The sequence below is a fragment of the Chelatococcus daeguensis genome (assembly GCF_001887265.1).
Classification (GTDB): domain Bacteria; phylum Pseudomonadota; class Alphaproteobacteria; order Rhizobiales; family Beijerinckiaceae; genus Chelatococcus_A; species Chelatococcus_A sambhunathii.
Genome location: NZ_CP018095.1, coordinates 2,520,057 through 2,969,044, shown reverse-complemented (window position 1 = coordinate 2,969,044; position 448,988 = coordinate 2,520,057). Strand labels below are relative to the sequence as shown.

Genomic DNA, 448,988 nt, shown 5'->3' with positions numbered 1-448,988 from the left:
TGCCAACGGCGACGATGCACGCGGCAGTGCTTGCCCGCATGAGTGCCCCCTTTCCCGCTGTTCCGGCCGGACCGAGTGTCTTGTAAACGATTCGCATGCTGACGGGTTCGGCACCGTGTGCTGCCATACCTGCTGTCGTCATTCGATGGATCCGTCCGCGTCCCCCTCGGGGGCCTCAGCGAGGCCCAGTTCCTTGAGCTTGCGGTAGAGCGTCGAGCGGCCGATGCCGAGCTTGCGCGACACCTCGGACATGTGGCTGCGATAATGGTTGAGGGCGAAGCGAATGGCGTCGGCCTCGATGTCGGCGAGCGGGCGCACCTCGCCGATATCGTCGAGAAGGCGCAGGCTGCCCGGATCGCGCACCTCGACATGGACGATCTCGCGCGCCGGGGCAGGGGCGGGCGCAGGGCCCGCGGGGGCGGGCGGGATGTCGATCGCGTAGCCCTCGACCTGGCTCGCGATCTGCGGGAATTCCGCTACCGTCAGCTCGGGCCCGTCGGCGAGCACGACGGCGCGGAAGATCGCATTCTCGAGCTGGCGCACGTTGCCCGGCCAGTCGTAGCGAGTGATGAGTGCCATGGCCTCGGGCGCGATGGCGCGCACGCGCTTGCCTTCCTCGGCGGCGAACCGGGCGAGGAAGCCGAGAGCGAGTTCCGGAATGTCCTCACGGCGCGCGCGCAGCGGCGGCAGGGTCATCGGGAAGACATTGAGGCGGTAGTAGAGATCCTCGCGGAAACGGCCCTGTTTGACGAGGTCGAGCAGGCTGCGGTTCGTCGCCGAGATCAGGCGGATGTCCACCTTGACCGGCCGGCGCCCGCCGACCGGATCGACCTCGCCCTCCTGGATGGCGCGCAGGAGCTTGACCTGTGCATCGAGTGGCAATTCGCCGATCTCGTCGAGGAAGAGCGTGCCCCCGTTCGCCTCGACGAACTTGCCGGCATGTTTCTCGGTGGCGCCGGTGAAGGCACCTTTCTCGTGGCCGAACAGGGTCGATTCCACGAGGTTCTCGGGAATGGCGCCGCAGTTGACGGTGACGAAGGGCTTGCCCTTGCGCTCGCCCGAGCCCTGGATGGCGCGGGCCAGCACCTCCTTGCCGACGCCCGATTCGCCCTCGATGAGCACCGGGATGCCGGAGCGGGCCGCGCGCTCGGCGAGGTGCAGCGCCCGGCGCATGGCCTCGCTGCGCGTGGCGATGTCGCGGATCGACAGGGCGCCCTCGACGCGCCGCTTCATGCGGCGGATCTCGTCCTCCAGCGCATCGGTGCGCAGGGCATTGGCGATGGAAACCTGCAGGCGCTCCGCCCCCACCGGCTTGACGACGAAGTCCGCCGCTCCCGCCCGCATGGCCGAGACGACGGTTTCGATGGAGCCGTGCGCGGTCTGCACGATGACGGGTAGCGCGATACCCTTCTCGCGCATCGCCGAGAGCACGCCCATGCCATCGAGATCGGGCATGACGAGATCGAGCAGCACGAGATCGACGGGCGGCTGGCCGCCGGCCATCAGCGTGAGCGCCTCCTCGCCCGAACTCGCGATGAGCGGCTCATAGCCGAAGCGCCGCACCATGCCCTCGACGAGGCGGCGTTGCACCGGGTCGTCGTCCACGATCAGGATCGTCGTCATCTCGCTCAATCGCCCGGCTGTGTTCCGTTTCGGGGCGATGCTGGGCGAGAACGGTAAAGCTCTTGTTAACGCAGCCGTGTGCCGAAGACGGATCCTGTCTGCCGCCGCGGCGTTGATCATCGCGATTCAAAGCCCGATGATCGGCCAGAAACGGAATCGGTCCGTGGGTCGGTAGGAACCTGCGGGACCTATGGACAACGACAGGAAGACGATGACGATCAGCAGCACGGGCGCGCAGGCGCGGGACGGCAACACGCTCGGCGGCCTGCCGGAATGGGACCTGTCGCATCTTTATCCGGGCATGGAGTCCAAGGCCTTCGCCGACGATCTCGCGCGGGCCGAGGAGGAATGCAAGGCTTTCGCCGCCGCCTACCGGGGCAAACTTGCGGCGATGGCGGCGGCACCGGATGCGAGCGAGCAACTGGCGGCTGTGGTCGCCCGCTACGAAAAGCTGGAGGATCTTCTCGGCCGCCTCATGTCCTACGCCGGGCTCGTCTACTCGGGCGACACGACAGACCCCAAGCGCGGCAAGTTTTATGGCGACACGCAGGAGCGCCTGACGGCAGCAAGCTCCGATCTCCTGTTCTTCACGCTCGAACTCAACCGCATCGACGACAAGGTCCTTGCGGAGGCGGCCTCCAAGGCGCCGCTCGCCCACTGGCGCCCGTGGCTCGAGGACATCGCCAAGGACAAGCCCTTCCAACTCGACGACAGGATCGAGCAGCTCTTCCATGAGAAGTCGGTCACCGGCCGGGCGGCCTGGAACCGCTTGTTCGACGAGACCATCGCCTCGCTGCGCTTCACCGTCGACGGTGAGGAACTGACGCTCGAGCCGACCCTCAACAAGCTGCAGGAGCCGCAGGAGGAGGTGCGCCGGGCCGGCGCTGAGGCGCTGGCCCAAGTTTTCCGCGCCAACCTGCGCATCTTCACGCTTGTCACCAACACGCTTGCCAAGGACAAGGAGATCTCGGACCGCTGGCGCGGCTTCGAGGACGTGGCCGATTCACGCCATCTCGCCAACCGCGTCGAGCGCGAGGTTGTGGAAGCGCTGGTCGAGGCCGTGCAACAGGCCTATCCGCGCCTGTCGCACCGCTACTACGCGCTCAAGGCGCGCTGGTTCGGCAAGGACAAGCTGGCGCACTGGGACCGCAACGCGCCGCTGCCCAAGGTGGAGATGCGCACCATCGGCTGGGAGGAGGCGCGCGACACCGTGCTCGGCGCCTATGGCGAGTTCTCACCGCAGATGGCCGACATCGCGCGCCGCTTCTTTGACGAGCGCTGGATCGATGCACCGGTGCGGCCCGGCAAGGCCCCGGGCGCCTTCGCGCATCCGACCGTGCCCTCGGCGCACCCCTATGTGCTGCTCAACTACCTCGGCAAGCCGCGCGACGTGATGACGCTCGCCCACGAACTCGGCCATGGGGTGCATCAGGTGCTCGCGGCCCCCAACGGCGCACTCATGGCGCCGACGCCGCTGACGCTGGCCGAGACGGCTTCCGTCTTCGGCGAGATGCTCACTTTTCGCCGCCTCGTCGATGCCACGAGCGACAAGCGCCAGCGCAAGGCCATGCTCGCCGCCAAGGTGGAGGACATGATCAACACCGTGGTGCGGCAGATCGCCTTTTATACCTTCGAGCGGCACGTCCATACCGAGCGGCGGGCCGGCGAGCTGACCTCGGAGCGATTGTGCGACTTGTGGCTGAAGGTGCAGACCGAGAGCCTGGGTCCGAGCGTCGACCTGCGCCCGGGCTACGAGGTGTTCTGGGCCTACATCCCCCACTTCATTCACTCGCCGTTCTACGTCTATGCCTATGCCTTCGGCGACTGCCTGGTGAATTCGCTCTACGGCGTCTACGAGGGGGCGCGCGAGGGCTTCGCCGAGCGCTATCTCGCCATGCTCGCGGCTGGCGGCACCAAGCATCATTCCGAACTGCTCGCCCCCTTCGGCCTCGATGCGCGCGACCCGGCCTTCTGGCAGATCGGCCTCGGTATGGTCGACCGGCTGATCACCGAACTGGAAGGGCTGGAGGATTGAGAAGCATTCCGTGGCCGTCGCAATCCGCTCTCGTCGACCCCAGATAGGGGCAGTTGGAGAAAACGCCCCATGAGCGATCCCGAAGGCAATCGGTTCTCGGCGCGTGCGGCCCGCTATGCGCGGGTCGGCGCCAATGTGGGCGGCATCGCCGCGCGGATCGTCGGCACGCGGGTGCTCGGGCGGGAGGCGGACCCTTCGCGCTATGCGGCGGAGCTCACGGGGGTGCTTGGCGGCCTCAAGGGGCCGCTCATGAAGGTCGCGCAGCTGCTCGCCACCATCCCCGACGCCCTGCCGCCGGAATATGCGACGGAACTGCAGAAGCTGCAGTCGCAGGCCCCGCCCATGGGGGCTGCCTTCGTGCGCCGGCGCATGATGGCTGAACTCGGGCTCGACTGGGCCGGGCGCTTCGGCGCGTTCGACCTGCAGCCGGCGGCGGCCGCGTCCCTCGGTCAGGTGCATCGGGCGCGCTCGCACGACGGGGTGCCGCTCGCCTGCAAGCTGCAATATCCGGACATGCAGTCGGCCGTCGAGGCAGACCTCAGCCAGCTCGGCATGCTGCTCGCCGTGCAGCGGCGGCTGAGCCCGGAGATCGACACGGCCGAAATCCAGGAGGAGATCGGCGCGCGGCTGCGCGAGGAGCTCGACTATCGGCGCGAGGCGCGCCATGCCGCGCTCTACGCCCACATGCTGGCCGACGTGCCGGAGGTGCGGGTGCCGGGCGTGTGGGCGGAACTCTCGACGCTGAGGCTGCTCACGCTCGACTGGCTGGAGGGGCGGCCGATCCTCGACTACAAGCAGGCGCCGCTAGAGACCCGCAATCGCCTCGCCACGGCCATGTTCAAGGCCTGGTGGCATCCGTTCTCGCATTTCGGCGTCATCCACGGCGATCCGCATCTCGGCAACTACACGGTCTTCGACGATGCGGCAGGCCACGCCGCCGGCATCAACCTGCTCGATTACGGCTGCATCCGCATCTTCCCGGCCCGCTTCGTCGGCGGGGTGGTGGACCTCTACCAGGGCCTGCGCGACGACGAGCCGGACCGGGTCGTCGCGGCCTACGAGATCTGGGGCTTCCGCGGCCTGCGCAAGGACCTCATCGAGGTGCTCAACCTGTGGGCGCGCTTCATCTACGGCCCCCTTCTGGACGACCGGGTGCGCACGATCGCCGACGGCGTGGCGCCCGGCGAGTACGGCCGGCGTGAGGCCTGGCGCGTCAAGCAGGCGTTGCGGGAGAAGGGGCCGGTACGGGTGCCGCGCGAGTTCGTCTTCATGGATCGCGCAGCCATCGGTCTCGGGGCGGTCTTCCTGCATCTCGGGGCCGAGCTGAACTTTCATCGCCTGTTCGAGGCGGAGATCGACCGTTTCGGACTCGATACGGTCGCGGCGGCGCAGGGCCGGGCCCTGTCCGCGGCCGGCCTTTCCGCGCCGGCGTGAAGAAACGCTCTTGCGCGTCGATTAAAACGGTTTAATAGCAAAGCCTGCCGAATGAACGGGGCCATGCTTCGCGGCCCGCGTTGCATGCGGCGGCACCTTGCGGTAAAGCCGGACGACGCCGGATCATACCGAGGATTACCATGGCAGAACACAAGCACGCCGTTCCCGCCGGGGGGCACCCGGACATGGATTATCCCGCCCACGAGCGCACCTACGCAGCGTTCATCACCTTCTCGAAATGGGCCACCATCGCGGTCGTGCTCGTCTTCGTCTTCCTGGCGATCTTCCTGCTCTGACGGCGGGCCCGGCCGGGCCCCGCGGTTTTCATCACGATCGGCCCCTGCCCTGGCGGGATGGCCTTGTTCCCGGGGGGAAACAATGCGCATCGCGATTGCGAAGGAGACGGCTCATCTCGAAAGCCGCGTGGCCGCGTCGCCGGAGACGGTCAAGAAGTTCACGGCGCTCGGGGCGGTCGTCGCCGTCGAGACCGGAGCGGGACTGGCCTCCGGCGTCACGGACGCAGATTACGAAGCCGCCGGGGCGACCATCGCCAAGACGGCGGCGGAAGCCGTGAAGGGTGCCGACATCGTACTCGCCGTCAGGCGGCCGGAGCCGCAGGCGCTGAAGGGCGTCAACAAGGGTGCGCTCGTCATTGCCATCATGGATCCCTATGGCAACGAGGCTGCAGTGAAGGGCCTCGCCGAGGCCGGCGTAGCCGCCTTCGCCATGGAGCTGATGCCCCGCATCACCCGAGCTCAGGTGATGGACGTCCTTTCATCACAGGCCAATCTCGCCGGCTATCGCGCCGTGGTCGACGCCGCGGCGGAATACGGCCGTGCCTTCCCGATGATGATGACGGCGGCGGGCACGGTCCCGGCCGCGCGCGTCTTCGTCATGGGCGCGGGCGTCGCTGGCCTGCAGGCCATCGCCACCGCCCGGCGCCTCGGCGCCGTCGTGACCGCGACCGACGTGCGCCCGGCGGCGAAGGAACAAGTGGAATCGCTCGGCGCCAAGTTCATTGCCGTCGAGGACGAGGAGTTCAAGCAGGCGGAGACAGCCGGCGGCTACGCCAAGGAGATGTCGGACGCCTACAAGCAGAAGCAGGCGGAACTCGTTGCCGCGCATATCGCCAAGCAGGACGTCGTCATCACCACCGCCCTCATTCCGGGTCGGCCGGCGCCGAAGCTGGTGAGTAGGGCGATGGTCGAATCGATGAAGCCGGGATCGGTCGTCGTCGATCTCGCGGTGGAGCGCGGCGGCAACTGCGAACTGGCCAAGCCCGGCGAGGTCGCGGTGCACAACGGCGTCAAGATCGTGGGCCATCTCAACGTGCCTGGACGGCTGGCAGCCACCGCCTCCAGCCTCTATGCCAAGAACCTCTACGCCTTCGTCGAGACGCTGGTCAGCAAGGAGACGAAGGCCGTTGCCGTGAACTGGGACGACGAACTCGTCAAGGCCACCTGCCTGACGCGCGACGGCGCCGTCGTCCATCCGGCCTTCCAGCCGCAGGGTTAAGTCAGTCCGACAGGCCCCGTCCGGGGCGAGGATCAGCAGGGGGAAGCGAGCCATGGCCAACCTGACGCCGGAACAGGCGCTCGAACAGGCCCGTGCGGCGGCCGACGTCGCCAGACAAGCGGCCGAAGCCGCACAGAGCTATGCCGATCAGGCGGCCGCGGCGCTGGGGGCTGCCGCGCATGCCGCGACGGGCGGCGCCGTCGACCCGACGGTGTTCCGCCTCGCCATCTTCGTGCTCGCGGTCTTCGTCGGCTACTACGTGGTCTGGTCGGTGACGCCGGCGCTGCACACGCCGCTGATGTCGGTGACCAACGCCATCTCCTCCGTCATCGTCGTCGGCGCGCTGCTTGCCGTCGGCGTCGAGACGGCGCCGGCCCTCGGCGACGGCCCGGTGTGGGCGCGGATCTTCGGCTTCATCGCCCTCGTCTTCGCTTCCGTCAACATCTTCGGCGGCTTCCTCGTCACGCAGCGCATGCTGTCCATGTACAAGAAGAAGGGCTGAGCGAATGTCGGCCAATCTCTCGACCCTTCTCTATCTCGCAGCGGGCGTCCTCTTCATTCTCGCGCTGCGCGGCCTCTCGCATCCGGTGACGTCGCGGCAGGGCAACCTCTACGGCATGATCGGCATGGGCCTTGCCATCGTGACGACGCTGGTGGGCCATCCGCCGGCGGGCGGGTTCGCGTGGCTGCTCGTCGTCGTTGGCATCGCCATCGGCGGTGGCGCCGGCGCCGTCATCGCCAAGCGCGTGCCGATGACGGCGATGCCGCAGCTCGTCGCGGCCTTCCACTCACTGGTCGGCATGGCGGCGGTGCTGGTGGCGGCTGCCGCGCTCTATGCGCCGCAGGCCTTCGACATCGGCCAGGTTGGCGCCATCCACGGCGGCAGTCTTGTCGAGATGGCGCTCGGTGTCGCTATCGGCGCCATCACCTTCACCGGCTCCGTTATCGCCTTCCTCAAGCTCGACGGGCGCATGAGCGGCAAGCCGATCATGCTGCCGAGCCGGCACGCCATCAACATTGCGCTCGCGGCGGCGCTCGTGGTTCTGATCATCCTCTTCGTGCTGACGGAGAGCCGGCTGGTCTTCTGGCTGATCACGCTCGTCAGCTTCGCCCTCGGCGTCCTGCTCATCATCCCGATCGGCGGCGCCGACATGCCCGTCGTCGTGTCGATGCTCAACTCCTACTCGGGCTGGGCGGCGGCCGGCATCGGCTTCACCCTGGGCAATCTCGCGCTCATCATCACGGGTGCACTGGTCGGGTCCTCGGGTGCGATCCTCTCCTACATCATGTGCAAGGGGATGAACCGCTCGTTCATCTCGGTCATCCTCGGCGGCTTCGGCGGCGAAAGCGCGATGGCGGCCGGCGGTGAGGCCGAGGCGCGGCCCATCAAGCAGGGCTCGGCCGACGATGCCGCCTTCCTCATGAAGAATGCGAGCAAGGTCATCATCGTGCCGGGCTACGGCATGGCGGTGGCACAGGCGCAGCACGCGCTGCGCGAGATGGCCGACAAGCTCAAGCACGAGGGCGTCGAGGTCAAATACGCCATTCACCCTGTGGCGGGCCGCATGCCGGGCCACATGAACGTGCTGCTCGCAGAGGCCAATGTGCCTTATGACGAGGTGTTCGAGCTCGAGGACATCAACTCCGAGTTCGCGCAGGCGGACGTGGCCTTCGTCATCGGCGCCAATGACGTGACGAACCCGGCGGCCAAGACCGACCCGGCCTCGCCGATCTTCGGCATGCCGATCCTCGACGTGGAGAAGGCCAAGACCGTGCTCTTCGTCAAGCGCGGCATGGGTTCGGGCTATGCCGGCGTCGAGAACGAGCTGTTCTTCAAGGATAACACCATGATGCTCTTCGCCGACGCCAAGAAGATGGTGGAGGAGATCGTCAAGGCGCTGGACTGAGCGGCGCTTGGCCAACAGGCATCGGAAGGGCCGCCGCGAGGCGGCCTTTTTCCTGGCTGCCTCTCACGAGGCCGTGGCTGGCGGCAGCCGCCCCGCTCATGATATGGCGCCGACATGATCAAGATCGCGCTCAATGCCGCAGCGCTGTTCGCTATCGTCTACGGGCTGATCGTGGCGGGGCTTGTCGTATTCCAGCGCGACCTGCTGTTTCCAGCCGACGCCGCACCGATCGACGGCAGCGTCGCAGCCATCCCCGGGCTCGAGCAGGTGCAGATCGAGACGAGCGATGGCGAAAGGCTGAACGCCTGGGTGGTGCCGCCGGCGCCGGGCAGGGCGGTGCTCGTCTTCTTCCACGGCAATGCGGGCAATCTCGCGCTCGCCTTCCGTGTCAGCCGCTTCAGGCAGCTGGTCGCGGACGGTACCGGCCTCGTTGCTGTCAGCTACAGGGGCTATGGCGGATCGACCGGCAGCCCGAGCGAGGCGGGCCTGCACCGCGATGGCGCAGCGGCCTATGCCTATGCCGCCCATCGATTTGGCACCGAGCGGCTCTTCGCCTATGGCGAATCGCTCGGCACGGGCGTTGCCGTACGCCTTGCGGCCGAGCAGCGGCTGGTTGGCGTCATCCTCGAGGCGCCCTACCTGTCGACGGCCAAGGTGGCCGCCGGCATCTATCCCTTCGTGCCGGTGTCGCTGCTCATGAGCGACCAGTTCCGCAGCGAGGAAATCGTGGACCGTATCGGCGTGCCGATGCTCGTCCTGCACGGCATGCGCGACGGCGTCATCCCCTTCGCCCATGGCGAAGCGCTATTCGGCCTTGCCATAACGGCACGCCGTTTCGTGCGCTTCGTGGACGGCGGCCACGTCGATCTCTTCGACCATGGCGCGGTACCGCACATCCGGCGCTTTATCGCCGATGCCCTCACAGGGAGGGTTATCGGCGCGGATGTTCTGACCGTTTCGGCGCCGCAGGCGGCCGGCCGGCAGTAAAGGGCGGATCAGCGGAAGAGGGCGAGGCCGCCGCCGACGCGGGACATGCCTTCGCGCGCCACCTGGTTGCCGCTGTCGATGGCGAGAGCCCGCTGATAGGACTCAGTCGCCTGCGTACGGTCGCCCTGGCGCTCGAAGGCGACGCCGCGCCAAGCCCAGGCCACCGCATTGCGGTTGTCTGCGTTGAGGGCGGCGTTGAAGTCCTCGATCGCCTCCTGATACTTGCCGACGGCGACGAGACTCTGGCCGCGCGCGGCATAGGGCGCGCCGGCGAAGGGATTGCGGTCGATGGCCGAGCGGAAGTCGGCGATGGCAAGCTCGTTCTGCCCCTGGCGCTGGTGCACGAGGCCACGAGCATGATAGGCCTCCGCCGATTCGGGGTTGAGCTGGATGACCCGGGAGAGATCGGCCAGCGCCTGGTTGAAGTCGCCCTTGACGCGCAGCAGATTGGCCCGGCCGAGATAGGCGGGCCCGTAGTTGGGATCGGCCTGGATGGCACGGTTGAAATCGGCCAGCGCCTGGTCGTCCCGGCCGGTCTGGCGCAGCGACAGCGCCCGGTTGGTGTAGGCGGCGGCAAAGTTTGGATCGAGCTTGATGGCCTGGTTGAAGTCGCTCATTGCGTCGCTGTAGCGGCCGGAGCGCGCATAGGCTGCCCCGCGAGCGTTGTAGGCCTGGGGATCGTTCGGGTTGGCGCGGATCACATCCGACAGAGAGGCGATATTGGTCTTGCTCGCGTCCGGATTCTCCTGGACGAGCTCGGCCACACCGCGCGAGCCACCGACGCCGCTCACCGTCTCGCAACCGGCCAATGCAAGCGCCACGGCAAGCGGCAGCAGGCTGCGGCCGAGCGTTGTCGCCGACAGGATGGCACCAGAGGCCGACTTCCTCCGTTCGATCACGTCAATCCTCCACCCCGAACAACTTGAATCGTTTGTTGCGTGCCGGTTCTCGGACACAAGTGAGGCAGGAGCGTGAAGACCCTGGCGCGGCCGTGGCCTCGCAGGCACTCCCCCGAGAGGCGGGGCCGGCACATGCAAACAAAGCGCCCATCCGCGAGGAGGGCGCTTGCGCTGCCGGGGCCCGGACCCCGTGATGATAAGCCAATGCCGCGATGCCGGAGCGGGAGGCAATTCCTGCTGCGGCGGCCCCTCAGCGGGTCGGCTTCGGCTTGCTCGGCAGCAGGCCTTCGCGCTGCAGGCGCTTGCGCATCAGCTTGCGGGCGCGGCGGACGGCCTCGGCCTTCTCGCGGGCACGCTTCTCCGACGGCTTCTCGTAATGGCCGCGGAGCTTCATTTCCCGGAAGATGCCTTCGCGCTGCATCTTCTTTTTCAGCGCACGGAGCGCCTGATCAACGTTGTTGTCGCGAACGAGAACCTGCACGCGTCGTCTTCCCGCTTTTGAATTCGTGATGGGTGGCGAAACGCCATAATGGCGCGAACGGCGCGCCACAACCGTGGCAGGGTGGATAACAGATCGGATGGCGCCTGTCCACAGGTCCGGCGCCTGAAACCGGCCCCAGCCTCAGGTTTTGACGCGGGTGACATGGCCCATCTTGCGACCGGGCCGGGCTGTCGCCTTGCCGTAGAGGTGCAGATGCGCGCCTTCCTCCGCGAGGAGTTCCGGCCAGGCCGCCATGTCCTCACCGATGAGGTTGGTCATCTCCACCGATCCGACGAGCGCGACCGAGCCGAGCGGCCAGCCGCAGATGGCACGGATGTGCTGTTCGAATTGCGAGGTCTTCGCGCCCTCGATCGTCCAGTGGCCGGAATTGTGCACGCGGGGTGCGATCTCGTTTGCGAGAAGGCGCGGCGGCTCGCCGTCCGTCTCGACGACGAACATCTCGACGCACAGCGTGCCGACGTAATCGAGTGCCGTCGCGATGCGCCCGGCGATGGCGCGTGCCTCGTCGCACAGGTTCGCGGGCAGGGTGCCCGGCACCCGCGTGATGTGCAGGATGTGGTCGCGGTGCTCGTTCTCGCACAGATCATAGGCGGCGACGGAGCCATCGTGGCCGCGGGTGGCAACCACGGACACCTCGCGGGAGAAAGGCACGAAGCCTTCGAGAATCGCCGGCACGTGGCCAATGGCGCCGAGCGCCGTCGCCGGGTCGTCGCCCGTCCGGATGATGACCTGGCCCTTGCCGTCATAGCCGAAGCGGCGCGTCTTGAGCACCGCCGGCCGGCCGACAGCGGCGAGGGCGGCGCGCAGGTCCGTCTCGTTGGAGACGGCGCGGAAGGGCGCAGTGGCGATGCCGAGGTTGCTGACGAAGGTCTTTTCCTCGAGCCGGTCCTGGGCCACGGCGAGCGCCCGTGCGCCGGGGCGCAGCGGCACGTGCGATTCGAGGATATGGGCCGTGTCGGCGGGCACATTCTCAAATTCGTAGGTGACGACGTCGACGCTCGCCGCAAAGCCGACGAGCGCTCCCTCGTCGGTGTAGGAAGCAACCGTATGGCGGGCCGCCACCTCGAACGCCGGGCTGTCAGGCTCCGGCGCATAGACATGGGCCTTAAGGCCATAGCGTGCGGCGGCGAGCGCCAGCATGCGGCCGAGCTGGCCGCCGCCGAGGATGCCGATGGTGGAGCCTGGGGCGAGCATCGCGTCAGTCATCTTGCGGCCGCTCGGCCACGGCCGCGCTCTGGGCGGCGCGCCAGTCGTCGAGGCGCGCCGCGAGCCCCGTGTCGGAGAGGGCGAGCACCGCGGCGGCGAGAAGAGCGGCGTTGACGGCTCCGGCCCGCCCGATGGCGAGCGTGCCGACGGGAATGCCGGCCGGCATCTGCACGATCGACAGGAGGCTGTCCTGGCCCGACAGGGCCTTCGACTGCACGGGCACGCCGAAGACCGGCAGCGGGGTGAGCGAGGCGACCATGCCCGGCAGGTGGGCCGCGCCGCCAGCTCCGGCGATGATCACCTTGAAGCCCTCGTCCCGCGCCCCCCTCGCAAAGGCGAACAGCCGCTCCGGCGTGCGATGGGCAGAAACGATGCGCGCGTCGTGGGCGATGTCGAGCGCGGCCAGTGTCTCCGCCGCGTGGCGCATGGTCTGCCAGTCCGACTGGCTGCCCATGACGATGGCGACCGGCGTTTGCGTCGTCATTGATGATCCTGCGAAAAGTCTTCCGCGCGGGGCATACAGTAACAGGCGGCCAGTCGGCAATCAGCAATCGGCTCCGCTCGCGCGACGCGCCGACGCTGCGGGCGTTCGGGACACGAAATTGCGTCCGGTTGCTGCGAGGGGGGTGTCCGCCCGACTGCCGCTAGGCAATGATGTCCGGCGTCAGCCTGTCCTCGAGAAAGGTGATGCGATCCTTGAGGATGAGTTTGCGCTTCTTCAGCCGCTGGATCTGTAATTGGTCGGCGGGGCCGACGGATTCGATCGCCGCGATCGCCGCATCGAGGTCGCGGTGTTCCTCGCGCAGGCGATTGAGTTCGCCCATCAGTTGCTGGCGCTCGTCTTCGTCGTCGATATCGATGGTCATCATGGCGCTGCCCGGGGGCATCGATCCGGAGAATGACGGAAGTCGGAAGTATGCGGCGTGGCCGCACGCTCGGCAAGCCGAGCCCCTGCAAAAAGGGTGGCTTGCCCACGGCTCGCCGCCGGTGCACCGCCGATGGCGGAATCTGCTTCGACTCCGCCACAATGCTGTGTCACAGTTCTGTCGTCGGAGTGATCCGAAGGAGGAAAGCGATGTCTTTGAACGCCCATCTGGCCGAACTCGCAAAGCGGCACGAAGCGCTTGAGCGCGAGATCCAAACGGTGCAGGCCAGCCCCTCGGCTGACGAGCTCAAGATCGCGGAACTCAAGCGCAAGAAGCTGCAGTTGAAGGACGAGATGGAGCGCTTGCGTCATACGACGATATCGCAATCGATACATTGACGGATCTGCCGGCCGCACGACCGGCACGACGGCCACCCCTCAGGGTGGCCGTTTTCATATGGGCGAGCCGACGCGTCACGCCTCGCGGGCCATCTCGCGCAGGCGGAATTTCTGGATCTTGCCCGTCGAGGTCTTGGGCAGTTCGGTGAAGACCACGTGGCGCGGGCATTTGAAGGCCGCGAGTCGGCTGCGGCAGAAGGCGATCAGTTCCTCCGCCGTCGCCTCCGCCCCGGGCCTGAGCTCGACGAAGGCGCACGGCGTCTCGCCCCATTTCTCGTCCGGCTTGGCGACGACCGCGGCGGCCTGCACCGCCGGATGCTTGTAGAGCGCATCCTCGACCTCGATGGAGGAGATGTTCTCGCCGCCGGAGATGATGATGTCCTTCGAGCGATCCTTGAGCTGGATGTAGCCGTCAGGGTGCTTGACGCCGAGGTCGCCGGAGTGGAACCAGCCGCCGGCGAAGGCCTTGTCGGTGGCAGCCTTGTTCTTCAGATAGCCCTTCATCACAACGTTGCCGCGGAACATGACCTCACCTAGCGTCTCGCCGTCGGCCGGCACGGATGCGAGCGTCTCGGGGTCGCGCACGTCGAGGCCTTCGAGCACGAGGTAGCGCACGCCCTGGCGCGCCTTCTTCGCCGCATAGTCACCCGTCGGCAGGTCGTCCCAGGCGCTGTTCCAGTCGTTGACGACAGCGGGACCGTAGGTCTCGGTGAGGCCGTAGAGATGGGTCACGTCGAAGCCGGCGTCCTTCATGGCGGCCAGCACCGCCTCGGGCGGCGGCGCGGCCGCGGTGAAGAAGGCGACCTTCTGCGTGAAATCGCGCTTGTCCGTGGCAGGCGCATTGAGCAGCGTCGCCATGACGATGGGCGCGCCGCAAAGATGCGTGACGCCATGTTCGGCGAGCGCTGCATACATGGCGCCGGCGCGCACCTGGCGCAGGCACACATGCGTGCCGGCGACCACCGAGATGGACCAGGGAAAGCACCAGCCGTTGCAGTGGAACATCGGCAGCGTCCACAGATAGACGGGATGCTTTCCCATGCCGCAGGTGACGACATTGCCCATGGCAAGCAGGTAGGCACCGCGGTGGTGATAGACGACGCCCTTGGGGTCGCCGGTCGTGCCCGAGGTGTAGTTGAGCGAGATCGCGTCCCACTCGTCGTCCGGCATCTGCCATGCATGGTCGGGGTCGCCGCCGGCGAGGAAGGTCTCATAATCCGTCTTGCCGAGGACCTCGCCGGGGCCGTAGTATTCGGGGTCGTCGTAGTCGATGACGAGCGGCTTCGCCTTGGCGAGGGCGAGTGCCTCGCGGATGGTTTTCGAGAACTCGCGGTCGGTGATGAGCACCCTGGTCTCGGCATGGTCGAGCGTGAAGGCGATGATGGCCGCGTCGAGCCGGGTGTTGAGCGTGTTGAGCACCGCTCCGGTCATGGGCACGCCGTAGTGGCATTCGAGCATCGCCGGCGTGTTCGACAGCATCACCGAGACGGTGTCACCGCGGCCGATGCCATGAGCTGCGAGCGCCGAGGCAAGGCGCCGGGCGCGAGCATAGAAGTCGCGATAGTTGCGGCGCAAACTGCCGTGGATGATGGCCGTACGCTCGGGAAAGACGCTTGCGGCCCGTTCGAGGAAGGTCAGCGGCGTCAGCGGCTGGAAATTGGCCGGGTTGCGGTCGAGGTGGAGGTCGTAGGCTGAGGCCGTCATCTTTCCAGTCCGCTTCGGAACTTGCGATGTGGCAGCCTAGCCGGCGAGGTTGCGGGCGATCAATCAGCCAAAGGGAGAGGCGCCTCGTCGGCCTAGGGTGCGACCGGCGCGGGCAGGGGCAGGCCCTTGGCGACCATGACGGTGCGGGCCCGGTCGGGATAGTCGGTGATGAGCCCGTCGACGCCCCAGTCGATCAGGCGCGCCATGTCGTCGGTCTCGTTCACCGTCCAGGGCACCACCGCCAGCTCCATCTCCTGGGCTTCCTCGACGAGCGGCTGCGTGAGGTTGCGGAAATTGGGCGACCAGGTGGTGCAGCCGGCTTCCGCGACGAGCGCCGGCACTGAATCGAAATCGTCAACATCGAGGCCACCGAGCCAGGGCGAGCCCCCGTCCTTGCCGCGCTGGAGCGTATCGAAATTGCCCTCGCTCGTCAGGCACACGCGCGGAAGGTCGGGCGAGACCTCCTTGAGGGCCATGAGGGTGCGCCAGTCAAAGGACTGGACCGTGACGCGCTCCCCGAGCCCGGCCTTGTCGATGGCCTTCGCCAGCGCCGTGGCGAAGGCGCGCGGCTCGGGCGTGCCGGCATCCGGCGCCGGGCTCGACTTGGTCTCGATGTTGAAGCGCACGTCCTTCGCGCCGAGGCGTTCGGCGAGGGCGAAGACATCCTCGAGCGTCGGTATGCGCGTGCCGTCGACCGGCGTCTGCTCCGGGAAGGACTTGGCGGTGCGGCTGTCCGGCCTGGTGCGGCCGACGTCGAAGCTCCGCAGTTCCTCGAGCGTCATGGCGGTCAGCGCCTTGCCCGGCCCGGTCAGGAAGGTGCCGTCGGGCCCGCGCGTGATGTCGGGATTGAGCCTCGGGTCGTGCGAGACGACGAGCACGCCGTCGCTCGTCATGCCGATGTCGAGCTCGAGGGTCGCGACCCCGGTGCGCAGGGCTTTCTCGAAGGCGGGAAGAGTATTTTCGGGCGAGAGCCCGCGCGCGCCGCGGTGGCCCTGCAGGTCGAAGGCGGCCGCGCTAGCGCCTGCCAGGAGGATGGCAAGGCAGGCCACGCCGGTGCGAAGGATAATGGAAGGTGCGAACGGCGGCATGGCTTTTCCTGTCGTGCTCTCATCCCGGGCGGGACGGGAAGAATCAGATGAGTGCAATAAGCCCATCATATGTCAGTTTGAGGCCGACGAGCACGAGCAGGGCGTAGATGAGGCGATAGAAGGCGGTCGGGTCGACGCGCCGCACCAGCCAAACGCCCGCCATGGTCGAACCGACGGCGACGGGCATGAGCACGAGCGAGGTTGTGAGGTTCTCGTGCGTGAACTGGCCGAGCCAGACATAAGGCGCCACCTTCATCAGATTGACGGTGGCGAAGAACCACGTGGTGGTGCCCACGAGAACGTCGCGTGAGAGCCTCAGAGGCAGCACGTAGACCTGGAACGGCGGCCCGCCGGCATGGCTGATGAAGCTGGTGAAGCCGGATACGCTGCCCCACAACAGTCCCCAGGCGATGCCGCCCGGCCGCTCGCCCGCCGCCTGCTTGGCGAGATTGAGCCACCAGTTGAGGGCGAAGACGAGGGCAATGAGGCCGACGGCGAGCCGCACCGCCGCCTCCGAGACGGCAGCGGCCGTGAAGGTCGCAAGGACGATGCCGGCCAGCGCGCCCGTGAGGGTGATGGCGAGCAGGCGTTTGTTCACATGCCGACGGAAGGCATAGATACCGACCGCGTCCTGCACGATAAGGATGGGCAACATGATCGCCGCGGCCTGCACCGGCGGCACGAACAGCGCCATCAGCGGAATGCCCAGGATCGCGAGCCCGACGAAGCCACCCTTGGCAAGGCCGATGATGACAACCGCCGGGATGGCGGCGAAATAGAAAAGGGGATCGTTGATCATTCGGGCTGGGCTCGGCAGGCATCTCTTGGTAGTCAGACCCGCCGAAAGTCTCAAGGCGGCCGGCCGCCGGGCTGCTATGCTCACAGGGCCGGACATGCTGTCGGGCATGTTGCAAGGCGCCGCCACCGGTCGCACCATCTGTCCGCCGGGGCACGCTCCGGCCAAGGGGGAGGACAGCCAGCATGATCGCCGTGCCCAAGGCATCCGCAGCACGCAGCCGATACGGGGAGGTCTACGAGGCCTGGCGCAGGGATCCGCTCGCTTTCTGGGGGCAGGCGGCCAAGGCCATCGACTGGATGCGCCCGCCGGTGCAGGTCTTCGACGCCTCCCTCGGCGTCTACGGGCGCTGGTTCCCGGGGGCGACCTGCAACACCTGCTTCAACGCGGTCGACCGGCATGTCGACGCCGGGCGCGGCTCCCAGCCGGCCATCATCTACGACAGCCCGGTCACGGGGGCGAAGCGCATCATCTCCTACAACGGCCTTCTGTCGGAGGTGCGCGTGCTCGCGGCCGTGCTGCGCGACCTAGGGGTCGGCAAGGGCGACCGCGTCGTCATCTACATGCCCATGGTGCCGGAGGCGGTGGTCGGCATGCTCGCCTGCGCCCGCATCGGCGCCATCCATTCCGTCGTCTTCGGCGGCTTCGCCGCACGGGAACTGGCACAGCGCATCGCCGATGCCGAGCCGAAGGTCATCCTGTCCGCCTCCTGCGGGGTCGAGCCGACCCGGGTCGTGCCCTACAAGCCGCTGCTCGACGAGGCGATCGAGCTCTCCCCGGCGAAGCCCGAGGCCTGCCTCATCCTGCAGCGCGCCCAGGAAGAGGCGAGCCTCGTCAAGGGCCGCGACCTCGACTGGACGGAGACGGTGAGCAAGGCCCGCGCGGCCGGCAAGGACGTGGACTGCACGCCGGTGGAGGCCACCGACCCGCTCTACATCCTCTATACCTCGGGCACGACCGGAAAGCCCAAGGGCGTGGTGCGCGACAACGGCGGGCACATGGTGGCGCTCGTATGGTCCATGCAGAACCTCTACGGCGTGGCGCCGGGCGAAGTGTTCTGGGCGGCCTCCGACATCGGCTGGGTGGTCGGCCACAGCTACATCGTCTACGGACCGCTGCTCACGGGCTGCACCACCATCCTTTACGAGGGCAAGCCCGTCGGCACGCCCGACGCCGGCGCCTACTGGCGCGTCATCGCCGAGCACGGCGTCACCACGCTGTTCACCGCACCGACCGCCTTCCGCGCCATCCGCAAGGAGGATCCGCAGGGTGCGCTGATCGACAATGTCGACATGACGGCCTTCCGCGCCCTCTTCCTCGCCGGCGAGCGCGCCGACCCCGACACCGTGCAATGGGCGGAACGGGTGCTGAACGTGCCGGTCATCGACCACTGGTGGCAGACGGAGACCGGCTGGGCTATCGCGGGCAATCCGCTCGGCCTCGGCGCGCTGCCGGTCAAGCACGGCTCGCCGACGGTGCCGATGCCCGGCTACGACGTGCACATCCTCGACGAGGCGGGCAAGGACCAGCCGAGAGGCGCCATGGGCGAGATCGCGGTGAAGCTGCCGCTGCCGCCCGGCTGCCTGCCTACCCTGTGGCAGGCCGACGAGCGCTTCCGCGAGAGCTATCTCGAGGCGTTCCCCGGCTTCTACAAGACCTCGGATGCAGGCTACATCGACGAGGACGGCTATCTCTTCGTCATGGGGCGGACGGACGACATCATCAATGTCGCCGGCCATCGCCTGTCCACCGGTGGCATGGAAGAGGTGATCGCCGCCCATCCCGACGTTGCCGAATGCGCCGTCGTCGGCGCGAGCGACCCTGTGAAGGGGGAGGTGCCCGTCGGCTTCGTCGTGCTGAAGAGCGGTGTCGATCGCGCGCCCGCAGAGATCGAGGCCGAGATCGTCGCCCGCGTGCGCGCGGAGATCGGCCCCGTCGCCGCCTTCAAGCTCGCCCTCGTCGTCGCCCGCCTGCCCAAGACGCGCTCGGGCAAGATCCTGCGCGGCACCATGAAGAAGATCGCCGACGGCGACGCATGGTCCGTGCCCGCGACGATCGACGATCCGGCGGCGCTCGACGAGATCGCCGCCGTGCTCGCCCGCCGTCCGGGCGGATCGGCTGCCCCATAAGAAAAACCCCGCGGATGGTGCCGCGGGGTCCAATCGGTCGGAAGTGCCGTTCCCGGCGGCTTCTCAGAGTTCTTCGTCCTCCTCGTCGTCCGGGCGCTTGAGCTGCTTGAGCTTGGCGAAGACGGAATCGACGTCGAGCTTTTCCTCTTCCTCCCGGCGCGGGCGCGAGGTGTCGCCGAAGGGCTGCACCTCCTCCTCGGGGGCGGTGGTGACTTCGGCCGGCAGCAGCGTCTGGTCGCTCTCGGGCGCCACCTGCGGACGGTCCTTGGCGGCGCGGGCCACCTCGAAGTCGAGATCGATCTGCGAGCAAAGACCGAGCGTGACCGGGTCCATCGGCGTCAGATGCGCCGCATTCCAGTGCGTGCGGTCGCGGATCTGCTGGATGGTCGTCTTGGTCGTGCCGACGAGGCGCATGATCTGCGCGTCCTTCAGCTCGGGGTGGTTACGCAGCAGCCAGAGGATGGCGTTCGGCCGGTCCTGGCGGCGCGAGACGGGCGTGTAACGCGGGCCCTTCTTGCGTTTGACCTCCGGTAGCTTGACCTTGGGCGGGGCGAGCCTGAGCCGGTAGGCGGGATTGGCCTCCGCCCGGGCGATCTCCTCGCGGGTGAGCTGGCCGTTGACCGTCGGATCGAGCCCCTTGATGCCGGCCGCGACCTCCCCGTCGGCGATGCCCTTCACCTCGAGCGGATGCAGCTTGCAGAAGTCGGCGATCTGGTCGAACGTCAGCGCCGTATTTTCGACGAGCCAGACGGCGGTCGCCTTGGGCATCAGCGGTCCGGTGGACATGGTCGGCTCCTTAAGACATTTCGGCGGGCGCCTGGCGCCCCGGCCTGGCAGACACGGTTTCCCTGCGCTCCGACCCGGCGGGGCCGAAGCAATCATCGATCGTCGATGACGGGGACTGGCCGCTATATAAGCGCGTCGCGTCGATCTGGCAAATGATCGCAGAGGATCGCGGCGACGTCTTGTCGGCGCCCGCCTCTTCCCGCATTCAGCCGCCGCAGGCGGCCGCCCGCTTGAGGAGGAAAGCCCTCTCGCGCTCGTTGCAGGTGAGGGCGGCCGCCTCCTCGAACGCCTGCCTCGCCTCGGCGAGGCGGCCGGAGCGGAAGAGGAAATCGCCCCGGGCCGCCGGCAGCGGCGCGTAGTTGCGCAGGGCGTCGGCGTCGACCGCCGCGAGGAGCGCAAGGCCGGCCTCGGGACCGAAGGCCATGGAATGCGCGATGGCGCGGTTGAGGTCGACCACCGGCGAGGGCATGACCTCGCGCAGCACGCCGTAGAGCGCGGCGATCCGCGCCCAGTCCGTCTCCTCGGCCCGCCGCGCCCGCGCGTGGCAGGCGGCGAGGGCCCCTTGCAGGGCATAGGGCCCGCGAGCCCCGCTCAGGGCCTCGGCGCGCGCGAGGGCGGCAAGGCCGCGGCGGATGAGGAGCTGGTCCCAGCGGGCGCGGTTCTGCTCTGTCAAGGGCAGGAGCATGCCGTCCGGCCCCAGGCGCGCGGCGAGGCGGGAGGCCTGCAGCTCCATCAGCGCCAGGAGGCCGAAGACCTCCGGCTCCTCGGGCATCAGGCCGGCCAGGATGCGGCCGAGGCGCTGGGCCTCCATGCACAGCGCAGGGCGAGTCAGGTCCGCGCCGGCCGTGGCGGCATAGCCCTCGTTGAAGATGAGATAGATCACCTTCAGCACCGAGGCGAGGCGCTCCGCCCGCTCCCTGCCGCGCGGCACCTCGTAGCTCAGCCCGGCCTCGCGCAAGGTCTTCTTGGCCCGGACGATGCGCTGGGCGATGGTCGGCTCGCCCGCGAGGAAGGCGCGCGCGATCTCGTCCGTCGTCAGGCCGCCGATGAGGCGCAGCGTCAGGGCTGCGCGCGCGTCGGGCGAGAGGACGGGGTGGCAGGCCGTGAAGATGAGGCTCAGCACCTCGTCGCCGACATCGTCGTCGAGCGCCGCCTCGAGCGCCGCCACAGGATCCGCGCCGTCCTCGGCGAGATCGCGGCCGATCTCGGCGTGCTTGCGCGTGAGCATCGCGGTACGACGCAGCCGGTCGATGGCCCGCCGCTTGGCCGTGGCCATCAGCCACGCGCCGGGATTCTGCGGCACGCCCGCCCGCGGCCATTCGGAGAGGGCGGCAAGGAGCGCGTCTTGCGCCAGCTCCTCGGCGAGGTCGACGTCCCGTACGATGCGGGCGAGGCCGCCGACCAGCCGCGCGCGTTCGATCCGGAAGACCGTCTCGATCGCGCGGTGGGTGTCGCTTGCCGCCATGCCTCCCGCTTAGGCGAGAAACAGGCGGCAAGGCAAGCATGGCGACGAGGGGATGCCTCAGCGTTCCGGCAGCCTCTCGCGCAGACGGTTGAGCCGCTCCCCGAATTCGGGGGCGAGCTCCTCGCCGAAATCGGTGGCATCGACCACGGGGCGGATCTCGATCTCGCTCGGCCCGGGCATCGGATTGGGGCAGCGCTTCACCCAGGCGACCGCCTCGTCCATGTCCTTGACCTCCCAGAGCCAGAAGCCGGCGACCAGTTCGCGCGTCTCGGCGAAAGGGCCGTCGATGATGGAGCGGTTGGGGCCGTCGAAGGCCACGCGCTTGCCGGCGGACGAAGGCTTCAGCCCGTCGCCGGTCAGCAGCACACCGGCGCTGATCAGCTCCTCGTTGTACTTGCCCATGGCCTCGAGCAGCTCGGCCGAGGGGATGGCGCCGGCTTCGCTGTCCTTGGTCGCCTTGACCATGACCATCACACGCATCGTCTCGTCTCCTTGTCTTCCGGAGAGGCCCCGATGGCCTTCCTGCCCCTACGACGAGCGAGCATCGCCGGGATCGACATGGCACGCGAAATTTTTTCGACCGAGGCACGGTGGAGGGCCGACAGCGGGTCACCGTCGCCCGGGCGGGTGACAATCCCGGCCGCCTCGCCGTAAACTGAGGGGTCCGCAACTGGCGACGGGAGGGAGGACATGCAGGACATCTTCGGCGACGAGCCGCGCAAGGGTCCCCTCGGCAAGAGTCCCCTCGCTCACGAGATCGGGCAGGATCTGTCGGCGCTGTCGCTCGACGAGCTCGAGGACAGGATCACGCTGCTCAAGGCGGAGATTGCCCGGCTCGAGGGGATGAGAGAGGCGAAGCAGGCTTCACGGCAGGCGGCGAACGCCTTCTTCCGCTGATCCATTCTGGATGATGGATCAGCCTGTGCCGTAGCGGGACGCGAGCGCCCTCGCTGGCACGCCGCAGCTTAACGGAGCGTTAAGGTTTCCGATTTATAACGGCAGCTATCCAGTCTTCTGGATGCCGAGTGGCTCCTGTCCACTCTGTTTGACGCCTCCCTGTTATCACTTCGGGCCGCCCCTCGGGCGGCTCTTTTTTGATACCCGCGCGGCGGGGCCGGGCGCCGGAAGCGCCAGGGAAATCTGATCAACACAAGAGGCTTGATCACCATTTCCGCTGCCGTGGATCGGTGAGGCCGACGTCGGGGCCGCTCCGCATGCATGCTCTTAAATTCTGCCGCTTTCTCTCCATCGGCAGTTTCGTTAACCTATTGCTGAGGTGATTGGCGGCAAACTTGCAACGTGTCTCCCGCAACGAGTGCAACGTTCCATTTCGGAGCAGCATGGTGGCGGAACCGAGGGAGGCGCGAGGAACCATGAGCGAACAGAGCAAGCTCCGCAGCGAGCACAACGACGATACGGCCCCCATTCCCTTCGGGCGCAGCTTCGTGGCTTCCGAGGCTTTTCGGTTGCTGTTCCGCGAGGGTATGGACCTGATCGAGGAATCGGCTGCCTATCTCGACGGGCCAGGCCGCGAGGAGAGCCGCCAACTGCAGAGGCAGGCAGCGCTCGCCTATGCCGCCGAGAGCATGCGGCTGACGACACGCCTCATGCAGGTCGCGTCCTGGCTGCTGCTGCAGCGCGCGGTGGCGGAAGGGGAACTGACGCCCGAGCAGGCGATGCAGGAAAAGCACAAGGTCAAGCTGACCTGGCAGAATTCACCGACGTCGGACGATCTGGTCTCGCTCCTGCCCGAGCGCATGCGCGAGCTCATCGACCATTCGCTGCGCCTGCAGGAGCGCGTGCTGCATCTCGACGCGCTCCTGAGCGGGGAAAGTCTGCTTACCTCGTCGACGAGCCCGGTCGCCCTGCAGCTCGGGCGTCTGCAGTCGGCCTTTTCCCGGCACTGATCACGACAGCCTCCCCGCGACAAGCAAAAGCCCCGGCGGCAGCGCCGGGGCTTTGCATTTGGGGAGAGAGGCGGAAGGCTCCGCCCCGCCCTTACTTCTTGCCGAAGCTGAGGCCGGCGAAACGGTTGTTGAAGCGCGAGACACGGCCGCCGCGGTCGAGCAGCTGCTGCGAGCCGCCGGTCCAGGCCGGATGGGTGCGCGGATCGATGTCGAGGTTCAGCACGTCGCCTTCCTTGCCGTAGGTCGAGCGCGTGACATATTCCGTGCCGTCGGTCATCACGACCTTGATGAAGTGGTAATCGGGATGCGTATCGCTTTTCATGGCGGTGTCCTTGTCCAACACTGCGCCGCACGCCTCGCGCCGGCAGCAGCGCATCGTGACGACGACGGATATTCCTGAAAGGTCGCGACCCTATAGCGCAGCGCCAAGTCGGACACAAGCAGGGCAGAAAGGCCAAAATCGCCGCGGGCGATCCGGCGAGGAGGAAAGGACGGGACGATGGCAGCGGGCAGGGGCCGCATGCGGATGGAGGGCGAAGCCGCGGACGGCGGGGCGGCGGGCGAGGGAAGGGGCGAGCGCGCGCCGATGGCGGCGCTGAAGCCGCTGGTGCCCTTCGCGCTCGCCTACCGTGGCCGCATCGCGGCGGCTCTCGTGGCGCTCGTCGTTGCTGCGGGCGCGACGCTTGCGCTGCCGCTGGCGGTGCGGCGAGTGATCGACGGCGGCTTCTCCGACCCCGACAGCGGCATGATCAATGCCTATTTCGGCATGCTCGTCATCGTCGTCGCCGTGCTCGCCGTCGCGAGCGCGGCCCGCTACTACATCGTCACGACGCTCGGCGAGCGCGTGGTGGCGGACCTGCGCACGGCTGTCTTCCGCCATCTCCTGTGGCTCGATCCCGGCTTCTACGACAGTGCGCGCAGCGGCGATCTCGCCTCGCGCCTCGCCGCCGACACGACGCAGATCAAGGCCGCATTCGGGGCGAGTGCCTCGATCGCGCTGCGCAACCTCTTTCTCTTCATCGGCGCGGCGACCATGATGGTGGTGACGAGCCCGCGTCTGTCGGCCCTCGTCCTCGCCGCCATCCCGGTCATCGTCCTGCCGCTGGTCGCCTCGGGGCGCAGCGTGCGCCGGCGCTCGCGCGCCGCGCAGGACAGGTTGGCCGACGCCTCCGCCTTCGCCACAGAGGCGGTCGGCGCCATCCGCACCATGCAGGCCTTCGGCGTCGAGGCAGCGACCGCCCGGCGCTACAAGGCGGCCGCCGAGGACGCCTTCGAGGCCGCGCGCGCCTCCATCCGCGCCCGTGCCTATCTCACCGCCGTCGCGCTCTTCCTCATCGCGGCGAGCGTCGTCGCCGTGCTGTGGTACGGCGCGCAGGACGTGCTCGGCGGCCGCATGAGCGCTGGGCGGCTGTCCCAGTTCGTGCTTTACGCGGTTTTCGCCGCCGGCGCGCTCGGCGAGCTCAGCCAGGTCTGGGGCGAGGTATCCCAGGCGGCAGGTGCGGCGGGCCGCCTGTCGGAGTTGCTCGCCACGCGTGCGAGCGTCGCCTCGCCCGCCTCGCCGGTTGCCCTGCCGCAGCCGCCGCGTGGCACGGTGGCCTTCGAGAACGTGTCCTTCGCCTATCCGAGCCGGCCCGAACGCTCGTCGCTGCATGCACTCGACTTCTCGGTTGCGGCGGGCGAGCGCGTTGCCATCGTCGGGCCGTCGGGTGCCGGCAAGACCACGGTGTTCCAGCTCATCCTGCGGTTCTACGATTGCCAGGGCGGCAGGGTGCTGGTCGATGGCGTCGACGTGCGCCGCGCGGACCTTGCGGCGCTGCGCAGCCGTATCGCCTATGTGCAGCAAGAGGCGGTCATCTTCGGCGCGAGTGTCGCCGACAACATCCGCTACGGCCGCCCTGATGCCTCCATGGAAGAGGTGCGCCGTGCAGCGGAGTTCGCGGCCGCCGACGCCTTCATCACGGCCCTGCCGCAGGGCTACGACACCATGCTCGGCGAGCGCGGCGTCACGCTCTCGGGCGGCCAGCGCCAGCGCCTCGCCATCGCCCGCGCCGTCCTGAAAGACGCGCCGATCCTCCTGCTCGACGAGGCCACGTCGGCGCTCGATGCCGAGAGCGAGCGCCTCGTGCAGGCAGCGCTCGACCGGCTGATGCAGGGCCGCACCACGATCGTCGTCGCCCACCGCCTCGCGACTGTCCAGTCCGCCGACCGCATCCTCGTCATGGACGAGGGGCGCATCGTGGAGGAGGGCACGCACGCGACGCTTGCGGTGCGGGGCGGTCTTTATGCCAAGCTCGCCCGCCTGCAGTTCGGCGACGTGCCGGCCGAGGTGCTCGCTGCGAAGTAGATTTTTGGAGCGGAGAAGGGCGGCCTCTTCTCCCTCCCCCCACGAAGTGGCGGGGAGGGTCGGGGTGGGGGGTGGTTCAGCAGGCAGGCGGCAGCGAATTCGGGGACGAGGGTAACGGATGCGCCGCTCAGGCGGCGCCGCCCCCCCACCCCTGACCCCTCCCCGCCGCAAGCGGGAGGAGGGGGACGGGTTGCTCCAGGCCCTCCGGTTCCTCCTATGCCGACCGTCACCGCTCGGTGAGCTTCAGCTCGATGCGGCGGTTGCGACGGAAGGCGTCTTCGGTGTCGCCGAGCTCGATGGGCTGGAATTCGCCGAAGCCGGCGGCGAGCAGGTGCTGGGGCGGCACGCCCTTCTCGACGAGATATTGCACCACGGAGATGGCGCGCGCCGCCGACAGGGCCCAGTTGGACTTGTACTGGCCGGTGCCTGACAGGGGGCGCTTGTCGGTGTGCCCGTCCACGCGCAGCACCCACGGGATGTCGGGCGGGATCTCGCGGGCGAGCTCGAGCACCGCGCTTGCAATCTTGTCGAGCTCGGCCGTTCCCGCGGGCAGAAGCGTCGCCTGACCGGTATCGAACAGCACCTCGGATTCGAACACGAAGCGATCACCGACGACTCGAATGTCCGAGCGGTTGCCGAGAATCTGCCGCAGGCGCCCGAAGAAGTCGGAGCGGAAGCGGGCAAGTTCCTGTACCCGCTGGGCAAGCGCGGTGTTGAGGCGCGAGCCGAGGTCGGCGATGCGAGCCTGGGACTGCTTGTCGCGGGCCTCCGACGCCTCCAGCGCCTCCTCCAGTGCTGCCAGTTGCCGGCGCATGGCGGCAAGCTGCTGGTTGAGCAGTTCGACCTGGGCAAGGGCGCGCGCGGAAATGTCCCGTTCTGCTGACAGCGCGCCTTCCAGTTCGCCGATGCGCCGGTTCGCCGCGTCGCCCTCGGCCGTACCGCTCGTGAGCAGGCCGGAGAGGCGGTTGCGCTCGGCTTCGCTCGCCGACAGCGTCGACTGGAGGACGGAGAGATTGTCCTGCAGCTCCTTCTTCGAGCCGCGCTCCAGGGCGAGAAGTTCGGTCAGCTCGGCGATCTGCTGGTTGAGCCGTTGCAGTGCGGTGTCCTTGCCCGAGATCTCCTGAGACAGGAAGAACTGCAGCAGCATGAAGACCGACAAGAGGAAGATGATGGCGAGAACCAGCGTCGACAGCGCGTCGACAAAGCCGGGCCAGTAATCGATCCGGCGGTCTGACCGGCGGGCGCGGGACAGGGCCATGCTAGTCGATCCGCGCGCGCTCGGCATTCAGGCGCTCGAGCAGCAGCTTGATCTCGCGCTGGTGGCTCGCCTGAGCCTCCACCCAGTCGCGGATCATCTGCTGCTCGGTGCGCATGTGCTGGACGAGGCCCTGAATGCCCTCCGCGAGATTGGCCATGGCATGGGTGGCGGCCCGCCCGCTCTGGCCCTCGCTGACGGCGGTGGTGAGCCGCTCCAGCGCCGCTGCGACATCCTGCCCGGCGGCAAGGGCCGGCGTGCCGGGCATGGCATCAAGCGTGACGTCGGCGACGGAGGCCGCGAGCCAGTCCTCCAACTCGGTGTAGAAGCGGTTCTGCGCCTGGCCCGCCTGAAGGTCGAGAAAGCCGAGAACGAGTGAGCCGGCGAGGCCGAAGAGCGAGGACGAGAAAGAAATGCCCATGCCGCCGAGTGGCGCGGCGAGGCCTGCCTTGAGCTCGTCGAAGAGGGCGCTCGCCTCCCCGCCGGTGCGCATGGACTGGATGACCTTGCCCACCGAGCTCACGGTCTCGAGCAGGCCCCAGAAGGTGCCGAGCAGGCCGAGGAAGACGAGCAGCCCGGCGAGATAGCGCGTGATGTCGCGGCTCTCGTCGAGGCGCGCGGCGATGGAATCGAGGATGGCCCGCAGGGTCGCCGTGGGCACGCCGCCGCGGCCGAAGCGGTCGCCGATCAGCGTCGCCATGGGTGCGAGCAGCACCGGCATGTCGGTGAGGGCGACGCCCTCGCCGCTGCGGCGCAGGTTGTTGACCCAGCGCACCTCCCGGAAGAGCCGGGCTACCTGCCGCAGGGCGAGCACGATGCCGATGAGCAGCACCCCAAGGATGATGCCATTCAGCGCCGGGTTGGTGAGGAAGGCCGACCAGATCTGGCGGTAGAGCACGAAGGCGAGGAAGCCCACCAGAATGAGGAAGACGCCCATGCGGACCAGGTAGATCCGGGGGGAGGAAAGCTTGAGGGAATCGCCGGCCGCCATCTCAAACCATCGGGTTGTGTCCGAAGGGACTATACACCCATGTTCGCCGGGGAATACCCGGCGATCAAGCCGGCACGCGTTGCGCGGCGTGCCGACAATGGCCCTTCGTCGCACGTCTTGTCGGCATCTTCGTGACTGTGCCGCAAGCTCACCGCGACCTGTCAGCGATCGCTCAGGCGCGTGCGCTCTTCAGCACGTCGAGCAGCTCGCGGTGGAGTGTCTCGTTGCCGCAGGCAATGGAGCCACTGGCGATGGGGTTGACGCCGCCGTCGGCGTCGCTGGCGAAGCCGCCCGCCTCGCGCAGGATGGCGAGACCGGCCGCCATGTCCCACGAGTTGAGGCCGCGCTCCCAGAAGATGTCGAGCCGCCCGCAGGCGACATAGGCGATGTCGAGCGCGGCCGAGCCCGAGCGGCGCACGCCGGCGGCGCGCACGGAGACGGCGGCAAGCTCGCGGATGAGCTGGCCATGGCCGCCCTTGCCCAGGTGCGGGATGCCGCAGCCGACAAGGGCCTGGGGCATCTCGCGCCGGGCCGAGACGCGGACGCGCCTGTTGTTGAGGAAGGCACCCTTGCCCTTCTCGGCGACAAACATCTCGTCCTTGATCGGGTCGTAGATGACTCCGGCCACCAGTTGCTCGTCGCGCTCGAGGCCGACCGAGATGGCGAAGTGCGGGAAGCCGTGCAGGAAATTCGTCGTGCCGTCGAGCGGATCGATGTGCCAGCGGTGGCTCTTGTCGCTTCCCTCGACGATGCCGCTTTCCTCCATCACGAAGCCATAGCCGGGGCGGGCCTTCTCCAGCGCCTCGCGCAGCGTCTTCTCCGCCTTGCGGTCGGCGGCGGAAACAAAGTCGCCCGGCCCCTTCAGCGTGACCTGCAGCGCCTCGACCTCGCCGAAGTCGCGCTTGAGCGAGCGAGCCGCCTTCATGACGGCGTCGGTCATCACGGTGATGAGGGGAGAGCGGATCATGCCTTGGGGTCTTTCGTCACTGGAATGGCGGCCGGGCGGCGGGTTTGCCCTCGCTGCGCGGCGGGGTCAAGGGCCGATGCCGAATTCGAGGCGTTCGGCCCGTTCACGGGCGGTGTCGGCGGCAGCCTTGCGCTGCGCATCGGTGAGGGTCTTGAGGGTATCGTCGAGCCAGCTGTCCGCGAGGCCCGCCTGCGCGGCCAGCATGTGCCAAGCGGCGGCCTCGACCAGGTCCGTCGGGCGGCCGCGACCGGCAGCGAGGATGCGCGCCAGGCGGTTCTGGGCGATGGGATTGCCGCGCCAAGCCGCTCGCTCGAACCAGCGCGCCGCCTCTTCCTCGCTGCGCGCGGTGCCATCGCCGTTGAAAAGCGCGATGGCATATTCCACCTGGGCCGGCAGGTTGCCGTTGTCGGCCGCGCGCGCCAGCCAGTTGGCCATCCTGATGCGGTCGACGGGCACGCCTCTGCCTTCGCGATAGAGTACCGCGAGCGCATATTGGGCATCGGCGATCTCGGCCTGCGCCGCCCGCTCGAGCAGGGCGACGGCCCGTTCGTCGCCGCCTTCGGTGCGACGCGGCAGCAGCAGCAGGGCGAGGTTGTAGGATGCGACCGGGTGGCCCTTGGCGGCAGCCTGTTCGAGCAGCGTCTCGGCCTGCGCCCGGTTCTTCGGGAGCCCCAGTCCATCCATGGCCAGCATGGCGAGGGCGAAAGTGGCGTTGGCATCGCCTTTTTCGTGGGCAAGCCGGTACCAGGAGGCGGCCTCCGCGAAGTCCTGCGGCACGGCAAGGCCTTGCGCATAGAGCTCGCCGAGCAGTGTCATGGCGGCCGTGTCGTTGCGATTGGCTTCCACACGCGCCGTCGCATATTTCAGGGCCGAGACATAAAGCCCGCGCTGGTAGGCGCCATAGGCGAGATCCGTGCGGTCGCTCGGCAGCGTCGGAATGAGGGGGGTGCTCTGCGGTGTCGGCAGCTGGGGAGCGCGTCCGGCCTCGGCCGGCGCTGCGCCTTCCGCAGGAGCGGGCAACGTTGGCGATGCGGCCGGCTGCGCGATGGCAGCGGTGGGGAGGAGGAGCGCGGCAAGAGCGACCGCCAGGCGCAACCTCATCGCTGCGGCACCTCGGCGGAGGCGAGCGCCCCGAGCGCGCAAGCCACGGCCTTGGCCGGCCCCTCGGGCGCGGACCAGACCGCATCGCCCACCGCGACGAACTCGACCCCTGTCTCCGCGAGCGGCGTTACGTCCTCGAGCGCCGGCGCGAAGGCGACGCAAGGCACGGCAAAGATCTCCGCCCACCAGGCCGCACGCTCCATCACCTGCGCGAAGGGGGGCAGGGTGGCATTGGGCAGCGGCTCGCCGAACATGACGTAATCGATGTCCATCTCGCCGGCGACCATGGCATCATGCTTGCTGCGCAACCCACCGATACCGACGATACGATCCGGTTTCATGGCCTCGAGCACCTCGCGGGCCGCCTCGACCTCGGCGGGCGAGCCGGTGCCCGCGATGTGAACGCCGTCCGCCCCGCCGCGCATGGCGATGACAGGGGCGCCCGAGACGACGACGGCGGCGCCCTCGTTCTGGGCGATGGGCGCGAGCGCCTTTACCTGCTTGATGGCCGTCCGCTCGTCGTTCGTGGCGAGCCGCAGCAGCACGGCCGCGATGTCGCCGACCCTGCAGGCCGCTTCGAGCTGTGGCGCGAAGGCCTCGACATCGGTCACGAAGGGCGAGACGAGATAGAGACGGGGCGTGAAGTCGGACATGGCCGTTGAGGTACCCGAGTAACGAGAGCCATGCCGGTCCGATTGCAGGGCAATCGACCGGCATCGGCTCCAAGGCGGCGTCGTCCGCGCCGGCTGCCGGCAGCGCGAGGTCGCAGGGAAGGACTCTAGAGCGCCGTGCCTGAAAGTGGAAACCTGTTTTTGAAACACCGAGGGCCGCCGTGCGGCGACCCTCGCGTCCTGCTCCGGTCCGGGAACCGGCCGGGCATGGATCAGGCGATCTTCGGGGCGAGCTCGCCGGAGCGGTAGCGCTTGGCCATCTCGGACAGGGAGACGGGCTTGATCCTGCCGGCCTGGCCCGCCGTGCCGAACTGCTCGAGGCGCTCCTTGCAGAGCTTGGTCATCGCCTCCATCGCCGGCTTCAGATATTTGCGCGGGTCGAACTCGCCCGGGTTCTCGGTGAGGATGCGGCGGATCTGGCCGGTCATCGCCATGCGGTTGTCGGTGTCGATGTTGATCTTGCGCACGCCGTGCTTGATGCCGCGCTGGATCTCTTCCACCGGCACGCCCCAGGTCTGGGGCATCTTGCCGCCGTACTTGTTGATGATGTCCTGCAGTTCCTGCGGCACGGAGGAGGAGCCGTGCATGACGAGGTGCGTCTCGGGCAGGCGGCGGTGGATCTCCTCGATCACGTGCATGGCGAGGATAGCCCCATCCGGCTTGCGCGTGAACTTGTAGGCGCCGTGCGAGGTGCCCATGGCGATGGCGAGCGCATCGACCTGAGTCTCCTTGACGAACTTCACCGCCTCGTCCGGGTTCGTCAGCAGCTGGTCGTGGCTGAGCTTGCCCTCGGCGCCGTGGCCGTCCTCCTTGTCGCCCATGCCCGTTTCGAGCGAGCCGAGCACGCCGAGCTCGCCCTCCACCGAGACGCCGCCGTAATGGGCCATCTCGGTCACCCGGCGGGTGATGCCGACGTTGTAGTCCCAGTCGGCCGGCGTCTTGCCGTCCTCCTTCAGCGAGCCGTCCATCATCACGGAGGTGAAGCCGTGCTGCATGGCGGTGACGCAGGTTGCTTCGTTGTTGCCGTGGTCGAGATGCATGCACACGGGGATGTGCGGGTAGAGCTCGACGAGCGCGTCGATGAGGCGGGCGAGCACCACGTCGTTGGCATACTGGCGGGCGCCGCGACTCGCCTGGATGATGACGGGCGCATCGACGGCATCGGCCGCCGCCATGATGGCGAGGCCCTGCTCCATGTTGTTGATGTTGAAGGCCGGCACGCCGTAGCCGTATTCGGCAGCGTGGTCGAGCAACTGACGCAGGGTGATGCGAGCCACTGTACTTCTCCGCTAGACTGGCCGGGCGGGCGTTGGTTGCCCGCCTCGTTATGGTTGCCGGGCCTTAGCCGGCGCGCAAGGCCTCGACACCGGGCAGGGCCTTGCCTTCCATCCACTCGAGGAAGGCGCCCCCCGCCGTCGAGACATAGGAAAAGGCTTCCGCGACGCCCGCGTGATTCAGCGCTGCGACCGTATCGCCGCCGCCGGCCACCGACACGAGCTTGCCGCCCGCTGTGCGCTCCGCAGCATAGCGAGCGGCTGCGACCGTGCCGGCGTCGAAAGGTGTCAGCTCGAAGGCGCCGAGCGGGCCGTTCCACACAAGGGTCGCAGCATCGTCGATGGCGGCGCGTACGCGCTCGATCGACTGCGGGCCGATGTCGAGGATCATGCCATCCTCTGGGATGGCGTCGAGGCCATAGGCTTGCGAAGGGGCGTTGGCCTCGAAATGCCAGGCCACCACCGCATCGACCGGCAGGATGATGGCGCAGTTGTGCGCCGACGCCTTCTCCATGATCTTCAAGGCCGTCGTCGCCAGATCCTTCTCGGCCAGCGACTTGCCCACGGCGAGACCCTGGGCGTGCAGGAAGGTATTGGCCATGCCGCCGCCGATGACGAGAGCATCGACCTTGGTGACGAGATTCTCCAGGAGGTCGATCTTCGACGATACCTTGGCGCCGCCGACGATGGCGACGACGGGTCGCTTCGGTGCTTCCAGCGCCTTGGCCAGGGCCTCGAGTTCGGCCTGCATCGTGCGTCCGGCATAGGCCGGCAGCACATGGGCGAGCCCTTCGGTGGAGGCGTGCGCCCGGTGGGCAGCGGAGAAGGCGTCGTTGACGTAAAGATCGCCGTTGGCGGCGAGCGCCTTCACGAAATCAGTGTCGTTCTTCTCCTCGCCCGCGTGGAAGCGGGTGTTCTCGAGAAGGACGATGTCGCCGTCCTTCAGGGCGTCGACGGCCTCGGTCGCCGCCTCGCCGATGCAGTCCTCGGCGAAGGCCACCGGCCGGCCGATGTGCTCGGCGACCGCGGCCGCGACCGGGCGAAGGCTGTCCTTGGGCTCGGGCTTGCCCTTCGGGCGGCCGAAATGGGCGAGCAGCACCACGCGGCCGCCGTTGTCGGCGATCTCGCGAATGGTTGGCACGACCCGCTCGATGCGGGTGGCGTCGCTCACGCGGCCATTCTCCATCGGCACGTTGAGGTCGACGCGCAACAGGACGCGCCTGCCCTTCACCTGCGCTTCATCGAGCGTGCGAAAGCTCCGGGTTCCAGGGCTCGATGTCCCATGGCTCATAATCCAATGCCTCCGGGCAGGAATTTGATGAGGGCGACGGTGAAGCTCGCGGCGAGTACCGCCGCGATGACCGCCGCGACGATGAGGGCGGAATAGCCCGGCAGCCGGGCGACGCGATCGTGCAGCGCGGCAAGGTCGCTCTGGCGGGCGAGTTCGCCAGAGAGGTTCGAGGTCGCCTGCACCTTGTCGTCGAGCCGCAGCATCAGCGCCTCACTGCGGGCGTGCTTCTCCTCGAGCCGTGCCGCCTTTTCCTCGATGCGGGCGAGCTGCTCCGCCAGGGAGCGGGCGCTCGGGGTGGCGGGGGGCGCCGGCGGGTCCTCGACGGGTGCGGGGGGAGCAGCCGGGGGCGGGGCTGGCGCAGGGGCTGGCTCGGCAGGGGGCGCGGCCGGCTCGGCATCAGGGGCTGATTGAGGCAGAAAGGGTTCGATGCGTTGGCCACCTGTGTCGCTCATTGCGGTCTCCAGCTCGCCCCCCGCCGAACCCCTCAAGTAACGCGGGACGCGGAGCTTGGGTCCGCGTCCCGATGCATTTCAGGCCAGCTTGCCCATTGCAACGGCCGTGTCGGCCATGCGGTTGGAGAAGCCCCACTCGTTGTCGTACCAGGACATGACGCGCACGAGCGTGCCTTCCATCACCTTCGTCTGGTCGAGGGCGAAGGTGGAGGAGTGGCTGTCGTGGTTGAAGTCGACCGAGACGTTGGGGCTCGCCGTGAAGTTGAGGATGCCTTTCAGCTCCTGCGCGGCGGCGCGCTTGATGGCCTCGTTGACCTCGTCCTTGGTCGTCGCCTTGCGGGCGATGAACTTGAAGTCGATGACCGAGACGTTCGGCGTCGGCACGCGGATGGAGACACCGTCGAGCTTGCCGTTGAGCTCGGGCAGCACGAGGCCGACGGCCTTGGCGGCACCGGTCGAGGTCGGGATCATGCTGAGGGCCGCAGCGCGGGCGCGGTAGAGGTCCTTGTGCATGGTGTCGAGCGTCGGCTGGTCGCCCGTGTAGGCGTGCACCGTGGTCATGAAGCCTTTCTCGATGCCGACGGCATCGTTGAGCACTTTCGCCACCGGCGCGAGGCAGTTCGTGGTGCAGGACGCGTTGGAGACGACGAGATGGTCCTTCGCCAGCTTGTCATGGTTAACGCCGTAGACGACCGTGAGGTCCGCGCCGTCGGCCGGGGCCGAGACGAGCACGCGCCGGGCGCCGGCGTCGAGATGGGCCCTTGCCTTGTCCTTCGAGGTGAAGATGCCCGTGCACTCGAGGGCGATGTCGACGCCGAGGTCCTTGTGCGGCAGCTCGGCCGGATTGCGGATGGCGGTGACCTTGATGGGGCCGCGGCCCACGTCGATCGTGTCGCCATCGACCTTAACCTCGGCCGGAAAGCGGCCGTGAACCGAATCGAAGCGCAGCAGGTGGGCGTTGGTCTCCACTGGCCCGAGGTCGTTGATGGCGACGACCTCGATATCCTTGCGCCCGCTCTCGATGATGGCACGCAGGATGTTGCGGCCGATGCGTCCGAAACCGTTGATGGCTACCCGAACCGTCATGGTATCACTCCCTCGATCTGTTGCCGTGAGACACGGCGCGTTCGGCGAAACTGAGGCGAAGCGTGCCTGCTCAGGCGGTGTGCCTGGCAAGGACGTGCTCGACGACGGCCTCGGCCGTGATGCCGAAATGCTTGTACAGCTCCTTGTACGGGGCGCTGGCGCCGAAGCCCGACATGCCGACGAAGATGCCGTCGGGGCCGATCACCGCATCCCACCCGAAGCGGACGGCGGCCTCGACGGCGACCTTGATCCGCGCATTGCCGATGACGTCGCGGCGCACATCCTCGGGCTGGGCGAGGAAGAGATCGAGCGACGGCACGGAGACGACGCGGGCGGCGATGCCGCGCTCGGCGAGCAGCGACTGGGCGGCGACGGCGATCTCGACTTCGGAGCCCGAGGCGAAGAGGCTGACGACGGCCTCGCCCTCGGCGGCGGCGAGTTCGTAAGCGCCGGTGGCGCACATGTTCCAGTCCGTGAAGGCCGTGCGCTGGGCCGGGAGGTTCTGGCGCGTCAGCGCGAGGACCGTCGGGCCGTCGCGCCGCTCGAGCGCCAGCTGCCAGCACTCCAGCGTCTCGACGGCATCGGCCGGGCGGAAGACGCGCATGTTGGGCATGGCGCGCAGGCTCGCGAGGTGCTCGACCGGCTGGTGCGTCGGCCCATCCTCGCCGAGGCCGATCGAATCGTGCGTCATGACGTAGATGGCCTGCGTGCCCATGAGGGCGGCGAGGCGCATCGCCGGGCGCGCATAATCGGCGAAAACGAGGAAGGTACCGCCGGCCGGGATGAAGCCGCCGTGCAGCGAAAGCCCGTTCATGGCCGCGGCCATGCCGTGTTCGCGGATGCCGTAGTGGATGTAGCGGCCGCCGTAATTGCCGGCACTGACCGCGGCGAGGTTCTTGGTGCGCGTGTTGTTGGAGGGGGTCAGGTCGGCGGAGCCAAGGACCAGTTCGGGCACCGCTTCCGTCAGAACCGCAAGAGCTGTCTCACTCGCCTTGCGGGTGGCGAGCGTCGGGGCCGTCTCCACGAGTTCCCGCTTCAGCCGTGCGACGGCCTCGTCGAGGCCGGCGAGCGGCGTGCCGGTGATGCGGCGGGAGAATTCCTCACGCAGTTCGGTGTCCATGGCGGCGAGGCGGGCCTGCCAGGCTTCGCGTGTCGCGCGGCCGCGCTCGCCGATGGCGAGCCAGGCGGAGCGGATGTCCTCGGGGATCTCGAAGGCGCCGTATTGCCAACCGAGGCGCTGCTTGGCCCCGCCGAGTTCCTCGGCGCCGAGCGGTTCGCCGTGTGCCTTGGAGGTGCCGGCCTTGTTCGGAGCGCCATAGCCGATGGTGGTGCGGCAGGCGATGAGCGTAGGGTATTCGCTGTTGCGGGCGGCAGAGATCGCATCGGCGATGGCCTGCGGGTCATGCCCGTCAACGCGGATCGTTGCCCAGCCGGCCGCCTCGAAGCGCTTCAGCTGGTCGACGGAATCGGCGAGCGACAGCGGCCCGTCGATCGAGATGCCGTTGTCGTCGAAGAGGACGATGAGGCGGTTGAGCCTGAGGTGGCCGGCGAGCGCGATGGCCTCCTGGCTGACGCCCTCCATGAGGTCGCCGTCGGAGGCGAGCACATAGGTATAGTGATCGACAAGGTCGTCGCCGAACTGGGCGTTGAGCATGCGCTCGCCGAGTGCCATGCCGACTGCTGTGGCAATCCCCTGGCCGAGGGGGCCGGTGGTCGTCTCGACACCGGAGGTGATGAAGTTCTCGGGATGGCCCGGCGTCTTGGAGCCGAGCTGGCGGAAGCGCTTGATCTCGTCGAGCGTCACATCCGTGTTGCCGGTGAGGTGCAGCAGCGAGTAGATGAGCATCGAACCGTGACCGGCCGACAGGACGAAGCGGTCGCGGTCGGGCCAGCGCGGATCGGCCGCGTCGAACTTCAGGAAGCGCGAGAAGAGGACGGTGGCGATGTCTGCCGCCCCCATGGGCAGGCCGGGATGGCCGGATTTGGCCTGTTCCACGGCGTCCATGCTGAGGGCGCGGATGGCATTGGCAAGGCGGGCGTGCTCGACAGGAGAAGTCACTGGATCGTTTCCGGTACGCTCGAAACCAGGGTCTGACTGCGCGTTCGACGCCGCTTCCGACGTGGGCCGGCACAGCCGCGGGGGGGCGCGGGCTTGATAGCAGGTCATCTTTGCGAGTCAATGGAACGACGGCCGGCATGCGATTCCCCGCGCCGCCGACAGTCATCGGGTGAGATCATGGCGCGATCGCAGGCAATGCTCAATGCAGCTCTCGAGCGGCTGGAGGCGGCCGTCTCGGGGCTCGAGCGCGCGGCAGCACGGCGGCTCGAGCTGGAACAGCGGCGCGGCGACCTCGAGACCGAGCTGTCGCTGATGCAGGACGACAGGGCGCGGCTCGCCGTTGAACTCGACGGGGCGCTCGCCCGGCTGGAGCGCCTGGAGGCGGCGGCGGATGACGTGTCGCGGCGGGTCGAGCGTGCCATGGGGGCGGTCAGAACGGTCATGGGGGCCGAAAGCCAGCCTTGAAGCCAAGAGGTAAGGGTAATGCCGCAGGTTTCCGTCACCATCGCCGGGCGTCTCTACCGCATGGCCTGCGGGGAGGGCGAGGAGGCGCATATCGAGGGGCTTGCCGCCACGCTCGACGGGCGCATCGAGGAAATGCGCACGGCCTTCGGCGAGATCGGCGACATGCGCCTGCATGTCATGGCCGCGCTCACCATCGCTGACGAGCTGAGCGAGGCGAAGCGGGCCCTGGCGCGGCTGGAGAATGAGGTCGCCACGCTGAAGGACGCCGTGGGCGCGGGCGACGAGCGGATAGGTGCGATCGAGGAGCGGCTTGCGGAGGCCGTCTCGACGCTCGCCGAGCGCGTCGAGCGCGTGACGAAGTCGCTGACGCCCCCGGCGCAGCCGAGCCAGCCGGGTTGAACGAGGCGGCTTTCGGCAGAGCACGCGGGCCTCTAGCAATCTTTCCGACGCCGGCCTATGTTTGCCGCGCGGTGCTGCGGGGTGCGTCAGGAGAACATATCCCCGGGGCCTTATCGATCCTAACGGGAGCTGTTCCTTGCCTTGTCCGTGGACTCGGCGACACGGCGCCCACCTACGTTGTAGGTTTCCCGGGATCGATCCTCCAACGGCCATCGTGGCTCCGCACTGTCTTCATCCGCCGGCGAGGCCAGTCGACGCGTGCACGCCCTTTCCGGTTCCCCCTCCAAGGAAGAGCTGCGCCGGGCCGCCCTTGCCCGGCGGGATGAGGCGGCGCTCGACGTCGACACGATGCTGGAGGCGGCCGAGGCCCTGCGCGACAACGCGCTGACCCTGCCGGAACTCACCTGCCCCTTGACGGGCCCTGTGGCAGGCTACTGGCCGCTGCGCAGCGAGATCGATCCTCGCCCCATCCTGGAGATCCTGGCCGACCGGGGGGGCACGCTTGCCCTGCCGGTATGCTCGCCGCAAGGGCTGCTCTTCCGGGCATGGCAACCATGGCAGCCGCTGGTACCCGCCGGTTTCGGCACCCTGGGCCCGCCGGAGACGGCTGCGGAGGTGACGCCGCGCGTCCTCCTCGTGCCGCTCGCGGCCTTCGACAGGGCTGGTCATCGCATCGGCTACGGCAAGGGCCACTACGACGGGGCGATAGCCCGGCTCTCGGCAGCCGGGGCGTTGACGACGATCGGTCTGGCGCTCGCCTGCCAGGAGGTCGCGAGCGTGCCGGCAGAAAATCACGACCAGCGGCTTGACGTCGTCGTCACGCAAAGCGAAGTCATTCGCCCGCAGGCGGCCTGAGTGCCGCATGGAATCCGCATCCCGCGCGCAATCGGGGAGTTCACATGCGCCTTCTCTTCCTCGGAGATATCGTCGGCCGTCCGGGGCGCACGGCCGTCGTGGAGCGGCTGCCGCGCCTGCGCGAGCGCTGGAGCCTCGACCTCGTCGTCATCAACGGTGAGAACGCGGCCGGCGGTTTCGGCATCACCGAGGCGATCTGCGATGAGGTGCTCGCGGCCGGTGCCGACGTCATCACCCTCGGCAACCATTCCTTCGATCAGCGCGAGGCGCTCGTCTTCATCGAGCGCCAGCCGCGTCTCCTGCGCCCCGCCAACTATCCGCGCGGCACGCCCGGCCGCGGCGCCACCGTCGTCGAGGCCCGCAATGGCGCGCGCGTCCTCGTGATGAACGTGATGGGTCGGCTTTTCATGGATCCGCTCGACGATCCCTTCACCGTCGTGGCGCAGGAACTGGAAGCCTGCCCCCTGGGTGCGGCGTGCGACGCGGTCGTCATCGACATGCATGCCGAAGCGACGAGCGAGAAGCAGGGGCTCGCGGCCTTCGTCGACGGGCGCGCCAGCCTTGTCGTCGGCACGCATACCCACGTGCCGACCGCCGACGGGCGCGTCCTGCCCGGGGGCACGGGCTATCTCTCGGACGCCGGCATGTGCGGCGACTACGATTCCATCCTTGGCATGCAGAAGGACGAGCCGATCCGCCGCTTCCTCGAGAAGACGCCGGGCAGCCGGCTGGAGGCCGCGAGTGGCGAGGGCACGCTTGCCGGTATCGCCGTCGAGACTGACGATGCGACCGGCCTTGCCCACCGCGTGGCACATGTGCGCATCGGGCCACATCTTGCGCCGAGCGGGCCGGATTTCTGGGAATAGCCACGGCTGCGCCGCTTCCTTTATTTTCGGCGACAGGCGGCTTATAAGGCGCCCACTCATTCCAGACGGGGACGACCTCAGGGCGGCCGGGAGCGGCCCGTGGTGCCCCGCATCCGCCGGAGGACCGATGGCCGGACATTCGCAGTTCAAGAATATCATGCACCGCAAGGGCAAGCAGGACGCCATGCGGTCGAAGCTCTTTTCCAAGCTGGCGCGCGAGATCACCGTCGCCGCCAAGCTCGGCCTGCCCGATCCAGCCATGAACCCGCGCCTGCGCGCGGCCATCTTGGCGGCGCGCGCGGAGAACATGCCGAAGGACAACATCGAGCGCGCCATCAAGAAGGCGAGCGGTGGCGACAGCGAGAACTACGAGGAAATCCGCTACGAGGGCTACGGGCCGGGCGGCGTCGCCGTCATCGTCGAGGCGATGACCGACAACCGCAACCGCACCGCCTCGGACGTGCGCTCCTACTTCACCAAGAGTGGCGGCAACCTCGCCGAGACGGGCGCCGTCTCCTTTATGTTCGATCGCGTCGGCTATGTCGCCTTCGCCGCCTCGGTGGCTTCCGCCGACGACATGCTGGAAGCGGCCATCGACGCCGGCGCCGACGACGTGGTCTCGGGCGAGGAGAGCCACGAGGTCTATTGCGAGCAGGGTGCGCTCAACGAGGTCTCCAAGGCGCTCGAGGAGAAGTTCGGCGAGCCGACGGCCTCCAAGCTCGTGTGGAAGCCGCAGAACACCATCGCCGTCGACGACGAGACGGGCGAGAAGCTGATGCGCCTCATCGGCACGCTCGAGGAACACGACGACGTGCAGAACGTCTTCGCCAATTTCGAGATCTCCGACAGCCTCCTGGCGAAGCTGAGCGCCTGATCGGGCGCGGCCGTGCGCCCGGCGCACGGCTGCTGCCCGCCGCGCGACGATGTGCGCCGCCCGACCAGCGGCTATGGATGCGCCACTTGTTACAGCGGCGTTCCGGAGGCGTGGATGGCGGTGCATACCGAGGGCGCGGTCGATGCTAACGCGGCGGCGCGCACCCCCGTGCGTGACGGGCGGCTCCTCGGCATCCTCGCCGCGCTCACCGCGATCTCCATCTGGGCCGGCTGGCAGATCGCCACGCGCCACAGCGCCTCGACCAGCCTGACGCCGTTCGATCTCGCCTTCCTGCGCTACGGCGTGGCGTCTCTACTGCTGGCGCCGGTTTTGCTGCGCAACGGCCTCCTGCCCCGCAAGGCCAATCCCTGGACGATCGCCGCCATGGTGGCTGGCGCCGGCCTGCCGTTCGGGCTCGTTGCGATGGCCGGCGCGCGCCTGGCCCCGGTCGCCCACATGGGCGCCATCATGCCGACCACCGTGCCGATGTTCGTCATGCTCCTCGGCGCGCTGTGGTTCGGCGAGCGGGCGACCCGCGTCCATCTCGTCGGCTTTGCCCTCATCCTCGCCGGTGTCGCAGCCATCATCGGACCGAGCCTCGGCGACGCCGCCGGCAGCTGGCGTGGCGACCTGCTTTTCGTCTGCGGTGGCGCGCTGTGGGCGGTCTACACCTTCGGCATCCGGCAGAGTGGGCTGACCGGCTGGCAGGCGGCCGCCGTGCTCAACGCCTGGTCCTTCCTGCTGCTCCTGCCGATCTGGTATCTGTCCGGCGACAGCGGCTTCCTCACCGCTCCCTGGCAGGAACTCGCAATGCAGGTGCTGTGGCAGGGCGTCCTGTCCGGCGTCGTCGGCATCGCGGCCTATTCGCTCGCCGTGCGCCGCCTCGGCGTCACGGTGGCCGCGGCCTTCTCGGCACTCGTGCCGGCCATGTCCTCCTTCGGCGGCATGCTGCTCCTCGGCGAGCGTCTCACCCCGCTCGCCATCGGCGCCCTCGTGCTCGTCACCGCTGGCTTCCTCTTCGCGAGCGGCGCCGTCGGGGCACTGGCGGGCGTCGGCAGGCGACGCGGGTAAAGAGGCTGGCCGTTCGCCCTTTGTTCGGCTAAAGCCGAAGGCATGGGCGTTGACGCGATTCGCATCCTCGGTATCGACCCCGGCCTGCGCAAGATGGGCTGGGGCGTCGTCGACATTGCCGGCACGCGCCTGTCCTTCGTCGCCTGCGGCTGCGTGACCTCCAACGGCGAATTGCCGCTCGCCGAGCGGCTGCGCGAATTGCACGACGGGCTCACGGCCATCGTGCGCGATCACGGGCCGGACGAGGTGGCGGTGGAAGAGACCTTCGTCAACAAGGATGCGCAGGCGACGCTGAAGCTCGGCCATGCGCGCGCCGTGGCGCTGCTGGTGCCGGCGCTCGCCGGCCTCGACGTCGCCGAATATGCGGCCAATCTCGTCAAGAAGACCGTCACGGGCGTCGGCCATGCCGAGAAGCGCCAGATCGCGGCAATGATCAAGGTGCTGCTGCCGAAGGCAGTGGCGACGACGGCGGATGCGGCCGATGCGCTCGCGGTCGCCATCACCCACGCCCAGCACCGGCAGGCACGGGCGCTGCGCAAGGCTCTTGCCCTATGATGACGGCACGATTCGACAGGCGGGTGCGGGCATGATCGGCAAGCTCAAGGGTGTCGTCGACAGTTACGGCGAGGACCACGTCATCCTCGACGTGCACGGCGTCGGCTATCTGGTGCACTGTTCCTCGCGCACGCTGCAGAACCTACCGCCGGCCGGCGAGGCGGCGACCCTCGCCATCGAGACCATCGTGCGCGAGGACATGATCCGCCTCTACGGCTTCCGCAGCGACGCGGAGCGGGAATGGTTCCGCCTCTTGCAGACGGTTCAGGGTGTAGGGTCGCGCGTCGCGCTCGGCATCCTCTCGGTGCTCGACCCTGGCGCCCTTGCCTCGGCGGTGGGCATGGGCGACAAGGCCGCGATCGCACGCGCGCCTGGCGTCGGGCCGAAGCTCGCCGCCCGCCTCGTTGCCGAGTTGAAGGACAAGGCGCCGGTGTTCGGGGCGGTCGATCCGGCGGTCATCCGCCTTTCCGGGGCAGTGACGGACGGCGATGCGCCGGCGCCCGTGGCCGATGCCGTCTCGGCTCTGGTCAATCTGGGCTACGGGCAGCCGCAGGCGGCGGCGGCCGTTGCCGCGGCCCTCAAAGCGGCGGGAGAGGAGGCGCAGACCGCCACCCTCATCCGCCTCGGCCTGAAGGAGCTGGCGCGATGACGGGCGGCTTGGGCGCGACGGGTCTCAGCGGCTTTTCCTCTCCGGTGGCCGGCGCATGGCGGCCGGCAGGTCCTCACGAGAGGGAAGCGAGCCCGCCTTCTTGCCGGGCGCGTAGAGCAGGTCGGGCGGCGGCGGGGGCGCGGGTTGCCATTCAGGTGAAAAGTCGGTGAAGGGCTGTGCGAGCGGCTTGCACGCGCCGCTGCGGAACGGAGCGCATTGTTCGGACGTCGTGGGGGGGCGGCCTTCGGCAGCCACCGGGATCGCAGCGGTGATCAGGAATGCCGCAAGCGGGACATATCGACTCGAGATGCGATGAGAGGGCATGACCATCCCCTTAGGGAACAGTTGCGTGACGAGGGGCGGCAGCGGACGATCCGACCCGTTTGGCCGGCGTCACGGCCGGGGTATAGGCTCGTCTGGGAGCGGGGCCGACGCAGGGAACGACGAATGACTTGCAGGAGCAGCATCGGGGCGGCTCGGAGGGCGAGGGACCGGCGCGGCATCGACCGTGCGGTCGCGGCCGCTCCGATGCGCTGGGGAGGCATACAATGACGTCTCAGCGCCTGGTCTCCGCCGAACGGCGGGGCGACGACCCCGATCAGTCGCTGAGACCACTCGCGCTCGGCGAGTTCATCGGCCAGGCGCAGGCGCGGGCCAATCTCTCGGTCTTCATCGAGGCGGCGAAGACGCGGGGCGATGCGCTCGACCACGTGCTCTTCGTCGGCCCGCCCGGCCTCGGCAAGACGACGCTCGCGCAGATCGTGGCCCGCGAGCTCGGCGTCAACTTCCGCTCCACGTCCGGGCCGGTCATCGCCAAGGCGGGGGACCTTGCCGCCCAGCTCACCAATCTCGACGAGCGCGACGTGCTCTTCATCGACGAGATCCACCGCCTCAACCCGGCCGTGGAAGAAATTCTCTATCCGGCGATGGAGGACTACCAGCTCGACCTCATCATCGGCGAGGGGCCGGCGGCGCGCTCGGTCAAGATCGACCTGCCGAAGTTCACGCTCGTCGGCGCGACCACGCGCCAGGGCCTGCTCACCACCCCGCTGCGCGACCGTTTTGGCATCCCCATCCGTCTGCAGTTCTATACGGTGGAGGAGCTCGAGCTCATCGTGAAGCGGGGCGCGCGGGTCATCGGCATCGGCATGAGCGACGACGGCGCCAACGAGATCGCTCGCCGGGCCCGCGGCACGCCGCGCATCGCCGGGCGCCTCCTGCGCCGGGTGCGCGATTTCGCGGTGGTCGACGGGGCCGACACGGTCACCCGCGCCATCGCCGACAAGGCGCTGCAACTGCTCGAGGTCGACGGCGCCGGGCTCGACCTGATGGACCGGCGCTATCTCTCGACCATCGCGCTCTCCTTCGGCGGCGGGCCGGTGGGCATCGAGACGATCGCCGCAGCCTTGTCGGAGCCGCGCGACGCCATCGAGGAGATCATCGAGCCCTTCCTCATCCAGAAGGGCTTCGTGCAGCGCACGCCGCGCGGGCGCATCCTGACCCCGCACGCCTTCCGCCACCTCGGCCTCGAGGAGCCGCAGCGCGAGACGGTGCAGTTCGGCCTGTTCGGCGGCGACGACGAGGCCTGAGGCTCAGGGCTTGTAGGCGACGAGAACGACGCCGGCCGTGATGAGGACGACGCCAAGCCAGTTGATCGAGGCCAGCCGCTCGTTGAGGAAGAGGGCGGCGAAGACGGCGACGAGGACGACGCTGAGCTTGTCGATGGGTGCGACGCGCGAGGCGTCGCCCAGCTTCAGGGCACGGAAGTAGCACAGCCAGGAGGCTGCCGTCGCAAGGCCGGAGAGGACGAGGAAGAGATAGCTCCTGCCAGGCACCGACACGGGCGACTGCCACTGCCCGGTCGCTGCGACGATGGCCGCCGCGGCGGCGAGGATGACGAGCGTGCGCACCAGCGTCGCGTAATCGGAATTGATCTCTTCCACGCCCACCTTGGCGAGGACCGCCGTCAGGGCCGCGAAGGTGGCGGACAGAAAAGCCCAGAGTTGCCAGCTGTTGATGAGGGACTTCATCGAGGGACCGGTCATGTGGCGGCCGACGGCCGGATCGCTGCGACGATAGCACAGGCTTCCGCCGGTGGCAGGGGATGGAAATCGACGACCGGTATGTGTAGGTCAGTGCGGCGGGAGAAGCGGCCGATGGAAAGGACGAGATGGACGGGCAAAGGGACGATGTGATGACGATTGACACAGCGGGCCGGCACTGGCCGCACCTTGCCGGCGTGCTCGAGGGGCGCACCCATATCCTGCCGGTGCGTGTCTATTACGAGGACACCGATTTCTCCGGCATCGTCTATCACGCGAACTACCTGCGCTTCCTGGAGCGCGGGCGCACGGACTTCCTGCGCCTCGCCGGCGTTGCCCAGTCGGATCTGCATGCCGATGGCGAAGGCCTCATCTTCGCGGTGCGACGCATGACGATTGACTATATCCTGCCGGCGCGCATGGACGACGTCCTGACGGTCGAGACGCGCACCGACGAGGTGCGTGGCGCCTCGCTCGTCATCGCCCAGCGCATCCTCCGTGGTGACGAAGTCATCGTTACGGCCGACGTGCGCGTGGCGGCCATCGCCGGCGGCCGGCCGGCGCGCATTCCGGGCCATCTGCGCAGGATTCTCGGCGGCGAGGCATAGGCGCCGAGCCATTGCATCGACAGCGCCCTTAAAGGCATGTAAGACCTTTTCACATGAGCTGGAAACGCGGCGGATCGGATGGCTCCCGGGGCTATCATCACGGGAATTTGAAGGAAACGCTCGTCCGTGCCGCTCTCGAGCTCATCGCCGAGAAGGGACCGGCCGGCTTCACCTTTGCCGAGGCGGCGCGCTGGGCCGGCGTGAGTCCCGCTGCGCCCTATCGCCATTTCCGGGATCGGGAAGAACTGCTCGCCGATGTGGCGCTGCGCGGCTTCAGCCAGTTCGAGGGCGAACTCGCGGCCGCTTGGGCGAGCGGGGCGCCCGATCCGGGCACGGCCTTCGAGCGTCTCGGCAAGGCCTATCTCGCCTTTGCCCGCAACGAGCCGGCCTATTATTCCGCCATGTTCGAGGCCGGCGTCTCGCTCGATACCAGCCCGGAGCTGAGGCTCGCCGCCGAGCGGGCCTTCCTGGTGCTGCGCAATGCGGCGGACGCGCTCGTCGCCACCGTGCCTGCCGGCAAGCGGCCGCCGGCCCTGATGATGGCCCTGCATATCTGGGCAATGTCGCACGGTATCGCGTCCCTGTTCGCTCGCGGTGACGCCGGACGGCGCGCGCTGCCCATGACGCCCGAGGAACTACTGGAGGCGGGGATGCTCGTTTACCTTCAGGGGCTCGGCATCGGCGCCCCGGTGGAGACCGATCGATAGCAGGCGAGGGGAAAGTGGCTGCCGGTCCCGGATGCTCATGAGGTTCTTGCGTCGGCACCCGGGCTGCTCCGCCTGCGCCCGGCCAATGGTTGCGCGTGGCACTGGCGGTTCGCCATTCGTCCGACCAAAACCTCAGGTCGCGAAGCGGAAGTGCAGAACATCGCCGTCGGCGACCTGATAGTCCTTGCCTTCAAGGCGCAGCTTGCCGGCATCGCGCGCCCCGGCCTCGCCCTTCAGCGCCACATAGTCGGCATAGGCGATGGTTTCGGCGCGGATGAAGCCCTTCTCGAAGTCGGTATGGATGACGCCGGCGGCCTGCGGTGCCCGCGTGCCGCGGGTGATGGTCCAGGCGCGCGCCTCCTTGGGCCCTACCGTGAAATAGGTGATGAGGCCGAGCAATTCGTAGCCGGCGCGGATCACGCGGTTGAGGCCGGGCTCCTCGAGGTCGATGGCGGCGAGATAGTCCGCCTGCTCCTCGGCCGGTAGCACGGCGATCTCGCTCTCGATCTTGGCCGAGACGACGACGGCCTTGGCCCCTTCCTCCGCGGCGCGCGCGAAGACGCGGGCGGAGAATGCGTTGCCGTCGCGGGCCGAGCCCTCATCGACATTGCATACATAGAGGACGGGCTTCGACGTCAGCAGGCCGAGCATGCCGAAGGCGCGCTCCTCCTCCGGTTTGCGCTCGACGAGCCGGGCCGGCTTGCCGGCGCGCAGCAGGGTGAGGGCGCGCGAGATGAGGTCGAGGGATTCCTTCGCCTCCTTGTCGCCGCCGCGGGCCTTCTTCTCGAGGGCGGTGACGCGCTTTTCGAGGCTGTCGAGATCGGCGAGCATAAGCTCGGTCTCGATGGTTTCGATGTCGGCGATGGGGTCGATCTTGCCCTCGACGTGTGTGACGTCGCCGTCCTCGAAGCAGCGTACCACATGGGCGATGGCGTCAACCTCCCGGATGTTGGCGAGGAACTGGTTGCCGAGGCCCTCGCCCTTCGAGGCGCCGCGCACCAGGCCGGCGATGTCGACGAAGGTGAGCCGCGTCGGGATGATCTGAGCCGAGCCTGCGATCCCGGCGAGTGTCGTGAGGCGCGGGTCCGGGACCGCGACCTCGCCAACATTCGGCTCGATGGTGCAGAAGGGATAGTTGGCCGCCTGGGCCGCCGCCGTCTGCGTGAGCGCGTTGAAGAGCGTCGACTTGCCTACGTTCGGCAGGCCGACGATGCCGCACTTGAAACCCATCACCTATCCTCCGGCGCGTTCGCCCGGGCGCTTCACGTCGCCCCAACCTCGCGCATCCATGGCCAGATGCACCTTGTTCTGGAAACTGGCGTCCTCGCCCCTGGCAAGGAGCGCCGCAAACTCTGCCACCGCGCCCGTGAGATCCTCGACCCAGGGCTCCTCCGCCTTGGCGAAATCGCTGAGCACATAGGTGTGCACGAGCGCCTTGTCGCCGGGGTGACCGATGCCCAGGCGCACCCGGCGATAGTCGTTGCCGACGTGGGCGGAAATCGACCGCAGGCCGTTGTGCCCGGCGATGCCGCCGCCCGTCTTGATGCGCAGCCTGGCCGGTGCAAGGTCGAGCTCGTCGTGGAAGACGACGATATCCGCGAGGGCGACCTTGAAGAAGCGCTGCGCCTCGCCAACCGCACGGCCCGATTCGTTCATGTAGGTCTGGGGCTTCATGAGCAGAAGGCGTTCGCCGCCGACGACGGCCTCCGCCACCTCGCTCTGGAAGCGACGGCGCCACGGGCCGGCATTGTGCCGGCGGGCGATCTCGTCGACGGCCATGAAGCCGATGTTGTGCCGATTGTGCGCATAGCGCGCGCCCGGATTGCCGAGCCCGACGAACAGCAGCATGGCGAAGCCCCGTGAACGGAAGGAAGCACATGGTGCTCCCGAAACCCGGCGCGGCCGGCCAGCGCGGCCAGCATGCACCGGGCTCGATCCTCGGGCGGTGCCCAGGGAGAGGCAGACAGGGCGGACGAAGAGGCCCGCCCCGCTCTTGGGGAAAATTACTTCTCTTCGGTCTCGCCGGCAGCAGCTTCCTCGGCCGTCTCGGCGACGAGCTTGGACGGCGCGACCACGGTCGCGATGGTGAAGTCGCGGTCCTGGATCACGGGGGTGACGCCGGCCGGCAGCTTGACGGCCGAGATGTGAATGGAATCGCCGATCTCCCGGCCCGTGAGGTCGATGTCGATCGCATCGGGGATGGCATCGACCGGCACGATGAGCTCGACCGTGTGGCGTACGACGTTGAGCGTGCCGCCACGCTTGAGGCCGGGCGAAGCTTCCTGGTTCAGGAAGTGCACAGGCACTTCGACGTTGACGGTGGCATCGCGCGTCACGCGCAGGAAGTCGACGTGGAGGGGCGTGTCCTTCACCGGATCGAGCTGAAAGTCGCGCGGAATGGCGCGGGTCTTGCTGCCGTCGACGTCGATCTCGAAAACGGTGGTGAGGAAACCGCCGGAGAAGATCAGGCGCTTCGTCTCGTTGAAGTCGAGCGCGATCGGCTGCGGCGCTTCGCCGAGACCGTAGATGACTGCGGGAACACGGCCCTGACGGCGAACGGCACGGGCGGCCCCCTTGCCGACCCGCTCGCGAGCCGAGGCCTTGAGCTGCTTGACAGCGGACATGGCTTCGATCCTTTGTGGTCACGGAACAGAAACGGCCGTGCTCGCGCACGGCCATTCACGTTCAACAGAACATGTGTGGCGCACCCGTGCCTCCAGGGGTGTCTGGCGGGCGCGCGTTGCCTTTAGCAGCAAGTCCTCGATTTTGCAACGCTGCGTGGCCGGGCGTCAGCCCTGCGCCTGCGCCCGCTCCTCGGCCAGATGGCGCGACAGGTCGGCTGCCGCGGCGGCGGAGGTGTCGCTCCGGCCGTCGCCGCCCTGCACGACGACCGCATTGGAGGCGAAGCGGATGCCGGCGTCGGTGAAGCCCTTGAACAGGCGCTTGACGGCCTCGCGCTGGATGAGGGCCTGCCGGCCCGGCTTGACGGTGAACTTGAAGCGGCAGACGAGGGCGTTCTCCTGCACGTCGGCGACGCCCTGCATCTTCACGGGGCCGATGAAATCCTTGCCATATTCCTCGTGGGTCAGGAGGTCCTGGCCGATCTTCTTGGCAATCTTTCGCGCCTGTTCCACGTCGGCATCGCGGGCGAGGCGCAGGTTGAACTTCACCGTCGCCCAGTCGCGGCTGAAGTTGGTCACGGCGCCGAGCTGGCCGTAGGGAATGGTGTGGAACTGCCCGTTCTGGTGGCGGATGCGCAGCGAGCGCACCGAGATGCGCTCGACCATGCCCTTGTGGCTGCCGGCCTGGATGTATTCGCCGACGCGGAAGGCGTCGTCTGCAAGATAGAAGATGCCGGAGACGATATCGCGCACCAGCGCCTGCGAGCCGAAGCTGAAAGCGAGGCCGAAGATGCCGGCGCCGGCGAGGATCGGGCCGATGTTGACGCCGAGATGCGACAGGGCGACGAGGATGGCGGTGGCGACGATGAGCGCGCCGACGAAGCCTTCGAGCAGCGGCAGGACCGAGGCGAGCCGCCCCGCCGGCCGCGGCAGGCCGGCGGCGTCGTGATCGTCCGCCGATCCGTGCGTCCGCGGGGCGAACTTGAGGCGGGCCCAGCCGCGCAGCAGCTCGAACAAGATGTAGCCGACGACGAGAATGCCGACCGCCGTCAGGAGCGCCTCGCGCCAGGCGTACCAGAGTTCCTGGCTGACGAGCGCGAGGATCTCGACCACCCAGAGCCGGACGAAGAAGGTCGCGAGGGCAGTTATGGCAACAGCGATCACGATGCGGCGCGCCGTGATCAGGATCTGCAGGAGATATGGCGACCCGGGGTCAGGCACGGCTGCATCCGCTGCCTCCGCATCCGCCACGAGGGCGAGCTCGGCCGAGGGCTCCTCGGCTTCGGTCGTCTCCGGAGCCTCCTGTGGGTGGCAGCAGGCGATGGCATAGGCGAGGAAGCGGTCGAGCGTCGCCACGACAAGGGCGAGCAGCGCCGAGAAGGCAGCGGCGTGATAGAGGTCGAAGTCGAGCGCGACGATGCCGTAGATCCACGCCACCCAGACGAGGACGACGATTGCACCGGCGGCAATGACGACGGCACGCGGCGCCTCGGCGGCGTGCGCGAAGAAACGAGCGAGCGTCATGCCTGCGGCTGTGGCGGCGAGCGTGCCGACGATCACGCCAAGGGCCTGTGCCGGCGGGCGCGCGATGCCGGCGCGGACGAAGACCGGCATGAGCGTGTAGAAGACAAGAAGGATGGCGAGCGTCGCGCCGGCGCCGACGAGTACGGCGCGCACCCGGTCCTCTCCGACCGCCACGAGGCGCAACTGCGGCTCCTGAGGGCGCAGGAGGGTGAGCGGCAGCAGCATGGCCAGCCGCCAGCGCACGGCCGCCCCGACGATCGCAACGGCAAGCCCATGCACCGGCGTGTCGCCGCGCAGGAACAGCCGCGCCAGCAATGCCGTGATAGCAACCATGACGATGAGGCCGGCCGCATCGACGACGAGCCGACGCACGGCCTTCTTGAGCCGTGCTCGCCCGTCGTCATCCGCATGAATCTCTGCACCCCCGGCAAGGCGGCGCACCAGCGTGGGAACGAAGAGCACCGCGACGCCGATGACGACGGCGTGGGCGAGGAGCGTGCCGGCCTCGGGGACGTCGGCCGTCATGACATCCCACACGTCGGCAAAGGCGGAGGGGATCTGTGGCGTCGCAACGAGCACGTCCCATAGGGCGCGCCCCGCCTGGCCGATGTGCATGGCCAGCGCGTCGATGAAGCCTTCATGGCCGCCGGTCAGGGGGCCTGCGTGCGCATCGGCGGCGTTGCCGGCGATCAACCCCGATCCGAGCCCTGCCGCTGCACGCATTCCCGTCCCCGACGCATCAGTTGCTTCAGGATGATGTCTGTAGCGCGCAGAAGACAAGGAATTCTTACTGCGGAAAGCGCCGTGCGGCCTCGACGGGGCGGGTCCGAAGCTGGCATTGATGAGTGGATTGCATCCGCCGGTCCACCCATGAGGAACCCGCATGGCCCTGCATTTCTCGCCAGCCGAATTCGCCCGCCGCAAGGAAAGCCTGCTTGCCGCGATGGAACGGGAGAAGCTCGACGGGCTCCTCCTGTTCCAGCAGGAATCGATGTACTGGCTGACCGGCTACGACACCTTCGGCTTCTGCTTCTTCCAGAGCCTTCTCGTTACGGCCGGCGGCGACATCGTGCTTCTCACCCGCTCCGCCGATCTGCGGCAGGCGGAGCTGACGTCGAATATCGAGGACATCCGCATCTGGAGGGACGGCCGGGACGCCGACCCGGCGGGCGAGCTCGGCGCCATCGCGGCCGAGAAGGGCCTCGCCGGCAAACGCATCGGCGTCGAATACGAATCCTACGGCCTCGTCGCCGCCAACGGCCGCAGGCTCGACGCCGCCTTCGATGGCCTTGCGCAGCTCACGGATGCCTCGCTCGTCGTCACGCGCCTGAGGGCGGTGAAGTCGCAGGAGGAACTCGCCTATGTGCGTCGGGCGGCGGTGCTCGCGGATGAGGCCGACCGGGCGGCCATCGCCCTGACGCGGGCCGGGGCCGACGAGGGCGAGATCCTCGCCGCCCAGCACGCGGCGATCTTCCGCGGCGGTGGCGACTATCCCGCCAACGAGTTCATCATCGGCTCCGGACGCGAGGCCCTGCTGTGCCGCTACAAGAGCGGCCGGCGCGTGCTCGATCCGCGCGACCAGCTGACGCTCGAATTCGCCGGCGTCTACCGGCACTACCACGTCGCGGCCATGCGCACGCTCGTCATCGGCGACCCGCGGCCCGAGCATCTCACCTATCACCGAGCGGCGCAGGAGGCGTTGCTCGCCTGCGAGGCGGCTATGCGGCCGGGCAAGACGGCGGGGGACGTCTTCACAGCCCATGCCAAGGCACTGGACGCGGCGGGGCTCGCCGGCCACCGCCTCAACGCCTGCGGCTATTCGCTGGGCGCCAAGTTCACCCCGTCGTGGATGGACTGGCCGATGTTCTACGAGGATAACGACTGGCCGCTGGTGCCGGGCATGGTGATGTTCGCGCACATGATCCTGATGGATTCGCAAAGCGGGACCGCCATGTGCCTCGGCCGCACCTATCTCGTGACGGAGGGTGCGCCCGACGCGCTGAACCTGCCCTCACTCGATCTCGTGCTGTGTTGAGCAAGGCCTGGAACCCTCTTGCCACTAGCGGGGAGGGGCATGCCGGCCATCCAGATGCCGCGCTGCAGCACAAGTGCTATTGTTCACCCGCGCCATCGCTGATAAGAGCCGCGCAGACCAATATGTCCGGGTTGTGACAGCGCGACCCGTGGCAGACGGCCAGGCTCTAGTTCCACAGCTCCGCTCAACATACGGGAACGCGCTGGATGAAACCCTCGATCAAGCTCGTCGCGGGCAATTCGAACCGTCCGCTCGCCGAGGCCATCTCGAACTATCTCGAGGTGCCGCTCGCGACCTGCCAGGTCAAGCGCTTCGCCGACATGGAGGTGTTCGTCGAGATTCAGGAGAACGTACGCGGCGAGGATGTCTTCGTCATCCAGTCGACCTCGTTCCCGGCCAACGACCACCTGATGGAGCTGCTCATCATCATCGATGCGCTGCGCCGCTCCTCCGCCCGCCGCATCACGGCCGTGCTGCCCTATTTCGGCTATGCCCGGCAGGACCGCAAGCCCGGCCCGCGCACGCCGATCTCGGCCAAGCTCGTCGCCAACCTCATCACTCGCGCCGGCGCCGACCGTGTGCTGACGCTCGACCTGCACGCCGGGCAGATCCAGGGCTTCTTCGACATCCCGACCGACAACCTCTATGGCGCGCCGGTGATGGTGCGCGACATCCGCGAACACATGGACCTCGCCAATGTCATGGTGGTCTCGCCGGACGTCGGCGGCGTGGTGCGCGCCCGCGCGCTCGCCAAGCGGATCGACGCACCGCTTGCCATCGTCGACAAGCGCCGCGAGCGGCCGGGCGAGTCGGAGGTGATGAACATCATCGGCAATGTCGAGGGTCGTTCCTGCATTCTCGTCGACGATATCATCGATTCCGGCGGCACGCTGTGCAACGCCGCCGACGCGCTGCTCGCCAAGGGCGCGCGCGAGGTCTACGCCTATTGCACGCATGGCGTGCTCTCCGGCGGGGCCGTGGCGCGCATCTCGTCCTCGCGCCTCAAGCAACTCGTCATCACCGATTCCATCCAGCCGACCGAGGCCGTGAAGGTGGCGCCGAACATCCGCGTCATCACCATCGCCCCGCTCATCGGCGAGGCCATCGGCCGCACGGCGACGGAATCGAGCGTCTCCAGCCTGTTCGACTGATCGGTGCGATGCCCGAGCTCGCCGACGACAAGGCCCTCGTCCTCTTTTCCGGCGGGCAGGATTCCACCGTCTGCCTCGGCTGGGCGCTTGAGCGCTTCGCCCATGTGGAAACGATCGGCTTCGACTACGGCCAGCGCCATGCGGTGGAGCTGACCTGCCGCGGGGTGATCCGCGAGCGCCTTGCCCGGCCGGGCGCGATGGGGGAGAGGCGGCTCGGCCGCGACCATGTCGTGCCGCTTGCCGCGCTCGGCGCCATCTCCGACACGGCGATGACGCGCGAGGTCGCGATCGCGACGGGCGAGAACGGCCTGCCGACGACCTTCGTCCCCGGCCGCAACCTCATCTTCCTCACTTTCGCGGCGGCGCTCGCCTATCGGCGCGGGACGCGCCACATCGTGCTCGGCGTGTGCGAGACGGATTACTCCGGCTATCCTGACTGCCGCGACGACACAATCAAGGCGATGCAGGTCGCCATCAATCTCGGCACCGACAGCCGCTTCGTGCTGCACACGCCGCTGATGTGGCGCGACAAGGCGGAGACCTTCGCGCTCGCCGAGCGGCTGGGCGGCGCGGATTTCCTCGCCCTCGTCGTCGAGGAGACGCACACGTGCTACCTTGGCGAGCGCTCGCGCCGCCACGACTGGGGCTATGGCTGCGGCACCTGCCCGGCCTGCGAGTTGCGCGCCGCCGGCTGGGCGAAATGGCGCACCGGGCGCAACACGGAAGACAACGACGGACCATGAACCCGACGACCGACAAGATCCGGCAGAAACAGTTCGAGGGCATCCTCGCCCTCCTCGTCTTCGGCCTCACCATCCCCGCCGCCAACTGGCTCATCGGCAATGCCGGCACGGTCTGCGTGCCGGAGGGGCCGTGCCTCATCCCGGTTGCACCCGGCATCATGGCGCCGAGTGGCGTGCTGATGATCGGCCTTGCGCTCGTCGCGCGCGACATCGTGCAGCGGCGCCTGGGCGCCAAGGCCGCGCTCGGAGCGATCGTCGTCGGCACGGCGCTCTCGGCCCTGCTTGCGCCGCAGGCCATAGTCATAGCGTCTGCCGCGGCCTTCCTCCTGTCGGAACTGGCCGATTTCGCCGTCTATACGCCGCTGCAGCGCAAGCGCTTCGTGACGGCGGTCGTGCTGTCGAGCGTCGTCGGCCTCGTGGTCGACAGCGCCGTCTTCCTGCAACTCGCCTTCGGCAGCCTTGACTTCTTCGCCGGCCAGGTCATCGGCAAGGCATGGATGGTGCTTCTCGCCGTGCCCTTCATCCACTGGCTGCGCCAGCGCGACGCCCGGATCGGCCTCGCGCCGGCGTGATGCTGCATCCCGCGCCGGCCTCTTGACCTTCCGTCCGCACGGCGTCACCTCATCGCCATGATGGCGGACGACTCGAAGAGCGGAAGAGCCCCCGCGCGGCAGGGCGAGGACGTCCCGGCGGAGACGGGCGAGAATGGCGGCGAACTGCGCGAGATCGAGCATCTCGTCGCCGATGCGCCGGCTTCCGTGCGCGCTGGCGCGGAGGTCATCCGCGACTTTTGGAAGACATTGCCCAACAGCCCCGGCGTCTATCGCATGATCGACGCCTCGGGCGACGTGCTCTATGTCGGCAAGGCGCGCAGCCTCAAGAAGCGCGTCGCCAACTACATGCGCGGCATCGGCCACGGCGGGCATCGCACCATGCGGATGATCGCCGAGACGGCGGCCATGGAATTCGTCACCACGCAGACGGAGACCGAGGCGTTACTGCTCGAGGCCAATCTCATCAAGCAGTTGCGGCCGCGCTACAATGTGCTGTTACGCGACGACAAGTCCTTCCCCTACATTCTCATCACCGGCGACCATGAGGCGCCGCAACTCGTCAAGCACCGTGGCGCCCGCACGCGCAAGGGCAATTACTACGGCCCCTTCGCCAATGCGGGCGCCGTGACGCGCACCGTCAACGCCCTGCAGCGCGCCTTCCTTCTGCGCACCTGCACCGACAGCTATTACGAGAACCGCACGCGCCCGTGCCTGCTGTTCCAGATCAAGCGCTGCGCCGCGCCCTGCACCGGGGAAATCTCGCTCGCGGATTACGGCCATCTCGTCGAGGAGGCGCGCGGATTCCTCTCCGGCCGCTCCAGCGCGGTGAAGCAGATGCTGGCAGGCGAGATGCAGGCGGCTTCCGAGGCGCTCGAATTCGAGAGAGCGGCGCGCTACCGCGACCGTCTCGCGGCGCTGTCGGCCGTGCAGACGAGCCAGGACATCAACCCGCAGGGCGTGGAAGAGGCGGACGTCTTCGCGCTCGATGAACAGGCCGGGCAGTTCTGCGTGCAGGTCTTCTTCTTCCGCAATCACCAGAACTGGGGCAACCGCGCCTATTTTCCGAAGGCCGACAAGAGCTTGCCGCCGGAGGAGGTGCTGACCTCCTTCATTGCCCAGTTCTACGACGACAAGCCGTGCCCGCGGCTCGTACTCGTCTCGCACGAGCCGGCCGAGCGCGATCTGCTCGTGGAAGCCCTGTCGGCCCGCGCCGGCCAGCGCGTCGAGATCGCGGCGCCGAAACGCGGCGAGAAGCGCGACCTTGTGGCGCACGCGGCGCAGAACGCGCGCGAGGCCCTCGGCCGGCGCCTGGCCGACACGAGCTCGCAGCGCAAGCTGCTCGCCGCGGTGGGCGAGGCGCTCGGCCTTGCCGAGGCGCCGCGGCGCATCGAGGTCTACGACAACTCGCACATCTCCGGCACAAACGCCGTCGGCGCCATGATCGTCGCGGGCGCGGACGGGTTCATGAAGAGCCACTACCGCACCTTCAACATCCGCTCGCAGGACCTCACGCCCGGCGACGACTACGGCATGATGCGCGAGGTGATGCAGCGGCGGTTCGCGCGGTTGCTGAAGGAGGCGCCGCGGGTGAGGCCGGAGGAGGCGCGCGACATGTCGCAGGCGGATATCGCGTCCGATCCCTCCCGCTCGGCGGAGAAACGAGGTGCCGATGGCCTTCCGGACCTCCCGCCGGAAACGGACGGGGACGGGGACGGAGCCTTTCCCGCCTGGCCGGATCTCGTGCTCATCGACGGCGGCAAGGGCCAGATCGAGGCCGCGCGCCAGGTGCTCGCCGAACTCGGCATCACGGACGTGCCGCTCGTCGGTGTCGCCAAGGGAGCGGATCGCGATGCCGGTCGCGAGACCTTCGTCATCCCCGGACGCGAGCCCTTCCGTCTGCCGCCGCGCGATCCGGCCCTCTATTTCATCCAGCGTCTGCGCGATGAGGCGCACCGCTTCGCCATTGGCACGCACCGGGCCAGGCGCAGGCGCGACATCGGCCGCAATCCGCTCGACGAGATCGCCGGCGTCGGCCCGGCGCGCAAGCGGGCGCTGCTGCACCACTTCGGCACGGCGAAGGCGGTCTCGCGCGCCTCGCTCGACGACCTGCAGCGCGTGCCCGGGATCAATGCCGCCACAGCGCGACTCGTCTATGATTTCTTCCACGAGACGGATGGGCGATAGACTGCCCGAGGTTGACGCACCGCAACAGAAAAGGTTTGCTCGCGCCCGATGAGTGAGACTGCCACCACGCGCCGGAATGGCGCGCTGAGCCTGCCGAATCTCCTGACCTATGGTCGCATCGCGGCCGTGCCGGCGGTGGTCGTCTGCCTCTTCTGGCCGGAGGACCTGTGGACGCGCTGGATCGCGCTTGGCCTCTATATCGCAGCGGCTGTGACGGATTATCTCGACGGGTGGCTGGCGCGCGCCTGGTCGCAGCAATCGGCGCTTGGGCGCATGCTCGACCCCATCGCCGACAAGCTCCTCGTGGCGGCGTGCCTCCTCATGCTCGCCTCGGACGGGACCATCCGCGGTTGGAGCATGTGGGCGGCCATCATCATCCTGTGCCGCGAGATCCTCGTTTCGGGTCTGCGCGAATTCCTGGCGGAACTGCGCGTCAGCGTTCCGGTGACGCGTGTCGCCAAGTGGAAGACGACGTTCCAGCTCCTTTCCATCGGCTTTCTCGTGGCCGGTCCGGCCGGGGAGCGTGTATTGCCCGGCACGATCGTGATCGGCATCGTGCTCCTGTGGCTCGCCGCGGTGCTGACGCTCTACACCGGGTGGGACTATATGAAGGCCGGGATCAAGCATCTCCTCGAGGAGGACGCGCGGCGGTCATGAAAATCGTCTATTTCGCGTGGGTGCGCGAGCGGATCGGCAAGACCGAGGAAACCGTGACGCCACCGGACGAGGTGCGCACGGTCGCCGAACTCGCCGGCTGGCTCAGGGGCAGGGGCGAGGAATATGCCCATGCCTTCGCCGAGCCGGATATCGTGCGCGCGGCCATCGACCGGCGCCACGTCAGGCCCGATGCGCCCATCGCGGGAGCGGGCGAGATCGCCTTCTTCCCGCCCATGACAGGCGGCTGACACCATGGCCGATATCCGCGTCCAGTCGGCCGATTTCGATGTCGCGGCGGAAGTGGCGGCGCTGCAGGCCGGCGGGGATGCGGGTGCCCGGGAGACCGGCCCTCATGACATTGGCGCCATCGTCACCTTCACCGGCGTGTGCCGGAACGACGGCGGGCGCCTCGCGGCGCTCGAGCTCGAGCATTATCCCGGCATGGCGGAGGAGGAGATCGCGCGCGTGGCCGCGGAGGCGGAGCGGCGCTGGCCGCTGAAGGGCCTTTGCGTCATCCACCGCTACGGCCTCATCCGCCCCGGCGAGAACATCGTGCTCGTCGTCACCGCCTCGGCTCACCGGCAGGCGGCCTTCGAGGCGGCGTCGTTCCTGATGGACTACCTGAAGACCCGCGCGCCCTTCTGGAAGAAGGAGCATCTCGCCGACGGCACCAGCGGCGGCTGGGTGGCGCCGCGGCAGGAGGACGACGAGGCGACGACGCGCTGGGAGTGAGGGAACAGCGTATCCCGGCGCGTCACGCCCGCGCCTGCTGCGGGCATCCACGCCTTCAACAGGCAAGCGCCGCGTTCAGAAGTAGATGGCGGGACAAGCCCGGCCATGGCGCTGGATATCGTTCATCGCAAAAGGCGGGCGGGCGCCGGGAGGCACCCGCCGCCATACCTCACGCCGCCCGGGCCTTCGGCTGCACCTCGGCCATGTAGTCATCGAGCAGGGCCTTGGTGATGGCGCCGGGCACGAAGGTGTAGGGGCCAATCTCGGCGACCGGCGTCACCTCGGCGGCGGTGCCGGTGATGAAACACTCCGAGAAGCCCTCGAGCTCGCCCGGCAGGATGGCGCGCTCGACGACCTCGAAGCCGCGGCGCTTGGCGAGGTCGATGACCGTGCGGCGGGTGATGCCGTCGAGGAAGCAGTCCGGTGTCGGCGTGTGCAGCGCACCGTCCTTCACGAAGAAGACGTTGGCGCCCGTGCACTCGGCGACCTGGCCGCGCCAGTCGAGCATCAGGGCGTCGGCATAGCCCTTGCGCTCGGCCTTGTGCTTGGAGATCGTGCAGATCATGTAGAGGCCGGCAGCCTTGGACTTGCACGGGATCGTCGCCGGATCCGGGCGGCGGAACTCGGCCATGTCGAGCCGGATGCCCTTGAGGCGCTGGGCCGGGTCGAAATAGCTCGGCCATTCCCAGGTGGCGATGGCGAGGTGGATCTTATTGTGCTGGGCCGAGACGCCCATCATCTCCGAGCCGCGCCAGGCGACCGGGCGCACATAAGCGTCGACCTGACCGTTCTTCTCCAGCACCAGGCGCTTGGCGGCGTCGATCTCCTCGACCGAGAACGGGATCTCGAAATCGAGGTATTCCGCCGACTTCTTCAGGCGCTGCGAGTGCTCGGTAGACTTGAAAATAGCGCCGCCATAGGCGCGCTCGCCCTCGAACACGCAGGAGGCATAGTGCAGGCCGTGGGAGAGTACGTGCAGCGTCGCGTCCTGCCAAGGGACGAGCTTGCCATCGAACCAGATGACACCTTCACGCTGATCGAACGGAATGACTGACATTGGGAGATTCTCCTCACGACCTCGTCCGCCTTCGGTGCCGGAGGGTCAGAATGCTACCCAAAACAGCCCGGCAAAGTTCATTCGTTTCGCGGATCGCGCTTGACGAGTAACAATCGGCTTGAGATATGTCAATAAGGCTGACGTAACGGAGTGACACGTTGTCTGGAGCCCTTGCCGAGGCGCCGCCCGCGGCTGCGATCGACTCCGTCGAGACGCAATCTTGTTTCGACGTGATCGAGCTTCTCTTCTTCGCCTATCGCGACTTCGTCAGCGATCCCGACCGCATCCTGACGGACTACGGCTTCGGCCGGGCCCATCACCGGGTACTGCATTTCGTCAACCGCCAGCCGGGTCTCACCATCGCCGAGCTGCTCGACATCCTGCGCATCACCAAGCAGAGCCTCAACCGCGTGCTCAAGGAGCTGGTCGAAAAGGGCTTCGTCGAGCAGCGCACCGGCGTGCAGGACCGGCGCCAGCGCCTCCTGTTCCCCACCGTCAAGGGCCGCGACCTGGCGCTCGCGCTCTCCCGGTTGCAGGGCGAGCGCATTCGCCGGGCGATCGAGCGCTGTGGCGAGGACGACAGGCAGGCGGCGCTACGCTTTCTTTTCGCCATGATCGACGAAAACGATCGCGACCACGTGGCGCGCCTCGTGTACGGTGCGGGCCAACGGAAGGGGCAGTGACGGGCGGGTGCCGCCTGTCGGGGATTGACGGATGCGAAGGGCGATCTCGCTGGCGGACGATGCACCGCACATTCTCGTGGTTGATGACGACAGGCGCCTGCGCGATCTCCTCACACGGTTCCTCAGCGAGAACGGCTACCGAGTGACGCCGGCCGCCAATGCGGCCGAGGCCGAGTCACGGCTCGGCCACATGGTCTTCGACCTGATGGTGCTCGACATCATGATGCCCGGCGAGAACGGCTTCGACTTCGCCAGACGCCTGCGGCTGCTGTCGGGCATGCCGATCCTGATGCTGACGGCGCGGGCGGATGCCGGCGACCGGGTGAGGGGGCTCGAGATCGGTGCGGACGACTATCTGTCGAAGCCCTTCGAACCGCGTGAACTCCTGCTGCGCGTCGGCAACATCCTCAAGCGGGCGGGCAACGGCGAGGGCGCCCAGGCGCCGGCCGATGCCATCCGCTTCGGCGAGTTCACCTTCCGCCTCGACCGGGGCGAACTGCGCCGCGGCGACGAGATCATCCGCATCACGGACCGGGAGCGGGAGATCCTGAGCATCCTTGGCTCGCGCCCGGGCCAGCAGGTGCCGCGCGAGGCGCTCGCCGGGCTCGGGGCCGGTGCCAGCGAGCGCACGGTGGATGTGCAGATCAACCGGCTGCGCCGCAAGATCGAGCGTGACCCGGCCAACCCGGTGCATCTGCAGACCGTCCGCGGCATAGGCTACCGGTTGCTCGTGGACGAATGACGTGACCTCATGAGCCTGATCAGTGCGATGGGTCGACCGTCGGCCTTCTTCCACCGGGCCTTGCGCTGGGTTGGCTCGATGATGCCCAAGGGCCTCTATGCCCGCTCGCTTATCATCATCATCGCACCGGTCGTTATCCTGCAGTCCGTCGTTGCCTATGTCTTCATGGAGCGGCACTGGCAACTCGTCACCCGGCGGCTGTCGTCCGCCGTATCAGGCGACGTCGCGGCGCTCATCCACGTCTACGAGAGCTATCCGCAGGATGCCGAGGCGACGATCCTTACGCGCATCGCGGCGCAGGATCTCGGGCTCGACGTAGACATCCTGCCGGGCGAGGAACTGCCGCCGCCGGGGCCGAAGCCCTTCTTCTCCATCCTCGACAGCGTGCTCTCCGACGAGATCCGCAAGCAGGTGGCGCGCCCGTTCTGGATCGACACCGTGGGGCGCTCCAACCTCATCGAGATCCGCATCAAGCTCGACAAGGCGGTGATGCGCATCATCGCGCGGCGCAGCCTCGCCTATGCGTCGAACTCCCACATCTTCCTCGTGTGGATGGTGACGGCATCGCTGGTGCTGCTCGCCGTCGCCATCCTCTTTCTGCGCAACCAGATCAAGCCGATCCTGCGCCTTGCCGACGCTTCCGAAGCCTTCGGCAAGGGGCGCGAGGTCGAGTTCCACCCGCGCGGCGCGCGCGAGGTGCGCCGGGCCGGCCAGGCCTTCCTCGAGATGAAGCAGCGCGTCGAGCGGGCCATCGACCAGCGCACGACCATGCTGAACGGTGTCAGCCACGACCTGCGCACAATCCTGACGCGGTTCAAGCTGTCGCTCGCCATGCTGGAGGACACACCGGACGTCGAGGCCCTGCGCAAGGACGTCGACGAGATGACACGCATGCTCGAGGCCTATCTCGCCTTCGCGCGCGGCGATGCCGGCGAGCAGCCGGCACCGACCGACATGCGGGACCTGCTCGAGGACCTGCAGGCTGATCTCGAGCGGCAGGGCCATGCGACGAGCGTGACCGTGGCCGATGACCTCGTCGTCACCGTGCGGCCGGACGCTTTCCGGCGCCTCCTCGTCAACCTGGTGGCCAATGCGGCGCGACATGGCAAGACGATCGCCATCAATGCCCTGCGCGACCTGCGCTGGCTCATCATCACGGTGGACGACGACGGCCCCGGCGTGCCGAAGGAGCTGCGCGAGGAGGTGTTCAAGCCCTTCGTGCGTCTCGACGAGGCGCGCAACGTCGACGACGGCGGCACCGGCCTCGGCCTTGCCATCGCCCGCGACATCGCCCGCTCCCATGGCGGCGACGTGACGCTGATGGACAGCCCGCTCGGCGGCCTCCGGGCGATGGTGCGCATACCCGTCTAGCAGGCCTCAGTACAGCCGCCCGCCATTCGGCACGGGGCGGTCGGGGCCGATGAGCATGACGTTGCCGGCCGCGTCGGGCACGCCGAGCGTCAGTACCTCGGACATGAAGGGGCCGATCTGGCGCGGGGCGAAGTTGACGACCGCCAGCACCTGCCGGCCGACGAGATCCTCGGGCGCGTGGTTCTGGGTGATCTGGGCCGACGACTTCCTGCGGCCGATGTCACCGCCGAAATCGATCACGAGCTTGAATGCCGGCTTGCGGGCCTCCGGGAAGGGGGCGACCTCGACGATGGTGCCGACGCGGATGTCGATCTTGAGGAAATCGTCGAAGGTGATGCGTTCGCTTGCGAGGTCCGTCGTCGACATGGGCAGGAATTCTCCATCGGTTGCGGGCGTCGCCGCATGTGCCGCCGGCGACGCTCCAATGCAAGAGCATCGCGCAACGCATCCCAACGTCGGCGTGGAGAAACGACCGATGATGACAGAAGATGCCGCATCCGGGCCCGCCGCAGCAGATTCTGCGGCGGGCCCGAATGATGGGGGTCAGATGGCCGGGGCGAAGGATTCGTTGTCGTCGCCGTCGATGTCGCGGCGGCTGCGCGCCCGCTCGCGCCAATAGCGGCGATTGCGGGCGCGGCCCTCGCAGAAGACGCGTGCGGCGGCCCGGAACGGGGCGGCAAGACGGTAGGCATCCTCGGCGCAGCGCAGCATGCGCTCCCCGCGCGTCAACTCCCGGTCGAGCCGGGCCATGGTCGCGGCGAGCGCCGGATCGTCGTCGTCGTACCAGGTGTCGAGCACGCGGGCGTAGACGAGGACGGCGCCCTGCAGGCGCAACCGCCCCATGGCGCCTTCCGTGTCGATGCCAGCGGCCTCCAGCATGAAGCGCTGGGAATTGAGTGCCAGCCGCGCCAGCTCCGGCAGGGCCGTCAGTTCGCGCCGGAGACTGCGGGACAGGCGCTTGAGGGCGGCCCGGTAGGGCGTCAGCGCATCGAGCCGGCGCATCATGACGTCGAAGACGCGCTCGCGGGCCGGCTGGTCTGCCATGCTGTCGGGCGCCTCGGGCGCCGGCATGGCTTCGAGCACCGCCTTGTCGATGCGGCGGCTGAACTCGGCGAGTACAGCGCCCTTGGAGCCGAAGGCGCCGCGGAACTCGGCCAGCGTCACGCCCGCCTCGGCGGCAATGTCGGAGAGGCGTATCGCGTCCCAGTCCCTCTCGGCGGCGAGGCGCATGAGGGCCTCGACGATGTCACCGCGGATGTCGCGCGCCTTTTCGGTGCCCTTGGCTGCCATGTCGTCCTCCTCGATGCACGGTCTGTCTTCAAGATAGGCATTGCCGCCGGCATCGGAAGGGGAATCGTGCCGGCAGGGCGCGATTGCGCGCCCCGACAGCCCGTCGACGCTGCCGGCGAATGGCGGCCGGCAGCTCTTTCAGCCCGACAGTTCGCCGGCGCGTTTCCTGGCTGCCGCGACGGCCTTCGTCAGCAGCGGCTGCAGCCCGTCCTTCGCCATCAGCACGTCGAGGGCGGCGGCCGTGGTGCCGCCGGGGGAGGTGACGTTCTGGCGCAGCTTGGCGGGGGTGAGCTCCGTCTGGCGCAGCATCTCGCCGGCGCCGACCACCGTGGCGCGGGCGAGCCGGGCGGCGAGGTCCGGCGGCAAGCCGGCGGCGGCGCCCGCTTCGGCAAGGCATTCGGTAAGGTGGAAGACATAGGCTGGGCCCGAGCCGGATACCGCCGTGACCGCATCGATCAGGCTCTCGTCGTCGAGCCATTCAACGGCGCCGACGCCCTTCAGCAGGCTGTCGGCAATGAGGCGCCGCTCGCGGCTGGTCTCGCGGCCGGTGACGGCTGCGGTGACGCCGCGGCGTACGGCCGCCGGCAGGTTCGGCATGGCGCGCACGATGGCGCCGGCGGCGGGCAGGCGTGCGCGCAGGTTGGCGATGGTCTTGCCGGCGAGAATCGAGACGACGAGCGTCCCGGCGCCGGCGAGTCGTGCAATCGTGTCGGCGCTCGCATCGAGCGACTGTGGCTTGATGGCGAGTACGAGGGCGGCCGGCGGCGCGATTTCGGCGAGTGGCGGGTTGAGCCGGAGGCCCTTCTCGCGCGCCAGCGCCGTCAGTTCCTGCGCGGGGTGTGGGTCGAGAATGGTCACGGCCTCCGGCGCCAGGCCATTGGCGAGCCAGCCGTCGAGCATGGCGCCGCCCATCTTGCCGGCGCCGACGAGAACGAGGGTTTCGGGAAATACGAGAGACATCGGGCCCTATCCGAAGAAGATCGACCTGCGCCAAAGGCACAGCCCATGCCCGCCGTTGTAGGCCGCGCGGGCACAACTTGCCACCGCGACCTGTCGGGCTGCGGCGTCAGGCCTCGCCTTCGGTCTCGAACAGGACGCTCTCCAGCGCCTCGCGGGCGCTCTTGCCGGCCCAGAGCACGAACTGGAAGGCCTGGTAGTGCCGCTCGCATGCTTCGAGGGCGGTCCGCAGCATGCTCTCGCACTGGCTGCGCGTCGGTTCAGCGCCGCCACTCAGGAGCAGGGCATGACGGAACATGACGACGTCCTGCGCGCTCCACAGGTCGAAATGCCCGACCCAGAGCTGCTCGTTGATGAGCGCGACGAGTTGCAGCAACTCCGCCTTCCGCCGCTCGGGCACCTTGAGGTCGAAAGCGCAGGCGACATGCACCGCCTCGACGTCCTCGATCCAGGTGAAGGCGATGTGGTATTCCGCCCACACGCCCGCTACCGAAATCGACATCTCGTCGTCTTCGGCCCGGTCGAAAGTCCAGTCGTTGATATTGGCAAGCCGCTCGACGACATCGAGCGGGTGTTCACTGCGTTCGTAATCAAACTCGACGTGGGTCATTGCCGATACCTCGGCTCGCTCGGACGGTTCGGGCAACCGGCCATGACCCCGGCTGCCGTGAAGCAACGCAGTACACGGGCGACGCGACCACGCCGTTGCCGCTATATTTCGAAGAGATATCGCGCCAACGACGTATTCGTTACAGGCATTGATCCAAATAGACCGGAGGCCTGCGACGAATCACCTTTCTCTTCGACTATAGCGCGCCGGAGTCCCGACGCACAGAACACCTTTGAACGCTCGGAGATTCGGGCACGGGCTACAACCGGGGCAACCGGCCTGTCCACAAGCGATGAAGCCTCCCGATGGCGGCCGCAAGCGGGCTTCGTCGGATCGCGCGCCATGGCCGCCGGGTGCACACTGGCACCCCGGTATGCTGGTCCCGGATATTCGCTCCGATCCCTCGTGCGGGAGTCCTGCTGCCGTCGGCGTGCGCGATACGCCAAGAACACAAGGCAGCGCCCGGCGGCAGCGGGCGCCCGATCCGACCAACGACCGCTTTCGCTTGACAAGGCCACGCCCCTTGCCTACCTATGTAAATGTGATTTACATTCACAGCCGATCGACACTCACCGATGGAGCCCAGTCATGCCGATCGCGGCGAAGCTCGACGAGATGGGACGGGGGGCATGGATTGCGCTCACGATCCTCGGCTTTCTCGTCTGGTGGCCTCTCGGCCTGTTTGTCCTGATTTATGCAATGTGGAGCGGACGCATGATGTGCGGAAGAGGCAGTGACCGCTGGGAGCATAAGATGTCGCGCCTGCAGGAGAAGATGGATCGTCTGCGCGCCCGTATGGAAGGCCATGGCGGCTGGACGGGCGGCACCAGCGGTAACCGCGCCTTCGACGAATACCGCGAGGAAACGCTGCGCCGGCTCGAGGAGGAGCAGCGCGAGTTCAAGACCTTCCTCGACAAGCTGCGCTTTGCCAAGGACAAGGCCGAGTTCGACCAGTTCATGGCCGAGCGTCGCCAGCGCCCGCAGCCCGAGGCGCCCGCGGCGTAACGCCGCCTACCTTGCCGAAAGGCCAGCTGCCTTGCGGACGCCCGCCTCATCAGGCGGGCGTTTTCATTTGCCGTTGCCGACCAGCCTTGCCCTCAATGCCGCGCGCCTCGGAAACCCGGCGTTAACCGTGTCGGGGGACTAACTGTGACAACGGCAAGTTGCCCGTTGCGCGGGAAGCGGGGGCCAGGGGCGCCCTCATTTCGACAGATTCGGAAGCGAGTGAGCATCTGCGTGACGCTTCCGGAATTTCGACAGCCTGCCGTTTGCCGTTGACGACGGCGAATGCCGCGGCGCATGCGGCGCGCGAGAGTGCAAAGGACAAGCGAATGGACCCCGCCGAAGTGACGCAAGGTGCCCTGCAGGCTGTGAACGAGGTATCCCTCTGGGGGCTGTTCTGGCAGGCGCATTTCGTCGTCAAGCTCGTGATGCTGGGCCTTCTCGGTGCCTCCATCTGGTCCTGGGCGATCATCGTCGACAAGACGCTGCTGTTCATGCGCACCAAGCGGCAGATGGACCGTTTCGAAGAGGTCTTCTGGTCCGGCCAGTCGCTCGAGGATCTCTATCGCTCGCTCGCGAACCGTCCGGTCTCGGGGATGGGTGCCCTGTTCGTCGCCGCCATGCGCGAGTGGAAGCGCTCCTTCGAGGGCAGCGGCCGGGCGGTCGCGAGCCTTGCCCAGCGCATCGACAAGGTGCTCGATGTGTCGATCCAGCGCGAAGTGGAACGGCTCGAATCGAAGCTGCTCGTGCTCGCCACTATCGGCTCGGCCTCGCCCTTCATCGGCCTGTTCGGTACGGTCTGGGGCATCATGACCTCCTTCCGCTCCATTGCCGCCTCGAAGAATACGAGCCTCGCGGTCGTCGCGCCGGGCATCGCCGAGGCGCTCTTCGCCACGGCCATCGGCCTCTTCGCTGCCATTCCCGCCGTCATCGCCTACAACCGGCTTCAGGCCGAGGCGGCGAAGGCGCAGGGGCGCCTGGAGGGCTTCGCCGACGAGTTCTCCGCCATCCTGTCGCGCCAGATCGACGAGCGCGCGGCTGCCTGACGGGCGAGGAACGAGAGGGAACTGCCATGGCCATGTCCATCGGAGCAGGAGCGGGCGGAGGTGGCCGCGGCCGGCGTCGGCGCCGACGCCACGGCGCCATGTCCGAGATCAACATGACGCCGTTCATCGACGTCATGCTCGTGCTGCTCATCATCTTCATGGTCGCGGCGCCGCTCCTCACGGTTGGCGTGCCGCTCGACCTGCCCGAGACGGCCGCCAAGCCGATCAACGTCGAGCAGAAGCCGCTGATGCTGTCGATCGACGACAAGGGACGCGTCTTTCTGATGGAGACGCCGCTCGAGGACGGCGAGATCGTCCCCAAGCTGATGGCGGTGGCCAAGGCCGGGGCCGAGGAACGCATCTATATCCGCGGCGCCCGCCAGGTCGACTACGGCCGCGTCGCCCAGGTCATGGCGCTCGTCACCGCTGCCGGCTTCAAGCGCGTTGCGCTGGTGACGGAGCCGGAGCAGCACAGCTGAGGGCGGGACCGTGGCGCTGCGCTTCTTTCGCCAGCAACCGGGTTTGATCGTTTCGGGCGTCGGCCATGCCGCCGTGCTCGTGGCGGGGCTCGTCGCCTTTTCGACGGCGACGCCCTTCGCCGACCAGCAGGAGGCGATTGCCGTAGACGTGATCAGCGAGAGCGATCTGCGCGAACTGACGCGCGGCACGCCGACCGAAAAGAAGGTCGCCGAGAACCCGCGGCCGGTGGTCGACAAGCAGTCGGAGAAGGTCGAGGAGCAGCCGAAGCCAGGCGAGGCGCCGCGTGACGTGCCGGCGCCGCCGTCGCGACCGCAGACAGCCGAGACCGAGCAGCCCGAGACGCCGAAGCCGCCGCCTCCGCCGCCGCCCCCTCCACCCCAGCAGGTCACGCCGCCGAAGCCACAGCCGGCGCCCACTACCGAGACCGCCGAGAAGCAGGCCGAGGAAAAGCCCGAACCCGCCCGGACGGAGCCCGCGCCGCAGCCGCCGAAGCGGCCCGAGATCGCGGACAAGCCGCCCGAGCGCCAGCCGGAACCCAGGAAGCCCGAGCCCAAGCCCGAGCCGAAGCGCGAGGACCTCGCCAAGCTCATCGAGAACACGAAGCCGCAGGAGAGGCCGGCGCCCGCGCGGTCACAGGAGCCGGACCGCAAGTTCAGCCCGAACGACATCCGCAAGCTGCTCGAGAGCAAGGACAAGCCGCAGAACGCCGCAGCGACCGGGCAGGAGGTGAACCGCACCGCCTCGCTCGGCACACGCACCGGGAATGCCGCCAGGCTGTCGCCCGCCGACGCCGATATTCTCGGCGGGATCGTGCGCGAGCAGTTGGCCCAGTGCTGGTCGCCGCCACCGGGTGCCAATCCCGCGGTGAAGCCGATCGTGCGCATGAGCCTCAATCCGGACGGCTCGCTGAGGGCAACGCCGACGCTGGCGAACGCATCCGGCGAGGCCGCATTCCGCTCGGTAGCGGACAGCGCGCTCAGGGCCGTGCGGCGCTGTGCGCCCTTCCGCATTCCCGAGCGCTTCCAGCCCTTCTATGCCGACTGGCAGGAGTGGAATGTCATCCTCGACCCGAGTGAATTCCTGGGCTGACATGGTTTCGCCGTCAGCCTCATCCATAACCAACGCCCCACGAACGTCATGTCTCTCCCGGCAAGAGCCAAGAAAAGCCCGATGATGAAGACCCTGATGGCGCGCCTCGCGCTGCCGCTGATCGCGGCGATGACCCTGGTGCCGGCGGTGCTGACGCCAGCGCGCGCGGAAATCACCATCACGCTCGACCGTGCGAACTTTCAGCCGCTGCCGATCGCCGTCACCAATTTCGGCGGTGACGTCGAATTCGGCGCGCGCATCGCCGAGGTCATCACCGCCAACCTGCGCCGCTGCGGCTATTTCGTGCCGATCGATGCGCAGGCCTTCGTCGAGCCGTCGCCGGCCTTCGACGCCGCGCCCCAGTTCAGTGCCTGGCAGGCGATCAACGCCCAGGCACTGGTGACGGGGAGGGTGACGCGCGAGGGGGGCGGGCGGCTCAAGGCCGAGTTCCGCCTGTGGGATGTCTTCGCCGGCCAGCAGCTCACCGGCCAGCAGTATTTCACCGATCCAAACAACTGGCGGCGCATCGCGCATATCATCTCGGACGCCATCTTCACGCGGATCACCGGCCTCAAGGGCTTCTTCGACACGCGCGTCGTCTTCGTCGACGAATCCGGGCCGAAGGAGGCGCGGCGCAAGCGCCTCGCCATCATGGACCAGGACGGCGCCAACCTGCGCTATCTCACGCGTGGCGAGGACCTCGTCGTCACGCCGCGCTTCTCGCCGGTGGCGCAGGAGATCACCTTCATGTCGCAGCGCACGGGCGAGCAGCCGCACGTGCAGTTGCTCAATCTCGACACCGGCCAGCGCGAGATCGTCGGTAACTTTCCCGACATGACGTCGAGCCCGCGCTTCTCGCCGGACGGCCAGCGCATCGTCATGAGTCTGCAGCAGGGCGGCAATGCCAACATCTACATCATGGACCTGCGCTCGCGCACGACGACCCGCATAACCTCGACCAACGCCATCGACACCTCGCCGTCCTTCTCGCCCGACGGCGCGCGCATCGCCTTCGAATCCGACCGTGGCGGGCGGCAGCAGATCTACGTGATGAACGTCGACGGATCCGACGTGCAGCGCGTTTCCTTCGGCGAGGGCTCCTACGCCCAACCAGTCTGGTCGCCGCGTGGCGACTACATCGCCTTCACGCGACAGAAGGGCGGCACCTTTTCCATCGGCATCATGCGGCCGGATGGTACGGGCGAGCGCATCCTGACCGAAGGCTTCCACAACGAGGGGCCGAGCTGGGCGCCGAACGGCCAGTATCTCATGTTCTGGCGCGATCCTGGCGGGCAGGGCGGCGGCAAGCTCTACATGGTGGACGTGACCGGCCGCGTGGAGGTGCCGGTGCCGACACCGTCCTTCGGCTCCGATCCCGCTTGGTCGCCGCTTCTGACGGACGTGCGCTGACGGCGACGTTTACCGGCGGTTAACCCCAAAGCGAGCTTTACGGCACCTGTCGCTTTCGGGTCCCTGTCGTCAACCTCTCGTCAAGGTTGACGGCTCATTGATCAGGCTTCGTTCCGCGTCTGTCCGGTGGTCGCCGACAGCCGGAGGTGCGTCAAGGAGTTGTCAGATGATGTCCTCGCTCTTCTCGTCGGGCGGCCTCAAGGTGGCGGCCGCCCTGGCTGCGGCCCTGACGCTGGCCGCCTGCTCGTCCGATCCCAACAAGGACGGCCTCGCCGGTGGTGCGGGTGCCGGCGGCTATGCGGCCCCCGGCACTGCCCAGGACTTTGTGGTGAATGTCGGCGATCGCGTCTTCTTCGAAACCGACTCCTCCGATCTGACGCCGACCGCGATCGCGACCTTGAACAAGCAGGCGCAGTGGCTGGCGCAATATCCGCGCTACACCTTCCTCATCGAGGGCCATGCCGACGAGCGCGGCACGCGCGAGTACAACTTCTCGCTCGGCGCCCGTCGCGCGCAGACGGTGCGCGACTATCTCGCCTCGCGCGGCGTGCCCGCCTCACGCATGCGCACCATCTCCTATGGCAAGGAGCGCCCGGTGGCGGTGTGCAACGACATTTCCTGCTGGTCGCAGAACCGCCGCGCCGTCACGGTGCTCGATGCCGGGGCCGGCGCCTGACAGGTGCTGCCCTCGCCCGACGTCGCGTCTGCGTGGGGAAGGGCCGGTCTGCAGCCATATTGTGGCCGCAACCGGCCTGTTCTGCTAGGCCGACGCGACAAACGCGGCTAACCGAATGCATCGCATGATCCAGACCTTCCGAAGCATCGCCGTCGCGCTCCTCGCGACGGCCGCTGTCATGATCGTCCTGCCCGAAGGCGCACGCGCGCAGGATGCCGCTGACATGTTCGTGCGCCTCAACCGCCTCGAAGGGCAGGTGCGGGAACTCTCGGGCCAGGTCGAGCAGCTGCAGCACCAGAACCGGCAGCTCATGCAAACGCTGCAGCGGTTCCAGGAGGACGTGGAATTCCGCTTCCAGGAAGGGGGCGGGGCTGGTCGCTCCGGCGCCACGACACCGCGCACCCAGCCGGCGCCTGCCCCTGCACCGCAGCGGCGCGGCGATGCCTTCGACCCCACGGCCGCGCCTGCGGCGCCGGGGGCTCCGCGCAATCTCGGCGAGGCGCCGGTGAACACGGCCAACAGCGCCACGGGCGGGGTCGCCATCATCGGCGACGATCCTGCACCCGGTGCCGGCACGCCACTGGACATCAATTCGCTGGCGCGGGAGGCGATGGCGGCTTCTGCGCCGACGGCGCGCAGTGGACCGAGCATCGCTGCGACGGGATCGGCGAACCCGGCGCAGGATTATGAAACGGCCGTGGCACTGCTGCGGCAGCGCCAGTATGATGCGGCGGAGATGGGCCTGCGCCAATTTCTCCAATCACATCCACGCGACCGGCTCGTGCCCGACGCAACCTTTTTTCTCGGCGAAACCTATTACCAGCGCAAACGCTACAACGAGGCGGCCGAGCAGTATCTGAAGCTCGCCACAGACTATCCCAGTGCCGGCCGTGCCCCCGAGGGGCTGCTCAAGCTCGGACAGGCGCTCAACGCGATCGGCGCCCGCGAGCAGGCCTGCGCCACCTTCGCCGAAGTCACCCGCAAATATCCGCAGGCTCCCGGAGCCGTGCGTCAGGCGACCGAGCGCGAGCGGGCGCGCTGCTGACCCGTGAACGGGTCCTCGCACGCCAAAGATGAGCCTCTCGCTCCGGACGAGGTCGATGCGGCCTTCTTGAAACTCGTCGACAGCCGCCATCTTCTTCTCGCCGTTTCCGGCGGCCCCGATTCCCTTGCCCTTCTGATCACCATTGCCGGCTGGCTGGACCGTGCCGGACGCAAGCCGCGCGTCAGCGTCGCCACCGTCGACCATGGCCTCAGGGCTGAAAGCGCGGCGGAGGCCGAGGCCGTGGCGCGGATTTCGGCTGGCTTCGGCTTGGCGCACGCGACCCTACGCTGGCATGGCGAGAAACCGGCGCACGGCATCCAGGAAGCGGCCCGTGCGGCGCGCTACCGCCTGCTCGCTGACCATGCCGCCGCGATCGGCGCCGATTGCATCGCCACAGCCCATCACGGCGACGATCAGGCCGAGACCGTGCTGATGCGTCTTGCCGCAGGCAGCGGCATCGCCGGCCTGGCTGCCATGCGACCGCGGGTCGCGGTCGCGCCAAGCCTGTGCCTCGCGCGGCCGTTCATTGCCATTCCCAAGGCGCGTCTCGCGGCGACGGTGACGGCAGCCGGTCTGGTGCCAACGGACGATCCCTCGAACCGCGATCCGACCTACGCGCGGGCGCGGCTGCGCGGCCCCGCGGCGCGAGCTGCTGCCGCTACGCTCGGTTTGACGCGGGAGAGGCTCGTGCGCCTCGCGGCGCGGGCTGCAAGGGCGGATGAGGCCCTCGCGTCGGTCGCCCAGGCCGATGCGGCCCGGCTCATCCACCCCTTTGCGGAAGGAAATGGGGGTGTCGAAATATTGGCTGAGATCTTTCGCCTGCCGGAGGAGTTGATGCTGCGCGTGCTCGAGCGTGCCATTGCGGAAGCCGCGGGTGGAGCGACCTCGCCGACAGTGCCCTTGCGTCTCGAGCGGCTGGAGGCCCTGGCCTCGTCGCTGCGGCGGGCGCAAGCAGCCGGCGGCACCATGCGCGCGACGCTGGCGGGGATGCTCGTTGCGCTCGATGCCGGCGGTCGCGTGCGCATCACGCCCGAGCCCCCACGCCGGCGCGGCCGGCGCGCCCCAGAAAAGCCGCCGACATCTGGCTGATACGGCGCTGATACGAACATTCCCTTAAGGGGCCTCTCGGGTTGGGTTTCCCTTGGCAAGGGTTTAGCGCGATCTTAAATTAGCTTGGACATGAGTGCGGCCCGGGTTCCGGTGCCGAAGAACAAAGCGACAGGGAAACGATGAATCCCAATTTTCGTAATTTCGCCCTCTGGGTAGTCATCTTTCTCCTGGTGCTGGCACTGGTCACGCTCTTCCAGAACCCCGGGCAGCGGCAGGCCGCGAACGAAATTCCCTATTCGCAGCTCATCGCCGACGCCGAGAACGGCCGCATCGGCTCCGTGGTGATCTCGGGCCAGAACATCACGGGCACCTATATCGGCGGGGGCGGCACCTTCACCACCTATGCGCCCTACGACCCCAACCTGATCAGCAAGCTGTCGCAGAAGGGCGTGCAGATCACGGCCAAGCCGCCGCAGGATTCCACGCCCTGGTTCATCGCCCTGCTCGTCAACTGGCTGCCGCTGCTTGTCTTCATCGGCGCCTGGATCTTCCTGTCGCGGCAGATGCAGAACGGCGCCGGTCGCGCCATGGGCTTCGGCAAGTCCAAGGCCAAGCTCCTGACCGAGGCGCACGGGCGCGTGACTTTCGAGGACGTCGCCGGCATCGAGGAGGCCAAGGAGGACCTGCAGGAGATCGTGGAGTTCCTCCGCGATCCGCAGAAGTTCCAGCGGCTCGGCGGGCGCATCCCGCGCGGCTGCCTGCTCGTCGGCCCGCCGGGCACCGGCAAGACGCTAACCGCCCGCGCCGTCGCGGGTGAAGCGAACGTGCCTTTCTTCACGATTTCGGGATCGGACTTCGTCGAGATGTTCGTGGGCGTCGGCGCGAGCCGCGTGCGCGACATGTTCGAACAGGCGAAGAAGAACGCGCCCTGCATCATCTTCATCGACGAGATCGACGCGGTTGGCCGCCACCGCGGCGCCGGCCTCGGCGGCGGCAATGACGAGCGCGAGCAGACCCTGAACCAGTTGCTCGTCGAGATGGACGGCTTCGAGGCCAACGAGGGCGTCATCATCATCGCCGCCACCAACCGCCCGGACGTGCTTGATCCGGCTCTTCTGCGCCCCGGTCGCTTCGACCGTCAGATCGTGGTGCCGAACCCGGATGTCGCCGGCCGCGAGAAGATCCTGCGCGTGCACGTGCGTAAGGTGCCGCTCGCTCCGGATGTCGACCTCAAGGTCATCGCCCGCGGCACGCCGGGCTTCTCCGGCGCCGACCTGATGAATCTCGTCAATGAGGCGGCCCTGCTTGCTGCCCGCCGCTCCAAGCGCATCGTCACCATGCGCGAGTTCGAGGACGCCAAGGACAAGGTGATGATGGGCGCCGAGCGCCGCACCCTCGTCATGAGCGAGGAGGAGAAGCGTCTCACCGCCTATCACGAGGCCGGCCACGCCGTGGTTGCCCTCAACGTTCCGGCGACAGACCCGGTGCACAAGGCGACCATCATCCCGCGCGGCCGCGCGCTGGGCATGGTCATGCAGCTGCCGGAGCGCGACAAGCTCTCCATGAGCTACGAGCAGATGACCTCGCGCCTCGCCATCATGATGGGCGGCCGCGTGGCAGAGGAACTCGTCTTCGGCAAGGACAAGGTGACCTCCGGCGCTGCCTCCGATATCCAGCAGGCGACCAAGCTCGCCCGCATGATGGTGACGCAGTGGGGCTTCTCCGACGAGCTCGGCACCGTCATGTACGGGGAGAATCAGGACGAGGTCTTCCTCGGCATGTCGGTGGCACGCCAGCAGAACGTCTCGGAGGCGACCGCCCAGAAGATCGATGCCGAGATCCGCCGCTTCGTTGAGGCGGGCTACGCCGAGGCGACCCGCATCCTCAAGGAGAAGGCCGATCAGCTGGAGCTTCTGGCGAAGGGGCTGCTCGAATACGAGACGCTGACAGGCGAGGAAATCCGCGATCTGCTCGACGGCAAGCCACCCGTGCGCGATGCCGGCGAGCCAGCGGCGCCCACGCGCCACTCGCCCGTGCCGTCGGCTGGCTTCAACCGCCCGCGCGGCGAGCCGGACGCCGGCCTCGAGCCGCAGCCGCAGGCCTGATACGCTCACCCCCAACGCAGGCCGAACGGCGCCGTCGGGCGCCGTTCGTCTTTCTGATCGAGCGGCTGTAATCTGCGCTCATACTTTGTGAACAAAGCGCGCGCATCATTGGCCGATGCCGGATGATATATTCGCGCGGGTTCAGATAAGAATGGCCTCTTCTTGCACGCACCGAGCTCTACGCACATGACACGCAGCTTCTTCGGAACCGACGGCATCCGTGGCCGGGCCAACGGCACCATCACGCCCGAGCTCGCCCTGCGCGTCGGCCAGGCGGCCGGCCTCGTCTTCCATCGCGGCGACTATCGCCACCGTGTCGTCATCGGCAAGGACACGCGCCTGTCCGGCTATATGATCGAATCCGCCCTGCAGGCCGGATTCACCTCGGTCGGCATGGACGTGCTGCTGCTCGGGCCAGTGCCGACACCGGCGGTCGCCATGCTGACGCGCTCCATGCGCTGCGACCTCGGCGTGATGATCTCCGCCTCGCACAATCCGTACGAAGACAACGGCATCAAACTCTTCGGCCCGGACGGCTACAAGCTGTCCGACGAGGTGGAGCGCGAGATCGAGGCTCTGATGACGAGCGATCTGACGAGCCGGCTGGCGCCGCCCGCGGGGCTCGGCCGGGCCAAGCGCATCGAGAGCGTGCACGCGCGCTACATCGAATTTGCCAAGCGCACCCTGCCGCGCCAGCTCGACCTCGAGGGCCTGCGCATCGTCGTCGACTGCGCCAATGGCGCCGCCTACAAGGTTGCGCCCGAGGCGCTGTGGGAACTGGGGGCCGAGGTCATCACCATCGGCGACGAGCCGGACGGCTTCAACATCAATCACGAGGTCGGCTCGACGGCACCGGAGGCGCTGGTGCGCAAGGTACGCGAGACCCGTGCCGACATCGGCATCGCGCTCGACGGCGATGCCGACCGCGTGCTCATCGTCGACGAGAAGGGCCATCTTGTGGACGGCGACCAGCTGATGGCCGTCATCGCCTCGAGCTGGCAGGCTGACGGGCGCCTGTCGAAGCCCGGTATCGTCGCCACCATCATGTCGAACCTCGGCCTCGAGCGCTATCTCGCGGGCCGCGGACTGGAACTCGCCCGCACGGCGGTGGGCGACCGCTACGTGTTGGAGCACATGCGGGCGCACGGCTACAATCTCGGCGGCGAGCAGTCCGGCCACATCATCCTGTCCGACCATACGACGACCGGCGACGGCCTCATTGCGGCCTTGCAACTGCTGGCCGTCCTCAAGGCGCAGGACCGGCCGGTGAGCGAGGTGTGCCACTGCTTTGAGCCGTTGCCTCAGGTGTTGAAGAACGTGCGCTACCGGGACGGCCAGCCGCTGAAGAACGATTCCGTCGCCAATGCCGTCGATGCGGCGCGCGAGCGGCTCGGCAGCAACGGACGCCTGGTGATCCGGCCCTCCGGTACCGAGCCGGTGATCCGCGTGATGGCCGAGGGCGACGACCGCGACCTCGTGGAGCAGGTGGTGGGCGAGGTCTGCGACGCGCTGACGAGGGCCGCCGCCTGACGCCGGCATCGTGCAGGGTCTGCGCACCCGGCAACAGGAGCGAGCGGTCGGCGATGCGGCGGCACGTCCCACCCGTCGAGGGCAAGGAAGGTCGCCGGCCGTCCTCCAGCGCCGTTCCGGCGGCCGCTGCTGTCGATTCATCTTAACGGATCGGTAGGGTTAAGCGTTAGGCTTAAGCGATATTTAACGAGTAGTGCCTAGATTGCCTTCGTCTGCGGTTTTGCGGGCAAGCACGATTTGCCCGGTACGAAGGAAATACTCATGGGCAGCCTGAAATTCATTGCGTGCGCCGGCCTCATGGCCGCCGGGCTCGTCTCCGGCGCCCGGGCGGCCGATCTTCTGCCTGCGCCGGCGCCCCTGCCGGTGCCCGAACCCGTCGCTTTCGGCGGCTGGTATCTCAGAGGCGACATCGGCTTCAGCAACCAGGAAGTCGACAAGCTCGACAACGTGCTCTACGACGCCACCGTCGTGAACATCGACAAGGCCTTCGATGCGGCACCGTTCTTCGGCGTCGGCCTCGGTTACCAGTTCAACAGCTGGTTACGTTTCGACGTCACGGGCGAATATCGCGCCCGGGCGAATTTCCACGGCTACGACGTCTATCCGGCCGGCCCCGGCTATGCCGCGGGCTCCAACAACTATTCGGGCTCGAAGTCCGAATGGCTGTTCCTTGCCAATGCCTATCTCGACCTCGGCACTTGGCACGGCGTGACGCCCTTCGTCGGCGCCGGCGTTGGCGGCTCCTACAACACCATCCACAGCTTCCGCGACGAGAACGTGCCGAACCTCGGTTCGGCCTATGCGCGCGATGCCTCGAAGTGGAACTTCGCCTGGGCGCTCTATGCGGGCCTTGCCTATGCCGTGACGCCGAACTTTACAGTCGAGCTCGGCTATCGCTACGTCAATCTGGGCGATGCGCAGAGCGGCGACATCATCACGTACACGGGCACGAACAACGTGTACAACCCGATGAAGTTCAAGGACCTGTCCTCGCACGACGTGAAGCTCGGCATGCGCTGGATGTTCGGCGGCCCCGTGGTTGCCGAGAGCTACGAGCCGATCGTCGCCAAATACTGATCGGCTGCAGAGCGGGCCATCATCGCAGTTCTAGGCCGTAGACTCATAACCGCGTAGCCAGATGCGGATGGACGCGAGCTTCACGGCGGCGAGGAAGTTTTCCGCCGTCTTGTCGAAGCGGGTGGCGATACGGCGGAAGTGTTTGATCTTGTTGAAGAAGCGCTCGACGAGGTTGCGCGCCTTGTAGAGGTGCCTGGAGAAGCAGATCGGGTCCTTGCGGTTGCGCTTGGGCGGGATGTTCGCCCATGCGTTCCGCTCGGCGACGGCAGCGCGCAGGTCGTTGGCGTCGTATCCCTTGTCGGCCAGCAGCATTGAGCCCGGCGCGAGATGCCCGATCAGGTCTTTGGCACTCGCGAGGTCGCTGGCTTGGCCTGCCGTGAGCTTGAGGAGGATCGGCCTGCCTCGGCTGTCGACGAGCGCGTGGAGCTTGGTCGTGAGCCCGCCTCGGGAGCGACCCAGACATCGATCGACACCCCCCTTTTTGCCGTCGCCCCGTGCTGGTGGACGCGGACGACAGAGGTGTCGATCATCTGCACGTCACCATCGTAAGCCCTTGTGATCGCGTCCATGAGCCGATCCCAGACGCCCGCCTTCCGCCATCGGTTGAAGCGGTTGTAGATCGTGGTCGGCGGCCCGTAGCGCGCCGGCATGTCCGCCCACGGCGCGCCCGAGCGCAGGCACCAGAAGATGCCATTGAGAACCCGCCGGTCATCCACGCGAGGCACGCCCCGCGACTTGTTGGGAAGGTGAGGCCGGATCGCCTCCCATTCGAAATCCGTCAGATCGTAGCGGCCCATCGCAAAGCTCCCGAAAAGGAGCTTGAATCACAATTGCCACCGTCAGGGAACCCAGAGCCGTTTATGGGTTTACGGCCTAGGAGCGCGGCGTCCTACGCCGCGCTTTCTTTTTGCCGGCCGTCGGCGAAAGGAGCCGAGATCTTCGGTCAACATTCGTTAAGGTTAATGGTCACTTAACTTCTTGGCGGCAAGCTCCCGGCAAATGGTGGTGCCTCCCTTGCCCACGCCCATTGCGTCCGTCCCGGGAGTATTTCTCGATGCGTCATGCCTTTCTCGTCGCAGCCCTGTCCCTCGTCGTGGCGGCCCCCGTCGCTGCGGCCGAGCTTCCGCCGGCGCCGGTGCTCGATCCCGAGCCGGGGGTGCTGGCGAGCGGGGAGGGTTTCTACCTGCGCGGCGACGTCGGCTACGCCATGCCGATCGACCCCGCGCTGTCCATCAACGGCCTCGGCTACATCGGGGAGCGGCTGGACAAGAACGCCACCTTCGGGCTCGGGCTCGGCTACGACTTCGGTTGGCTGCGGGCGGACGTGACGGGGGATGTCTTCGCCGAGCGCAGCCTCTCGGCCTCCGCCCCGGGCCTTGCCGCCACGGCCAAGCTCAATTCCGTCGCGGTGCTCGCCAATCTCTATGCCGACCTCGGCACGTGGTCCGGCATCACACCCTATGTCGGCGCGGGTGCCGGTCTTGCGGTCAACCGGCTCGGCTCCGTCCGGGAGACCGCGACGGCGACCGGTACGGACATCGCCTATGACGGCGGCACGCGCACCGGATTCGCCTGGGCGCTGATGGCGGGCGCGGCCATCGATATCACCACCTCGCTCAAGTTCGATCTCGGCTATCGCTTCGCCGATCTCGGCAAGGCGCGGGCGGCGGGCGGGGCGGTGCGCGTCGGCGACCTGCGCAGCCACGAGGTGCGCTTCGGCCTGCGCTACACCTTCGATTGAGCGGCATTCGCAACGGAATATTAAGGTTAACGGGCAATGATCGAGGCTGTACTGGAGGTTGGGGAGTTCTGATCGATGCGCGCGCTTCTTCCGGGCCTGGTCATTGGTCTCGGCTGGGCTTTCGCGGCTCCGGCCGCTCATGCTGCCGATCTCGGCGACAGCTGGCTGCGCGGCTCGATGCCCGCCTATGGCGACAGCGAGCCGACCGGCGCCTGGGGCGGCTTCTACATCGGCGTGCAGGGCGGCTATTCCAACGCCAATATCGATTTCGGCACGGCGAACAGCAGCCAGATCGCCTATATCCTGCGCAATCTCGCCGTCGAGCAGGAGCGCCGCATCTCGGGCGCAACGGTGCTGCCGGAGCGTGACGTGCGCGGCGGCAACTACGGCTTTCTCGTCGGCTACAACAGCCAGTGGGAGGATGTGGTCCTCGGCGTCGAGCTCGGCTACACGCGACTCAATCTCGATGCGACGGCTTCGGACAGCAACAGGTTCTGGACGGCCACCAGCAACGGCTACACGTATAATGTCGGGCTGGAATCCAGCGCCCAGGTGAAGCTGACCGACTATCTGACGTTCCGCGGACGCGCCGGCTACGATCTTGGCAATTTCCTGCCCTATGCGACGCTCGGTCTTGCGGTTGGTCGCGCCGATGTGACCCGCAGCGCGAACGTCTATCTGTGCGAGGACACGACGGGCAGCACACCGCCGGCCTGCGCGGCGGGGCTCTACGGCTCGGCCAGCGAGCGCAAGAAGGATACCTATGCGGTCGGCATTGCCGCAGGCCTGGGTCTCGACATTCTCCTGACCGAGAACCTCTTCCTTCGCGGCGAATACGAATATGTCCGGTTCGGCTCGTTCGAGAACGTGAACGCGGATCTCCACACCGTGCGGGGCGCGGTGGCGGCGAAGTTCTGAGCGGGCCTGCAAGGCCCGGAACAGGTCCACCTCTGGTCCCCAACGCAACTTCATGCCCCGGACACACCGCAGCATGTGAATGATGCGGTGCTGAGCCGGGGCCCATTTCCATGGTGCCTTCGGCAGATTCATGCGCTGGTTCCCGGGCCGCATTCCACTTCGCTGCATGCGCCCGGGAAACGAGGTTGCTCGTGAGCGAGCGCTGAGTGATCGCCCGACTGCCGACTGCCGACTGCCGACTGCCGACTGCCGACTGCCGACTGCCCCTCTGGCCCTGCGGCATCGTTGTCCAATTCCGTCGTTGACGCGGGGGCGGGGCTCGCGTATCCCCATCCGCGGGACACTTCCCCCCAACGGGAAGCGCCCATCTGAGAGGATGGATACATGACGACGAATGCTCCCGCCGCGCGGCCCGCGCGCGCGCAGTTTTCTTCCGGCCCCTGCGCCAAGCGCCCCGGCTGGACCCTTGAAGCCCTCAACGACGCGCCGCTCGGCCGCTCCCACCGCGCCAAGGTGGGCAAGGCGAAGCTGAAGCTCGCCATCGACCTCACCCGCGAAGTGCTGAACGTGCCGGCGGACTACCGCATCGGCATCGTGCCGGCCTCCGACACCGGCGCCGTCGAGATGGCGCTTTGGTCGATGCTCGGCGCCCGCGGCGTCGACATGCTCGCCTGGGAGTCGTTCGGTGAGGGTTGGGTCACCGACGTCGTCAAGCAGCTCAAGCTCACCGACGCGCGCGTCATCAAGGCGCCCTACGGCACGCTGCCGAACCTCGCCGAGGTCGACACCCGGACGCGCGACGTGGTCTTCACCTGGAACGGCACGACCTCGGGCGTGCGCGTGCCGAATGCCGACTGGATCGCCGACGACCGCGAAGGCCTCGTCATCTGCGACGCGACCTCCGCCGCCTTCGCGCAGGACCTCGACTGGCAGAAGCTCGATGTCGTCACCTTCTCCTGGCAGAAGGTGCTCGGCGGCGAGGCGGCGCACGGCATGCTGATCCTCTCGCCGCGCGCCGTCGAACGGCTTGAGAGTTACACGCCCGCCTGGCCGCTGCCCAAGATCTTCCGCATGACCAAGGGCGGCAAGCTCATCGAGGGCATCTTCCAGGGCGAGACGATCAACACGCCCTCCATGCTCTGCGTCGAGGATTATATCGACGCGCTCCAATGGGCGAAGTCGCTCGGCGGCCTCAAGGCGCTCGTCGCCAAGGCCGACGCGAACGCGAAGGCGCTGCTCGACTGGGTCGAGGCGAGCCCGTGGATCGCCAATCTCGCCGAGGATCTGGCGACGGCTTCCAACACCTCCGTCTGCCTCAAGATCGTCGATCCCGAGGTGGTGACGAAAGGGCCCGAAACGGTCGCCGCGGTCGCCAAGGGCATCGCCGCCGCCCTCGAGAAGGAGGGCGTCGCCTATGACATCGGCGCCTACCGCGACGCACCTCCCGGTCTGCGCATCTGGTGCGGCGCCACTGTCGAGACAGACGACGTCAAGGCCCTGACGGCCTGGCTCGACTGGGCCTTCGCCGCCGAGAAGGCGAAGCTCGCCGCTGCCGCCTGACGGCGGGGGCAGTCGGGACAGTCGGCAATCGTCGATCTGCCTTCTCCGACTGCCTATCTGCCGATTGCCGACTGCCCAATTCCATCGAGGCGAAAACCCATGACCGCCCCCAAGGTTCTCATTTCTGATGCCCTGTCGCCCGCTGCCGTGCAGATCTTCAAGGATCGCGGCATTGAGGTCGATTTCCAGCCGAACCTCGGCAAGGACAAGGACAAGCTTGCCGAGATCATCGGCAACTACGACGGCCTCGCCATCCGCTCGGCCACCAAGGTCACGCCGAAGATTCTGGAGCAGGCCTCGCGCCTCAAGGTCATCGGCCGGGCCGGCATTGGCGTCGACAATGTCGACATCCCGGCCGCAACGGCCAAGGGCATCATCGTGATGAACACGCCCTTTGGCAATTCCATCACCACCGCCGAACATGCCATTGCCATGATGTTCGCGCTCGCGCGTGAAATTCCCGCTGCCGACGCCTCGACCCAGGCCGGTAAATGGGAGAAGAACCGCTTCATGGGTGTCGAGATCACGGGCAAGACGCTCGGCATCATCGGCTGCGGCAACATCGGTTCAATCGTCGCCGAGCGGGCGCTCGGCCTGAGGATGAAGGTGATCGCCTACGACCCGTTCCTGTCACCCGAGCGCGCGCTCGACATTGGCGTCGAGAAGGTGGAACTGGACGACCTTCTGGCGCGGGCCGATATCATCACCCTGCACACGCCGCTCACCGAGAAGACGAAGAACGTCCTCTCGGCCGAAAACATCGCCAAGACGAAGAAGGGCGTGCGCATCGTCAACTGCGCCCGTGGCGGCCTCGTCGACGAGGTGGCGCTGCGCAAGGCGCTTGACGAAGGGCATGTGGCGGGTGCCGCCTTCGACGTCTTCACCGTTGAGCCTGCGACGGAGAACCCACTGTTCGGCCACCCTAACGTCGTGTGCACGCCGCATCTCGGCGCCGCGACGACGGAGGCGCAGGAGAACGTCGCCTTGCAGGTGGCCGAGCAGATGTCGGACTACCTGCTGCGCGGCGCCATCTCGAACGCCGTGAACTTCCCATCGATCACGGCCGAAGAGGCGCCCAAGCTCAAGCCCTTCATCGCGCTTGCGGAAAAGCTCGGCTCCTTCGCCGGGCAGCTTACCGAGACCGGCATGAAGAGCGTGCACATCACCTACGAGGGGACCGTGGCGCATCTCAACACGCGCGCACTCTCGTCGGCCGCCATCGCCGGCCTGCTGCGGCCGATCCTGCAGGATGTCAACGTCGTGTCGGCGCCGGTCGTCGCCAAGGAGCGCGGCATCGTCGTCGAGGAGACCGTGCGCGAGGCCGAGCACGACTACGACGCGCTCATCACCCTGACGGTCGTCACCGAACGGCAGACCCGCTCGGTCGCCGGCACGGTCTTCGCCAACGGCAAGCCGCGCATCGTCAACATCAAGGGCATCACGGTCGACGCCGAGTTCGCCCCGTCGATGATCTATGTGACGAACGAGGACAAGCCCGGCTTCATCGGTCGCTTCGCCGGTATCCTGGGCAATGCGGGTGTCAACATTGCCACCTTCGCCCTCGGCCGCGACACCCCCGGCGGCTCCGCCATCGCGCTTGTCGAGGTGGACGGCGAGGTGCCCGCCAAGGTGCTGGAGGACATCCAGACCATCCCGGGTGTGAAGCAGGCCAAGGCGCTGACGTTCTGAGCCTCGCTCTCTCGCATGTATCTTGTGATGCCCGGCCTCGTGCCGGGCATTTACGTTTGGGTGATTGGCACGCGTCCGGTGTCGATGCCGGCAGGGCCCACGGGAGGCTGCTATCCCCTGCAATCAAACGCCAGGCACGGGTGCAGTGGCTTCCGCTGTCCTGGCCGGGCTTGTCCCGGCCATCCATGCCTTCGGCCATGGTCCCGTGGCTGCGTGGATGCCCGCGACAAGCGCGGGCATGACACGACGGGAGCCGTTGTTCTGCGACCGACGCTTCCGTCTCTAGCCGATCTTCCGCCCCAGGCGCTCGGCGATGAAGATGCCGCCGAGCACCATGGCCATGGCGACCGCGTGGTGCCAGCCGAAGGGCTCGCCGACGATGAGGACGGCGAGCAGGGCGCCGAAGACGGGCACGAGATTGACGAAGACGCCGGCGCGACTCGGCCCGATGAGTTCGACCCCGCGCATGAAGGTGATCTGCGAGAGCAGGGACGGAAACAGCGCGACGAAGATGAGGACGAGATAGCCCTGCCAGGTCGGCCAGTAGGCGTTGCCGGCGCTGATCTCCCAGGCCAGCAGCGGCAGGGAGGTGAGGCAGGCGACGATGGCGAGCGCCAGGAAGAAGACGAGCCCCGGCACGTCCGGGCGGCCGCGCAGGGCAAGGGTGTAACCCGTGTAGAATACGCAGGCGATCAACATCCACACGTCGCCGATGTTGAAGGCGAACTGCGTGATGGTGGCGATATCGCCGTGGGTTGCCGTCATGGCGACGCCGCCGAGCGTCACGATGACGCCGACGATCTGCAGCCAGGTGGCCCGAACGCCGAAGAAGATGAGCGCGCCGACGAGTACGAGGATCGGCATCGATCCCTGCATGATGGCGATGTTGACGGCGCTCGTGTGGTGGCCGGCGAGATAGAAGAGCGCGTTGAAGCCGGTGAAGCCGAAGGCGCCCATCAGGATCACGCGGAGCCGGTGAGAGGCGATCTTGCCCCAGTTGTCGCGCAGGGCCCGGCCGTAGAGCGGCAGCAGGATGAGGCAGACGACGATCCAGCGCGCCGACGTCAGCACCATCGGCGTGATGTGGCCGACCGCGAGCTTGCTGGCGACGGCATTGCCACCCCACATGAGCGTGGTGAGCGTCAGGAGCAGGTAGGCGTGGTCGAGGCGATGGCGGGCGGTCAACGGCTGCAGGGTCAAGGGCGGCTTCCGTGAAGATGGCGTTGCAGACTAGGGTGCTTGCCGCCGGCCCGTAAGGGGCCTAGACGCAGGGGAGCATTGCGGCAGAAGGTGTCACAGGATGCGGTTGCTGATCGTCGATGGTTATCCGGCAGATGCTCGCGAACGCCACCATGCAGGCTTCGGTCTGACGCCGGGCGAGGCTTATGCTGCCGTCGTGAAGGGCATCGCGCCGGCCGCCGCCTGCGATATCGCGCTGCCTGCCGATGCCGATGCGCAGCTGCCGTCCGGCGCCGGGCTCTCCTCCTACGATGCGGTGATCCTCACGGGCTCGCCGCTGCACGTCTACCATGACGAGGCGCCGGTGCGGCGGCAGATCGAGCTGATGCGGGCGGTCTACGACAGCGGCGTGCCGTCCTTCGGCTCCTGCTGGGGGCTGCAGGTGGCGGCAGTCGCCGCCGGCGGGACGGTGACGCCCAACCCGCTCGGACGCGAGGTGGGTTTTGCGCGACGAATCACGCCGAGCGAGGCGGGCAGGGGGCATCCGCTGCTCGCGGGACGCCCCGGTGCCTTCGATGCGCCCTGCGTGCATCTCGATGTGGTCGCCAGCCTGCCGGCGAACGCCATCGTGCTTGCGTCCAACGGCATGGCCGGCGTGCAGGCGGCGGAGATCCGCCACGGGCGCGGCACCTTCTGGGGCGTGCAGTACCACCCGGAATTTTCGCTGACCGAACTCGCCGCGATCATGAGCCGCATGGCGGAGCCGCTGGCCGAAGAAGGTTTCTTCGGGGATCCGGCCGAGGTCGCCGGCTATGCCGGGGAGCTCAGGATGCTGGACGAAGACCGCAGCCGCCGGGATATCGCCTGGCGGCACGGTCTCGACGAGCAGGTGCTCGACGAGGCGCTGCGCACGATCGAGATCCGCAATTTCCTCGCCCGCTGCCTCGACGGCGGCACGATGCGGCACTGACCTGGGAGCCATTCCAAATCGCAGTGTGCGCATGCGTCGGGCTTGATTTTCGCCTTCCGATCGCCCAAGAGAGGGTGCAAGGAAACCCCGGCCAAGGTGAGCTTGCGCCGGGGTTTATCATGTTGATGGCCGGAACAGCCGGAGGCTGGACGTAAATGGCGAATGTCGTGGTGGTCGGCGCCCAGTGGGGCGACGAGGGCAAGGGCAAGATCGTCGACTGGCTCTGCGAGCAGGCCGACATCGTCGCGCGCTTCCAGGGCGGCCATAATGCAGGCCACACGCTCGTCATCGGTGATGCCGTCTACAAGCTCTCGCTTTTGCCGTCCGGCGTCGTCCGCCCCGGCAAGCTCGCCGTCATCGGCAATGGTGTCGTGCTCGATCCGCAGGCGCTCGTCGACGAGATCGATCGCCTCGCCACCCAAGGGGTGAGCATCACGCGCGACAACCTGCGCATCGCCGACAATGCCACGCTCATCTTGCCGCTGCACCGCGAGCTCGATGCGCTGCGCGAGAATTCCAACGCCGGCACGCGCATCGGCACCACGCGCCGCGGCATCGGCCCGGCCTATGAGGACAAGGTCGGCCGTCGCGCCATACGCCTGATGGACCTTGCAGACCTCGAGACGCTGCCCGCCAAGATCGAGCGCCTCCTGTCGCATCACAACGCCCTGCGCCGCGGCTTCGGTCTCGCCGAGTTCGGCGCCGAGGAGATCTTCGACGAGCTTTCCGCCGTGGCGCCGAAGGTGCTGCCCTACATGGACACGGTGTGGCGCCTGCTCGACGAGGAACGCCGCCACGGCAGCCGCATCCTCTTCGAGGGCGCGCAGGGGGCCCTGCTCGATATCGACCACGGCACCTATCCCTTCGTCACCTCCTCGCACACGGTGGCGGGCCAGGCGGCGACGGGCACGGGTCTGGGGCCGAAGGCGGTGGGCTATGTGCTCGGCATCGCCAAGGCCTATACGACGCGGGTGGGCGAGGGGCCCTTCCCGACGGAGCTCGACGACGAGATCGGGCAGCGCATCGGCGAGCGTGGCCGCGAGTTCGGCACGGTAACGGGGCGCAAGCGTCGCTGCGGCTGGTTCGACGCCGTTCTGGTGCGCCAGACGGTACGCACCTCGGGTATTGACGGCATCGCGCTGACGAAGCTCGACATTCTCGACGGCTTCGACGAGATCAAGGTCTGTGTCGGTTATCGCCTCGACGGCGAGGTGCTCGATCATCTGCCGGCAAGCCAGGGCGCTCAGGCGCGCGTCGAGCCGGTCTACGAGACCATCGAGGGCTGGCCCGGCACGACAGCGGGCGCGCGTTCCTGGGCGGACCTGCCGGCCCAGGCCATCAAATATGTCCGGCGCATCGAGGAGTTGATCGGCGCCCCCGTCGCGCTTCTGTCGACGAGCCCGGAGCGCGACGATACGATCCTCGTGCATAATCCCTTCGAAGGTTGACGGGCCCCACGTTTTCGGGACATTCGGGAGCCGATGGCGGACTATTATCCTTTGCTCTCGCGGGCCGTAGCCGGCCTGCCGGACAACACCCCCGAGACGCGGCGCGCGATCTACGACCGGGCGCGCGTCGTGCTGTTGCAGCAGTTGCGGGCGGTGGACCCGCCGTTGTCGGAGGCCGATATCGAGCGCGAGCAGATCGCGCTCGATGATGTCATCGCGCGGATCGAGAACGAATATGCGCCGCCTCTCTATGACGATCCGCTGGAGCCGCGTTTCGATGAGGCGGTAGGGGCGACGGCAGGCTACGACGATGACCGGGATCCCTACCGGAGCGGCGGGGGCTATGGCGAGATTGACCGCTACGGGCCGGGCGACGACCAGTCGGCCGAGCCGCCCGGTATGCCGGGCGGATACGGAGCGTTGCCCCGGGGCGAGGACGAGCGCCCGGCGCGGCCGCGCCTGTCGCCGTCGCGCGGCGCTCGCGACGGTGGCGAGCGCCGTCGCACGCTGATCGTTGCCGGCGTCCTCGCCCTTGCCATCGCGGCAATAGCCGGCACGGCCCTGTGGCTGCGGCAGGAGGCGCCCGCACCGGTGCCGGACCAGGCACAGACGGAGCCCGGCGAGACGCCGACGGAGGGTGAGGCAAAGTTCAACGATCGCATCGGCGGTCCGCCGTCCGACCAGGCCCCGCCGGCGCAGCCGCAGCCGCAGCCGCCGCAGCAGGCGACGCCGCCCGGCGGCGCGGTGGCGGTCTCGCAGCGGGCCATCCTCTATGAGGAGACCGGCGATGCCAACCAGGCGCCGCGGGCCACTGGCGGGCGTGCGGTCTGGCGGCTCGACACCGTCAACCCCGGCGAAGGGCAGCCGCTCGAAACGGTGGTACGTGCCGAAGTTGCCGTGCCCGAGGCAGGCTTCACGCTGAATCTGACCTTCCGCCGCAACACCGACGCGACGCTGCCGGCATCCCATACCGTCGAGATGACGTTCGAGGAAACGGATCCCCAACGGGCGGTCCGGGAAGTCGGCGTGCCGCAGCTCAAGACGGACGAAGGGGCGCGCGGCACGCCGCTCGCCGGGCTGCCGGTGCCGGTGACGTCGAACTTCTTCCTGGTCGGGCTCTCCAACCTCGCCAGCGATGTGGAGCGCAACACCGAGCTGCTGCGGTCGCGGTCGTGGATGGACATTCCGCTGCGCTATGCATCCGGCCGGCGCGCCGTGCTCGCCTTCGAGAAGGGATTGTCGGGCGAGCAGGCGCTCGAGGCCGCCCTGCGCGTCTGGGCAGGCCAGCAATAGCAAGCCTTGTGGGGCGCCGGTGAGGCAGCCCCCGCGACACCCATCGGACGGGCAGACCCGCACAACAAAACGGCGGCCCCCGGCCGCCGTTGCTCTTCAGAGGCCACTCGGCCGCAACGTCAGGCGGGGCTCAGCGCCTGACCGTCGCCCTTCGGCGCCTCAATGCGGGCGAGACCCTGCTTGACGGCCTCCTGTACCTTCTCGAAGGCGCGGACCTCGATCTGGCGCACGCGCTCGCGGGAGACGCCGAATTCACTGGAGAGATCCTCGAGCGTGATCGGATCGTCGCGCAGGCGACGCGCCTCGAAGATGCGCCGCTCGCGCTCGTTGAGCACGCCGAGCGCCTGGCGCAGGGCAGCGAGCCGGTTGCGCCCCTCCTCTTCGGCCACGAGGTTGGCTTCCTGGTCGTCGCTCTCGTCCACCAGCCAGTCCTGCCACTCCCCGTCACCGTCCTGGCGCAGGGGAGCGTTGAGCGAGGTGTCGCCGCCGAGGCGGCGATTCATCTCGACCACGTCCTGCTCGGGCACGCCCAGGCGCTTGGCAATGGCCCTGACCTGTTCCGGTCGCAGGTCGCCCTCCTCATAGGCGGATATGCGGCCCTTGGCCTTGCGCAGGTTGAAGAACAGCTTCTTCTGGCTCGCGGTCGTGCCCATCTTCACGAGCGACCAAGAGCGCAGGATGTATTCCTGGATCGCAGCCTTGATCCACCACATCGCGTAGGTCGCGAGGCGGAAGCCCTTGTCGGGCTCGAAGCGCTTGACGGCCTGCATCAGGCCGACGTTGCCTTCCGAGACCACCTCGGCGATGGGCAGACCATAGCCGCGGTAGCCCATCGCAATCTTCGCGACGAGCCGCAGATGCGACGTCACGAGCTTGTGCGCCGCGTCGCGGTCTCCGTGTTCCCGCCACTGCTTCGCGAGCATGAATTCCTCATCGGGCTTCAGCATCGGGAAACGGCGGATCTCTTCGAGATAGCGCGAAAGCCCGCCCTCGCTGGCGAGCGTGGGAAGTGCGCCGGTAGCCATTTTCACCTCCTTTCGGCCCCCTGTCGGCAGGCCGTGTGACGGCCGCCCCCTGGCCAGCCGTCCTGAACACCCTACATCCGGGAACACATTGTCCGAAAGAGGGCATCCGACTGTCTCAGAACCGCAGTTTCGGCCGTTGGTTTCGTCCGGCATGTGCGCTAGCGCACACATCGGACTCCGCACCCGCGCTTTCAGGTGTTCGCGCGCAGCGCGTTCACGAGCCTCAGTAGCTCTGGCGGCAGCGGGCTTGCAAAGCGCATTTCCTCGCCCGTCACTGGATGGGCGAAGCCCAACTCGGCCGCATGAAGCGCCTGGCGAGACAGCACGCTCAACGCCTGGCGCGCCGCCTCTCCGAGAAGGGCCGACTTCGTCCGGAAGCCGCTGCCGTAGGTTGCGTCGCCGAGGAGCGGATGGCCGCGGTGGGCGAGATGCACCCTGATCTGGTGCGTGCGCCCCGTTTCAAGGCGGCAGCGCACAAGGCTCGCCACATCCGCCGTGTGTCCGGCGGCGAAACGCTCCTCCACCATATAGTGCGTGACCGCTTCGCGTCCATGGCCGGCGCGGGCGACCGCCATCTTCTCCCGGTTGTGCGGGGCGCGGTCGATCGGCGCACTGATCGTGCCGGCCAGCGGCTGCGGCACGCCCCAGACCACCGCCACATAGGCCCGGTGCAGCGGCCCGGTGCGGCCGTGGTCGGCGAACTGGGCGCTCAGCCCCTTGTGCGCCTCGTCGGTCTTCGCCACTACCATGACGCCGGACGTGTCCTTGTCGAGGCGATGCACGATGCCCGGCCGCCGGACGCCGCCGATGCCCGAGAGGCTCGCGCCGCAATGGGCGATGAGGGCGTTGACGAGCGTGCCCGTCTCGTTGCCGGGGGCCGGGTGCACGACAAGACCCGCCGGCTTGTCGATCACGATGAGCGCGTTGTCCTCATAGAGCACACTGAGGGGGATATCCTCGCCGGACGGTTCCGCCGCCGCCGCCGGAGGCACGGTGACGGCGAGAGGGAGGCCGGCGGCGAGCTTGCGCGATGCATTCGTTTCGGGCTTTCCGCCGACGCTGACGTGACCATCCTTAATGAGTTCTTGGATGCGGCTGCGCGACAGGTCCGGAAGCCTGAGCGCGAGCGCGCGGTCGAGCCGCACGCCGGCATCATCTGCCCCGGCGGTCAGATGGATGGTTCGGCCGGCATCCGCCATCTTGTCGCTCATGAGCGCTCGTCGCCCGTCGCGGCAGTCCAGTCAAGCCTCTCCCGGCAACAGAACCGTCTTGAGACTGTGGAGACGGACGGTTTTTGACACAAAGTGCCGCGACAGGACTTGAACAGGGGGCGAAGCGCTTATATAGAAGCGGCCTCACGCGAGACGCTCCCATCGTCTAGCGGTCTAGGACGTCGCCCTCTCACGGCGAAAACAGGGGTTCGAGTCCCCTTGGGAGCGCCACCCGCCTCATAAGCGCCTGAAAAACATCAAAAAAATCTAAGGTGGGACACTCGGTGGGACAGCATATGTTCACCTTTAGAGCTGTAGCGCGCAAAATCGCGTGCGACTCTGCGCAACATCACATGCGAGCGCGCGCCGTGCCCTCACGTCGGCTGTCGGGGGAGTTGTTTGCCAATTTTTACGGAATTTTATCTAAAATTCTTCCGTTGCGCCTGTTTTCGAGGCACATTGTGCCTATATTAATTGATTGATTACCCACAGTGAGTAAGGTGTCGCTACTCTTACACTGGGGGTACTGATGCGTGCACTTCGCACTTCGATTTCAATCCTGGCGCTCGCCGTCGCCGGCCCGGTTCTCGCTGCCGATCTGCCATCCCGGCAGATGGCTCCGGTCGTGCCCGTCGGGCCGATCTTCACCTGGACCGGCTTCTACGCCGGTGTGAATGTCGGCGGCGCCTGGGAGCATGGCTCTCTGCACGTCCGCGACGAGGATACGTTCCAGTCCATCAACGTCGGCGCGGCCCTCGGCCTGCGCGAGTCGGACAGTGGCGGCTTCACCGGCGGTGCGCAGATCGGCTACAATTACCAGATTGGCCAATTCGTCCTCGGCGCCGAAGCCGACTTCAACTATCTCAATGTCAACCGTCGCATCAGCGGCGTGGTGGCCGACTTCGAAGGTGACGGCGGCTCCGTCTTCGCTAAGGCGACGGTGGACTGGTACGGCACCGTGCGCGCGCGCGTCGGCTTCACCCCGACCGAGCGTCTCCTCGTCTATGCCACCGGCGGTCTCGCCTATGGCCAGGTCAAGCATCGTATGACGGTGGCGGACGATATCGGCGAGGATTCCTGGTCCGGCCGCGGCAACCACACGCAGTGGGGCTGGACGCTCGGTGCGGGCCTCGAATATGCCATCACGAACAACCTGACCCTGCGCGGCGAATATCTCTACGTCGATCTCGGCGACAAGAACACGCGGCTCGGCTACACGGGAACGGACCCGGCGCTCGCCGGCGACACCCTCACGGTCAAGAGCGACACGCAGTTCAGCGTCGTCCGCGCCGGTCTCAATTACAAGTTCTGATCGATCGGGTCTTCTCCGAGGCAGCATCACGGCCGTCTGCGCACTGCGCAGGCGGCCGTTTTCATTAGCCGCCGGCCGGAAAATGTCCGTTCTTATGCGGGAATTATGGATATTATCCTGTCTGCTGTGGAATTGGGGGCTTGCGACTGTCGCGAAATAATCAATAAGTTACGTTTTTGAGACGCTTCGGGCTGTCGCCCGTGGTGGGATCGGAGGGGGCAGTGGAGCATATGAAGTCGGCCTGGCCGCCGTCGCTGTGGGCGGACGTAACGCCTCCGGTAGACGATTACCCGTCGCTTGCGGGTGTGGCCACCGGCGATGTCGTCGTCATCGGTGGCGGCTTCACCGGCTTGTCGACGGCGCTCCATCTCGCCAAGGATGGCAAGCGCGTCGTGCTCCTCGAGGCTGCCGCTCCGGGCTGGGGCGCCTCGGGCCGCAACAACGGCCAGGTCATTCCCACCCTGACGCGCCCGAACCCCGACGACATCGTCGCAAGGCACGGCGCTGACGGCGAGCGCTTCGTCGCCTTATTGCGCGACAGCGCGTCCGTGCTGTTCGACCTGGTGCGTCGCCTCGATATCCCGGCGGAGGCGGAACAGACCGGCTGGATCCAGCCGGTGCATACGCCGGGGCGCATGAAGATTGCCGAGGCGCGCGTCGCGCAGTGGAGTCGCTACGGGGCGCCGGTCGAGTTGCTCGACCGGGAGCGCGTGCGTCAGATGACCGGCTCCGAGGCCTGGCACGGCGGCTTCTGGAACCGCAGCGGCGGGCACATCAATCCCCTGGCGCTCGCGCGCGGCCTCGCACGCGCCGTGGCGGCGAAGGGCGTGAGCATCTTCGCCGGCACGCCGGCCCTTTCCTTCGCCCGCGAGGGCGGCGGCTGGCGCGTCGCGACGCCGCACGGTGAGGTGCGGGCCAAGGCGCTGGTGCTCGCCACCAATGCCTATACCGGGGAATTCGCCACAGAACTCGCGCCTGCCATCGCGCAGGAGGTGGTGCCGGTGCTGTCGTGGCAGATGGCCACCGAGCCCCTCGGCGACAATCTGCGGGCCTCGATCATTCCCGGCCGGCAGGCCGTGTCGGACACCCACGGCGACCTCTGGTTCATGCGCTACGACGCACGCCACCGGCTCGTGACCGGAGGGGCGCTCATCGCTCCGGTCAACGGCGCGGAGCGGCTCAGGCGGCGTATCGGCGAGCGGCTCAAGCGCATCTTCCCACAGATCGGCGAGGTGCGTTTCAGCCATGTGTGGAACGGCTACATCGGCATGACGACCGACTATTTCCCGCGCTTCCATCGCCTCGGGCCGGACGCCTATGCCTGGGCTGGCTGCAACGGCCGGGCGGTGGCGCTGTCGCTCAGCATCGGCCGCGAACTGGCGCGCGCCGTCGATGGCGCGGAAGTTGCTTTGCCGTTCAGCGAGCCGCGGCCCCTGCCGGCGCACGGGTTGCTGCGGCGCCTCGCGCCGCTCAACCTCGTTCTTTATCGCTGGCGCGATGCCCGCGAAATCGCTTGAATCGGTTTGAGGCTGCAGTGGAAGAGGACGACATGGCGGACAAAGCCGATGACAACACCATCAACCTCCTGCGCCGGGCCTTCGCCATGCGCGCGGCGGCCTATGCCTACATGTTCGACACGCTGCGCGAGGAGCTGGGCGAGGAGAAGGCGCTCGAGCTCGGCATGAAGGCGACCCGCCGCATGGGCGAGGACATGGGGCGCAATTTCAAGGACTACGGCCCGGGCGACCTCAACGGGCTGAAGGACGCTTTCCTCGGCGGGATCATCGAGGGCGAGCGCATGTTCTCGCCCGAGGTACGCCGCTGCGACGGCGAGGAGCTGGAGATCTACTTCCACCGCTGCCCACTGAAGGAAGCCTGGCAGGAGATGGGCCGCTCCGATGAGGACGTGCGCAAGCTGTGCCGCATGGCGGGCGCCATCGACACGGGCCTGTTCACCGCGGCCGGCTTCACCTTCGCCGGCGAGACATGGAAGCCGGGCGAGAGCGGCTGCTGCCGTCTCAGGGTCCTGCCGGGCACGGCGGCCTGAGGCGCCGAAGACAATCGGGGAGAGTGACTGAGATGAACAGACGTAATCTTTTGATCGGCGCGGGGCTTGCCGCGCTCGCCGTCTCGGGCGGGGCGGCACTCGCGCAGCAGCCGGTCGTCAAGATCGGCTACCAGCTGCCGCTCACGGGCAATACGGCGCAATACGGCCAGGACTTCAAGAACGCGGCCGAGATTGCGCTCGCCAAGTTCAATGCCTCCGGCAGGCCCTTCAAGGTGGAGATCGTCTTCGAGGACTCGCGGTCGGACGCCAAGGAAGGCATCGCCATCGCGCGCAAGTTCGTCGACGACAAGGAGATCGTCGGCGTGCTGGGCGACTTCACCTCCGGCGTGTCCATGGCCTCGGCCCAGGTCTACAAGAGTGCCGGCATGCCGCAGCTGTCGCAGACGGCCTCGCATCCGGATTATGCCAAGATCTCGGAATGGCAGTTCCGCAACATCACCACCCAGGCGCAGGAAGGGCCCTATAATGCCGACTGGATGGTCGATCAGGGCTTCAAGAAGATTGCCGTCATCGCCGAGCAGACCGACTGGGGCCAGACCGTCGTCTCCAACTTCGCCGACGAGGTGAAGAAGAAGGGTGGCGAGGTGGTATTCAGCGAGTTCTTCAACCGCGGGCTGGCCGACTTCCGCCCGATCATCACCAAGATCGCGCGCGAGAAGCCGGACGCGATCTACACCGGCTTCTTCTACGAGGATGGGGCGCAGTTCCTCAAGCAGATGAAGCAGCTCGGCCTCACCATCCCGGTCTATTCCACCTCGGCCGCCTACAACCAGAAGCTCATCGAGCTCGCCGGTGCCGACGCGGAGGGTATGCATCTGACGGCGACCTTCCTGCCGTCGAACCCGGCGCCGCAGGTGCAGGAATTCGTCGCGGCCTGGAAGGAGAAGACAGGCCAGGCGGAGCCTGGCCAGTTCCCGGCCCAGGCCTATGATGCCGTCAACATCATGCTCGCCGCGCTCGAGAAGGCCTGGCCGGAGCCGACGCGCGAGAAGGTGCGCGATGCGCTCGCCGCAACCAAGGACTTCCCCGGCGTGACCGGCGACACCACCTTCGATGCCCACCGCGAGCCGGCCAAGAAGCTGACCAAGGCCGTCGTCAAGGGTGGCCAGTTCGTCGCAGTCGCCGACTGAACGCAGCTGCGGGCCGCCGGTGAGGCGGTCCGGTCCACAGCCGTCATGCCCGCGCCCGTCGCTGGCATCCACGCCTCAGACGATCGCAGCGTCAAAGGCGCGGATGGCCGGGGCGAGCCCGGCCATGACGCTGGAGAGCGTCGATCTCGACGACGATTGGCGTGAGTTCAGCGGCTTTTTCGGCCCCAACCTCCCGGTCGCGATGGATTATTACCTGCAGCAACTCGCCATCGGCCTCTCCCTCGGCATGGTCTATGCCCTGATGGCCATCGGCTTCACGCTGATCTTCGGCGTGCTCAACGTCGTCAACTTCGCCCACGGCGAGGTTTACACGATCGGCGCCTTTACCGGGCTCGTGGTCATCTCCGCCTTCGCGCCGCCGCTCATCGTCGTGCTGCTCCTCGTGGTGGCGGTGGGGGCGCTCGCGGGCGTCGGGCTGGAGCGCATAGCGTTCAAGCCGTTCCGGCGCTTCAGCGACGAGGCCTCGCTCAAGTCGCGCGCCATGCGCGAGGCGACGCTGATGTCGTCGCTCGCGGTGTCCATCGTCGTGCGCGAGGCGGTCGAGATCGGCTTCGGCTCGCAATTCCAGACCGTGCCGCTCGACCGGCTGCTCAACAGCCCGATCAGCCTCGGGCCGATCACCATCGTCTCGGGCGACGTCATCATCTTCGTGGTGGCGGCGCTGATGCTGGGCGGGCTGCAATATGTCCTCAAGCGCACCAATGTCGGGCTCTCGATCCGCGCCGTGTCGAGCAATCCGCTCGGTGCCAAATATGTTGGCATCAACACCGACCGCACCATCATCTGGACCTTTGCCGTAGGCTCCATGATGGGGGCGGCGGCCGGCATCCTCGTCGGGCTCTACTACGGGGCCATCTTCCCGAGCATGGGCTTCATCCCCGGCATCAAGGCCTTCGTCGCCATGGTCATGGGCGGGCTCTCGTCCATCCCCGGCGCTGTCATCTGCGCGCTCATCCTCGGCTTCAGCGAGAGCATCGCGACCATCTTCGTGCCCTCCGTCTGGGCCGACATGGTGGCCTACGGCTTCCTCATCGTGACGCTCATCTTCTTCCCGCGCGGCATCTTTGGCGGAGCTCGCGACCGTGTCTGACCGTCTGCGCCCCCTTCTCGTCGTCGCGGCCGTGCTCGTCCTCGTCCTCGGGGTCGTGCCGGCGGTGCTCGGCGCCTTCGACCGCAGCTATCTCTACCAGGTGGCCAATCTCGCGCTGATCTTCGTGCTGCTCGCGGCCTCCATGCACCTCGTCACCGGCGTTGCGGGGCTCCTGCAACTCGGCCATGCCGCCTTCTACGGCGTGGGCGCCTATACGGCGGCGCTGCTTACCACGGAGGCCGGGCTCTCCTTCGGCTGGACCCTGCCACTCGCCGGGCTCGGCGCCGCCTTCGTCGCCGTCCTCGTGGCGCTGCCGACCATGCGGCTGGTGTCGATCTATTTCGCCGTGGCGACGCTCGGCATCGGGCAGATGCTCTATCTCGTCATGCTCAACTGGGTGCCGGTGACGAAGGGGCCGAACGGCATCCTCGTCACCAGCGGCCTCACGCTCTTCGGCTACGACCTGTCGCGGCCGGCTTCGGCCTATTTCGTCGTGGCCGTCGTTACGCTCGCCTCGCTGTGGGTGATCCATCGCCTGTCGCACTCCTACTACGGCAACGCGCTGCGCTCGCTGCGCGAGGACGACCAGTGCGCGGATGCGATGGGCCTCGACACCGTGCGGCTGAAGATCGAGAGCTTTGCCGTTTCCGGCTTCTTCGCCGGCATTGCCGGGGCGCTGTGGGCGCACACGGCCGGCTATATCTCGCCGGCCGATTTCTCCTTCCCGCAATCGATCCTCATCCTGGCGATGGTGGTGGTGGGCGGGCTCGGCAGCCTGCCGGGGGCGGTCATCGGGGCGCTCGTCCTCATCCTCCTGCCGGAGGTGCTCAGGCCGGTCGGCGACTTCCGCAACATCATCGTCGGCGGCGTGCTGTTCTTCTCCATCCTGCTGATGCCCAAGGGCATTATCGGCGAGGTCTCGGCGCTCGACCTCGTGCGCCGTCAGCTCGGCGGCGCCTGGCGCGGCGAAGGCACGAAGGCGGGCTCGGAGGTGGGCTGGCGATGACGACGCTTCTCACCATCAACGGCGCGACGCGCCGCTTCGGCGGCCTCACCGCGGTCGACGGCGTCTCGACCACGGTCGCCAAGGGCGAACTCGTCGGCGTCATCGGCCCGAACGGTGCCGGCAAGACGACGCTGTTCAACCTCATCTCGGGTTTCACGCCGCTGTCGGCGGGCGAGGTGCATTTCAAGGGCCGGCGCATCGACGGCCAGAAGCCCTTCCGTATCGCCCGGCTCGGCATCGGCCGCACCTTCCAGAACCTCCGCATCTTCCCGAACATGAGCGTCTTCGACAACGTCTCTGTCGGGGCGGCAGGGATGCACGGCGTCAATGCGGCGGGGGCAGTGTTCGGCGGCAAGGCGCGGAGCGAGGCCATCTCGCGGCGCGCCTGGGCAGCGCTCGAGCAGGTGGGCCTGCAAGGCCTCGCCGGAGAGCTCGCGGCCAACATCTCCTATGGCCGGCGCAAATATCTCGAGATCGCCCGCGCGCTCGCCATGGAGCCGGAGCTCATCATCCTCGACGAGCCGGCGGCCGGTCTCAACGACACCGAGACGCGCGAACTCGCGGCCTTCATCAAGCGCCTGCACGGCGACGGCATGACCGTGCTCCTCGTGGAGCACGACATGGGCCTCGTCATGGGCATCTGCGAGCGGGTGGTGGTGCTCGCCAGCGGCCGCAAGATCGCCGATGCCGCGCCGGAGGTGGTGCGCAAGGACGCGGCCGTGCTCGAGGCCTATCTCGGCGTGGAGGAATAGGGCCATGGCGCTTCTCGAAGTCCGCGACCTCCACGTCTCCATGGGCGTGCAGGAGATCCTGCACGGCATCGACATCGACCTCGGCGAAGGCGAGATCGTCGCCATGCTGGGCGCCAACGGCGTCGGCAAGACGACGCTGATGCGCGCGCTCTCGGGCATCTACCGCGTCAGGGGCGGCACTATCACGCTCGCCGGCGAGGACATTACAAACGCGCCCTCGCACACCATCGTGGCGCGCGGCCTCTGCCAGGCGCCCGAGGGGCGGCAGATCTTCGCCACCATGAGCGTGCGCGAGAACCTCGTCCTCGGCGGCGGCCCGCAGGGCCTTGCCCGCATCGACGAGGTGCTGCCGCTCTTCCCCATCCTCGGCGAGCGCATGGGGCAGGCGGCGGGGTCGCTCTCGGGCGGCGAGCAGCAGATGCTGTGCATCGCCCGCGCCCTCATGCGCAGCCCCAGGGTGCTGCTTCTGGACGAGCCGTCGCTCGGCCTTGCGCCCAAGCTCGTCAAGCTTATCTTCGATCTCGTCGCGCGGATCCGCGAGCAGGGCGTGTCGATCCTGATCGTCGAGCAAAATGCGCGCGGGGCGCTCAGGGTCGCCGACAGGGCCGCGGTGATGGAAGGGGGGCGCGTCGTCCTTGCCGGGCCTGCGGCCGAACTCGCTAACGATCCGCGCATCGTCGAGGCCTATCTCGGCGGCCACGTCGCCGGATAGAGGAGAGGATGATGGCTTCTGCCAAGGATACGACAGCCAAGGAGACGGCGGCCGCCCCGCCGATGCCGATGATCGAGCGCCGGCGCATCGAGGCGGAGATCCTCAAGCATGTCTACGAGACGCTGAAGGAGAGCCACGGCGTCGCGGTGGCGCAGAAGGCGGTGGCCGATGCTGTGCGCCGCTCCTCCATCGAGCAGGGCGCGCGATTCGCCGCCATGCAGAACGGCGAGACCTCCATCGAGGGTTTTGCCGCGCTGCAGCCGCTGTGGACCATGGAGAACGCGCTCGAGATCGACGTGATCGAGAAGACCGAGACGACCTTCGCCTTCAACGTCACCCGCTGCCGCTATGCGGAGATGTACCGGCAGATGGGCCTCGGTGAGATCGGCCACCTGCTGTCGTGCCAGCGGGACGGCACCTTCTGCGAGGGCTATGACGACAGGCTCAAGCTCGCCCGTTCGCAGACCATCATGCAGGGCGCGAGCCACTGCGATTTCCGCTATACATACGAAAAGGCCGAAGGCTGAGAGATGTCGACCTCCCGCCGCGTCGCCTGACAGAATAATGACAGTCGTTCGCTTTGCCGGCTGAGTTAAGCGCTGTGGAAATGAAATAAAACTGTCAGACACAGGGCGTAACAACCTCTCGGCATGAGGGCCGGCCGCCTGGCCCGCCAGCATCAGGGAGTTGCGGAATGTCCTTCGTCAGCAAGCTGCAGATGGCTGCGGCCGCGGGTGCGCTCGTCGCCGCATTCGCCGTTTCACCGGCCGCCGCCGAGCGCGCCCGGTTCGAGTTCTGGTATGGCCTCACGGGCGACCTCGGCGAGCGCGTGCAGGAAACCTGCAAGCGTTTCAACGATTCGCAGCAGGAATTCGAGGCCGTCTGCGTCGGCCAGGGCGGCTATCCCAACGCCGTGCAGAACGCCATCGCCGCCTACCGCGCCGGCAAGCAGCCAACCGTCGTGCAGGTCTATGACGGCGGCACGCTCGACCTTATGCTCTCCGGCGCCTATGTGCCGGCGCGCAAGCTGATGGCGGACAACGGCTACGAGGTGAAGTGGGACGACTACTTCTCCGGCATCGCCAATTACTACGCGACGGCGAAGGGCGAGCTTCTGTCTTTCCCCTACAATTCTTCGACGGCGATGCTCTACTGGAACAGGGACGCCTTCGCCAGGATCGGCCGCGACAAGGCTCCCTCCACTTGGGAGGAGGTGGAAGAGGTGGCGCGCGAACTGAAGAAGGCCGGCTACGAGTGCCCGCTCGGCTTCAACTTCGACACTTGGCAGATCCTGGAGCAGTTCTCGGCCATCCACGGCGAGCCGATCGCCACCAAGAACAACGGCTATGACGGGCTCGACGCCGAAGTCGTGTTCAACAAGACGAAGTTCGTCGACCATGTGAAGTTCTTCAAGCGCATGGCGGACGAAGGGGTCTTCGTGGTGCGCACGAAGGAGGCGGGCATGGACATCGTGCCGTCCTTCGCCTCCGGCGCCTGCCAGATGATCCAGACCTCGATCGCGGACCACGGCACCATCGGCAAGACGGCCGCTCCCGACATGAGGTGGGACGTTGCCATGCTGCCGGTGTGGAAGGGCACCGAGCGCAGGAACTCGCTCGTCGGCGGCGCCTCGTTGTGGGTCCTCGCCGGCAAGTCGGAGCCGGAATACAAGGGGGCCGCTGCTTTCCTCAAGTTCATCGGCACGCCGGAATCGGCTGAGTGGTGGTCGACGGTCACCGGCTACATCCCGGTGACGAACTCCGGCTTCGAGGCCATGAAGGCCAAGGGTTTCTATGACAAGGCGCCCTATAAGGGCCGCGAGCTCGCCATCGAGAGCCTGACCTATACGCCGACGACGCCGATCACCCGCGGCATCCGCCTCGGTGGCTTCATGCAGATCCGCAAGGAGGTGACGGACGCGCTGCAGGGCATCTTCGCCGGCAAGGTCGGCGTCGAGGAAGCGCTGAACGAGGCCGCCGAGCGCTCCAACGCCGTGCTGCGCCGCTTCGAGAAGACCTACGCGGGCAAGAGCCTCCTCTGAGGCCATCTGAACGGCCGCGGCGCCTTTCCGGCGCCGCGGCGTCCCGCGTCGAGCCTCCGGAGCCGATCCGATGGAAAAGCGCGCCGTCTTCAGGGCCGGCAGCCTCGCCTACCTGCTCATCCTGCCGCAGCTGCTGCTCGTCTTCGTCTTCTTCTACTGGCCGACGGGTGCCGCGCTCTACTGGGCCTTCACGCTGGAGATGCCCTGGGGCGGCGGCAACCAGTGGGTTGGCCTCGAGAATTTCAGCGCCGTGCTGAACGACGCCAAATACTGGTCGTCGGTCGCGGCGAGTTGCGTCTTCGCCTTTGCGGCCACGGCGCTGGCGCTCGCCCAGGCTCTGGTGCTCGCCCTCTTCGTCGACCGGCAGCTGCGCGGCTCGAAGAGCTTTCGCTCCTTCTACGTGTGGCCCTATGCCGTTGCGGCGCCGGCCGTGAGCCTCGCCTTCCGCTTCATCTTCGCGCCCGAGACGGGGCTCGTCGCCTTCGTCAACCAGTGGTGGCCGGGGCTCTGGAATCCGTCGATCAACGGCGCCCAGGCGATGACGCTCGTCGTCCTGTGCTTCGCGTGGAAGTGGATCGGCTACAACTTCATCTTCCTGCTTGCGGCGCTGCAGTCGATCCCGCGGGCACTGACGGAGGCGAGCGCCATGGACGGCGCCGGGCCGCTCAGGCGCATGCTCGACATCCAGCTGCCGCTGCTGACGCCGACCTTCTTCTTCCTGCTCGTCATCAATCTCACCGAGAGCTTCGTCGGCGCAGACAGCTTCGGCATCGTCGACATCCTCACCGAGGGCGGGCCGGCCAACGCGACCAACCTCCTCGTCTACAAGATCTATTCCGACGGCTTCAAAGCCCTAGACTATTCGGGCGCCGCGGCCCAGAGCATCATCCTCATGCTGCTCGTCATGGTGCTCACCTTCATCCAGTTCCGCTGGGTGGAGCGGCGCGTGCACTACAAGTGAGGCGGGCGAGATGATCGAGCGCACCCCCATCTTCAATGCCGTCACTTACGCCATCATGCTCGGCGGGCTCCTCGTCGTGCTCTTGCCGGTGTGGATGGCCTTCACGGCGGCGACGCAGACTGTCGAGGCGGTCAACCGCATTCCCTTCAGCTTCGCCCTCGGCGACGAGCTTCTTACCAATCTCGGCGCGGCCTGGCAGCGGGGAGACTTCGGCACCAAGCTCGCCAACAGCTTCATTCTTGCGACGGGCGTCACCCTGGGCAAGGTGATGATCGCGGCGCTCAGCGCCTTCTCCATCGTCTATTTCAACTACCGCCTGAGGACGATCTTCTTCTGGGTCATCTTCGTCACGCTCATGCTGCCGCTAGAGGTGCGCATCGTGCCGACCTATGCGATCGCGGCCAACGCGCTCGCGCCGCTGCAGGCGATCCTCGATGTCACTGGCATCAGCGCGCTTATCGCCGTCCTGTCCGGCTTCCAGGTGTCGCTGCAGTGGAACCTGCTCAACTCCTATGTCGGGCTCATCCTGCCGCTGGTCGCTACTGCCACCGGCACCTTCCTCTATCGCCAGTTCTTCATGACGGTGCCGGACGAACTCGCGGAAGCCGCGAAGATGGATGGGGCAGGGGCCTTCCGCTTCTTCGTCGAGATCCTGATGCCGCTGTCGCGCACCAACATGCTGGCGCTCGCCACCATCATGTTCGTCTACGCCTGGAATCAGTACCTGTGGCCGCTGCTCGTCACCACGGACCGGGGCACCTACGGCACCGCCATCATCGCGCTCAAGCAGATGGTGCCCAACCCCTACGGCGGCCTGCCGGACTGGAACGTCGCCATGGCGGCGGCGCTCATCGTCATGCTGCCGCCGGTCGTGGTCGTGGCGCTGATGCAGCGCTGGTTCGTGCGCGGCCTCATCGCCACCGAGAAGTGACGGAGCTCAAGGACATGTCCAGCATTTCCATCCGCAACGTGCGCAAGGCCTACGGCAAGAGGGAGGTGGTGCACGGGGTCGATCTCGAATTCGCGGACGGCGCTTTCGTCGTCATTCTCGGCCCGTCCGGCTGCGGCAAGTCGACCCTGCTGCGCATGATCGCCGGGCTCGAGGAGATCACGGCGGGCGAGATCCGTATCGGCGACAAGGTCGTCAACCGGCTGGAGCCGCGCGAGCGCGGCTGCGCCATGGTGTTCCAGAACTACGCGCTCTATCCGCATATGAGCGTCGCCGGCAACATCGGCTATGCGCTCAGGGTCGCCGGCGTGCCGAAGGCGGAGCGCGAGCGGCGCGTCGCCGAGGTGGCGCGCGTGGTCGGCCTCGAGAACTACCTCAGCCGCCGGCCGGGCGAGCTCTCGGGCGGCCAGCGCCAGCGCGTCGCCATGGGCCGCGCCATCGTGCGCGAGCCCAAGGTGTTCCTGTTCGACGAGCCCTTGTCGAACCTCGACGCCAAGCTCAGGGTGCAGATGCGTGCCGAGATTCGCCGCCTGCACAAGCGCCTCGCGGCGACCTCGGTCTTCGTCACGCATGACCAGGTGGAGGCGATGACGCTGGCCGATACCCTCGTTGTCATGAACGGCGGTCGCGTCGAGCAGGTGGGCGCCCCGGCCGAGGTCTACCATCGGCCGCGCACCCGCTTCGTCGGCGCCTTCATCGGCGCTCCCGCCATGAATTTCATCGACGGCACAATGGCTGCCGACAGCTTCACCTTCGACGGCCGGCGCGTCGCCGTCGAATGGCCGTTCGCCCGCGCCCATGCCGGCCGGCCGGTGGCGCTCGGCGTGCGGCCGGAGCAGGTGGAACTCGTTGCCGCCGACAGCCCCGGTGCCCTGCCGGCGACGGTCGATTTCGTGGAGGAACTCGGCGCCGGCCGGGTCGTCTACACCGACATCGACGGCCTGCCCTTCGCCGTGACCTTGTCGGAGGAGACGGATCTCGCCCCGGGCGAGCGCGTCGGCCTCAAGCTCCTGCCCCAGAGCCTGCATTTCTTCGACGGCGAGACGGGGCTGCGCCTCGGCCTTGCCGAGAGCGTCGAGACGAGCCGCGCGGCGGTCGCCGCTGCCTGACAATTCGCGAGGAGGATGGAACGCATCATGTCGCAAGCAAGCAACATCATCGCCGGCGTCGGCTTCTGCACGGGCAACGGCACCGGCGACCTTTCCGTGCTGGAGCGGGCGCTCGCCCGCCATGCGGACCTCGGCGCCGACATCGCCGAACTGTCGCTCTACAGCGAGGACCTCGTCTCCGGCGGGCGCGTGCTGCCCGAGCGGATCGGCAGGCTCGTCGAGATCACCAAGCGCTACAAGCTCGGCTATACGGTGCACGGCCTCGTCTGCTCGAACTTCATGGATATGGTCAACCTGCCGTACCAGAAGGCGGCGATGCGGGCGATGCTCGAGCTGTGCGACCGCGTCGGGGCGAGCGTCCTCGTGCACCACTCCGGCATGGCGCCCATGAAGACGCGCGGCGAGATGGGTCTCGTCGATGCCATGGAGCGCGAGGCGCTCGCCGAGATGGCCGAGGTTGCCCGCGGCTATGGCGTGCGCATCGCGCTCGAGAACATCTTCGCCATGGGCGACGACGAATACCGCCAGACGCCGTCCGAGGTTGCCGCGACGGTGGCCGCCATCGGCCATCCGAACCTCTGCGCGCTGATCGACTTCAGCCACGCCTATATCGAATCGAAGCGCCGCGGCCTCGACTGGCGGGCGGAGATCCGCGCCATGGCGCCCGTGGCCGGCCACCTGCACGTGCACGATTCCTTCGGCCGCCCCTATACGATGACGCGCTTCTTCCACCCGGGCGAGGCGATGGCGCTCGGCATCGGCGACCTGCACATGCCGCTTGGCTGGGGCGACATCCCGTGGGAGGAGATCTTCGCGGAACTTACTTTTCCGGCGGGCACGACCATGATCATGGAGATCACCGAGCGCTTCGAACCGGAACTGCCGGCCTGCCTCGCCCGCGCCCGCGGCCTTGCCGCCCTCGCCGACGAGAAGGCCGCCGTCGCCGCGTGAAGTGGTGAGGGGCGGTACCACCTGCCGTCATGCCCGCGCTCCTCGCGGGCATCCCCGCCTTGAAAGCCGCGCAAGTCGCCAGGCGTGGATGGCCAGGACGAGCCCGGCCATGACGGGCGGTTCGCTTGCCATGGCGTCTGCTTTTGGGAAATACCGTGCGACGCATGCGCTCGGACGATAAGGACGCGCCAGAGCCGATATCAGCCGGTGTGCCGCGCTTTGCGGTAACAGCTCGCCGAAAGTGATCCCATCATGACCATCACCACCCTTGAGCGTCTCGTCACCGCGACGACCGCCGAACTGCGCGGGCCGGGCTACGGCATCCTGGACGAGGCCCGGCGCGTGCCGGCCGTCCAGGCGGAGCATGACCGAATCGCCGCGAACCTGCAGGCGCTCAACGCCATCGAGATGCGGCCCGTGGCGGCGGTCACGGGGGGCGCCGCGACGCTGCGCATCGCGGCCTGGAATGCGGAGCGCTGCAAGTATCACGAGGCGTCCGTCGTGCTGCTCCGGCAGGTCGATGCCGATGTCGTCCTCCTCTCGGAGATGGACATCGGCATGGCGCGCTCGGGCAATGTCCACACCGTGCGGCTCCTCGCCGATGCGCTCGGCATGGGCTACGTCTTCGGTACGGAATTCGTCGAACTCGGGCTCGGCGACACGCGCGAGCGCGTCTGGCACGCGGGGCAGACCAATGCGGTCGGCCTGCACGGCAATGCCATCCTGTCGCGGCTGCCGTTCCGTGACGTGGCGGTGATCCGCCTCGACGAGGGCGGGCGGTGGTTCGCGGGGGCCGAGGTCGGGCAGCGGCGGCTCGGTGGGCGCATGGCGATCGCGGCCCGCGTCGCGGGGGCGGCGGGCGAGTTGCTCGCCGTGTCCGTCCACCTCGAAAGCAACAGCGACGCCGCGGACCGCGCAGCCCAGGTGCGGCGGCTGCTCGCCGCGTTGGAGGATATGGCGCTGGGGGTGCCCGTCGTCATCGGCGGGGACCTCAACACCAATGCGCTGCCCGTCGGCCCGGCCGGCGCGGAACTGCCGCTCGAAGCCGTCGAGGAGGCCGAGCCGCTCTTTGCCGAGATGCGAGCCGCAGGCTTTGCCTGGGAGACCTGCAACACGCGCCATGTCAGCCTGCGCACGCGGCCGGACGGCACGCCCGAGGCGCCGTTTACCCGGCTCGACTGGCTGTTCTGCCGCGGCGTCGCCGTGGCCGATCCGGCAACGGTGCCGGCGGTCGATGCGGCCGGCAACGCCATCTCCGACCACGACCTCGTCGTGGCCGACGTCCGCCCGCGGCAGGGGTGAATTTCCACCCTCTCCGCCGCAGGCGGGGCGAGGGAACTGGTGTGTGCATGCGAGACAGCCGTGCGTGATTGCCGCCGGTCTTACTGCCCCGACGCACCACCCTCGAACCAGCGCGCCAGCACCGCACGTTCTTCGGGCGTCATCTGCGTGACGTTGCCGGGCGGCATGGCGCCGGTGAAGGCGGCCTGCATGGCGATGTCGTGGGCGCGCAGGCGGATCTCGTCACCCGTTTCCAGGAGCACGTTCTTCGGCGGCACGACGACGCCGTCCCACACCGGCTCCATCGCGTGGCACATGCTGCAGCGGCTGGTGACGATCTCCTCCACGCGGGCGAAGGTGACCGGCCCCGCGGGCCCGGCTGCATCCATCGTGCCGCGCAGGGGGCCTTTCGGCCCGAGCGCACTCAGGAACATGACGAGGAGGAGGAGCAGGGCGGAGGCGAACCACGGCCACGTCTTCATCTCGCCTGTCTTGTGCATGGTGTTGAAGAAATGGCGGATGAGCGCGCCCATGACGATGATCGAGGCGAGGATGGCCCAGGCATATTGCGTGGCGAAGGCGAGCGGATAGTGATTGCCGATCATGACGAAGACGACCGGCAGCGTCAGGTAGTTGTTGTGCAGCGAGCGCTGCTTGCCCTTGGCGCCGAGGGTGGGGTCCGGCGTCTCGCCGGCGATCAGCGCCGCCACCACCTTGCGCTGGTTGGGGATGATGACGAGGAAGACGTTCGCCACCATCATCGTGCCGATGAGCGCGCCCATCTGCATGAAGGCGCCGCGCCCGGAGAAGACGAGGCCGAAGCCGTAGGCGAGCGCGACGAGGAAGACGAAGCCGGCGAGGGCGAGATGGGTGTCGTTGCGGCCGAGTGGCGAGCGGCACAGGCCGTCATAGATGAGCCAGCCGAGCGCGAGGCCGCCCACGGAGAGGGCGATTGCCGCCCAGGCGGGCAGGGGCAGGACGTCGGCATCGATGAGATAGAGCTCGGCGCCCATGTAATAGACGAGCACCATCAGCGCTGCGCCGGAGAGCCAGGTGGTATAGGCCTCCCATTTGAACCAGGTCAGCTCGTCCGGCATCGATTGCGGCGCGACGAGATATTTCACCATGTTGTAGAAGCCGCCGCCGTGCACCTGCCAGGCCTCGCCATAGGCTTCCTTCGGCAGGCCCTCACGCGGCTTGAGGCTGAGGTCGAGGTGCACGAAATAGAATGACGAGCCAATCCAGGCGATGCCGGCGATGACGTGCAGCCAGCGCACGCCGAAATTGAGCCATTCCCAGACGATTGCCCCCATGCCCAGCTCCCGGTGAATCGCCCGCCCGTCCGGCGGGGCGGCATCAGCCTGCATGGGGCATGCCAGCTCGGCAAGCGCGGTTCCGTTGCCTCCGACGCCGGGCGTGCGTGGATCGCCCTGCATCCGGTGCGGAGCTGCGGTGGTTGCCTGGAGGCTCCTGCCCGGCCTATGACTCGCGCTCCCGCCCGCCGCACGCCGGGCCTCGCGAAGCTGCACAGGACCGCCATGAGCCTCGACCCCGCCGTTGCCGCCGCCCTCGCCGAAGTCTCCACCGCCACGCTGACCACCGTTCTCCTCAAGAAGGGGCTGCGCAATGTGTGGATGCGCGGCACGCGTCCGCTCGTGCCGGGTCAGAAGCGCGTCGTCGGCCCCGCCTTCACGCTGCGCTTCGTGCCGGCGCGGGAGGATCTCGCGACGCCGGAATCCTGGTCCTCCCCCACCTCCACCCGCGCCGCCATCGAGGCGATGCCGGAAGGAGCGGTGGCCGTGGTCGATGCCATGGGCGTCACCGATGCCGGCATCTTCGGCGATATCCTGTGTGCGCGCATGCAGAAGCGGGGCGTCGCCGCCCTCGTCACCGACGGTGTCGTCCGCGATCTGGCCGGAGTGCTCGGCACAGGCCTCAAGGTGTGGTGCCAGGGCGCGGCCGCGCCACCGTCCGTCGCAGGCCTCACCTTCGTCGGCTGGCAGGAGCCGGTCGCCTGCGGCGGCGTCGCGGTCTTCCCCGACGATGTGGTGGTGGCGGACGACGACGGGGCGGTGCTCATTCCCCGCGCGCTGCTCGACGACGTGGTCAAGGCCGCCGTGGCACAGGAGCGGCTGGAAGGCTGGATCATGCGGGAGGTCGAGAGCGGCGCCGCGCTGCCGGGCCTCTATCCGCCGAACGAGGCCAACAAGGCCCGCTATGAGGCCTTTCTGGCGGCGAACGGCGGCGAGGGGTGAACTGAGCGCCCAGCATCGTTAGCGAATTCTGCACGATATTGTGCAGAATACCCTGGAATATGCGCGTGCTGCCGTCCAGCCGGGCTTTATGCCTCGATAACGGCGCAATCCGGCGGGTATAGCGGACTGAGGGAGGCGAAGGAGGCTGCCGAAGCGGCTGCGACGTATTGCTTATCCGGTTGCCACAGGACGAGAGGGGCGGCATGGGCCGTTCGCCGTGGTGCGGCTGGTTCGCCGCCGGCACTGCGATCGTGCTCGTCCTCACGGTGGCCGAGGCGCAGGCCGGTGAACGGCCCGGCTTCTTCGCGCGCCTCTTCGGTACTGAGGAGAAGGAGGATGGGCCGGCCTTTCCCGTTCCCGACCCGGTCACCTACGACGTCACCTTCGATTTCCGCGGCGACACCGAGGATCTCGGCGACCGGCTGAAGGAACTGTCCAACCTCGAGAAGCTGAAGAACGACCCACCCTCGGGCGGCGTCGGCCTGCAAAGGCGCGCCGAGGGCGACAAGCAGCAACTCCTCGGCGCACTGTCGGCCTTCGGCTATTACCAGCCGCGCATCGACATCACTGTGGCGGGCGTCGACGTATCCTCGCCGCAGGCCCCGCAGCGCATCGATGCCATCCGCACCCGCGGCTCGGTGCCGGTGCGCGTCACGATCACCTTCGGGCCGCGCTTCACCTTCTCGCGCCTTGCCGTCGTCGATGAAGCGACGGGGCGGCCCCTCGCGCCGCCCGCCGGCTGGGCCGCGGCCAAGCTCGTGCCGGGAGAGCCGGCCCAGAGCGCGGCCGTGCTCGCCGGCGAGCGGGCCATCGTCGCGGCCCTGCGAGAAGAAGGCTACGCCTTCGCCGCCGTGCCGCGGCGGGAGGCGGTGGTCGACCACGCGACCCGCACGATGGACGTGACCTTCTTCGTCGCGCCCGGGCGCAAGGCGCGTTTCGGCCGGGTGACGGTCCAGGGCACCGAGCGGCTCGACCCTTCCTTCGTCGAAGACCGGGTGCCGTTCAAGACCGGAGACCTCTTCTCGCCCGAGCCTCTGGCCGATCTGAGGCGCGACCTCGGCGAATACGACGTCTTCAGCTCGGTGCGCATCCGCGAGGGCGATGCGCTCGATTCCGACGGCACCCTGCCCATCGCCATCGAGGTGCAGGAGCGGGCGCGGCGCTTCATCGGCTTCGGCGCGAAATATTCGACGACCGAGGGGCCGGGCATCAACGCCTATTGGGGGCACCGCAACCTCTTCGGCGGAGCCGAGCGGCTGCGCCTCGACGCCCAGGTGTCGGGCACCGACATCAACACGATCGGCGTGACCGGCAAGAAGGCCGAGTGGCAGGACAAGCTCGGCTACCGCTTCGGCGCCACCTTCACCAAGCCGGGCATCATCACGGCGAAGGACGACCTCGTCGTGCAGGCGGCCTACCTGCGCGAGGTGACGGAGAGCTATTCCCGCCAAGGCTTCCTCGGCGCCATCGCCCTCAAGCGGCGTTTCACTAGGGAATGGTCGGGTCAGATCGGCCTCGATATCGAGCGTGCCAAATACCTGCGCGGCTACGATACCGATTTCGATACCGGCCGCTGGTACACGCTCGTCGGCGTGCCTGTGCAGGTCGACTACGACAACACCAACGACAAGCTCGACCCGAAGCGTGGCATCCGCGCCTCGGTCACGGTGGAACCGTTCACCAGTTTCCTCGGCTCGACCGTCGATATGACCATGGTCAAGACCAGCCTCTCCGGCTACTGGCCGATCGACGCCGAAGAGCGCTTCGTGCTCGCGGGACGTGTCGGGTTCGGCAGCCTCATCGGGGCCGATCTCGGCGACATCCCGCCGCCACGCCGGTTCTATGCCGGCGGCGGCGGGTCGGTGCGCGGCTACGACTACCAGAGCCTCGGGCCGAAGAACGTCTTCGGCCAACCCATCGGCGGGCGCAGCCTGCTGGAGGCCTCGGCCGAGCTGCGCATGAAGGTGACGGACACGATCGGCATCGTGCCCTTCGTCGATGCGGGCATGGCCTATCGCTCGAGCTATCCCGATTTCGACGAACCCATGCGCTATTCGGCGGGCATCGGCCTGCGCTACTATACCGCCATCGGGCCGCTGAGGCTCGACATCGCCCGTGGCCTCAACAGGGAGAGGGGCGACCCGCCCTTCGGCCTCTACATCAGCCTGGGGCAGGCTTTCTGATGCGCCGCTCGAGCAAGGCGGGCCGCGTCGCCCGCGCCATTCTCCTCACCATCGTCGGGGCGGTCGCCCTCGTCGTCCTGGCTGCCGTGCTCCTGACGCGCACCGATGCCGGCCGCGCACAACTCGTGCGGCTCGTCGAGACCCTGGCGAGCAGCCCCGACATGCGTCTCGCGATTGGCCGGCTCGACGGCCCGGTGCCTTTCGACATGACCGTGAGCGACGTCTCTGTCGCCGATCGCGACGGTGTGTGGCTGACGCTGGACCGCGCGCGTCTCGCCTGGCGGCCGCTGTCGCTGCTCTCGGGGGTGGTCGAAGTGACGGCGATGGAGGCCGGGCGCCTCGCCGTGACCCGCCCGCCCGTTCCCGGCACCGAGCCGGCGGCCGAAAGCGCCGGCCTGCCGCGGCTGCCGGTCGGCGTCATCGTCGAGCAGCTCGCCGTCGATGAGATCGCCCTCGGCGAGGCGCTCATCGGGGAGCCGGTGCAACTCGCCGTCAGCGGCAACGCGCGGCTCGTCGATCCGGCCGACGGGCTGTCCGGCGAGATCGCCGTCCGGCGAACGGACGGGGTCGCCGCCACCGTCGACGGCACTCTGCGCTTCGTGCCTGACACCCAGCAGCTCGTCGTCGACCTCAGGGCGGCGGAGCCCGCCGGCGGCATCGTCTCGCGCCTTGCGAACCTGCCGGAGTTGCCGCCGCTCGACTTCACCCTGCGCGGCGACGGCCCGCTCGACGACTGGCGCGGAGACCTCGTGCTGACGCTCGGCGCGAGCGCCGAAGCACGGGCCACCGCGACGATCACGCGCGACGACGACGGCCGTGTGCTCGCCCTCGACGGCATGGCCGACATCGCCGCCTTGCTGCCGGACCGCTATGCACCCCTCGCCACCGGCGAGGCCACGCTGCGGGCACGGGGAAAACGATTCGACAACGGGCGCATCGAGATCGGCGAGATCTTCGCCGAAGGCGCCGGCGGCCGCGTGAGGGGCTCCGGTGCCCTCGACGAGGCCCGCGATGCCGTGAGCGGCCGCCTCGTCCTCTCCCTGCCGTCGGCCATGCCCTATGCGGCGCTCGCGCCGGTCGCGCTGTCCTGGCAGGGCCTCGAGGTGACGGCCACGGTGGAGGGGCCGCTGTCGCGACCCAGGCTCGACCTGTCCGCCACCGGCAACGCCCTGTCGATTGTGGGGAACGCCATCGGCCGCGCCGTCATCGGTCTCAAGGCCGAGGCGCTGGGACCGCCGTTGCAGCCGGACACGCGCTTTGCCTTCGACGCCACGGCCGATCTCTCGGGGCTCGCGCCGCAGGCGCCCGAGCTGGCCGGAGTCATCGGCGATGAGGCGCGCCTGACCGCGAATGGCACCGCCACACTGGGCGGCGCCGATATCGCCGCCCTTCGGCTCGATCTGGCGCCGCTGGCCGCGACCTTCTCCGGCACCGTCACGAGCGATGCGGTGGACGGCAAGGTCAATGTGGAGCGGGCGGACCTTGCGGCGCTGCGCGCCTTCACGGACCAGCCGCTCGCCGGCGTCGTGGCGCTCACCGGGGATGTCTCCGCAAGCTTCGACCTGACGCGGCTCGCGGTGACGCTCAACGGCATGGCGCGCGACCTCGCGACGGGTGTCGCGCAGGCCGACGGCCTTCTCGGCCGCAATGTCCGGCTGTCCGGCGGTTTCCGCCGCAATGCGGACGGCAGCTTCGGCTTCGAGCGCTTCTCCGTCTCGGGCGCCCATGTCGGCCTCATCGCCGACGGCTCGGCAACGGCGAACCGGGCCAATGTCACGGCCAAGCTCGACCTGCCGGACCTGTCGCAGCTCGATGCGCGCCTCACCGGACGCGGCAATGTGGAGGCCACGCTGACCGGCTCGCTCGATGCGCTCGCTGCGCGCCTGCGCCTGACCATCGACGAGGCGAGAGCGCTCGGCCGGCCGATCGAGCGGCTGACGGCCGTCATCGAGGCCCAGGATGTCACGGGCGCTGCCACAGGCCAACTCACGCTGTCGGGCAGCGTGGACGGCAAGCCGGCGGCGGGCAGCGGTCGCTTCGCGCGTGATGCCGCAGGGGTGGTGGCAGTGTCGGATCTCGACATTGGCCTCGGCTCCGTCCGTGCGCAGGGTGCGCTCGCCATCACCCCGGCTTCGCTGGCGAGCGGCCGGCTGACGCTGCGCGCCGCCGACCTCGGCGATATTGCCCCGCTGCTGCTGATGGAGATGGCCGGCGCGGTCGACCTCGACCTGACCCTGTCTGTCGAGGCCGGCCGCCAGAACCTTGCCGCCAAGGGGCGCGTGTCCGATTTCGCGGGCTTCGGCGCTTCGCTTGCTGTGGCCGACGTCGACGTGCGCGTGCGCGACCTGCTCGGCCAGTTCGTGGCCGACGGCAAGGTCGCGCTCGAGAGGCTCGCGGTTGCGGGCGTGGACATGCCGCGGGCGGAGATCTCGGCGGAAGGGACGCGCGAGGCGACGCGCCTCGTCCTTAACGGCGTCGTGCGCGGGGTCGATGTCGCCGCCACCGCGCAGGTCGCCATGCGCCCGGACGAGACGGTCGTGACGCTGGACAGCGCCAGTGCCTCGCGCGGCGCCCAGCGCGTCACCGTCGCCCGCGGGGCGGCGTTCACCCTGCGCGGCGGGGCGGTCACGATCCGCGATTTCACGGTCAATGCCAACGGCGGCTCGCTCCAGGTCTCCGGCTCGGCCGGCGAGCGTCTCGATCTTGCCGTCACGGCCCGCAACCTGCCGCTCACCGTCGCCGAACTCGCCGAGCCGGGCCTGGGCCTTGCCGGCCAGCTGTCGGGCGAGGCGCAGATCTCCGGCACCGCGACCCGGCCCGACGGGCGTTACCGGCTGTCGGTCAGCGGCTTCACCATGCCGCAGATCCGCGACGCCGGCCTGACGCCGCTCGCCATCGAGGCGAGCGGGACGCTGGCGGACGGCCGGGCGGGGATCGACGCCTCGGTGCGCGGCATATCGGAGGCGCCGATCCGCATCACCGGCTCACTGCCGACGACCCCAGACGGCAACCTCGACCTCACCGTCGCCGGCCGCATCGACCTTGCCATCGCCAACCGGCTCGCAGCCGGCGACGGCCAGCGCTATGCCGGCTCGGCCACGGCGGACCTGCGCCTCACCGGTACCATGGCCGCGCCGCGGGCGCAGGGCACGGTGCGCCTCGTCGGCGGCCGTTTCGAGGACGTCGTCAACGGCGTCCTCCTCGCCGACATCAATGCGACGATCACCGGCTCCGAGCGCGAGCTCGTCATCCAGAGCCTCACGGCGCGGGCGCGCAACGGCGGCGCGATCACCGGCAGCGGGCGCATCGCGCTCGATCCGGCCGCAGGCTTTCCGGGCAACATCACCCTGCGGGCGACGAATGCCCAGCTCATCTCCAACGATACGACCAATGCCGTCGTCGGCCTCGACCTCGCGGTCTCCGGCCCCATGGCCACGACCCCGCGTGTTTCAGGCCGCGTGACGGTCGAGAACCTGCAGATCTTCGTGCCGGACCGCCTGCCGCCGTCCGTGACGCCGATCGAGGTGCGCCACAAGAATGCGCCGCCGCGCGTCGCCGAGCGCGCCAGGGCCGAGCGGGAGCGGCGGGCGCGCGCCGCGGGCGGGGCCTTCAACGCCGCACTCGACATCACGGTGGACGCCTCGTCGGGGCGCGTGTTGGTGCGCGGCCAGGGCATCAATGCCGAGCTCGGCGGCACGCTCACGATCCGCGGCACGTCGTCGAACCCGATCGTCGACGGCGGCTTCACCATGCGCCGCGGCACCTTCCAGGTTCTCGGCCGGCGCCTCACCTTCACGCGCGGCAACGTCACCTTCCCCGGCACGCTCGATCCGCAGATCGACTTCGTGGCCGAGGCGCCGGCAGGTGACGTGACGGCGCGTGTCGCCGTCGACGGCATCGCCTCGCGTCCGGACCTGCGCTTCTCCTCCTCGCCCGAGCTGCCGCAGGACGAGGTACTGGCCCGGCTTCTCTTCGGCAAGCCGTCAGGCAACCTGACGGCCGGTCAGGCGCTGCAACTGGCGCAGGCGGTGGCGCAGTTCGCCGGCGGCAACCGGGTGCTCGACGACCTCAGCCGCTCGCTCGGCGTTGATGCGGTCGACATCGACACCGACGCTCGCGGCAATGTGGCCGTTGGCATCGGCAAGCGCATCGACGACAACATCTATCTCGGCGTCAAGCAGGGCGCGACGCCGGACTCGAGCCGTGTGACCGTCGACATCGACATCACCGACCGCATCAAGCTGCAGGGCGAGGCGGGAGCCGACGGCTCGAGCGCCGTCGGCATCGGCATGGAATGGGACTACTGAGCGAGCGGCGTGCTCGTGGCCTCCCTGGGAGCAGTATCCCGCTTGTCCGGCTTGGGCGGGACGTCCGAGAAGCGCCCGAAGATCAGGTCCGGCGCGCTGGTATTGTGGCGCGAAGGCACGACGCGTCCGGTCCACAGCTCCGTCGCCTCGCCGCCCGGGAAGGTCATGACGGGGGATTCGTCCCACCCCTTGGCGCCGGGCGCGCGCCAGGCGACGCGCGCCGTGTCGGCATTGGCCTCCATCACATACATGGAGCGCAAGGCTGCGAAAGGCCTTTCTTGCGGCAGGGCGCCGGAGAAGGAGACATCGAGCGCGAGATGCTCCTCGTCGAGGGCCGCGAGCCGGACCTTGCCCTCGCCGCCGTCGGCGAAGGCGAGCGTGAAGGTCCGCGTCGCGGGATCGAAGGCAATGTCCTTCAGCGCCACCACCGGGCGCCCCTCGTCCTTGACGGGGCCGACGAGGAAGGAACTGCCGTAGGCCGTCCAGCGCATGTCGCCGGGCGGTATCGGGCGAGCCCGCCAGTAGCCGTCCGGCGGGTAGAGCACGAGCACTTCCTCGGCCCGTTCCTTGTAGCGCACCCAGACCTGGATGAGATGCAGGCCGTGCTCGACACGATTGCCGACGCGCACCGGCACATCGTTGGGCCGCCAGAAGGACGGATAGGTATAGCCGACCAGCCAAAGGTCGGGCGCTTCATAGAAGGTGACGCGGCGCGGCTCGGCCACATGCACGGGGTCGCCCGTCATGTCGCAGCTCGTCCAGTCGGCTGCCCAGCGGTCGGTGTCGAGCATGCCGAGATAGACTGGGTGGACCGCCTGGATACGGAAGTGCTTCACGGCCGGATTGGCGAAGGTGAGGCTGACGTTGTCCTTTTCGGCGCACAGCACGGGCTCGCTGTCGTTGTCGACACGGGCGGCGAGTTCGGCGGCGCTGGCGTATGGTATGGCGGCGGCAAGAAGGCCTGCGGCGAGCAGGCCCCAAATGGTTCTCGACATGCGTTGTCCTGTGAAAAAGGCGGTCTCCTGCCGCTCAGGGCCTCGTTGCAGCGAGCGTCGCATAGACATCGCCCGAGTTGGCGCGTTGGGGCAATGCGGCGAGATGGTCCCGCATCGCCCCGGCGACAATGGGCTCAGCGAAGGCGAGGCGCTGCTCCTCGCCGAGCGACAGGTTGAAGCGGTAGCGGCCGAGATCGGCGAGCCGGTCGAGGCAGCGGCCGGCTACGTCGCGGGCGATGGTGGTGAACTCGAAGGACAGCGCGGGCAGCGGCTGCGACAGCCCGGCAAGGACCGCGTCCTCGAAGCCCTCGACGTCGATCTTGACGAAGGCCGGCAAGCCATGGCGGGCGATCAGCGCATCGAGGCTCGTCATCGGCACCGACAGGGTGCGGTCCCAGCGCTGCTCGCGCCAGCCATCGGCGTCGCGCGCGGCGGCGAGGAACGCGCCGGAGGCGGTGGTGACGGTGGGATTGGCGCTGTTGACGTGGAGTTCGACGGTCCCCTCCGCTGCGCCGACGGCGGCTTCGACGAGGGTCACGTCCCGGTCGCGGCCATGGACGAGACGCAGGAGGCGCATCGGCCCCGGCTGCGGCTCGACCGCGACGACACGCGCACCGATGCGGCGGAAGGACGAGGTCCGGTCGCCGACATGGGCGCCTATGTCGAAGGCAAGGTCCCCGGGGGCGAGGAAGCGGCGATGGAGCGCATCCATGGCGCGATGGCGGGCGCGGTTGCCGTGATAGAGGACGAGGGAGCGGACGAGCCCGCGCCATTCGGTCAAGGTGGCGCCGAGCCTGCTCATGCGGCGACGGCCACCGGCTGCGGCGCCGGGCGTGCGAGGGCCGCGATCTCGGCAGGCTCGTCGAATTCCTCGGGGATGGCGCAGAGCCGATGCCGCGCGAGGAAAGCGCCGAAGGCCGGCCGTGCGGTGACGACGGCGAAGGGGATGGCGAGAAGATAGCCCGCTGTGAGCGGCAGGCTCCACAGGAGGGCGGCCGGCGAGGCCCAGGCCAGCGCGCCGCAGACGAGGAGGCCGAACAGGGTCTGCGGCCACAGCCCGGCCGCTGCGGTTGCCCAGGAGAGAGCATGGGCATCCCGCTCCTGGCCGTTCCAGCCCACATGTGCCCGCCCGGCGAGGAGGCCGAGCATGAAGAGGCTGGTGCGGAAGGAGGACACCGCCCCCTGCAGGAAGGCGAAGACGATCTCGATGAAGGCCGAAAGGGCAAAGCGCGCCCCGCCGCCGTAGCGGGTGAGCCCGTCACGCGTCAGCGCGATGTCGGCGAGGCCGGCGAGCTTGGGGAAGAGGCAGATGAACAGGAAAAGGCTGTAGAGGCCAGCCGCCAGGGCCGTCGGGAAGGCGCCCGCCGCCTGTGCCTCGCGCACCGCGAAGGGCGACAGCGCGATCATCGCCGTCATGGCCGGCAGGCCAACGAACATCAGGATGGCCCACAGGAGCTGGAAGCGGCTCATGGGGTGCAGGCCCGGCAGGCCGAGAAGCCTGATGTATTGCAGGTTGCCGAGACACCAGCGCAGGTCACGGCGGACGAAATCCACGACCGTGGGCGGGTTTTCCTCCCAAGTGCCGCCCTCGACCGGCAGGACGCGTACCTCGTAGCCGGCGCGGCGCATGAGCGCAGCCTCCACCTGGTCATGTGACAGGATGGGGCCGCCGAGCGGGGGGCGAGCGCGAAGCACCGGCAGATGGCAGTCGTCGCGAAAGGGCGCGATGCGCACGAGTGCGTTGTGACCCCAGAAGGGCCCGCAATCGCCAGCCCACCAGGCGCTTCCCATGGTGTAGGGCCGCATGCCGTGGCGCATGCCGAACTGGAAGATGCGCGCGAAGCCGCTCGCGGCCGGCATGCCCGTGACGAGGCTCTGCAGGATGCCGACACGGGGGTAGGCCTGCATCATGCGCACCATGGAGACGATCGTCTCGCCCGCCATCAGGCTGTCGGCATCGAGCGGCAGCATCAGCTCGTACTCGCCGCCCCAGCGGGCGCAGAAATCGCGCAGGTTGCCGGCCTTGTAGCCCACATTGTCCTCTCGCCGGCGATAGACGGCCCTGGCACCATCCGCGAGCGTGGCGCGGAAGGCCGCGAAGGCCTCCTCCTCGGCGGCGGCGATCTCGGGACGGGAGGTATCGCTCAGGACGAAATAGGCGAAGTGGTGCCCGTGACCGGTGCGGGCGATGCTCTCGGCGACAGCCGAGAGGCGCGAGAAGGCGCGCGCCGGATCCTCGTTGCGCAACGTCATAAGCACGGCGGTACGCAGGAATACGGCCTCGCCCGAGTTGCCGGCGCTGGCGAAGGGCGCGACCTCGGCAAGTCCCTCGCGTCGGCCGTGCAGCAGCCACAGGCCGATGATGGCATTCCAGAAGCCGAGCACGGTCCAGGGCGTGACGAGCAGAAAGCAGGTGAGGAGGAGGCCGTCGAGAAGGCTCCATCCGCCGGCGGAGAGGATCCATGCCATGGCCGCGGCGAGAGCGCCGCATGTGGCGAGGTTCAGCGCACCGACCACGGTCCGTCGCCGCCGCAGCGTCGTGGTGGACTGCATTCCGCTCGGTGTCGTAGATGAGGAGGGTGCCCCCTCGATGAGGGTGAGGGTCACAGGATCGAGCCGTTCCGTCATCTGGCACCGTCCGCTGTCGCGCCGCGGCGATATAGAGCAAAACGAAGAGAAGTGCGATGGGCATTAACGCAAGGAACCGCGAGGGTTCCGGCATTTTCGCACTGTGGTACGTGGAGCCGCGCCGCACCGAACTGCGTCCCGTCGCGCCGATCGAGCCCGGGCCCGGAGACGTCATGGTCCGCACCCTGTTCAGCGGCATCAGCCGCGGCACGGAGCGCCTCGTCTTCAACGGCCTGTGCCGCCGGAGCCATCGCCGGCGCATGTGCGCGCCGATGCAGGAGGGGACCTTTCCGTTCCCGGTGAAATACGGCTATTGCGCCGTCGGCCTGGTGGAGGCCGGGCCGGCAAATCTCGTCGGCCGCACGGTCTTTGTGCTGCACCCGCACCAGCAGATGTTCGCCGCGCCGGCCGCCGCCGTCGCCGCGGTGCCGGAAGCCGTGCCCGCCCGCCGCGCCGTGCTCGCCGCCAATATGGAGACGGCGCTCAACGCCGTCTGGGACGCCGGGGCGGGACCGGGGGACAGGATTGCGGTGGTGGGGGCCGGCGTCGTCGGCCTCCTGGTCACGTTCCTGTGTGCCGGCCTGCCCGGCGCGGAGGTGACCGTCGTCGATACCGACCCGTCGCGCGCGGCGGTGGTGCGGCGTTTCGGCGCCGGTTTCGCCCTGCCGGGCGCGGCCCCGGGGGAGGCGGATGTCGTCATTCACGCCAGCGGCACGGCGGCCGGCCTCGCGACAGCGCTGTCGCTGTGCGGCGACGAGGCCATGCTCGTCGAACTGAGCTGGTACGGCGACGAGGCGGTGCCGGTTCATCTCGGCGGCGAGTTCCACGCCCGCCGCCTCAGGCTCGTGTCCTCGCAGGTCGGGCAGGTCGCGGCCTCGCGCCGCCCGCGCTGGGAGGCGGGGCGGCGCCTCGCCAAGGCGCTCTCGCTGCTCGCCGACGCGCGGCTCGACGACCTGATCACCGGCGAGGTCGCCTTCACCGATCTGCCGGAGGCGCTGCCCGCGATCCTCGACGGGGAGACGGGCGGGCTGATGACTGCGGTGCGCTATCAATGACAGGCCCGATCGAGGGAGGGTGCCATGTATGCCGTCGAGGTTCGTGACCACGTCATGATCGCCCACAGTTTCCGCGGTGATCTGTTCGGGCCGGCGCAGGCCCTGCACGGGGCGACCTTCATCGTCGATGTGGCTTTTTTCCGGAAGGAACTGACGGCCGAGGGGGTGGTCGTCGACATCGGCCGCGCCCACGAGGCGCTGAAGGCGGTGCTCTCGCCGCTCAACTACCGCAATCTCGACGACCTGCCGCAGTTTGCCGGCTGCAATACAACGACGGAATTCCTGAGCCGTCACATCTTCGATGCGATGGCAAAGGCGGCTCGCGGCGGCGCGCTCGGGCCGGGCGGGGAGGGCATCGATCACATCCGCGTGACGCTGCACGAGAGCCACGTGGCCCGGGCGTGGTTCGAGGGGCCGGTGGCCCGTGCCTGACGTCGTCTTCGCCATTCCGGGCGACCTCGCCAGCCCGACGGGCGGCTACGCCTATGCGCGACGGATGCTCAACGACCTGCCGGCGCAGGGCATCGACATCGCCCATTTGACGCTGGCGGCGGGCTTTCCTTTTCCGACCGATGCCGAGCTTGCGGCAACCGCGGCGGCCTTCGCGGATACACCGCGCGACGCCGTGCTCCTCATCGACGGGCTCGTCTGCGGCGCCCTGCCGGCCTCCCTGCTGCGCGGCTGCGGCAGGCGATGCGCGGCGCTGGTGCACCATCCGCTCGGCCATGAGACCGGCCTTTCCGACGCGGCGCGGCGGCAGCTCCTCGCCAGCGAGCGTGCGGCGCTTGCGGCGGTCGATGCCGTCGTCGCGACGAGCGCGCCGACGGGCCGGGTGCTCGCGTGCGAATTCTGTGTTGCCGCCGATCGGCTGACGATCGCGGAACCGGGCACCGATCCGGCGCCTCGTGCGCCCGCCGATGGCGAGCCACCGCATCTCATCGCCGTCGGTGCCGTCTCGCCGCGCAAGGGCTATGACGTTCTTGTCGCGGCACTCGCACGCCTTTCCACGCTGCCGTGGCGCGCCACCATCGTCGGCAGCCTCGACCGTGCGCCGGAGGAGGCGGCGCGGCTGCGGGCGCTGATCGCCGGGGCGGGGCTTGCCGGTCGCGTCGCGCTGGCCGGCGCCTGCGACGACGCGGCGCTGGAGCGCGCCTACGCGTCGGCCGACCTCTTCGTCATGGCCTCGCATTACGAGGGCTACGGCATGGTCCTGACCGAAGCGCTGGCGCGTGGCCTGCCCATCGTGACGACGCGCGTCGGGGCGGCGGACGAGCGCGTGCCCGATGCCGCCGGGCTCAAGGTGCCGCCGGGCGATACGGTTGCCCTTGCCGCAGCGCTCGAGACGGTCCTCGGCGACCGGGAGAGGCGTTCGGTCATGGCGGAAGCCGCTTGGCGCGCAGGGCAGGCGCTGCCGCGCTGGGACGATGCCGCGGCCGCGATCGCCGGCGTCATCCGCTCGCTGGCCGGACGGGGGAGGGCGGCGTGAGCGGCTTTTCCGCCGAATGGCTCGCCCTGCGCGAGCCGGCCGACCATGCGGCGCGCAACCGCGATCTCCTGGCTGCGACCGCCGCGGCGGTAGCGGACCGGCAGCCGGTGCATGTCCTCGATCTCGGCTGCGGCACGGGGGCCAACCTCCGGGCGACGGCGCCACAGCTCGGCCCGGAGCAGCACTGGCGGCTCGTCGATCACGATGCCCTTCTGCTCGCGAAGGCGCGGGAGGAGCTGCGCTGCTGGGCCGATGCGACCTTCGCCGAGGACACCGGCGGCCTTGTGCTGTCCGCCGCTGGGCGCCGCATCGGGGTTTCCTTCATCGCGCATGACCTCTCCGGCGGGATCGGGCCGCTCCTCGCGGCGCCGACCGATCTCGTGACGGCGGCCGCCTTGTTCGATCTCGTATCGGCGGCGTGGATCGAGACCTTCGTGCAAGCGGTCGCGGCGGCAAGGCTGCCCTTCTATACGGCGCTGACATACGACGGCCGGGAGTCCTGGGAGCCGCCGCACCCAGCCGACGAGGCGGTGCACGGCGCTTTCCTCGCCCACCAGCAGCGCGACAAGGGCTTCGGTCCGGCGGCCGGGCCGCGTGCAACCGGGCTTCTCGCGGACGGCTTTCGTGGTGCGGGCTATACCGTCAGCGAGGCGGCGAGCCCCTGGCGACTGACCGAGCGCGAACGGGCGCTCGTCGTGATGCTTGCCGACGGCACCGCTGCCGCGGTGGGCGAGACCGGACAGGTGGCGGCGGACCGGCTCGCCGCCTGGCACGCTGCACGTGCTCAGGCATCGCGCTGCCTTGTCGGTCACGCCGATCTCCTCGCCGTGCCGACGTCAGGCGATCAGTAGCGGCGGGCGGGCAGCATCCGCTCCAGCACCCCGTCGCGGCGCACGAAGCCGTGCCAGAGGCCGGCGCCGATATGCAGGGTCGCGAGCGCCGCCAGCGTGAAGGCGGCGAGCTTGTGCAGGCCGAGCAGCGTCTCCGACAGGGCCTCGTCCTTGGGGAGGATCGGTGGCAGCACGAAGAGGCCGAAGACCGTGATCTGCGCCCCGAAGGCCGAAGTCCCGGCCCAGCCGAGCAGCGGTACCAGGAAGATGAGCACGTAGAGCGCCCGGTGCACCGTGAGGGACAGCGCCTGCAGCAGGCGGCCGAGCGAGGGATGGGGCGCCGGCGCTCCGCGCACGAGGCGGACCGAAAGGCGCACGGCCGCCAGGGCGAGCACCGTGACGCCGAAGGAGCGGTGCAGGTCGTAGAGGGCGTTCTGGGTTGGCCCCGGCGTCGCATTGACCATGGCGATGCCGAGCGGGATCGTGGTCAGGATGGCGAGCGCCATGAGCCAGTGCAGCCACTTAGCCGTGGGGCCGTAGCCCTCGTGCATCGGTCTCGGCGACAAGGCTGGCCTCCCCGTTGCGGCGCCTCATGTCACAGTCGAACAGAATGTCGCCGTCAGCAAGCGGATAGATGTCGGTCGCCGGCCTGAGCGCCTCGCTTAGAGGGCCGATCGGCGCTAGCTCGAGCCCGGCCCGTCCCGAGCCGATGATGATGGGCGCGACGAGGAGATGCAGCCGGTCGATGCAGCCGGCATCGAGGAAGGCCGAGATGGTGCGCGCGCCCCCCTCGATCAGCAGGCGGCGCATCCCGCGGGCTGCCAGAGCCGCGATGATGGCATGCGGATCGAGCCGGCCGCCGGCGAGCGGCAGGACAACCTCCTCGACCCCCGCCGGGCGTGGGACGGAGGCGCCGCTCACTACGAGGCGCCGCGCATTAGGGCTCGTCATGCAGCGGGCGTCCGGCGGCAGGCGCCCGCGCGGGTCGAGCACGACCCGGGCCGGGTTCGATCCGGCAACGCGCCGCACGGTGAGTTGCGGATCGTCCGCGATGACCGTGCCGACACCCACGACGACCGCATCGACGGCCGCTCGCAGGTGATGGAGATGGTCGAGCGCAGCCGCCCGGTTGATGTAACGGGAATCACCGGTGGGCGTGGCGATACGCCCGTCAAGCGACTGTCCGAGCTGTGCGACCACGAGGGTGCTGCCCTGCGGCACATCGGCTATGCGCGCCAGGGCACGATGTGTTAAGCAATCCACCGGCGTGGAACGCCCGTCCATCTCGTCGGGTGTGGTCACAGGGCCCTCTTGCTGCTGCATGGTTTCCCGCCGGGTAGGGCATCGTCATTCGTCGAAGGCATGCCCTGTTCATACATCGGCAACGGGCGTGCCGCCATGGCATGGCCGGCGCCGCAGGAGACATATCAGCCGTCGCGCCACAGGAAGAGCCTTGCCGGACATCGTTTCGATACACATGTGTCGCATGTTTTGCGGTTCGTAGGGACCGGCAGGTTTCACGGCCACAGAACTATGGCCCACGAGAGTTCACCGCCGATGAGTTCAGATTTTATCAAGGATCGCGGCCAGATCAGCGTCGAACGGGCGCTGGCGGAGTTCCGTGCAGGCCGCCCCGTCCGCATTACCGGACGCGGGGTCTCCGTGCTGGCCGTGGGGATCGAGGGCCTCGACGAGGAACTCGCGGCGGCGCTGGAGCGCAAGGCGGCCGATCGGGCCCGGCTCGTGCTGCCGACGGCGCGGCTGCGGCGTCTCGGGGCGGAACGGGCGAGCGCCGGCATCATCGCCCTACCGGAGATCGACCTGCGCCGGGTCATGCACCTGTCGCTCGCCAGCGATGCGCGGCTCGACGCGCCCGTCGGCTGCCTGCAGCCGCTCGACGAGGCGGCGCTCGAGCTGGCGCGCCTGTCGCTCGTCCTGCCGGCGGTCGTCACCGTGTCGGTCTCGCCGCAAGACCCGGCGCTAGCCGATGTGGTGGCCGTCTCTGAAGACGACATCGCCGCCTTTCGCCTGAGCCAGGTGCGCTCGCTGCGCATCGTCGGGCGCGCGCCGGTGCCGCTCGAGGGGGCCAGCGAGACGGAGTTCGTCGTCTTCCGCGGCGGCGAGGGGCTGCGCGACCAGGTGGCCATCGTCGTCGGCCGGCCGGACCTCGTGCAGACGGTGCCGGTGCGCCTGCACTCGGCCTGCCTCACTGGCGACCTCTTCGGCAGCCTCAAATGCGACTGCGGCGACCAGTTGCGCAACACCGTGCAGTGGATGGCGGAGAACGGCGGCGGCATCCTGCTCTATCTCGACCAGGAAGGGCGCGGCAACGGCATCGCCAACAAGATGCGCGCCTACAAGCTGCAGGCGCAGGGCTTCGACACCTATGACGCGGACGAGATCCTCGGCTTCGGGCTCGACCAGCGCCGGTTCGACTTTGCCGCCGAGATGCTGCGCCAGCTCGGTGTCGCCAGCGTCAGCATCATGACCAACAACCCGGAGAAGATCGCGGCGCTGAAGGCGGCGGGGCTTGCCGTCGTCGACGAGCAGCGCGTCATTGGCCGGCCGACCAGCGAGAACATCCGCTATCTCGCGGCCAAGCGCGAGCGTGCTGGCCACTTCATCGACATCGATGCGCTGTCGGCGCATCTGCCGCCGCGCGACTGATCGGGAAGGGCACTTCGCCGGGAGCAACGGGGCCGACGGCCCACGGCCTGCCAGTGTTCTTGGTTCCGGGCAGGACGGCCGCCGTCTGGCGTCGACGCGCTCTTGTCCATGGCCTATAGCAGGGGCGTTGCGACGATTCCGAGAGGCCGCCGATGAAGACGCTGTTCGCCCTGCCGCCGACGCCCGTCATTCCCGTGGTCGGCCGCGAGGCCGGCTTCCCGGTGCGCCGCGTGTTCTGTGTCGGGCGCAACTACGCCGAGCACGCGCGCGAGATGGGGCGGGATCCGGACCGCGAGCCGCCTTTCTTCTTCACCAAATGGGCCGAGACGGTGATGCCTGGGGGCGGCGAGATCGCCTATCCGCGGCAGACGAAGAATTACCACTTCGAGCTTGAGATGGTCGTCGCCATCGACGGGGCGGGGCAGGACCTCGACGAGGAAGCGGCGGCAAGGATCGTCTTCGGCTATGCCGTCGGCCTCGACATGACGCGGCGCGATCTGCAGGCGGCGGCGAAGGATCTGGCACGGCCGTGGGACTTCGCCAAGAACGTTGAGCAGTCGGCGCCGGTCGGCGCCATCACGCCGGCCGCCGAGACCGGACCGTTCGATCGTGCCGTAATGGAGCTCAAGGTCAATGGCACGACCCGCCAGCGCGGCGATATCGCGGACATGATCTGGCCGGTGGCGCCCATGCTGTCCCTCCTCTCGCGTTTCTACCGGCTGGAGCCTGGTGACCTCGTCATGACGGGGACGCCGGCCGGCGTCGGGGCGGTGGTGCCGGGGGACGTCATCGAGGCGACCATTGCTGGCCTCACGCCGCTGGCAGTGACGATCACCCAGCCGTCTTCGCCCGACGGAGCCTGAGAGCGATCGGCGAAGGCTGCGCCAGGCACCTGCGCCCATTGCCTCGTGACGGCGGGAGTGCTCCTTTAGGGAACCGGCCGGTGCCTTGCACATGCGGTGTTGGTCAGTTGCACTGACCTATCCCCTTGCAAAAGCGCGGGCCGCGAGTAGTCTCGTGGCAGCTCATAAGGCCGCATAATAAAAGGGGGGAATGCCGTGGGCTATTTTGTGGACCAGCTCATCAACGGGCTGACCCTCGGCTCTGTCTATGGCCTCATCGCCATCGGCTACACGATGGTCTACGGCATCATCGGCATGATCAACTTCGCCCATGGCGAGGTGTTCATGATCGGCGCTTTCATTTCCCTCATTGTGCTGCTCCTGCTGGCCCAACTCGGGGTCGCGGCGGTGCCCCTGGCCATCCTCGTGACGCTCGTGCTCACGGCGGTCTTCACGGCCTTGTGGGGCTTCGTCGTCGAGCGAATCGCCTACCGGCCGTTGCGGGGCTCCTTCCGCCTCGCACCGCTGATCTCGGCCATCGGCATGTCGATCTTCCTGCAGAATCTCGTCCAATTGCTGCAGGGCGCACGGGTGAAGCCGCTGCCTCCGGTGCTGACGGGGCGCATTCCGCTCGGCTCGATCGGCGACCATCAGCTGTCAGTGGCCGTGGTGCAGGTGGTCATCGTGGTCGTCACCGTGGTGCTGATGGCCGGCTTCAGCCTCGTCGTCTCGCGCACGGCGCTCGGCCGCGCGCAGCGCGCCTGCGAGCAGGACCGGCGCATGGCCGAACTGGTCGGCGTCAATGTCGACCGCACCATCTCGCTGACCTTCGTCTTCGGAGCCGCGCTCGCCGCCGTCGCCGGGCTGCTCTATACGATCTACTACGGCTCCATCGACTTCTTCATCGGCTTTTTCGCCGGGCTCAAGGCCTTCACTGCCGCCGTCCTCGGCGGCATCGGCTCGCTGCCCGGCGCCATGCTCGGCGGGCTGCTCATCGGCCTCATCGAGGCGCTGTGGTCGGCCTATTCCGACATCCAGTACAAGGACGTGGCGGTGTTCGCCATCCTCGTCCTCATCCTCCTCTTCCGGCCGACGGGACTGCTCGGCCGGCAGGAGGTGGAGAAGGTGTGAGCGCGAGACCTATCGCACCGCCGGTACTGCCGGACGGGGCGGATAAGGGAGGAAAGACCATGAATGCGATGACGAAACTGATGCTGTCCGCCTGTGCCGCCGCGCTTCTGGCGGCGGCGCCCGCACGGGCGGATGTGACCTTCGCCCTCGGCATCCCCGCCACCGGCGGGCAGATCGCCGCCATCGGCGCCCAGGCGCGGCTCGGCGCCGAAGCCGCGGTAAAGGCCATCAACGACAAGGGCGGCATCAAGGGCGAGAAGCTCGTGCTCGAGATCGCTGACGACCAGTGTGACCCCAAGAGCGCGGTGAGCGCCGCCAACCAGGTGGTGTCGAAGGGCATCCGCTTCGTCGTCGGCCACCTGTGCTCCGGCGCTTCGATCGCGGCCTCCGGCGTCTATGACGAGGAAGGCATCTTGATGATGACCGCCTCGGCCACCTCGCCGGAGCTGACCGAGCGCGGCATGAAGCTCGTCTTCCGGGCCTGCGGGCGTGACGACCAGCAGGGCGTCGTCGCAGCCAAGTTCATCGCCGACAAGTTCAAGGGCAAGAAAGTCGCCATCGTCCACGACAAGCAGGTCTATGGCCAGGGCCTGGCCGAGGCGGCCAAGAAGACCCTCGCCGACGCGGGCGTGACGCCGGCCTATGAGGGCTCCGTCAATGCCGGCGAGCGTGATTTTTCGGCGCTCGTCGCTCGCCTCAAGCAGGAGGGCATCGATATCGTCTATTACGGCGGCTATCATACCGAACTCGGCCTCATCGTGCGCCAGGCGCGCCAAGCCGGCCTCGAGACGCGCTTCGTCGGCGCGGACGGCCTCGCCACCAACGAGTTCTGGTCCATTGCCGGCGAGGGCGGGGCGGGCACGCTCTTCACCTTCAGCGCCGACGTGAAGGCGAAGCCTTCGGCCCAGAGCGTCTACGAGGAACTGAAAAAGAAGGGCGAGCCGGACAACTTTGCCTTCTACTACTATGCGGCGGTGCAGACGCTGGCCGACGCCGTCGCACGGGCCGGCAAGGAGCCTGAGGCGGTGGCCGCAGACCTGCGCGCCAATGGCTTCGAGACGGTGGTCGGCACCTTCCGCTTCGACGCCAAGGGCGATCTCATCGACCCCGAATATGTCATCTTCGAGTGGCGCGACGGCGCCTATGCGCCGACGAAGCTCTGATCCTTTGCCGGAGCGGGCCGGCGGCCCGCTCCATTTTTCCGTCATCTGCCGCCTTCCCAAATCCGTCGGCATCGAGAGCCCGCGATGCAAGCCTCCTCCGCTTCCCCGGTCACCGACAGGCTGCGCGCAGCGCTGCGCGAGGCGGCGATCGCCGGCATCATCATGATCGGCATCGCGCTCCCGCTTGTCGGCTTTCGCCTGCAGGAGACGCCGGGGCAGGGACTCGGCATCGCCTACCGTTTCGATCAGGTGGTGATCGCCGGGGTCGTCGTGGCGATCGGCCGCTTCCTGGTCGCGCTCTTCCGGCCCGAGCTTCAGCAATTGCGCGGGCGCCTCGCCCAGGGGGGCGCGCGCACGGTGCGTGGCGGGCGCGTGTCGCAGACGGCCATCGGGATCGCGGCCTGCCTGCTGGCCTTCGCGCTCCCCTTCCTGCCAATCGCCGACCGCTACATCGTCGATACAGCGACGACGGTGCTCATCTATACGATGCTCGGCCTAGGGCTGAACATCGTCGTCGGCCTCGCCGGGCTGCTCGATCTCGGCTATGTCGCCTTTTACGCCATCGGTGCCTATTCCTTCGCTCTCCTTGCAACGCATTACGATTTCTCGTTCTGGATGTGCCTGCCGATTGCCGGCGTCATGGCGGCGTTTCTCGGCATCATCCTCGGCTTTCCGGTGCTGCGCCTACGCGGCGACTATCTCGCCATCGTGACGCTCGGCTTCGGCGAGATCATCCGCATCATCCTCATCAATTGGGGCGCCCTGACCGGCGGGCCGAACGGCATCACCAACATTCCGCGGCCGAGCTTCTTCGGCGCGCCCTTCACCCGTACGGCGGCGGAGGGCGAGGTGCCCTTCCACGAGCTGTTCGGCCTCTCCTTCTCCTCCATGCACCGGGTCCTGTTCCTCTACTATCTCATCCTGGTGCTGGTGGTGCTGACGGCGGTGATCGCGGCGCGCCTGCGGCGCCTGCCCATCGGCCGCGCCTGGGAGGCGCTGCGCGAGGATGAGGTGGCCTGCCGGGCGCTCGGGGTGAACGCGACGCGCGTCAAGCTCTCCGCCTTCGCCATCGGGGCGATGTTCGGCGGCTTCGCGGGCACGTTCTTCGCCACGCGCCAGGGATTCATCAGCCCGGAGAGCTTCACCTTCATCGAATCCGCCCTCGTGCTCGCCATCGTCGTCCTCGGCGGCATGGGCAGCCAACTCGGAGTCGCGTTGGCCGCCATCATCGTCGTCGCGCTGCCGGAGATGACGCGCGAATTCGCCGAACTGCGCATGCTGCTCTTCGGCGCGGCCATGGTGCTCGTCATGGTGTGGCGCCCGCGCGGCCTCATCGGCACGCGCCGGCCGAGCGTGACGCTCGCGCGCTTCACGAGTTGAGCGAGTGCCATTCATCAATTGTCGTGATGTTGTGAAGTGCCGAGCTGCCGGGCATGTCATAAAATTGCTGTAACAAGAGCGTGCCGGCAGCGATGAAGTCGGGCCGGGCGGCTTCCAAGTACGATCATTGCTCGATCGCGATTTTCCGTAAATTATTGAGATATAACGGCTTTATTTCTTCTTTTTGTGTTCTTCCGCGCCGTCGCGCGCTATTATTCCGACCAATCGGGAGGAAAATATCGTGCTGATGACATCGACTGCATTCCGCGATCACGAAGAAGTCGCGTTTTTCCGCGACCCGCACAGCGGGCTCAAGGCGATCATAGCAGTGCATTCGACGGCGCTCGGGCCGGCGTGCGGCGGTGTGCGCTTCCATGCCTATGGCAACGAGCAGGAGGCGATCGACGACGTCCTGCGCCTCAGCGCCGCCATGAGTCTCAAGAGCGCGCTCGCCGGCCTGCCGCTGGGCGGCGGCAAGTCCGTCATCATCGGTGATCCGGGAAAAGACAAGACGCCGGCGCTGCTCGCCGCCTTCGGGCGTGCGGTGGAGTGCCTCGGCGGGCGCTACATCGCCGCCGAGGACGTGGGCATGAGCCCGTCGGACATTGCCATTGTCGGCGGCGAGACGCGCCATGTGGCGGGGCTCGACCAGGGGCCGAGCGCAAGCGGCGATCCCTCGCCGGTCACGGCGCGCGGGGTGTGGCGTGGCATCGAGGTGGCGGTGCGCCACCGTCTCGGCCGCAACACGCTCGAGGGGATGACGGTCGGCGTGCTCGGCCTCGGCCATGTCGGCGGTGCTCTGGCCGGCCTCTTGAGCGATGCCGGCGCTAGGCTCGTCGTGGCGGATATCGCCGAGGAGCGGTGCCGGACCGTTGCGGACCGGTGCGGGGCGCGCATCGTCGATGTCGATGTGCTCGTCGGCGAGCGGCTCGATGTCTTTGCCCCTTGCGCGCTCGGCGGCATCCTCAATGCCGAGACCGTCGGGCAGCTCGAGGCGCCGGTGGTCGCGGGTGCGGCGAACAATCAACTGGCCGATGAGACGATTGCTGATGCGCTCCACGCACGTGGCATCCTCTATGCACCGGATTTTGCCATCAATGCCGGCGGCATCGTCAATGTAGCCGCCGAGATCGCCGGCAATTACGACCGGGCCGCGGTGATGCGTCGGGTGGACCGGATTGGTGACACGCTCGACGAGATCTTCTTGCGCGCGGCGCGGGAAGGACGCTCCCCGCATTTCGTCGCCGTCGATCTCGCGCAGGAGCGTCTTGACGCGGCACGCGCGGCACGGCAGCAAACGCTGTGAGGATCATTCCGGAACCGGGAGGGGAGAGAATGCACAAGAGAACCGTTGTCGGCACACTGGCCGGCTTGCTGCTGGGCGCCGGTCTGGCCCAGGCCCAGACGCCGAAGGTAGCCATCACGGCGATCGTCGACCATCCCGCGCTCGAGGCGGTGCGCGATGGCGTGAAGGAAGGCCTCGCCAAGGCTGGCTATGCCGAGGGCAAGGACGTCACCTTCGTCTATGAGAGCGCTCAGGGCCAAGCGCCGACCGCGGTGCAGATCGCGCGTCAGTTCGTGGGTGACAAGGCGTCCGTCATCGTTGCCATCTCGACCCCCTCGGCTCAGGCGGTGGCGTCGGCGACGAAGTCGATCCCGGTGATCTTCAGCGCCGTCACCGACCCGGTGGGCGCCCAACTCGTGAAATCCACCGAGAAGCCGGGCGGCAACGTCACCGGCGTATCGGACATGGCCCCCTTCGCCGACCAACTCGCCCTCGTCAAGGAGATCACGCCGAACGTGAAGACGATCGGTGTGCTGTTCAACCCGGGCGAAGCCAATTCCGTCACCTCGCTCGCCATGATCAAGGCTGCCGCCGAGAAGCTCGACCTTGCCGTCGTCGAGGGGCCGGCGACCAAGTCGGCCGAGGTGCAGGCAGCGGCGCGTGGGCTCATCGGCAAGGCCGACGCCCTCTTCGTGCCGACCGACAACACCATCGTCTCGGCCTTCGAGGCGGCGGTGGGCGCGGCCCAGCAGGGCAAGATCCCTGTCTATGCCGCCGATACCGACAGCGTGGCCCGCGGGGCGCTCGCCTCCGTCGGCTTCAACTACAAGCAGATCGGTCTCGAGACAGCAGAACTCGTCGCGAAGGTGCTGAAGGGCGCGAATCCGGGCGATCTGCCGGTGGTCTTCGCCCAGGGCACTGACCTCCACCTCAACAAGGGGATGGCCGCCAAGCTCGGCATCACGCTGCCGGAGGCGCTCGTCGCCAAGGCCGCCAAGGTCGTCGACTGACGAAGCGGAGCATCAGCCAAATTCAACGGGGGCGCATGCCGCGGCTGTGGCGTGCGCCCCGATTTGCGAGAAAGCGTTGCGGGGCGACGCCCGGCACGCCACAGTCAGGAGCCCTGCGGGGGCGAGAGGCCGGGGACGGTCCCGGCGCACCGGCGCAGGTTGAACAGGTCGTCGCATGAGTCAAATCGCCCTCGTGGGTGCCGTCGAGCTGGGGCTCGTCTATGCGCTCGTCGCCCTCGGCGTCTATCTTTCCTTCCGGGTCCTCGATTTTCCCGATCTGACGGTCGACGGCTCGTTCCCGCTTGGCGCTGCCGTGGCCGCGACGATGATCGTGTCTGGCTTCGATCCCTGGCTCGCGACCTTCGTCGCTATCGTCGCCGGCGCGCTCGCAGGTTTTGCCACGGCCTTCGTCAGCGTGCGCTTCGGCGTGCTGCACCTGCTCGCGTCGATCCTCACCATGATCGCGCTGTTCTCGGTGAATCTGCGTATCATGGGGCGGCCGAACGTGGCGCTCCTGACGCAGGAGACGGTGCTGACGCCCTTCGTCGGCCTTGGGCTCGACGACCTGTGGGTGCGCCCGCTATTCCTCGCCGTGATCGTTCTCGTTGCGCTCATCGGCCTTGCTTGGTTCCTGCGCAGTGAAACAGGGCTTGCCATGCGCGCCACCGGCGCCAATCCGCGCATGGCGCGCGCCCAGGGGGTGCGCGTCGGTGCACAGGTCATCGCCGGCGTCATGCTGTCGAACGCGCTCGTCAGTCTCGCCGGGGCGCTCTTTGCACAGACAAACGGCTTCGCCGATGTCACGTCCGGCGTCGGCACCATTGTCGTCGGCCTTGCCGCGGTCATCGTGGGCGAAACGGTGATGCCGTCGCGGCGCCTTTGGGTGGCGCTCGTCTCCTGCATCGTCGGCGCGGTCATCTATCGCCTTGCGGTACAGCTTGCGCTCAGCGCCGATTTCCTCGGCCTGCAGGCCTCCGACCTCAATCTCGCGACCGCCCTCCTGGTGCTCGTCGCGCTGGTGCTGCCGAAGCTGCGCGGGCGCGCGCTTGGCCGGACCCTTGGTCGGAGGGCCGGGGCATGATCGCCGTCGAGAATCTCTCCGTCGTCTTCAATGCTGGCACGCCGCTGGAGCGGCGGGCCCTGCGGGGCGTGTCACTGGCCCTTGCCAATGGCGAATTCGTCTGTGTCATCGGCTCGAACGGCGCTGGCAAGTCGACGCTGCTTGGCGCCATTGCCGGCGACGTGTCGGCCGCGGCGGGCCGCATCCTCGTTGCCGGCCGGGACGTGACGCGCCAGCCGGCGGAGGCGCGGGCGCAGCATGTCGCCCGCGTGTTTCAGGATCCGCTCGCCGGCAGCTGCGGCAATCTCTCGATCGCCGAGAACCTTGCGCTCGCCGCGGGCCGCGGCAGCCGGCGCGGCTTCGGCAATGCCCTGCGCCGCGAGCGTGCCGAGATGCTCGTCACGCGCATCAGGGAACTGGCGCTCGGCCTCGAGGACAGGCTTGACCAGCCGATGGGCTCGCTCTCGGGCGGGCAGCGGCAGGCATTGTCGCTCGTCATGGCGACGCTCGCCCCCTCGAGTGTCCTGCTGCTCGACGAGCACACAGCCGCGCTCGACCCGCGCAACGCCGATTTTGTGCTCGACCTCACGCGCATGCTTGCGGAGCGGTTCGCGCTCACCGTGCTCATGGTGACCCATTCCATGCGCCAGGCGCTCGACCTTGGCACGCGCACCATCATGCTGCACGAAGGTCAGATCCTGCTCGACGTCTCCGGCGAGCATCGCAGCAAGCTGTCGGTGGAGGATCTCATCGACGCCTTCCGCAAGGCACGCGGCGAAGAACTGGCTGAGGACCGGCTGCTGACGAGCTGAGAACGATACGCGAGCGGTCCTGATCCCTCCCCTTCAGGGGAGGGTGGATCGGTCCGAAGGACCGAGACGGGTGGGGCCGAGGCCGGGATCGACGCCTTGATGTTGAACGCGTAGCCCCCTCCGTCGCTGCTTCGCAGCGCCACCTCCCCCATGTGGGGGAGGATCGACGCCGCTTGAGCGGCGCATCACCGCTGCGGCGAGACAAGCCGGTCGCAAAATGCTAGCCAGCAGCGATTCATTCGTGCTCAAACGGAGGCGTCATGAGACTGAACGGCAAGACGGCGCTGGTAACGGGCGCCGCATCGGGCTTCGGCAAGGGCATTGCGGCCACCTTCGCGCGTGAGGGCGCGCGCGTCGCCGTGCTCGACCTCGATCTGGCGTCGGCCGAAGCGACTGCGGCCGAGATCGGTGGCGGCGCCATCGGCGTCGCGGCCGACGTGTCGCGGTGGGATCAGGTCGAGGCCGCGGCAAGGACGGTTCTCGCCGCCTTCGGCCGGCTCGACATTCTCGTCAACAATGCCGGCGTCAGCCACCGCAACCAGCCGATGCTCGATGTGAGCGAGGCGGAGTTCGACAAGGTCTTCGCCGTTAACGTCAAGTCCATCTATCTGATGGCGAAGGCCTTCGTGCCGCAATTCCGGGCGCAGGGCGGCGGCGTCATCCTCAATATCGGCTCGACGGCGGGCATCCGGCCGCGGCCCGGCCTTGCGTGGTACAACGCCTCCAAGGGCGCCGTGAATCTCCTGTCGAAGTCGATGGCCGTCGAACTCGCGCCCGAGGGCATACGTGTCAATGCGCTCGCACCCGTCGCCGGCGAGACGCCGCTGCTCGCCACCTTCATGGGCGAGGACACGCCTGAGAAGCGGGCCGCCTTTCGTGCCTCGATCCCGCTCGGCCGGCTGTCGACGCCGCAGGACATCGCCAATGCGGCGCTGTTCCTGTGCTCGGACGAGGCGTCGATGATCACCGGCTCGGTGCTCGAGGTCGACGGCGGGCGCTGCGTTTGAGGATCAGGCGACCGTGATGGCCGTGGCGCCGGTCGCTTCGGCGAGGCGCCGCGGATCGACGGGGAAGACGGTCGTCGGCGTGCCGGCGGCCGCCCAGACCAGGTCATGGGCGAGAAGATCCGCGTCAATGAAGGTCTGCAGCGTCTCGGCATGGCCAAACGGCGGGATGCCGCCGATGGCATAGCCCGTCAGGGCCCGTACCTTGCCGGCATCCGGCCGGCGCAGCGCCTCGCCGAGAGTTGCGGCCGCCTTTTTCTCGTCGACACGGTTGTTGCCGGCGACGAGGAGAAGGTAGGGCCGACCGGTGTCGGCGCCCTCGAAGACCAGCGACTTGATAATGCGCTCGACGCCCGTGCCGCAGGCCGCCGCAGCTTCTTCCGCCGTGCGCGTCGGCCGGTCATGCACCGCGATGCTGATGGTGAGCCCCAGCCTGCGGGCCGCCTCGGCCACGCGTGCCGAACTCGCCGGCAGTTCCCGCGTCGTCTCGCTCATTCCCGTCGCCTCCTTTGCCCCGTCTCGGCTTTCTGCCGCATTCGCAGCGGCGGGGGGATGATCTACCATGGTCGCCGGGCAGCCCGACGCCGCGCATGGACGAGAGATGAACGACCACCCGCCGTCAAGGCAAGAGGAGAAAAGCGACCTCAGAGAGGCCGTGCGCCGGGCACGTCTTGAGGATGCCGAGCGCTCCGACGTCATTGCGGAGCTGAGAAGCAGGGCGTTGGTACGCCTCGAACTCGTCGCGGCGGCACTGGCGCCGGTTCTTGCAGAACTGCCCGAGGACGTCGATCTCTTCGATCACGGCCTCGTCGCGGGCGAGCAGCCGCGCTTCTATGTCGACGTGCTCGCCTTCGTCGAAGTCGATCGTGACCGGCGCACCTACCGCTTCCTTGTCGATACGCGCCATGGCCGCCAGGTGCTGGCCGCCAGCGAGGATGTCGACACCATCCGGCGGGCGGTGACCGATTATGTGGCGCGGCGCCTCGTCGAACGTGAGAAGGCGCTGGCCGCCGACGGCGAACTTGCGGCAAGGCCCCGGCCGCAGGCGGCCGACGGCCAGGGCGGCAGTCTCCTCTTCGCCTTCGTCATGGGCGCCATCGTAGGGGCGACGCTGTTCTACCTGGCGCTGTGGTGGAAGGTTCTGGGATAGGGGCGAAGCAGGATCAGGGCTCCTGGCGGATGACGCCGTGCCAGCCGAGGCCGGCATAGGTCTCGTAACCGGGGGTCTTGTGGAAGGCGACCATGGCCCCGTCCGGCTCCTTGTAGAAGCCCGATTCCCGATCACCTGTGGCGAGGTTGAAGCGCTCGCTCAACACGCCCTTGCCGTCGCTGGCGGCGATCACCCTGTTGTGTGCATCGAGCAGCAGGACGCGCGAGCGCTGGCGCTCCGCGGGGCGCAGGCGCACGCCCTCGACGACGGTGCGCGCCTGGGGTTCCCAGTCGAAATGGATGGCGAGGAGGCCGAGCGGCCGGCCCTTTGCAGCGCCGCCCTCGCGCACGCTCGCCGCATAGGTCGCGGTGCGGGCGCCGCCGAGCAGCGGCTCGACAGCGATGTCGCCGGCATAATAGTCATTGCCGCTGGCGAGCGCCTTGCCGCGGACAAACCAGTCGCGGTCGCGCACCTCACGTCCGGCGACGGCGAAACGATCCGGCCGGCCGGAGGCGAGGATGCGTCCGTCGAGGTCGCAGAGCCACAGGTCGAGATAGACGGTGTAGGCCGAGAGGATCACGCCCATGCGCTTGCCGGCGTGGCGGCAGCCCGCATCGGTCGGCTGCCCGGCGGCATCGACGATGGCGGAATCGGTCGCCCACCAGCGCACGTCGCAGGTGCGCTCATAGAGATTGCGGTCGATGATCTCGATGGCGTTGAGGGCGAGATCGACGAGGCGCTGGCCCTGAGCCTCGCCAGCCATCAGCCGCGTGAGCTGCTCGAGGGCAGCGATCTCGCCAGCAAGTTCCCGTTCGAGCGAGCTTGCGATGCCTTCGACCTGCGAGGAGGTGCCGCGCACCTCCTGCGCCACCACGGAGAAACCGCGTCCGGCATCACCCGCCCGGGCGCTCTCGACGAGCGCGTTGAGGGCAAGGATGCGCAAGCGTTGCGTCACGGAGCGGATCTGCCCCACCTTCGCGTTGGTAAGGTCGCGCGCGGTTGCCGTGCGCGTCGCGATGTCGCTGAGACGGACGAAGCTCTCGCCGTTGACTTCCGCCATGACGTGTTCCCGTTGTCCGACGACAGGCCGGCCCGCCGGATGGCGCGCTGGACATTTCGAAAGCGTGACGCGACTGGAAAACGAACGAAATCTAGATCGCCGCGCTTGTGCAGGGCTGTCAGCGCGAGGCTGCTCGTCAGACCGGCGTGAAGTCGAGGCTGCCGATTTCCGCGATGGCACCTTCGCGCGTCAGGCCGCGGGTCACGCCGGTGATGCGCGAACGGGCGCCGTCCGGCTCGATGCTGAGAAGGTGGTATCCGGCACGGTGCGTCCACGTGCCCTTGATCGCCGAGCAGGATGGCACGCCGAGGATGGGCACTGGCCCGTGCTTGCCGGGGATGTGAGTGAGGGACGTGCGGTGATTGTGGCCGTGCAGCACGAGTTCCGCGCCCACCCGGGCGATGACCTTCTCGAAGGCGCCGGCGTCGGTGAGGCTGCGACCGACGGCGGTGCCGCTGCGCAGGGGCGGGTGGTGCAGCATGACGACGCGGCACAGGCCCTCACGGTCGAGTTCGTTCATCATCGCCTCGAAGGCGGCCAATTGCGGCTTGCCCAGCGTGCCGCTGGCGACGAAAGGCATGGTCGGCAAGGCCGACGACAGGCCCACGAAGGCGATGCCGTCGCGACGGCGCAGATAGGGGAAGGCGCTGGAGGAGGCGCCGTCGCTCGCCATCCACGGCCACAGGGCATTGGCCAGCGGCTTCAGCGAGCCGCGCACATAGGCATCGTGATTGCCGGGGACGAAGGAGACGAAATCCGGCGCGCCGAGACGTTCGAGGAAAGCGCGCGCGATGGGGAATTCCGAGGCGAGGCCGATGTTGGCGATGTCGCCGGTGAAGGCGATGTGGTCCGGCCGGTGCGCCCGCACGTCCTCGATCAGCCGCTCCAGCACCGTCATGTCATGCGCGACCTTGCGGCCACGGCGCCAGTTGACGTAGCCCGTCATGCGCTTGCCGACGAGCTCGCGCAGCCTGGGTTGTGGAATGGGGCCGATATGCGGATCGGACAGGTGGGCGATGAGATACATTGGCATTCCAGGTGGATTGCCAAGGCATCGCCGCTCAGAGCCCGCGCGTCAAGCCGCAGGGGCCGACAAAGCGTGGTTGTGACCCGCCGTCAGTGCTGCGCGTCGGGAATGAGGGTCGAGATGAGCTGGGGATCGTCGAGTTCGACCGCAGGCTGCCAAGCATAACCGTGGAGCCGGGAGAGCCGCGCGAGAATGAAGGTGAGAAGCATCTGTCCTGTCCTTGCCGTATGGCTTCCTGTCTCATATGGCGATTCTCTTTCGTGTCTGCACGTCATATCGTCGGGCAAAGCAGCAACAGAGATATGCGCCGGACGCATGGGGATAGCGGGCGGCGTTAACGACTTGTTCAGGAGATCCTTCCGATGGGCGGCATCGCGCTTCCGCGGCGGATGAACGGGCTGGAGCCCGTGACCCGACGCATGATGCACACCTGGTGGCGCTTCTCGCGGCCGATGACGCTCGGCGTGCGTGCCGCCGTCATCGATGAGGATGAGCGTGTCTTCCTCGTGCGCCACAGCTACACGCCCGGCTGGCACCTGCCCGGCGGCGGGGTGGAAGCCGGCGAGAGCATGCTCGAGGCGCTCTACCGCGAGCTTGCGGAGGAGGGCAACATCGTGCCGAGCGGCGAAATCGTGCTGCACGGCATCTTCTTCAACCGCAAGGTGTCGCGGCGCGACCACGTCGCCATCTACGTCGTGCGCGAGTTTGTGGCCGGCCCGCGCCCGCCCGACAAGGAAATCGTGGAGACGGGCTTCTTTCCGGTTGCAGCGCTGCCCGAGGGCGTCACGCCTGGCACGCGAGCCCGTATCGTCGAGATCGTCGAGGAACGGCCGCCGTCCGCCGACTGGTGAGGCTCAGCCGGCCCCGAGCTGCTCGCGGCCATGCGGTGCATCGAGGTCGAGCGCCGGGCCGCGCGGCACAATGCCCGCCGGGTTGATGGTCTTGTGGCTCTCGTAATAGTGCCGCTTGATGTGCTCCATGTTCACCGTCCCGGCGACGCCTGGCACCTGGTAGAGGTCGCGCAGATAGGGGCCTAGGTTGGGATAGTCGGCGATGCGGCGCAGGTTGCACTTGAAGTGGCCGACATAGACGGCATCGAAGCGCACCAGAGTCGTGAACAGCCGCCAATCCGCCTCCGTCAGACGGTCGCCGAGGAGATAGCGGCTCCTCGCCAACCGGGTGTCGAGTTCGTCGAGCGCGCCGAAGAGGGTGTCGAAGGCCTGGTCATAGGCCTCCTGCGTTGTGGCGAAGCCGGCCTTGTACACCCCGTTGTTGACAGCGTGATAGACGCGCTCGTTGACGCGGTCGATCTCCTTCCGCAGCGGCTCGGGATAATAGTCGTCCGCAACGTCGGTGAAGGCCGCGAAGGCCGCGTTGAACATGCGGATGATCTCGCTCGATTCGTTGTTGACGATCGTCCCGCGCTGCTTGTCCCACAGCACCGGCACGGTGACGCGGCCGCTGTAGTGCGGGTCGGCCTTGAGATAGATCTCGTAGAGGCGACTGGCGCCGTTAACGGTATCGGGCACGGTGCCCGGGCTGTCGCCGAAGACCCAGCCTTGCGAGCCCATGCAGGGATCGACGACCGAGACGGAGATGACGTCCTCGAGCTTCTTCAGCTTGCGGAGGATGAGCGTGCGGTGCGCCCAGGGGCAGGCGAGCGAGACATAGAGGTGGTAGCGCCCGGCCTCGGCCCTGAAGCCGCCTTCGCCGCTCGGCCCCGGCGCGCCGTCCGGCGTCACCCAGTTGCGGAAGGCCGAATCCTTGCGCACGAAGCGCCCGCCGGTGCTCTTCGTGTCGTACCATTCGTCGTGCCACACCCCATCGACGAGCAGACCCATGACGTCTTCCTTTCGCGTGTCCTTCGCTTCCACCATGACATAGGCGGCACCGGGCGGGAGGGGCAGGCGTGCAAGACCGGTCTTGCACGGATGGGAAGAAGCAGGGCGGCCCTACCAAGGCCATGGACGGTGCGGCGAGGTCTGTGGTAGAGCGGCAATCCTCACGAGAGCGGATGGCGACGTGCGCATCTTTGCTGCCCAGCGACGACGATAACGGCACGGCCGCGCAAAGCGGCCGCAGCATCATGCGCGCCGCCGCTCCCTCCGGGAGCGGCTTCGATGGAAACATCCTTCCGCAAGACCCGTCATGACCGATCTCAAGCTCACCATCCGGCGTGAGTTGCCCGCCGATGCCGAGGCCGTGGAAAAGCTGCACGAGCGCGCCTTCGGGCCCGGGCGCTTCGCCCGCACCGCCTTCCGCCTGCGCGAGGGCGTGCCCCCGCTCGCGGACCTCTCCTTCACCGCCCTCGTCGGCACGCTCATCGTCGGCTCCGTGCGCGTCTCGCCGGTGATGGCGGGCGAGGAGCCGGCGCTCGTGCTCGGCCCGCTCACGGTCGATCCCGCCTTCGAGAACCGCGGCATCGGCGCGGCGCTGATGAACGCCTCGCTCGACGCGGCCCGCAAGGCCGGCCACAGCCTCGTCCTCCTCGTCGGGGATGCGCCCTATTATGCGCGCTTCGGCTTCGCGCCCGTGCCCCCGGGGCAGTTCACGCTGCCGGGGCCGGTCGATCCGCGCCGCTTCCTCGCCTGCCCGCTGCAGGACGGGGTGATGGAGCGTGCGCGGGGGCCTGTCACCGCGCTGCGTCCGGCTCGCTGAGGCCGCGCCGCCGGCCCTCGACGAGCCAGACGACGAGCACGGCGCCGAGCAGGAGTGCAAGGCCAAGGAAGCCGTAGCCGAGCGGCATCACCGAGACGCCGCGCACCAAGGCGCTGCCGCTGGCCCGAAGACCGATCCAGTCGCCGCCCGAGAAGCGCGAACCGCTCGAGACCAGTGTCAGGCGCGGCAGGTCGACGGCGTCCGTCATGCCGGAGGCGATGCGGCGCACGGAGCCGCGCGTCGCCTCCGCCAGCGGGCGCAAACGCTCCGTGTCGCTGAAGACGTCAGTCAACTCGCGCGGGTTCTCCGGCCCCACATTGACGAAGGCCGCGAGGTCGCCGCTCGTCAGGCGATAGAGGCCGTGCTGTTCCGCGGGTGTGACGGCGTTGAACAGGCCCGGCTCGCCGCCGGAGAGCGTGACCTCGCGCGTTGTGCCGTCCGGGCTCGTCACGACAACCGGGCCGGGCGCGTCCGACATGGTCTGGCGCTCGATGAGGATCTCGCCGCCGCGGGCGTTGGCCCTGAGCGCCTCCTCCTCGAGAGCAGGCTCCTTCATCAGCCAGTGGGCGAGGCGGCGCAGCAGGTCGAGATGCGGGCCGCCGTTGCGGTAGCCGCGCGCCCACAGCCAGGCGTGGTCCGACAGCAGCATGCCGACGCGGCCCTCGCCTTCGCGCAACAGCACGAGGAGTGGGCGCTCCTCCGAGCCGGACAGCAGCACTGAGCCGGTGTCCACATGGGCGCCAACGAGGCGCAGCCATTCGCCCCAGGAAGGCGGGTTGGTCTCGCTGCCGGGCAGGGCGCGCGTGACCGGATGGCGGTGGCCCGTTTCCGTCACCTCGGCCTTGTAGGGCGCCTCCAGAACCCGCCCGTCGGGCGCCGCGGGCAGGACCGGGCCGAGTGCGGTGCGGGCGATGCTGCCGGCGGTGGCGAACTCTGGCCCCGCGGCAACGAGTAGCGCGCCGCCCTCGCGCACATAGCGGGCGATGTTGTCGTAATAGATGTTGGGCAGGATGCTCTGGTTGGCGTAGCGGTCGAAGATGATCAGGTCGAACTCGCTGATCTTCTGCTGGAAGAGCTCGCGCGTCGGGAAGGCGATAAGCGACAGTTCGTTGATCGGCGTGCCGTCCTGCTTCTCCGGCGGACGCAGGATGGTGAAGTGGACGAGATCGACATTGGCGTCCGACTTCAGGAGGTTGCGCCAGGTGCGCTCGCCCGCGTGCGGCTCGCCCGAGATCAGCAGCACGCGCAGCTTCTCGCGGATGCCCTCGATGGTAAGGACGGCGCGGTTGTTGGCGTTGGTCAGTTCACCGTCGAGGCCGTCGACCTCGAGCTCGACGACGTTCGGTCCGCCGTGGTCGATGGTGATCGGCAAGGCGAAGGGGCGGCCGGTCGCGACGGTGAGCGTGCGCAAGAGCTGGCCGTCGCGGCGCACGGTGAGCGTCGCATCGCCCGTGCCGCCGCGCTCCTCGACCATGAGGCGGATGGTCTGGTCCTTGCCGACGAGGCCGAAGCGCGGCGCCTCGAGGAGGGCGATGCGCCGATCGCGTTCGCCTTCATGGCCGGTGACGAGGGCGTGCAGCGGCGCATTGAAGCCGAGGAGGGCGGTCGAGCCCGGGATGTCATGCACCACGCCGTCGGTAACGAGGAGGGCGCCGGCGACGCGCTCGCTCGGCACGTCGGCGAGCAGGTCGGAGAGGGCGGAGAAGAGACGGGTTCCGTCGCCGCCGCCGGCATTGTCGGTCACCGTGGCAAAACGCGCCTCGATCTGCCGGTCCATGGCGCCGAGGCGGTTCCGCAACTCCTCCACCGCGGCGTTTGTTTGCGTGGCGCGGGGGCCCAGCGTCTGCGAGGTGGAACGATCTATGACGACGGCGACGATGTCCTTCATCGGCTCGCGCTCCTCGCGCACGAGCGAGGGATTGGCAAGGGCGATGACGAGGCAGGCGAGCGCGAGGGTGCGCACGATGCCGGTGACGCCGCGGGTCAGGATGGAGACGAGGGCCGCCACCGCCGCGAGCACGGCGACGGCCGCGAGCACGAGGGTCGGAACCAGCGGGGTGAAGGAGAGGCTCAGCATGCCGTGACCCTATTGCCCCAGCCGCTCGAGCAGCGCCGGGACATGCACCTGGTCGGCCTTGTAGTTGCCGGTCAGCGCATACATCGTGATGTTGATGCCGACGCGATAGGCGATCTCGCGCTGGCGCGGATCGGGGCCGACGACGGGAAAGAGCGGCTCGCCCCGGCCGCCGACGGCCCAGGCCGCGGCCAGGTCGTTGCTGGTGATGATGAGCGGGCTCACGCCGTCGCCGGCGCGTGCCGGGCGGCGGCTCGCCTCGTCCTCCGGCGGCAGCGCCTCCACCCAGGTCTCGCCCGTGGCATAGCGGCCCGGGAAATAGTCGAGGATGTAGAAAGCCCGGCTCAACACATGGTCGCGCGGCACCGGCTCGAGCTCGGGAATGTCGAGCGTCGCGAGCATGCGGCGCAGCTGCTGCCCCTCCGGCGTCACCGCGCCGTCGAAGCGCAGCGCCATGGCGTCGCGGGTGTCGAAGATGACCGTGCCGCCACCCTTCATGTAGGCGTCGAGCCGGCGCAAGGCCGCCGGCGAGGGCAGCGCATTGCCAGCCACCACGGGCCAGTAGAGCAGGGGATAGAAGGCGAGTTCGTCGCGCTCCACGTCGACGCCCACGGGCTCGCCCGGCTCCAGCGCGGTGCGCATGACGAGGGCGCGCGTCAGGCCGTCGAGCCCGGCGCGGCTCGTGCCGTCGATGTCGGGATTGCCGGTGACGACGTAGGCGAGGCGGGTGATCGCCGCGCGCTCCACCTCTTCGGCCGAGATTGGCGGCAGCTCGCGTGCGGTCTCCTGCGGCGCTTCTCCCGTCGCCCCCTGGGCGCGCACCTGTCCGGCCGGCAGGGCAATGGCGGCGAGGGTGGCGAGGGCAAGGATCGCCGCGGTGGCGCCGCGCGGCCTCGGGCGCCGGCGCAAGCCGCCGAGTCCCCCGAGATGCCCCCCGAGGAGGAGCGAGGCGATGGTGTCGGCGATGAGGAGGAGGGCCGCGATGAGGAGAAGAAACGGCCTCAGGTCGACGGTCGCGGCCCGCGCGATGGGAACGAGGCTGCCGGCGAACGGGCCGTAGTCGAGCGCCATCGGCCGGTCGTCCGGCAACAGCGTGTTGAGCGCGATGCTCGCCTCGCTCGGCCCGTAGAAGCCGGGCGGGTGGTCGAGCGTGGCGCGGCTGGTGTGGTTGCGGGGGATGGGCTTGGCCGTCGCCGGCGGCGAGCGCCAGATGCCGAAGCCGTCGAGCGTGCGCTGGGGCGCGGCCATGTCGGCGCCGTTCTTCCCTTCGCCGGCGTTGGCCGCGACGCTCCGGCCGGCGAGCGCGATCGTGCGCCGCATCATGTCGACGAAGACTCCGGAGAGCGGCAGGCTCGACCAGCCCGGATCGGCAGTGACGTGGAAGAGAACGATCAGCCCCTCGCCCCGCTTGGCGGCGGTAACGACCGGCGTGCCGTCTGCCAGCGCCGCCCAGGTGCGGCGCGAGAGCTCGCCGTCCGGCTCGGCCAGGATCTGGCGCGAGACGGTGATCTCGTCAGGGACCGGCAGACCAGCGAAGGGGCTCGTCTCCGGGAAAGGGGCGAAGGTCTTCGGAGCATCCCAGGAGAGCGAGCCGCCGAGGCTGCGCCCGCCGCGCCTGAGGCGCACCGGCACCAGTTCGTCGTTGCCGGCGGCGAGGCGCGTACCGGCGAAGCGGATGAGCAGGCCGCCCTCCTCGACGAAGCGGGCGAGCTTCGTTTCCGTCTCGCTGTCGAGCGAGCCGACATCCGCGAGCACGAGGACGTTGACGCCCTGGTCGACGAGGTCGCCGACGGGATCGGGGATGCCGCGCCGCGCCTCACGCAGCTCGGCGTAGGGGGCGAGCGCCCGCGACACATAGTAGGTCGGCGACAGGAGCGGCTGAGCCGTGTCGACCGTGCCGCCGGAGACGAGGCCGACCCGCCGGCGCTTGCCGCTCTCGTCGATGAGGCCGACGGCGCCGGCGGAAGTCTCGCCCGCGATCTCGAGCCGCGCCACGGCATTGTCGAGCTCGACCGGCAGGTCGAAGCGCGCCGTCGTCTCGCTGGCGCCGGCGGAGAAGCTGAAGGGCATCTCGGCGAGGAGCAGGCCCTTGGTGTCGAGGGCGCGCAGCGTGCCGGTGTCGCGGCCGTTCGGGCCTGCGCGTACCAGCCGCACCTCGATGCCGCTCGGGCCGTTGTGGGCATCGGCGATCATGAGCGGCTCGGCCACAGGATTGCGATAGATGGTAACGGCGCCCGTGCGCCCCGCGAACGCCTCGCCGAGGCTGTCCGCGAAGCCGTCTGCGCCGAAGGCGATGCCGTCGCTGATCCAGGCGATCTCGGCCTCACCATGCTGCGAGAGGAAGGCGCCGAGCGTGGCAAGATGGCTCGCGCGGTCGGGCACGTGCGGCTGAGGCGCGAGGGCGCGCAGCCGGTCCATGGCGGCGCCGGGGGCCAGAGCCTCGACGGTGTCCGGCCGGTCGGCGAGGCCAACGATGGCTACGGGCCGGTTCTGGCGCTCGGCCGACATGATGCGCTCTTCGGCGAGCGCCGTGCGCTCGTCCCAGTCGCGCGCGGCGGCGAAGCCGTTGTCGATGGCAATGACGAGTGGGCCTGGGGCGGATACGCCGCCGGTGATCGGGTTCCAAACAGGCCCGGCGACGGCGAGAATGAGGGCCGCGGCGAGCGCCAGGCGCAGGGCGAGCAGCCACCAGGGCGTGCGTGCCGGCGTCTCGCGCCGGGGCATGAGGTCGGCGATGACGCGCAGCGGCGGGAAGGGGATGCGGCGTGGCTGCGGCGGCGTGATGCGCAAGATGAGCCAGATCGCCGGCAAGGCGGCGAGGGCGATGAGAACGAGGGGAGCTCCGAAGCCGAGGCCAGCGAACATGTCAGCCTCCCCGTGCCCCGATGAGGCCGCTGCGGCCGCCGCGCGCGGCCGAGAGCTGCGTCAGGACGCGCAGCGCCGCCTCGCTCGCCGGGCGATCGGTGTGATGGAGCGTCAGCGTCCAGCCGCGACGCTTGAGCGCCGCGCCGATGGCGTCGCGGTGGATGGCGATGCGTCGGCGATAGTCCTCGCCCCACAGGACGGCATCGCCGATGCGCAGGCGCAGGCCCGCCTCAGGATCTTCCAGCTCCGCCTGGCCCGTGAACGGGAAGGTCTCCTCGACGGGATCGATGATCATGATCGCATGGCCCCGGGCGCCGCGGGCGGCAAGCTGGCCCACAACGGCATCGAAGGCGGGCGGTTCCACGAGAAAGTCGCTGACGAGCACGGCCTCGCTCAGCGGCGGCAGCGCCTCGGCAGCCGGCAGGTCGGCGTTGTGCCCGGCGGCGTCCTTGGCGATGAGCTCCACGAAACGCTCGACGATGTTGCGGCTGGCGCGCGGCGGCACCAGGCCCATGAGGCCGACACGCTCGCCGGCATCGACGAGGGTTTCCGACAAGGCGAGGGTGAGGACGAGGGCGCGCTCCACCTTCGACTGCGCGGCGAGGGAGGAGACGAAGCCCATGGAGGCCGAACGGTCGGCCCAAAGATAAATACTGTGCGCCGCTTCCCATTCGCGCTCGCGCACGTAGAGGCGCCCGTCACGCGCCGAGCGCCGCCAGTCGACGCGCGTCGCCGATTCGCCCGACATGAAGGGACGGAACTGCCAGAAGCTCTCGCCCGGGCCGGCACGCCGGCGTCCATGGATGCCGTGGCTGACGGAGGCGGCAACGCGCCTTGCTTCCAGCACGATATGCGGCAACCGGGCCGTCAGTTCCTGAGCCGCCAGGGCGTGCGGAATACCAGGGGAGCGCTCGGCCTCGGAAAGGGTTTGAACGCGGGCCATGGACGCTCCTAGCCGAGCCGCTCCACGAGGCGAGCGATGACGTCGGGCATGGTGCGGCCGTCCGCGCGCGCCGCGAAGGTCAGCGCCATGCGGTGCTTCAGCACCGGTTCGGCGAGGGCCGCCACGTCGTCGAGCGAGGGCGCGAGGCGCCCCTCGATGAGGGCCCGGGCACGCACGGCAAGTGCCAGTGCCTGGCTGGCGCGGGGGCCGGGGCCCCAAGACAGGTCTCGCGTCAATTCCTCCGGCCCCTCGCCGGGACGGCCCGAGCGCACCAGCGAGACGATGGCCTCCAGCACGCTCTCACCCATCGGCAGGCGGCGCACGAGACGCTGGATGCCCATGAGCGTTTCCGCGTTCATGGCAGCTGACGGGCGATGCTCCTCAAGACCTGTCGTCTCAAGGACGATGCGGCGCTCCGCATCGCGGTCGGGATAGCCGATGTCGATTTCGAGAAGGAAGCGGTCGAGCTGCGCCTCGGGCAGCGGATAGGTACCCTCCTGCTCGATAGGGTTCTGGGTTGCGAGTACGTGGAATGGGCGCGGCAGGTCGTAGCGCACACCGGCCACCGTCACGTGATACTCCTGCATGGCCTGCAGGAGAGCGGACTGGGTGCGCGGGCTGGCGCGGTTGATCTCGTCCGCCATCAACAGCTGGGCGAAAATCGGCCCCTTGATGAAGCGGAAGCTGCGTTGCCGATCGGCGCTCTCGTCGAGGATCTCGGTGCCGAGAATGTCCGAGGGCATCAGGTCGGGCGTGAACTGGATGCGCTGGCCGTCGAGACCGAGCACCGTGCCCATCGCCTCGACGAGCTTGGTCTTGGCGAGGCCGGGCACGCCCACGAGCAGGCCGTGCCCGCCGGCGAGCACCGTGACGAGGGCGAGCTCGACGACGTGCGCCTGGCCGAAGATGACGGAGCCGATGGCACTGCGCGCTCTGGCCACATGGTCGAGCGCCGCCTCGGCCGCCTTGATGACGGCATCGTCGATGGTCGTCGGCGTCTGGGCCACAGCGGTACGGTCAGTGCCGCTCGTCATCGGCAACTCTCCTTCTGTGCCCCCGTCGGAGCAGTCTGCATCGGTGATCATGTCTTATTCAAGCCGCTTGAGGCCGGACACCTTCGGTTCCCCAGCGTGCCCATTCTTGCGATAGTGGTGCCGGGACCCAGATTACAAGCGGCGCGCGCCGAAATCGGCTGCCAAGGTTGCGAGGACACAAACACGTGAGCGGCGAGCAGGGCAAAAAGCGCGGAACGGCGGGCGTCGGGACCCATGCCACGCCCGAGAGCCTCCCATCTGGCCTCGCCGCACTCTTCGCCTCCGCCGGCCCGGCGGCGAAGGCGCGGCCGGTGGAGAAGTGGAACCCGCCGCATTGCGGCATGATCGACATGCGAATCACGGCCGACGGCTCCTGGCACTACCGCGGCTCGCCCATCGGCCGGCCGGCGCTCGTGAAGCTGTTCGCCTCCATCCTGCGGCGCGACCCGGAGGGTTACGTGCTGGTGACGCCGGTGGAGCGTGTCGGCATCACGGTCGAGGACGTGCCCTTTATAGCCGTCGAGATGGCGGCGAGCGAGGCCGCGGGCGGGCGCGTGCTCACCTTCCGCACCAATGTCGACGACATCGTGCAGGCGGGGCCGAACCATCCCCTGCGGTTCGAGACGGATGCGAAAGGCGGGATGAAGCCTTATGTCCATATACGCGGCGGCCTGTGGGCGCGGCTGACGCGCGCCCTGGCGCTCGGCCTCGCCGATCTCGTCGAGGTGCGCCCGGATGCCGCGGGCGGACAGATCATGGGCGTCGCCTCGGCCGGTGCCTTCTTCGCCATCGCGGCCGCAGGCGATGGAGAGGACGGCGGGACGTGACGGCGACGATCGACAAGGCTCGCGTGGACCGAGAGACATTGGTGGATCAAGAGACATTCGTGGACGAAGAGACGTTTCTCGACCGGGCGCGCCGGTGCCTCTATCCGCAGCCGCACGGGGCCGTCGGGGCGGTGCGTCTGCGTGGCGACCACGACCTTGCCGGCGTCCGTCCTGACGTTGCCGCCGATATCGCCCGGCCGGCGGCGGTACTGGTGCCCATCGTCACCCGTTCCACCGGCGTCAACCTGCTCCTGACCCAGCGGGCGGCGCACCTGCGCCAGCACTCAGCGCAGATCGCCTTTCCCGGCGGCAAGATGGACCCGGAGGACGCGACGCCGCTGACGACGGCTCTGCGCGAGGCGCAGGAGGAGATCGGCCTCGACCGGGACCATGTGCGCCCGCTCGGCTATCTCGACGAATATCTGTCCGCGACCGGCTATCGCATCGTGCCTGTGGTCGGCCACGTGACGCCCGGCTTCACCCTCACCGTCAACCGGGAGGAGGTGGATGAGGCCTTCGAGGTGCCGCTCGACTTCCTCATGGATGCGGCCAACCACCAGCGCCATTCGCGCGAGTGGCGCGGCACGTTGCGCCACTACTACGCCATGCCCTTCGGCGAGCGCTACATCTGGGGCGTGACGGCCGGCATCATCCGCAACCTCTACGAGAGGCTCTACGGTCCATGACGCGGGCGATCCTCCAGCAACTGGTCCTCTTCTTCGTTCCCTTCCTCCTGTTCGGGGTCTATCTGCTGCTGCGCAGGCGCAATCCCTTCACCCGGCACGAGTGGGACGGGCATGTGCCGTGGCTCGTCATCGCCGGGATGCTGCTGGCGATCGGTGCCTTCGTCTATCTCGGCATCACGGCCGAGCGGCACTCGGGCGCCTATGTGCCGACGCATCTGGAAAACGGCCGCCTCGTGCCGGGACAGTTCCAATGACCATCGACCGGGCGGCCGTCGCCTCGCTCGTCGCGCGGCCCGCGCTGCAGCGGCTGCTCGCCGTGCTCGACGGTGGCGGCGAAACGACCTGGATCGTCGGCGGCGCCGTGCGCGACGTGCTCATCGGCCGCCCCGTCAGCGACGTCGATTGCGCGACGACCGCGACACCCGAGGAGACCATGCGCCGCGCGGCAGAGGCGGGATTCCGCGTGGTGCCGACGGGCATCGACCACGGCACCGTAACCGTCATCGTCGAGGGCACGCCCTTCGAGGTGACGAGCCTGCGCGAGGACGTCGAGACCGATGGGCGGCGGGCGAAGGTCGCCTTCGGCCGCGACTTCGCGGCCGATGCGCGCCGGCGCGACTTCACGATGAACGCGCTCTATGCGGATCGCACGGGGCAGGTGCACGACTTCGTCGGCGGGCTCGCGGACCTTGCGGCGCGGCACGTGCGCTTCATCGGCGATCCCGGCCAGCGCATCGCCGAGGACTATCTGCGCATTCTGCGCTTCTTCCGCTTCCATGCGGCCTACGGGTCGGGCGATATCGATGCGGCCGGCTTCACGGCGGCGGTCAGGGCGCGGGCCGGGCTCGACCTTCTGTCGCACGAGCGGCTGCGGACGGAGATCGCCAAGCTGCTCGGCGCCGCCCGGGCGCTCGAGACCTGCCGCATCATGATCGATGCCGGCCTCCTGCAGCGCACCTTCGCCGGCGTGACGCACGACATGCGCCTTGCGCGACTCATCGCCTGGGAGGCCGCCTGCGGCCGCAGGCCGGATCCGGTGCTGCGGCTCGCCGCGCTCGGCACCGACATCCCGGAGGATGCGGCCCGCCTGCGCGACCGCCTGCGGCTGTCCAATGTCGAGACGCGGCGCATCCACGCCTTCGCTGCGCTTGTCGAACGCCTCAACGGCTCCGCCGGCCCCTGGAGCCTGCGGGATCTCAGGGCGCTCGCCCTGTCCTTCGCGCCCGAGATCGTCGCCGCCGCCTTCGCGGCGGCCGCGCCGCTGGCGGATATCGACGCACGCGGTCGCGACTTCCTCGCCGCCGTGGCGCGCGGCGAGGCAATCGCGCCGGTCTTCCCCCTGTCGGGCGAAGAGGTCGTCGCCGCCGGCGTGCCTAAGGGGCCGCGGGTCGGCGCCGTGCTTGCGGCGGCGCGAGAGCGCTGGCTCGACGAGGACTGTCCGGCAGACGCGGCAGCGCTAAAGCGCATCCTGCAACAGGCGGTTGCTGCCGGGCGAGCCGGCTGACCGTTTCCTCGCCCGCATTCCTGCTCTAGCATGGACCCGCTGGCATCACTTGCCGGCATCGCTTGCCGGCGCTCTCTGAGAGGGATCGCGATGGCACGGGCAGGGCGGGGACCGGCGGATGTGGCCGAGCGCCTGGCGCAACGGCGCGACAAGGCGCAGTCCGGCCGCGCGGGCGACGACACCGGCGCCACCTGGCGGCGCGAGACCTTCGTGCTGGAGCGCGAGGCCGCCCGGGCCAAGGCGCGCGAATGGTTCCGGCGTTTCCCGAAGGCGGCCTACATGACCGAGGTCGAGAGCTGGCGCGACCTCGGCGACGGCCGCATCGAATTCACCATGCGTAGGCTGCCGAGCGCGGATTGAGGGGGGTGTGGCATTGCCCGAGCTAAACCACGCGGGCACGCGACGATGACCGGTTGCGCCCAGTGCTGGCAGCTTGCGGCTGCATTGCCCATCGGGAGCTTGCTATCTAGCGGTTCGCGCAAAACGCCAACCCGCGTGCGCGACAGGCGTGATGATGGCCGGCTCCGGACGTCGGGCGGGCCGGCCGCTTACCGGTCAGGGCCAGCGCACCGTCGGCGGCATCGAGGACAGAATGGAGGCGACGTTGCCGCCGGTCTTCAGGCCGAAGATGGTGCCGCGGTCGTAGAGCAGGTTGAACTCGACATAGCGGCCGCGGCGCACCTGCTGCTCGTGCCGGTCCTCGTCGGTCCAGGGCGTCGCCCAGTTGGCGCGCACGATGCGGCCGTAGACCTCGCGAAACGCTTCGCCCACGGCGCGGGTGAAGGCGAGGTCCGCGTCCGGGTCTCCCGACCAGTGATAGTCGTAGAAGATGCCGCCGATGCCGCGCGGCTCGTTGCGGTGCTTGAGGAAGAAGTACTCGTCGCACCAGGCTTTGTATTTGTCATAGGGCGCGACGGCGGCATGGGCCTCGCAGGCGCCGCGCATGGCGGCGTGGAAGGCCATGGCGTCCGCGTCCTCCTGGCCGCGCCGGCGCTCCAGCACAGGCGTTAGGTCCGCCCCGCCGCCGAACCACGGCTTCGTGGTGACGACGAAGCGCGTGTTCATGTGCACCGTCGGCATGTTCGGGTTCCAGGGGTGGGCGATGAGCGAGATGCCGGTGGCGAAGAAGCGCGGGTCCTCGGCCGAGCCGGGGATCTGGCCGCGGAACTCGGGCGCCAATTCGCCGAAGACCGTCGAGACGTGCACGCCGACCTTCTCGAAGATGCGGCCGCGCATCATCGCCATGGTGCCGCCGCCGCCCGGCGCGCCGCTATGGTCGGTGCGCTGCCAGGGCGTGCGCTCGAAGCGCCCCGGCCCGCCCGCCTCGGGGAAGAACGGGCCCGGCGCCTCGTCCTCGATCGTCTCGAAATCGGCGCAGATGGCGTCGCGCAGCGCCGCGAACCAGGTGCCGGCCTCGTCCTTGAGGCGCGCGATCAGGGCGGGATCGATGGGCTGGGCGTCGGTCATGGCTTGTCCTTCCTCGGCTCCTGGTGGCGTGCTGCGGCATGCGGCTGGGGACCGTTCAACTGCCCGCCGGTGTAGAAGCCTCCCCGCCGCCGGGAAAGGCGTCCAACTGGCGCAGGGCCTCGCCGAGGATCATCGCGGCCGTGACGGCGACATTGAGCGAGCGCAGGCCGGGCCGCATGGGCACGAGGATGCGCGCATCGGCGGCGTCGTGCACCTCCTCCGGCACGCCGGCCGATTCCCGCCCCATCAGGACGACGTCGCCGGGCGCGAAGGAGAAGGCGTGATAGGGCAAAGCCGCGCGTGTGGTGGCGAGCACGAGGCGGCGGCCCGAGCTCGCGCGATCGGCCGCGAAGGCGCGCCAGCTCGCGTGCCGGACGATCTCGACCGCATCGAGATAATCCATGCCCGCCCGGCGGAACGCCCTGTCGGACACAGGAAAGCCCGCCGGCTCGATGATGTCGACGGCGACGCCGAGGCAGGCGCAGAGCCGGACCATGGTGCCGGTGTTCTGCGGAATGTCGGGCTGGTAGAGGGCAAGGCGCAGCGGGTGCATGGGGGCGTCAGGTTCGAGGGCATGAGGCCGGATGGCCGGGCAATGCACGTAGCGCACGGCTTTGTCTGCCGAAAGTATGGACATGGTTCTGGAACCATGCCAAACAGCCGCCGCGCGGCGACTCCCGGTCGCATTGCGGGGCTGTCGCGTCCGTGCTTTGAAGTCGGCGCGCCGCCATGACCGACGGTTTCGGCTGGACCCCGCAGGATGCGGGTGCGGAAGGGAACCGTCGCGGTGGCGAAACGTCGAGCCAGGATTGTGAGACTGGGGAGCCAACGTGGCTGAGACCGCTACCGCCGAACCGACCCGGCGAGACTTTCTCTTCATCGCGACTGGCGCCGTGGGCGCCGTGGGTGTTGCCGCGGTGGCATGGCCCTTCATCGCGCAGATGAACCCGGATGCGGCAACCGTTGCCGCCGGCGCGCCGGTCGAGGTCGACCTGACGCCGATCGCCGAAGGGCAGATCGTCAAGCTGTTCTGGCGCGGCAAGCTCATCTTCGTCCGCCATCGGACGGCGGAGGAGATCAAGGCAGCGGAGGACGTCAACGTCGCTTCGCTGCCGGATCCGGAAGCCGATTCGGCCCGCGTCAAGGAAGGTCACGCCCAGTGGCTCGTGGTCTACGGCAATTGCACCCACCTCGGCTGCGTCCCGCTCGGCAATGCGGGCGCCTATGACGGCTGGCTGTGCCCGTGCCACGGCTCGGTGTTCGATACATCCGGGCGTATCCGGCAGGGGCCGGCGCCGACCAACCTGCCGATCCCGCCCTATGCCTTCGTGAACGACACGAAGATTCAGATCGGCTGACGCGCCCACCAGCATCACGCCCGCGATACCGAGCAACATCAGGCGACCCAAGACCATGAGCGGACATTCCACCTACGTTCCGAAGAGCGCAGTGGCGAAATGGTTCGAGAGCCGGCTTCCCCTCGTCGGCCTCGTCCATTCGTCCTTCGTCGCCTACCCGACGCCGCGCAACCTGAACTACTTCTGGACGTTCGGGGCGATCCTGTCCTTCATGCTCGTGGCGCAGATCGTGACGGGCATCGTGCTTGTCATGCACTACACGCCGCATGCGACGCTGGCCTTCTCGTCCATCGAGCACATCATGCGCGATGTGAACTACGGCTGGCTGCTGCGCTACCTGCACGCCAACGGCGCCTCGATGTTCTTCATCGCGGTCTACATCCACATCTTCCGCGGCCTCTACTACGGCTCCTACAAGGCCCCGCGCGAGATCCTGTGGATCCTCGGCGTCATCATCTTCCTCCTGATGATGGCCACCGCCTTCATGGGCTACGTGCTGCCGTGGGGGCAGATGAGCTTCTGGGGCGCCACCGTCATCACGAACCTCTTCTCGGCGCTGCCCATCGTCGGCGAGCCGATCGTGACCTGGCTGTGGGGCGGCTACTCGGTCGACAATCCGACGCTCAACCGCTTCTTCTCGCTGCACTATCTGCTGCCCTTCATGATCGTCGGCGTGGTGGCCCTGCACATCTGGGCGCTGCACGTCGTGGGGCAGAACAACCCGGCCGGCCTCGACGTCAAGAACCTGAAGAAGGACACGGTGCCCTTCACGCCATACGCGACGATCAAGGATTTCTTCGCCGTCGTCTGCTTCTTTGTCTTCTTCGCCTGGTTCGTGTTCTACATCCCGAACTATCTCGGCCATGCGGACAACTACATCGAGGCGAACCCGGCGGTGACGCCCGCGCATATCGTGCCGGAGTGGTACTTCCTGCCGTTCTACGCCATCCTGCGCGCCATTCCGGACAAGCTCGCCGGTGTCATCGCCATGTTCGCGGCGATCGCGGTGCTCGCCTTCCTGCCGTGGCTCGACACCTCGCGTGTGCGCTCGGCCACGTACCGGCCGCTCTACAAGCAGCTGTTCTGGGTCTTCGTGCTGTGCTGCATCGGTCTCGGCTATCTGGGCGCCAAGCCGCCGGAGGGCGGCTATGTCATCGCCTCGCGCGTGCTGACCGCATACTACTTCCTGCACTTCATCGTGATCCTGCCCATCCTCGGCCTCATCGAGAAGCCGCGCGCCATGCCAGGCAGCATCGCCGAGGACGTGCTGCGCAAGCATGGCGGTGCGCCAGTGGGCCTCGCCTCGGGCGCCAGTGCCGAGCCGAATTCCAAGGGCTGAGATTGGGGCTGATCGCGCCTTGCGGCGCGGGGGAAATGACGACATGAAAAAGACGACCCTTCTCATCGCCGGCTTCCTCGCAGCCGCTGTCGTTGCGGCGGTGCCGGCCTCCGCGGCCGAGCAGGTGAAGCCGCCGCGCGAGAGCTGGAGCTTTGCCGGTCCCTTCGGCACCTTCGACCGTGCCCAGCTGCAGCGAGGCTTCAAGGTCTACCGCGAGGTCTGCGCCAGCTGCCACGGCCTCAGCCGCGTCGCCTTCCGCAACCTCTCCCAGCCGGGCGGGCCCGAGTTCACCGAGGGTCAGGTCAAGGCGCTCGCCGCTGAATACCAGATCCAGGACGGGCCGAACGAGGCGGGCGACATGTTCGAGCGACCGGGCCGCCCGGCCGATCATTTCCCGTCGCCGTTCCCGAACGAGAATGCGGCGCGCGCGGCCAACGGCGGCGCCTACCCGCCGGATTTCTCGCTGCTCGCGAAGGCGCGCACCTACGAGCGCGGCTTCCCGCTGTTCATCGTCGATGCCATCCCCTTCTTCGAATATGCCGAGCACGGCGTCGATTACATCCACGCGCTGCTGACAGGCTACCGCGAGGCGCCGGCGGGAACCACACTGCAGCCGGGGCAGTACTGGAACGAGTACATGCCCGGTCATGCCATCGCCATGCCTCCGCCGCTCAGCGACGGGCAGGTGGAATACCCGAAGGACGAGGCCGGCAACCCGGTGGTGCCGGAGACGGTCGACCAGTACTCGCGCGATGTCTCGGCCTTCATGATGTGGGCGGCCGAGCCGCATCTCGAGGCCCGCAAGGCGATGGGCTTCAAGGTCATCATCTTCCTCATCGTCTTCGCGGCGCTGCTCTACTTCACCAAGAAGAAGATCTGGGCCCGTGCACATGCCGAGGAGGCACACGGCTGAGCGTCCGCGTCCTGCCAGGAAAGGCGCCTTCGGGCGCCTTTTTCATTGGCGGATGGCTTCCGACGCTTCTTGACGCGCGGGGCGGCCGGGTTGATGACTTGACGAAACCGGACGGTGGAACAGCGACATGGACGAGCGCAGCGATCTCAGGGCAGCGGTGCGGACGATCCCTGACTATCCAAGGCCCGGCATCCTCTTTCGCGACATCACGACGCTGCTCGGAGACGCGCGCGCCTTCCGCCGCGCCGTGGACGAACTGGTGCAGCCGTGGCCCGGCTCCAAGATCGACAAGGTTGCAGGCATCGAAGCGCGTGGCTTCATCCTCGGCGGCGCGGTGGCGCACCAACTCGCGTCCGGCTTCGTACCCATTCGCAAGAAGGGCAAGCTGCCGCACGAGACGGTGACGATCGCCTATTCGCTCGAATACGGCATCGACGAGATGGAGATGCATCGCGACGCGATCGCGCCCGGCGAGCGCGTCATCCTCGTCGACGACCTCATCGCCACCGGCGGCACGGCGACGGCGGCCGTCGAGCTGCTGCGCAAGATGGGCGCGGAGGTGGTCGCGGCTGTCTTCCTCATCGACCTGCCGGATCTCGGGGGCGCCCGACGCCTGCGCGACATGGGCGTCACCGTGCGCACGCTCATGTCCTTCGAAGGGCACTGAGCCTCAGGGCTTGCCGGTATCGTCTGGTTCGCCGGACACCAGCCTCTCCGGTCCGGAGGAAGCCCGCTCGGGGCGGTGGCGCTGTGGCCTTGACCGGCGCGGTTTCTTCGCCGCAGCAGCAGCCGCGTCCTCGCCCGCGCCCGCTTCGACAGGCCGGTCGTTCACGACATGCAGGGGCGGCGCATGGCCCTTCTTGTCGCGTCCCATGTAGACGGTGATGTGCGGATAGGGGATCTCGATGTCCCGCTCGTCGAAGACGGCCTTCAGGATCTCGTTGTAGGCGCGGCCGACATTCCACTGCTGGCCGGCGAGAGTGCGGATGCGGGCCCGTACCTTCACTGCCGAATCGGCAAAGCCCGTGACACCTTGCATGTCGAGTGGCCCGATGATGGCGCTGCCATGCTCGGTCTTTGACAGCCTGTCGAAGGCCTCGTGCATGGCCTCCTTCACCTGCGGGATGTTCTCGCGGTAGGCGACGCCAATCTCCGCGACGTGAAAGGCGAAGCCGCGCATGAAGTTGGACACGGTTGTCACGGCGCTGAACGGCACGAGGTGATAGATGCCGTCGAGGTCGCGGATGCCGACGGAGCGGATGGTGAGCTTCTCCACCACGCCCGAGACCGAGCCCAGATTGACCACGTCGCCCTCGTTCATCGCGTTCTCAATCTGGATGAAGGCGCCGGTGATGATGTCCTGCACCAGCTTCTGCGAGCCGAAGCTGACGGCAAGGCCGATGACGCCGGCGCCAGCGAGCAGCGGACCGATATTGACGCCGAGTTCAGACAGGGCGAGGAGGCCGACAAGCACGAGAAGCACGACGGTGAAGGCGTTGCGGAAGAGGGAGAGCAGGGTGCGCTCGCGCGCGCTTGGTACGCGGCCGAAATCGTTCGACAGCCGGTACTCCACCCAGCTCGACACGGCGACGTAGACGAGCCAGCCGATGACGAGCACGAGCGAGGTGGAGATCAGGGCGCCCACGAGGTTGCGGCCTGTCTCGCTCGCCAGCCACCCGCCGAGGTCAAGGACAGCCCAGGCGTCTGCGATGGCCAGCAGCACTAGGATGAGCACCAGCGTCCGGGCAACGCGCAGCACCGAGGGAATAAAGGCGTTGAGCCTGGCCTCCAGCAGGGGCAGGCGCGCCTTCACATCGTCCGGCAAGGACATGCCGCCCCGCAGGGCCCGCGTGATGAAGGCCGTGACGAGGCTGCCGACGAGCACGGCGATGCCGGTCTCCACCGTCGCTCTGAGCATGAAGGGCAGGACGGTGAAGGGGTTCGACAGCCAGGCGGCGAAGAGGGCGACGAGATAGACGATGGCGAGGACATGCCAGATGCGGCTGAGGACGATGAGGACCTGCCGCGTTGCATGGCCCCATTCGCGCCCGGCCGTTGACAGGCGGGCGCGCACGGCGTCGCGGTTCTGCAGGATGATGGCGATACCGATAAAGAGCGCCGCCAAAAGCACGATGACGCGCACGGATCGGGCGGCGGCGAAGGTGGTGGCGACCGCGACGAGCGGCGCGACGAACAGGAAGGTGTAGCCGACGAGGCTGACGAGGCGGCTCAGCCAGAAGTACCAGTAGTTTGCGTCGGTGTCGTCGAGCGGCAGCAGCCGCAGAGCGGCATGGCGGGGCGCCAGAAGGAAGCGCAGGCTGACCTTGCCGAGCTCGAGCACGATAAGCGCGTTGAGGAACAGCGTCTCGCCGAAGCTGAGCGCCGCCTCGCTGCCGAGCTGCAGCGCGATGAGATAGCCGGCGCCCCAGGCAATGACCACGGCGAGCGCATCGATCAGCGCCGCGACGACCGCGAGGGCGAGGCGTGTCACGAGTGGGGCACCTGCGGCCCGCAGCGCCGTCCGATCGAGGAAGCGATTGGCGATCAGCCGCGCGGCGAAGAGCAGCAGAAAGGCGACGAGCATCACGGAGCCGAGGCTCGCGATGACGTCCCACAGCCGGGGCAGGTCGAGCGAGGCTGTGCCCGCCAGCACCTCGCCGAGCCGCTCGGTGAAGGCCCAGGCGGAGGCGAGCGCCTCCTTGAGGGCGGTCGTCGCCTGGGTCGTGTGCTCGGCCAGCCAGCGGGCGAAGGTCGGCGCCTCGGCCGGCGGCGCGGGTTCCGCGGCTGCGCTCCGCAGCCGGTCGATCAGCGCCTGGCGGGCGGCATCGTCCTCCAGGATCCTGATGAGCGCATCGACACTCGTGCTTGCCGGCGCCTCGCCCGTGCTTGCCGCGGGCGCGGGTGTCGTCTGGGCGGACGACGGGTGGGCTGCGGTGAAGAAGAAGGCAAGGCAGAGACAGACGAGCGCGATGAAATGTTTCATGAATCCCGGAGAGTGTCCCCTGCTGAAAGGCTGATGCGCAGCCGGCTGCGCCGCCTCAAGGGGATCACATCGGGCGCTGGCTTTCAACGCCGGCCATGGCGATCAGCGTCAGCCGACTGGCGCTCGCTGCCACATGACGGTGCCGGTGAAGGCGAAAACCGGCTCGCCATTCTGGTTCACGGCCGTGCTGTGCTGGGTCACGAGGCCCCACCCGGGCCGGGATGCGGAAGGCCGCGCCTCCACGATGCGCACTGCATAGGTCAGTTCGTCGCCGGCGAAGACCGGCTTCAGCCATTTGAGGTCGCGAAAGCCCGGGGAGGGGCCGAGGCTGGGGACGGGCAACCGCAGGGACAGGGCGGCCTGCCGCTGCCGCTCCCAGTGCGCCACCATCAGCTTCATCCACACGGCGGCCGTATGCCAGCCTGAGGCGCAGAGCCCGCCGAACAGGGAGCGCCCGGCCGCCTCCGCGTCCACATGGAACGGCTGCGGGTCGTAGGCACGCGCGAAGGTGATGATCTCCTCGGGCGTAAACCGATGGGTGCCGAGCGAGGCGGTCTCGCCGGGCACGAGATCGTCCAGGAAACGCGCATGGTCCGGGGAGGGCCGGGCTGCGGGCAGATCCGGCGTCGCGACCTGGTGGCCCCGCGCTGCGATCGGAGTAGCGGCTTCGGCCTCCCGGCGGGGATCGCGGCGCCGGAACATGACCCAGTTGGTCTGCTGCAGCAGGTCCTCGCCCGCCCTGTTGGCAAGCACCATGCGGAAGCGGACCATGCCGATCTCCGGCCGGCTGCGCAGGGGGCGGCGCTCCAGCACCTCGACCGTGAGCGTGAGATCGTCGCCCGGCCGCACCGGCCGCAGCCAGCGCACTTCCTCGATGCCCGGGGCACCCTGGCCCGTGGAGGCGAGGATGAAGCCGTCTGCGATCATGCGCATGACGATGCCGCAGCTGTGCCAGCCCGAGGCGATCAGCCCGCCGGCGAGGCTCTCCTTCGCCGCCTCGGGGTCCGTGTGCATCGGCTGCGGGTCGTATTGCCGCGCGAAGGCGACGATCTCGTCCATGGTGATGGGGCGGGGGCCGAGGGACAGGCGGATGCCGGGTTCGAAATCCTCGTAATGAGTGAGCGCCATGAACACCTCGCCGATCGTGAGCCCGGCAGACGAGGTCGCGCCGGGCAGCGGGCCCCAACTTGGGCTATAGCGGAAAGGCCGCGCCTCGACGACGGGCGCCGGAGCAATTCTGCCCTTGGCCAAATGCACGCGCCCGCGCTAGCTCACAGCGTGCCGGCGGCGGCATGGGCGAGGCGGATCGGCTCAGGCAGCCGGAAACGTGTCGTCGCGGCGAGCGTCACGGCGACGGCGCTCGCGAGGTCGATGCGGTGGCCCGGGGAGATGAAGACGGGACTGACGCGCTCGCGCGTGCGCAAGGCGACGCCGATCGTCTCCCCCTTGTCGACAAGCGGTGCGGCGGCGCCCTTCTTCAGCCCGAGCGCCTCGAAACGGCCGACGAGCAGCGTCTTGCCGCAGCCGATGGTCGGCTTCTCGAGCCACAGGCCCATGTGGCTGGCAATGCCGATGCGCCGTGGATGGGCGATGCCCATGCCGTCGAAGATGAAGACGTCCGGCTCGGTGCCGAGCTTACTGAAGGCTTCTTCCAGCACTGGTCCTTCGCGGAAGCTGAGCAGGCCGGGCACGTAGGGGAAGGGTGTCGGCCGCGTGGCGAGCACCGTCTCGATCACGGCGAAGTCCGGCAGACTGGTGACGACGACGGCTGCACGCGAGAGGCCGTTCTTGATGCTAACGTCGACGCCGGCAATGAGCCGGACGTCGGGCAGGGACAGCGGCCGGCTCGTATCGATCTCGCCCCTTAAGTCCTGCTGCAGGACGACGGCGTCACGCGGTGTCACGGCCCAGCCATGGCGGGGATGGAGCTTCATGAACCCTTCATGGCAGGCGGCGATGCATGCCGCAATGGCGGAAACACCGACCGCGCCCTCCGCGAGCGACAGCCTCATCAGCTTCACCGGCTCGCTCGACGCCCCGTGGATCCGCTGGCAGAATCGGTCTCCGGTACGGGCACGCCAGCACAGCCGGTGGCTTCTTGTGCCGGGTTCGGGTGCGCGTTCGGCTTGCGCCCTGCTATTCCCGCTCCGCCGCGTCCTGCTCGTCGCGGGCGAGGCGCGCCTCAAGCTCGGCGATCCGGGCGGCGAGACGCTCGTTCTCGTCACGGGCGGCTGCGGCCATGTCGCGAACGGCGTCGAATTCCTCGCGGCTGACCACGTCCATGCTGCGCAGCATGCGTTCCATCTGGGCGCGGACGACAGCTTCCACCTCGCGGCGGGCGCCCTCGGCCATGCCGGCGGCGTCGGTGACGAGGCGGGCGATGTCGTCGAAAATCCGGCCGGTGGTCTGGGTCATGGGTGCCTCCTCGCGCAGTTCGGCTTGGCTATAGCACAAGTGCGGCAGGCGGGTGGCCCCTTCTCACGAAAAGATTGTCGCACTCGGGCCCGTTTCCCGTGCTATTGCCGGTCCTGTCGTCGCAGGCTGACGCGGTGTGGGGTTGACGCCGCATCCGTGGTCGGGAAAGTCGCGCGAAGACTGCCGGGACGATCCGCCGACGAGATCGAGATGCCAACCTTTGCAATCGCCTTCCCCACGATCGATCCGGTAGCTATCAGCATCGGGCCGCTCGCAATCCGCTGGTATGCGCTCGCCTACATCGCCGGGCTCTTGGGCGGCTGGTGGTATGCGCGCGCCCTGGTGCGCCGGCCGGGCCTTTGGAGCGGGGCGGGCCCGCAGCCGACACAGACCGATCTCGACGACCTGCTCGTCTATGCCGCGCTTGGTGTCGTTCTCGGCGGACGCCTCGGCTACGTCTTCTTCTACAATCTGCCGCACTATCTCGCGCAGCCGGCGGAGATCTTCGCGGTGTGGAAGGGCGGCATGTCCTTCCACGGCGGCCTTGTCGGGGCGGCGCTCGGCGTCGTCTGGCTGGCGCGCCGGCGCGGGCTTTCGGTTTTGACGATGTTCGACCTCGCCGCGACGGTGGCGCCCATCGGCCTCTTCTTCGGTCGCATTGCCAATTTCATCAATGCGGAGCTGTGGGGGCGGCCGGCGCCTAACTTTCCCTATGCCGTCGTCTTTCCCGGCGCCGGGCCAGTGCCGCGCCACCCGAGCCAGCTCTACGAGGCCTTTTCGGAGGGGCTCCTTCTGTTCGTGCTCCTTGCGCTCGTCGTGCGCGTCGCCGGCTTTCGCCGGCCTGGCCTCGTCGCCGGCGCCTTCGCCGCCGGCTATGCGGTGGCGCGCAGCGTCTGCGAGTTCTTCCGCGAGCCGGATCCGCAGCTCGGCTTCCTCTTCGGCCGCGAGGTCTCGGCGCTCGAGGGCGGCGTGACCATGGGCATGCTGCTCAGCCTGCCGCTGCTCGCTGCCGGACTCTTCCTCATCTGGCGGGCCCTGCGGCGCGAGCCGCTGCCGGCCGGCGGAAGGGGAGCAGCGGCATGAGCCGGCTCAAGAACGAAATCGCCGCCATCGTCGCCGCCGAGGGACCGATATCGGTCGAGCGCTTCATGGCGCTCGCCCTCGGCCACCCGCGCCACGGCTATTACATGACGCGCGACCCGTTTGGCTGGGCGGGGGATTTCATCACGGCGCCGGAAGTGTCGCAGATGTTCGGCGAACTCGTCGGCCTGTGGGTGGCGTCCGTCTGGCAGACGATGGGCGCCCCCGGCAAGCTGCGCCTCGTCGAGCTCGGCCCCGGCCGGGGCACGCTGATGGCGGATCTCCTGCGCGCCGGCCGCGTGCTGCCCGGCTTCTCTGAGGCGGTCGACGTCCATCTCGTCGAGACGAGCCCGGTGCTGCGCGCGGCGCAGAAAGCTTCGCTCGCCGGGCGCGTCGCGGCGCTCCACTGGCACGACCGGGTCGAGGACCTGCCGCCGGGGCCGGCCATCATCGTCGCCAACGAGTTCTTCGACGCCCTGCCGGTGCGCCAGTTCGTGCGCCAGGGCGGCGTCTGGCGCGAGCGGCTCGTCGGCCTCGGAGCGGACGGGCGTCTCGTCTTCGGCCTTGCGGCGGAGCCGGAGCCGCGGCTGACGCAGCAGGCAGGAGAGGGTGCCGTGCTCGAGGTGCCGCTCGTCGGGCACGGCATCATGCGCGCCCTCGCCCAGCGGCTCGTGGCCGACGGCGGCGCGCTGCTCGCCATCGACTACGGCCATCTGGCGACGGCGCCGGGCGACACGCTTCAGGCGATGAAGGACCACAAGCCGGTCGATCCGCTGGTCGAGCCGGGCGAGGCGGACCTGACGGCGCATGTCGATTTCGCCGCGCTCGGGCGGGCGGCGCTCGCCGCCGGCGCCGTGCTGCAGGGGCCTGTCACGCAGCGGGTTTTCCTCGAGGCGCTCGGGCTTGGCGCGCGGGCGGATCGGCTGCAGCGCTCGGGCAGTCCCGATCAGGCCCGGGCCATCGCCGGTCAGCGTGAGCGGCTGGTAGAGGGCGGGCGCACCGGGATGGGGGAATTGTTCAAGGTGATGGCGGTGACGCATCCGGACCTGCCGATGCTGCCGGGCTTCGATCGCCTGACGACACCGGCCGAGGCAAGCGGGGAAGAACCATGAACGCACCGGACAGGGCCTTTGCGGACAGTGCGACGGCGGAGGCGATCGAGGCGGAGGCGCTCGCCGCGCTCGGCGGCATCCGCCACGCCTTCTTCACGCGCCGCGGCGGCGTCTCGGGCGGCTTCTACGGCTCGCTCAACGGCGGCATCGGCTCGCGCGACGATGCAGCTGCCGTGCGCGAGAACCGCCGCCGCATGGCGGCCCGGCTCGGCCTGCCGGTGGAGCGGTTGCTGGGTCTTCATCAGGTCCATTCGCCGGACGTGGTGACGGTCGAGACACCGTGGCCGGCGGATGCGCGGCCAAAGGCCGACGGTTGCGTGACGCGGATGCCGGGGATCGGCCTCGCCATCTCCACGGCCGATTGCGGGCCGCTGCTCTTCGCCGATCCCGAGGCGCGCGTCATCGGCGCCGCCCATTCCGGCTGGCGCGGTGCCTTTTCCGGCATCGTCGAGGCGGTGGTCGTGGCGATGGAGGCGCTCGGCGCGGAGCGCGGGCGCATGACCGCCGTGCTCGGGCCTACGATCAGTGCATCGGCCTACGAGGTCGGGCCGGAATTCGTCGCCCAGTTCCGCGCGGCCGACCCGGCCTGTGGGCGCTTCTTTACGCCCGCGCAGCGGGCGGACCATGCCATGTTCGACCTGCCGGGATTCATCGGTGCGCGCATGGCGGCGGCCGGCGTCGGTCGTTTCATTGACCTCGGCCTGTGCACCTATGGCGACGAGGAACGCTTCTACAGCTATCGGCGGGCGACCCACCGTGGCGAGGCGGACTACGGCCGGCTGATCGCGGCGATCACGCTCACTTCGTAAGCCGGCCCTTTTCGGTGGCCTCGGTGCGCAGGCGCCGCTCGACGTGCTTGGCGACGCGCAGATAGCGGTAGAAGGCGAAGTTCATCGCCGTCATGAAGCCGTAGACCCCGCGCACGAAGTGCCGGCGGCCGAAATAGGCCTTGATGAAAGCTGCCGGAAACTCGAGGTAGAGCCGCAGCATCGAGACTCGCTCGCCACGCTCATCGAGATTGTCCGCCTGGGCGTCGGTGTAGCTGTTGAGCTTGGCGAGCTGGTCACCGAGCGAGCGCACCGAGAAGTGGTGAATGGTGCCCTTGAGCCGACGCACGCGCGCACCGGGGGCGAGCACGACCCGATCGTGCACCGTCGAATCGGAATAGCGACCGATGTTGCGCCGGTAGAGCCGGACCGGCGCCAGGGCGTAGGCGAGACGATGCGGCGCCGCCTCGCCCGGGAAGATCTCGGCGATCCGCGTCTCATAGGCATCGGCCGCGGGATCGCCGGAGGCGAACAGGGCGGCGATCTCTGCCGCGAGATCCGGAGGCACGACCTCGTCCGCATCGATGTTGAACAGCCAGGGGTGCCGGCACTGGTCCTCGGCGAAGCGCTTCTGCGGGCCGTAGCCGGGCCAGGGGTTGAAGACGACGCGGGCCCCGTGTGCCTCGGCAACCGCGACGGTCCCGTCCGTCGAGCCCGAATCGACGACGACGAGGTCATCCGTCAGGTGCCGCACCGCCTCGAGGGTCCGGCCGATGCGGTCAGCTTCGTTGTGCGCGATGACGAAGATGGAGAGAGGCAGGCTCACGTATCACACCCTGAGTTCTCGCCTGCCTTTGGCATGCGGGTGGGCCCGCGGCAAGACTCTCGCGCCATGGAAGGCCGCCGCGCGGGGCCCCTTTTCAGCGCAACGCGAGCCTGCAAAGCGGCCCTCCGGTATCGCAGGAGGGATGGGCGACTGATCGCGCTTCCACCCTCGCTTCGCGCGTTCGCAATCCGGCAGCAAGTGTCGCGCGGCGGCCTCTTAAGTGTTCGTTAGGCATAGCTGCAATGCAGCAACCGGGCAGGCACGCCGCGAAGGCTGCGCCATAACGCCCGGAACGAGGCTGAGAAGGGCATGATGAACGGTTGGTTAATGCCGCAGCGAAGAGGGAAAAAGAAATAAAAACAATAGTTTAATACGCTCGCGCGGAAGGTGCCAGCCGCTCTTGCGCCGCCTGCCTGAAGGTGGTCCCACATTTCTCCCGGCTTCCGTCACTTTTCAGCCATAGTCGCCAAAGGGGCCTGTGGCGGTGCGGCAACAGACAGCCGGCAGAGGTTCGGTTAGAAGGGTGCAACTTCCGGGCGGGCCCTGGTCCGCGGGAAGCATGAAGGAGTTAAATGATGAAAAAGATTCTTCTCGCGGGTGTTGCTGCTGCCGGCCTCATCGCTTCCGGCGCCGCGGCGTTCGCTGCCGACCTTCCGAGCCGCAACGTCGCTCCCGTCGCTCCGGCTCCGGTCGTTCCGATCTTTACCTGGACCGGCTTCTACGTCGGTGTGAACGCCGGTTACGGCTGGGGCGAGTTCTCGAAGGCTGCAGGCTTCGATGATCCGGACGGCTTCGTCGGCGGTGGTCAGATCGGCTACAACTACCAGATCGGCCAGTTCGTCGTCGGTCTCGAGACGGACATCCAGTACGCTGACCTCAAGGGCAAGACCGCTGCCACGACGTTCGCCAACGGCAACATCGGCACCGGCCGCGGCGAGGTGGAGTACTTCGGCACCGTCCGTGCCCGCGTCGGCGCCGCCTTCGACCGCGCCCTCATCTACGTGACGGGTGGTCTTGCCTACGGCGAGACGAAGTTCTCGGGCATCGACGCCACGGCTGGCCTCGCCTTCTCGAAGTCGGAGACCAACGTCGGCTGGACGCTCGGCGCCGGCCTTGAGTACGCCTTCACCAACAACATCACCGCCAAGGCCGAATACCTCTACGTCGACCTCGGCGACAACCGTTACTACGGTGCCAACAAGGCGGAGACCCAGTTCTCGGTCGTCCGCGCCGGTCTGAACTACAAGTTCTAATCGGCTTCCGGTTCAAACCGGTTCCTCAAGACCCGGCGACTTCGGTCGCCGGGTTTTTTATTGGCCGGGGCGGCAGTTCCCCAACGCTTTGAAAGAGCCGGTCCTGGGGCGGGCAGGCCGGGCTGGGGCGTCACGCCGAAACCTTCGTCGCCTCGAAGGAGGGCACGCGCTGCGCGAAGTCGTCGAGCCAGGCGACGAGCGCCGGATGCTCGCGGCGCCATGCGCCGCCGAAGCGCAGGTCGAGATAGCCGAGGGCACAGGCGAGCGCGACATGGCCGATGTCGATGCCATCGGCAAGACGCGGCGGGGCGGCGGCAGCCGAGGCGAGGGCCCGTGCGACCTTGCCGGCCTGGTGCTCTACCCATTTCGGCTCGTGCTTGTCCGGACCGCGGAAGCGGCCCTCGTAGACCTGCAGGATGGCCGCATCCATGATGCCATCGGCGAGCGCTTGGCGCGTGAGCGCATCGAAACGCTTCTCTCCGGCCGGATGGAGGCCGCCGCCGGCGAGGTGGTCGAGATATTCGGCGATCACCCGAGAATCATAGAGAACGCGCCCGTCTTCTAGGACAAGAGCCGGGATCTTGCCGAGCGGGTTCTGCCGGCGCAGCGAATCGCTCGGGTCGGTCGTATCGGCCGGCACGATCTCGATGCGGTCGGAGAGGCCGAGAATGGCGGCGGCGATCTTAACCTTGCGGCCGAAGGGAGAGGCGGGGGACGAACGCAGGACGAGCATGGGCGAGGCTTCTCCTCGTGTGGTCTGAAGGCGAATCGGCAGCGGCTGACCTGTCGTCAGCCGTGGCAAGCTTTGTGACGGGCCGGCCTTGTGCGGGCAAGCGCCCGTGACGCATGGCAGGGGGGACGGGGCCGGTGCGGGCCGTCACTCGCCGGCGATCCATTCGGCCTGGAAGCCGGCGCCGGCGCCCTGCGCGAGGCGCCTGGCGAGGGCCGGCAGCAGGACCTCGGCCTCCTCCTTCAGCGTCCACGGCGGGTTGACGACGACGAGGCCGGAGCCGTTGAGGCGCGCCGCGTCGCGCCCGTCCGTCACCATCAGTTCAAGGCGCAACACCTTGCGTGTGCCGCTCGCGGCGAGGCGCGCGGCGAAGGCGTCGATGGCACGCACGTCCTTGATCGGGTACCAGCCGGCGAAGAGGCCGGTCGGCCACTTCTTCCAGGCGCGGGCGATCTCCTCTGCCAGCCGTCCGAGTTCACCCGGCTCCTCGAAGGGCGGGTCGATGAGCACCAGGCCGCGCCGCTCGGGCGGCGGGATCATGGCGTGGAGCGCGGTCCAGCCGTCGAGCGCGACGGCCTTGATGCGCTGGTCGTAGGTCAGGGTGCGGGTGAGCGTTTGGGCGTCCTTCGGGTGCTTCTCGACGGCGATGGCGCGGTCCTGCCGGCGCAGCATGGCCGAGACAAGCATCGGCGAGCCGGGATAAGTGCTCTCCCCGTGGCGGGCGCGCACGGCGGCGATGGCGGCCCGGTAGGGAGCGATCAACGCCTCGGCCTCCTGGGGCAGCGGCGCCTCTAGCCGGCCGATGCCGTTGCGCCATTCCGCGGTCTTCTCGGCTTCCTCGCCGGCAAGATCGTACAGCCCGATGCCGGCATGGGTGTCGATGACGCGGAACGGCGCGTCCTTCTTCAGGAGATGGACGAGGATGCGCGCAAGCAGCGCGTGCTTCATCACATCGGCGAAATTGCCGGCGTGATAGGCGTGACGGTAGTTCATGTCGGTAAGGCCCTCACCGCGGCGCCTCGACCTTGAGATCGCCGAAGCGGCAGCCGCTGCGGTCGACCTCTGGACAGGTGCGGAAGCCGCGCAGGTCCTTCGTCAGGCAGATGCGCACCTCCTGCAGCACGCCGCGCCGGCAGACGATCGACATCATGTCGGTCCTGAGGCCCTTGTTGACGGCGACGAAGGCGCGTTCGAGGTCGATGGGCGTGAAGGCTTGGTCCCCGGCCGGGCTCTGCAGCTGCGGCGGAATGGTCACCATGTCGCGCGCGCGCTTCACGTCGGCGAAATAGTCGCTCGGGCTCCTGCCGGAGCAGGTGCCATGCTTGCGCCACTGATAGCGCGCGAGGCCCTCGTCCGGATAGAGCCCCGCGGCTTCGGCGACGGCGGCGCGCGAGGGATTGCGTGGCACGTTGGCGCAGTCGGTCGGATAGCCCCGCTCATGCTGCGGCCACAGGCCGTGCACGACGAAGCCGAGGCCAGCCCCGTCACGGCACTGCTCGCGTTCGTCGGCCTTGTCGGACAGCGCGCAGAAGCCCGGCGACCAGGAGAGGGCAAGCACGTAGAAGTCGAACGCGCCTGGGCGGCCGCCCCGCTCGGGCCCGGTGGCATGGGCACCGCCCGCGAGCAGAAGGGCGCTCAGGCTCGCGCAGATGGCCAGCCCCGCTCTGCGGCCGTTGAGGCGGGGCCGCCCCTTCGATCTCGGCATCGGCGCGCGTTCAGGGGCGGGCGGCGCGGCAGTGGCCGCCATAGGCATAGGAGCGGTCGAGCCCGCTGACGCACCATTCGACGTTCCAGCCCCAGCCGGCAAGCCCGAGATCCTCGCGCACGGAGTAATAGACCGTGCGCTTGCGCCCGTCGGACGTCCAGGACCGGGCCGCGCAGAAGCGGCGTGGAATGTAGCTCGCGCTCCAGGGACGATAGCCCAGGGAGCGGATGTGCTCGAAGCTGGTGATGCTGAGCGAGGAGGCCCAGTAGCGCGCTTCGGTGGTGGCGAAGCGCTCCCGGATGTCGGAGAGCACGGCCGGGTCGTCGCAGGCGGGTACGCGGCCCGTCCACGGCACCTCCCGGCGCTCGGCCGGGACGGTGTCGTAAGGATGAGCCGGGCCGGCGCGATAGGCGATGGTCCGGTCGTAGTCGGCGGCAATGGCCATGGGACTTATGATAACGGCTGCGACGGACAAGGCGAATAAGGCGCGCATCGCTCTCCCCACACGTATCGAGTGAAGGTCGTGTGGCGGACGATGCGCGGCGCGGCCGCGAAGGTCAAGCGGCGCACCCCTGCCTCAGAGTGAAGCGGCAGAGCGGGCGGCCTGGTCGTAATGGCCGGACAGCGCCCGCATGTTGCTCGCGATCTGCGACAGGGCGCTCTCGTCGAGGCCGAGGCCGCGGACCGCGCGCACGAGCAACTGCTCGCGGATGGCACGATAGCGCAGGCAGGCGGCTTCGCCCTCGGCGGTAACGGCGACCGTCTTCTCCTTGCCGGTGCGGCCGCTCTTCACGAGTTTCAGCCGCTCCAGCTTCTTGACCGAATAGGTCACGAGGTGGGTATCCTCGACATTGAGGACGAGGCAGATGTCGGCGAGCTTCTTGCCCTTGCCGCGGTGGTTGACGGAGTGCAGCACGAGCACGTCGAGGGGCGACAGGTCCGGCACCCCCGCGGCGGCCATGCCGCGCACCATCCAGCGATGGAAGGCATGGCTGACGAGGATGAGACCGAACTCGAACTCCGACAAGGCCGGCAGGGCGCCTGAGGCGAGATGGGCCGAGGAGACGATGGGGCCGAGTGCGGGCCACTCCCGGGCCTCCGCTGGGGCATTGTCTGTGTTCTTCGTCATGGCGACCTCCGCAAGCTCTCAGCCGGCCTCGAGCATGGTGCGCGGCAGCCATAGCGCGAGATCGGGAAAGATCGCGAGCAGGGCAACCACAATGGCGAGGATGAGGAAGAAGGGCAGGGCATAGAGGCCGATGCGGAAGATGCTCCGTCCGGTCATGCCCTGCAGCACGTAGAGGTTGAAGCCGACGGGCGGCGTGATCTGCGCCATCTCGACGACGATGACGATGTAGATGCCGAACCAAATGAGGTCGAAGCCCGCGGCCTGTACGAGCGGCATGATGACCGCCGTCGTCAGCACCACCATCGAGATGCCGTCGAGGAAGCAGCCGAGCACCATGTAGAACAGCGTCAGCGCCAGCAGCAGCTGCCACGGGCTGAGGTTCATGGCGCCGATCCATTCGGCGAGCGCCCGCGGGATGCCCGTGAAGCCCATCGCCGTCGTCAGGAAGGCCGCGCCGGCGAGGATGAAGGCGATCATGCAGGAGGTGCGTGTGGCGCCGAGCAGCCCGTCGCGGAAGCTTGCCCAGTCGAGCGTGCCCATGGCGCGCGACATGACGAGCGACAGCGCGACGCCGACGACCGCCGCCTCCGTCGCCGAGGCGAAGCCGCCGTAGATGGAGCCGATGACGCCGAGGATGAGGAGGATGACGGGGATGAGCCGCCAGCCGGCAGCAAGGCGCTCGCGCAGTGGCATGCTTGGCTCGCGCTCGGGCATGCGACCGGGGTTGAGGAGTGCCCAGCCGCCCACATAGGCCATGAAGAGGCCGGCAACGATGATGCCCGGCACGATGCCGGCGATGAACAGGCGCGCGATCGACTGCTCGGTTGCCGCGCCGTAGACGATCATGATCAGCGACGGCGGGATGAGCAGCCCGAGCGTGCCACCGCCGGCGAGCGTACCGATGGCGAGGCGCTCGTCATAGCCGCGCTTCTTCAGCTCCGGCAGCGAGATGCGGCCGATGGTGGCGCAGGTTGCGGCCGAGGAGCCGGAGACGGCGGCGAAGATCGTGCAGCCGACGACGTTGACGTGCAGGAGCCGGCCCGGCAGGGCGCGCATCCACGGCGCAAGGCCGGAGAACATGTCCTGCGACAGGCGGGTGCGGTAGAGGATCTCGCCCATCCAGATGAACATCGGCAGGGCGGTGAGGTCCCACGACGTCGCCGCGCCCCAGACGGAGGTGGCGAGCACCTGGCCTGGCGGCGCCGAGACGGCGATGACCATGCCGGCATAGGCGACGATGCCGAGAGCCAGCGCGATCCAGGTGCCGGTGCCGAGGACGAGGAAGAGGACGACGATGAGCAGGCTCGCGAGCGTGACGGCGTCCATCGCTCAGGCCTCCTTGCCGACGGCGATGGCGTCTTCTGCCGAGCGGAAGGACGGACGTCCGCGCACCGCGGTCTCGTGCAGTTCGTCGAGGATGGCAATGGTCAGTATGGCGAGGCCGATGGCGAGGCTCGCCTGCGGGATGACGAGCGGCACAGGCACGATGCCATAGGATTTCTCGTTGAAAGTCCACGAATCCAGGGCGAGCTTGGCCGTGTACCAGGTGCCGTAGCCGCTCGCGAGGGCGGAAACGCCTAGTGCGAACAGCTCCATCGGTCTGCGGCGCGCTTCGCCGACGAGGGCGAGCAGCATGGTCACGCGGATATGGCTGCCGGCCTTGAGGCTGGCACCGAGCGCAAGGAAGCTCGCCGCCGCGAGCAGGAAGCCGCCGATCTCGGCGAGCGAGGGCACGATGAAGCCGGTCTGCTCGAGCCCAAGCGTGCGCAGAGCGCTGTCGAGCAGGCGGGCGCCGACCTGCAGGCCGACGAGGACAGCGATGGCGACGAGGCAGAGGCCAGCGAGCCAGAGCGACAATGAATAGAGACGGTCGAGGGCCGCGCGCATGAGGCCTCCTCCTGCCGGCAGGATGATGAAAGACAGGCGTCAACGCCGCCGGGGCGGTGCGGATCATTGCATCGAGGGCGCCGGGTCATGCGGCGGTGAGATGCAAACCGGTGGTGCTGTCCCCTCCCACCGCAAGCGGGGGGAGGGGTGGCTCCCGGAGCCCTTGGAGCGATCGATCCGCGATGGGCTCCGACGCGGGAAGGCCCTGTCCTCAGTTGCGATAGGCGTCGAGGATGGCCTTGCCGTCCTCGCCCGCAGCCTTCTCCCATTCGGCGGTCATGGTGGCGCCGATCTCGGCGAAGCCCTTCTTCATGTCGTCGGAGGGGGCGGTGACCTTGATGCCGTTCTTGGCGAGCAGGTCCGTCTTCTCCTTGGTCTCGATGGCGCTCATCTCCCAGCCGCGCTCCTCGGCCTTCTTGGCCGCCTCGCGTACCGCCTGCTTCTCGGCGTCGCTCAGCTTGTCGAAGGCTGCCTTGTTGACGATGACCATGTTGCGCGGCAGCCAGGCCTGGGTGTCGTAGTAGTGGCTGAGGAAATCCCACACCTTGGAATCGGTGCCGGTGGAAGGCGAGGTGATCATCGCGCCGACGCGGCCGGTGGCGAAGGCTGTGGCGATGTCGGAGGCCTCGATTTGCACCGGAACCATGCCGGCGAGCTGGGCGACGCGCTCTGTCGATTTCGAATAGGCGCGGAACTTGACGCCCTTGAGGTCAGCGAGGGTGTTGAGCTCCTGTTTGGCGAAGATGCCCTGCGGCGGCCAGGCGACGGAGAACAGCAGCATCAGGCCCTGCTCGCCGAGTTTCTTCTCGAGGATGGGCTTCTGAGCGGCATAGAGCTTCTTCGCGGCATCATAGCTCGAGGCGAGGAAAGGAACCGAATCGACCTCGTAGATCGGGCTCTCGTTGGCGAGGCGCGAGACGAGCAGCTCACCGGCGGGCACCGTGCCGCTGCGCACGGCGTTCTTGATGTCGGGGTGCTTGATCAGCGACTGGTTGGCGTGGACCGTGATCTGCAGCGAGCCGCCGGTCGCCGCCTTCACGTCCTCGGCGAACTGGACGATGTTCTTGGTGTGGAAGTTGCCGTCCGGATAGGGCGTCGGCAGGTCCCACTTCGTCTGAGCCACGGCCGGTGAGGCAAGAAGCGCCGCAAGGCCGAGGCCCGCGGCAGCGCGCGTCAAAACGTTCATGACAATCTCTCCCGTGCGGCGCGCGCCCCTTCGCGCGCCGATCTTCGCATGCTAGCGGCGCCGAATTTCATGTCAACAAATTGTTGACGTTTTGTCATCGTCCTGCTTCTCTCATCTCATGCGCTGCGGCCCGGGAGGGGCCCGACGGCGTCGGCGGGAGCGTCTCGGCAGCGGCCGACGCGCCGCGAGGCCGGCACGAAGCCCAGCGCAATTTCGGACATCGGGAGAACATGATGGCAGGTCGGTGGGATTTCTGGATCGATCGCGGCGGCACGTTCACGGACGTCATCGCGCGTGACCCGCAGGGCAGGCTGCACGCGCGCAAGCTCCTCTCCGAGAATCCGGAAGCCTACCGCGATGCCGCCGTCCAGGGCATCCGCGACCATCTCGGCCTTGCCAGGGGCGAGGCGATCCCCGCCGGCCTCATCGGCGACGTGCGCATGGGCACGACCGTGGCCACCAACGCGCTGCTCGAGCGCAAGGGTGACCGCGTCGCGCTCATCACCACGAAGGGTTTTCGTGATGCCCTGCGCATCGGCTACCAAGCGCGGCCGAAGATCTTCGCCCGCAACATCATCAAGCCCGAAGAGCTCTACGAGAGCGTCGTCGAGATCGAGGAGCGGGTGCTCGCCGACGGTACGGTCGAGATGGCGCCGGACCTGACGCAGGTCGAGGTGCAGCTCGCCGGCATCCGGGCCGAGGGGATCGATGCGCTCGCCATCGCCTTCATGCACGCCTACCGCTATCCGGCCCACGAGCAGGCGGTGGCGGAACTCGCCCGCCGCATGGGTTTCACTCAGGTCTCGGTCAGCCACGAGGTCTCGCCCCTCGTCAAGCTCGTCGGGCGCGGCGACACCACGGTGGTCGACGCCTATCTCTCGCCGATCCTGCGACGCTACGTGGCGCAGGTATCGGAGGAACTCGACATTGCCCGCACTGGGGCGCGCCTCATGTTCATGATGTCCTCGGGCGGTCTCACGGCCGCCGATCTGTTCCAAGGCAAGGACGCCATCCTCTCGGGGCCGGCCGGCGGCGTCGTCGGCATGGCCGAGACAGGCAAGTCCGCCGGGTTTGACCGCGTCATCGGCTTCGACATGGGCGGCACCTCGACGGACGTCGCCCATTTCGACGGCGAATACGAACGCGCCTTCGAGACCGAAGTCGCCGGTGTGCGCATGCGTGCGCCGATGATGCTCATCCACACGGTCGCTGCGGGCGGCGGCTCGATCCTGCATTTCGACGGCTCGCGCTTCCGCGTCGGGCCCGATTCGGCCGGCGCCAATCCGGGCCCCAAGTGTTATCGTCGCGGCGGGCCGCTCGCCGTGACCGACGCCAATGTCATGCTCGGCAAGCTGATGCCGGAATTCTTCCCGAAGATCTTCGGCCCCGCGCAGGACGAGGCGCTTGATGCCGAGGCGGTGCGCGCCGCCTTCGCGGCCATGGCCGGCGAGGTCGGCGACGGGCGCAGCCCCGAGGAGGTGGCCGACGGCTTCATCCAGATCGCGGTCGCCAACATGGCGGAGGCCATCAAGAAGATCTCGGTGCAGCGCGGCTATGACATCACGACCTATGCGCTCAACTCCTTCGGCGGGGCTGGCGGCCAGCACGCCTGCCTCGTGGCCGATGCGCTCGGCATGACGAAGGTGCTGATGCATCCCTTCTCGGGCCTTCTCTCCGCCTATGGCATGGGTCTTGCCGACGTGCGCGCCACGCGACAGAAGGCGCTCGATGTGCCGCTCGATGCCGCCGCCCCGGCTGCGGTCGCCGCGCTGGGCGACGCGCTCGCCGCCGAATGCCTCGCCGAGCTCGAGGGGCAGGGCATCGCGCGCTCCGACATCGAGACCTTCGTGCGCGCTCATGTGCGCTATGCCGGCACCGACACCGCGCTCGCCGTAGCGGCGGGGGATGTGGCCGCCATGCAGGCCGCCTTCGAGGATGCGCATCGCCGCCGCTTCGGCTTCATCGACGATACCAAGGGGCTCGTCATCGAGGCCGTCGAGGTGGAGACCGTCGGCGGCGGCGCGCGTTTCGCGGAGGACGCGGCAGGTGATGTGCAGGCCGCACCGGCGACACCGCACCGCACGACGCGCTTCTTCAGCCAGGGCCGCTGGCACGATGCCGGTGTCTTCCTGCGGCAGGATCTAAGGGCGGGTGCTCGTATGCCGGGGCCGGCGATCATCATCGAGCCCAACCAGACGGTGGTCGTCGAGGACGGCTGGGAAGCGCAGCTGACCGGCAAGGACCACCTCGTGCTCGAGCGGGTGAAGGCGCTGCCCAAGCGCGCCGCCATCGGCACCGAGGCCGACCCGGTGATGCTGGAGATCTTCAACAATCTCTTCATGTCCATCGCCGAGCAGATGGGCGTGACTCTGCAGAACACCGCCTATTCGGTGAACATCAAGGAGCGGCTCGACTTCTCCTGCGCTGTCTTCGACCGCGAGGGACGGCTTGTCGCCAATGCGCCGCACATGCCGGTGCACCTCGGCTCCATGGACCGCTCGGTGGAGACGGTCATCCGCCAGAACCCCGTCATTCGCCCCGGCGACGTCTATGTGCTCAACGCGCCCTACAACGGCGGCACGCATCTGCCGGACATCACGGTGTGCACGCCCGTCTTCGACGACAAGGGCGAGAACATCCTCTTCTGGGTGGCGAGCCGTGGGCATCATGCCGATGTCGGCGGCACGGCGCCGGGGTCCATGTCGCCGCGCGCCCGCACCATCGAGGAGGAGGGCGTGTATATCGACAATTTCAAGCTCGTCGATCAGGGCCGTTTCCGCGAGAAGGAACTGATCGACCTCTTCCTCGGCGCGAAATATCCCGCGCGCAACGTGGTCCAGAACGTCAACGACCTCAAGGCACAGATCGCCGCCAACGAGAAGGGCGTGGCCGAACTCAAGAAGATGATCGCTCATTTCGGGCTCGACGTGGTCGAGGCCTACATGGGCCATGTGCAGGACAACGCGGCCGAGAGCGTGCGCCGTGTGCTCGATCGGCTGCACGATTCTTCCTTCGAATATGAGATGGACCAAGGCTGCTTCATCCGCGTGAAGATCACGGTTGACAAGGAGAAGCGCGAGGCGACCGTTGACTTCACCGGCACGTCGCCGCAGCGGGACGACAATTTCAACGCGCCCGCGCCGGTGACGCGCGCGGCCGTGCTCTATGTCTTCCGCGTCATGGTTGATGACGAGATCCCCATGAACGCGGGCTGCCTCAGGCCCATCAATATCGTCGTGCCGGAAGGCTCGATGCTGTCGCCGCGCTATCCGGCGGCGGTAGTCGCGGGCAATGTCGAGGTGAGCCAGGCCGTGACGAACTGCCTGTTCGGTGCGCTCGGTGCGCTGGCGGCCGCCCAGGGCACCATGAACAATCTCACCTTCGGCAACGACCAGTACCAGTACTACGAGACCATCTGCTCCGGCGCCCCCGCGGGCGAGGGCTTCAACGGAGCCGACGGCGTGCATACGCACATGACCAACTCGCGCCTCACGGATCCGGAAATCCTTGAGACGCGCTTTCCCGTCGTGCTGGAAGACTTCCATATCCGGCCGAACTCGGGCGGCAAGGGACGTTGGCATGCCGGCAACGGCACCAGCCGCACCATCCGCTTCCGCGAGGCGATGGATTGCGCCATCCTCTCCGGCCACCGCCGTGTGCGGCCCTTCGGGCTCTTGGGCGGAGAGCCGGGCGAGGCGGGCCGCAACCTCGTGCGCCGCAGGGACGGGCGCATCGAGGAACTCGGCGGTTGCGACCAGACGCTGATCGAGGCAGGCGAGGCCATCACCATCGTCACGCCGACCGGCGGCGGCTATGGCAAGGCGTGATCCGTCCGGGCAACGATGCCGGGCCGGCGCGAATCGGCAAGGAGGAAGGCTGGGGCAGGCGCAGCGGGCGCCCATCCGAGAAGGAGGAGCCGGAGCATGATCAGGGTCATCATTGCAGGCGCGACCGGCTGGGTCGGCAGGGCGCTCGTCGCGGCTGTGCACGAGGCGCCCGACCTTGCGCTGGTCGCGGCGGTGGCGCGCTCGGCCGCCGGGCGCGATGCGGGCGAGGTGGCCGGCATCGGCCCGATCGGAGTCGAGATCGTACCCGATGTCGACGCGGCGCTCGCGGTGCAGGCGGACGTGCTCGTGGACTACACCAAGCCGGGCGCGGTAAAGGAGCATGCCCTGAAGGCGATCGCCGCCGGCTGCCACGTCGTCGTCGGAACGTCGGGGCTCGGGGCTGAGGATTATGCCGAGATCGACGATGCGGCGGAGGAGCGGGGCATCGGCGTCATCGCCGCCGGCAACTTCTCCATCACCGCCACGCTGATGAAGCGCTTCGCGCTCGAAGCGGCCAAGTATGTGCCGGATGTCGAGATCATCGATTATGCGGCGGCGCAGAAGCCGGACGTGCCGTCGGGCACGGCACGGGAACTCGCAGAGACGCTGTCCTTCGAGCGCCAGCATCCGACTTCTCGGCCGATCGACGATCTGACCGGCATCCGCGAGACGCGCGGCGGCGCCATCGGCCTGTCGACGCCGGTGCAGGTGCATTCGGTGCGCATGCCCGGCTACCGCCTGTCCTGCGAGGTCCTGTTCGGACTCGATGACGAGCGCCTGGCGCTGCGGCACGACGCCGGGTCCTCGGCCGCCCCTTACGTCGGCGGCACGCTGCTCGCCGTGCGGAAGGTGGCGGAGAAGCCGGGGCTCAGGCGCGGCCTCGACAGCATCATGGACTGATCAGGAGCCGCCGACGAGGCCCGGCGGCCGCAGCACGCCGAGCGTGCCGTCGGTCCGCGGGCGCGGAGGCGGGGCGGCATAGCTCTGCGTCGGATAGGCGGGCGGAGCCTGATAGGTGGCCGGCCGGTCCTGCTGTCCGTAGACCGGCGCGGCGTGGCTCGTCGCCATCGGCGGCGCGCTGGCCGGCGCCGGCCCGACCTGCCATCCCGGCGGCGTCCTGGTGGACGACATGCCGAGATATTCCTCGTCGATAACGGCGCCGCCCTCGTCCTCTCCCTCGCCGAGCGGCTGGTCGTGGATGGTCATGGGGCTGCCGCCGGGGCGGTCGTAGCCCTTGTAGACCGGCCCGGCCGGCCGGGGCGTGTAGGCCGGCTCGCCGCCATAGGGAGCGGCCTGCCGGGGCCTCGCGTCATACTGCCCGGGCACGAGGCGCGGCGTGAACTTGATGACCGGCTTGCAGATCGTCCGGCCCTTGGCATGCCGGGCGAGATCGAGATGGAAATGGTCGTAGTGGAATGCGTCCGAGCCCGGGCCGAGCACCGTCGAGAAATAGCGGCAGGAGCCGACGAAGACCTCGCGCAGGAAGTCCTGCTCCACCGGATCACCCTTCCACCCCTTGGCGACCGTGATCTTGCGTCCGTCCGACAGGTGGAAGGCCATGACGTCGACGGCGTTGCCGTAGGAGTGCTCTGACTTGCGCGCGCCCGCCTGGTTGTTCATCGAGCGGCACGAATAGGACCCGGCCCGCAGCTCGGTCACCGGCGCGCCGAAATAGAGCGAGGCGGCGGGCTGGACGACCTCGATCAGCCAGGTGTCGAAGGTGGAGATCGCGGGGCAGGCGAGTACCGCCTTGGACGTCAGGCCGATCTCGCCGCTGGCGAAGGCCTTGACGCGGAAGGGATAATCCATGCCGCAGGCGCCGGGGCCGGAGATCGGCTTCATCGGCTCGATATAGGCCGACGGCTGCACGAGCTTCTGCGCGAGGCAGGCCGATTCCGCCTCGCTGCGCCAGGCTTCGCGCTTCTCGAATGTCATCAGCCCGCAACCGGCGACGCCGGCACAGGCCAGTATCGCCGCGGCGAATGTCGCAAACCTGCGCGCCATCAACGCAACTCTCCGCGCGCCCCCTTCTGCGCCGGAGGATGCAGGGATAGTCCTAACGTTTCTTCAACGTTGACAAAACCTTGGCCGGCACGTGCGACGTTTCGTATGACGGCCTTGCAGAGCAATATTGCTGCCTTTGCTCGAAGTTATTTTCAGAATTACTGGAATCGAGCTGATGGAGTGCCTTCCCCGGGGTATCGTAATCCCCAGCCTGTGGCTGGCGAAAAGCGAAAGGGAATGAACCATTTAACGAACGATAAAGGATGTTGTACCGAGGCCATGCCGCGTTGCACAACATTTGGCGCTTCGCAAGGCCGCCTGTTGCTGCTAGATTCCGTCCCCTAGGTCAAACCCATGGAGGTCACCTATGGGCCTGACGCTGCTGTCACGTTTGAACATCGTGGCGATGAGCGCCGCCTTCCTGTTTGTCGGCGCCATCATCATCGGGGCTTTCTGACCGGCGGCTTCGCCGCCTTTGTCGATAGTGTTCCCGTTGCCTAGCGTTCAAGACAAGCCATCGAGAACGGAGATCCAGGTGCGAGGGATCTTCCTTCTTCGAAAAGCCTCGTGACCGTTCCCTTTCGGGCGGTGCGTGCAATCAAGCCCCAGCCAAGCCCAAGGGTCGCCGTCTCCCGACGGCGACCCTTTCACTTGGGGGATCCGGTCGCCGCCTCCCGGACGGCGACCTCTTTCCGGTTCATAATCCGGTCGCCGCCAGGGAGACGCAGCGCGCCATTTCGGATGTTCGGCCGTTTCAGCTGTCGGGACAGGGCTCGCTCGTCACGTGCCAGGAGGTGTTGTTTAGTTCCATGCCGCAGGTGGCAAGGCGCGGGCCGGCGCTGGTGGGCAGGCAGACGACCTCGCCGAGTTCGTAGTCGCGCCCCTTGGCCCGGCAGGTGCAAGGAAGCGGCAGAGGAGCCGCCGCTCCAGGGGCGGCCGAATGGCCGGCGGCCCCGTGCGCGGGCGGTCTCGACATGTCCTGCGCCCCGGCGAGAGGCGCCGGAAGCACGATACAACCGAGGATCAGGCTGCAGACAAAGTGGCGGCCGAGGCGGCACAGGCCCGCCCTTGGCGGGCCCCCCGTGCCGGGTGCCTGTCCCAGATGGCCGACGGAGCACAGAGCCATGGCGCTCTCTCGCCTTGCAGCCCGGCATCGAGCGTCGCGCCGACCCGCCCCCGGGTCAAGATGTCCACCGCTCCCACGCGCCGAAATAATACCGCCGGACCTGTTGGCCCCGGCAGGCCGTGCCTATATTGCGGGCACCATGATGAACGGGAGGCCATCCTGACGATGCTTTCTTCTTTCGCGCGTTTTGCCCGCGTTGTCGCCATTGCAGTGGCGGCCGTCTTTGCGACGGTCGAACTGGTCGAGGCCAGGGCGGGGCGGGGAGGCAGCTTCGGCAGCCGTGGCGTACGCACCTTCAGCGCCCCGCCGCCGACCAACACGGCGCCGCGTCCGACCCAGCCCATCGAGCGGTCGATGACCCAGCCCGGCCAGACGACGCCCGGCGTCGCCGCGCAGCGCCCCGGCGCCGCCGCCCAGGCCGCGCCGCAACGGCGCTTCGGCACGGGGTTCTTCGCCGGCCTCCTGGGCGCGGGCCTTCTCGGTGCGCTCTTCGGTGCGGGCTTCTTCGGCGGCCTCGGCGGTCTCGGCTCGATCCTCGGCATGCTGCTGCAGATCGCGCTCATCGGCGGCCTCGTCTGGCTCGCGCTGTCGTTCTTCCGCCGCCGCCAGCAGCCGGCCTTCGCAGGCGCAGGCGCCGGTCCCGCGAACGGTGCCGCCCGCTCGTCGTTGCCAGGTCTTTCCGGCCTTGGCGGTGGGCAGGCCGGGGGCATGACCGGCGCCAGCATGGCCGCCGGTGGGGGGGACGGCTCTCTCGCCCTTGGCGCGGAGGACTTCGACGCCTTCGAGCAAGCCCTGCACGATGTCCAGAAGGCTTTTTCGGATGAGGACCTCGCGGCGCTCCGGCGCCTGACCACGCCGGAAATGGTCTCCTTCCTTGCCGAGGACCTTGCTGACAATGCCAGAGCCGGTATCGTCAACCGCCTTGCTGACACCAAGCTCCTGCAGGGTGATCTGGCGGAGGCCTGGCGCGAGGGGTCGGACGACTACGCAACCGTCGCCATGCGCTTCTCGCTGATCGACTACAAGGCGGATCGCACGACCGGTGCCGTCGTCGAGGGCAGCACGAGCGAGCCCGTGGAGGCGACGGAACTGTGGACCTTCCGGCGCAGCCGCGGCGGTCCGTGGCTGCTGTCCGCCATCCAGCAGGCCTGAGCGCACCGCCGCGAACCGACCGGCGCCTTGGCGCCGGTCGCCTGTGGCCGTAGCATCGCCTTCGCCGAGAAGGAGGGGAGCGATGCCACAGGCATTCCGGTGTGTCCCGCGACAGATGCAGGCGGCCGCCATCGCCGTCGTTTCGGTGCTTGGCCTTGCGCTGGGCGCCATACCCGCGCAGGCGCAGAGTTGCGGACGGGACGGCAGCGGCTTTGCCACCTGGCTCGCGGCATTCCGCCAGCAGGCGGTGGCCCAGGGCATTCCGGCGGAGGTGGTGGCGGCCAGCCTTGACGACGTCTCCTACGACCGGGCGATCATCTCGCGCGATCGGGGGCAGGGCGTCTTCCAGCAGAGCTTCCTGCAGTTCGCCGGGCGCATGGTGGCCGATTACCGCCTGAAGACGGGCGCCAGCCGCATCCGCCAGCAAGCCGGCCTGTTCTCCGCCATCGAGCGTCAGTATGGCGTACCGGCGGAGCCGATCGTCGCCTTCTGGGGGCTGGAGACCGATTTCGGCGCCAACATGGGCAAGGATCCGACGCTGAAGGCGCTGGCGACGCTTGCCTACGATTGCCGGCGGCCCGAACTCTTCCGTGGCGAATTGATGGATGCGCTGCGCATCGTGGCACGGGGCGACCTGCGGCCGTCGGAGATGCGCGGAGCCTGGGCCGGCGAGCTCGGCCAGATGCAGTTCATGCCGTCCTTCTACTACAAGTACGGCGTCGATGCGGATGGCGACGGGCGCGTGGACCTGCTGCGCTCGACGCCGGACGCGCTCGCCTCGGCCGCCAATTTCATGAGCAGCCTCGGCTGGCGGCGCGGCGAACCGTGGCTCGTCGAGGTGCGGGTGCCGGCGAGCCTGCCCTGGCATGAGGCAGATCTCGAGATCCGCCATTCGACCTCGCAATGGGCGAACTGGGGCGTGACGCCGCGGGCGGGCGCGCTGCCGCCGGGCAACGCCTCGCTGCTGCTGCCCATGGGCCGCAACGGCCCGGCCTTTCTCGCCTACGACAATTTCGGCGTATTCCTGCGATGGAATCAGTCCTTCGTCTATGCGACGACGGCTGCCTATTTCGCCGCGCGGCTCGCCGGCGCGCCGGCGGTAGCGCGCGGCAACGGCGAGGTGGCCATGCTCGGTGCCAAAGAGATCGCGCGGCTGCAGCGCCTGCTGGCGCAGCGCGGCTACGATCCGGGACCGATCGACGGCAAGCTCGGCGCGGCGACACGCGCGGCGGTGAAGAAGGCCCAGATGGAGCTCGGCCTGCCGGCCGATTCCTTCCCCACCGCCGAACTCATCGCTCGCCTCGGGGGCGGCTGACCATCAGCGGCAGCTGTAGCCCACGAAGCACTGGGCGTTGTCCCTGGTCGGGAGGTACTCCGGTACCGGGAAGTCGCGCGCAGAGCAGTTGTTGACGTAGGTGCTGAACAGGTGGGGGCCGCGCGAGATCATGACGCGTCCCTGCCGCTGCACCATCTCCTGCAGCTCGGCGCAGCTGTGCGCCTGGGCGGGGATCGGGGTCTGCTGGGCAAGGGCGGGCGTCGCGGCGCCGGCGAGAAGGACCGAAGCAATCAATACGTTACGCAAGTTCATTGCGCCGTCTCCTTGGCGTTTCTCAGGTGCCTCGGTGCCCCGCCTCACATGGGGTGTCGCGGCTGCGACGTCACGACCGCAAGCCATGCCCGCCCCGCATGGCGGGCTGCGCCGGTCGAATGCTTCTGAAGCTGCAGGTGAATGTGGGGGAGCCCGCGACGCTACTTGCTGCGGCCGCTGTAGCCGATCAGGCATTGGGGATTGTCGCGCGCCGGCACGTAGGCGGGGCTCGGGATATCGCGGGGCGCGCAATTGTTGGCGTAGGTGCCGAACACGGAGGGTGCGGTCGAAATCCCGACGCGGCCCTTGACGCTGCACCAGCGCGTGCAGCTCGGCGCAGGTGAGGCTGCGGGCAGGAACAGGGCTCTGCCGGGCGAAGGCGGGAACTGCCGCGACAGAACGAGGACGGACGCGGCGAACAGGTTTCGCTGCGGCATCGGGATCTCCCAGGGGGCGCTGTTCCGTCCCCCGCGTGAAGATGGGCGCATTCTGAACGGCGTCATCCAGCAACGATGCCGTGCGTGCCCTCGCCGCGACAGTCCGGCCGTCTCATCACGCAGATGTGACGGCATGCGCCGGCGACATTGACAAGTCGCGGATCATGTCGCCTCATCTGGGCATGGGGGTTCTGCGATCCCCTCACGAGGCGACAGGCCGAAGCATCGCGTTCCGCTCCTCCTGATCGAGAAGGGACGCTGTCATGCCGTCGTTCAATGCTATTTCTCCGGACAAGCTCTTCCGTCTCGTCGGCACGCCGAAGTGCCCGGTCCTCGTCGACGTGCGCACCGACGAGGATTTCGCCGCCGAGCCACGCCTCGTGCCGGGGGCGACGCGCCGGCCCGGAACGGAGGTGGCCCGATGGGCGCAGGAGTTCATCGGCTGCCAGGTCGTCGTCATCTGCCAGAAGGGGCTGAAGCTCAGCCACGGCGCGGCAGCCTGGCTGCGCCAGGCCGGCATCGCCGCCGAGGTGCTGGAGGGGGGCACGCAGGCTTGGAGCGCCGCGGGCCTGCCGATGGTGCCGTTTGCAAAGCTGCCGACGGCGGACGCGCAGGGCCGCACGCTATGGGTGACGCGCTCGCGGCCGAAGATCGACCGCATAGCCTGTCCCTGGCTCATCCGTCGCTTTGTCGATCCCGCCGCCGTCTTCCTGTTCGTTCCACCATCCGAGGTGCTGGCCGTCGCCGACCGCTTCGGCGCCACACCCTTCGACGTGGAGGAGGTGTTCTGGAGCCACCGCGGGCCCCTGTGCAGCTTCGACGTCATGGTCGAGGAATTTGGTCTCACCGTCGGGCCGCTGTCACATCTGGCCGCCATCGTGCGCGGCGCCGACACGGCCCGCCTCGACCTTGCACCGGAGGCGGCGGGGCTGTTGGCGGTTTCCCTCGGCCTGTCGCGCATGTATGCGGACGACAACGAACAGCTCGAGGCGGGCCTCGTTCTCTATGACGCGCTCTACCGCTGGTGCCGCGACGCGACGGACGAGACGCACAACTGGCCGACGAACAAGATGAAGGGCACGTCATGACCGAGACATTGCGGACCGCGCGGGACGAGGACGCGGCGCCCGCCGGCCGCTTTCCAAGCTTCTCGGAAGGCGTGCGCACCTGGGCGCGAATCGCGGCGCTCAGCTTCGGCGGCCCGGCGGGGCAGATCGCCGTCATGCACCGCATTCTCGTCGAGGAGAAGCGCTGGCTCGGCGAGAAGCGTTTCCTGCATGCACTCAACTTCTGCATGCTGCTGCCGGGGCCGGAGGCGCAGCAGCTCGCCGTCTACATCGGCTGGCTGATGCACCGCACCGCCGGCGGCATCGTCGCCGGCGTGCTCTTCGTGCTGCCGGGGCTCGTCGCCATCATGGCGCTGAGCGTGATCTACGCGCTCTACGGCAATGTGGGCTTCGTGCAGGGGTTGTTCTTCGGCCTCAAGGCGGCGGTGCTTGCCATCGTCTTCGAGGCGGTGCTGCGCATCGGCCGGCGGGCCCTGCGCAACGCCACGATGGTGTCGCTGGCCGCGGCGTCCTTCATCGCCATCTTCGTCTTCGCCGTGCCGTTCCCGCTCATCATCGCCGCGGCCGGCCTCATCGGCTACATCGGCGGCCTGAGGCGGGTGGCGGCCTTCTCCGGCGGCGGGCACGGCCCGGCCGCCAAGGCGGGCGTGGACGATGCGCGGACGGTGCTCGGCGAGACCATTCCCGCCCATGCCCGGCCCGGCGGCACGCGGGCGCTGACGGTCGCGGGCGTGCTGCTCGTGCTTTGGCTCGCCCCCACCGCAGCGCTCCTCGCCGCCTTCGGAACGGGCAACGTCTTTGCCGACATCGCGGTCTTCTTCAGCCAGATGGCCGTGGTGACCTTCGGCGGGGCCTATGCGGTGCTCGCCTATGTGGCGCAGGAGGCGGTCGGCACCTACGGCTGGCTGGCGCCCGGCGAGATGCTGGACGGGCTCGGCATGGCCGAGACGACGCCAGGGCCGCTGATCATGGTCACCCAGTTCGTCGGTTTCATGGGAGCCTTCCGCGATCCCGGCACCCTCTCGCCGCTCACGGCGGGCATCCTCGGCGGGCTGTTGACGACCTGGGTCACCTTCTCACCGTGCTTCCTGTGGATCTTCCTCGGCGCGCCCTATGTGGAACGGTTGCGTGACAACCGCGGGCTGGCTGCAGCGCTGTCCGCCATCACGGCCGCCGTGGTGGGTGTCATCCTCAATCTCGCCATGTGGTTCGCCTTGCATGTCGTCTTCGGCGAGGTCGGCACGTTCGAGCGCTTCGGCATGAAGCTCGCGGTGCCGGAGCTCGAGAGCGCCCGGCCTGTGGCGGCGGCCCTGTCGGTCCTTGCCGTCCTCGCCGTCTTCCGCCTGCGATGGGGCATGATGACGGTGCTCGGCCTCAGCGCCGTCGCCGGCGTCGTCCTGCAACTCGCCGGCCTCGGGGTTTAAGCTCAGCCGCGCAGCGGCTTCAGCGCCTCCGCCCAGCGCTTCAACTCGACGAGGAGCGCCTCGGCGCTCTTGATGTGCAGGTCGTTGGGCTGGAAAACGCCGTCCTTGACGTGCTGGGCGACCATCGGGACCGTGACGGCCTCGACAATTGGCACGAGGCGCATGGCGGACATGGTCAGCTTCGTCATCTGCACCGCGCGCAGGCCGCCGGAGACGCCGCCGTAGCTCACGAAGGCGCAGGGCTTGTAGCCCCATTCGTTGTAGACGTAGTCGAGTGCGTTGAGAAGCGCGGGCGTCGGGCCGTAGTTGTACTCTGGCGTGACGAAAACGAAGGCATCGGCGGCTGTGACGCTCTCGCTCCAGCGCTTCGTATGTTCGTGCTCGTACTGGCCCAGCCGCGGATGGTGTGGCTCGTCGTAGATGGGCAGGTGGAAGTCGGCGAGATCGACGAGGTGGGTGTCGAACGTGCCCTGCTTGACGGCGAGCTCATGAAACCACTTGGCGACGGACGGGCCGACGCGGCCCGGACGGGTGCTGGCAATGATGACGTTGAGACGCAGCATGAGGTCTCCCATGATGAGGATGGGTGGAGGCTCGGCCGTGAGCACGGCTGCGGACAGGATTAAGTCCGACCCGCGACTCGGGCAAGGCAGGGCGGGGAAGGCCCGGCGGCTGGCTGGCCGGCGTCACCTGTTCCTATGCCGCTGCAGGTCGGTCAGCCCTTGCGGCGGCGCCCGCCCTTCTTGACCTTGGTCGAGCCGGCCCAGTCGTCGTCGAGGTGCGGGGCGGGGCCCGCCGCGCGGGGCAGGGTCTCGCGGCCGGGGCCCATCTCGTCGAGCGTCGGCTTGCGGGCGCGGGACCCGCTCTCCGGCGGCGGCAGGTTGGCCTTGGCGCCATACTTGCGGTGGCCGGCGTAGCTGCCGGCCTTGTCGGCCACCTCCTCCTGCCGCGCCAGCGGATCGTTGGCGATGGCGAGCTCGGTCGCCTGCAGGCGCTTCAACTCGTCGCGCAGGCGGGCCGCCTCCTCGAACTCGAGATTGGCGGCAGCCTCGCGCATGCGCTTCTCGAGGTCGGCCATCACGGCCTTGAGGTTGTGGCCGACGGCTCCCTTCTCGGCGAGGCCGGTATCGACGCGCACGTGGTCGCGCTCGTAGACCGAGTCGAGGATGTCGGCGATGTTCTTCTTCACCGACTGTGGCGTGATGCCGTGCTCGGCGTTGTAGGCGAGCTGCTTTTCGCGGCGCCGGCTGGTCTCGGCCATGGCCCGTTCCAGACTGCCGGTCATGGCGTCGGCATAGCAGATGACGCGGCCGTCGACGTTGCGCGCGGCGCGGCCGATGGTCTGGATGAGCGAGGTCTCCGAGCGCAGGAAACCCTCCTTGTCGGCATCGAGGATGGCGACGAGGGCGCATTCGGGAATGTCGAGGCCCTCACGCAAGAGGTTGATGCCGACGAGCACGTCGAAGGTACCGAGGCGCAGGTCGCGGATGATCTCGATGCGCTCAAGCGTGTCGATGTCCGAGTGCATGTAGCGCACGCGCACGCCGTGCTCGTGCAGATATTCCGTCAGGTCCTCGGCCATGCGCTTGGTCAGCACCGTGACGAGGGCACGGTAGCCTTGGGCGGCGACCGCCTTCACCTCGCCGAGTAGATCGTCCACCTGGCTGCGCGCCGGGCGGATCTCGACCGGCGGATCGACGAGGCCGGTCGGGCGGATGACCTGTTCGACGAAGATACCGCCGGTGCGTTCCATCTCCCAGGTGCCTGGCGTTGCCGAGACATAGATCGACTGCGGCCGCATGGCGTCCCATTCCTCGAAGCGCAGCGGGCGGTTGTCCATGCATGAGGGCAGGCGGAAGCCGTATTCGGCGAGCGTCGCCTTGCGGCGGAAGTCGCCGCGGTACATGGCGCCGATCTGCGGCACGGTGACGTGGCTCTCGTCGACGAAGATGAGGGCGTTGTCGGGCAGGTATTCGAACAAGGTCGGCGGCGGCTCGCCCGGCTTGCGGCCGGTAAGATAGCGCGAATAGTTCTCGATGCCGGCGCAGGAGCCGGTCGCCTCCATCATCTCGAGATCGAAGGTGGTGCGCTGCTCGAGCCGCTGGGCCTCCAGGAGGCGGCCCATGCGATTGAGCTCCTCAAGGCGCCATTTCAGCTCTTCCTTGATGCCCTTGATGGACTGGATGAGCGTCGGGCGCGGCGTCACGTAATGCGAATTGGCGTAGACCTTGACGAAGGAGAGTTCGGCCGTCTTCTCGCCGGTGAGCGGATCGAACTCGACGATCGATTCCACCTCGTCGCCGAAGAGGCTGATGCGCCAGGCCCGGTCCTCGTAGTGCGCCGGGAATAGCTCGATGACGTCGCCGCGTACGCGAAAGGTGCCGCGCGCGAAGTCGAGCTGCGTGCGCTTGTAGTGCAGCGCCACGAGATCGGCGATGAGCTGGCGCTGCTCGATCGTCTCGCCCACCTTCACGGAGAAGGTCATGGCGGTGTAGGTCTCGACCGAGCCGATACCGTAGATGCACGAGACCGAGGCGACGATGATGACGTCGTCGCGCTCCAGCAATGCGCGTGTTGCCGAGTGGCGCATGCGGTCGATCTGCTCGTTGATCGAGGATTCCTTCTCGATATAGGTGTCCGAGCGCGGGACGTAGGCCTCCGGCTGGTAATAGTCATAGTAGGAGACGAAGTACTCGACGGCATTGTCCGGGAAGAAGGACTTGAACTCGCCGTAAAGCTGCGCCGCCAGGGTCTTGTTATGGGCGAGAATGAGCGCCGGGCGCTGCGTCTCCTCGATGACCTTGGCCATGGTGAAGGTCTTGCCCGAGCCGGTGACGCCGAGCAGCACCTGGTCGCGTTCGGCGGCCTCGACGCCGGCCACCAGCTCCTTGATCGCCTGCGGCTGGTCGCCGGCCGGCGCGAAGTCCGACTTCATGCGGAAGCTGATGCCGCCTTCGGATTTCTCGGGTCGGGGCGGGCGGTGCGGCGTCCACAGCTTGCCGTCCTTGAACAGCGGATTGCCGCTTTCGAGCAGGGCCGAGAGCGCCGCGACCGTTGCCGAGACGCCGCTCGGTGCGGCCTCGGCCTCGGCGGGCATATCCAGCCGCTTGCCGGCGCGCCGCGGCGGCGCCTCGTCAGCCTCGGGGAGGAAGCGCGCCTGCGGCGCCTCGCCGAAGCCGGCAGCGCCGCCCGGCCCGGCGGTGCCCTTGTTGAGGGCCGGGTTGAGCAGATCCGCGAGGAACGGGTCGAGCGGTTTCAGCTCCGGCTTTGCGGCCTTGGAGCGGGGAGAAGACGGTTTGCGGGCCATGAGAACGAATATGGTACGAGTCTGCGCCTGGCGGAAGAGGGATCGTGCGGCGAGCGGAGGCAGGCGACTCGTATGGAGCCTTCGGCTTGTTGCCGGCGCTCGTTTCCGGGCTGCGTTCCGCTTGGCTGCATCCGCCCGGGAAACGAAGCTGCTCCTGGACAATGGCGCTGTGCGATCCGTCCGCTGCCGGCCTTCCCGTTGCCCCTGCGACAGGACCGGTGCACAAAGGCGCGGCCGTGGGGCAGGAGATTGATGATCGATGCGTTGCAACATCTGCGGTGGCACCGCCTTCGAGGACATGCCGAAGCGCCCGCTGGCGCGCTGCACCACCTGCCGCTCGCTGGAGCGCACGCGGGTCGCAGCCCTGAAGATCAAGGAACAGGTGCGGCCGCAGCCGGGCGCGCACGTACTGCATTTCGCGCCGGAGCAAGGCCTATCGCAACTCTTGCGCGACATTGCCGGCGACAAGTACCGCGCCGTCGACATCGACCCCCCGCGCTATGCCCATCTCGGCATCGACGTCGAGTTGTTCGACCTGTGCCACGACGTGTTCACCCTGCCGCGGGGCCGTTATGATCTCATCGTGCACAATCATGTGCTCGAGCATATCGAGTGCAATTATTCGGTCGTGCTCATCCGTCTCGCCCAGTCGTTGAGCGAGAACGGAGCCATGCTGTTCAGCGTGCCGATCGTCGGGGACGATTTCACCGATGCCATCGTCGATGCGAGCGACGAGGAGAAGGCCGCGCGCTTCGGGGCCTTCCGCCACTACCGCCATTTCGGCCGCAGGTTCATCGCCGAGACCCTCGGCATGATCTTCGACATGGCCCCGGACTATGACCTGACAAGGGATTTTCCGCCCGAGGTGCTGCGCGAGGCCAATATCCCCGAGCATCACTGGCACGACTTCACCGGCACCAGCATCTTCGTCGTGCGGCGGCGCGACCTGCGCGTGTGACGCTCAACCGTCCGACAGCTCGAAGTCGAGCACGAGGATGCCGTCGATGCCGCCCTCGCACAGGCCGACCAGGGCGGCACCCGCGACCTTGTGATCGGGATGGGCGAGATAGGCGTCGCGCGCCGCGGCGTCGGTAAAATCGACCACGAAGCCGTGCGTGTAGCCGCGCGCCAGCCCTTCCGGGCTGGTGTTGCGCCCGGCATCGAAGCCGAGCATGCCCGGGACGACCGCCCGGAGATTGGCGAGCGCGTCGAACACCGCCTCGATCTCAACCGGCTCCGTTCCGGCGGCGAACCTGACGAGGACGACGTGCCGCACCCGCGGCCCGCCGCCCGATGCCACAGCGGGCGCCGCATGGATCACGGCAGCGCCGATTGCCGGCAACATCCATCCGCACGTGAACGAACGTCGAGAGATAGGTGGTGTCGTCATCATCACGGCCTCGATCCGTTTGAGGGACTTTAGCCCTGGCGGCGGCGCCATGGCTTCGCGCCGGCGGCGTACGGCCATGCGATATCGGCGCACCGTCATGCGCGGCGCGCCGTTGACTGGACGAAGCTGCACGGGCATGCCCAAGACGAAGCTGGCAGCATCAGAATAGTCTCTTCGAAAGTGCCGCAGCGATGGCCGACGGTCTGCTTTCCCTTCTTTCGATCGAAGCCATCGGCGCCGTTGCCGCCGTGCTCACCACGCTGTGCTGGATTCCGCAGGCGGCCCGGGTCATTCGCACGCGCGAGACGCGGGCGATCTCGCTGACGACGCAGGTGGCGTTGACCTGCGGCGTCGTCCTGTGGCTCGTCTATGGCCTGTTCATCGGCAGTTGGCCGCTGATCGGCTCCAATGCCGTCACTCTCATCCTGCTCGGTGTCATCCTGATGATGAAGCTGCGTTACGGGTGACGGCACGCCGTCCAGGCGTTAAGGTTTCGTTCATCACGACGCGTAACGGTTCGAGACCGTTCCGCTCTGCCCGAAAGGGAGACCGCCGGCTGCGAAGCGATGGCCGGTGTCGTGCTGCCAACGAGATGACGGATATGACACGGCGAATCCGAAGCTGCGGACAAGGCCGCATTGCGCATATGCGCCCGCCGGGCGCGTCGCACCGGCTGTGCCCGCTTGCGGCCGCTGCGCTCGCCCTAGCCGCCGCCTGCGGGCCCGTTTTCGCGTTCGAAGCCTTGGCTCCCGCGGCACCGCTGCCACCGGAGCGGCCCGCGCCCGACGAGGAGACCATGCCACTTGGGGAATGGCAGGCCTTCGATCAGTCGTTCTCCTTCAACGCCGACATGTGGACCGACAGTCCGCAGGAGCCGATCTGGGCCGAAATGTCCGCAGTCGCTGCGCAACTGCTCCGGCGTGGCGGCCGGCGTGCCATCGCGCCCATACTGACGCTCGCGCCGGTGGCAAGGGGATATGCGGATGCCGGGGCGCGGCTGACAGGGCCGCTCGCCATGCCACAGGAAAAAGCATTCGGCCTGCGACTCAGGACCGAGCAGGGCATGTCGATCTCCACTGAATTCGCCAGCGGGGAAGGCACCTGGCAACCCGTCGACACCCGCCTTGCCTGGCGTGTCGCGCGGCCGATGCCGGCAGACGAAGGCTGGGTGTGGGCAGCCGGGTTCGGCGGCGGACTTCCCGTCGGTCACGCGCCATATTCGCAGACGCTCGACGTCGTGCTCGGGCGGCGCTTCCGCGGTGGGGAGGGGAACTGGTCCGTGATGCCGGAACTCGCCGTCAACACTGTCTACACGAGCTATGGAGGCGAGCGTTGGAGAACCACTCTGACGCCGCAGGTCAAGACCAAGGTGGATGTGCTCACATCGGCCGACGACCGGCTCAAGCTCTATCTGGAATCGTCTGTCGGCTATGCGCTGCCCGTCGGTGCAAATGCGTCCGGCCTGTCGGCGAGGACGCGGCTCAACCTCATCTTCCGGCCGGGCGGATGAGGCCCGGCGAATATCCTTGCGCCGGGCGCCCGGATGGCGCATGAGGACGCGCTCCAATCACGTTCGGCCCCACTCATGCTGCCAGCCGTCTCAGCTCCGCACGTCGCGCCGGTCGCGCTCCTCGTCCTCTCCAATGTCTTCATGACCTTTGCCTGGTACGGGCATCTGAAATTCAAGACCTCGCCCCTGTGGATCGCGGTCTGTGCGAGCTGGGCCATCGCCTTCATCGAATACTGGTTCGCCGTGCCGGCCAACCGCATCGGCCACGAGGTCTATTCGGCGGCCGAGCTCAAGACGATGCAGGAGGTGATCACCCTCGTCGTCTTCGCGCTCTTCTCCGTGATCTACCTCAAGGAGGCGCTGACGCTTAACCACCTCGTCGGTTTCGCGCTCATCGCCGCCGGCGCCTTCTTCATCTTCCGCGGACCCCTCGGCTGATCAGCCCGCCGGGCGCACGCGCAGCACCCGGCCGTCGGGGGCATCCGTCAGGAGATAAAGGAAGCCGTCCGGCCCCTGCCGCACGTCGCGGATACGTTCGCCGAGATCGCGCAGCATCCGCTCCTCGCCAACGATGCGGTCGCCTTTGCGCTCCATGCGCACGAGCATCCGGCCGGCGAGCGCGCCGATGAACAGGCTGCCGCGCCACTGTGGAAATGCCTCCCCAGTGTAGAAGGCCATGCCGGAGGGGGCTATGGAGGGATCCCAGTAGTAGAGCGGCTGCTCCATGCCCTCTTTCGCAGTGCCCTCTCCGATCTTGGCGCCGGAATAGTCGACGCCGTAAGTGATGACCGGCCAGCCGTAGTTGAGGCCCTTGCGGGTGATGTTGATCTCGTCGCCGCCGCGGGCGCCGTGCTCGATGGTCCACAATTCACCCGTGTCGGGATTGATGGCGGCGCTCTGCGGGTTGCGGTGGCCGTAGGACCAGATTTCCGGTCGCGCATCCTGCCGGCCGATGAAGGGATTGTCGTCGGGTACGGAGCCATCGGTCCTGATCCGCACCACCTTGCCGAGGTGGGTGGAAAGGTCCTGCGCGCTGTCGCGCAGGTCGTAGCGGTCACCGAGTGTCACGAAAAGCGTGCCGTCCGGGGCAAAGGCAAGGCGGGAACCGTAATGGTTGGCGCCCGTGTGGGCCGGCTCCTGGCGGAAGATGACAGTGACGTCGGCGAGCGCCGCAGCATCGTCGCTCAACCGGGCGCGCGCGACCGCGGTGCCTGCGCCGCCCGCCGCGCGCGGTTCGCCGTACGTTATGTAGAGCGTGCGGTTGGTGGTGAAGTCAGGATCGAGCGCGATATCGAGCAAACCGCCCTGGCCCCGGTCCGCGACGTCAGGCGTGCCGGCGAGAGGGGGCGACACCGCTCCTTCCGGCGATACCAGGCGTATGTCGCCCGGCCGCTCGGTGACGAGCATCGCGCCGTCCGGTAGGAAGGCGAGGCCCCAGGGATGCTCCAGGCCCGATGCGACGGTTTCGAGGACAATCTCGCCGTGCCGGGTCTTCTCGCGCAAGGGCTCGGCATTCTGGGACCTTGCATCGAGCGCAGGCAGGAAGATCAGCGCCGCTGCCGTTGAAAGCCGGCCGCAAAAGCCGATTGACATGGTCGCCTCCGTGATCGCGCAAGGCCAAAGGGCCGGGAAGGTTGCCTGTCAGGCTAAGAAGCGGTCACGGGCGGTCAATGGCTGCAAGGTCACGTTGCTGCGAGGCGAGGCCTTCAGCAACGGATCGACCAGGGTGGCTCCGTCAGGAGACCGAGTGCACGATGACGGCGGGCTCGCGGGCGATGGTCTGGCTGGTGCCGATCCCGGTGCCGATGGCAACCACCGCGGTGCCGAGCGTCAGGATGACAAGAAGCACCAGGGAGAACTTGAACTGGCGTTCCGCTTCGACGCGCGTGACGGAGGCCGCCACGGCGCGTGGCCGGCGGATGTCCGAGAGGCGGATCGGATCGTTGACGTTCATGGCGCGTTACTCCATGTCCACGACCTGTGGACGGGTAAGATTTTGCTGCCGTATACACGGGGCTGCAGTGCGTTGGCGCACAGGGCTTCAGCAATTCAATCTTCCCGCCGGGCTCGATTGTTCCGTGCTTGTCAAATGCCGCGCGGGGCGCATTTGTTCCCGCCGCCAGGTTTCTCCGGTGCCGACACATTCGGCCAATTCATCGATGCCATGAGCACGTTTGGCTTGCTCTCGACGGCTCGCGGCACTACACGAACGGCGCCCGCGCCCGCGCGCGCGGGCCCGACACATCCAATCCGGAGACGCTCCATGGCCTTCCTCGCCGACGCTTTGTCCCGCATCAAGCCGTCCGCGACCATCACGCTCACGCAGAAGGCGAGGGATCTCAAAGCCGAAGGGCGGGACGTGATCTCGCTGTCCGTGGGCGAGCCGGATTTCGACACGCCCGAGAACATCAAGCGGGCTGCCATCGCCGCCATCGAGCGGGGCGAGACGAAGTACACGCCCGTCTCGGGTATCCCGCAGCTGCGCGAGGCCATCGTCGCCAAGTTCAAGCGCGAGAACGGGCTCGACTACAAGCCCTCGCAGACCATCGTCGGCACCGGCGGCAAGCAGGTCATCTACAACGCCCTGCTCGCCACGCTGAATCCCGGCGACGAGGTGGTCATCCCGGCACCCTACTGGGTGAGCTATCCCGAGATGGTGGCGCTCAACGGCGGCACGCCCGTCTTTGCCGAAGCCAGGCTCGAGGACAATTTCAAGCTCCGCCCGGAGGCGCTGGACCGCGCCATCACGAAGAAGACGAAGTGGGTCATCCTCAACTCGCCGTCGAACCCCTCCGGCGCGGCTTACAGCTTCGCGGAAATGAAGGCGCTGACGGACGTGCTCGTGCGCCATCCGCATGTGTGGGTGCTGACCGACGACATGTACGAGCATCTTGTCTACGGCGACTTCACCTTCGTTACTCCGGCGCAGGTGGAGCCGGCGCTCTACGAGCGCACGCTGACCATGAACGGCGTCTCCAAGGCCTATGCCATGACCGGCTGGCGCATTGGCTATGCCGCCGGTCCGGAGCAGCTCATCAAGGCCATGGACCTCGTCCAGGGCCAGCAGACCTCCGGCGCTTGCTCGATCGCGCAATGGGCGGCGGTCGAGGCGCTTGCCGGCCCGCAGGACCACCTGCCACGCTTCCGCAAGGCCTTCGAGGAGCGCCGCGACCTCGTCGTGTCCATGCTCAACCAGGCCAGGGGCCTCTCCTGCCCGACGCCGGAGGGCGCGTTCTACGTCTATCCTTCCTGCGCCGAGCTCATCGGCAAGACGGCGCCCTCGGGCAAGAAGATCGAGACGGACGAGGACTTCGTGCTCGAGCTGCTGGCGACCGAGGGGGTCGCTGCCGTGCACGGCTCGTCCTTCGGCCTCGGTCCCAACCTCAGGATCAGCTACGCCACCTCGAACGAGAAGCTCGAGGAGGCCTGCCATCGCGTCCAGCGCTTCTGCGCCAGCCTGCGCTGAACGCGGCTCGTCGAGCAGGAATGCGACGGGGCCTTCGGGCCCCGTTGTCATTTCGGCCGATGATCGGCTCAGCACATGCGGCAGGTGAGGGAACAGTCGCTCGGGCCGCGCGTTGTTGTCCCATCCTGTCCTCAGACAATGGGAGCCAAGCCGTGAGCAAGCGACCCACAGCGGCCACAACCCTGGCCGCCATCGCGATCGTCGGCATAGGGGTCTTCGGCGCGCATCATGCCTTCGCACAATCGAGCCCGGTGCGGGCGTCACCCAAGACGGAGGTGGGCCGCCTCGCCTGCAACGTCTCCGGCGGGGTCGGCTTCATCATCACCTCCCAGCGCGCTCTGAACTGCCGCTTCACGGACAACCGCGGCCGCACGGAGCAGTATGTCGGCACGATCCGCAAGTTCGGGCTCGACATCGGTGCGACGACGGGCGGCGTGCTTGTCTGGGCCGTCGCAGCCTCGACGAGCCGGCTCGGCCGTGGCGCCCTGCAGGGCGAATATGCCGGCGCGAGCGGCGAGGCGACGGTTGGCGCGGGTGTCGGCGCCAACGTCCTCGTCGGCGGCTCCAACCGTGCCGTCAGCCTCCAGCCCCTTTCGGTGCAGGGCCAGACCGGCCTCAACCTCGCGCTCGGCGTCGCCGACATGCGGCTCGAACTCGCTCGCTGAGAAGCCGCGTCTACAACCGGAGCAAACCCCGGCACAAGCCGGGGTTTTCCTTGTTTACGGCAGCCGGCCGGCCCCGTATTGGTTTGCCCAACGCATCAGCGCCGAAGGCGCATCAAACGGGGTATGCTCAATGACAGGGGTTGCTTCTCGACCGTCGGCGCGTTGGCGCCTGGCATCGATCGGGCGCAAGGCCGCGGTGGCGGCTTTCGTCGTCGTGGGCCTCGCAGGATCCGTGTTGTCCGCCGCGGCGCAGGAGAAGGTGACGGTCGGCGTGCTGCGCTTCGTCTCTTCGGGCGGGCTCTTCCTCGCCGTGGAGAAGGGCTATTTCAAGGACGAGGGGCTCGATGTCGAGCTGAAGTTCTTCGAGGCCGCGCAGCCCATCGCGCTTGCCGTCGTCTCCGGCGACACCGAATTTGGCGTCACCGCTTTCACGGCCGGCTTCTACAACCTCGCCGGCAAGGGCGCGCTCAAGGTCATCGCCGCCCAGGCGCGTGAGAAGAAGGGCTACGAGGGCAACCTCGTGCTCGCCTCCAACGCCGCTTACGAGAAGGGGCTGACGAGCCTCGACAAGCTCTCCGGCAAGTCGGTCGGCATCACGCAGGTGGGCTCGTCCTTCCACTACCAGATGGGGCAGATCGCCGCCGCCAACGGCTTTGCGCTCAAGAGCGTCGAACTCAAGCCGCTGCAATCGCTGCCCAACATGGTGGCGAGCATCAAGAGCGGGCAGGTCGACGCCATCATCATCGCGCCGCATCTGGCCAAGCCGCTTGTCGCCTCGGGCGAGGCGAAGCTGATCGGGCGCGTCTCCGACGTCACCGAATACCAGTTCGGCGGCCTGTTCACGAGCACCAAGATGATTACGGAGAAGCGGGCGACGGTCGAGAAGTTCGTGCGCGCGTACCAGAAAGGCGCCGCAGACTACGCCAAGGCGTTCCTCGCCAAGGATGCCTCGGGCAACATCGCCTATGCGCCCGACAGCGACGCGACGGCCGCGCTCGTCGCCAAACACGTCTATCCGTCGGAAGAGTCGGTCCAGGCAGCCGCCAAGGTCAAGGGTGCGGCCTTCTTCGTGGACGAGAAGGCCCGGCTCGACGTCGCCGACATCCTGACCCAGGTGCAATGGCTGAAGGACGAAGGCCTCGTCGATGCGTCGGTGGACGCTAAGTCGATCCTCGACCTCAGCTTCATCGACGGGCACATCAACGCCAACTGAAGCGCCTGACGAGGTGCGGCGTTCCAGCTGCGGCGGTGCTCCCGCCGCAGCTATTGTTTGAAAGACCGGATATGCAGCTCATTGCCGACCATATCGCCCATGCCTACGGCCCCCTGCCGGTGCTGGACGACATCTCCTTCACTGTCGGGCCGGGCGAGGTCGTCGCAATCGTCGGCCCGTCAGGCTGCGGAAAGTCGACGCTACTGCGCATTCTCGGCGGACTGGAGAAGCCGCAGGCGGGGGCGGCGCTCGTCGCCGGCGCACCGCCTGCCGCCTCGCTCAACCCGCTGACCTTCGTCTTCCAGGACTTCGCCCTGCTGCCCTGGCGCACCGTGGAGGGCAATGTGCGCCTGGTGCTGGAGGGGCATGGCCTCTTGCAGGCGGTCGTGGCAGATACGGTCCGCGATGTTCTCGCCCGTACCGGCCTCACCGATTTCGCCAAGGCCTATCCGAAGCAGCTGTCCGGCGGCATGCGCCAGCGGGTCGGCATCGCCCGCGCTCTCGCGGCGCGGCCGGCGGTACTGCTGATGGACGAACCGTTGTCGGCTCTCGATGCGCAGACGCGCGAACTGCTGATGGATGACCTCGTGCAACTCGTCTCGGCTGAAGGCAGCGCCGAGGCGCTGGGCATGGTCTATGTCACGCACAATCTCGACGAGGCAGTGCGGCTTGCCGACCGCATCCTCGTCCTGTCGCGTCGCCCCGGGCGCGTGCGCGAGACGGTCACGATCGCCGGCGACCGGCGGGCGCGTCGCTCGGACGATCCGGAACTGGTGCGCCGCGCCCGCGAGCTGTGGGATCTGATCCGGGCTGATGCCGCCGAGGCGGATCGGGAACTCGCCGATGGGGAGGCGATCAATGGTTGATGTGGCTCATGACGTGTGCCCGGCGGCCACGGCTGACAAGCGTCCCGTCACGTTCCGCGGCGGGCTTTTCCTGCCGCGCACCCATCGGCTCGTCGGTTTCGCCGCCCTCGTCGCCCTCATCCTGCTGTGGCAGGCCGCCTCCAGCTTCGGCTGGATGAGCCCGGTCCTCGCCCCGAGCCCGGGCGAGGTGATCGACGCCCTCAGGCGCATGGCCCTCAGCGGCGAGCTCGCCACCCATCTCTCGGCCTCGCTCGTGCGGCTTGCGGGCGGCTTCGCCATCGGCGGCACCGCGGGCATCGCCTTCGGCATGGCCATCGGCCTGTCGAGCCTGGTGCGCTCGCCTGGCGCGACGCTGGTCGCTGCGCTCTTCCCCATCCCGAAGATCGCGCTCCTGCCGCTCTTCATCCTGTGGTTCGGCATCGGCGAAAGTTCCAAGGTGGCGACCATCGCTTTCGGCACCTTCTTCCCCATGGTGATCGCGACCTATGGGGCCGTGGACAATGTCGACCGCTCGCTCGTGCGCATGGGTCGCAGCTTCGGCCTGTCCTCCTTCGCCATCATCTCGAAGATCATCCTGCCGGGGGCTCTGCCCGGCATCCTGTCGGGCATGCGCATCGCCTCCTCCATCGGTATCGTCCTGCTCATCGCCGCCGAGATGATCGGCGCCAACGAGGGGGTCGGCGCCCTAGTGCTGGCCGCCGGCAATCTCATGCAGTCTGACCGCCTGCTCGCCGGGGTCGTCGTGCTCTCGCTGCTCGGCCTGACGGTTGCCGGCGTCATCGGGGCCGTCGAAAAGCGCCTGCTCGCCTGGCGTTGAGCGTCGCCGCCCGAGCGGCTGCGGGTGCCACCTCACCGCCACCCTTGATTCGCACGCCCGACGGCGTGACGATCACATGACGGCCCTCGTGGCCGTCATGCGAGGGAGAGGCGGCCATGGATGCCAGCGGTAGAGAACGAGCGGGGCCCCGGTGCATCGCCATCGTCGGCCCCTACCAGAGTGGCAAGACCAGCCTGATGGAGGCCTGTCTCGCCCGCATGGGGGCGATCGACCGGCAGGGGAAGGTGGCGGACCGGAACACGATCGGCGATGCCTCGCCCGAAGCGCGGGCGCAGGGCATGAGCATCGAGCCGAACGTCGCGAGCGGCGATTTCCTCGGCGAGCGCTTCACCTTCGTCGATTGCCCCGGTTCGATCGAGTTCCTGCACGACATGCGCACTGTCCTGCCGGCCTGTGATGCGGCCGTCGTCGTCTGCGAGGCGGACGACCGCAAGGTGCCGGCACTCGAACTCGTCATGCGCGAGCTCGAGGAGGCGGATGTGCCGCGCTTCCTCTTTCTCAACAAGATCGATGCGGCGAGCCGGCGCGTGCGCGAGACGCTCGCCAGCCTGCAGAGAGCCTCGCGCACGCCGCTCCTGCTGCGCCAGATTCCCATATGGAAGGATGGCATAGCCATCGGCTTTATCGACCTCGCCCTGGAGCGAGCCTTCGTCTATCGCGAATATGCCGCGAGCGAGGTGATCGACCTTCCCGTCACCGAGGTCGGTCGCGAGAAGGAGGCGCGCTTCTCGATGCTCGAGCGGCTCGCCGACTACGACGACGAACTCATGGAGGATCTCGTCGAGGAGATCGAGCCGCCGCGCGACAGGGTGTTCGACGATCTCTCGCGCGAACTGCGCGACATGCATGTCGTGCCGGTGCTCTTCGGTTCGGCCGAGCGCGGCAACGGGGTCACGCGCCTGCTCAAGGCGCTGCGCCACGAAGCGCCGCGCCTCGCCGCGACGCGGGCTCGCCTCGGCGTGCCCGAGGAAGGGCCGCCGCTCGCCTTCGCGATGAAGACGAGCCACAACGGCCAGGGCGGCAAGCTGACGCTGGCGCGCGTGCTGCGCGGCCCTATCTCCGAGGGCGACACGGTCGTATCGTCGCGCGGGGGGGAGGCGCGCGTTGCCGGCATTGTCGACCTGAAGGGCCAGGGGCAGAGCCGCCGGACCACGGCGGAGGAAGGCGAGACGGTCGCCTTCGCCCGGCTTGACAATGTCGCGACCTCCGATGCCTTCGCAGTCGGCAAGGAACGCCCGACGGCAATCGTCTCCGTCGCTCCGCCCGATCCCGTCTTCTCGCTGGCGCTCCTCGTGCGCGACCGCAAGGACGACGTGCGGCTGACGACGGCGCTCGGAAAGATCGTCGAGGAGGATCCCTCGCTCGTGCTCGAGCAGCGGCCCGACCTCGGCGAGATGCGTCTGTGCGGCCAGGGCGAGATGCACCTGCGCGTCGCCATCGCGCGGCTCGCGTCGCGCTTCGGCGTTACGGTCGACGTGCGCAAGCCGCAGATCGCCTATCGCGAGACCATCCGCCACGCGGCCCAAGCCCGTGGGCGCCACAAGAAACAGTCGGGTGGTCACGGCCAGTTCGGGGACGTCGTGCTCCATGTCGAGCCGCTGCCGCGCGGCGAAGGCATCGTCTTCACCGACACGATCACCGGTGGCGTCGTGCCCAAGCAGTACATTCCCTCAGTGGAGATCGGCGTGCGCGAGGCGGCGGAGAAGGGACCGCTCGGCTTTCCCGTCGTCGACATGAAGGTGACGCTCACCGACGGTTCGTACCATACGGTCGATTCCTCCGACATGGCCTTCCGCGCTGCGGCAAGACTCGCCATGGCCGAGATGCTGCCGAATGCCAAGCCGGTGCTGCTCGAGCCGATGCTGGCCGTGGAGATCGCCGTGCCCACGGAGGCAATGTCCAAGGCGACGGCGATCATCTCGGCACGGCGGGGGCAGATCCTCGGCTATGACGGGCGACCGGGCTGGCTCGGCTGGGACCTGGTGAACGCCATGATCCCGGAGGCCGAGATGGATGACCTCATCGTCGAGTTGCGTTCGGCCACTGCTGGTGTCGGCAGCTTCTCGGCGCGGTTCGACCATCTGGCGGAACTCAGCGGCAAAGCGGCCGATCAGGTCGTCATGGCCCGCGCAGCGGCAACCGGCGGCTGAGGAGGCGCAGGTTCGATCATCCCTCGCCCTCTTCGCCCGCGCGAAAAGGGCGAGGGATGATTCTCCCCGCTTTTGCGCAGTTTCCTGCGCTGCGTGGTCGCGTCGATGCGGCCGGTGGGCGGCTGCAGGCGCTTTCATGGGGGCATTTCGACGCCGAATCCCGCCTCTATCGACAGTTTTTCCCGCCTGAAAGACAATGCGCGAAGAGCCGGTGCAACCGGCCGGGAACATGAGCGGGAGAACGTCATGGTGGAGGCGATCGAGACGCGACACGGGACCAACGAGCAACTGATGGCGAGGCGGCCATGGCTGCGGTCCTATCCGCCGACAGTCGCCGCGGAAATCGACATCAGCCATCTCGGCACGCTCGCCGACCTCTTCTACGACGCGACGCGCGACTTCGCCGGCCGGCCGGCGTTCGAGAGCTTCGGCAAGGAACTCACCTACGCCGGACTGCGCGCCGCCGCCGAGGCAATGGCATCGTGGCTGCAGGCCCGCGGCATCAACAAGAGCGATCGCGTGGCCCTGATGATGCCGAACGTCCTCGCCTATCCGGCGGCGATGTTCGGCGTGCTCATCGCCGGCTGCACGGTCGTCAACGTCAACCCGCTCTATACGCCGCGCGAACTGGCGCACCAGGTGAACGACGCGGGGGCCCGCGTGCTCGTGGTGCTCGAGAACTTCGCCCACACGGTGGCCGAGGCGCTGCCGCAGATGAAGCTCGATCAGGTCGTCATCGCCACGCCGGGAGACCTGATGGGCCTCAAGGGCGCCATCGTCAATCTCGTCTCCCGGCACGTGAAGAAGGCAGTGAAGCCCTTCAGCATTCCGGGCGCCGTCCGTTTCGCGGCGGTCCTTGCCGAGGGGCGGCGGCGGGCGCCCGATCCGGTTGCCCTGACGCCGCAGGACGTGGCCTTCCTGCAATACACGGGCGGGACGACCGGAGTCGCCAAGGGCGCCGTGCTCACCCACGGCAACATCACGGCCAATGTCGCGCAGATGAAGGCCTGGCTCGAGGGCTGGGTGAAGACCGACGGAAGCCGCCACATCATGGTGACGGCGCTGCCGCTCTATCACATCTTCTCCCTCACCGTGTGCTGCATGATGATGATGCGCATCGGGGCCTGCGGCTTGCTCATCGCCAATCCGCGCGACATCGCCGGCTTCGTGAAGACGCTGAAATCGCGGCCCTTCACCATGATCAGCGGCGTCAACACGCTCTACAACGCGCTTGCCCATCATTCCGGTATCGGGGAGGTCGACTTCTCGCCCGTGCAATTGTGCATCGCGGGCGGCATGGCGACCCAGGCAGCGGTGGCCAAGCGCTGGAAGGACATCAGCGGCAAGCCAATCATCGAGGGCTACGGCCTGTCCGAGACGTCGCCGGTCGTCTCAGCGAACCGGCTCGATATCGAGGAGTTCACCGGTACCATCGGCTTTCCGCTGCCGTCGACGGATGTCGCCATCCGCAGCCTCGACAATACTGATGTTCCCTTCGGCGAAGTCGGGGAATTGTGCGTGCGCGGCCCGCAGGTGATGGCAGGATACTGGCAGCGCCCCGACGAGACGGCGAAGGTGATGACCGCCGACGGCTATTTCCGCACCGGAGACCTCGCCGTCGAGGCGGAGGAGGGGTCCTTCCGCATTGTCGACCGCATGAAGGACATGGTGCTGGTCTCCGGCTTCAACGTCTATCCCAACGAGGTCGAGGATGTCCTCGTCCGCCATCCGAAGGTACTGGAGGCGGCAGTTGTCGGGCAGCCGGACGAGCACTCGGGCGAGGCGGTGCTCGCCTATATCGTCAAGCGGGACGAGAGCCTGACGGAGGAGGAATTGCGTGCCTTCGCGCGCGAGAACCTCACCTCCTACAAGGTGCCGCGCCGCATCGTTTTCCGCGACAGCCTGCCGAAGACAAATGTTGGCAAGGTGTTGCGCCGGGCCCTCAGGGACGAGGCGCAGGCCGGCGGACACCCCTGATCCGGCGCGCGCTCCCGAAGGCGTGAATTGTCGCCGGCCGCGCACGGCTCTACCCCTTTTCACGACGGGCGGATCCGCCTCGGGAGCGCATCCATGCTGATCAGGACACAACCCGGCTGGCGCCTGCCGGAATCGGTGGCCACATCGGAAGCCATCTTCTTCGACCGCCGATCCTTCCTGGCCGGCGCTGCGGGCCTTGTCATGCTGGGCGCCGGTCGCACGGCTCGGGCCCAAGAGGCGGCCGCCGGGCTCTATCCCGCGCCGCGCAACGAGCGTTTCGTGCTCGACCGAAGCGTGACTCCGGAGGAGATCAACACCGCTTACAATAATTTCTACGAGTTCGGCTCCCACAAGCGCGTCGCCGCCGGGGCCGAGGCGCTCGTGAGCGATCCATGGACCATCAAGGTCGACGGGCTCGTCGAGCGGCCTTTCGAGATCGGCCTGGACGAACTCCTCAAGACCATGCCGCTGGAGGAGCGGCTCTATCGGCACCGCTGCGTGGAGGCCTGGGCCATGGCTGTGCCGTGGACGGGTTTTGCCTTCAGCGCCTTCGTGAAGCGCGCGCGCCCGCTCGGTTCGGCGAAATACGTCGTCATGCAGACCTTCCACGACCCGAAGATCGCCCCCGGGCAGCGCCAAACGTGGTATCCGTGGCCCTATACCGAGGGCCTGACCATCGCCGAGGCGACGAACGAACTCGCCTTCCTCGTCACTGGCGCCTACGGCAAGCCACTGCCGAAAGTGATGGGCGCGCCGCTGCGCCTCGCCGTGCCGTGGAAATACGGCTTCAAGTCCATCAAATCGATCAACCGCATTTCCTTCTCCGAGACGCGGCCGACGAGCTTCTGGGAGGCGCTGCAGCCCTCCGAATACGGCTTCTGGGCGAATGTGAATCCCGCGGTGCCGCATCCGCGCTGGAGCCAGGCCGCAGAGGAGATGATCGGTACGGGCGAGATGTTCCCCACGCAGATCTACAACGGCTATGGCGCGTTCGTGGCCGGGCTCTATAGCGGCCTCGTGGGCGAAAAACTCTTCCTCTAGGTGGACCGGGATCCGCTCCTGCAGCATTGCGAGCGTCCCCGCGCAGGAGATGCAATGCGCTTGCGCCCTTTGCCGTCAAAGATTGTGCAAGATTTGAGGTGCACAAGAAAAAGGCCGGGTTCCTGAGGGAACCCGGCCTGAAGTCATGTCCGACCGAAGCCGGAACACTTCCAGAGGGGAACGGCCGAAATGGGCTCTACGCCGGGAGGAGGTGCGGAGCCCATCGCCTTCAGCCATGAGTGATATGGTCCTTCGGCAGCGCTTCCGCAACGCAGGCAGGGACATGTCAGCCATGCATCCAGCGTCGGCATCGTCCAGGGGCACGGCGCACGAGTCGCTTGCGGCAAATGCCAAGAAAAAAGGCCGGGTTCCTGAGGGAACCCGGCCTAAGTCATGTCCGACCAAGGTCGGAACACTTCCAGAGGGGAACGGCCGAAATGGGCTCTACGCCGGGAGGAGGTGCGGAGCCCATCGCCTTCAGCCACAATTGATATCGGCCTTTTCCTGCCTTTTTGCAATGCAACATGGGGCATGTCAGCTATGCAGATGCCGCATGTTTATGCAGGTCATATGTCATAATTCCGCTTCAAAAGCCTGAATATATCCCGCACCGATTCAGCGGTTCAGTAGGTCCAGCGCTGCGCCTTGCCGATCAGGAAATCGCGGAAGACCTGCACCCGCGCAACGTTCTTCATCTCTTCCGGATAGACGAGATAGCTCTCCAGCGAAGGCATTTCGACATCGGTCAGAATCTGCACGAGCCCGAGGCCAGGTTCGACGATGTAATCGGGTAGTACTGCGATGCCGGCGCCCCGCTCGACAGCCTTCTTCAGCGCCGTGATATTGTTGACAACGAGATGGTAGGGGCGCGGATCCTTCGGATCACGGCCCGCTGTCGCCAGCCAGTGCACGGCCAGAAGGTAATGCGGCATCGAGCCGCCGAAGGACAGGATGCGGTGGTTGTCGAGGTCCACCAGCTTCTCAGGCTGGCCGAAGCGCTTGAGATATTCGGTGGATGCATAGACGTGGAAGTGCACCGTGAACAGGCGGCGCTGGATGAGGTCGCCTTGCACGGGCTGGCGCAGGCGGATGGCGACGTCGGCCTGGCGCATCGAAAGATCGAGTTCCTCGTCCGACAGGATGAGCTCCACCCGCACGTCCGGGTAGTGATCCAAGAACTCGCCGATGCGCGGCGTCAGCCAGTTGGTGCCGAGGCCGAGCGTCGTCGTCACGCGCAGGGTGCCCGACGGGCGCTCACGCGACTCGGCGAGGCGCGCGCGCGTCGCGTCGAGCCGCATGGTCATGTCGCGCGCGGCGCGGAAGAGCAGCTCGCCCTGCTCGGTCAGGATGAGGCCCCGGGCATGGCGGTGGAAGAGCGGGGCCTTCAACTCGCGCTCGAGCGCGCTCACCTGCCGGCTGACGGCCGACTGGCTGAGCCCGAGATCATCGCCGGCACGCGTGAAGCTGCCTGCCTCCGCGACAGTGTAGAAAATCCTGATCTTGTCCCAATCCACGGCCGCCCCCGCTGGCCTTCCGCCTGTTGTGCCGGCAGCACCCGGGGGGCCGCCGTCGCGTTTCCTCGTTGGTTATTCGGCCGCCTCGAGGGTGGCCTCGCGGGCAGCGAGCCAGCGCTCGGCATCGAGTGCGGCCATGCAGCCGAGGCCGGCGGCCGTGACCGCCTGCCGATAGACATCGTCGGTGACATCGCCAGCGGCGAAGACACCCTCGACGTTCGTACGCGTCGTGCCCGGCTCGGTCCGGATGTAGCCGCTCGGGCTCATGTCGAGTTGCCCGATGAAGAGCTCGCTCGCCGGCTTGTGGCCGATGGCGATGAAGACGCCGTCCGTGCGGCGCTGGCTGACAGCGCCGGTCTTGAGATTCCTGAGGCGCACGTGCGTTACCGAGGGAGGCGTACCCTCGCCGCAGATCTCCTCGAGCGCTGTGTCCCAAACCACTTCGATCTTCGGATGCTGGAACAGGCGATCCTGCAGGATGCGCTCGGCGCGCAACTCGTCGCGGCGGTGTACCAGCGTGACCTTGGCGGCGATGTTGGCAAGGTAAAGCGCCTCCTCCACGGCCGTGTTGCCGCCGCCGACGACGACGACCTCCTTGCCACGGAAGAAGAAGCCGTCGCAGGTGGCACAGGCCGACACGCCGAAACCCTGGAAGGCCTCCTCCGACGGCAGGCCGAGCCACTTGGCCTGCGCACCGGTGGCGATGATCAGCGCATCGCAGCTGTAGGTGTCCCCGCCGTCGCCGGTGAGACGGAAAGGCCGCTGCGACAGGTCTACGGCGCAAATATAGTCGCTCACGATGCGCGTGCCGACATGTTCGGCCTGCAGGCGCATCTGCTCCATCAGCCAGGGCCCCTGAATGACATCGGCAAAGCCGGGATAGTTCTCGACGTCGGTCGTGATGGTGAGCTGGCCGCCCTGCTGCAGCCCGGTGACGAGCACCGGCTCCAGCATGGCGCGGGCGGCATAGATGGCAGCGGTATAGCCGGCCGGGCCGGAGCCCAGGATGAGGACCTTAGCATGCGTGTGCGTCATGGCGGACCGATCGACTGTTCGCCCTTTCAGGCGTCTGCGACAGGAGCGTCGCGGGGTGAAGAGAGGAAGCGCCTACGATGGGCCTCGTAGGCCCGGGCGACAGCCTCTGCAATGCTCGGCGTTGAATCTAAGGGCTGGTATGCGCTTCCTTCAAGTCTCCCCCGAAAGGCGTGCACAATTCCTGCGCCCCTGAGACCTTCCAGCAACGCTTTGAGGCGCGGATGGCCGCCGCTCGGCTCGAAGACGAGCACCGGCCGGCCCGTGACCGCCGCTTCGCCGGCCATGTTGGTCGAATCGGCCGTGACGACCACGGCGTCCGCGAGGGCGAGCATGGCGACATAGGGATTGTCGCCACGGCCGTCCCACAGATAGACATTCTCCTCCTCGGCGAGATCAGCGAGCGCGGTGCGCAGCGCCGGCGGCGTGCGCCGCGAGGCCGTGATCATCAGCGAGACGCCACTCGCCCGCAGTGACTTGAGATTTGTGACGAAGCCGGCGATGTCGGCAGGCGTGAAGGTGTGGTGCCGGCTGTCGCCCCCAACGAGGACGGCTGCGCGGGGCAGGGGAAGGGCAGCGAGGATGGCCGGCGGCGCAGCCCTGGCGGCGGCGATCCGCGCAGCCGAGATGCGATGCGGCGGCGTCAGCGTTGCCATGACGTTCTCGCCGCGCAGGCGGTCGTGCTCGCCGACCCAGATGAAATCGGCGGCGGAGGTTCCGGTGCGGGGATCCTTCAGGAAGACGGTGAAGGTGCGTCCGCCGGAAGCGTGCTTGACGTGGCGCAGATAAGGCACGGCGCGGCGGCCGGAGGCGATGACAAGGTCGGGAAAGGGCGGTGCGATGGGGCTCGCGGGCTGCCCGGACGCCTCGCGCGGATCGATGGGCCCCCAAGGCATCAGCCACGACCAGGGCGGCCGGGGGGCGATGCGACGCAACTGCGGCTCGATGCCGAGCGCGGCCGCGAGGCCGAGGCACTGGGTTTCGTCGCCCGCCTTGCCGTCGGTGAGAATCCAGGCGCTATCGGCGTGCAACATCGTGAGACTCTCTTGCGAATTTGGCGCCCGAATCATACTAAATCAGGCGATCACCGTGCCCGTGCCACGTCGCATGACGCAATCGTCCGGCACCTGCGAGAAGGATAATCGCGCTTGCGCGTGGAACTCGACGCGACGGACTGGAAGATCCTGAAGGAGCTCCAGGCAGACGGCCGTATCACCAATGTGGAACTGGCGCGCCGCGCCGGACTTTCCGCGCCTCCCTGCCTGCGCCGCGTGCGGGCGCTCGAGGAAGCAGGCATCATCCGGGGCTACCGGGCGATCCTCGACCAGCGGCGCCTGGGCTATGATGTCACCTGCTTTGCCATGGTCAATCTCGCGAGCCAGGCCGAGGCGGACCTCGAGGCCTTCGCCGCGCGCATCCGCCAGATGCCGCTGGTGCGCGAATGCTGGACCCTGTCGGGCGAGACGGACTTCCTCCTCAAATGCGTGGCGCCAGACCTGCGCTCCTTCCAGTCCTTCGTGCTGGAACTGACAGCAATGCCGAACGTGCGCAACGTGCGCACGGCGCTGACGCTCGACCTCGTCAAGGACGAGCCGATCGTGCCCATGGCGGACGGATCGAGGGTGGGGTAGGGGCGGATCGGCGGGCTGGAGGGTCGGGTTATCGATCAGTCGGCGTCGGGATCGCTGGCCCGGCATCCCCCGCCGTCTTGGCCGGGCTTGTCCCGGCCATCCACGCCTTCTGACTTTGCAGGAATTTTCTAAGGCGTGGATGCCCGCGACAAGCGCGGGCATGACGACGGTGAGGATCGAACGAGCGCTGCGGGCGCTATTTGGATCGGCTCGACCGGCGCGATGTCGCGGTGTGCCAGAGAGGCGCCCGGGCCTACCGTCCGACGATCTTGCGCTTGACCCAGTCGGCGTAGAGCTGGGCTATGGTGGCGGCGCGGCGCTGTTCGTTGTCGGCGAGATACCACGGGCCGGAATAGCTCGACGGCAGGGCGAAGAGGATCGGGTAGCGCGCCTCGATCTCGCCGCGGCGGCCGACGATGAGCGCCTCGCCGTCGAGATAGTCGCTGTCGGAGCCGCCCTCGGCGAAATCCCTGCCGTCGATGCGGATCGAGGAGCCTCCTGACCAGGCCGACAAGGTGAGGCTCTTCAGGCGCACGACGAGGCGCGGTGCCGTGCGGTCGCGCGGCGCGAGCCGGTCGGCGAAGGCGTTCGTGAGCGCATCCGACAGGCTGTCGCCGACGAGCGTCGCGAAGGGGCCCTGGCCCTGGGCGACCAGCGCCGAGATGTCGACCGAGATGGCCGAGAGGCGCAGCGCTCCGGCCTCGCCCGCTGGCAGCGGCGTCGTTGCCGGCGCAACGCAGGCGCCGAGCGCCAGCGTTCCGGCGAGCGCGGCCATGCCGAGCAGGTGACGACGCGACACCGTTGCCATGGAAGGCCTCCGAATGCGGATCAGCCGAAGCGGACGTTGATGATCTCGTACGACTTGCCGCCGCCTGGGGTCACCACCTCGACGCTGTCGCCGATGGATTTGCCGATGAGGGCGCGGGCCACGGGGGAGGTGATCGAGACGCGGCCGGAATGGACGTCTGCCTCGGGCTCGCCGACGATCTGGTAGACCTTCTCCTCCTCCGTGTCCTCGTCGACGAGGGTCACGGTGGCGCCGAACTTCACTGTCTTGCCGTTGAGCTTGCTGAGGTCGATGACGTCGGCGCGCGACAGGAGGCTCTCGAGCTCCTGGATGCGGCCCTCGTTGAGGCTCTGCGCTTCCTTGGCGGCGTGATATTCCGCGTTCTCCGAGAGGTCGCCGAGCGCACGCGCCTCGGCGATCGCCTGGATGATGCGCGGACGCTCCTCCTGCTGGCGGCGCTTGAGCTCCGCTTCGAGGGCCGCATAGCCTGAGGCGGTCATCGGGATCTTTTCCATCGCGTACGTTCTCTCACAACAAAGACGCCGTCCGGGGCCGCAATCGTACCCCGTGACGCGTGATGAAACTCGACGTGTTGCGGCCTGCGTCTCGCCTAGGCGCTCTTCGAGCCGGCCGGCCAGTACTCCTGCAACGCTCGCACCTCGAGGTCGCCGGCGAGATAGGCCCTGATACCTTCGGCGGCGGCGGCCGCACCGGCAAGAGTGGTGTAATAGGGCACCTTATGCAAGAGGGCCGCGCGGCGCAGCTCGCGCGAGTCGTGCAGGGCCTGAGCGCCTTCCGTCGTGTTGAAGACGAGGTGGATCGAGCCGTTCTTGATGGCATCGACGACATTCGGCCGGCCTTCCAGGACCTTGTTGATCCGCTCGGCTGCAACGCCCTTCTCGGCGAGGAAGCGCTGGGTGCCGCTCGTCGCCACCACGGCAAAGCCGAGCTCGGCGAGCGTCTTGACCACCGGCAGGATCCGGTCCTTGTCGGCGTCGCGGACGGAGACGAAGACTGTGCCGTCCTTCGGCACCTTGGTGCCGCCGCCGAGCTGGCTCTTGGCGAAGGCAACCCCGAAGGAGGTGTCGAGGCCCATGACCTCGCCGGTCGAGCGCATCTCCGGGCCGAGCAGCACATCGACGCCGGGGAAGCGGGCGAATGGGAATACGGCCTCCTTCACGCCGATATGTGCCAGCTCCTTGGGTTTCAGGCCGAAAGCGGCCAGCTTCTCGCCGGCCATGATGCGGGCAGCGATCTTGGCGATGGGCTCGCCGATGACCTTGGCGACGAAGGGCACCGTGCGCGAGGCGCGCGGATTGACTTCGAGCACGTAGATGTCGCCGTTCTTGATGGCGTACTGCACGTTCATGAGGCCGCCGACGTCCAAGGCGAGGGCGAGGGCCTTCGTCTGGCGCTCCAGTTCCTCCAGCGTCTCGGGCGAGAGCGAGCGGGGCGGCAGCGAGCAGGCCGAGTCGCCGGAGTGGATGCCGGCTTCCTCGATGTGCTCCATGATGCCGGCGATGAAGACGTCCTTGCCGTCGGCGAGGCAGTCGACGTCCACCTCGATGGCGTCCGACAGGTAGCGGTCGAAGAGCAGAGGGTTCTTGCCCAGCAGGGTGTTGATCTGGCCGGTCTTGTCGTTGGGATAGCGCGCCTTGATGTCGTGCGGCACCAAGGCCGGCAGCGTGCCGAGCAGGTAGTCGCCGAAGGTGTCCTCGTCGCGGATGATGGCCATCGCACGGCCGCCGAGGACGTAGGACGGGCGCACGACGAGCGGCAGGCCGACCTCGGCGGCGACGAGCCGGGCCTGCTCGACGGAATAGGCGATGCCATTCTTCGGCTGCTTGAGGCCGAGCCGGTCGAGCAGGCGCTTGAAGCGGTCACGGTCCTCGGCAAGGTCGATGGCATCGGGCGAGGTGCCGAGGATCGGCACCTTGTGCTCCTCCAGCGCGCGGGCCAGCTTCAGGGGCGTCTGCCCGCCGAACTGCACGATGACGCCGTGCAGTGTGCCATTCTGCCGCTCGGTGTCGATGATCTCGATGACGTCCTCCGCCGTCAGCGGCTCGAAATAGAGCCGGTCTGAGGTGTCGTAGTCGGTCGAGACCGTCTCCGGGTTGCAGTTGACCATGATGGTCTCGTAGCCCGCCTCGTCGAGAGCGAAGCAGGCATGGCAGCAGCAGTAGTCGAACTCGATGCCCTGGCCGATGCGGTTTGGCCCGCCGCCGAGGATGACGACCTTCTTCGCGTCCGAAGGCCGCGCCTCGTCTGCAAGGGTGCCGGCGAAGGGGGCCGCATAGGTCGAGTACATGTAGGCGGTCGGGGATGCGAATTCGGCTGCGCAGGTGTCGATGCGCTTGAAGACCGGGCGCACGCCGAGCGAGCGGCGCAGGGCCTTGACTTCCTCCTCGCTCTTGCCGGCGAGGACGGCGAGGCGCGCATCCGAGAAGCCCATGGCCTTCAGCTGCCTGAAGGCGCCGGGCGTCGCCGGCAGGCCGTATTTGCGGACCTTGGCCTCCGTCTCGACGATGCCTTGCATCTGCGCGATGAACCAGGGGTCGATCTTGCAGGTCTCGTGGATCTGGTCGGCATCGACGCCGAGCCGCAAGGCCTGGGCGACGTTGAGGAGGCGCTCCGGCGTCGGCGTGCCGAGGGCGGCCTTGATGGCATTCTTGTCGTCGCCCTGGCCGAGGCCGGGGATCTCGATCTCGTCGAGGCCGGTGAGGCCCGTCTCCAGCGAGCGCAGGGCCTTCTGCAGGCTTTCCTGGAAGGTGCGGCCGATGGCCATCGCCTCGCCGACCGACTTCATGGCCGTCGTCAGCACCGGCGCGGCGCCGGGAAACTTCTCGAAGGCGAAGCGCGGGATCTTGGTGACGACGTAGTCGATCGTCGGCTCGAAGGAGGCGGGCGTCGCCCCGCCGGTGATGTCGTTGGCGATCTCGTCGAGCGTGTAGCCGACCGCGAGCTTGGCCGCGACCTTGGCGATGGGGAAGCCGGTCGCCTTTGACGCCAGGGCCGACGAGCGCGAGACGCGCGGGTTCATCTCGATCACGATCATGCGCCCGTTCGCCGGATTGACGGCGAACTGGACGTTGGAGCCGCCGGTCTCGACGCCGATCTCGCGCAGCACGGCGAGCGAGGCGTCGCGCATGATCTGGTATTCCTTGTCTGTCAGCGTCAGCGCCGGTGCCACGGTGATGGAATCGCCCGTATGCACGCCCATCGGGTCGATGTTCTCGATGGAGCAGACGATGATGCAGTTGTCCGCCTTGTCGCGGACGACCTCCATCTCGTACTCCTTCCAGCCGAGCACGCTCTCCTCGATCAGCACCTCGTTGGTCGGGGAGGCGTCGATGCCGCGCTCGACGATGTCGATGAACTCTTCCTTGTTGTAGGCGATGCCGCCGCCAGTGCCGCCGAGCGTGAAGGAGGGGCGGATGATGGCCGGCAGGCCGATGTCGTCGAGGGCCTTCAAGGCGTCGGCGAGATTGTCGATGTGGTGCGACTTCGGCGTGTCGAGGCCGATCTTGGTCATCGCCTCGCGGAAGAGCTCGCGGTCCTCAGCCTTGTCGATCGCCTCGGCCGTGGCGCCGATCATCTCGACGCCGAACTTCTCGAGCACGCCCATCTTCTTGAGCGACAGGGCGCAGTTGAGCGCCGTCTGGCCGCCCATGGTCGGCAGCAGGGCGTCAGGGCGCTCCTTCTCGATGATCTTCGCCACGATTTCGGGCGTGATCGGCTCGACATAGGTCGCGTCGGCGAGATCGGGATCGGTCATGATCGTCGCCGGATTCGAATTGACGAGGATGATACGGTAGCCTTCCGCCTTCAGCGCCTTGCAGGCCTGGGTGCCCGAATAGTCGAACTCGCACGCCTGTCCGATGACGATCGGCCCGGCGCCGATGATGAGGATCGAGGCGATGTCGGTGCGTTTGGGCATGCGTGTCGCTCGCGTCTTCGTCGTGACCTGGGGCGCCCGGCACGGGATCGGCCGGGCACATAAAAAAAGGCCGCGCCATCGGCCTTCTGAGAGCCGGAGCGCGTCCCCGTGAGTGCGTGGCGGGGAGCTTGCTCCGTCCACGTTCCGGCCCTCTTAGACGAGAATCGTCGACGTGGAAAGGGTTGTGCGCCCTGCGCGCGAACGCGCCCGAGCCGCGCGCTCATATGGCCGGCGCAGCGGTGGCGCCGACAAGGCTCGCGGATCGCAGCCGGTCCGGCAAGAGCCCGTTCGGCACCGCCGGCGCCGGTTCCCTCAGGCCCGCTCGGTGGCGGGCTTGTGCCTGTCCATCATCTCCACGAAGCGGTCGAAGAGATAATGGCTGTCCTGCGGGCCGGGCGAGGCTTCCGGGTGGTGCTGGACGGAGAAGGCGGGGCGGTCCTTCAGCGCGATGCCGCAATTGGAGCCGTCGAAGAGCGAGACATGCGTCTCCTCGACATTCTCCGGCAGGCTGTCGCGGTCGATGGCGAAGCCGTGGTTCATGGACACGATCTCGACCTTGCCGGTCGTGTGGTCCTTGACCGGATGGTTTGCGCCGTGGTGGCCCTGGTGCATCTTGGCCGTCTTCGCCCCCACGGCGAGGCCGAGCATCTGGTGGCCGAGGCAGATGCCGAAGGTCGGCACCTTCCTGTCAAGCAGCGTGCGGATTAGCGGCACGGCGTACTCGCCGGTCGCGGCGGGGTCGCCCGGGCCGTTGGAGAGGAAGACGCCATCAGGTGAGAGGGCGAGAACGTCCTCGGCGGTCGCAGTCGCCGGCACGATGGTGACCTTGCAGCCGCGGGCCGCGAGCAGGCGCAGGATGTTGCGCTTGACACCGTAATCCACCGCGACGACATGGTGCCTGGCCTCGCCTTCGCGTCGGCCATAGCCTTGGCCGAGCACCCACGTCGTTTCGTCCCATTCGTAGCGCTGCGTGGTGCCGACGAGGGGCACGAGGTCAAGCCCGTCCATCGATGGTACCTCGGCTGCACGCTTCTTCAGGCGCTCGATGTCGAAATCTCCGGCAGGATCATGCGCGATGACGGCATTGGGCATGCCCTTCTCGCGGATGAGAGCGGTGAGCGCGCGGGTGTCGATGCCGGACAGGCCGACGATGCCGCGGGCCTTGAGCCAGGCGTCGAGGTGGCGCGTTGCGCGCCAGTTCGAGGGCTCCGTCACGTTGGCGTGGACGATGATGCCGCGCACCTCGGCCGAGGCGGCCATGTTGACCGTCTCGATGTCCTCGTCGTTGACGCCGACATTGCCGATGTGGGGAAAGGTGAAGGTGATGATCTGCCCGGCGTAGGAGGGGTCCGTGAGGATTTCCTCGTAGCCCGTCATCGCCGTGTTGAAGCAGACCTCGCCGGTCGATTCGCCTGTTGCGCCGAGGCCGAAGCCCTCGAGCACGGTGCCGTCCGCCAGGACGAGGACAGCGGTTGCGCGCGGCTCTTGCCAACCGCCCGCCATTGCGTCGTCTTGCAGCATCGCCATGATCAGTTTAAGCCCTCGGCCGACGCCATCACGTCCGGCCATGAAAAACCGGGCCGGCCGCTTGCGGCCGTCCGCGCCACTGGCGGCGGAACCTAAGAAGCGCGGGCGCCGGCGTCAATGTACTTGTCGTGATGGAAGCCATAACAACGAGAGGATCGTCATGCGCGCACGCTTCACCGAAGCCATGAAGGAAGCCATGCGGGCGGGCGACAAGCCGCGGCTCGCGACCGTGCGGCTCATCCAGGCCGCCCTCAAGGACAAGGACATCGAGGCCCGCGGCGCCGGCCGCGGCGAGGCGAGCGAGGAAGAGATCCTCGCCATGCTGCAGAAGATGATCAAGCAGCGCCAGGAATCGGCCGAGATCTACGAGAAGGGCGGCCGGCCGGAACTCGCCGAGCAGGAGCGGGGCGAGATCGCCGTCATCACCTCCTTCCTGCCCCAGCAGATGGACGAGGCCGAGGTCGGCGCGGCGATCGACGCCGCCATCGCCGAGACCGGGGCCGCCGGCATCAAGGACATGGGCAAGGTCATCGGCGCCCTGAAGGCGAAATATGCCGGGCGCATGGATTTCGCCAAGGCGAGCGCGATGGTGAAGGCCAAGCTCGCGGGGTGAGCCGTCAGACCTCGACGAGATCGAGCCTCTTCTCGATACGGTCGAGGCGGGCCTCGATACGGTCGATGCGGGATGACAACGAGGCGTATTGCTGCTCGAGCAGCCCGTATCGTTGCTCGAGAAGGCCGGGGCGCTGCTTGATCTCGCGATTGTCCTCGCGTAGCGCATCGACCTTCTCGTCGATGCGCTTCAGGTAGCGCAGGATGATGTTGTCCGATCCCTCGGCCATGACCAATTGTCGAGTGGTTGACGGGGCATGTCAAACGATCCCCGCCCGGGCGGGCGCCGCTGCGTGATACTCTGGCGAGCCGGTTGAACCCGGGCCCGGATTCGGAGAAGCCTGTGGATTGCGTTGATAAGCTCGTCCGCCAACTGCTTTGCGCCGGGGTGACACGCACGCGGTGCGCTTTCGGCTAGGATGCGTTAGAGCAAAGGCAGGACGATGCGTTTTCCGCCTTCCATCCTCGAGGAGATCAGGGCGCGGCTGCCGGTGACGGCGGTGGTGGGCAAGCGCGTGCGCCTGATCAAGGCGGGGCGCGAGTGGAAGGGCCTGTCGCCCTTCAACGCCGAGAAGACGCCTTCCTTCTACGTCAACGACCAGAAGGGCTTCTATCACTGCTTCTCCTCCGGCAAGCACGGCGACATCTTCACCTTTCTCATGGAGGTCGACGGGCTCTCCTTCCCCGAGGCGGTGGAGCGGCTCGCGGCCGAGGCGGGCGTGACGCTGCCGAAGGTCTCGCGCGAGGCGGCCGCCGAGGAGGAGAAGCGCAAGAGCCTGCACGACGTGCTCGAGCTCGCCGCGTCTTTCTTCGAGGCGGCGCTCGCCGCGCGCGAGGGGGCGAAGGCGCGGGACTATCTCGCCGGCCGCGGCCTCGGGCCCGACATCCAGCGGCGCTTCCGCATCGGCTATGCGCCGGCCGACCGCTTCGCGCTGCGCGACCATCTCGCGGCCAATGGCGTGCCGTCGGAGATGATGGTCGAAGCGGGGCTGCTGGTGACGGGCGAGGACGTCGCCGTCCCCTACGACCGCTTCCGCGACCGGGTGATGTTTCCCATCGCGGACGTGCGCGGGCGGGTGATCGCCTTCGGCGGGCGGGCGATGAGCGCCGATGTGCCGGCGAAATACCTCAATTCGCCCGAAACCCCGCTCTTCCACAAGGGGCGGCTCCTCTACAACCACCATCAGGCCCGCAAGGCGGCGCACGACAGGGGCGCGGTCATCGCCGTCGAGGGCTATGTCGACGTCATCGCGCTGAGCGCCGCAGGCATTCACCACGCCGTCGCACCGCTCGGCACGGCGCTGACGGAGGAGCAACTCACCCTCCTGTGGCGCATGGCCGATGAGCCGATCCTGTGCTTCGACGGCGACAAGGCCGGCCAGCGCGCCGCCTTCCGCGCCATCGACGTGGCGCTGCCGGCCCTGCAACCGGGCAAGTCGCTGCGCTTCGCCCTCTTGCCGGAGGGACAGGATCCGGACGACCTCGTGCGCAGCCGCGGGCCGGCGGCGATGGAGGCGGTGCTGGCGCAGGCGCGGCCCTTGTCCGACATGCTGTGGGCGCGCGAACTGGAGGCCGGGCCGCTCGATACGCCCGAGCGGCGGGCGGCGCTGGAGCGGCGCATCGGCGAGGTGCTTGGCCGGGTTCGGGACGAAGTGTTGCGCCGGCATTATCGCGCAGATTTGATGGCGCGGCTCGGCGAGATGGCGCCCGCCGGCGCGATGCCGGCAGCAGCAGGCGGTCGCGGCGGTTCCTGGCGCGGCCGTGACGGCGGGGGGCAGCGCGGCTACGGCCGCGCGCCCGGCCACTGGCGCGGCGGTGCGGGCCAGCGCGGCGCCGTCGCGTCCGTGCCGAAGGCGAGCCCATTGCTCGCCCGGCATCCGCTGTTCGCCGCCAGCGCACCCGCGGTTTCGCCGCGTGAGGCCTTGATCCTCATGACGCTCCTCGTGCATCCGCGCCTGCTCGAGGAGCACTGCGAGGCCATTGCGACGCTCGACTTTTCGGATGCCCAGGCGGCGCGCTTCAGGGCGGCGCTCGTCGATGCGGCGGCCGAGGGAACGAGCGACGGCGCGGCCATCGTCGGACGGTTGGAGCGGGCAGGGCTCGGTCCCGTTGTCGAGCAGTTCCGCCGTGCGGTGCGGCCCGGTGACGCGTGGGTACTTGAATCTGGCGCCGATTTGTCGGATGTGGAGAATGCCCTGCGTCAGGCCATCATCTTGCAAAGGCGCCGCCGCTCGCTACATAGCGAGTTGAAGGCGGCCGAGCGCGCATTGGCGCAGGACGACAGCGAGGCCAACCTCGTGCTGTTGTGCGACCTGCAGGCGCAGATAACATCGCTCGACGGTGCCGAGGCGGAGGTCGAGGCGGTCCGGACGCAGGCGGGAAACCTCGTACCGGGACGTACCTCATGATGCGGGCCGCAGGCAAGATGCACCGGCCACGAAAGTTGTGGTCGACAGGTGAAGCCGGGAGATGGTTAACGGTTAGGCAAACGATCTTTGGCTTGATCGGCAGATGAGTGATCGGGTGGCCCGGCCCGTGCCGGCGCTGCCTTTTCGTCTGTTGCAGCTGGAGAGCCTGCCGGGCGCGATGGACCGGGGCGAGTGGAGCAGTCAGATATGGCGACGAAAACGACGGAACGGGACGAGACGCAGGAAACGGCGGAAACGCAAACCGACAGCCCGCTGCTCGACCTGACCGACGCCGCTGTCAAGCGGATGATCAAGCTCGCCAAGAAGCGCGGCTACGTCACCTATGACGAGTTGAACGAGGTCCTGCCCTCGGAGGAGTTCTCCTCCGAGCAGATCGAGGACGTGCTCGCCCAGCTCAACGAGATGGGTATCAACGTCATCGAGTCGGAAGAGGCGGACGACGCCAACGCCGAGGGCGGCGAGAACGAGGAAGAGGAGGTCGACGGTGGCGACCTCGTCGACGCGACGCGCTCGGCCCTGCCGGCCAAGGTCGAGACGAAGAGCGAGCCCGCCGAGCGAACCGACGATCCCGTGCGCATGTATCTGCGCGAGATGGGCTCCGTCGAGCTTCTCTCGCGCGAAGGCGAGATCGCCATCGCCAAGCGCATCGAGGCCGGCCGCGAGGCCATGATCGCCGGCCTGTGCGAGAGCCCGCTCACCTTCCAGGCCATCATCATCTGGCGCGACGAACTCGTCGAAGGCCGCGTCCTCCTGCGCGACATCATCGACCTCGAGGCGACCTATGCCGATCCCGAAGGCAAGGGCGCCCCGCGCGTCGCCGAGGACGGCGAGGACAGCGACGAAGCGGCCGGCGAGGACGAGAGCGCCATCGCCGAGGCGGAAGGCGAGATGGACGAGGACGACATGGAGAACAACGTCTCCCTGTCGGCCATGGAGGCGGAACTGAAGCCCCGCGTCCTCGAGATCTTCGACAACATCGCCGAGAACTACAAGAAGCTGCGCCGCCTGCAGGACCAGGACATCGAGAATCGTCTGCAGAACCTGAAGCTGTCGCCTTCCCAGGAGCGCAAGTACAAGAAGCTCAAGGACGACATCATCGTCGACGTGAAGTCGCTGTCGCTCAACCAGAACCGCATCGATGCGCTGGTCGAGCAGCTCTACGACATCAACAAGCGGCTGATCGGCCTCGAGGGCCGGCTGATGCGCCTTGCCGAAAGCTATGGCGTGGCGCGCGAGGACTTCCTGCGCCAGCACCAGGGCGCCGAGCTCGACCCCAAGTGGGTGCTGCGCGTCTCCAAGCTCGGCACGCGCGGCTGGCGCGACTTCGTCGCCAACGAGAAGGACCGTATCAAGGACCTGCGCCAGGAGATCCAGACGCTCGCCTCTGAGACGGGGCTCGAGATCCTCGAGTTCCGCAAGATTGTCGCCATGGTGCAGAAGGGCGAGCGCGAGGCGCGCCAGGCGAAGAAGGAGATGATCGAGGCGAACCTCAGGCTCGTCATCTCCATCGCCAAGAAGTACACGAACCGCGGCCTGCAGTTCCTGGACCTCATCCAGGAGGGCAACATCGGCCTCATGAAGGCGGTCGACAAGTTCGAGTACCGGCGCGGCTACAAGTTCTCGACCTACGCCACCTGGTGGATCCGCCAGGCCATCACGCGCTCCATCGCGGACCAGGCGCGCACCATCCGGATCCCGGTGCACATGATCGAGACCATCAACAAGATCGTCCGCACCAGCCGGCAGATGCTGCACGAGATCGGCCGCGAGCCGACGCCGGAGGAACTGGCCGAGAAGCTCGCCATGCCGCTCGAGAAGGTGCGCAAGGTGCTGAAGATCGCCAAGGAGCCGGTGTCGCTCGAGACGCCCATCGGCGACGAGGAGGACAGCCACCTCGGCGACTTCATCGAGGACAAGAACGCCGTCCTGCCCATCGATGCGGCGATCCAGTCCAACCTGCGCGAGACCACGACGCGCGTGCTCGCTTCGCTCACGCCGCGCGAGGAGCGCGTGCTCCGGATGCGCTTCGGCATCGGCATGAACACCGATCACACCCTCGAGGAGGTCGGCCAGCAGTTCTCGGTGACGCGCGAGCGTATCCGCCAGATCGAGGCCAAGGCGCTGCGCAAGCTCAAGCACCCGAGCCGCTCGCGCAAGCTGCGCAGCTTCCTCGACAACTGATCGTCCCGGACGGGGAAGAAGGGCGGCCGAAAGGCCGCCCTTTTCTTTTGACCTGCGACGGCGGAATGTCCGGCGCTTCTTCCGCGGAGGAGGCGGGCCGGGCATTTCCGCGTCAGGGGGCTGACGGCGGATGGACGAGAAGCCCCACGATGCGGCGTGCGACCGGCGTCACGAGGAGCAGCGTCGGGAACGCGACGAGCCAGGACAGGCCCCAGGCGGCGGGCCAGAGTGAAAGGAATTCCGGTCGCAGCCCGACGTTCATCAGGGTCGAGATGCCCGAGACGATAAAGGTCATGATGATCGAGAGAACGAAAGGCATCACGATTCCGGCGTAACGGGCGGGCAGCCTGACGCGCCGCGGTTGCGTGGTTTCGGTCATGGTCTGAATCCGGTTGCCACCGGAGGCGATCAGGGGTCTGCGAACGCATCACCCCGCCTGCGGCGGCTCATGTGATGCGTTGCCTGACGTCGGACGCTTACGGCGCCGCGTTATTGTGCGGTGCGGCGTGTTGCTAGCCGCAGAGCCGTCGCTTGCCAAGCACAAACTGCGGCAAGGGAGGAATTCGATGCCGTGCCCCTTGGCGCGAGCGCCCACCGATCCCAATATACGAAGCCATGACCACGGAAGAGATCACCTCCCGCCCACCTCTCGCGGCGTCCCATGTCGATGCGCCCGATTCCCCCATGGTCGATGCCGTGCCGGGAAAGGTGGCGGCACCGGTCGGCGCGGGCGTGCCGATCGCCATGGAGAAGGCGGAGATCGCCGTCGGACCGAAGGGGCAATCTCTCTTCGACTGCCCGCAGTGCGACAGTACCTACATGCTCGCCGGCCAATTGTCGCCCGACGGTCTGAGGGCGAGCATCGCGCTGCGTGACTGGCTCTTGAGCGAGGCACGGCAGATGCGCGATTCCGTCGCCATCGTCGCCGGCATGTGCGAGCGCATGCTGGCCGCGGGTCTGCCCATCGACCGCGTGTCGCTCACCATCAAGACCCTGCACTCGCTGCACGCCGCCATTTCGCGCACCTGGATCAAGGGGGCGGGCGTCACCCTTCAGGCGTTCCCATACCGGGTTGAATCGCACGACGGCTATCGGCGCAGCCCCTTCTATGCCGTGCACCAGACTCGCCGGCCGTTGCAGTTGTGGCTGCCGAAGACCGCGGACGACTGCTACGGCATCGTGCCGGAGCTGAAGGAGGCCGGCTACACGCACTATCTGTGCTTCCCGGTGTTCTTCGCCAACGGCGATGCGAACGGCATCGCCTTCGCCACCAAGTCCCCCGAAGGCTTCTCGCCTGAGCACCGGGCGCTGATCGAGGCCGTTATGCCGGCCATCGGCGCGGTGATGGAGATCACCGCCGGCTACATCACACTTGGCCACGTGCTGCGCACCTATATCGGCGATGAGCCGCATAAGCGTGTGCTGTCCGGCGATGTGCGGCGTGGCGAGGTGACGCGCATCCGCTCGGCGATCCTGTTCGCCGACATGCGCGGTTATACGCGCCTGACCTCGAACCTGGCGCCGGAGGAGACGGTCGACCTGCTCAACGGCTACTTCGACTGCCTCGTGCCGCCCATCGAGAGCGAGGGTGGGGAGGTGTTGAAATACATGGGCGACGGGCTTCTCGCCATCTTCCGCGACCGGGGGGACGATACGGGCGCGGCTGCCCAGTCGGCGCTCGATGCCGCCCAGTCGGGGCTCGCCCGTCTTGCCGCGGCCAATGAGGCGGGCGAACTGCGCATCCAGCTCGCCGCCGGCATCGCCCTTCACCATGGCGAGGCAGCCTATGGCAATGTCGGCTCAGGCGACCGGCTCGATTTCACGGTTGTGGGGCGGGACGTCAACGTGACGAGCCGGGTCGCCAAGCTCAACCGCCAGCTCGGCGAGCCCCTGCTGATGACACGCGCCTTCGTCGAACGCCTTTGGGCCGATCCACGCCGGCTTGGCCAATATGAACTCGACGGCCTGAGTGACGCGGTCGAGGTCTACCGGCCCTGAGAGGTCAGATCGGCAGCGCCCTCAGCAGGGCGGCGCAGGCGACCCCTGCCAGCATGGCGCCGACGGCGCTGCGCGTCAGCACCATCACGAGCCCCGCCGTCGCCACCGCCAGCATTGCCGTCGGTCCGCCCTTGACGGCGGCAGGCACCACCAGCGCCACGATGACCGACACGGCCAGATGCCGTAGGAAGGCCTCGATGCGCGGCGTGATCGGCACGAAGCTCATGATGACGACGCCGCCGATCCGGGTCAGGAACGTGACCGTGGCCATGAGCGCGATGGCGAGAAGGGCGGTCGTCTCGTCAACCATGCCTGAGCGCTCCCGTGATGCCACCGGCGAGCGCCCCTGCGACGACGTGCCAGCCGAAGGGAAGGATCCAAGCGCCGGCGAGGGCAACGGTTGCCGCAACCAGCCACGGCACCAGGTCCGGCAGGCCGCGCCACTGGCCGACGACGGCCGCGGCGAAGAACGCGATCATCAGGACATCGAAGCCGAAACGGGTGAGATCGCCTAGATTCGAGCCGAGCACGGTGCCGATCGCGGTGGCGATGATCCAGGCGATCCACATGAGCAGCCCGCTGCCGAGAACGAGCCCCGCGTCGGTTTCGCCCCGCTGCAGGGCACGGGTGGCCTGCGCCCAGTTGGGATCGCTCAGCACGCTGAGGACCGCATAGCGCTTGGCCATCGGCAGGTGCAGCAGCCAGGGGGCGAGTGCCGCGCCGAGCAGGATGTGGCGGGCATTCACCGCGAAGACCGTCAGCGCCAGCATCAGATAGGGCATCGGCGAGGCCCACAGGTCGAGCGCTGCGAACTGTGAGGCGCCGGCGAAGACGAAAGTGCTCATGAGGACGGACAGGGGCGCTGATAGCCCCTTCTCGATGGCTGCGGCGCCGAAGGCGATGCCGAAGGGAATGACGAAGATGGCGACTGGCGCGATCTCGCGCGCGCCATCGACGACCCCGCGCAGGGTCAGTGTCGCCGTTCGGGTTGTCCGTGCGGGCGCGCCGTGCGCGTTCATGGTGGGTCCTTCCTCATGCAGATCGCGAGAAGCCGGCATGGCTCGCGCCCTGTCAACCGGCCTGGACGCTCGGCTGCCGCGCATCCCCTGCAGAGCCGAAAGGCGCCAATATCGCTACCGTCCGGTTAAGCCGCTCGGTGAAACGCGCGGATCGGGCGAAACCAGCACTTTACGGCTCTGTGGCATTGTCATCCTGTTGCCATCGAGGTTCGCGGATGACGTCCAAGTCCAACCTGCTGTTCCGGTTCTCGGCCGATCAGGGCGGCAACATCGCCATCTGGTTCGCGCTCGCCCTGTTGCCGCTTGTCTTTTCCATAGGCGTCGCGGTCGACTACTCGCGCGCCGCCACCTTGCGCACCAAGCTGCAGCGCGCCACTGACGCGACGATCGTGGCCATTGCCCCGCTCGCCTCACAGAAATCGAAGGCGGAACTGCTCGCGATTGCGCAGACCTATTTCGACGCGATGATGGGACCGGATCTCGCCAAGATGGGCGGCTCGGCCGCGCGTATCGACGACATATGGATCAGCAACGCCCAGACGGAGATGAAGCTCTACACCTCGGCGGCCTACCCGCCGATCATCATGAACATCGGGCGGCTCAGCAAGGACCCCATCCCGATCAGCGCCTATACCCGTACCGTCATTTCCAACGATACCTTCGAGATCGCTCTCGTCATGGACAACTCGGGCTCCATGGGGGCCTATGTCGGAGGGCGCACCAAGATGGCGGCGACGAAGGACGCGGCGAAGAAGCTGGTCGATACGATGTACGCCAGCCCGGCCATTGCCGAACGCACGAAGATGTCGGTGGTGCCCTTCACGCTATCGGTCAAGGTTGGGGCACAGTATTACAACAAGACCAATCCGTCGGCCTCGGCCTCCTGGCTGGATCTGGGGGCGAAGTCGTCGATCCATTGGGAGAACATCAAGCTCGACACGAGGTCGGGCGCCTGGAACCCCGCGACACGCTTTGCGCTCTTCAAGGAACTCGGCGTCGATTGGGCTGGATGTGTCGAAACACGACCCGGTGAACATGGGGTCAAGGACACGCCGGTCAGCCAGAGCGACGGCAACAGCTATTTCGTGCCGCAGTTCGCACCGGACGAACCTGGGACCAAGGACCAAACCAGCACCATCTACAGCGGGCGCTTTACCAACAGCTACATCGATGACAGCAACAGTGCCTGTCAGCCGTCGTCGCCCAGCTCCGAGGTCGATGCACAGCAGCGCGTGTGCAAATACAGGATCGGTGGAAATTCGTCGAAGCGCAGCAACTCGCGCGGCCCCAACGCGAGCTGTGACGCGCGCGAGCTGACGCGCCTCACCGGCACCGCGCAGACGATCCGCAGCGCCATCGATGGCATGAATGCCTCGGGCAATACCAATCTGTTCGAGGGCTTCATGTGGGGCTGGCGCACCATCTCGCCGAACACGCCCTTCGCCGACGGCCGCGCCTATGGCACGGAGAACAACCGCAAGATCATCATCCTGATGACGGACGGCGACAATGTTTGGAACTCGGCGAGCAATACGCTGAACAGGTCGATCTACTCGCCCTTCGGCTATTACACGAACAACCGGTTGGCGAGCGGGGTGACCGCTGCTGCCAAGGCCACCACGGTGATGGACGGCAAGACGCTGGAGGCCTGCTCCAATGCCAAGGAGAAGGGCATCATCGTCTATACGGTGGCCTTCTCCACGCCCGATGCGCCCATCAGCAAGGCGGGCCTTTCGCTCTTGACCAGTTGCGCATCCGTCGACCCGACGGATTCGAGCCACCGGCTCGCCTATATCGCGGCCACGCCCGACGAGATCATCGCCGTCTTCGAAGAGATCGCACGCAACATCGGTGCGTTGCGCATCGCCGAATGAAGCCGGCGGGCCATCGCATGCATGTAGCGGCGGACGGTATTGTCAGCGTCCGCCGCCTGTGCCATGGAAGCTCGGCGCTGCGGAATGTCTTTGTGCCGCACACCGAGCCGGCGGCGCCACGTCCTTGACGGGCCAGTAGCTCAATGGTTAGAGCCGGCCGCTCATAACGGTCTGGTTGCAGGTTCGAGTCCTGCCTGGCCCACCAATTAACGTCTTGGAATAACGGAATTTTCTTTCCCAAAAACGGATTGCCTAAGGTTCATCGAACCTATCGGCCTGCGCTGCGGACGCGCGTGAAGTCGAGGATGCCGGCTTCCTCGCGCAAGTGATCCGGGGCAAACCTCGTGTAGACGCGCTCAGTGACGGTTGTGTTCGAGTGCCCAAGATACTGGCTGATCCTGCTCATTGAGACGCCAGCGGCGGCAAGGTGGCCGGCTAGATGTGCAACGCATGGCCGAGCGCCTTGAGGGCCGCTTCCTGGAAGGCCTCGCCCTGCGTCGGGTGGGCGTGGATCGTGGCGGCCACGTCCTCGAGCCGCGCGCCCATCTCGATGGCGAGGCCGAAGGCCGTCGAGAGTTCGGATACCCCTTGGCCGACCGCCTGGATGCCGAGCACCAGGTGGTTGTCGGCGCGCGCGACGATGCGCACGAAGCCGTCCTCGGTGAGGCGCGTCATGGCGCGCCCGTTGGCGCTGAAGGGAAACTGGCCGATCTTGATCTCGCGGCCTCCGGCGCGCGCCTCTTCCGGTGACAGCCCGACCGCGACGATCTCGGGATCGGTGAAGCAGATGGCGGGGATGGCGCGGACATCCCAGCTGCGGCGCCTGCCGGCGACGATCTCGGCGACCATCTCGCCCTGCGCCATGGCGCGATGCGCGAGCAAGGGCTCGCCGGTCACGTCGCCGATCGCATAGATGCCGCGCATCGAGGTGCGGCATTGATCGTCGATGCGCAGGAAGCGGCCGGCCATGTCGAGATCGATCTCCTCGAGGCCCCAGCCGTCGGTGACCGGGCGGCGGCCGACCGCTACCAGCACCTTTTCGGCCGGGACGCGCTTCTCGCCGCTTGCGGTCTCGACGATGAGCGCATCGCCCTTGCCCGACAGGCCGCGCGCTTTGGTGCCGGTCAGCACCGAGACGCCGATCTCCTTCAGCCGCTTGACGACCGGCCGCGTCAGCTCCGCGTCATAAAGCGGCAGGATCCGGGATTCGGCTTCCACCACGGTGACGGCGGTGCCGAGCTTGGCGAAGGCCATGCCCAGTTCGAGGCCGATATAGCCGCCGCCGACAACGACGAGTGTCTCTGGCAGCTTCGTCAGGGCCAGCGCTTCGGTGGACGAGACCACCGTTCCGCCGAAGGGCAGGTTCGGCAGCGCAACCGGTTCGGAGCCCGTGGCGATGACGATCGCCTGCGCGCGGATGACCTGCACCCCCGTCTCGGTCTCAACGGCGACCGTCTTGCCGTCGCGGAAGCAGGCCCGGCCGTGGACGGACTTCACGCCAGCCTTCTTGAGGAGATTCGCGACACCGTTGTTGAGGCGGCCGACGACGTGGTCCTTCCAGGCGATCGTCTTCTTCAGGTCGAGGGTTGGCGCAGAGACGGATATGCCGAGCGGGGCCGAGGCGCCCGACCAATGGACGGCTTTCTCGAATTCTTCCGCCGCGTGGATCAGCGCCTTGGAGGGAATGCAGCCGACATTGAGGCAGGTGCCGCCGAGCTTGCCGCTCTCGACGATCACCGTATCGATGCCGAGCTGGCCGGCACGGATCGCACAGACATAGCCGCCGGGGCCGGCGCCGATCACGAGCAGCGAGCAAACGATCTCATTCATCGTCTTCCTCAGCCTTCCACGAAGATCAGGGCAGGGGTCTCAAGGAGCGCCTTGATGCGCTGCACGAAGACGGCGGCATTCCAGCCGTCGATGATGCGATGGTCGAACGATGACGACAGGTTCATGACCTTGCGCGGAACAAATTCCTTGCCGTCCCAGAGCGGCCGGACCGCCATCCTGTTGACCCCGACGATGGCGACTTCCGGCCGGTTGATCACCGGCGTCGTGGCGATGCCGCCGAGGGCGCCGAGGGAGGTAATGGTGATCGTCGAGCCGGTGAGCTCCTCACGCGTCGCCGTGCCCGTGCGCGCGGCCTCCGCGAGGCGGTTCAGCGCGGCTGCGCAGTCCCAGATGTCGCGGGCTTCCACGTGCCTGACGACGGGGACGAGGAGGCCGGCATCGGTCTGCGTCGCGATGCCGATATGGATTCCGCCGAAGCGGCGGAGAAGCCCGGCCTCGTCCTCGTAGTGAGCGTTGATCATCGGCTGCTCGCGGATGGCCGTGACCATGGCGCGCATGAGGAAGGGCAGTAGCGTCAGACGCGGGCGGTCGCCGCGTTTCTCGGCGTTGAGCTTGGTCCGCAACTCCTCGAGCGCGGTGACGTCTACCTCTTCCACATAGGTGATCGGCACGATGCGGGCATGCGCGAGCTCCATCCGCTCCGCGATGCGCCGGCGCAGGCCGATGACCTTGATCTCCTCGACCGAATTGTCCGGCGCGAGCCTTGAACGCGGGGTTCCGACAGGCCCCTCCCTCAGGAAGGCGTCGAGGTCCTCGTGCGTGATGCGGCCGGCGGGGCCCGTTCCCGGCACCTGGCGCAGGTCGATACCCGCCTCCCGCGCACGGCCGCGGACGGCAGGCGAGGCGATCGGCTTCGCGCCCGATGGCCTCGGGGCCACTCCTAACGCGGGCGTGGCGCGCGCTGCGGGGGCCCGGGCAGGCTTCGGCTCCGCCTCTTCCGCCACCGTCCCGGGCACGGGCGACCGGGACGGTTCCGCCTCAGCCGGTTGCGCACCCTGGCCGGTTGCCGCCGTCGCCGGTGCGTCGGTGTCGTCCTCACCCGGGGTCCGGAGCCGCACGAGCGGTGCGCCTACGGCCACCTTCTCGCCGATCTCCGCGCCGATCCAGGCGACTTCACCCTCGACGGGGGAGGGAATCTCGACCGTCGCCTTGTCGGTCATCACAGCGGCGAGAACGGCGTCCTCGCGCACCAGGTCGCCGACCTTCACATGCCATTCGACGAGTTCCGCCTCAGCGATCCCCTCGCCGACGTCGGGCAGCTTGACGATGCGCTCGCCCATTCAGGCCTCCATCGCTCGCACCAGTGCCTCGCCAACGCGGGCCGGGCCGGGGAAATAGTCCCATTCCTGGGCGTGGGGGTAGGGCGTGTCCCAGCCGGTGACCCGACCGACGGGCGCTTCGAGTTGGTAGAAGCAATGCTCCTGGACGAGGGCAGCGAGCTCCGCACCGAAGCCGGAGGTCAGCGTTGCCTCATGCACGATCACGCAACGCCCGGTCTTGCGGACAGACTCGATGATTGCGTCGAGATCGAGCGGCAGCAGCGTCCGCAAGTCGATGATCTCGGCATCGATGCCGGTCTCCTGCGCGGCGGCCTCCGCCACATAGACCATCGTGCCATAGGCGAGGACCGTGACGCTGCTGCCCTGCCGGCGCACCTCGGCCTTGCCGAGCGGGACGGTGAAATGGCCAGCATCCACTTCGCCGAGCGGATGCCCGGACCACGGCGTCACCGGCCGTTCGTGATGGCCGTCGAACGGTCCATTGTAGAGCCGCTTCGGCTCCAGGAAGATGACCGGGTCGGGGTCCTCGATCGCGGAGATCAGTAGCCCCTTGGCGTCGCGCGGGTTCGAGGGCACCACCACCTTCAGGCCGCAGACGTGCGTGAAGAGCGCTTCAGGGCTCTGGCTGTGGGTCTGGCCGCCGAAGATGCCGCCGCCCGACGGCATGCGCACGACGATGGGACAGGTGAACTGGCCGTTCGAGCGGTAGCGGATACGGGCCGCTTCCGAGACGATCTGGTCGTAGGCCGGATAGACATAGTCTGCAAACTGCACCTCCACGCAGGGCCTGAGGCCGTAGGCCGCCATGCCGATGGCGGTGCCGACGATACCGAGCTCGCTGATCGGTGTATCGAAGCAGCGCGTCTTGCCATATTTCTGCTGAAGTCCGGCCGTGCAGCGGAAGACGCCGCCGAAATAGCCGACATCCTCGCCGAAGACGACGACCTTGCCGTCCCGCTCCATGGATATGTCGATGGCCGAGCGGATGGCCTCGATCATGGTCATGCGCGGCATGGCTCAGACTCCGGCCTGATGGCGCTGGCGCCTGAGATGGGGCGGCATCTCGGCATAGACGCCCTCGAACATGTCGCGTACGGACGGCTTGCCGCCCGAATGCAGCGTGCCGTGCTTCTCGGCCTCCTTCTGCGCCATGATGACACTGTCCATGACCTCGGCCTCCGCCTGCCTGTGCCGCTCCTCGCTCCAGACGCCGCGCCGGACGAGATGGTTCTTGAGCCGGATGACGGGATCGCCGAGCGGCCATGCCTCCGATTCGTCCTTGGGCCGGTAGGCCGAAGGATCGTCCGAAGTCGAGTGCGCGCCGACGCGGTAGGTGACGTATTCGACGAGCGTAGGACCGAGATTGCGCCGGGCCCGTTCGGCCGCCCATCGGGCGACGGCGTAGACGGCGAGATAGTCGTTGCCGTCGACCCGCAGCGCCGGGATGCCGAAGCCGAGTCCGCGAGCGGCGAATGTGCCGGCCCCGCCGCGCGCGATGCCCTGGAAGGTCGAGATCGCCCACTGGTTGTTGACGATGTTGAGCACGACCGGCGCCCGGTAGGTCGAGGCGAAGACGAGGGCGGCGTGGAAATCGCTCTCGGCCGTCGACCCGTCGCCGATCCAGCCCGCCGCGATCCGGGTGTCGTTGCTGATCGCAGACGCCATTGCCCAGCCGACGGCCTGCACGAACTGCGTCCCCAGATTGCCGGAAATCGAGAAGAAGCCGTGCTCCTTCGATGAGTACATGATGGGAAGCTGCCGCCCCTTCAGCGGATCGGCCTCGTTGGAAAAGATCTGGTTCATCATGTCGACCATCGGATAGCCGCCCGCAATCAGGAGGCCGGCCTGCCGATAGGTGGGGAAATTCATGTCGCCGGGCTCGAGCGCCTTGCGAAAGGCGCAGCTCACGGCCTCCTCGCCCATGTGCTGCATGTAGAAGGAGGTCTTGCCCTGGCGCTGCGCCATCAGCATCCGGGCGTCGAAGGCACGCAGCGTCATCATGTGGCGCAGGCCTTCGAGCAGGGCCTCGTCGGAGAGCAGGCCGCTCCACGGGCCGACCGCCTCGCCCTCCCGGTTCAGGACGCGGATGATCGAGAAGGCAAGATCGCGAATGTCGCGCGGATCGACGTCCACCGGCGGCCGCGGCACCGAGCCGGCCTTGGGGATCGGCACGTTGGAAAAATCTGGCGTGCCGCCCGGCCGCACTGCCGGTTCGGGGACGTGCAGGCTGAGAGGGGGAAAGTCGTCCATCATGAAAGCCTATGTGCTCGCCGGGACTACCAGAACACGACCGTCGCGGGCGCGGGGCCCATGGCCGCCGGCCCGGTCCGATCGCGACACCGCCTATCGGGACGACGCAACTGCACAGGCGCCGCCCCCCGATCATCGGCCGGATCGGGCGCAATTTCCACTGTTGCGTGTATCGGCTGCGGGCGGCGTCTTCGCTCACGTTGTGGCGCGTGCGGGGCAGCGGGACTTAACGCGCCTGACGGTGCTGCACGTACCAGTCGGCGATCTCGCTGCCGGTGGCGAGCCACACCTCCTGTCGCGCGGTGATGTGGGCGAGGGCGCTGTCGAAGGCCCGCATGCGGTGCGGATGGCCGATCAGGAACGGGTGCAGCGCGATGGCCATCACCCGCCCGGTCACCGCGCCATCCTCATAGAGCCCGTCGAACTGGTCGCGAATGGTCCGCGCGAAATCCTCGCCCGTCTGACCGCGCTCGATGAAGGCTGCGTAGTCATTGATCTCGGCGGAATAAGGAAGCGACAGCATGCTGCCGTTCCTGACATGCATGGGATAGGGCTGCTCGTCATTGACCCAATTGGCGACGTAGCCGACCCCCGCCTCGGCGAGGAGGTCGAGCGTGCGGTGGGTTTCGCTCAGGCCCGGGCTCAGCCAGCCGCGTGGCCGCGTGCCCGTGGCCTCGGTGATGGTGTCGAGCACCGTCGTGACGAGGTGCCGCTCCTCCTCCTCGGACTGGGCGTTGATCATGGTGGAGTTGTTGGTGCCGTGCCCCATCCACTCCCAGCCGAGCGCCTTGCCGGCTTCCAGTATGCGCGGGTAGTGCCGAACGACGTCGGCGTTGAGGGCGGCCGTGCCGCGAATGCCGTGCCGCTCCATGACCTCCATCAGTCGCCAGATGCCGACGCGCACGCCATAGTCGCGCCAGGAATAGTTGAGCACGCCCGGCACGAAGGCGGTCGTGGATCGCCGCGCCCGGCCGATCAAACAGGAAGTGCTCGATGTTCGGGATGACCCAGACAGCGACCCGCGCGCCGTGCGGCCAGCGCAGGGGCGGGCGGTCGACGATGGCCGAATAGGGGAAGCGGCCGTGTTCCTGCGGTACTGCTGCAGTCTGTGACATGAATGGACTCCTTGCTCGCCTCGACCGAGGTCGCACTCGGCCGGTCGCAAGCGCTATAGAGCCGCTCGCAGGATAGAATAATCAGGCTTCAGTGACGAAGATTTCGGACTAAAATGTCCGAAATAGGGGAATCGCCCGTGGACAGCCTGCACGCCTTCAACGCCTTCATGCGTGCCGCCGAGGCGCGCAGCTTCACGGTCGCCGGCCGGCAACTCGGCGTGTCTTCGTCCGCCATCGGCAAGGCGATCGCGCGGCTTGAGGAGAGGGTTGGCGTGCGTCTGATGCATCGCTCGACGCGCGCGATCACGCTGACGGCGGAAGGGGCGCGCTTTCTCGAGCGCTGCCGCCGCATCTTCAGCGAGATCGAGGCGGCGGAGCTGGAGCTGGCGCAGACGCAGGGCACGCCGCGCGGGAAGCTGCGCGTGAGCCTGCCCCTCGCCGGCATGCTAATGATGCCGACGCTCACGGCCTTCATGCAGGCCCATCCGGCCATCGCGCTCGACCTCGACTTCACCGACCGGCTGGTCGATGTGGTGGAGGAGGGCTTCGACGTGGTGGTGCGGGCCGGTGCGGTGAGCGATTCCCGCCTGATGATGCGCGTCCTGGGCAGCTTCCGGCTCGGGCTCGTTGCCTCGCCCCGCTATCTGGCGCAAAGGGGCACGCCGCGCACGCCCGCGGATCTCGCCGGCCATGCCTGTCTGCACCATCGCTATGCGACGAGCGGCAAGCTCGAACCCTGGCCGCTCCGGCGTGGACCGGGCGAGCCGGATATCCCGGTGGCGGCCGTCGCCAACACCATCGAGCCGCTGATCGCAATGGCAGAGGCGGGGCTTGGCATTGCCTGCCTGCCGGATTTCGCCATTCGCCGACAACTCGCCGATGGGCGACTCTGCGCGGTGCTCGCGGAGCACACGGAACATGAAGGAACCTTCCGGCTGCTGTGGCCGTCAAGCCGTTACATGTCGCCCAAATTGCGCGTCTTCGTCGACTTCATGGCGCGACACCTCTTCGCACAATGAGGTTGCCTACTGGGACAATTGCGCCGTCGAACGCTCGTAGCGGGTCTCGCCGGTCGACGCATCGATGCCGCAAAGGCTGACGTCGTAGCCCCAGAGGCGGCGCACATGGCGTAGCGTGGCGTCGCGATTCTCCTCCTCCAGGAGGATGCCGTTCTTGATGTAATGGGCGAGTCGCAGGTGCCGGTTGCCGAGCAGGTCGACGTCGACCACCTGGATGTCGGGCAGGTTGGCACCGGTCTCGTAGTTGCGGGCAAGTGCGGCGCGAATCGCTTCGTAGCCGCGCTCGTTGTGGATGGAAGCCACCTCGCAGAAATTGTCGCCCGCCCTGTCGGACAGGAGGAAGAGCCGGAACTTCCGGATCAGCGCCGGGCTCAGATATTGCAGGACAAAGGACTCATCGCGGTGGTTGGCCCAGGCGTCGATCAGCGTGGCGCGCCAGTCGCCGCTGCCGGCAAGGTCGGGAAACCAGTCGCGGTCCTCCGCCGTCGGCTCCGTCGCGATGCGCTCGATGTCCTGCATCAGGGCAAAGCCCAAGGCATAGGGATTGATGCCGGAAAAACGCGGATCGTCGAAGTCAGGCTGGAAGACGACATTCGAATGGCTCTGCAGTATCTCCAGCATGGTGCCTTCGTTGATCTTTCCCTGATCGTAAAGGCGATTCATGATGAAGTAATGAACGAAGGTGGCGCAGCCTTCATTCATCACCTTGGTCTGGCGTTGGGGGTAGAAATACTGGGCAATGACGCGCACGATGCGGAGGATTTCCCGCTGCCACGGTTCCAGTATGAGGCTGTTCTTCTCGAGAAAATAGAGAAGGTTCTCTTCCGGCAGATTGAGGGCTTTCTTGCGCTCGGCTGCCTCCCGCTCGGCCTTGGAGAGGTTCTCTCCGTCGATGCTGTCGGCAGACGACGGCAATGTCCGCCACAGGTCGTTGTAGGTCTGTTCCTCGTATTCCAGCCGCTCGCGGGCGCGCTCGCGCTCCTTCTCCGAGGAAAGACGCGGCGGGCGGCGATAGCGGAACACGCCCTGGTCCATGATGGCGTGGGCGGAATCGAGGATCTCCTCGACGGCGGCGGTACCGTAGCGCTCCTCGCATTTCGTCACATATTTCTTGGCGAATTCCATGTAGCCGAGAATGGCGTTGGCGTCGGTCCACTGTCGGAAAAGATAATTGTTCTTGAAGAAGTGGTTGTGCCCGAAGGCAGCGTGTGCAGTGACCAGGGCCTGGATGGCCATGGTGTTCTCCTCCATCAGATAGCTGATGCAGGGATTGGAGTTGATGACGAGTTCATAGGCGAGGCCGCGCAGGCCCTTGCGGTAGAGATGGTCCTCGAAGACGAAGCGCTTGCCGAAGGACCAGTGCTGGTACATCAGCGGCATGCCGACCGAGGAATAGGCGTCGAGCATCTGCTCGGATGAGATGATCTCGATCTGATTGGGATAGACGTCGAGCCCGAGTTCCTCGAGCGCGATCGCCTCGATGGCGTCATAGGTGCGCGAGAGGGTGGCGAAGTTCCAGTCGGAGCCGGAAAAGAGGAGCGGTGAGGTTGGCCGTTTCGTCATCCCGATCCCCGTTCACTTGCGCTGCGGCGTCGTGGGCTGGCGGGCAAAGAGCTTGCGGAAGACCGGGTAGATGTCGGCCGGCCGCGCGATCCGCGTCATCTGGAAGTTGGGCCATGCCTCGTTCACAGTGCGGTAGGCCCGCCAGAGCGAAGTGCCGTTGTCGGTCGCGCCAAAGATCTCGGTCTCGCGTTCGTCGATGATCTCCACATAGGCGTAATACTGGCAAAGGCGCATCAATGGCCCGTTGAGCAGGGACGCGCAGCGCTCGGAATCGCCGGCGATATTGTCCCCATCCGATGCCTGCGCGGCATAGATGTTCCAGTCCCGTGCCGGATAGCGCTCCTCGATGATGCGTAGCATCTCCTCGAGGGCGGTGGAGACCACCGTGCCGCCGCTCTGGGTGGAATAGAAGAAGGTGTCCTCGTCCACCTCCCGCGCCTCGTCGGTGTGGCGGATGAAGACGATGTCGATGCGGTCATAGCGGCGCTTGAGAAAGAGGTGCAAGAGCACGAAGAAGCGCTTGGCGAGGTCCTTCTCCCGCTCGCCCATGGAACTCGACACGTCCATGAGACAGAACATCACCGCATTGGCGTTGGGCAGCGGCTGCGGCTCGAAGCGGTTGTAGCGAATGTCGACGGGATCGACATAAGGAATGCGCCGGCGCCGACGCTCCAGCCGCTCCAGCTCTGCGCGCAGTTCCTCGAGCCGCTGGCCGCGGCCGGCGGCGGGAGCGGCGGTCTCGAGCATCGCGATCTCCCTGGCAAGTGCCTCGACATCCGCGCGCCGCGGCCGGTGCAGGGCAATGCGCCGTCCGTAGCTGTTGCGCATGGTGCGGCCGACGTTGATGTTCGTCGGCGCACCGCTCGTCGCGAAGCCCGCCCGGCGCGGCTTGTACGACACGGTCTCCTTGAGGGAGAGCTTGATCATGTCGGGTAGCTCGAGGTCCTCGAAGAACAGGTCGAGCACCTCCTCGCGCGAGAGCACGAACTGGAAGTCGTCTTCCGCCTGGCCGCGGCCGGCCCGGGAGCCGGCACCGCCTGTCCCTCCGCCGGGCTTCGGAATCCGGTCGCCTGGCGTGAACTCCTTGTTTCCCGGCAGGATATATTGTCGCTGCCCGCTGGTACGAGCGGGCTGGAAGGTCGGTTCATCCGTGCCGCGCGCGGGCATCGGCACGCCCTGCTCGGCATCGACATCGGCGATCTTGCCCGCCCTGATCCGTTCCTTGACGACCCGCTTCAGCTCTTCGTGGGCACGCCGCAGGAAGCGCCGCCGGTTCCCGAGGCTCTTGTCCTTCGGGTTGAGGCGGCGATCGATGAAATTCGGCATCCGCTGACCTCGCCCATTGGCGCCTCACCCTGCCTTGTTGACACGCATGTACCAGTCGACGAGGCGCCGGACCTGCCGCCTGGTATAGCCACGCTCGACCATGCGGTGCACGAACTCGTCGTGCTGCTTCTCGGTGGCGCTGTCCTTCTTGGAGCCGAAGCTGATCACAGGCAGCAGGTCCTCAACCTGGGCGAACATGCGCTTTTCGATGACCTCGCGCAGCTTCTCGTAGCTGGTCCAGGCGGGGTTGCGGCCGTGGTTCCTCGCCCGGGCGCGCAGCGTGAACTTGACCACTTCGTTGCGGAAGTCCTTCGGATTGGCGATGCCCGCCGGTTTCTCGATCTGCGACAGTTCGCTGTCGAGGATCTCGCGGTTGAGAATCTGGCCCGTGTCGGGATCCTTGAAGTCCTGGTTCTCCAGCCAGGCATCGGCATAGGCGATATAGCGGTCGAACAGGTTCTGGCCATATTCGCTGTAGGATTCGAGATAGGCCTTCTGGATCTCGTGGCCGATGAACTCGGCATAGCGCGTGGCGAGCTCGGACTTGATGAAGTCGAGATAGGCGGTCTCCGTCTCCTTCGGGAACTGCTCGCGCCTGATGGCCTGCTCCAGGATGTACATGAGATGGACGGGGTCGGCCGCGACCTCCTTGGTGTCGTAGTTGAATGTCTCCGACAGGACCTTGAAGGCGAAGCGCGTGCTCACCCCGGTCATGCCCTCGTCGACGCCGGCCGCATCGCGGTATTCCTGCACGGGCTTCGCCTTGGGGTCGATATCCTTCAGGTTCTCGCCGTCATAGACCCGCATCTTGGTATAGAGCGGCGAGTTCTCGTGCTCGGCGAGCCGGGTCGAGACGGTGAAGCGGCTCAGGATCTCCAGCACCTCCGGCGCGCACGGAGCCTTGGCGAGAGCGCTTTCGCGCAGCAGCTTCTCATAGATCTGCCGTTCCTCGGTCACGCGCAGGCAATAGGGCACCTTGACCACGAGGATGCGGTCGAGGAAGGCCTCGTTGTTCTTGTTGTTCTTGAACTGCAGCCATTCGGATTCGTTGGAATGGGCGAGCACGATGCCCTGATAGGGGAAGGCGCCGAAGTTCTCGGTGCCGTTGTAGTTGCCCTCCTGGGTCGCCGTCAGCAGCGGATGCAGCACCTTGATGGGGGCCTTGAACATCTCGACGAACTCGAGCAGCCCCTGCGTCGTGCGGTTGAGGCCGCCGCTGTACGAATAGGCGTCAGGATCCGACTGGCTGTAGTTCTCGAGCTGGCGGATATCGACCTTGCCGACGAGCGAGGATACGTCCTGGTTGTTCTCGTCCCCCGGCTCGGTCTTGGCGATGGCGATCTGTCGCAGGCGCGAGGGCATCAGCCTGACGACGCTGAACTTGGAGATGTCGCCCCCGACCTCATCGAGGCGCTTCGCCGCCCAGGGCGAGATGAGGCCGGTCAGGCGCCGTCGGGCGATGCCATACTTGTCCTCGAGGAGGTCGGCCATGCGCTCGGGGTGAAACAGGCCGAGCGGCGACTCGAAGATCGGGCTCACGGTACCGTTGATAGCGAGGGTGTAGATGGGGCGCAGCTCCATCAGCTTCTTGAGCTGCTCGGCGAGCGACGACTTGCCGCCGCCGACGGGGCCGAGCAGGTAGAGGATCTGCTTGCGCTCCTCGAGACCCTGGGCCGCATAGCGAAAGTAGCCCACGATCCGCTCGATCGTGTCTTCCATGCCGTAGAAGTCGGCGAAGGTCGGATAAATCTTGATCGTTCTGTTGGAGAATATGCGACCGAGGCGTTCGTCTGCACTCGTATCGACGAGCGTCGGTTCTCCGATTGCATCGACCATCCGCTCCTGAGCGGTGGCATACATGCTCTTGTCGTCGCGGCATGCAAGAAGATAGTCCTGCAGACTCATCTCCTCCTGCGCCGTACTTCTATAAATCTCCGAAAAGAGATCGAAGACGTCGGATTCTCTCCTTTGCATCGTGCTCTCCCGCGGCAGGCCCGGTCTGTTGCGACGGGATGGCCATCGGCTCCTGCTCCCGGGGTGAACGATTTTGCACACCCACTGTTCCCTCTTCGGGAATGGGCACCGGCAGGCGCCCCAGCAGTCACCTTCGGGCTGTCACATCACACCTCCGGAGCGATCGATTGCCGACTCACCCGAGAATAATATAGGGCTCCGCCGCCCTTCTGAAATTGTTCTCTTCCATAATGTGATCGGAAGCGCTGTCGCCGGTCAGGGAACAAGTGCGGACAGGGCGAGTACAGCGGGGATGGTGCAGGCCGCGAGCACGGTCTGCGTGGCCGTGATCCCCGCCATCAGCGGCGCGTCGCCGCCGAGCTGCCGGGCGAGGATGTAGGAGGAGGAGGCGGTCGGCAGCGCCTGGAACATCAGCGCGATGGTCGCAGCCGGTGCGCCGAGGCCGGTGAGTCGCACGGCCAGCAGTGTCACCATTGGCATGACAAGGAATTTCGCCACGGAAGAGGCGATGACCGGGCCGATCCAAGAGCGGGCGGCGCCGAAGTCGAGTGCCGCGCCGACGCACAGCAGGCCGAGCGGCATGGAGGCGGCGCCGAGGGCTCGCAGCGCAGGCTCGATCCCGGCCGGCGGACGCATGCCGAGCCATTGCAGCAGAATGCCGCCGAGGCAGGCGACGACCAGCGGGTTCGTGACAATCAGCCGCAGGACACCGAGGGCTGCGACCCGCGCCGTGCCGAAGCGCGCGAAGACGAGGATGCACAGCAGATTGACCGTGGGCACGATGGCCGCGTTGCACACGGCGGCCAGTGCGATGCCCGGCGCACCGAAGACCCCGGCGGCGAGGCTCACCCCGATGTAGTTGTTGAAGCGGATGCTGCCTTGGAAGATCGAGGTGAAGGCGGCGCCGTCGGTGCGGAACAGCGGGCGGGCGAGGACGACGATGAGGGCCACCGTGACGGTGGCACCGACGAGCACGAGCGCCAACTCCTGCACGGGCAGGGCGTCAATGTCCGCCGTCGCGAGGCTGTTGAGGAACAGGGCCGGCAGCAGCACGAAATAACACAGCCGCTCGGCCTGTGGCCAGAACGCCTCGGCGATGAAGCCGGAACGGCGCAGCCCGTAGCCGAGCGCGATCATGAGGGCGACGGGCACGAGGGCGAGTGCGACTGGGCCGGTCACGCGCGCTGCCCCCCGGGTCGTTCTTCACCGTTCGACGGGCGCGGCTGCCTCAGCGGAAAGGCCGTCGGCGGCATCGTGATTCGTCCTCAGCTCATGCAGTGGCGGGTCCTGAATCTGCGGATAGCGCCTGCGGTGTCGGCCGGCAATTCCTCGGCACGCATGCGGCGGAGGCCATCGGCTCATGGCTGCAGCCGGGCTTGAGCGCCTTCATCCATCGGCTACGGTTGTGGGGTGATGTCCGTTCCTGAGGGAGCCCACGATGCCGGATCTGCGCGCCTTCCCGATTACGAAGCGCTGGCCCGCCGCCCATCCCGAGCGCCTGCAGCTCTATTCGGCGCCGACGCCGAACGGGGTGAAGGTATCGATCATGCTGGAGGAGACCGGGTTGCCCTACGAGGCGCACGCCATCGATCTCGGCGCCAACGAGACGTGGACGCCGGAATTCCTGTCACTCAATCCCAACGGCAAGATCCCGGCGATCATCGATCCCGACGGCCCCGGAGGCGCCCCGCTCGGCCTGTTCGAATCCGGCGCCATCCTGCTCTACCTCGCCGAGAAGACCGGGCGGCACCTGCCGCAGCACCCCGCACGGCGCTGGGAAACAATCCAGTGGGTCTTCTTCCAGATGGCCGCCATCGGGCCGATGTTCGGTCAGGTCGGCTATTTCCACAAGTTCGCCGGCCGCGAGATCGCCGACAAGCGGCCGCTGGAGCGCTATGTCCATGAATCGCGGCGCCTGCTCGGCGTGCTCGAGACGAGGCTGGAGGGCCGCGCCTGGATCATGGGCGAGGACTACACCATCGCCGATATCTCGATGCTCGGCTGGGTGCGCAACCTCATCGGCTTCTATGGTGCGGGGGACCTCGTCGGCTTCGACGGGCTGAAACATGTGCCGGCCTGGCTCGAGCGGGGTCTGGCGCGTCCGGCCGTGCAAAGGGGCCTCGAGATTCCGCGACGATCCTGATCTGGCCGGAGGGAACTCGCGCCTGCCGTCTTCGTCCGGCGGTCATCGAACGAAGGCGTTGAACGATGGCCGATGACGACGTTGCGCGCCTATGGGACTTGGTGGACAAGACCGGCTTCGGCCCTTTCACCACGCACGGTGGCGAGGATATTCGCTCGCGCCCCGTGGCGGCTGTCCCGAACCGGGACCGACAGGTGATTCCTTTTCTCTCCGGCGTGGCAAGCTGGACAGCCCGGATGATCCTTCCGTTCGCGCGTCCGGATGGTTGCGCCGGAAGGATGCCCAGCACTGGGATAGCCCGGGCACCATGGTGAGCGACATCAGGATCGTCGCCGCGGCCGTCACCGATAGCAGGCCGGCGATGAGGGACAACACCAAGGTTGGGCCGCAGCCGCGCCTTCCGCCCGCCGGGCCGGCCGCAGCACACGGCGGGCGACGTCGATGAAGGCGCGCAGCTTCGGTTGCGTCCCGGCCCGGCGCGGGAAATAGAGGAAGAGGCCCGGGCTGCGGGGCAGGAACGGCTGCAGCACCGGTACCAGCCGGCCGGTCCGGATCTCCGCCTCGGCGGCGATATCGGCGACATAGGCGAGGCCGAGGCCGGCCGCGGCGAAGGCGACGAGCAGGGCACCATCGTTGACGAGGAGGCCGCCCGGCGGGTCGATCGTCACTGAGCGGCCCTCGCGCTCGAATTCCCAGCGGTAGACGGCGCCCGATGTCGGAAACCGGTAGCGGATGGCCTCGTGCCCGGCCAGGTCGTCGGGCAACTCTGGTGTGCCGCGGGCGGCGATATAGGTCGGGCTTGCGACCACCGACCAGGCGATGTCGCGCGTGAGGCGCACCGCCACCATGTCGCGTTCCACGAATTCGCCGATGCGGATGCCGGCGTCATAGCCGTGGGCCGGCAGGTCGACCGTCGCGTCCTCGACGGAGATCTCGACGGACACCTTGGGATGGACCCGCCGCAAGGCCGGGATGACGGGCTCGACGACGAGCGGCACGGCCATGCGGGGGACGGTGAGACGCAGCAGGCCGGCCGGCTCCTCGCCCATCTCCCCAACAGCCTCGATCGCCCGGGCGATCTCGGCCGCCGCCGGCCCGGCGCGGGCAAGTAGGGCGGCGCCCGTCTCGGTCAGGCCCACCCGCCGGGTGGTCCGCAGGAAGAGTGGTGTGCCGAGCCGCGCCTCGAAGGCCTTCACCGCCTGGCTCACGGCTGCGGGCGACACGCCGAGCTTCGCGGCGGCAGCCGTGAAGCCGCCAGCCTCGGCGACGGCGAGGAAAGCGGCAAGGCCCGAGAAGGGATCCGACGAGGTCATGACCAATTATAAAGCGTTGCTTAACGGTTCACAAAGTTGAACCGGATTTTTCGCCCTAATCCGCATCGGTAGATTCCTCCGTGTTCAAGCGAGGAACATCCCATGGACATTCAATCACAGGAAGGCGGGCTGCCACGGCGGAGCCTGCTCGGCGGCATGCTGGCGGCCGGAGCCGTCGGCGGCAGCGGATTTGTCGCGGGACCGGCGGCGGCGCAGGTGGCCGGGCGGCTCGCGGGCAAGGTGGCGATCGTCACCGGCGGCACCTCCGGCATCGGGGCGGTGACCGTGGGTGCTCTGGCAGCAGCCGGCGCCAGGGTCGCCTTCAACGGCCGGCGGGAGGACCTCGGCCGCGCGGTCGAGCAGCGCGTGCGCGCGAGTGGCGGCGATGTCGTCTATCTGAGGTCGGATGTGCGCGACGCCGGCCAGATGGAGCGGTTCGTCGCCGACACGGTGGCGCGCTTCGGTGGTCTAGACATTGCCTTCAATAACGCGGGCATCGACCTGCCGCCCGCCCCGATCGCCGACACCGACATCGCCGGCTTCGACGACCAGATCGCCACCAACCTGCGCGGCGTCTTCCTGTCGATGAAATACGAACTCCCTCATCTCGTGCGCGCGAAAGGGGCCATGATCAACATGGCCTCCATCGGCGGGCGGCATGCCTTTCCCAACATCCTTGCCTACGGCGCATCCAAGGCCGCCGTCATCCACATGACGCGCGCCGCTGCCCAGGAATATGGACGCGACATGCGCATCAACGCCATAGCGCCGGGACCGATCGAGAGCCCGATGCTGGAGCGGGTGCGGCGCGACTGGAAGGTAACGACCGAGCAACTGGTCGCTCCCTACCCCATGCGGCGCGTCGGCACGGCGGAGGAGGTGGCCGCCCTGGTGCTGTTCCTGGCGAGCGATGAGAGCTCCTATGTGAGCGGCCATGTCATCGGTATCGACGGCGGCGACCTGCCCTAAGGCTCACGGGCCTGTCGCAAGGAGGGGGCTGCCGGCCAGCGCTCTGCGGCACGCGGCATCGAGCTTTGCGAGGTCGGCGGCCAGCCTCTCCACGCCGACCCAGCGCTTCCAATCCGCTGCGATGCTCCAGCCTGGCTCGCCGACCCACGCGAGCGGCAGGCGGTAGTGCAGCACCTCGCGCTTGCTCACCTTGTCCGTCAGGCGAGGGGCGATGCCCTCCGGATCGCGGTGCAGGAGGAGGGGCAGGAGGTCAAGCGAGCGCCGGCGCGTGGGATTGTCGGCGAGGTAGTCCTCGGCCAGCGTTTCCGCGTCCGGCCAGTAGTCCGGCGCCAGTACCTTCTCCACATAGGCCGGCGGATAGGCTGGCGGCGCGAAGAGGCGGGCGACGACGTCGGAATAGATCTCTTCGCGCAGCTGCGGCTCGAGAACGAGGAAGGCCTTGAGGAGCCGCACCAGGCTGTGCGGGCCAAGCGCCGGCAGGGCGATATTGAAGTGCAGGCCGAGCGCGCCGAAGGGCGTGATGCCGCGTCCGCGAGCGCCGGCTCGCCGCAGGACGTCGACGGCACGATCGGCAAGGTGCAGCGCGTCGAGTCGCAGGGGAGCGGTGATGAGCTCGCGCGGCACGAAGGGCGAGAGGGCTGCGCCGAGCCGCGCCGAAACGGGCGGCGAAAGGCGTGGCAGCGAGTGCTGCTGCGCGCGATGCGGATGGACATGCTGGACATCGAGCTCGACCGTGAGGTCGCCGATGGCGCTCGCCTCGAGATGCCAGGCGTGGGCATCCTCCTCCCGCACCAAGCCGCCGAATGCGGCGGCGAGCGCATCGACGGCGGCGCGGACCGGCAGCCCGATGAATTCCACTTCCACCCCGACCCTGCGCGGGCGGCCATCGGCCGTCAGCGGAACGGGCGGGGCATGGAAGCGGGGCTCGCGATCGTCCGAAGGGGCGAGGCTCTCCATTCTCCCGATGTGGGCATCGATGCGGCCGCTCGCCAGAGGCCGGCGCGGACGGCGGTCTCTAGCGCCCGCCGAGAGCCCGGTAGATCCTATTTCCGGCGCGGCCCGTCGGCGGCATGCCGAGGCGCTGTTCGGCGGCGGCGATCGCCTCGCGCGTCGCCGGGCCGATCTTCCCGTCCGCCTCGCCGATATCGTAGCCTTGCGCGATGAGAAGCTTCTGCAGCTGCAGGCGCTGGGCCCGTGACAGGCCCGGATCGTCCGTCGGCCAGGGCGTGCGCAGCGGCGGGTAGCCGGCCATGCGATCGGCGAGGTGGGAGATGGCGAGGGCGTAGGATTCCGCCTGATTGTAGGAATAGATGGCGTCGAAGTTGCGGAAGACGAGGAAGCCGGGACCGTTCGGCCCCGCCGGCAGCAGCAGGCCGGCCTGCGCCCCGCCGGAGAGCGGCGAGCCGTCGGCGCGGGTGATGCCACGCTGCGCCCAGGTGGACAGCGGCGCCTTGTTGCGCCGGCCCGTGGAACCGTTGTAGCCGGCCGGCACGCGTACCTCGAACATCCACGACTCGCCCTGGCGCCAACCCGCCCGCTTGAGATAGTTGGCCGTGGAGCCGAGCGCGTCCGCGACCGAGCTGACGAGATCGCGGCGGCCGTCGCCGTCGAAATCGACCGCGAGGCGCTGGTAGGTGGAGGGGATGAACTGCGTCTGGCCAAAGGCGCCGGCCCACGATCCGTAGAGCTTGTCGAGCGAGAGGTCGCCGCGCTGGACGAGCTTGAGCGCCGCCATCAGCTCGCCCTTCCAGAAGCTCGTGCGCCGGTTGCTGGCACAGGTCAGCGTCGCGAGCGCATGCGGCAGGAAAGAGCTGCCCGCTTCCTGGCCGAAGTCTGTCTCGACCCCCCAGACGGCCGCGATGACGAAGCGGTCAACGCCGAACTGGCGCTCGGCGGCGCGCAGGATGCTATCGTAGCGGCGCATCATGGCGCGCCCCTGGGTCACACGCTCCTCGTCGACGAGAAAGGCGAGATAGTCCCAGATCGGCGTCTTGAACTCGGGCTGGACGGTTGACAGGCGCAGCACCTTCTCGTCCGGGGCGGAGATGTCGAGCGCGCGGTCGAGGATGGCGCGGCTGACGCCCTGCTGTGCCGCCTCCTGTTTGAGGCCGGCGACGCAGGACTGGAACGAGGCGGCCGCGGGGCTGGCCAGCGTCACGGCGAGTGCGGCCCCGAGCAGCGTCGATCGCATGCGTCTTCCTCCTGTGCGTGTCCTGCCTCTTCGGCGGAGTCTAACCGATTCTTCGCCGGAGCCGACCCGCACGGTCAGCGGACGCGGCTGCTCGCGCTCACCGGGCAGCAGCTCGGCCCAGGAGGACCATCTGGCGATGCTGGCGGCGGCGCGCGAGCGCGATGCCGAGCGGGCCGTGGCCGTCCTCCTCGGCCATCTCGACACGGCGGCGGTGACGATCGACGCCTTCTTCCGCGAGCGGGCCGGCTGAGGGCCGCATTTGGCAGCGGCGCCCGGCTGCGCTAGATGGCGGGCCGAACCATCCCGCGCCGAAAGCATTTGAGCACCATGGCCCCGCCGCTCCTGCAACTGACCGACATCCACCTGACCTTCGGCGGCACGCCGCTCCTGACGGGCGCCGAGCTCAGCGTCGGCGAGGGCGAGCGGCTCTGCCTCGTCGGCCGCAACGGCTCGGGCAAATCGACCCTGCTCAAGATCGCCGCCGGTCTGGTCGAAGAGGACCGGGGCGAGCGCTTCGCGCAGCCGACGGCGACGATCCGCTACCTGCCGCAGGAGCCGGACCTGTCGGCCTTCGCGACGACGCTCGCCTATGTGGAGGCGGGGCTCGCGCCGGGCGACGAGCCCTACCGCGCGCGCTATCTCCTCGAGCAGCTAGGCCTCACCGGTGAGGAGGCACCCGCGAACCTCTCGGGCGGGGAGGCGCGCCGGGCGGCGCTGGCGCGCGTGCTCGCGCCGGAACCGGACATCCTCCTCCTCGACGAGCCGACCAACCACCTCGACCTGCCGGCCATCGAATGGCTGGAGAGCGAGCTCAAGAACATGCGCTCGGCGCTCGTCCTCATCAGCCACGACCGGCGCTTCCTCGAAAGCCTCTCGCGCGCCACCGTCTGGCTCGACCGCGGCATCACCCGTCGGCTCGGCAAGGGCTTCGCCGCCTTCGAAGCCTGGCGTGACGAGGTGCTGGAGCAGGAGGAGCGCGAGCGCCACAAGCTCGACCGCAAGATCGCCATGGAGCTGGACTGGCTGCGCTACGGCGTCACCGCCCGGCGCAAGCGCAACCAGCGGCGCCTCGGCGAACTCGGTGCGATGCGCAGGGAGCGGCGCGAGCAGCGCCGCGTGCTCGGCAATGTCGACATGACGGTGAGCGAGGCGGAGCTGTCGGGCACCCTCGTCATCGAGGCGAAGCACATCGCCAAGGCCTATGGCGAGCGCCGCATCGTGGAGGATTTTTCCATCCGCATCTTCCGCGGCGAGCGCGTCGCCATCGTCGGCGCGAACGGCGCCGGCAAGACGACGCTCGTCGAGATGCTGACCGGCCGGCTCGCGCCCGATGCCGGCACGGTGCGGCTCGGGGCGAACGTCGCCATGGCGCGGCTCGACCAGACGCGCTCGGCCCTCGATCCGGAGGCGAGCCTGACGGAGGTGCTGACCGACGGAGCGGGCGACAGCGTCGTCGTCAACGGGCAGTCGCGGCACGTCGTCAGCTACATGAAGGACTTCCTCTTCTCGCCGGAGCAGGCGCGCACGCCGGTCAAGGTGCTCTCCGGCGGCGAGCGGGCGCGGCTGCTGCTTGCCAAGGCCCTTGCCAGCCCCTCGAACCTCCTCGTGCTCGACGAGCCGACCAACGACCTCGACCTCGAAACCCTCGACCTGCTGCAGGAGATGCTGGCCGACTATGCCGGCACCGTCCTCCTCGTCAGCCACGATCGCGATTTCCTCGACCGGGCGGCGACATCCGTCCTGATGGCGGAGGGGCAGGGGCGCTTCGTCGAATATGCCGGCGGCTACAGCGACATGGTCGCCCAGCGCGGCAGCGGCGTCGACGCGCGCGCGGTGGAGAAGGCGAAGGCCCAGAAGCCGCCGAAGCCGGCGGCCGAGAAGCCGGCCGGGCCGGCGCCCCGCAAAAAACTGAGCTTCAAGGACAAGCACGCGCTCGAGACGCTGCCCGCCCGCATCACCGAACTGGAAAAGACGGTCGCCGAACTGGCCGCAAGGCTCTCCGACGAGGCGCTCTATGCCCGCGATCCTGACGGCTTCGCGCGGGTGAGCGCGAAACTCGCCGAGGTGCAGGGCGAGCTGTCGGCGGCGGAGGAGCGCTGGCTCGAGCTGGAGATGCTGCGCGAGGAGCTGGAGGGGTAGACGGAGCGCAGGTCGGCGAACTGCAGGCGCGCTCAACTGAGTTCCTGGGCGAGTCCGATGAGAAGCCCTTCAGGCCCGCGGATGTAGCAGAGCCGATACGCGTCCTTGTACTGGACGACTTCGCCGACGAGCTGCGCGCCGCGGTTGCGAAGCTTTTCAAGCGTCTCGTCGATATCGTCCACGGCGAACATGACGCGGAGATAGCCTAGAGCGTTGACCGGAGCGGTCCGGTGATCCGCGGCCACAGGCGGCGAGAGGAAGCGGGATAGCTCGAGCCGGCTGTGGCCGTCCGGCGTGCGCATCATGGCAATCTCGACACGCTGGCCGGCGAGCCCAGTGACACGTCCGGCCCATTCTCCTTCGATCGTGGCCCGCCCTTCGAGCGCGAGACCGAGCTCGCGAAAGAAATCGATCGCTCCGCCGAGGTCTTCGACGACGATTCCTACGTTGTCCATCCGTTTGAGCGCCATATGTGCAATCTACAAGGTGTGATCTGGGCCGTAAACTCATCGATCTGCTTTCCAGGTGAGCAAGCGGTTGATAGAGGGGTTCGGAAGGGAGGCCTGTGATACGTGGCAGCTCTTCGCCGCTCGTCTCCCGATAGAAAGCTTGCGGTTCGGACGGTTTGCCGCGCTTGTCCTTGATGCATCGCGCTGCATAGTGGTGCTGCCGCGCCGTGCGGCGGTGCCGGGCCTTCGCCTTGTCCGAGAGCGTTGCCAGACTGCGTCCGTTCCTCGTGCTCCTCGCCATGCTCGGGCTCGCCGGCGGGTTCGCGCTGCGCATGGCCGGCCATGGTGCGGCTGCGCCCTATGTCTGGGCGGCGGCGACGGCGCCGGTGCTCGCGGTGCTCGTCGTCGAGATCATCACCAGCCTGCGCCGCGGCGACGTCGGGCTCGATATCGTCGCCGCCTTGTCCATGTCGGGGGCGCTCGTTCTCGGCGAGACGCTCGCCGGCGCCGTCGTGGCGCTGATGTATGCCGGCGGACAGTATCTCGAATTCTACGCGGAAGGCCGGGCCCGGCGGGAGATGCGGGCGCTGCTCTCGCGCGTGCCGCGCAGCGCCCTGCGCTACGACGGGGAGGGACGCATCACCGAGGTGCCGCTCGCCGACATCCACCCCGGCGAGCGCCTCCTGATCCGTCAGGGCGACGTGCTGCCGGTGGACGGGCGCGTCGTCGACGAGCCGGCGATGGTCGACCAGTCCGCCATCACGGGGGAATCCGTTCCGGTGCGGCTGTTGCCGGGGCGGGAGGCGCTGAGCGGCACGACGAACATCGGCGCTGCCTTCGATCTCCTCGTGCTGAGGCCGGCGGCCGAGAGCACCTATGCCGGCATCGTCCGCCTCGTCGAGGAGGCGCAGAAGGCCAAGGCGCCGATGGCGCGCCTCGCCGACCGCTATGCCATCGCCTTCCTCGCCGTGACCGTGCTGCTCGCCGGCGCCGCCTGGCTCGTCAGCGGCGACCCGGTGCGGGCGCTCGCCGTGCTCGTCGTGGCGACGCCGTGCCCGCTCATCCTCGCCGTGCCCGTCTCGCTGGTCGCCGGCCTGTCGCAGGCGGCGCGGCACGGCGTGCTGATCAAGGGCGGCGGGGCGCTGGAAGCCCTGTCGCAGGCGCGCACCGCCGTGCTCGACAAGACGGGGACCCTGACCTTCGGTCGCGCCCGCCTCGTCGATGTGCGGGTCTTCGCCGGGGCGAACGGGGATGATGACGTCGATGCCGACGAGGCACTGCGGCTCGCCGCCTCGCTTGACCAGGCCTCCGCGCATGTCGTCGCGGAGGCGCTGATCGAGGCGGCGGGAGAGCGCGGCCTCGCCTTGTCGGCGCCGCATGAGGTGAGCGAGACGGCCGGGCGGGGGCTCGCTGGCCGGGTGGAGGGGCGGCCGGTCGCCGTCGGCAGCCTGTCCTATGTCGGCGAATATCTCGACGGGGCCGTGCCGCCGATCGAGGGCATGGACGGCAGCACGGCGGCGGTCGCGGTCGCGGTGGACGGGCGCCTCGCGGCGGTGCTGCTGCTCGCCGATCTCCTGCGGCCGGATGCGGCGGGCCTGCTCGCGCGCCTGGAGCAGGAGGGCGTCTCCCGGCTCGTCCTCGCCTCCGGCGACCGCAGCGACATCGTCGCCGAGATCGCCGCCGGCCTGCCGTTGGCGGAGGCCCGCGGCGACCTGTCCCCGCAGGACAAGCTCGGCATCGTGCGACGGGAGCGCGGCCGGGCCATGGGCGCGGTCATGATGATCGGAGACGGCATCAACGATGCGCCGGCGCTCGCGGAGGCGGACGTCGGCATCGCTGTCGGCGCACGCGGGGCGAGCGCCTCGGCGGAGGCGGCCAATGTCGTGCTGCTGGTGAAAGGGCTTGCGCCGGTGGCGGATGCGCTCGTCATCGCCCGGCGCTCGCGGCGCATCGCGCTTCAGAGCGTCTATGTCGGCATCGGCCTGTCAGGGCTCGGCATGCTCGCGGCCGCCGCCGGCTTCCTCGCGCCGGTGCAGGGCGCGCTGTTGCAGGAGGTGATCGACGTCGCCGCCATCATGAACGCGCTCAGGGCGCTTGCGCCGGCGCCGGGCGTGAGCGCGCCGGGGGCGCCCAAGGGCTCATGAGCCGGTGGGCGCGGGCACCACGCTCCCTGTCTTCTCCATCATGTCGGCGAGGTTGCGCACGGCGCTGACGAGACCGGCGCGTTCACCGGCGGGCAGGGCCGCGAGCATGGCCGCCGCCTCGTCGGGCAGGAGGGACGGGGCTGCCGCGAGCACGTCCCGCCCCGCCGGGGTCAGCCGGGTGTGGACGATGCGCCGGTCGACGACGTTGCGGTAGCGCTCGACGAGGCCGCGCCCCTCGAGCTTCTCCAGGGTCACGACGACGGTTGCCGGCGTCAGGTCGGCATAGCGGGAGAGGGCGTTCGTCGTCACCTCGCCGAGGTCGGCGACACCTTGCAGGATGACGATCTGCGACGTGGTGAGGCCCACCGAGCGCGAGATCGCCTTCGAGCGCGTCTCCATTACATGCACGATGCGGCGGATGGCCTTCAACAGGGCCTGCAGGTCGTCCTGCGCCGGCAGGATGCGCATGGAACCACCGGCGCTCGATCCGGCTTCCCCCAGCCCGGAACCCACCGGGACTGTCTGACGTTCATCAACTTTCATGGCTTGCTCCGCCATTGATTTGACATCAAAACATTCGCCTTGTAAAGATTAGATATCAAATTATCTATCGTGAGGCGCCGGCCTGAAGCGCCGGTCATCGGGGAGATCGACGGATCGATGTGCGGAATTTGTGGTGAGCTGAGGTTCGACGGACGCTCTGCGGACATCGCCATGCTGGAGCGGATGACGGGGGTGATGACACCGCGCGGACCCGATTCCGGCGGCGTCGTGGCGCGCGGCCGCGTCGGCTTCGGCCACCGGCGCCTCAAGATCATCGATCTCACCAACAAGGCCGAACAGCCGATGGTCGACGCCGACCTCGGCCTGACGATCGCCTTCAACGGCTGCATCTACAACTACCCCGAACTGCGCGAGGAACTCGCCGGCCTCGGCTATCGCTTCTTCTCGCACGGCGACACCGAGGTGATCCTCAAGGCCTATCACGCCTGGGGCATCGATTGCGTCAAGCGCTTCAACGGCATGTTCGCCTTCGCCATCCACGAGCGCGACAGCGGCCGTGTCGTCCTGGCCCGCGATCGCTTCGGCATCAAGCCGCTCTATCTCGCCGAGGCGGACGGTGCGCTGATGTTCGCCTCCTCGCTGCCGGCACTGGTGGCGACGGGCAAGGTGGACGTGACGATCGACCGGGTGGCGCTGCAGCATTACATGACGTTCCACGCCGTGGTGCCGGCTCCGCGCACGATGCTCAGCGGCGTGCGCAAGCTGCCGCCCGCGACCGTGCGGGTGATCGAGCCGGACGGCACGCAGAAGGATACGCAGTTCTGGCGCCTCGATTTCACGCGCACGCCCGCGGACGTCGCGCGCTCGGCCGAGGAGTGGCGCGACATGGTGCTCGCCTCTCTGCGGCAGGCCGTGAGGCGGCGCATGGTGGCAGACGTGCCGGTAGGCGTGCTGCTCTCGGGCGGCGTCGATTCCAGCGTCATCGTCGGCCTTCTGGCCGAGGAGGGGCAGAAGGGGCTGATGACCTTCTCCATCGGCTTCGAGGAGGCGAACGGGGAGAAGGGCGACGAGTTCGTCTATTCGGATCTCATCGCCCGGCACTACGACACCGACCACCACAAGATCTTCATCCCCTCAACGCGCATGCTGGAGGCGCTGCCGGCGACCATCGAGGCCATGTCCGAGCCGATGGTGTCCTACGACAATGTCGGCTTCTTCCTCCTGTCGCAGGAAGTGGCGAAGCACATCAAGGTGGTGCAGTCGGGGCAGGGGGCGGACGAGATCTTCGGCGGCTATCACTGGTATCCACCGCTCGCCAGCTCCAACGCGCCGGTCGACGACTATGCCCGCCATTTCTTCGACCGGGACAACGGGCGGCTCGGCACGCATCTCAATCCCGAGTGGCACCTGACGCGGGACGAGGCACGCGCTTTCGTCGAAGAGCACTTCGCCATGCCCGGCGCGGACGATCCCGTCGACAAGGCGCTGAGGCTCGATTCCACCGTGATGCTGGTGGACGATCCGGTGAAGCGCGTCGACAACATGACGATGGCGTGGGGTCTCGAGGCGCGGGTGCCCTTCCTCGACTACGAGCTGGCGGAACTCGCCGCGCGCATCCCGTCCGAGCACAAGCTCAGCCAGGGCGGCAAGGGCGTCCTCAAGGAGGCGGCGCGGCAGGTCATCCCGCACGAGGTCATCGACCGCAAGAAGGGCTATTTTCCGGTGCCGGCCCTCAAATACATCGAAGGGTCGACGCTCGAGATGGTCGAGTCGGCGCTGACCTCGCAGAAGGCGCGCGAGCGCGGCCTGTTCGACCAGCGCTATCTCGAGCGGCTGTTCGCCGACCCCAAGAGCGCCATCACGCCCCTTCGGGGCTCCGAGCTGTGGCAGGTCGCCCTGCTCGAGATGTGGCTGCAGACGCACGGGCTTTGACCGGGGAGACAGGCATGACGGGTTCGACATCGCGGCGCGGGCGCGGCGCCTATGCCCACCGCCTCGAGCGCATGCGCAACCAGGCCATGGTGCCGCCCTTCGGCGAGGGGCGCGAGAGCGATACGCAACAGACGAAGACAGGGGCCGCGGTCGACTGCGGCTGGGGGCGCCTCCTCTTCGGCCAGACCTTCGAGAGCGCCGAGGCGCTCGTCGAGACGATGCGCGCCGAGGCGCCGGAGCGGCGCGACATCGCCGTCTACGTGCGCGACCCGCACGTGGTGCTGTCGCTCGCGCCGCAGGAGATGTTCCTCGATCCCTCGCACACCTACCGGCTCGACCTCGCGACCTACAAGACGGCCCGCCGGCGCCCGGCCGGCTTCTTCATCCGGCGCCTCGCCTCGGCCGGCGATGCCGATGCGGTCAACCGCATTTACGCGACGCGCGGCATGGTGCCCGTGCGGCCCGACTTCTTCTGGTCGCAGCGCGACAGCCGTGCTGTGACCTGCTTCGTCGTCGAGGACGAACTTACGGGCAACGTCATCGGCACGGTGATGGGCGTCGACCACGGCCGGGCCTTCGGCGATCCGGCCCGCGGCTCCTCGCTCTGGTGCCTCGCGGTCGATCCCCAGGCGACTCGGCCCGGCATCGGCGAGGCGCTGGTGCGCCACATCGTCGAATATTTCAAGGCGCGCGGCGCCGCCTTCACCGACTTGTCCGTGCTGCACGACAACGAGCAGGCCATCGCGCTCTACGAGAAGCTTGGCTTCTATCGCGTGCCGTTCTTCACCCTGAAGCGCAAGAACCAGATCAACGAGCGGCTGTTCGTCGGCCCCGGGCCCGAGGCGGAGCTCAACCCCTACGCCCGCATCATCGTCGACGAGGCGCGCCGCCGCGGCATCGACGTGCAGGTGACGGATGCGCCGGGCGGCTTCTTCCGCCTCTCCTACGGCGGGCGCACGGTGCATTGCCGCGAGAGCCTGTCCGAGCTGACGACCGGCGTCGCCATGTCCATCTGCGACGACAAGGCCGTTACCCGCCGGGTCGTCGAGCGGGCGGGGCTCACCGTTCCGGCGCAGATCGAGGCCGACGGCCGGGAGGCGCTGGAGGCCTTCCTCGCCGAGCATGGCTCGCTGGTCGTCAAGCCGGCGCGCGGCGAGCAGGGCCGGGGCATCGCCGTCGGTGTGGAGACGATGGAGCATCTCGAAGAGGCCATCGCGACGGCCAAGCTCTACTGCGACCGCGTGCTCGTGGAGCAGCGCGTCGCGGGCGAGGACCTGCGTCTCGTCGTCATCGACTATCGTCTCGTCGCCGCCGCCGTGCGGCGGCCGGCGCGGATCGTGGGAGACGGGCGCGCCACCATCCGCGAGCTGATCGAGCGCCAGAGCCGCCGGCGGGCGGCGGCGACGGGCGGGGAATCCACCATCCCGCTCGATGCCGAGACGGAGCGCTGCGTGGCGGCGGCCGGCTACGGTCTCGACGATGTCGCTGACCAGGGCGAGGAGATCGCCGTGCGGCGCACCGCGAACCTGCACACCGGTGGCACCATCCACGACGTGACCGGCGAGGTGCATCCGCGCCTCGTTGCGGCGGCGGTGGCGGCGGCGCGGGCCATCGAGATCCCCGTCGTCGGCATCGACCTCATGGTGCGCTCGCCGCGCGAGCCCGACTATGCTTTCATCGAGGCGAACGAGCGGCCCGGCCTCGCCAACCACGAGCCGCAGCCCACGGCCGAACGTTTCGTCGACCTGCTGTTCCCGCTCTCGGTGCCGACGGCGGTGCGGCAGGCGGCGCTTCTCGAGGGGCGGGACCGATGCAGCGCCTGACCATCGACACGGCCTATCTCGCCGCCGTGCTGGCACGGCTCCTGAACATCCCGAGCCCGACGGGCTACACCGATACGATCGTGCGCGAGGTCTGCCTCGAGATCGAACGGCTCGGCCTGTCCTACGAGCTGACGCGCCGCGGCGCCATCCGCGCCGTCCTGCCGGGACGGGAGAGCAAGCCGGCGCGGGCCCTCATCGCCCATGTCGACACGCTCGGCGCACAGGTGAAACGGCTGAAGGAGAACGGCCGGCTCGAGCTCGTGCCGATCGGCACCTGGTCGGCCCGTTTCGCCGAGGGCGCGCGCGCGACGATCTTCGCCGAGAAGGGCGCCTATCGCGGCACCATCCTGCCGCTCAAGGCCTCGGGCCATATCTTCAACGACGAGGTCGACAGCCAGCCCACCGGCTGGCCCTACGTGGAACTGCGCGTCGACGCGCTGGCCCGCAGCCCGCGCGACCTTGTCCATCTCGGCATCGACGTCGGCGACACGGTCGCCATCGACCCGCAGCCGGAGTTCCTGCACAACGGCTTCATCGTCTCGCGCCACCTCGACGACAAGGGAGGCGTCGCCATCCTTCTGGCTGCGCTCAAGGCCCTCAAGGCCGAAGGCGCGCAGCCGGAGGTGGATACGCACTTCGTCTTCACCATCGCGGAGGAGACAGGGGTCGGTGCCTCGGCGGCGCTCGCCAACGACGTTGCATCGATCGTCGCCATCGACAACGGGACGACGGGGCCGGGGCAGAACTCGGACGAGTTCGGCGTTACCATCGCCATGGCGGACCAGACGGGGCCGTTCGACTTCCACCTGACGCAGAAGCTGGTGCGTCTGTGCCGTGACAACGACATCCGCTATCAGAAGGACATCTTCCGCTTTTACAGGTCGGATTCCGCCTCGGCGGTGGTCGCGGGGCATGATGTGCGCGCAGCCCTCATCACCTTCGGCATCGACGCCTCGCACGGCTACGAGCGCATCCACATGCATGCACTGCGCTCCATCGCCGAACTGGTGACGGCCTATGTGCTGAGCCCGGTCGAGATCCGCCGCGACGCGGAGGAAACGAGCCCGACGGTGCGCGGCTTCACACGCCAGCCCATGGATGAGGCCGAGCAGCAGCCCGGGCTCGTCGACGCGCCCGATCCGGCCGGAGATCCGTGAAAGCGCAAATGTCAGCGCATGGCGAGCCGGCATGATCAGCTTGATCGGCATGGCTCGCGGCGCCGGTCTGCGCTAAACGGAGCGGCATGAGGCGGCGGACCCCGCAGCCGGCCCCGGGAGGAAGCGATGCGTCTCGTCGAAGCTCTGGCAACCCGCCCGCTTATCGCCATCCTGCGCGGGGTGGCGCCGGACGAGGCCGTTGCCGTCGGCCAGGTGCTGGTCGATGCGGGCTTTTCCATCGTCGAGGTTCCTCTCAACTCGCCTCAGCCCCTCGACAGCATTGCGCGCCTCGCGCAGGCCTTCGGCGAGCGCGTACTGATCGGCGCCGGTACGGTGACGACGACTGCGGAGGTGAAGGCGGTGGCCGACGCGGGCGGGCGCATCGTCGTCAGCCCCCATTTCGACGAGGCGGTGGTGACGATGGCGCTCGGGCGCGGGCTCGACGTGCTCCCGGGCTGCATGACCCCGTCGGAGATCTTTGCGGCACGCCGGGCCGGCGCCGAGGCGGTGAAGATATTCCCGGCGGAAGTCGTCGGCATGGCGGGGGTCAAGGCGCTGCGCTCGGTCCTGCCGCAGGATCTGAAGATCTTGCCCGTCGGGGGCATCTCGCCGGAGAACATGGCCGAATTCGCGCGGGCCGGCGCCGATGGCTTCGGCATCGGCTCGGCCCTTTACAAGCCGGGCATGACGCTTGAGCAGATCGCCCGCGCGGGCGAACGCTTCGTGGCCGCGGGCGCGGTGGCCTTCGGCGCCTGATAGCGGCGATCCATCAGCAACTTCCGCTCTGTCGCTCGGCCTGCCGTTCCCTGCGGGAGGGGCGGACGTCGTGCCGCCTCGGACGTTCGAGGAACGCATTCTCGCACCCGCGCCGGTGAACTCTCGATTGGGCTTCTTCCATCTGCGCTAATTGAAACGCATTAGTTGATAGGCTTCTCCTCCTCTCCCGGAATGACATACTCGCGGGGTCAAGAAGAAGCGACACAATGGCTTGGTTGAAACCTTCGGGCTTCGACAACCTCGGTGCCATTCGTCGACGCTGTGTAATCGAACCTGTCTCGTATTCATAGAGAAAAGTGCTGCGTTTCTATTCTGCGAGGGAGAGACGATATGCCCCTGAACGACAATGACACCTACGAAGTCGACCAGAATAATGGCTTGAACGATTCCGACTTCAACATGAATGTCGGCACGGCGAACCAAGTCGGCCTCTTCAATTTCGGCGGTGCCGTGCAGGGCATCAGCAGCGGCGGCAACGGCCAGAGCAACACGTCCTGGATCACGGATGCCGGCGGCGCTGGCGGCTGGTTCAACGGAAATGACTATTATTCCGTCGACCAGGACAACGAGATGCTCGACAGTGACGCCAACGCCAATGTCGGCACGCTCAACCAAGCCGGGCTGTTCAACTTCGGCGGCCTGGCGCAACAGACGACGAGTGGCGGCAACGGACAGTCCAACACGTCCGCCATTCAGGACAGCGGCTTCGCCGGCGGCTGGTTCAACAACAACGACGAATACCGGGTGGACCAGTACAATGGCATGGCCGATAACGACCAGAACATGCAGGTCGGCAACATTACGCAGATCGGCGGTCTGAATTTCGCAGGCGTCGATCAGAGCATCACGAGCGGCGGCAACGGACAGAGCAACAGCACCTGGATCGGCGACACGGGCTTCTCGTTTGGCCTCGGCAACGGCAACGACAGCTACTGGACCGGCCAGACCAACAACATGTACGACAACGACGCCAACGCCAACGGCGCCGGTATCGCGCAGTTCGGCGGCCTCAACATCGCCGGAGTGGGGCAAAGCATCGACAGTGGCGGCAACGGCCAGTCCAACACCTCCAACATCTCCGACTTCAGCCTCGGTCTCGGGGCCTTCAGCGACAATGACCACTATGAGGTGAGCCAGTTCAACGGTCTCTACGACAACGACCAGAACATGAACCTGACCACCATCCAGCAGGCCGGGTTCGGGAATGTCGCAGGCGTGGGGCAGAGCATCGTAAGCGGCGGCAACGGACAGTCGAACACCTCCAACATCAGCGACTTTGGCCTCGGCTTCGGCGCCGGCAGCAACAATGACGAGTTCGATGTCGGCCAGCAGAACATCATGTTCGACAACGACATCAACACGAATGTCGGGGTGGTGGCACAACTCGGCTTCGGCAATGTCGCCGCGATCGACCAGAGCATCACGAGCGGCGGCAACGGCCAGAGCAATACGTCGTGGATCGGTGACAGCGGTTTTGGCGGCTTTGGCAACAGCAACGACAGTTACAGCGTCAGCCAGGCCAATTACCTCATGGACAACGACAGCAATACCAACGCTGCCAGCGTCTCCCAGGCGTTCGCCTTCAACTTCGCCGGCTTTGACCAGGATATCGTCAGCGGCGGCAACGGCCAGAGCAACACGAGCGCCATCGACGACGCATAGCCCGACGAACCGACGGATGCGGACGGGGTGCGGACCCGGCAGGCCAGCCGGGCCCGCACTGCCGGCGCCAGCGGAGGGGACGGGACCATGCCGGTCGATCGCATTACCGAGTTGCTGTGGAACTATCTTCGGGTGCCTGTCGTGCATGAGGGGGAACGGCCGAGCGTCTCCCTCGCCTATGTACGCACCGACGGCGAGGAGCCGGAGGTGGTGCAACTCGGCCCCGACCCCGTCTTCGCCGCCCGCATCGGCGAGATCGATGGCGCGAGGGTGAGCAGCCTTCCGGTCGAGCCTGCGTTCCTGGGTGGACTTCATCTGCTCGCCGGCGCGGTCGACCTGCCCCGCTCCTGGCTCGATGCGCATGTCGGGGCTGGCAGCCTCGCGACGCATCCCGGAGCGCAGGCCGGCAACCTCGATGATGCCGGTTTCGGCGGAACAGCCGCTCCGATGCACGGCGCCGGGTCGCTGGCGCTGTCGACGGCGTCGGGCGCGCCACACAAGGTGTCCGGGACCGTCGGCCCCGCCGACCCGATGGAGGCCGTGGACGACGCCGACCCCGCCCCCCTGGCCACCCGGCCCGACCTGCCCGACCTTGCCGATGCGGAGGCGGGGCAGGCGGTGGCAAGCGGCCAGAACGTCCAGATCAACGAAGTCGTCATCGACGTGCCCGGCACGGCCGACAATGCAGCGAACAGCAACGTGTCGACGCCTTACACTGCCGGTCCGATAGAGCATTTGTTCGATAGCCTGGGCAGTCAGCAGCTGCTGCACGGCTTCTCCGTAGACAGCCATCTGGGCGGTGCGCTGTCGCAGACGGCTGTCATGCAGATCAACGGCCTGACCGACCGCGACCTCAACGTGCAGGCGGCGCGTCTGTCCATGACCGAGGCAGGGCCCGACAGTGTGGGCTCGGTGACCCAGCAGACGACAAGCGGGGGCAACAGTCTGAGCAACGAGGCCGTGCTGGTCTCCGGCAGCGACGGCTATGACCTCATCGTCGTCAGCGGCCATTACTACGAATACAACATCATCCTGCAGTTCAACCTGATCATCGACCGCGACCTCAACCAGGCCTTCGTGCAGGGGGTCGTTGGCGAGGGCCAGTCCTCTCAGCAGGTGCTGGCAAGCGGTGGCAACCTGCAGGTCAACGATGCCGCCATCATCGACACCAACAGCGGCGGCGGCGTGCAACTGATCGGCGGGCTCTACAGCGAGCATTTCATCGCCGTCCAGTCGTCGATTCTGTTCGACGGCGATATCAACGCCCTCATCGCCCTGCTTGGCCCCGAAGGAATCGCGGCCGCCATCTCCGGCCAGTTCGCCGAGAGCGGCGGCAACGTCCAGATCAACATGGCGATGTTCGGCTTTCAGGAGGCAGAGGGTGCGTGCGGGGACGCGGCGGCTTGGCTCGACTTCCTGGCCAATCCGTTCGCCGGTGGCGCCTATGTCATGCAACTCGTCGATGCCGACGGCAAACCGATCAACGTGCTCTTCGTCGACGGCGACTACCACGACATCAATCTGATCGTGCAGGTGAACATTATAGACGACAGCGACAGCAATGTCGTCGATGCCACGGCAACCGGCGCGCACAACCTCTCGGGCGATGGCTTCGGCGCCTTCGATTTCGACCAGTTCGCGGGATCCGGCGGCAACACAACCGTCAACCACGCCGTCATCATCGACGACAACGGCGGTTTTGGCGCCCAGGTCGTGGCCGGTAACTACACAGAGTTCAACGTCATCGTGCAGCAGAACGTCCTCTTCGACGGGGACACCAACGTTGTGACCCAGGTCGCCGGCGCCGTCGAACAGATAGCCCACGACGAACTGGCGGAAGTCCTGGCTCAGGCGCCAGCGGCATCGAGCGGCGATGCCCTGCACACGCTGACGGGCTGACCAGCAATGGCCACGGCATCAGGACGAAGGCCGGGAGGCGGCAGATGCGAGATCCGACGCGTGACGAAATGACTGCCTCCGGAGCCGCGGCCGGCCGTGTGCGGGAGCCGGGCGATAGCCGTCAGACGAACGGCAGGGAGCCGCCGCGGCTGCCGCGCGCCACCTGGCCGCCGGCCTTCACCGCGAAGCGCCCACCATCCGCCGCAACGTCCGGCAAGGGCAGTGCTGAAGCCCGCTGCGGCGAGCGGCGGCCCGGCGGGACCGGCGCCACTTCCCAGGAGGCTCCATCGCCGGTCGATCTTGCCGGGCGGCAGCAGACACAGGACGAGGTCATCGCACCGCTGCGCCGTAGCGGCGCCAGCGGAGGCGGAGCAGGCACGGGCAAGGCAACGAGCCGGCGCGCCTATCAGCCGCGGGCCGACGTCATCCGCAATGGCCTGCACGCCTGCCGCCGCGGCATCCTGCAGGTCGGTGCCTTTTCCGTCGTCATCAACCTTCTGATGCTGACGGTGCCGCTCTATCTCTTCCAGCTCTCGGACCGTGTCCTGACGAGTCGCAGCATCGATACGCTTGTCATGCTGTCGATCATCGCCATCGGCGCGCTGACCCTGCTCGTCGTGCTCGATGCCCTGCGACGCTTCGTCCTGACACGCATCGCCGTGCAGCTCGAGAGTCTGCTCGGCGCCCCCGTGATGTCCGCCGCCCTTCGTTCCGCGGATGTCGGGGCGACACGAGACATCCAGGCCCTGCGTGACCTGCAGCAGGTTCGCTCCTTCATCAACGGGCCGGTGATGCTCGTGCTGTTCGACGCGCCCATGGCGCCGCTCTATTTCCTGGCGGTTTTCCTGATCCATCCGGCGCTCGGCGTCATCGCGACGGGAGCGGGCGTCGTGCTGTTCGGCATCGCCGTGCTGAACGAACGCATGACGGCGAAGGACTATGGCGTTGCCGGCAATTTCGCCATGCGCGCCAACATCCAGGCCTCGGCCCAGGCGCGCAACGCGCAGGTCATCGGCGCGATGGGCATGCTTGAGGAGGCCATCCTGCTGTGGGGGCGGGAGAACGCCGCTTCCATGAAGGCTCAGATCCACGCCAATGATCGCAACATCTATCTGGCCAGCGTGTCGCGCTACGTGCGCCTCGTGACGCAGGTCGGCATTCTCGGCTGGGGCGCCTATCTCGCCGTGCGGGGCAGCGTGACCGGTGGCATGATGATCGCCGCCTCGCTCATTGCCAGCCGCGCGCTGGCGCCGATCGAGGGCGCCATCGACGGCTGGCGCGGCTTCGTGCAAGCCAAGTCCGCCTACCGCCGCGTCCGCTCGCTGCTCGACGCACCGGCGAACGACACCGAGCGCATGCTGCTGCCGAAGCCGGAAGGGCGGGTGCAGGCGGACAAGCTGCTCTACATCCCGCCCGGCACGAGGCGCACGGTGCTCAACGGCGTCTCCTTCACGCTCGAGGCGGGGGATTCGCTCGCCATCATCGGGCCCTCGGGCGGCGGCAAGTCGACCCTGGCGCGCATGCTCGTCGGCTGCATCGCGCCGACGGCCGGCAGCGTGCGCCTCGACTTCATGGACCTGCGCAACTGGGACCGTCGTCAGCTTGGCGAGAGTATCGGCTACCTGCCGCAGGACATCGAGCTCTTTCCGGGCACGATCAAGGCCAACATCGCCCGCATGCGGGAGGATGCGACTGACGAAGAGATCGCCAAGGCGGCCGCACTTGCCGGCGTGCACGAGATGATTTCCGGATTTCAGGACGGCTACGAGACGGAGATCGCCGTGGACGGCAGCCCGCTCTCCGGCGGACAGAAGCAGCAGATCGCGCTCGCGCGCGCCTTCTTTGGCGATCCGCGGCTCATTGTCCTCGACGAGCCCAACGCCAACCTTGACACGATGGGTGAGCGCGCCCTCGCCGCAGCTCTGGCGCGCGCCCGGCACCAGGGCATCACGATCGTGCTCGTCACGCAGCGGCCGGCCGTTCTGCAGAGCGTCAACAAGATCCTGATCCTGCGCGAGGGCCAGGTGGCGGCCTTCGGCGAGCGTGACCAGATCCTGCCGCGCCTGATGGCGCAGACGCAGGACGAGGCGCTCGCTGCGGCACCGGCAACAGCGCCGGGCGTTGCTGCCCAGACGCAGGCATAGGCCGGGACATTCGGGAGGGAGCGATGCCGCATGCGGTCATCACCGGCGAGGAATGGTGCGAGGAGGTGCCGCGTGCCACCCGCTGGCCGCTCCTGCTCGGTTCAATGATCCTGGTGTTCGGAGTCTTCGGCTTCGGCGTCTGGGCGAGCGTTGCCCCCATCGACGGGGCAGTGGTCGCCTCCGGCACTTTTGTCGCCACCGGACAGAACAAGATCATCCAGCATCTCGAGGGCGGCATCATCTCGAAGATCATGGTGCGCGAGGGCGATATCGTCGAAGCCGGGCAACCGCTGGTGCTGCTCGATGATACCGATGCCAAGGCCAACCTGCGGCGCCTCACCCTGCGGCACGACCGCCTGCTCGCGATCCAGGCACGCCTCGAGGCGGAGGTGGCGGGGGCCGGGGACGTCCGGTTCGAGCCCCAACTGCTGGCCCGGGCCACGGACCCGGAAGTCGCTGCGATCATCGACGGGCAGAAGATCGAGTTCAAGGCACGGCGGGAGCGGGTGACGAGCGAGGTGGCCATCCTCGAGCAGGGCATCGCCGCCCTGCGCGAAAGCATCAACGGCGGGCGCGCACAGCTCCGCGCCGTCCAGGTGCAACTCGGCCTCGTGGCGCAGGAGCTCGAGGGCAAGCGCGAGCTCCTGAAGAAAGGCTATGTCCGCAAGCCGGACGTGCTGGCGCTCGAACGTGCCCAGGCGGGCCTCGAGGGGCAGATCGGTCAGCTGACCGCCGGCATCAGCGATGCGCGCGAGCGCATCAGCCGCGAGGAGCAGAAGATTGCGCATGTGCGCTCCCAGCTCATCCAGTCGGCGACCGAGCAACTGCGGAACACACAGAGCGAGCTCGACGATGTGCGCGAGCGGATGCGGATGGCCGAAGGGGTCAGCGAGCGTGTGACAATCGAGGCGCCGGTCAAGGGCATCGTCGTCAAGCTCATGTTCCACACCGCCGGTGGCGTCGTGGCCCCCGGCAAGGACATCCTCGAGCTTCTGCCCGTCAATGACGAACTGATCATCGAGGCGCGCGTGCGCCCGCAGGACATCGACAGCCTGCACAGCGGCCAGGAGGCGCTGGTACGCCTCACGGCACTCAACCAGCGTGTCACCCCGATGATCCCCGGCGAGGTCATTTATGTCTCCGCCGATGCGCTGCCAGACGAGCAGCGCAGCACGACCCACAGCAGCGCCTATATCGCCCGGATCTCCCTTGACAAGGCGGCCGCGTCCGAGCTGCCGAAGTTCCGGCCGACACCAGGCATGCCTGCAGAAGTCTTCATCAAGACCGGCGAACGGACTTTCTTCGCCTACCTGCTGCGGCCGCTGACCGACAGTTTCGCGAGAGCCTTCAGGGAGCGCTAGGTGAAGAGGCGTCCGCGGCCTGCACGCGCAGGTATCGGCGAGTGCATGAATGTTTCGCATTAGGCAAAATTTTCATCAAAAATATTGCGAAAATTTTCTGTTTAATGTATTTTTAATGATACTGCTCGTCCTTCTCCGGCCGGTGGGGGGATGCTTTTGTCCTGTTGAAGGTGATCGTCAGTAAACACCAAGAACGAGGGCGTCGATGCATTCAAGCCAAACTTCCAGAGGAGGGCGGGAAACAGTGCAGCGAAGATCGGCGCGGGCGCCGGAAGGTATCGCTGCACTGCCACAGCCATCCGCCGCGAGCGGCATGAAGCGCGGGCGCGAGATCATCACCAGCATGGTTGGCGTCTTTTGCCGCCTCGCCGGCGCGCGGAGCAGCATCGCCGCGCAGCTCAACGCGGTGAGCCGGACAGCAGCACCGCTGCATGTGGCAGGACGCGAGGCGAGCGCCATCGCAAGCCATTGCCAGACCCTCCTGCAGCCGGTGACGAGCGATGTTGGCGTTCGTGAATCCTCCCTCCTGGCCGCGCCTTCAGACGGGCCGCTGGTCGTCCTCGAGCGTTTCCTCGACGGACGCCTGCTGACGGGAACCATGCGCATCGCTCCCGATCCGACCGCGTTCGCGCTGGCCTCGGTCCTGTTGCCGGCGCAGCAAGATTTCATCGTCCTCGAGCAGGAGCGTCGCGCCTTCGGGACGCTTCTTCAGGGAATCGCGGATACCCTCCGGCAGGAGGTGACACCGCCACGCCCGCCAGGAGCGTTCATGAGCGCCTCGGTCGTGGACCGGTGCGTGCCCTGGGGTTATGTGGTGGTCGACGAGGAGGGATTCATCCTGTTCGCCAACCAGCGGGCGCGGGCGGCGATCGTCGCCGGTTGCGGCATCGAAGGTCGCGGCGGCCGCCTCAGGGCCCTGCGCTCAGTGGTGGATCGCACGCTCACCGCCGCTGTCGGCGAGATGGCGAAGGCCGCACTTGCGGGCGCCACGCCTCCTTCGCGCGTCATCGCCGTTCCCAATGCCGACGGAGAGTGCCGCTTCGCACTCAAGATCGCGCCATGCGGGCGTGGCGAGGGCACCGGCATGGGCACGGCCTATGTCTTCATCATCGACCTGAAGAGCCGGCTGCGCGCCAACCACGAGGAACTCGCCTGCCTGTTCTCCCTATCGGACAAGGAATCGCGCTTTGCCGAGCTCTTCTGCTCGGGCCTGCGGCTGAACGAGATCGCCGCGATGATGGGCATCACGGCCAATACGGCGCGGGTGCATCTGCACAACCTGTTCAAGAAGACCGGCACCTCCAGCCAGGTCGAACTGGCCTGGAAGCTCGCCCGCGTGCTGTAGGCGGTCGTCTCTTAAAGGCGGGCGGCGCGGACGACGCTGCGGATGGCGAAGGCCGACTGGATGCGCGCGACACCGGGAAGGCGGGACAGAACGTCCGTGTGAATGCGCTCGTAATCGGCGGCGTCCTTTGCCGAGACGCGCAGATGATAGTCGGCGAGGCCCGTCATCAGGTAGCATTCCTGCACCTCGGGGCAGCGGCGCACTGCGGCCTCGAAACGGCGCAGGAATTCCTCGGTCTGGCGCTCCAGCGATATCTGCACGATGACCACGGTCGCGTCGCTGCGTGGCCCCTCGTCGACGATCGCCGTGTAGCCGCGGATGATGCCGGATTCCTCGAGGTGATGCAGCCGCCGCAGGCAGGCTGACTGCGAGAGGCCCACCTCTGCGGCGAGCTTGGCGTTGCTCATCCGGCCGTCCTGGCGCAGGAGACGCACGATGCGCAGGTCTGTCGCATCAAGTTCGCGCATGCAATTTTCTCCGAAAACCTCAATATAATTTGCAATAATCAGGCCATTATTCGCATATAATTCGACATCATGCAAGGAAATGAGGTGATCATTGCGTGTATCCTGCGCCTGAGGCAACGCCCGGCAGATGACGCGGCGGCGCTGGGCTCGTGAGCGGAGGAATGTCGTGAAGGTGCTCGTTCTCGGCAGCGGCGTGATCGGCGTCGCCAGCGCGTATTACCTCGCCAAGGCTGGGCATGAGGTCACGGTCGTCGACCGGCAGCCGGCGCCTGCGCTCGAGACGAGCTATGCCAATGCCGGCGAGGTCTCGCCCGGCTATTCCGCGCCGTGGGCCGGGCCCGGCGTGCCGGTCAAGGCGGTGAAGTGGCTCTTGATGAAGCACGGACCACTCGTTGTGCGGCCGCGGCTCGATCCCGCGATGTGGATCTGGATGGCGCAGATGCTCGCCAACTGCACGAGCGCACGCTATGCCGTCAATAAAGCCCGCATGGTGCGACTCGCCGAATACAGCCGCGACCTATTGCGGGCTCTGCGCGCCGAGACGGGCATCTCCTATGACGAGCGCAGCCGCGGTACCTTGCAGCTCTTCCGCGAGGCGGCGCAGTTGGAGGCGACGGCCAAGGATGCGGCCATCCTTGCCGAGTCAGGCGTCCCGCATGAGGTGTTGGACGTCGAAGGCTGCATCCGGGCCGAGCCGGCCCTTGCGCGGGTGCGCGAGAAGTTCGTCGGCGGCTTCCGTCTGCCCGACGACGAGACGGGCGATTGCCACCTGTTCACGCAGAAGCTGGCGGCCCTGTGCGCGGATATGGGCGTGGTCTTCCGCCAGGGCGTCAACATCAAGGCCCTGTCGGTGGAGGGCGGGCGGCTCGCCGGCGCATCGACCGATGCGGGTTTTCTCACCGCCGATGCCTATGTCCTGGCGCTGGGCAGCTTTTCGCCGCTGCTGCTGCGGCCGCTCGGCCTGTCCATACCGGTCTATCCGGTGAAGGGCTATTCCATCACCGCGCCCATCATCGACGAGGCAGCCGCGCCGGTGTCGACGGTGATGGACGAGACCTACAAGGTGGCGATCACCCGGCTCGGCGATCGCATCCGTGTCGGCGGCACAGCGGAGGTCTGCGGCTACGACATGACGTTGCGGCCGGCCCGGCGCGCAACGCTCGATCACTCCGTCGGCGACCTTTTTCCGGACGGCGGCGATCTGACGAAGGCGAGCTTCTGGTGCGGACTGAGGCCGATGACGCCGGACGGCACGCCGGTGATCGGGCCAACGCGTCTGTCCAATCTCTACCTCAACACCGGCCACGGCACGCTCGGCTGGACGATGGCATGCGGCTCCGGCCGCGTCATCGCCGACATCATCAGTGGCCGCAAGGCCGATATCGAGACGGCGGACCTCGCCATGAGCCGCTACGGCTGAGCGAGGTCAGCGTCAGCCGGACCGGCCGGAAGCCAGGGTATCGGGCAATCTCTCGATGATGATGGCGAGATCTTCCTCGTCGACGAGCCGGGCCGCCTCGTCGGGTGAGAACCAGCGCCGCTCGCGCTCATCCATCTCGGGCCAGCGGCGGCGCTCCTTCTCGACCGTCAGCGGGAAGAGTTCGACCTCGCAATCGACAGTGGCGTTGCGCTTCAAGCGCTTGGCATAGACATAGGAGCCGATCGGTTGGGCTGCGATGGAGCCGGCCACACCCGCTTCCTCGAACGCCTCGCGCGCCGCCGTGTCGTGGCCGTCGAGCCCCTTCATCGGCCAGCCCTTTGGTACGATCCAGCGGCGCGTCTGGCGCGAAGTGATCAGCATGATCTCGAGCTGGCCCTCCGGCGTGAAACGCACCGGGATGGCTCCGAACTGCTTGCGGCGGGACTTGCCCATGGGCTCCTGATACATCGCTTCTTGTCGTGAACCTCGCTGGTCTTACCGGGCCTGCCCGGCTTGTGCCACTCCGCAAAACGAAAACTCCGCCCCTTCGCGAAGGGGCGCTGCTCGATCGAAGCGGCGGGAGCAAGCAGCGCTTATAGCGGCGCCATGACAGTCATACGCCCCTTTGTGCGGACTGTCATGTCGGCTACGGCTGCTATGCTCGCGCCTGCCGCAAGTTTGCTGCGGAAGCGAAACGGAAACCGAACGAATCGAATATATCATAACCGGCTAACAATTCGAGCGCCGACTTGTTTCCGAAGGTGCTCCGGGATGCTTCAGAGACCGCTCGCACCACCGGCGGTCAGGAGGATCTGGGGGGCAAGGGCCGGCCGGATGCGGACATCCGCCGCGACGTGCGGCCTGCGGGCCGCGTCCATGATCTCACGGGCGAGGCTGCTGGCAAGGCAGGCGTAGCCGCGGTCGCTCATATGGAAGCCGTCTGCCGCCAGCATCGGACGAAGGCCGCCGGGCGCTTGCAGAGCCCAGGTCTTCATGAGGCCGTAACGGGAGAAGACGCAGGCCTTCATGCGGGTGCCCACGTCGTCGACGATGGACACGAAGCGTTCGTAGCGCGCGGGTCGCGAGATGGTGGGATAGAACTGCTGGTCGATCAGGACGAGGTCGGCACCGGTGGCGAGAACGCTTGCGACGCCATGCTCGACAAGCTGACGGAAGGCATCTTCGGGCACGTCGGCCAGGGCGTCATTGGTTCCAACCTGCCAGAGCACGAGGTCAGGCTGCACGATGGCGAGCTGCTGCTCGAGGCGAACGAGCGTCTGCGCCGCTGTCTCGCCGCCCACGCCGGAGACGTGCATGCGCACCTCGATGCCTGGCAGGGCGGCTTCGACGAGCCGTTCGAGTTGCAGCGGGTAGCCGGCGCCCGGAGCCGAGGCGCCGACCCCGGCCGTGGTCGAGGAGCCGATGGCGAGGATGGTGAGTGGCGCTCTGGTCGCGATGCGCTCGGCCGTGCGCTCCAGCGTGTCGTTGATCTTCAGCATCGGCTGATGGGCAGCGCAGGCCGTGCCTGCATCCGCTGCCGTTGCATGGGCCGGGATCCGGACATCGTCCTGCGCCCGCGGCGCGGCCGGCGACAGGAGAAACCCGGCTGCGGCCAGAAGGATACACCCCAGACGGGCAGGCGCACGACGCACTGCTGCCGACGTCAGTCGCAACACATTGTGCAAGATGATACGCCCCCCTCGGCGCGACGCGCCGCTACAGATATGCTCTCAAATAGCACGGCAGCGAGCTCGGCAAAAGATGCCCGGTTCGGGCAAATCCGGTCGCCCGGCTGGACGAGCGGGTGCGCAAGCGCCACCTTGATGAGGAGGCGCCACGGTACTGGTGCGGACCGGGGCCAAGGGAGACGGCGCGTGAACGTGATGAAGGCAGGCGGGTTCGAGCAGGTTGCGAGCGCTAGCGAAGCGGTCGATCGGCTCGCAGCACTGCACGGGGCGGCCTGCCAGTCCCTGCGCGGCGCGCTCGAACGCTATCTGAAGGAGCACAAGCCGCCGACACCGGCCGAGCGCGCTACCTTCCGCTACCCGGAAGTGCGCGTGACCTATCGCCCGGACGGCGTCATGCCGGTCTCGGCCCGCGCCTATGCCAAGTTCCAGGGCCCGGGGGTCTATTCGACGACGGTGACCCAGCCCGAGGCCTTCCGGCCCTATCTCGTCGAGCAACTCGGCCTTCTCATGCAGGATTTCGACGCTCGGGTGGAGGTGGGTGTCAGCGGGCTCGACATTCCCTATCCCTATATCGTCGACCGGGGGGACGAACTCGCAGGACACGGCGTGAGCGCGGCCGAACTCGCGCGCTTCTTCCCGACGCCCATGCTGGCAGCGGTCGGCGACGAGATCGCCGACGGGCTGTGGGATGTCGAGGAGGGCAGGGCGCGCCCGCTCGCCCTCTTCGATGCCGTGCGCGTCGATTTCTCGCTCAGGCGGCTCGTGCACTACACGGGGACCGACTGGCGCCTCATCCAGCCCTGGGTGCTGCTCACCAACTACCATCGCTACGTCGACCAGTTCGTCCGCTGGGCGCTGGCGCGGCTCAACGACGACGACCGCTACGAACGGCTGGTGCTGCCGGGCAATGTCGTCATCCCGCGCGGGCTCGCGGAGGACGAGGCCATCGCGCGCGTCACCGGTGTCGCCTGGCACCGCTTCCAGATGCCGGCCTATCATCTCGTGGCGCGCGACGGCCATGGTGTGACCCTCGTCAACATCGGCGTCGGACCGGCCAATGCCAAGAACATCACCGATCATCTGGCCGTGCTGCGCCCGCACTGCTGGCTGATGATTGGCCATTGCGGCGGCCTGCGCCAGTCGCAGATGATCGGCGACTACGTGCTCGCCCACGCCTATCTCAGGCAGGACCGCATCCTCGACGAAGCGGTGCCGACGCATGTGCCGATCCCGGCGCTCGCCGAGGTGCAGGTCGCCCTGCAGGAGGCGGCGGCCATCGTGACCGGCGACAAGGGCGAGGCGCTGAAGCGGCGCCTGCGCACCGGCACCGTCCTCACCAACGACGACCGCAACTGGGAACTGCGCTGGTCGCAGGAGCGGCGCGTCATCAATCTCTCGCGCGCCATCGCGGTGGACATGGAGAGCGGCACCATCGCCGCCCAGGGCTATCGCCTGCGCGTCCCCTACGGCACCCTGCTCTGCGTCTCCGACAAGCCGCTGCACGGCGAGATCAAGCTGCCCGGCGCCGCCAACGCCTTCTACGAGCGGGCGGTAGGGGAGCATCTCGAGATCGGCCTTAAGGCGCTTGACCTCCTGCGCAGCCAGCGGGCGCAGCTGCATTCACGCAAGCTGCGCAGCTTCGACGAGCCCCCCTTCCGCTGATTCCACGCAGACCCGCGATGCGCCACCGGCATGGCTTCGGCTGTGGCCATTGGTGCAAGCTCGCGGCCCCCGACGAGCAGCGAGGCCTACCGTGCAACTGTCGATCGCCGACATCACAGCGGATTTTCCGAGATTCCGCGTGGCGGTGGTGGCGGTCGACGATCTTGCGATCACCGCTGCGCGCCCGCAGGCGCTCGATACGCTCATCGCCGAGCGCGAGGCAGCGTGCCGGGAGCGCTGGGGTCATCTAGAACTGTCGCAGGTGCCGGGCATTGCCGCCTGGCGCGAGGCCTACAAGGGCTTCGGCATCAAGAAGACGAGCTACCGCTCGTCGGTCGAGCGGCTCGTCAAGCGCGTCGTCGCCGGCGAACGACTGCCCGCCGTCAACAGCTTCGTCGACCTCTACAACGCGGTATCGCTGACCCACGTCTTCTGTTGCGGGGCGGACGACCGCGACAAGCTCGCCCCGCCGCTCGCCTTCCGCTACGCTCGGGAGGGCGACAGCTTTCGCGACATGGCCGGCGGAGGATCGGCAGCCGCCCCCGATGAGAATCCGGAAGATCCGCCGAAGCCAGGCGAGGTGGTCTATGCCGATGCCCGCCACGTGCTGTGCCGGCGCTGGAACTGGCGGCAGGATGCGCGCACCGGCATCGGTCCAACCACCACGCGCGCCGTCGCCACCATCCAGGCGAACGGCGTCGGTGACCTCGAGGCGGCGGTCGCGGATTTCGGCGCCCTCGTCGCCGCCCATTGCGGCGGCCATTGCCGCGTCGCCATCGCCGACCATGCGACGCCGGTGGTGATGCTCTGATCCCGTCAACGGCGCGCGCGAAAGGCCGCGGCGAGGGTGCGCAGGGCCGTGCGCGTGCGGGAATCGCTAGACCGGCTGTGCAGGATGACAGGCGAGGAGGGAAAGGCCGGCAGGCCCCAGTTCGGCCCGATATCGACGGCGCCCGGCGGCGCGATGCGGCGGGCGAGCGGCGCGACGGCGAGGCCGGCCTCGACGGCCGCGGTGACGGCGGCGATGCCGCTGCCGACGAAGGCCTCGGTCCAGGCGATCCCGCCCGCGTCCAGCAGGCGCAGCGCATGCCCCCGCACGCCGCAGGGCGGCGCCAGCGAGGCGAGCGGCAGGGGCTCCACCGGCGCGTTGCTCGCAAGGCTTCCGGCGGCGAACCAGCCGAAATCGTCGGTGAAAAGCGCCTCGCCATCGCGCCGGTCCGCCTCGCGCCGCACGATCGCGGCATCGAGCTCTCCCTTATCGAAGGCCTCAAGCAGCGGCCGCGAGAAGCCTGAGCGGATCTCGATGCGCAGAGCCGGGTCGCTCGCGCCGAGGCGGGCGAGGAGGCGGGGTAGGTCCGGCCCGGCGACATGGTCGCTGATGCCGAGCACGAGGCGCCGCTCCTGCGGTGCCTCGCAGGCGAGGGCGCGTTCGTGGGCGGCGAGCAGGTCGCGCGCCGGCTGCAGGAAGGCCGCGCCGTCGGGTGAGAGGCGGACGAGTCGGGGCGTGCGTTCCAGCAGGCGGCGGCCGAGACGTTCCTCCAGCCGGCGCAGCTTCAGGCTCACGACCGATTGCGTGGTGCCCAGCACTTCGGCAGCGCGGGTGAAGCTGCGCAGATCGGCCGTGAGCACGAAGGCTTCGACGGCATCGATGTCGAGAGACGCCATGGTGATCTCGCAATTCATTTCAGATCGAAATCATTGATATCGCTAATGATGCGATTCTTCAATCAATGCCGCCGCGGTAGCCTGCTGCATCCGAAATTTCAGGAGACAAGGCCATGCCGATCATCGAGGTGAAGTTTGCCGCTGCGCCGGGGCGCCACGTCGCGCGGCGCGAGATTGCAGGGACGGCGAGCGCGCTTGCGGCCGACGTTCTGGGCAAGTCTCCCACCGTCACGGCGGTGGTAGTGGAGGAAATCGCGGCGGAGGACTGGTTCTGCGGCGGCCATGCGCTCGCCGAGAGCGGGCTTGCGAGCTTCTGGCTGTCCATCCGCATCACGGAGGGCACGAACACGCGCGCGGAGATGACCGAATTCATTGCCGCGACCTTCGCTGCCATGGGCCGCCTGCTCGGGCCGCTGCACGAGGAGAGCTACATTCACGTGATGGAGGCCTGCGGCTTCGCCTATGGCTACGGCGGCCGAACCCAGGACGAGCGGGCGATGGCGGCGAGGATGAAGGCGCCGGTGCCGGTGTGATGAGGCCGGGATGGCGTTGAAGCGCAACCGGGCTGATGACCGTATCCTGGGAGGGAGGGGCTATCGCACGTGAAAGAGCGCTATTGATCCCTCCCCTCCGCAAGTCGGGTGTTCCCGACTTGCGCATAAGTGCGGACCTCGGGCAAGCCCGAGGTCCGTGGGAGGGTGGATCGGTCCGCAGGACCGAGACGGGTGGGGGTGAGGGCCGGGAACGGTGTTCGCAATCTCAGCCGTACGGCCCCCGCCGTCACCGCTTCGCGGCGCCGCCACCCTCAGCGCGGGGGAGGATCGCGGCCGCCCTCATGCTTGCTGCCCGTATGCGTTTTGTCTGCACCGAAGACGTTCATTCTTGCATCTCTCTCAGGTTCATATAAACATATGTTTATATCTGCCGGACGAGAGCGATGCGCCAGCCGCTGTCACTGCCATTCACGACATTGCTCGCCGGGCTCAAGGCCGCGGCGGAGGAGACGCGGCTGCGCATCCTGGCGCTGCTGGCGGACGGCGAGCTCAACGTGTCCGATCTCACCGACATCCTCGGCCAGTCGCAGCCGCGCATCTCGCGGCATCTGAAGCTGCTCACCGAGGCGGGGCTCGTCGAGCGCCATCGCGAGGGCGCCTGGGCGTTCTTTCGCCTCGATCACCGGAACGGGGCCGCGGCGGCGATCCGGGCGGTTCTGGAGAGCCTCGACCACGACGACCAGCAACTCGCTGCCGATCGGGCGCGGCTCGCCGCCGTGCGCAAGGCGCGTGCTGAGAGCGCGCAGGCCTTCTTCGCGCGTCTTGCCGCGGACTGGGACCGCATCCGCTCGCTGCACGTCTCGGAAGAGGCGGTGGAGGAAGCGGTGCGCGAGGCCATCGGGGAGAAGCCGCTCAACGCCTTCCTTGATCTCGGCACCGGCACCGGGCGCATGCTGCAGCTCGTCGCGCCGCTCGCCCGCCGGGCGGTCGCTGTCGATGCCAACCATGCCATGCTGTCGGTGGCCCGGGCCAATATCGAGCGGGCCGGGCTCTCCGGCATCGAGCTGCGCCAGGGCGACATCTACGCCCTGCCGGTGGAGCGCAACGCCTTCGACCTCGTGCTCGTGCACCAGGTGTTGCACTACCTCGACGATCCGGCGCGGGCCATCCGCGAGGCGGCCGCGGTACTGGCGCCGGGCGGGCGCCTGCTCGTGGTCGATTTCGCGCCACACGAGCTCGAGTTTCTGCGCGCTGAGCACGCCCACCGCCGCCTCGGCTTTGCCCATGAGCAGATCGCCCAGTGGTTCGCGGAAGCGGGGCTCGATCTCGTGGCAACGCGCGAATTGAAGCCGCCGCGCAGCGACACCGACAAGCTCACCGTCTGCCTGTGGCTGGCGCGCGACAGGCGCGTCGTCACTGACTGGCCCTTGCAAGCACCCGAGAAAGAGGTGGCCTGATGTCGCACGCTCCCTTCCGCCCCAGCCGTCGCGGCGCGTGCCCGGTGCGCGTCTCCTTCGAGTTCTTCCCGCCGAAGACGGCGGAGATGGAGGCGACGCTGTGGGCCTCCATCGAACGACTGGCGCCGCTCGGGCCCCATTTCGTCTCCGTCACCTACGGAGCAGGCGGCTCGACACGCGAGCGCACGCATGCCACGGTGAAGCGTATCGTCGAGGAGACGCCGCTCGCGCCGGCCGCGCATCTCACCTGCGTCTCGGCGACGCGCGCGGAGGTTGACGACGTCGTACGCGCCTATTGGGCGGCGGGCGTGCGCCACATCGTGGCCCTGCGCGGCGACCCGGCCGAGGGCATCGGCGCCGTCTACACACCCCATCCCGGAGGTTATGACGGCTCGCCCGAGCTCGTTGCGGGCATCCGCGCCGTCGCCGATTTCGAGGTGTCGGTCTCGGCCTATCCGGAAAAGCACCCGGAGAGCGTCTCCATCGACGCCGATATCGAGCTTCTCAAGCGCAAGGTGGATGCGGGCGCGACGCGGGCCATCACCCAGTTCTTCTTCGATAACGACGTCTATTTCCGTTACCTCGAGAAGGTGCGGGCGCGCGGCATCGACATCCCCATCGTGCCCGGCATCCTGCCGGTCCAGAACTTCAAGCAGGCGGCCAATTTCGCCGCACGCGCGGGGGCGAGCATCCCGGCCTGGCTCGCGGGTCGCTTCGACGGCCTCGACCAGGACGTGGAGACGCGGCGCCTCATCGCGGCGGCGGTCGCGGCCGAGCAGGTCATCGACCTCGTCGACCGCGGCGTGACGGACCTGCACTTCTACACGATGAACCGCGCCGACCTCGTTTATGCCATCTGCCATCTGCTCGGCCTCAGGGCCGGGACGGCGGTGGCCGAGCCCGTGGCAGCCGCGGCGGTGGCGTAACCCATTCAAAGGTCGTTGTGACATGACAGACGTTCGCCCCGCCGACGGCGCCGAGGTGCGCAGGGCCCTCACCGAAGCCGCACGCCAGCGCATCCTCGTGCTCGACGGCGCCATGGGCACCGAGCTGCAGGCCTACAGGTTCTCGGAGGAGGATTTTCGCGGCGACCGTTTCCGCGGCCACAACCGGGAGTTGCGGGGCAACAACGACCTCCTCATCCTCACCCAGCCGGACGCGGTACGCGACGTGCACCTCGCCTATTTTCGGGCCGGGGCCGATATCGTCGAGACGAACACCTTTTCGGGCACCTCGATCGCCCAGGCGGACTACGCGCTGGAGGCGATCGTCTACGAACTCAACGTCGAAGGCGCGCGCCTTGCCCGCTCGGCCGCTCGCATCGCCGAGGCGGAGGACGGACGGCGCCGCTTCGTCGCCGGCGCTGTCGGGCCGACCAACCGCACGCTCTCCATTTCGCCCGACGTCAACAACCCCGGCTTCCGGGCCGTCACCTTCGACGAGGTGTGCGACGCCTATGCCGAACAGATGCGGGGCCTCGTCGACGGCGGCTCGGACATCATCCTCATCGAGACCATCTTCGACACGCTCAACGCCAAGGCGGCCATCGTCGCAGCCAAACGCGTCTTCGCCGAGAAAGGTGTCGATCTGCCTGTCATGGTCTCGGGCACGATCACGGACCTGTCCGGTCGCACGCTCTCCGGCCAGACGCCGGAGGCCTTCTGGTATTCGGTGCGCCATGCCGAGCCCTTCTCGGTCGGTCTCAACTGCGCGCTCGGCGCGCGCGAGATGCGCGCCCACATCCAGGAAATCGGCAAGGTCGCGGACACCTTCGTCTGTGCCTATCCGAACGCCGGCCTGCCCAACGAATTCGGCCTCTACGACGAGAGCCCGGAGGCGATGGCGGGGATGATCGCGGAATTTGCCGAGGCCGGTCTCGTCAACCTCGTCGGCGGCTGCTGCGGCTCGACGCCGGCACATATCCGGGCGATCGCCGAGGCGGTCGCAGGCAAGGCCCCGCGCGCCATCCCGGAAATCGCGCCGCGCATGCGTCTTGCCGGGCTCGAGCCCTTCGTGCTCACGCCCGACATTCCCTTCGTCAATGTCGGCGAGCGCACGAACGTCACCGGCTCGGCTCGGTTCCGCAAGCTGATCACGGCCGGCGACTACGCCGCGGCGCTGGACGTCGCGCGCGACCAGGTGGCGAATGGCGCCCAGGTCATCGACGTCAATATGGACGAGGGCCTGCTCGACAGCCGGAAGGCCATGGTCGAGTTCCTGAACCTCATCGCCGCCGAGCCCGACATCGCCCGGGTGCCGGTGATGATCGATTCCTCGAAGTTCGAGGTGATCGAGGCCGGCCTCAAATCCGTGCAGGGCAAGGCCATCGTCAATTCCATCTCGCTCAAGGAGGGCGAGGAGAAGTTTCTCGCCGAGGCGCGCACCTGCCGGGCCTTCGGCGCAGCCGTGGTCGTCATGGCCTTCGACGAGACGGGCCAGGCCGACACGGAAGACCGCAAGGTCGAGATCTGCACACGGGCCTACCGGCTGCTGACCGAGACGGTTGGCTTCCCGCCTGAGGATATCATCTTTGATCCCAACATCTTCGCCGTAGCGACGGGCATTGAGGAGCACGACAATTACGGCGTCGATTTCATCAACGCCACGCGCCGCATCCGTGAGAGCCTGCCGCACGCGCATGTCTCGGGCGGCGTCTCGAACCTCTCCTTCTCCTTTCGCGGCAACGAGCCCGTACGCGAGGCGATGCACGCCGTCTTCCTCTACCACGCCATCGGGGCGGGGATGGACATGGGCATCGTCAACGCCGGCCAGCTCGCCGTCTATGACGAGATCGAGCCGGAGTTGCGCGAGGCCTGCGAGGACGTTGTCCTCAACCGCCGCAAGGATGCGACCGAACGGCTGCTGGCGCTCGCCGAGAATTTCAAGGGCAAGGGCAAGCAGGCCAAGGAGCAGGACCTCACCTGGCGTACCTGGCCGGTCGACAAGCGGCTGGAGCACGCGCTCGTCAACGGTATCACGGACTATATCGAGGAGGATGTCGAAGAGGCGCGCCTTGCCGCCGCGCGGCCGCTGCACGTCATCGAAGGCCCGTTGATGGCCGGCATGAACGTCGTCGGCGACCTCTTCGGCGCGGGCAAGATGTTCCTGCCGCAGGTGGTGAAGTCCGCCCGCGTCATGAAGCAGGCGGTCGCCTATCTCATGCCCTACATGGAACAGGAGAAGGAGGCCGAGGGCATCACCGACCGGCCGGCCGCCGGCAAGGTGCTGATGGCGACGGTGAAGGGCGACGTGCACGACATCGGCAAGAACATCGTCGGCGTCGTCCTGCAGTGCAACAACTACGAGGTCATCGACCTCGGCGTCATGGTGCCGGCCCAGAAGATCCTCGACACCGCGCGCAAGGAGAAGGTCGACATCATCGGCCTCTCCGGCCTCATCACGCCGTCGCTCGACGAGATGTGCTTCGTCGCCTCGGAGATGGAGCGCGAGGGCTTCGACATCCCGCTCCTCATCGGCGGCGCGACGACCAGCCGCGTGCACACGGCGGTGAAGATCCACCCCAACTATGCCCGTGGGCAGGCGGTGCACGTCAACGACGCGAGCCGCGCCGTCGGCGTCGTCTCGGCCCTTCTGTCCGCCGAGCAGCGCGGCCCCTATATCGAGACGGTGCGCGGCGAATATGCCAAGGTCGCCAATGCCCACGCGCGCAGCGAGGCCGACAAGCAGCGGGTGCCGCTGGAGAAGGCCCGCGCCAATGCGGTCAAGATCGACTGGGCGGGCTATGCGCCGCCGAAGCCGACCTTCCTCGGCACGCGCGTGTTCCGCTCCTACGACGTCGGGGAACTCGTCCGCTGCATCGACTGGACGCCCTTCTTCCAGACCTGGGAACTGAAGGGCCGCTTCCCTGCGATCCTCGAGGACGAGGAGCAGGGCGCGGCGGCGCGGCAGCTCTACGAAGATGCGCAGGCAATGCTGAAGCGCATCGTCGAGGAGCGCTGGTTCAACCCGAAGGCGGTCATCGGCTTCTGGCCGGCGAATGCCATCGGCGACGACATCGCGCTCTATACAGGCGAGAGCCGGCAGGAGAAGCTCGCCACCTTCTTCACGCTGCGCCAGCAGCTCGCGCGGCGTGACGGACGGCCCAATGTGGCGCTCGCCGATTTCGTCGCACCCGAAGGGGTGAAGCCCGACTATGTCGGCGGCTTCGTGGTGACGGCGGGAATCGAGGAAGAGCGCATCGCCCGGCGCTTCGAGCGGGCCAACGATGATTATGCCTCCATCATGGTCAAGGCGCTTGCCGACCGCATCGCGGAGGCGTTCGCCGAGCGCATGCACCAGCGTGTGCGCAAGGAGTTCTGGGCGTATGCCCCGGACGAGGCGCTCGACAACGAGGCCCTCATCCGGGAGGAATATGCAGGTATCCGCCCGGCGCCGGGCTATCCGGCCCAGCCGGATCACACAGAAAAGGGCACGCTTTTCCGCCTGCTCGAGGCGGAGCGACGCATCGGCGTGAAGCTGACCGAGAGCTTCGCCATGTGGCCGGGCTCATCCGTTTCCGGACTCTACATCGCCCATCCGGATGCCTTCTACTTCGGCGTCGCCAAGGTGGAGCGCGACCAGGTGGAGGATTATGCCCTGCGCAAGGGCATGGAGATCGCCGAGGTGGAACGCTGGCTCGCGCCTATCCTCAACTACGAGCCGGCGACCTACGCGCGCCAGGCGGCGGAGTAATCAGCAGACCAGAAGCATCGCTCCTCGTCGTCATGCCCGCGCTTGTCGCGGGCATCCACGCCTTGACATGTCGCGCAACCTCAAAGGCGTGGATGGCCGGGACGAGCCCGGCCATGACGACGGAAAGGGGCAGCCTGGAAGCACCAACGCCGTGTGGGTCTTGTGCTACCGGCAGCTATTTCGCATGCCCACTCACACGATCACGGTTGCCGCCGGCCGGCTGGCGATGAGATCGCGCAGGGTCGTGATGGTCGACGCATCGGCGATGCCGTCGATGCGCTCGGGGCGGAAATGGCGCTGGAAGGCGGCGACGACGGCGGTGGTCGCCTCGTCGTAGCGGCCGGTGAGCGCAATGTCGTAGCCGTACATGGCGAGCATCGCCTGCAGCGCCTCGACCGGCTGGCCGCTCTCGCCGGGGCTGAGGAAGCGCCCGCCGCGCACCGGGGCCGGGCGCACGAAATGGCCGATGCCAGCGCGATTGAGCTCCTCCCAGGGGAAAAGTTCACCGGGGTCCAGCTTGCGCTCGGGCGCCACGTCGGAATGGCCGAGCACGCGATCCGCCGGGATCGCCCAGCGGGAGACGATGTCGCGGCTCAGTGCGATGACGGCGGCGATTTGCGCCGCAGGGTAGGGCGGCAGGCCGCCTTGGTGGCCAGGATTGGCGATCTCGATACCGATCGAGGCCGAGTTGATGTCGCGCTCGCCGGCCCATGAGGCCCTGCCCGCGTGCCAAGCCCGGCGTCCCTCCGGGACGAGCTGCAGCACGCGGCCGTTCTCGAAGACGAAATAATGCGCCGAGACCTCGGCCGCGGGGTTGCACAGGCGCTGCAGCGCGTCGCCCGCATCGGGCATGCCGGTGTAGTGTAGTACCAGCATGTCGGGACGGCGCGGCGTGCCGTCCGCGCCCAAGCGCTCGCCGTGGTTCGGGGAGGGGAAGACCTTGGCGGCGACGGGGCTGTCGGGTTTGGGCTGCTCGCTCATGACGTGACCTTCGCGGACTCTTTCTCGTTTATCCGGCGCTGGCGCACGATCTCGTCCCAGGCGGCGTTGAGGGCGGCGGTGCGGTCGGTGGCGATGCGCACGGCCTCGGGCGGCAGGCCGCGGGCGATCTCCCGGTCGGGATGGCTCTCGGCGATGCGCCGGCGGTAGAGACGGCGCAGCTCCGCGTCGCTCATGCCGCGGTCCGCGCCGAGGATGACATAGGGATCGTCCGTGCGGTGCACGTGGCGGGCCTCGATGCGCGCGAAGTCCGCTTCGCTCAGGCCGAAGATGCGGGCGACGGTCGCGAGATAGGCAAGTTCGTCATCGTGCAGGGCGCCGTCGGCGGCGGCGATGAGGAAGAGGCCGTCGAGCACGTCTTCGAGCAGCGCCGGCTCGTCGGCAAGCAGCGTGGCCAACTGGCGGGCATAGGCCTCGAAGCCGGCCGTGGTCGCCTTGGCGAGGTTGAAGAGGCGGGCGATCTGGGCAAATTCCTCGGCCGGCGCTTCGATGATGGCGTGAAAGGCGCGGATCTCGGCGCCCGTGACGACGCCGTCCGCCTTCGCCATCTTGGCGGCGAGCGCCACGAGTCCGGTCGTGAACACCACCTGCCGCGGCGGCGGCCGGAACAGCGCATTGGCGTCGTCGATGAGGAGATGGCCTGCAAGAGCGCCGAGCAGCGCGCCGAGGGGGCCGCCGATAGCCAGGCCGATGCTGGCGCCGCCGAGCTTGCCCCAGCCGAGTTTGCCCCACATGGATCGAGACCGCTTCCCTGCTCTTGCCGCTCCGATGCCGCGCCCGCACGTCCGTTTCGCGCCCCAATGGCTCGACGCCGGTCTCATCAGCAAAGGCACGAGAGAGCTAGCGAGGCGTGAGGGCCTTGGCAAGGCGCTGAAGCGACGGGAAAGTGCGCGCGGCCGGGCAGGGCCGCGCGCAGACCTTCAGTAGCACTCGCGATAGCGGCGACCGCGATAGTAATAGTAGTCGCAGCGCGGAGCGGTGGCTGCGCCGACCACGGCACCTCCGGCGGCACCGATAGCGCCGCCGACGAGCGCTCCGCCGACGTCGCCGGTCGCCACGCCGCCAATGGCCGCACCAGCCGCGCCGCCGATCAGCGCGCCGCCGACCGCCCGTTCCTCCGGTGTGTTGCAGGCTGCGAGGCCGAGCGCCATCAGCCCAAGTACGGCACCCTGCCTGAGATGACGCTTCATGATGTTGCTCCTGTTCCACTGGGCTCGCCGTCTGGCGGCGCAGCCAAGAATGCCATTTTACGCGCGGTAGGCTGCCACGACAATTTCTGCTCGCCACGCGGCGGTTTCTTTGTTCGCCGTGTGTGCGCATGATTTCCTGTTGATAATTTCTTATTATAGCAAATAATAGTATATCATATCCATGTATTCAGCAATTCATGACTCGTGAATGGTGTATATGGTTTACTTTAACATTCAAATTCCCTGACCTTGCCCGATATGTGCCTCATTCTTGGGTGAAGTCGTCCATCTATTCAATGGCTGTTGCCTCAGGGATGGGGGCCATCATGGTGGGACGACTGGCGGTCTGTTGCGTCGCGCTGGCGATGTCGGCCTCGGCCTGTGCCCAAACGGGAGGTGACGCAGCGGGGACGGCGGGTGAGGCCGTTGCCGGGTCTGTCGTGCCGGTTCCGCGTCCGACGGGCGTCGGCGGGCGCAAGGTCGCGCGGGCCCTGCCAGCGCCGGCTGGCCGCGACCGCATTCGCGCGCTGATCGCCCGCCACGCGGTCGAGCGAGGTGTCCCGGCCGATCTTGCCGATGCCGTCGTCCGGCTTGAGAGCAACTACAATCCCGAGGCGCGCAACGGCAGCAACCTGGGGCTCACGCAGATCAGTTTCGCTACGGCGCGGGCCTATGGCTACGGCGGTGCCCGCGAGGGACTGTTCGACCCCGAGACCAATCTGACCTTCGGAATTCGCTATCTCGCCGAGGCCTATCGCCTCGCGGGCGGGGACACCTGCGGCACGATCCTGCGTTATCAGGCCGGCCATCGCGCCCGGTCGATGACGACTGCCGCGCGGCGCTATTGCGCCAGGGTGCGACCCCTGTTGGCGGCTCGATCTTGAGGAGAAACAGCAGGACGAGCCGGTAACGGACGTATCCCGAAACAGTGCCGAGTGAAGCGTGGCCGGGGTGCCTGCCCCGGACGGGATGTCCTTTTGTGTGTGTAAGGGTCAAGGAGTACGCGTTTTGAAGAGTTTGCGTTCCGCCGTTTTCGGCGTTTCTTCCATCCTCATCGTTGCCGCCGCGCCGGCTCTGGCCGATCAGTCCGACCAGTACGAGGTTCTGTTCCAGCCGCGCACGGACATCACGAAGATCGAGCAGACTGCGTCGGAGCCTTCGCGCGAAGCTGCCCGGAAGACTGTCAAGGCGCGTGCGCGCTCGCACGAGGCCGCGGTCGCCCGGGCCGAAGCTGCGCGGGACAAGGCGCCGGTTGAGGCCGAGCGCGGCAAGGTAGTCAAGAACGGGCGCGCGCTGGGCTATGTCCATGCGAGCCGCGAGCGGTACCGTGACCTCATCGCCAAGCACGCCAAGGCGCATGGTCTGCCTTTCGCTCTCGTCGATGCGGTCGTGCGGGTCGAGAGCCGCTACAATCCGCGTGCCTACAACGGCGGCGCCTACGGCCTGATGCAGATCAAGCACCAGACTGCCCGCGGCCTCGGCTACGGCGGGTCGGCGGCCGGGCTCTATGATCCGGACACCAACCTGCGCTATGCGGTGAAGTATCTCGCCCAGGCCTACCAGATGTCGGGCGGCGACACCTGCGCCACGGTGATGCGTTATCAGAGCGGCCATTACGCCAAGCGCATGAATGGCGCGAACCGCGCCTATTGCTCCAAGGTGCGCACGATCGTCGCGAGCCTCGGCTCGCAGGAATCCTGATCGCTCGCCTGTCCTGCGCTCTCGCGATGTATTCCGCCGGGTGTCTTGCGCGTGACGCTTGACCCCGGCGGGCGCCATCCCATATGCCGGGTGCGCCAGTCGGCCGGACGGCCGCCGCAGGCGGGGTGACCCGTGTGCGGAGGAAAGTCCGGGCTCCGAGGAAACACGGTGCCGGATAACGTCCGGCGGGGGCGACCCCAGGGACAGTGCCACAGAAAGCAAACCGCCCTTCGAAGCCCCGGTGGAGAAGGGCAAGGGTGAAAGGGTGCGGTAAGAGCGCACCGCGTCGGCGGTAACGTCGGCGGCACGGCAAACCCCACCGGGAGCAAAACCGAATAGGGACGACGGGGCGCGCAAGCGTCCGGGCCGGTTTCCAGGCCGGTCGTCCGGGTTGGTTGCTCGAGGCGGTCGGCAACGACCGTCCCAGATGAATGGCCGTCACGTCCGGGGCGACCCGGGCCATACAGAACCCGGCTTACAGGCCGACTGGCACTTCTTTCCTCTCAATCGATCAACGGCATCGGATGGCGGCGGGCAGTACATCCCGGCTGTTGCCGCGTGGCTGTCCGACGGCGCGCCGCGCGCATGGGCGCCGGGCAACGGCTGCTGACCCTTTGCCGTATCTGTACTTGTCGCTGGCGTGGCTGCCGGCTTTGCCGTCGCGTGCCTCATCTTGCGGAAGCCGTTGCCCCGTTTGCGAAAATTCGCGGGCTGAGGCGGTGGCATCCGGGCACCCGAAACCCTTCGTTAACCATGTCGCGCTGTCATCGTGGCTGCTTCGACGCTTACCGCCGAGGCATCCGATTCCGTTGACGACCATAATTTCCCATGCTATCCCAAATCATCCCGTCGCTGGACGTCTGTTTCGAGCTTCGCGGGGCCGGCGCCAGGGCGGTGCGGGGCTCGCGGCCGATCGGATTCAGCGGTGGCGGCGGGTTGGAGTGCGGCGGGGCGGCTGCAGCTCCGGTGGAAGCGAACGGTGCCGCAAGGGCAGGGGGCCATGGACCGCTTCGTGTCCAATTTCACGAACCGGGTGGACGCGAAGGGGCGTGTGTCGATCCCCGCGTCGTTCCGGGCCGTGCTGGCACGGGACGGTTTCGAGGGTCTCTACGTTCATCCGGCGCTCGATGCGCCGGCGCTCGATGCGGGTGGCAACGCATTGCTGGCGGAGATCGACGGGCTTCTGTCGACGCTTTCGCCCTATTCGGAGGAGCGCGACCATCTCTCGACCGCACTCTTGGGCACCAGCGAGGTGCTCAAGGTCGATCCGGAGGGGCGCGTGATCCTCACCGACACGCTCCGGGAGCATGCGGGTCTGGCCGATATGGTCACCTTCGTGGGCCATGGGCACAAGTTTCAGCTTTGGGAGCCGGAGCGCTTCCGTGCGCATCTCGAAGAGGCGCGCGCCAAGGTCCGGGATCTCAAGAAGTCGCTCGGCGCGGCGAGGGGGTTGGCCACGCCTCTCGCATCGAGGCCGGGCGGCATGCCTCCCGGAGCACGGGAGTGATGACGGGCCGCGGCGACGGCTCGGCCGACGCCGCTGGCGGACCGGCCCGTCATGTTCCCGTGCTCCTGGGGGAGGTGCTGGCGCATCTTTCGCCGCGCGGCGGCGGCGCCTATGTCGACGGCACCTTCGGGGCGGGGGGCTATACACGCGCCCTTCTGGCGGCGGCACCCGACGTTCGCGTTCTCGGCATCGACCGTGATCCCGACGCCATTGCCGGCGGGGCCGATCTCGTGGCGGCCAGCGGCGGGCGGCTCGTGCTCGCCCATGGCCGTTTCGGCGAGCTCGACAAGCTGGCCGAGAACGCCGGCTTTGCGCCGGCCGACGGCGTTGTCCTCGACATCGGCGTCTCCTCCATGCAACTCGACGAGGCCGGGCGGGGTTTCTCCTTCCGCTTCGACGGCCCTCTCGACATGCGCATGGAGCAGAGCGGCGAGAGCGCGGCGGACATCGTCAACACGGCCGACGAGCAGGTGCTCGCCGACATCATCTATCATTACGGCGAGGAGCGGCGCTCCCGCGCCGTGGCGCGGGCCATCGTCGCGGCGCGCACAGGCGCGCCCATCGAGACGACGCGCCGGCTCGCCGAACTCGTCGCCGGCGTCGTCAGAGCCGATCCCCATGGCCCGCACCCGGCGACGCGGACCTTCCAGGCGCTCAGGATCGCCGTCAACGACGAACTCGGTGAACTTGTGCGCGCGCTCGTCGCGGCCGAGCGCATCCTGAAACCGGGCGGCCGGCTCGTCGTCGTCACCTTCCATTCGCTGGAAGACCGCATCGTCAAGCAGTTCCTGGCGCGGCGCAGCGGCCGCGCCGGCGGCGGCTCGCGGCACATGCCGGGGCTCGTCGGGCCGGAGCCGTCCTTCACGCTCGTGGCGCGCGGTGCCGTCGCGCCCGGGGCGTCCGAGGTGGCCGCGAACCCGCGCGCCCGCTCGGCCAAGCTGCGCGCGGGGGAACGGACGGGAGCACCGGCGCAGGGCGAGGACGAGGCGCTTGCGCTGCTCGCGCGCCTGCCGGCACCGAAACGGAGGGGCGGGCGATGATTGTCCGGTTTCTGCACATCGCCGCCATCGGTGCGCTCGTCGCCTCGGCGGGCTACGCCTATTCGATCAAGTACGACACCATCTACCTGTCGGAGCAGGTGGCCAAGCTCAAGGCTCAGGTGCAGCGCGAAAAGGATGCGATTGCCGTGATGCGCGCGGAATGGCAATTGCTTAGCCGGCCGGACCGCGTGCAGGCGCTCGCCGCCAGTCATCTCGATCTGCAGCCGCTCCAGGTGCAGCAAATCGTGCGCCTGCAGGATGTGCCGGAGCGCAAGGCGCAGGTCGATGCCATCGGGCGCAAGCTCGAAGATCTCGGCCTCTCGGCGCCGACCGCGACCCCCGGCGCCGGCGATGCCGACGCGCGCACGCCTTCGACCTCCAGCCGGTGATGGATGCCATGCACGACACGGATCCGACCGCTCCGCATCAGAAGCCTCTCGTGAGCTCCTCCACCGAGACACGGGCGGCGCGCCTGCGCCGCTTTATCGCGGGTGTCTTCAGCCTCAGGGCGGAGAAGTCGCAGGCGAGGGTCGGCGTCGTGACGCTCGCCTTCGCCGGCTTGTTTGCCGTGATCGCCGGCCGGCTCGTCATGCTGGCGGTGGCGCCGGATGCACCGGGCGACCTGCGTCGCGCCTCGGCCGAAATTTCCATCGTTCGGCCTGACATCGTCGACCGCAACGGCATCCTGCTCGCCACCGACGTGAAAACCGTGTCGGTCTATGCCGAGCCGCGCAACATCATTGACAAGGACGAGGCGACAGAGCTGCTGACGGCGGTGCTGCCGGACCTCAACGCCCGGGAACTGCGCGAGAAGCTCGGCACACGGCGCGGCTTCGTCTGGGTCAAGCGCGAGATCACGCCGCGCCAGCAGGCCGAAGTGCACCGCCTCGGCATTCCCGGTGTCGGCTTCCTCACCGAGAACAAGCGCGTCTATCCGAACGGGCCGATCGCCGCGCACGTACTCGGCTTCGCCAATGTCGACAACGAGGGCATCGCCGGCATCGAGAAATACATCGATGGCCTCGGCCTGCGGGCGCTGGCCGGAGCGGGCTTTGCGACCCAGGCGACCGACCTCGAGCCCATCAAGCTCTCGATCGACCTGCGGGCGACGCACGCGCTGCGAGACGAACTCGTCAAGGGCATGGAGAAGTTCAAGGCCAAGGCCACTGCCGGGCTCATCCTCGATGTCAAGACGGGCGAGGTCGTCGCACTCGCCTCCCTGCCGGATTTCGACCCGAACAATCCCGTCGAGGCGCTCGATCCCGACCGGATCAACCGCATCAATGTCGGCGTCTACGAGATGGGCTCGACCTTTAAGGCCATCACCACGGCGATGGCGCTCGATTCCGGCAAGGTCAACATCAACTCCACCTTCGACGCCCGCGGCGTCATGCGCTACGGCCGCTTCACAATCCGCGACTATCACGGCCAGAACCGAATCCTCAGCGTGCCGGAGATCTTCATCCACTCGTCCAACATCGGCACGGCCAAGATGGCCCTGACTGTCGGCGTCGAGGGCCACAAGGCGACGCTCAGGAAGTTCGGCCAACTCGAACGCCTGCGTACGGAACTGCCGGAGAGCGCGGAGCCGATCCTTCCCCCGCGCTGGGGTGAGCTCAACACCATCACCATTTCCTACGGCCACGGCCTTGCTGTGGCGCCGATCCAGGCAGCGGCGGGCACGGCGGCGCTGGTCAACGGCGGCTATTTCATCACGCCGACCTTCCTCAAGCGTAACGAAGAGGAGGCGCTCGCGGGCGCCCGTCAGGTGGTGAGCCCCAAGACCAGCGAGGCCATGCGCTATATCATGCGGCTCAACGCCGAGCGCGGCTCCGCCCGCAAGGCGGCGGTGCGCGGCTACTACGTAGGCGGCAAGACCGGCACCGCCGAAAAGGTCATCAACGGCCGCTACGACCGCAACAAGAACTTCACCACCTTCATGGCCATCGCGCCGGCGGACGACCCGAAGTATCTTTTCGTGGTGCTGTACGACGAGCCGCAGGGCCTGCCGGAGACCTACGGCTATTCCACCGCCGCCTGGAATGCAGGCGTGACGACCGGCAAGGTGATCGAGCGCGTCGCGCCGCTGCTCGGCCTGCCGCCGCGGTTCGAGAAGCCGTACCGGCCATTCCCGGCCATGGCGCAGGCTGGTGCCTGGGGTATCCAATGACGGACGCTGCCCGCACGGACGGCTTTGCACTCGGCGAAATTCTGCCCGATGCCTTCGCCGGCACGCTCCATGCAACCGTGCGCGTGCGAGGCCTTGCCTTCGATTCCCGCAAGGTGCAGCCGGGCGACGTCTTCGTCGCGCTCGCGGGCGCGCGCGAGGACGGCCGGCGCTATATAACGGATGCGCTGGCGCGCGGCGCCGCCGCCGTGGTGGCGGAGGGAGGTCGGCCAGAGGACTTTCCGCGGGAGGTGATTTTCGGCTCGGTCATCGACGCCCGCCGGGCGCTGGCGCTGGCCGCAGCACGGGTCTTTCCCCGCCAACCAGCCACGATCGTCGCCGTCACGGGCACGAGCGGCAAAAGCTCCGTCGCCGAATTCACGCGCCAGCTCTTCGCGGCCTGCGGCCACGAGGCCGCGAGCCTCGGCACCATCGGCGTGGTCGCGCCGTCGGGTGCCCACTACGGCTCCCTGACCACGCCGGATCCGATCGCCCTGCACCGGACGCTCGATCGTCTCGCCGGCGAGGGGGTGACGCACCTTGCCATGGAGGCGTCCTCGCACGGGCTCGACCAGCGGCGGCTCGATGGTGTGCGCCTCGCGGCCGCCGCCTTCACCAATCTCGGCCGTGACCACCTCGACTATCACCCGACCGTCGAGGCCTATCTCACGGCCAAGCTCCGGCTGTTCGAGCGCCTCCTGCCCGAAGGGGCGATCGCCGTGGTCAATGCCGACGCGCCGGAGGCCGCGCGGATCGAGACGATTGCCGAGGCGCGGGGGCTCGACCTCATCAGCGTCGGCCGGGCCGGCCGCGACATCGCTATCGCCGATGTTGCGCGCGAGGGCTTCTCGCAGCGGCTCAAGCTGGCGCATGAAGGCCATTTCCACGAGGTGCTGCTGCCGCTCGCCGGCGACTTCCAGGCGGCAAATGCCGTCGTCGCGGCCGGGCTCGCCCTCGCGGCCGGCTGCGCGATGGAGGACATCATCCACGGGCTTGCCGGCATTGCCGGCGTCAAGGGGCGCCTTGAGCGGGTGGCAGAGGTCAACGGCGCGCTCGTCGTCGTCGACTATGCGCACAAGCCCGATGCGCTCGCCCATGTGCTCGATGCGCTGCGGCCGTATGCCACCGGGCGGCTCTTCGTCGTCGTCGGTGCGGGCGGCGACCGCGACCCGGGCAAGCGGCCGATGATGGGTGCTATCGCCAGCGAGAAGGCGGACGTCGTCATCGTCACCGACGACAATCCACGCTCCGAGAACCCCGCGGCGATCCGTGCCGCCATCCTCGCTGCGGCCCCCAATGCGCGCGAGATCGGCGACCGCGCCGCGGCGATCCGCACCGCGGTTGCGGAGCTCGGGCCTGGGGATGTTCTCGTCGTCGCCGGAAAAGGCCATGAAACGGGCCAGATCGTCGGGTCAACGACCATACCGTTTTCCGATCACGAGGCCGTGCTCGCGGCCGTTGCGGACCTTGAACGATGAACAACGCCCTCTGGACAGGCCTCGAAATCCTCGGCGCGCTCGGAGCCCGGGCGCACGGCGGCCTGGCCGATACCATCTCCGGCGTGTCGATCGACACGCGCACGCTCGCGCCGGGCGATCTTTTCTGCGCGCTCGCCGGCAGCCGCGACGGGCACGAATTTGTCGCCGATGCGCTCGCCAAGGGCGCGGCAGCGGCGCTCGTCGACGAGGCGCATTTCGATGCCCTGTCGCATCTCGGGCCGCTGCTGGTGGTGCCCGACGTGCTTGCCGCCATGGGCGCGGCTGCGCGAGCGGCGCGCGCGCGCACGAAGGCGCAGGTCGTCGCTGTCACGGGATCCGTCGGCAAGACCGGCACCAAGGAGGCGTTGCGCCTCGCCCTCGGCAAGCAGGGCAGGACGCATGCGGCCGTCGCCTCCTACAACAACCACTGGGGCGTGCCGCTGACGCTGATGCGCATGCCGCGCGACAGCGCCTACGGCATCTTCGAGATCGGCATGAACGCGCCCGGCGAGATCGCCGCGCTCGTGGCGCTGGTGCGCCCGCACGTCGCCATCATCACCACCGTCGGGCCCGTGCATCTCGAATTCTTTCCCTCAGTCGAAGCCATTGCCGATGCCAAGGGCGAGATCTTCTCCGGCATCGAGCCTGGCGGCACGGCCATCATCAACCGCGACAATCCCCATTTCGAGCGGCTGAAGCTGCATGCGGCGGCGTCTCCCGCCGGCCGCGTCGTCTCCTTCGGCGAGCACGAGGGGGCGGATGTCCGGGCCGAGCGCATCCTTCTCAAGCCCGACATGACGATCGTCGAGGCCCGGGTCTTCGGCGAGGCCATCACCTACCGGCTCGGCAGCCCGGGCCGGCACGTCGCGCTCAACAGCCTTGCCGTCATGGCGGCTGTCAAGGCGCTTGGGGCCGACATCGCCCTCGCCGGACTCGGCCTCGGCGAGCTTCAGCCGATCGCTGGCCGCGGCGAGCGTACGTTGATGAAGGGACCGGGCGGCACCATCACGCTCGTCGACGAGAGTTTCAATGCCAACCCCGCCTCCATGCGGGCGGCCGTCGAGACACTCGCCGAGGCGGACGCGGGGCTGCGCGGCCGGCGCATCGCGGTTCTCGCCGACATGCTGGAGCTCGGGCCGGACGGCCCGGCGCTGCACCGTGCCCTCGGCGAGTTCGTGGCGCAAAGCGGCGTCAGTCTCGTCTTCGCGTGCGGTCCGCTGATGAAAAACCTGTGGCAGGCCCTTCCGCAGGAGATGCGCGGGCGCTATGCGCAGACACCCACGGAGCTTGAGCCGGAACTCGTCGGCGCGCTGCGCGGCGGCGACGTCGTCATGGTCAAGGGCTCCAAGAGCACCTACGTCTCGCGCATCGTCGCCACCCTCAAGGACCGCTACCCCCGTGAAGCGGCGCGAGCCGAAGCGGACATGTAAGCGGAGAAGACAAGAGCATGTTCGTCTGGCTCGCCGAATTCAGCGACATCATCCCCGGGCTCAACGTCTTCCGGTACATCACCTTCCGTACGGGCGCCGCGACGGCCACCGCGCTGTTCTTCGTATTCATGTTTGGCCCGGCCATCATCGCGGCCCTGCGCATCAAGCAGGGCAAGGGCCAGCCGATCCGCGAGGACGGGCCGCAGTCGCACCTCCTGACGAAGAAGGGCACGCCCACCATGGGCGGGCTGATGATCCTGTCCGGGCTCGTCGTCTCCACCCTGCTGTGGGCCAATCTCGCCAATCCCTACGTTTGGATCGTGCTGCTGGTGACGCTCGGCTTCGGCGCCATCGGCTTCTACGACGACTATCTCAAGGTCACGAAGCAGTCCCACAAGGGGTTTTCCGGCCGCTCGCGTCTCGCCATCGAGGCGCTGATCGCCGGCATCGCCTGCATCGCCATCGTCCTCGTGGCGCGGGGGGATCTGCCGCCGACGCGGGACGCTCTCGCCACCTCCGTCGCCATCCCCTTCTTCAAGGATCTGCTCCTCGACCTCGGCTGGTTCTTCATCGCCTTCGGTGTCTTCGTCATCGTTGCCGCCGGCAACGCGGTGAATCTCACCGACGGGCTCGATGGCCTCGCCATCGTGCCGGTCATGATCGCGGCCGCGACCTTCGGCTTCATCGCCTATCTCGTCGGCAACGCCATCTTCTCGAACTACCTGCAGATCAATTTCGTGCCGGGCACGGGCGAACTCGCCGTCATCTGCGGTGCGGTAATGGGGGCGGGCATCGGCTTTCTGTGGTTCAACGCCCCGCCGGCGCAGATCTTCATGGGCGACACGGGCTCGCTTGCCCTCGGCGGCCTTCTCGGCACAATCGCGGTCGCGACCAAGCACGAGATCGTGCTTGCCATCGTCGGCGGCCTCTTCGTCGTGGAGGCGCTGTCGGTGATCATCCAGGTCGCGTCCTTCAAGCTCACGGGCAAGCGCGTCTTCAAGATGGCGCCGATCCACCATCACTTCGAGCAGCTCGGCTGGACGGAGCCGCAAGTTGTGATCCGCTTCTGGATCATCTCGGTGGTGCTCGCGCTCGTCGGCCTCTCGACCTTGAAGCTGAGGTGAGGCGATGATCCCCGTCACCTCCTTCGCCGGCAGGCGGGTCGCGCTCTTCGGGCTCGGCGGCTCGGGGCTCGCCACGGCCGAGGCGCTGGTGGCGGGCGGCGCCGCCGTCGTCGCCTACGACGACGGGGAGATGGCGCGCGTCACCGCGGCCGCGAGGGGCATCGCCGTCGAGAACCTACACGACATCGCCTGGGACGGCGTCGCCGCGCTCGTGCTCTCGCCGGGCGTACCCTTGACCCATCCCGAGCCGCACTGGACGGTGCCGCTCGCGCGTGCGGCCGGCATCGAGATCATCGGCGACGTCGAGCTCTTCTGCCGCGAGCGGGCGAGGCACATGCCGGAGGCGCCGTTCATCGCCGTCACCGGCACCAACGGCAAGTCGACGACGACGGCGCTCGTCGCCCACCTCCTCAAGGTTGGCGGGCTCGACGTGCAAATGGGCGGAAACATCGGCACGCCGGTGCTGGCGCTGGAGCCTTTCGGGGCCGGCCGCGCCTATGTCGTCGAGTGCTCGTCCTTCCAGATCGACCTTGCGCCTTCGCTCGCACCGAGCGTCGGCATCCTTCTCAACATCACGCCCGATCATCTCGACCGTCACGGCACGATGGCGAACTACGCCGCCATCAAGGAGCGGCTCGTCGCCGGCTCCGGGCTTGCCGTGATCGGCGTGGACGACGACTTTTGTCGCGCCATTGCGGGCCGGCGCGTCGCGCTCGGCCGGCCGCTCGAGACCATCTCGGTTGAGCGCAGGCTAGAGGAGGGCTGGTCCTGGGAGCCGCATGGCCTGACGCTGCGGGTGGCAGGCCCCGATGATGCCATTGCGGTGGCTGCGCATATCGACCTTACCGGCATCGGCTCCCTGCGCGGGGCACACAATGCCCAGAATGCCGCGGCGGCCGTAGCCGCTGCGATGGCGACGGGGATCGATCTCGGCGTCATCCGCGCGGGACTCGCGCGCTTTCCCGGCCTCGCCCACCGCATGGAGCAAGTGGGACGGGCCGGCAAGGTCTTGTTCGTCAACGATTCCAAGGCGACCAATGCCGATGCTGCGGAAAAGGCGCTCTGCGCCTTCGACGGCGGCATCCACTGGATCGCGGGAGGCAAGGCCAAAGAGGGCGGCATCACGCCGCTCGCCCCGCTCTTCCCGCGCATCGCCAGGGCCTACCTGATTGGCGCGGCAAGCGATGATTTTGCGGCGACGCTCGATGGCCGAGTGCCCTATGAGCGCTGCGGCACGCTCGAAGTCGCCGTGGCACGGGCGGCGGAGGATGCGGCCATTTCCAAACATGCCGAGCCGGTGGTGCTCTTGTCACCGGCCTGTGCCTCCTATGACCAGTTCCGCAATTTCGAGGTTCGCGGCGACAGGTTCCGCGATCTCGTCCTGGCCCTGCCCGGCCTCGAGCCTTTCGCGAAGGAGTGAGCCATGGTGTCGCGCGCAGAACGGACAGTGCTCGCCGACTGGTGGTGGACGGTCGATCGCTTCACTCTCGGCGCGCTCGGCGTGCTCATGGTGGCGGGCATCGTCTTCCTCATGGGCGGCGCGCCGCCGGTGGCCGAGCGGCTCGGGCTGCCGACCTTCCACTTCGTCAACCGGCAGGTCTTCTATCTGGTGCCGGCCATCCTCATGCTCATCGCGACGTCGCTGCTGACGCCACGCCAGGTGAGGCGCGTCGCGCTCCTCGTCTTCATCGTCGGCATGGCGCTCATCGTCGCGGCGCTCTACGTCGGCCCAGAGGTCAAGGGCTCTCGCCGCTGGATTTCGCTTGCCGGCATCACCGTACAGCCGTCGGAATTCGTGAAGCCGGCCTTCGTCGTGCTCATCGCGTGGCTCTTTGCGGAAGGCGGGCGCCGCAGGGACATGCCGGGGACGATCTTCGCCATCCTCATCCTGCCCGCGACCATCGTGCCGCTCATCCTGCAGCCGGACATCGGCCAGACCATGCTCGTGACGCTGGTATGGGCGGCGGTGTTCTTCGCGGCGGGGCTGCACATCTTCTGGGTGGCGGGCATCGGCGGCATGGGCCTTGCCGGGCTCGTCGCCGCCTATGAGTTCATCCCGCACGTGCGCGGCCGCATCGAGCGCTTCCTCAACGATGACGTCGGCGACACCTTCCAGGTCGACATGGCGATGGAATCCTTCGCCCAGGGCGGCTGGCTGGGCAAGGGACCGGGCGAGGGCACGGTCAAGCGCATCCTGCCCGATGCGCACACCGACTTCATCTTCGCTGCCACGGCGGAGGAATTCGGCATCGTCGTGTGCATCGCCATCGTGCTGCTGTTCGCTTTCATCGTCATCCGCAGCCTCGTTCTCGCCCAGCGCGACGACGATCCCTTCTGCCGCCTCGCGGTGACGGGGCTTGCGACGCTCTTCGGCATCCAGGCTTCCATCAACATGATGGTGAACGTGCATCTTCTGCCGGCCAAGGGCATGACGTTGCCCTTCATCTCCTACGGCGGCTCCTCGCTGTTCTCCCTGGCGATTGGCATGGGCTTCCTCATCGCCCTGACGCGCCGCAGGCCGCGGGCCGAAATCTACGATGCTGGGCCGCGCCGGTGGGGCGAGACGCGATGAGCAGGGAAGGCTTCGTCCTCCTCGCCGCCGGCGGCACCGGCGGCCATCTCTTCCCGGCCGAGGCGCTGGCGGCGGCGCTCGGCCGGCGCGGCGTGGCGGTGGCGCTCGCGACCGACGAGCGCGCGGCCGCCTATGCCCATCATTTCCCGGCCAGCGAGCGTTTCGTCATCCCTTCGGCAACGCCGTCGCGGCGCTCGCCCTTCGCCGCCGTGCAGTCCTTCGTCACGCTGGCGCGGGGCGTCTGGCGGGCGCGCCGCCTGATGCGCGAGCGCCGGCCGGCCGTCGTCGTCGGCTTCGGCGGCTATCCGACGGTGCCGCCGGTGCTCGCCGCCACCATGGCGATGGTGCCGAGCGTCATCCACGAGCAGAACGCCGTCGTCGGCCGCGCCAACCGCTTCCTCATGGGCCGCGTCACGGCCATCGCCACCGGCTTCGCCGCGGTGAAGGGCCTGAGCGAGGCGGCGCGCGCCAAGACGACGCATACCGGCAACCCGGTGCGCCCCAGCGTCATCGAGGCGGCGACCGCGCCCTTCCGGCCGCTTGCGGCCGGCGAGCGCCTGTCGCTCCTCGTCTTCGGCGGCAGCCAGGGCGCGCGGGTGATGAGCGACGTGGTGCCAGTTGCGGTCGAGCAGCTCGGCGAAGCGGCGCGCGCGCGCCTCCACATCGTGCAGCAGGCCCGGCCGGAGGATCTCGAGCGGGTGCGCGGCATCTATGCGCGCCTCGGCGTCTCCTGCGAGATCGAGCCCTTCTTCAACGACCTGCCGCGCCGCATGGCCGCGGCGCATCTTGTGGTCTCGCGCGCTGGCGCCTCCACGGTCGCCGAGCTTTCCGTCATCGGCCGCCCGTCCATCCTCGTGCCGCTGCCCGGCGCGCTCGACCAGGACCAGGCGGCCAATGCCGCGAGCCTCGGGGCAATCGGCGCGGCCAGCGTCATTGCGCAGGGCGAATTCACGCCCGCCCGCCTCGCGGCGGAGATCGAGGCGCGCCTCGATGCGCCCGAGACATTGACGCGGGCGGCCGAAGCAGCCAAGAGCGCGGGCATCGTCGACGCGGCGGAGCGTCTCGCCGCGCTCGTCATACGCATCGGCAGACTCGCCCAAGAACAAGCCTCGCAAACGGAGACGACACCATGAAGCTGCCGCGCGAGCTCGGTCCCATCCACTTCATCGGCATCGGCGGCATCGGCATGTCGGGCATCGCCGAGGTGCTCCTCAACCTCGGCTACACGGTGCAGGGCTCGGATGCGAGCGACAACGCCAATGTGAAGCGCCTGCGCGAGAAGGGGGCATCCATTTCCATCGGGCATGCGACCGAGAACCTCGGCGATGCCGAAGTCGTCGTCGTGTCCACCGCCATCAAGCGCGATAATCCCGAGCTCGCTGCCGCGCGCGAAAAGCGCCTGCCGGTGGTGCGCAGGGCCGAGATGCTGGCCGAACTGATGCGGCTCAAGACCTGCGTCGCGATCGCCGGCACGCACGGCAAGACGACGACGACCTCGATCGTTGCGACGCTGCTCGATGCCGGCAGTTTCGACCCGACCGTCATCAACGGCGGCATCATCAACGCCTATGGCACCAACGCCCGCCTCGGGGCCGGTGACTGGATGGTGGTGGAGGCGGACGAGTCCGACGGTACCTTCCTCAAGCTGCCGGCTGATGTCGCCATCGTCACCAACATCGACCCCGAGCACCTCGACCATTTCAAGACCTTCGACGCCATCAAGGCGGCCTTCCGCTCCTTCGTCGAGAACCTGCCGTTCTACGGCTTCGCGGTGATGTGCATCGACCACCCAACGGTGCAGGACCTCGTCGGCCAGATCGAGGACCGGCGCGTGATCACCTATGGCGAGAACCCGCAGGCGGACGTGCGCCTCATCGACATCGACCTCAACGGCGGCAAGAGCCGCTTCAAGGTGCTGATCCGCGACCGCAAGACGGGCGCGGAGACGGTGATCCCCGATCTCGTCATGCCCATGCCCGGCCACCACAATGCGCTCAATGCCACGGCGGCGATCGCCGTCGCGCACGAGCTGGGCATGAGTCCGGAGGCGATCCGCCAAGCGCTCGCCGGCTTCGGCGGCGTCAAGCGGCGCTTCACTCGCACGGGCGAGTGGAACGGCGTCACCATCTTCGACGACTACGGCCACCACCCGGTGGAGATCGCCGCCGTCCTGCGCGCCGCCCGCGCGTCGACGAAGGGGCAGGTGATCGCGGTCATGCAGCCGCATCGCTACACGCGGCTCAAGGCCCTGTTCAACGACTTCTGCACCTGCTTCAACGATGCCGACGCGGTCATCGTCGCCCCTGTCTATGCCGCCGGCGAGCAGCCGATCGCGGGGGCCGAGCGTGACGATCTCGTGGCCGGCCTCAAGGCCCGCGGCCACCGCCAGGCGATCGCTCTTGAGGGGCCGCAGGCGCTCGCCGCTATCGTGCGCCGCCTCGTCAAACCGGGCGACTATGTCGTGTGTCTCGGCGCCGGCACGATCACCAACTGGGCCTATGCCCTGCCCGGCGAACTCGAAGCAGGGGAGGGCGCGTGACAGGGAAGCGCCCTGTCCACGACCTGCACGAGGCGACGCCATGAGCTTTCCCGACATCACTGCCGAGCTTGCCGCCGCTATGCCGGGCTTGCGTGGCGCGCTGCTGGCCAATGCGCCGCTTGCACCGCTCAGCTGGTTCCGCACGGGCGGGCCGGCCCAAGTGCTGTTCACGCCGGCGGACGAGGACGATCTGGCGCTCTTTCTGGCCAATCTCCCTGAGGGAGTGCCGCTCACCGTCATCGGCCTCGGCTCGAACCTCCTCGTGCGTGACGGCGGGGTGCCCGGTGTCGTCCTGCGCCTCGGCAAGGCCTTCGCCGAGGTGAGCGTCGAGGGGGGCAGCCGGGTGCGGGCAGGGGCCGGGGCGCCGGACGTCAAGGTGGCGCGGGCCGCCGCCGAGGCCGGCATCGACGGGCTCGCCTTCCTGCGCGGCATTCCCGGTGCCGTCGGCGGGGCCTTGCGCATGAACGGCGGCGCCTATGGCGGGGAGGTCAAGGACGTGCTCGTCGAGGCGCGGGCGCTCGACCGGAAGGGCCGGCGACACGTGCTCTCCTGTGCGGACATGCAGTTCTCCTATCGCCATGCCGGCGTGCCGGAGGAGTTCGTCTTCGTCGAGGCGCTGTTCGAGGGCCGGCCCGGCGATCCGGCGGAAATCCTCGCCCGCATGAACGAGATCACCGAAGCCCGGGCCGCCACTCAGCCGGTCAACACGCGCACCGGCGGTTCCACCTTCAAGAACCCCGACGGGGCGAAGGCGTGGCAGCTGGTCGACGCCGCCGGCTGCCGCGGGCTCAGGATCGGCCAGGCGCAGGTGTCGGAGATGCATTGCAACTTCCTCGTCAATCTCGGTGGCGCCACGGCGACGGAGATCGAGAATCTCGGTGAGGAAGTTCGTCGGCGTGTGCAGGCACACTCCGGCGTGATGCTCGCGTGGGAGATCAAGCGGGTGGGCGTGGCCTGACGCCGCGCCGAGCCGCGGCCCGGCGCTCCTTTGGCGAGCCGGTGCCGCACCTCGTTGGATAAGGATGCGGGAACATGACCAAACACGTTGCGGTGCTGATGGGCGGCCTGTCCGCCGAGCGCGAAGTGTCCCTCAACTCGGGCAAGGCCTGCGCCGACGCCCTCGAGGCGGAGGGCTACCGCGTGACGCGCATCGACGTGGGCCGCGACATCGCGGCCGTGCTCGACCGCTTGAGGCCCGACGTGGTCTTCAACGCACTGCACGGCAGCCCGGGAGAGGACGGCACCATCCAGGGCATCCTCGAGATCATGCGCCTGCCCTATACCCATTCCGGCGTGCTCGCTTCGGCGCTTGCCATGGACAAGGCCAGGGCCAAGCTCGTGATGGCAGCGGCCGGCGTGCCGGTGGCGCATGGCATCGTGGTGCACCGGCGCGAGGCAGCCGAGCGCCACGTGCTGCCGCCGCCCTACGTGTTGAAGCCGGTCAACGAGGGCTCGTCGGTCGGCGTCATCATCGTGCGCGAGGAGCGCTCGCACCCGCCGCAAGAGTTAACGCGGCCCGACTGGCCGCACACCGACTGGCTGCTCGCTGAGGAGTACATTGCCGGGCGCGAGCTCACCTGTGCCGTGATGGGCGGCAAAGCCTTGGGTGTCATAGACATCCGGCCCGCGGCGGGCGCCTTTTACGACTATGATGCGAAATATGCGAAAGGTGGCTCGATCCACATCCTCCCGGCAAAAATTAAACCAAAAATTTACCAACAGATCGAAGAGTTGGCGTTAACGGCGCATCAAGCACTCGGCTGTCGTGGCGTCTCCCGCGCCGACTTCCGGTACGACGACCGGCCAGAGGGATCTGGCAAGCTCGTCTGTCTCGAGGTCAACACGCAGCCCGGCATGACCGAGACCAGCCTGGTGCCCGAACTGGCCGCGCATGCGGGGTATTCATTCGGCGAGCTCATGCGATGGATGGTGGAGGACGCCTCCTGCGACCGGTAGGAACGAGAAGCCCCCGCGGGGCTGTCTCGGCCGCTGCGGCCATGCCCGCCGGCGCGCTGTTTGCCGCGCCGGAATGGCCGCGCCTTCGGCTGTTCCGGGGATGGCGCCGGCGCGGCTACGTCCGCGTCGGCGGCCGCCGACGGCTGCCGCGCGGGCTCGGTAGCGCGCTCACCCTCGCCCTTTTCGCCGGCATCGGTCTCTATGGCGCCTTCGCCGGTGGGCACGTCGACCGGTTCAGGGCCGAGAACGGCACCCTGAGCGACGCCGTCGCCCGCGCCTTCGGCTTTGGCATCCGGCAGGTCGTCATATCCGGCCTCGCGGAGCTCAGGCCGGCGGAGATACTCGCCGCGGGCGGCATTTCGCCGAACAGTTCGGTGCTCTTCATCGATCCCGCCGCGGTGCGCCAGAACCTCGAGGCCGTGCCGATGATCCGCGAGGCCTCGGTGCGCAAGCTCTATCCGAACGAACTCGCCATCACGATCACCGAGCGGGAGCCCTTTGCTCTCTGGCAGCGCAACGGAGAGGTCTTCGTCGTGGCCGCCGACGGAACGGTGATCGATTTCCTCAACGATGCGCGCTACACGCGCCTGCCGCTCGTCGTCGGCGACCGCGCCAACGTGCACTCGGCCGACTATCTCGAACTCCTGGACGCCGCCGGTACGCTGCGCGAGCGAATCAGGGCGGGCTCGCTCATCGCCGGCCGGCGCTGGAACCTCATTTTCGACAACGGCCTCGAGGTTCGCCTGCCGGAGGCGAACCCGACGGCGGCGGTCGCCCGGCTGGCGGAGCTCGAGGAGAGCGACCGCATCCTGGAGCGGGACATTCTCGTCATCGACATGCGCCAGTCCGACAGGGTCGTGATGCGGCTCGGCGTCGAGGCCGCAGCCGCCCGTGCCGAGGCGGCGAAGAAGAAGCCGACGAGCGCCAGGGAGGCGGATATATGAGCTCCTTGCGCAATGGCCTGACGCCGCGCCTGAAGCCCCTGTCCGCCCGCAAGAGCACGCTTCTGTCCGTGCTCGACGTCGGTACCAGCAAGGTCGTCTGCCTCATCGCCCAGCTGCTGCCGGCGAGCGAAAGCGACGTGCTGCGCCGCCGCACCCACCAGGTGCGCGTGCTCGGCATCGGCCACCAGCGCTCGCTCGGCCTCAAGGGCGGCATCGTCGTCGACCTCGAGGCCGCGGAGCAGGCGATCCGCCAAGCGGTCGACGCGGCCGAGCGGATGGCGAAGGTCGAAGTGCAGTCGGTCATCGTCAACCTGACCGGCGGGCGGCTCGCGGCGCAAAGCTTCGCCGCCAATGTCGCGACGCGCGGCACGGTGACGAGCGCGGACGTGCACCGTGTGCTCGATGCCGCGAGCGCCCACAGCCTGAAGCCGGGCCGCGTCGTGCTGCACGCCCTGCCGACGGGCTACGCGCTCGACGGGCAGAAGGGCGTGCTCGACCCGGTCGGCATGATTGGCGAGAATCTCGGCGTCGACCTCAGTGTCGTGACGAGCGAAGCTTCCGCCGCACGCAACCTCATGCTGGCCGTCGAGCGCTGCCATCTGGACGTCGAGGCCATCGTAGCGAGTCCCTATGCGGCGGGTATCGCCACGCTTGTCGACGACGAGGCGGAGATGGGCGGGCTCGTCGTCGACCTCGGCGGCGGCACGACGAGCTTCGGCGCGTTCTTCGCCGGCCATCTCGTCCATGCCGACGCGGTCGCGGTCGGCGGCCATCATGTCACCATGGACGTGGCGCGGGGCCTGTCGACGCACCTCGCTGCGGCCGAGCGCCTCAAGACGCTCTACGGCGGTGCGCTCCCTTCCGCGTCGGACGAGCGCGAGATCATCTCCGTGCCGCTCGTCGACGAGAGCGAGCGGGACGTGCCGAACCACATGCCGAAGTCGCATCTGGTGCGGATCATCCGCCCGCGTGTCGAGGAAATCCTGGAGCTGGTGCGCGACCGGCTGAAGGCGGCGGGCTTTGCCCCGGCCGACGGACGGCGCGTCATCCTGACCGGCGGGGCTTCCCAATTGACGGGCCTGCCGGACGTCGCCAGGCGCATCCTCGCTGGCCCGAAGGGCTCGGCCCAGGTGCGCATCGGCCGGCCGCTCGGCATCAAGGGGCTGCCGGAAGCCGCGAAGGGACCCGCCTTCGCGGCGGCGGTCGGTCTGCTGGTCTACCCGCAGGTCGCCCATATCGAGCATTTCGAGCCCAAGGCGGCCCGGACCATGCTCGCGACAGGCACGGATGGTTACCTGTCCCGAATGGGACGCTGGTTCAGGGAGAGCTTCTGAGATTGGAGCGGCGCGGCGGCCGCGACAGTCTGGAACCGGAGTGAGAGGGGCGCGCAGCCGGGCGCCGTTTGAGAAGAAGAGGCCACGACCATGGCGATCAATCTGCAAGCCCCGGACATCCGGGAACTGAAGCCCCACATCACGGTGTTCGGCGTCGGCGGCGCCGGCGGCAACGCCGTGAACAACATGATCGAGTCGGGGCTGATGGGCGTCGAGTTCGTCTGCGCGAACACCGATGCCCAGGCGCTCACCAGCGCCCGCGCCCAGCGCATCGTGCAGATGGGTCTGCAGGTGACGGAAGGCCTCGGCGCCGGCTCGCAGCCGGAGGTGGGCCGCGCGGCCGCCGAGGAGGTGATCGACGAGATCCGCGATCAGCTGTCGGGCGCGCACATGGTGTTCATCACCGCCGGCATGGGCGGCGGCACCGGCACCGGGGCGGCCCCCGTCATCGCCCGCGCCGCGCGCGACATGGGCATCCTGACCGTTGGCGTCGTGACCAAGCCCTTCCACTTCGAGGGTCAGCGCCGCATGCGGGTGGCGGAGGCCGGCATCGGCGAGCTACAGCAGGCTGTCGACACGCTGATCGTCATCCCGAACCAGAATCTCTTCCGCGTCGCCAACGAGAAGACCACCTTCGCCGATGCCTTCGCGATGGCGGACCAGGTGCTCTACTCGGGCGTCGCCTGCATCACCGACCTCATGGTGAAGGAAGGCCTCATCAACCTCGATTTCGCCGACGTGCGCGCCATCATGCGGGGCATGGGCAAGGCGATGATGGGCACGGGCGAAGCCTCCGGCGACGGCCGCGCCATCACGGCGGCCGAGGCCGCCATCGCCAATCCGCTCCTCGACGACGTGTCGATGAAGGGGGCACGCGGCCTGCTCATCTCCATCACGGGCGGTCCGGATCTGACGCTCTACGAGGTGGACGAAGCCGCGACGCGCATCCGCGAGGAGGTCGATTCCGAGGCCAACATCATCCTCGGTGCCACCTTCGACGAAAGCCTCGAGGGCACGATCCGCGTCTCCGTCGTCGCCACCGGCATCGACCAGGAACTGATCCACAACGCGCAGGACCTGTCGCTGACGGAGCAGCGCATCGCCGAAGTCGCCGAGCGCCTGCGCTCGGAGGCCCGTCAACGGGCGGCGCATCCGCCCGTGGCGCCGCGCCCCGTGGCCATCGAGACGACGCCGCGTGTCGCCGCCGCGCCGGTCGCGCCCGAGCCGATGCCAGCTCCCGCGCCGGTCGCTGCCCCGGCTCCCGTCGCGGCGCCAGTGGAGCCGATGCCGGCTCCCCAGGCTCCCGCCGCCGAGTTCGTCCCTCCGGTCGCCGAGCCAGCGCCGGTCGCTGCCCCGGTTGCGGCTCCCGTCGCTGCGCCGGTTCGCCAGGAGATGCCGCGTGCGGAACACGTGCGTCACGACGTCATGATCGCGCCGGCCGCGGCGCCGCGCGCGGCCACGGCGGCGGCGATGGCCGCAGCTCCGGCTCCGGTCATGCACGAGCCGGCGCCGCATGAGATGCAGGAGCATTTCATCCCGCCCCAGCCCGAGCGGGCCGTGGTGCGCCCGACGCGCATGCCGCGCGTCGACGAGCTGCCGCTGCCGGTGCAGAACCAGATCCGCGCCGCGCGGCCGGAGCATCAGGACCACGGCGCCGACCACAAGCGCATGTCCCTGCTGCAGCGCATCGCCTCCGTCGGCCTTGGCCGCCGCGACGACCACCAGCCGGCCGCCCCGGCGCCCGCGCCACAGCCGGTGCGCCAGCAGGCGCCGCAGCCGGCGCCGTCGCCGGTGCACGCCGAATATGCCAAGCGCCCGCAGGCGCAGGGCTACCGGCCGGCACAGGGGGCGCTCGACCCGCACGGCCGCGCGCCGGCGCCGAGCCGCACGATCGACGACGACCAGCTCGAGATCCCGGCCTTCCTGCGCCGTCAGGCCAACTGAGCGCCGCCTTCTCGAGGCCATGACTCAACCCCGGGGGCACGAGCTTCCGGGGTTTTTCTTTCGTTAATATTTTTCAAAGGTTTACATGTATCGTGAGGGCCCAACGATCAGTGTAACAGACAGTAAGAAAGCGTGATTTGGCCGCGTTTGGCGGCGCGACTATGGTCCACGCAACTCGCGCGGGATTCGAAACGTCGATGTCGCGAATCACGTGCCTTGGCAAGGGCCGCAAGCCTTGCACTGTCTTGGGTGCATCCGCCCGCTCCGGGCGACGGGACCGAAAGAATGAAAGCCAACGGGCAGACGACGCTTCGTGATACCGTGACCCTGACGGGCAACGGCGTTCATTCCGGGAAACCTGTGCGGCTCACCATCCATCCTGCGGACGTCAACCACGGCATCGTCTTCCTGCGGACTGGGCTTGCCAACGGGCGGGAGCGGCTGATCGAGGCGCGCCACATCGCGGTGAGTGCGACGGAACTCTGCACCGTCATCGGCGAAAGCGACTCGGGCGCGGTCGCCACCATCGAGCATCTCATGTCGGCGCTCGCCGGCCTCGGCATCGACAATGCGCTGATCGAGGTCGACGGTCCGGAGATCCCGATTCTCGACGGCAGCGCCGCCCTCTTCGTCGAGGCCTTCGACCGCGTCGGCCTCGCCTCCCAGTCGGCGGCGCGCCGCTACGTGAAGGTACTGCGCCCGGTGCGCGTGCAGCAGGGCAAGGCCTTCGCCGAGCTCAGGCCGCGCGACAAGGGCTTCCGCCTCGATGTCGAGATCGATTTCGACACGCCGCTGATCGGCCGCCAGCGCAAGATCGTCGACCTGTCGGCGACGGTCTACCGGCGCGAGATCGCCAATGCCCGCACCTTCGGCTTCATGCGCGACGTGGAGCGGCTGTGGAAGGCGGGCTTTGCCCTCGGCGCCTCCCTCGAGAATACGGTGGCGCTCGGCGAGGACCGCATCCTCAACGAGGAGGGCCTGCGCCATCCCGACGAGTTCGTTCGCCACAAGCTGCTCGACGCAATCGGTGATCTTGCTCTGTCCGGTTTGCCGCTGATCGGCGCTTATCACTCCTATTGCGGCGGGCACCGTTTGAACTTCATGGTTCTCGATGCTCTGTTCGCTGATCGCGCGAACTACGCGATCGTCGAGGGCGAGGCCCGGCGCGAGCAGGGCCACGCCGAGATCGCAGGCGGCATCGCGGTGCCGGCCTTCGCACCGGACATTCACTGACGTCTACCTGCGACGCCATCGAAACGCCGTTTTCAGCCTCGCAGGTTGCCGGCGTCGAAAACGGCTCGCAATGCTTTTCCAGACCTTGGCGGAAGCGGTGGCTTTGGGTTAAACAGCCCAACCGTCGAGCGATGGTGAGCCGTGGCCGTGGGGCCGCAGTGGAGGAAGGTGAGGTAATGCGCTCTGCATTTTCGTCCAAGACCGCCCGGACCGGCGCGCTGATGCCGAATATCGGCAGGCTGCTCGCATGCGCGGCGCTGGGCCTTTCTCTGACGGCGTGCGACACGCTCTCCTCGCTCAATCCCTTCGAGAAGGACGAGAAGTACAAGCCCGAGCTCGTCCCCGACGTGCCGGCCGCGAACCTCTACAACGAGGGGCTCGCGCTGATGGCCAAGAACGAGTACCCGGACGCCTCGAAGAAGTTCGACCAGATCGACAAGACCTATCCGCGCAGCGAATGGGCGCGCAAGGCGCTGATCATGAAGACCTACGCCTCCTACGAGGGCGGAGAGTTCAGCGAATCGGTCAACGACGCGCGACGCTACCTGACGCTCTATCCCAACGGGGAGGATGCGGCCTACGCGCAGTACCTGCTGGCGATGTCGTACTATCGCGAAGTTCCGGACGTGACGCGCGACCAGGAGCGCACCGAGAAGGCGCTCGCCGCCTTCCAGGAACTCGTCGAGCGTCATCCGCGCTCCGAATATGCCGAAGATGCCAAGTTCAAGCTGCAGGTGGTGCGCGACCAGCTTGCCGGCAAGGAGATGGAGATCGGCCGCTATTACCTTCAGCGGCGGAACTACACGGGCGCCATCAACCGTTTCCGCGACGTCGTCAGCAAGTACCAGACGACCCGGCACGTGGAGGAAGCGCTACAGCGCCTGACGGAGGCCTATCTCGCTCTCGGCGTTGTCAGCGAGGCGCAGACCGCTGCGGCCGTGCTTGGCCACAACTTCCCCGACAGCCCCTGGTACAAGGACGCGTACAAGCTGCTGCAGAGCGGCGGGCATGAGCCGCGCGAGGACACGGGTTCGTGGATCAGCCGGACCTTCCGCGGCTTCACGCGGTCCGTGGGCCTCGGCGGCTGATCGCGGCGCGGGCGGCATGCTCGTCCAGCTCGCCATCCGCGACATCGTTCTGATCGACCGGCTCGATCTCGCCTTCGATCGCGGCCTTAGCGTCCTTACCGGCGAAACCGGTGCCGGCAAGTCCATCCTGCTCGATGCCTTCGCGCTGGCCCTCGGCGGACGTGGCGACGGCGGCCTTGTGCGCCACGGCGCGGCGCAGGGGCAAGTCACCGCCGTCTTCGAGGTGGCGGGCGAGCATCCCGCCTGGCAGGCGGCACGCAGCTTCGGCATCGCCGAGGATGGCGCGCTCATCCTGCGCCGCCTCCAGCATGCGGACGGGCGCACGCGCGCCTTCGTCAACGACCAGCCGGTCAGCGTCCAGGCGCTGAAGACGATCGGCGCCACGCTCGTCGAAATCCACGGCCAGCACGACGACCGGGCGCTCGTCGATGCGGCCACCCACCGCGCCATCCTAGACGTCTTCGGGGAGTTGCAGCAGGAGGCTGCGAAGGTGGAGACGGCCCATGCGCGCCTGCGCGAGACGCGGGCAGCGCTCGTGCGCCATCGTGCTCGGATTGAGGCGGCGCGCAAGGAGGCCGATTTCCTGCGCCATGCGGCGGAGGAGCTTGAGGCGCTCAATCCCGACGCCGGCGAAGAAGAGGCGCTCGCTGAGCGGCGCCAGCTCATGATGCAGGCGGAGAAGGTGGCGAGCGACCTGAACGAGGCCTTCGACGCGGTTGCCGGCAATGCCTCGCCCGTGCCGGTCCTGTCGGCCGCCGTGCGCCGGCTGGAGCGGCGGGCGCAGCAGGCGCCGAGCCTCGTCGAGCCCAGTGTCGCGGCGCTCGACGCGGCCCTCGTCGCGCTCGACGATGCGCGCGCCGCCCTGGAGGAGGCGCTGCGCGCGGCGGCCTTCGATCCGCGTGAACTGGAGCGCGTGGAGGAGCGGCTGTTCGCGCTTCGGGCCGCCGCGCGCAAATATGATGTGCCGGCGGACGACCTCGCGCCCCTACGCCAGCGCTTCCTCGCCGATCTCGCCGCTATCGATGCCGGCGAGGCGGAACTCGATCGGCTCTCCACCGCGGTGGACGAGGCGAGCGCGGTCTATCGCGCAGCGGCGGCGCACCTCAGCGCCGGGCGGGCCGAGGCCGCGGCGCAGCTCGAAGCAGCCGTCAATGCGGAACTGCCGCCGCTCAGGCTGGAGCGGGCGCGCTTCATCGCGCGCATCGACAGCGACGACAGCGCCGAGGCGGCGGAAGGCTTCGACCGGGTGGAATTCTGGGTGCAGACCAATCCGGGCACGCGGCCGGGCCCGCTGATGAAGGTCGCGTCCGGCGGCGAGCTGTCACGCTTCATGCTGGCGCTCAAGGTGGTGCTGGCGGACAAGGGCTCGGCGCCGACGCTGATCTTCGACGAGATCGACACCGGTGTCGGCGGCGCCGTGGCCGATGCCATCGGCCAGCGCCTGAAGCGCCTCGCGGCGCGGGTGCAGGTCGTCGCGGTCACCCACGCCCCGCAGGTCGCCGCGCGCGCCGCGAACCATCTCCTCATCGCCAAGGAGGCGGCAACCGCGGACAAGGTGGCGACGCGCGTGACGCCGCTCGCCGAACGCATGCGCCAGGAGGAGATCGCCCGCATGCTCGCTGGGGCAACCATCACGGACGAGGCGCGCGCCGCCGCGGCGCGGCTGCTGGAGACGGAAGGCTGAGCGCCTGAAGGCCAGGCGCGGAGCTCCTTTAATCCCTCGTGCATCATGTCGAAGGACGCGATCGGCTCCGTGACGGTGCCGAAGCATCGCAGGCAGTCGAGCGACAGGGGGAAAGGCCGCCTCGCCGCCGCGGCCGCCGGTGGCCTCCCTGACGGGGGCCACGAAATCCTCGCGCCCGCGACGCTGCCCGCATCGCTCCGCGGAGGCAACGGGGCCTATCCCCATATGCGTGTCGAGCACTGCGAATAGTCCTGCGGGCGGACTGGATGGCGAAGGGCGGGTGGCGATGACGAGGTAGGTGAAGACGGCCCGCTTTGTCATATAGTCTGCGCTCCCCGAATCCATGAGCGCGACGCCCATGTCCGAACGTTCTTCGTCCTCCACAGCGGGTGCTTCCCTGCGCGACGTCGCCGTCGAGGTATTGACGCCGCGGGAGGCGAAGCGCGAGCACGCGGCCCTCGCCGCCGAGATCGCCGAGCACGACCGCCGCTATTTCGGCGAGGATGCGCCCACCATCTCCGATGCCGATTATGATGCCCTGCGGCGCCGCTACGAGGCGCTGGAGGCTCGCTTTCCCGACCTTGCCACCGACGAGAGCCTGACGAAGAAGGTCGGCACCCGGCCGAGCGAGAAATTCGCCAAGGTGCGCCACCGCGTGCCCATGCTGTCGCTGTCGAATGCCTTCGCCGACGAGGACGTCGCGGAGTTCGTCGTGCGGATCCGCCGCTTTCTGGGCCTCGCCCCCGACGCGCCGCTTGTCATCACCGCCGAGCCGAAGATCGACGGCCTGTCCATCAGCCTGCGCTACGAGAAGGGTCGCCTCGTCACGGCCGCGACGCGCGGCGACGGGGAGGAGGGGGAGGACGTGACGGCCAATGCCCGCGTCGTCGACGCCATCCCCAAGGAGATCGACGCCGCCGACATGCCCGAGGTGTTCGAGGTGCGCGGCGAGGTCTACATGCGCCATGCGGATTTCGCGGCCATCAACCAGCGCCAGGCAGAGGCCGGGAAGCCGCTCTTCGCCAATCCGCGCAATGCCGCGGCGGGCTCGCTACGCCAGCTCGACCCGGCAGTCACCGCACGCCGGCCGCTCGCCTTCTTCGCATACGCCTGGGGTGACGTGTCGGCCCTGCCGGCCGACACGCAGATGGGGGTGGTTGAGGCGCTGGGGCGCTGGGGCTTTCCCATCAACCCGCTGATGAAGCGCTGCCACAGCGTCGAGGATCTGCTCGCCCGCTATCACGCCATCGAGGCCGACCGGGCCAATCTTGGCTACGACATCGACGGCGTCGTCTACAAGGTGGACAGTTTGGCTCTACAGGAGCGCCTCGGCTTCGTCTCGCGGTCGCCGCGCTGGGCCATCGCTCACAAGTTCCCCGCCGAGCGGGCGATGACCGAGTTGCTCGACATCGAGATCCAGGTGGGGCGGACGGGGGCGCTGACGCCCGTGGCGAAGCTGAAACCCGTCACGGTGGGCGGCGTCGTTGTCGCCAACGCGACGCTGCACAACGAGGACTACATCCGCGGCATCGGCGGCGACGGCCAGCCGATCCGCGGTGGCATCGATATCCGCATTGGCGACACGGTCGAGATCCAACGCGCCGGCGACGTCATCCCGCAGGTGCTCGGCGTCGTCATGGACAAGCGCCCGGCCGGCTCCGAACCCTACCGCTTCCCGGCCACATGCCCGGCCTGCGGAAGCCATGCGGTGCGCGAGATCAACCCCCGCACGGGGCGGGAGGACGCCGTTCGGCGCTGCACAGGCGGGCTTACCTGCCCGGCGCAGGCCATGGAGCGCCTGAAGCACTTCGTGTCGCGCAACGCGCTCGACATCGACGGCCTCGGCGACAAGCAGATCGAGCTCTTCTTCCGCGAGGGACTGGTGCACGGCCCGCAGGATATCTTCACACTGGCCGAGCGCGATGCGGCGAGCCTGAAGAAGCTGAAGGACCGCGAGGGCTTCGGCGAGACGAGCGTGCGCAACCTCTTCGCGGCCATCGAGGCGCGCCGGCGGGTGCCACTCAACCGCTTCATCTTCGCGCTCGGCATCCGCCATGTGGGCGAGACGACGGCGAAGCTCCTCGCCCGCCACTACGGCACCTTCGAGGCGCTGCGGGCGGCCCTGATCGCCGCCCGCGACCGCGCATCGGAAGCCTGGGCGGAGCTCAACGCCATCGACGGCATCGGCGAGGTGGTGGCGGAGGCGCTGGTGCAGTTCTTCGCCGAACCGCACAATGAGACGACTCTGGACGCGCTGCTTACACAAGTGACGCCGCAGGAGATGGAACGGACGGTGACCATCGAGAGTCCGGTCGCGGGCAAGACGGTGGTCTTCACCGGCACGCTCGTGCGCATGTCTCGCGACGAGGCCAAGGCCATGGCCGAGCGCTACGGCGCCAAGGTAGCGGGTTCGGTATCGAAGAAGACCGACCTCGTGGTGGCCGGGCCGGGCGCTGGCTCCAAGCTCGCCAAGGCGCAGGAGCTCGGTGTGGAGGTCATCGACGAGGACGGCTGGTTCACGCTCGTTGGGGCGTGAACCGCTCCCGCCCTTTCCCCGGGCGGCGACACGGTCTAAGACACGCGCCATTCGTTACTGAAAGCCAGCCCCATGCTCGAAGGCCTGCCGCCGCACAAGCCCACCCATTCCATGCGCCTTGCCGCGGACGAGAGCTCTGCCCAGGCCATGGTCGAGCTTCTCGGGGAGTTCTTCGATCCGGCCGAGACGGCGGTGGCAGCCTTCGAGGCTCCGGACGGGCGCTGGCATCTGGAAGTCTATTTCTCGAGCGCACCGGACGAGGCGGCGATCCTGAACCTGCTGCGCCCCATCGTCGGCGATGCGGTGGACGGCGCGGTCTTCGCGCCGATCGAGGTGAAGGACTGGGTGAAGGCGAGCCTTGAGGGCTTGAAGCCGGTGCGGGCGGGGCGCTTCCTCGTCCACGGCAGCCATGACCGGGCCGTCGTGCGGGCGAATGACATCGCCGTCGAGATCGACGCGGCGCTCGCCTTCGGCACGGGCCACCATGGCACGACGCTCGGCTGCCTCCTGGAACTCGTCGCGGAGCTGAAGCGCGGACGGCCCCGCCATGTGCTCGACGTCGGCACGGGCACTGGCATCCTTGCCATCGCTGCGGCGCGGGCTTTGCATAGGCCGGTCGTGGCGGGTGACATCGATCCGGTGGCCGTCGCGGTCGCGCGCGCCAACGCGAGACTGAACGGCGCGCGCGACCACGTGCGGCTTTACGCAGCGCCGGGCGTGCAGCACCATTTCGCTGCCCGCAAGGGTCACTACGATCTCGTCTTTGCGAATATCCTTGCCCGGCCGCTCAGGCTTCTTGCGCCGTCCCTGCGCAAAGTGCTTGCCCCGCAGGGCACCTTGGTGCTCTCGGGGCTGCTGATCCGCGATGTGCCGGGGGTCGTCAGCGCCTATGCCTCGCAGGGGCTGGCGCTCGTCAGGCGTGCCGAGCGTGAAGGCTGGGCGACGCTGGTTCTGAGGCGGGGAGGCGCTGCCCCCCGCCCGCGTCGATGAAAGGCCGCTGTCAGTAATCGATGGCCGGGTAGCGGCGACGCATCTCGCGGCGCATGGCCTGCGCCTCAGCGACGATCTCGGCCATCGTGACCGTAAAACGGCCGATCGCCCTCAGGATGGTCACGATGAACATATCTGTTGCCTTTCGATCGATGTGAACCGGCTGCGCAGTCCCTCGCCTCAGCGGGCGAAGGGCAGTGCGCCGGACTTGCCGAGGCTGACCTTGTCGAGGTCCGCGTCCTTCAGGGTCAGCGGGCCGTAGATCGCCTCCAGGCGGCGGATTTCCCGGTCGGCAGCGCGCATGCGCGCCTCGACGAGGGCATTGAGGATGCGCTTGAAGACTCCGGTCTTCTTGGGCGCTACATAAGCGATGTCGGTCGTAACGTAAGCCATGGGTCCATCTCCGCACGTTGGAGGACAGCCCCGGGAACGCTTCCTCGCGTGTTTATGGTCGCAATATAGGGAATGCTGCATGTGCGAAGAAGATGGGTCAGCGCATATGACCTATGCATGCTGAGCGGGCCTGTTCGCGGGATGCTTGCCAGGGCAGCGTGAGGTGCATGACAATTGTGCGACGCTGCCGCCGCATTGGGCGCGCGATGCCAAAAACCGGTTACATATGAAACATTTGCATGAGGGAGCCCGAAGCTGATGAGGCAGAGCCGCTTTCAGGCCTTCGACAACGATCGCGACCCGGCCGCCTGCGGGCCGCATCTTGCTGCGCTGCGGCATGAATTGCGCCGCCGGGGCCTCGACGGCTTCGTCGTGCCGCGCGCCGACGAGCACCAGGGCGAATACGTGCCGCCCCATGCGGAGCGGCTCGCCTGGCTGACGGGCTTCGGCGGCTCGGCCGGCACGGCCGTGGTGCTTATGGACAAGGCGGCGATCTTCGTCGACGGGCGCTATACGCTGCAGGTGCGCGAGCAGGTCGACACCGAGCTTTTCGCACCGGTTGCGAGCAACGAAATGCCGCCAGCGGCCTGGATCGGCGAGAACCTGCCGCAGGGGGCGAAGCTCGGTTACGATCCATGGCTGCACACCCCCGCGGCGGTGGACAGGCTCGCCCGCGCGGCCGAGGACGCGGGCGGCACGCTGGTGCCGGTGGCCGACAATCCCGTCGATGCCATCTGGAGCGACCGTCCGGTACCGCCGCGAGCCCCGGCGCGGCCCTATCCGCTCATCTTCGCCGGCGTCTCCGCTGCCGACAAGCTGTCGCAGCTCAACGAGAAGCTAGCGAAGGCGCGCAGCGATGCCCTCGTCGTCAGCGATCCGCATAATCTCGCCTGGCTCTTCAACCTGCGGGGGGCTGACGTCGCCCATACGCCGCTGGCCCTCGGCTATGCGCTCGTGCCGCGCGGCGGCCGGGCAACAATCTTCATCGACGAGGACAAGATCGGGACGGAGCTGCGCGAGGCGCTGGCGCCGCTCGCCGACATTGCCTCGCCTGACACTTTGCTCGCCGCGCTCGCCACGGCGGCCGCCGGCGGGCGGCGCGTGCGGCTCGACGCGGCGACGGCGGCGGCGGCCTTGCGCGAGACGGTGAGCGCCGCCGGCGGCACGGCTGATGTGGGCGATGATCCGATCAGCCTCATGAAGGCGGTCAAGAACGAGGCGGAGAAGGCCGGCGCCCGTGCCGCACAGCGCCGCGACGCCGTGGCGGTCACCCGCTTCCTCGCCTGGTTTGCCCGCGAGGCGCCCGGCGGTAGCCTCACGGAGATCGACGCCGCGGTCGCGCTGGAGAATTTCCGCGCCGAGACGAACGCGCTCGTCGACATCTCCTTCGACACCATCGCCGGCGCCGGGCCGAATGCGGCCCTGCCGCATTACCATGTCACGATGGCGAGCAACCGCCGCATCGGCGAGGGCATCTTCCTCATCGATTCCGGCGCGCAATACGAGGACGGCACGACGGATATCACGCGCACGCTCGCCGTGGGCACGCCGAGTGCCGAGATGCGGGAGCGCTTCACCCGCGTGCTCAAGGGTCATATCGCCATCGCCACGGCGGTCTTCCCGAAGGGCACCAGCGGCGCGCAGCTCGACAGCTTCGCGCGCCGGCCGCTGTGGGAGGCGGGGCTCGACTTCGACCACGGCACGGGCCACGGCGTCGGCGCCTTCCTCTCGGTGCACGAGGGGCCGCACCGCATCTCCAAGTTGGGCACGACGCCGCTGGAGCCGGGCGTCATCCTCTCCAACGAGCCGGGTTACTACAAGGAAGGCGAATACGGCATCCGCATAGAGAACCTCGTTCTCGTCGAGGAGCGGGACATGCCCGGCGCCGACCGGCCGATGCTCGGCTTCGAAACGCTGACGCTGGCGCCCATCGACCTCGCGCTGGTCGAGCCTTCGCTGCTGAGCGACGAAGAGCGTGCGTGGCTCGACGCCTACCATGCCCGCGTGCGCGAGGCGCTGATGCCGGCGCTCGAGGGCGCGGACCGGGCGTGGCTGGTAGAGGCGACACGGACGGTTGGGGGCTGAGCGCGGGCTTTCCGTTATGCCCGCGCTTGTCGCGGGCATCCACGCCATGCTTGCACTCGGCCGAAAGGCGTGGATGGCTGGGACAAGCCCGGCCAAGGCGGGCGAGGAGGTTGCGCGCCGCTGTTCCCCGTTTTCGTGTGCTAAGCACGGGCATGACGGCTGAAAATCGCGGCTGCCGTGCCTATCCCGCGATCATCCGCAGCAGGACCACGCTCGCGACACCTACGGCGATGGTGGCGAGGAGGGGCAGGCGCGTCGCGGCCACGGCGGTGACGAGGGCGGCGAGCGTCTCCGGCCAGCCGGTGGCGAGCGCGGTCGGTGCGATGACGGCGACGAGCACCGCCGGCGGGATGGCGTCGAAGGCCGCCTTGGCGCGGCCGGAGAGGGCGAGCCGTCCGACGAGGAAGATGCCGGCGATGCGCGTGAGGTAGGTGATCACCGCCATCGCGAGGATGGCGGCGAGGGTGGTCGGGTCGATGGTCATGCGGCCTCCGGAGGCTCCTCGCCGGCGGGGGCGGCGACATAGGCGGCGGCGATGCCGGTGAGTGCGCCGGCCGCCACGTGCCACGGCGGGCCGAAGGCGAAATAGGTGGCGGCCGAGACGGCGGCGCTCGCGCCGATGGCGGCGGCGCTGACGCGGCCGTTCCAGAAGCCGGCGATGAGGCCGATGAAAAGCGCGGTGAAGGCGAAATCCGCGCCGATGCGCGCCGGATCGCCCAGGAACGAGCCGAGGACGGCCCCGGCGATGGTTGCGCCCACCCAGCAGAGGGGCAGCAGTCCCGCGACTGCGAACCAGTAGGCCGGGGTGAGCGGCCGGTCCTTCGCCCGCCGCTCGGCCAGCGCCCAGGATTCGTCGGTGAGGACGTAGAAGCCGGCGAGCTTCTGGCCGAGGGAGAAGCTGCGCATCTTCGGCGCCAGCGAGGCACCCATGAGGATGTGGCGGGCGTTGATGAGCAGGGTCGAGAAGGCGAGCGTGGCGATGGGCACCGGCCACGTCCACAGTTCGAGCGCCGCGAACTGGGCTCCGCCGGCGAAGACGAGGACGGACATGAGGCCGGCCTCGGCCGGGCTCAGCCCCTTGCCGGCGCACAGGGCGCCGAACAGGAGGCCGATGGGGGCGGCGGCGACCATCACGGGCATGATGTCGCGAATGCCGGCCGCGCGCTCGCGCGCCATGTCGACCGGCGCCGAGGGCGCAAAGGGCTTGTTCATCGGGCAAAGGCCATGCGGTAGGCGCCGGGCGTGACGCCGCGGCGCAGCTTGAAGGCGCGGGTGAGGTGGCTCTGATCGGCAAAGCCTGTCGCCTGCGCCACCTCGGCCGGCGAAAGCCCGGCGCGCAGCAGGGTTTCGGCGGCATTGATGCGGCGATTGACGAGAAAGGCGTGCGGGGTCATCCCCGTCTCGCGCGCGAAGGCGCGGATGAGATGATGGCGTGACAGGCGCGCCTCCGCTGCCAGGTCTTCCAGCGTGAGGGGCTCGGCGAAACGCTCGCCGAGCAGCGCCTTGACGCGCGCGACGGGGCCGTGCTCACGCCCGGGCTCGCGCGCGGGCAGGCGGGCATGGCGCACGATGACGAGGGACAGGAACCTGTAGAGGAGTTCGGCGCCCTTGAGGGCGTCCTCATCCTCCTGGAGGGCCACATGGGCCTCCACGAAGAGGGCGAAGCCGGCCGGATCGTGCACCACGGGCTGCGGGAAGAAGGGGATGCCCACGTCTGAGCGCCCGCTGACTTCCGCGGCGACGGCGCCCAGCGTCTCGATGGACGGATAGCTCATGCGGTAGGCATAGCCGCCGTCGTGCGGGGCGCCGTCGTGAACCTCGTGCGGGTTCATGAAGACGAGTTCACCCGGTCCCGCATAGCCGCGGCCCCGGCGGCTGGAGAAGGTCTCGCAGCCCGCGAGGATGGCGCCGACGGCATAGGTCTCGTGCGCATGCGGAGCGTAGCGATGCAAGCGGAAGGTGGCGGTCAGGCACTCCAGCCCGCCGAAGGGCGAAGCCGCGAAGAAACGCGCCCGCTCGTCATCCGCGAGCGGCGTCGCCGCAACAGCCTCTTCCTGAGTCACCGTATCCATGCCGCCATCATACGCGAAAGCGCTCGAGGCCGGTCTTGAACAAAAGTGATGCAAGCGATCTCAATCCTTGAAGATGCGCTCGCCCTGCTCGTCGATGATCTGCCGGCCCTTGGTGAGCGCGAAATTCTCCGCGTCGCCGCGGCTCGCGTGGGTCTCGGCGCGCACGAAGCGATATTCCTTTGTCTCGCCGCCGATCTCCTTCTCGATGATGCCGGCGGTCTGGAACTGGGCGCCGGCGGGGTAGGGCGCGGGGCGGATGCGGAAGCCCTTGTATTCCACGGCCTCGCCCGCAGGCGCATCCTCGGGCGAGGCCTCCCGCCCGCCGCCGAAGAGCCCGCCCAAAAGTCCCTTCCAAAAGCTCATTGGCTCGTCTCCCCTCAGCTGCCGCGTTCGACGAAACTGTCGAGCACCATCTTGCGGCCGGCCTTGTCGAAATCGACGGTGAGCTTGTTGCCGTCCACAGCCGCGACCGTGCCGGGACCGAACTTGAGATGGAACACACGGTCGCCCGTGCCGAAGGCCGAGGCTGTTCCCGTCGACTTGGCGACGAGTTCGCCCTCGATCATCAACGGTCCGCCACGCCTCGCGCCGGCGCCGCGCCCCGACGCGAAGCTGCCGGATTGGCCGCCGCGTCCACCGCCCCAGCCGGCGCTGTTGGCCTGCGCGCGCTGCCAGCCCGGCGTCGCATAGGAGGAGCGGAAGGGCTCGGCCATGTCGAAGCGGCTCTGGCCGTAGCTGCCGTAGGTATAGGCAGCCGGCGCTTCGGTCACCTCGACGCTCGCCTCCGGCAATTCGTCGATGAAGCGGCTCGGGATGGTCGAATTCCACAGGCCGTGGATGCGGCGGTTGGAGGCAAAATAGAGCTTGGCCCGGCGCCGCGCCCGCGTGAGGCCGACATGAGCGAGGCGCCGCTCCTCCTCGAGGCCGGCACGGCCGCTCTCGTCGAGGGCGCGCTGGTTCGGGAACAGCCCTTCCTCCCAGCCGGGCAGGAAGACGGTGTCGAACTCGAGCCCCTTGGCGGCGTGCAGGGTCATGATGCTGACGCGGTCGTCGCTGTCGCTCTCGACCGCGTCCATGACGAGCGAGACATGTTCGAGGAAGCTCGGCAGGTCGGGGAATTCCTCGAGCGAGCGGACGAGCTCCTTGAGGTTTTCGAGCCGGCCCGCGGCCTCGGCCGAGCGGTCCTTCTGCCACATCTCAGTATAGCCCGATTCCTCCAGCACCGTCTCGGCGAGCTCGGTGTGGGGCGTCGCCTCGAGGCTCTGCGACCAGCGCGAGAAATTGGCGAGGAGGTCGCGCAGCGTCCTGCGCGGCTTCGGCTTCAACTCCTCGGTCTCGACGATGAAGCGCGCCGCCTCCATGAGCGGGATGCGCGCAGCGCGGGCATGGGCGTGCAGCACCTGCAGCGTGGCATCACCCAGGCCGCGCTTCGGCGTATTGACGATGCGCTCGAAGGCGAGGTCGTCGGCCGGCTGCACGACGCAGCGCAGATAGGCGAGGGCGTCGCGGATCTCCATGCGCTCGTAGAAGCGCGGGCCGCCGATGACGCGGTAGGGCAGGCCGAGCTGGACGAAGCGGTCCTCGATCTCGCGCATTTGCGCCGAGATACGCACGAGCACGGCCATTTCGGAGAGCGGATGGCCCTTTCCCTGCAAGGCCTCGATCTCCTCGCCGATGAGGCGGGCCTCCTCCTCCGAATCCCAGGCACCGGTGACGGTGACCTTCTCGCCCGGCTCGTCCTCGGTGCGCAGGGTCTTGCCGAGGCGACCCTCGTTATGCGCGATGAGATGCGAAGCGGCGGCAAGGATATGGCCGGTGGAGCGATAGTTGCGCTCGAGCCGCACCACGGTGGCGCCGGGGAAGTCGTGCTCGAAGCGCAGGATGTTGTCCACCTCCGCGCCGCGCCAGCCGTAGATGGACTGGTCGTCGTCGCCGACGCAGCACAGGTTGCGGTGTGCCTGGGCAACGAGGCGCAGCCACAGGTACTGGGCGACGTTGGTGTCCTGGTACTCGTCGACGAGGATGTAGCGGAAGCGGCGCTGGTAGTCGGCGAGGACGTCGGGATGCTCCTGGAAGAGCCGGATCGATTCCAGCAGCAGGTCGCCGAAATCCGCCGCGTTGAGGATCTTCAGCCGCTCCTCATAGAGCGCATAGAGTTCCGCGCCGCGCCCGTGGGCGAAGGCGGCGGCCTCGCCGTGCGGTACCTTCGCGGGCTGCAGGGCGCGGTTCTTCCAGCCGTCGATGAGGCTGGCGAGCTGGCGGGCCGGCCAGCGCTTGTCGTCGATGTTCTCGGCCTGCAGCACCTGTTTCAGCAGCCGGATCTGGTCGTCGACGTCGAGGATGGTGAAGTCGGACTTGAGCCCGACGAGCTCGGCGTGACGGCGCAGGATCTTGGTGCCGATGGCGTGAAAGGTGCCGAGCCAGGGCATGCCCTCCGCCGCGGGGCCGACGAGGTGGGCGACGCGCTCCTTCATCTCGCGCGCGGCCTTGTTGGTGAAGGTCACGGCGAGGATGCCTGACGGCCAGGCGAGCCCGGTCGCGATGAGATGGGCGATGCGCGTCGTCAGGACGCGCGTCTTGCCCGTTCCGGCGCCCGCGAGCACGAGGACCGGGCCTTCGGTCGCCTCCACCGCCCGACGCTGCTCGGCATTGAGACCGGAGAGGTAGGGCGTCGGCGCGGCGGCCGCGCGCGCCCGGGCGGCGAGCGAGCCGGGGCGGGGCGTGTGGGCGAGATCGTCGGGGCCGGACGCAGGGCCCTGTGTGGGTACGCGAGTCATCGGTCGGACCATGGACCAAAAGGCGAACGGCGTCGAGTGTCGCGGTCACTCGCCGGCCTAGGAGGGGAGGCACGCGGCCCCTATATAGGGGGCATGATGAGAGGAGTGGACAGGATGCCCCGCAGAATGGTGTTGCTCGCGCCGGCCCTTGCCGCGGGCGCGGCGCTCATGATCGGCCTCGCCGCCGGTCCGCTGCCGGCGCACGGCCAGGAAGGGGCCCTCAACCGCGTAGAGCGGCAATATCGCCAGTCTGACCGCGATGTGACGCGCGAGCTGCAGCGTTCGCAGGACCGGCAGCAGCAGCAGTTCGAATTCAACCAGATGCGGCAGCAGCAGCAGATCGACCGCTTTCAGCAGCCCCTGCGCACGATGGAATGCCCGCGCTGCTGATGTCGCTCAGTGGCGGGTGCCGGAGGCGATCTGAGGCTCGTACTCGTCCTCGCCCCGCTCCGGCATGGTGATGGACCTGCCGGCGTCTTCCGGATGCGGAAGACGGGCATGCGCCGCACGCATGACGGCGAGGTTCGCCAGGATGTCCGGCGGGAAGGCCGCTACCTTGCGCGTGCGCATGTCGACGTGCAGCGACAGGTTCTCGCAGGAGGCCGCCAGCCAGCCTTCGGCGGCGTGATGCAGCTCCATGAAATAGTGGATGCGCTTCTCGTCGAAGGCGAGGAGTTGCAGCGTGACGCGGACCGGGTCGTTCTCGCGCAGCTCGCGCCGGTAGCGGATATGGCTCTCGACCACGAAGAAGGAGGCCTTGCGCTCCTCGACATAGCCGGGGCCGAGGCCGACGAGCCCGAACGCCTCGTCCACCGCCCGGTCGAAGAAGACGTTGTAGTAGGCGGCGTTAAGGTGGCCGTTATAGTCGATCCAGTGCGCCTCCGCCCGCATGGTCGAGGAGACGAAGGGGGCAAAGAACAGGGCCGGTGCGTCTGCCGGGTTGCGCAAGGAACCTCTCCGGATCGTGCTGGCTGCCGGGCGCCGGGCGAGGCACCCCAGGATCAAAGTTTAAGCATTCCAACCTGAATGCAAACCTAACGAATCGTGTCGCCTTGCGACGAATGCGCACTTGTGCGCGGCGCAAGGGCATAGAAGATGCGCTCGAGCCCATGAGCAATAGCCCGAGGATTCGCGCATGACCTCCGCCGCAGAACAGCCGGCAAGACCGGACGAGACGACCGTGGCGGCCGTCGTCGCCGCGCTCGCCGAGCGCTTCGGCAACCGCCTCGTCACGAGTCAGGCCGTGCGCGAGCAGCACGGCCATACCCTCACGTGGATCCCTAACCAGCCGCCTGACGCCGTGGTCTTCCCCGAGAACACCGAGGAAGTCGCGGAGATCGTGCGGCTATGCGCGGCGCATCGCATGCCCGTCATCCCCTTCGGTACGGGCACCTCGCTCGAAGGCCATGTCAATGCTCCCTACGGCGGCGTGTCCATCGACATGAGCCGCATGAAGCGCATCATCGCCGTCCATGCGGAGGACCTCGACTGCACGGTGGAGGCGGGCGTCACGCGCAAGGAGCTCAACGAGCACCTGCGCGACCAGGGGCTCTTCTTCCCCATCGATCCGGGGGCGGACGCCTCTCTCGGCGGCATGGCGGCGACGCGGGCCTCAGGCACCAATGCGGTCCGCTACGGCACGATGAAGGACAATGTGCTGGCGCTCACGGTGGTCACGCCGGCGGGCGAGATCGTCAAGACCTCGACGCGCGCCCGCAAGACTTCAGCCGGCTATGATCTGACGCGGCTCTACGTGGGCTCCGAGGGCACGCTCGGCGTCATCACCGAGGTCACGCTGAAGCTCGTCGGCATTCCCGAGGCGGTGTCGGCCGGCGTATGCCCGTTCCCCTCCGTGAAGGCCGCGTGCGACGCCGTCATCGCCACGATCCAGATGGGCCTGCCGGTTGCCCGCATCGAGCTGCTCGACGAGGTGATGATTCGCGGCGTCAATCTGCACGCCAAGCTTGGCCTCCAGGAGACGCCGATGCTCTTCGTCGAGTTCCACGGCACGGAAGCGGGCGTGAAGGAGCAGGCGGAGCGCTTCGGCGAGATCGCGGCGGAGTTCGAAGGCGGCGCCTTCGACTGGGCGACCCAGCCCGAGGATCGCTCCCGCCTCTGGCAGGCACGGCACGACGCCTATTGGGCGGCGCTGGCGCTGCGGCCCGGCGCACGCTCGGTTGCCACCGACGTGTGCGTGCCGATCTCCCGCCTCGCCGAATGTGTTGACGAGACGAAGCGCGACATCGAGGCGAGCGGCCTCATCTCGCCAATTGCCGGCCATGTGGGCGACGGCAATTTCCATTGCCAGCCTCTCCTCGACCTCGACAATGCGGACGAGGTGGAGCGGGTGAAGGGCTTCATCGACCGGCTCGTGCGTCGCGCCATCGCCATGGGCGGCACTTGCACCGGCGAGCATGGCGTCGGTCAGAAGAAGATGGTCTATCTCGTCGAGGAGCATGGCGCGCCGGCGCTCGCGGTGATGCACACGCTCAAGGCCGCGCTTGACCCCCTCAACATCATGAATCCCGGCAAGACGCTGCCGCCGCGCTCGTGAAGGCCCGGTGTGGGGAGGCGTATTGCTTCTCCGCCCCGCCCCGACGGCAATCACAAGGCCGGGACCCGACATTCTGCTTCTTCTTTATGCGATCGGGTTGGGCTATAGAGGCGCGCATTGTGATCGCCTCTCTATTTTCAAAGCAAGATCGTTTTCAGATGAAGGCAACCCGTTTCTGGGAGCAGCAGGCGCTCGGCGCCGCGATTTCCCTGCTGCCGCGCTCGCCACGGTATCGCGACATGCGCCTTCAAGATATCGAGCGGCGCCTCGTGCCGGCCATTTCACGCGGGCAGATCAAATTCTACCTTGCCGACGGGGAACCGCAGGCCTTCGCCACCTGGGCCTATCTGACGCGAGAGGCGGCCGATGGGCTCCTGACGGGCGGGCGCGAACTCGTCGAAGCGGATTTCGATGCAGGTGATGAGCTGTGGCTGGTCGATCTCGTGGCAGCGCCGGGCAAGGCTTTGCCCGTCGTCCGCGACCTGCGGGGCACCGTCTTTTCCGGCCGCAGCCTGCGCCGTCTGCGTCGGGGGCCGGGCGGGGGCTGGCGGTGCGTGCACATGTGGAAGGTGCAGGAAGCCGGGAAGACGCAACCGGGATCCGGCGAAGCGCTCGCCGCGCTTGCTGCGCGCCACGCCCGCTTCATGGCGGGAGACGCGGCGAGGCGGTGGCTGCTGCCCGGCGACGCTGGCGAAATCATCGGCCGGCGCCCGGTCCATTGAGCTTGCCCCGTTGTCGTGCCAGAGATGGAAGGGCCGAGCCGCGGTTGGCGATGCAAGGCTCGCCATAGCCGCGCCGTCAAATCCGCTAAAGTGAGGTGAAAACCTCGATCAGCCGAGCCCACGAGCGTGCGCGACTTTCTGACGGTCTTTGCCATCCTCCTCATCCTTGTGTTGAGCGCGGCTCTCGCGGTGCCCTATTTCATCGACTGGGAGGCGCATCGCGGCGAGGTGGAGGGCGTGCTGGGCGAGGCCCTCGGGCTGCCAGTGCGGACGGGCGGTGCCATCGAGCTGCGTCTGCTGCCGACGCCGGAGATCATGCTGAGCGACGTGAGCCTGGGCGAGAGCGGCGGGGCCCGGCTCTCCGCCCGGAGCGTATCGGTCGAGGTCGCGCCCATGCCGCTCGTCAAGGGTGAGGTGCGGGTAATCGAGGCCGCGCTCGATGCGCCGGTACTCACGGTGCGTGTCGGGGAGGACGGGGCACTCGCCGTGCCGCGCCCGCGCTCCGTCTCCGCTGCAAACGTGGAGATCGCCATCGAGCGTCTCGGCATTTCGCGCGGCGAGATCCGCGTGGAAGCTGCAACCGGCAGCGAGATCGCGCGCATCGGCGACATCGAGGCTGAGGTCGTGGCGGCGAGCCTCGCGGGGCCGTGGCGAATCGAGGGCGAGGTGCAGGGCGTGCCGCTGCGCATCGCGACTGGGGTGCGCGAAAACGGCGGCGACATGCGGCTCAAGGCCGTGCTGGGCCGTGCCGCGGGTGGAGGCCTTCTTGACGTCGATGGCCTGCTGAAGCTCGCCGAGGGGCTCAGCGGGCGATTGCTGCCCGGTCTTGTGGCCACCGTGCGATACGCCGAACCCTTGGCCGGCACCGGAGAGCCCCGCCAGATCATGCTCTCCGGCGCCGTGGAAGGCGACATCCGCAGCCTTTCGGCGCGCGACCTCACGCTTGACGTCACCCACGGCGAGGGCAACAAGGACCTTGCGCTGACGGGCACGGCGACGCTCGACCTCGGCGGCCGGCCGGCCCTCCGGGCGAGCCTCGGCGGCCGGCGCGTCGACCTCGACGTGCTGCGCGAGCGGATCGACGACGGCGCGCTCGGGCTTCACGCGGCCACCGTGCTTGCGCAACTGCCGCTCTACCTCGACCTGTCGCTCGAGGCATTGGCGATCGCGGGCGAGGAGTTCGGCCCGCTCACGGCCGGATTGCATCGCGACGGGGACGTCCTCGCCCTGTCCCGGTTCGATCTCGGGCTGCCGGGGGAAACCCGCATCGCGGCACGCGGCGAGGGGCTCATCCCGCTCGGCGGGCCGAAGCACGACATCTCGGGAACGGGGTCCATTTCGCTCGACAGCGGCCAGCCGCTGGTGTTCGCGCGGGCGCTGGTGCGCATGGGGGCGCCGCAGTCGCTGGCCGAAGCGCTCGCGGGCCTGCCGCGACTGTCCGCCAGCGCCGAGCTCGCGCTCGATCACGGCAGCATCGGCGCGCGCAACATCGCCGTGAAGGCGGGTGAGGCGGAGGTCGGCGGCGCGATCCGTTTCATGCCCGCGGATGGCAGCGGCGGGCGCCCGCGCTACGAGGCCGAGGTGACGGCGAGCAGGGTCGATATCGCCGCCCTGCCACAATTCGACGGGCTGCTCGCCCTGGCTTCCGGCGCCGACATCGGCCTGTCGCTCGATGCGCGCGACCTTGGGCTCGGTGCGTCCGGCGGCGATGCACTCGGTCGCCTCAGTGCCCTCGTGGAGGCCGGATCGCAGGGCATCGTGGTCGAATATCTCAATGCATCGGGTTTCGGCGGCGCACAGATCGAGGCGCAAGGGCGCATCGATGCCGCTGGCGGGAGGCTGGGCGCGACCATCGACGCCGACCGTCCGCAGGCGCTCGCCGCGCTCGCTGCCCGCTTCCTGCCGGCGCGCGCCGCGGCCGCGCTGACGCGCGCGGTCGCGGACGGCGGGGCGCTCCGCCTCAGGCTCGAAGCGGCGCGCGTGGACGCGGGTGCGCCGCTCTTCGTCAAGGCCGACGGCAGGATCGGCGACACCGAGGTGGACATGGGGCTGTCGCTGCCGCCCGCTTCAGGGGTCGGCGCGGAGCTTGAGATCAGCCTCGCGGCCGGCGACGGGGCGCAGCTGCTCGGGCAACTCGGCTTCGATGTCCTGCCCCTGCCGGACGGCGAGGGCGGGCGCCTGTCGGTCTCGGCGCGCGGCCCTTCGCTCGACGACATGGCCGGGCGCTTCTCGCTCGCGGCTGCCGGGGCCAGCTTGTCCGGCGAGGGAACCTTCAGCTTTTCCGAGACGGCGCCGCTGTTCGCGGGGCGGGTGACGATGAAGGCGGGCGACCTCGGTCGGCTCGCGGAGGTGCTGGCGCGGCCCTTGCTGGGCGCGGGGGCATTGCCGCTCGAACTGACCGCCGATGCGACGCTCGGCAGCAAGGGGTTGTCGCTCGTCAACCTTGCGGCGACGGCGGGCGGCGTTCCGCTGCACGGGCGCCTGACGGTGGACGAGGGCGGTCGTCTTGAGGGGGCGGTCCATTTCGAGCGTTTGGCGCTCGCCGATGTCGCGACGCTCGCGCTAGGCCCCCTGCCCATGGCGCCCGACGGGCGCGCATGGTCTGGCGAGCGCCTTGGTGCCGCTGCCCCGCCTGCCGACGGTGTCCTGACGTTGACCGTCGGCCGTCTGGTCCTGACGCCGACGCTCACTTTGCGCGATGCGACGCTGCGGTTGTCGCTGCATCCGGCCGGGCTCGCCATCGACGACCTCAATGGCGAGCTATCGGGCGGCCGGATCAAGACCAGTATGACGATGCGCCGGGAAGGCTCCCTCGCCGCCATATCGGCGCGCGGTAAGCTCACGGCCATTCCGCTTTCGGCCATCGTCGGGCGGAGGCTTCCCGGTACCCTCAGCGGCGATTTCGAGATCGGCACGGCCGGGGAAAGCCCGGCGCGGCTTGTGGCCAATCTTGCCGGCGGCGCCACCCTGTCGCTGGCGGATGCGTCCATCTCGGGGCTCGATCCGTCAGCCGTCTCCCGCATGGTGGCGCAGGCACTCGCCGCCGACACGCTGCGGCCGGACCTGCCGGCCGTGACGACGGCGCTCGCCGAGGCGCTCGACGCGGGCGCATGGCCTTTGCCGCAGCTGTCTGGCCCCGTCAGCCTGTCGGGCGGCGTCCTGCGCTTCGGCCCTCTGACGATGCCGGCGCAAGCCGGCGTGGCCGAAGGGACGCTCTCTGGCACGCTTGACCTGCGCAGCCTCACTGTCGACTTGCGCGCGACCGTCATCGCGGCGACGTCACCCAAGGGCTGGACCGGGCCGGCGCCCCAGGCCATGGCCGTCTGGTCGGGGCCGGTCGATGCGCCGGTGCGCAGCCTCGATGCGGGCAGCCTCGCCAATGGCCTTGCCGCCATCGGCATCGTGCGCGAGCTCGAACGTATCGAGGCGATGGAGGCCGATGCGCGCGAGCGCGCCTTCCACAACCGCCGCCTCAGGGCGGAGCGCGAGCAGCGGGCCCGCGAGGCCGAGCGCCGGGCGGCAGAGGAAGCGAGGCGGCGCGAGGAGGAGGCGCAGCGGCAGCAGGAGTTGCAGCGCCGGGAGGATCAGAGGCGGCTGGAGGAGTTGCTACGCGAGGAGAGCCAGCGGCAGCAGGCGCCTGTCCCATCCGAAACCCCGTTCCGCCTGCAGCCGCAGTCGCAGGAGGGGCGCGGGCCGACACAGCTTCAGCTTCCAGCTATCCATCGCCTGCCGGAGTTTGAGCCGGATGGGGCAGGGGCGACGGCGGTCTCGCCCATGGGCGGCAGTGACGCCTCGCCCCGAGCTCCGACGGCGCCAGCCGTCCGCGCGCCGCCTCCTCAGGGCGGGCCGCTCGATATCCGGCCGACGGCCCGCTGACACAGCTCAGCCACGCGCCGCGTCCCGAACATAGGCAAGCACCGCCACGCGAATGGCGGAGGACAGGTTCCGTCCGCCGCGCTCCTCGTCGATGGCAGCGACCGCCTGGGCGACGGACATGCCGCGCGCCGCAGCCATCTCCCTGAGCGCTGCCCAGAACGGCTCTTCCAGCGACACGCTCGTGCTGTGCCCGGCGATCACCAGCGAGCGCTTGACGATGCCGGCGCGGCCGGGGGGCGTCATGCGTCTTCGTCCGGCGTCGTCAGCCGGTGGCCCTCGTGCGCTCGCGCCAACCTCTCCTGCTCACGCTCGGTCTTGAGACGCTCGGCCTTCGGCCGGCCAAAGCGGACGCGATTGGCTTCGGCCTCAGCCTCCTTCCGGCTGCGGGACTTCGCCTTGCGGGCCATGCGCAGGTTCACGATGTCGGCCATGACGCCCTCCTTATCGCGGGCCGAGCATGCCCGACGGGTCGACCCAGCGGTCGAAGTCCTCGGCGCGGACGAGGCCGGAGGCCAGCGCCTCCTCGCGCAGCGTCGTTCCGTTCCTGTGGGCTGCCTTGGCGATCTTCGCCGCGTTGTCATAGCCGATATGCGGTGCGAGCGCCGTGACAAGCATCAGCGAGCGGCCCATGAGCTCGCCGATGCGCGCCTCGTTGGCGGTGATGCCGGCGACGCAATTGTCGGCAAAGCTCGTCGCCGCGTCGCCCAGGAGGCGGATCGACTGCAGCAGGGCATGGGCGATCACCGGCTTGAAGACATTGAGCTCGAAATGTCCCTGGCTCGCCGCAAAGGCGACGGTGGTGTTGTTGCCCAGCACCTGGGCGCAGACCATGGTCATGGCCTCGGCCTGGGTGGGGTTGACCTTGCCGGGCATGATCGAGGAACCAGGCTCGTTCTCGGGCAGCGACAGCTCGCCGAGGCCCGAGCGCGGCCCCGATCCGAGCAGGCGGATGTCGTTGGCGATCTTGAACAGGGCGGTCGCGGTGCTGGCCAGGGCGCCGTGGGCGAAAACGGCGGCCTCATGGCCGGCGAGGGCGGCGAACTTGTTCGGTGCCGAGGTGAAGGCGAGCCCCGTGTGCTCGGCGACGCGGGCCGCGAACCGCATGGCGAAGTCGCGATGGGCATTGAGCCCGGTGCCGACGGCGGTGCCGCCCTGGGCCAGGGAGAGGAGGCCCGGCTCCGCTGCGCGGATCTGATCCATGGCGAGCGCGATCTGCGCCGCATAGCCGGAGAATTCCTGACCGAGCGTCACCGGCGTCGCATCCTGCAGGTGGGTGCGGCCGATCTTGATGATGTCGGCGAAGGCGCGGGCCTTGGCGTCGATGACGCCGCCGAGATGGGCGAGGGACGGCAGCAGATGGCGTTCGATCTCGGTCGCCGCTGCGATGTGGAGCGCCGTCGGAAAGGTGTCGTTCGACGACTGGCCGAGGTTGACATGGTCGTTGGGGTGGACCGGGCTCTTGCCGCCGCGGCCGGCGCCGAGGATCTCATTGGCGCGACCGGCGATGACCTCGTTGACGTTCATGTTGGTCTGGGTGCCCGAGCCGGTCTGCCAGACGACGAGGGGAAACTCCTCGTCGTGCCGCCCCTCGAGGATCTCGTCGGCGGCGGCGGCGATGGCTTGCGCGAGGCGCGGCTCCAGAAGGCCCAATTCGCCGTTGGTTTCCGCAGCAACGCGCTTGATGAGGGCGAGGGCATGGATGAGCGGCAGCGGCATGCGCTCGTCGCCGATACGGAAATTCTGGATCGACCGCTGGGTCTGGGCGCCCCAGTACCGGGCGGCCGGAACGGCGATGGGACCGAAGCTGTCCTCCTCCTGCCGAACGGCGCTCTCCGCTTCGGAAAACGTGCCGGATGCGATCTTGCCGGATGAGTCGGACATGGCAGTCGCCTTTCATGTCAAAGGGCGAACAGGCGCAGTTCGCGTGGCAGCGGCCGGAGGTACCGTGCAGCGGGAGCGGCCCGGCCCATCAGGTCTTCTTGCGGAAGGCGTCGAGGCTAACCACCTGGGCGCCCTTGCCGTCCGCGTTGTCCTGGGGCTCGCGCTCCGCGACCGGTGTCTCGGCGGCGGTCGCCTTTTCCCCCGCCTTGGGCGCCTCTGCGGCCGGAGTCTCGATCCTCTCCGCGGAGGGCATCACCTCGGCCGGCTCGGGGGCGTCTCGCACCTCTGCGGCAGCCGGTGTCGGTCCCCCGCCTTCGGCCTCGCCGGTCTCGCCATCCTGGCCGAACTTGAGGCCGAACTGGACCGAGGGGTCGTAGAAGCCGACCACGGCCTCGAAGGGGATCATCAGCCGCTCGGGCACGCCCTGGAACGACAGGCCGACCTCGAAGGCCTGGTCCGTGACGGCAAGATCCCAGAACTGGTGCTGCAGCACGATTGTCATCTCGTGCGGATAGCGCTCGCGCTGGCGGCTCGACAGCCGTACGCCGGGATGATCAGTGCGGAAGGAGATGTAGAAATAGTGGTCGCCGGGCAGGCCGTCGCGCACGGCATCGGCCAGCAGCTTGCGCACAACGCCCCTGAGCGCCTCCTGGACGAGCAGGTCGTAGCGGATGAGATCCTTCGCCATGTGTTCCGGAGCGATGCCTTCTGAGCCGGCGATTGACAAGGAAGTGGAGGCTTCTGTTGCCAGGTGCCTCCGAACCCCGCCTGCCGGGGCTAACCGTCAGGACTTTGGATCGGTAACCTAAGCTGCGTTACGCAGCCGCGGCGACCGGAGCATAGTTGTCGTTGGCAACTATAAGTTCGGCCCGATAACGGCGGAACCATGCCGAGCGAAAGCGCACCCTTTACACCCTCGTCGATCCTATTTCGCCCCCGCCGAAACGCGAGGCCCGCTCGCGTTTGGGTGGAGGCGCCGGGTACCGCCCCCGGGTCCGATGGGTTTATTGCGATGGCCGTTTATCGCCATAGCCGCCTTGCGACGGCATCCAGAATATAGGGGCCTTCTCGGCCCGATGGAAGGCCTTGAGCGCCATTCTCGCGCAGTTGCCGACAGGCAAGGGAGGGCCGGCGACATGCCATCCGAACGGCAGCTTGCCACGCCCTCCCGACAGGGCTGTAGCCCTGCAGCCTGCGAGAGCGCGCGTGAGAAGATATGTTGTCGCTATTTATTTTATGAGTAAATTTCAGTTATTAAAGTTATATTTGTTGACATGAGAGATGTGTGAAGCATTATTTGGGTGCTTTTTGGCATTATATGTGTATGATTAAACAACAATAACCATACGATTTTGTTCTGACCAGGTCGTTGTCGTGGCGGCCATTCGTGTATTGCGGCGCCACGGCTTCATTGTGAAAGTCGGTTGCCTCCGGGCGCAGACGGATGAACGTCTGCGCTCGTCCTTTCGTGGCCCGCAACCCGCCTTCGCCGGCGCCGGAGGCATTCACCGGCGCCGCTGCCGATGCTATGCCTCGACGGGACGGAATCACGTGAGGCGACGATGCGCGCTTATCTCGACCTGCTGCGCCGCGTGCTCGACGAGGGCGCGCGCAAGAGCGACCGGACCGGGACGGGCACCTTGTCCGTCTTCGGCCACCAGATGCGCTTCGACCTTGCCGAGGGCTTTCCGCTCGTCACGACCAAGAAGCTTCATCTGCGTTCCATCGTCCACGAGCTGCTGTGGTTCCTGAAGGGCGACACCAACGTGCGCTATCTCCAGGAGAACAAGGTCAGCATCTGGGACGAGTGGGCGGACGAGAATGGCGATCTCGGCCCGGTCTACGGCAAGCAGTGGCGCGCGTGGGAAGGTGCCGACGGGCGCACGGTGGACCAGATCGCCTGGGTGGTGGACGAAATCCGCCGCAACCCCGATTCGCGGCGCCTTGTCGTGTCGGCCTGGAACCCGGCCGAAATCGACAGGATGGCGCTGGCGCCCTGCCACTGCCTGTTCCAGTTCCATGTCGCCGACGGGCGCCTGTCCTGCCAGCTCTACCAGCGCTCGGCGGACGTCTTCCTCGGCGTGCCCTTCAACATCGCGAGCTATGCCCTGCTGACGCAGATGATGGCGCAGGTCACGGGTCTCGTGCCCGGCGACTTCGTCCATTCCTTCGGCGATGCGCATCTCTACCTCAATCACCTCGACCAGGCGCGCGAGCAGCTTGCACGCGCGCCGCGGCCGCTGCCGCGCCTCGTGCTCAACCCGGCGGTGCGCTCGATCTTCGACTTTACCTTCGAGGACATTGTCATCGAGGACTATGATCCCCATCCCGCCATCAGGGCGCCCGTCGCCGTTTGAGGGCTCCCGCCCCGGAAGGCTCACCGAAGAAGACCCGCGATGTCCCTCGTCATCCGTCCTGCACAACCGGCCGATCTCGGCCTCATCGCGGCGCTCGTGCGCGAGCTTGCTGACTACGAGAAGCTGGCCCACGAGGTCGAAGCGACCGAGGGCGATCTCGGCGCGGCGCTCTTCGGTGCCAATCCGCGCGTCTTCTGCGACATCGCCGAGTGGCGGGGCGAGCCGGCGGGCTTTGCCCTGTGGTTCTACAATTTCTCCACCTTTCTCGGCCGGCACGGCCTCTATCTCGAGGACCTCTTCGTGCGTCCGGCCTTCCGCGGCGAGGGCATCGGCAGGGCTCTCCTTTCCCATCTCGCCCGGCGCTGCGTCGATGAGGGGCTCGGGCGGCTCGAGTGGTGGGTGCTCGACTGGAACGAGCCCGCGATCGGCTTCTACAAGCGCCAGGGCGCACGCATGATGGATGAATGGACCGTCTGCCGCGTCACGGGCGAAGCGCTGGCGAAACTGGCGGAGCAGGCGCCGTGAGCGGGGGTGGCGCACCCGTTGCGCTCGCCATCATCGTTGCGGCCGCGGATAACGACGTCATCGGCCGGGACAACCAGCTGCTCTGGCGGCTGCGCACGGACATGCGGCGCTTCCGCAGCCTGACGATGGGCCATCCCGTGCTGATGGGGCGCAAGACCTTCGAATCGATCGGCAAGCCGCTCGCCGGCCGCGAGACGATCGTGCTGACGCGCGGGGGCGGCGAGCTGCCACCGGACATCGTGCGGGCATCGAGCCTTGACGAGGCACTGGCGCTCGGGCGGGAGGCGGCGCGCCGCCTCGGTGTCGGGCGGTTGATGGTCGCCGGGGGCGCGCAGGTCTACGCCGAGTGCCTGCCGCTTGCGGACGAGATCCTGCTCACCCGCGTCCATGCCGCTCCCGCCGGCGATGCCGTGTTCCCGGCGATCAACCCGGAAATCTTCGCGGAGGCGAGCCGCGAGGCGCACCCGGCCGGCGCCGAGGACGAGCACGCGTTCACCTTCATCAACTACAAGCGCAAACGTGAACGGTCGCCGGGGGCACCAACCGTCGAAAACCGTTGACGTTCAGCGCTTCATTCCCCACTTCCGACCTTGACAGGCCGGGGATGGACAACCCATCAACGCTGGCGGATCGTTGCAACGCTGCGGCTGCGGCCGCCCGGAAACAGGTGAGGAACGTCTCAGCATGCCTTGGAGCAACCAGAGCGGCGGACCGTGGGGCCAGAAGCCCGGCGGCCCGTGGGGTACAGGACCGCAGGGCGGGGGAGGCAACACGCCTCCGGACCTCGAGGAATTGCTCCGGCGCAGCCAGGACCGTCTGAAGACCATGCTGCCCGGCGGCGGCATGGGCGGGCGAGGGGTCGCCTTCATCGTGCTCGGCGCCGTGCTGCTCTGGCTCGCGACGGGCTTCTATACCGTGCGGCCCAACGAGGTCGGCCTCAACCTCATCTTCGGCAAATATGTCGGCAAGACGAACGAGGGCCTGCGCTACAACCTGCCGTATCCGATCGGCACCGTGGTGAAGCCCGAGGTCACGACGGTCAACACCATCGAGGTGGGCATGCGCACCGGCGACACGACGCGCCGTGTCGCGGCCGCTCGCGAGGTGCCGGAAGAAAGCCTGATGCTGACGGGCGACGAGAACATCGTCGACATCAACTTCGCCGTTCAGTGGCAGATCGATCCGGCCAGGCCCGAGGACTATGTCTTCAACCTGCAGAATCCCGATGCTGCCATCAAGGCCGTGGCCGAGAGCGCCATGCGCGAGGTCGTGGGACGGCGCAACATCCAGACCGTGCTGACGACCGACCGTGTCGCCATCGAAGGCGAGGTGCGTCAGCTCATGCAGGAGACGCTGGACAGCTATGGAGCGGGCGTGCAGGTCCGCCTCGTGCAGTTGCAGAAGGTCGACCCGCCGCAGCAGGTCATCGACGCCTTCCGCGACGTGCAAGCGGCTCGGCAGGACCAGGACCGCATGCGCAACGAAGCCGAGACTTACGCAAGCCGCATCGTACCGGAAGCCCGCGGCCAGGCAGCTCAGATCCTGCAATCGGCCGAGGCCTATCGCGAACGAGTCGTCGCCGAGGCCCAGGGTGCGGCATCCCGATTCACGCAGGTCTACGAGACCTATCGCTCCGCGCCCGAGCTGACGCGCGAGCGCATCTTCCTCGAAACCATGGAGCGTGTGCTCGGCGGCATGGACAAGGTGATCATCGACCAGAAGGGGGGCGGGCAAGGCGTGCTGCCGTACCTGCCGTTGAACGAGCTCATGCGGCCACAGCCGCAACAGCCGCAGCAGTCGCGCGGTAACCTGCAGCAGGGAGCGGCCCGATGAACGGCAACGTCTGGAAAATGGGCGGCCTCATCCTTGTTGCGGCGGCGCTTATCCTTGTCTACGCCTCGACCTTCATCGTCTATCAGACGCAGTCCGCCCTGGTGCTGCGCTTCGGCGGCGTGCGCAAGGTCGTCATGGAGCCGGGGCTCTACTTCAAGGTGCCGTTGGTCGAGAACGTCGTCTATGTCGACAAGCGCGTGCTCGATCTCGACCTGTCCGAGCAGGAGGTCATCGCCGCCGATCAGAAGCGTCTCGTCGTCGATGCCTTCACGCGCTACCGCATCACCGATCCGGTGCGCTTCTACCAGACGGTGAACAATGTCGCCGGCGCCAACCTGAGGCTCGGCAACATCGTCAATTCCACGGCCCGCGCCGTGCTGGCAGATGCGACCTTTACCGACATCGTGCGCGAACAGCGCGCCAGGCTGATGCGCGAGATCCGCGACGACGTGAACAAGCAGGCTCAGGGCTTCGGCATCACTGTCGTCGATGTGCGGCTGCGCCGTGTCGACCTGCCGCAGGCCAACAGCCAGGCGGTCTTCCAGCGCATGCAGACGGAACGTCAGCGCGAGGCAGCCGACATCCGCGCCAACGGATCCCAGATCGCCCAGAGCATTCGGGCGCGTGCCGATCGCGACGTGACGGTGATCAAGGCCGATGCCGACCGGAGGGCGCAGGAACTGCGCGGTGAGGGCGACGCCGAGAGCAATCGTGTGTTCGCTGAGGCCTACGGGCGCGACCCGGATTTCTTCGCGTTCTACCGCTCCATGCAGGCCTACGAGACGAGCCTGCAGGCTTCGGACACGCGGCTCGTCCTGGCGCCGGAGACGGACTTCTTCCGCTATTTCGGCAACGCCTTCGGGCGCAACTCGGCTCCGGCCGGAGGTGACCGGCCGCCCGCGCCGCAGCAGCAACCTGCGCCGGGGCCGCAGTCGAGCCTGGCGACGCCCTGACGGCGCGAGCGAGGGGGGCGCTGGCGTATGACGGATTTTCTCGCGGCGCTCGGCCTCGTGCTGGCCATTGAAGGGCTCATCTTCGCGGCCTTTCCGACCGCGGCCAAACGGGCGCTGGCGGAGGCGTCCGAGGCGCCCGTGGAGCGCATGCGGCTCGTCGGCGTTGTCTCGGCGGTCGTGGGTGTCGTCATCATCTGGTACGTGCGCTGGGGCGGCGCCTGAGGCGGGGCCGCCCGATGCGGCCGTCCGTTTCGGCACCCTGCTCTGCGCGGGGCGCCTTGCGGCAGCAGGCACGATCACGCACAGTTGCGTGTGCGAGCCGCCGTTCCGCCGCATTTGAAGAATGAAACCTCGGTAGACCGGAAGGTTCCGCGGTGCGGGCCGCTGCCGGGGCAACCAGCGACACGGGGGCGCGGGCCTGCGCTCCAGGGAACGAGGATCACAATGACATTTCTTCCGCCCATTCCACGCGCTATCGGCGGCTCGGGGCTGAGGCGCGCGTTCTCGGCCCTTGCGGTGGCGGCCGTCATGGCCGTCCAGCTCCCTACCGCTGCCTTGGCGCGCGGGCCGGAATCATTGGCCGATGTCGCCCAGGAGGTCATCGATGCCGTGGTGAACATCTCGGCCTCGACCACAGTGGAGGCGCGCGGCCCCTCGTTCCCGCAATTGCCGCCCGGCACGCCGTTCGAGGACCTTTTCGAGGAATTCTTCAACCGCCGCGGACAGGGCGACAACGCGCCGCGCCAGCAGCGCCGCTCCAATTCGCTCGGCTCGGGTTTCGTCATTGATGCCGACGGCATCATCGTCACCAACAACCACGTCATCGGCGAAGCCAACGATATCACGGTCGTTTTCACCGACGGCAGCAAGCTCAAGGCCGAGATCGTCGGCAAGGATTCGAAGCTCGACCTCGCCGTGCTCAGGGTGAAGCCGGATCGGCCGCTCAAGGCCGTCCGCTTCGGCGATTCCGAGGCGCTGCGAATCGGCGACTGGGTGCTCGCCATCGGCAACCCCTTCGGCCTCGGCGGCTCGGTGTCGGCGGGTATCGTCTCGGCCAACAAGCGCGACATCGATTCGTCAGCCTTCGGCAATTACATCCAGACCGATGCCGCCATCAATAAGGGCAATTCGGGCGGTCCGCTGTTCAACATGAACGGCGAGGTCATCGGCATCAACACCGCCATCCTGTCGCCCACGGGCGGCTCGGTCGGCATCGGCTTCGCCGTGCCGTCCTCGCTCGCCGAGCCGACGATCCGCCAGCTCATCGACTTCGGCGAGACGCGCCGCGGCTGGCTCGGCGTGCGCATCCAGAACGTCGACGATGCCACCGCCGAGGCGCTCGGCCTCGACAAGGCGCGCGGCGCGCTCGTTGCCGGTGTCGACGACAAGGGCCCCTCCAAGGCCGGCGGCATCGAAGTCGGCGATGTCATCGTCTCCTTCGACGGCAAGCCGGTGGCGCAATCGCGCGACCTGCCGCTGATGGTGGCGCAGACGCCCGTCGGCAAGGAGGTTGAGGTCGTCATCATCCGCAAGGGCAAGGAAGAGAGGAAGCGCATCGCCCTCGGCCGCCTCGAGGAGGCGACGGACGATGCGACGCCCGGCCAGAGCGGTCAGAGCGACAAGCCGGCGGTCAGCCAGGCGCTCGGCCTCGAAATGTCGGCGCTCAATGGCATGCTGCGCCAGCGCTACAACATCAAGGACGACATCAAGGGCGTCGTCGTCACCAGTGTCGATCCCAATTCGGCCGCAGCCGACAAGCGCATTCAGGCTGGCGATGTCATTGTCGAGGTTAATCAGGAGCCGGTAGCGAGCCCGCAGGACGTGACCAAGCGCATCGACGCCGTGAAGAAGGAGGGCAAGAAGTCCGTGCTTCTGCTCGTCTCTTCCGCCCAGGGCGAAGTGCGTTTCGTGGCCCTCAGCCTGCAGTGAACCGTCTCGCACGGCGTGAGGAAGGGCGGCCCCCGGGCCGCCCTTTCTGTTTGCCGGCGGGCTCAGGTCACGAATTCAGCGCGGCGATAGCCCTGGACGTAGAGCAGGGCGCTCAGGTCACCATAGTCGATGCGGGCATGGGCAGCCGCGGCCACTGCCGGCTTGGCATGGTAGGCGACGCCGAGGCCCGCTTCGGCGAGCATGGCGAGATCGTTGGCGCCGTCGCCGACCGCCAGCGTCTCGCTGCCGGCGAGGTTGAAGCGCGCGCGCAGCTCGTGCAGCGTCGACAGCTTGGCCTCGCGCCCGAGAATGGGCTCCTCCACCCGCCCGGTGAAGGTGCCGTTCTCCGTGACGAGGAGGTTCGAACGGTGCTCGTGAAAGCCGATGCGGGCGGCGATGGGGCCTGTGAACAGGGTGAAGCCGCCGGACACGAGGCAGGTATAGGCTCCCTTCGCGCGCATGGTGCGCACGAGTTCGGTGCCGCCCGGCGTCAGGGTGATGCGCTCGGCGATGATGCGGTCGACCACCGAGACCGGCAGGCCGCCGAGGAGGGCGACGCGCTCGCGCAGCGCGGGCTCGAAGGGCAACTCGCCGCGCATGGCGCGCTCGGTGATGGCCGCGACCTCCGCCTTCAGTCCGACGAGATCCGCGAGCTCGTCGATGCACTCCTGCCCGATCATGGTCGAGTCCATGTCGGCGAGGAACAGGCGCTTGCGCCGGCCAGCGAGGGGCTGCACGACGATGTCGACGGGTGCATCGCTCAGCGTCGCGCGCAGTCTTTCGCGGGCAGACACGCCTTCGCGGGGCGTGAAGTTGATGTCGGCCGCCACGCCTTCGTCCAGCCAGGCCGGCGCCGAGGCCGTCTCGAGACTTCTGGCCGCCGCCGCGACCAGATCTTGGCTGAGGACGGGCGTGGCCGGATTGGTTATGAGAGTAGCGACGTGGGTCAAGGTCTCAGTCATTGCCGGAGAAGATCGTGACGGAAAGGATGCGAGCCGTCCTCATCGCAGGGCCGACGGCTTCCGGCAAGTCCGCATTGGCGCTCGCGCTCGCGCAGGAGCATGGCGGCATCGTCGTCAATGCCGATTCCATGCAGGTCTACGGCGACCTGCGCACCATCACCGCGCGGCCGTCTGCGACCGAGGAGGCAATGGTGCCGCACCGGCTCTACGGACACGTGGACGGGGCGGTGAACTATTCCGTCGGGCGCTACCTCGCCGATGCCGCAACGGTGCTCGCCGAGGCGGAGGCGAAGGGCAGGCTGCCCATCTTCGTTGGCGGCACGGGCCTCTATTTCAAGGCGCTCTGCGAGGGGCTGTCGGAGATCCCGCCGGTGCCGGACGAGGTGCGGGCGGCCGTGCGCGCCGCCGCCGACGGCCGGGGGACACCGCTGCTTTATGCCGATCTTGCCGCGCGCGATCCCATCACGGCGGCCCGGCTCAACCCGACTGACCGGCTGCGCATCCTGCGCGCCATGGAGGTCTTCGCGGCGACCGGCCAGCCGATCGCGAGCTTTCACGGCCGGCGCAGCCGGCCGCTTCTCGCCGGCTGGCGCCTCCACAAATGCTTCCTCGCGCCGGAACGGGCGGCGCTCTTCGCCCGCATCGATGGCCGCTTCACGGCGATGATGGAGGCGGGCGCACTCGAGGAGGTGAGGGCGCTCGCGGCGCGGGGGCTCGATCCCGCGCTGCCGGTGATGCGGGCCCATGGCGTGCCCTGGCTCATCCGCCATATCCGCGGGGAGATCGACCTTGCGGAAGCGATCGAGAAGGCGCAGGCCGACACGCGCCACTATGCCAAGCGGCAGTTCACCTGGGTGCGCCATCAGCTGCCGGATTTCTCGTGGCTCGCCCCGGAAGCCGCTCATGAGGCGATCGGCGAGGCCCTGCGGACCGCCGCGGGCGACGTGCAGGCGCGATCTTCCGCTTGACCACCCGGCGGGGCTCGGCTAGCGTGCCCGCCACAGACGTGGAAGGAACGTGCGGCTTATGCGCGCAATTCTTATTGTAACGGGGGCGCCATCGACGGAGCGGAGATGATCCGCAGGTCCGGCTGGTGGCGCATGCAGGGTCCTTCGGGGCCCTTTTTTGTTGCCCCGGTCCGACCCGTCCGGCCACGCCGACGAGGAAACGGAGAAGACGATGAGCGAGACGATGACCGGCGCCGAGATGGTGGTTCGCGCGCTGCAGGACCAGGGAGTCGAACACATCTTCGGCTATCCCGGCGGCGCCGTGCTGCCGATCTATGACGCGTTGTTCCACCAGGACAAGGTCAAGCACGTGCTCGTGCGGCACGAGCAGGGCGCCGTGCATGCGGCCGAGGGCTATGCGCGCTCCTCCGGCAAGGTCGGCGTCGTGCTGGTGACGTCGGGCCCGGGCGCGACCAATGCGGTCACCGGCCTCACCGATGCGCTGATGGATTCGATCCCGATCGTCTGCCTCACCGGGCAGGTGCCGACGCATCTCATTGGTTCGGACGCCTTTCAGGAGGCGGACACCGTCGGCATCACGCGCCACTGCACGAAGCACAATTATCTCGTCAAGCGCATCGAGGACCTGCCGCGCATCATGCACGAGGCCTTCTACGTCGCGGCGAACGGCCGGCCCGGTCCGGTCGTCATCGACCTGCCGAAGGACATACAGTTCGCGAGCGGCACCTATGCGCGCCCGGCCAGCAACCAGCACAAGACCTATCGCCCGCAGGTGCAGGGCGACATGGAGAAGATCAAGGCTGCGATCGCGCTGATGGCCTCAGCCAAGCGGCCCGTGTTCTATACCGGCGGCGGCGTCGTTAACGCCGGACCGCAAGCTGCGGCACTGCTGCGTGAACTCGTGCGCCTGACGGGCTTTCCCGTCACCTCGACGCTGATGGGCCTCGGCGCCTATCCGGCTTCCGACCCGCAGTTCCTGGGCATGCTCGGGATGCACGGCACCTACGAGGCCAATCTCGCGATGCACGGCTGCGACGTGATGATCAACATCGGCGCGCGTTTCGACGACCGCATCACGGGCCGGCTCGATGCCTTCTCGCCGCACTCGCGCAAGATCCACGTCGATATCGACCCATCGTCGATCAACAAGAACGTCAAGGTTGACATCGGCATCGTCGGCGACTGCGCCCACGTGCTCGAGGACATGGTGCGCCTGTGGCGCTCCACGGCGCCGCAGGTGGACAAGGTGGCGCTCAAAGGCTGGTGGGACAACATCGCCGGCTGGCGGGGTCGCAAATGCCTCGCCTATCGCAAGTCGAGCGACGTGATCAAGCCTCAGTACGCCATCGAGCGGCTGTACGAATTGACGAAGGACCGGGAGGTTTATGTCACCACGGAGGTCGGTCAGCACCAGATGTGGGCCGCCCAGTTCTTCAAGTTCGAGGAACCGAACCGGTGGATGACCTCCGGCGGTCTCGGGACCATGGGCTACGGCCTGCCGGCAGCCATCGGGGCGCAGCTCGCGCATCCGAATGCGCTCGTCGTCGACATCGCAGGCGAAGCCTCCATCCTCATGAACATGCAGGAAATGTCGACCGCCCTGCAGTACCGCCTGCCGGTCAAGGTCTTCATCCTTAACAATGAATACATGGGGATGGTGCGCCAGTGGCAGGAATTGCTGCACGGCGGGCGCTATTCGGAGAGCTACTCGCATTCGCTGCCGGATTTCGTGAAGCTGGCCGAGGCCTATGGTGGCGTCGGCATCCGTTGCGACAAGCCGGACGTACTCGACGATGCCATCCGCGAGATGATCGACACCCCCCGACCCGTGATCTTCGACTGCGTGGTCGACAAGGCGGAGAACTGTTTCCCGATGATCCCCTCGGGCAAGGCGCACAACGAGATGATCCTGGGCGACGCGGCCGAGGACATTGGTTCGGTCATCGACGCCAAGGGCAAGATGCTGGTGTGAGGCTGGGCACCGCACCCTTCCCCTCAGGGGGAGGGTGCGCCGCGTGCGCGTCAACCGTGATCGTTTGCGTCACATGCCTTGATTGGACCGGCGCCGGTTGCCGCGGCAGTCTCGGCGCCCCACAGTCGAAACCGGACGAAGGCCCATGAAGCTCGTCATCGCCAACAAGTGCTATTCCTCCTGGTCGCTGCGCCCGTGGCTCGTCATGCGCCACTTCGGCATTCCCTTCGAGGAGGTGAAGGTGCCCTTCGGCCCGACCTTTGACGATCCGGCGTGGAAGGCGGAGATCGCCCGCTATACGCCGGCCGGCAAGGTGCCGGCGCTTGTCGACGGCGACATCGTCGTCTGGGAATCGCTTGCCATCATCGACTATCTCGCTGACATGCATCCCGACCTGCCCATCTGGCCGCGCGAGCGGGCGGCACGGGCCATGGCGCGGTCGCTGGCCGCCGAAATGCATGCCGGTTTCTCAGCGCTGCGCTCGGCCTGCCCGATGAATCTCGGCAAGAAGTATGCTGCCATGGACCTCGGCCCGCAGGTCGCGCGCGACGTGGCACGCGCCGCCTTCGCCTGGCGGGAGGCCCGGGAGCGCTTCGGCGCCGAGGGCCCCTTCCTGTTCGGCGCCTTCACGGCAGCCGATGCAATGTACGCGCCGGTCGTCACCCGCCTCGAGACCTATTCCTTCCCCGTCGATGCGGCGACACGCGCCTACATGGACGCGGTGCTCGACCTGCCGGCCTTCCGCGCATGGCGCGAAGATGCGCTGGCCGAGCCCTGGATCGTCGCCGAGGACGAGGTGGACGCCGAGCCCATCGCGAATTATCGCAAGAGTGCGTGAGGACAATCATGCAGCATGTTCAGCCCCCCTTTGCAGGTCCGCCGATGAAGTCTCACTATTCAGATGCTCCCGCTGCCGAGCCCATCGCGCGCCATACGCTCGCGGTGATCGTCGACAACGAGCCGGGCGTGCTGGCGCGCATCGCCGGCCTGTTCTCCGGCCGGGGCTACAACATCGAGAGCCTCACGGTTTCCGAGACCGAGCACGAGAAGCATCTGTCGCGCATCACCATCGTGACGACGGGCACGGCGCACGTCATCGAGCAGATCAAGGCTCAGCTCTCGCGCCTCGTGCCCGTGCACCGGGTGGACGACCTGACGGTCAACGGCGACGCCATCGAGCGCGAGCTGGTGCTCGTGAAGGTAGTGGGCAAGGGCGAAGCTCGCGTGGAGGCGATGCGTCTTGCTCAGGCCTTCGGCGCCCGCACGGTCGATGCGACGCTCTCGTCCTTCATCTTCGAGCTGACAGGGACCAGCGACGAGACCGAGCGTTTCATCAGTCTCATGACGGCCTGCGGGCTGACGGAAGTGGCCCGCACCGGCATCGCGGCCATCGGCCGCGGCGCCGAGTCGATGTGAGACAGGTGCGGCGCGCAGGCTGTGGGAGCTTCAGCCGTCGGGTATGGGCGCGGCCGACATTGGCGGCCGTGCTTGCTGCCGGCTTTTTCACCCTGCCGGCCGCCGCTGGCGAGGCAGGAGGCTTTTGGGGGGAGCAGCGGCGTGGCGCCAATTTCTTCAACAAGGTCGAGACGCGCGCCCGCCTCGATGCTGCAAAGAACTTCGGCGTCGATTTCGTGCGCCTGACCTTCGACAAGTGGCGGGGCGAACGGCGCGACTTCCTCGCCGGCAGTCTCGATGTCTATGCGGGGCTCGTGCCGGCCGATCTGGCGCGGCTCGGGCGGGTTCTCGATGCGGCTGCCGCTGCGGGCGTCAAGGTGGTGCTGACGCCGCTCGGGCTACCGGGCGCCCGCTGGGTGCAACTCAACGGCCGCCGCCACGACGGCCGACTCTGGCGCGACAAGGTCTATTGGGATCAGGCCGCAGCGTACTGGCGCGACATAGCGACGGCCTTCAAGGGCCATCCCGCCCTTGTGGCCTATAACATCGTCAACGAGCCGGTGCCGGAGAATGGCTACCGGCTTCCCGAGGGTGACATTGCCGAACGTGACCGCTGGTGCGCGGCAGCGAAGGGCACGGCGCGCGACCTCGATGCCTTCTATCGTCACATGGTTGCGGCCATCCGCGCCGTCGATGCTACGATACCCATCGTCCTCGACACCGGGTCCTTTGGCCAGCCGGCGGCAGTGCGCTGCCTGACGCCGATCGCAGACGACAATCTCATCTACGCGGTGCATCTCTACGCGCCTTACGATTTCACCAGCCACGAGAACCGGGGACGCTTCACCTATCCTGGCGTGGTGCGGGCCCATGGTCGGGCGGAATACTGGGACAGGGAGAGGCTCGCGAAGCACCTGTCGCCCTTCCTGGAGTGGGCCGAGGCGAAGGACGTGCCGCGCTCGCGCCTGATGGTCGGCGAATTCGGCTGCGTACGCTGGAACAAGGGCTGCGACGCCTATCTTGCCGATGTCGTCTCGCTCGTCGAGGAGGCGGGCCTGCACTGGGCCTTCTACTCCTTTCGTGAGGATGCCTGGGACGGCTACGATTATGAGCTCGGGACCGGGAGCCCGAAGGCCTCCGTCGGCGCCGCGCTGCAGCGACGCGAACAGCCGCGCGGAGCCGAGCGCCGTGAGGCGCTCATGGGGATCCTGCGCAGGGTGCTCGCCGGGCGTTCGTGAACGTCAGCCGGAAAAGCCGCCGTTTGCAAGAAAGGCGGCCTCCTCTTCCGTCGTGGCACGGCCGAGGATGGGGTTGCGATGCGGAAAGCGGCCGAAGCGGGCGATGATGTCACGGTGCTCGATGGCATGGGGCAGGCCCTTCTCGTCGCCCGCCGCCTCGTACAGGGCGACGCAGCGCTCCTGGTCGACGAGGTTCTCAGAATGCATGAACGGCAGATAGAAGAAGCCCTTCAGCTCCGGCGGCACCTTCTGGTCGAAACCCTTGGTCAGCGCCCGGTCGGCGATGGTGCGGGCCAGCGCGTCCGTGGCGAAGGCGCGCGGCGTGCCGCGGAAGAGGTTGCGGGGAAACTGGTCGAGCAGGATCAGCAGGGCGAGCGCTCCTTCTGGCGTTTCTTCCCACCGGTTCAGCGCGCCGGCGGCGGCTGCCTCATGGGTGGCGAGGAAGCGTGCGCGGATCTCTTCGTCGAAGGCCTCGTCGCGCGAGAACCAGCGTTCGTAGCCGGCCTCGCACCAGAAGGCGATAATCTCCGCGGCATTCGCTGCAATCATGGTGCAACCTCCCTGTCGGATTGTTCCATATTACGGATCGTTAGGACGCATGTCGGAACTCTCTTGGTCCCCCGTGCCGGATTTTACTTGACCCACAGCGCTTCTCGGGCTTTACCGCCGTCACAGAAACGTTCCACGACACGACCCGCGCCGCGCAGGATGGTCGGGGTTGGCGTGCCATCATAACCACCTTGCCAAGGAAAGGGCCCATCATGCGTGTGTATTACGATCGCGACGCCGATCTCAATCTGATCAAGGGCAAGAAGGTGGCCGTCGTCGGCTATGGCAGCCAGGGCCACGCCCATGCGCTCAACCTGCGCGACAGCGGCGTCAAGGACGTGGCGGTCGCCCTGCGCAAGGGCTCGGGTTCGGCGAAGAAGGCCGAGGCCGAGGGCTTCAAGGTGATGGAGGTGGCCGAGGCCGCCAAGTGGGCCGACGTCATCATGATGCTGACGCCGGACGAGCTGCAGGCCGACATCTACCGCGAGCACCTCGCCGACAACATGAAGAACGGCGCCGCGCTGCTCTTCGCGCACGGCCTCAACGTGCACTTCAACCTCATCGAGCCGCGCGCTGACCTCGACGTGCTCATGGTGGCGCCCAAGGGCCCCGGCCATACCGTGCGCTCGGAATACCAGCGCGGCGGCGGCGTGCCTTCGCTCATCGCCATCCATCAGGACGCCTCTGGCAATGCCCACGATCTCGGCCTCTCCTACGCCAGCGCCATTGGCGGTGGCCGCGCCGGCATCATCGAGACGACCTTCAAGGAAGAGTGCGAGACCGACCTCTTCGGCGAGCAGGTGGTGCTGTGCGGTGGCCTTGTCGAGCTCATCCGCGCCGGCTTCGAGACGCTGGTCGAAGCGGGCTACGCTCCCGAGATGGCCTATTTCGAGTGCCTGCACGAAGTGAAGTTGATCGTCGACCTCATCTACGAGGGCGGTATCGCCAACATGAACTACTCGATCTCCAACACGGCCGAGTACGGCGAGTACGTCACCGGCCCGCGCATCATCACGGCGGAGACGAAGGCCGAGATGAAGCGCGTGCTCACCGACATCCAGTCCGGCAAGTTCACGCGCGACTGGATGCTCGAGAACAAGGTCAACCAGACCTCGTTCAAGGCGACCCGCGCGCGCGTCAATGCTCACCAGATCGAAGAAGTCGGCGAGAAGCTGCGCGCCATGATGCCTTGGATCAAGGCCAAGGCGCTGGTCGACAAGTCCAAGAACTGAGCATCCCGGCCGCCACCGTCGTGGCCGGGCTCATCCCGGCCATCCAAACCTTTCAGCCTGGCGCTGCCAGGCATCCGTGGATACCCCGGGAACAAGCCCCGGCATGACGGTGAAGGGAATTCGTCCACAAAACTGCGCGAGCTGGTTCTGCTTGCGCTCCCCATCAGAGCCCCGGTGCACCGTGCCGGGGCCTTTCTACAGCAGCCTGTGAAAGGCGAAGGCACCGGGGGCAAGCAGGACGAAGGCCCAGACCATGGCGGAGGAGACGTTCGCCATCTGGAAGAGGAACCGGGGCATCGCAAAGATGCCGGCGATGAGGGGGACGACAGCCCGCAGCGGCCCGAAGAAGCGGCCGATGAAGATGCCCCAGGGTCCCCAGCGCATGAAGAAGCGATGGCCGCGCTCCACCATCTGCGGGTGGCGTGACAGGGGCCATACGCGCGTCGCCGCATCCTTGAAATGGAAGCCGATGAGGTAGGATACCCAGTCGCCGAGGCTTGCGCCTGCGGCGGCCGCGAGCCAGATCGGCCAGAATTCGAGGCCGCTGACGCCGATGAGGGCGCCGATGCCGACGAGAATGCCCCAGGCGGGCACCAGCAGCGAAATGAAGGCAAAGGATTCCGCGAAGGCGAGCCCGAACACGATGGCCGGGGCCCACTCGCCATGGTCACGGACGAAGGCCACGGTGCCGGAAACGAAATTGTCAAAGGTCATCAGGGGCCCGGGTGGAAGGAACGGCTCCATATGTCGGGAGGCAACGGGATAGTGCAAGTGGCAGAGGGCAGGCGCCGTCACGGAGCCGCGGCGGTTGCGTCGCAGGCCGTATCGGTTAACGTTTCCTGCTTCGAACGAAGACAAGGAATCGAGGACGCGCGATGACGGGACGGGCATGCACGCTCCGGCACAGGTGAAGGAGGCGGACAGCCCGGCGGTGCGGCTGTCGCAGGTGGCGATCACCTTCGCGCTCAAGGGCGGCGGCACCTACCAGGCTGTGCGCGACATCGATCTTGCCGTCGGTGCCAGCGAGTTCGTTGCCATCGTCGGGCCGACGGGCTGCGGCAAGTCGACCCTGCTCAACGCGGCGGCCGGGCTGCTCAAGCCCTCGGCGGGCGGGGCGGACATCTTCGGCGAGCGATTGTCGGGGCTCAATGCCCGTGCCGGCTATCTCTTCCAGCAGGACGCGCTCATGCCCTGGAAGACAGCCATCGACAACGTCGCCGTGGCGCTGGAGCCGAAGGGTGTGCCGCGGGCCGAGGCGCTGGCGAGGGGCCGGGAATGGCTCGGCCGTGTCGGCCTGGCCGCCTTTGCCGACCGCTATCCGCACATGCTGTCCGGCGGCCAGCGCAAGCGTGTCGCGCTGGCACAGATGCTGATCCGCAACCCGCAGATCCTGCTGATGGACGAGCCTTTCGGGCCGCTCGACGCACAGACCCGTCAGATCATGGGCAACCTGCTGCTCGACCTGTGGGCGCAGGATCGAAAGGCCGTGATGTTCGTCACGCACGATCTCGAGGAGGCTATCGCGCTGGCGGACCGGGTGGTGGTGATGTCGGCGGGACCCGCGGCCCGCATCGTCGGCGACTATCCCGTCTCCCTGCCGCGGCCGCGCGATATCGCGGAGATCCGCCTGGATCCTGCCTTCCACGCCATCCACAAGGCCATCTGGGCGACCCTGCGTGTCGAGGTTCAGAAGGCCTACGCGCAGGGTGAAGGGGCGAACGCATGAGACGCACGACGCTTCTTGCCATGCAGGTGGGCGTCGGGCTTGCCTTCCTCCTCGTCTGGCATCTCCTCACCGCCGTGCCGGTGAGCGGCGGCAAGCCGCTGTTCGATCCCTTCTTCTTCTCGACGCCGCTCGATGTCCTCGCCCGCACGTGGAAGGATCTCGTCTCGGGCGAATTGTGGTATCACCTCGGCATCACCCTGACCGAGACGGTGCTCGCCTTCACCTTCGGCGCCATCGGAGGCATCGCCTTCGGCTTCCTCTTCGCGCGGCGCGAGATTCTCGCCAGCGTGTTCGACCCCTACATAAAGGCGGCGAACGCCCTGCCGCGCGTGGTCCTGGCGCCGATCTTCGCCCTGTGGTTCGGCCTCGGCATCTGGTCGAAGGTGGCGCTCGGCTTCACGCTCGTCTTCTTCATCGTCTTCTTCAACGTGTATCAGGGTGTGCGCGAGGTGAGCCCCGTGGTGCTCGCCAATGCCCGCATGCTGGGCATGAACGAACGGCAGCTCCTGCGCCACGTCTACTGGCCGGCGGCGCTCACCTGGATGTTCTCCTCGCTGCACACCTCGGTCGGCTTCGCGCTCGTCGGAGCCGTCGTCGGCGAATATCTCGGTTCTTCGGCCGGGCTCGGCTACAAGATCCACGAGGCCGAGAGTGTCTTCGACGTCACCGGCGTGTTCTCGGGCATGCTGGTGCTCGCCGTCTTCGTCATCGTCATCGACACCTTCGTCACGGCCATCGAGAAACGGCTCACCGTCTGGCAGCCGGGCACCGGGGCGGCGACGGCGCAGGGGTGATTGCGGGACAGAACAACAGGTGGGAGGAAACCAATGACATTCTGGAAGACTATCGCGGCAGCGGCCCTGTTGGCGGTTGCCGGCGGCGCGGCCCATGCGGCCGACGTGGAAAAGCCGAAGCTGACGTTGGGCGTCGGCGGCAAGCCGCTGCTCTACTACCTGCCCCTGACCATCGCTGAGCGGAAGGGCTTCTTCAAGGAGGAGGGGCTTGAGGTCGAAATCAACGATTTCGGCGGCGGCGCCAAGTCGCTGCAGGCGCTCGTCGGCGGGTCGGTGGACGTCGTGACCGGCGCCTATGAGCACACCATCCGCATGCAGGCCAAGGGCCAGGACATCCGCGCCGTCATCGAGCTCGGGCGCTTTCCGGGCATCGTGCTGGCCGTGAAGAAGGAGAAGGCCGACGCCATCAAGTCGCCGGCGGACCTCAAGGGCGCCAAGGTCGGCGTCACGGCGCCCGGCTCGTCCACCAACTTCTTCGTCAACTATCTCATCGCCAAGGCGGGCGGTAATCCGAAGGATGCGGCCTATATCGGCGTCGGCGGCGGCGCGGGCGCGGTTGCGGCCATGAAGAAGGGCGAGATCGAGGCCATCTCGAACCTTGACCCGGTCATCTCCAAGCTCGAGGCGGACGGCGACATCGTCGTCATCGCGGATTCGCGCACGGAGAAGGGCACCAAGGAGATTTTCGGCGGCTCCAATCCGGCCGCCGTCGTCTACCTGAAACAGGACTTCATCGAGGCGAATCCGAAGACGGTACAGGCGATCGTCAACGCCTTCCACAAGTCGCTGAAGTGGCTGGAGACGGCCAGTACGGACGATATCGTCGCGACCGTTCCGGAGGCGTATTATTTGGGCGACCGGGCGCTCTACGAGCGCGCCGTCGAGGCCTCGCGCGAGACCTATTCGCGCACCGGTATCATCCCGGAGGACGGCATGAAGAGCGCGCTCGGCATGTTGACGCAGTTCGACGAGGAACTCGCCAAGGCCAATGTCGACCTGTCGAAGACCTTCACCGACACCTTCGTGAAGAAGGCCGCTGGCGGCAGCTGAGCCGGGGCGTAGGAGAGGAGGCAGCCATGGACGAAGAGAAGTTCAACATGGCCCTGCGCAAGTTCCTGAAGCAGGTGGGCGTCACGTCCCAGCGCGAGATCGAGCGCGTGGTGCGCGAGGGGGCGGTGCCTGGCGGCCGGCTGAAGCTGCGCATGCAGCTCACGGCCGAGGGCGTGCCGCTCGACCACGTCATCGAGGAGACGATCGAGTTGAAGTGACGGGGCCGCGGCGTGCTTCAACCTGTTGCAAGTCGGGCAAGCCCGACTTGCAATGACAGGCCCGGACAAGGAGCAACCGCTCGATCCATCTCGTGGGCGTGGGGCACTCCTCACGCCTTTTCATTTCTCCTTCGCGTCCTGCGCCGCTAAACCGAGGCTCTGCGCTCGGGAGGGCTCGGGATGAACGTTCTTTCCATTCAGTCGCACGTCGCCTTCGGCCATGTCGGCAATGCCTCGGCCGTCTTTCCCATGCAGCGCCTGGGCGTCGAGGTGTGGCCGATCCATACGGTGCAGTTCTCCAACCACACGGGCTACGGTGCCTGGAAAGGGCGCGTGTTCGACGCGCCGATGATCGAGGAACTCGTCGACGGCATCGCCGAGCGCGGCGTGCTGCCGGTCTGCGATGGCGTCCTGTCCGGCTACATGGGCTCGGCCGACATCGGCAACGGCATCCTCTCAGCCGTCGGGCGGGTGAAGAAAGCCAATGCGGCCGCGCTCTATTGCTGCGATCCGGTCATCGGCGATGTGGGGCGCGGCATCTTCGTGCGGCCGGGCATTCCCGAGTTCATGCGCGAGCATGCCGTGCCGGCGGCCGACATCGTCACGCCGAATCAATTCGAGCTCGACTTCCTCTCCGGCCGCAGCTCGGCGAGGCTCGCCGACGCGAAGGCGGCGGTTTCGGCCGTGCGCGCTGCCGGCCCGCGTGTGGTGTTGGTCACGTCCCTCCATACCGAGGAGACGCCGGCAGACGCCATTGACCTCTTGGCGGCCGACGGGGAAGGCACCTGGCGCGTGCGCACGCCGCGCCTGTCGCTGGGTATCAACGGGGCGGGCGATGCGATCGCGGCGCTGTTCTTCGTCCATTTCCTGCGCAGCCGCTCGGCGGCGAAGGCCCTCGGCGCGGCGGCGGCCTCCGTCTATGGTCTGCTCAAACGGACGCAGGAGGCGGGCTCGCGCGAGATCCTCACCGTCGCGGCGCAGGACGAGTTCGTGACGCCGAGCCACAGTTTTCCGGTGGAGGCCGTCTAGGGGCTTCACACCTCGCGCGGCCGGGCGCCTAATAAGGCGCTGCGGCAGCGTCGCCGGGCGAGGCCGACAGGACGAGGATTTGGGCGGATGCGGCTGCGCGTGGCGACGTTCAATGTCGAGAACCTCATTGCGCGCCACCGCTTCGGCACGGCGGCGCGCATCGAGACGGCGGCCGCCATGTCACTGTTCGAGTTCTCCTCCAAGGAACATCGCGAGGCGGTGGAGCGCTCTGTGGCGGTGGCGCTCGAGGACGACAAGCGGCAGATGACGGCGCTTGCCATCGCCGAGGCTCATGCCGACATCCTGTGCTTGCAGGAGGTGGACAGCCTCTCGGTGCTGGAAGCCTTTTTCGCCAATTACGTGCATCGTCTCGCCGACAAGCGCTACGGCCATTTCCGCCTCAGGCACGGCAATGACGTGCGCGGCATCGATGTGGCCTGCGCCATGCGGCGCGATCTCGTCGCCGGGCCGGGCGCCGTGCGCGCCACCTCGCACGCCGAGCTGACCTTCCGTGACCTCGATGTGTTCGATGACGACCTCGCCGCGATGGGGCGCCTCGAGACGGACCGGCTCTTCCAGCGCGACTGCCTGATGGTCGATGTCGATCTCGGGGAGGCGACGCTCACGCTTTTCGTGTGTCACTTCAAGTCCATGAGCAACGGCCGCGACGACGGGCGCATCGCCACGCGCCCTCTGCGGCGAGCCGAGGCGCGGGCCGTGCGCCGCCTCGTCGAGGCGCGTTTTGGACCCGCCGTCGCCGAGGCGAACTGGCTCATTATCGGCGATCTCAACGGCTGCGAGGAGACCATCGGTCCCGGTGCCCGCGTGATCGCGGAAGGGGAAAGCGGGTTGGAGCCGCTAACGCACGGCTTTGCCGTCAATCCGCTCGCCGACCTGCCGGCGCACGAGCGGTGGACGCATTTCCGCCGCGCATGGTCGGAGAGCGAGGGGCACATCGTCGAGCGGCACATGCAGCTCGACTACATCCTTCTGTCGCCTGCGCTCGCCGCGGCCAGTCCGGCACCCGAGGTCGAGATCGTGCGCCGCGGGCTGCCCTATCGCGTGCCGCTCGACCCGCGGCAGGAAAATCGCTCGCTGGCGGCACTTGCGACCTCCTGCGATCGTTATCCTCGTGTCGGCTGGGACCGGCCGAAGGCGAGCGATCATTGTCCGCTCGTCGTCGGGATCGACCTGCCGGCCCGACGCAACCCGCCGCAAGCATAGGAATTGAGACGATGGGACGCCGCTTCTTCACGCTCGACGTCTTCACCGACACCGCGCTCGGTGGCAATCCGCTCGCCGTCGTGCTCGATGGGCAGGGGCTCGGCGATGCCGGCATGCAGGCCATTGCCAAGGAGTTCAATCTGTCCGAGACGGTCTTCGTGCTGCCGCCCGAGGATGCGCACCATCGTGCCAGCCTGCGCATCTTCACGCCGACGGCGGAACTGCCCTTCGCGGGCCATCCCACCGTCGGCACCGCGGTACTGCTCGGGCTCATCGACCACGGGCCGAGCCCCGGTGCCCTCGCCTTTACGCTCGAGGAGAAGGTGGGCCTCGTCCCCTGCGCCGTCGAGATCGCCGGCAAGGGTAACGGGCGGGCGACCTTCACCTTGCCGCGCCTGCCGGAGCGGCTGAGCGAGCTTGCCTCGCCCGCAGCCCTTGCCGCGGCGCTCGACCTCGCCGTCGAGGACATCGGTTTCGGCATGCACCAGCCGGCCAAATACTCGGCCGGCGTGCCCTATGCCATCGTGCCGGTGGCGGGGCGGGCGGCGGTCGACCGGGCGCGGCGGCGGGTCTCCGCCTGGGATGCCGCCTTCGGCGACGGGCCACGCGCCAATGCCTTCATCTATTGCCGCGAGCCGGTGGACGCCGGCCATGCCTATTATGCCCGCATGTTCGCGCCGGACCTCGGCATCGGAGAGGATCCGGCGACGGGCTCGGCGGTGGCGGCCTTCGCCGGCGCGGTCATGGACTACGACACGCCGGCGGACGGGGAACACATCCTCGTCATCGAGCAGGGCTATGCCATGGGGCGCCCCTCCCAGATCGAGCTGACGCTGACGGTCGAGGGCGGGACGCTTGTCAAGGCCGCCATCGGCGGCGCGGCCGTCGTCGTCAGCGAGGGAGCGCTGTTCCTGTGATCGAAGAGCCGATGATCCTGCCGCTCGCCGGCGTCGAGGCCTGGTGCGAAGAGGGGGCCTGGCCCTGGGCCGAGGAGCACAGGGCGGCGATCGACGCGCACTGGGCGCGCCGGACGGCCGAGAGCCCGGCGCTCTACAACGGGCGCGTGCTGATCTGCTGCGAACGGCGGGTAGAGGACGGCATCCTCAAGGTGCGCTACCGGGAAAGCGACTATGCGAGCTTCCTCGCCATGCGCGATCTCGACTTTCCTCCCGGCAGCGCGGGCAACTGCTTCGCCATGGCGGCGCTGCAGGCAGCCGACGGACCCTATCTGCTCGGCATCATGGGCGACCATACGGCGAACGCCGGACGCATCTACTTCCCCGCCGGGACGCCGGATCCGGGTGATGTCCTGCCCGACCGGCGCGTGGACCTCGCCGGCAGCGTCAGCCGGGAACTCCTCGAGGAGACCGGGCTCGGCGAGGACGATGTCGTCATCGCGGAGACGTGGACAGCCGTGTTTCACGGCGCGCGCACCGCACTGATGCGCCCGGTGCGCTCGCCCCTGCCAGCAGACGTGCTTCGTGCGCAGATTGATGCGTGGCTGGCGCGGCAGGAGCAGCCGGAACTGGCGGGAATGCACGTCGTGCGGGCACCGGCGGACATCGATTCGGAGCGAATGCCCTATTTCACGCAGGTCTTCCTGCAGCATCTGCTGGACGGCCCGCGGTGAGGAAGCGGGCAGCAGGCGGCAGGTTCGAAGCGCAGCCTGCCGCCGGTCGTCCGGCTCAGCGATAGCCGTAGCGCGACTTGGTGGCGGCCAGCATGGCGACCGCGTCGCGGTCGGCGCCGCTCGTGCAGGTGCTCGCGGCCTTGTCCACTTCCGGCGTCATCTTGGCGTAGACGGTGGGGCTGAGATAGCCGGTGTCCACGTCGCGGCGGGTGATCTCGCGGAAGGTGTTGATCTCGCGGGCGCAGGCGCTGTCGCCCGGCAACTGCGGCACGGCCGGGGTGGCGGCGGCCTGCTGTGGCACCGGCGTGCCTCCCGTCGTGTTGCAGGCGGCGAGGGAAAGTGCCAGCACGGTTGCGCCGAAAAGCGTCGGCAGCGCGCGGATCGTCATGTCTCAACCTCTCCATTGTGGTGTGGAATCGCGACACGGCAGCCTTGGCGGGCAATTGGGACGCGTCAATGGCAAGAGCCGGATCGACGGGCCCTGCCGTGCATTCGCCGCTAAAGTGTTGCTTGTCAGCACGGGGTGTCGTCGTTTAGAAGCAATCCGGACATGTCGCCAGCGCATCGGGTGCGCTGGGCGAGCGCGAGGGGAACGGGCCGTGGTCATTTCCGGCTCCAGCATGACGATGGCAGACGCGGCATCCGCCGCCGCATCGTCGCGCGCGCTCGGCGTTCTTCGTCTTTCCGGTCTGCTTCTTCTCCTTAGCCGCCCCTGAGCGCCGGCTGGGCACGCATGCCTGGGCACTCAGGGGATGACGCGAAGATCTCGATCATCGACGAATTTCGACGACGCGCCGGCCGCTGTGCCGTGCTGCCCGAAGAGGACAGTTCACCATGACCCATCCCACGACCGACGCCGATAAGAAGGCGAGCGACCGCGTCATCATCTTCGACACGACGCTGCGCGACGGCGAACAATGCCCCGGCGCCTCCATGACCTTCGAGGAGAAGCTGGAGGTCGCTGAACTCCTCGACACGATGGGAGTGGACGTCATCGAGGCGGGCTTCCCCATCGCCTCGGTCGGCGACTTCGAATCCGTATCGGAGATCGCGCGGCGCACCAAACGCGCCGTGATCGCCGGCCTCGCCCGCGCCATCCCCGGCGACATCGCCCGGGCGGGGGAGGCGGTGCGCCATGCGCAGCGCGGCCGCATCCACACCTTCGTATCGACCTCGCCGATCCACCTCGCCCATCAGATGCGCAAGTCCGAGGAGGAGGTGCTGGAGATCATCGCCGCGACGGTGGCCCAGGCGCGCAACCTCGTCGAGGACGTCGAGTGGTCGGCCATGGACGCGACGCGCACGCCGGTCGAGTACCTGTGCCGCTGCGTGGAGGCCGCCATCAAAGCCGGCGCCACTACCATCAATCTGCCGGATACGGTCGGCTACGCGACGCCCGACGAATACCGCACCATGTTCCGGACCATCCGCGAACGGGTGCCGAATGCCGACAAGGCCATCTTCTCGGTGCATTGCCACGACGACCTCGGCCTCGCGGTCGCCAATTCGCTGGCCGGTGTCGAGGGCGGCGCGCGCCAGGTCGAGTGCACCATCAACGGTCTCGGCGAGCGCGCCGGCAATGCGGCGCTGGAAGAGATCGTCATGGCCATCCGGACGCGCCGTGACATTCTGCCCTACGAGACCGGCATCGACGCGACGATGCTGACGCGGGCCTCCAAGCTCGTCTCGGCGGTGACGTCCTTCCCGGTGCAGTACAACAAGGCGATCGTCGGGCGGAACGCCTTCGCGCACGAGAGCGGCATCCACCAGGACGGCATGCTGAAGAACGCCTCGACCTACGAGATCATGACGCCCGAATCCGTCGGCGTGAACAAGACCTCGCTGGTGATGGGCAAGCATTCGGGCCGCCACGCCTTCCGCGAGAAGCTGAAGGCGCTGGGTTACGACCTCGGCGAGAACGCGCTGGAGGATGCCTTCCGCCGCTTCAAGGACCTCGCCGACCGCAAGAAGAACGTCTACGACGAGGACATCGAGGCGCTCGTCGACGAGGAGATCCTGACGGCGCACGACCGCGTCAAGCTGGTGTCGCTGTCGATCATCGCCGGCACGCGCGGCCCGCAACGGGCGACCATGAAGCTCGACGTCGGCGGCGAGATCCGCACCGAGGAGGCGGAGGGCAACGGCCCGGTCGACGCCACCTTCAACGCCATCAAGGCGCTGGTGCCGCACGAGGCCGTGCTCGACCTCTATCAGGTGCACGCGGTGACCGAGGGCACCGATGCCCAGGCCGAGGTGTCGGTGCGGCTCTCGGCGCAGGGCTCGTCCGTGACCGGCCGGGGCGCCGATCCCGACACGCTGGTCGCGTCGGCGCGCGCCTATCTCGCGGCCCTCAACAAGCTGCTGATGCGCGGCGAGCGGCTGCACGCCCACGCCGCCGAATAAGGAAAGGCGGCCCGGCATTGCCGGGCCGCACCTGTCCCGGCCCGCGGCTATCCACAGCCGCGTGGCCGTGACGGAAAAATGAACAGGACCTGCTGGACAAGTCCCGCGGTCTTTGCTACTTCCCCGCTCGTTCCGCCGGCAATGGCTGGCGCGGCATGTTGATGGGCGCATAGCTCAGTTGGTAGAGCAGCTGACTCTTAATCAGCGGGTCCTAGGTTCGAGCCCTAGTGCGCCCACCATCAACTCAGTGAAATTGAAACTTTCTGCGATGGTACCGTTCATCGCCCGGTTGCCCGGCTGACGTTCCGGCGCGGAGAAGCGGGCGCTGCCGACCCAATGGGCGACGGAAGGATGTCGTCCGTTCCGCGGCTGCGGCGGCAGGCGATATGACCGGTCCCGTCGCGAGACCAGGTCGCTTCTCCGGGTTACGGGGGAGAGGGCGCGAGACTCTTCCCATCCATGACTGACGGTCAGCAGCCGTATCGCTAGCAAAGACAGAGGATCAATCGTCGAGCGCGATCTCACGCAGGGGATCGCCACCGTCGATGAACAGCCGCCCCTGCGGCGACAGGGCCGCGACGAGGCGGCGCCTGATCCTGCGGCCAGCCTCGGGGTAGCGGCCGTCCAGCGCGCCGACACGAATGGCAACCGCGATGTCGTAGGGCGCTTCGCCGGGCGCGCGTTCGAATTCCTCGGCCGCCATCTGGCGCAGGCTCAGGCGCCCCGCAGCGATCTCCTCCTGTGAGAGCGCTCGTGCCTGCGCGATGGCCTTGGCCGAGCGATCGATCGCCAGCACATGCCCGTCGCCGATGCGTTGCGCGATGGCGCGGGCCATCGCGCCGGGCCCGCAGCCGATTTCCAGTACGCGAAGGCCATTGGACAGTGGAAGGGCATCCACAATGGCGCGCAGGCGCGGCGAGAGTTCCGTCCCCATGCGATTTCCCGGTCGATAGCCCCGTCGGCAGAGCCGGCCTGCGGGCGTCATGGAATTCTGGCAAGCGCCCGAGACAGTCGCAAGCCAAGCGCGCGGAGCGCGGCAACGGGCGAGCTGCCGCGCCAGCACAACCCGCGCCTGCATCCCGCGAATGGCGTTCGGCGCCGACATGGTCGATGTTAGGGCCAAGGGCTGCGAGCCCGTGCAACAATCGGCCCAAAGAGGCCTCCGCGCCGGCGGCGCGGCCTGGAGGAAACATGACGGCAACGACACCGGGCTCGGGCCCGGCGATCACTCAGGCTTTCGCGGCCGATCTCTTCGCCGGCCGGTCCGTGCTGGTCACGGGTGGCACGAGCGGCATCGGCCTCGGCTGCGCCAGGGCCTTTGCGGCTCTCGGCGCCGGCGTCGTCGCGACGGGCGCGACGGCCGCCGAATGCGAGCGTGCCGCGGAGGCTGGCGGGGAGCGGCTCACCTTCGTGCCGCTCGACGTGCGCGACAATGAAGCCATCAGTGGCCTCCTTGCGGGCTTCGAGCGCCTCGACGTGCTGGTGAATGCGGCCGGCGTCATTCGCCGCGATGTCGAGTTCGAGCCCGAGGTCTTCGCCGACGTGGTCGATATCAATCTCAACGGCACGATGCGCATGTGCGCCGGTGCGAAGGCGAAGCTCGCGCAGAGCGGCGGCGCCATTGTCAATGTCGCCTCGATGCTGTCTTTCTTCGGCGGTCCGCGCGTGCCGGCCTACAGTGCCTCCAAGGGTGGCATCGCGCAGCTCACGAAGAGCCTCGCTGCCGCCTGGGCCGCCGACGGCATCCGCGTCAACGCGGTCGCGCCCGGCTGGATCGCGACGCCGCTGACGGAGGCGCTGCAGAAGGATAAGGAGCGCAGCGGCGCCATTCTTTCCCGCACGCCGATGGGGCGCTGGGGCACGCCGGAGGAGGTGGCGGGCGGCGCCGTCTTCCTCGCGTCGCCCGCGGCGCGCTTCATCACCGGCGCCATCCTCGCCATCGATGGCGGCTATCTCACGGTCTGATTTCGGGAGGAGAAGACATGAACGGGCAAGATCCCGCCGCCGGCGGTATCGACGAGAAGTGGCTGCCCTATCGCCATCCGCAGCCTAGGGAATCGCCGCCGGAGCTCGTCATCCCCCATGCCATTCCCAACGACGAGCGCATCTGGGTGCCGGTGGAGGAGAACGTCTGGTTCCGGCCGCTGCTGATGGCCGCCTCGCGCGGCTACTGGATGAACTTGCTCAAGGTGCGCAAGTCGGGTGTGCTCTCGCGCCACCGCCATCCGCAGCCGGTGCACGCCTTCGTGCTGAAGGGCGAGTGGCGCTATCTGGAGCACGACTGGGTGGCGCGCGAGGGCTCCTATGCCTACGAGGCGCCGGGAGAGACGCACACGCTCGTCGTCGACCCGCATGTGGAGGAGATGATCACCCTGTTCCAGGTCAACGGGGCGATGATCTACGTCGATCCGGACGGCAGGACGGTGGGTTATGACGACGTCTTCACGCGCATCGACAAGTGCCGGGCGCATTATTCCAAGAACGGCCTCGGCGCCGACTACATCGACCAGTTCATTCGCTGAGCGGACCGACCACGAGGGAAAAAAGCAATGGATTTCGGCATCGCAGGGCGCAACGCCCTCGTCTGTGCGGCGAGCAAGGGTCTCGGCAAGGGCTGCGCCCTTGCTCTGGCCCGCGAAGGCGTCAATGTCACCATCACGGCGCGCACGCCTGCGGATTTGGAGAGGACGGCGGACGAGATCCGCCGCGCCGCGCCGGGCATCAGGGTGCAGACGGTCGCGGGCGATATCGCGACCGCTGAGGGGCGCGAGGCGGCGCTTGCCGCCTGTCCGGCGCCCGACATCCTCGTCAACAATGCCGGCGGTCCGCCGCCCGGCGACTTCCGCGACTGGTCGCGCGAGGACTGGATCAAGGCGCTCGACGCCAATATGTTGACGCCGATCGCGCTCATACAGGCCACGGTCGACGGCATGATGGAGCGCGGTTTCGGCCGCGTGGTCAATATCACCTCGAGCGCGGTGAAGGCACCGATCGACATCCTCGGCCTCTCCAACGGCGCGCGCTCCGGCCTCACAGGCTTCATCGCCGGCTTGTCGCGCAAGACAGTGCGGTACGGCGTTACCATCAATAACCTGCTGCCAGGACCGTTCGAAACAGACAGGCTGCGCGGTACGGCTGCGGCGCGCGCCGCCCAGAGCGGGCGGACGCTGGAAGAGGAGATCGCGGCCATGGCAGCGGCCAATCCGGCCGGGCGCCTCGGCACAGCGGACGAGTTCGGTGCAGCCTGCGCCTTCCTCTGCAGCGTGCACGCCGGCTACATCACCGGCCAGAACTGGCTGATGGACGGCGGTGCCTATCCGGGCACCTTCTGAGCGCCTGCGCCGGGCGGTCGTTACGGAAAGACCGCTGGCGCACGCTGCGACAGGAGGGCGTCGAAATACTCGATGGTGCGGCCGAGGCCGACCTTCATCGGCACTGTAGGGCGCCAGTCGAGCACCTCGTCGGCCAGCGAGATGTCGGGGCGGCGCTGGCGGGGATCATCCGCTGCCGGCGGGCGTCGCACGATATGCGAGCGCGAGCCGGTGAGCGAAATCACGAGTTCCGCCAGTTCCGCCATCGACACCTCCTCCGGATTGCCGAGATTGATGGGGCCGGTGACATTGCCGTCGGTTTCCATCAGTCCGACAAGGCCGCGGATGAGATCATCGACGTAGCAGAGCGAGCGCGTCTGGGTGCCGTCGCCGAAGATCGTCAGATCCTGCCCGGTCAGCGCCTGCACGATGAAGGTGGAGACCACGCGCCCGTCGTTGGGATGCATGCGCGGCCCGTAGGTGTTGAAGATGCGGGCCACCTTGATCGGTACGCCGTGGGCGCGGTGATAATCGAAGAACAGCGTCTCGGCGCAACGTTTGCCTTCATCATAGCAGGCGCGCGAGCCGATGGGGTTGACATTGCCCCAGTAGCTTTCCCGCTGCGGGTGCTCGGTCGGGTCGCCGTAAACCTCCGAGGTCGAGGCCTGGAGAATCCGGACGCCAAGGCGGCGGGCGAGATCCAGCATGTTGATGGCGCCGAGGACGCTCGTCTTCGTCGTTTCCACCGGCGAAGCCTGATAGTGCAGCGGCGAGGCCGGGCAGGCGAGATTGTAGATCTCGTTCGCCTCGATTTGGACCGGCACGGTCACGTCATGGCGCACGATCTCGAATTTGTCGCTGTGCAGCAGACCTTCGACGTTGCTGCGGTCACCGGTGAAGAAGTTGTCGAGGCAGATGACGTTGTATTTCTTGTGCAGTAGCGCCTCGCAAAGATGGGAGCCGAGGAAGCCTGCACCACCCGTGACGAGGGCCGTGCGCGATGCGCGGGAGGGCAAGCGGTCAGCGATATCGATATGACGCATGGGACGCCCCGTCCGGCCGTGACCGTCGTGCTCGAATTGGGCCCGAACGGAAAGAAGATATCAAGTCAAATTGAATCGGAAGGTGAACGCGGGTGCAACGGCGAGCCGCCGAATTCGGCCGAAAGGCGCGTTACTCTCTTCAACGTGAACGCAGTTCCCGGGACGAGCGGTAACGAATGGACCTGTGCTTGTCGATAAGGCGACCGCTGAAGTTGTTCTGCGTCATTATTCCATTCATGTTAACGATATTCGTCAAAGGTTCAGGATCGCGCGACGGCAAGAACTTTCCGTAGTATCCTGTTTGGAGATCATCTAAACTGTCGTTCTAAGAGCAGGGGCCCGTCCCGTGGGGGATTGGCGTCGGTTCGTATGGCATGATGAGTTGCTTCATGCGGTTGTCGACGTGGAGCGGCGCCCAGAGGGCGACGCTGGGGCAGAAACCGTCGGGAGGTGGCGTGAAGACGCCGTCCTGGCTGGATCGGTTTCTGGCCGCGAGGTGCGGCGGGTACGAAGCGGCCGACCTTGCGGCGCTTGCCGAGGACCTTTCGGAGCGGGGCGTTCGCTGGCCACGAACCGCGCGGGCATGCAAGCGCGGCATGGACATCACCGGCGCGCTCGGCGGCTTGCTGCTGCTGCTGCCCGTCCTCCTCGTCATCGCGCTTCTCATCAAGGCGACGAGCCGGGGGCCGGTCTTCTTCGGCTCGCCGCGCGTCGGCCTTGGCGGCCGACCGTTCTTCATGTTGAAATTCCGGACGATGTACGCTGATAGGGGCGATCCGACGGGCGTGAAACACACCGTTGTCAACGATCCGCGCGTGACGCCGCTCTGATCCGTGCTGCGCCAGCGCAGCCTCGACGAACTGCCCCAACTGATCAACGTGCTGCGGGGCGACATGTCGCTTGTGGGGCCGCGCGCCCATCCCGTCGGTATGCTGGTCAATGGCGAGCGCTACGAAACCGTGGTTCCTGCCTATCCGCTCCGCCATCTGGTGCGGCCCGGCATGACGGGCCTTGCCCAGCTGGCCGGTTGGCGGGGTGCGGTCACCGACCCGACGCACGCCACGCGGCGCGTCATCTGCGATCTTGCCTACATCCGTCGTTATTCCCTCCTGCTCGATCTCGTCATTCTCGTTGTGACGGCCGCGCGGGAGTTCTGGACCGGGTCGGGGACGTGACATGCCGCCGATCCTTCTGGCCGCGGTCGATGTGGAACGAAACCTCTTCTTAGCAGTCGGGCGCGAGACTGGAGCTGCATTCGGGACAATGGTAAGGTCTTGTCGATTCAATCAGAGGCCTGAATGCGCTCCGGCAGGGATATCCTGCCCCAATGTTCCGTTCCCAGAACCGTGGAACGTATCGCCATGCTGATCACCATCGCTCTCGGGGCACTGGTCCTTGGTCTCGTCGCCGGTCGGCGCGGCAAGGCCGTCGCCTGGGCCGGCGGATCCTTTCTCGCCGCGGTCGCAGGCGGCATTGCGGGCGGCGCGTCCGGTGGATGGTCCGGCCTTGCGGCCGGCGCCGGAACGGCCGTCCTTGCCTTCAACGGAGGCCTCATGCTCGTCCTGCTGCTAGAGCTGGCGCATTCGCAGCGCAGCGGTGCTGTGCGCCACGCGGCCGCTGGTGGGCCGGACGACGTTGCCGAGCGTCTCGGCGAGGTTGACATCGCTGCTTCTGCCCTCGCGCGCACCGCCGCGATGATGAAGGAGCGGGAAGGCCGGCGGGCCGGCGAGACGGCTCGCAAATCGATCGGCAAGACAGAGGGCCAAGGTGCCGACAGCCCGATCCGCAAGTCCCGCTGAGGCGGCGCGCGAGCCGCTCGCCGCGCCAAGGATCAAGTTCCTCGGCGCCCCCTTCGATCTTCTGCCCAAGGATGCGGTGCTCCACCGGCTGAAGGCCTGCAGCCCGGCAGACCGCTTCGCCTATGTGGCGACGCCGAATGTCGATCATGTCGTGCGTCTGTCCCGCCAGCCGGACCTGTTGGGCGCCTACGAGGCGGCCTGGATGTGCTGGTGCGACAGCCACCAGATCGAGCGTCTCGGCAAGCTCGTGGGGCTCGACCTGCCTCATCTCAACGGCACCGACGTGATGGAGAGGCTGTTCGCCGAGGTGCTCGTGCCGGGCGACACGCTTGCCGTGGTTGGCGCGAATGCCGCGCTCGGCGAGGCGCTGCAGCAGCATTTTCCACAGTACCGCTGGCACTTCCATGCCCCGCCCATGGGATTGGCCCATAACCCGCTGGCGTGGCGGGCTGCGCTCGATTTCGTGGCGGAGCATCCCGCGCGCTTCGTCTTCCTCGCCGTCGGCTCTCCGCAGTCGGAGCGGCTCGCGCTTGCCATTCTGGAGGAGGGGCGCAGCTGCGGCACGGCCTTCTGCATCGGGGCGGCGCTCGAGTTTCTTGCCGGCCGCAAGCGGCGGGCGCCGGCGCTGATGCAGACGCTCGGGCTCGAATGGCTGCACCGCCTCCTGCAGGAGCCGCGTCGCCTCTGGCGCCGCTATGCCGGTTCGCTCCTGCCCTTGATGCTTCTCTTTCTGCGCGAGGTCAGGGAAAACGGCCTGCGCCGTGCGCAGAAAGTGATTCCGGAACGGCAGGCAAGAAGCTGATTTTTATCGGCTTTGGCGTGGTCGTGCTGGTTCGCTCGCCGGCTTGGCCGCACTGACGATGCCCATGGCGAGGGCGGCGGCGGCGGTCAAGGTGATCGCCTGGTACTGGAGCGCGAAATCGACGAGGCCCTGGACCGCGAGCAGGAGCCAGCTCGTCAGGGCGAAGAGCGCGACGTGCCAGTCGCTCTCGGAGCGGCGCAGCGCGCGGGCGCACATCAGCATGAGCAGCATGACGAGCAGGAGCATGGCCGCCGCGGCCGGCAGGCCGAGCTCGACGGCGAGTTCCAGGTAGATGTTATGGGCCTGAGCCCAGATGAGAAACATCTCCTGCCCCGGCTCGCGCCACGCCGGGAAGACGAGCTGGAAGGTGCCGGCGCCGATGCCGGTGAGCGGCCGGGCCGCGATCATCTCGGCGACCGTGCGGTAGAGCCACAGGCGTGACTGGCCCGATCCACCGTCGGCCTCGATGCGCGCCATCAGATGGGCGCCGCTGACATGCAGGGTCGCCAGCGCCAGGCCGACGAGCATGACGGCGAGGAGCGGGACGATCAGGACAGGCGCGCGCCGGACGCTGACGAGGAGCAGCAGGCCGACGCCCGCCGCAAGGGCCGTTGCGGCCGCGCCGGAGCGCGAGCCGGTGAGGACGATGGCGTTGGCCAGGATGGCGAGCGGCACGAGGAGCAGAAGCAGATAGGCGAGCGAAGTCGCCGACCGCCGCCGGACGGCGCAGATCGCTTCCGCGAGCGCGGCGAGAAGGCCGATGCCGAAATAGGCCGCGGCGGCATTCCGGTTGACGAAGGTGGCGGTCAGCGAATCGCGATAGGCCCATTTCTCGAACCAGAGGATGGTGCTGGACCCCATGAGGTTGAGCACCAGGCCGTAGAGCGCATAGGCGGCGCTCGCCCACATGAGCCAACGCAGGAGGGCCGCGGCGCCGCCCGGGTGCGTGGCGAGCCGCAAGGTCACCCAGAAGACGGCGGCGGCCGTGGCGAAGCGCAGCGCCGCGAGCAGCGTCTGCCAGGGCGCCGCGGTGATGCGGGCCGTCAGCGGCTCGCCAAGGGCCTCCGCAGCCGCCGCCCAGATCGGATCAGCAAGGGGAGAGCCAAGTGCGAGCGGCATCAGCGCCTGCACCAGCATCCAGCCGAGAAGGGCGGTGGCAAGCAGCGCGCTCAGGGCAAGGCCGGTGCGAATCAGGCCATCGAAGCGCGTGGGCGCTGGTCGTAGCAGGGCGACGGCCGCGACGAAGCAGCCCGCAACGACAGCGTTGATGCACCAGAACAGCGGACGGTTCGACGCGAGCGGCAGGGGCAGCAGGCCGAGAAAGATGCCCCAGGCAGCGATGAGAAGGCGCGCGGGGGTAGAGAGGACGGCCTGCGGCGCCGTGATCGTGCGGTCCCCTTCCGGATGGCTGGCAACGCTTGCTGTCATGGCTGTTTGGTCGCCTGCCCGTGATCTTCCCGCGCCGCGATCCTAGTTCAGGTCTGCCGCACCGGTCCATGGCGGGCGGCAGTGTGCCCCTTGCGGCCGAGCAAGGCCGGCCCGACAATGATGCCGGCGGGCGGGCGCGGAGGCGTCCCACGCCGGAGGAGATGCGTTGGGGCAGGCGGGGCCGAGAATCCTCATCGTCATGCGGCGGGTGCCGACCCATGCGCGCGTCGGCAACACGGCCGTTCTCGTCGCGCTGGCCGAAGCGCTGCGGGACCGAGGGGCGCGCGTCGACCTCCTCGTCGTCTCTGCGCGCGCCTTCGGGCGGCGGCCGGCCATGCGCATCGACCTACCCGCTGGCAGCTTCGACCGCCTCCATTGCGCGCAGGCTCTGCGGCTGGGCCGGTGGGTCGTCGCGACGCGGCCCGGCCCGTGGATCGGCGCCATCGGAGCGATCGCCGGGCGGATCCTGCGCAGCGGGCGGGGCTCGCCCGGCGTCTGGCCGGCCACCCTGCCCGTGACGGCCGGGGAGATCGCAACGGTCGAGGCCGAGCTGGCGCGTGCACCATGCCGCGCCGTCATCGCGGACTATGTCTTTCTTGCGCCGCTTGCCCGCCTTGCCATGGCACATGGCGCGCGCGGCATCGTCTATCTTCACGATCTCATGTCGCTGCGCCACCACCGTTTCGTGGAGCAGGGGCGTTTGCCTGACGTGCCGGCGATGACGCTCAACGAGGAGGTGGGGCTCGTCAGCGGCCTCGATGCCGCCGTGGCGATCCAGGAGGAGGAGGCGCGGCAGCTCTCGGCCCATCCCGCTGCCCCGCCCGTGCTGGTCGCCTCGATGCCGCGCAGGGCGGTGCGTGTTGCGCAGGCGGCCGCCGATCCCGATCGGCTCGTCTTCGTCGGTTCGCACAATCCGGCCAATGTCGATGCCCTCGAATGGTTTTTGGGCGACGTCTGGCCGCGCCTGCAGGGGCGGCGGCCGAAGATTCGCCTCGATGTCGTCGGCGCCATCGGCACGGCTTTCCCCGATCTGCCGCGGGGGGTGGAGCGGCATGGCGCCGTGGCCGATCTTGCACCGTACCTGTCGCGCGCGGCACTCGCCATCGCGCCGCAGCGCATCGGCAGCGGGCTCAACGTCAAGCTCCTCGACTATCTGGCGCACGGCCTGCCGGTGGTGGCGAGCCCGCTTGCGCGCGCCGGCCTGAAGGAGGAGGCCGCGGGCTGCGTGCTCGAGGCCGCGGACGGCGAGGCCTTCGCCATCCGCATCGAGGCGCTCCTGGCTGATGACGGGAAGAGAGCCGCCTGCCGGGCTGCCGCCTTCGCCTATGTCGAGCGTCATCATTCGCCCGAGGCGGTGTATCAAGGCCTCTTCCGCGTCATCGGTCTCGACTGTCGGCCGGTGCCGTCGGACGTCGCGGGGGACTGATCCGTGCATGCGCCCGTGAGCCTCGGCAGCAGCCTCCTCATCTTCGCCAGCGGGCGCCTCGCCGCCGTCGCGCTCGGCTTTGCCTTCCAGCTCCTCGTCGTACGCGTGCTGCCGCTCGCCGATTATGCCGGCTATGCGGTGGCAATGGCGGCAGCCCTCCTGGCGCAGTCGCTCCTGCTCTTTGGCGTGCCGACGGTGCTCGCCTATGAGGCGAGCGCGCGTCATCATGCGGGCGACGGTCCCGGCCTGCGGCGCTTGCTGGGCCGCGTCGCGGCGGTGCGGCTCGGCGTGCTCGCCCTGTTCGCCCTCGTCGCCTTCCTGGCGTCGGCGGGCGGTTTCCTGCCGGCATCGGCCCACGGCGTGCTGATCGCCGCCGCCGTTGTCTGGGCAGCGGGACTTCTCCTCGCGAGCGACGCCGAAAGCATCTGCCAAGTCCTTGGGCAACAACGGCTGAGCCGCGCCGTCGCCGTCGGCGAGCCACTTGTACGGCTCGCCGCCCTCGTGACGGCCGTTGGGCTCGGCTGGCCCGTGGAGGCAGCGACCGTCGTCATGCTTTGCGCCGCGACCACAGCCCTTGCCGGGCTCGCCCTCGTCGGCGCGGCAGCGGTGGGTGTTGCCCGGCTCGGCGCGATGTCCGGGAGCGGGCAGACGCCGCGGCAGAACCTCGTGGCGCTTGCCGGCGCGAGCTATCTCAGCACGGCCGGCGCCATGGTCATGAGCCCGCCCGCAGTGCGTCTGGCGGTGTCGGGGGCGATGCCGGTCGAACTCCTCGCGGCCTTCTCCTTCATGCAGGGGCTAATGTTGAGCTTCCTGCGCCTGACATCGGGCATTGTGCTGTCGCCCTTCATCGAGCCGGCGGTGATGAGCCATGCGGCGCGCGCCGGCTCGCAGGCCCCAATGGCGGCGGCGCTGTCGCTCGTGTTCAAGCTCGACCTCGTCGTCTTCTCCACGGCTGTCGTCGGCCTGCTTGCCGGCGGGCCGGCGGTGCTGGCGCTGCTCGCCGGCGGGCGTTTTGCGGGTCTCGACTGGCTGCTGCCGGTGCTCTTCGTCCTGCCGCCGCTCTATGGCTTCTATCGCAGCCTGGAGACGGCGGCTGCCGTGATGGCGCGCCGGCGGGCGCTCGCCACCGTCCTGCCCATCGGTCTCTTCTGGCTCGGGATGCTCATCCTGACCGGTCTGGTGATGCCGCTCGTTGCTGCCCTTGTCATCCCGATTCTCGACATCGGCGCGCGTCTGCTCCTGCTCGCGGCGAGCCTCAGGAGGAGCGGCGTGCGCGGCATCTGCGATCTGCCCTTCCTCCTCGTCGTCGTCGCGAGCGCGCTCATTGTCGGCATGGGCGCGCGTCTGATGGCGGCGGATGTGATGCCGGCCATGCAGATCCTCGTCGCGGCGCTGGCGGCGCTCGTGCACCTTGCCGTGGTGCTCGGCCGGGCGCGGCGGCTGCCGGCGGCGGAACACGCCATCGTCGCCGCAGCGATGCCGCGACTTCTGCGTTTCCTGCCCGCGTCCGCAGGGCGAGAGGCCGTGCCATGACAGCCGCAGCCGCCGGGCCGACCCTGACCGTTATCGTGACCCGCCTCGGCATCGACGGGGGCATGGACCGGGTCGTCGAGGCGATGGCCGCAGCGCTCGCCGACAGGGGCGGGGAGGATGTGCGGCTCATCTGCGTGACGACGCGGGGCCGCCTCGGCAAGCTCCTGTCGCCCCTTGTCTTCGCCGGTGCGCTCGCGCGCTGCCTTGCTCTCGGCCTCAGCGGCGGGGCGGATGTGGCGCATCTCAATCTCGCCACTCGTGGCAGCGTGCTGCGCAAGGCGTTGATGGAGCGCGTCCTGTCGCTCGTGGGCGTTCCTGTCGTGGTGCATCTGCACGGAGCCAATTTCGACGATTACTACGCCGCCTGCGGCTCCTTCATGCAGGCGGCGATCCGCACCCTGTTCCGCCGTGCGACCTGCGTTGTGGTGCTTGGCAATCACTGGCGGGATTTCGTCACGCGCATCGCCGGGCCGGAGGTGGCGACGGCGATCGTCTACAATGCCGTGCCACGCGTCCCGGCTGCGGCGGAACGTGAGGATGGCGGCGTACATCTCGTCGTGCTTGGCGAGGTCGGCGAGCGCAAGGGCACCGACGTGCTGCTCGACGCGCTGTCCCTGTTGCGCGGGCGCAGCGTTGGTGGCTGGCGCTGCACGATCGCCGGCAACGGAGCTGTGGAGCGCTTTCGCGCGCGGGCGGAAAGCCTCGGCCTGTCGGGGCTCGTCACCTTTCCCGGCTGGCTCGATGCGGGCGCGGCAAAGATGCTGGCGGGGCGGGCCGATATCGTCGTCCTGCCGTCCCGGGCCGAGAACCTGCCGATGAGCATCGTGGAGGCGATGGCGGCGGGCAAGCCGGTTGTGGCGACCCCGGTCGGAGCTGTCCCGGAGATCCTCCATGACGGGGTCGAGGGCCGGCTCGTGCCCGTGGGCGACGCGGGTGCGCTTGCCGATGCGCTCACCGTGCTCATCGGCGACGGGGAGATGCGCCGGCGCATGGGAGAAGCGGCGGCGGTGCGCCATACGGCCGATCTCGACAGCGCGGTCTTCATCGAACGGCTTGTGCAGGTGTGGCGCAGGGCGGCGGGGAGGACGGGATGATCGCGGCGCGACGCGCACGATGGTCGGGGATGTTTTCGGCGCGCCGCCGGCTGCGCACCGTCAGCCTCGGCGCTGCGGCAGTGCCGGAGGGGCTGCGCGTCTATTGCGTCGGCGATGTCCACGGGCGGGCGGATCTGCTCGCCCGCGTGCTTGCCGCCATCGCGGAGGACACACGAGGCCATGGCGGAGAGGTGGCGCTGGTGACGCTCGGGGACTATGTCGACCGGGGGCCGGACTCGGCGCAGGTGCTTGAGATGCTGGCGGCCGGGCCGCTACCGGGCGCCGCCTTCCATCCGCTCATCGGCAACCATGAGGTCATGCTCCTTTCCGCGCTGATGGGCAGCGGCGATGCCATGGCCTGGCTGACGAACGGCGGCGACGCGACGCTCGCATCCTACGGTATCGATTGGCGCAACCTCGCGCCAGAGCGCGGCTTTCCGGAACTGCCAGATGTCCTGCGGCGGCACATGCCGCAGGGTCATGTCGATTTCCTGCGACGCTGCGCGCTGACGCATGTCGTCGGCGACTATCTCTTCGTGCATGCTGGCATCAGGCCGGGGGGGCCACTCGCGCAGCAGCGTCCGGAGGATCTCGTCGGCATCCGCCGGCCGTTCCTGGATGCGGCAGAGGTCTACGAGAAGGTTGTCGTTCACGGCCATACGATCGTCGCGGCGCCCGAGGTCTGTCGGAACCGCATCGGAATCGACACAGGAGCCTTCGCCTCGGACGTGCTGTCGTGCCTGTGCCTCGAGGGGCGGGGGTATCGTTTTCTCACGTCATAGGCAGTCGTCGTGCGCGTTGTCGCCCGCCCCTTCAGCGTGCTAGCCTTTTTGCTGTCAGTTGTCCCGTTCGGGGATAAGGAGAGCTCATGGCGTTCGTGCGTCTTCCGCATTCGCCGCGCAACGCCATCTCCGCTGCGCTCTTCCGAAAGCCGATACCCTGGTCGACGAGTCCCGTGCCGCCCCGCGACGGGGCGACCGGCCGGGAGGAGGGGCACCCTTGAACGAGTTCGATCTCCAGTCGCTTACGGGCCTGCTGCGTCGCCAGCGATTCACCATCGCCGTCACGGTCATCGCCGTTCTGGGGCTCGTCATCCTTGTACTGTCGCAGATCCCCTCGCGCTATTCCGCGACGACGCTCGTCATGATCGACCCGCGGGAGCAGAGGCTGGTCAGCCTCGACAACGTTACGCCCGCTCCGCCCAATATCGGCGCCGTCGACGGTGAGGTGGAGATCATGGCCTCGCCGGTGATCGCGCGGCGCGTCATCGCCCGGCTCAACCTGCAGGACGACGAGGAATTTAACCGGCCGGATCTTCTAACCCAGATCGCCGCGGGATTGTGGCCGGCCGCCGTCGATGGGTCCGAGGGGCAGGCGCAGCCGGGACAGCCCCTTCCGCCGCGCGTCGAGCGGCGCATCATCGACCGGCTGGCGCGGCGCGTCGACATCGCCCGCCGCGGCGTCACCTCGATCATCGCCATCGAAGCCTCCTCGCGCGATCCGGACAAGGCGGCCCGCATCGCCAATGCCTATGCCCAGGCCTATATTGAAGACCAGATCGCGAGCCGGCTGCGGCTCGTGGCGAATGCGGAGCGCGTTCTCGCCAGCCGCGTGACCGACCTCGGCGAGGAACTGCGGCGGGCCGAAGCCGAACTCGACCGATTCACGCTGGAGCAGGCGATGGAGCGGATGGGGGAGGACGGCCGCAACCGCCTGGTTTCGCTCCGGACGGCTCTCGAGGAGGACATTGCCGCACGGACTGATGCGCTCGCGCGGCTGCGAACGCTCGAGCCCCTGGTGCAAGACGCAGACACCACCGGCATCGCAAGGGCCTTGGCAGGGGGCGAGAGCGATGCCCTCACCGAGGAGCGCCGGGAGATCGAGCGGCAACTGTCGGCCGGAAGGTTGCCGCCGGCGCGGGTTACAGCCCTGCGCACACGCATCGCTGCCATCGATGCCCGGATCGTGGCGCTCGGCCGTGCCCGCACCGAGGAACTGCAGCGCGCGGCCGATGCGTCCGAGCAGCGCGCACAGCAGGTGCGCCGCGACCTCGACATGCTCGTCAACACGTCAGACCTGCCGGCTGATGCGTCGGTCCAGCTCTACAAGCTGCGCGAAGAGGTGGCGGCGAACCGCGCGCTCTATCAGAACTACCTCGGTCGCCTTAGACAGGTGAGCCAGCAGCGTGGCCTCGTGCTGGCGGACAGCCGCATCGTCGCCGAGGCGATGGCCGCGGTGCGGCCGAGCTTTCCGCCGACGTTGCCGATCCTCGTCGCCTCGCTGTTCCTCGCCTTCGGTGCGGGTTTCGGTATCGCCTGGGTTCGCGACACCTTTGGACGCGGCTTCCTCAAGGCGGACGAGGTCGAGGAGGCGACGGGGCTCGACGTCGTCGCAAGCCTGCCGCAGGTCGAGTCGGCCAGAGCCGCCGTGCCAGTGCAGGACAAGGTGGTGCGCGAGCCCGGCTCGGGCTACGCCGAGGCGATCCGCCGCCTGCGCCTGGGGCTCGACATCCTGATGAGCGCCGGCGAAGGCGAGGCGGGGGGAAAGGTCGTGCTCGTCACCTCGACGAAGCCGGGGGAGGGCAAGTCCGTCACGGCCGTCGCACTCGGCCGGGCGGCGGCTCTGGCAGGCCGCAGAACGCTCCTCATCGACTGCGACCTGCGCAAGCCGAGTGTGCATCGCCTGCTCAAGGTCGACGTCAAGACGGGCCTTGTCGACATCCTCGCCGACCGGGCCACGACTGCCCATGTCAACGATGTGCGGGTCATAGACCCGCTCAGCGACATGTCGGCCTTCATCAGCGGCGATGCCCAGTTCTTCCCGGCCGAGAGCATCCTCGATTCAGCCCGTTTCCGGGCGTTGCTCGAGGGTTGCCGCAAGGCCTTCGACGTCATCATTCTCGATGCGCCACCGCTGGCCGTCGTCTCCGATCCGTTGCTGCTCGCCGTCTATGCCGACGTGGTGCTCTATGTCGTGCACTGGAAGACGACGACGCAGCGCGAGGTGCTGCAGAGCCTCAAGGAACTTCGCCGGGTCAAGGGCGAGACGGTCTATGTCGCGCTCAACGGGGTCGCTGCGGCATCGGGGGAGGGAAGCTACTATCCCTATGCAGCCAAAAGTCGAAAGCCGGGCCGGAGCGCGTGAGGCCCGCCCGGCGCCAGATCAGACGTTGTGCCAGACCCACATCTGCGTCGGTGACTGTACCTTTTCCCAGGAATAGGACGTGCTGCGCCAGGGCTTGACCTCCTGAACGAGGTTATCGAGGGCATAGTCGCCCCTGTCGGTGCGCACCAGCAGCACGGCGTGCTGCTGGCCCCACGACGTGCGCACAAGCGCGATGAGAAGGGCGCTGGAGGGCCAGCCCTGCGCGAGCAGGCGCTGGCGCTTGGTCAGAGCGAAATCCTCGCAGTCGCCCGACGCACCGCCAATGCTCCACTTGTCCGCGACGCCGAGCCGGTTGATGTCCTCGACAGCGCGCATGCTGCGGTTGACCGCGGCGTTGACGGCCACCATCTGCTGCAGCCTCTTGCGCGACAGGACCACCTGACCGTCGCGTGTGACATCCGCCTGGCCCTTGCGCGGGCGACAGACGGACGGCTGGGCGATGCAAAGTTCGTAATAGCCCTGGGGGATCGGCACGGACATTCCGAGGTGGATGTGTGTCGAAGTGCCGAGCCCAACCTCCTCGAGCGGGTCGACAGAGGGGGCGGTCATGGCTGGGGCCGCAGACATGCACAGCATTGCGGCTGCGGCAATGGCAAGCTCTTTGGTCTTCATGGTGGGACGCCTCTTATTGTTTCGAATGCGGCAATTCTGCGTCCCTTCTTATAAATATCCCCTGCTGATAAAAGCGCAATTGTACGTATTCATTGTCGAAGATTATTGTCCTAATCTTAATTCAACTTATGGTAAAATTTGAAGTAACTGTTAACCATAGGGTTTTATGGGTTTGGTGGTTGCCTTTGATCGAGGCGCGCGGCGTTCAATCGTTCAGTGGCGATGTATTCTCTACCTTGCGGGGCCCCGGCTCCGGCCTCAGTGCGCCGATGGGCGTGCGGCATGACGGCCGCGCGTGTCCTCGCGCGGCGTCGCCGATCCAAGGGGATATCGAGGGCAGCATTCCTGCCCTGGCCCTCGAATCCTGGACGATTTTCTGCGGGAAGGGGCAGGCGGGCTGCCCGGCCTCATGCCGGGGCTGCGTTCCCCTTTGGGGGCTCCAGCCACAGCCGTGCAGACCGGCGGAGCAATGTCGCAAGGAGGGGAAAGGCTGCCGCTCGGGCCGCGCTCAGGAGCAATTTGTCCGGGCGGGGCGGACGGTTGGATGCAAAACAAAACCCGCAGAAGGTCTGCGGGTTTTCAGATGAAACTGCCGAACGCTGTCTCGTCTACGCTTCTTCTTCTGCCGGCTTAGCCGCTGCTGCTCGAGTTGTCAGCAAGCGGAGAGGGCGCGTCAATCGCGGCAGGCCGATCGGCAACCACGGCGACGAATCCGACGGGGCACTGGCCGCCGCGCTCGAGCACGAAAGCCGGAGCCGTGTTTGGCGGAACAGGCTGGCACACGATGGCCTGGAACGGGCCGAGGTTGATCGTCGGAGCCTGCTGGGCACCGGCCGGGACGAAAGACAAGGCATAAGCACCTGCTGCGGCCAAGGCCGCCAAGGTGTAACGAGACCGAATGAGCGGTAACATGGCCGCGCCCCTCCATTAGAGATCGGTAAAAATTTATCAGTTTTTTAGTAAAAGAGAAAGCGGCCTTATTGACCGTAGTCTGCAGGGTCAGTTGCCGCCAGCCGCCCGGCAGGCCATCAGGATGGCCCCTTCGGTCGCGTCGGCCGCCGCCGGGACGATCCTGTCAGTGACATAGGGCGGCAGCCAGGGCCTCAACGCGCCGGCGACGCCGCCCATGAGGCACAGTCGTGGAGCGCCGGCGGAAAGAAGGCGCTCGGCGATGCGGGTGACATCACGCGCGGCTGTCTCCACGAGGCTTATGGCCAAGGGATCACGCTGGTTCGCATAATCGAAGACGAGTGGCGCCAGGCGCGCGAAATCGGCCGGACGGGCAGAGCGCGCCCAGTCGATGATCATCTCGGGATTGCGGCCGAAGCCGTCGAGCAGCGTCTCTGCCAGCGCGGTCATCGTCGCCCGCCCGTCATGGGCCCAGAGCGCCCGCCTGATCGCCTCGCGGCCGATTGCTAGCCCGCTGCCTTCGTCGGAAATCTCGGCCCCCCAGCCACCCACGTAGGTTCGCTCCCCGTTGACGATCGACAGGCCGCAGGAGCCGGTGCCGACGATGAGGATGGCCCCGTTCTCGCCACCGAAAGCGCCGAGCCAAGCGGCATAAGCATCCGTATCGAGCGAGATCGAGCGGAAGGGCAGCCGGCTCGCCAGGAACTGCTCGCGGGCGGAGGTCTGCGCCGCCCCGGCGAGGCCGAAGCCGGCGTGGATGAGCGATGTCGTCTCGCGTGGAAGGCCGGCGCGGTCGAGGATCGCGTGGCAGCCGGCGAGGATGGCGCGGGCTACCGTCTCAGGATCGAAACGGATATTGGAAGGCCCTCCGCTCGCCTCGCCGACGAGGGCGCCGTCGCCGGAGCGCAGGCGCAGGCGGCACTGGGTGCCCCCGCCGTCGACGCCGAGAAGGAAGGTGTCTGCTGCGCCCGATACGAACATTGCGCAAGTATAGACGGATTCGGGCGCGGCGCAGGAAGCGGCGTTGCGGCGCAGGCTGCCGTCGGACGGTCAGGCGCCCTTCCTGCGGGCATTGGGGAAGAAGAGCTGCTCGCCCTCGATCCTGTAGGCGGCGATGGCCGCCTGGCCCTCGGGCGAGATGACCCAGTTGATGAAGGTGCGGGCTTCCTTTTCCTTCACATGCGCGTGGCGCGCCGGATTGACGAGGATGATGCCGTATTGGTTGAAGAGCCGGTCGTCGCCCTCGACGAGGAGAGTGAGATCGCCGCGGTTCTTGAAGCTCAGCCACGTGCCGCGGTCGGCGAGGATGTAGGCGTCCATGGCGGCCGCGGTGTTAAGGGCGGGCCCCATGCCCGAGCCCGTCTCGCGATACCAGTTGCCGTCGGCCTTGGGATGGAGCGCCGCGCGTTGCCAAAGGTCGAGCTCGGCCTGGTGCGTGCCGCTGTCGTCGCCGCGCGAGACGAAGGGCGCCTTCTTGAGGGCGATGGCCTGCAGCGCCTTGACGGCATCGCGACTGCCCTTGACGCCGGCCGGGTCACTCTTCGGCCCCACGAGGACGAAGTCGTTGTACATGACGTCGGAGCGGCCAACGCCGAAGCCCTTGGCAACAAAGTCCTCCTCCGCGCTTCTGGCGTGGACGAAGACCAGGTCGGCATCGCCGCGCTCGCCAATCTTCAGCGCCTGGCCGGTGCCGACCGCGACGACGCGCACCTCGATGCCGGTCTTCCCGGTGAACTGCGGCAGGAGATGCTTGAAGAGGCCGGATTGCTCGGTGGAGGTCGTGGAGGCGACGGTGATGAAGGGCCTTTCCGCCGTCTGCGCCCCGGCCGGGGCCGCAAATCCCCAGATTGCTGCGCCCACGGCCGCGGCGATGACGGCGCGGCGGGTCGTTTCGAACAGCCTCATTGTCATCGCCGGCCCAATCGTTCAGGCCACGAGGTCGCCGCGCAGGAAGGCAGCCGCCTGCGGCGTGCGCGGGTGCTCGAAGAATTCCCCAGCGGGGGTATGCTCCATGAGCCGGCCGCGGCAGAGAAACAGCACCTCTTCGGCGAGGCGTCGGGCCTGGCCGAGATCGTGCGTCGTCATGATGATCTTGGTGCCGGCGGCGTCGATGGCGCGGATGGCGTCCTCGATCGCGCGGGAGGCGCCGGGATCGAGGCTGGCCGTCGGCTCGTCGAGGAAAAGCACGTCCGGCTCAAGGGCGGCCGCGCGCGCAATCGCGAGGCGCTGCTGCTCTCCACCGGAGAGCACGCGCGCCGGCCGCTCGGCGACATGGGCGAGACCGACGCTCGCGAGCGCTTCGCGGGCACGCGCATCGCGCTCGCCGCGCTCGAGGCGGCCTTGCAGCGCCAGGGCATAGGTGATGTTGGCGAGGGCCGAGCGGCGCAGCAGCACCGGCCGCTGGAAGACCATCGCCTGCCGCCCGGCGGTGTCGCGGCGTCCGAAGGCGTCGGCGCCGGCCCAGCGCACCGCGCCGTCGGTCGGCGCGACCAGGCCGTGGCACAGGCGCAGCAGCAGGCTCTTGCCGGCGCCGTTGGGGCCAAGGACGACGGTGCGGCTCGACGAACCAATGGTGACCGAGATGCCGTCGATGAGTGTCTCGCCGCCGCGCGCATAGGTCACCCGGTCGAGGCTGAGGGGAAGGATGGTGGCCCGGGCATGCATCGGCGGCCTCATCCCGCGGCGCGGCGGGCCGTGGCGCCAAGCATGTGGGCCGCGGCGTTGATGGCGAGCACGATGACGAGCAACACGATGCCGAGGCCGAGGGCAAGGGGCAGGTCGCCCTTGCTCGTCTCGAGCGCGATGGCTGTAGTCATGGTGCGCGTGACGCCGTCGATGTTGCCGCCCACGACGAGGATGGCGCCGACCTCCGCCATGGCGCGGCCGAGCCCGGCAAGGATCGCCGTGACGAGGCTGGAGCGCGCGTCCCACAGAAGCGTCGGCACGGCCCGCAGTCGGCCGGCCCCGAGGGAGGTGAGTTGCTCGCAGTATTCCGCCCAGAGGTCGGTGACCACCTGCCGGGTCAGCGCCGCGATGATCGGGATCACCAGCAGGGTCTGGGCGATCACCATGGCCGTCGGGGTGAACAGCAGGCCGTACGGGCCGAGGGGACCGGCGCGGGAGAGGAGAAGATAGACGAAGAGACCTGCGACCACCGGCGGCAGGCCCATCAGGGCATCGATGACGACGATGACGGGACCGCGACCGGGAAATCGGACGAGCGCCAGGACCGCGCCGAGCGGCAGACCGACCACGGCGGCACAGAAGACGGCGGTAAGGCTGACCTTCAGCGAGAGGGCGACAATCTCGACGAGGGCTGTGTCACCCGTGACGATCAGCCGCCACGCCGCCGCCAATGCTTCATCTAAACCCTGCAATCTGGCCTCTCATCCGGCCACGGTCGCTCCCGCGCGACCGTGCCTCAAGTGCCATGATGCACAGCCGTGCCTTGAAACCGATATGATATCTGCGGCATATCGGGGATAGGCGGCACCTATCCCCCTCCGGTATCGGCACGAGCTGGGCCGGTCTCGGGAAGGGAGGAATCACTCCTCTGGTGCGTCGCGCATCATGGCACGCAGCCCGGCGACTTCGCCGGCGATGGACTGCCGCGCCTTGCGCTCCATCTCCTCATAGAGGACGAGGACGCGCAGGCCCGCGTCGGTGAGGCGCGCGCCGCCGCCGCCAGAGCCGCCCTTGGCGGCATCGACGAGCGGCTCGCGGAAGCAGGTGTTCATGGTACGCACCAGGAGCCAGCTGCGTCGGTAGCTCATGTTCATGCGCCGGCCGGCTGCGGCGATCGAGCCTGTCTCGCGGATGCCGCGTAGCAGCTCCGCCTTGCCGGGGCCGATGGCGATGGACGGGCCCAGCAGGAGGCGCAGGCGGACCTCGACTTGGCTCTCCATGGCGCTGCGACAGCCTCCCGTTCGGAAATCGAGGGGATCATGCGGCGACGAGCGGCGCTTTCACCTGCGGGCCGCGATCGAGCCAGGCTGGCACCGGCAGGCCCTTCTCGCGCAGAAAGTTGGGGTTGAACAGCTTCGACTGATAGCGCGTGCCATAATCGCATAGCACCGTCACGATGGTATGGCCCGGGCCGAGATGCCGGGCAAGGCGAATGGCGCCGGCGACATTGATGCCGGACGAGCCACCGAGGCACAGGCCCTCATGCTCCAGCAGCTCGAAGACGAGGGGAATGGCCTCCTCGTCCGGGATCTGGAAGGCGACGTCGACGGGCGCCCCTTCGACGTTCTTGGTGATACGGCCCTGGCCGATGCCCTCGGTGATGGACGAACCCTCGGCCTTGAGGCTGCCGTGGGCGTAGTAGTGGTAGAGGGCGGCGCCCATGGGATCGGCAAGGCCGACGGTGATCTTCGGGTTGCGCTCCTTCAGCGCCATGGCGACGCCGGCGAGCGTGCCGCCGGTGCCGACGGCGCAGATGAAGCCGTCGACCTTGCCGCCCGTCGCGTCCCAGATTTCGGGGCCCGTAGTCTCGATATGCGCCTGCCGGTTGGCGACATTGTCGAACTGGTTGGCCCAGATCGCGCCCCGGGGATCGCTCGCCGCGATCTCCTCGGCGAGGCGGCCGGAGACCTTCACGTAGTTGTTGGGGTTGGCATAGGGGACGGCCGGCACCTCGACGAGTTCGGCCCCAAGGAGGCGAAGCGTGTCCTTCTTCTCCTGCGACTGGGTGTCGGGAATGACGATGACGGTGCGGAAGCCCATCGCATTGCCGACAAGCGCGAGGCCGATGCCCGTGTTACCGGCCGTGCCCTCGACGATGGTGCCGCCGGGCTTCAGGGTGCCTTTCGCCACCGCGTCCTTGATGATGAACAGCGCCGCCCGGTCCTTGACGGACTGGCCGGGGTTCATGAACTCGGCCTTGCCGAGAATCTCGCAGCCCGTCATCTCGGAGGCCCGCGCGAGGCGGATGAGAGGGGTGTTGCCGATGGCTTCGACGACACTAGGCTTGATGCTCATGGGCAGGCTCCGTTGCAGCTCATCACCGGCTGCTGCAGGCATTAAGGCATGGCGGATGAATTGTCCAACGACGCCGCGGCGGCCGCTTCAAAGCACGTTTTTCGACGGGTTTTAGTCGCCGCCGATATGGTTGACGCGGTCAGCGCCTTGCCCGAAGAATCGTCCAGCAGGAGGAGCCGATGGGCCGGCTGACCACACATGTGCTCGATACCGCCGCCGGCCGCCCGGCCGCCGGCATTCGCATCGAGCTCTTCCGGATCGAGGCGGACGGGACACGGACGCCGGTCACCGAGGCCGTGACGAATGGCGACGGGCGGACCGATGCGCCGCTCCTCGCAGCGGCCGACTACCGGCCCGGGCGCTACGAACTCGTATTCCACGTGGGTGCCTATTTCCGGCGCGACGGGCGCGGCGGGACGGATCTGCCTTTCCTTGATGATGTGCCGTTGCGGTGCGGCCTTGCCGAGCCCGACGGCCATTACCACGTGCCACTGCTCGTTTCTCCCTGGAGCTATGCCACCTACCGCGGCAGCTGATGCAGTCGATCCCCGCGGATCGGGCGGGCCCAAGTTTTTTTGAAGAGGGAGTTGATGTCATGGGATTGTTCAGCTTCATCAAGGAAGCCGGAGAGAAGCTCTTCGGCGCAAGCGAGGCGAAGGCCGCGACGCCCGAAGAACTGAAGAAGGAAGTCGCCAAGCACGGCCTCAAGGTCGACGGGCTCGACATCGCCGTATCCGGCGACACCGTGAAGGTGTCCGGCAAGACCCTGTCGACGGAGGAGGCCGAGAAGGTCATCCTGGCGCTCGGCAACACTGTCGGCGTCGCGGCAGTGGACGATGCGCTCATCGTGGAGCAGGAAGCGCCCAAGGCGACGATGTACACCGTGGTGAAGGGCGACACGCTGTGGAAGATCGCCGAAAGCCATTACGGCAAGGGCAACGGCGCCAAGCACACCGTGATCTTCGAGGCCAACCGGCCGATGCTGACCCATCCCGATAAGATCTATCCGGGCCAGGTATTGCGCATTCCGCCGATCTCGTAACGTCTTGGCACCTGTCTTGCGGCACGGTCGGGAGACAGGTCGCTCCCGTATCACCGCTCTTGTCTTGTCCGCCGGGAGGCGACAATCTCCGCGTCCGCCTCCGAATCTCCGGAGGTGGAAGGGCGCGACGGCGAGGGCAGGACATGACGACGGTGATTGACCTCGATCGCGAGACCGTGGCGGCGGGACTTGCCGACGGCTCGCTCGTGCTCGTCGATGTGCGCGAGCCGCATGAATTTGCCGCCGGGCACATTCCCGGCAGCGTTTCCCTGCCGCTTTCCAGCTTCGATCCCGGCGCTCTTGCCGCCTATGCGGGACGTCGAATCGTGTTTTCCTGCGCGGCGGGTGTGCGCTCCCAGCAGGCCCTGATGCTGAGCCGGGCAGCAGGCCTTGATCTGTCCGAGCACTATCGCGGCGGCTTCAAGGACTGGATCGCGAGCGGCGGTCCAGTCGAAGGCTAGGCTTTCGCACCTTGACGGAGGCCGCCCCGGTTCAGAGGAAAATATCCTCACCGGCGGGAACGCACTATCATCAGCACGATAGCGGTTTTTCGCCCTGAATGGAATCAAGAGCCTCCACGGCCGTTTGCTGCGCGAATGAGGCTGCCGCGCGGCGGAAAGACGGTCTTCGCGCCATCATTTCGGTGTTGCATTGAAGCAACCATGGCAATTCGGTGGCGAATGTTGCATCTGCTGCCCTTGTTATCCCGGGGCGTGCACTCGATATAGGCTCCTGCCAAACGTCCTTGAGCGGTAGCGTCTCTTTCTCCCCTTGCTGAACTGGTGGATTTCCATGCGCGCGATGCGTCCCCTTTTCCTTTCGCTCATCGTCGCTGGGCTGGCGGCATGTTCCGACACCGGCGGGCAGCAGGCCGGGCAGGGCGCTCCACCGCCTCCCCCGGTGACGGTCGCCAAGCCGGTCGTGAAGGAAGTTGTCGAGCGCGACGACTTCACGGGCCGTTTCGCAGCGGTCGACATGGTTGAGGTGCGCTCGCGCGTCTCGGGCTATCTCGAGCGCGTGGACTTCGAGGACGGCGCCAATGTCAAGGCCGGCGACGTGCTCTTCGTCATCGACCGGCGGCAGTACAAGGCCGCGCTCGACCAGGCTCAGGCAACCCTCGTGTCCGCCCAGGCGCGGCTCAACTTCGCCGAGAGCGATCTGGAGCGCGCCGAATCACTGCGCCGCACGGGCAACATCTCCGACCAGTTGCTCGACCAGCGGCGCCAGAACTTTCTCACTGCCAAGGCCGAACTCGACCGGGCTCAGGCGGCGATGCAGGAGGCGAGCCTCAACTACGAGTTCAGCGAGGTCAAGGCACCGATCTCGGGCCGCATCAGCCGTCGCTTTGTCAGCGTCGGCAATCTCGTCAACGCCAATGACACGCTGCTGACCACCATCGTCAGCCTCGATCCGATCTACTTCTATTTCGACGTCGATGAGCGCTCGTTCCTGGCGTACAACCGTGTTTTCAACCTCGATGCGTCCAACGGCTCGGGCGAGCCGGTCGCGGTCCAGATCGCGCTGACGGACGAGACGAAGCCGGCTCGCGAGGGCAAGCTCGACTTCGTCGACAACCGGCTCGACGAGGCGAGCGGCACCATGCGCCTGCGCGCCATCGTGCCGAATGCGGAGCTGTTCATCACGCCGGGCCTCTTCGGCCGCGTCTCGGTGCCCGGCTCGCCGCCCTATCAGGGCGTGCTCGTGCCCGACGAGGCGATTGCCACCGACCAGGAGCGCCGGCTCGTCTGGGTTGTCGGCGAGGACAACACGGTCAAGGCGCAGCTCGTGCGCCCCGGTCCGCGCATCGACGGCTACCGCCTGATCCGGGAGGGCCTGAAGGGCGACGAGACCATCGTCGTCAACGGCCTTCAGCGCGTGCGTCCCGGCGCGGCGGTCGCGCCCGAGATGACGACGCTGCCGCCGACGCGCTGACGTTCCCTCTTGACGCCGCGGCCGCCGGCACGGCCGCCCGCATTCCCGCTGGAGTTCTCCGCGATGAAGTTCCCGCATTTCTTCGTCGACCGGCCGATTTTTGCCTCCGTGCTGTCGATCGTGACGCTGCTCGTCGGCTTCATCGCCTACGCCAACCTGCCGGTTGCGCAATATCCCGACATCGCCCCGCCGACCATCGTCGTCAGCGCGCAATATCCAGGCGCCGACGCCAAGACAGTCGCCGAGACGGTGGCGACGCCGATCGAGCAGGAGGTCAACGGCGTCGAGGGCATGCTCTACATGTCCTCGTATTCGACGGCCGACGGGACGATGCAGCTCACGATCACCTTCGACATCGGCACCGATCTCGACCAGGCGAACGTGCTCGTGCAGAACCGCGTGTCCGTCGCGCTGCCGCGGCTGCCGGAAGAGGTGCGCCAGCTCGGCGTGACGACGCGCAAGAGCTCGCCGAACTTCCTCATGGTTGTGCACCTCCTGTCGCCGGACAACACCTTCGACGAACTCTATCTCTCGAATTACGCCCTCATCCGGGTGCGTGACCAGCTTCTGCGCCTCGAAGGTGTCGGCGACATTACCGTCTTCGGCGTGCGCGAATATTCGCTGCGTGTCTGGCTCGATCCCAACCGCCTGTCGTCCTACGGCCTGTCGGCGGGCGACATCGTGCAGGCGCTGCGCGAGCAGAACGTGCAGGTCTCGGGCGGCGCGCTCGGCCAGCAGCCGGCGCCGGCGGACCAGGCTTTCCAGATAACGGTACAGACGCAGGGGCGCTTCAGCGACGTACGCCAGTTCCGCGATATCATCGTCAAGGCAGGCGAGGGCGGGCGGCTGGTGCGTCTGCAGGACGTGGCACGGGTGGAGTTCGGCGCCCGCGACTACGTGACGAACTCCTATCTCGACAACAAGCAGGCCGTTGCCATCGGCATCTTCCAGCGCCCGGGCACCAACGCTCTCCAGGCATCGGAAGACGTCATCGCGAAGATGGAGGAGATCAAGAAGGATTTCCCGCCCGGCATCGACTACACGATCGTCTACAACCCGACGGAATATATCGCGGCATCGGTCAAAGAGGTCTACAAGACCCTTTTTGAGGCAGTTCTGCTCGTCATCATCGTTGTCGTCGTCTTCCTGCAATCCTGGCGCACGGCGATCATTCCCATCGTCGCCATTCCGGTGTCGCTGGTCGGCACCTTCGCGGTGATGGCGCTGATGGGCTTCTCGCTCAACACGCTGACGCTGTTCGGCCTCGTGCTCGCCATCGGCATCGTGGTCGACGACGCCATCGTCGTGGTCGAGAACGTCGAGCGCAACATCGCCCTCGGCATGTCGCCGCGCGATGCCGCGCACGAGACGATGGATGAGGTGGGCACGGCGCTCGTCTCGATCGCCCTGGTGCTGTCGGCGGTGTTCATCCCGACGGCGTTCATCCCGGGCATTTCCGGGCGGTTCTACCAGCAGTTCGCACTGACCATCGCCGTCTCGACGATCATCTCGGCCTTCAATTCGTTGACGCTGTCGCCGGCCCTGTGCGCGCTCCTCTTGAAGCCCCACGACCCGCACCATCAGCCGCGCTCGCTGCTCGCGCGCATCGGCAATCGGCTCGCGGGCGGTTTCAACCGGGGCTTCGACAAGGCCTCCAACGGCTATGCACGCTCCGTACGCGGGCTTGTCGGGCGCAAGTCGGTGCTCGTCCTGGCGCTTGCCGTCTATGGCGGCCTCGTCGCGGCGACGGCCCATATCACCCAGCGCGTGCCGACGGGCTTCATTCCCGCGCAGGATCAGGGCTATCTCATTGTCGTGCTGCAACTGCCCGACGGCGCGTCCCTGTCGCGCACGGATGCGGTTGCCAAGCGCGCCAGCGAGATCGCCATGCAGGTACCAGGCGTCGCCCATGCGGTCGGCATCGTGGGCCTCAACGGCGCGACCTTCACGACCAACTCGAACTCGGCCGTGATCTTCGCGACGCTGACGCCCTTCGAGGAGCGCCTGCCTCAGGGGCTCAACGCCAATGCCATTGCCGGCCAGCTCATGGGCCAGCTTCAACAGATCCAGGAGGCGTTCACCATCGCCATTCCGCCGCCGCCCGTGCAGGGCCTCGGCAATGCCGGCGGCTTCAAGCTGCAGCTGCAGGACCGCATCGGGCTCGGGATCGAGCAGCTGCTCGCGGTGACGCAGGAGGTGATGATCGCGGCCAACCAGAACCCGAACGTGACCCGCGTGTTCACGACTTTCGGGGCCAACACGCCGCAGATCTACCTCGACATCGACCGCACCAAGGCGCGCATGCTCGACGTGCCGCTGGCGAACGTGTTCGAGGCGCTGCAGATCAACCTCGGCTCCGCCTATGCGAACGACTTCAATGCCTTCGGCCGCATCTACCAGGTGCGCGTGCAGGCGGACGAGCGTTTCCGCATCGAGCGGTCGGACATCGAGCGCCTGAAGGTGCGCAGCGCCAACGGCGCGCTCGTGCCGCTCGGTTCGCTGGTACAGATCCGCGACGTCGCGGGGCCGGTGCTGATCCAGCGTTACAATATGTTCACCAGCGTCCCGCTGCAGGGTGACGCGGCGCCGGGCGTGTCGACGGGTGCGGCGCTCGATGCCATGGAGCAGGTGACGAACACCACCGTGCCGCCAGGCGTCGGCTTCGAATGGACGGACCTCGCCTTCCAGGAGAAGGCAACGGGCAACACGGCGATCTTCATCTTCGCGCTCGCCGTCGTCTTCGTGTTCCTGGTGCTGGCCGCCCAGTACGAGAGCTGGGCCCTGCCGCTCGCCATCGTGCTCATCGTGCCGATGAGCGTGCTGGCCGCCATGATCGGCGTGACGCTGCGGGGGATGGACAACAACATCCTGACGCAGATCGGCCTCGTGGTGCTCATCGGCCTTGCGGCGAAGAACGCGATTCTCATCGTCGAGTTCGCCAAGCAGGCGGAGGAGCAGGGCAAGAAGCCCGTGGAGGCGGTGGTCGAGGCGGCGCGCCTGCGTCTGCGGCCCATCCTGATGACGGCCTTCGCCTTCATTCTCGGCGTCGTGCCGCTCGTCATCGCCAGCGGCCCCGGCGCCGAGATGCGCCAGGCACTGGGCACGGCCGTCTTCTCGGGTATGCTGGGGGTGACGTTTTTCGGCCTCTTCCTGACTCCGGTCTTCTACATCGTGCTGCGCTATCTCGTGATCGCGCTGCGCGGCGGCCGCCGGGGCCTCAGGGAAGCCTCGCAGTCGGCGGGGGGCGAGGCCAGCTGACCGAAACGACCGACGAAAGGACCATGCGATGCGTGCGATGAAGTTCGGTGTGGGGCAGGCGGTGCGGCGCGTCGAGGACGCGCGTTTCGTGACGGGGACCGGACGCTACACGTCCGACATCGCTGCCGAAGGCATGGCCCACGCCGTCGTCGTGCGCAGCCCGCACGCCCACGCGCGCTTCGCGATCGAGAACGTGGCCGAGGTGCGCGCCATGCCAGGCGTGCTCGCGGTCTACACGGCTGAGGACGTCGCCCATCTCGGCGACATCCCCTGCCTCGGCCCGGTCAAGAACAGCGACGGCAAGCGCATGGTGCTGCCGCCGAACCCGGTGCTGCCGAAGGACACCGTGCGCCACATCGGCGAGGCCGTGGCCTTCATCGTGGCCGAGACGGAAGCGGCCGGGCGGGATGCGGCGGAAGCGCTCGCCATCGACTGGGAGCCGCTGCCGGTCGCCGTCGGCATGGAGGCCGCGCTCGCCGAGGGCGCGCCGCTGGTCTGGCCCGAGGTGCCGGGCAACGTCGCCTTCGACACGCACCACGGCGACAAGGCGAAGACCGACAAGGCCTTCGCCAAGGCCGACCGCGTCGTCTCGCTGACGCTCGTCAACAACCGCCTCGTCGCCAATTATCTCGAAACGCGCGCCTGTCTCGCCGAATATGACGCCGGCAAGAGCCGCTGGACCCTGACGCTCGGCAGCCAGGGCAGCCACGACATCCGCGACATTCTCGCGAGGCACATCTTCAAGGTCGAGCCCGGCAATATCCGCGTCGTCACGCCGGACGTCGGCGGCGGCTTCGGCACCAAGATCTTCATGTATCGCGAATATCCGCTGACGATGTTCGCGGCCGAGCAGCTCGGGCGGCCCGTGCGCTGGGTGGCCGAGCGCTCCGAGCATTTCCTCGGCGACACGCAGGGGCGCGACAACGTCACGACGCTCGAGATGGCGCTCGACCGCCGTGGCCGTTTCCTTGCCATGCGCGTCGACCTCAAGGCCGATCTCGGCGCCTATGCCTCGCAGTTCGGGCCCTATGTGCCGGCGGCCGGGGCGACCATGTCGCCGGGCTGCTACGACATACCGGCGATCGATGTGCGCGTGCGCGGCATCTACACCAATACCGTGCCGGTGGACGCCTATCGCGGGGCCGGCCGTCCCGAGGCCGCCTATGCCATCGAGCGCTTCGTCGACTACATCGCCCACACCATCGGCAAGGCGCCGGATGCGCTGAGAGCGCTCAACTTCATCAAGCCCGAGAAGATGCCCTACAGGACCTCGACCGGCCGGGTCTACGACACCGGCGAGTTCGAGGGGCATCTGCGCCGCGCGCTCGAGGTGGCCGACCATGCCGGCTTCAAGGAGCGGCTCCGCGCCTCGCGCAAGAAGGGGCTGCTGCGCGGCATCGGCATGGCCTCCTATATCGAGGCCTGCGCCGGCGGCGGGCCCGAGGCCGCAGAGGTGCGGATCGAGGAGGGCGGGTCGGCGACAGTGCTGATCGGCACCCAGTCGACGGGGCAGGGGCACCTGACGGCCTATGCCCAGCTCGCTTCGCAGCAGCTCGACCTGCCGATGGACCGGATCCGCGTCCTGCAGGGCGATACGGATGCCATTGCGACCGGGAGCGGCACGGGCGGCTCGCGCTCCATCCCGGTCGGCGGCGCCGCCGTGCAGAAGGCCTCGATCAGCCTTGTCGCGAAGCTCAAGCAACTCGCCTCCGAGGCGCTGGAGGCCGGGCCGGCGGATCTCGAGATCGCCGCCGGCGGCGTGCGCATCGCCGGCACCGACCGCGGCCTCTCCTTCGCCGAGATTGCCACGCTGCCAGGCGCGAGCGCGGACATGCTCAGGGCCCGCGAGGACTGGACACCGCCGGCCGACACCTATCCCAACGGCACCCATGTCGCCGAGGTGGAGGTCGACCCCGAGACAGGCGCGGTCACGATCGTGCGCTACACGGTTGTCGATGATTTCGGCGTCACCCTGAACCCGTTGCTGCTTGCCGGGCAGGTGCATGGCGGCGCCGTTCAGGGCATCGGCCAGGCACTGCACGAACGCGTCATCTATGACGAGGGCGGCCAGCTCGTCACTGCGTCGCTCATGGACTATCGCCTGCCGCGAGCCGACGACCTGCCCTCCTTTACCTTCGAGACGCGCAACGTGCCGTCGACGACGAATGTGATGGGCATGAAGGGGGCTGGCGAGGCAGGCGCCATCGGGGCGACGCCCGCCACGATGAATGCGGTGATCGATGCGCTGCACCGGGCCTACGGCATTGCGCATGTCGACATGCCGGCAACGCCCGACCGCATCTTCGCGGCCATCCGCGAGGCTGAGGCGCGGCGGGCGGCATAAGGCTCCGCGCGGGAGCCACGCGGGGCTTTTGGCCGAAACGGGCGGGGAGAACGCCACCGGTTCACGAGCTCGTCATTGGAACGACGCCAGAGCATGCGCTTTCTATCCGCCGGGTCTGGCGGCGCCGACTGCCGGCGAGTCGTTTGGACGAGGGAGAGAGGACGCATGAAGCTGATCGTTACGGCTGCTGCCGTTGTCGTCATTGGGGCCACGGCCGCGCTGGCGCAGGAAAACGTCATCGGGCAGCGCCAGCAGCTGATGAAGGATGCGGGGGCCGCAACGCGGACGGGCGCCGCCATCGCCAAGGGCGAGGCGCCGTTCGAGCTCGAGAAGGCGCGACAGGTGCTGACGACCTACGTCACGGTCGCGGAAAAGGCGGTGACGCTGTTCCCTGCCGGCAGCGACGTAGGCGAGACGACGGCCGCGCCGGCGGTGTGGCAGGACAATGCGGGCTTCAAGGCGGCCTTCGCCAAGTTCGAGGCGGATGCGCAGCAAGGCCTGTCGTCGACCAGCGACCTCGACAGCTTCAAGGTCGCGTTCGGTACCGTCACGAAGAACTGCGGCGGCTGCCACGAGACCTTCCGCATCAAGAAGAACTGAGGCTGGCATGCGGCGGGCGCTCTCGGCCGTTGTCGGGCTCGCGATCATCGGCGCCGGGGCCTTCTGGGTCGCGACGAGCCCGGCGCTGACCGCCTCCGGGGCCGACGAGGCGCCCGGCGGAGTGCCCGATCTCGCCAATGGCGAGGCTATGTTCTACGCCGGCGGCTGCACCTCCTGCCATGCGACGCCGGGGCAGGACGACAAGCTGCGCCTCGGCGGCGGCCATGCGCTCGAGACGACGTTCGGCACCTTCCATGTGCCGAATATCTCGCCGCATCCGCGCGACGGTATCGGCGCCTGGAGCGAGGCGGACTTCATCCGCGCCATGCGCCAGGGTGTCTCGCCCGACGGCGAGCACTATTACCCGGCCTTCCCCTACACCTCCTATCAGCGTATGGCGGCCGCGGACCTGCGCGACATGTTCGCCTTCATCCGCACGCTGGCGCCCGTGGAGGGTGAGGCGCCGGCGCACGACCTTGCCTTCCCCTACAACATCCGCCGCGGCATCGGGCTGTGGAAGCTCGCCTTCCTCGACGGGGAGGCGTTCCAGCCGGACGCCTCGAAGAGCGCGGCCTGGAACCGTGGAGCCTATCTCGTCGAGGGACCTGGGCATTGCGCCGAGTGCCACAGCCCGCGCAATGTCCTCGGCGGCATCATAGCAGAGGCGCGCTTCGCCGGCGGTCCGTCGCCGGATGGCAAGGGGTCCGCGCCCAATATCACACCGTCGCCCGACGGCATTGGCGGCTGGTCGAAGAGTGAGGTGGTCGAGCTCCTGACGAGCGGCTTCACGCCGGAGTTCGATTCGGTCGGCTCCACCATGGCGCCGGTTGTCGGCAACACGGCCAAGCTGCCGCAGGCCGACCGCGAGGCGATGGCGGAATATCTTCTGTCCCTGCCGCCACGGCCGAAAGCGACGCAGTAGGCCCGACCGGCGCGACTTGGCAGCTGTCATGCCCGCGCTTGTCGCGGGCATCCACCTCGCGACGACGGCACGAGGTCGAAGGCCTCGATGGCAACGGCAGCGAGCGGGCGGGGTGCGCCCGCCCTCAGTCCATCACCGCGGCCTTGAGGATACAGACCATCACCGCGCGGCCGGGGGCGTCGCCGATGCAGCGCACGGTGTGCGGCCGGTCGCAGCGGTAGCGCAGGCTCTCGCCGGTCCTTGCCTGCTGCACGACGCCGCCAACCTCGACCTCAAACTCCCCCTCGAGGACGGACAGGCACTCGACGGAGCCGCGCTGGTGGCTGTCCGAGTCCAGAACGGCGCCAGGCTCCGCCTGCACGTCGTACCACTGCAGCCATTCCACCGTTTTGATCCAACCGATGATGGCGAGCCGCATCTTGCCGTCGTCGGAGACGAGGATGGGCGTGTCGGCGCGGGAGGACTTCTGGATAAAGGGCTCGTCGTCGGCGCTCGACAGGACGCGATCGATGGAGATATCGAGCGCCTGGCTGAGGCGCCAGATGGTGGCGAGCGTCGGGTTGGTCTCGTTGCGCTCGATCTGGCTGATGATCGACTTGGCGACGCCCGACTGCTCGGCGAGCTCCGACAGCGACAGGTTGTAGGCCTTGCGCAGGCGCTGCACCGTCTTGCCGAGCTGGCCCGAGAGCATCTGGGCGCCAGCTTCCAGAGCCTTGCTGCGATCCTTGCCTTCGACGGCCATGCGACAGGTCCTTGCGTTCCGCTAAAGCGGACGGATGTTTGAAAGGTCGGACGCAATGTGGCCGACCGGAGACGGCGGATCAAGCGCCGACTGCATCCGGCCTTCAATGTGTAGGCGATCAGTGCGTCGCGAGTGCTGCTGCCATGCCGGCGGCAAGCCCGGCCCAGGCACGACCGCCTTCCTGGGCGGCGGCGTAGCTCCGGGCGATCCGTCCGGCGAGCGGGCTCGTCGCAGCGATGTTGGCGAGGATGTCGCCGGCCGCCTCGCGCGCCGCGTCGAGCACCGGCTTGGGGAACAGCGGCGTGCGCACGCCGTGCCGCTCGACGAGCACCTTGAGCGCCTCGCCGTTGAGGCGCGCGGCGTCGGCGAGGGCCTCGGCATGTTCGGCGCGGCAGGCGTCACGGACGATAGCGCGCAGATCGTCGGTTAGGTCGTTCCACGCCTTGAGCGAGACGAGGCATTCGCCGGCACCGTTCGGCTTGTTGAAGCCCGGCGCGTAATAGAGCTGCGTGGCCCGGTGCAGCCCGAGCGCGAGGTCGCTCGACGGGGCGAGGAACTCGACCGCATCGATAGCCCCGGTCGACAGGCTGGTCGCGATCTCGCCGGGCGGCAGCGTCACGGGCGTCGCGCCGAGGCGGCGAAAGACCTCGCCGCCGAGGCCTTGGACGCGGATGCGCAGGCCGTTGAGGTCGTCGGGGCTGCCGATCGCCCTGCGGAACCAGCCGCCCATCGAGGGGCCGGTGTTGCCGGCGAGGAACGCGCGGACGCCGGATGGGGCATAGAGCTCGTCCCACAGCGCCTGACCGCCGCCGATCTCGATCCAGGCCAGATGCTCGATCGGCCCGAGACCGAAGGGCACGCTGGTGAAGAAGACGGCAGCCGGCATCTTGCCCTGCCAGTAGAAGGCGGCGGTATGGGCCATCTCCACCACGCCGCCCGCCACGGCGTCGAAGACCTCGAAGGCGGGCACGATCTCGCCGGCGGCGAAGACGTCAATCACGAGGCGTCCGCCGCTGGCGGCGCCGATGCGGTCGGCGAGGCGCTGGGCCGAGACACCGGGGCCGGGCAGGTTGCGCGGCCAGGAGGTGGCCATACGCCAGCGCCAGCGTGTCTCGGCCCGCACGACGGCCGGGACCGACAGGATGCCGGCGGCCGCAAGGCCGCTGCTGGCGAGGAACCGGCGGCGGTTGGTTCGCATGGCGTCGCTGTTGGCCTTGCTCATGTCAGTTTACCCACCACTGGTGGAAGTGGTGGACGGGGCCGTGGCCGGCGCCGATGGCAAGCCGCTCGCTCGCCGCGATGGCCGCGCTGACATAAGCCTTGCCGCCGGCCACCGCTTCTTCGAGCGTCGCGCCGCGGGCGAGCTGGGCTGCGATGGCGGAGGAGAGGGTGCAGCCTGTGCCGTGGGTGTTCTTGGTCGCCACGCGCGGCGCCGAGAAGCGGCGCACGCCATCGGGCGTGACGAGGAGGTCGGTGCTGTCGGTGCCGTGGCCGTGGCCGCCCTTGACGAGCACGGCCTTCGGGCCGAGCGCCAGGATGCGCTCGCCCACGGCCTGCATCGCCGCCTCGTCGTGCGGCACCGGCATGTCGACGAGCGCGGCCGCCTCGGGCAGGTTGGGCGTGACGAGGAGGGCGCGGGGCAGGAGCAGGCTGCGCAGGTTGTCCACGGCGGTCGGGGCCAGTAGCCGGTCACCGCTCGTCGCCACCATGACGGGATCGACGACGATGCGCGTCGCGCCGTGGCGGTCGAGCCCCTCGGCGACGGCGGCAATGACGTCGGGCTGCGAAAGCATGCCGATCTTCACCGCGCGCACGAAAAGATCGGAGAAGACCGAATCGATCTGCTGCGCCACAAAGGCGGCGGGCACGTCGTGGATCGCCTGCACGCCGAGCGTGTTCTGCGCCGTCAACGCCGTGATCACGCTGGCGCCATAGACGCCGAGCGCCGAGAAGGTCTTGAGATCGGCCTGAATGCCGGCGCCGCCGCTCGAATCGGAGCCGGCGATGGTCACAGCGATCGCTGCCATGGTTCCGTGTTTCCTTCCCTCAGCGTCCGGCGTCGGTCGCGCCGCGAGCCGCAAGCGCCCCGTCGACGATGCCGCGCAGCTTGCGTGCTGCCGCCTCCACGTCCTCTCTCATGAAGAGGGCAGAGATCACGGCGATGCCGTCGGCGCCGGCGCCGATGACGGCGGAGGCGTTGGTCGCATCGATGCCGGCGATCGCGCCGACGGGCAGGCCGGGCCGTGTTCCGCGAGCGCTGTCGACGAGCCGCGCGAGACCGGCGAGGCCGACCGGCGGATCGGGATTGTCCTTGCTCCCGGTGGCGAAGACCCCGCCGATGCAGCCGTAGTCGACCGGCAGGGTGGCGAGCTCCCCGAGGTGAGCCTGCGTCTTCAGCGTGACGCCGATGATGGCCTGCGGACCGAGCAGGCGGCGGGCATCGGCGGCGTCCATGTCGTCCTGGCCGACATGGACGCCGTCCGCACCGGCAGCGAGCGCGACGTCGACCCGGTCGTTGACGAGCAGCGGCACGCCGGTGCCTGCGAGGGCCGCCTTGATGGCGCGGGCGCGGGCGACGAGGTCGCGCGTGCCGGCGTGCTTATCGCGGTACTGGACGAGGGTAGCGCCGCCTGTGGCCGCCGCACGGGCGAGGTCGGCCAGGTTCCGGCCGCGCGTGCGCTCCGGATCGAGGATGGCATAGAGCCTGAGGTCGACCTTCATTGCTCGCACCTCAGCCGGGCGGCGATGGCCGCGTCGTCCAGCGCGTCGAGCGCATCGAGCAGCAGGGGCGGAAAGGTGCCGGGCCCGCCGGCCTTCTCGCCAGCGACCTCGGCGGCGATGCCCATGATGGCAAGCCCGGAGGCCGTGGCGAGAAGCGCGTCGTCGCTCACGGCGAGGCAGGCGGCGACCACAGCGGTGGCCGCGCAGCCCATGGCCGTGACCCGGGCCATCAGCCGGTGGCCGTTGGCGATGAAGATCGAGTGCCGCCCGTCGGTCACGATGTCCGTCGGCCCGGTCAGGGCGACGATGCAGCCGCGCTCGCGGGCAAGGTCGATGGCGCCCTTGCGGTCCGCGGGCCGGCGCGCCAGGGCCTCGAACTCGGCGGCGTTCGCGCGCAGCACCTTCGGCTTGCGGGCGAGAAGCTGCTGGGCGATGGCGAGGCGGCGGGGCGAGGCGTCGACGAACACCGGGTCGAGCAGCCAGGGTAGGGCCGCGTCCTCGGCGGCCGCGATGGCGAGCGGGATGGCGGCGCGGCGCTCCGTGTCGAGCGTGCCAAGGTTGACGAGCAGCGCATCGGCGCGGCGCGTGAAGTCGGCGACCTCGTCGGCGACGATGGTCATGGACGGCACGGCACCGGCCGCGAGCAGCATGTTGGCGGTGAAGTTCTTCGCCACCGCATTGGTGATGGCATGGACACGCGGCTGCCGTCCGCGCAACCGCACGAGGATCTCGTGGGCGACATGCGCGGAGAAATCGCCGGATCGCATGGTCCTGTCCGTCCGCCCGGGCGGGGGCCCGTCGTTTCGCATCTCGCATTCCTCCGCCGGCACGACCCGGTTCAGGTTCGGTGGGTTGACGCATTGCGCCTCTCAGCCCGGCCTTATGGGCACCCCAAGGAGATCAGTGTGGCTTTAAGGCGGCTCGCCGTGCAATGCAAGCGCGGCTCAGGTGGCGCGCGGCGGGGCGGCGGCGTTGGCGCGGCGGCGCTCGAGGCCGAGGCGATGCTCGCGCCAGATGACGAAGAGGCCGGAGCCCATGACGATGGACGAGCCGATGATGACGGCCGGCACCGGCAGCTCGCCGAAGATGAACCAGCCGATGAGGATGGCCCAGATCATGGTGGTGTATTCGAACGGCGCGACCAGCGAGGCATCGGCATAGCGATAGCTCTGCGTCAGCAGGATCTGCCCGAGGCCGCCGAGAATGCCGATGCCGACGAGGATCGAGAACTCTGTGAAGGTCGGCGCATTCCAGCCGAGCACGATGGTGGACAGGCCGAGCAGCGTCGTCAGCATGGAGAAGTAGAAGACGACCGCGCCGGTCTTCTCTGTGCTGATGAGCCGGCGCACCTCCACCGTCGCGCCCGCGGCGCAGCAGGCCCCGACCAGCGCGAAGACGGCACCGATGGCCGCGCCGTCGCCAAAACCGTTGACGAGCACGCTCGACTGGAAATGCGGCGTGAGCATGATGAGCACGCCGACAAAGCCGACGGCGACCGCCGTCCAGCGATAGACCCGCACTGTTTCCTTCAGCACGAGCGCCGCGAGGATGACGACGATCAGCGGTGCCGTGTAGCCGATCGAGATGGCATCGGGCAGGGGCAGGAACGACAAGGCGAAGAAGCCGCAGAACATGCCCGTGGAGCCGATGACGCCGCGGCGGGCGTGGCCGAGGATGTTCTTCGTGCGTACCGCGTCGATCAACTCGCCGCGCCAGCCGAGCCACAGGAGGAGCGGCACCAGCGCGAAAGCGGAGCGGAAGAAGACCAGTTCCCCGGTCGGAAACGCCGTACTGACGAGCTTGATGCCCGCTGACATCAGGGTGAACGAAAGCGCCGAGAGGACTTTAAGGCCAATGCCTAGGAGGGGATTCACGACACTCTGCCGCCTTGGATACAGGCGTAACCAAACCACGAAACATCGGCTTGCCCAAGGCCCGCCGCGGCAAGCCTGTCATGCGCCGGGGGCACGGGAACGGAGCACGTCATCAAAGTGAGATGTGAATCGGCTCTTTAGGGTCAACGCGATCAGACGGACGGATCTGCCCCCGTGTCCCAAGAAAGCGACGCTGTCCGCGTCCGGACCTTGTTCATCTCGGACGTCCACCTCGGCACCAAGGGGTGCCAGGCGGAGTTGCTGATCGATTTCCTGCGCCACTATGATGCCGACACGGTCTTCCTCGTCGGCGACATCATCGACGGTTGGCGGCTGAAGTCGGGCTGGTACTGGCCGCAGGCCCACAACGACGTGGTGCAGAAGCTGCTGCGCAAGGTGCGCAAGGGGGCGCGCCTCATCTATGTGCCCGGCAACCACGACGAGTTCCTGCGCGACTATGTGGGCAGCAATTTCGGTGGCATCGACATCGTCGAACACGCCATCCACGAGACGGCGGACGGCAAGCGCTATCTCGTCATCCACGGCGATCACTTCGACCTTGTGGTGCGCCACGCCAAGTGGCTCGCGCTTCTTGGGGACTGGGCCTACGGCGCGGCGCTGACGATCAATACCTATCTCAACGTCGTCAGGCGGCGGCTCGGTCTGACCTATTGGTCCTTGTCTGCCTGGGCCAAGCTCAGGGTCAAGAATGCCGTGAACTACATCGGCCGCTTCGAGGAACTGCTCGCCTCGGAAGCGCGGCGGTACGAGGTGGACGGCGTCATCTGCGGTCACATCCACCATGCCGCGATGCACGAGGATTTCGGCGTGAGCTACATCAATACCGGAGACTGGGTGGAATCCTGCACCGCGCTTGTCGAGCATTACGACGGGAGCCTCGAGATCCTCAACTGGGCCGGACGCATGCCGCAGCGCGCTGCCATGGCGGGCGAACCGGTTGCCGACCAGCCCCCACGCGCCGCGAAGGCGGCCAGGGTGGCGGCATGATGCGCGTCGTCATCGCCAGCGACGCCTGGCGTCCGCAGGTCAACGGCGTGGTGCGCTCGCTGGAGAACGTGGCGGCCCATGCCTGTTCGCTCGGCGCGGACGTGCATTTCGTCACGCCCGACGCCTTCAGGACCGTGCCCCTGCCGTCCTACGGCGAAATCCGACTGGCACTCGCCGGCACCCGCCGGATGCGTCGCATGCTCGCCGAACTGAAGCCGGATTTCGTCCATATCGCGACGGAGGGGCCGATCGGGCTCGCCATGCGGCGCGTGTGCCTCGCCGAGGGCCGTGGCTTCACGACAAGCTATCACACACGTTTTCCGGAATATCTGTCGGCGCGCCTGCCGGTGCCCGAGCGCTGGGGCTACGCCGCCCTGCGACGCTTCCACAACGCCGGCGCGGGCGTCATGGTGAGCACGCCGACGCTGGCGCGGGAGCTCGGCGCGCGCGGCTTCGCCAATATCATGCGCTGGTCGCGCGGCGTCGACGCCGACCTGTTTCGCCCCAGGGCGGATGCACGTGGCGCGCTCGGCGTGCCAGCGCCGGTCTTCCTCTATGTCGGCCGCGTCGCAGTGGAAAAGAACCTAGAGGCCTTCCTCAAGCTCGACCTGCCGGGCACGAAGGTGGTGGTGGGCGACGGGCCGGCGCGCGCCCGCCTGCAACAGAGCTTCCCGCAGGCGCGCTTCTTCGGCACGCTGACGGGTGAGACGCTGGCGGAGGTCTATGCCGCGAGCGACGTCTTCGTCTTCCCGAGCCTGACCGACACGTTCGGCATCGTGCTGCTGGAGGCACTGGCCAGCGGGTTGCCTGTCGCCGCTTTCCCCGTCACCGGCCCGCTCGACGTGGTGGGGGGCACCGGCTGCGGGGTCCTCGACATGGACCTGCGCACCGCAGCGCTCGCGGCGCTCGACATCGACCGCAGCCTCTGCCGCGATCTGGCGCTCACCTACAGCTGGCGGGCGAGCGCGGGCCAGTTCTTCGACAACATCGTGCAGGCGAACGCCTCGGCGGGCGGCGTGCCGCTGGCCGCCTGACCACACGCTCAGGTGAAGCGGCGCAGCTTCTCCTGCCAGCTCAGGGCGTCGAAGGCGGCGAGCACGGACGGCTCGAAGCGCGGCTCGTCGCTCTTCTGCGCCGTCTCCTGCCGCTGCGGAACGGGCTGTGGCGCCTCGTCCCGGGCGAGCGCCGCGCTGCCGCGGCGCGTGTTGCCGGGATCGACGAAGACGACATTGCCGGCATAGCGCCGCACCCGTGCGGGCTGCACCTCTCCCGGGCTCGGCGCGGTCCGCGCGACCGGCGGTTCGTCTGACGGCGACGCCTCCTGCGCTGGTTGAGCCGGATGGCTCGCGGCATCGTCCGGGCGTGATGTTTGCGAGGTCGTTTCCGGCGCAGCGGACATGCGGGCGGGCGCGTCGGTGCGTCGGCGGCGCAGGCCGTTGTCGCTGCCACCGGGCAGGCTCACGACGACGTCGGGCTTGTCGCGTCCGGCGCGGGGCGCTTCCTCGCGCGGGGCGAGGCCGCGCAGGCGCTGCTCGACACTGGCGAGGAGCGCGAGCGCCTGGCCGAGGCGGCGCACGGTGATGTCCTGCATCAGGCCGAGGGTGTGCAGGTCGCCGGCATGCTTCTCCAGCGCGGTGCACAGCGTCTCCTCGGCGCCACGCTCGCGCAGCGCCCAGGCAAGGTCCTGGATCTGCTCGGTGGCGTTCGCCATGCCGTCGGCGGCGGCGCGGGCGGTGCGAAGCACGGGATCGGTGCTCTCGTCCGCCTCAGGCACGGGATCGTCCCGCCGCGTGGCTGCGATCGCGGCCTGCCCGGTCGCGACGAGCGCCGCGATATCCGCGATCTCGGATTCGAGATAGACGAGCCGGGGCGAGCGCCCGGGAATGGCGCCTTGCATCTTCTCGATCGCCCGCAGCACGGAAAGCGTGTCGCTGTTGCGGTTGCGGCGCGCGAACTCGTTGAGGAACCAGCGCCCGCGCTCGCTCTCCATCACCGCGGCCTCGATGGCCTCGTAGCTTGCATCGTCGAGCGGCTTGTCGCTTTCGGTCATGCGGCCCGTCCGTACTCGTTTCACTCACACGCAGCGCCGCCGCTCAGCACAGCGACGACAGGCGACAGGCGACAGGCTAGTGCAAGCATCTGAACGATCCCTTACGGCTCGATTGCGGCCGATGCCGCGATTCGCCGTTCGACGCGCCGGATGCCGGCGCGGGGAGCCTTCCGATGGATGGCCTCGTTCGCCTGTGTCTGCTCAATGCCGTCATCTTCGTCGGCACCGGCCTCTATCTGCCGTTCTTCCCCGTCTGGCTCGAAAGCCGCGGGCTCGATGCGGCGGCCATCGGTCTCGTCCTCGCCATCCCGATGGTGGTGCGCATCCTCGCGACGCCCTTCATCACCGCGCTGGCCGACCGGCACCTGCCGGCCGGCGTGCTGCTCGCCATTGTAAACGCAGGCCTTCTCGCTGCCTATGTCCTGCTGGCACAGACCGGGGGGCTGGCCAGCATCATGACCGTGATGGTCTTCGTCGGCTTGTGCATGGCGCCGCTCATCCCGCTGACCGATGTCACGACCACGGCCTATCTGCACGGGCGGCCGCGGCTGAGCTACGGCGGCATCCGGCTCTGGGGCTCGGTCGCTTTCCTCGTCACCAATCTCGCCGGCGGGGTCCTGCTGACGGTCCTGAAGGCGGATGCCTTCGTCTGGCTGCTGGCGACGGTGGCGGGCCTCGGGGCCGTGGCGGCGCTCGCCGCGCCGAGTGGCGGGCAAGAGCTGCCGGTCGGCGCGCCCAGCGTCGCCCATGCACCGCGTCGGCAGCGCGGGGCGCTGTTGGCGCTCGTCATGGCCGCAGCCAGCGTGCAGGCGAGCCACGCCATGATCTACGCCTTCGGCACCCTGCACTGGCGCGGGCAGGGGCTTTCGGGCAATGCCATCGGCCTGTTGTGGTCGCTTGGCGTCCTCGCCGAGATTGCTCTCTTCGCGCGCCTGGGGCCGCTCATCGGCACAGTGGGGCGGGGGCTCGCCTGGGTCGCTCTCGGCGGCGGGGCAGCGCTCGCCCGCTTCGCGCTGATGGGGCTCGATCCCGGATTCGCCGGGACGCTGGTGCTGCAGCTTCTGCACGGCCTCAGCTTCGGCGCCACGCATCTCGGCACCATCGCCGCCATCACCGGGCTCGCGCCGCGCGGCGCGCGGGCGCGCTGGCAGGGCATCCTGACGGCCTGCAACGCCGGCGCCATGGCCGCGGCGACCATGGCGAGCGGTCCGCTCTATGGGGCCTCCGGCGCGGGCGGCTATTTTGCCATGGCGGGGCTCGGCGCGCTCGGCATGCTTCTCGCCTTCCTCGCCGCGCGGCGGGTTTCTCAGCCCCAGAGCAGGCAGGAGGGCGGCGAAACCGTGCTGCCGTCATAGACGAGGCCGTGCGGTCGGTCGCGCGCCAGCAGCAGCGGCCCGTCGAGATCGACGAAGCGGGCGCGCGGCGTCAGCAGCATCGCCGGCGCCATGGCGAGCGACGTGCCCACCATGCAGCCGACCATGATCGCGAAGCCCTGAGCCTCGGCCTCGGCGGCGAGCCTGAGGGCCTCGGTCAAACCGCCCGTCTTGTCGAGCTTGATGTTGACCGCGTCATAGAGCGGCCTGAGCCTCGGCAGGTCCGCCCGAGTGTGTAGGCTCTCGTCGGCGCAGACCGGTATGGAACGGCCGATATCGGCCAGCACGGCGTCCTCGCCCGCCGGTAGCGGCTGCTCGACGAGGGCGACGCCGTTGTCGGCCGATGCCTGCAGCAGGTCCGCCAGAACGTCAGGTCGCCAGCCCTCGTTGGCGTCGACGATGAGCGTCGCATCGGGCGCGGCGGCGCGCACGGCCTCGAGACGCCGGATGTCGCCCTCCGGCTTGCCGAGCTTGATCTTGAGGATGGTGCGCTCTCGCGCCGCACGCGCCGCCTCGGCCATCGCCACCGGCTCGGCGAGGCTGATGGTATAGGCCGTGGTCGCCTTGCCGAGGCGGTCGATGCCGGCGAGGACGTGGGCCGGCAGGCCGGCGCGCTTGGCCTCGAGATCCCACAGGGCGCAGTCGAGCGCGTTGCGGGCGGCGCCTGCCGGCATCGCCTCCTGCGGGGCTTCGCGATCGAGACCGGCGGCGATCGCCGGGGCAAGCGCCTCGATGGCGGCGGCGACGCCCTCGACGGTCTCGCCATAGCGGGCATAGGGGACGCATTCGCCGCGCCCGGTGCGACCTGCCTCGGTGATGGTGGCGGTGACGACGACCGCCTCCGTACGGCTGCCGCGGGCGATGGAGAAGACGCCGGCGATGGGAAAGCGCTCGATCGTGACGGAGAGCTTGCGGTCGGTCGTGGACATCTCTTGTTCCCGGCAAGGACACGGCGGGGTTGCGATAAAGCCACAACCGCCAGCGCAAGGCACGCACAATGGCCGGCGGGCAGGAATTCCGCGGTGCATTTGTCGACAGTCACGGTTCCGGCGCGTTATCACGGTGCCTGGATTCGACGGGGAGCGCACCCTGGACGAGGCATGGCGGGCATCGAGGCGATGAATTCAGGACCGGCGATCGCCGTCGACGAGCGCGGCGGTGATATGCGCTTCGTCGTGTCCGGGCGCTGGACGGCGCCCCATGCCGCCGAGGTGGAGCGGCTCGCCGCCATGCTTCTGGAGGAAGCCCGCGGCGGCGGCAGCGTACGCATCGACATTTCGGAGATCGGGCGGCTCGACACGCTGGGCGCTTGGGTGCTCGATCGGACGCGGCACGAACTGGGCGACCGGGGCCAGCGCGCCGATTTCGTCGGTGCCCGCCCGGAGCATCAAACGCTGCTCGACGAGATCGCCTATCGCGGCTTCCAGGAGCCGAGCCGCGCGAAGAACTTGCACATCGTCGACTTTCTCGTCGACGTCGGCCGCACGGTCGTCGAGGTGGGCAAGGACTTCGTGCGCGGCGTCAGCTTCCTCGGCGAGGTTGTCGCGGCCTTGGTCGTCGTGCTCTTCAATCCCCGCCGCTTCCGCTTTCCCGCGCTCGTTCACCAGTTGGAACACATCGCCTTCCGCGGCGTGCCCATCATCGCGCTCATCTCCTTCCTCGTCGGGGCCATCGTGGCGCAGCAGGGCATCTTCCAGCTGCAGCGCTTCGGGGCGACGCCCTTCGTGGTTGATCTCGTCGGCATCCTTATCCTGCGCGAACTGGCGGTACTCCTTACATCGATCATGATCGCCGGCCGCTCGGGCAGCGCCTTCACGGCCGAGATCGGCTCGATGAAGATGCGTGAGGAGGTGGATGCGCTGCGCGTGATGGGGCTCGACCCGGTGCAGGTGCTGATCGTGCCGCGCGTGCTGGCGCTCATCATCGGGCTGCCACTGCTGACCTTCCTGTCGATGATGTCGGCGCTGCTCGGCGGCGGTCTCGTGGCCTGGGTCTACGGCGGCATCAGCCCCGAGATCTTCCTCGCCCGCCTGCAGGGGGCGATTGTGCTTTCCACCTTCCTCGTCGGCCTCATCAAGGCGCCTTTCATGGCGCTCGTCATCGGCCTCATTGCCTCGCTCGAGGGGCTCGCCGTGCAGGGCTCGGCGGAGTCGCTCGGCCGGCAGGTGACGTCATCGGTGGTAAAGTCCATCTTCATGGTGATCGTGGTCGACGGTCTCTTCGCCATGTTCTTCGCGGCCATCGATTACTGACATGGATGATACGCCCCAGAACTCCGCCAGAACCGCCGACGAACGCGAGCGCGAGGTCGTCATCCGCGTGCGCGGGCTCGAGGTCGGCTTCGGCGAGAAGACGATCATGAAGGGGCTCGATCTCGACGTTTACCGTGGCGAGATCCTCGGCTTCGTCGGAGCCTCGGGAACCGGCAAGTCCGTGCTGACACGCGCGATCCTCGGCCTTGTGCCGAAGCGGGCCGGCACCATCGAGGTCTTCGGCGAGGATCTCGACGGCCTCAATCCGGCCTCGCGCAGGGCCATCGAGCGCCGTTGGGGCGTGCTGTTCCAGCACGGGGCACTGTTCTCCTCGCTGACGGTGAGGCAGAACGTGCAGGTGCCGATGCGCGAATACCTCGACATGTCCGACCGGCTGCTCGAGGAACTCGCCATGCTGAAGATCGAGATGGTGGGCCTCAGCCCCGACGCGGCGGACAAATATCCCTCCGACCTGTCGGGCGGCATGATCAAGCGCGCCGCGCTCGCCCGCGCGCTCGCCCTCGATCCCGAAATTGTGTTTCTCGACGAACCGACGTCAGGCCTCGACCCCATCGGGGCGGGCGACTTCGACGACCTCATCGCCACCCTGCAGAAGACTTTGGGGCTCACGGTTTTCATGGTAACCCACGACCTCGACAGCCTCCATTCGGTCTGCGACCGTATCGCGGCGCTCGGGGAGGGGCGAATCATCGCATCGGGAACGATCGAGGATATGCTGGCCTCGGATCACCCTTGGGTGAGGGCCTATTTCCACGGCAAGAGAGCCCGGGCCGTGATGGCCGAGTGAGAAAGAGACGACAGGCGGTATGGAGACACGGGCCAATTACGCTCTGATCGGATTGTTCACGCTGGTGGTCATCGCCGGCGCCTTCCTGTTCGTCTACTGGTTCGCCGGGGCAGACGTGCGCGCCAACCGCGTGAGCTATCGCATCGTCTTCTCCGGCTCCGTCTCCGGCCTGTCGCGTGGCTCCCTGGTACTGTTCAACGGTCTCAGGGTCGGCGAGGTATCGAACATCGAGCTTCTGCCCGAGGACCCGCGGCGCGTGGTCGCGCGCGTCGACGTCGACCGCACGACGCCGATCAATACCGACACCAAGGCGCGGCTCGAATATCAGGGGCTGACCGGCGTCGCCAACATCCAGCTCACCGGCGGCAATCCCGACGCACGGCCGCTGGAAGCCGGACCCGGCCAGCCACTGCCGACGATCTTCGCCGACCGCTCGGATTTCCAGGATCTTCTGGAGACGGCACAGCGGCTCGCGGGCAAGGCGGACGACGTATTGACGAAGTTCGACCGCATCGTCGGCCAGGCCGAGGATCCGATCACCCGCACGGTGCAGAACGTTGAGCGGTTCTCCGGCGCACTCGCCGATAACGCCCCGGGTCTCGAGCGGCTGCTGGGCAATGCCGCCGACCTGTCGAAGCGGCTGGAGACGCTCGCTGCGAATCTCGATGAGGTGGTGACGGCGGTACCGCCGGACCGCGTGACGCGCATCGTCGACAATGTCGATCGCTTCACCGCGGCGCTCGGCGATTCGAGCGGCGACATCGAATCGACGCTGAAGGACATCGCCTCGATCTCGAAGAAGCTCGACGTCGCGGCGGACCGTGTCGACGGCGTTCTCAAGGCAGCGGAAGGCTTCCTGTCCTCGCCCGAGGGCAAGGGCGCCTTCGAGGAGGTGGCGGAGGCCGCCCGTTCCATCCGCGTGCTGGCCGACAACCTCGATAAGCGCACGGCCGAGATCACGGCCGGCATCAACCGCTTCACCGGCCCCGGCCTGCGCGATTACGAGGCGCTGGCGAGCGAAGGGCGCCGCACCCTCAACGAGATCAACCGCGTGCTGCGCAGCGTCGAGCGCAACCCCCAGCAGTTCATCTTCGGCAGCAAGCCGGGATTGCCAGCCTACAGTGGTCGCTGACATGAACCGCAGATCGTCTGCCGCTTCTTCCGGCGGCTCCGTTCGCCCCGGCGCCTGCGCGCTGCTCGTGGCGGGGCTCGTCCTCGCCGGCTGCGCCGGCCCGGCGCCCGCGACGTTCGATCTCTCGGCGCCACGCGAGGTGACGGGGGCGGCCCGCATCGGCGGTGACCAACTCATCGTCACCGAGCCGCTGGCGCTGCAGACGCTCGATGGCAGCGCCATCATCGTCAAGGGTGCGGACGGCGCCGTCTCGCAGCTCGACGGCGTGCAATGGGCCGACCGGCTGCCCAAGCTGGTGCAGACGCGCCTGATCCAGACCTTCGAGAACGGCAGCCGCCTCGGCCGTGTGGCGCGCCCCGGCGACGGGGTCGTCGCCAATTACGCGCTCGGCAGCGAAATCCGCCGCTTCGAGGTGTCGAGCGCGTCGTCCGAGGCTGTGGTCGAGATCTCGGCGCGCCTCATCGAGACGGTCAGCGGCCGCGTGGTCTCGGCCAAGATCTTCTCGGCGCGTGTGCCGGTTGCCGGCATCACCGGGCCAGGGGCAGCGCGCGCGCTCGACGAAGCGCTGTCGTCAGTGCTGCTGCAGATTGTGCGCTGGTCGCCGGCACGGGCGTGACGGGTGGCGCTCAGCCGGCCAGTGGCAGGCAGATATCGGTGCGCAGCTCTTCCGGCGGCACGATGGCCGGGTTGTTGAGATACTCGTCGAAAGGGGCTCGCGTCGGCCGTTCGCCGTGCTGTGGCAGCCATGTTTCGAGCAGCCAGCGGGAAGCCTGCGGAACGAGGGAGTAGGGACCCTTCAACCTCAGCACGGCATGGCGTCCGCCAGGGATTTCGCCGACCGTGACGACGCTATCGCTCTGCGCATCCGGGCCAATGTACATCGCGACATCGCAGCGCAGGCTGCCTGCCGGCACGAGCGTGGGATCGTCATGATAGACGCTGAACACGCGCAGGTCGACCGGAAGGGGCCCCCGCGCGCGGGCCCAGGCCCAGAGCCGGTCGAAGGTGGGGCCGGTGCCTTCGTAGGGGCCGATGTGGCGGATGGCCACGACCCTGACGGGAGCGAGTTCGCGAATCTGGACTGGATACATGACGGGTCCTTCCGGGGAGTTTCGGTCGACGCAGCCGCATCCCTTACGGCAGAAACATTACGACAGCCGTACCGCCTATCGTCACGCCTCCCGCCGATACCAGAAGGCGTCTGCGATGCGCACCATGCCCGCATGCTCGTAGAATCCCATCGCTTCCGGGACGGAGGCCAGCACCAGGCTGACGTGCGACCCGAGAAGCCGGCGGGTCTCGTCGAGCAACCCCTTGCCGATGCCGAGGCCCTGGGCAGAGCGCGCAACGGCGAGCTCGGACAGGTAGCAGCACCAGGAGAAGTCGGTGATGGAGCGGGCAACGCCGACGAGCGGGTGGCCGGGCACGTCGCGGCGTGCCGTCACGATCAGGTTTGCGCCGGCGAGCATCGCGGCGAGGCGGCCATCGTCCTCGACGGGACGGATGGTGCCGAGGCCGGATGCATCCAGCACCTGCCGGAATTCGGCCACCGGGAGCGTTTCCTCCCGCCCGTAGATGATCCGCGACGTCTCGTCCATGGTGATCTCCGCAGACGCGCCAGCGAGGACAGGCGACAGCCTCGCCATGGCCATCCGGCAAATTGCCGTCGAAGAGAGCGACCGCGGTTTCTGCCGGCAGCGTGAGAAAAGGAAAGGGCGCGGCCGTCCGTGGCCGCGCCCCATTTTGTCAAGCCTGCGCCGCGATCACTCGAAGCGGCCGGTGGCGTGCGCCAGCATAGTGTAGACCTTGCCGGTCTCCGACGTGAGGTAGGTCTTGGCCATCATCGAGTCCCGATCCTGGCGCGAGACCTCGGCGAGCAGGCGCTCGAACTCGTCAATGTAGCGGTCCACGGTTTCGCGGAATTCGGCGTCCTGACGGTACTTGCGGCGGATCTCCTCGAAGGTCTGCTGGCCCTGAAGGGTGTAAAGCCGGCGCGTGAACACGTTTCGCTCGCCGCGCTTGTAGCGGTCCCACAGCTCCACCGCCGCATCGTGATCGATCATCCGGGCAATATCGACCGAGATGGAATCGAGCAGCTCGATGGTGCGGCGCTGGCTGGCGGGGGCACCGGCCACGGTCTGCGCGGCGGGAGCCGCGGCTTTTGCCGTCTCGGCTTCGTCGCGCGAGGCCCGCACGAGAAGGTCCGAGAGCCAGCCACGGCCGCCGGCCTGCTGTGGCGCGGCCTCGCGCTGCGGGGCAGGGACGGGTGCACGCGCCGGCTGCGGCGCAGGGGCTGCCGCCGGCTGGGCAGCCTGCTGTGCCGGCTGGGGCCGCGGCGTCGGGGCGGCCGGGCGCTCGGCAACCGGGCGCTCGGGGGCCGAACGCTCGGCTTGGGCCGGACGGCGGGGCTGGGCCGCTTCAACGACGTCGACGGCACGGCCCGACCGGGTGACGATCTCGGTCAGCTCGTTGAGCGCCTTGATCTGGTCGGCGACGACGCGGCGCATGGCGGCGGTCGTCTCCTGCGTCTCGCGCGGCATCTCGATCACGCCGCGCTTCAGCTCGCTGCGCGTCGCCTCCAGCTCCTCATGGATACGGGCGGTCATGCCGCGCATGTCGTTGGCGACGGAGTGGAAGCGCTCGGTCGCCTGGCTGAGGCTCTGGCTCATCTCGGCGATGACCTGCTCGTAGGCCTGGCGCAGGGCAGCCGCTGTACGCTCGCGCTCCTTGCCGGTCGTCGTACGGATGAGATCGAACTGCTCGCCGATGGCCTGGGTGGCCGACTGGGCGTTTTCGGCCAGCACGGAGCCGATCTGGCGCGCCTTGCGCTCCGCCTCCTGCAGCGTCTCCGACAGGAGGGCGCTGAAGGACCGGGTGATCGATTCCATGTCGTCGGCCCGCTCGCCGACCACCGAGACGAGGTTCTCCAGCGTCTGGCGGCGCTCGTCGAGGGCGACGCCCATGCGCGATTCGACGCCTTCGAGCAGGCGCGTCGCCTCCGCGATGGCCTTGATGTGCTCGTTCGTGACTTCGGCAACGGCCCGACCCTGCTGGCCGAGCTTCTCGGCGAGGCCGGCAGCCTGCGTCAGCGTCTGGCCGGAGATGGCGCGCAGCGCCTCGACCTGGGCGGCGACGTCGCTCGCGGCGCGGCCGGTCTCCTCCTTCACCGCGCCGAGCACCTCCTGCAACTCGCCGACGCGGCTCGTCAGCCCGTCCTCGACCTGGGCGAGGTTGGCGCTGGCGCTCGCGGCCATCTGCTGCAGCAGGCGGTTGGCCTCGGACAGGCGGTCGAGCACGCCTGACAACTCGCCCTTCAGGCGGTCGTTGGTGGACATCAGCGTCTCGATGGAGCGGCTGGTGCCGTCCTCGATGACACGGCGCAGCGACTCGCTCGACGAGCCGAACAGCTCGGTGAGCTCCTGCGAGCGCTCCTGCACCGCCTCGACGATGGAGCGGCCGCGCGTCTCAAGCGTGCGCACAACCGCCTCGCCGACCGAGGCGACTTCGCGGGCGATGCTCTCGCCGCGGTCGGCGATGGCGCCGACGAGGCCGAGCCCCTTGTCGTCGAATAGCCGCTCCAGCTCTTGGGCGCGATTGCCGAGGGTTGCGTTGATCGCCTCGGCACGGGCGGCAAGGTTCTCGGAGATCGCCTGGCCGCGCTCGTCGAGCGTGGCGCTGACCGTGTCGAGCCGGTCGACGACCCGCTCCTCGAAGCGGGCGACGCGCTGGTCGAGCGTCGCCGCGATGTCGAGGGCCCGGCCGCCCAGCGTCTCGTTGATCTCCTGCGCCTTGCCCGAGAGCACCTCGGTGAGCTGCGCGCTCTTCGTCGAGATGACGCCGCCGATCTCGTCCACCTTGGAGGCCAGCGCCTGGGTGACGTCGCGCCCGCCCTCGGCCATGACGCGGGCGATCTCCTTCGTGCGCTCGACCAGGGCGTCGTTGAGGGCGCTGGCGCGCGCGCCGAGATTGTCGTCGATACGCACGATGAGCCCGTCGAGCGATTTCGCGATCTCCTGGCTCTTGGTGGCCGAACGCTCCTCGAAGCGCGCGATGTGCGCCTCCATGACGTCGCCGGCCTCTTTGGTGCGCTCGGCGAGCGCGTCTGCAAGCCGGGTGCCGTGGGTGGTCAGCAGGTTCTCGACATCGGCGAGGCGGGCGGTGACCGTCGTGGTGAAACCCGACGTGTCGTTGGCGATGCGCTCGGCGAGTGCCTGGCCCTTGGTGACGATGACGTCCTCGAAGCCGGCAAGACGCATGGACAGCGCCGCGTCGAGGCGGTGGCCGCGCTGCTCGATGGTCTCCTCGAGTGCGGCAAGGCGCGCACCCAGCGTGGCATCGAGCGTGCGGGCGCCGCTCTCGACGAGTTGCTGGAAGGAGCCGAGGCGGGCCGACAGCGTCTCATCAAGCGAGCCGGCGCGTGCGTCCACCGTGCGCTCGAAGCTGGAGAGCTTCTCGGAGAGGCTCGCGTCGAGGGTGGAGGTCCGGCTCTCGATGGCGTTCTCGAAGGCCGAGAGGCGTGCGTTGAGCGTGTTGTCCAGGCTGATGGCCCGGTTCTCAATGGTCTCCTCGAAGGCCGAGAGGCGGGCGTAGAGCGTCATCTCCAGCTTGTCGCCGCCGGTCTCCATCGTCTTCTCGAAGGCGGCAAGGCGCTCGCCCAGCTTCTCGTCGACGAGGCGGCCGCGGGTGTCGATGGTCTCCGCAAGTGCCTCGGCGTTGCGCGCCAGGGCCTCGTTGACGCGCGAGGCCTGCGTCGCGATGGCCAGCACGACGTCCTTGCCGGTGCCCGCCATCAGGGCGCGGGTCTCGTCTGTCTGGTGGGCGAGCATGTCACGCAGCTCGGAGGTGCGGCCGGCGAATTCCTCGGCAAGCGTCCGCGCGCTCTCCTCGAAGGTGACGCGGGCGCTCGCCGTGCGTTCCTCGAGCAGGGTGGCCATGTGCGTGCCGGTGGTCGACAGCGTGGTCTCGAGCGCGCGGGCGCTGTCCTCGAAGGCGGTGCGCACGAGATTGGTGCGGTCCTCGACAAGCGAGGCGAGGCGGTCGCCGACCGTCCCCAGGCTCTCCTCGATGCCGCGGGTGCCGTTCTCGAAGATCGTGCGGACGTTCTCGGCGCGGGTCTCGAGGAGATCGGCGAGGCGCTCGCCGGTGCTGGCGAGGCTGTCGTCGAGCGCGCGCGTGCCGTTCTCGAAGGCGAGGCGGATGCTTTCGGAGCGATTCTCCAGCAGGCCGGACAGCTGCTCGCTGGTATTGGCGAGGCTGCGGTCGAGGGCCTGCGTTCCGCTCTCGAAGGCGCGGCGCACGTCGTCCGAGCGGCTCTCGAGCAGGGTGGCAAGACGCTCGCCCGTGGTCGACAGGCTCTCGTCGAGCGCGCGGGTGCTGTTCTCGAACAATTCGCGGGCGACGCTGGTGCGCTCCTCAACCAGGCCGGCAATGCGCTCGCCCGCGGTGGTGAGGGTCATCTCGAGCGCCTGGGCGCCGTCCTCGAAGAAGCTGCAGGCAGCGTTGGCGCGCTCGGAGATGAGGGCGGCCATGCGCTCGCTGGTGCTGGTGAGGGTCGTCTCCAGTTCCGCGGCGCTCAACGAGAAGACGTTGCGGGCGGTGCTGGTGCGCTCCTCGATCAGGCCCGCGAGCCGATCGCCCGTCTCGGCCAAGGTCTGCTCCAGCGCGCGGCCATTGACGTTGATGACCTCGTGGATGCGCTCGCCCGTCTCGGCGAGACGCACGGCGAGGCCCTCGCCACGCGAGGCGATGGTGTCGGCGATCTCGCGGCCGGTGATCTCGATGCGCTGCGTCACCTCCTCGCCGCGGGCACCGATGGCGACGCTGAGCGTCTCGCCCGTGGAGCGCAGGGTGTCGTTCACCTCCATGGCGCGCTGGGCAATCTGCTCGGCAACGCTCGTGCCGGTCTCGGCGAGCGTGCGGGTGAGCTCGGCGGCACCGTCGTTGAGGCCGGTGGTCAGCACCTGGCCGGTGCGCTCGATGGCTTCGGTGATCTCGCGTGCCTTGCCGTCGAGCGTCGAGGTGACATCCGCGCTGGCGCTGGCGAGACGGGCGCCGACCGCGTCGCTGGTGGAGCCGAGGCGCTCGACGAGTTCGCCGCCCCGCGAGGTGATTTCGTCGATCATACGGTCGCCGGCGCGGCCGAGGGCGAGGGTGATCTGCTCGCCCTTGGAGCCGAGCTGCTCGGCAACGCGCGTGCCGGCGGAGGCAACGGCCTCGGCGATCACACGGCTCGCACCCTCGAGCTCCTGGGCGAAGTTCTCGTGTGCTCCCGAGATGGCGGCCTTCACACGCTCGCCGTTGCTGATGATGGCCTCGCGCTGGGCGACGAGTTCGTCGAGCAGCGAGCGAATACGAATTTCGTTGTCGCCGTAGGCGCGCTCCAGGGTCGAGATTTCGGTGCGCACGAGCGTCTCGAGCTCGCCGGCACGGGCAAGGGCCCGCTCGAGGCCGTCACCCATCGCGGCGACCTCGCGGCGCACGGCTTGGGAGAGGTTCACGACGGAATCAGCAGCGAGATTCTCGGGCTGGGCGAGGCGCACGGCAACGCCCGTCATGGCGCGGGCGACGAGGCGCATCTCCTGCGCGCGGGTGTGCAGTGTCGCGAGCACGAAGAACAGCACGACGGGGCCGAAGACCGTCAGGGCAAGCAGCGCGCCCTCGACGGCACCAATGGCGCCGATGGCGCCGTCCACGTCGACCGCACCGAGGTCGTAGCGCTGCCAGATGCCGGCCCCGGTGAGACCGAGCCATGCGAGCGAGGCGACGGCGGCGAGCCAATAGGCACGGGAGGATGGCCGGGCCTGCAGCGCCTGCAACAGCGCGCCCACCGTCTCCTTGTCGTCATTGGCGACGCGGGAGGGGTCCGGTGCGACGACGCCGGCGGGCTTCTGGCCGGACGGGCGAGCGGCGGAGGGATCGCGGGCGGCGGCTTTGTCGGCGGGGCGGGCGCTCATCGGCTTCTCGTCGTCCGTGGCGGGCGCGGTGTCCCGGGTGCCGGGCTTCGGTGCCGGCATCTTGAGGGAAGGCTTGGCGGGCGAGAGCTGACTCGCCTTGGGCATCTCGGGGGTGCCTTCGGCCGGCTTCTCGGTCGGGGCGCCAGTCACGGAGGCGAAGAAAGCCTGTTCGTCGATCTCGGGCAGGCGTGGCTCCTCCGCGGGATCGGGCAGCTTGCGCGCCGTCGCCGCCCGGCTGTCGAGCGCCGTCAGGTTCAGCGCCTGCTCGATCGCCGACAGGGCTGCTTCCGTCGGGTCTTTTGCCTGATTGTCCTTGGCCATGATCGCCGCCTCACTCACGCCACACCATAGGGTCTGCCGCCGCTGCCTGTTCCGGCAACGGTAGCCTGCGTCCGGACGGGGCCTCCTCGCTTGCGCAAGACCGCCCGGCCGCAGGGACCGCCATTTACCAAAACAGTCTATCGTTCGGTTCCGGCGAAAGAAACCCGACCGGACGGCCACTTGAATGTTTCGTTAACGCCTTGTTTACCATCTGGAACGTCAAAGACTTATGGCGGGAGAGTGGCATGGTTGACGGACACCGCACGAGGCGGCCCTCTTCCATGTGGACAAGCCTGATCGCCGGCCCTGCCGGCTTGCCGCCGGGACGAGGATCATGATGGATGCCCGCGAGACGGATGATGCCGCTTCGCCTTTGGACGAGGAATTCCTGCTGCGTCAGGCTGCCGGCGACACGGTCCTGATGCGCGAGGTGGCCCAGCTCTTCCGCGAACAGCTCAAGGGCCAGATGGCCGTCATTGCCGGCAAGGGCGCGGCCGCACTGCGCTATGAGGCCGCCCACACACTGAAGGGTGCTTCGCTCGCGATCGGAGCCCGTCCGCTTGCAGAAGCGGCGAGGCGGATCGAGGCCGAGTTGCGGCTCGCCGCCGACGGCAGCGAGCCGGCCGGGCTCGACGATCTCCTGCCGAGGCTCGAGGCGGCCGCTGCCGATTGCGACGCCGCTCTCGCCGAGCTTCTGACGCGCGCCTGATCGGCATAGACGGTCCCCCTGCGACTCACCGCCGGTGTTCACATCGCCTGCAGATGTTCTAAAGAGGGCGGGAATCGCCACGGAGCAGGGCATGCCCAAGATCACATTCATCGATGCCGATGACATCGCCCGCACGGTCGAGGCCGAGGTCGGTGCCACCGTCATGGAGACGGCCATCCGCAACGGCGTGCCGGGCATTGAGGCCGAGTGCGGCGGGGCCTGTGCCTGCGCCACATGCCACGTCTATGTGGACGAGGCCTGGCGCGAGGCGGTCGGCGAGCCCGAGCCGATGGAGGAGGACATGCTCGACTTCGCCTTCGACGTCAGGCCCAGCTCGCGCCTGTCCTGCCAGATTCGCGTGCGGCCGGAGCTCGATGGTCTCGTGGTGCGCACGCCCGAGCGACAGGGCTGAGCCGGCTTTCGCTTAAACATCGGCGAGCGGCAGGCAGATGTCCGTGACGAGGTCCTGCGCCGGCACCTCGCGCGGATCGTTGCGATAGATCTCATAGGGCGGGCGATCCGCCGGCTCGTGCCCGCTCGCCGGCAGCCAGGCGCGGTAGAGCCAGTCGTAGGCGCGCTCGAGCTCCGCATAGGGGCCGCGGTGGCGCAGCACGGCGTGTGTGCCGGCAGCGATAAGGACAATGTGGACGGTGGCGTCGCCCTCGATCTCGCGACCGATGGAGATGCCGGCATCCGCGCTGAGGTCCTTCGCCGCGACAGTGCCGGGGTCGTCGTAATAGACGCCGACGGTGACGGCGCCGGGGCCGAGGAGGCCGCGCGCCGCAGCCCAGGGCATCAGCCGGTCGAAGGCGCGGCCGATCTCCATATAGGGACCGACATGGTGGATGGTGGCCAGGCGCAGCGCTGGCATGGGCTGCAGGGTGACGGTCCAGGGGCTGGTCATGGGGCCATCCTCTTCCTGGGGGCACCCGGCGCCGGGCAGCAGGCGGCCGCGGCGCCGGTAGGCGGCGGGGGCGTGGCCGTAGGAGACCGCGAAGGCGCGTGTGAAGGCGGCGACGCTGCCGTAGCCGGCCCGGGCGGCGATGCGCGCGATGGGCAATTGCGAGGCGACGAGGCTGTGGGCGGCGCGGTGCAGCCTGAGGCGCCGCGCCGTCTCCGCCGCCGTCTCGCCCGTCATCGCCCGGTAGATGCGGTGAAAGTGGTAGGGCGAGAGGCAGGCGATGCCGGCGAGGCGCTCGAGCGACAGGTCGTCGTCGAGGTGGCCGGCGATATGTGTGGCGACCCGGGCGATCCGCTCGGCATAGTCGAGGCGTGTCTGGGACTTGCGGCCGATCATGTCTCCGTTCCGCTCCCTCGCGCGTCGCGCCGGCTCTTCCGGCGCCCGCGGAGACTACCGATAGCGGTTTGATCGGCGTTGCGCATTTTCCGTGCCGGACGGCGTGCGCTCCATGCCGCCGATGGCGCGCTCGTGCGCGCCGGGGACGGTTGACCTCGATCAACGCCGCGGCGAGGCTGGGCGACTAGGTTTCATCGTCTCGATGACAAGGGGGTTTCGATGTTCAAGTCCATCCTGGTGCCGGTCGATCTCGCCGAGGTCGAGGTCTCGCGCGCGGCCATCGACAAGGCGGTGGCCTTCGCCAATGCCTCCGGCGGTCAGGTGCGCCTCATCTATGTGCGCTCGATCCTTCCCGTGACCTTCATGGAGTTCGTGCCGCCGGATTTCGATGCGGAGCAGCAGAGCGACAGCGAGGCCAAGCTCAAGGAAATCGCCGATACCGTGCCGCTGCCGAAGGAGCGCGTGTCCACGGCGGTCCACATGGGCGCCGTCTACAACGAGGTGCTCGAAGAAGCTGCAAAGATGAAGGCCGACCTCATCATCGTCGGTTCCCACCGTCCGGCCATGGCGACCTACCTGCTCGGTTCCAACGCCTCCACCATCGTCCGGCATGCGCCGTGCTCGGTGCTCGTGGTGCGCGAGAATCACGCGGGCGAGAGCTGAACGGCAGAGCTTTCACTTCGGCGGCAGGAGGTCGGCCGGCAGATCGCCCGCGGTCGCCAGCCGCGGGCGATTGCGCAGGACGAGCGGGGCAAGCTGCCAGTAGGCGAGGGCGAGCACGGCAAGGCCGATGAGGGCCGCGGTGCCCGCGCCCTCGCTGATGGCCTGGTAGGCGAAGCCCGCCACGCCGATGACGGTCATGAGGCCGATGGCTGTCAGCAGCAGCCACGCAGCGTAGGAGCGGCCGCAGCGGATGACGACGCCGGGGTTCGCCGCTGCCACGGCCGCGACGAGAGACCGTACGAAAGCCGAATAATCGCCGTTCTGCGTCTGCGCGCCGGAGAGGCCCCAGTTGACATTGGTGAGCGACAGGCTGCGGCCGTCCGCCATGCGCAGAGTCGTGCGGTAGACATTGCGCACGGCCGTCTTCGATTCGAAGGTCAGGCGAACCTCCCTGACCGCTGACAGCGCGACGGTATCGACGCGTCGCCCGGCATCTGCCACCAGCCGGTCGCCCTCGAGCCGGTAGATAACCTCGAAGCCGACGGGCCGGGGCTTCTGGCGATAGACGTGGCCGGGAGGCGCTCCGGCATCTTCTGCGATGTCGTCCTGATCCTGCATGGCCGTCTTGTCGGCGAAGGCGGGCGCAGAGGCAAGGGGTATCCGCCTCATCTCCAGGAGAGGGCTCGTGCCCCGGAAGCACCGCAACACGCAGTGATACAGTGCAGATCCGGGGTCCATTCGCCACGGGATATATGGCGCCTTCGGCAAGTTGTTGCGCTGGATCCCGGATCGCATTCCGATTCGCAGCATGCGTCCAGGATACGAGCTTGCGCCGGGGTGCGGCGGTCTGCAATTCTCCCGCCTGCCGTCGCCTCACCGCATCAGCGCACGCATCGCCCGGTCGAGGCCGTCGAGCGTCAGTGGAAACATGCGGTCACCGATCAACTGGCGCACCATGGTGATGGAGCGGGTGTAGCCCCAGCGCTCCTCGGGCAGCGGGTTGAGCCACACGCTCTTTGGGAATTGCGTGAACAGCCGCTGCAGCCAGACCTCGCCCGCCTCCTCGTTCCAGTGCTCCACGGAGCCGCCGGGCATGGCGATTTCGTAGGGGCTCATGGAGGCATCGCCGACGAAGACGGCGCGATAGTCCGACGGGAAGGTGCGGATGACATCAAGCGTGGGGATCGTCTCCTCGAACCGGCGGCGGTTCTCCTTCCACAGCTGCTCATAGGGACAGTTGTGGAAATAGAAGTGCTCGAAGTGCTTGAACTCGGAACGTGCGGCGGAGAACAGCTCCTGCGCCTTCTCGACGTGCCAGTCCATGGAGCCGCCGACGTCGAGGAAGAGCAGCACCTTCACCGCATTGTGCCGCTCCGGCACCAGCCTCACGTCGAGATAGCCCTTGTGGGCCGTGGCGCGGATGGTGTCGTCGAGGTCGAGCACCTCGGCGGCGCCGGTGCGCGCGAAGCGGCGCAGGCGCCGGAGCGCTAGCTTGATGTTGCGCGTGCCGAGTTCGACCGTGTCGTCGAGGTCCCTGAACTCGCGCTTGTCCCACACCTTGACGGCGCGGAAGTTGCGGTTGCCGTCTTGGCCGATGCGGATGCCTTCGGGATTGTAGCCGTAGGCGCCGTAGGGCGAGGTGCCGGCAGTGCCGATCCACTTGCTTCCGCCCTGGTGCCGCTCCTTCTGCTCGGCCAGGCGCTGGCGCAGCGTCTCGAACAGCTTGTCCCAGCCCATGGCCTCGACCTGCCGCTTTTCCTCTTCCGTCAGGTAGCGCTCGGCGAGCCTGCGCAGCCATTCTTCGGGAATGGTGGCCTTTTCAATAGCCGGACCGAGGGACTTCAGCCCCTGGAAGACAGTGGCGAAGACGCGGTCGAACTTGTCGAGGTTGCGCTCGTCCTTCACGAGGCAGGTGCGGGCGAGATAGTAGAAGTCCTCCACCTTCTTCTCGGCGAGGTCCGCTTCCAGCGCGCCGAGCAGGGTGAGATATTCCCGCAAGGTGACGGGGATCGTCGCGGCACGCAGGGCGGTGAAGAAGTCGAGGAACATGCCGGCAATCTAGCAGGCCTCGCAGCGCCGCGCGACGGCTCGAAAAAGGGGCCGCCGGGCATGCCGGCGGCCAAGGTGCTGGGTTGACGGGTCTCGAAACGACCGACCGAGGGCCGGGCGCTTACTGCTGCTGAGCCGGCGGGGCCGGCGGAGCGCCACGGTGGTGGAAAGCGGCGTGGCGCATGCGATGGCCGTCACCGCGCATGCCAGCGCGCATCAGCACGTCGAAGCGGCCCTTCTGCGCCTCGTCGAGGCTTTCGTAGAGCGGCTTGGCGGCCTCGGCCAATTTCTTCATCTCGGCGGCTCGCTTCTCCATGAAGTCGGCGCGCATCTCCAGGCGCTCGATGGCACCGGTACGTTCCTTGCCCTCGGCACGGCTCTCGCGCCGTTCCCGCATGGCGTCGGCACGGGCCTTGGCCATGTCGCGCAGGGCGGTTTCGAGGGCCGGCCAGTTCTTCTCCTGGTCGGCCGTGAGCTTGAGGCCCTCCTTCAGGCCGGCGATGCGCGCGTCGAGGAATGCCGCCCGGTCGGCTTCGCTGAAGCGGGGGCCGCGCTTCTCGGCCTGCTCGGCCCGCGGCCCGGCGCCGGGCTGCGGGCCATTCTGGGCCATGGCCATGAGGGGAGTGACGGCAACGCCCGCCGCAAGGGTCGCTGCAACGATCGTTTTCTTCATCGTGGTCCTCCATTCGATGTGGACCAAGGATGGGCCTCAGGATGCCCGATTTCAAATTAAACTTCCGCAATGTTGCGGTAATGAAATTGCTTGAGAATATGAATGACCGTTCATTTCAATTAAAATATGCCGATTATTTCTGTATTTGTAAATTTATATCGCAGTGCATGCATAGATTTAATGTGAATTTTGCATGAATATCGGCCGTCAATGTGCGTTTCGGGCCGGATTAATACCAGAATGGCCCGGGCCTGCCCCAATACCGGCCCCAGGCGGCCTGCCGGTTCATCATGGCCGTCATCTGTTGCTGGTCGGCAAGGTTCTGCTCGAAGACCATCCGCTGGTACGTGCCGTAGGCGGTCTGGTCGCCATAGAAGACGCAGCGGCAGACGGTTGGGTCGGCATAGAGATAGACGACGTTGCCGTTGATGATCCGCCGCACGAAGCGGTTTGGCGGCAGGGCCTCGATGGAGGCACGCATGCCGGGCGTATCCGCCGGGCGGATCCGGAAACCGGCCGCCACCAGCATGTTCTCCCGGCTCTCGATCGTCGAGGTGCATCCGGTGAGGGCAAGACAAGCCGCGACGGTGCACAGGGCTGCAGTTGCCTTCATGTCGGCCTCCTCCGTCAGCGGTCGGTCAACGGCCGGGTGGCCATTCTATCAGAAACGGACAGGGGCACCGACGGTCAGGGCGTTCCTGCGACGCGTCCCGCGGGGATCCGATGTCGCGGGCCGGTGCTCATGGCTCGCGCGCTTCGCGCATGGCGCGCAGTTCGTTGCGGAAGAGGTCGCGCCGGTCGTGCACGGCGGCGATCGCCAGTCCCATGGGCACGCCGAGATGGACGAGGGAGGCTTCCGAGAGCTGGAGGCTCGCCTCGATGGTCTCGGGGACCGCATGCGTCACGCCGAGACCGTAGAGGTGTCGGGCGTGGCGCGCATCCCGGGCTCGCGCGAGGATCTTGATGCCAGGCGTCAGGGCCTTCGCCTGGCGGACGATCTCGTCGACGGCCGTGGAGGCATCGACGGTGATGATCAGGCCGGCGGCGTCGGCGATGCCACACAGGCGCAGGTATTCGCGCCGGGTCGCGTCGCCGTAGAAGACGTTGCGGCCGTGGCGGCGCTCCGCGGTGACGGTTGCCACGTCCCGGTCGACTACCAGATGATCGATCGCCTGGGCCGACAGCATGTCGGAGACGAGGCGGCCGACGCGGCCGCATCCGATGACGATGGCATGCCCGTGCTCTCCCGGCTCGGGTTGCATCTGCGCTTCGGGGGGCAAGGCTCCTGGGCGGTCGAAGCGCCCGGCCGCGATGGCGCCGAGGCGCGCGAGCAGGGGAATGAACACCATCGTCACGGCCGTTGCCGCGATGGCTATGTCGCTTACCGGGCGGGGGACGACGGCCAAGGCGGCGGCGTGAGTGAGCAGGACGAAGGCGAACTCGCCGCCGGGGCCGAGCAGCAGGGCGCTCTCGGTCGCCACCGCGTGGCCGCCGGAGAAGAGACGCACGAGGCCGTACACGATGAGCGTCTTCACGACGACCGCCGCGGCGGCTGCGCCGAGGATGACGCCGGGCTGGCGCGCAATGCCGCCGATGTCCACCATCATGCCGACGCTGATGAAGAAGACGCCGAGGAGCAGTCCCTTGAAGGGCGCGATCATCACCTCGATCTCCCGGCGGTATTCCGTCTCGGCGAGAAGCAGCCCGGCGATGAAGGCGCCGAGCGGCATGGAAAGGCCCGCTGCGCCGGTCGCGAGCGCCGTGCCGACGACGACGAGGAGGGCCGCCGCCATGAACAGCTCGGGGCTGTCGGCGGCCGCGACGAGGCGGAAGAAGGGGCGCAGGGCCCGCCGGCCGATCAGGACGATGACCGCGATGGCGAAGACCGCTTGGCCGATGGCGATCACGAAGCCTGTCGCCACGGAGCCTTCCTCGCGCGCGCCGAGCACGCCGACGAGGAAGAGGAGCGGCACCACCGCAAGGTCCTGGAACAGGAGGACGGCGAAGCTCGTGCGCCCGGCGGAGGTGCCGAGGCGCCGGCGCTCGGCGAGCGATTCAAGCACGATCGCGGTGGAGGACAGGGCAAGGGCGCTGCCGATGACGAGCGCCTCCGCCGCCGCGCCGCCTGCGAGAGCGACGCCGAGGCCGAGCGCTGCGCCGCAGGTCACCACCTGAGCGAAGCCGAGCCCGAAGACGAGGCGCCGCAGAGTCCACAGGCGGGCCCAGGACAATTCGATGCCGATGACGAAAAGCAGGAACACGACACCGAATTCCGCGATGCGCGCCATCAGTTCCTGGTCGGAGATGGTGAGGTAGCGCAGCACCGGCACCTCGCCGACCAGGTTGCCGAGCCCGTGCGGCCCGAGCACGGCCCCCACTCCGAGGAAGCCGAGGACCGGGCTGATGCGGAGGAGCTTGACCATGGGCACGGCCGCACCGGCCGCAGCGAGAACGAGGAGGGCGTCCTTGTAAGTCTCGACTGGTACTGTCGCTGTCATCGCCCGCCCATGCGCGCCGCGGCGCAGAATCCGCATCCGCTCCCGGCATCATGGGCGAGCGGCAGCCGCCGATGCAATCGCGGATATGGGGCATCGGCAGCGAGGAACAGGCAGTCGCGGCGCAGAGCGAGGCCTAGACGATGCAGACCGTGCGGTGCCTGCGGCGAGGCGCGAGCACCCGTTCCCGGGTCGCATTCCGCTTCGCTGCATGCGCCCGGGAAACGAGGTTGCTCCCCGTATGGGACGGCTGCCTTTTCCCCGGCTGCCGACTGCCGACTGGCTAAGCCACCGACAGCGCCTGCGTCAGATCGGCAATGAGGTCATCCGGGTGCTCGATACCGATCGACATGCGGACGGTGGCGTCGCTGATGCCGATGCGCTCGCGCGTTTCCTTCGGCACGCCGGAATGGACGGTCGTCGCCGGATGGCAGACGAGCGATTCCGTGCCGCCGAGGCTCACCGCCAGCTTGAAGATGCGCAACGCGTTGAGGAAGCGGAAGGCGGCCGCCTCGCCACCGCGGATGTCGAAGGAGAAGGTGGTGCCGGCCGCATCGCACTGGCGCGCGAAGGTGCGCCGGGCCGGGCTCTCGGCGGGCAGCAGCGTCGGGTAATAGACGCGCGCCACCTTCTCGTGGCCGGCGAGGAAGGCGGTGACCGCCTCGGCGTTACGGCAGGCGGCGCTCATGCGCAGGCTGAGCGTCTCCAGCGAGCGGGCGATCATCCAGGCCGAATGCGGGTCGAGCTGGGTGCCGATGGCGCCGCGCAGCAGCTTGATGGGCTTCACCAACTCGCGCCGGCCGAGCACCGCCCCCGCCACGAGGTCTGAGTGGCCGCCGACGTATTTGGTCAGCGAATAGACTGACAGGTCCATGCCGTGGGCGAGCGGCTTCTGGAACAGCGGGCCGAGCAGCGTGTTGTCGCAGGCGACGATCGGGCGATGGCCCTGCCTGTCGCCGATCTCATCGGCGATGCGGCGCACGAGCGCGAGGTCGACGAGGCTGTTGAGCGGGTTCGACGGCGTCTCGACGAAGACGACGCTGACGCGGCCCTTCGCCATCGCCGCCTCGGCCGCGGCGCGCACGGCCACTTCGTCGACACCGTCGATGAAGCCGACCGCATCGATGCCGAAAGGCTTCATGGTCCTGGCGATCAGCGTTTCCGTGCCGCCGTAGAGCGGCTGCGAATGCAGGATGACGTCGCCCGGCCGGGCGAAGGCGAGCAGCGTCGTGGCGATGGCCGACATGCCGCTCGAGAAGATGGCACCCATCTCGGCGCCCTCGAAGATGGCGAGGCGATCCTCGACGATCTCGCTGTTGGGGTGGTTGAAGCGCGAATAGACGAGGCCCGGCTCGGTGCCCGGCTCCGGCTCGCGCCGGCCCGCGGTGAAATCGAAGAAGTCGCGTCCTTCCTCCGCCGAGCGGAAGACGAAGGTGGAGGTCAGGAAGACCGGCTGCTTCACCGCTCCTTCCGAGAGGGCGGGGTCGTAGCCGTAGCCCAGCATCAGCGTCTCGGGATGGAGCTTGTGATTGCCGATCTTGTCCTTGTGGTAGTCAGACGATGCCATGACAAGCGTTCCCTCGATTGGCGGTTTGCCCGTCCCGCCGGCCGCGAGGCCCGACGGATCTGTCTCAACGTTAGTGTGCGCCCTTTGGCATTGCTCGGCCAATCGGATCGCGCAAATGTGCGCGCACGGGCAGGAACTGCCAGAATGGAGGGAGAATGGGGCAGATGTCGCTCGACGCGACCGACCGCCGCATGTTGCGCCTGCTGCAGGGCAACGGGCGCATGACCAACCAGGAGCTGTCGGAGCGCATCGGCCTGTCGCCGTCGCCGTGCCTCAGGCGCCTGCGCCGGCTGGAGGAGGTGGGCGTCATCCGCGGCTATGCCGCCAAGGTCGACCAGAAGGCCTACGGCCTGCCCGTCACCGTCTTCGTCTCGGTGCGGCTGACACGCCAGAACGAGGAGGAGATCGCGGCCTTCGAGCAGGCGGTCGCCGGCTGGGACGAGGTGAGCGCCTGCTATCTGATGACGGGCACGCAAGACTATCTCCTGCACGTCGTCGGCGAGGGCATCGAGGCCTACGAGCGCTTCGTCAAGACGCGGCTGACGCGCCTCAGGTGCATCGCCGCCATCGAATCGAACTTCGTGATGGGCGTCGTGAAGGAGGGGGCCGTCTTTCCGGAGGTGGCGGGGTAGGCCCCCGTCATGCCCGCGCTCGTCGCGGGCATCCACGCCGCGACGCAGGCGCGGGGTCGAAGGGCGTGGATGGCCGGGACAAGCCCGGCCATGACGAACGGGGGAGGTTGTGCCACGCTCGTTCCGCTCCGTTTGCGTACCCCGTCTCCGCCGTCATGCCCGCGCCCGTCGCGGGCATCCACGCCGCGACGCTGGCGTGGGGGCGGAAGGGCGTGGATGGCCGGGACGAACCCGGCCATGACGGGTGGGGGAGGTTATGCCACTCCTCCCGTTCCATTTGCGTACCTGTCTCCGCCGTCATGCCCGCGACAATCGACGGCATGACGGCGGGGCGGGCTTTCGTCGAGAGGCGTGCCCCGCTTGCCCCGTCCTCGTCCGCTCCCTACTGTCGCCGGCGAGGCTGCGCCCCCCGGTTTCAGGAGACGACATGCGGTTTGACGGCACCGATACCTATGTGGCCACGGAGGATCTCAAGGTCGCGGTCAATGCGGCCATCGTGCTGGAGCGTCCGCTCCTCGTGAAGGGCGAGCCCGGCACCGGTAAGACCGTGCTCGCCGAGGAGATCGCGCGGGCCGTCGGCGCGCCGCTCATCACCTGGCACGTCAAGTCCACCACCAAGGCGCAGCAGGGGCTCTACGAATACGACGCCGTCTCGCGCCTGCGCGACAGCCAGCTGGGCGACCCGCGCGTCTCCGACATCGCCAACTACATCAAGCGCGGCAAGCTGTGGGAGGCCTTCGTGTCGGAGCGGCGCCCGGTGTTGCTCATCGACGAGATCGACAAGGCCGACATCGAGTTCCCCAACGACCTCCTGCTCGAGATCGACCGCATGGAGTTCCACGTCTACGAGACGGGCGAGACCGTGCAGGCACGCCAGAGGCCCATCGTCGTCATCACCTCCAACAACGAGAAGGAGCTGCCGGACGCCTTCCTGCGCCGCTGCTTCTTCCACTACATCCGCTTTCCCGATCACGAGACCATGGCCCGGATCGTCGAGGTGCACTATCCCGGCATCAAGAAGCGCCTCGTCGAGGAGGCGCTGCGCCTCTTCTTCGACATCCGCGACGTGCCCGGCCTCAAGAAGAAGCCGTCGACCTCGGAGCTCATCGACTGGCTGAAGCTCCTCATGGCCGAGGACATCGACGCCGAGACCCTGCGCGAGCGCGACACGCGCAAGCTTATCCCGCCTCTGCACGGGGCGCTCCTCAAGAACGAGCAGGACGTCGGGCTTTTCGAGAAGCTGGCGTTCCTGGCGCGGCGCGAGGGGCGGTAGGCGCACCGAGATGCCCGCGCCAGCAGATTAGTATGATGACCTGAAATTGGTGTGCACGTCGATCCTCCCCCGCATGGGGGAGGTGGCGCCGCGAAGCGGCGACGGAGGGGGCCTGCGGGGTGGCATTTACGCGCGCCGTACCCGGAATTGACCCCACCCGTCTCGCGCCTTTGGCGCGATCCACCCTCTCCTTGAGGGGAGGGATCAAGCCAAGTCAACTGCGCCGACTTGAATGCATAATGCTGTGGGCTCGCTGGCAATCCCTGGGATCTCAAGCGATCTGAGCGGAGCGTCCGGAAGGCGGAGCCGCCCCCACCTGTAACCCCTCCCCGCACAAGCGGGGGAGGGGAATTGCATTCAGCGCTCCTCCAAGAACCGCCGCAGCGCCCGGCCGACGTTCTCGATGTGGGCGCGCAGCAATTCACAGGCATCGTCGATGCGCCCCGCGCGGCAGAGGTGCACGAGCTCGGCGTGCTCGGCCTCGGCCCGTTCCATGCCGCCGGTCAAGGACAGTTGCAGGCGCGTGTGGCGGTCGCAGTCCTGCAGGAGGTTGGCGACGATGCCGGCGGTGCGCGGCTTTTCGGCACGGCTGTAGAGCAAGAGGTGGAACGCGCGGTTGAGCTCGCCCCAGCGGCTGACGTGCCGGGCGCGCAATTCGTCGCTGTATTCCTCCAGGATGCGGTCGAGGCGGGCGTAGTCGTCGTCCGACAGCTGCGGGGCAGAGGCGGCGAGGAGGCGCGGCTCGAGGAGGAGGCGCAGTTCGAACAGCTCCTCGATCTCGGCGAGCGACAGTTCCGGCACCACGGCGCCGCGGTGCGGATGGATCTTTACGAGCCCCTCGGCCTCGAGCTGCATCAGCGCCTCGCGCACGGGAATGCGGCTGACGGCGAACTCGGTGGCGAGCGCATCCTGCCTGAGCTGGCTGCCGGCCGGCACCTCCCCGTCGAGGATGCGCCGGCGCAGCTCGGCGGCGACGGCGGCCGAGATGGTGCGGTGCTGAACCGTCTTGCGGAGCGGAGAGGTGAGGGGGGTGCCGTCCATCGGGGTCCCGGTGTGCGCTTGACAGCATGAATTTTATACAATCTACAATTCATGGCAATCTCACCCTCCGGAGAACGGCCATGGCAGCGCGCATCGGCTGGGAAGGCGTCTTCCCTGCAGTCACCACGCAGTTCCGCGCGGATTTCAGCCTCGACATCGAGGCGACCCACAAGGTGATGGCCGGGCTGATCGACGACGGCGTTTCCGGCCTCATCGTCTGCGGCACCGTAGGCGAGAACACCTCGCTCTCGCGGCCCGAGAAGGTAGCGGTGATGGAGGCGGCGAAGGATGTCGCCCAAGGGCGCGTGCCGGTCATCGCCGGCATCGCCGAGTTCACCACCACCTTCGCCGCCGAGACGGCGCGGGAGGCGGCGCGGGTCGGGCTCGACGGCATCATGGTGATGCCGGCGCTCGTTTATTCGGCCAAGCCCCACGAAACGGCGGCGCATTTCCGCGGCGTCGCCGGGGCCACCGACCTGCCGGTGATGGTCTACAACAACCCGCCGATCTACAAGAACGACGTCACGCCCGACATCCTCGCTTCGCTCGCCGATTGCGACACCATCGTCTGCATCAAGGATTCCTCCGGCGACACGCGCCGCTTCACCGACATGCGCAACATGGTGGGCGAGCGCTTCGTGCTCTTCGCCGGGCTCGACGACGTGGTGGTGGAGAGCGTGATGCTGGGGGCCGCCGGCTGGGTGTCGGGCATGTCGAACGCCTTCCCGCGTGAGGGCGAGACGCTGTTCCGCCTCGCGCGCGCCGGGCGCTTCGAGGAGCTGCGGCCGCTTTACGACTGGTTCATGCCGCTGCTCCATCTCGATGCGCGGCCCGACCTCGTCCAGTGCATCAAGCTGTGCGAGGAGATCATGGGTCGCGGCTCCGCCCTGACGCGCCCGCCGCGGCTGCCGCTCACGGGCGAGGAGCGCCGGGCGGTCGAGGACGTCATGCAAAAGGCGCTCGCCACGCGCCCGGCGCTGCCGGACGTCGGGCTGAAGAGCGCGGCCTGACGAATGGGGGCGGATCATGGCGCGCCACACCTTCTTCTGCATCGACGGCCACACCTGCGGCAACCCGGTTCGCGTCGTCGCCGGCGGCAGCATCCCGCGGCTCGAGGGCGAGACCATGTTCGCCCGCCGGCAGCATTTCCTTGCCGAATACGACTTCATCCGCACCGGCCTCATGTTCGAGCCGCGCGGGCACGACATGATGTCGGGCGCGATCCTCTATCCGCCGACGCGGGAAGACTGCGACGTCAGCATCCTCTTCATCGAGACCTCCGGCTGCCTGCCCATGTGCGGCCACGGCACCATCGGCACGGTGACGATCGCGCTCGAGAACGGGCTCGTCCGCCCGAAGACGCCGGGCGTGCTGAGGCTCGACACGCCGGCGGGGCTCGTCGAGGCGCGCTATGTCGAGAACGGGCCGTTCATCGAGCGCGTGCGCATCACCAACGTGCCGTCCTTCCTCCTCGGCACGGGCTATGACGTTGCGGTGGAGGGGCTCGGGCCGCTCAGGGTGGACGTCGCCTACGGCGGCAATTTCTACGCCATCGTCGAGCCGCAGGAGGGCTACGGCGATCTTGCCGAGGTGAACCCCTCCGACATCCTGCGCTGGAGCCCAAAGCTCAGGCAGGATTTCAACGCCCGCCACCGTATCGCCCATCCCGAGAACCCGGCCATCGACCGGCTGACCCATGTCATGTGGACGGGCCGGCCGAAGACGCAGGAGGGAACCGCGCGCAACGCCGTGTTCTACGGCGACAAGGCCATTGACCGCTCGCCCTGCGGCACCGGCACGTCGGCGCGCATGGCGCAGCTCGCGGCGCGCGGGGCCCTACGCGAAGGGGATGTCTTCGTCCATGAAAGCATCATCGGCTCGACCTTCTCCGGCCGCATCGAGGCATGGGCGAAGGTCGGCGGGCACGATGCGATCATCCCCTCCATCGAGGGCTGGGCGCGCGTCACCGGCTTCAACACCATCGTCATCGACGACCGTGATCCCTTCGCCCACGGCCTCCAGGTGGTCGACGGCATCGGCTGAGACAGGGGGCATCCCGGCGGGCTGCCCTTGCGTGGCCGGGGCGGGATGCCTAGCTTGGCGCCCATGCTTCGCCTCATGCTCCTTCGTCACGCCAAATCCGCCTGGCCCGCCGGCGCCGCCGATCACGAACGGCCGCTCGCGCCGCGCGGGCGCGAAGCCGCGCCGCTCATGGGGCGCTACCTTGCCGGCGAGCATCTGGTGCCCGACCTCGCGATTGTCTCGACGTCGAAGCGCACGCAGGAGACATGGGCCCTCGTCGCGCCCGCCTTCGCCGAGGAGGTGCCGAAACGCGACGAGCGGCGCATCTACGAGGCGAAGACGGACGCCATCCTTGCCGCCATCCGCTCGACCGGGCCGGACGTGCGCACGCTGCTCGTCATCGGCCACAACCCGGGCTTTGCCGATCTCGCGACGCGGCTCGTCGGCCACGGCGACCGCTATGCTTTCGCCCGCCTGCGTCAGAAATATCCGACGGCGGGGCTCGCCGTGATCGATTTCGACGTCGCGTCCTGGGCCGACGTGGCCGAGCACGGCGGGCGGCTCGACCGCTTCGTCACGCCGAAGATGATCGGGGGCGAGGATGAGGACTGAGGCCGGCACGGACGCGGAGCGCGCCTGATGCCGCCGTCCTTCCTCGACGGCACGGTCGATGCGCTGAAGAGCCTCGCCGAATATGCGGCCGGCGCGGTGCGGCCGACGCTGCGCCTCGGCGTCACCGGCCTCGCGCGCTCGGGCAAGACCGTCTTCACCACGGCGCTGGTGCATCACCTCACGGGCGTAACGCCCATGCCCGTGTTCCGTGCCTCGGCCGAAGGGCGGATCCGCCGTGCGCGGCTCGCACCGCAGCCGGACGATACGGTGCCGCGCTTCGCTTACGAGGACCATCTTGCGGCGCTGACGGGCCCCGGCCGGCAATGGCCGCAGTCGACCAACCGCATCGCCGAGCTGCGCGTCGAGATCGACTACGAGCGCCGGCCCGGCTGGCGGTCCGGCCCGGCGACGCTCGCGCTCGACATCGTCGACTATCCCGGCGAGTGGCTGCTCGACCTCGGCCTGCTCGACCTCTCCTATGCCGAATGGTCGCGTGCGACGCTCGAGGCGAGCCGGCGGCCGGAGCGGACGCAGCTCGCCGCCGCCTGGCACGCGCATCTTGCGACGCTCGCGCCCGAGAAGCCTGCAGTCGAGGCGGAGATGGTCGCCGCGAGCGACCTCTTCAAACAGTACCTGTCGGCGTTGCGCGCCGGTCCCGAAGCAGTGGCGACGACCCCGCCGGGCCGCTTCCTGATGCCGGGCGACCTCGCCGGCTCGCCGGCCCTGACCTTCGCGCCGCTCGACGTCAGGCCCGGCGCCCCGCACGCGCCGGCGAGCCTCGCGAGCCAGATGGAGCGGCGCTTCGAGGCCTACAAGAACCATGTGGCGCGGCCTTTCTTCCGGGAGCATTTCTCGCGGCTCGACCGCCAGATCGTGCTCGTCGACGTGCTGGCGGCGCTCGATGCCGGGGCGCGGGCGGTCGGCGAGCTCGAAGGCGCGCTCGACCAGGTGCTCGGCGCCTTCCGGGCCGGCCGCAACACGCTCGTCAGCAGCCTCTTCGCCCCGCGCATAGACAAGGTGCTCTTCGCCGCCACGAAGGCCGACCATCTGCATCGCAGCGACCATGCGCGGCTCGACGCCATCCTGCGGCTCCTCGTCGAGCGCGCCATCCGCCGCTCGGAAGGGGCAGGGGCGCGCGTCGACACGCTGGCGCTCGCCTCGGTGCGGGCGACGCGCGAGGCAAGCGTGCGCGAGGGCGGCGAGCGGCTGCCAGCCATCGTCGGCGTGCCGTGCGCGGGCGAGCGCGTGGGCAACGAGGTCTTCGACGGCGAGGGCGAGGCGGCCATTTTCCCCGGCGAACTGCCCGATGACCCGAAGGCGATCTTCTCCGGCGCCGTCGTTCCCGGCAGCCTGCGCTTCCCGCGCTTCCGCCCGCCGCTCAGGGTGCCGGATGCCGCCGGCCGCATGCCGCCGCTGCCGCACATCCGCCTCGACCGGGCGCTCGAATTCCTCATCGGCGATCGATTGGCCTGACGACATGAGCAAGGGACCGCGCGCCTTCCGCCTCGACGAAATGCCGCCCGACCGGGAGCGGCAGACGATCGAGCTTTCGCCCGGCATCGTCGTCGAGCACGAGCCGGAGGAAGCCATCGCCGATGAGGAGGCGGTGACGGCACGCCCGCAGCGGCGCCGGCGCGCGCCATGGCTCGGCATGCTGCTCTCCGCGCTCGGCGGGCTGCTGCTGCTCGCGCTGGGGCTCGGCGTCGAGCGGCTGGTGCGCGACCTCATGGCGAGCTATCCGGCCCTCGGCTGGTTCGCCCTCGCGCTGGCGGCGCTGGCGCTCGCCGGCCTCCTCGGCATCGTCGTGCGCGAAATGCTCGGCATGCTGCGCGAACGGCGCATCGAGGGCCTGCAGAAAGAGGCCGCGCGCATCCTCGCCGACAAGGACGAGGTGGGAGCGCGCAAGCTCGTCGCCGATGTCGCCGCCCTCTATGCCCGGAGGCCGGAGACGGCGCGCGCCCGGGGGCGCCTCGCCGATCTCGGAGATGCCGTGATCGACGCGTCGGAGCTTCTCGGCCTTGCGGAGCGGGAACTGCTCGCGCCGCTCGACCGGCGGGCGCGAAGGCTGGTGGCGGAGACGGCGCAGCAGGTTTCGGTCGTCACCGCGCTCAGCCCCCGTGCCATCGTCGATGTCGCCTTCGTGCTCTATTCTGTCGCGGGGCTGATGCGCCGCATCGCGGCGCTTTATGGCGGGCGGCCGGGCACGCTCGGCTTCCTGCGCCTTGCCGGCAACGTGCTGTCGCATCTCACCGTGACGAGCGGCATCGCAATGGGCGACAGCCTGCTGCAGCAGGTGATGGGGCTCGGGCTCGCCGCGCGCGTCTCGGCCAAACTCGGCGAGGGTGTCGTCAACGGCCTCCTGACGGCGCGCGTCGGCCTTTCGGCCATCGCCGTCTGCCGCCCCCTGCCGTTCACAGCGCTCGAGCCGCCGGTCCTCGGGGACGTGGCCTCGAGCCTCTTCGACCGCTCGGCAGCGAAGCCTCCGGAAGGGCAGTAAGGGTCGCCGTCCGACGGCCGCCGGCGCAAGGCGCATTGACGTTGCGGGAACGATTTCCCACAACGGGCGCGGTTCGCAACGCCGATCGTGCAGCCTCCCCGCTGCGCCGGCGCGTGGCGGGGGCTGTGGACACCGATCTATGCTGTTCAATTCCTTTGCGTTTCTTCTGGCGTTCCTGCCGCTGGCGCTCGCCCTGCACTGGCTCGCCGAGCGATTCGCGCCGGCCGCCCGGCTGCCGCTGCTCCTCGTCCTGTCCTTCATCTTCTATGGCTACTGGGATGTGCGCTTCATCCCGCTCTTGGCACTGTCGATCCTTATCAACTGGGTGATGGCGCAGCTCTTCGTCAGGACCCGCCTCGCCACGCTCATCGTCGCGGCCATCGCCGCCAACCTGACGGTGCTCGGCATCTTCAAATATGCGGCCTTCTTCGCCGATCTCGCCAATGCGGCGGCGGACCTCGGCCTGCCGCGCTACGAGTTCGCGCTGCCGCTCGGCATCTCCTTCTTCACCTTTCATCACGTGATGTATCTGGTCGATCTGAGGGCCGGGCGGGCGCCGCGGTTCGACCTCATCCGCTACGGTCTCTACATCGGCTTCTTCCCGCAGGTGCTGGCGGGGCCGCTGGTGCGCTGGACCGAGCTGATGCACCAGCTCGACGAGCGGCCCTATCTGCGCAGCGATGCCGCCCAGCGTTTCGCGCAGGGGCTGATGCTGCTCACCGTCGGCCTCGCGAAGAAGGTGCTGATCGGCGATCCGCTCGCGGGCTACGCCAATCCCGTCTTCGAGGCCGCCGCGAACGGCGGCGCGCTCACGACGCTGCAGGCCTGGCAGGGCACGCTCGCCTTCACCTTCCAGATCTATTTCGACTTCTCCGGCTACACCGACATGGCGCTCGGCATCGCGCTGATGTTCGGCGTCGTGCTGCCCCAGAACTTCGAGGTGCCCTACCGCGCCGTCTCGCTGCAGGATTTCTGGCGGCGCTGGCACATGACGCTGTCGCGCTTCCTGCGCGACTATCTCTACATCCCGCTCGGCGGCAACCGGCATGGCCTGTCCATCCAGCTCTTCGCGCTGTTCGCCACCATGACGCTCGGCGGCCTGTGGCACGGGGCCGGCCTCACCTTCATCTTCTGGGGCATCGCCCACGGCCTCGGCCTTTGCGCGGGCATTCTCTGGCGGCGCACGGGCGTCGTCATGCCGGCCGTGCTCGGCTGGGCGCTGACCTTCCTGTTCGTGGCGCTGACGTGGGTGCTATTCCGCGCCACCAGTTTCGACGCGGCGATGCGGCTCTATGAGGCGATGTTCGGCTTCGCCCCCTTCGGCTCGGGCTTCAAATGGCGTGCGCTGGTGATCGCGGCGCTCGTCGCCATGATCGGGCCCACCGCCTGGGCGGCCGTTCACCGCCTGCCGCCCAACCGCTGGCTCGCTGTGGCCTTCGCCCTCCTTTTCGTGGTCATCCTTCTCAAGATCGGCGACGATGCCAACTACGAGTTCATCTACTTCCAGTTCTGAGGCGGGCGACGCGGCGCCGTGGCGCCGCTTCGCCGCGACCTTCGTCGGGGCCGCGGTCCTGACCGTCGGCATCGTGCTCGGCGCGGTCGTCGTGCTCGATCCGTATGACACGGGGCGCGGCCCGGTCGACTGAGGCGTCGGCGTCTCTCCCCAGGGGCCGCGCACGGCCAATGCGAGCCGGGGCCGCGACCCGTCCTTCAATGCCGCCGTCATCGGCAATTCGCACGTCCAGCTTCTCTCGCCCGAGCGGCTGTCGGCCGGGACGGGGCTGTCCTTCGTCTCGCTGATCGTGCCGGGCACCGGCGCGCGCGAGCAGGTCGCCATGCTCGACTGGTTCGTCAGGCATCACGAGGGAACGGCGCGGGCGGTCGTGCTCGGCATCGACGAGTTCTGGTGCGAGGGCGATCCCGCGCTGCCGCTGCGCCATCCCTTTCCGTTCTGGCTCTACGACGCGGACATCCTGTCCCACCTCAAGGGGCTGCTGCGCTTCGACGTCGTGGAACGCCTCGGCGAACGCGTGGCCTTCCTCGCCGGCTACGGCGAGCGGGCGCGGCCGGACGGCTACTGGGACTACGCGCCGGAATATCTCGGCATGGGCTATGACGGGCCCGACAAGGTGAAGGACCTGTCCGTGCCGCGGCCGACCATGCAGGCAGACCCCACGGGACGGTTCCCGGCGGCCGTGCTGTTGCGGGAGGTTCTTGCAGGGCTGCCGCCCGATCTCGTCGTCGTCCTCATTTCGCCGCCGGTCTTCATCGCTGGGCTGCCGGCCGCCGGCAGCGAGGCGGCGGCCAACGAGGCCCGCTGCATGGCGGCCTTCGCGGCCCTCGCGGCCGGGCGCCCGCGGACCGCGTGGCTCGACTGGCGCAGCGACAGGCCGGAGAATCGCGACCCGGTCAACTTCTTCGACAAGACCCACTATCGGGCGTCGCTGGCGCACGAAGTCGAGCGGGCTGTCGCGCAGGAGGTGAGCAAAATGACAGCGGCCGAGTGAGAAGGCAGGCCCTCCGCATGGTGTCATCTCGAAAAACGGGCCAAGTCGCAAAAGTTCGACAAAAGGAGAGTGTCAAACCGCGTTGTCGGGGCTGGTGCGGACCGCTATATAGGCGCCACTCCGGGGAATGCCTCGGGCTGGTCATGGGATGAGAGCAGAAGCCACGCATGCCTGAAATCGAACTCGAGGAAGGCTACCGGCCATCTGAAGACGAGCCTTTCATGAACGAGCGGCAGCGGGACTATTTCCGCCGGAAGCTCAATGCCTGGAAGGACGAGATTCTACGAGAGAGCCGCGAGACGCTGGCGGCATTGCAGAACGAGAGTGAGAACCACCCCGACATTGCCGACCGTGCCTCGTCCGAGACGGATCGCGCCATCGAGCTTCGGGCGCGCGACCGGCAGCGCAAGCTGATCGCCAAGATCGACGCGGCGCTGCAGCGCATCGAGGACGGCACCTACGGCTATTGCGAGGAGACGGGTGAGCCAATCTCCCTGCGGCGTCTGGAAGCGCGGCCGATCGCCACCTTGTCGCTCGAGGCGCAGGAGCGGCACGAGCGCAACGAGCGCGTCTACCGCGACGACTGACGGTCATTGCAGCGTTGTTATCGCGACGGCGGCGCGGGCTGTCAGGGGTCCGCGCCGTCCGCCTTTCTGCGCTCCATGAAGCGTGCCTGGTTGTCGGCGACAACATTGCCGTAGGTCGCCGCCCAGCGGGCGAGCGCGTCGAGCACGGGATCGAGCGACCAGCCGAGTTGCGTCAGCGTGTACTCCACCTTGGGCGGCACGACCGGATAGACCTTGCGCAGGACAAGGCCGGCGGCCTCCATCTCGCGCAGCTGTTTCGTCAATTCCTTCTGCGTGATGCCTGGAATGGCGCGAGCGAGCTGCGTGAAGCGCAGCGGCTCGCCCTTCGCCCGCACCAGTTCCACGAACACCGGCACCGCCCATTTGTTGGCGATGACATCGAGCGTGCTGCGGATGCGACGATGGCAGGTGCAGGGGCCGAGATCTTCGCGCAGGAAGGCGGCACTGGCGCCGCGATGGCCGATAGTATCCATCTGGTATGTATAGCACGAAAAGCTGCCTTCTTGCATATCGAAATCAGCAGGGCCATACCGGCTTCCCCAACTGGAGGAACCCGATGATCACCCTTCACTATGCGCCCGGCGCCTGTTCCATCGCGGCCCATATCGTCCTCGAGGAAATCGGCCAGCCGTTCGAGGCGCGACCGGTCTCGCTGCGCAAGGGCCAGCAATACGAGCCCGCCTACCTCGCCATCAATCCGCGCGGCAAGGTGCCGGCCCTGAGCACCGCCGAGGGCATCGTGACGGAGAATGTCGCGATCCTCACCTACCTCGCCGATCTTGCCCCGGAGAAGGGGCTCCTGTCGCGCGACGGCTTTGCCCGCGCGCAGGCGCTGTCGTGGCTCGGCTTCCTGACGAGCGAGCTGCACGGCAGCTACGGGCCGCTCTTCGCGCCCCAGCGCTTCATCGACGGGGAAGAGGTGCAGGCCGCCCTCAAGGAGAAGGCACGCACCCGCCTTGCCGGCAACCTCGCGGATGTCGACGGCCGGCTCGCGGGCCGCGACTGGGCGCTCGGCGACTTCTCGGTTGTGGACGCCTATCTCTATCCCTTCTTCCACTGGGCGAAGACCTACATGGGCTTCGACATGACGCCCTACGCGAACTACTCCGGCCATCATGCCCGCATGCAGGCGCGGCCGTCCGTCCAGCGCGTCCTCGCCCGAGAACAGGCGGGCCAGGCGCTGCTCGACGCCGCCTGACGGCGGCAGGACCGGCAGGAAAGAAACGGCCCGGGTTTCCGTCCGGGCCGTTTCGCATTTCGCCTTATAAGCGCCGTCTACTTGTCCTTCGCCGGCTCGCCGCGGCCGAGCAGACGGGCGAACTCCGCCTCGATACTCTCCACCGAGAACGGATCGGGCCTGTCGCTGTCCGGCTTTGGCGCAGGCCGCTCCGCCGGCGTCACCGCGAGCGGCGCGGCGCTCTTCGCCGGCGCCTGTGGCAGAGGCTCGCCGGGATTCGTCACGGGAGGAGCCGCCCCGTCCGGCCGCGCCTCGGGGGGCTTGGGAGGCTCCTGGCGGGGCGGCTCGGGCGGTGGCGAGACCGGACGGGCCGGGCCGGGCGCAGACATGACGGGCACCTGCGATGAGGTCTGCGGCGTGCCCGGCGCCTTGGCAGCGGCCGGTGGCGGTGCGCTGCCGGCGGGCCTGTCCTCACGACGCATCGACCAGGCGTTGGCCGGTCGGGCGGAAGCCGCTATGCCGCCGCTGGCCGGTCCGCCGGTCGATGTCGGGGCCGGGGCGACGCGCGGTGCAGCCGGCGGCGCTGCAGCCGGTGCTGCCGGGCGCGGACCGAAGGTGTTCGCGGGCGGAACGGCTGGGGTCTCCGGCCGGGCCGGTGGCACCGCTTTCGTCAGTTCCCGTGCCAGCTCTTCGGCGAGTTGGGCGGAAAGGTCGGGAGCGGGCGCCTGCTGGGAGGTCGCGGGGGCCTGCGGCCGGGGCGGCCCGGCGGCTTCCCGCACGGCCGGACGCGGCGCTGCCGGGGGCGGCGTTGGTGTTGCAGGCTGGGCCGTGGCGGTGCTCGATGGCCGGGCAGCCGAGAAGGGACGTTTCAGAGCCTCCTCGAGTTGACGGGCCATCGAGGATAGAGCCTTGTCCTCGGCGGGCTTGGCCGGTGCAGGAGGAGCCTCCCCGACCGGTTCTGCAGGGGGCTCGCTGCGCGCGGTGGCGGGCGCGCCGGCGCTGGCTGCAGTCGTCGGTGCCGGGGCCATCGGGGGCGGAACGGGTCTGGCGGACTGCGCGGCAGGCGCCGGCGGGAAAGGCGGGGGTACCGGCATCACGGGAGCCGTCGGTGCGGCCGGCGCAGGTCCCGGGGTCTGAACAGGCGAAACGTGGGCCGGCTGGCGGGGCTCGTCGCGTTCATCGTCGTCGAAACTGTCGCGCGGCTCGACCGCGGCCGGGCGCAGGGACGGCTGCGGCTCCAGGCCGGGAATGACGGGCGCGACCGTCGCCTCGAAGCCTGGCAGCGGCGCACCCGCGCGCGCCGCGCCGCGGATGATGCTGCCCTCGATCAGCACGTCCGTCGGCCCGCCGATCATCACGAGGTGCTCGACATTGTCGCGCCGGACGAGAACGAGCTGGCGCTGGCGGTCGAGATCGAAGACGTCGACGATGCCGAGCCGCGGCTGGCGGGCACGCGGAGAGGAGGAGCCAGCGACGCGACTGCGCCCGGCGGTGGCCCGCCGAACGGCGAGCGCCACCAGCGCCACCACGCCGAAGATGATCGCGAAAGCGATGAGATATTGGCCTGCGTTCGAGATTTCCATGCCGAACAACATGCGCGTGGCATGTTTCCCAAGTCATTCCACCACCGGACCCCTCCGGCAGTATCCCACATGGCGCGCAGCGTAAAGCGCTTTGCCGCAAAGGTTAATGCCGGAACAGCGCCAATGGCCTCAGAAATACGCCATTTCAACGGCATTTACGGTTCGTTTACCATAAGGGCGGCAATTTTTTCCGCCCCGCGGGGAGCGGACAGGAGCTGGCCATGGCGCGCCGCTCGCCTCGGTGTGCCAGAAGGCAGATGCCTGCGGCGTGGATCATCCATGTCTTGCGGCAATTGGGTCTCGGGACAGGCGCGAGAATCTGTCATTAGTCATGCATCAATCGCCTGAGGAGAGGCCGAAAGGCATGAGCGAGACGACCGCCGCGACCACGCTCGACCGCTCGGAACGGTCCGGCCATGCCGGGCTGCTGCTGCTGCTCGCCGGGCTCCTCGTCGCCGCCGTGCTGTCGTTGAGCCTCCTGTCGGACGAGAAGGCACAGATCTTCATCGTCGCCTTCCTGGCGATCCTCGCGGTCGCCGGCATCTTCTGCCTCTTCGGCCTTGCCGTCGGTGTTCTGCAGTTCGCCGGCCGTGTCGCGCGCAACGATCTTACCAAGCTGATGGCCGACACCGCGACCGAGGGCCTCATCGTCGTCGAGGGCGACGGGCGCGTGATCTATGCCAACGGCGCCTTCCTCACCCTGAGCGGCTGCCGCACGGCGGCGGAGGTGCGCACGGTCGAGCGGCTGTTCACCGGCGCGCCGGAGGTGTCGGAGGCGATCTACCGCCTGTCGCAGGCGGTGCGCGAGGGGCGGGCGGCCGGCGAGGAGATCCGCCTCGCGCCGTCGCTGAACGGGGCGGAGGCCGCCTGGTACCGTGTGCGCGTGCGCCCGCTCGCCCGCCCCGGCGGGCGCAAGGCCGCGCTCTGGACCATCGCCGACGTGACGCGCGAGCGTGAGCGCCAGGAAAACGTCTTCCAGGAGCTGCAGCATGCCATCGACTATCTCGACCACGCGCCGGCCGGGTTCCTGTCCATCGATCCGGCGGGCGAGATCGTCTACATGAACGCGACGCTCGCCGGCTGGCTCGACCACGACCTCGCGCAGGTTGGCTCCGGCGGCCTCAGCGTGGCCGACGTCGTGCCGCCGAACGCGGCGGCCCTGATCGGCGCCGTCACCGGCGGCCCCGGCGAGGTGCGCACGGAGATCATCGACGTCGACCTGCGCCGGCGTGGCGGCCAGTCGCTGCCCGTGCGGCTCTTCCACCGCGTCGCCTTTGGGGCCGACGGGCGGCCCGGCGCCTCGCGCACGCTCGTGCTCAACCGCTCGCCGGGCGAGGACGTGGCCGAGGGCCAGCGCGCCGCCGAAGTGCGCTTCGCCCGTTTCTTCAACGACACGCCCGTGGCGATCGCCGCCGTTGGCCGGCGCGGCGAGATCTTGCGCAGCAATGCCGCCTTTGCCCGCCTGTTCGGCGCGCCCGGCGAGCGCACCATCACCGGCGTCGTGGCTGAGCGGGATGAGGATGCGCTGGGCAATGCCCTCGCCGCGGCGGGGGAGGGGCGCGGCGACATCGTGCCGCTCGACGTTGCCATCCGGGGCGCCGAGGACCGCTCGGCCCGCATCTACGTCAGCGGCGTGGCGGATGCGGAGGGCGACGGCGAGGCCGCCATCGTCTACGCGCTCGAGACGACGGAGCAGCGGGCGCTCGAGGCGCAGTTCGCCCAGGCCCAGAAGATGCAGGCGGTGGGCCAGCTCGCCGGCGGCGTCGCGCACGACTTCAACAACGTGCTGCAGGCCATCATTGGCTATTCGGACCTGCTGCTCGCCAACCACCGGCCGACGGACCCGTCCTTCCAGGACATCATGCAGATCAAGCAGAATGCCAACCGGGCGGCGAGCCTGGTGCGGCAGCTGCTCGCCTTCTCGCGGCGGCAGACCCTGCGTCCGCAGGTCATCCAGCTTTCCGACAGCCTGTCCGATCTGTCGCTGCTGCTGAAGCGCCTCATCGGTGAGCGCATCGAGCTCGAACTGCGCCACGGGCGCGACATGTGGCTGACCAAGGCCGACGTCAACCAGTTCGAACAGGTGATCGTCAACCTCGCCGTCAACGCGCGCGATGCCATGCCGGACGGCGGCAAGCTGTCGATCCGCACGCAGAACGTGCCGGCGCAGGAGGTGGCGGCGTACGGCTACAAGGCGGTGCCCGAGGCCGACTATGTCCTGGTCGAGGTGTCCGATACGGGCACCGGCATCCCGCCGCATGTGCTCGACAAGATCTTCGAGCCCTTCTTCACGACCAAGGATGTCGGCAAGGGGACCGGCCTTGGCCTCTCCACCGTCTATGGAATCGTCAAGCAGACCGGCGGTTTCATCTTCTGCGACAGCACGGTTGGCGCAGGCACCACCTTCCGCATCTTCCTGCCGCGGCATGTGCCCGCGGAGCAGGAGGCGGCGCCCAAGGCTGGGGCAGCGAAGACGCTCGCGGCCGATCTCACGGGCCGCGGCACGATCCTGCTCGTCGAGGACGAGGAGGCGGTGCGCGCCTTCGGCGCCCGCGCGCTCACGTCGCGCGGCTACACCGTGCTCGAGGCAAGCTCCGGCACGGAGGCGATGGCCATCGTCGACGGGCTCGACCAGCCGGTCGACCTCGTGGTGTCGGACGTGGTGATGCCCGAGATGGACGGGCCGACCCTGCTGCGTGCGCTGCGCGAGCGCTTTCCGAGCCTCAAGATCATCTTCGTGTCGGGCTATGCGGAGGACGCCTTCAAGAAGAACCTGCCCGAGGGCGAGCAGTTCACCTTCCTGCCGAAACCCTTCAGCCTCAAGCAGCTCGTCGAGGCGGTCAAGACGCAGCTGAAATGACGGCGTCGCCGGGCCGGGAGCCCGGCGCGCGCGGTGCGAACAAAAAAAGAACTTGTGAACGGGAACAAAACAGGTACATTGACTGCGGCGCGCATTGAGAATCCTTCGCTTCCCGTGCATAAGGACGAGCATTCATGTCTCAGCCCACATTGCGACTCGTAGAAGGTAGTTCCATGGACAAGGCGAAAGCCCTCGATGCCGCGCTGTCACAGATCGAGCGCGCCTTCGGCAAAGGCTCGATCATGCGTCTCGGGCAGAACGACAAGGCGATCGAGATCGAGACGGTCTCGACCGGCTCGCTCGGGCTCGATATCGCCCTCGGCGTCGGCGGCCTGCCGCGCGGCCGGGTGATCGAGATCTACGGGCCGGAATCGTCGGGCAAGACGACGCTCGCCCTACATACCGTCGCCGAGGCGCAGAAGAAGGGCGGCGTCTGCGGCTTCATCGACGCCGAACATGCGCTCGACCCCGTCTATGCCCGCAAGCTGGGCGTCAAGCTCGACGACCTGCTCATCTCCCAGCCAGACACGGGCGAGCAGGCGCTCGAGATCGCCGACACGCTGGTGCGCTCCGGCGCCATCGACGTGCTGGTGGTCGATTCGGTGGCCGCGCTCACGCCGCGGGCCGAGATCGAGGGCGAGATGGGCGATATGCAGCCCGGCATGCAGGCGCGGCTCATGAGCCAGGCACTGCGCAAGCTCACGGCATCGATCTCGCGCTCGAACTGCATGGTGATCTTCATCAACCAGATCCGCATGAAGATCGGCGTGATGTACGGCAGCCCGGAGACGACGACCGGCGGCAATGCGCTCAAGTTCTATGCCTCGGTGCGCCTCGACATCCGCCGCGTCGGCTCCATCAAGGACCGCGACGAGGTGATCGGCAACACGACGCGCGTGAAGGTGGTGAAGAACAAGGTGGCGCCGCCGTTCAAGCAGGTCGAGTTCGACATCATGTACGGCGAGGGCGTGTCGAAGATGGGTGAGCTCATCGACCTCGGCGTCAAGGCGGGCATCGTGGAGAAGTCCGGTTCCTGGTTCTCCTACGACAGCCAGCGCCTTGGTCAGGGACGCGAAAACGCCAAGCAGTTCCTGCGCGACAATCCCGACGTGTCGGCGCGCATCGAGGCGGCCATCCGGCAGAATGCCGGCCTCCTCGCCGAACGTATCCTCGAGCATGTCGACCCGACGGCCGATGATCTCGACGAGGGCGAGGCCTGAGCCGGAGGCGGCCATCGCAAGGTCGAATGAAGACGGGGCCCGCGCGGCCCCGTTTCCATGTGGTCCTGTCTGGCGGCCTGTCTTCATGGGCAGCCTTGCCATCCTGGGGCCCGCGGAACCGCCCCTGGCCGGGCCGACTTCCTCTGCCGCAACGGATTCATCCTCTCGACAAGAGGTTGGCCCCTCTCTAGAAAACAGCGCTGAGTTCCCATTTTCCGGCTGCGGCTCCTGTTCCCGCATCCGGCTGAACGGGTGAGGGAGGGGCTCGGCCGGACCCCCGCAACCGCGGGAACGGGCGAGCCGGAACCGGCGGCCATGCGCCGCATATCGAACGAAGTGTGGGCTCTATGAGCGGCGTCAACGAGATCAGAACAACGTTTCTCGACTATTTCGCAAAGAATGGCCACGAGATCGTGCCGTCGAGCCCGCTGGTGCCGCGCAACGACCCGACGTTGATGTTCACCAACGCCGGCATGGTGCAGTTCAAGAACGTCTTCACCGGCTCGGAGAAGCGGCCCTATGCGCGCGCCACGACCTCGCAGAAATGCGTGCGCGCCGGCGGCAAGCACAACGACCTCGACAATGTCGGCTATACGGCGCGGCACCACACCTTCTTCGAGATGCTCGGCAATTTCTCGTTCGGCGACTATTTCAAGGATCGCGCGATCGAACTCGCCTGGAACCTCGTGACGAAGGAGTTCGGCCTGCCGGTCGACAAGCTCCTCGTCACGGTCTTCGCCGAGGACGACGAAGCCTTCGGCCTATGGCGCAAGATCGCTGGCCTACCCGAATCCAAGATCATCCGCATTCCGACCTCGGACAATTTCTGGCAGATGGGCGACACGGGTCCATGCGGCCCGTGCTCGGAAATCTTCTACGACCACGGCGACCACATTCCGGGCGGTCCGCCCGGCAGCCCGGACGAAGACGGCGACCGCTTCATCGAGATCTGGAATCTCGTCTTCATGCAGTACGAGCAGCTCGCGCCCGGCGAGCGCATCGCGCTGCCGCGCCCGTCGATCGATACTGGCATGGGGCTGGAGCGCTTCTCTGCCGTGCTGCAAGGCACGCACGACAACTATGCCACGGACCTGATGCGCGCGCTCATCATGGCCGTGGCGAACGCGACCGGCGTCGATCCCGACGGGGCACAGAAGGCGAGTCATCGCGTCATCGCCGACCACCTGCGCGCTTCGGCCTTCCTCGTCGCCGACGGCGTGCTGCCCTCCAACGAAGGGCGCGGCTACGTCCTGCGCCGCATCATGCGGCGCGCCATGCGCCATGCCCAGTTGCTCGGCGCGCGCGAACCGCTGATGTGGCGGCTCGTGCCGGCCCTGGTGCGCGAGATGGGGCAGGCCTATCCCGAGCTCGTGCGGGCCGAGGCGCTCATCACCGAGACGCTGAAGCTCGAGGAGACGCGCTTCCGCAAGACCTTGGCGCGGGGCCTCGCCATCCTCGACGAGGAGACGCGCGGGCTCACGGCCGGCGCGAAGCTGCCCGGCGAGACGGCCTTCACGCTTTACGACACCTACGGCTTCCCGCTCGACCTGACGCAGGACGCGCTGCGGGCGCGCGGCATCGGCGTCGACACGGACGGCTTTTCCAAGGCGATGGAGCGCCAGCGTGAGCTCGCGCGCGCCTCATGGGCCGGCTCCGGCGAAGCGGCCACCGAGGCGGTGTGGTTCGGGCTGCGCGAGAAGGTCGGCGCCACCGAGTTTCTCGGCTACGACACCGAGACGGCGGAGGGCGTGGTCGTTGCCATCGTGCGCAACGGTGCCGAGGTCGCGAATCTCGGGGCGGGCGAAGAAGGTTTCGTCATCCTCAACCAGACCCCGTTCTATGGGGAATCCGGCGGCCAGGTGGGCGACAGCGGCGTCATCCGCGCCCCCGGTACCTCCGTCACCGTGCGCGATACGCAGAAGAAGCTTGGCGATCTCTTCGTCCATGCGGCGAAGGTCGAGGCCGGCACGCTCTCGGTGGGGCAGGCGGTCGAACTCGCCGTCGACCATGGCCGACGCAGCGCTATCCGTGCCAACCATTCCGCGACCCACCTCCTGCACGAGGCCCTGCGCGAGGTACTGGGCGACCATGTGGCGCAGAAGGGTTCGCTTGTCGCGCCGGATCGCCTGAGGTTCGACTTCAGCCACCCGAAGCCCATTGCCGAGGATGAACTGGAGGCGATCGAGGCCATCGCCAACCGCGTCGTGCTGCAGAACGAGCCGGTGGTGACGCATCTGATGGCCGTCGACGAGGCGATCGCCTCGGGCGCGCGGGCACTCTTCGGTGAGAAATACGGTGACGAGGTGCGGGTCGTCTCCATGGGCACGCGGCCGGAGGAGGGTGGCAAGACCTTCTCCATCGAGCTTTGCGGAGGTACCCACGCGGCGCGGACCGGTGACATTGGTCTCGTCATGGTCGTCTCGGAGGGCGCGGTGGCTGCCGGCGTGCGGCGCATCGAGGCGATGACCGGCGAGGCGGCCCGCCGCCACCTCGCGGCGGAGAGCCGGCGCCTGCGCGATCTTGCGGCCATCCTCAAGGTGCCTCCGGCGGAGGCCGCGGCGCGGCTCGAGGCTCTCGTCGAGGAGCGCCGCAAGCTCGAGCGGGACCTTGCCGAGACACGCCGCAAGCTCGCCATGGGCGGCGGCTCGGGCGACGGAGATGCCGCTGCCGTCAAGGAGGTGGCCGGCGTGAAGCTCTTCGCGCGCTCGGTCTCGGGCGTCGCCATGAAGGACCTCAAGGCGCTCGCGGACGAGGGCAAGAAGCGCGTCGGCTCCGGCATCGTCGCGATTGTCAGCGTCGATGACGAAGGCAAGGCCGGCGTCGTCGTCGGCGTGACGGAGGATCTCACGCAGCGCTTCGATTCGGTGGCTCTCGTGCGTGCCGCCTCCGAGCGGCTCGGCGGCAAGGGCGGCGGGGGCCGGCGCGATCTCGCCCAGGCCGGCGGGCCGGACGGCACCAAGGCGGCCGACGCGCTCGCGGCGATCGAGACGATGGTGGCCGGAGCCTGAACGCGCTCTACGGCCAGCGCTCGGTGTCGCGGTCCGGGTGCTGGCGCGAGGCGAAGGCCTCAGGGTCGTTCTGCCAGGAGTTCGTCGGCACTTCTTCCAGCCGCACCAGCTCGGCCGCGAAGGCTGGGCGGTTCTCGGGCACGAGCTGCCGCTCGGGCGGCCAGCGCGTCGGCTCGTCGAAGCTGCCGGCGGTCATCGCATAGCGATGGCCGCCACGGTAGCGGTAGAAGAGGGGCGTGCCACAGGCGGAGCAGAAGCCGCGCTCGGCAGCCTCGGAAGACCGGAAGCGCGACGGCTCGCCGCGCGTCCAGACGAGGTCGTCGTCGTTCACGGCGACGAAGGCGCCGAATAGGCCGCCGGTCGCCTTCTGGCACATGCGGCACCAGCAGATGCTGGGCCCGAATGGTTCGCCATAGACGGCGTAGCGCACGGCGCCGCACTGGCAGCCACCGCTCGCGACATGTCTGCGTTCGTCGGCCATCACTTCCTCCTTCTGTCGTGCAAATGTGCCATCGCTGAGCCGAAGCCGAAAACCGGCCGTGATGATCCCGTCCATCGCGTGATCGATGGCGGTGATCCCGGCTGCAGCGCCGCCATCCCGATCGGGCCATCCTGACACACAGTCTGCCTGTGCGTCAGAAGCGGGCCTACCCGCATGCCGTCTTTCGACCTGGTGCGGGTGTCGCAGCGTGGATGCTCGCGACAAGCGGGGGCATGACGCGGAAAAGACAGGGGTCCGGGCCCCAAGGTTCGGCAGTGGTCCAAAGCAAAACGCCCGGGCGGCGAGCCCGGGCGTCATTGCATGTGAAAAAGGCGGATGCGGTCAGGCGGCCATCGCCTTCTTCAGGTTCTCATCGATCTTGTCGAGGAAGCCGGTGGTCGACAGCCACTTCTGGTCGGCGCCGACGAGGAGGGCGAGGTCCTTCGTCATGAAGCCCGATTCGACCGTGTCGATGCAGACCTTCTCGAGCGTGTCGGCGAAGCGCTTGAGCTCGGCGTTGTCGTCGAGCTTGGCCCGGTGGGCGAGGCCGCGCGTCCAGGCGAAGATGGAGGCGATCGAGTTGGTCGAGGTCTCCTTGCCCTTCTGGTGCTCGCGGTAGTGGCGCGTCACCGTGCCGTGGGCGGCCTCGGCTTCCACGGTCTGGCCGTCCGGCGTCATCAGCACCGAGGTCATGAGCCCGAGCGAGCCGAAGCCCTGGGCCACGGTGTCGGACTGCACGTCGCCGTCGTAGTTCTTGCAGGCCCAGACATAGCCGCCCGACCACTTGAGCGCCGAGGCGACCATGTCGTCGATGAGGCGGTGCTCGTAGTGAATGCCGGCGGCGTCGAACTTGGCCTTGAACTCGTTCTCGTACACCTCCTGGAACAGGTCTTTGAAGCGCCCGTCATAGGCCTTGAGGATCGTGTTCTTGGTGGAGAGGTAGACCGGGAATTTGCGGGCGAGACCGTAGTTCATCGAGGCGCGGGCGAAGTCGCGGATCGATTCGTCCAGGTTGTACATCGCCATGGCGACGCCGGCGCCCGGGAACTTGAAGACCTCCTTCTCGATGACCGAGCCGTCCTCGCCCTCGAACTTGATGGTGAGGCGGCCCTTGCCGGGCACCTTGAAGTCCGTGGCGCGGTACTGGTCGCCGAAGGCGTGGCGGCCGACGATGATCGGCTGCGTCCAGCCCGGCACGAGGCGCGGCACGTTCTTGCAGATGATGGGCTCGCGGAAGATGACGCCGCCGAGGATGTTGCGGATGGTGCCGTTGGGCGACTTCCACATCTCCTTGAGGCCGAATTCCTTCACGCGCGCCTCGTCGGGCGTGATCGTGGCGCATTTGACGCCGACGCCGTACTTCTTGATGGCCTCGGCCGCCTCGATCGTTACCTGGTCGTTGGTCGCGTCGCGATGCTCGACGCCGAGGTCGTAGTATTTCAGGTCGATGTCGAGATAGGGGTGGATCAGCTTGTCCTTGATGTACTGCCAGATGATCCGGGTCATCTCGTCGCCGTCGAGCTCGACGACCGGGTTGGCAACCTTGATCTTGCCCATGTGTCTCACCTCGCACGGGTTGAAGCGTAGTGGGGCCTCGGCGCGCGTCCGTGCGATGCACGCGCCGGCGCCTGCGTGATACATCGCAACGGCTGCAGTTTGAAGGCCGGCTTTCGCATCAGTGGCGCCGCTCCCGTCCCGCGGCCCCTTGCGGCAGGCGCCGCGGCGGCTAAAACCCCGGGTCAAGGAGAACGAGTTCATGTCCGAGAGTGCAGCCGCGCGCGGCCCCGTCATCATCCTGGTCGAGCCGCAGCTGGGCGAGAACATCGGCATGGCCGCGCGGGCGATGGCGAATTTCGGGCTCGCCGAGATGCGCATCGTCAACCCGCGGGACGGCTGGCCGAACGAGAAGGCGGAGGCCGCTTCGGCTGGGGCGCTTCATGTGCTTTCGGCTGCCCGGGTGTTCGGCTCCGTGGAGGAGGCAATCGCCGATCTCAATGTCGTCTTCGCCACCACCGCGCGCGAGCGCGGGCAGCAGAAGCGCGTCTTCGGCGCCGACGGAGCCATGGCCGAAACGGTTGCACATGCCGCCGCCGGCGCCGGTGTCGGCGTGCTCTTCGGCCGCGAGCGCACCGGGCTCGACAATGACGCCGTCGCGCTCGCCGACGCGATCATCACCTTTCCGGTCAACCCGGCCCATGCCTCGCTCAACCTCGCCCAGGCGGTGCTGCTCGTCGGTTACGAGTGGTTCAAGGCGAGCGGCGGGAGCCTGCCCTTCTCCGTAGGCGAGCGGCCGGTGCCGGCGACGCGCGAGGCCGTGCTGTCCTTCTTCGACTATCTAGAGGGTGAGCTTGATGCGGCCGGCTTCTTCATGCCGCCGGAGAAGCGCTCGATCATGGTGCGCAACCTGCGCAACATCTTCCACCGGCTCACGATGACCGATCAGGACGTGCGCACCCTGCGCGGCGCCGTCGTCGCTCTGGTGCAGGGGCGACGCGGTGGGCGAAACCTGCCGCGCAAGGGCCGGGCGGGGGAGGAAGAGAAGTGATCTGACGGATAGTCGGGCAGTGAAGGTCAACGATTCCGCGTTATGGCCGGGCTCGTCACCGCCAATCGGCTCGCCTGACTTGCAACACGTCAAGGAAACGCAGCGCGCATGCGCGTTGCCGCAGCCATCCAGGCCTTCTCCTTCCCTTTCCCAAAGGCGTGGATGCCCGCGACAAGCGCGGGCATGACGGCGGAAGGGGCGTTCTCAACCCTCCGTTAACCCGCCCGGCCGCTTCATTGCCGTTCGGATCAAGCGAGCCGCAGTGCCATGCGTATCGACCTTCTCGCCGGAACGGTCTATCACCCCGCCGTCATGCCGCCGCACGTGCCGACCATCCTCGTCTTCGATTCGGGCCTCGGCGGCCTGACGGTCTATGCCGAACTCGTCAAGGCGCGGCCGGACGCGCGCTTCGTCTATGCCGCGGATGATGCGGCCTTTCCCTATGGCCGGCTGTCGGAGGCTGCGCTCGTGATGCGCGTCCTTGCCGTGATGGAGGCGCTCGTCGCCGCCCATGCGCCGGAGATCGTGGTCATCGCCTGCAACACGGCCTCGACGCTCGTGCTGCCGCACCTGAGGGCGCGCTTCTCCATTCCCTTCGTCGGCACGGTGCCCGCCATCAAGCCCGCGGCGGCGCGCTCGGCGAGCCGCATGGTCAGCGTGCTCGCGACGCCGGGCACCGTGGCGCGGGACTATACGCAGGACCTGGTGCGGGCCTATGCCGGGGACTGCGCGGTGGAACTCGTCGGCTCGACGCGGCTCGCGGCCATCGCGGAGGCGGAGCTGGCCGGCGCGCCCGCGAGCGACGCCGAGATCATGGTGGAGATCACCCCCTGCTTCCGCGAGGCGGCGGACGGGCGGCGGACGGACACCGTCGTCCTCGCCTGCACGCATTATCCGCTGCTGCTGCCGCGCCTCGAAAGGCTGGCGCCGTGGCCGGTCAGCTTCCTCGACCCCGCCCCGGCGATCGCGCGGCGCATGGTCGAGCTCATCGGCGCGCCGCTCCTCGGCCATGAGGGGGAGGAGGAGGCGCGCGCCGTCTTCACCGGCACGGGCGCGGGTGACACGCTGAAGGCGGCGCTCGCCGCGCGCGGCTTCACGCGCATCGACACCGGGGCGCTCGCCTTCGCCATGGCCTGAACGCCGCTGCGCGATGCTGAGCCGATTGACAAACCGCCTACTTGTCGCGTAAGGACCCCCATCGCTCGCGGGCTCGCAAGGCCCGCGTTCGTATTTCGTGCGCACCCGCGGACCGGCAATGTCCGGCCCTGTCGCCCGCAAGGGAGAGGAGGGCGCGTTCCTCACTGTTGTTCCGTTCTAGAGGACACGCGATGTCAAAGAGAATTTCGGCGAAGTACAAGATCGATCGCCGTATGGGCCAGAACATCTGGGGTCGCCCGAAGAGCCCCGTGAACCGCCGCGAATATGGCCCGGGCCAGCACGGCCAGCGCCGCAAGGGCAAGCTGTCGGACTTCGGCACCCAGCTGCGCGCCAAGCAGAAGCTCAAGGGCTACTACGGCAACATTTCCGAGAAGCAGTTCCGCCGCTACTACCAGGAGGCCATCCGCCTGCGTGGTGACTCGGGCGAGAACCTCATCGGCCTTCTCGAGCGCCGCCTGGACGCCGTCGTCTACCGCGCCAAGTTCGTGCCGACGGTCTTCGCCGCCCGCCAGTTCGTCAACCACGGCCACGTGCGCGTGAACGGCCGTCGCGTCAACATTCCGAGCTACCTCGTCAAGCCGGGCGACGTCATCGAGGTCAAGGAGAGCTCGAAGCAGCTCGCCATCGTGCTCGAGGCGGTTGCCCTCGGCGAGCGTGACGTGCCGGACTACATCGACGCCGACCACGCCAAGATGAAGGCCACCTACGTGCGCGTGCCGACCCTGTCGGACGTGCCCTATGCGGTGCAGATGGAGCCGAACCTGGTCGTCGAGTTCTACTCGCGCTGACCGGTTCCGGAACCGATCGAGACGAAAAGGCCGCAGCGATGCGGCCTTTTTTGTTGGCGGTTGGACCGGCGATTTTCTGGTTGCCGGCTCTGCGCCGCGCCAATTCGTGCCGGGCGCTGGGCTGAAGCGGCTCAGAGCCGCTTCAGCATTCCCGCAAAGCGCATCAGCCCCTCCGGCCAGGGCCCGTGGCCGCTGGCCGAATTGAGGTGGCCGGCATCGCCGGCGTCGACCAGCGCCGCGCCCCAGGCGAGGGCGAGATCGGCGGCTTCGTCATAGGGGCAATATTGATCCGTGCGGCTGGCGACGAGCACGGACGGGAAGGGCAGGGGCTCGCGCGGGAAGGGCGTGAAGGCGGCGTCCGTGCCGGGAATGGCACGGATGGCGCGCTCGCTCGGCGTCGCCACGAGGAAGGCCGCGCGCACCTTTCCCCCCGGCAGGTTCGGTGCTGCATGGGCGATCAGCGGCACGCCGGCGCTGTGCGCGACGAGGACGACCGGGCGTCGCGCGGCATCAACCTCCGCGACGAGGCGGGCTTCCCACTCCGGCCGGTCGATGCGGTACCAGTCGTCCTGCACCACCCGGCGGGCCGTGGAGAGCTTCTCCTCCCAGCGGGTCTGCCAGTGGTCCGGCCCGGAGCCGGACCAGCCGGGCACGATGAGGATGTCGCAGTCGGACGTGCGCATGGCGGTCCCGTTACTGTCCTATATTCGCCCGGCGCCATGCCCGCGCCTGTCGCGGGCATCCACGCCTTGGAGCCTTAGGCAAGGCCGGCCATGGCCGGCGTGGAGAGGTCACGCCTCTCCGAACACCCGGCGGAAGATGGTGTCGACGTGCTTGAGATGGTAGCCGAGGTCGAACTTTTCCTCGAGCTCGGCGTCGGAGAGGTGCTTGTTCACCTCGGGGTCGGCCTTGAGCAGCGAGAGGAAGTCGCCCTCGCCGCGCCACACGGGCATGGCGTTGCGCTGCACGAGACGGTAGGCGTCCTCGCGGCTGACCCCCTTCTGTGTAAGCGCCAGCAGCACGCGCTGGGAATGGACGAGCCCGCCGAGCCGGTCGAGGTTCTTCTGCATGTTCTCGGGATAGACGAGCAGCTTGTCGACGACACCGGTGAGGCGCGCGAGCGCGAAGTCCAGCGTCACCGTGGCGTCGGGGCCGATCATGCGCTCGACGGAGGAGTGGGAGATGTCGCGCTCGTGCCACAGCGCCACGTTCTCCATGGCCGGCATGGCATAGGCGCGCACCATGCGGGCGAGGCCGGTGAGGTTCTCGGTGAGCACCGGGTTGCGCTTGTGCGGCATGGCCGAGGAGCCCTTCTGCCCCTCGGAGAAGAATTCCTCCGCCTCGTAGACCTCGCTGCGCTGCAGATGGCGGACCTCGGTCGCCAGGCGCTCGATGGAGGAAGCGACGACGCCGAGGGTGGCGAAATACATGGCGTGCCGGTCACGCGGGATGACCTGGGTCGACACGGGCTCGACGGCGAGGCCGAGCTTTTCGGCGATGTATTCTTCCACGCGCGGGTCGATATTGGCGAAGGTGCCGACGGCGCCGGAGATGGCGCAGGTCGCGATCTCCCTGCGCGCATTGACGAGGCGTTCGCGGCAGCGGTCGAATTCGGCATAGGCCTGGGCGAGCTTAAGGCCGAAGGTCACCGGCTCGGCATGGATGCCGTGCGAGCGGCCGATGGTCGGCGTCATCTTGTGCTCGAAGGCGCGGCGCCGGATGGCGGCGAGGAGCCCATCCATGTCGGCGAGGAGGAGGTCGGTCGCGCGCACCAATTGCACGTTGAAGCAGGTGTCGAGCACGTCGGACGAGGTCATGCCCTGGTGCACGAAGCGCGCCTCGGGGCCGACGATCTCGGCAAGATGCGTCAGGAAGGCGATGACGTCGTGCTTCACCTCGCGCTCGATCTCGTCGATGCGCGCCACGTCGAAGACGGCCTTGGAGCCCTTCTCCCAGACGATCGCGGCGGCCTCCTTCGGGACGACGCCGAGCTCGGCGAGGGCAGTCGTCGCGTGGGCCTCGATCTCGAACCAGATGCGGAATTTCGTCTCAGGCGACCAGATGGCGGTCATCTCGGGGCGGCTGTAGCGCGGGATCATCCTCGCCTCCTGGCTGAACGGTTGAAAATCAGACGAGCTCGCCGCGCGCCCGCTCGGCGGCGCTGCGGATGGCGGCGATGTTGCCGGCATAGGCGCTCTCGCCGCCCTTGAAGACGGCGGAGCCGGCGACGAGGGCGTTCGCCCCGGCCTTTGCCAGCGCGCCGGCGTTGTCGGCGGTGACGCCGCCATCGACCTCGAGGTCGATGGGCCGGTCGCCGATCATCGCCTTGATGCGTGCCACCTTGTCCAGCGCCGAGGGGATGAAGGCCTGCCCGCCGAAGCCGGGGTTGACGCTCATGACGAGCACGAGGTCGACGAGGTCGAGCACATAGTCGATGGCGCTCTCGGGTGTGCCGGGATTGAGCGACACGCCGGCTTTCTTGCCGAGCGCGCGGATGGCCTGCAGCGACCGGTGCAGATGCGGCCCGGCCTCGGCGTGGACGGTGATGATGTCGGCGCCCGCGGCCGCGAATTCGGCGAGATAGGGGTCGGCCGGCGCGATCATCAGGTGCACGTCGAGCACCTTCTTCGTGTGCGGGCGGATGGCGCGCACCACCTGGGGACCGAAGGAGATGTTGGGCACGAAATGCCCGTCCATCACGTCCACATGCACCCAGTCGGCCCCGCCGGCGTCGATGGCGCGCACCTCCTCGCCGAAACGGGCGAAATCGGCCGCGAGGATGGAAGGGGCGATGGCGAGGGCGCGCTGCATGGGAACCGTCTGCTTGAACATGCTGCAGGGGCGAAGGGCCCCGCGCGTGCCGCCTAGCACGGAGGGCGGGGCGGGGCAACGGCTGGGCGCCAAGGGAAGCTGCGCCCGGGTCGCCCGACTGTATGCACGTCGTGCAACCGGCTGCCGATGGGCATCAGGCGTCATGATCTTAAATATTGAACGTTCATGTTTCGCCATTCAATAAGAATATCGGATATTTTATTAATGCGATTATTATTTTTACACAATAATTTTCCCGGACAATATGCGCGTATCATCAGGCATCTCGCGGGCCGGAAGGGCATCGACATCCTCGCCGTGTCGCGGGCCGGCAACCGCCAGACGTCACCCGTGCGGCGCATCGACTACGAGCCGCATCGGAGCGCCAGCGAGAAGGTGCATCCCGCCCTGCGCTACACCGAAGAGGCCGTCATCCGCGGCCAGGCGGTCTACAAGGCGCTCGCGCCGACGCGGGCGAAGGGCTGGCGGCCGGACCTGATGCTGGCCCATAGCGGCTTCGGCGACGGGCTCTTCCTGAAGGACCTGTGGCCCGATGCGCGCTACATGCCGTATCTCGAGTGGTACTACCGCGCCTACGGCTCCGATGCCTCTTTCTTCGATCGAAGGGCCAAGGATCCGAATGTCGAGCTGCGCATCCGGATGAAGAACAGCGTCATCCTGCAGGACCTTGCGGCGATGGACTGGGGGCAATCGCCGACACAGTATCAGAAGTCGCAGTTTCCCGGCGTCTTCCATGGGCGGATGTCGGTTCTCCACGACGGAGTCGACACCGACTATTTCTCGCCCGACGCGCGCGAGACCTTCACCGTCGGCAGTCACGTCTTCCGGCACGGCGATCCGCTCGTCACCTATATCGCGCGGGGCATGGAGCCCTATCGCGGCTTTCCCCAGTTCATCGAGGCGGTGTCGCTGCTCCAGAGGATGCACGCCGGCGTCCATGCGATCGTCATCGGCGAGGACCGCATCGCCTACGGTCCGAGGGACAAGGCCTCCTACAAGCAATGGGCGCTGGAGACCTTCAGGCCCGACCTCGGGCGCCTCCACTTCCTCGGCCGTCAGCCGCTCGCCGTGCTGCGGCAGGTGCTGCGCGTATCGGCGGCGCATGTCTATCTCACCGCGCCCTTCGTGCTTTCCTGGTCGATGATGGAGGCGATGGCGACGGGCGCGCTCATCGTCGGCTCGGATACGGAGCCGGTGCGGGAGGTCGTCGACGATGGCCGGACGGGGCTGCTCGTGCCCTTCTTCGAGCCGCGGCGCCTTGCGGAGCGGCTGCTGGAGATCATCGCGGCGCCGGAGCGTTTCGAAGATATCCGCCGCCGGGCACGTGCGCTGATGCTGGAGCGCTATGACCGGCGCGAACTGTGTGCCCGCTACGTCCGGCTGATCGAGGCGGTCGCCGCCGGGGGACGGCCGCGGCCGAACGGCGGTGCCCCTGTCAGTGAGAGTGCGCGCATGCCGGAGGCGGTCATCGTCTGAGCGCTTCAGCGCCGGGCGGGCAAGGGCGTGCGCAGCATGCGGCGGGCGAGCGGCTCCAGCACGAGCGGCATGAGGTAGATGGGGAACTGGGCCATGGCGAAATAGAGCCAGGTGCCGTCCGGCACCGCGCCCGCCATGGCGGCGACGAGAAGCCCCATGTTGCGGTGGCCAGTGGCATAGCCGATGACGAAGGCCTCGCGGGCGCCGAAGCGTGCCGCCAGCACGAGAAGGCCGGCCGCGATGCCGGCGAAGGCCACCACGAAGACGATCAGCGCATCGGTGACGACTGTGACCGGGTTGGCGACCATCGCCTCGGCCACCCCGTCCATGGCTCCGACGGCGAAGATGAAGAAGAAGACGACGTTGAGGCCGTCGAGCGCGGCGCGCTCGCGCGCGATCCGCGCGAGGCCGAGGAGCCAGCGCAGCACTTGGGCGAGCACCGCAGCCCCGCCCAGCAGCAGGGCCAGGCGCAGGGCGAGGACGGACGTATCGATCGGAACGGCGGCCCCCGCGATCACATCCGCCACGAGGGGTGCGGTCAGCGGCGTCGTCACCATGCTGGCGACAAGGACAGTGACGAGGAAGGAGGCATCGAAGCCGAGCAGCGTCGCCACGGCGGGCGCCGAGAGGATCGGCGGGGCAGCCGCCATCAGGGCAAGGCCGAGGGCGAGTTCCGGGCCGACGAGGTCGTGCCCGAGGGCGAGGACGATGCCGCCGAGGGCGATCGGCAGTGAGGCGACGATCCAGAACCAGGCGAGAAGGATGCGCCCCGGCTGCCGCAGGAGGGCGCGAATGGCGCCGAAATCGGCGCGCAGGAAGGTGAAGACCAGGAAGAAGAAGACGCAGGTGCCGATCAGCGGCCGGGCGAGGCTGGCGAACTGAGGCAGCGCGAGGCCGATGAAGATGGAAGCGGCGAGGGCCTTGGTGCCCTGGCGGCCGATGAGCGCCAGGGGCTTGAGGAGAATGGTATGCACGTCCTTGGCCCTTCCTTCCGTGTTTCCCCGGCCGCTATTCATATGCTCCCGGTCCGCATCCCTCATGAAGAAGCGTCCGGCCTCTTGCGCCGATGGCAGGCGTCGTGCTTTCGCCATGCGGACGCCGGCGTTGTCCGGGACGGGCCGCCATCCCAGAATGCGCTCCTGGGTTCGGCATCAGCAAGAAGGTCAAATGCATGCAAACGGACGTCGTCGTGCTCGGAGCGGGTATCATCGGAGTTTCGGCGGCGTTGCATCTGCAGGCGCGCGGACGGTCGGTCGTGCTTCTCGACAGGCGCGGGGCGGGGGAGGAGACCAGCCACGGCAATGCCGGGCTCATCGAGCGCGCCAGCGTCGTACCCTACGGCTTCCCGCGCGACGTTGCTTCGCTTATCCGCTATGGCCTCAACCGCTCGGCGGAGGCGCACTACCATCTCGCCTTTCTGCCCAAGGTGGCGCCCTGGCTGGCGCAATACTGGTGGCACTCCTCGCCCCGGCGCCATGCTGTCGCGGCCAGGGCGATGCTACCGCTGATCGAGCGCTGCGTCGCCGAGCACGAGGCGCTGATGCGCGAAGCCGACATCCTGCCGATGCTGCGGCGGATCGGTTGGATCAAGGGCTTCCGCGACAAGGCCGAATTCCAGCTGGCGGAGGAAGAGGCGCGGGCGAGCGCCGCGCTCTACGGCCTCAAGCTCGAGGTGCTCAGCGGCGCGGAGCTGCGCGCCAAGGAGCCGCACCTCACCGGCGACTTCGCCGGCGGGCTGCACTGGCTCGATCCCGCCAGTGTGCCGGATCCGGGCGCCGTCACCCGGGCCTATGCCGAGCTCTTCGAGAAGCGCGGCGGGCTCTTCCTGCGCGGTGACGCCCGTTCGCTCGCCGCTTCCGGCAACGGCTGGACGGTGGCAGCGGAAGAGGGGCTTGTCACGGCGCGTGAGGTCGTCGTGGCGCTCGGCCCGTGGTCGGGCGATATTTACCGCCCTTTGGGATACCGCATCCCGCTTGCGGTCAAGCGCGGCTACCACATGCACTACCGGCCCGCGGGCAATGCGGTGCTCAACCACCCGCTCTACGATGTCTCGGGCGGCTACCTCATCGTGCCGATGACGCGCGGCATCCGCCTCACTACCGGGGCCGAATTCGCCGACCGCGACGCGGCGCCGAGCCCGGTGCAGCTCGCCCAGGTGGAGCCCGAGGCGCGTCGCGTCTTCCCCCTCGGTGAGCGGGTGGATCCGGAGCCGTGGATCGGCGCGCGGCCGTGCCTGCCGGACATGCGCCCCGTCATCGGCGAGGCACCGCGCCATAAGGGGCTGTGGTTCGCCTTCGGCCACAATCACCACGGCTTCACGCTCGGCCCCGTCACCGGCCATCTCCTGGCGCAGATGATGACCGGGGAGGCGCCGCTGACCGATCCCGCGCCCTATGCCGTCGGGCGCTTCGGCCGATAGAGGTCGCGCCAGGCCGGCAGGGCGCCGGGCAGGGGGAGCGCCGTCGCCTCGTAGACGCCGCGGGCGATGGCGCGGGCAAGGCAATCGGCCGCGACGGCGCCGAGATCGGCGAAGGCATAGATGTCGTCTTCCGGCAGCGGCTTGCGGCCCGTCGCCGCGGCGAAGACGAGGTCCCCGTCGAGCGGCGCATGGGCCGGGCGCAGGGCGCGGCCCATGCCGTCGTGGGCGACCATGGCGAGGCGCTTGGCCATGGCCTTGTCGAGGATGGCGTCGGTGGCGACAAGGGCTATCGTCGTGTTTTGACCCGGGCCGCCCTTGTAGCGCGGAGCGAGTGCCTGACGGTCGAAAACGGCCGGCAGGCCACAGTTGCCGAATTCGCCGCCTTCCTCATAGGGCGCAGCCCAGAAGTGCGGCCCGTCGCCAACGGTCGCCGAGCCGACGGCATTGACGGCGACGACGGCGCCGACGGTATGGCCGGTGCGGGTGACGGCGCTCGCCGAGCCCAGCCCGCCTTTCAGGTTGACCGTCGTCGCGCCATAGCCGGCCCCCACCGTCCCGAGCGGAAAATCTTCCCCGGACGCAGCGACAGCCGCCATGGCGAGGGCGCGATGGGGCGGCTCACCCTCGCCGCGCGCCCAGGGCTTGTCGGCGCCATTGAGGAGATCGAAGAGAATCGCCTGCGGTACGATCGGCACGCGCACGTCCCGGATGGCGAAGCCGCGGCCCTGTGCCGCAAGCGCCTGCATGACGCCGCCGGCCGCATCGAGCCCGTAGGCCGACCCGCCGGACAGGACGATGGCGTCCACCGCCGCCACCGTCATCTCCGGCTCCAACAGCGCGCTCTCGCGCGTGCCCGGCGCGCCGCCCATGATGGCGAGACTCGCCGTCGCCGGCCTGTCGAAAATGGCGACCGTGACACCCGTCGCCGCCGCCGCATCGTGGGCATTGCCGATGCGGAGGCCGGGAACGTCGGTGATGAGATTGCGCGAGGTGCTCATGCCCGATGGTTGCCGTGAAGGGTGACGTATCACAAGGGGGCGAGGCGGCATTTCACCGCCTTTCGCCGGACCGGCGCTGCGGCTAAGAGCAGCGCCATGACCGACGTCTCTACCTCCGCCGCGGTTCTAGCCGGGCTCGTCAGCTTTCTCAGCCCCTGCGTGCTGCCACTGGTGCCGCCTTACCTGTGCTATCTCGCGGGCACGACGCTCGACCAACTGACGGAGCGGCGGGAGCCGCGCGTTAGCCGCAAGGCCCTGTTCGCCGCCTTCTTCTTCGTGCTCGGCTTCGCAACGGTCTTCGTCATGCTGGGCGCGACGGCCTCGGTCTTCGGCCAGCTGCTGCGCCGCTATGTCGACGTCCTCGGCACCGTGGCCGGCATCGCCATCATCGTCATGGGTCTGCACTTCCTTGGCGTCTTCCGCCTGTCCTTCCTCTACCGGGAGGCACGGCTCGATGTTGCCAAGCCGGCCGGCATCGGCGGCGCTTACATCATGGGGCTCGCCTTTGCCTTCGGCTGGACGCCGTGCATCGGTCCCATCCTCGCCGCGATCCTCGCCGTCGCCGGCTCGGAGGAGAGCGTCGGGCGCGGCGCCTTCCTGCTCGCCGCCTATTCGGCCGGGCTCGGCATTCCCTTCCTCCTCGCGGCGCTCGCCATGAAGCCGTTCGTTGCGCTCCTGCGCGGCATGCGCTCGAAGTTCCACCTCGTCGAGAAGGTGATGGGCGGTTTGCTCGTGCTGACCGGCATCGCCTTCCTCACCGGCGCGCTGACGGACGTGTCCTTCTGGCTGCTGGAGACATTCCCGGCGCTGGGGGCGCTCGGCTGAGCAACGGCCCCGCAGGAAACGGGTGGGTAAAACGGGTCGCTGGACGCGATCCAGGGGCGAAGATGGAGGCTCCTCGACCTGGAGCAGTTCCATGGCCTATCGGATCCGCGGCCTCGATCCGCGCCTTTTCAACCATTTGTTCCAGCTGGATGATACCGCGCTGGCGCGCCGCGGCATCGTCCGGCGGCGCGTCACGGCATTCGGCACCAGCCCGTGCCGCGTCAGCCTGCAGGACGCGCAGCCGGGCGAGGAGGTGTTACTGCTCGCCTTCGCGCATCTTACTGAGGAGGCATCACCCTATCGCGCGTCGGGCCCGATCTTCGTGCGCCGCGCGGCCGCGGAGGCGTATGATGCCGTCGATACGGTGCCGCCGATCCTGCCGGCGCGGTTGATCTCGCTGCGCGCCTATGACGCCGCGGGCATGATCGTCGATGCCGGGGTCGTGCCGGGCGTCGAGATCGAGAGCCACATCTACCGCTTCCTGGCCCGGCCGGATATCGCCCACGTCGACGCGCATTTTGCGGCCCGCGGCTGCTTCGCCTGCCGCATCGAGCGCAGCTGACGCCAAAAGGAAAGGCCCGCCTCGGGGAAGGCGGGCCCGTTGTCTTCCAGTGCTGCGAGATCAGTTGATCTCGTTGCCGGCGTAGTCGATCTTGCCGTCGGAGCCCTTCTTCCAGACGTACATGACGTAGTCCGGACGGGTGATGTCACCCTTCTTGTCGAAGGAGAGGTCGCCCAGCACGGTCTTGAAGACCTTGCCGGAGTGGATCACCTCGGCCACCTTCTTCGGCTCCAGGGACTTCGCCTCTTCCGCCGCCTGCTTGATGATCTCGACTGCCGCATAGCTGTAGAGCGTGTAGGCCTCGGGATCGTAGTTCTTGTTCTTCAGGAAGCGCTCGACGACCTCCTTGGCCGCCGGGTTCTTGCGCGGATCGGGCGCGAAGGTCATGAGCGTGCCCTCGGCGCCGGGACCGGCGATGGAGACGAACTCGCTCGACACGATGCCGTCACCCGACATCAGCGGCGCCTGCAGGCCCTGGTCGCGCATCTGCCGGATGATGAGGCCGGCTTCCGTGTGCAGGCCGCCGAAATAGACGACGTCGACATTCGCGGCCTTGAGCTTGGAGACGAGGGCCGAATAGTCCTTCTCGCCCGGGTTGACGCCTTCGTAGAGGACTTCCTTGAGGCCCTTGGCGTTCATCGCCTTCATGGTCTCATCGGCGAGGCCCTTGCCGTAGGGCGTCTTGTCGTGGATGACGGCCACCTTCTTGCCGGCATAGTGCTTGGACAGGTAGTCGCCCGCCACCTGGCCTTGCTGGTCGTCGCGGCCGCAGATGCGGATGGTGTTCCACAGCCCACGCTCGGTGAACTGCGGATTGGTGGAGGCCGGCGTCAGCTGCAGGATGCCGGATTCCTCGTAGACCTCCGAGGCCGGGATCGATACACCCGAGTTGAAGTGGCCGACAACGTACTTCACGCCGTCGCTGGCGAGCTTGTTGGCAACGGATACGCCCTGCTTGGGATCGGAGACGTCGTCGCCCACGCTGACCACGATCTTCTGCCCGAGGATGCCGCCGGCGGCGTTGATATCCTCCGCCGCCTGCTCGACGCCGTTCTTCATCTGGGTGCCGAAGCTTGCGTTCGGCCCCGTGATGGGAGCGCCGACCGCGATCTTCACCTGGGCGTTGGCAGCGCTGGCGAAGGCGAGGCCAAGACCGAGCGCAATCCCGGTCAACAGCACTTTCTTCATCTGGTACTCCCCTGGTTTTTGTCGGGCCCCGCCCCCGGGGCTCCGGTCGGCGAGCCTCTCGCCTTGGGCGCAATCTTGCGCCATTTGCGGCGAGAGTCACTCGCAAACGGTGGTGTCTCAGCCGCTGCCCTTCTCGCGCCAGGTGAGGGGACCCGTACGCTCGTAGAGCCAGCGGTATTGGGTCGTCATCTGCCGCGCGCGCGTGTAGCGGAAGCCGGTGAGGCCGATGACGAGGAGCACGATTGCGTCCACGATGTAATAGTGGAGCGACAGCAGCGTGCCCCCGAAGAGGGCGAAATGGATGAAGCGCACGCCCCACGCGAGCGCGAGCAGGTAAAGCACCGCCTGCCACACCGGCGCCCAGATGAGCGCTACCGCCCGCCCCGTCATCCAAGCGGCCCAACCGCCCATGATGCAGGTGACGAGCAGAAAGAGGAAGAACGAGCTTTCTTCGTAGAGGATGCCCTGCATCGTGTGTTCCTCAGTGGGCCCCGCCTTCGAGATAGGCGGCGCGGACCTGCGGGTTCTCGAGCAATTCCTTGCCGGTGCCCTGCAGGGTGATGGACCCCGTCACCATCACGTAGCCGCGGTGGGCGAGCTTGAGCGCGTGATAGGCGTTCTGCTCGACGAGGAAGACGGTCATGCCGTCGCGCTCGTTGAGCTCGCGGATGACGTTGAAGATCTGCTTGACGACGAGCGGGGCAAGGCCGAGCGAAGGCTCGTCGAGCAGCAGCAGCCGCGGTCGGCTCATCAACGCGCGGGCGATGGCGAGCATCTGCTGCTCGCCGCCGGAGAGGGTGCCGCC

408 protein-coding genes, 3 tRNA genes, 3 other RNA genes, 2 pseudogenes and 1 riboswitch (2 of these 417 cut by a window edge) are annotated in these 448,988 nt (G+C 68.1%); of the genes and pseudogenes, 250 read left to right on the top strand and 166 right to left on the bottom strand.

The window, feature by feature from the left end:
* On the bottom strand, positions 1 to 40 hold the beginning of the coding sequence (locus tag BOQ54_RS14105; protein WP_071924124.1) for a L,D-transpeptidase family protein. It extends 1,676 nt beyond the left edge of the window; only the first 40 of its 1,716 coding nucleotides appear in the window; it begins with the start codon at positions 38 to 40; its stop codon lies beyond the left edge, outside the window.
* A gap of 98 nt (positions 41 to 138) precedes the next feature.
* Positions 139 to 1,623: a sigma-54-dependent transcriptional regulator gene (locus tag BOQ54_RS14100; protein ID WP_055457684.1), complete on the bottom strand. Its 1,485-nt coding sequence runs from the start codon at positions 1,621 to 1,623 to the stop codon at positions 139 to 141.
* A 211-nt stretch (positions 1,624 to 1,834) separates the two neighbouring features.
* On the opposite strand from BOQ54_RS14100, the gene BOQ54_RS14095 reads away from it, so the two are divergent.
* The 7 genes from BOQ54_RS14095 to BOQ54_RS14065 all read left to right on the top strand — a co-directional run bounded on the left by BOQ54_RS14095 (position 1,835) and on the right by BOQ54_RS14065 (position 9,501).
* Positions 1,835 to 3,658, top strand: a complete 1,824-nt coding sequence (locus BOQ54_RS14095) for a M3 family oligoendopeptidase (RefSeq protein WP_071924516.1) — start codon at positions 1,835 to 1,837, stop codon at positions 3,656 to 3,658.
* Positions 3,659 to 3,727: 69 nt separating this feature from the next.
* The gene (locus tag BOQ54_RS14090; protein WP_071924123.1) at positions 3,728 to 5,092 is read left to right on the top strand and encodes an ABC1 kinase family protein; all 1,365 of its coding nucleotides are present in this window, start codon (positions 3,728 to 3,730) and stop codon (positions 5,090 to 5,092) included.
* Between the two features lie 140 nt (positions 5,093 to 5,232).
* Entirely contained in the window at positions 5,233 to 5,388 is a 156-nt protein-coding gene (locus BOQ54_RS14085) for an aa3-type cytochrome c oxidase subunit IV (RefSeq protein ID WP_019403304.1), read from the top strand.
* A gap of 82 nt (positions 5,389 to 5,470) precedes the next feature.
* Positions 5,471 to 6,607, top strand: coding sequence for a Re/Si-specific NAD(P)(+) transhydrogenase subunit alpha (locus tag BOQ54_RS14080; protein WP_055457682.1), 1,137 nt, complete (start codon positions 5,471 to 5,473; stop codon positions 6,605 to 6,607).
* Between the two features lie 52 nt (positions 6,608 to 6,659).
* Positions 6,660 to 7,109, top strand: coding sequence for an NAD(P) transhydrogenase subunit alpha (locus BOQ54_RS14075; protein WP_055457681.1), 450 nt, complete (start codon positions 6,660 to 6,662; stop codon positions 7,107 to 7,109).
* Between the two features lie 4 nt (positions 7,110 to 7,113).
* Complete coding sequence (locus tag BOQ54_RS14070) at positions 7,114 to 8,514, top strand: NAD(P)(+) transhydrogenase (Re/Si-specific) subunit beta (RefSeq protein ID WP_055457680.1); 1,401 nt, start codon at positions 7,114 to 7,116, stop codon at positions 8,512 to 8,514.
* Between the two features lie 114 nt (positions 8,515 to 8,628).
* On the top strand, positions 8,629 to 9,501 hold the full coding sequence (locus BOQ54_RS14065) for an alpha/beta hydrolase (protein ID WP_071924122.1): 873 nt from the start codon (positions 8,629 to 8,631) through the stop codon (positions 9,499 to 9,501).
* 8 nt (positions 9,502 to 9,509) lie between these two features.
* On the opposite strand, the gene BOQ54_RS14060 is transcribed toward BOQ54_RS14065, so the two are convergent.
* From BOQ54_RS14060 to BOQ54_RS14040, 5 genes are all read right to left on the bottom strand, one after another.
* The gene (locus BOQ54_RS14060; RefSeq protein ID WP_245280442.1) at positions 9,510 to 10,400 is read right to left on the bottom strand and encodes a tetratricopeptide repeat protein; all 891 of its coding nucleotides are present in this window, start codon (positions 10,398 to 10,400) and stop codon (positions 9,510 to 9,512) included.
* Between the two features lie 250 nt (positions 10,401 to 10,650).
* Positions 10,651 to 10,881: a 30S ribosomal protein S21 gene (gene rpsU, locus BOQ54_RS14055; RefSeq protein ID WP_019403310.1), complete on the bottom strand. Its 231-nt coding sequence runs from the start codon at positions 10,879 to 10,881 to the stop codon at positions 10,651 to 10,653.
* 141 nt (positions 10,882 to 11,022) lie between these two features.
* The gene (locus BOQ54_RS14050) at positions 11,023 to 12,108 is read right to left on the bottom strand and encodes a 5-(carboxyamino)imidazole ribonucleotide synthase (RefSeq protein WP_071924121.1); all 1,086 of its coding nucleotides are present in this window, start codon (positions 12,106 to 12,108) and stop codon (positions 11,023 to 11,025) included.
* Positions 12,101 to 12,592 (bottom strand): 5-(carboxyamino)imidazole ribonucleotide mutase, encoded by a 492-nt coding sequence (gene purE / locus BOQ54_RS14045; protein ID WP_055457677.1) that lies wholly within the window; start codon positions 12,590 to 12,592, stop codon positions 12,101 to 12,103. Before purE ends, BOQ54_RS14050 begins: the two co-directional genes overlap by 8 nt.
* A gap of 160 nt (positions 12,593 to 12,752) precedes the next feature.
* A complete protein-coding gene (locus BOQ54_RS14040; RefSeq protein WP_198300549.1) occupies positions 12,753 to 12,977 on the bottom strand; it encodes a YdcH family protein in 225 nt (74 codons plus the stop codon).
* A 206-nt stretch (positions 12,978 to 13,183) separates the two neighbouring features.
* Between BOQ54_RS14040 and BOQ54_RS14035 the strand changes: the two genes are divergently transcribed.
* Positions 13,184 to 13,372 carry a YdcH family protein gene (locus BOQ54_RS14035; RefSeq protein ID WP_019403314.1) on the top strand — a complete coding sequence of 63 codons (189 nt, stop codon included), beginning with the start codon at positions 13,184 to 13,186 and terminating at the stop codon, positions 13,370 to 13,372.
* A gap of 75 nt (positions 13,373 to 13,447) precedes the next feature.
* Here BOQ54_RS14035 and BOQ54_RS14030 read toward each other — a convergent pair whose 3' ends face one another.
* The 3 genes from BOQ54_RS14030 to BOQ54_RS14020 all read right to left on the bottom strand — a co-directional run bounded on the left by BOQ54_RS14030 (position 13,448) and on the right by BOQ54_RS14020 (position 16,963).
* Positions 13,448 to 15,076: an acyl-CoA synthetase gene (locus BOQ54_RS14030; RefSeq protein ID WP_071924120.1), complete on the bottom strand. Its 1,629-nt coding sequence runs from the start codon at positions 15,074 to 15,076 to the stop codon at positions 13,448 to 13,450.
* A 92-nt stretch (positions 15,077 to 15,168) separates the two neighbouring features.
* Entirely contained in the window at positions 15,169 to 16,164 is a 996-nt protein-coding gene (locus tag BOQ54_RS14025; RefSeq protein WP_071924119.1) for a glycerophosphodiester phosphodiesterase, read from the bottom strand.
* A 43-nt stretch (positions 16,165 to 16,207) separates the two neighbouring features.
* Positions 16,208 to 16,963, bottom strand: coding sequence for a sulfite exporter TauE/SafE family protein (locus BOQ54_RS14020; protein ID WP_055457674.1), 756 nt, complete (start codon positions 16,961 to 16,963; stop codon positions 16,208 to 16,210).
* A 182-nt stretch (positions 16,964 to 17,145) separates the two neighbouring features.
* On the opposite strand from BOQ54_RS14020, the gene BOQ54_RS14015 reads away from it, so the two are divergent.
* Positions 17,146 to 19,089, top strand: a complete 1,944-nt coding sequence (locus tag BOQ54_RS14015; protein ID WP_071924118.1) for a propionyl-CoA synthetase — start codon at positions 17,146 to 17,148, stop codon at positions 19,087 to 19,089.
* A 63-nt stretch (positions 19,090 to 19,152) separates the two neighbouring features.
* Here BOQ54_RS14015 and BOQ54_RS14010 read toward each other — a convergent pair whose 3' ends face one another.
* From BOQ54_RS14010 to BOQ54_RS13995, 3 genes are all read right to left on the bottom strand, one after another.
* Complete coding sequence (locus tag BOQ54_RS14010) at positions 19,153 to 19,875, bottom strand: DUF1013 domain-containing protein (protein ID WP_071924117.1); 723 nt, start codon at positions 19,873 to 19,875, stop codon at positions 19,153 to 19,155.
* A gap of 205 nt (positions 19,876 to 20,080) precedes the next feature.
* Positions 20,081 to 21,340 (bottom strand): RNA polymerase sigma factor, encoded by a 1,260-nt coding sequence (locus BOQ54_RS14000; RefSeq protein ID WP_071924115.1) that lies wholly within the window; start codon positions 21,338 to 21,340, stop codon positions 20,081 to 20,083.
* A gap of 57 nt (positions 21,341 to 21,397) precedes the next feature.
* Complete coding sequence (locus BOQ54_RS13995) at positions 21,398 to 21,820, bottom strand: YciI family protein (protein ID WP_071924114.1); 423 nt, start codon at positions 21,818 to 21,820, stop codon at positions 21,398 to 21,400.
* A gap of 210 nt (positions 21,821 to 22,030) precedes the next feature.
* Between BOQ54_RS13995 and BOQ54_RS13985 the strand changes: the two genes are divergently transcribed.
* Positions 22,031 to 22,237: a DUF1192 domain-containing protein gene (locus BOQ54_RS13985; RefSeq protein WP_019403323.1), complete on the top strand. Its 207-nt coding sequence runs from the start codon at positions 22,031 to 22,033 to the stop codon at positions 22,235 to 22,237.
* 476 nt (positions 22,238 to 22,713) lie between these two features.
* The gene (locus BOQ54_RS13980) at positions 22,714 to 23,247 is read left to right on the top strand and encodes a DUF1465 family protein (RefSeq protein ID WP_063185467.1); all 534 of its coding nucleotides are present in this window, start codon (positions 22,714 to 22,716) and stop codon (positions 23,245 to 23,247) included.
* Positions 23,248 to 23,338: 91 nt separating this feature from the next.
* On the opposite strand, the gene rpmE is transcribed toward BOQ54_RS13980, so the two are convergent.
* Positions 23,339 to 23,569, bottom strand: coding sequence for a 50S ribosomal protein L31 (gene rpmE / locus BOQ54_RS13975; protein WP_026015329.1), 231 nt, complete (start codon positions 23,567 to 23,569; stop codon positions 23,339 to 23,341).
* A 204-nt stretch (positions 23,570 to 23,773) separates the two neighbouring features.
* Here rpmE and BOQ54_RS13970 point away from each other — a divergent pair, with 204 nt between their 5' ends.
* Positions 23,774 to 25,591 carry an ABC transporter transmembrane domain-containing protein gene (locus BOQ54_RS13970; RefSeq protein WP_071924515.1) on the top strand — a complete coding sequence of 606 codons (1,818 nt, stop codon included), beginning with the start codon at positions 23,774 to 23,776 and terminating at the stop codon, positions 25,589 to 25,591.
* Positions 25,592 to 25,817: 226 nt separating this feature from the next.
* On the opposite strand, the gene BOQ54_RS13965 is transcribed toward BOQ54_RS13970, so the two are convergent.
* The 10 genes from BOQ54_RS13965 to tkt form a co-directional block, all read right to left on the bottom strand.
* Positions 25,818 to 26,849 (bottom strand): peptidoglycan -binding protein, encoded by a 1,032-nt coding sequence (locus tag BOQ54_RS13965; RefSeq protein WP_055457668.1) that lies wholly within the window; start codon positions 26,847 to 26,849, stop codon positions 25,818 to 25,820.
* A 1-nt stretch (position 26,850) separates the two neighbouring features.
* Positions 26,851 to 27,837 (bottom strand): hypothetical protein, encoded by a 987-nt coding sequence (locus BOQ54_RS13960; protein WP_055457667.1) that lies wholly within the window; start codon positions 27,835 to 27,837, stop codon positions 26,851 to 26,853.
* A 172-nt stretch (positions 27,838 to 28,009) separates the two neighbouring features.
* A complete protein-coding gene (locus BOQ54_RS13955) occupies positions 28,010 to 28,804 on the bottom strand; it encodes an inositol monophosphatase family protein (protein ID WP_071924112.1) in 795 nt (264 codons plus the stop codon).
* A gap of 66 nt (positions 28,805 to 28,870) precedes the next feature.
* Positions 28,871 to 29,905, bottom strand: a complete 1,035-nt coding sequence (locus BOQ54_RS13950; protein ID WP_071924111.1) for a tetratricopeptide repeat protein — start codon at positions 29,903 to 29,905, stop codon at positions 28,871 to 28,873.
* Complete coding sequence (locus BOQ54_RS13945) at positions 29,902 to 30,558, bottom strand: thiamine phosphate synthase (RefSeq protein WP_071924110.1); 657 nt, start codon at positions 30,556 to 30,558, stop codon at positions 29,902 to 29,904. Before BOQ54_RS13945 ends, BOQ54_RS13950 begins: the two co-directional genes overlap by 4 nt.
* Positions 30,559 to 30,788: 230 nt before the next feature.
* Positions 30,789 to 31,853 (bottom strand): class II fructose-bisphosphate aldolase, encoded by a 1,065-nt coding sequence (gene fba, locus BOQ54_RS13940; RefSeq protein ID WP_055457663.1) that lies wholly within the window; start codon positions 31,851 to 31,853, stop codon positions 30,789 to 30,791.
* A 64-nt stretch (positions 31,854 to 31,917) separates the two neighbouring features.
* Positions 31,918 to 33,141: a phosphoglycerate kinase gene (locus BOQ54_RS13935; protein WP_071924109.1), complete on the bottom strand. Its 1,224-nt coding sequence runs from the start codon at positions 33,139 to 33,141 to the stop codon at positions 31,918 to 31,920.
* Positions 33,138 to 33,593 carry a hypothetical protein gene (locus BOQ54_RS20065; protein ID WP_157672310.1) on the bottom strand — a complete coding sequence of 152 codons (456 nt, stop codon included), beginning with the start codon at positions 33,591 to 33,593 and terminating at the stop codon, positions 33,138 to 33,140. Before BOQ54_RS20065 ends, BOQ54_RS13935 begins: the two co-directional genes overlap by 4 nt.
* A gap of 78 nt (positions 33,594 to 33,671) precedes the next feature.
* Positions 33,672 to 34,679 (bottom strand): type I glyceraldehyde-3-phosphate dehydrogenase, encoded by a 1,008-nt coding sequence (gene gap / locus BOQ54_RS13925; RefSeq protein ID WP_055457661.1) that lies wholly within the window; start codon positions 34,677 to 34,679, stop codon positions 33,672 to 33,674.
* Positions 34,680 to 34,749: 70 nt separating this feature from the next.
* Positions 34,750 to 36,684 carry a transketolase gene (gene tkt, locus BOQ54_RS13920; RefSeq protein WP_245280454.1) on the bottom strand — a complete coding sequence of 645 codons (1,935 nt, stop codon included), beginning with the start codon at positions 36,682 to 36,684 and terminating at the stop codon, positions 34,750 to 34,752.
* Positions 36,685 to 36,933: 249 nt separating this feature from the next.
* On the opposite strand from tkt, the gene BOQ54_RS13915 reads away from it, so the two are divergent.
* From BOQ54_RS13915 to ruvB, 10 genes are all read left to right on the top strand, one after another.
* A complete protein-coding gene (locus tag BOQ54_RS13915) occupies positions 36,934 to 37,203 on the top strand; it encodes a DUF4164 domain-containing protein (RefSeq protein WP_055457659.1) in 270 nt (89 codons plus the stop codon).
* Between the two features lie 18 nt (positions 37,204 to 37,221).
* Positions 37,222 to 37,602 (top strand): cell division protein ZapA, encoded by a 381-nt coding sequence (locus BOQ54_RS13910; RefSeq protein WP_055457658.1) that lies wholly within the window; start codon positions 37,222 to 37,224, stop codon positions 37,600 to 37,602.
* Between the two features lie 68 nt (positions 37,603 to 37,670).
* Positions 37,671 to 37,827, top strand: a non-coding RNA gene (gene ssrS, locus BOQ54_RS13905) — 6S RNA.
* 33 nt (positions 37,828 to 37,860) lie between these two features.
* Positions 37,861 to 38,457, top strand: a complete 597-nt coding sequence (locus BOQ54_RS13900) for a 5-formyltetrahydrofolate cyclo-ligase (protein WP_055457657.1) — start codon at positions 37,861 to 37,863, stop codon at positions 38,455 to 38,457.
* A 44-nt stretch (positions 38,458 to 38,501) separates the two neighbouring features.
* A complete protein-coding gene (locus BOQ54_RS13895) occupies positions 38,502 to 39,323 on the top strand; it encodes a TIGR00282 family metallophosphoesterase (RefSeq protein WP_055457656.1) in 822 nt (273 codons plus the stop codon).
* A gap of 127 nt (positions 39,324 to 39,450) precedes the next feature.
* Positions 39,451 to 40,197 (top strand): YebC/PmpR family DNA-binding transcriptional regulator, encoded by a 747-nt coding sequence (locus BOQ54_RS13890; protein ID WP_055457655.1) that lies wholly within the window; start codon positions 39,451 to 39,453, stop codon positions 40,195 to 40,197.
* A gap of 114 nt (positions 40,198 to 40,311) precedes the next feature.
* The gene (locus BOQ54_RS13885) at positions 40,312 to 41,268 is read left to right on the top strand and encodes a DMT family transporter (protein ID WP_055457654.1); all 957 of its coding nucleotides are present in this window, start codon (positions 40,312 to 40,314) and stop codon (positions 41,266 to 41,268) included.
* A gap of 42 nt (positions 41,269 to 41,310) precedes the next feature.
* Entirely contained in the window at positions 41,311 to 41,823 is a 513-nt protein-coding gene (gene ruvC / locus BOQ54_RS13880) for a crossover junction endodeoxyribonuclease RuvC (RefSeq protein WP_019404024.1), read from the top strand.
* Positions 41,824 to 41,854: 31 nt separating this feature from the next.
* Positions 41,855 to 42,472: a Holliday junction branch migration protein RuvA gene (ruvA, locus tag BOQ54_RS13875; RefSeq protein WP_055457653.1), complete on the top strand. Its 618-nt coding sequence runs from the start codon at positions 41,855 to 41,857 to the stop codon at positions 42,470 to 42,472.
* A gap of 548 nt (positions 42,473 to 43,020) precedes the next feature.
* Positions 43,021 to 44,061: a Holliday junction branch migration DNA helicase RuvB gene (gene ruvB, locus BOQ54_RS13870; protein WP_055457652.1), complete on the top strand. Its 1,041-nt coding sequence runs from the start codon at positions 43,021 to 43,023 to the stop codon at positions 44,059 to 44,061.
* Positions 44,062 to 44,064: 3 nt separating this feature from the next.
* On the opposite strand, the gene BOQ54_RS13865 is transcribed toward ruvB, so the two are convergent.
* The gene (locus BOQ54_RS13865) at positions 44,065 to 44,502 is read right to left on the bottom strand and encodes an EamA family transporter (protein ID WP_063190122.1); all 438 of its coding nucleotides are present in this window, start codon (positions 44,500 to 44,502) and stop codon (positions 44,065 to 44,067) included.
* Positions 44,503 to 44,666: 164 nt separating this feature from the next.
* On the opposite strand from BOQ54_RS13865, the gene ybgC reads away from it, so the two are divergent.
* Both ybgC and BOQ54_RS13855 read left to right on the top strand, forming a co-directional pair.
* Entirely contained in the window at positions 44,667 to 45,122 is a 456-nt protein-coding gene (gene ybgC / locus BOQ54_RS13860) for a tol-pal system-associated acyl-CoA thioesterase (RefSeq protein WP_055457913.1), read from the top strand.
* 53 nt (positions 45,123 to 45,175) lie between these two features.
* On the top strand, positions 45,176 to 45,829 hold the full coding sequence (locus BOQ54_RS13855; RefSeq protein WP_055457651.1) for a TetR/AcrR family transcriptional regulator: 654 nt from the start codon (positions 45,176 to 45,178) through the stop codon (positions 45,827 to 45,829).
* Positions 45,830 to 45,961: 132 nt separating this feature from the next.
* Here the strand turns inward: BOQ54_RS13855 and ychF are convergent, their stop codons facing one another.
* The 4 genes from ychF to BOQ54_RS13835 form a co-directional block, all read right to left on the bottom strand.
* A complete protein-coding gene (ychF, locus tag BOQ54_RS13850; protein WP_071924107.1) occupies positions 45,962 to 47,059 on the bottom strand; it encodes a redox-regulated ATPase YchF in 1,098 nt (365 codons plus the stop codon).
* Between the two features lie 3 nt (positions 47,060 to 47,062).
* Positions 47,063 to 47,677 carry an aminoacyl-tRNA hydrolase gene (pth, locus tag BOQ54_RS13845; RefSeq protein ID WP_055457649.1) on the bottom strand — a complete coding sequence of 205 codons (615 nt, stop codon included), beginning with the start codon at positions 47,675 to 47,677 and terminating at the stop codon, positions 47,063 to 47,065.
* Positions 47,678 to 47,832: 155 nt separating this feature from the next.
* Positions 47,833 to 48,453 carry a 50S ribosomal protein L25/general stress protein Ctc gene (locus BOQ54_RS13840; RefSeq protein ID WP_055457648.1) on the bottom strand — a complete coding sequence of 207 codons (621 nt, stop codon included), beginning with the start codon at positions 48,451 to 48,453 and terminating at the stop codon, positions 47,833 to 47,835.
* 165 nt (positions 48,454 to 48,618) lie between these two features.
* Positions 48,619 to 50,697 (bottom strand): mechanosensitive ion channel family protein, encoded by a 2,079-nt coding sequence (locus BOQ54_RS13835; RefSeq protein WP_186437986.1) that lies wholly within the window; start codon positions 50,695 to 50,697, stop codon positions 48,619 to 48,621.
* A gap of 160 nt (positions 50,698 to 50,857) precedes the next feature.
* Between BOQ54_RS13835 and BOQ54_RS13830 the strand changes: the two genes are divergently transcribed.
* The 8 genes from BOQ54_RS13830 (at position 50,858) to BOQ54_RS13795 (ending at position 58,030) form a co-directional block, all read left to right on the top strand.
* Positions 50,858 to 52,009 carry a M24 family metallopeptidase gene (locus BOQ54_RS13830; RefSeq protein ID WP_063190056.1) on the top strand — a complete coding sequence of 384 codons (1,152 nt, stop codon included), beginning with the start codon at positions 50,858 to 50,860 and terminating at the stop codon, positions 52,007 to 52,009.
* A gap of 206 nt (positions 52,010 to 52,215) precedes the next feature.
* Positions 52,216 to 53,160, top strand: coding sequence for a ribose-phosphate pyrophosphokinase (locus BOQ54_RS13825; protein WP_055457645.1), 945 nt, complete (start codon positions 52,216 to 52,218; stop codon positions 53,158 to 53,160).
* An 8-nt stretch (positions 53,161 to 53,168) separates the two neighbouring features.
* The gene (queC, locus tag BOQ54_RS13820) at positions 53,169 to 53,903 is read left to right on the top strand and encodes a 7-cyano-7-deazaguanine synthase QueC (RefSeq protein WP_071924105.1); all 735 of its coding nucleotides are present in this window, start codon (positions 53,169 to 53,171) and stop codon (positions 53,901 to 53,903) included.
* Positions 53,900 to 54,475 (top strand): VUT family protein, encoded by a 576-nt coding sequence (locus tag BOQ54_RS13815; RefSeq protein WP_055457643.1) that lies wholly within the window; start codon positions 53,900 to 53,902, stop codon positions 54,473 to 54,475. Before queC ends, BOQ54_RS13815 begins: the two co-directional genes overlap by 4 nt.
* A gap of 60 nt (positions 54,476 to 54,535) precedes the next feature.
* A complete protein-coding gene (uvrC, locus tag BOQ54_RS13810; protein WP_071924512.1) occupies positions 54,536 to 56,641 on the top strand; it encodes an excinuclease ABC subunit UvrC in 2,106 nt (701 codons plus the stop codon).
* 48 nt (positions 56,642 to 56,689) lie between these two features.
* Entirely contained in the window at positions 56,690 to 57,298 is a 609-nt protein-coding gene (pgsA, locus tag BOQ54_RS13805) for a CDP-diacylglycerol--glycerol-3-phosphate 3-phosphatidyltransferase (RefSeq protein ID WP_055457641.1), read from the top strand.
* Positions 57,295 to 57,546, top strand: coding sequence for a molybdopterin converting factor subunit 1 (moaD, locus tag BOQ54_RS13800; RefSeq protein WP_055457640.1), 252 nt, complete (start codon positions 57,295 to 57,297; stop codon positions 57,544 to 57,546). Before pgsA ends, moaD begins: the two co-directional genes overlap by 4 nt.
* 4 nt (positions 57,547 to 57,550) lie before the next feature.
* Positions 57,551 to 58,030 carry a molybdenum cofactor biosynthesis protein MoaE gene (locus tag BOQ54_RS13795; protein WP_071924104.1) on the top strand — a complete coding sequence of 160 codons (480 nt, stop codon included), beginning with the start codon at positions 57,551 to 57,553 and terminating at the stop codon, positions 58,028 to 58,030.
* A 169-nt stretch (positions 58,031 to 58,199) separates the two neighbouring features.
* On the opposite strand, the gene BOQ54_RS13790 is transcribed toward BOQ54_RS13795, so the two are convergent.
* Complete coding sequence (locus BOQ54_RS13790) at positions 58,200 to 59,087, bottom strand: branched-chain amino acid aminotransferase (RefSeq protein WP_055457638.1); 888 nt, start codon at positions 59,085 to 59,087, stop codon at positions 58,200 to 58,202.
* A 158-nt stretch (positions 59,088 to 59,245) separates the two neighbouring features.
* On the opposite strand from BOQ54_RS13790, the gene BOQ54_RS13785 reads away from it, so the two are divergent.
* From BOQ54_RS13785 to BOQ54_RS13775, 3 genes are read left to right on the top strand one after another with little or no spacing between them, the layout of a single operon-like run.
* A complete protein-coding gene (locus BOQ54_RS13785; protein WP_055457637.1) occupies positions 59,246 to 59,770 on the top strand; it encodes a MarR family winged helix-turn-helix transcriptional regulator in 525 nt (174 codons plus the stop codon).
* A 31-nt stretch (positions 59,771 to 59,801) separates the two neighbouring features.
* Complete coding sequence (locus BOQ54_RS13780; protein WP_055457636.1) at positions 59,802 to 60,512, top strand: response regulator; 711 nt, start codon at positions 59,802 to 59,804, stop codon at positions 60,510 to 60,512.
* Positions 60,513 to 60,539: 27 nt separating this feature from the next.
* Complete coding sequence (locus BOQ54_RS13775) at positions 60,540 to 61,883, top strand: ATP-binding protein (RefSeq protein WP_245280452.1); 1,344 nt, start codon at positions 60,540 to 60,542, stop codon at positions 61,881 to 61,883.
* 6 nt (positions 61,884 to 61,889) lie between these two features.
* On the opposite strand, the gene BOQ54_RS13770 is transcribed toward BOQ54_RS13775, so the two are convergent.
* The 4 genes from BOQ54_RS13770 to BOQ54_RS13755 all read right to left on the bottom strand — a co-directional run bounded on the left by BOQ54_RS13770 (position 61,890) and on the right by BOQ54_RS13755 (position 64,740).
* The gene (locus tag BOQ54_RS13770; RefSeq protein WP_055457634.1) at positions 61,890 to 62,249 is read right to left on the bottom strand and encodes a tRNA-binding protein; all 360 of its coding nucleotides are present in this window, start codon (positions 62,247 to 62,249) and stop codon (positions 61,890 to 61,892) included.
* A gap of 177 nt (positions 62,250 to 62,426) precedes the next feature.
* Positions 62,427 to 63,173, bottom strand: coding sequence for a TetR family transcriptional regulator (locus tag BOQ54_RS13765; protein WP_055457633.1), 747 nt, complete (start codon positions 63,171 to 63,173; stop codon positions 62,427 to 62,429).
* A 138-nt stretch (positions 63,174 to 63,311) separates the two neighbouring features.
* Positions 63,312 to 64,133, bottom strand: a complete 822-nt coding sequence (gene proC / locus BOQ54_RS13760) for a pyrroline-5-carboxylate reductase (RefSeq protein WP_071924103.1) — start codon at positions 64,131 to 64,133, stop codon at positions 63,312 to 63,314.
* A 106-nt stretch (positions 64,134 to 64,239) separates the two neighbouring features.
* Positions 64,240 to 64,740, bottom strand: coding sequence for a YbjN domain-containing protein (locus tag BOQ54_RS13755; RefSeq protein WP_055457631.1), 501 nt, complete (start codon positions 64,738 to 64,740; stop codon positions 64,240 to 64,242).
* 588 nt (positions 64,741 to 65,328) lie between these two features.
* On the opposite strand from BOQ54_RS13755, the gene BOQ54_RS13750 reads away from it, so the two are divergent.
* From BOQ54_RS13750 to BOQ54_RS13700, 11 genes are all read left to right on the top strand, one after another.
* A complete protein-coding gene (locus BOQ54_RS13750) occupies positions 65,329 to 65,745 on the top strand; it encodes a DUF2852 domain-containing protein (RefSeq protein ID WP_055457630.1) in 417 nt (138 codons plus the stop codon).
* Between the two features lie 326 nt (positions 65,746 to 66,071).
* On the top strand, positions 66,072 to 66,788 hold the full coding sequence (gene tolQ / locus BOQ54_RS13745) for a protein TolQ (protein WP_055457629.1): 717 nt from the start codon (positions 66,072 to 66,074) through the stop codon (positions 66,786 to 66,788).
* A gap of 26 nt (positions 66,789 to 66,814) precedes the next feature.
* Complete coding sequence (locus tag BOQ54_RS13740) at positions 66,815 to 67,267, top strand: ExbD/TolR family protein (protein WP_055457628.1); 453 nt, start codon at positions 66,815 to 66,817, stop codon at positions 67,265 to 67,267.
* Between the two features lie 10 nt (positions 67,268 to 67,277).
* Positions 67,278 to 68,357: a hypothetical protein gene (locus BOQ54_RS13735; protein WP_071924102.1), complete on the top strand. Its 1,080-nt coding sequence runs from the start codon at positions 67,278 to 67,280 to the stop codon at positions 68,355 to 68,357.
* A gap of 81 nt (positions 68,358 to 68,438) precedes the next feature.
* Positions 68,439 to 69,767 carry a Tol-Pal system beta propeller repeat protein TolB gene (gene tolB, locus BOQ54_RS13730; protein WP_055457626.1) on the top strand — a complete coding sequence of 443 codons (1,329 nt, stop codon included), beginning with the start codon at positions 68,439 to 68,441 and terminating at the stop codon, positions 69,765 to 69,767.
* Positions 69,768 to 69,933: 166 nt separating this feature from the next.
* Positions 69,934 to 70,443 carry a peptidoglycan-associated lipoprotein Pal gene (pal, locus tag BOQ54_RS13725; RefSeq protein ID WP_432431511.1) on the top strand — a complete coding sequence of 170 codons (510 nt, stop codon included), beginning with the start codon at positions 69,934 to 69,936 and terminating at the stop codon, positions 70,441 to 70,443.
* A gap of 124 nt (positions 70,444 to 70,567) precedes the next feature.
* The gene (gene ybgF, locus BOQ54_RS13720; protein ID WP_071924510.1) at positions 70,568 to 71,488 is read left to right on the top strand and encodes a tol-pal system protein YbgF; all 921 of its coding nucleotides are present in this window, start codon (positions 70,568 to 70,570) and stop codon (positions 71,486 to 71,488) included.
* Between the two features lie 66 nt (positions 71,489 to 71,554).
* Positions 71,555 to 72,577 carry a tRNA lysidine(34) synthetase TilS gene (gene tilS, locus BOQ54_RS13715; protein ID WP_186437985.1) on the top strand — a complete coding sequence of 341 codons (1,023 nt, stop codon included), beginning with the start codon at positions 71,555 to 71,557 and terminating at the stop codon, positions 72,575 to 72,577.
* Positions 72,578 to 72,717: 140 nt separating this feature from the next.
* Positions 72,718 to 74,643, top strand: a complete 1,926-nt coding sequence (gene ftsH / locus BOQ54_RS13710) for an ATP-dependent zinc metalloprotease FtsH (protein WP_055457623.1) — start codon at positions 72,718 to 72,720, stop codon at positions 74,641 to 74,643.
* A gap of 186 nt (positions 74,644 to 74,829) precedes the next feature.
* Entirely contained in the window at positions 74,830 to 76,173 is a 1,344-nt protein-coding gene (gene glmM, locus BOQ54_RS13705; protein ID WP_055457622.1) for a phosphoglucosamine mutase, read from the top strand.
* A gap of 261 nt (positions 76,174 to 76,434) precedes the next feature.
* Positions 76,435 to 77,250, top strand: a complete 816-nt coding sequence (locus BOQ54_RS13700; protein WP_055457621.1) for an outer membrane protein — start codon at positions 76,435 to 76,437, stop codon at positions 77,248 to 77,250.
* Positions 77,251 to 77,280: 30 nt separating this feature from the next.
* Here BOQ54_RS13700 and BOQ54_RS19535 read toward each other — a convergent pair.
* Positions 77,281 to 78,047, bottom strand: a pseudogene (locus BOQ54_RS19535) (IS5 family transposase).
* A gap of 257 nt (positions 78,048 to 78,304) precedes the next feature.
* On the opposite strand from BOQ54_RS19535, the gene BOQ54_RS13685 reads away from it, so the two are divergent.
* From BOQ54_RS13685 to serA, 4 genes are all read left to right on the top strand, one after another.
* Positions 78,305 to 78,991 carry an outer membrane protein gene (locus tag BOQ54_RS13685; RefSeq protein ID WP_055457620.1) on the top strand — a complete coding sequence of 229 codons (687 nt, stop codon included), beginning with the start codon at positions 78,305 to 78,307 and terminating at the stop codon, positions 78,989 to 78,991.
* Positions 78,992 to 79,066: 75 nt separating this feature from the next.
* The gene (locus tag BOQ54_RS13680; protein ID WP_063190035.1) at positions 79,067 to 79,909 is read left to right on the top strand and encodes an outer membrane protein; all 843 of its coding nucleotides are present in this window, start codon (positions 79,067 to 79,069) and stop codon (positions 79,907 to 79,909) included.
* Between the two features lie 384 nt (positions 79,910 to 80,293).
* Complete coding sequence (locus BOQ54_RS13675; protein ID WP_071924100.1) at positions 80,294 to 81,469, top strand: phosphoserine transaminase; 1,176 nt, start codon at positions 80,294 to 80,296, stop codon at positions 81,467 to 81,469.
* Between the two features lie 99 nt (positions 81,470 to 81,568).
* Positions 81,569 to 83,158 (top strand): phosphoglycerate dehydrogenase, encoded by a 1,590-nt coding sequence (serA, locus tag BOQ54_RS13670; RefSeq protein WP_055457617.1) that lies wholly within the window; start codon positions 81,569 to 81,571, stop codon positions 83,156 to 83,158.
* Positions 83,159 to 83,440: 282 nt separating this feature from the next.
* Here the strand turns inward: serA and BOQ54_RS13665 are convergent, their stop codons facing one another.
* On the bottom strand, positions 83,441 to 84,358 hold the full coding sequence (locus tag BOQ54_RS13665) for a DMT family transporter (protein WP_071924099.1): 918 nt from the start codon (positions 84,356 to 84,358) through the stop codon (positions 83,441 to 83,443).
* Positions 84,359 to 84,458: 100 nt separating this feature from the next.
* On the opposite strand from BOQ54_RS13665, the gene BOQ54_RS13660 reads away from it, so the two are divergent.
* The 3 genes from BOQ54_RS13660 to BOQ54_RS13650 all read left to right on the top strand — a co-directional run bounded on the left by BOQ54_RS13660 (position 84,459) and on the right by BOQ54_RS13650 (position 88,048).
* On the top strand, positions 84,459 to 85,307 hold the full coding sequence (locus tag BOQ54_RS13660; RefSeq protein WP_071924098.1) for a type 1 glutamine amidotransferase: 849 nt from the start codon (positions 84,459 to 84,461) through the stop codon (positions 85,305 to 85,307).
* A 155-nt stretch (positions 85,308 to 85,462) separates the two neighbouring features.
* Positions 85,463 to 86,755 (top strand): adenylosuccinate synthase, encoded by a 1,293-nt coding sequence (locus tag BOQ54_RS13655; RefSeq protein WP_055457612.1) that lies wholly within the window; start codon positions 85,463 to 85,465, stop codon positions 86,753 to 86,755.
* A gap of 33 nt (positions 86,756 to 86,788) precedes the next feature.
* Positions 86,789 to 88,048, top strand: coding sequence for a hypothetical protein (locus BOQ54_RS13650; protein ID WP_055457611.1), 1,260 nt, complete (start codon positions 86,789 to 86,791; stop codon positions 88,046 to 88,048).
* A gap of 119 nt (positions 88,049 to 88,167) precedes the next feature.
* Here the strand turns inward: BOQ54_RS13650 and rpoH are convergent, their stop codons facing one another.
* Together rpoH and BOQ54_RS13640 are read right to left on the bottom strand one after the other, a co-directional pair.
* Positions 88,168 to 89,073 (bottom strand): RNA polymerase sigma factor RpoH, encoded by a 906-nt coding sequence (rpoH, locus tag BOQ54_RS13645; RefSeq protein ID WP_055457610.1) that lies wholly within the window; start codon positions 89,071 to 89,073, stop codon positions 88,168 to 88,170.
* A 191-nt stretch (positions 89,074 to 89,264) separates the two neighbouring features.
* Positions 89,265 to 90,284, bottom strand: a complete 1,020-nt coding sequence (locus tag BOQ54_RS13640; protein ID WP_071924097.1) for an RluA family pseudouridine synthase — start codon at positions 90,282 to 90,284, stop codon at positions 89,265 to 89,267.
* 155 nt (positions 90,285 to 90,439) lie between these two features.
* Between BOQ54_RS13640 and BOQ54_RS13635 the strand changes: the two genes are divergently transcribed.
* The 16 genes from BOQ54_RS13635 to BOQ54_RS13560 all read left to right on the top strand — a co-directional run bounded on the left by BOQ54_RS13635 (position 90,440) and on the right by BOQ54_RS13560 (position 105,688).
* Positions 90,440 to 90,515 (top strand) — tRNA-Glu (locus tag BOQ54_RS13635).
* A gap of 298 nt (positions 90,516 to 90,813) precedes the next feature.
* Positions 90,814 to 91,596: an outer membrane protein gene (locus BOQ54_RS13630; protein WP_063190019.1), complete on the top strand. Its 783-nt coding sequence runs from the start codon at positions 90,814 to 90,816 to the stop codon at positions 91,594 to 91,596.
* Between the two features lie 230 nt (positions 91,597 to 91,826).
* A complete protein-coding gene (locus BOQ54_RS13625) occupies positions 91,827 to 93,113 on the top strand; it encodes an NAD(P)/FAD-dependent oxidoreductase (protein WP_071924096.1) in 1,287 nt (428 codons plus the stop codon).
* A 32-nt stretch (positions 93,114 to 93,145) separates the two neighbouring features.
* A complete protein-coding gene (locus tag BOQ54_RS13620) occupies positions 93,146 to 93,643 on the top strand; it encodes an L-2-amino-thiazoline-4-carboxylic acid hydrolase (protein ID WP_055457607.1) in 498 nt (165 codons plus the stop codon).
* A gap of 32 nt (positions 93,644 to 93,675) precedes the next feature.
* Complete coding sequence (locus tag BOQ54_RS13615) at positions 93,676 to 94,794, top strand: ABC transporter substrate-binding protein (RefSeq protein WP_055457606.1); 1,119 nt, start codon at positions 93,676 to 93,678, stop codon at positions 94,792 to 94,794.
* Between the two features lie 124 nt (positions 94,795 to 94,918).
* Entirely contained in the window at positions 94,919 to 95,905 is a 987-nt protein-coding gene (locus tag BOQ54_RS13610) for a branched-chain amino acid ABC transporter permease (RefSeq protein ID WP_245316218.1), read from the top strand.
* Positions 95,898 to 96,911: a branched-chain amino acid ABC transporter permease gene (locus BOQ54_RS13605; protein WP_055457909.1), complete on the top strand. Its 1,014-nt coding sequence runs from the start codon at positions 95,898 to 95,900 to the stop codon at positions 96,909 to 96,911. Before BOQ54_RS13610 ends, BOQ54_RS13605 begins: the two co-directional genes overlap by 8 nt.
* Positions 96,908 to 97,663, top strand: a complete 756-nt coding sequence (locus BOQ54_RS13600) for an ABC transporter ATP-binding protein (RefSeq protein WP_071924095.1) — start codon at positions 96,908 to 96,910, stop codon at positions 97,661 to 97,663. The genes BOQ54_RS13605 and BOQ54_RS13600 overlap by 4 nt, the downstream gene beginning before the upstream one ends.
* A 4-nt stretch (positions 97,664 to 97,667) precedes the next feature.
* Positions 97,668 to 98,375: an ABC transporter ATP-binding protein gene (locus BOQ54_RS13595; protein ID WP_055457604.1), complete on the top strand. Its 708-nt coding sequence runs from the start codon at positions 97,668 to 97,670 to the stop codon at positions 98,373 to 98,375.
* 11 nt (positions 98,376 to 98,386) lie between these two features.
* Positions 98,387 to 98,902: an L-2-amino-thiazoline-4-carboxylic acid hydrolase gene (locus BOQ54_RS13590; RefSeq protein WP_245280439.1), complete on the top strand. Its 516-nt coding sequence runs from the start codon at positions 98,387 to 98,389 to the stop codon at positions 98,900 to 98,902.
* Between the two features lie 167 nt (positions 98,903 to 99,069).
* On the top strand, positions 99,070 to 100,416 hold the full coding sequence (locus BOQ54_RS13585) for an extracellular solute-binding protein (RefSeq protein ID WP_071924094.1): 1,347 nt from the start codon (positions 99,070 to 99,072) through the stop codon (positions 100,414 to 100,416).
* 70 nt (positions 100,417 to 100,486) lie between these two features.
* On the top strand, positions 100,487 to 101,377 hold the full coding sequence (locus tag BOQ54_RS13580; RefSeq protein WP_071924093.1) for an ABC transporter permease subunit: 891 nt from the start codon (positions 100,487 to 100,489) through the stop codon (positions 101,375 to 101,377).
* A gap of 10 nt (positions 101,378 to 101,387) precedes the next feature.
* A complete protein-coding gene (locus tag BOQ54_RS13575; RefSeq protein ID WP_071924092.1) occupies positions 101,388 to 102,308 on the top strand; it encodes an ABC transporter permease subunit in 921 nt (306 codons plus the stop codon).
* A 14-nt stretch (positions 102,309 to 102,322) separates the two neighbouring features.
* Positions 102,323 to 103,435 (top strand): sn-glycerol-3-phosphate ABC transporter ATP-binding protein UgpC, encoded by a 1,113-nt coding sequence (gene ugpC / locus BOQ54_RS13570; protein WP_055457907.1) that lies wholly within the window; start codon positions 102,323 to 102,325, stop codon positions 103,433 to 103,435.
* A 27-nt stretch (positions 103,436 to 103,462) separates the two neighbouring features.
* Positions 103,463 to 104,386 (top strand): sugar phosphate isomerase/epimerase family protein, encoded by a 924-nt coding sequence (locus tag BOQ54_RS13565; protein WP_245280438.1) that lies wholly within the window; start codon positions 103,463 to 103,465, stop codon positions 104,384 to 104,386.
* 252 nt (positions 104,387 to 104,638) lie between these two features.
* Entirely contained in the window at positions 104,639 to 105,688 is a 1,050-nt protein-coding gene (locus BOQ54_RS13560; protein WP_055457599.1) for an endonuclease/exonuclease/phosphatase family protein, read from the top strand.
* 80 nt (positions 105,689 to 105,768) lie between these two features.
* Here BOQ54_RS13560 and BOQ54_RS13555 read toward each other — a convergent pair whose 3' ends face one another.
* A complete protein-coding gene (locus tag BOQ54_RS13555) occupies positions 105,769 to 106,980 on the bottom strand; it encodes a urate hydroxylase PuuD (RefSeq protein WP_071924509.1) in 1,212 nt (403 codons plus the stop codon).
* Positions 106,981 to 107,205: 225 nt separating this feature from the next.
* On the opposite strand from BOQ54_RS13555, the gene BOQ54_RS13550 reads away from it, so the two are divergent.
* The 3 genes from BOQ54_RS13550 to BOQ54_RS13540 all read left to right on the top strand — a co-directional run bounded on the left by BOQ54_RS13550 (position 107,206) and on the right by BOQ54_RS13540 (position 114,412).
* Positions 107,206 to 107,922 carry a ribonuclease activity regulator RraA gene (locus BOQ54_RS13550; RefSeq protein WP_055457906.1) on the top strand — a complete coding sequence of 239 codons (717 nt, stop codon included), beginning with the start codon at positions 107,206 to 107,208 and terminating at the stop codon, positions 107,920 to 107,922.
* 203 nt (positions 107,923 to 108,125) lie between these two features.
* Complete coding sequence (locus BOQ54_RS13545) at positions 108,126 to 110,105, top strand: autotransporter assembly complex protein TamA (RefSeq protein WP_083585980.1); 1,980 nt, start codon at positions 108,126 to 108,128, stop codon at positions 110,103 to 110,105.
* Positions 110,105 to 114,412, top strand: a complete 4,308-nt coding sequence (locus BOQ54_RS13540) for a translocation/assembly module TamB domain-containing protein (RefSeq protein WP_071924091.1) — start codon at positions 110,105 to 110,107, stop codon at positions 114,410 to 114,412. Before BOQ54_RS13545 ends, BOQ54_RS13540 begins: the two co-directional genes overlap by 1 nt.
* Here the strand turns inward: BOQ54_RS13540 and BOQ54_RS13535 are convergent.
* Genes BOQ54_RS13535 through mdoH form a run of 3 tightly spaced genes read right to left on the bottom strand, consistent with a single transcriptional unit; the run spans position 114,406 to position 118,035 of the window.
* Positions 114,406 to 115,407 carry a hypothetical protein gene (locus tag BOQ54_RS13535; protein WP_055457595.1) on the bottom strand — a complete coding sequence of 334 codons (1,002 nt, stop codon included), beginning with the start codon at positions 115,405 to 115,407 and terminating at the stop codon, positions 114,406 to 114,408. The genes BOQ54_RS13540 and BOQ54_RS13535 overlap by 7 nt on opposite strands.
* 34 nt (positions 115,408 to 115,441) lie before the next feature.
* The gene (locus BOQ54_RS13530; protein ID WP_055457594.1) at positions 115,442 to 116,209 is read right to left on the bottom strand and encodes an FkbM family methyltransferase; all 768 of its coding nucleotides are present in this window, start codon (positions 116,207 to 116,209) and stop codon (positions 115,442 to 115,444) included.
* Positions 116,206 to 118,035 carry a glucans biosynthesis glucosyltransferase MdoH gene (mdoH, locus tag BOQ54_RS13525; RefSeq protein WP_071924090.1) on the bottom strand — a complete coding sequence of 610 codons (1,830 nt, stop codon included), beginning with the start codon at positions 118,033 to 118,035 and terminating at the stop codon, positions 116,206 to 116,208. The genes BOQ54_RS13530 and mdoH overlap by 4 nt, the downstream gene beginning before the upstream one ends.
* Positions 118,036 to 118,091: 56 nt before the next feature.
* Here mdoH and BOQ54_RS13520 point away from each other — a divergent pair, with 56 nt between their 5' ends.
* Genes BOQ54_RS13520 through BOQ54_RS13505 form a run of 4 tightly spaced genes read left to right on the top strand, consistent with a single transcriptional unit; the run spans position 118,092 to position 121,427 of the window.
* Positions 118,092 to 119,090, top strand: coding sequence for a zinc-dependent alcohol dehydrogenase (locus BOQ54_RS13520; RefSeq protein WP_083585979.1), 999 nt, complete (start codon positions 118,092 to 118,094; stop codon positions 119,088 to 119,090).
* 24 nt (positions 119,091 to 119,114) lie between these two features.
* Complete coding sequence (locus BOQ54_RS13515; protein WP_071924089.1) at positions 119,115 to 119,522, top strand: 6-pyruvoyl trahydropterin synthase family protein; 408 nt, start codon at positions 119,115 to 119,117, stop codon at positions 119,520 to 119,522.
* Positions 119,515 to 120,576, top strand: a complete 1,062-nt coding sequence (locus tag BOQ54_RS13510) for a glycosyltransferase family 4 protein (RefSeq protein WP_071924088.1) — start codon at positions 119,515 to 119,517, stop codon at positions 120,574 to 120,576. Before BOQ54_RS13515 ends, BOQ54_RS13510 begins: the two co-directional genes overlap by 8 nt.
* A complete protein-coding gene (locus BOQ54_RS13505; RefSeq protein WP_071924087.1) occupies positions 120,573 to 121,427 on the top strand; it encodes a class I SAM-dependent methyltransferase in 855 nt (284 codons plus the stop codon). The genes BOQ54_RS13510 and BOQ54_RS13505 overlap by 4 nt, the downstream gene beginning before the upstream one ends.
* On the opposite strand, the gene BOQ54_RS13500 is transcribed toward BOQ54_RS13505, so the two are convergent.
* Both BOQ54_RS13500 and BOQ54_RS13495 read right to left on the bottom strand, forming a co-directional pair.
* On the bottom strand, positions 121,421 to 121,972 hold the full coding sequence (locus tag BOQ54_RS13500) for a cytochrome b (RefSeq protein ID WP_245316214.1): 552 nt from the start codon (positions 121,970 to 121,972) through the stop codon (positions 121,421 to 121,423). The genes BOQ54_RS13505 and BOQ54_RS13500 overlap by 7 nt on opposite strands.
* A complete protein-coding gene (locus tag BOQ54_RS13495) occupies positions 121,929 to 122,669 on the bottom strand; it encodes a RibD family protein (protein ID WP_096335303.1) in 741 nt (246 codons plus the stop codon). Before BOQ54_RS13495 ends, BOQ54_RS13500 begins: the two co-directional genes overlap by 44 nt.
* A gap of 294 nt (positions 122,670 to 122,963) precedes the next feature.
* Here BOQ54_RS13495 and ribA point away from each other — a divergent pair, with 294 nt between their 5' ends.
* From ribA to BOQ54_RS13445, 10 genes are all read left to right on the top strand, one after another.
* Positions 122,964 to 124,073 carry a GTP cyclohydrolase II RibA gene (gene ribA, locus BOQ54_RS13490; RefSeq protein WP_071924085.1) on the top strand — a complete coding sequence of 370 codons (1,110 nt, stop codon included), beginning with the start codon at positions 122,964 to 122,966 and terminating at the stop codon, positions 124,071 to 124,073.
* Between the two features lie 152 nt (positions 124,074 to 124,225).
* Complete coding sequence (locus BOQ54_RS13485) at positions 124,226 to 124,936, top strand: fumarylacetoacetate hydrolase family protein (RefSeq protein WP_071924084.1); 711 nt, start codon at positions 124,226 to 124,228, stop codon at positions 124,934 to 124,936.
* 195 nt (positions 124,937 to 125,131) lie between these two features.
* On the top strand, positions 125,132 to 126,046 hold the full coding sequence (locus tag BOQ54_RS13480) for an ABC transporter permease subunit (RefSeq protein ID WP_055457585.1): 915 nt from the start codon (positions 125,132 to 125,134) through the stop codon (positions 126,044 to 126,046).
* A gap of 59 nt (positions 126,047 to 126,105) precedes the next feature.
* Complete coding sequence (locus BOQ54_RS13475) at positions 126,106 to 127,209, top strand: ABC transporter substrate-binding protein (RefSeq protein ID WP_055457584.1); 1,104 nt, start codon at positions 126,106 to 126,108, stop codon at positions 127,207 to 127,209.
* A gap of 84 nt (positions 127,210 to 127,293) precedes the next feature.
* Positions 127,294 to 128,589, top strand: a complete 1,296-nt coding sequence (gene livM, locus BOQ54_RS13470; RefSeq protein ID WP_055457583.1) for a high-affinity branched-chain amino acid ABC transporter permease LivM — start codon at positions 127,294 to 127,296, stop codon at positions 128,587 to 128,589.
* A gap of 247 nt (positions 128,590 to 128,836) precedes the next feature.
* A complete protein-coding gene (locus BOQ54_RS13465; protein WP_071924083.1) occupies positions 128,837 to 129,895 on the top strand; it encodes a Glu/Leu/Phe/Val family dehydrogenase in 1,059 nt (352 codons plus the stop codon).
* 29 nt (positions 129,896 to 129,924) lie between these two features.
* Complete coding sequence (locus BOQ54_RS13460; protein WP_055457581.1) at positions 129,925 to 130,884, top strand: ABC transporter substrate-binding protein; 960 nt, start codon at positions 129,925 to 129,927, stop codon at positions 130,882 to 130,884.
* 175 nt (positions 130,885 to 131,059) lie between these two features.
* Positions 131,060 to 131,965: an ABC transporter permease gene (locus BOQ54_RS13455; protein WP_055457580.1), complete on the top strand. Its 906-nt coding sequence runs from the start codon at positions 131,060 to 131,062 to the stop codon at positions 131,963 to 131,965.
* A complete protein-coding gene (locus BOQ54_RS13450) occupies positions 131,962 to 132,756 on the top strand; it encodes an ABC transporter ATP-binding protein (protein ID WP_063189982.1) in 795 nt (264 codons plus the stop codon). Before BOQ54_RS13455 ends, BOQ54_RS13450 begins: the two co-directional genes overlap by 4 nt.
* Positions 132,757 to 133,016: 260 nt before the next feature.
* Positions 133,017 to 133,763 (top strand): SDR family oxidoreductase, encoded by a 747-nt coding sequence (locus BOQ54_RS13445; protein ID WP_055457578.1) that lies wholly within the window; start codon positions 133,017 to 133,019, stop codon positions 133,761 to 133,763.
* Positions 133,764 to 133,766: 3 nt separating this feature from the next.
* Here the strand turns inward: BOQ54_RS13445 and BOQ54_RS13440 are convergent, their stop codons facing one another.
* The gene (locus tag BOQ54_RS13440) at positions 133,767 to 134,255 is read right to left on the bottom strand and encodes a YbaK/EbsC family protein (protein WP_055457577.1); all 489 of its coding nucleotides are present in this window, start codon (positions 134,253 to 134,255) and stop codon (positions 133,767 to 133,769) included.
* A 160-nt stretch (positions 134,256 to 134,415) separates the two neighbouring features.
* Between BOQ54_RS13440 and BOQ54_RS13435 the strand changes: the two genes are divergently transcribed.
* A complete protein-coding gene (locus tag BOQ54_RS13435; RefSeq protein WP_245282667.1) occupies positions 134,416 to 134,910 on the top strand; it encodes a hypothetical protein in 495 nt (164 codons plus the stop codon).
* Between the two features lie 13 nt (positions 134,911 to 134,923).
* On the opposite strand, the gene BOQ54_RS13430 is transcribed toward BOQ54_RS13435, so the two are convergent.
* Together BOQ54_RS13430 and BOQ54_RS13425 are read right to left on the bottom strand one after the other, a co-directional pair.
* Positions 134,924 to 135,970, bottom strand: coding sequence for a methyl-accepting chemotaxis protein (locus BOQ54_RS13430; RefSeq protein ID WP_071924082.1), 1,047 nt, complete (start codon positions 135,968 to 135,970; stop codon positions 134,924 to 134,926).
* Between the two features lie 136 nt (positions 135,971 to 136,106).
* The gene (locus BOQ54_RS13425; RefSeq protein WP_071924081.1) at positions 136,107 to 136,997 is read right to left on the bottom strand and encodes a metallophosphoesterase family protein; all 891 of its coding nucleotides are present in this window, start codon (positions 136,995 to 136,997) and stop codon (positions 136,107 to 136,109) included.
* Between the two features lie 362 nt (positions 136,998 to 137,359).
* On the opposite strand from BOQ54_RS13425, the gene BOQ54_RS13420 reads away from it, so the two are divergent.
* Positions 137,360 to 137,848, top strand: a complete 489-nt coding sequence (locus tag BOQ54_RS13420) for an NUDIX domain-containing protein (protein ID WP_071924080.1) — start codon at positions 137,360 to 137,362, stop codon at positions 137,846 to 137,848.
* 3 nt (positions 137,849 to 137,851) lie between these two features.
* Here the strand turns inward: BOQ54_RS13420 and BOQ54_RS13415 are convergent, their stop codons facing one another.
* A complete protein-coding gene (locus BOQ54_RS13415; protein ID WP_071924079.1) occupies positions 137,852 to 138,838 on the bottom strand; it encodes a glutathione S-transferase family protein in 987 nt (328 codons plus the stop codon).
* Between the two features lie 307 nt (positions 138,839 to 139,145).
* On the opposite strand from BOQ54_RS13415, the gene BOQ54_RS13410 reads away from it, so the two are divergent.
* Entirely contained in the window at positions 139,146 to 139,655 is a 510-nt protein-coding gene (locus tag BOQ54_RS13410) for a GNAT family N-acetyltransferase (protein ID WP_071924078.1), read from the top strand.
* Here BOQ54_RS13410 and BOQ54_RS13405 read toward each other — a convergent pair.
* Genes BOQ54_RS13405 through BOQ54_RS13390 form a run of 4 tightly spaced genes read right to left on the bottom strand, consistent with a single transcriptional unit; the run spans position 139,630 to position 146,571 of the window.
* The gene (locus tag BOQ54_RS13405) at positions 139,630 to 141,732 is read right to left on the bottom strand and encodes a hypothetical protein (RefSeq protein ID WP_055457571.1); all 2,103 of its coding nucleotides are present in this window, start codon (positions 141,730 to 141,732) and stop codon (positions 139,630 to 139,632) included. The two genes, BOQ54_RS13410 and BOQ54_RS13405, sit on opposite strands and share 26 nt — an antisense overlap.
* 9 nt (positions 141,733 to 141,741) lie before the next feature.
* Entirely contained in the window at positions 141,742 to 144,594 is a 2,853-nt protein-coding gene (locus BOQ54_RS13400; protein WP_071924077.1) for a DUF4159 domain-containing protein, read from the bottom strand.
* Between the two features lies 1 nt (position 144,595).
* A complete protein-coding gene (locus BOQ54_RS13395; RefSeq protein WP_055457569.1) occupies positions 144,596 to 145,537 on the bottom strand; it encodes a DUF58 domain-containing protein in 942 nt (313 codons plus the stop codon).
* An 8-nt stretch (positions 145,538 to 145,545) separates the two neighbouring features.
* Entirely contained in the window at positions 145,546 to 146,571 is a 1,026-nt protein-coding gene (locus BOQ54_RS13390) for an AAA family ATPase (RefSeq protein WP_055457568.1), read from the bottom strand.
* Positions 146,572 to 146,756: 185 nt separating this feature from the next.
* On the opposite strand from BOQ54_RS13390, the gene BOQ54_RS13385 reads away from it, so the two are divergent.
* The 5 genes from BOQ54_RS13385 (at position 146,757) to BOQ54_RS13365 (ending at position 149,948) form a co-directional block, all read left to right on the top strand.
* A complete protein-coding gene (locus BOQ54_RS13385) occupies positions 146,757 to 147,398 on the top strand; it encodes a DUF1285 domain-containing protein (RefSeq protein ID WP_071924076.1) in 642 nt (213 codons plus the stop codon).
* A 59-nt stretch (positions 147,399 to 147,457) separates the two neighbouring features.
* Positions 147,458 to 148,084: a CoA pyrophosphatase gene (locus BOQ54_RS13380; RefSeq protein WP_082464684.1), complete on the top strand. Its 627-nt coding sequence runs from the start codon at positions 147,458 to 147,460 to the stop codon at positions 148,082 to 148,084.
* On the top strand, positions 148,081 to 148,338 hold the full coding sequence (locus BOQ54_RS13375) for a DUF6111 family protein (RefSeq protein WP_071924075.1): 258 nt from the start codon (positions 148,081 to 148,083) through the stop codon (positions 148,336 to 148,338). The genes BOQ54_RS13380 and BOQ54_RS13375 overlap by 4 nt, the downstream gene beginning before the upstream one ends.
* Entirely contained in the window at positions 148,335 to 149,588 is a 1,254-nt protein-coding gene (locus tag BOQ54_RS13370; protein ID WP_071924074.1) for a CCA tRNA nucleotidyltransferase, read from the top strand. The genes BOQ54_RS13375 and BOQ54_RS13370 overlap by 4 nt, the downstream gene beginning before the upstream one ends.
* A gap of 90 nt (positions 149,589 to 149,678) precedes the next feature.
* Positions 149,679 to 149,948, top strand: coding sequence for a hypothetical protein (locus tag BOQ54_RS13365; RefSeq protein WP_055457564.1), 270 nt, complete (start codon positions 149,679 to 149,681; stop codon positions 149,946 to 149,948).
* Between the two features lie 195 nt (positions 149,949 to 150,143).
* On the opposite strand, the gene hemF is transcribed toward BOQ54_RS13365, so the two are convergent.
* Together hemF and BOQ54_RS13355 are read right to left on the bottom strand one after the other, a co-directional pair.
* Positions 150,144 to 151,055 carry an oxygen-dependent coproporphyrinogen oxidase gene (gene hemF / locus BOQ54_RS13360; RefSeq protein WP_071924073.1) on the bottom strand — a complete coding sequence of 304 codons (912 nt, stop codon included), beginning with the start codon at positions 151,053 to 151,055 and terminating at the stop codon, positions 150,144 to 150,146.
* Positions 151,056 to 151,110: 55 nt separating this feature from the next.
* Positions 151,111 to 151,608, bottom strand: a complete 498-nt coding sequence (locus tag BOQ54_RS13355; RefSeq protein ID WP_055457562.1) for a tRNA (cytidine(34)-2'-O)-methyltransferase — start codon at positions 151,606 to 151,608, stop codon at positions 151,111 to 151,113.
* Between the two features lie 277 nt (positions 151,609 to 151,885).
* Between BOQ54_RS13355 and petA the strand changes: the two genes are divergently transcribed.
* The 4 genes from petA (at position 151,886) to BOQ54_RS13335 (ending at position 155,332) form a co-directional block, all read left to right on the top strand.
* Complete coding sequence (petA, locus tag BOQ54_RS13350; protein WP_055457561.1) at positions 151,886 to 152,413, top strand: ubiquinol-cytochrome c reductase iron-sulfur subunit; 528 nt, start codon at positions 151,886 to 151,888, stop codon at positions 152,411 to 152,413.
* Between the two features lie 55 nt (positions 152,414 to 152,468).
* A complete protein-coding gene (locus tag BOQ54_RS13345; protein WP_055457560.1) occupies positions 152,469 to 153,752 on the top strand; it encodes a cytochrome b in 1,284 nt (427 codons plus the stop codon).
* Positions 153,753 to 153,795: 43 nt separating this feature from the next.
* Complete coding sequence (locus tag BOQ54_RS13340) at positions 153,796 to 154,665, top strand: cytochrome c1 (protein WP_055457559.1); 870 nt, start codon at positions 153,796 to 153,798, stop codon at positions 154,663 to 154,665.
* 127 nt (positions 154,666 to 154,792) lie between these two features.
* Positions 154,793 to 155,332 (top strand): adenine phosphoribosyltransferase, encoded by a 540-nt coding sequence (locus tag BOQ54_RS13335; RefSeq protein ID WP_071924072.1) that lies wholly within the window; start codon positions 154,793 to 154,795, stop codon positions 155,330 to 155,332.
* A gap of 3 nt (positions 155,333 to 155,335) precedes the next feature.
* Here BOQ54_RS13335 and BOQ54_RS13330 read toward each other — a convergent pair whose 3' ends face one another.
* The 4 genes from BOQ54_RS13330 to BOQ54_RS13315 all read right to left on the bottom strand — a co-directional run bounded on the left by BOQ54_RS13330 (position 155,336) and on the right by BOQ54_RS13315 (position 160,063).
* Positions 155,336 to 157,648: a mechanosensitive ion channel domain-containing protein gene (locus tag BOQ54_RS13330; protein WP_071924071.1), complete on the bottom strand. Its 2,313-nt coding sequence runs from the start codon at positions 157,646 to 157,648 to the stop codon at positions 155,336 to 155,338.
* Positions 157,649 to 157,756: 108 nt separating this feature from the next.
* Positions 157,757 to 158,776 carry a MaoC family dehydratase gene (locus BOQ54_RS13325; RefSeq protein WP_071924070.1) on the bottom strand — a complete coding sequence of 340 codons (1,020 nt, stop codon included), beginning with the start codon at positions 158,774 to 158,776 and terminating at the stop codon, positions 157,757 to 157,759.
* A gap of 143 nt (positions 158,777 to 158,919) precedes the next feature.
* A complete protein-coding gene (gene nfi / locus BOQ54_RS13320) occupies positions 158,920 to 159,582 on the bottom strand; it encodes a deoxyribonuclease V (RefSeq protein WP_055457901.1) in 663 nt (220 codons plus the stop codon).
* A 202-nt stretch (positions 159,583 to 159,784) separates the two neighbouring features.
* On the bottom strand, positions 159,785 to 160,063 hold the full coding sequence (locus BOQ54_RS13315; protein WP_055457556.1) for an accessory factor UbiK family protein: 279 nt from the start codon (positions 160,061 to 160,063) through the stop codon (positions 159,785 to 159,787).
* 210 nt (positions 160,064 to 160,273) lie between these two features.
* Here BOQ54_RS13315 and lgt point away from each other — a divergent pair, with 210 nt between their 5' ends.
* From lgt to pgeF, 3 genes are read left to right on the top strand one after another with little or no spacing between them, the layout of a single operon-like run.
* Entirely contained in the window at positions 160,274 to 161,146 is an 873-nt protein-coding gene (lgt, locus tag BOQ54_RS13310; RefSeq protein ID WP_071924069.1) for a prolipoprotein diacylglyceryl transferase, read from the top strand.
* Entirely contained in the window at positions 161,143 to 162,255 is a 1,113-nt protein-coding gene (locus tag BOQ54_RS13305; RefSeq protein WP_071924068.1) for a class I SAM-dependent methyltransferase, read from the top strand. The genes lgt and BOQ54_RS13305 overlap by 4 nt, the downstream gene beginning before the upstream one ends.
* The gene (gene pgeF / locus BOQ54_RS13300) at positions 162,252 to 163,064 is read left to right on the top strand and encodes a peptidoglycan editing factor PgeF (protein WP_071924067.1); all 813 of its coding nucleotides are present in this window, start codon (positions 162,252 to 162,254) and stop codon (positions 163,062 to 163,064) included. Before BOQ54_RS13305 ends, pgeF begins: the two co-directional genes overlap by 4 nt.
* On the opposite strand, the gene BOQ54_RS13295 is transcribed toward pgeF, so the two are convergent.
* Positions 163,054 to 163,848, bottom strand: coding sequence for a glycosyltransferase family 2 protein (locus BOQ54_RS13295; protein WP_055457552.1), 795 nt, complete (start codon positions 163,846 to 163,848; stop codon positions 163,054 to 163,056). The two genes, pgeF and BOQ54_RS13295, sit on opposite strands and share 11 nt — an antisense overlap.
* A 575-nt stretch (positions 163,849 to 164,423) precedes the next feature.
* On the opposite strand from BOQ54_RS13295, the gene BOQ54_RS13290 reads away from it, so the two are divergent.
* Entirely contained in the window at positions 164,424 to 165,101 is a 678-nt protein-coding gene (locus BOQ54_RS13290) for an outer membrane protein (protein ID WP_055457900.1), read from the top strand.
* A 130-nt stretch (positions 165,102 to 165,231) separates the two neighbouring features.
* Here BOQ54_RS13290 and BOQ54_RS13285 read toward each other — a convergent pair whose 3' ends face one another.
* The 8 genes from BOQ54_RS13285 to BOQ54_RS13250 all read right to left on the bottom strand — a co-directional run bounded on the left by BOQ54_RS13285 (position 165,232) and on the right by BOQ54_RS13250 (position 171,738).
* Entirely contained in the window at positions 165,232 to 165,834 is a 603-nt protein-coding gene (locus BOQ54_RS13285; RefSeq protein ID WP_055457551.1) for a glutathione S-transferase, read from the bottom strand.
* Between the two features lie 144 nt (positions 165,835 to 165,978).
* Complete coding sequence (locus tag BOQ54_RS13280; RefSeq protein ID WP_071924066.1) at positions 165,979 to 166,824, bottom strand: 23S rRNA (adenine(2030)-N(6))-methyltransferase RlmJ; 846 nt, start codon at positions 166,822 to 166,824, stop codon at positions 165,979 to 165,981.
* 13 nt (positions 166,825 to 166,837) lie between these two features.
* Positions 166,838 to 167,536 (bottom strand): ribonuclease T2 family protein, encoded by a 699-nt coding sequence (locus tag BOQ54_RS13275; RefSeq protein ID WP_071924506.1) that lies wholly within the window; start codon positions 167,534 to 167,536, stop codon positions 166,838 to 166,840.
* A 10-nt stretch (positions 167,537 to 167,546) separates the two neighbouring features.
* Positions 167,547 to 167,981, bottom strand: a complete 435-nt coding sequence (locus BOQ54_RS13270) for a hypothetical protein (protein WP_055457549.1) — start codon at positions 167,979 to 167,981, stop codon at positions 167,547 to 167,549.
* 132 nt (positions 167,982 to 168,113) lie between these two features.
* Positions 168,114 to 168,665: a winged helix DNA-binding protein gene (locus BOQ54_RS13265; protein ID WP_071924064.1), complete on the bottom strand. Its 552-nt coding sequence runs from the start codon at positions 168,663 to 168,665 to the stop codon at positions 168,114 to 168,116.
* Between the two features lie 18 nt (positions 168,666 to 168,683).
* The gene (locus BOQ54_RS13260; protein ID WP_071924063.1) at positions 168,684 to 169,991 is read right to left on the bottom strand and encodes a TRAP transporter large permease; all 1,308 of its coding nucleotides are present in this window, start codon (positions 169,989 to 169,991) and stop codon (positions 168,684 to 168,686) included.
* A gap of 3 nt (positions 169,992 to 169,994) precedes the next feature.
* A complete protein-coding gene (locus BOQ54_RS13255; protein ID WP_063189942.1) occupies positions 169,995 to 170,552 on the bottom strand; it encodes a TRAP transporter small permease in 558 nt (185 codons plus the stop codon).
* 211 nt (positions 170,553 to 170,763) lie between these two features.
* A complete protein-coding gene (locus BOQ54_RS13250; RefSeq protein ID WP_071924062.1) occupies positions 170,764 to 171,738 on the bottom strand; it encodes a TRAP transporter substrate-binding protein in 975 nt (324 codons plus the stop codon).
* A 230-nt stretch (positions 171,739 to 171,968) separates the two neighbouring features.
* Between BOQ54_RS13250 and BOQ54_RS13245 the strand changes: the two genes are divergently transcribed.
* Positions 171,969 to 175,565, top strand: a complete 3,597-nt coding sequence (locus BOQ54_RS13245) for a hydantoinase B/oxoprolinase family protein (RefSeq protein ID WP_071924061.1) — start codon at positions 171,969 to 171,971, stop codon at positions 175,563 to 175,565.
* Between the two features lie 96 nt (positions 175,566 to 175,661).
* Positions 175,662 to 176,465: a 4-hydroxy-tetrahydrodipicolinate reductase gene (dapB, locus tag BOQ54_RS13240; RefSeq protein ID WP_063189938.1), complete on the top strand. Its 804-nt coding sequence runs from the start codon at positions 175,662 to 175,664 to the stop codon at positions 176,463 to 176,465.
* On the opposite strand, the gene BOQ54_RS13235 is transcribed toward dapB, so the two are convergent.
* Positions 176,466 to 177,569: an extensin-like domain-containing protein gene (locus tag BOQ54_RS13235; protein WP_245316211.1), complete on the bottom strand. Its 1,104-nt coding sequence runs from the start codon at positions 177,567 to 177,569 to the stop codon at positions 176,466 to 176,468.
* Between the two features lie 754 nt (positions 177,570 to 178,323).
* The gene (locus BOQ54_RS19795) at positions 178,324 to 178,545 is read right to left on the bottom strand and encodes a hypothetical protein (RefSeq protein WP_141659642.1); all 222 of its coding nucleotides are present in this window, start codon (positions 178,543 to 178,545) and stop codon (positions 178,324 to 178,326) included.
* A 315-nt stretch (positions 178,546 to 178,860) separates the two neighbouring features.
* On the opposite strand from BOQ54_RS19795, the gene BOQ54_RS13230 reads away from it, so the two are divergent.
* On the top strand, positions 178,861 to 179,847 hold the full coding sequence (locus BOQ54_RS13230) for a Tim44 domain-containing protein (RefSeq protein WP_071924060.1): 987 nt from the start codon (positions 178,861 to 178,863) through the stop codon (positions 179,845 to 179,847).
* 82 nt (positions 179,848 to 179,929) lie between these two features.
* A complete protein-coding gene (locus BOQ54_RS13225; protein WP_083585978.1) occupies positions 179,930 to 181,162 on the top strand; it encodes a lytic murein transglycosylase in 1,233 nt (410 codons plus the stop codon).
* Positions 181,163 to 181,165: 3 nt separating this feature from the next.
* Here the strand turns inward: BOQ54_RS13225 and BOQ54_RS13220 are convergent, their stop codons facing one another.
* Both BOQ54_RS13220 and BOQ54_RS13215 read right to left on the bottom strand, forming a co-directional pair.
* On the bottom strand, positions 181,166 to 181,435 hold the full coding sequence (locus tag BOQ54_RS13220) for a hypothetical protein (protein ID WP_071924059.1): 270 nt from the start codon (positions 181,433 to 181,435) through the stop codon (positions 181,166 to 181,168).
* A gap of 161 nt (positions 181,436 to 181,596) precedes the next feature.
* The gene (locus tag BOQ54_RS13215) at positions 181,597 to 181,872 is read right to left on the bottom strand and encodes a hypothetical protein (RefSeq protein ID WP_071924058.1); all 276 of its coding nucleotides are present in this window, start codon (positions 181,870 to 181,872) and stop codon (positions 181,597 to 181,599) included.
* 263 nt (positions 181,873 to 182,135) lie between these two features.
* On the opposite strand from BOQ54_RS13215, the gene BOQ54_RS13210 reads away from it, so the two are divergent.
* Together BOQ54_RS13210 and chrA are read left to right on the top strand one after the other, a co-directional pair.
* Positions 182,136 to 182,960, top strand: a complete 825-nt coding sequence (locus BOQ54_RS13210; protein WP_071924057.1) for a chromate resistance protein ChrB domain-containing protein — start codon at positions 182,136 to 182,138, stop codon at positions 182,958 to 182,960.
* On the top strand, positions 182,957 to 184,363 hold the full coding sequence (gene chrA / locus BOQ54_RS13205) for a chromate efflux transporter (protein WP_071924056.1): 1,407 nt from the start codon (positions 182,957 to 182,959) through the stop codon (positions 184,361 to 184,363). The genes BOQ54_RS13210 and chrA overlap by 4 nt, the downstream gene beginning before the upstream one ends.
* A gap of 2 nt (positions 184,364 to 184,365) precedes the next feature.
* Here chrA and BOQ54_RS13200 read toward each other — a convergent pair whose 3' ends face one another.
* Both BOQ54_RS13200 and uvrB read right to left on the bottom strand, forming a co-directional pair.
* Positions 184,366 to 184,926: an NADPH-dependent FMN reductase gene (locus tag BOQ54_RS13200; protein ID WP_071924055.1), complete on the bottom strand. Its 561-nt coding sequence runs from the start codon at positions 184,924 to 184,926 to the stop codon at positions 184,366 to 184,368.
* 152 nt (positions 184,927 to 185,078) lie between these two features.
* Positions 185,079 to 187,670, bottom strand: coding sequence for an excinuclease ABC subunit UvrB (gene uvrB / locus BOQ54_RS13195; protein WP_071924054.1), 2,592 nt, complete (start codon positions 187,668 to 187,670; stop codon positions 185,079 to 185,081).
* Between the two features lie 259 nt (positions 187,671 to 187,929).
* Between uvrB and BOQ54_RS13190 the strand changes: the two genes are divergently transcribed.
* Complete coding sequence (locus BOQ54_RS13190) at positions 187,930 to 188,628, top strand: class I SAM-dependent methyltransferase (protein ID WP_071924053.1); 699 nt, start codon at positions 187,930 to 187,932, stop codon at positions 188,626 to 188,628.
* Positions 188,629 to 188,631: 3 nt separating this feature from the next.
* On the opposite strand, the gene BOQ54_RS13185 is transcribed toward BOQ54_RS13190, so the two are convergent.
* Positions 188,632 to 189,015 carry a Dabb family protein gene (locus BOQ54_RS13185; protein ID WP_083585977.1) on the bottom strand — a complete coding sequence of 128 codons (384 nt, stop codon included), beginning with the start codon at positions 189,013 to 189,015 and terminating at the stop codon, positions 188,632 to 188,634.
* A 236-nt stretch (positions 189,016 to 189,251) separates the two neighbouring features.
* Here BOQ54_RS13185 and BOQ54_RS13180 point away from each other — a divergent pair, with 236 nt between their 5' ends.
* The 3 genes from BOQ54_RS13180 to BOQ54_RS13170 all read left to right on the top strand — a co-directional run bounded on the left by BOQ54_RS13180 (position 189,252) and on the right by BOQ54_RS13170 (position 191,008).
* The gene (locus BOQ54_RS13180) at positions 189,252 to 189,527 is read left to right on the top strand and encodes a SemiSWEET family sugar transporter (RefSeq protein ID WP_055457534.1); all 276 of its coding nucleotides are present in this window, start codon (positions 189,252 to 189,254) and stop codon (positions 189,525 to 189,527) included.
* A gap of 329 nt (positions 189,528 to 189,856) precedes the next feature.
* Positions 189,857 to 190,570, top strand: a complete 714-nt coding sequence (locus BOQ54_RS13175) for a hypothetical protein (RefSeq protein WP_145979774.1) — start codon at positions 189,857 to 189,859, stop codon at positions 190,568 to 190,570.
* Between the two features lie 75 nt (positions 190,571 to 190,645).
* A complete protein-coding gene (locus BOQ54_RS13170) occupies positions 190,646 to 191,008 on the top strand; it encodes a DMT family protein (RefSeq protein WP_055457896.1) in 363 nt (120 codons plus the stop codon).
* Here BOQ54_RS13170 and BOQ54_RS13165 read toward each other — a convergent pair whose 3' ends face one another.
* Positions 191,009 to 192,163: a PQQ-dependent sugar dehydrogenase gene (locus BOQ54_RS13165; protein ID WP_071924051.1), complete on the bottom strand. Its 1,155-nt coding sequence runs from the start codon at positions 192,161 to 192,163 to the stop codon at positions 191,009 to 191,011.
* A gap of 142 nt (positions 192,164 to 192,305) precedes the next feature.
* On the bottom strand, positions 192,306 to 192,524 hold the full coding sequence (locus BOQ54_RS13160; protein WP_063189919.1) for a hypothetical protein: 219 nt from the start codon (positions 192,522 to 192,524) through the stop codon (positions 192,306 to 192,308).
* A 309-nt stretch (positions 192,525 to 192,833) separates the two neighbouring features.
* Here BOQ54_RS13160 and BOQ54_RS13155 point away from each other — a divergent pair, with 309 nt between their 5' ends.
* The 8 genes from BOQ54_RS13155 to msrP all read left to right on the top strand — a co-directional run bounded on the left by BOQ54_RS13155 (position 192,834) and on the right by msrP (position 202,786).
* On the top strand, positions 192,834 to 194,036 hold the full coding sequence (locus BOQ54_RS13155) for a pyridoxal phosphate-dependent aminotransferase (protein WP_055457530.1): 1,203 nt from the start codon (positions 192,834 to 192,836) through the stop codon (positions 194,034 to 194,036).
* A 152-nt stretch (positions 194,037 to 194,188) separates the two neighbouring features.
* Positions 194,189 to 194,701, top strand: coding sequence for a DUF992 domain-containing protein (locus BOQ54_RS13150; protein WP_055457529.1), 513 nt, complete (start codon positions 194,189 to 194,191; stop codon positions 194,699 to 194,701).
* Positions 194,702 to 194,933: 232 nt separating this feature from the next.
* On the top strand, positions 194,934 to 195,914 hold the full coding sequence (locus BOQ54_RS13145) for an ABC transporter substrate-binding protein (RefSeq protein WP_245316346.1): 981 nt from the start codon (positions 194,934 to 194,936) through the stop codon (positions 195,912 to 195,914).
* A gap of 71 nt (positions 195,915 to 195,985) precedes the next feature.
* Positions 195,986 to 196,780, top strand: coding sequence for an ABC transporter ATP-binding protein (locus BOQ54_RS13140; protein WP_055457527.1), 795 nt, complete (start codon positions 195,986 to 195,988; stop codon positions 196,778 to 196,780).
* Positions 196,773 to 197,597 (top strand): ABC transporter permease, encoded by an 825-nt coding sequence (locus BOQ54_RS13135; protein ID WP_055457526.1) that lies wholly within the window; start codon positions 196,773 to 196,775, stop codon positions 197,595 to 197,597. Before BOQ54_RS13140 ends, BOQ54_RS13135 begins: the two co-directional genes overlap by 8 nt.
* 116 nt (positions 197,598 to 197,713) lie before the next feature.
* Positions 197,714 to 199,768, top strand: coding sequence for an elongation factor G (locus BOQ54_RS13130; RefSeq protein WP_055457525.1), 2,055 nt, complete (start codon positions 197,714 to 197,716; stop codon positions 199,766 to 199,768).
* A gap of 246 nt (positions 199,769 to 200,014) precedes the next feature.
* Positions 200,015 to 201,745 (top strand): AMP-binding protein, encoded by a 1,731-nt coding sequence (locus BOQ54_RS13125; protein ID WP_071924049.1) that lies wholly within the window; start codon positions 200,015 to 200,017, stop codon positions 201,743 to 201,745.
* Between the two features lie 93 nt (positions 201,746 to 201,838).
* The gene (gene msrP / locus BOQ54_RS13120; RefSeq protein ID WP_055457524.1) at positions 201,839 to 202,786 is read left to right on the top strand and encodes a protein-methionine-sulfoxide reductase catalytic subunit MsrP; all 948 of its coding nucleotides are present in this window, start codon (positions 201,839 to 201,841) and stop codon (positions 202,784 to 202,786) included.
* 623 nt (positions 202,787 to 203,409) lie between these two features.
* On the opposite strand, the gene BOQ54_RS13115 is transcribed toward msrP, so the two are convergent.
* The 3 genes from BOQ54_RS13115 to BOQ54_RS13105 form a co-directional block, all read right to left on the bottom strand.
* Complete coding sequence (locus BOQ54_RS13115; protein WP_055457523.1) at positions 203,410 to 204,300, bottom strand: LysR family transcriptional regulator; 891 nt, start codon at positions 204,298 to 204,300, stop codon at positions 203,410 to 203,412.
* 72 nt (positions 204,301 to 204,372) lie between these two features.
* Positions 204,373 to 205,335 carry a thioredoxin-disulfide reductase gene (gene trxB / locus BOQ54_RS13110; RefSeq protein ID WP_055457522.1) on the bottom strand — a complete coding sequence of 321 codons (963 nt, stop codon included), beginning with the start codon at positions 205,333 to 205,335 and terminating at the stop codon, positions 204,373 to 204,375.
* Between the two features lie 26 nt (positions 205,336 to 205,361).
* Complete coding sequence (locus tag BOQ54_RS13105) at positions 205,362 to 206,366, bottom strand: mitochondrial fission ELM1 family protein (RefSeq protein ID WP_071924048.1); 1,005 nt, start codon at positions 206,364 to 206,366, stop codon at positions 205,362 to 205,364.
* Between the two features lie 114 nt (positions 206,367 to 206,480).
* Here BOQ54_RS13105 and BOQ54_RS13100 point away from each other — a divergent pair, with 114 nt between their 5' ends.
* On the top strand, positions 206,481 to 206,963 hold the full coding sequence (locus tag BOQ54_RS13100; RefSeq protein ID WP_055457520.1) for an Lrp/AsnC family transcriptional regulator: 483 nt from the start codon (positions 206,481 to 206,483) through the stop codon (positions 206,961 to 206,963).
* A 253-nt stretch (positions 206,964 to 207,216) separates the two neighbouring features.
* Here BOQ54_RS13100 and BOQ54_RS13095 read toward each other — a convergent pair whose 3' ends face one another.
* The 4 genes from BOQ54_RS13095 to carA form a co-directional block, all read right to left on the bottom strand.
* Positions 207,217 to 207,771 carry a hypothetical protein gene (locus tag BOQ54_RS13095; protein WP_055457519.1) on the bottom strand — a complete coding sequence of 185 codons (555 nt, stop codon included), beginning with the start codon at positions 207,769 to 207,771 and terminating at the stop codon, positions 207,217 to 207,219.
* 20 nt (positions 207,772 to 207,791) lie between these two features.
* Positions 207,792 to 208,265: a transcription elongation factor GreA gene (gene greA, locus BOQ54_RS13090; RefSeq protein WP_055457518.1), complete on the bottom strand. Its 474-nt coding sequence runs from the start codon at positions 208,263 to 208,265 to the stop codon at positions 207,792 to 207,794.
* Between the two features lie 95 nt (positions 208,266 to 208,360).
* Positions 208,361 to 211,687, bottom strand: coding sequence for a carbamoyl-phosphate synthase large subunit (gene carB / locus BOQ54_RS13085; protein ID WP_055457517.1), 3,327 nt, complete (start codon positions 211,685 to 211,687; stop codon positions 208,361 to 208,363).
* Positions 211,688 to 211,999: 312 nt separating this feature from the next.
* Positions 212,000 to 213,208: a glutamine-hydrolyzing carbamoyl-phosphate synthase small subunit gene (carA, locus tag BOQ54_RS13080; RefSeq protein WP_071924503.1), complete on the bottom strand. Its 1,209-nt coding sequence runs from the start codon at positions 213,206 to 213,208 to the stop codon at positions 212,000 to 212,002.
* A 166-nt stretch (positions 213,209 to 213,374) separates the two neighbouring features.
* On the opposite strand from carA, the gene BOQ54_RS13075 reads away from it, so the two are divergent.
* Positions 213,375 to 213,827: a GatB/YqeY domain-containing protein gene (locus tag BOQ54_RS13075; RefSeq protein WP_055457516.1), complete on the top strand. Its 453-nt coding sequence runs from the start codon at positions 213,375 to 213,377 to the stop codon at positions 213,825 to 213,827.
* 4 nt (positions 213,828 to 213,831) lie between these two features.
* On the opposite strand, the gene BOQ54_RS13070 is transcribed toward BOQ54_RS13075, so the two are convergent.
* The gene (locus BOQ54_RS13070; protein WP_063189911.1) at positions 213,832 to 214,056 is read right to left on the bottom strand and encodes a hypothetical protein; all 225 of its coding nucleotides are present in this window, start codon (positions 214,054 to 214,056) and stop codon (positions 213,832 to 213,834) included.
* Positions 214,057 to 214,269: 213 nt separating this feature from the next.
* Between BOQ54_RS13070 and dnaG the strand changes: the two genes are divergently transcribed.
* Complete coding sequence (gene dnaG, locus BOQ54_RS13065; protein ID WP_071924047.1) at positions 214,270 to 216,234, top strand: DNA primase; 1,965 nt, start codon at positions 214,270 to 214,272, stop codon at positions 216,232 to 216,234.
* A gap of 207 nt (positions 216,235 to 216,441) precedes the next feature.
* A complete protein-coding gene (rpoD, locus tag BOQ54_RS13060) occupies positions 216,442 to 218,436 on the top strand; it encodes an RNA polymerase sigma factor RpoD (RefSeq protein ID WP_055457513.1) in 1,995 nt (664 codons plus the stop codon).
* A gap of 112 nt (positions 218,437 to 218,548) precedes the next feature.
* Here the strand turns inward: rpoD and BOQ54_RS13055 are convergent, their stop codons facing one another.
* Positions 218,549 to 218,815 (bottom strand): DUF2798 domain-containing protein, encoded by a 267-nt coding sequence (locus BOQ54_RS13055; RefSeq protein WP_055457512.1) that lies wholly within the window; start codon positions 218,813 to 218,815, stop codon positions 218,549 to 218,551.
* Between the two features lie 236 nt (positions 218,816 to 219,051).
* On the opposite strand from BOQ54_RS13055, the gene BOQ54_RS13050 reads away from it, so the two are divergent.
* Complete coding sequence (locus BOQ54_RS13050; RefSeq protein ID WP_063189904.1) at positions 219,052 to 220,434, top strand: adenylate/guanylate cyclase domain-containing protein; 1,383 nt, start codon at positions 219,052 to 219,054, stop codon at positions 220,432 to 220,434.
* 4 nt (positions 220,435 to 220,438) lie between these two features.
* Here BOQ54_RS13050 and BOQ54_RS13045 read toward each other — a convergent pair whose 3' ends face one another.
* Together BOQ54_RS13045 and BOQ54_RS13040 are read right to left on the bottom strand one after the other, a co-directional pair.
* A complete protein-coding gene (locus BOQ54_RS13045) occupies positions 220,439 to 220,744 on the bottom strand; it encodes an AzlD family protein (protein ID WP_055457510.1) in 306 nt (101 codons plus the stop codon).
* Entirely contained in the window at positions 220,737 to 221,453 is a 717-nt protein-coding gene (locus tag BOQ54_RS13040) for an AzlC family ABC transporter permease (RefSeq protein WP_071924046.1), read from the bottom strand. The genes BOQ54_RS13045 and BOQ54_RS13040 overlap by 8 nt, the downstream gene beginning before the upstream one ends.
* Between BOQ54_RS13040 and BOQ54_RS13035 the strand changes: the two genes are divergently transcribed.
* On the top strand, positions 221,408 to 223,327 hold the full coding sequence (locus tag BOQ54_RS13035; protein ID WP_145979773.1) for a TadE/TadG family type IV pilus assembly protein: 1,920 nt from the start codon (positions 221,408 to 221,410) through the stop codon (positions 223,325 to 223,327). The two genes, BOQ54_RS13040 and BOQ54_RS13035, sit on opposite strands and share 46 nt — an antisense overlap.
* Before the next feature lie 129 nt (positions 223,328 to 223,456).
* A tRNA-Ile gene (locus tag BOQ54_RS13030) sits at positions 223,457 to 223,532 on the top strand.
* A gap of 230 nt (positions 223,533 to 223,762) precedes the next feature.
* Here the strand turns inward: BOQ54_RS13030 and lpdA are convergent.
* The 5 genes from lpdA to BOQ54_RS13005 form a co-directional block, all read right to left on the bottom strand.
* Complete coding sequence (lpdA, locus tag BOQ54_RS13025; RefSeq protein WP_071924044.1) at positions 223,763 to 225,157, bottom strand: dihydrolipoyl dehydrogenase; 1,395 nt, start codon at positions 225,155 to 225,157, stop codon at positions 223,763 to 223,765.
* Positions 225,158 to 225,165: 8 nt separating this feature from the next.
* A complete protein-coding gene (locus tag BOQ54_RS13020) occupies positions 225,166 to 226,458 on the bottom strand; it encodes a dihydrolipoamide acetyltransferase family protein (protein ID WP_055457506.1) in 1,293 nt (430 codons plus the stop codon).
* On the bottom strand, positions 226,459 to 227,472 hold the full coding sequence (locus BOQ54_RS13015; RefSeq protein WP_055457505.1) for an alpha-ketoacid dehydrogenase subunit beta: 1,014 nt from the start codon (positions 227,470 to 227,472) through the stop codon (positions 226,459 to 226,461).
* A 3-nt stretch (positions 227,473 to 227,475) separates the two neighbouring features.
* The gene (locus BOQ54_RS13010; protein ID WP_055457893.1) at positions 227,476 to 228,708 is read right to left on the bottom strand and encodes a 3-methyl-2-oxobutanoate dehydrogenase (2-methylpropanoyl-transferring) subunit alpha; all 1,233 of its coding nucleotides are present in this window, start codon (positions 228,706 to 228,708) and stop codon (positions 227,476 to 227,478) included.
* A 226-nt stretch (positions 228,709 to 228,934) separates the two neighbouring features.
* Positions 228,935 to 229,651, bottom strand: coding sequence for a polysaccharide deacetylase family protein (locus BOQ54_RS13005; protein ID WP_210187183.1), 717 nt, complete (start codon positions 229,649 to 229,651; stop codon positions 228,935 to 228,937).
* Positions 229,652 to 229,960: 309 nt separating this feature from the next.
* On the opposite strand from BOQ54_RS13005, the gene BOQ54_RS13000 reads away from it, so the two are divergent.
* Positions 229,961 to 230,842: a LysR family transcriptional regulator gene (locus BOQ54_RS13000; protein ID WP_055457892.1), complete on the top strand. Its 882-nt coding sequence runs from the start codon at positions 229,961 to 229,963 to the stop codon at positions 230,840 to 230,842.
* Positions 230,843 to 230,848: 6 nt separating this feature from the next.
* On the opposite strand, the gene BOQ54_RS12995 is transcribed toward BOQ54_RS13000, so the two are convergent.
* The 4 genes from BOQ54_RS12995 to BOQ54_RS12980 all read right to left on the bottom strand — a co-directional run bounded on the left by BOQ54_RS12995 (position 230,849) and on the right by BOQ54_RS12980 (position 236,884).
* Positions 230,849 to 232,405 carry a SpoVR family protein gene (locus BOQ54_RS12995; RefSeq protein WP_055457503.1) on the bottom strand — a complete coding sequence of 519 codons (1,557 nt, stop codon included), beginning with the start codon at positions 232,403 to 232,405 and terminating at the stop codon, positions 230,849 to 230,851.
* 12 nt (positions 232,406 to 232,417) lie between these two features.
* Positions 232,418 to 233,731 (bottom strand): YeaH/YhbH family protein, encoded by a 1,314-nt coding sequence (locus BOQ54_RS12990; RefSeq protein WP_055457502.1) that lies wholly within the window; start codon positions 233,729 to 233,731, stop codon positions 232,418 to 232,420.
* Positions 233,732 to 233,755: 24 nt separating this feature from the next.
* Entirely contained in the window at positions 233,756 to 235,705 is a 1,950-nt protein-coding gene (locus BOQ54_RS12985) for a PrkA family serine protein kinase (protein WP_055457501.1), read from the bottom strand.
* 255 nt (positions 235,706 to 235,960) lie between these two features.
* Entirely contained in the window at positions 235,961 to 236,884 is a 924-nt protein-coding gene (locus BOQ54_RS12980; RefSeq protein ID WP_055457500.1) for an AEC family transporter, read from the bottom strand.
* Between the two features lie 259 nt (positions 236,885 to 237,143).
* On the opposite strand from BOQ54_RS12980, the gene BOQ54_RS12975 reads away from it, so the two are divergent.
* The gene (locus BOQ54_RS12975) at positions 237,144 to 237,848 is read left to right on the top strand and encodes a glutathione S-transferase N-terminal domain-containing protein (protein WP_071924043.1); all 705 of its coding nucleotides are present in this window, start codon (positions 237,144 to 237,146) and stop codon (positions 237,846 to 237,848) included.
* Positions 237,849 to 238,189: 341 nt separating this feature from the next.
* Here BOQ54_RS12975 and BOQ54_RS12970 read toward each other — a convergent pair whose 3' ends face one another.
* A complete protein-coding gene (locus BOQ54_RS12970; RefSeq protein ID WP_071924042.1) occupies positions 238,190 to 239,161 on the bottom strand; it encodes a LysR family transcriptional regulator in 972 nt (323 codons plus the stop codon).
* 102 nt (positions 239,162 to 239,263) lie between these two features.
* Here BOQ54_RS12970 and BOQ54_RS12965 point away from each other — a divergent pair, with 102 nt between their 5' ends.
* Positions 239,264 to 240,130, top strand: a complete 867-nt coding sequence (locus BOQ54_RS12965) for an SDR family NAD(P)-dependent oxidoreductase (RefSeq protein WP_055457497.1) — start codon at positions 239,264 to 239,266, stop codon at positions 240,128 to 240,130.
* Positions 240,131 to 240,133: 3 nt separating this feature from the next.
* Here the strand turns inward: BOQ54_RS12965 and BOQ54_RS12960 are convergent, their stop codons facing one another.
* The gene (locus tag BOQ54_RS12960; RefSeq protein WP_071924041.1) at positions 240,134 to 241,087 is read right to left on the bottom strand and encodes an amidoligase family protein; all 954 of its coding nucleotides are present in this window, start codon (positions 241,085 to 241,087) and stop codon (positions 240,134 to 240,136) included.
* A 58-nt stretch (positions 241,088 to 241,145) separates the two neighbouring features.
* A complete protein-coding gene (locus BOQ54_RS12955; protein WP_071924040.1) occupies positions 241,146 to 242,321 on the bottom strand; it encodes a lytic murein transglycosylase in 1,176 nt (391 codons plus the stop codon).
* Between the two features lie 327 nt (positions 242,322 to 242,648).
* Here BOQ54_RS12955 and BOQ54_RS12945 point away from each other — a divergent pair, with 327 nt between their 5' ends.
* Positions 242,649 to 244,460 carry an ABC-F family ATP-binding cassette domain-containing protein gene (locus BOQ54_RS12945; RefSeq protein ID WP_071924039.1) on the top strand — a complete coding sequence of 604 codons (1,812 nt, stop codon included), beginning with the start codon at positions 242,649 to 242,651 and terminating at the stop codon, positions 244,458 to 244,460.
* 32 nt (positions 244,461 to 244,492) lie between these two features.
* Here BOQ54_RS12945 and BOQ54_RS12940 read toward each other — a convergent pair whose 3' ends face one another.
* A complete protein-coding gene (locus BOQ54_RS12940) occupies positions 244,493 to 244,930 on the bottom strand; it encodes a VOC family protein (RefSeq protein ID WP_071924038.1) in 438 nt (145 codons plus the stop codon).
* Positions 244,931 to 245,160: 230 nt separating this feature from the next.
* Between BOQ54_RS12940 and BOQ54_RS12935 the strand changes: the two genes are divergently transcribed.
* Positions 245,161 to 247,053: a heavy metal translocating P-type ATPase gene (locus BOQ54_RS12935; RefSeq protein ID WP_348626511.1), complete on the top strand. Its 1,893-nt coding sequence runs from the start codon at positions 245,161 to 245,163 to the stop codon at positions 247,051 to 247,053.
* On the opposite strand, the gene BOQ54_RS12930 is transcribed toward BOQ54_RS12935, so the two are convergent.
* Positions 247,048 to 247,596: a MarR family winged helix-turn-helix transcriptional regulator gene (locus tag BOQ54_RS12930; protein WP_245316208.1), complete on the bottom strand. Its 549-nt coding sequence runs from the start codon at positions 247,594 to 247,596 to the stop codon at positions 247,048 to 247,050. The two genes, BOQ54_RS12935 and BOQ54_RS12930, sit on opposite strands and share 6 nt — an antisense overlap.
* Positions 247,597 to 247,713: 117 nt before the next feature.
* On the opposite strand from BOQ54_RS12930, the gene BOQ54_RS12925 reads away from it, so the two are divergent.
* The 9 genes from BOQ54_RS12925 (at position 247,714) to BOQ54_RS19785 (ending at position 261,657) form a co-directional block, all read left to right on the top strand.
* Positions 247,714 to 249,489, top strand: coding sequence for an N-acetylglutaminylglutamine amidotransferase (locus BOQ54_RS12925; RefSeq protein WP_071924036.1), 1,776 nt, complete (start codon positions 247,714 to 247,716; stop codon positions 249,487 to 249,489).
* Positions 249,490 to 249,503: 14 nt separating this feature from the next.
* The gene (gene ngg / locus BOQ54_RS12920) at positions 249,504 to 251,312 is read left to right on the top strand and encodes an N-acetylglutaminylglutamine synthetase (RefSeq protein ID WP_096335297.1); all 1,809 of its coding nucleotides are present in this window, start codon (positions 249,504 to 249,506) and stop codon (positions 251,310 to 251,312) included.
* On the top strand, positions 251,300 to 252,469 hold the full coding sequence (locus BOQ54_RS12915; protein WP_055457490.1) for an osmoprotectant NAGGN system M42 family peptidase: 1,170 nt from the start codon (positions 251,300 to 251,302) through the stop codon (positions 252,467 to 252,469). Before ngg ends, BOQ54_RS12915 begins: the two co-directional genes overlap by 13 nt.
* A gap of 126 nt (positions 252,470 to 252,595) precedes the next feature.
* Positions 252,596 to 253,225 (top strand): 2-dehydro-3-deoxy-6-phosphogalactonate aldolase, encoded by a 630-nt coding sequence (locus BOQ54_RS12910; protein WP_071924035.1) that lies wholly within the window; start codon positions 252,596 to 252,598, stop codon positions 253,223 to 253,225.
* 351 nt (positions 253,226 to 253,576) lie between these two features.
* Positions 253,577 to 254,908, top strand: a complete 1,332-nt coding sequence (locus BOQ54_RS12905) for a hypothetical protein (protein WP_063189879.1) — start codon at positions 253,577 to 253,579, stop codon at positions 254,906 to 254,908.
* Positions 254,909 to 254,995: 87 nt separating this feature from the next.
* Positions 254,996 to 256,807, top strand: a complete 1,812-nt coding sequence (locus tag BOQ54_RS12900) for a hypothetical protein (RefSeq protein WP_071924034.1) — start codon at positions 254,996 to 254,998, stop codon at positions 256,805 to 256,807.
* Between the two features lie 44 nt (positions 256,808 to 256,851).
* Positions 256,852 to 258,951: a type I secretion system permease/ATPase gene (locus tag BOQ54_RS12895; RefSeq protein WP_245316207.1), complete on the top strand. Its 2,100-nt coding sequence runs from the start codon at positions 256,852 to 256,854 to the stop codon at positions 258,949 to 258,951.
* 23 nt (positions 258,952 to 258,974) lie between these two features.
* Entirely contained in the window at positions 258,975 to 260,312 is a 1,338-nt protein-coding gene (locus BOQ54_RS12890) for an HlyD family type I secretion periplasmic adaptor subunit (protein WP_071924033.1), read from the top strand.
* Between the two features lie 244 nt (positions 260,313 to 260,556).
* Positions 260,557 to 261,657, top strand: coding sequence for a helix-turn-helix transcriptional regulator (locus tag BOQ54_RS19785; RefSeq protein WP_157672307.1), 1,101 nt, complete (start codon positions 260,557 to 260,559; stop codon positions 261,655 to 261,657).
* Between the two features lie 11 nt (positions 261,658 to 261,668).
* Here BOQ54_RS19785 and BOQ54_RS12880 read toward each other — a convergent pair whose 3' ends face one another.
* Positions 261,669 to 262,124 carry an Lrp/AsnC family transcriptional regulator gene (locus BOQ54_RS12880; protein WP_071924032.1) on the bottom strand — a complete coding sequence of 152 codons (456 nt, stop codon included), beginning with the start codon at positions 262,122 to 262,124 and terminating at the stop codon, positions 261,669 to 261,671.
* 166 nt (positions 262,125 to 262,290) lie between these two features.
* Here BOQ54_RS12880 and BOQ54_RS12875 point away from each other — a divergent pair, with 166 nt between their 5' ends.
* Positions 262,291 to 263,544 (top strand): D-amino acid dehydrogenase, encoded by a 1,254-nt coding sequence (locus BOQ54_RS12875; RefSeq protein ID WP_055457484.1) that lies wholly within the window; start codon positions 262,291 to 262,293, stop codon positions 263,542 to 263,544.
* 12 nt (positions 263,545 to 263,556) lie between these two features.
* Here BOQ54_RS12875 and BOQ54_RS12870 read toward each other — a convergent pair whose 3' ends face one another.
* Both BOQ54_RS12870 and BOQ54_RS12865 read right to left on the bottom strand, forming a co-directional pair.
* A complete protein-coding gene (locus tag BOQ54_RS12870) occupies positions 263,557 to 264,012 on the bottom strand; it encodes an NUDIX hydrolase (protein WP_063189296.1) in 456 nt (151 codons plus the stop codon).
* Between the two features lie 308 nt (positions 264,013 to 264,320).
* Positions 264,321 to 265,043 (bottom strand): SGNH/GDSL hydrolase family protein, encoded by a 723-nt coding sequence (locus BOQ54_RS12865; RefSeq protein ID WP_071924031.1) that lies wholly within the window; start codon positions 265,041 to 265,043, stop codon positions 264,321 to 264,323.
* Positions 265,044 to 265,427: 384 nt separating this feature from the next.
* Between BOQ54_RS12865 and BOQ54_RS12860 the strand changes: the two genes are divergently transcribed.
* Complete coding sequence (locus BOQ54_RS12860; protein WP_055457887.1) at positions 265,428 to 266,894, top strand: AMP nucleosidase; 1,467 nt, start codon at positions 265,428 to 265,430, stop codon at positions 266,892 to 266,894.
* A gap of 91 nt (positions 266,895 to 266,985) precedes the next feature.
* A complete protein-coding gene (locus tag BOQ54_RS12855; RefSeq protein WP_071924030.1) occupies positions 266,986 to 267,705 on the top strand; it encodes a B3/B4 domain-containing protein in 720 nt (239 codons plus the stop codon).
* A 5-nt stretch (positions 267,706 to 267,710) separates the two neighbouring features.
* Here the strand turns inward: BOQ54_RS12855 and BOQ54_RS12850 are convergent, their stop codons facing one another.
* Positions 267,711 to 268,559: a LysR family transcriptional regulator gene (locus BOQ54_RS12850; protein WP_055457886.1), complete on the bottom strand. Its 849-nt coding sequence runs from the start codon at positions 268,557 to 268,559 to the stop codon at positions 267,711 to 267,713.
* 113 nt (positions 268,560 to 268,672) lie between these two features.
* Between BOQ54_RS12850 and BOQ54_RS12845 the strand changes: the two genes are divergently transcribed.
* The 4 genes from BOQ54_RS12845 (at position 268,673) to metH (ending at position 275,202) form a co-directional block, all read left to right on the top strand.
* Entirely contained in the window at positions 268,673 to 269,092 is a 420-nt protein-coding gene (locus tag BOQ54_RS12845) for a tautomerase family protein (protein ID WP_055457480.1), read from the top strand.
* 404 nt (positions 269,093 to 269,496) lie between these two features.
* Positions 269,497 to 270,510 carry an ArsR/SmtB family transcription factor gene (locus BOQ54_RS12840; RefSeq protein WP_055457479.1) on the top strand — a complete coding sequence of 338 codons (1,014 nt, stop codon included), beginning with the start codon at positions 269,497 to 269,499 and terminating at the stop codon, positions 270,508 to 270,510.
* A complete protein-coding gene (gene metF, locus BOQ54_RS12835) occupies positions 270,510 to 271,436 on the top strand; it encodes a methylenetetrahydrofolate reductase [NAD(P)H] (RefSeq protein ID WP_055457478.1) in 927 nt (308 codons plus the stop codon). The genes BOQ54_RS12840 and metF overlap by 1 nt, the downstream gene beginning before the upstream one ends.
* 22 nt (positions 271,437 to 271,458) lie before the next feature.
* Positions 271,459 to 275,202, top strand: coding sequence for a methionine synthase (metH, locus tag BOQ54_RS12830; RefSeq protein WP_071924029.1), 3,744 nt, complete (start codon positions 271,459 to 271,461; stop codon positions 275,200 to 275,202).
* Positions 275,203 to 275,394: 192 nt separating this feature from the next.
* On the opposite strand, the gene BOQ54_RS12825 is transcribed toward metH, so the two are convergent.
* The 3 genes from BOQ54_RS12825 to BOQ54_RS12815 form a co-directional block, all read right to left on the bottom strand.
* Positions 275,395 to 276,183 (bottom strand): N-acetylmuramoyl-L-alanine amidase, encoded by a 789-nt coding sequence (locus BOQ54_RS12825; protein ID WP_071924028.1) that lies wholly within the window; start codon positions 276,181 to 276,183, stop codon positions 275,395 to 275,397.
* Entirely contained in the window at positions 276,180 to 276,935 is a 756-nt protein-coding gene (locus BOQ54_RS12820; protein WP_055457475.1) for a J domain-containing protein, read from the bottom strand. The genes BOQ54_RS12825 and BOQ54_RS12820 overlap by 4 nt, the downstream gene beginning before the upstream one ends.
* Before the next feature lie 186 nt (positions 276,936 to 277,121).
* Complete coding sequence (locus BOQ54_RS12815) at positions 277,122 to 277,391, bottom strand: hypothetical protein (RefSeq protein ID WP_055457474.1); 270 nt, start codon at positions 277,389 to 277,391, stop codon at positions 277,122 to 277,124.
* A gap of 440 nt (positions 277,392 to 277,831) precedes the next feature.
* Between BOQ54_RS12815 and BOQ54_RS12810 the strand changes: the two genes are divergently transcribed.
* The 24 genes from BOQ54_RS12810 (at position 277,832) to BOQ54_RS12690 (ending at position 306,658) form a co-directional block, all read left to right on the top strand.
* The gene (locus BOQ54_RS12810; RefSeq protein WP_055457473.1) at positions 277,832 to 278,275 is read left to right on the top strand and encodes a transglycosylase SLT domain-containing protein; all 444 of its coding nucleotides are present in this window, start codon (positions 277,832 to 277,834) and stop codon (positions 278,273 to 278,275) included.
* 124 nt (positions 278,276 to 278,399) lie between these two features.
* Positions 278,400 to 279,092 carry a lytic transglycosylase domain-containing protein gene (locus BOQ54_RS12805; RefSeq protein ID WP_071924026.1) on the top strand — a complete coding sequence of 231 codons (693 nt, stop codon included), beginning with the start codon at positions 278,400 to 278,402 and terminating at the stop codon, positions 279,090 to 279,092.
* Between the two features lie 95 nt (positions 279,093 to 279,187).
* Positions 279,188 to 279,586: RNase P RNA component class A (gene rnpB, locus BOQ54_RS12800), an RNA gene on the top strand.
* 506 nt (positions 279,587 to 280,092) lie between these two features.
* The gene (gene mraZ, locus BOQ54_RS12795; RefSeq protein WP_055457471.1) at positions 280,093 to 280,599 is read left to right on the top strand and encodes a division/cell wall cluster transcriptional repressor MraZ; all 507 of its coding nucleotides are present in this window, start codon (positions 280,093 to 280,095) and stop codon (positions 280,597 to 280,599) included.
* Positions 280,599 to 281,639 (top strand): 16S rRNA (cytosine(1402)-N(4))-methyltransferase RsmH, encoded by a 1,041-nt coding sequence (gene rsmH / locus BOQ54_RS12790; RefSeq protein WP_055457470.1) that lies wholly within the window; start codon positions 280,599 to 280,601, stop codon positions 281,637 to 281,639. The genes mraZ and rsmH overlap by 1 nt, the downstream gene beginning before the upstream one ends.
* Positions 281,636 to 282,028: a cell division protein FtsL gene (ftsL, locus tag BOQ54_RS12785; RefSeq protein ID WP_019403413.1), complete on the top strand. Its 393-nt coding sequence runs from the start codon at positions 281,636 to 281,638 to the stop codon at positions 282,026 to 282,028. Before rsmH ends, ftsL begins: the two co-directional genes overlap by 4 nt.
* Positions 282,028 to 283,809 carry a peptidoglycan D,D-transpeptidase FtsI family protein gene (locus tag BOQ54_RS12780; protein WP_055457469.1) on the top strand — a complete coding sequence of 594 codons (1,782 nt, stop codon included), beginning with the start codon at positions 282,028 to 282,030 and terminating at the stop codon, positions 283,807 to 283,809. The genes ftsL and BOQ54_RS12780 overlap by 1 nt, the downstream gene beginning before the upstream one ends.
* Positions 283,806 to 285,284 (top strand): UDP-N-acetylmuramoyl-L-alanyl-D-glutamate--2,6-diaminopimelate ligase, encoded by a 1,479-nt coding sequence (locus tag BOQ54_RS12775; protein ID WP_071924025.1) that lies wholly within the window; start codon positions 283,806 to 283,808, stop codon positions 285,282 to 285,284. The genes BOQ54_RS12780 and BOQ54_RS12775 overlap by 4 nt, the downstream gene beginning before the upstream one ends.
* Positions 285,281 to 286,714, top strand: a complete 1,434-nt coding sequence (locus tag BOQ54_RS12770; protein ID WP_071924024.1) for a UDP-N-acetylmuramoylalanyl-D-glutamyl-2,6-diaminopimelate--D-alanyl-D-alanine ligase — start codon at positions 285,281 to 285,283, stop codon at positions 286,712 to 286,714. Before BOQ54_RS12775 ends, BOQ54_RS12770 begins: the two co-directional genes overlap by 4 nt.
* A 17-nt stretch (positions 286,715 to 286,731) precedes the next feature.
* Positions 286,732 to 287,838, top strand: coding sequence for a phospho-N-acetylmuramoyl-pentapeptide-transferase (gene mraY / locus BOQ54_RS12765; RefSeq protein WP_055457466.1), 1,107 nt, complete (start codon positions 286,732 to 286,734; stop codon positions 287,836 to 287,838).
* A 4-nt stretch (positions 287,839 to 287,842) separates the two neighbouring features.
* Complete coding sequence (gene murD / locus BOQ54_RS12760; protein WP_071924023.1) at positions 287,843 to 289,258, top strand: UDP-N-acetylmuramoyl-L-alanine--D-glutamate ligase; 1,416 nt, start codon at positions 287,843 to 287,845, stop codon at positions 289,256 to 289,258.
* 3 nt (positions 289,259 to 289,261) lie between these two features.
* Positions 289,262 to 290,410, top strand: coding sequence for an FtsW/RodA/SpoVE family cell cycle protein (locus tag BOQ54_RS12755; RefSeq protein WP_055457464.1), 1,149 nt, complete (start codon positions 289,262 to 289,264; stop codon positions 290,408 to 290,410).
* Positions 290,407 to 291,543, top strand: coding sequence for an undecaprenyldiphospho-muramoylpentapeptide beta-N-acetylglucosaminyltransferase (gene murG / locus BOQ54_RS12750; RefSeq protein ID WP_071924022.1), 1,137 nt, complete (start codon positions 290,407 to 290,409; stop codon positions 291,541 to 291,543). The genes BOQ54_RS12755 and murG overlap by 4 nt, the downstream gene beginning before the upstream one ends.
* Entirely contained in the window at positions 291,540 to 292,949 is a 1,410-nt protein-coding gene (gene murC, locus BOQ54_RS12745; RefSeq protein WP_063189274.1) for a UDP-N-acetylmuramate--L-alanine ligase, read from the top strand. Before murG ends, murC begins: the two co-directional genes overlap by 4 nt.
* Positions 292,950 to 292,989: 40 nt before the next feature.
* Complete coding sequence (gene murB, locus BOQ54_RS12740; protein WP_071924021.1) at positions 292,990 to 293,907, top strand: UDP-N-acetylmuramate dehydrogenase; 918 nt, start codon at positions 292,990 to 292,992, stop codon at positions 293,905 to 293,907.
* Between the two features lie 74 nt (positions 293,908 to 293,981).
* Entirely contained in the window at positions 293,982 to 294,905 is a 924-nt protein-coding gene (locus BOQ54_RS12735) for a D-alanine--D-alanine ligase (RefSeq protein WP_055457460.1), read from the top strand.
* A gap of 41 nt (positions 294,906 to 294,946) precedes the next feature.
* Positions 294,947 to 295,849 (top strand): cell division protein FtsQ/DivIB, encoded by a 903-nt coding sequence (locus BOQ54_RS12730; RefSeq protein WP_145979772.1) that lies wholly within the window; start codon positions 294,947 to 294,949, stop codon positions 295,847 to 295,849.
* Complete coding sequence (gene ftsA, locus BOQ54_RS12725; protein WP_071924019.1) at positions 295,846 to 297,183, top strand: cell division protein FtsA; 1,338 nt, start codon at positions 295,846 to 295,848, stop codon at positions 297,181 to 297,183. Before BOQ54_RS12730 ends, ftsA begins: the two co-directional genes overlap by 4 nt.
* A 90-nt stretch (positions 297,184 to 297,273) precedes the next feature.
* Positions 297,274 to 299,127 carry a cell division protein FtsZ gene (ftsZ, locus tag BOQ54_RS12720; protein ID WP_055457457.1) on the top strand — a complete coding sequence of 618 codons (1,854 nt, stop codon included), beginning with the start codon at positions 297,274 to 297,276 and terminating at the stop codon, positions 299,125 to 299,127.
* Positions 299,128 to 299,412: 285 nt separating this feature from the next.
* Complete coding sequence (gene lpxC, locus BOQ54_RS12715; protein WP_071924018.1) at positions 299,413 to 300,360, top strand: UDP-3-O-acyl-N-acetylglucosamine deacetylase; 948 nt, start codon at positions 299,413 to 299,415, stop codon at positions 300,358 to 300,360.
* A 221-nt stretch (positions 300,361 to 300,581) separates the two neighbouring features.
* The gene (locus BOQ54_RS12710) at positions 300,582 to 301,448 is read left to right on the top strand and encodes an outer membrane protein assembly factor BamD (RefSeq protein WP_055457885.1); all 867 of its coding nucleotides are present in this window, start codon (positions 300,582 to 300,584) and stop codon (positions 301,446 to 301,448) included.
* A gap of 16 nt (positions 301,449 to 301,464) precedes the next feature.
* Complete coding sequence (recN, locus tag BOQ54_RS12705) at positions 301,465 to 303,132, top strand: DNA repair protein RecN (protein ID WP_071924017.1); 1,668 nt, start codon at positions 301,465 to 301,467, stop codon at positions 303,130 to 303,132.
* A gap of 358 nt (positions 303,133 to 303,490) precedes the next feature.
* The gene (gene ligA / locus BOQ54_RS12695; protein ID WP_071924015.1) at positions 303,491 to 305,668 is read left to right on the top strand and encodes an NAD-dependent DNA ligase LigA; all 2,178 of its coding nucleotides are present in this window, start codon (positions 303,491 to 303,493) and stop codon (positions 305,666 to 305,668) included.
* A 72-nt stretch (positions 305,669 to 305,740) separates the two neighbouring features.
* Positions 305,741 to 306,658, top strand: a complete 918-nt coding sequence (locus BOQ54_RS12690) for a 50S ribosomal protein L11 methyltransferase (RefSeq protein WP_055457453.1) — start codon at positions 305,741 to 305,743, stop codon at positions 306,656 to 306,658.
* 10 nt (positions 306,659 to 306,668) lie between these two features.
* Here BOQ54_RS12690 and BOQ54_RS20390 read toward each other — a convergent pair whose 3' ends face one another.
* Together BOQ54_RS20390 and BOQ54_RS12685 are read right to left on the bottom strand one after the other, a co-directional pair.
* The gene (locus BOQ54_RS20390) at positions 306,669 to 306,791 is read right to left on the bottom strand and encodes a hypothetical protein (RefSeq protein WP_019402720.1); all 123 of its coding nucleotides are present in this window, start codon (positions 306,789 to 306,791) and stop codon (positions 306,669 to 306,671) included.
* A gap of 47 nt (positions 306,792 to 306,838) precedes the next feature.
* A complete protein-coding gene (locus BOQ54_RS12685; protein WP_019402719.1) occupies positions 306,839 to 307,051 on the bottom strand; it encodes a hypothetical protein in 213 nt (70 codons plus the stop codon).
* A 258-nt stretch (positions 307,052 to 307,309) separates the two neighbouring features.
* Here BOQ54_RS12685 and BOQ54_RS12680 point away from each other — a divergent pair, with 258 nt between their 5' ends.
* A complete protein-coding gene (locus BOQ54_RS12680; protein WP_055457452.1) occupies positions 307,310 to 309,136 on the top strand; it encodes an aminopeptidase P family protein in 1,827 nt (608 codons plus the stop codon).
* A 181-nt stretch (positions 309,137 to 309,317) separates the two neighbouring features.
* Here BOQ54_RS12680 and BOQ54_RS12675 read toward each other — a convergent pair whose 3' ends face one another.
* From BOQ54_RS12675 to BOQ54_RS12655, 5 genes are read right to left on the bottom strand one after another with little or no spacing between them, the layout of a single operon-like run.
* On the bottom strand, positions 309,318 to 309,620 hold the full coding sequence (locus tag BOQ54_RS12675) for an AzlD family protein (protein ID WP_055457451.1): 303 nt from the start codon (positions 309,618 to 309,620) through the stop codon (positions 309,318 to 309,320).
* Positions 309,617 to 310,348 (bottom strand): AzlC family ABC transporter permease, encoded by a 732-nt coding sequence (locus tag BOQ54_RS12670; RefSeq protein WP_063189264.1) that lies wholly within the window; start codon positions 310,346 to 310,348, stop codon positions 309,617 to 309,619. Before BOQ54_RS12670 ends, BOQ54_RS12675 begins: the two co-directional genes overlap by 4 nt.
* Positions 310,345 to 311,208 (bottom strand): AraC family transcriptional regulator, encoded by an 864-nt coding sequence (locus tag BOQ54_RS12665; RefSeq protein ID WP_055457449.1) that lies wholly within the window; start codon positions 311,206 to 311,208, stop codon positions 310,345 to 310,347. The genes BOQ54_RS12670 and BOQ54_RS12665 overlap by 4 nt, the downstream gene beginning before the upstream one ends.
* 60 nt (positions 311,209 to 311,268) lie before the next feature.
* Complete coding sequence (locus BOQ54_RS12660; protein ID WP_055457448.1) at positions 311,269 to 311,571, bottom strand: HlyU family transcriptional regulator; 303 nt, start codon at positions 311,569 to 311,571, stop codon at positions 311,269 to 311,271.
* Between the two features lie 14 nt (positions 311,572 to 311,585).
* Positions 311,586 to 313,985: an ATP-dependent helicase gene (locus tag BOQ54_RS12655; protein ID WP_055457447.1), complete on the bottom strand. Its 2,400-nt coding sequence runs from the start codon at positions 313,983 to 313,985 to the stop codon at positions 311,586 to 311,588.
* 114 nt (positions 313,986 to 314,099) lie between these two features.
* Between BOQ54_RS12655 and BOQ54_RS12650 the strand changes: the two genes are divergently transcribed.
* Entirely contained in the window at positions 314,100 to 314,375 is a 276-nt protein-coding gene (locus tag BOQ54_RS12650) for a hypothetical protein (protein ID WP_141659639.1), read from the top strand.
* Between the two features lie 6 nt (positions 314,376 to 314,381).
* On the opposite strand, the gene BOQ54_RS12645 is transcribed toward BOQ54_RS12650, so the two are convergent.
* Entirely contained in the window at positions 314,382 to 314,933 is a 552-nt protein-coding gene (locus tag BOQ54_RS12645) for a thioesterase family protein (RefSeq protein ID WP_245280432.1), read from the bottom strand.
* A 187-nt stretch (positions 314,934 to 315,120) separates the two neighbouring features.
* Here BOQ54_RS12645 and BOQ54_RS12640 point away from each other — a divergent pair, with 187 nt between their 5' ends.
* From BOQ54_RS12640 to BOQ54_RS12630, 3 genes are all read left to right on the top strand, one after another.
* On the top strand, positions 315,121 to 316,539 hold the full coding sequence (locus BOQ54_RS12640; RefSeq protein WP_055457445.1) for an FAD-binding oxidoreductase: 1,419 nt from the start codon (positions 315,121 to 315,123) through the stop codon (positions 316,537 to 316,539).
* A gap of 158 nt (positions 316,540 to 316,697) precedes the next feature.
* A complete protein-coding gene (locus BOQ54_RS12635; RefSeq protein WP_055457444.1) occupies positions 316,698 to 317,261 on the top strand; it encodes a toxin-activating lysine-acyltransferase in 564 nt (187 codons plus the stop codon).
* Between the two features lie 126 nt (positions 317,262 to 317,387).
* A complete protein-coding gene (locus BOQ54_RS12630; protein ID WP_071924014.1) occupies positions 317,388 to 321,137 on the top strand; it encodes an AsmA family protein in 3,750 nt (1,249 codons plus the stop codon).
* Between the two features lie 6 nt (positions 321,138 to 321,143).
* Here the strand turns inward: BOQ54_RS12630 and BOQ54_RS12625 are convergent, their stop codons facing one another.
* The 5 genes from BOQ54_RS12625 to ssrA form a co-directional block, all read right to left on the bottom strand.
* Entirely contained in the window at positions 321,144 to 321,380 is a 237-nt protein-coding gene (locus tag BOQ54_RS12625) for a ribbon-helix-helix domain-containing protein (RefSeq protein WP_063189257.1), read from the bottom strand.
* Positions 321,377 to 321,568 carry a DUF4169 family protein gene (locus tag BOQ54_RS12620; protein ID WP_071924013.1) on the bottom strand — a complete coding sequence of 64 codons (192 nt, stop codon included), beginning with the start codon at positions 321,566 to 321,568 and terminating at the stop codon, positions 321,377 to 321,379. Before BOQ54_RS12620 ends, BOQ54_RS12625 begins: the two co-directional genes overlap by 4 nt.
* 10 nt (positions 321,569 to 321,578) lie before the next feature.
* Positions 321,579 to 323,018, bottom strand: coding sequence for a class II fumarate hydratase (gene fumC, locus BOQ54_RS12615; protein ID WP_071924012.1), 1,440 nt, complete (start codon positions 323,016 to 323,018; stop codon positions 321,579 to 321,581).
* An 88-nt stretch (positions 323,019 to 323,106) separates the two neighbouring features.
* Positions 323,107 to 323,706 (bottom strand): SspB family protein, encoded by a 600-nt coding sequence (locus BOQ54_RS12610; protein WP_055457439.1) that lies wholly within the window; start codon positions 323,704 to 323,706, stop codon positions 323,107 to 323,109.
* Positions 323,707 to 323,748: 42 nt separating this feature from the next.
* Positions 323,749 to 324,104, bottom strand: a transfer-messenger RNA (tmRNA) gene (gene ssrA, locus BOQ54_RS12605).
* 476 nt (positions 324,105 to 324,580) lie between these two features.
* Between ssrA and BOQ54_RS12600 the strand changes: the two genes are divergently transcribed.
* From BOQ54_RS12600 to BOQ54_RS12570, 7 genes are all read left to right on the top strand, one after another.
* Positions 324,581 to 325,375 carry a thymidylate synthase gene (locus BOQ54_RS12600; RefSeq protein WP_071924011.1) on the top strand — a complete coding sequence of 265 codons (795 nt, stop codon included), beginning with the start codon at positions 324,581 to 324,583 and terminating at the stop codon, positions 325,373 to 325,375.
* Between the two features lie 39 nt (positions 325,376 to 325,414).
* Positions 325,415 to 325,900, top strand: a complete 486-nt coding sequence (locus tag BOQ54_RS12595; RefSeq protein WP_055457437.1) for a GNAT family N-acetyltransferase — start codon at positions 325,415 to 325,417, stop codon at positions 325,898 to 325,900.
* Positions 325,897 to 326,460, top strand: a complete 564-nt coding sequence (locus BOQ54_RS12590) for a dihydrofolate reductase (protein WP_055457436.1) — start codon at positions 325,897 to 325,899, stop codon at positions 326,458 to 326,460. Before BOQ54_RS12595 ends, BOQ54_RS12590 begins: the two co-directional genes overlap by 4 nt.
* A 124-nt stretch (positions 326,461 to 326,584) precedes the next feature.
* A complete protein-coding gene (gene hflK / locus BOQ54_RS12585) occupies positions 326,585 to 327,733 on the top strand; it encodes an FtsH protease activity modulator HflK (RefSeq protein ID WP_063189249.1) in 1,149 nt (382 codons plus the stop codon).
* Entirely contained in the window at positions 327,730 to 328,686 is a 957-nt protein-coding gene (hflC, locus tag BOQ54_RS12580) for a protease modulator HflC (protein WP_055457434.1), read from the top strand. The genes hflK and hflC overlap by 4 nt, the downstream gene beginning before the upstream one ends.
* A gap of 27 nt (positions 328,687 to 328,713) precedes the next feature.
* The gene (locus BOQ54_RS12575) at positions 328,714 to 328,908 is read left to right on the top strand and encodes a DUF2065 domain-containing protein (RefSeq protein ID WP_055457433.1); all 195 of its coding nucleotides are present in this window, start codon (positions 328,714 to 328,716) and stop codon (positions 328,906 to 328,908) included.
* Positions 328,909 to 329,130: 222 nt separating this feature from the next.
* On the top strand, positions 329,131 to 330,615 hold the full coding sequence (locus BOQ54_RS12570) for a Do family serine endopeptidase (RefSeq protein ID WP_055457432.1): 1,485 nt from the start codon (positions 329,131 to 329,133) through the stop codon (positions 330,613 to 330,615).
* Between the two features lie 62 nt (positions 330,616 to 330,677).
* Here the strand turns inward: BOQ54_RS12570 and serB are convergent, their stop codons facing one another.
* On the bottom strand, positions 330,678 to 331,577 hold the full coding sequence (serB, locus tag BOQ54_RS12565) for a phosphoserine phosphatase SerB (protein WP_186437984.1): 900 nt from the start codon (positions 331,575 to 331,577) through the stop codon (positions 330,678 to 330,680).
* 26 nt (positions 331,578 to 331,603) lie between these two features.
* Here serB and miaA point away from each other — a divergent pair, with 26 nt between their 5' ends.
* The 5 genes from miaA to BOQ54_RS12540 all read left to right on the top strand — a co-directional run bounded on the left by miaA (position 331,604) and on the right by BOQ54_RS12540 (position 337,150).
* Positions 331,604 to 332,545 (top strand): tRNA (adenosine(37)-N6)-dimethylallyltransferase MiaA, encoded by a 942-nt coding sequence (gene miaA, locus BOQ54_RS12560; protein ID WP_071924499.1) that lies wholly within the window; start codon positions 331,604 to 331,606, stop codon positions 332,543 to 332,545.
* 211 nt (positions 332,546 to 332,756) lie between these two features.
* Positions 332,757 to 334,517: an acetolactate synthase 3 large subunit gene (locus tag BOQ54_RS12555; protein ID WP_055457430.1), complete on the top strand. Its 1,761-nt coding sequence runs from the start codon at positions 332,757 to 332,759 to the stop codon at positions 334,515 to 334,517.
* Positions 334,518 to 334,662: 145 nt separating this feature from the next.
* Complete coding sequence (locus BOQ54_RS12550; RefSeq protein ID WP_071924010.1) at positions 334,663 to 335,355, top strand: glutathione S-transferase family protein; 693 nt, start codon at positions 334,663 to 334,665, stop codon at positions 335,353 to 335,355.
* A 44-nt stretch (positions 335,356 to 335,399) separates the two neighbouring features.
* Positions 335,400 to 335,933, top strand: coding sequence for an acetolactate synthase small subunit (gene ilvN, locus BOQ54_RS12545; RefSeq protein ID WP_019404412.1), 534 nt, complete (start codon positions 335,400 to 335,402; stop codon positions 335,931 to 335,933).
* Between the two features lie 68 nt (positions 335,934 to 336,001).
* Positions 336,002 to 337,150, top strand: a complete 1,149-nt coding sequence (locus BOQ54_RS12540) for a glycoside hydrolase family 5 protein (RefSeq protein WP_245316344.1) — start codon at positions 336,002 to 336,004, stop codon at positions 337,148 to 337,150.
* Positions 337,151 to 337,153: 3 nt separating this feature from the next.
* Here BOQ54_RS12540 and BOQ54_RS12535 read toward each other — a convergent pair whose 3' ends face one another.
* On the bottom strand, positions 337,154 to 337,699 hold the full coding sequence (locus tag BOQ54_RS12535; protein WP_071924008.1) for a DUF924 family protein: 546 nt from the start codon (positions 337,697 to 337,699) through the stop codon (positions 337,154 to 337,156).
* 212 nt (positions 337,700 to 337,911) lie between these two features.
* On the opposite strand from BOQ54_RS12535, the gene ilvC reads away from it, so the two are divergent.
* The gene (gene ilvC / locus BOQ54_RS12530) at positions 337,912 to 338,931 is read left to right on the top strand and encodes a ketol-acid reductoisomerase (protein ID WP_071924007.1); all 1,020 of its coding nucleotides are present in this window, start codon (positions 337,912 to 337,914) and stop codon (positions 338,929 to 338,931) included.
* Positions 338,932 to 339,126: 195 nt separating this feature from the next.
* Here the strand turns inward: ilvC and BOQ54_RS12525 are convergent, their stop codons facing one another.
* Positions 339,127 to 339,645: a DedA family protein gene (locus BOQ54_RS12525; RefSeq protein WP_055457425.1), complete on the bottom strand. Its 519-nt coding sequence runs from the start codon at positions 339,643 to 339,645 to the stop codon at positions 339,127 to 339,129.
* Between the two features lie 175 nt (positions 339,646 to 339,820).
* Between BOQ54_RS12525 and BOQ54_RS12520 the strand changes: the two genes are divergently transcribed.
* The 8 genes from BOQ54_RS12520 (at position 339,821) to BOQ54_RS12485 (ending at position 346,602) form a co-directional block, all read left to right on the top strand.
* Complete coding sequence (locus tag BOQ54_RS12520; protein WP_071924006.1) at positions 339,821 to 340,657, top strand: ABC transporter ATP-binding protein; 837 nt, start codon at positions 339,821 to 339,823, stop codon at positions 340,655 to 340,657.
* On the top strand, positions 340,654 to 341,451 hold the full coding sequence (locus BOQ54_RS12515) for an ABC transporter permease (RefSeq protein WP_055457423.1): 798 nt from the start codon (positions 340,654 to 340,656) through the stop codon (positions 341,449 to 341,451). The genes BOQ54_RS12520 and BOQ54_RS12515 overlap by 4 nt, the downstream gene beginning before the upstream one ends.
* Before the next feature lie 33 nt (positions 341,452 to 341,484).
* Positions 341,485 to 342,501: an ABC transporter substrate-binding protein gene (locus BOQ54_RS12510; RefSeq protein ID WP_055457422.1), complete on the top strand. Its 1,017-nt coding sequence runs from the start codon at positions 341,485 to 341,487 to the stop codon at positions 342,499 to 342,501.
* A gap of 26 nt (positions 342,502 to 342,527) precedes the next feature.
* Complete coding sequence (locus BOQ54_RS12505; RefSeq protein ID WP_019404420.1) at positions 342,528 to 342,719, top strand: DUF6494 family protein; 192 nt, start codon at positions 342,528 to 342,530, stop codon at positions 342,717 to 342,719.
* A 180-nt stretch (positions 342,720 to 342,899) separates the two neighbouring features.
* A complete protein-coding gene (pdxY, locus tag BOQ54_RS12500) occupies positions 342,900 to 343,748 on the top strand; it encodes a pyridoxal kinase PdxY (RefSeq protein WP_055457420.1) in 849 nt (282 codons plus the stop codon).
* A 99-nt stretch (positions 343,749 to 343,847) separates the two neighbouring features.
* Complete coding sequence (locus tag BOQ54_RS12495; protein ID WP_145979770.1) at positions 343,848 to 344,972, top strand: endonuclease/exonuclease/phosphatase family protein; 1,125 nt, start codon at positions 343,848 to 343,850, stop codon at positions 344,970 to 344,972.
* Positions 344,973 to 344,983: 11 nt separating this feature from the next.
* Positions 344,984 to 345,889, top strand: a complete 906-nt coding sequence (locus BOQ54_RS12490) for a PhzF family phenazine biosynthesis protein (protein WP_055457418.1) — start codon at positions 344,984 to 344,986, stop codon at positions 345,887 to 345,889.
* The gene (locus BOQ54_RS12485; protein WP_055457417.1) at positions 345,886 to 346,602 is read left to right on the top strand and encodes a hypothetical protein; all 717 of its coding nucleotides are present in this window, start codon (positions 345,886 to 345,888) and stop codon (positions 346,600 to 346,602) included. Before BOQ54_RS12490 ends, BOQ54_RS12485 begins: the two co-directional genes overlap by 4 nt.
* Positions 346,603 to 346,657: 55 nt before the next feature.
* Here the strand turns inward: BOQ54_RS12485 and BOQ54_RS12480 are convergent, their stop codons facing one another.
* A complete protein-coding gene (locus tag BOQ54_RS12480; protein ID WP_071924004.1) occupies positions 346,658 to 346,990 on the bottom strand; it encodes a hypothetical protein in 333 nt (110 codons plus the stop codon).
* Between the two features lie 446 nt (positions 346,991 to 347,436).
* Here BOQ54_RS12480 and BOQ54_RS12475 point away from each other — a divergent pair, with 446 nt between their 5' ends.
* Complete coding sequence (locus BOQ54_RS12475) at positions 347,437 to 349,005, top strand: 2-isopropylmalate synthase (protein WP_071924003.1); 1,569 nt, start codon at positions 347,437 to 347,439, stop codon at positions 349,003 to 349,005.
* A gap of 163 nt (positions 349,006 to 349,168) precedes the next feature.
* Positions 349,169 to 349,244: transfer RNA gene (locus BOQ54_RS12470), tRNA-Lys, on the top strand.
* Positions 349,245 to 349,507: 263 nt separating this feature from the next.
* On the opposite strand, the gene BOQ54_RS12465 is transcribed toward BOQ54_RS12470, so the two are convergent.
* The gene (locus tag BOQ54_RS12465; protein WP_071924002.1) at positions 349,508 to 349,939 is read right to left on the bottom strand and encodes an SAM-dependent methyltransferase; all 432 of its coding nucleotides are present in this window, start codon (positions 349,937 to 349,939) and stop codon (positions 349,508 to 349,510) included.
* A 257-nt stretch (positions 349,940 to 350,196) separates the two neighbouring features.
* On the opposite strand from BOQ54_RS12465, the gene BOQ54_RS12460 reads away from it, so the two are divergent.
* The 3 genes from BOQ54_RS12460 to BOQ54_RS12450 are packed head-to-tail and all read left to right on the top strand — an operon-like array spanning position 350,197 to position 352,337.
* Positions 350,197 to 350,970: an SDR family NAD(P)-dependent oxidoreductase gene (locus BOQ54_RS12460; RefSeq protein ID WP_063189227.1), complete on the top strand. Its 774-nt coding sequence runs from the start codon at positions 350,197 to 350,199 to the stop codon at positions 350,968 to 350,970.
* A gap of 17 nt (positions 350,971 to 350,987) precedes the next feature.
* On the top strand, positions 350,988 to 351,527 hold the full coding sequence (locus tag BOQ54_RS12455) for a 2,4'-dihydroxyacetophenone dioxygenase family protein (protein WP_063189224.1): 540 nt from the start codon (positions 350,988 to 350,990) through the stop codon (positions 351,525 to 351,527).
* A 27-nt stretch (positions 351,528 to 351,554) separates the two neighbouring features.
* Positions 351,555 to 352,337, top strand: coding sequence for an SDR family oxidoreductase (locus BOQ54_RS12450; RefSeq protein ID WP_055457412.1), 783 nt, complete (start codon positions 351,555 to 351,557; stop codon positions 352,335 to 352,337).
* Between the two features lie 20 nt (positions 352,338 to 352,357).
* On the opposite strand, the gene BOQ54_RS12445 is transcribed toward BOQ54_RS12450, so the two are convergent.
* Positions 352,358 to 353,359, bottom strand: coding sequence for a UDP-glucuronic acid decarboxylase family protein (locus BOQ54_RS12445; protein WP_055457411.1), 1,002 nt, complete (start codon positions 353,357 to 353,359; stop codon positions 352,358 to 352,360).
* Positions 353,360 to 353,733: 374 nt separating this feature from the next.
* Between BOQ54_RS12445 and BOQ54_RS12440 the strand changes: the two are divergent.
* The 3 genes and pseudogenes from BOQ54_RS12440 (at position 353,734) to BOQ54_RS12430 (ending at position 355,960) form a co-directional block, all read left to right on the top strand.
* Positions 353,734 to 354,534: pseudogene (locus BOQ54_RS12440) on the top strand (sugar transferase).
* Positions 354,535 to 354,720: 186 nt separating this feature from the next.
* On the top strand, positions 354,721 to 355,158 hold the full coding sequence (locus tag BOQ54_RS12435) for a hypothetical protein (protein WP_055457409.1): 438 nt from the start codon (positions 354,721 to 354,723) through the stop codon (positions 355,156 to 355,158).
* Entirely contained in the window at positions 355,127 to 355,960 is an 834-nt protein-coding gene (locus tag BOQ54_RS12430; RefSeq protein WP_055457408.1) for a WecB/TagA/CpsF family glycosyltransferase, read from the top strand. Before BOQ54_RS12435 ends, BOQ54_RS12430 begins: the two co-directional genes overlap by 32 nt.
* A gap of 3 nt (positions 355,961 to 355,963) precedes the next feature.
* Here BOQ54_RS12430 and BOQ54_RS12425 read toward each other — a convergent pair whose 3' ends face one another.
* On the bottom strand, positions 355,964 to 357,388 hold the full coding sequence (locus BOQ54_RS12425) for an O-antigen ligase family protein (RefSeq protein ID WP_071924001.1): 1,425 nt from the start codon (positions 357,386 to 357,388) through the stop codon (positions 355,964 to 355,966).
* 166 nt (positions 357,389 to 357,554) lie between these two features.
* Here BOQ54_RS12425 and BOQ54_RS12420 point away from each other — a divergent pair, with 166 nt between their 5' ends.
* From BOQ54_RS12420 to BOQ54_RS12400, 5 genes are all read left to right on the top strand, one after another.
* The gene (locus tag BOQ54_RS12420; RefSeq protein ID WP_055457406.1) at positions 357,555 to 358,814 is read left to right on the top strand and encodes a glycosyltransferase; all 1,260 of its coding nucleotides are present in this window, start codon (positions 357,555 to 357,557) and stop codon (positions 358,812 to 358,814) included.
* Positions 358,815 to 358,817: 3 nt separating this feature from the next.
* Positions 358,818 to 360,347, top strand: a complete 1,530-nt coding sequence (locus BOQ54_RS12415; protein ID WP_071924000.1) for a hypothetical protein — start codon at positions 358,818 to 358,820, stop codon at positions 360,345 to 360,347.
* The gene (locus tag BOQ54_RS12410) at positions 360,344 to 361,441 is read left to right on the top strand and encodes a glycosyltransferase family 4 protein (protein WP_071923999.1); all 1,098 of its coding nucleotides are present in this window, start codon (positions 360,344 to 360,346) and stop codon (positions 361,439 to 361,441) included. The genes BOQ54_RS12415 and BOQ54_RS12410 overlap by 4 nt, the downstream gene beginning before the upstream one ends.
* A 29-nt stretch (positions 361,442 to 361,470) precedes the next feature.
* Positions 361,471 to 362,223, top strand: coding sequence for a metallophosphoesterase (locus BOQ54_RS12405; protein WP_071923998.1), 753 nt, complete (start codon positions 361,471 to 361,473; stop codon positions 362,221 to 362,223).
* Positions 362,224 to 362,440: 217 nt separating this feature from the next.
* Positions 362,441 to 364,585: a GumC family protein gene (locus BOQ54_RS12400; RefSeq protein WP_071923997.1), complete on the top strand. Its 2,145-nt coding sequence runs from the start codon at positions 362,441 to 362,443 to the stop codon at positions 364,583 to 364,585.
* An 18-nt stretch (positions 364,586 to 364,603) separates the two neighbouring features.
* Here BOQ54_RS12400 and BOQ54_RS12395 read toward each other — a convergent pair whose 3' ends face one another.
* The 7 genes from BOQ54_RS12395 to BOQ54_RS12360 all read right to left on the bottom strand — a co-directional run bounded on the left by BOQ54_RS12395 (position 364,604) and on the right by BOQ54_RS12360 (position 371,107).
* A complete protein-coding gene (locus tag BOQ54_RS12395) occupies positions 364,604 to 365,218 on the bottom strand; it encodes a transglutaminase-like cysteine peptidase (RefSeq protein ID WP_055457401.1) in 615 nt (204 codons plus the stop codon).
* A gap of 999 nt (positions 365,219 to 366,217) precedes the next feature.
* The gene (locus BOQ54_RS12385) at positions 366,218 to 367,108 is read right to left on the bottom strand and encodes a BadF/BadG/BcrA/BcrD ATPase family protein (protein WP_055457399.1); all 891 of its coding nucleotides are present in this window, start codon (positions 367,106 to 367,108) and stop codon (positions 366,218 to 366,220) included.
* Between the two features lie 69 nt (positions 367,109 to 367,177).
* Positions 367,178 to 368,038, bottom strand: coding sequence for an extracellular solute-binding protein (locus BOQ54_RS12380; protein ID WP_083585974.1), 861 nt, complete (start codon positions 368,036 to 368,038; stop codon positions 367,178 to 367,180).
* A gap of 15 nt (positions 368,039 to 368,053) precedes the next feature.
* The gene (locus BOQ54_RS12375) at positions 368,054 to 368,791 is read right to left on the bottom strand and encodes an ATP-binding cassette domain-containing protein (protein ID WP_055457397.1); all 738 of its coding nucleotides are present in this window, start codon (positions 368,789 to 368,791) and stop codon (positions 368,054 to 368,056) included.
* An 8-nt stretch (positions 368,792 to 368,799) separates the two neighbouring features.
* Complete coding sequence (locus BOQ54_RS12370; RefSeq protein WP_055457396.1) at positions 368,800 to 369,504, bottom strand: ABC transporter permease; 705 nt, start codon at positions 369,502 to 369,504, stop codon at positions 368,800 to 368,802.
* Between the two features lie 168 nt (positions 369,505 to 369,672).
* Positions 369,673 to 370,032: a winged helix-turn-helix domain-containing protein gene (locus BOQ54_RS12365; protein WP_055457395.1), complete on the bottom strand. Its 360-nt coding sequence runs from the start codon at positions 370,030 to 370,032 to the stop codon at positions 369,673 to 369,675.
* 37 nt (positions 370,033 to 370,069) lie between these two features.
* On the bottom strand, positions 370,070 to 371,107 hold the full coding sequence (locus tag BOQ54_RS12360) for a cysteine synthase A (RefSeq protein WP_055457394.1): 1,038 nt from the start codon (positions 371,105 to 371,107) through the stop codon (positions 370,070 to 370,072).
* Positions 371,108 to 371,286: 179 nt separating this feature from the next.
* On the opposite strand from BOQ54_RS12360, the gene uraH reads away from it, so the two are divergent.
* From uraH to BOQ54_RS12320, 8 genes are all read left to right on the top strand, one after another.
* On the top strand, positions 371,287 to 371,643 hold the full coding sequence (gene uraH, locus BOQ54_RS12355) for a hydroxyisourate hydrolase (protein WP_071923995.1): 357 nt from the start codon (positions 371,287 to 371,289) through the stop codon (positions 371,641 to 371,643).
* 59 nt (positions 371,644 to 371,702) lie between these two features.
* The gene (gene lysM / locus BOQ54_RS12350) at positions 371,703 to 372,149 is read left to right on the top strand and encodes a peptidoglycan-binding protein LysM (RefSeq protein WP_055457392.1); all 447 of its coding nucleotides are present in this window, start codon (positions 371,703 to 371,705) and stop codon (positions 372,147 to 372,149) included.
* Between the two features lie 143 nt (positions 372,150 to 372,292).
* A complete protein-coding gene (locus BOQ54_RS12345) occupies positions 372,293 to 372,610 on the top strand; it encodes a rhodanese-like domain-containing protein (protein ID WP_055457391.1) in 318 nt (105 codons plus the stop codon).
* A gap of 331 nt (positions 372,611 to 372,941) precedes the next feature.
* On the top strand, positions 372,942 to 374,081 hold the full coding sequence (locus tag BOQ54_RS12340) for an efflux RND transporter periplasmic adaptor subunit (protein WP_186437983.1): 1,140 nt from the start codon (positions 372,942 to 372,944) through the stop codon (positions 374,079 to 374,081).
* Between the two features lie 63 nt (positions 374,082 to 374,144).
* Complete coding sequence (locus BOQ54_RS12335; RefSeq protein ID WP_055457881.1) at positions 374,145 to 377,339, top strand: efflux RND transporter permease subunit; 3,195 nt, start codon at positions 374,145 to 374,147, stop codon at positions 377,337 to 377,339.
* Between the two features lie 28 nt (positions 377,340 to 377,367).
* Positions 377,368 to 379,683 carry a xanthine dehydrogenase family protein molybdopterin-binding subunit gene (locus tag BOQ54_RS12330; RefSeq protein ID WP_063189189.1) on the top strand — a complete coding sequence of 772 codons (2,316 nt, stop codon included), beginning with the start codon at positions 377,368 to 377,370 and terminating at the stop codon, positions 379,681 to 379,683.
* A gap of 165 nt (positions 379,684 to 379,848) precedes the next feature.
* Positions 379,849 to 380,283, top strand: a complete 435-nt coding sequence (locus tag BOQ54_RS12325) for a c-type cytochrome (protein WP_055457388.1) — start codon at positions 379,849 to 379,851, stop codon at positions 380,281 to 380,283.
* A 7-nt stretch (positions 380,284 to 380,290) separates the two neighbouring features.
* Positions 380,291 to 381,205 (top strand): c-type cytochrome, encoded by a 915-nt coding sequence (locus tag BOQ54_RS12320; RefSeq protein ID WP_063189187.1) that lies wholly within the window; start codon positions 380,291 to 380,293, stop codon positions 381,203 to 381,205.
* Between the two features lie 124 nt (positions 381,206 to 381,329).
* Here the strand turns inward: BOQ54_RS12320 and BOQ54_RS12315 are convergent, their stop codons facing one another.
* The 6 genes from BOQ54_RS12315 to BOQ54_RS12290 form a co-directional block, all read right to left on the bottom strand.
* Positions 381,330 to 381,947, bottom strand: a complete 618-nt coding sequence (locus tag BOQ54_RS12315) for a helix-turn-helix domain-containing protein (RefSeq protein ID WP_071923994.1) — start codon at positions 381,945 to 381,947, stop codon at positions 381,330 to 381,332.
* A 118-nt stretch (positions 381,948 to 382,065) separates the two neighbouring features.
* On the bottom strand, positions 382,066 to 383,169 hold the full coding sequence (locus BOQ54_RS12310; protein WP_055457385.1) for a TRAP transporter substrate-binding protein: 1,104 nt from the start codon (positions 383,167 to 383,169) through the stop codon (positions 382,066 to 382,068).
* A gap of 1 nt (position 383,170) precedes the next feature.
* Positions 383,171 to 383,974: a bifunctional hydroxymethylpyrimidine kinase/phosphomethylpyrimidine kinase gene (gene thiD / locus BOQ54_RS12305; RefSeq protein ID WP_071923993.1), complete on the bottom strand. Its 804-nt coding sequence runs from the start codon at positions 383,972 to 383,974 to the stop codon at positions 383,171 to 383,173.
* 19 nt (positions 383,975 to 383,993) lie between these two features.
* Positions 383,994 to 384,668, bottom strand: coding sequence for a thiamine phosphate synthase (gene thiE, locus BOQ54_RS12300; protein ID WP_055457383.1), 675 nt, complete (start codon positions 384,666 to 384,668; stop codon positions 383,994 to 383,996).
* Positions 384,665 to 385,435 carry a hydroxyethylthiazole kinase gene (gene thiM / locus BOQ54_RS12295; protein WP_063189181.1) on the bottom strand — a complete coding sequence of 257 codons (771 nt, stop codon included), beginning with the start codon at positions 385,433 to 385,435 and terminating at the stop codon, positions 384,665 to 384,667. The genes thiE and thiM overlap by 4 nt, the downstream gene beginning before the upstream one ends.
* Before the next feature lie 30 nt (positions 385,436 to 385,465).
* Positions 385,466 to 385,572, bottom strand: a riboswitch (TPP riboswitch).
* Positions 385,573 to 385,612: 40 nt separating this feature from the next.
* Positions 385,613 to 386,542, bottom strand: a complete 930-nt coding sequence (locus BOQ54_RS12290; RefSeq protein WP_055457382.1) for a DMT family transporter — start codon at positions 386,540 to 386,542, stop codon at positions 385,613 to 385,615.
* Positions 386,543 to 386,716: 174 nt separating this feature from the next.
* On the opposite strand from BOQ54_RS12290, the gene BOQ54_RS12285 reads away from it, so the two are divergent.
* On the top strand, positions 386,717 to 387,550 hold the full coding sequence (locus BOQ54_RS12285; RefSeq protein WP_055457381.1) for a UDP-2,3-diacylglucosamine diphosphatase: 834 nt from the start codon (positions 386,717 to 386,719) through the stop codon (positions 387,548 to 387,550).
* Entirely contained in the window at positions 387,550 to 388,584 is a 1,035-nt protein-coding gene (locus BOQ54_RS12280; protein WP_055457879.1) for a glycosyltransferase family 4 protein, read from the top strand. Before BOQ54_RS12285 ends, BOQ54_RS12280 begins: the two co-directional genes overlap by 1 nt.
* Before the next feature lie 8 nt (positions 388,585 to 388,592).
* Here BOQ54_RS12280 and BOQ54_RS12275 read toward each other — a convergent pair whose 3' ends face one another.
* Entirely contained in the window at positions 388,593 to 389,600 is a 1,008-nt protein-coding gene (locus BOQ54_RS12275) for a hypothetical protein (RefSeq protein ID WP_055457380.1), read from the bottom strand.
* Positions 389,601 to 389,773: 173 nt separating this feature from the next.
* Here BOQ54_RS12275 and BOQ54_RS12270 point away from each other — a divergent pair, with 173 nt between their 5' ends.
* Positions 389,774 to 390,955 (top strand): MFS transporter, encoded by a 1,182-nt coding sequence (locus tag BOQ54_RS12270; protein WP_071923991.1) that lies wholly within the window; start codon positions 389,774 to 389,776, stop codon positions 390,953 to 390,955.
* Here BOQ54_RS12270 and dgcA read toward each other — a convergent pair.
* Positions 390,907 to 391,902: an N-acetyl-D-Glu racemase DgcA gene (dgcA, locus tag BOQ54_RS12265; RefSeq protein ID WP_071923990.1), complete on the bottom strand. Its 996-nt coding sequence runs from the start codon at positions 391,900 to 391,902 to the stop codon at positions 390,907 to 390,909. The two genes, BOQ54_RS12270 and dgcA, sit on opposite strands and share 49 nt — an antisense overlap.
* A 171-nt stretch (positions 391,903 to 392,073) precedes the next feature.
* Between dgcA and BOQ54_RS12260 the strand changes: the two genes are divergently transcribed.
* The 4 genes from BOQ54_RS12260 to BOQ54_RS12245 are packed head-to-tail and all read left to right on the top strand — an operon-like array spanning position 392,074 to position 395,781.
* Complete coding sequence (locus BOQ54_RS12260; RefSeq protein WP_082464649.1) at positions 392,074 to 393,225, top strand: ABC transporter permease; 1,152 nt, start codon at positions 392,074 to 392,076, stop codon at positions 393,223 to 393,225.
* Between the two features lies 1 nt (position 393,226).
* Positions 393,227 to 394,033: an ABC transporter ATP-binding protein gene (locus BOQ54_RS12255; protein WP_055457377.1), complete on the top strand. Its 807-nt coding sequence runs from the start codon at positions 393,227 to 393,229 to the stop codon at positions 394,031 to 394,033.
* A 19-nt stretch (positions 394,034 to 394,052) separates the two neighbouring features.
* On the top strand, positions 394,053 to 395,165 hold the full coding sequence (locus BOQ54_RS12250) for an MlaD family protein (protein WP_055457376.1): 1,113 nt from the start codon (positions 394,053 to 394,055) through the stop codon (positions 395,163 to 395,165).
* A gap of 1 nt (position 395,166) precedes the next feature.
* Positions 395,167 to 395,781 (top strand): ABC-type transport auxiliary lipoprotein family protein, encoded by a 615-nt coding sequence (locus tag BOQ54_RS12245; RefSeq protein ID WP_055457375.1) that lies wholly within the window; start codon positions 395,167 to 395,169, stop codon positions 395,779 to 395,781.
* Positions 395,782 to 395,791: 10 nt separating this feature from the next.
* Here BOQ54_RS12245 and BOQ54_RS12240 read toward each other — a convergent pair whose 3' ends face one another.
* The 3 genes from BOQ54_RS12240 to BOQ54_RS12230 form a co-directional block, all read right to left on the bottom strand.
* The gene (locus tag BOQ54_RS12240; protein ID WP_071923989.1) at positions 395,792 to 396,256 is read right to left on the bottom strand and encodes an AraC family transcriptional regulator; all 465 of its coding nucleotides are present in this window, start codon (positions 396,254 to 396,256) and stop codon (positions 395,792 to 395,794) included.
* 81 nt (positions 396,257 to 396,337) lie between these two features.
* Complete coding sequence (locus tag BOQ54_RS12235) at positions 396,338 to 396,763, bottom strand: GNAT family N-acetyltransferase (protein WP_071924494.1); 426 nt, start codon at positions 396,761 to 396,763, stop codon at positions 396,338 to 396,340.
* Positions 396,764 to 396,928: 165 nt separating this feature from the next.
* Entirely contained in the window at positions 396,929 to 402,439 is a 5,511-nt protein-coding gene (locus BOQ54_RS12230; RefSeq protein WP_145979768.1) for a hypothetical protein, read from the bottom strand.
* 334 nt (positions 402,440 to 402,773) lie between these two features.
* Between BOQ54_RS12230 and BOQ54_RS12225 the strand changes: the two genes are divergently transcribed.
* Together BOQ54_RS12225 and BOQ54_RS12220 are read left to right on the top strand one after the other, a co-directional pair.
* Positions 402,774 to 403,148 carry an Hpt domain-containing protein gene (locus tag BOQ54_RS12225; RefSeq protein WP_083585971.1) on the top strand — a complete coding sequence of 125 codons (375 nt, stop codon included), beginning with the start codon at positions 402,774 to 402,776 and terminating at the stop codon, positions 403,146 to 403,148.
* A 91-nt stretch (positions 403,149 to 403,239) separates the two neighbouring features.
* Positions 403,240 to 403,560, top strand: coding sequence for a 2Fe-2S iron-sulfur cluster-binding protein (locus BOQ54_RS12220; protein ID WP_055457371.1), 321 nt, complete (start codon positions 403,240 to 403,242; stop codon positions 403,558 to 403,560).
* A gap of 12 nt (positions 403,561 to 403,572) precedes the next feature.
* On the opposite strand, the gene BOQ54_RS20385 is transcribed toward BOQ54_RS12220, so the two are convergent.
* Positions 403,573 to 404,445, bottom strand: a complete 873-nt coding sequence (locus BOQ54_RS20385; RefSeq protein WP_055457370.1) for an AraC family transcriptional regulator — start codon at positions 404,443 to 404,445, stop codon at positions 403,573 to 403,575.
* Between the two features lie 219 nt (positions 404,446 to 404,664).
* Between BOQ54_RS20385 and BOQ54_RS12210 the strand changes: the two genes are divergently transcribed.
* A complete protein-coding gene (locus tag BOQ54_RS12210) occupies positions 404,665 to 405,108 on the top strand; it encodes a universal stress protein (RefSeq protein WP_055457369.1) in 444 nt (147 codons plus the stop codon).
* A 12-nt stretch (positions 405,109 to 405,120) separates the two neighbouring features.
* Here BOQ54_RS12210 and BOQ54_RS12205 read toward each other — a convergent pair whose 3' ends face one another.
* From BOQ54_RS12205 to BOQ54_RS12180, 6 genes are all read right to left on the bottom strand, one after another.
* Positions 405,121 to 405,726 (bottom strand): hypothetical protein, encoded by a 606-nt coding sequence (locus BOQ54_RS12205; protein ID WP_145979767.1) that lies wholly within the window; start codon positions 405,724 to 405,726, stop codon positions 405,121 to 405,123.
* Between the two features lie 255 nt (positions 405,727 to 405,981).
* Entirely contained in the window at positions 405,982 to 407,157 is a 1,176-nt protein-coding gene (locus BOQ54_RS12200) for a vWA domain-containing protein (protein WP_071923985.1), read from the bottom strand.
* A 121-nt stretch (positions 407,158 to 407,278) separates the two neighbouring features.
* Complete coding sequence (locus tag BOQ54_RS12195) at positions 407,279 to 407,830, bottom strand: Spy/CpxP family protein refolding chaperone (protein WP_071923984.1); 552 nt, start codon at positions 407,828 to 407,830, stop codon at positions 407,279 to 407,281.
* A gap of 229 nt (positions 407,831 to 408,059) precedes the next feature.
* A complete protein-coding gene (locus BOQ54_RS12190; RefSeq protein WP_055457365.1) occupies positions 408,060 to 408,443 on the bottom strand; it encodes a hypothetical protein in 384 nt (127 codons plus the stop codon).
* 127 nt (positions 408,444 to 408,570) lie between these two features.
* Complete coding sequence (locus BOQ54_RS12185; protein ID WP_083585970.1) at positions 408,571 to 410,364, bottom strand: cation:proton antiporter; 1,794 nt, start codon at positions 410,362 to 410,364, stop codon at positions 408,571 to 408,573.
* A 244-nt stretch (positions 410,365 to 410,608) separates the two neighbouring features.
* Positions 410,609 to 411,892: a cystathionine gamma-synthase family protein gene (locus BOQ54_RS12180; RefSeq protein ID WP_071923983.1), complete on the bottom strand. Its 1,284-nt coding sequence runs from the start codon at positions 411,890 to 411,892 to the stop codon at positions 410,609 to 410,611.
* Positions 411,893 to 412,047: 155 nt separating this feature from the next.
* Here BOQ54_RS12180 and BOQ54_RS12175 point away from each other — a divergent pair, with 155 nt between their 5' ends.
* Both BOQ54_RS12175 and BOQ54_RS12170 read left to right on the top strand, forming a co-directional pair.
* Positions 412,048 to 412,524, top strand: a complete 477-nt coding sequence (locus tag BOQ54_RS12175; RefSeq protein ID WP_063189162.1) for an Lrp/AsnC family transcriptional regulator — start codon at positions 412,048 to 412,050, stop codon at positions 412,522 to 412,524.
* 427 nt (positions 412,525 to 412,951) lie between these two features.
* On the top strand, positions 412,952 to 413,797 hold the full coding sequence (locus BOQ54_RS12170) for an AAA family ATPase (protein WP_055457362.1): 846 nt from the start codon (positions 412,952 to 412,954) through the stop codon (positions 413,795 to 413,797).
* A gap of 357 nt (positions 413,798 to 414,154) precedes the next feature.
* Here the strand turns inward: BOQ54_RS12170 and BOQ54_RS12165 are convergent, their stop codons facing one another.
* The gene (locus BOQ54_RS12165; protein ID WP_055457361.1) at positions 414,155 to 414,838 is read right to left on the bottom strand and encodes a GntR family transcriptional regulator; all 684 of its coding nucleotides are present in this window, start codon (positions 414,836 to 414,838) and stop codon (positions 414,155 to 414,157) included.
* A gap of 80 nt (positions 414,839 to 414,918) precedes the next feature.
* Here BOQ54_RS12165 and BOQ54_RS12160 point away from each other — a divergent pair, with 80 nt between their 5' ends.
* From BOQ54_RS12160 to dksA, 8 genes are all read left to right on the top strand, one after another.
* Positions 414,919 to 415,848, top strand: coding sequence for a dihydrodipicolinate synthase family protein (locus tag BOQ54_RS12160; protein ID WP_063189158.1), 930 nt, complete (start codon positions 414,919 to 414,921; stop codon positions 415,846 to 415,848).
* Positions 415,849 to 415,864: 16 nt separating this feature from the next.
* Positions 415,865 to 416,881 carry a 4-hydroxyproline epimerase gene (locus BOQ54_RS12155; RefSeq protein WP_071923982.1) on the top strand — a complete coding sequence of 339 codons (1,017 nt, stop codon included), beginning with the start codon at positions 415,865 to 415,867 and terminating at the stop codon, positions 416,879 to 416,881.
* A gap of 63 nt (positions 416,882 to 416,944) precedes the next feature.
* A complete protein-coding gene (locus BOQ54_RS12150; protein WP_096335271.1) occupies positions 416,945 to 417,472 on the top strand; it encodes a SixA phosphatase family protein in 528 nt (175 codons plus the stop codon).
* Between the two features lie 27 nt (positions 417,473 to 417,499).
* Positions 417,500 to 418,945, top strand: a complete 1,446-nt coding sequence (locus BOQ54_RS12145; RefSeq protein WP_071923981.1) for a YcjX family protein — start codon at positions 417,500 to 417,502, stop codon at positions 418,943 to 418,945.
* 4 nt (positions 418,946 to 418,949) lie between these two features.
* Positions 418,950 to 419,969, top strand: coding sequence for a YcjF family protein (locus tag BOQ54_RS12140; RefSeq protein ID WP_071923980.1), 1,020 nt, complete (start codon positions 418,950 to 418,952; stop codon positions 419,967 to 419,969).
* Between the two features lie 139 nt (positions 419,970 to 420,108).
* Entirely contained in the window at positions 420,109 to 421,482 is a 1,374-nt protein-coding gene (locus BOQ54_RS12135; protein WP_055457355.1) for an MBOAT family O-acyltransferase, read from the top strand.
* A 322-nt stretch (positions 421,483 to 421,804) separates the two neighbouring features.
* Entirely contained in the window at positions 421,805 to 422,476 is a 672-nt protein-coding gene (locus BOQ54_RS12130) for a hypothetical protein (RefSeq protein ID WP_145979765.1), read from the top strand.
* Positions 422,477 to 422,643: 167 nt separating this feature from the next.
* Positions 422,644 to 423,063 carry an RNA polymerase-binding protein DksA gene (dksA, locus tag BOQ54_RS12125; RefSeq protein WP_026015273.1) on the top strand — a complete coding sequence of 140 codons (420 nt, stop codon included), beginning with the start codon at positions 422,644 to 422,646 and terminating at the stop codon, positions 423,061 to 423,063.
* Between the two features lie 41 nt (positions 423,064 to 423,104).
* On the opposite strand, the gene BOQ54_RS12120 is transcribed toward dksA, so the two are convergent.
* Positions 423,105 to 423,536 carry a winged helix-turn-helix transcriptional regulator gene (locus BOQ54_RS12120; RefSeq protein ID WP_082831714.1) on the bottom strand — a complete coding sequence of 144 codons (432 nt, stop codon included), beginning with the start codon at positions 423,534 to 423,536 and terminating at the stop codon, positions 423,105 to 423,107.
* Positions 423,537 to 423,619: 83 nt separating this feature from the next.
* Here BOQ54_RS12120 and BOQ54_RS12115 point away from each other — a divergent pair, with 83 nt between their 5' ends.
* A complete protein-coding gene (locus tag BOQ54_RS12115) occupies positions 423,620 to 424,261 on the top strand; it encodes a glutathione S-transferase family protein (protein WP_071923979.1) in 642 nt (213 codons plus the stop codon).
* Positions 424,262 to 424,338: 77 nt separating this feature from the next.
* On the opposite strand, the gene BOQ54_RS12110 is transcribed toward BOQ54_RS12115, so the two are convergent.
* Positions 424,339 to 425,823 carry a hypothetical protein gene (locus tag BOQ54_RS12110; RefSeq protein ID WP_145979764.1) on the bottom strand — a complete coding sequence of 495 codons (1,485 nt, stop codon included), beginning with the start codon at positions 425,821 to 425,823 and terminating at the stop codon, positions 424,339 to 424,341.
* A gap of 364 nt (positions 425,824 to 426,187) precedes the next feature.
* Here BOQ54_RS12110 and cckA point away from each other — a divergent pair, with 364 nt between their 5' ends.
* The 3 genes from cckA to alaS all read left to right on the top strand — a co-directional run bounded on the left by cckA (position 426,188) and on the right by alaS (position 432,911).
* Entirely contained in the window at positions 426,188 to 428,683 is a 2,496-nt protein-coding gene (cckA, locus tag BOQ54_RS12105; protein ID WP_071923977.1) for a cell cycle histidine kinase CckA, read from the top strand.
* 134 nt (positions 428,684 to 428,817) lie between these two features.
* Positions 428,818 to 429,903 (top strand): recombinase RecA, encoded by a 1,086-nt coding sequence (gene recA / locus BOQ54_RS12100; RefSeq protein ID WP_055457350.1) that lies wholly within the window; start codon positions 428,818 to 428,820, stop codon positions 429,901 to 429,903.
* A gap of 347 nt (positions 429,904 to 430,250) precedes the next feature.
* Positions 430,251 to 432,911: an alanine--tRNA ligase gene (gene alaS / locus BOQ54_RS12095; RefSeq protein WP_071923976.1), complete on the top strand. Its 2,661-nt coding sequence runs from the start codon at positions 430,251 to 430,253 to the stop codon at positions 432,909 to 432,911.
* A gap of 7 nt (positions 432,912 to 432,918) precedes the next feature.
* On the opposite strand, the gene BOQ54_RS12090 is transcribed toward alaS, so the two are convergent.
* Together BOQ54_RS12090 and BOQ54_RS12085 are read right to left on the bottom strand one after the other, a co-directional pair.
* Positions 432,919 to 433,392, bottom strand: a complete 474-nt coding sequence (locus BOQ54_RS12090; RefSeq protein WP_063189306.1) for a GFA family protein — start codon at positions 433,390 to 433,392, stop codon at positions 432,919 to 432,921.
* Positions 433,393 to 433,734: 342 nt separating this feature from the next.
* The gene (locus tag BOQ54_RS12085; protein WP_055457348.1) at positions 433,735 to 434,949 is read right to left on the bottom strand and encodes an NADP-dependent isocitrate dehydrogenase; all 1,215 of its coding nucleotides are present in this window, start codon (positions 434,947 to 434,949) and stop codon (positions 433,735 to 433,737) included.
* Positions 434,950 to 435,148: 199 nt separating this feature from the next.
* Between BOQ54_RS12085 and BOQ54_RS12080 the strand changes: the two genes are divergently transcribed.
* The 3 genes from BOQ54_RS12080 to rpsD all read left to right on the top strand — a co-directional run bounded on the left by BOQ54_RS12080 (position 435,149) and on the right by rpsD (position 437,883).
* Positions 435,149 to 435,937, top strand: a complete 789-nt coding sequence (locus tag BOQ54_RS12080; RefSeq protein ID WP_055457347.1) for an RNA methyltransferase — start codon at positions 435,149 to 435,151, stop codon at positions 435,935 to 435,937.
* A 267-nt stretch (positions 435,938 to 436,204) separates the two neighbouring features.
* Complete coding sequence (murI, locus tag BOQ54_RS12075) at positions 436,205 to 437,074, top strand: glutamate racemase (RefSeq protein WP_071923975.1); 870 nt, start codon at positions 436,205 to 436,207, stop codon at positions 437,072 to 437,074.
* 191 nt (positions 437,075 to 437,265) lie between these two features.
* Entirely contained in the window at positions 437,266 to 437,883 is a 618-nt protein-coding gene (rpsD, locus tag BOQ54_RS12070) for a 30S ribosomal protein S4 (protein WP_055457345.1), read from the top strand.
* Positions 437,884 to 438,014: 131 nt separating this feature from the next.
* On the opposite strand, the gene BOQ54_RS12065 is transcribed toward rpsD, so the two are convergent.
* From BOQ54_RS12065 to rpe, 3 genes are all read right to left on the bottom strand, one after another.
* Positions 438,015 to 438,566, bottom strand: a complete 552-nt coding sequence (locus BOQ54_RS12065) for an RBBP9/YdeN family alpha/beta hydrolase (RefSeq protein ID WP_063189139.1) — start codon at positions 438,564 to 438,566, stop codon at positions 438,015 to 438,017.
* Positions 438,567 to 438,674: 108 nt separating this feature from the next.
* A complete protein-coding gene (purB, locus tag BOQ54_RS12060; protein ID WP_063189137.1) occupies positions 438,675 to 439,982 on the bottom strand; it encodes an adenylosuccinate lyase in 1,308 nt (435 codons plus the stop codon).
* Positions 439,983 to 440,010: 28 nt separating this feature from the next.
* Positions 440,011 to 440,694 carry a ribulose-phosphate 3-epimerase gene (gene rpe / locus BOQ54_RS12055; RefSeq protein ID WP_055457342.1) on the bottom strand — a complete coding sequence of 228 codons (684 nt, stop codon included), beginning with the start codon at positions 440,692 to 440,694 and terminating at the stop codon, positions 440,011 to 440,013.
* 225 nt (positions 440,695 to 440,919) lie between these two features.
* Here rpe and BOQ54_RS12050 point away from each other — a divergent pair, with 225 nt between their 5' ends.
* The gene (locus BOQ54_RS12050; RefSeq protein ID WP_063189133.1) at positions 440,920 to 442,191 is read left to right on the top strand and encodes a glycosyltransferase; all 1,272 of its coding nucleotides are present in this window, start codon (positions 440,920 to 440,922) and stop codon (positions 442,189 to 442,191) included.
* Positions 442,192 to 442,196: 5 nt separating this feature from the next.
* On the opposite strand, the gene BOQ54_RS12045 is transcribed toward BOQ54_RS12050, so the two are convergent.
* Positions 442,197 to 443,165, bottom strand: coding sequence for a hypothetical protein (locus BOQ54_RS12045; RefSeq protein ID WP_063189131.1), 969 nt, complete (start codon positions 443,163 to 443,165; stop codon positions 442,197 to 442,199).
* 197 nt (positions 443,166 to 443,362) lie between these two features.
* Here BOQ54_RS12045 and BOQ54_RS12040 point away from each other — a divergent pair, with 197 nt between their 5' ends.
* Complete coding sequence (locus BOQ54_RS12040) at positions 443,363 to 444,610, top strand: FAD-dependent oxidoreductase (protein WP_071923974.1); 1,248 nt, start codon at positions 443,363 to 443,365, stop codon at positions 444,608 to 444,610.
* Here the strand turns inward: BOQ54_RS12040 and BOQ54_RS12035 are convergent.
* Positions 444,583 to 445,608 carry a P1 family peptidase gene (locus BOQ54_RS12035; RefSeq protein WP_071923973.1) on the bottom strand — a complete coding sequence of 342 codons (1,026 nt, stop codon included), beginning with the start codon at positions 445,606 to 445,608 and terminating at the stop codon, positions 444,583 to 444,585. The two genes, BOQ54_RS12040 and BOQ54_RS12035, sit on opposite strands and share 28 nt — an antisense overlap.
* Positions 445,609 to 445,704: 96 nt before the next feature.
* On the opposite strand from BOQ54_RS12035, the gene BOQ54_RS12030 reads away from it, so the two are divergent.
* Complete coding sequence (locus BOQ54_RS12030; RefSeq protein ID WP_071923972.1) at positions 445,705 to 446,433, top strand: cytochrome c biogenesis CcdA family protein; 729 nt, start codon at positions 445,705 to 445,707, stop codon at positions 446,431 to 446,433.
* A gap of 91 nt (positions 446,434 to 446,524) precedes the next feature.
* Positions 446,525 to 446,995, top strand: a complete 471-nt coding sequence (locus BOQ54_RS12025; protein ID WP_071923971.1) for a DUF1203 domain-containing protein — start codon at positions 446,525 to 446,527, stop codon at positions 446,993 to 446,995.
* 60 nt (positions 446,996 to 447,055) lie between these two features.
* On the opposite strand, the gene BOQ54_RS12020 is transcribed toward BOQ54_RS12025, so the two are convergent.
* From BOQ54_RS12020 to BOQ54_RS12010, 3 genes are all read right to left on the bottom strand, one after another.
* A complete protein-coding gene (locus BOQ54_RS12020) occupies positions 447,056 to 448,183 on the bottom strand; it encodes a branched-chain amino acid ABC transporter substrate-binding protein (protein ID WP_055457335.1) in 1,128 nt (375 codons plus the stop codon).
* 117 nt (positions 448,184 to 448,300) lie between these two features.
* The gene (locus BOQ54_RS12015; RefSeq protein ID WP_055457334.1) at positions 448,301 to 448,654 is read right to left on the bottom strand and encodes a DUF6867 family protein; all 354 of its coding nucleotides are present in this window, start codon (positions 448,652 to 448,654) and stop codon (positions 448,301 to 448,303) included.
* A gap of 10 nt (positions 448,655 to 448,664) precedes the next feature.
* Positions 448,665 to 448,988: the 3' end of an ABC transporter ATP-binding protein gene (locus tag BOQ54_RS12010; protein WP_055457333.1), read on the bottom strand. 447 nt of this gene lie beyond the right edge of the window; 324 of the gene's 771 nt are visible here — the last part of the coding sequence; the start codon falls outside the window, past its right edge; it ends in the stop codon at positions 448,665 to 448,667.

Bases quoted from the DNA above. Each gene is read 5' to 3' on its own strand.
- BOQ54_RS19795 (WP_141659642.1), bottom strand. From the start codon at position 178,545: ATGTCGAGACCGCCCGCGCACGGGGCCGCCGGCCATTCGGCCGCCCCT.
- BOQ54_RS14065 (WP_071924122.1), top strand. From the start codon at position 8,629: ATGATCAAGATCGCGCTCAATGCCGCAGCGCTGTTCGCTATCGTCTAC.
- BOQ54_RS12330 (WP_063189189.1), top strand. From the start codon at position 377,368: ATGCGTGCGATGAAGTTCGGTGTGGGGCAGGCGGTGCGGCGCGTCGAG.
- BOQ54_RS12195 (WP_071923984.1), bottom strand. From the start codon at position 407,830: ATGAAGAAAACGATCGTTGCAGCGACCCTTGCGGCGGGCGTTGCCGTC.
- BOQ54_RS13965 (WP_055457668.1), bottom strand. From the start codon at position 26,849: ATGGCCCTGTCCCGCGCCCGCCGGTCAGACCGCCGGATCGATTACTGG.
- BOQ54_RS12270 (WP_071923991.1), top strand. From the start codon at position 389,774: ATGGATGGCCTCGTTCGCCTGTGTCTGCTCAATGCCGTCATCTTCGTC.
- BOQ54_RS13675 (WP_071924100.1), top strand. From the start codon at position 80,294: ATGACGACGAATGCTCCCGCCGCGCGGCCCGCGCGCGCGCAGTTTTCT.
- BOQ54_RS12775 (WP_071924025.1), top strand. From the start codon at position 283,806: ATGACGGACGCTGCCCGCACGGACGGCTTTGCACTCGGCGAAATTCTG.
- BOQ54_RS12170 (WP_055457362.1), top strand. From the start codon at position 412,952: ATGCGGTTTGACGGCACCGATACCTATGTGGCCACGGAGGATCTCAAG.
- BOQ54_RS12515 (WP_055457423.1), top strand. From the start codon at position 340,654: ATGAGACGCACGACGCTTCTTGCCATGCAGGTGGGCGTCGGGCTTGCC.
- BOQ54_RS12425 (WP_071924001.1), bottom strand. From the start codon at position 357,388: ATGACAGCAAGCGTTGCCAGCCATCCGGAAGGGGACCGCACGATCACG.
- BOQ54_RS13280 (WP_071924066.1), bottom strand. From the start codon at position 166,824: ATGAACTACCGTCACGCCTATCACGCCGGCAATTTCGCCGATGTGATG.
- BOQ54_RS12915 (WP_055457490.1), top strand. From the start codon at position 251,300: ATGCAGCGCCTGACCATCGACACGGCCTATCTCGCCGCCGTGCTGGCA.
- BOQ54_RS12275 (WP_055457380.1), bottom strand. From the start codon at position 389,600: ATGACCGAAAGCGACAAGCCGCTCGACGATGCAAGCTACGAGGCCATC.
- BOQ54_RS12225 (WP_083585971.1), top strand. From the start codon at position 402,774: ATGATGGATGCCCGCGAGACGGATGATGCCGCTTCGCCTTTGGACGAG.
- BOQ54_RS12815 (WP_055457474.1), bottom strand. From the start codon at position 277,391: ATGAAGCGTCATCTCAGGCAGGGTGCCGTACTTGGGCTGATGGCGCTC.
- BOQ54_RS12525 (WP_055457425.1), bottom strand. From the start codon at position 339,645: ATGACCTTTGACAATTTCGTTTCCGGCACCGTGGCCTTCGTCCGTGAC.
- ugpC (WP_055457907.1), top strand. From the start codon at position 102,323: ATGTCCAGCATTTCCATCCGCAACGTGCGCAAGGCCTACGGCAAGAGG.
- BOQ54_RS12235 (WP_071924494.1), bottom strand. From the start codon at position 396,763: ATGGACGAGACGTCGCGGATCATCTACGGGCGGGAGGAAACGCTCCCG.
- BOQ54_RS13255 (WP_063189942.1), bottom strand. From the start codon at position 170,552: ATGCGCGCGGCCCTCGACCGTCTCTATTCATTGTCGCTCTGGCTCGCT.
- BOQ54_RS12690 (WP_055457453.1), top strand. From the start codon at position 305,741: ATGCTCGAAGGCCTGCCGCCGCACAAGCCCACCCATTCCATGCGCCTT.
- BOQ54_RS12080 (WP_055457347.1), top strand. From the start codon at position 435,149: ATGTCCGAGAGTGCAGCCGCGCGCGGCCCCGTCATCATCCTGGTCGAG.
- BOQ54_RS12890 (WP_071924033.1), top strand. From the start codon at position 258,975: ATGCCGCATGCGGTCATCACCGGCGAGGAATGGTGCGAGGAGGTGCCG.
- BOQ54_RS12325 (WP_055457388.1), top strand. From the start codon at position 379,849: ATGAAGCTGATCGTTACGGCTGCTGCCGTTGTCGTCATTGGGGCCACG.
- BOQ54_RS12130 (WP_145979765.1), top strand. From the start codon at position 421,805: ATGCTCGACTGGTTCGTCAGGCATCACGAGGGAACGGCGCGGGCGGTC.
- uvrC (WP_071924512.1), top strand. From the start codon at position 54,536: ATGGCGGACGACTCGAAGAGCGGAAGAGCCCCCGCGCGGCAGGGCGAG.
- BOQ54_RS13515 (WP_071924089.1), top strand. From the start codon at position 119,115: ATGTATGCCGTCGAGGTTCGTGACCACGTCATGATCGCCCACAGTTTC.
- BOQ54_RS13960 (WP_055457667.1), bottom strand. From the start codon at position 27,837: ATGGCGGCCGGCGATTCCCTCAAGCTTTCCTCCCCCCGGATCTACCTG.
- BOQ54_RS13235 (WP_245316211.1), bottom strand. From the start codon at position 177,569: ATGGCGCGCAGGTTTGCGACATTCGCCGCGGCGATACTGGCCTGTGCC.
- BOQ54_RS13260 (WP_071924063.1), bottom strand. From the start codon at position 169,991: ATGGACGCCGTCACGCTCGCGAGCCTGCTCATCGTCGTCCTCTTCCTC.
- BOQ54_RS12825 (WP_071924028.1), bottom strand. From the start codon at position 276,183: ATGAGCGAGCAGCCCAAACCCGACAGCCCCGTCGCCGCCAAGGTCTTC.
- BOQ54_RS13655 (WP_055457612.1), top strand. From the start codon at position 85,463: ATGGCGAATGTCGTGGTGGTCGGCGCCCAGTGGGGCGACGAGGGCAAG.
- thiE (WP_055457383.1), bottom strand. From the start codon at position 384,668: ATGAAGGTCGACCTCAGGCTCTATGCCATCCTCGATCCGGAGCGCACG.
- BOQ54_RS13015 (WP_055457505.1), bottom strand. From the start codon at position 227,472: ATGCCGCGCATGACCATGATCGAGGCCATCCGCTCGGCCATCGACATA.
- BOQ54_RS13325 (WP_071924070.1), bottom strand. From the start codon at position 158,776: ATGGCGCTCACTCATTACGAGGATTTCGAACCCGGCATCCGCCTGTCC.
- BOQ54_RS12120 (WP_082831714.1), bottom strand. From the start codon at position 423,536: ATGGATACTATCGGCCATCGCGGCGCCAGTGCCGCCTTCCTGCGCGAA.
- BOQ54_RS12230 (WP_145979768.1), bottom strand. From the start codon at position 402,439: ATGGCCAAGGACAATCAGGCAAAAGACCCGACGGAAGCAGCCCTGTCG.
- murC (WP_063189274.1), top strand. From the start codon at position 291,540: ATGAAGCTGCCGCGCGAGCTCGGTCCCATCCACTTCATCGGCATCGGC.
- tolB (WP_055457626.1), top strand. From the start codon at position 68,439: ATGATGAAGACCCTGATGGCGCGCCTCGCGCTGCCGCTGATCGCGGCG.
- serA (WP_055457617.1), top strand. From the start codon at position 81,569: ATGACCGCCCCCAAGGTTCTCATTTCTGATGCCCTGTCGCCCGCTGCC.
- BOQ54_RS13755 (WP_055457631.1), bottom strand. From the start codon at position 64,740: ATGACCCACGTCGAGTTTGATTACGAACGCAGTGAACACCCGCTCGAT.
- BOQ54_RS13995 (WP_071924114.1), bottom strand. From the start codon at position 21,820: ATGCGTGTGATGGTCATGGTCAAGGCGACCAAGGACAGCGAAGCCGGC.
- uraH (WP_071923995.1), top strand. From the start codon at position 371,287: ATGGGCCGGCTGACCACACATGTGCTCGATACCGCCGCCGGCCGCCCG.
- BOQ54_RS13395 (WP_055457569.1), bottom strand. From the start codon at position 145,537: ATGGCCCGCGTTCAAACCCTTTCCGAGGCCGAGCGCTCCCCTGGTATT.
- BOQ54_RS13840 (WP_055457648.1), bottom strand. From the start codon at position 48,453: ATGTCCGCTGTCAAGCAGCTCAAGGCCTCGGCTCGCGAGCGGGTCGGC.
- BOQ54_RS13215 (WP_071924058.1), bottom strand. From the start codon at position 181,872: ATGCCGCAGCGAAACCTGTTCGCCGCGTCCGTCCTCGTTCTGTCGCGG.
- BOQ54_RS13050 (WP_063189904.1), top strand. From the start codon at position 219,052: ATGACCACGGAAGAGATCACCTCCCGCCCACCTCTCGCGGCGTCCCAT.
- BOQ54_RS13610 (WP_245316218.1), top strand. From the start codon at position 94,919: ATGACGCTGGAGAGCGTCGATCTCGACGACGATTGGCGTGAGTTCAGC.
- pgeF (WP_071924067.1), top strand. From the start codon at position 162,252: ATGAACGCACCGGACAGGGCCTTTGCGGACAGTGCGACGGCGGAGGCG.
- BOQ54_RS13125 (WP_071924049.1), top strand. From the start codon at position 200,015: ATGGTGGAGGCGATCGAGACGCGACACGGGACCAACGAGCAACTGATG.
- BOQ54_RS12995 (WP_055457503.1), bottom strand. From the start codon at position 232,405: ATGACGAAACGGCCAACCTCACCGCTCCTCTTTTCCGGCTCCGACTGG.
- BOQ54_RS12435 (WP_055457409.1), top strand. From the start codon at position 354,721: ATGCTGATCACCATCGCTCTCGGGGCACTGGTCCTTGGTCTCGTCGCC.
- ftsA (WP_071924019.1), top strand. From the start codon at position 295,846: ATGAGCTCCTTGCGCAATGGCCTGACGCCGCGCCTGAAGCCCCTGTCC.
- BOQ54_RS12900 (WP_071924034.1), top strand. From the start codon at position 254,996: ATGCCGGTCGATCGCATTACCGAGTTGCTGTGGAACTATCTTCGGGTG.
- BOQ54_RS14075 (WP_055457681.1), top strand. From the start codon at position 6,660: ATGGCCAACCTGACGCCGGAACAGGCGCTCGAACAGGCCCGTGCGGCG.
- BOQ54_RS13825 (WP_055457645.1), top strand. From the start codon at position 52,216: ATGAAACCCTCGATCAAGCTCGTCGCGGGCAATTCGAACCGTCCGCTC.
- BOQ54_RS13595 (WP_055457604.1), top strand. From the start codon at position 97,668: ATGGCGCTTCTCGAAGTCCGCGACCTCCACGTCTCCATGGGCGTGCAG.
- BOQ54_RS13070 (WP_063189911.1), bottom strand. From the start codon at position 214,056: ATGGCCGAGGGATCGGACAACATCATCCTGCGCTACCTGAAGCGCATC.
- BOQ54_RS20385 (WP_055457370.1), bottom strand. From the start codon at position 404,445: ATGATCGGCCGCAAGTCCCAGACACGCCTCGACTATGCCGAGCGGATC.
- BOQ54_RS12755 (WP_055457464.1), top strand. From the start codon at position 289,262: ATGGTGTCGCGCGCAGAACGGACAGTGCTCGCCGACTGGTGGTGGACG.
- BOQ54_RS13180 (WP_055457534.1), top strand. From the start codon at position 189,252: ATGGCCGACGGTCTGCTTTCCCTTCTTTCGATCGAAGCCATCGGCGCC.
- BOQ54_RS13475 (WP_055457584.1), top strand. From the start codon at position 126,106: ATGAATGCGATGACGAAACTGATGCTGTCCGCCTGTGCCGCCGCGCTT.
- BOQ54_RS13560 (WP_055457599.1), top strand. From the start codon at position 104,639: ATGACCATCACCACCCTTGAGCGTCTCGTCACCGCGACGACCGCCGAA.
- BOQ54_RS13945 (WP_071924110.1), bottom strand. From the start codon at position 30,558: ATGTCCGACTTCACGCCCCGTCTCTATCTCGTCTCGCCCTTCGTGACC.
- hemF (WP_071924073.1), bottom strand. From the start codon at position 151,055: ATGACCGACGCCCAGCCCATCGATCCCGCCCTGATCGCGCGCCTCAAG.
- BOQ54_RS13620 (WP_055457607.1), top strand. From the start codon at position 93,146: ATGGCGGACAAAGCCGATGACAACACCATCAACCTCCTGCGCCGGGCC.
- BOQ54_RS14070 (WP_055457680.1), top strand. From the start codon at position 7,114: ATGTCGGCCAATCTCTCGACCCTTCTCTATCTCGCAGCGGGCGTCCTC.
- BOQ54_RS12990 (WP_055457502.1), bottom strand. From the start codon at position 233,731: ATGCCGAATTTCATCGATCGCCGCCTCAACCCGAAGGACAAGAGCCTC.
- BOQ54_RS12460 (WP_063189227.1), top strand. From the start codon at position 350,197: ATGACGGCAACGACACCGGGCTCGGGCCCGGCGATCACTCAGGCTTTC.
- ybgF (WP_071924510.1), top strand. From the start codon at position 70,568: ATGATCCAGACCTTCCGAAGCATCGCCGTCGCGCTCCTCGCGACGGCC.
- BOQ54_RS13200 (WP_071924055.1), bottom strand. From the start codon at position 184,926: ATGCTGCGTCTCAACGTCATCATTGCCAGCACCCGTCCGGGCCGCGTC.
- BOQ54_RS12035 (WP_071923973.1), bottom strand. From the start codon at position 445,608: ATGAGCACCTCGCGCAATCTCATCACCGACGTTCCCGGCCTCCGCATC.
- ribA (WP_071924085.1), top strand. From the start codon at position 122,964: ATGAGTTCAGATTTTATCAAGGATCGCGGCCAGATCAGCGTCGAACGG.
- BOQ54_RS12665 (WP_055457449.1), bottom strand. From the start codon at position 311,208: ATGGATACGGTGACTCAGGAAGAGGCTGTTGCGGCGACGCCGCTCGCG.
- BOQ54_RS12970 (WP_071924042.1), bottom strand. From the start codon at position 239,161: ATGACCTCGTCGGATCCCTTCTCGGGCCTTGCCGCTTTCCTCGCCGTC.
- BOQ54_RS13270 (WP_055457549.1), bottom strand. From the start codon at position 167,981: ATGGCCATTGCCGCCGACTACGACCGGACCATCGCCTATCGCGCCGGC.
- BOQ54_RS12960 (WP_071924041.1), bottom strand. From the start codon at position 241,087: ATGGAGAGCCTCGCCCCTTCGGACGATCGCGAGCCCCGCTTCCATGCC.
- hflK (WP_063189249.1), top strand. From the start codon at position 326,585: ATGCCTTGGAGCAACCAGAGCGGCGGACCGTGGGGCCAGAAGCCCGGC.
- BOQ54_RS12845 (WP_055457480.1), top strand. From the start codon at position 268,673: ATGCCGATCATCGAGGTGAAGTTTGCCGCTGCGCCGGGGCGCCACGTC.
- BOQ54_RS12655 (WP_055457447.1), bottom strand. From the start codon at position 313,985: ATGACTCGCGTACCCACACAGGGCCCTGCGTCCGGCCCCGACGATCTC.
- BOQ54_RS13575 (WP_071924092.1), top strand. From the start codon at position 101,388: ATGATCGAGCGCACCCCCATCTTCAATGCCGTCACTTACGCCATCATG.
- BOQ54_RS13275 (WP_071924506.1), bottom strand. From the start codon at position 167,536: ATGCCGAGATCGAAGGGGCGGCCCCGCCTCAACGGCCGCAGAGCGGGG.
- BOQ54_RS13010 (WP_055457893.1), bottom strand. From the start codon at position 228,708: ATGGACGACTTTCCCCCTCTCAGCCTGCACGTCCCCGAACCGGCAGTG.
- BOQ54_RS13425 (WP_071924081.1), bottom strand. From the start codon at position 136,997: ATGTATCTCATCGCCCACCTGTCCGATCCGCATATCGGCCCCATTCCA.
- BOQ54_RS13185 (WP_083585977.1), bottom strand. From the start codon at position 189,015: ATGTTGCCGGCAATCGGCGCTGCCGTGATCCATGCGGCGCCCGCTGTG.
- BOQ54_RS14010 (WP_071924117.1), bottom strand. From the start codon at position 19,875: ATGTCCACCGGACCGCTGATGCCCAAGGCGACCGCCGTCTGGCTCGTC.
- ilvN (WP_019404412.1), top strand. From the start codon at position 335,400: ATGAAGTCTCACTATTCAGATGCTCCCGCTGCCGAGCCCATCGCGCGC.
- tkt (WP_245280454.1), bottom strand. From the start codon at position 36,684: ATGGACGCCGTGGAACAGGCCAAATCCGGCCATCCCGGCCTGCCCATG.
- BOQ54_RS13660 (WP_071924098.1), top strand. From the start codon at position 84,459: ATGCGGTTGCTGATCGTCGATGGTTATCCGGCAGATGCTCGCGAACGC.
- pdxY (WP_055457420.1), top strand. From the start codon at position 342,900: ATGAACGTTCTTTCCATTCAGTCGCACGTCGCCTTCGGCCATGTCGGC.
- BOQ54_RS13410 (WP_071924078.1), top strand. From the start codon at position 139,146: ATGACCGATCTCAAGCTCACCATCCGGCGTGAGTTGCCCGCCGATGCC.
- BOQ54_RS12880 (WP_071924032.1), bottom strand. From the start codon at position 262,124: ATGCGCGAACTTGATGCGACAGACCTGCGCATCGTGCGTCTCCTGCGC.
- BOQ54_RS12085 (WP_055457348.1), bottom strand. From the start codon at position 434,949: ATGGGCAAGATCAAGGTTGCCAACCCGGTCGTCGAGCTCGACGGCGAC.
- BOQ54_RS14090 (WP_071924123.1), top strand. From the start codon at position 3,728: ATGAGCGATCCCGAAGGCAATCGGTTCTCGGCGCGTGCGGCCCGCTAT.
- BOQ54_RS12180 (WP_071923983.1), bottom strand. From the start codon at position 411,892: ATGGCATCGTCTGACTACCACAAGGACAAGATCGGCAATCACAAGCTC.
- BOQ54_RS13340 (WP_055457559.1), top strand. From the start codon at position 153,796: ATGAAAAAGACGACCCTTCTCATCGCCGGCTTCCTCGCAGCCGCTGTC.
- BOQ54_RS12190 (WP_055457365.1), bottom strand. From the start codon at position 408,443: ATGAAGGCAACTGCAGCCCTGTGCACCGTCGCGGCTTGTCTTGCCCTC.
- BOQ54_RS12335 (WP_055457881.1), top strand. From the start codon at position 374,145: ATGAAGTTCCCGCATTTCTTCGTCGACCGGCCGATTTTTGCCTCCGTG.
- BOQ54_RS13895 (WP_055457656.1), top strand. From the start codon at position 38,502: ATGCGCCTTCTCTTCCTCGGAGATATCGTCGGCCGTCCGGGGCGCACG.
- BOQ54_RS13040 (WP_071924046.1), bottom strand. From the start codon at position 221,453: ATGAACGCGCACGGCGCGCCCGCACGGACAACCCGAACGGCGACACTG.
- BOQ54_RS12380 (WP_083585974.1), bottom strand. From the start codon at position 368,038: ATGACAATGAGGCTGTTCGAAACGACCCGCCGCGCCGTCATCGCCGCG.
- murI (WP_071923975.1), top strand. From the start codon at position 436,205: ATGCGTATCGACCTTCTCGCCGGAACGGTCTATCACCCCGCCGTCATG.
- BOQ54_RS14020 (WP_055457674.1), bottom strand. From the start codon at position 16,963: ATGATCAACGATCCCCTTTTCTATTTCGCCGCCATCCCGGCGGTTGTC.
- dgcA (WP_071923990.1), bottom strand. From the start codon at position 391,902: ATGTCCACGACCGACCGCAAGCTCTCCGTCACGATCGAGCGCTTTCCC.
- BOQ54_RS12115 (WP_071923979.1), top strand. From the start codon at position 423,620: ATGATCACCCTTCACTATGCGCCCGGCGCCTGTTCCATCGCGGCCCAT.
- carA (WP_071924503.1), bottom strand. From the start codon at position 213,208: ATGCTGCAAGACGACGCAATGGCGGGCGGTTGGCAAGAGCCGCGCGCA.
- BOQ54_RS13045 (WP_055457510.1), bottom strand. From the start codon at position 220,744: ATGGTTGACGAGACGACCGCCCTTCTCGCCATCGCGCTCATGGCCACG.
- pgsA (WP_055457641.1), top strand. From the start codon at position 56,690: ATGAGTGAGACTGCCACCACGCGCCGGAATGGCGCGCTGAGCCTGCCG.
- BOQ54_RS12210 (WP_055457369.1), top strand. From the start codon at position 404,665: ATGTTCAAGTCCATCCTGGTGCCGGTCGATCTCGCCGAGGTCGAGGTC.
- BOQ54_RS12445 (WP_055457411.1), bottom strand. From the start codon at position 353,359: ATGCGTCATATCGATATCGCTGACCGCTTGCCCTCCCGCGCATCGCGC.
- BOQ54_RS12870 (WP_063189296.1), bottom strand. From the start codon at position 264,012: ATGTATCAGGAGCCCATGGGCAAGTCCCGCCGCAAGCAGTTCGGAGCC.
- metH (WP_071924029.1), top strand. From the start codon at position 271,459: ATGACAGACGTTCGCCCCGCCGACGGCGCCGAGGTGCGCAGGGCCCTC.
- BOQ54_RS12635 (WP_055457444.1), top strand. From the start codon at position 316,698: ATGAAGGCAACCCGTTTCTGGGAGCAGCAGGCGCTCGGCGCCGCGATT.
- hflC (WP_055457434.1), top strand. From the start codon at position 327,730: ATGAACGGCAACGTCTGGAAAATGGGCGGCCTCATCCTTGTTGCGGCG.
- BOQ54_RS14085 (WP_019403304.1), top strand. From the start codon at position 5,233: ATGGCAGAACACAAGCACGCCGTTCCCGCCGGGGGGCACCCGGACATG.
- ftsH (WP_055457623.1), top strand. From the start codon at position 72,718: ATGAATCCCAATTTTCGTAATTTCGCCCTCTGGGTAGTCATCTTTCTC.
- BOQ54_RS12675 (WP_055457451.1), bottom strand. From the start codon at position 309,620: ATGACCATCGACCCGACCACCCTCGCCGCCATCCTCGCGATGGCGGTG.
- BOQ54_RS12365 (WP_055457395.1), bottom strand. From the start codon at position 370,032: ATGGAGAGCCAAGTCGAGGTCCGCCTGCGCCTCCTGCTGGGCCCGTCC.
- lpdA (WP_071924044.1), bottom strand. From the start codon at position 225,157: ATGAATGAGATCGTTTGCTCGCTGCTCGTGATCGGCGCCGGCCCCGGC.
- BOQ54_RS13075 (WP_055457516.1), top strand. From the start codon at position 213,375: ATGCGCGCACGCTTCACCGAAGCCATGAAGGAAGCCATGCGGGCGGGC.
- BOQ54_RS13055 (WP_055457512.1), bottom strand. From the start codon at position 218,815: ATGACCGAAACCACGCAACCGCGGCGCGTCAGGCTGCCCGCCCGTTAC.
- BOQ54_RS12770 (WP_071924024.1), top strand. From the start codon at position 285,281: ATGAACAACGCCCTCTGGACAGGCCTCGAAATCCTCGGCGCGCTCGGA.
- BOQ54_RS14030 (WP_071924120.1), bottom strand. From the start codon at position 15,076: ATGACGGCCTCAGCCTACGACCTCCACCTCGACCGCAACCCGGCCAAT.
- BOQ54_RS13815 (WP_055457643.1), top strand. From the start codon at position 53,900: ATGAACCCGACGACCGACAAGATCCGGCAGAAACAGTTCGAGGGCATC.
- moaD (WP_055457640.1), top strand. From the start codon at position 57,295: ATGAAAATCGTCTATTTCGCGTGGGTGCGCGAGCGGATCGGCAAGACC.
- BOQ54_RS12255 (WP_055457377.1), top strand. From the start codon at position 393,227: ATGGATGATACGCCCCAGAACTCCGCCAGAACCGCCGACGAACGCGAG.
- fumC (WP_071924012.1), bottom strand. From the start codon at position 323,018: ATGTCCGACTCATCCGGCAAGATCGCATCCGGCACGTTTTCCGAAGCG.
- BOQ54_RS12450 (WP_055457412.1), top strand. From the start codon at position 351,555: ATGGATTTCGGCATCGCAGGGCGCAACGCCCTCGTCTGTGCGGCGAGC.
- BOQ54_RS13230 (WP_071924060.1), top strand. From the start codon at position 178,861: ATGCTTTCTTCTTTCGCGCGTTTTGCCCGCGTTGTCGCCATTGCAGTG.
- BOQ54_RS14095 (WP_071924516.1), top strand. From the start codon at position 1,835: ATGACGATCAGCAGCACGGGCGCGCAGGCGCGGGACGGCAACACGCTC.
- BOQ54_RS13420 (WP_071924080.1), top strand. From the start codon at position 137,360: ATGGGCGGCATCGCGCTTCCGCGGCGGATGAACGGGCTGGAGCCCGTG.
- BOQ54_RS13685 (WP_055457620.1), top strand. From the start codon at position 78,305: ATGCGTCATGCCTTTCTCGTCGCAGCCCTGTCCCTCGTCGTGGCGGCC.
- BOQ54_RS13370 (WP_071924074.1), top strand. From the start codon at position 148,335: ATGACCATCGACCGGGCGGCCGTCGCCTCGCTCGTCGCGCGGCCCGCG.
- BOQ54_RS13315 (WP_055457556.1), bottom strand. From the start codon at position 160,063: ATGACCCAGACCACCGGCCGGATTTTCGACGACATCGCCCGCCTCGTC.
- trxB (WP_055457522.1), bottom strand. From the start codon at position 205,335: ATGACGCACACGCATGCTAAGGTCCTCATCCTGGGCTCCGGCCCGGCC.
- ftsL (WP_019403413.1), top strand. From the start codon at position 281,636: ATGATTGTCCGGTTTCTGCACATCGCCGCCATCGGTGCGCTCGTCGCC.
- BOQ54_RS12015 (WP_055457334.1), bottom strand. From the start codon at position 448,654: ATGCAGGGCATCCTCTACGAAGAAAGCTCGTTCTTCCTCTTTCTGCTC.
- BOQ54_RS12385 (WP_055457399.1), bottom strand. From the start codon at position 367,108: ATGTTCGTATCGGGCGCAGCAGACACCTTCCTTCTCGGCGTCGACGGC.
- BOQ54_RS12185 (WP_083585970.1), bottom strand. From the start codon at position 410,364: ATGCGGATTCTGCGCCGCGGCGCGCATGGGCGGGCGATGACAGCGACA.
- BOQ54_RS12375 (WP_055457397.1), bottom strand. From the start codon at position 368,791: ATGCATGCCCGGGCCACCATCCTTCCCCTCAGCCTCGACCGGGTGACC.
- BOQ54_RS13770 (WP_055457634.1), bottom strand. From the start codon at position 62,249: ATGTCGACGACGGACCTCGCAAGCGAACGCATCACCTTCGACGATTTC.
- BOQ54_RS12065 (WP_063189139.1), bottom strand. From the start codon at position 438,566: ATGCGCACGTCCGACTGCGACATCCTCATCGTGCCCGGCTGGTCCGGC.
- pal (WP_432431511.1), top strand. From the start codon at position 69,934: ATGATGTCCTCGCTCTTCTCGTCGGGCGGCCTCAAGGTGGCGGCCGCC.
- BOQ54_RS12050 (WP_063189133.1), top strand. From the start codon at position 440,920: ATGCGATTATTATTTTTACACAATAATTTTCCCGGACAATATGCGCGT.
- recN (WP_071924017.1), top strand. From the start codon at position 301,465: ATGCTCGTCCAGCTCGCCATCCGCGACATCGTTCTGATCGACCGGCTC.
- BOQ54_RS13460 (WP_055457581.1), top strand. From the start codon at position 129,925: ATGCACAAGAGAACCGTTGTCGGCACACTGGCCGGCTTGCTGCTGGGC.
- BOQ54_RS14025 (WP_071924119.1), bottom strand. From the start codon at position 16,164: ATGCCGCCGTTCGCACCTTCCATTATCCTTCGCACCGGCGTGGCCTGC.
- BOQ54_RS13865 (WP_063190122.1), bottom strand. From the start codon at position 44,502: ATGAAGTCCCTCATCAACAGCTGGCAACTCTGGGCTTTTCTGTCCGCC.
- BOQ54_RS12110 (WP_145979764.1), bottom strand. From the start codon at position 425,823: ATGGAAATCTCGAACGCAGGCCAATATCTCATCGCTTTCGCGATCATC.
- BOQ54_RS13440 (WP_055457577.1), bottom strand. From the start codon at position 134,255: ATGAGCGAGACGACGCGGGAACTGCCGGCGAGTTCGGCACGCGTGGCC.
- BOQ54_RS12510 (WP_055457422.1), top strand. From the start codon at position 341,485: ATGACATTCTGGAAGACTATCGCGGCAGCGGCCCTGTTGGCGGTTGCC.
- BOQ54_RS12200 (WP_071923985.1), bottom strand. From the start codon at position 407,157: ATGTTCCTCGACTTCTTCACCGCCCTGCGTGCCGCGACGATCCCCGTC.
- BOQ54_RS12345 (WP_055457391.1), top strand. From the start codon at position 372,293: ATGACGACGGTGATTGACCTCGATCGCGAGACCGTGGCGGCGGGACTT.
- BOQ54_RS12595 (WP_055457437.1), top strand. From the start codon at position 325,415: ATGTCCCTCGTCATCCGTCCTGCACAACCGGCCGATCTCGGCCTCATC.
- BOQ54_RS13250 (WP_071924062.1), bottom strand. From the start codon at position 171,738: ATGAACGTTTTGACGCGCGCTGCCGCGGGCCTCGGCCTTGCGGCGCTT.
- livM (WP_055457583.1), top strand. From the start codon at position 127,294: ATGCAAGCCTCCTCCGCTTCCCCGGTCACCGACAGGCTGCGCGCAGCG.
- BOQ54_RS13600 (WP_071924095.1), top strand. From the start codon at position 96,908: ATGACGACGCTTCTCACCATCAACGGCGCGACGCGCCGCTTCGGCGGC.
- BOQ54_RS12895 (WP_245316207.1), top strand. From the start codon at position 256,852: ATGCGAGATCCGACGCGTGACGAAATGACTGCCTCCGGAGCCGCGGCC.
- glmM (WP_055457622.1), top strand. From the start codon at position 74,830: ATGACACGCAGCTTCTTCGGAACCGACGGCATCCGTGGCCGGGCCAAC.
- BOQ54_RS13400 (WP_071924077.1), bottom strand. From the start codon at position 144,594: ATGTTCGCTGGCCTCGGCTTCGGAGCTCCCCTCGTTCTCATCGCCCTC.
- BOQ54_RS12985 (WP_055457501.1), bottom strand. From the start codon at position 235,705: ATGCAAAGGAGAGAATCCGACGTCTTCGATCTCTTTTCGGAGATTTAT.
- BOQ54_RS13290 (WP_055457900.1), top strand. From the start codon at position 164,424: ATGAAAAAGATTCTTCTCGCGGGTGTTGCTGCTGCCGGCCTCATCGCT.
- BOQ54_RS12865 (WP_071924031.1), bottom strand. From the start codon at position 265,043: ATGCTGAAGATCAACGACACGCTGGAGCGCACGGCCGAGCGCATCGCG.
- BOQ54_RS12850 (WP_055457886.1), bottom strand. From the start codon at position 268,559: ATGGCGTCTCTCGACATCGATGCCGTCGAAGCCTTCGTGCTCACGGCC.
- BOQ54_RS13555 (WP_071924509.1), bottom strand. From the start codon at position 106,980: ATGGGGGCAATCGTCTGGGAATGGCTCAATTTCGGCGTGCGCTGGCTG.
- BOQ54_RS12620 (WP_071924013.1), bottom strand. From the start codon at position 321,568: ATGGCCGACATCGTGAACCTGCGCATGGCCCGCAAGGCGAAGTCCCGC.
- BOQ54_RS14100 (WP_055457684.1), bottom strand. From the start codon at position 1,623: ATGACGACGATCCTGATCGTGGACGACGACCCGGTGCAACGCCGCCTC.
- BOQ54_RS12205 (WP_145979767.1), bottom strand. From the start codon at position 405,726: ATGCAGGATCAGGACGACATCGCAGAAGATGCCGGAGCGCCTCCCGGC.
- BOQ54_RS13535 (WP_055457595.1), bottom strand. From the start codon at position 115,407: ATGTCGAGAACCATTTGGGGCCTGCTCGCCGCAGGCCTTCTTGCCGCC.
- BOQ54_RS12280 (WP_055457879.1), top strand. From the start codon at position 387,550: ATGCGCGTCGTCATCGCCAGCGACGCCTGGCGTCCGCAGGTCAACGGC.
- BOQ54_RS12340 (WP_186437983.1), top strand. From the start codon at position 372,942: ATGCGCGCGATGCGTCCCCTTTTCCTTTCGCTCATCGTCGCTGGGCTG.
- BOQ54_RS12165 (WP_055457361.1), bottom strand. From the start codon at position 414,838: ATGGACGGCACCCCCCTCACCTCTCCGCTCCGCAAGACGGTTCAGCAC.
- BOQ54_RS13935 (WP_071924109.1), bottom strand. From the start codon at position 33,141: ATGAGCCATGGGACATCGAGCCCTGGAACCCGGAGCTTTCGCACGCTC.
- rsmH (WP_055457470.1), top strand. From the start codon at position 280,599: ATGACGGGCCGCGGCGACGGCTCGGCCGACGCCGCTGGCGGACCGGCC.
- BOQ54_RS13625 (WP_071924096.1), top strand. From the start codon at position 91,827: ATGAAGTCGGCCTGGCCGCCGTCGCTGTGGGCGGACGTAACGCCTCCG.
- BOQ54_RS12240 (WP_071923989.1), bottom strand. From the start codon at position 396,256: ATGTATCCAGTCCAGATTCGCGAACTCGCTCCCGTCAGGGTCGTGGCC.
- BOQ54_RS12145 (WP_071923981.1), top strand. From the start codon at position 417,500: ATGCCGCCGTCCTTCCTCGACGGCACGGTCGATGCGCTGAAGAGCCTC.
- carB (WP_055457517.1), bottom strand. From the start codon at position 211,687: ATGCCCAAACGCACCGACATCGCCTCGATCCTCATCATCGGCGCCGGG.
- BOQ54_RS12260 (WP_082464649.1), top strand. From the start codon at position 392,074: ATGGCGGGCATCGAGGCGATGAATTCAGGACCGGCGATCGCCGTCGAC.
- murG (WP_071924022.1), top strand. From the start codon at position 290,407: ATGAGCAGGGAAGGCTTCGTCCTCCTCGCCGCCGGCGGCACCGGCGGC.
- BOQ54_RS12730 (WP_145979772.1), top strand. From the start codon at position 294,947: ATGCCCGCCGGCGCGCTGTTTGCCGCGCCGGAATGGCCGCGCCTTCGG.
- BOQ54_RS13265 (WP_071924064.1), bottom strand. From the start codon at position 168,665: ATGACGAAGAACACAGACAATGCCCCAGCGGAGGCCCGGGAGTGGCCC.
- BOQ54_RS13615 (WP_055457606.1), top strand. From the start codon at position 93,676: ATGAACAGACGTAATCTTTTGATCGGCGCGGGGCTTGCCGCGCTCGCC.
- BOQ54_RS13550 (WP_055457906.1), top strand. From the start codon at position 107,206: ATGAGCCTCGACCCCGCCGTTGCCGCCGCCCTCGCCGAAGTCTCCACC.
- BOQ54_RS12965 (WP_055457497.1), top strand. From the start codon at position 239,264: ATGGACATTCAATCACAGGAAGGCGGGCTGCCACGGCGGAGCCTGCTC.
- cckA (WP_071923977.1), top strand. From the start codon at position 426,188: ATGAGCGAGACGACCGCCGCGACCACGCTCGACCGCTCGGAACGGTCC.
- BOQ54_RS13330 (WP_071924071.1), bottom strand. From the start codon at position 157,648: ATGAAACATTTCATCGCGCTCGTCTGTCTCTGCCTTGCCTTCTTCTTC.
- BOQ54_RS20390 (WP_019402720.1), bottom strand. From the start codon at position 306,791: ATGTTCATCGTGACCATCCTGAGGGCGATCGGCCGTTTTACGGTCACG.
- BOQ54_RS12455 (WP_063189224.1), top strand. From the start codon at position 350,988: ATGAACGGGCAAGATCCCGCCGCCGGCGGTATCGACGAGAAGTGGCTG.
- BOQ54_RS13190 (WP_071924053.1), top strand. From the start codon at position 187,930: ATGCGTTGCAACATCTGCGGTGGCACCGCCTTCGAGGACATGCCGAAG.
- ruvB (WP_055457652.1), top strand. From the start codon at position 43,021: ATGACGTCTCAGCGCCTGGTCTCCGCCGAACGGCGGGGCGACGACCCC.
- BOQ54_RS12505 (WP_019404420.1), top strand. From the start codon at position 342,528: ATGGACGAAGAGAAGTTCAACATGGCCCTGCGCAAGTTCCTGAAGCAG.
- BOQ54_RS13160 (WP_063189919.1), bottom strand. From the start codon at position 192,524: ATGAACGTCAACGATCCGATCCGCCTCTCGGACATCCGCCGGCCACGC.
- BOQ54_RS12135 (WP_055457355.1), top strand. From the start codon at position 420,109: ATGCTGTTCAATTCCTTTGCGTTTCTTCTGGCGTTCCTGCCGCTGGCG.
- BOQ54_RS12150 (WP_096335271.1), top strand. From the start codon at position 416,945: ATGCTTCGCCTCATGCTCCTTCGTCACGCCAAATCCGCCTGGCCCGCC.
- BOQ54_RS13105 (WP_071924048.1), bottom strand. From the start codon at position 206,366: ATGTTGCACGCCGATAGCGCCTGGATTCTCACCGACGGCAAGGCGGGC.
- BOQ54_RS12955 (WP_071924040.1), bottom strand. From the start codon at position 242,321: ATGCGATCGACGCTGCTCGGGGCCGCACTCGCCGTGACGCTGGCCAGC.
- ychF (WP_071924107.1), bottom strand. From the start codon at position 47,059: ATGGGTTTCAAGTGCGGCATCGTCGGCCTGCCGAACGTAGGCAAGTCG.
- miaA (WP_071924499.1), top strand. From the start codon at position 331,604: ATGCGAGCCGTCCTCATCGCAGGGCCGACGGCTTCCGGCAAGTCCGCA.
- BOQ54_RS13910 (WP_055457658.1), top strand. From the start codon at position 37,222: ATGCCGCAGGTTTCCGTCACCATCGCCGGGCGTCTCTACCGCATGGCC.
- BOQ54_RS12685 (WP_019402719.1), bottom strand. From the start codon at position 307,051: ATGGCTTACGTTACGACCGACATCGCTTATGTAGCGCCCAAGAAGACC.
- BOQ54_RS14000 (WP_071924115.1), bottom strand. From the start codon at position 21,340: ATGGCGGCAAGCGACACCCACCGCGCGATCGAGACGGTCTTCCGGATC.
- BOQ54_RS13130 (WP_055457525.1), top strand. From the start codon at position 197,714: ATGGATGCCAGCGGTAGAGAACGAGCGGGGCCCCGGTGCATCGCCATC.
- BOQ54_RS13445 (WP_055457578.1), top strand. From the start codon at position 133,017: ATGAGACTGAACGGCAAGACGGCGCTGGTAACGGGCGCCGCATCGGGC.
- BOQ54_RS12040 (WP_071923974.1), top strand. From the start codon at position 443,363: ATGCAAACGGACGTCGTCGTGCTCGGAGCGGGTATCATCGGAGTTTCG.
- BOQ54_RS14040 (WP_198300549.1), bottom strand. From the start codon at position 12,977: ATGATGACCATCGATATCGACGACGAAGACGAGCGCCAGCAACTGATG.
- BOQ54_RS12030 (WP_071923972.1), top strand. From the start codon at position 445,705: ATGACCGACGTCTCTACCTCCGCCGCGGTTCTAGCCGGGCTCGTCAGC.
- BOQ54_RS13140 (WP_055457527.1), top strand. From the start codon at position 195,986: ATGCAGCTCATTGCCGACCATATCGCCCATGCCTACGGCCCCCTGCCG.
- BOQ54_RS12840 (WP_055457479.1), top strand. From the start codon at position 269,497: ATGCGCCAGCCGCTGTCACTGCCATTCACGACATTGCTCGCCGGGCTC.
- BOQ54_RS12535 (WP_071924008.1), bottom strand. From the start codon at position 337,699: ATGATTGCAGCGAATGCCGCGGAGATTATCGCCTTCTGGTGCGAGGCC.
- BOQ54_RS12680 (WP_055457452.1), top strand. From the start codon at position 307,310: ATGAGGCAGAGCCGCTTTCAGGCCTTCGACAACGATCGCGACCCGGCC.
- BOQ54_RS12405 (WP_071923998.1), top strand. From the start codon at position 361,471: ATGTTTTCGGCGCGCCGCCGGCTGCGCACCGTCAGCCTCGGCGCTGCG.
- ngg (WP_096335297.1), top strand. From the start codon at position 249,504: ATGACGGGTTCGACATCGCGGCGCGGGCGCGGCGCCTATGCCCACCGC.
- BOQ54_RS13855 (WP_055457651.1), top strand. From the start codon at position 45,176: ATGAGCTGGAAACGCGGCGGATCGGATGGCTCCCGGGGCTATCATCAC.
- BOQ54_RS12140 (WP_071923980.1), top strand. From the start codon at position 418,950: ATGAGCAAGGGACCGCGCGCCTTCCGCCTCGACGAAATGCCGCCCGAC.
- rpe (WP_055457342.1), bottom strand. From the start codon at position 440,694: ATGCAGCGCGCCCTCGCCATCGCCCCTTCCATCCTCGCGGCCGATTTC.
- BOQ54_RS12820 (WP_055457475.1), bottom strand. From the start codon at position 276,935: ATGTGGGGCAAACTCGGCTGGGGCAAGCTCGGCGGCGCCAGCATCGGC.
- BOQ54_RS12475 (WP_071924003.1), top strand. From the start codon at position 347,437: ATGACCCATCCCACGACCGACGCCGATAAGAAGGCGAGCGACCGCGTC.
- BOQ54_RS13220 (WP_071924059.1), bottom strand. From the start codon at position 181,435: ATGAACTTGCGTAACGTATTGATTGCTTCGGTCCTTCTCGCCGGCGCC.
- proC (WP_071924103.1), bottom strand. From the start codon at position 64,133: ATGTCTCTCGTATTTCCCGAAACCCTCGTTCTCGTCGGCGCCGGCAAG.
- BOQ54_RS13135 (WP_055457526.1), top strand. From the start codon at position 196,773: ATGGTTGATGTGGCTCATGACGTGTGCCCGGCGGCCACGGCTGACAAG.
- BOQ54_RS12925 (WP_071924036.1), top strand. From the start codon at position 247,714: ATGTGCGGAATTTGTGGTGAGCTGAGGTTCGACGGACGCTCTGCGGAC.
- mraY (WP_055457466.1), top strand. From the start codon at position 286,732: ATGTTCGTCTGGCTCGCCGAATTCAGCGACATCATCCCCGGGCTCAAC.
- BOQ54_RS12520 (WP_071924006.1), top strand. From the start codon at position 339,821: ATGCACGCTCCGGCACAGGTGAAGGAGGCGGACAGCCCGGCGGTGCGG.
- msrP (WP_055457524.1), top strand. From the start codon at position 201,839: ATGCTGATCAGGACACAACCCGGCTGGCGCCTGCCGGAATCGGTGGCC.
- BOQ54_RS13405 (WP_055457571.1), bottom strand. From the start codon at position 141,732: ATGCTGAGCCTCTCCTTCACCCCGCTGGTTCCGACCCTCGTGCTCGCG.
- serB (WP_186437984.1), bottom strand. From the start codon at position 331,577: ATGACTGAGACCTTGACCCACGTCGCTACTCTCATAACCAATCCGGCC.
- BOQ54_RS12315 (WP_071923994.1), bottom strand. From the start codon at position 381,947: ATGGCCGTCGAAGGCAAGGATCGCAGCAAGGCTCTGGAAGCTGGCGCC.
- BOQ54_RS12250 (WP_055457376.1), top strand. From the start codon at position 394,053: ATGGAGACACGGGCCAATTACGCTCTGATCGGATTGTTCACGCTGGTG.
- greA (WP_055457518.1), bottom strand. From the start codon at position 208,265: ATGGAAAAGATCCCGATGACCGCCTCAGGCTATGCGGCCCTCGAAGCG.
- BOQ54_RS12410 (WP_071923999.1), top strand. From the start codon at position 360,344: ATGACAGCCGCAGCCGCCGGGCCGACCCTGACCGTTATCGTGACCCGC.
- BOQ54_RS13285 (WP_055457551.1), bottom strand. From the start codon at position 165,834: ATGCTCGTCCTGCGTTCGTCCCCCGCCTCTCCCTTCGGCCGCAAGGTT.
- BOQ54_RS13430 (WP_071924082.1), bottom strand. From the start codon at position 135,970: ATGGCGGAAGTCAACGGCGAGAGCTTCGTCCGTCTCAGCGACATCGCG.
- BOQ54_RS13095 (WP_055457519.1), bottom strand. From the start codon at position 207,771: ATGGCAACGGTGTCGCGTCGTCACCTGCTCGGCATGGCCGCGCTCGCC.
- BOQ54_RS12155 (WP_071923982.1), top strand. From the start codon at position 415,865: ATGGCGCGCCACACCTTCTTCTGCATCGACGGCCACACCTGCGGCAAC.
- BOQ54_RS12245 (WP_055457375.1), top strand. From the start codon at position 395,167: ATGAACCGCAGATCGTCTGCCGCTTCTTCCGGCGGCTCCGTTCGCCCC.
- BOQ54_RS12220 (WP_055457371.1), top strand. From the start codon at position 403,240: ATGCCCAAGATCACATTCATCGATGCCGATGACATCGCCCGCACGGTC.
- BOQ54_RS13915 (WP_055457659.1), top strand. From the start codon at position 36,934: ATGCTCAATGCAGCTCTCGAGCGGCTGGAGGCGGCCGTCTCGGGGCTC.
- BOQ54_RS13830 (WP_063190056.1), top strand. From the start codon at position 50,858: ATGGCCCTGCATTTCTCGCCAGCCGAATTCGCCCGCCGCAAGGAAAGC.
- BOQ54_RS13170 (WP_055457896.1), top strand. From the start codon at position 190,646: ATGCTGCCAGCCGTCTCAGCTCCGCACGTCGCGCCGGTCGCGCTCCTC.
- BOQ54_RS13365 (WP_055457564.1), top strand. From the start codon at position 149,679: ATGGCACGGGCAGGGCGGGGACCGGCGGATGTGGCCGAGCGCCTGGCG.
- BOQ54_RS13520 (WP_083585979.1), top strand. From the start codon at position 118,092: ATGGGCATTAACGCAAGGAACCGCGAGGGTTCCGGCATTTTCGCACTG.
- ruvA (WP_055457653.1), top strand. From the start codon at position 41,855: ATGATCGGCAAGCTCAAGGGTGTCGTCGACAGTTACGGCGAGGACCAC.
- rpoH (WP_055457610.1), bottom strand. From the start codon at position 89,073: ATGGCTACCGGCGCACTTCCCACGCTCGCCAGCGAGGGCGGGCTTTCG.
- dnaG (WP_071924047.1), top strand. From the start codon at position 214,270: ATGCGTTTTCCGCCTTCCATCCTCGAGGAGATCAGGGCGCGGCTGCCG.
- BOQ54_RS12160 (WP_063189158.1), top strand. From the start codon at position 414,919: ATGGCAGCGCGCATCGGCTGGGAAGGCGTCTTCCCTGCAGTCACCACG.
- BOQ54_RS13750 (WP_055457630.1), top strand. From the start codon at position 65,329: ATGCCGATCGCGGCGAAGCTCGACGAGATGGGACGGGGGGCATGGATT.
- lysM (WP_055457392.1), top strand. From the start codon at position 371,703: ATGGGATTGTTCAGCTTCATCAAGGAAGCCGGAGAGAAGCTCTTCGGC.
- BOQ54_RS13775 (WP_245280452.1), top strand. From the start codon at position 60,540: ATGGGTCGACCGTCGGCCTTCTTCCACCGGGCCTTGCGCTGGGTTGGC.
- BOQ54_RS13765 (WP_055457633.1), bottom strand. From the start codon at position 63,173: ATGGCAGCCAAGGGCACCGAAAAGGCGCGCGACATCCGCGGTGACATC.
- BOQ54_RS13650 (WP_055457611.1), top strand. From the start codon at position 86,789: ATGGCGGACTATTATCCTTTGCTCTCGCGGGCCGTAGCCGGCCTGCCG.
- BOQ54_RS12910 (WP_071924035.1), top strand. From the start codon at position 252,596: ATGCGTCTCGTCGAAGCTCTGGCAACCCGCCCGCTTATCGCCATCCTG.
- BOQ54_RS13950 (WP_071924111.1), bottom strand. From the start codon at position 29,905: ATGAGGTTGCGCCTGGCGGTCGCTCTTGCCGCGCTCCTCCTCCCCACC.
- recA (WP_055457350.1), top strand. From the start codon at position 428,818: ATGTCTCAGCCCACATTGCGACTCGTAGAAGGTAGTTCCATGGACAAG.
- BOQ54_RS13835 (WP_186437986.1), bottom strand. From the start codon at position 50,697: ATGCGTGCAGCGGCAGGGCTCGGATCGGGGTTGATCGCCGGCAACGCC.
- pth (WP_055457649.1), bottom strand. From the start codon at position 47,677: ATGCTGCTGTTCGTCGGGCTCGGCAATCCGGGCGCGCGCTATGCGCAC.
- BOQ54_RS12025 (WP_071923971.1), top strand. From the start codon at position 446,525: ATGGCCTATCGGATCCGCGGCCTCGATCCGCGCCTTTTCAACCATTTG.
- BOQ54_RS12465 (WP_071924002.1), bottom strand. From the start codon at position 349,939: ATGGGGACGGAACTCTCGCCGCGCCTGCGCGCCATTGTGGATGCCCTT.
- BOQ54_RS13305 (WP_071924068.1), top strand. From the start codon at position 161,143: ATGAGCCGGCTCAAGAACGAAATCGCCGCCATCGTCGCCGCCGAGGGA.
- BOQ54_RS13335 (WP_071924072.1), top strand. From the start codon at position 154,793: ATGGACGAGCGCAGCGATCTCAGGGCAGCGGTGCGGACGATCCCTGAC.
- BOQ54_RS13985 (WP_019403323.1), top strand. From the start codon at position 22,031: ATGCAGGACATCTTCGGCGACGAGCCGCGCAAGGGTCCCCTCGGCAAG.
- BOQ54_RS12640 (WP_055457445.1), top strand. From the start codon at position 315,121: ATGACCTCCGCCGCAGAACAGCCGGCAAGACCGGACGAGACGACCGTG.
- gap (WP_055457661.1), bottom strand. From the start codon at position 34,679: ATGACGGTTCGGGTAGCCATCAACGGTTTCGGACGCATCGGCCGCAAC.
- BOQ54_RS12945 (WP_071924039.1), top strand. From the start codon at position 242,649: ATGGCCCCGCCGCTCCTGCAACTGACCGACATCCACCTGACCTTCGGC.
- BOQ54_RS13175 (WP_145979774.1), top strand. From the start codon at position 189,857: ATGCCACTTGGGGAATGGCAGGCCTTCGATCAGTCGTTCTCCTTCAAC.
- BOQ54_RS12480 (WP_071924004.1), bottom strand. From the start codon at position 346,990: ATGACGATCCGCGCGCTGCCGACGCTTTTCGGCGCAACCGTGCTGGCA.
- BOQ54_RS13790 (WP_055457638.1), bottom strand. From the start codon at position 59,087: ATGTCAGTCATTCCGTTCGATCAGCGTGAAGGTGTCATCTGGTTCGAT.
- BOQ54_RS13415 (WP_071924079.1), bottom strand. From the start codon at position 138,838: ATGGGTCTGCTCGTCGATGGGGTGTGGCACGACGAATGGTACGACACG.
- lgt (WP_071924069.1), top strand. From the start codon at position 160,274: ATGCCAACCTTTGCAATCGCCTTCCCCACGATCGATCCGGTAGCTATC.
- BOQ54_RS13245 (WP_071924061.1), top strand. From the start codon at position 171,969: ATGATGGCAGGTCGGTGGGATTTCTGGATCGATCGCGGCGGCACGTTC.
- BOQ54_RS13485 (WP_071924084.1), top strand. From the start codon at position 124,226: ATGAAGACGCTGTTCGCCCTGCCGCCGACGCCCGTCATTCCCGTGGTC.
- BOQ54_RS12650 (WP_141659639.1), top strand. From the start codon at position 314,100: ATGCCCCGCAGAATGGTGTTGCTCGCGCCGGCCCTTGCCGCGGGCGCG.
- dksA (WP_026015273.1), top strand. From the start codon at position 422,644: ATGCCTGAAATCGAACTCGAGGAAGGCTACCGGCCATCTGAAGACGAG.
- mraZ (WP_055457471.1), top strand. From the start codon at position 280,093: ATGGACCGCTTCGTGTCCAATTTCACGAACCGGGTGGACGCGAAGGGG.
- BOQ54_RS12780 (WP_055457469.1), top strand. From the start codon at position 282,028: ATGGATGCCATGCACGACACGGATCCGACCGCTCCGCATCAGAAGCCT.
- BOQ54_RS12490 (WP_055457418.1), top strand. From the start codon at position 344,984: ATGGGACGCCGCTTCTTCACGCTCGACGTCTTCACCGACACCGCGCTC.
- BOQ54_RS12550 (WP_071924010.1), top strand. From the start codon at position 334,663: ATGAAGCTCGTCATCGCCAACAAGTGCTATTCCTCCTGGTCGCTGCGC.
- BOQ54_RS13530 (WP_055457594.1), bottom strand. From the start codon at position 116,209: ATGAGCAGGCTCGGCGCCACCTTGACCGAATGGCGCGGGCTCGTCCGC.
- BOQ54_RS13890 (WP_055457655.1), top strand. From the start codon at position 39,451: ATGGCCGGACATTCGCAGTTCAAGAATATCATGCACCGCAAGGGCAAG.
- BOQ54_RS13020 (WP_055457506.1), bottom strand. From the start codon at position 226,458: ATGGGCGAGCGCATCGTCAAGCTGCCCGACGTCGGCGAGGGGATCGCT.
- BOQ54_RS13540 (WP_071924091.1), top strand. From the start codon at position 110,105: ATGCGCCGCTCGAGCAAGGCGGGCCGCGTCGCCCGCGCCATTCTCCTC.
- queC (WP_071924105.1), top strand. From the start codon at position 53,169: ATGCCCGAGCTCGCCGACGACAAGGCCCTCGTCCTCTTTTCCGGCGGG.
- nfi (WP_055457901.1), bottom strand. From the start codon at position 159,582: ATGAAGCTCCATCCCCGCCATGGCTGGGCCGTGACACCGCGTGACGCC.
- mdoH (WP_071924090.1), bottom strand. From the start codon at position 118,035: ATGACGGAACGGCTCGATCCTGTGACCCTCACCCTCATCGAGGGGGCA.
- BOQ54_RS13165 (WP_071924051.1), bottom strand. From the start codon at position 192,163: ATGTCAATCGGCTTTTGCGGCCGGCTTTCAACGGCAGCGGCGCTGATC.
- lpxC (WP_071924018.1), top strand. From the start codon at position 299,413: ATGAAAGCCAACGGGCAGACGACGCTTCGTGATACCGTGACCCTGACG.
- BOQ54_RS13355 (WP_055457562.1), bottom strand. From the start codon at position 151,608: ATGCACCCGCTGCGCCTTGCCCTCTACCAGCCCGACATTCCGCAGAAC.
- BOQ54_RS13155 (WP_055457530.1), top strand. From the start codon at position 192,834: ATGGCCTTCCTCGCCGACGCTTTGTCCCGCATCAAGCCGTCCGCGACC.
- rpoD (WP_055457513.1), top strand. From the start codon at position 216,442: ATGGCGACGAAAACGACGGAACGGGACGAGACGCAGGAAACGGCGGAA.
- BOQ54_RS13465 (WP_071924083.1), top strand. From the start codon at position 128,837: ATGACATCGACTGCATTCCGCGATCACGAAGAAGTCGCGTTTTTCCGC.
- BOQ54_RS12020 (WP_055457335.1), bottom strand. From the start codon at position 448,183: ATGAAGAAAGTGCTGTTGACCGGGATTGCGCTCGGTCTTGGCCTCGCC.
- BOQ54_RS13345 (WP_055457560.1), top strand. From the start codon at position 152,469: ATGAGCGGACATTCCACCTACGTTCCGAAGAGCGCAGTGGCGAAATGG.
- thiM (WP_063189181.1), bottom strand. From the start codon at position 385,435: ATGCGATCCGGCGATTTCTCCGCGCATGTCGCCCACGAGATCCTCGTG.
- rpmE (WP_026015329.1), bottom strand. From the start codon at position 23,569: ATGAAAAGCGATACGCATCCCGATTACCACTTCATCAAGGTCGTGATG.
- ilvC (WP_071924007.1), top strand. From the start codon at position 337,912: ATGCGTGTGTATTACGATCGCGACGCCGATCTCAATCTGATCAAGGGC.
- purE (WP_055457677.1), bottom strand. From the start codon at position 12,592: ATGACGACGCAAACGCCGGTCGCCATCGTCATGGGCAGCCAGTCGGAC.
- BOQ54_RS13980 (WP_063185467.1), top strand. From the start codon at position 22,714: ATGAGCGAACAGAGCAAGCTCCGCAGCGAGCACAACGACGATACGGCC.
- ybgC (WP_055457913.1), top strand. From the start codon at position 44,667: ATGACGATTGACACAGCGGGCCGGCACTGGCCGCACCTTGCCGGCGTG.
- alaS (WP_071923976.1), top strand. From the start codon at position 430,251: ATGAGCGGCGTCAACGAGATCAGAACAACGTTTCTCGACTATTTCGCA.
- BOQ54_RS12860 (WP_055457887.1), top strand. From the start codon at position 265,428: ATGAAGGCAGGCGGGTTCGAGCAGGTTGCGAGCGCTAGCGAAGCGGTC.
- ftsZ (WP_055457457.1), top strand. From the start codon at position 297,274: ATGGCGATCAATCTGCAAGCCCCGGACATCCGGGAACTGAAGCCCCAC.
- rpsD (WP_055457345.1), top strand. From the start codon at position 437,266: ATGTCAAAGAGAATTTCGGCGAAGTACAAGATCGATCGCCGTATGGGC.
- BOQ54_RS13225 (WP_083585978.1), top strand. From the start codon at position 179,930: ATGCCACAGGCATTCCGGTGTGTCCCGCGACAGATGCAGGCGGCCGCC.
- BOQ54_RS12600 (WP_071924011.1), top strand. From the start codon at position 324,581: ATGCGCGCTTATCTCGACCTGCTGCGCCGCGTGCTCGACGAGGGCGCG.
- BOQ54_RS12710 (WP_055457885.1), top strand. From the start codon at position 300,582: ATGCCGAATATCGGCAGGCTGCTCGCATGCGCGGCGCTGGGCCTTTCT.
- BOQ54_RS13580 (WP_071924093.1), top strand. From the start codon at position 100,487: ATGGAAAAGCGCGCCGTCTTCAGGGCCGGCAGCCTCGCCTACCTGCTC.
- dapB (WP_063189938.1), top strand. From the start codon at position 175,662: ATGATCAGGGTCATCATTGCAGGCGCGACCGGCTGGGTCGGCAGGGCG.
- BOQ54_RS13955 (WP_071924112.1), bottom strand. From the start codon at position 28,804: ATGATCCGCTCTCCCCTCATCACCGTGATGACCGACGCCGTCATGAAG.
- BOQ54_RS12735 (WP_055457460.1), top strand. From the start codon at position 293,982: ATGACCAAACACGTTGCGGTGCTGATGGGCGGCCTGTCCGCCGAGCGC.
- thiD (WP_071923993.1), bottom strand. From the start codon at position 383,974: ATGGCAGCGATCGCTGTGACCATCGCCGGCTCCGATTCGAGCGGCGGC.
- BOQ54_RS20065 (WP_157672310.1), bottom strand. From the start codon at position 33,593: ATGAGCGACACAGGTGGCCAACGCATCGAACCCTTTCTGCCTCAATCA.
- BOQ54_RS12090 (WP_063189306.1), bottom strand. From the start codon at position 433,392: ATGGCCGACGAACGCAGACATGTCGCGAGCGGTGGCTGCCAGTGCGGC.
- BOQ54_RS13210 (WP_071924057.1), top strand. From the start codon at position 182,136: ATGCCGTCGTTCAATGCTATTTCTCCGGACAAGCTCTTCCGTCTCGTC.
- BOQ54_RS12310 (WP_055457385.1), bottom strand. From the start codon at position 383,169: ATGAGCAAGGCCAACAGCGACGCCATGCGAACCAACCGCCGCCGGTTC.
- BOQ54_RS14015 (WP_071924118.1), top strand. From the start codon at position 17,146: ATGATCGCCGTGCCCAAGGCATCCGCAGCACGCAGCCGATACGGGGAG.
- chrA (WP_071924056.1), top strand. From the start codon at position 182,957: ATGACCGAGACATTGCGGACCGCGCGGGACGAGGACGCGGCGCCCGCC.
- BOQ54_RS13455 (WP_055457580.1), top strand. From the start codon at position 131,060: ATGAGTCAAATCGCCCTCGTGGGTGCCGTCGAGCTGGGGCTCGTCTAT.
- metF (WP_055457478.1), top strand. From the start codon at position 270,510: ATGTCGCACGCTCCCTTCCGCCCCAGCCGTCGCGGCGCGTGCCCGGTG.
- purB (WP_063189137.1), bottom strand. From the start codon at position 439,982: ATGATCCCGCGCTACAGCCGCCCCGAGATGACCGCCATCTGGTCGCCT.
- BOQ54_RS12175 (WP_063189162.1), top strand. From the start codon at position 412,048: ATGGGGCAGATGTCGCTCGACGCGACCGACCGCCGCATGTTGCGCCTG.
- ruvC (WP_019404024.1), top strand. From the start codon at position 41,311: ATGGGCGTTGACGCGATTCGCATCCTCGGTATCGACCCCGGCCTGCGC.
- murB (WP_071924021.1), top strand. From the start codon at position 292,990: ATGAGCTTTCCCGACATCACTGCCGAGCTTGCCGCCGCTATGCCGGGC.
- BOQ54_RS12625 (WP_063189257.1), bottom strand. From the start codon at position 321,380: ATGACGCCCCCCGGCCGCGCCGGCATCGTCAAGCGCTCGCTGGTGATC.
- BOQ54_RS12320 (WP_063189187.1), top strand. From the start codon at position 380,291: ATGCGGCGGGCGCTCTCGGCCGTTGTCGGGCTCGCGATCATCGGCGCC.
- BOQ54_RS13450 (WP_063189982.1), top strand. From the start codon at position 131,962: ATGATCGCCGTCGAGAATCTCTCCGTCGTCTTCAATGCTGGCACGCCG.
- murD (WP_071924023.1), top strand. From the start codon at position 287,843: ATGATCCCCGTCACCTCCTTCGCCGGCAGGCGGGTCGCGCTCTTCGGG.
- BOQ54_RS13545 (WP_083585980.1), top strand. From the start codon at position 108,126: ATGGGCCGTTCGCCGTGGTGCGGCTGGTTCGCCGCCGGCACTGCGATC.
- BOQ54_RS12670 (WP_063189264.1), bottom strand. From the start codon at position 310,348: ATGAACAAGCCCTTTGCGCCCTCGGCGCCGGTCGACATGGCGCGCGAG.
- BOQ54_RS12555 (WP_055457430.1), top strand. From the start codon at position 332,757: ATGAGCGAGACGATGACCGGCGCCGAGATGGTGGTTCGCGCGCTGCAG.
- BOQ54_RS13970 (WP_071924515.1), top strand. From the start codon at position 23,774: ATGGAGGGCGAAGCCGCGGACGGCGGGGCGGCGGGCGAGGGAAGGGGC.
- BOQ54_RS14035 (WP_019403314.1), top strand. From the start codon at position 13,184: ATGTCTTTGAACGCCCATCTGGCCGAACTCGCAAAGCGGCACGAAGCG.
- BOQ54_RS13740 (WP_055457628.1), top strand. From the start codon at position 66,815: ATGGCCATGTCCATCGGAGCAGGAGCGGGCGGAGGTGGCCGCGGCCGG.
- ligA (WP_071924015.1), top strand. From the start codon at position 303,491: ATGTCCGAACGTTCTTCGTCCTCCACAGCGGGTGCTTCCCTGCGCGAC.
- tolQ (WP_055457629.1), top strand. From the start codon at position 66,072: ATGGACCCCGCCGAAGTGACGCAAGGTGCCCTGCAGGCTGTGAACGAG.
- BOQ54_RS13565 (WP_245280438.1), top strand. From the start codon at position 103,463: ATGTCGCAAGCAAGCAACATCATCGCCGGCGTCGGCTTCTGCACGGGC.
- BOQ54_RS12395 (WP_055457401.1), bottom strand. From the start codon at position 365,218: ATGAAGACCAAAGAGCTTGCCATTGCCGCAGCCGCAATGCTGTGCATG.
- BOQ54_RS13640 (WP_071924097.1), bottom strand. From the start codon at position 90,284: ATGAGCGACAAGATGGCGGATGCCGGCCGAACCATCCATCTGACCGCC.
- BOQ54_RS13390 (WP_055457568.1), bottom strand. From the start codon at position 146,571: ATGACGAGCGGCACTGACCGTACCGCTGTGGCCCAGACGCCGACGACC.
- BOQ54_RS12610 (WP_055457439.1), bottom strand. From the start codon at position 323,706: ATGGCGAAGGATCTCATCCGCTACGACCTGCTCGTCCAGGAGGCGCTC.
- BOQ54_RS13700 (WP_055457621.1), top strand. From the start codon at position 76,435: ATGGGCAGCCTGAAATTCATTGCGTGCGCCGGCCTCATGGCCGCCGGG.
- uvrB (WP_071924054.1), bottom strand. From the start codon at position 187,670: ATGGCCCGCAAACCGTCTTCTCCCCGCTCCAAGGCCGCAAAGCCGGAG.
- BOQ54_RS12905 (WP_063189879.1), top strand. From the start codon at position 253,577: ATGCCCCTGAACGACAATGACACCTACGAAGTCGACCAGAATAATGGC.
- BOQ54_RS13780 (WP_055457636.1), top strand. From the start codon at position 59,802: ATGCGAAGGGCGATCTCGCTGGCGGACGATGCACCGCACATTCTCGTG.
- BOQ54_RS14080 (WP_055457682.1), top strand. From the start codon at position 5,471: ATGCGCATCGCGATTGCGAAGGAGACGGCTCATCTCGAAAGCCGCGTG.
- BOQ54_RS12575 (WP_055457433.1), top strand. From the start codon at position 328,714: ATGACGGATTTTCTCGCGGCGCTCGGCCTCGTGCTGGCCATTGAAGGG.
- BOQ54_RS12570 (WP_055457432.1), top strand. From the start codon at position 329,131: ATGACATTTCTTCCGCCCATTCCACGCGCTATCGGCGGCTCGGGGCTG.
- BOQ54_RS12660 (WP_055457448.1), bottom strand. From the start codon at position 311,571: ATGAGCTTTTGGAAGGGACTTTTGGGCGGGCTCTTCGGCGGCGGGCGG.
- BOQ54_RS13680 (WP_063190035.1), top strand. From the start codon at position 79,067: ATGCGCGCGCTTCTTCCGGGCCTGGTCATTGGTCTCGGCTGGGCTTTC.
- BOQ54_RS12930 (WP_245316208.1), bottom strand. From the start codon at position 247,596: ATGAAAGTTGATGAACGTCAGACAGTCCCGGTGGGTTCCGGGCTGGGG.
- BOQ54_RS13885 (WP_055457654.1), top strand. From the start codon at position 40,312: ATGGCGGTGCATACCGAGGGCGCGGTCGATGCTAACGCGGCGGCGCGC.
- BOQ54_RS13630 (WP_063190019.1), top strand. From the start codon at position 90,814: ATGCGTGCACTTCGCACTTCGATTTCAATCCTGGCGCTCGCCGTCGCC.
- BOQ54_RS12940 (WP_071924038.1), bottom strand. From the start codon at position 244,930: ATGGCGCTCAAACGGATGGACAACGTAGGAATCGTCGTCGAAGACCTC.
- BOQ54_RS12975 (WP_071924043.1), top strand. From the start codon at position 237,144: ATGCCGGATCTGCGCGCCTTCCCGATTACGAAGCGCTGGCCCGCCGCC.
- BOQ54_RS13795 (WP_071924104.1), top strand. From the start codon at position 57,551: ATGGCCGATATCCGCGTCCAGTCGGCCGATTTCGATGTCGCGGCGGAA.
- BOQ54_RS12360 (WP_055457394.1), bottom strand. From the start codon at position 371,107: ATGAGCATCAAGCCTAGTGTCGTCGAAGCCATCGGCAACACCCCTCTC.
- BOQ54_RS13375 (WP_071924075.1), top strand. From the start codon at position 148,081: ATGACGCGGGCGATCCTCCAGCAACTGGTCCTCTTCTTCGTTCCCTTC.
- BOQ54_RS14050 (WP_071924121.1), bottom strand. From the start codon at position 12,108: ATGACTGACGCGATGCTCGCCCCAGGCTCCACCATCGGCATCCTCGGC.
- BOQ54_RS13585 (WP_071924094.1), top strand. From the start codon at position 99,070: ATGTCCTTCGTCAGCAAGCTGCAGATGGCTGCGGCCGCGGGTGCGCTC.
- BOQ54_RS13590 (WP_245280439.1), top strand. From the start codon at position 98,387: ATGGCTTCTGCCAAGGATACGACAGCCAAGGAGACGGCGGCCGCCCCG.